A 449,680-nucleotide genomic window follows, 5' to 3' on the forward strand; every position below is an offset into this window, starting at 1 on the left:
GGCCGGTCACAACCGTGCCGCGGCCCGAGATCGAGAACACGTCTTCGATCGGCATCAGGAACGGCTGGTCCACGGCGCGCTCCGGCGTCGGGATCCATTCGTCGACGGCGGCCATCAGCTTCTTGATCGATTCCTCGCCGATTTCCGGATCGCGGCCTTCCAGCGCAGCCAGGGCCGAGCCCGGGATGATCGGAATGTCGTCGCCGGGATATTCGTACGAAGACAGAAGCTCGCGCACTTCCATTTCCACCAGTTCCAGCAGCTCTTCGTCATCCACCTGGTCGACCTTGTTCAGGTAGACGACCATCGTCGGGATGCCGACCTGGCGGCCCAGCAGGATGTGCTCGCGCGTTTGCGGCATCGGGCCGTCGGCCGCGTTCACGACCAGGATCGCGCCGTCCATCTGCGCCGCACCCGTGATCATGTTCTTCACGTAGTCGGCGTGCCCGGGGCAGTCGACGTGGGCGTAGTGACGGTTGTCCGTCTCGTATTCCACGTGCGCCGTCGAGATCGTGATCCCGCGCGCCTTTTCTTCCGGCGCGCCGTCGATCTGGTCATAGGCCTTGAAGTCGCCGAAATACTTGGTGATCGCTGCCGTCAGCGTCGTCTTGCCGTGGTCGACGTGACCGATCGTGCCGATGTTCACGTGCGGCTTATTACGTTCGAACTTTGCCTTTGCCATCGTCGGGCGCCTTTTATCTGTCTGGGGGGCGCGCGTCCCTGTGCGCGCCCGGGGTTTCCATCATGCGCGCGCGACATATTTGGTTCGCAGGGGAAAATCAAGCGGACTTGGACGCGGGATATACCCTAAGACCAGGCCCGTATCCCTTACTCGCCTGTCGGGGTCGCGGGCAGCTTGATTGCAACGGGACCGGCGGTTTCCGACCCCTGATGCGCGGCCGCGCGCGCCGCGTCTTCTTCCGGGCCGCCCCGCATCCGCGGCCGGTCGCCGGCCTTGCCGTCGGGACGCGCGTCGAACCAGCCGTTGGTCTCGTGCATCTCGGCCAGCCAGTCCTCGATCTTTTCCGCGGCGTTGGCGGACAACCCCGCCATCTGCTGCGCCTTGGTGCGCACGCCGCCCGAACCCACGACGAAGGTTTCGCTTGTCCCGTCTTCAAAAACCGAGATCTGGTGCACCTTTTCGTTCAGCTTCTTCGAATAGGCGTCGTCCCAGACGGTGACGCGGATGATCAGAAGCGACCGGGGGTTATACAGCAGCGGCACCCCTTGCGGCCCCAGCGCATAGCCTTCGACGGAGATCCCGAAATTGTAGTACTGGTCGCCCTGATAGCGCGACAGCTGCGCCGTGACGGCGGATTTGAGGGAGGACACCCATTCCTGCTTCGTCGCCGTGCGCGAGACCGGCCCTTTCCGCATCTTGTCCGCGATGACGATCACGTGGCCCAGCTTGAAGGAGCCGAGCGGCACTTTCGGCTGTTGCGCCAGCGGGATGTCCTGATGCGAACAGGCCACCAGCGCGACAACGGCCAGAAGGGCGGCGAACGAAAGGCGAAGTCTTCTCATGAATGGGTCCGTCTTTGATGTGGCGAGACACCATTATCCCAGCGCGCCCCTGCACGCAAATACGTGCATGTATGATGGCGGGGCGCCGCCCGTTCAGGAGAACTTGTAATCACGCGGGAAACCGTGTGGCGGACGCTTGCCGACACCGCCGCGCTTGGCGATCCAGGGCGACATGTCGGCCTCGGTCCGGGTCCGGCCGCCGGAAGCAGACCAGCTGAGCCCCGTGGCCAGATCGAAGGTCGTGACATCCGACAGGCCACCATCCAGCTCAAGCGCCCCCTGCCGTCCGCGGGCCATGTTGTACTTCTGCAGCCGCACGCCCTTGCCCCGGCCCATTTCGGGCAGTTCGGTCACCGGGAAGGCCAGCAGCTTGCCGTTTTCCGACACGACGGCGACATGATCGCCCGCCACCGGTCGGCAGATCCGGGCCGTGACGGCGTCCTTCACGTTCAGCACCTGCCTGCCCGTGCGGGTTTGCGCCAGCACTTCGACCTCGGGCACGATAAACCCGTCGCCGGCGCTGGAGGCGACCAGCAGCTTGCGGTCGGGCTTGTGCAGGAACAGGTCGATGATCTGTGCCTCGTTCGGCAGGTCTACCATCAGGCGGACGGGTTCGCCCATCCCCCGCCCGCCGGGCAGCGTGGCGGCCGAGAGCGTATAGAATCGCCCGTTCGAGCCGAAGAGCACCAGCTTGTCGGTCGTTTCCGCGTGGAAGATGAAACGCGGGCCGTCGCCGTCCTTGAACTTCAGCTCGCGGTTCAGGTCGATATGGCCGGTCATCGCGCGGATCCAGCCCATCTGCGAGCAGACCACGGTGATCGGTTCCCGTTCGATCATCGCTTCCAGCGGCACGTCTTCCACGACACCGGCCTCGGCAAAGCGCGACCGGCGGGCGCCGCCGGCGTAATTCTTGCCGAACTTCTTCTTGGTTTCCTTCAGCTGATCGGAAATCCGCGCCCATTGCAGATCGTGATCTGACAGCAGGTCTTCCAGATCGGCGCGTTCTTCCATCAGGGCGGACTGTTCGGTCAGCAGCGCCATCTCTTCCAGACGCCGCAAGGCGCGCAGGCGCATGTTCAGGATCGATTCGACCTGAAGGTCGGTCAGGGAATGATCCTCGCGCGGGGCGGGCGGAACGTAGTCGGCCTCGGTCATCGCGCGGGGGAAGTCGCGGCCCCAGACCTCGCGCATCAGCGCGGCCTTGGGTTCGTCGTCGTAGCGGATGATGTCGATCACGCGGTCGAGGTTCAGGAAGGCCACGATCAGGCCTTCCAGCACTTCCAGCCGGTGGTCGATCTTTTCCATCCGGTGTCGCGAGCGGCGTTGCAGCACGTCCTGCCGGTGGTCGAGGAAGGCGCGCAGCACCTCCTTCAGCGAACAGACCTTGGGCGTCAGCCCGTCGATCAGCACGTTCATGTTCAGCGAAATGCGCACTTCCAGTTCCGAGTTCCGGAACAGCATGCCCATCAGCACCTCGGCGTCGACATTCTTCGACCTTGGTTCAAGCACGATCCGGATGTCTTCGGCGCTTTCATCACGCACGTCGGCCAGGATCGGCACCTTCTTCAACTGGATCACCTCGGCCAGCTTCTCGATCAGCTTCGATTTCTGAACCTGGTAGGGGATCTCGGTCACGACGATCTGCCAGCCGCCACGATCAAGCTTTTCGATCTCCCATTGAGACCGCAAGCGGAACCCGCCGCGGCCGGTGCGATAGGCTTGGGCGATCGATTCGCGATCTTCCACGATCACGCCGCCCGTCGGGAAATCGGGGCCGGGGATGAAGTTCAGCAACGTGTCGTCACGGGCGTCGGGCGTCTTGATCAGGTACAGGCAGGCGTCGCACAGCTCGACGATATTATGCGGCGGAATGTTCGTGGCCATGCCCACAGCGATCCCGCTGGAGCCATTGGCCAGCAGGTTCGGGAACTCGGCCGGCAGGACGACGGGTTCGGTCAGCGTGCCGTCATAGTTTTCGCGGAAATCGACGGCGTCTTCGTTCAGACCTTCCAGCAGCGCCTCGGCCACGACGGTCAGCCGCGCCTCGGTATACCGCGAGGCGGCGGGGTTATCGCCGTCGATATTGCCGAAGTTGCCCTGCCCGTCGACCAGCGGGTAGCGAACGTTGAAATCCTGCGCGAGGCGGGCCATCGCATCGTAGATCGCGCCGTCGCCATGGGGGTGATAGTTGCCCATCACGTCGCCCGAGATCTTGGCCGATTTCCGGAAGCCGCCCGTCGAGGTCAGTCGCAATTCGCGCATCGCGTAAAGGATTCGCCGATGGACCGGTTTCAGCCCGTCGCGCGCGTCCGGCAGGGCGCGGTGCATGATTGTCGACAGCGCATAGGTAAGATATCGCTCACCAATTGCCCGGCGCAACGGCTCGGCAATGGCAGCTGGCAGGCCGTCGGGGGGCATCATCTTGGGGTCGTCGGTCTTGTCGCTCATAGATGCTGTGATACTTCGCCAGACGGCCCGCGTAAACGGGGACCCGGACGAGAAAAGCACAATTAAAGCAGATTCTTATGGATTCGGCGGCAAGTCTTCCGCGAATCGTCGGCGTGCGTATGCTGTGTGGGTTGGCAGGTTCCGGCCGACAGCGTGTCAGACCTCAGGGGGGTTCCAATGCTTCGATTGCTGATCCCGTCTTTCCTGATCATGGCGTGGGCTTTCTACGAGCTTAGCGGTGGTGAGGATTTCGAACCGGTGCAGGTCCGCCGGTCGGTCGAACTTGCCCCGGCCCCCGCCACCGAACCGAACACCGCCCGGCAGGTTCCCGGCCCCTCGTCCCAATCCCTTGCCGCCGTGAAGGTCGCAGCCCCCGCGCCGAAGCCGGCGCCCCAGCCCGTGGCGCAGCCTGACCTCGGACCCAAGGCCGAAATTTTCAGCCTCGCCAACACGGATGAGACGGATCCGGGCGCGGACACCCCCGTGACCCGGCTTTCGACGTTTGACGCCACCGGCACCACGCTTTCGGGCCTGACGACGGCCGGCCTGTCCGCCCTGGCGTCAGGCAACACCATCGCGGCCGACGAGGACGACGAAGCGATCCAGGAGGACGTAGCGGTCGAAACCGATCCCAGCATTCGCAAGATCGCCGCGGCCCGCGTCAACGTGCGCGGCGGCCCGGGCACGGGCTTTTCGGTCGTGGCCAAGCTGGACCAGGGGACCCCGGTCCGCGTCGTGGGCGAACCCCTGTCGGGCTGGCTGATGCTCCGCACGGTCGAAAACGATCTGCTGGGATATGTCGCGGCGAACCTCGTGTCGCCACCCAACGGCTAAGCGCATTGCACCCAAAGCCTATACGCGCCACTACTTCGGGCAGCGGAGGGTCCATGCAGCAGAAATCCATCCTGATCACCGGCTGTTCGTCCGGCATAGGCCGCGACGCGGCACTTGGCCTGCGTGACGCCGGCTGGCGCGTCTTCGCGTCGTGCCGGCAGGAAAAGGATTGCGAGGCCCTGCGCGCCGAAGGCTTCGAAAGCCCGCGGATCGACTACACCGACGAGGCCAGCATCGACGAAGGTCTGGCACAGACACTCGAGGCGACAGGCGGCACGCTGGGCGCGCTGTTCAACAACGGCGCGCATCCCCTGCTCGCGGCGGTGGAAGACCTGCCCACGGACGGCCTTCGCGCGATTTTCGAGGCGAATTTCTTTGGCTGGCATACGCTGACCCGCAAGGTCATCCCGGTGATGCGCGCGCAAGGGTATGGGCGGATCGTGAACTGTTCATCGAACCTTGGCCTTGTCGCCATGCCGTGGCGCGCGGCCTACACAGCCACGAAGCACGCGCTGGAAGGCTATACCGATACCCTGCGGATGGAACTGCATGACGAACCCATTCACGTCGTCCTGATCGAGCCCGGCCCGATCACCACCATGTTCCGCCGCAACGGGATCCATTACTTCGAAAAGTACGTCGATTGGAAATCCTCCCACCGGCGCGCGGCCTACGAGACCAGGATGATCCCCCGCCTCTATGGCGAATCCGGCCCCGATCCATTCGAACTGGCCCCCGCCGCGGTCACCGCCAAATTGCGCCGCGCGCTGGAAACAGGCCGGCCCCGGGCACGCTATGCCGTGACCTTCCCGGCCCGGTTCAGCCTGAACATGCGCGGCATCCTGCCTACCCGGGTGGCGGACTGGATCACCCTGAAGATCTGAGGCAGGTTTCGAATCCGGTTCGCTTTTCGGGTCAAAGCGACTAGATCCCCTACCGAACGCACATGACACACGCACACCACACGGGGGCGGAAGAACAGCATGGAACAAGTACTCTTCATCGCGGTACTGATCGCCATGGCGGCAGTCGTCGTGGTGCTGGTGATCGGCATGGGCGGCTATGCCAAGGGCGGCAAGTTCAACAAGGACTACGGCAACAAGATGATGCGCCTGCGCATCCTGTTCCAGTTCATCGCCGTCGTTCTGATCGTGGCGCTTGTCATGGTCCGCGGCATGTCGGGGAACTGAGCATGGTTGTCCTGTCCAAGATCTACACCCGCACCGGCGACAAGGGCGAAACCGCCCTGGGCAATGGCGCCCGCGTCCCGAAACCGTCTGTCCGTGTCTCGGCCTACGGCACGGTGGACGAGTTGAACTCGACCCTCGGCGTCGCACGCCTGCACGCCGATGCGGAGGTCGATGCAGCGCTGTCGCGGATCCAGAACGATCTGTTCGATCTGGGCGCCGACCTGTGCAACCCCGACATCGCCAAGGACGCCGATGCCGAATACCCGCCCCTGCGTGTCGTGGCCGAACAGGTCACTCGGCTTGAACATGAAATCGACGCGATGAATGCCAGGCTGGAGCCCCTGCGCAGTTTCATCCTGCCGGGCGGATCGGCGGCGTCGGCGCATCTTCACGTCTGCCGCACCGTGGCCCGCCGTGCCGAACGGCTGGTGGTCGATCTCGCCGCGGGGGAAGCCGTGAACGCTGAAGCGGTGCGGTACCTCAACCGCCTCAGCGACTGGTTCTTTGTCGCCGCCCGTATCGCCAATGACGATGGCAAGGCCGATGTGCTATGGGTCCCGGGCGCGAACCGCTAGGGTTTCGCCTGCACCGGCGCCCAGATCTCGTAGGGCGTTTCCGGGGCATAGGGGTCGGCGTCAGACGGGTAGTGTTCCACCACGGCGCCGTCGCGCATCGCGTAGTCCGAACCGGGCAGCCATTCGGTGAAGAGCCAGTCGAACGAGGCCGGGAGTTCCGCCATGGGCCCCCTGGCCCGCAGCACGGCATAGTCCCCCGCCGACAGGGTGATGACGCTCGTGCCCTCGGGTACGGCGTCGGGCACCGGGGAAACCTCGCGCGCAACAGCATAATGGAACCCGCCATGGATGTCCTGACCGAAGGAAATGCCCAGCATCGCCCCGTCCACCGTGTCGGGAATGTCGTATCCGCGCTCGAAAAAGGCGTGCCATTGCGCGCCGATCAGTTGCCGCGTGTCCATGGTATAGTCCTGCACCGTCCCCACGGCATAACGCTCGGGGCACGACACGATCTCTACCGGTTCGCACGTGGTCATCGGCCAATCCTCCCGCAACCAGACGATGAAACCACTCTATCCGTGATGCCCGCTCAAGACAACGAAAGCCGCCCGACAGAGGTCCCGATGACCATTCCGCACTGCGAAATACCGTTTCACATCGCCGCATCTTGGGCTGTGACGGCTTGATTACGCGGCGACAATCCTGTTTGAGCCCGGGAATAACTCTGTAACCCGGAGAAATCGCCCGTTATCAACAGGCAAATCCCATGTACCGCGAGTCGACCGGGCTCGTGCCACAACACCAAGGAGAGACGCCCATGAAGGTCCTGGTCCCTGTCAAGCGCGTGATCGACTATAACGTGAAGGTCCGTGTCAAAGCGGATGGCAGCGGGGTCGATCTTGCCAACGTCAAGATGTCGATGAACCCGTTCGACGAAATCGCGGTCGAAGAAGCCATCCGTCTGAAAGAAGCCGGCAAGGTCGAAGAAGTCGTCGTCGTCTCCATCGGCGTCAAGCAGGCGCAGGAAACCCTGCGCACCGCGCTCGCCATGGGCGCGGACCGCGCGATCCTGGTCGTGGCGTCCGAGGACGTGCACAACGACATCGAACCGCTCGCCGTCGCCAAGATCCTGAAGGGTGTCATCGACGAAGAGCAGCCGGGCCTCGTGCTTTGCGGCAAGCAGGCGATCGACAACGACATGAACGCCACCGGCCAGATGCTGTCGGCGCTGATGGGCTGGTCCCAGGCGACCTTCGCTTCGGCGCTGGACATTGATGGCGAGCACGCCGTCGTCACCCGCGAAGTGGATGGCGGTCTGCAGACGATCAAGGTCACGATGCCCTCCATCGTCACCGTCGACCTGCGCCTGAACGAACCGCGCTATGCGTCGCTGCCCAACATCATGAAGGCGAAGAAGAAGCCGCTGGATGAGAAGTCGGCGGACGATTACGGCGTCGACGTGACGCCGCGGCTCGAGGTCGTGAAAACCTCCGAACCCGCGGGCCGCGCGGCGGGGATCATGGTTGGCTCGGTCGACGAGCTGGTAGCGAAACTCAAAGAAGTGGGGGCTGTGTAATGGCTGTTCTTCTGCTTGCCGAAATCACCGATGGTGAACTTTCTGCCGATGCGACCGGCAAGGCGCTGAGCGCTGCCAAGTCGCTGGGCGACGTGACCGTTCTGGCCGCCGGCGCATCCGCCGCCGCTGCGGGCGAAGCGGCCGCGAAACTGGACGGCGTGTCGAAGGTGCTTGTCGCCGAAGATCCCGCCCTGGGCCACCGCCTGGCGGAAGCCACCGCGGCACTGATCGTGTCGCTGGCCGGCGACTACGATCACATCATGGCGCCCGCGACCACCGACGCGAAGAACATCATGCCCCGCGTGGCGGCATTGCTTGACGTGATGGTGATCTCGGACATCTCCGGCGTGGTCGATGCCGACACGTTCGAACGCCCGATCTATGCCGGCAACGCGATCCAGACGGTGAAATCGTCGGACGCGACCAAGGTGATCACGGTGCGGACGGCCAATTTCGATGCCGTGGGCGAAGGCGGCTCGGGCACGGTCGAAACCGCGACGCTGCCGGACTTCCCGACACTTTCGGAATGGGTCGAGGACAAGGTCGCCGAAAGCGACCGTCCGGAGCTGACCAGCGCGGGCATCGTCGTGTCGGGCGGCCGTGGCGTTGGATCCGAGGAGAGCTTTGCCATCATCGAAGCGCTGACGGACAAGCTGGGCGCGGCAGTCGGCGCCTCGCGCGCGGCGGTCGATTCGGGCTATGCGCCGAACGACTGGCAGGTGGGCCAGACCGGCAAGGTCGTGGCGCCGGACCTCTACGTGGCCGTGGGCATCTCGGGCGCGATCCAGCACCTGGCGGGCATGAAGGATTCGAAGATCATCGTCGCGATCAACAAGGACGAAGAAGCGCCGATCTTCCAGGTTGCCGATTACGGCCTGGTCGCGGACCTGTTCGCAGCCGTCCCGGAACTGACCGAGAAACTGTAAACCGCGGAAGGTGCGTGGGGACCACGCACCCTACGGGTAAATCTGTTGGGAAAGCCCGCCTTTCGGCGGGCTTTTTCATGCGTAGAGCGCTGCGATCTCGGGATCGGTCTGCAGGGCGCGGGCCAGTTCGGCGGCAATGGCACGGTGGCCTGACGGGCCGGTCAGCGCCGCGGCCGCGGGCTGCGGCAGAGAGCCCGCCTGCATCGCGTCCAGTTCGCCCGCATCGGCCGCACTGTCGACCGCGACATCGACAATACCGGACGAACAATCTTTCAGGTCGGCCAACATGCGGTCGCTGACATCGACCTCCCAGGCCACCTTGATCCGGTTGCGATACCGGATCCGGATCACCACGGCCCGGCTCCGAAGATCGCCCAGCAGCGTGCGCATACGGGCTGTCCAGGCCTTTCGCAGCTCGGCCTCGACGATGTCGAAACGCTCCGGCGCGTGATCGTGCAGGCGCTGCAGCAGGTCTTTCGTGAAGTTGATCTCGGTGAAGTCGAAATCCGGGTACAACTGGCGCAGCAGCTCGGACGGCGCAAGAAACCTGTCGTTCCGCCGCGGATGCACACGGTACAGACGGTTCGACAGGTTCTGCGGATCCATCGTCTGGACCGCGACACGCTGCGCTCTCTTTGCGATGTCGATGACCTTGTCATCCCGCAGGAAACTGTCGAGCCCGGCATTGACGACGCCAAGATTGACGACCGGCATATCCAGCTTGTCCTCGGCCAGCGCCGCGAAGGGCGTCTGGACGAAGCGGCCGAAGGTCTCGCAAGTGCCAAGGACGGCCATGTACGGCTCATCGAGCGGCCGCTGCGGTCCACGAAATTGAAGTCTGGACGTGCCATAGTCGCACGACTCACCCGCCAGCGCCCCCGCGCTGTTCACATGAAAGCTCATGTTTCCCACCAATTTGATTCTCACCCAGGGGCGAGAATGAGGCACAGGTCTTACCAAGCTGCTAAAAGGCGCATTTGACGCGAAACTGCGCAATTCTCGACTATTGTCGTGCCGGGCGGATGCCCATAGGGTCCTGCCATCTGCTGCAGCGCGGCACAGGAGGATGGTCATGGCGGTCAAGACGGTAGGCGTGATCGGCGCCGGACAAATGGGCAACGGTATCGCCCACGTGATGGCGCTGGCGGGCTACGATGTTCTGCTGAACGATGTCAGCCAGGATGCGCTCGACAAGGCGAAGTCGGTCATCGAAAAGAACCTTGATCGCCAGGCTTCGCGCGGGGCGATTTCCGAGGATGACGTGAAGGCGGCGCTGGCCCGGATCACGACGTCGCTGACCCTGTCGGATGTCGGGCAGACCGACCTCGTGATCGAAAGCGCGACCGAGCGCGAGAGCGTCAAGCAGGCGATCTTCGAGGACCTGCTGCCCAGCCTGAAACCGGACACGATCCTGACGTCGAACACATCGTCGATCTCGATCACGCGGCTGGCGAGCCGGACCGACCGGCCGGAACGCTTCATGGGGTTCCATTTCATGAACCCGGTGCCGGTGATGAAGCTGGTCGAACTGATCCGCGGCATCGCCACCGACGAAGCGACCTTTAATACCTGCCGGGAAGTGGTCGAACGCCTGGGCAAGACCTCGGCCAGTGCCGAGGATTTCCCGGCTTTCATCGTCAACCGGATCCTGATGCCGATGATCAACGAAGCGGTCTATACGCTGTACGAAGGCGTGGGATCGATCGAAAGCATCGACACGTCCATGAAACTGGGCGCCGCGCATCCGATGGGGCCGCTGGAGCTGGCGGATTTCATTGGGCTGGATACGTGCCTTGCGATCATGAACGTGCTGCACGACGGGCTGGCGGATACGAAATATCGCCCCTGTCCGCTGCTGACGAAATACGTCGAAGCCGGCTGGCTTGGCCGCAAGACGCAGCGCGGATTCTACGATTACCGGGGCGACACGCCGGTCCCCACGCGCTGAGGCTGCGGGTCGGTCTTTCAGGGCGCGACCGTGACGGCGTTGCTGGAAGACCGTTCCTGAACAGTCTTCACACCAGTTTTCCAGAACATTTGCGGGACGAGATGTTCCGCGATGCGCTTCAGGATTGCAGCGAAAGCGTGTATTGGCGCAACCACGCCATGAAGCCGCGCGGATCGTCGGCCCAGCTGTCGACCTGATCCTTCGACAACGGTTCGCCCACGATCGGCCCCTGCGGCTTGTTAAGCGCGTGGACGATCTCGTGCAGCAGCAGGCCCTGGCGCAGGATGGGCGAGATCTGGTTGGCGATCTGGTAGATCCGCGAATTGGCGCCCGGGAACCGCATCGGCACCACGGTCGCGCCAGACCTGCGGATCATCTTGGCGGTGAACACGTTCCATTCCGCCTCGACCGCCGGGCCCCACCAGCCTTCGGAATGCGCCACGACGCCCGACGGGAAAAGGGCCACGACGCCGCCGTCCTTTAGGTGGTCCATCGCCTTGGCGCGCATCTCCACGCCCTTGCGCTGCGCGTCCGGATCGTGCGGGAACGGCACGGGGATCATGTACGAGCCCGCGACCTCGTCCAGCGAGGTCAGCAGAGAGCGGGTGAGGATCCGGTAGTCGGGGCGCACGCGACCGATAAGGTCGGCGAAGATCATGCCATCGACCATACCGTGCGGATGGTTGGCGACCACGATCACCGGGCCTTCTTTCGGGATACGGTCCAGCTGCGACTGCGGGGTCGTCAGTTCGATCCCCATCACATCCAGACAGGCCCGCCAGAACGCCTGCCCGCGCGGAGCCCCGCGGCGTTCGAATTCGCGGATCAGGCGCAGGACCGTCAGCTTGCCCGACACCAGTTCGATGGCGCGGATCAGGCTGGCTTTCCAGGGGTCCTCGAACGTGCTGGCATAGGAAAGGCTCCGCCGGTCGTACTGCTTGAAGTCGACCAGGTCATTCGACGCCGGGGCGTCGGCCTTGCGGCGTGCATTCTTCCCCAGGCCAAGGCCCTTGCTGTCGCCTTGAACCATGCCGTTCGCCATACCCGGGTTGCCGCGGCGCGGCGCCCTGGGAGAATTGTGAAAGCTGTCAACCACGGGCGTTCACCAATCAGTTCCTGCCTTTGACACCATAACAGAAATCGCGCCGTGCGACCGCTCTGCCATCAGCGCCTTCAGGCTGTCCTCCGATCCGATCCTGCAGGCCGCGCGCGGGGTCCGCAAAATGGTTCGGTTTCAGCATTGCACCCCGTCAGCTACCGCGTAGCGCGACGGGTTCCGGTCAATACCCTTCGCCAAACTTGTCTTTCACCAAGGCTTCCAATGCATCGGCTAGTGCTTCGGCCTCGGGTCCGTCCGTCTGAACGTCAATAGTCGTTCCCCGGGAGGCTGCCAACATCAAAAGTCCCATTATGCTGTCACCTGCAGCGGACATGCCGTCGCGGCACACCTTGGCACGGGCATCAAACCGCTCAACCACCTCGACCAGCTTTGCAGAGGCCCGCGCATGCAGGCCTTTTTCGTTGATAATCTCCAGCGTGCGATTCGCCATGTTCTTCTTCCTTTCGACCCGGTTGCCGTCGGCCTGCCGGGCCGCGAGCGCGCCGTATATGCTTTAATCGGCGCGGACATCCTGTGCGTTGATGTACTTGCGCCCGGCTTCCAGGGCACCGGCTACGGCGTCTGCCACCGGCAGGCGGCGGCTTTTGGCCAGCTTGATCAGCATCGGCAGGTTGGCCCCGTAGATGATCCGCCGGTTGGCCGGCGCGCAGGCGCGCAGCGACAGGTTGGATGGCGAACCACCGAACAGATCGGTCACCAGAACCACCCCGTCGCCTTCGTCGACGGCGTCGGCGGCGGCGCAGATCTCGGACTGTTTCAGGTGACGATCGTGGTCGGGCTCTATGGAAATGGCACGCATGCCGGTCTGTGCACCAACCACATGTTCCACGGCGGCGAGGTACTCCTGCGCCAATCCGCCATGTGCGACGATGACGATCCCGATCACCCGTGCCTACCCGTTCTGCCGGCGCTCCAATTCCCGATGTCTTATTGACACCTGGCGGCCATCGGCTGCAAGGGCCTTCGCCAGCGCTTCGGCAAGCGTCACCGACCGGTGTTGCCCACCCGTGCACCCGAAGGCGATGGACAGATGCGACTTTCCTTCCTCGGCAAAGGCCGGAAGCAGCATCCTTGAAAGGTCAAGAACCCGGTCGAAAAAGCCGGCATAGCGGGCATCGCCCCGGACGTGGTCCTGCACCGCCAGATCGCGGCCATCCAGCGTGCGGAGAGCCTGAACCCAGTACGGATTGTTCAGGAACCGGCAGTCGAAAATCATGTCGACCCCGCGCGGGAGACCGCGTTTATACGAGAAAGACTGCACCGAAAGCGCCAGTGACCCCGTTTCCGAAGCCGAAAACCACATCTTCAACTCATCCCGCAGCTGGTGGACGTTCAGGTCGGACGTGTCGATCAGGATGTCCGCCCGGTCGCGCAGCGGGGCCAGCAGCTCAAGGTCGCGCTGGATGCCAAGTTCGGGCGTTTCGCCGCGGGCCATGGGGTGGCGGCGGCGGGTTTCGGAATAGCGGCGCAACAGCACCTCCGCCCCGCAATCGAGGTAGAGCAGGGCCGGTTCGGTGCCCGAAAGCGTCCGCAACTCGATGATCAGTTCTTGCAAGGTTGTTGTCGAAAAGTCGCGGTTTCGGGTGTCGATCCCCAGGGCCATGGGATGCGACGGCCGGGTGGGCCCGTCGAAAAGCCGGGGCAGAAGGCCCAGCGGCATGTTGTCGATCGCCTCGTACCCCAGGTCTTCCAGCACGTTGATCGCAGTGGACCGCCCGGCGCCCGCAGGGCCGGTGACAAGAACGAGCGAGATGTCAGGTATCGGCACAGGCGCCATCATTCTTCGCGTCTCCCCCACGCGAGATAGTGCAGTATTGCTGCCGCAAAATGGACATTGTCGACCTTGTGAAGCAAGGGCACAGATTGCCCCATCAGCGTGATCGTCCGCACCGGGGGAAGCCTGTGCGCCTCGACACGGTCAAGATCCACGGCAAGGGCGATCCGCGCCTCTGCCGCCACCGGGGCGTGCAGGATACCGATGCCGCGCGCTTCGATGAGGCCGCGGATGGTCTCAGGCGCGCTGGCGATTACGTCATCGCCCCGGCGCTCCAGCACCGTGCGGTCGTCCGCCACCAGCCGCGCGCCCAGCGCCATCAGCGCCAGCCCCAGCCCCGACTTGCCGCTGCCTGACGCGCCCAGGATCAGGACGCCGCCCGTATCCGTGGCGACGCAGGTCGCATGGACTGTTTCCTGTTTCGCTTCCGGCATGGTCGTCCGCTTTCATCCCCCGGGTCACCCAGCGGGAATAGTCGCAGCCTGCCACAAAAGCGCTACCAAATTCCTGCCGTCTACACCGGAAGACCCACCACGAACCGCGCGCCGAGGGGTTCCGACATGATGTCGGTTTCCGTGGGTCGGATGTTTTCAGCCCAGATCACGCCGCCATGCGCCTCGACAATCAGTTTCGAGATCGCGAGCCCAAGGCCGGAATTGTTGCCGAAATGCTCGGCCGGGCGCTGGGAGTAGAAGCGCTTGAAGATCGTTGACAGGGCCTCGTCCGGGATGCCGGGGCCCGTGTCCTCGACCACCGCCAGGACCCGGTTTTCGCGTTTGCGCACCCAGACGCGGATGGCATCGCCGTCCTCGCAGAAGGAAATCGCGTTCGAGATCAGGTTCACGAAAACCTGCGCCAGCCGCGCCTCCAGACCGTGGATCAGGATCGGTTCACCCGGCATGTCCGTGATGTAGTCGATCCCCCTGGCGCGCGCGTCTTCGCCAAGGAAGGAATTCAGGTTGTCGAGCATGACCCGCAGATCGAATTCCTGCTCCTCCTCCTTCACCAGTTCCGCATCCAGCCGCGAGGCGTTGGAGATGTCGCTGACCAGCCGGTCCAGCCGCCGAACGTCATGTTCGATCACGTCCAGCAAGCGGTTCCGCCGGTCATCGTCCTTGATCAGGCGGAGCGTCCCCACGGCGGAATGCAGGCTGGCCAGCGGGTTCTTGATCTCGTGCGCGACGTCCGAGGCGAACTGTTCGTTCGCGTCGATCCGGTTGTAAAGCGCGGCAACCATCCCCCGCAAAGCCCCCGACAGGCGCCCGATCTCGTCCGGCCGATCCGTCAGGTCGGGGATGCGGATGCGCCCCGACCGGCGCTTGCGGTTGTCCCGGTCGCGGCCCAGTTCCGCCGCTTCGGCCAGTTGCGCCAGCGGGTTGGCAATCGTCGACGCCAGCACAAGGCTGAGCCCGACCGACACGAGGATCGCGATCACGAACATCTGCAACACCCGTTCGCGTTCTCGCCGGACCAGCGCGTCGATTTCACCCGAAGGGCTGGTCACCGCCACGGCGCCCGCGCCCGGAATCGGGATCACGGCGGCAAAGACACGGCCCGCCGTCGTCTCCAGCCGGGTGTCGATCTGCAGCCCGTCCGACATCGCCTGCCCGACGAGCGCGTGAAGCTGAACCGGCAGCGGAGGCTCGGCCCGGGTATCTCGGGCCGGACCAAGCGACGCTGCGACGCCGGACAGGGCCGCCAGCGCATCGCTGATCACCGTCGGCGTATCGGACCGCGCATCCAGCGCCTGCAGCAACGGGGCGGGATGCGTTCCCCGTACACGCCCCACAAGCGCGTCACCTGTATCGAAGACGAAGACATCCAGCCCCTCGCGCAGATCCAGCGCCAGAAGCGCGGGTCCGACATCGAAACCCCGGCCCGGCACTCCGTCCGGCGGCAGGCGCGCTTCGATGACGTTGGCGATCAACTGCGCCTCGCTGGTCAGCATGCGCGCGTGCTGCACCACCAGGCTTTCGCGCGAGGCGTTCAGGAAGAGTATCCCCGCCACGAGGATGTTCAGCGCGATCAGGTTCAGCGCCACGATCTTGCGCGTCAGCGGCGAGGCCCTGAGCGAAAACATCCGCCGCCCGGCGCGCCGGGTTTCGTCGCGTTCCAGGTTCGGGCCGGCGTTCGCCCAGTCGTCGTCCAGCGCATCCTCGCCCCCTTGCGGGGCGGGTTTGGATCGGTCGGGCATGTCGGCAAGGCTGACCACGCGGCTTCAGACCTCGATATAGCGGTAGCCGATGCCGTACAGCGTCTCGATCGCCGAGAACGCAGGATCGACCGACCGCAGCTTCTTGCGCAACCGCTTGATGTGGCTGTCGATGGTGCGGTCGTCGACATAGACCTGATCGTCATAGGCCACGTCCATCAGCTGATCGCGGCTCTTCACGAAGCCGGGCCGCTGCGCCAGCGCCTCCAGCAGCAGGAATTCCGTCACCGTCAGGCTCACGTCGCGGCCCTTCCAGCTGACGGCATGGCGGGCCGGGTCCATCTGCAGGTCGCCACGGTCCAGCACCGTGCGGTCCGGCCCGTCGTCGCCCCCGGCTGGCTGCGGGTCCTGCCGGCGCAGCAGCACGCGGATCCGTTCCACCAGAAGCCGCTGCGAAAACGGCTTCTTCACGTAGTCGTCGGCGCCCATCCGCAGGCCCAGCACCTCGTCGATCTCGTCGTCTTTCGAGGTCAGGAAAATCACCGGCATCCGGGTCTTCTGGCGCAGCCGCTGGAGCAGGTCCATGCCGTCCATCCGGGGCATCTTGATGTCGAGCACGGCCATGTCCGGCAGGCTGCGGTTGAACGCATCCAGCGCGGCCTGCCCGTCGTGATAGGTCTCGACCTCGAATCCTTCGGCTTCGAGCGTCATGGCGACGGATGTCAGGATGTTCCTGTCGTCGTCCACCAATGCTATGCGCGACATGCGGTTGCCCCAGGTTGATTGCCTTATTTCCTGCAATCGGACTGCTCCCGGCGAATCAACCGGGATGCCGAGGAAACAGCCCCGCTTGCCGATCCGATTCCGGCGGCAAAGTGTTACTTTTTTCCTAACTTCAGGCGGTGTTCTGTAAATTGTCCGCCTTTCGGCAACAGCGATCCGGCAGGGTTTCGCCGCCCACACGCTGCCGGCCTCACTGATGGCGCTAACCTGCAATTGATGGCGCTAACTACGAAATACCGTCCTTTTCATGCGTTTAACCGCCATGGTAAGGAAGCTCGCATCGGTCTCGGAACTGTCGAATTGGCGACGGCTCGGCGATGGACCGATATGTCCCCGCGACAGAATTTACGCCGGCACAGGAGACGACGCGCATGACATCCGGACGGGTCAACCCGAATTTCCGCCTCGAAGATCAGGGCATCGAAGGTGTCGAGAAGGTCCACTACAACCTTATCGAACCGGCGCTGGTGCAGGCCGCGATCGCGAACAGCGAAGGCACGCTGGGCAAGGGCGGCGCGTTCCTTGTGTCGACCGGCCAGTTCACCGGCCGTTCGCCGAAGGACAAGCACGTCGTCAAGACCGACAGCGTGGCCGACAGCATCTGGTGGGAAAACAACGCCGAGATGGACCCGGCCAAGTTCGACGTGCTCGAAGCCGACATGCTCGAGCATATGAAAAGCCACGAATACTTCGTGCAGGACATGGTCGCCGGCGCCGACCCCACCTGCTCGATCCGTGTTCGCCTGGTGACCGAGCTTGCGTGGCACGGACTCTTCATCCGCCACATGTTCCGCTGCCCCGAGCGTTCCGCTCTGGACGATTTTCTTGCCGACTGGACCGTGATCAACTGCCCGACCTTCAAGGCAGACGCCGAAAAGCACGGCTGCCGGTCGGAAACCGTCATTGCCATGCACTTCGACAAGAAGCGCATCCTGATCGGCAACACCGAATATGCGGGCGAGAACAAGAAATCGATCTTCTCGCTCCTGAACTACCTGCTGCCGGAAAAGGGCATCATGCCGATGCACTGCTCGGCCAATCACGCCATCGGAAACCCGGTCGACACCGCCGTGTTCTTCGGCCTGTCGGGCACCGGAAAGACCACGCTTTCGGCCGACCCGAACCGCACCCTGCTGGGCGATGACGAACACGGCTGGTCGGACCGCGGCACCTTCAACTTCGAAGGCGGCTGCTATGCCAAGACGATCTCGCTTTCCCCGGAAGCCGAACCCGAGATCTATGCCACGACCGAAAAGTTCGGCACCGTGATCGAGAACATGGTCTTCGATCCGGAAACGCTGGACCTTGATTTCGAAGACACGTCGCTGACGGCCAACATGCGCTGCGCCTACCCGCTCGATTACATCTCGAACGCGTCGGAAAGCGGCCTTGGCGGGCATCCCAAGAACATCATCATGCTGACCTGCGATGCGTTCGGCGTGCTGCCCCCGATCGCGCGCCTGACCCCGTCGCAGGCGATGTACCACTTCCTGTCGGGCTTCACCTCGAAGGTCGCCGGGACCGAGCGCGGCGTGACCGAGCCCGAGCCCACCTTCTCGACCTGCTTCGGCGCGCCCTTCATGCCGCGCCGTCCGGAAGTCTATGGCAACCTGCTGCGTGAAAAGATCGACCAGCACGGCGCCACCTGCTGGCTGGTGAACACCGGCTGGACCGGCGGCGCCTACGGCACCGGCTCGCGCATGCCGATCCGCGCCACCCGCGCACTGCTGACGGCGGCGCTCGACGGCTCGCTGTCGGAAGTGGAATTCCGCAAGGACCCGAACTTCGGCTTCGAAGTGCCGGTGGATGTGCCCGGCGTGGCCGAGGTCCTGCTGGATCCGCGCCGCACCTGGGACGACAAGGACGCCTATGACACGCAGGCGGCCAAGCTGGTGCAGATGTTCGCCGACAACTTCGAACAGTATGTTCCCTACATCGACGACGACGTGAAAGCCGTCGCCATCGGCTGATCGCCGGCACCACATTGCAAGAACGCCCGGTCCATTGACCGGGCGTTTTCGTTTTTTCCCGCCGATCAGCCTCTGGCGAGGTTGTTCAACACGGCCGCCACGATGACCTCGGGGCGATCTTCCTGCACCAGGTGCCCGGCTTCAGGGATCAGGATCGGCGGGCGGGTCGAAATCAAGGTCGCAAGCGCCTCTCCCTTCTCTGGCGGAATCCAATCGTCCTGTTCTCCCCAGTGCACGGCCACAGGGCAATCCATGGGACCATATCGTCCCTCGACCTCGTCCGTGAACCGCTGATCCATCTGCGCAATCTGCCGGTAGAATGCCGCCTGGCCGACCGGACCCAACCAGGGCGCGCTGTAGATCTCCAGGACGTCCTCGGGCAGCGGACAGTGCGCCGATGTCTGAAGATAGGCGCGCAGAAGCGCACGGTGCATGTAATCCGGCATCCCGGCAAAGGCCGCTTCGTGCTGACGGACATGCTGCACGAACGGCGACCCCCAGGGGGCAAGAGCCACAGCATCGAAGATCGTGAGGGACGCATAGCGCAGACCGTTCAGATAGTAGGCCCGCAAGGCCGTCGCCCCGCCGAAATCATGCGCCAGAACGTCCGGACGCTCCAGGCGCCATTCCGCGAACAAGGCGGCCAGCACATTGTTCTGCACGGCCAGCGACACATCCTGGCCTTCCCGTTTTTCCGACAGGCCATAGCCCAACAGGTCGAAATAGTAGACCGTTCTCCGGTCGGCAAAGTGCGGCACGATCCGGCGCCAGACCTGCGACGAGAACGGCGTGCCATGGATTGCGACAAGCGGCGGTCCGCTCCCGATCCTCCCCCAACGCACGGAATTCCCGTCAATGACGGCGGTATTCGGAAGGTCCAGCATCGCAGCGACTCGCATTGTCATTTAGCTAAATGACGATATGATGGCGACCATGGACAGATCAACCCAAATCAAGGCCATGGCCAGCGAACCGCGACTGAAGATTCTCCGATTGCTGGCCGAGCCGGAAAAGCACTTTGGCAAACAATGGTCTGCCGATCCGGTCAAGTTCGGCGTTTGCATGACAATGATTGCCGATGCCCTGTCCATCGCGCAGCCCACCGCAAGCCGGCATCTGGACATCCTCAGGCAGGCAGGCTTCATCAAGGTGCAAAAACATCTGAAATGGTCCTACTGCCAACGCGATGAACATGCGATCGGCGACTACCTAGCGTGGCTGGCGCAGGAATTGTTCGTAACCTCTGCCATCAGGTAAGGACGCGAAACCGTGACCGCCTCAAGCCCGGTCGACAGATTGCCGAGCCCGCCCGTTCTTCTCTTCCCCAAATACTCCCGCCGGAGGCACCAAACAGGCACGCCGGAACACCGCCCGGACTCCTGGCGCCGCGCGCGCCCCGGGCGGCGAGGCTGGAAACGCCCCGGTTTCCAGCCGGTGGGAGGGTGGGCGGGCCGTCCGGGGCGCGCGCGTACGGACCCTGAAACGAAAAACCCCGGGCCGAAGCCCGGGGCGTCTCCTCTCCTCCGTCCGGTGTCGGGCGTCAGCCCAGAAGGCGGCGGGCGATCACCTGCGCCTGGATTTCGGCCGCGCCTTCGAAGATGTTCAGGATCCGCGCGTCGCACAGGACGCGGCTGATCTTGTATTCCATGGCGAACCCGTTGCCGCCGTGGATCTGCAATGCGTTGTCGGCCGCGGCCCAGGCCACGCGGGCGCCCAGAAGCTTGGCCATGCCGGCCTCCAGGTCGCAGCGCCGGTCCTGATCCTTCTCGGCCGCCGAGTAATAGGTCAGCTGGCGCGAGATCATGATCTCCACCGCCATCATCGCCAGCTTGCTCGACACCCGCGGGAACGCGATCAGCGGCTTGTCGAAGGCCTTGCGATCCTGCGCGTATTGCAGCCCCAGATCCAGTGCCGCCTGTGCCACGCCAATGGCGCGGGCCGCGGTCTGGATGCGGGCGCTCTCGAACGTCTGCATCAGCTGCTTGAAGCCCTGCCCCTCGACGCCGCCCAGAAGGTTTTCGCCCTTCACCTTGAAGCCGTCGAAGCCCAGCTCGTATTCCTTCATGCCACGGTAGCCGATCACCTCGATCTCGCCGCCCGTCATGCCCTCGGTCGGGAACGGATCCTCGTCGGTGCCCGGCGTCTTTTCCGCCAGGAACATCGACAGGCCGCGGTGGTCCTTCGATCCCGGATCGGTCCGCGCCAGCACCGTCATCACGTGGGTCCGCGCCGCGTGGGTGATCCAGGTCTTGTTGCCGGTGATCGCGTAATCGTCACCGTCTTTCACCGCCCGCGTGCGCAGCTGTGCAAGGTCGGACCCGGTGTTCGGTTCGGTAAAGACGGCCGTCGGCAGGATCTCCCCGCTAGCGATCAGCGGCAGCCACTTTTCCTTCTGGTCGTCCGTGCCGCCGGCAAGGATAAGCTCGGCCGCGATCTCGGACCGCGTCGCCAGCGAACCGACGCCAATATAGGCGCGCGACAGTTCTTCCGAGACGACGCACATCGACGCCTTGCTCAGGCCCAGACCACCAAGGTTTTCCGGGATGGTCAGCCCGAAGACCCCCATTTCCGAAAGCTCCTCGATGATCTCCATCGGGATCAGCTCGTCTTTCAGGTGCCACTCATGGGCGTAGGGTTCGACCTTTTCCACCGCATAACGGCGGAACTGCTCGCGGATCATCTCCAGCTCTTCGTCCAGCCCGGTATTGCCGAAGGTGGTGTTGGCGCTCTGTTCGACCAGCAGCTCCACCAGCCGCGTCCGTGCGGCCTGTGTGTTGCCCGTCTGGGTCAGCGTGATGACGGCCGGTGCCATCAGCGCGCCCATCTCGTCCTGCGCAAGCCCCATGTCCTGCAGGCGCACGATCTCGCCCTGGTTCATGGCGATGCCGCCGTAGATCTGCCAGAGGTATTCGCCGAACGCGATCTGCAGCAGCAGCTGTTCCGCCTCGCCGAACTTGCCCTCGGCCGACAGCCTTTCTCCCCACGCCTGCATCTGGCGCAGGCTTTCGACATAGGTGGCCAACCACGCGAGCCCATGGGTGCCGGTCTGTTCCGCTTCCACGCGGGCGACGGACGCCTTGCCGTCAACGCTCACCGCGTCCCGGAGTTTCGCCGTGGCCGCCTCAAGGATCGCCTCGGCCGGAGCCACGGCGGCGGCCGTCAGCTCAAGCAGGCCGGGCAGTACCGGGTTCCCGGAAGAAAGGGTTACGTCCTGTCCGTCATGGGCCATGAATCACATCCTTTGTTCGTCCAGATGCACCTAGTCATTTCGCAGGTGCAGCGCAACATAAATACGCCATGTTAGCCATATCAGACTGAAAGTTGCGCGCGCTATTTGCTTGCACTGCCCAACCTCATTGCTGCAATGAAGCATCATGACAGGGCTTCTCGAACTCATCACCCCGGTACAACTTGTCTTCGCCTTCGGGATCGCCCTTCTGGCCGGTCTGATCAAGGGGATGGTGGGATTCGCCATGCCGATGATCCTGATTTCCGGGCTGACCTTGTTCCTTGCCCCCGATCTGGCGCTGGCTGGCCTGCTTTTGCCCACTTTGGCGACGAATGTGTGGCAAGCCCTGCGGCAGGGCCCCAGTGCGGCAATGTCCTCGGTCGTGCGGTTCCGGGTGTTCCTGATCGCCATGGGGATCTGTCTGCTGATCTCGGCCCAGCTTGTCATGCTCCTGCCGGTCAAGACGTTCCTCCTGATGATCGGCGTCCCGATTTCGATCTTCGCGCTGATCCAGTTGTTTGGCCTGCGCTTCACCTTGGACAAGCCCAGGACCTGGATCGAAACCGTGATCGGCGGTATCGCGGGCTTTATCGGCGGGCTGTCCGGTGTCTGGGGGCCGCCTACGGTGCTCTACCTGACAGCGCTGAACACGCCGAAATCGGATCAGGTCCGCATTCAGGGCGTGATCTACGGGATTGGCGCGGTGATGCTGGTCTCGGCCCATATCGGGTCCGGCGTGCTGCGATGGTCGACGCTGCCCCTGTCGGTGGCGCTGCTGGTTCCGGCGCTGGTGGGCACGTGGATCGGCGGCAAGATCCATGACCGGATCGATCAGGACCAGTTTCGCAAAGTCACGCTGGCGGTGCTGACGATCGCCGGCCTGAACCTCGTCCGCCGCGCGTTGATGGGGTGAGGCAGTGTCACGCTTCCTTGCCGTGATCACCGTCCTTGGCCTTGGGGCCTGCGCGGGCGACGAAACCGCCACGGCCTATGGCGCCGCGGAGAAGGTCTGGGTTCTGCAGGAACTTCACGGCTCGAAAGCTTCCGACATTGCTACGCTGACCTTCCCCGCGCCCGGGCACATCGCGGGCACGGCGCCCTGCAATAGCTACAACGCCGGGATGAAGGCCCCCTATCCGTGGTTCGATGCGGGCCCCATCGCCGCAACGCGGCGCGCCTGCCCGGCGCTTCAGGCCGAAACCGGCTTTTTCGCGGCGCTGGATGCCGCCACCCAGATCGAGGTCTCGGGCGATACGCTGATTCTGACCGACGACGACGGCCGCCAGATGGTCTTCACGGCCGCGCCAGACGGCGACTGACAAGATCCACGAACCGCGCCCGCGCCTCGGGCAGGGGCTTGTTGCCCAGCGACGGGGCAAGGTGTTCTTCCAGGAAATGCCCTGTCGTGCGGAAGGCCAGCACGATCTCCTCGTCCGGCGCCTCGCCTTCGCCCCGCAGGATCGGCGGCAGGGGCAGCATCCTGTCCGCCCACTCCCCCGCGCCCTTGGCCGACACGGCCCGCCCGGTGCGCGGCGAGACATAGATCAGCCCGTCGGTCACCCCGGTCACGGCGCAGGCGGCAAGGTTTAGCCCGAAACCCAGTTCTTCCAGCAGGGCAAGTTCCCACCGCAGGTAGGCCAGCGGCCACAGGTCGTCATTTCCCAGCAGGTCCAGCAGCGGCTCCGTCCGCGCATATAGCTCGGGGTGCGCCTCACGGTCGGGCAGGCAGAAGGCCAGCAAACCCGTTACCGCGTTCAGTCCGGCCAGGGCCATCCGCCCGGACAGCGCCGCCGCGGCCCGGCTGCGCTGGGGTTCGACGGTATATGTGCCGATATGATCCTCCAGCCGCGCGCGCCAGTTGACATCCAGCTGCGCACCCGGCTGCAACAGCGGCGCCAACCGCCGCCCCGCTCCGCCATGCACAACCCCGGCATGACGGCCATGAGACTGGGTGAACACGTCGATGATCGCCGCGGATTCCCCGTGGCGCCGCGTGTTCAGCAAGATCCCCGTATCGCGCCAGTCCATGCGCAGGCTCCTTGGTCGGCCGCCGTCTGTAGTCCCTACTGTAGACCTTGTTCACCGGATCGCCTGCGATCCGGTGAGCGCTTGCCCCGCCCCATCACGCCGGAGGCGTGCCTTCGGCACGACGCGGGCGCGAATGGCTACAGCGTTATCTAAAGTCCAATTGGTCGTTCGCCTACCCCACGGCATGCGAAGCGTTTCCGCCCACCCTCGGGCCGGGTGCCAACCTTCTGTCGGACCCACGCCCAACCGGCCGGCAAGATATGCCTCAGATCATCAACTCGATCAGGAACGGCCCCTTGGCCGCAGTTGCCGCCGCCAACCGGTCGGCCAGCGCGTCCACGGTCTCGACCCGCGCGGCCTCGACACCCATGCCGTTGGCCAGAGACACCCAATCGATGGCCGGCTGATCCAGATCCAGCATCCGCTGCGCATTCCGTCCCGGCGCCTCGGCCCCCACGGCCTTCAACTCTCCCCGCAAGATCGCGTAACGGCGGTTCGACAGCAGGATCACGACGACATCCAGGCCTTCCCGCGCCATCGTCCACAGCGCCTGATTGGTGTACATCGCACTGCCATCCGCCTGCAGGGCGAACACCTTCCGCCCCGGACAGGCAATCGCCGCACCCACCGCCAGCGGCAGGCCCTCGCCAATCGCCCCGCCAGTCAGCTGCAGATGCGTATGCGGCGCGGCGCCATGGGTAAAGCCGAAAAACTCCCGCCCCGACGTGATGGATTCGTCGCACAGGATCGCCTCCTCCGGCAGAGCCCGGCCCACCGCGATGGCCAGCCCCTGCGGCGTGACCACGCCCGATGGCAAATCTGCCATCGGCGCGGGTGCAGGCGCCGGCGCAGGCCCGGCGCCGAGCGAGTGCCCCAGCTCCGACAATGCTCCCAGAAGATCATCCTCGGGCTTCGCCAGAACCGACACCTCGCAACTATCGGGCACCACGGATGACGGCTTCCCCGGATAGGCAAAGAACGCCACAGGCGCCTTCGCCCCCACAAGGATCATCCGCTTCGTCGAGGCAAACCGCTTCAGCGCCACGTCGACGACATAGGGCACCCGCTCCACCGGATGCCGCCCGGCGCCCCGCTCGATCCGCGCATTCGACTGCTGCGCTATGATCTGACAACCGGTGGCCGCGGCGATGGCGAAGGCTGTCTCGATGGCCTCCGTCCGCAGCGCGGCTCCCGACATCAGCAGAACACAATCCGGACCGTCCGCGCGCAGCGCCGCGGCTGCAGCCGCGACCCGCTGGCCGTCCGGCGGAGACGGCGCCCGGATGTCCGCCCGGACCGGCGCCGCCGATGCAGGCTCCCCCCAGGATGCATCCGCCGGCAGGATCAGCGTGGACACACCGCCGGGAGGCCGCTGCGCTGCCGCAATCGCCTGGGCCGTCGCGGCCCCCACATCATCCGGTCCTGCAATCCGGCGCACGTAATCAGACATCGGGCGGGCCAGCCCTTCGATATCCGTCGTCAGCGCGGCGTCGTAGGGCAGGTGATAGGCCGCGTGATCGCCCACCACGTTCACCATCGGCGATCGCGCCCGGCGGGCGTTGTGCATGTTGGCCAGCCCGTTCGCCAGCCCCGGCCCGGTGTGCAGCAGCGTTGCCGCGGGCTTCCCGGCCATCCGCGCGTACCCGTCCGCGGCGCCGGTCACGACGCCCTCGAACAGCCCCAGCACGCAGCGCATGTCCAGCTTGCGGTCCAGCGCCGCCACGAAATGCATCTCGGACGTGCCGGGATTGGCAAAACAAACGTCCACGCCGTTCAGAAGCAGCGTGTCGCACAAGACATCGGCACCGTTGGCCATGACCGGATCCTCCCTTTTAGCAAACTCTGGCACGATCGGGCCGCCGTCAGGAAGACAGGATCGGCAGGCGCAGGCATCAGCCCCAGATCAGCCAGAAGACCGGTCCGATGGCGCATAGGAACACAGCCGAGAACAGCCAGTTCCATTTCATGCCCACCGTGATCGTCGACAGGCCCAGCCGCGTTGCCGCGATCACCATCGTGGCCGTCATGGGCGACACCAGCATCGACGTGGCCCAGCCCGACATCACCGCCAGCACCAGAAGCGCATCGGCAATCGGGATCCCGGCCGCCGTGACCGACATCACGATCATCGTGGTCGCCACCAGCGGCGGCACCCACAGGAACGCCGACACGAAGATCGCGACGGCAATCGCGAAGGCCAGCCAGATATCCGTCAGCCCCGTCCACAGGATCAGACCCTGCACCAGCCCCGGATCCACGATCAGCCCAAGAAGCAGGCCCAGCATGGCCGCGGTGGTCATGATCGTCACCTCGTTCCCGTTGGCCGACAGCCCCGCCAACGCCTTGGTGCGGAAGACACGCAGCCCTGCCGGCACCCCGCCCACGGCCCCGGGCATCGAAAAGATCAGCACCCAGGCGATGGCAACGACAGGCACAAGCCCCAGCAGCGCGGCCCGCATCTGCACGCCCCACAGCGCGTTGCCCAGAATCCCGGCCCCGGCAATCACGGCAAGGATCCCCACCATCCCCAACAGGGCCGAGACCCTGCCCTGCCGTTCCACAACAAGGGGGGCTGCACCGGCACGGGCGCGGCGGGGGTTCTCGAACCGGTCGACGATCCAGCCCAGCCCGGCATAGACGACCATGCCAGCCAGCCCGTAGGGCAGGTAGGTGACCCAGTCGATGCCCGGCCGCAGCGGCAGGAGGATGTTCAGCCCCACGCTGAAGGGCGACCAGAACAGCGTGGCCGCGAACCCCCGCATCAGCGCGGTCGAGATCCGGCGTTTCTGGATCGCGGCGATCCGCTCGCTGACCTTCGCCGTCTCCTGCGAGGTGAAGGCGATGGCGCACAGCAGCATGTAACCGCCGATGTTCAGCAGGATCCCGAAGATATGCGCCCCGAAGGCCAGCAGCGCATAGCGCCGACCAGGCGGCTGGAAGACGACGTAGGCCCCGGCGTCGGCGACCAGTGCGGTCTCCTGCAACGCCACGCGCAAGAGCGTCATCGCCACGATCAGCGTCGGAAGATACACGACCCGCCGGGCCACCATCACCAGATCGGCCACACCGATCCCGGTCCAGAGCGCCCAGGCCAGCGTGCCCAGGGACAATCCCACAAGGATCCAGGCCGTGACCGACAGTTGCCGGTACATCAGGCAGATCGCGACGCCCAGCAAGGCGACCGTTACCGGCGGCAGCAGGTCATTCGGCCTCACCAGATCGATCAGGGACAGCACCAGCGCCGCCACCAGCACCATCGACGACACGACCTGCCCGGGTAGGAGGGGGACGGCCAGACCAGCTGCCGGTCCGCGGTTCCTGTCGTCATTGGTTGTTACGGATCGTTTCAGCACGACGTCACCTTCACGCCCCGGGGGACGGTCCGGCGCCAAAGCGTCAGGCCATGAGGCTTACCGCGGGTAGATCACTCTGCCGGAGGGGGTACAAGCCCGCGCGCCCCGGGCCGGCGGCGTTTCCTGACGTCGTTCAGTCTTCCCATTCAGACGTGTGCCGCGGACGCGCCCATGTCCGACGGTCAACCGGCAACGGCCGTAGCGGACGCCGAAACAAGGGCGAACCTGAACGCAGCGGCTGCCGCGACGATCAAGTGGGGCGCCTGTCAGCCTGACTTGCACAACCTGTCCTCACGCTGAGGGACACCCGCAGTTTTCTGGCCCGGCGATGAATTCACACGGTAGGGCGGGACCGCCCGAGCCGTAACTTGCGGTCTTCCGGCGCGCGTGATGACGGATGCGGCCCGAAACGCAGCCTGAGCGTCCCTCCGCTACGGACCGCCATCGCCATTGGCGCGGCGGGGAGGGCAGGCTAGGCTCGCGCCACATTCCCGGTGCGGAGCCCCGCCTTGCCCCTGAAACATGTCAAACCGGTCCTGCCGCATCTGCGCCGTGCCGTCTGGATCGGGATCGGCTTCGTGGCGCTTGGGATCGGGATCCTCGGCGTGGCGCTGCCGGTGCTGCCCACGACGCCCTTCGTGATCCTCGCCGCCTTCGCCTTCGGCAAGGGCTCGCCCCGGCTGCGGCAATGGCTGGTTGATCATCACATCTTCGGCCAGCTCATCACCGACTGGGAACGTTACGGCGCCATCTCGCGCCGCGCGAAGATCATCGCCTGCACCATGATGGGCGCCGTGTTCGTCTTCAGCCTGATCATGGGTCTGAAATGGTGGATACTGCTGATCCAGGCCACTTGCCTGGGCGGGGCCGCCACCTTCGTCCTCACCCGCCCCGACGGACCTCCGGGCCGCGACTAGAACGGCCCGAAACACGAGAGACCGCTACGCGCATCCGTAGGGTGCGTGGTTTCCACGCACCGTCGCCCGCCCGGAGGCCGTCTCAATCCCCGTTCCTCAGTCCCCGTTCCTTAATTCTCGTCGGGTTCATCTCCGAAAAACGGCGTCATCTGCGCCACGATCACCGAATTCTCGTCCAGCGCGCGCTGCATCAGGTCCCGTTCGTCATCGCCGATCTCGTGGCCCTGTTCCTCGCGCTCGGCCAGCGTGCCGTAGCCTGTCACGTCAAGCGGCGCGGTGTCGGCCTGTTTCAGGATCGCCACCGTCTCGCGCACGGCTTCGGCTTCGTCCACGCCCGAGGCAAAGACCATCAGCGCCGCGCCGGTCGCACCTTCGGGCAGCCCGTCGCCCGCCTTGCGGCCAAGCTGGACGAGAAGCGTGAACACCTCCTGCGGGCGCTTCACCTTTTCAGGCTTCGCCTTATCGGATTTCGCTTTCTCGGAATTTGCCTTGTTGGAATCTGCCTTGTCGGCCATGGTCCAAGCCTCCTGAAACTCAGGCCGCCCTACAGCAATCCGCGCGCACGCGGAAGGGGAGGGATCAGGCGCTTTTCAGCATCGGCGCCGCCTCGGGCGAGTCCAGCCCCAGGATCGCGGGCCAAGCCGGGGCACCAAGCCGCGACAGAACCTCGATGTGGCGCAGCGCGGCCACGCCGAAGTCCTGCGGTACCAGTTGGTGACAGGTGGCGCGCGTCTCCGGGAACGCCTCGGCATAGCGGCGCACGGCGACCGGCGGCACGACGACATCGTCGCTCATGGTGAACAGGTTGATGTCGGGGCCGGGGCGGTGGAAATCCGGTTCGGGAAGGGTTCTCCCGACATCGGAGTAGAAGAACTCCCGCCGCGTGCACCAGCGGCGCCATTGCCAGTAGACGCCCGCCGGCAGGTCGGCGCCGAAGCCGATCAAGCGGCCCGGCATGTACCCGGCCGCCGCCGTGGCCGCGGGACCGGGGCCGAACCAGAAGGCCATGGCCAGCGGACGATAGCTCCACGGGTGGTCGGTGTAATGGACGCGGCCTGTGCCCACGGTCACGATCTTTTCGACCCGCGGATCATAGTCGCGGAAGGCCAGCCCGAAACCGCCCAGCGAATGGCCCAGGACCCACAGCGGGCCTTCGGGGGCCAGCCCGGCCAGCATCGCTTCCGCCGCCGGCTGATCGCGCATCAACCAGTCGGCGAAGGTCGTGTCGCTTTTGCGCAGGGACCGGTGCAAGGATTGGCCGAAATCGCGGTAATCGTACGTCAGCGTGCCGATCCCCTGCCCGGCCGCCCACGTGGCGAAGGCGCCGTAAAAGCGTTGCGGAACGCCGGTGGCGCCATGGATCACCATGTTCGCGCGGGCAGGCCCAACGGGCGGCACATAGCGCGCGGCCAGCGTCGCGCCGTCGGCTTCGATTGTCAGGTCCTGAGGTTCCGTCGTCATGGGTCTGCTCCCGGGCGATTCCCTGTAGACCATACGGTCTACACTTTCTATAGACCATATGGTCTACATCGGGCAAAAGAAACGTATGGTCACTTTGAACAATCGCGACTCCCTGCTGCGCTCGGCTTCCCTCCTGTTTCGGCAGAAGGGCTATCACGGCGTGGCCCTGGCCGAGATCCTGAAGGCCGCGGACCTGCCGAAGGGGTCGCTGTACTACCATTTCCCGGGCGGCAAGCGCGAACTGGCGACCGAGGCGACGCTCTCTGCCGGGCGCATCGTCGAAAGATCCGTAAGCCGCGCGTTCGAGAGCGCCGGCAGCTTTGCCCAAGGCATGGCCGCGTTCTGCGATGTCGTGGCCGACCGTCTGCGCAGCGAAAGCCCGGTCGAAGCCTGCCCGGTGGCGAGCATCCTGCAGGCGTCCACGTCCGAGCCCGAGCTGCGCGATGCGGCGCGGACGGTGCTGACGTCGTGGTCCGAAGGGCTCGTGCTACAGGCCGCGAGGCTGGGCCACCCGGCCCCGCATGACGCCGCCGACATGGTGCTGATGCAGATGGAAGGCGCCTGGCTTCTGGCCGTCGCAGAACAGAGCGCGCGGCCATTCGAGCGACTGGGGGAGATGTATCGCAAGGGGACCGGTATCTGACGGCTGACGCAATGAGTATCGGGCGTGCTTTCCCGGACGAAAATCTATCGCGAGAAGGGCAGCGCCTGACTCTGGGTGGGCTGACACCGATTGGTAAGGAGAAAGGCGCCGACATCCCGCTTACCCGAAGGTCAAAGCGGGAGATCACCAAAGCGCCCTCCCGTGGGGAGGGTCGGGCGCTGCCCGGGGTGCCCCCGGGCGGGACGACAAGTCAATGTCGGGCTTGCTCAACGCCCCGGCAGATCTACGATCCAGTGTCGGATGCGGCTGTGCTGCAAAGACAGCAGATCAGTCCCGCAGCAGCTCGTTGATCCCCGTCTTCGAGCGCGTCTGCGCATCGACACGCTTCACGATCACGGCGCAATACAGGTTCACCCCACCCGACGACGGCATGGAGCCCGAGACGACCACCGAATAGGGCGGCACTTCTCCGAACGAAACTTCGCCCGTCGCACGATCGACGATCTTGGTCGACTGGCCAAGGAACACGCCCATACCCAAAACCGAGCCTTCGCGGACGATCACGCCTTCCACGACCTCGGACCGCGCACCGATGAAGCAGTTGTCCTCGATGATCGTGGGGCCGGCCTGCATGGGTTCCAGAACGCCGCCGATACCCACGCCGCCCGACAGGTGCACGCCCTTGCCGATCTGCGCACAGGATCCGACGGTGGCCCATGTGTCGACCATGGTGCCTTCGTCGACGTAGGCGCCCAGGTTCACGAAGGACGGCATCAGCACCACGCCGGGCGCGATATATGCCGACTTGCGGACAACGCAGTTGGGCACCGCGCGGAAGCCCGCGGTCTTCCACTCGCTATCGCCCCAGCCCTTGAACTTGCTGTCGACCTTGTCCCACCACGTGCTGTCCTGCGGGCCGCCGGTCTGGGGTTCCATGTCCTTGATCCGGAAGCCCAGCAGCACGGCCTTCTTGGCCCACTGGTTCACGTGCCACGATCCGTCGCCCTGCTTCTCGGCAACCCGCAGCGCTCCGCTGTCGAGCGCGTTCAGCGTGTCTTCGATGGCCTCGCGGGTTTCGCCGGTGGTGGCGGGTGTAATCGTGTCGCGCGCCTCCCAGGCGGCTTCGATGGCGGTTTCGAGCTGGGCGTTCGACATGGTTCACTCCCCTGGAATTGGCGTCCGGTCTTGTCCGGCCCGGCTATAGAGCGCTGCGACCCGAGCGACAACCGCAGATGATGAAGGCTCGCAGGGGCCGCTATGTCATGAACCGGTTCGGATCGGTGCTGCGGTAGCTCTCCTGCTGCGATACCCATGCGAACCACGCTGACAGCGCAGTGAACTCCTTCAGCAACGCGGCCCCTTCGGGCGCGCGGGCGAAGAAGCCGATCATGGGCGCCAGATGGCAATCCGCCAGCGTCATCGCCCGGGCGTTCAGCACCAACCCTTCTGCCGAGATCTTCTCCAGCTCGGGCAACAGTTTCTTCGCGCCGTTCAGCCCCTTCGTCAGTTCTTCCTGGTCGCAGGCCTGCTTGCGCGATGGCCGCTCCGCCCCCTGCACGAAAACCTGCCGGGCCAGCGGCCAGTAACCGTAGGTGTCGGCAAGAGCCTGCACCTGCACCATCCGCGCCTGCGTCAGCGGATCGGTGGGCGTCAGCCGGCCGACGGCGAAATGACTGTCGAGATAGCGCAGGATCGCCACCGTCTCGTAGATCCGGTTGCCATCATGCTCCAGCACGGGAACGCGGTTGTAGGGGTGTTCTTCCACGGTGTCGGTAAAGGGATCGCGCTCGACAAGCTCGGCGTCCGCCCGGACCTCGGCCAGGATCAGGCGCACGATCTGGCAGTAGACGCTGGGGGAATAGGCGAACAGGCGCAGGGTCATGCCCGTGCCCTACGCCGCAAGGGGATCGGGCGCGGGATTGGCGCCGCAGACCAGAACGGCGACTTTCTCTCCCGGTTCGGGCCTGTAGGCGCCCGACATCAGCGCGGCCAGCGCCGTGGCACCCGCCGGTTCCACCAGCTGCCGCAACTCCTGCCACAGGGCCAGTTGCGCCGCCGCAATCGCGTCGTCTTCGACAAGGACAGAGGTCACGCCATGGTCCACGGCCTGATCATAGCAGATCGACCCGATCTTCCTGGCCCCCAGCGCATTGGCCGCGATGCCCGAAACCTCGACATCCACCGGCCCGCCCGCCCCCAGCGCGGCATTCAGCGCGCAGGAGGTCGCAGGCTCTACCGCAACCACCTTGCGCCGGCCCTGGAACCACGCCAGCGCCCCCGCGATCAGCCCGCCGCCCCCCACGGCGATCAGGACGGTATCGGCGTCGAGCCCCTGCTCTTCCCATTCGCGGAAACAGGTGCCTTGCCCGTGCACGGTGGCCCGCGCGTCATAGGCATGGATCTGCATCGCGCCCGTCTCGGCCTCGCATCTCAGCGCGGCGTCCAGGGCATCGGCATAGGCGCCGGGTACGACCGTCAGATCGGCGCCCGACCGTTCGATCAGCGCGATCTTAGACGGGCCGGCCATCTCCGGGACGAAGATCCGCGCCCGGTGGCCCAGGCATGATGCCGCAAAGGCCGCCGCCGCCCCGTGATTGCCGCCCGACGCAGCGACGATTCCGGCGTCGGGCACCGGCAGGCTGAGCAGGGAGTTGAACGCACCGCGGGCCTTGAAGCTGCCGGTATGCTGCATCTGTTCCATCTTCAGCATCACAGGCCGATCGAGGCCGAAGCCGTCAAAATTCATGACCGGCGTCCGCACAACGTGCCCCGCGATCCGCCCGGCGGCGGCGGCGATCTCGTCCTGCCAGTTCATGTCGTGCGTTCCTTTCCGTCAGCCGGCGCGATCCTTGCCGCAGGCGACGCCAATGGCAAGACGGCACGGCCCCCTGCGCGGCTTTCCCCAAGGTACGTCCCCCCAGGAGCCGCTTGGAAACGATACCGTCGATTTCGATGGCATCCGGCGCGGCGGCGATGCAGACTTTGGCAAAGACGCATCCGTGTACGAAGTCCGGATGGGAAACGGGGTTGCCGCGACCGGCAGGAAAGACGACGCCGAGGCGATCACCTGTCCGCGCCGCAACCCCACGACACGGGCCGATCAAGCCCGGCGTTCCGGACTTCCCCCGACACGACAGGATACCTTGCCGCCCCGACAGGGCCGGCCGACGCTGGAGACCCAATGAAAGACGACCGGCAGCACCCGATCCGCCACGCCCATACCGACCGCGACACCGCGCGCCATGTGCCGCGCACCCCGCAGACGGAATCTTCGTCCTACACGCTGGCCTTCACGGACGAGGATTTCCTGTGCCGCGAAGATCTGCGCCCGGTACGCTTGCAGCTGGAACTGCTGAAGGCCGGACTGCTGATGGACGAACGCGGCATCGAAAGCACGGTTGTGCTCTTTGGCGGCGCCCGTATCCCCGCGCCTGCCGACAAGGACACGGCCAGAACGCCGATGCTGGCCCAACTGTCTTCGCAATATGACGAAGCGCAGAAATTCGCCCGGCTGATGACCGAGAAATCGATCGAAACCGGCTGCCGCGACTACGTCATCACCACGGGCGGCGGCCCCGGCGTGATGGAGGCCGGCAATCGCGGCGCGGCGGAAGCGGGCGGCGTGTCGATCGGGCTGTCGATCGTTCTGCCGCACGAAAACGCCCCCAACGCCTACGTCACGCCGGATCTCAGCTTCAACTTCCACTATTTCGCCGTGCGCAAGATGCATTTCCTGATGCGCGCCCGGGCGATCTGCGTGTTCCCCGGCGGCTTCGGCACCATGGACGAGATGTTCGAGGCGCTGACCCTGATCCAGACCGGCCGAATGGCGCGCGTGCCGTTCCTGTTGTTCGGACGCGATTTCTGGAACCGGATCATCAACTGGGAAGAACTGGCCGCCTCGGGCACCATCGCGCACGAGGATCTCGACCTCTTCCAGTTCGTCGACACGGCAGACGAGGCCGTCGCCCTGATCGAGAACTGGGAACCGGCCCCCGCGCGCAGCGACATTCCCGGCCGCTGACCCGGACTCCCGACCGGCCTGAATGACGCCGCGTCGGTCTGCCTCCGGCGGGAGTATTTGGGAAAAGAAGAAGACAGGGGCTGTAATGCCGGGCCAAGCGCTTTCTTCTTTGGCCCCGAAATACCTCAGGGTCGTGGGGACAGCGTCCCCACGACCAAGGTGGCCACAGGCGACCCTTGAAAGAGCGGCGCGCATGGGCTTCTTATCGTTCAGGACACGAGAGCCAGCGAGGACCCGATGAGCACCGATCCCTATGCGGCGCTGGGGCTGACGAAGACGGCCACGGCCGACGACATCAAGAAAGCCTATCGCAAGATCGCCAAGGTCAGCCATCCTGACCTGAACCCGGACGACACGACCGCCGAAGCGCGGTTCAAGGCGGCGCAGGCGGCCTATGATCTGCTGAAGGACCCCGAGCAGCGCGCGCGCTTCGACCGGGGCGAGATCGACGCCTCGGGCCAGGAGCAGGCGCAGCGGAGTTATTATCGCGATTATGCCGAACAGCCGGGCAACCCCTACCGGTCGCGCGGCGGCCGGGCCGGGTTCGGCGGCGATCCGGGCGGAGCGCAAGGGTTCGAAGGGGATTTCGGCGACGCGTCGGATATCTTCGCCGAATTCATGCGTCGCCAGCAGGGCAGTGGCGGCCGGGCCGGCGGGCAGCGCGGCTGGCAGACAGAGTTCAGCGCCCCCGGACAGGACCGGCATTATGCGCTGGAGGTCAGTTTCCTTGACGCGATCTTCGGGGCACGGAGCGAGATCACGCTGCCCGATGGCGGTGCCATTGCCGTGCAGATACCGGCGGGCACGCGCGACGGGCAGGTCATACGGCTGCGCGGCAAGGGTGCGCCCGGCTTCGGCGACGGTCCGCCGGGCGATGCACTGATCACGCTGTCGGTGCGGCCGCACGAACTGTTCGAACGCGATGGCGACGACATCCGGATCACCCTGCCCATCACGCTCGACGAGGCGGTGCTGGGCGGCAAGGTGGAGGCGCCGACGATCGAGGGACCTGTGAACCTGACCGTCCCGAAAGGCGCATCGAGCGGGCAGGTCCTGCGCTTGCGCGGGCGCGGCGTGAAACGGCGCGGATCGGATCAGCGGGGCGATCAGTTCGTCGAGCTGTCGATCCGGTCGCCCAGGACAATCGATGACGAGCTGGCCGCCTTCATGGAGAGCTGGCGCAAGACAAACGGTTACAACCCGCGGGGAGGGATGACGTCATGAGCGGATTTCTGACCGAAGACGACGTGCTGGAACGGGTGGCGCCGCTGACACGGGTGCAACTTGCCACCTTTGTCGAGGCGGAGGTCGTCACGCCGATGGAAAGCCCCGACGGCCCCGTCTTCCGCCGGATGGATGTCGTGCGGATGGAGCTTCTGTGCGAGCTGACCGAAACCTATGCGCTGGAGCCCGACGCCCTTGGCGTGGTGATGGGGCTGGTGGATCAGCTGCACGGCGTGCGGGCGGAGCTCAGGGCGGTGCTGGAGGCGCTGGAGGCCGAGAGCGACGAGACGCGGTTGCGTGTCGTCGAGGTGCTGAAGGTGTCGCGGGCGGGATAGGCTTGTTGCGCCGCACCTGTGTGCGTCGCCGGGCAGAACGGGTGGCCGCAAGCCCCCCGTACCCCCCGCCCGAGGGGCTATTCGCCCCCCGGACCCCCGGAATGCGTTTCCGCTTCGATCTGCGCCCGGGATTTCCGGGCGCGTTCCGTGGCCGATTTCAGCTGACCACAGGCGGCCATGATGTCTTCGCCGCGGGGGGTGCGAATGGGGGAGGCATAGCCGGCCTTGTAGATGATGTCGGCGAAGGCGCGAATGCGGTTGTTGGACGACCGCTGGTAGGGCGCGCCGGGCCATTCGTTGAAGGGGATCAGGTTGATCTTGGCCGGGATCCCCTTGATCAGCTGCACCAGCCGGCGGGCATCTTCGTCGCTGTCGTTCACGTCCTTCAGCATCACGTATTCGAAGGTGATCCGTTCGGAATTCGACAGCCGCGGGTACTCGCGCAGCGCCTCCAGCAGGGTTTCGATGTTCCAGCGCTTGTTGATCGGGACCAACCTGTCGCGGACCTCATCCGTTGTCGCGTGGAATGACACGGCCAGAAGACAGCCGATTTCCTCGGCCGCACGGGCGATTTCGGGCACGACGCCCGAGGTCGACAGCGTGATCCGGCGGCGCGACAGCTGGATGCCTTCCGGGTCCATCGCGATCTTCATCGCGTCGCGCACGTTGTCGAAATTGTAAAGCGGCTCGCCCATGCCCATCAGCACGATGTTCGACAGAAGCCGGGTTTCGTCCTTTGGCGCGCCCGGGGTCGGCCATTCGTCCAGATCGTCGCGGACCATCATGATCTGGCCCACGATTTCACCCGCCGTCAGGTTGCGCACCAGCTTTTGTGTGCCGGTGTGGCAGAACGAACATGTCAGCGTGCAGCCAACCTGGGACGAGACACACAGCGTGCCGCGATCTTCTTCGGGGATGTAGACGACCTCGACCTCGTGCCCGCCGGCGATGCGGGCCAGGTACTTGCGGGTGCCGTCGCTGCTTACCTGCTTGGACACCATTTCCGGCAGCGAGACGGTGAAGTGTTCTGCCAGTTCGGCCCGGTAGGTCTTGGACAGGTTCGTCATCTGCGCGAAATCGCGCACGCCCCACTGGTAGATCCATGTCCAGATCTGGTTCACCCGCATCTTGGCCTGCCGTTCCGGCGTGCCATGGGCGATCAGCGCCTCCGTCATCGCTGGCCGGGTCAGGCCCACGAGGTTGATCGCGCCCTCGGGCATTTTCCGGGGGACGGTCAGGACGTCATGGGTGATCGGGGCGGAGGCGGACATTGAAAAACTCGGGCTATGGGGGATGCGCCCCTATATAGGACGCAAACGGTTCTGCAAAACCCGAAAAGGGCCAAACAGCGGATTCTACCCGCCGTTCAGCCTTGTCGGATGGTCGGATCGGGGCAAACGCCCCGTTACTTGCAGCGTGTCGCGGCGTCGTCGTTCGCGGCGGTGAAGCCCAGGAGCGAGAACGTGTCCTTCGTCTGGGTACCCCGTGTCGACCGTGCGGTCAGCACCGCATCCGTGCCCGCCTTCATCGCGGCCACGATTCGCTGGTCTTCCTCGGGCGTGGAGGGCCAGGCCCATTCGCCCTCGGTGTCCAGTTCGAACCGCTGCGGCCCGATCTCCAGCGACACGGTCGAGCCGCGCGCAAAGGGATAGCCGCCGGTGAAGGTCACCTGACCCTGCACATTCGCGCCGGGCCGGTAGAACACGAAAAGAAGAATCTCGCTGCGCCTCACGGGGACAACGCGGCCATCGCGCGTGTTCACCGTTTCCTTGGGCGCCGAAACGCTCCAGCATTCCTTCGGGCTGTCCTCGACGAACACGCTCCAATCGGTGCTTGCCGCTACCCGGTTATCGGTTGTTGTCTGTGCCACGGCGGGAAAAGCCAGCGCCGCAACCGCAAGCGCCGAGATCGTCATTCTTCCCAGCGCACCGCGCAATCCTGTTTTGCCTGCCACTGAAACCTGCTTTGCCATCTGTTCAGCCTCTCCGTACAGCCCCCGCGTCGGCCTGTCATCCATCCGTCTCCGGATCCGCCTCTTCTGGGCATCGGACCGCGCGCCTTGCTTGCTGACGGGCGCACAGTAGCGTAACTTTACGAGGTTGCGAAAGACCGGTTCCGAAAATTTTCCAGCCCAGCAGGAGAGTTCCATGACAACAGCGGCAGCGCCGATGGTCGAGGTATGGCGTGGCGACCTTCTGGAAAGCCTGCATTGCGGGCACGCGGCGATCTGCGACGACACCGGACAGGTCATTCAGGCATGGGGCGATGTCGCAGGCCTGATCTATCCCCGCAGTTCGTGCAAGATGATCCAGGCCCTTCCATTGCTGGCCTCCGGCGCGGCCGAGGCGCAGGGGCTGGGGTCGGAACATCTGGCGCTGACCTGTGCCTCGCACCAGGGCGCGGCGATCCACACGACCCGGGTTCAGGCCTGGCTGAAGGACCTTGGCCTGGGCGACGATGACCTGCGCTGCGGCCCGCAGGAGCCGCCCGACCGTGATGCCGCCCATGCGCTGATACGTGCCGATGCAGCGCCCTGCCAGTATCACAACAACTGCTCGGGCAAGCATTCCGGCTTCCTGACGCTGAACCGGCATCTGGGCACCGGCCCGGACTACGTCGAACCGGATCACCCGGTGCAAAAGGCCGTGCGCGCCGCGTTCGAGGACGTGACCGACGCCGCAAGCCCCGGCTACGGGATCGACGGCTGTTCGGCCCCGAATTTCCAGACGACGGTGCAGGGACTGGCCCGCGCGATGAGCTGGTTTGCCACCGCATCCGACCGCGGCGACGGCCAAAGCAAGGCCGCCGTGGCCCTGACCGAAGCCATGATGCGCCACCCCGAACTTGTCGCCGGTGAAGGCCGCGCCTGCACGCGGTTGATGCGGCTTCTGGACGGACGCGGCGCGGTCAAGACCGGGGCCGAAGGCGTGTTCGTCGCGATCCTGCCGCAGCGCCGGATGGGGATCGCGCTGAAAATCGCCGATGGCGCCACCCGCGCCAGCGAATCCGCGATCACGGCGCTTCTGGTCGCGTTGGGAGAGCTCGACGCCGATAACCCCGAGGTGCAAGCGCTTATGTCCCCGACGCTTTACAATCGCCGGGGCATCGCCGCAGCGCGGGTTGCACCCGTTCCGGCGCTTCTGTCCTGACGGGGTGGGACGTTCGCGTTCTGCGCGACCGATCTTCAATCGTTTCTTCCGTCAAATCGGTTTCGCGGTTAGACTTGCCCAAAACAATGAGCAGTCACTCGGATACCCCCATGAAGCGCAATATCGCCCTCGCCGGCGTGCTCAGTATCTGCGTCCCGCAGCTGGCCATGGCCGAAACCCAATCCCGCCCGCAGGCGCGGCCATCTTCCGTCGACGTGTCCCGGCAGGTGACCGACACCCTGTCCGTCCCGGCCTCGATGCGGTCCGTGCAGCTTCCGGTCCGTGTGTCGCTGCGGCCCGAGATACGCCCCGCCACGTTTCCAGCGCCGGAGCCGTTGCCCGTGGCCGGTGAAAACGCACGCTTTCACGCATGGATCGGCGCCTTCCGGGACCGGGCGCAGGCGCAGGGCATCCGCAGCGCGACGCTCGATGCCGCGTTTGCGGGCGTCCGGTACGATAGCGATGTCATCCGGCTCGACCGGAACCAGTCGGAATTTTCCAAGACGATCTGGCAATATCTCGACAGCGCCGTCTCGGACTCGCGAGTCACCAACGGCAAGACCGCGCTGCAGAATCAGCAGGCGACGCTGTTGGCCATCGAACGGAAATACGGCGTCGACAAGGAAGTCGTGGTGGCGATCTGGGGGCTTGAGACCAACTACGGCACCTTCCGCGGCTCGAACAACGTGATCGAGGCGCTGTCCACGCTCGCCTTCGACGGCCGCCGGGCCGCCTTCTTCGAAGACCAACTGATCGCCGCGCTGCAGATCCTGCAGACGGGCGACACGACGCCCGCGAACATGAAAGGCAGCTGGGCCGGAGCGATGGGCCACACCCAGTTCATGCCGACCTCGTATTTGGAATACGCCGTCGATTTCACCGGCAACGCCCGCCGCGACATCTGGAGCGACGACCCCGCCGACGCGCTCGCCTCCACCGCCGCCTACCTGAAGCGCCACGGCTGGACCACCGGCCAGCCATGGGGTGTCGAGGTGTCGCTGCCCCGGGGCTTCGACTATGCGCTAGCAGACCGGCAGATCACAAAGGTGCCGTCGGCCTGGGCAGCCCTTGGCGTGACCGGCGCCGATGGCCGGCCCGTGCCGAACCACGGCAATGCGGCGATCCTGCTGCCCGCCGGCGGTCAGGGCGCGGCCTTCATGATCTTTGACAATTTCGCTGTGATCGAACGCTACAATTCTGCCGATGCCTACGTGATCGGTGTGGGGCATCTCAGCGACCGGATCGGCGGCGGCCCCACCATACAGCATCCCTGGCCGCGCGAGGACCGGGCGCTCACGTTCTCGGAACGCAAGGAAATGCAGGAACGGCTGACGGCCCACGGCTTCGACACCAAGGGCATCGACGGCCGGATCGGCCCGCGCACCGTCGACGCCGTCCGCGCCTACCAGCAGGCCAACAACATGCTGCCCGACGGCTACGCCTCGCTCGCCGTCCTCAAACGCCTGCGCTGACGCACGCCAAGGCCCCGCCCCGCGCCCGCCTGCGGCAAGGAGGATCGCACCAGCGATCCGACGGGGGTGGGCGGGCGGGCCGCAGGCGGGCGCGGGGCGGGGGCTGGACTACCCGGATCTCGGGACAGGTCCAGCGCCAGCGGGGCTCCCCCGGGGATCCCCAGACACGCAAACGCCGCCCTGCCAAAGCGGAACGGCGCACGATACGGCGGTATTCGGTGAAAGTTCCGGGACGCCGCAGAATCTGCGACGTCCCGGCAACGTGGGAGGTTCGGCCGAAGCCGGGTTGCGGGCTCTCCCACGCCATTCCCCTGGCCCTTGCGAGGCCAAGATGCTGCGCTTGCAGCATAAGCTGCGGCTGCGATAAACCTAAAAGTGGGAAGGTGCGCACGTTTTGCGCGCGAATGGCCGAAGTTTGCCGGCCCAAAACAGAAACGGCGCAGCTTTCGCCGCGCCGTTGTCCTGAAAGCTCAGAAACCGAGCCCTTCGTATTTTTTCTTGAACTTCGACACGCGGCCGCCGGTGTCGTTCAGGCGGGCATTGCCGCCGGTCCACGCCGGGTGCACCGAGGGGTCGATATCAAGCGACATGGTATCGCCTTCCTTGCCCCAGGTCGATTTCATCTGGATGATGGTGCCGTCGGTCAGCTTCACATCGATCAGGTGATAGTCGGGATGCGTTTCTTTTTTCATAGCGCGCGTCCTTACGCCTTGGCCCCGGCCGCATCGGCCTTCGGCTTGTAGTTGGAAACTTCTGCGATCCGGGCCGACTTGCCGCGACGCGAGCGCAGGTAGTACAGCTTCGCACGACGCACCTTGCCGCGGCGGACAACGGCGATCGAGTCGATGTTGGTCGAATAGAGCGGGAACACACGTTCCACGCCTTCGCCAAAGGAAATCTTGCGGACGGTGAACGATCCGGCGATGCCCTTGCCGTTCTTGCGGCTGATGCACACGCCTTCGTAGTTCTGCACACGGGTCCGCGTGCCTTCCGTCACCTTGTAGCCGACGCGAATGGTGTCGCCGGCCTTGAAATCGGGAATGTCCTTCCCGAGCGAGGCGATCTGTTCCGCCTCGATTTCTGCGATCAGGTTCATCTGACCTACTCCTTTTGCCCGCAGTTGTCCTGCAGTGTGTCGCGGTCCGAGAGCTTCCGGTCTTCATCGGGTCCGGGGCAATGCCCGCCCGCCGTAGGTCGATCCGACTGTACTCAGTGGCTGTTTTGCGCTGCGCGGGGTCGAGGCGCCGAAGAAGGCCACCCAAGGAACAAGCAAAACACCCGGAATCGCAAGCGTTCCGGGCTCGCGTGGGGTAGTCGATTATCGGGACCGCTTCAAGTGTTTTGACACGGGCCCGGTCTCAGGCAAAGACATCGGCCCAGTCATCGTGCTTTCCGGCCTGCGCCTTCACGAACGGACACAGCGGGACGACCTTTATCCCGGTCTCCCGCGCATAGGCCACCAGTTCGTTGACCAGTGCCGTGCCCACGCCGCGCCCGCCAAGGGCGTCGGGCACGCCGGTGTGGTCGGCAATGATCATCGTGGGGCTTGTCTTCGAATAGGTCAGCTCGGCCTCGTGCCCATCGATGACGGTGACGAAACGGCCCTTGGTCTCGCTCTCTTCGCGGGTGATCTGGATATCGCTCATGGTGCCTCTCGGGGTCCGGGCCCGACGCGGGGTCGGGCGGTGCTCCCGTCAATCTAGGTACTTTGCGCGACGGACCAAGGCCCGATCAGGGCTTGTCCTTGCCCTGCCGGTACGCGGCCCACAGGTCGGGGCGGCGGGCCTCGGTGATCTTCTCGGCCTCGGCCTGGCGCCATTCGGCGATCTTCCCGTGATGGCCCGACATCAGAACATCCGGGATCGTCCGTCCCTGCCATTCGGCGGGGCGCGTATACTGCGGATGCTCCAGCAGTCCGGCCGAGAAACTTTCCTCCTCGGTCGAGCTTTCGTTGCCCAGAACGCCCGGAATCAGCCGCACGGTGGCGTCGATCAGGGCCTGTGCCGCGATCTCTCCGCCGGTCATTACGAAATCGCCCAGCGACACCTCGATCACGTTGAAATGGTCGAGCACGCGTTGATCGACCCCTTCGAACCGCCCACACAGCAGCGTCACCCCCGGCGCCGCCGCCAGCCCGCGCATCAAACCTTGGGTCATCGGTCGGCCACGGGGCGACAGGTAGATCAGCGGCCAGTCCGGGCCAGTGCGCGCCATCGCGTCGGAAATCGCGTTGCCCACGACATCGGGCCGCAGGACCATTCCGGCCCCGCCGCCCGCGGGCGTATCATCGACATTGCGGTGTTTGCCCTCGCCGTACAGACGCAGATCGATGGTTTCGAGCTGCCACAAACCCTGTTTCAGCGCCTTGCCCGTCAGGCTTTCGCCCAGCACGCCGGGAAAGGCCGTGGGAAACAGCGTGATGACCTTGGCCTTCCACACACCCACAAGGTCCGGCGTGCCCATTAGGTCGCGCGGGCGAACGGAAGCGGCGATCGACTTGCGGCCATGAGAGAGCAACGGACGGGAGGGCGTGTCGGCCATGGCCTAGAACAGGCCTTCCGGCGGGTCGGCGACGATCCGGCCCGACGCCAGATCGACGGTTGGCACCGCCGCAAGGGTGAACGGGATGAGGACGGTGGCCTTCATGCCGGGTCCATAGACCTCCAGCAGGTCGTCGGCGCCGTGGTTCATCACGGCCTTCACATGTCCCAGCACCGTCCCGCCGGTATCGACGACTTCGAGGCCGATCAGGTCGGCGTGGTAATATTCTTCTTCGTCCAGCGCCGGAAGCCGGTCACGCGGGGCGAACAGGCGGACACCCTTCAGGGCATCCGCCGCCTCTTTCGACTGCACGCCGCCCAGATGGGCGGTGAAGCCGTTCTTGGTCTGGCCCGTCAGGGACACGGAATAGCTGTGCGCCCCGTCCTCGGTGGACAGGGGCGCATAATCGGCAATGGCGGCGGGATCGGCGCAGAAGCTTTTCAGCCGCACCTCTCCCCTGACGCCATAGGCGCCGGCAATCGCACCAACGCAGACAAGATCAGCCATTCTGCACGCCCTTCTCGCAATAGCCCGCGGCGTTCAACACGCCGCCGGCATCGGAACAGTTCTGCTCCACCCGTCCGCGTTCGTGCTTCAGCCCGACATAGAAGCCGGCGCTGAACAGGACGGCAAAGAAGGCAAGACGAACCATGAAAGCCCCGCCTTATTCGGCTGCGGCGTCTTCCGTGGCTTCGGCAGGCGCTTCTTCGGCCGGCGCAGCAGCGGCTTCGGCAGCGGCGGCAACCTTGGCGGCTTTTTCTTCAGCGCGCTCGGTCGCTTTCTTGCCGGGCTTGGCCTTGTTCGGGTTGTTGCGCTCGGTCTTTTCCTTGACGCCGGCGGCTTCCAGCATGCGGGCGACACGGTCGGTCGGCTGGGCGCCGTGGCTCAGCCAGTACTGAACGCGCTCCATGTCCATCTTCACGCGCTCTTCGCTGTCTTTCGGCAAGAGCGGGTTATAGGTGCCCAGCTTCTCGATGAAACGGCCATCGCGCGGCATGCGGCTGTCGGCAGCCACGATGCGGTAGAAGGGACGCTTGTTCGAGCCACCACGGGCCAGACGGATTTTCATAGCCATTGTTTGTTCTCCTTGGAATGGCGTTGGGTTGGCGGGGTACTCCCGCCTTACGATTGGTGTTTCTTGTGGTGCCGGATGACTTCCTGAATGATGAAATTCAGGAATGCCTTGGCGAATTCGGGGTCCAGATCGGCTTCCCGGGCGAGGGCTTCCAGCCGGGCGATCTGCTTTTCTTCGCGCGCGGGATCGCTGGGGGGCAGATCGTTTTCCGCCTTCAGCTTGCCCACCGCCTGGGTATGCTTGAACCGCTCACCCAGCGTGTAGACCAGGATCGCGTCGAGCCTGTCGATGCTTTCCCGGTGTTCCTTCAGAACCTCTGCGGCGCGCGCGGCGGCGTCGGACATGTGCAAAACCTCTCCCTCAGTCAAGAGCCCATCCTTCCGGTTTGAACAGCGGATCGGCGTAATGGCGGATCTCCATCTCGATCCCGTCCGACAATTGCGTGTTGTCGAGCGCGGCAGGCGACGGATGACGAAAGACACTGTCGCTGCCGTCGATGGTCGCGGCCTGTTTGTCGCGCTTGGCACCCAGCCGTTCGGCCAGCCGGATCGAAGCCAGGTTCTTCGGGTCGATGTAGCTGACCGCCCCGTCCCAGCCGTTCTTGTAGTAGTGGGCCCGCGCGGCATGGGTCGCTTCCAGCGCATAGCCGCGGCCTTCGGCGCCGGGCCAGATCACCCATGCGATTTCGGCCTCCGGCCATTTCGCCGGTTTCCAAGCGCCGGCCATGCCGTAGGTTTCGTCGGTCTTGCGGTCGTGGATCATCCACATGCCGTAGCCGCGGATCGCCCAGTGCCCGATCTCGGCGGCATAGAGCATCCACGATTCATAGGCGTTCAGCGGCCCGCCCATGAAGCGCGCGCGGTAGGACGTGAAGGTCGCCTTGAAATCGGGATAATCCTCGGGCTCGGGTCCGCGCAGGACCAGCCGTTCGGTTTCCAGGACGGGGATCGCGAGTTCGGTCACGCAGGCACCCCCGCCGAGGGGTGGCGGAAGACAAGAGTGCCCTCCCAGCCGTCGAGGTCGGGATAGGGGAACCCTTCGTCGAGCGTGCAGCCCATGCGCATGGCCAACGCGATGGAGCGTTCGTTTTCCGGGTCGATATAGCTGATCGCCGTTGTCCAACCGAGATTGTCATAGGCATAGGCACGCGCCGCTTGCGCGGCCTCGAACGCATAGCCCTTGCCTTCGGCCTCGGGCGACCACATCGACCAGCCGATCTCGCGATCGGTCCAGGATTCGGGGTACCACGGGCCGATGCCGCCCAGCGGGTGATCGCTGCCCTTTTCGGTCACGACGAACAGGCCGTAGCCCCGCATCACCCAATGACCGATGAGATTGCCCATGTTTCGCCACGCACCGTCACGGGTGTAGGGTCCACCGATAAAGCGCGCGCGGTCTGACACGAGGAAGTCGAGCGCCGCGTCCACGTCGCCTGCGTGCGGTGCGCGCAGGTTCAGGCGTTCGGTTTCGATCAACGGGGTATTCGCCAGTTTGATGGTCATGCCAGCGCCCCCAGGTCATGCACGATCACAACGTCGCCGGGATCTTCGCCGACGCCGTCGGGATCGATCACGCCGCCGATGCGCTTGCCCAGCGCGATGGAGCGGTCGTTCCGCGGGTCGATGATGTTGATCAGCCGGTCCCAGCCAAGGCTGTCGCGCGCCCAGACCATCACGGCCTGCGCCGCCTCGGCCGCGATTCCGCGGCCTTCGGCTTCGGGAACGACAAACCAGCCCAGTTCGGGTTCGGGATAGCCGTCGGGTTCGTAGATCCCGACCTCGCCCAGGTAGGCGCCGGTTTCGCGGTCATCCACGCCGAAGGGCCCGTAGCCCCTGAGCTGCCAGTTCGCGACATCCGACGCCCAGACCCGCCATGCATCGGCGCGATCCATCATGCCGCGTTCGAATTCCGAACGCGGGGACGCGAAGAACGCCGCCCAGTGTTCGAAATCCGCGAGCTTCGGCTGGCGGAGGATCAGGCGGTCGGTTTCCAGCACCGGGAATTGGGAGAGCGGCGCGTTCATCGCACGACCACTCCACGGCGCGCGTGGGGCGCCGTTGCAATTGAGTATTTGAAGAAAGAAGAAATCAGGCTCATTTCTTCTTTCCGAAACCACTGAGACCTTGCGGCAAACCGCCGCCACCCAGGCCCGAGAGACCGCCGGGCATGGAGTTGCCCATCTGCTTGGCCGCCGCTTCCAGCGCCTTGGGGTCGGGCTGGCCCGCACCCATGCCGGGCATGCCGCCCTTGCCGGTCAGCGCGCGCATCGCCTGCTTCATGGCGCCGCCCTTCTGCTTGCCCAGTTTCTTCATCATGTCGCCCATCTGGCGGTGCATCTTCAGAAGCTTGTTCAGCTCGGCCACGTCCTGGCCCGCACCGGCGGCAATGCGTTTCTTGCGGCTGGCCTGCAACAGCTTGGGATTGGCGCGCTCCTTCTTCGTCATCGACTGGATCAGCGCGATCTGGCGCTTCAGGACCTTGTCGTCGAAGCCCGATTCCTGCACCTGCTTGGCCATCTTGCCCATGCCGGGCATCATCGACATCATGCCTTCCATGCCGCCCATCTTGAGCATCTGCTCCAGCTGCATGCGCAGGTCGTTCATCGAGAACTGACCCTTGGCCATGCGGCGCATCATCTTTTCGGCCTGTTCGGCCTCGATCGTTTCCTGCGCCTTTTCGACGAGCGACACGATATCGCCCATGCCGAGGATCCGGCCCGCGATACGCTCCGGCTCGAAGGTCTCGAGCGCGTCCATCTTTTCGCCCAGACCCACGAAGCGAATGGGCTTGCCGGTGACCGCGCGCATCGACAGCGCAGCCCCGCCGCGGCCATCGCCGTCCATCCGGGTGAGCACGACGCCGGTAACGCCGATCTTGTCGTCGAATTCGGTGGCGACGTTGACGGCGTCCTGCCCCGTCAGGCCATCGACCACCAGCAGCGTTTCACGCGGGGAAACCACGTCGCGGACATCGGCGGCCTGCTGGATCAGCTCCTGATCGATATGCAGACGGCCCGCGGTGTCCAGCATGTAGACGTCGTAGCCGCCAAGCGACGCCTGCGTCTTGGCACGCTTGGCGATCTGGACCGGGGTTTCGCCCTTCACGATCGGCAGCGTGTCGACGCCGATCTGGGTGCCGAGGATCGCCAGCTGTTCCATCGCCGCGGGGCGGTTTGTGTCGAGCGAGGCCATCAGCACGCGCTTGCCGTCGCGGTCCTTCATTCGCTTGGCAAGCTTGGCGGTCGTCGTCGTCTTGCCCGAGCCCTGCAGGCCCACCATCAGGATCGGCGCGGGCGGCGTGTCGATCTTCAGCGCGCCGGGGTCTTCGGACCCGGTCAGCGTGTCGACCAGCGCGTCGTGCACGATCTTGACGACCTGCTGGCCCGGCGTGACCGACTTGGTCACCGCCTGCCCGGTCGCCTGGTCCTGCACCTTCTTGACGAACGCGCGCGCCACGGGCAGCGAGACGTCGGCCTCAAGCAATGCCACGCGAACCTCGCGCAGGGCGGTCTTGACGTCGTCCTCGCTCAGCGCACCCTGCTTGGTCAGCCGGTCGAGAACGCCAGACAGGCGGTCGGACAGATTTTCAAACATGGGCGCTCGCGCTCCTTTTCATCTCTCATCTCCGGGTGCCCCCAACGTAGGAAGCGACAGCGCCAAGCACAAACGCACCAGTGGGCGCAACGCGCTGACTGGTGGCGATCCCGAATCAAACGGGACCGGAAGCCTGATCACTTCCGGAGATAGAAGGCGCGGATAAGCGGGGTACGGGTTGCTGTCAAGGGTGGCGGAGGTGGGCCGGCGGGCTACTATGCCGTTTCGTGGACGGGAGAACAGGTGCAATGGCAACAGACGGCGTGGTCTTCGTGGCCGTGGGAGAAGGCTATCGGGACCTGGCCTGCCAGGCGGCGCGCAGCGTGCGGGCGTTCAACCCGGGCCTTGCCGTCGATATCTTCACCGACGGGCCGGTGGCGGCGGACCTGTTCGATCAGGTCCGCGAGGTCCCCTCGCGGCATCCGCGGGTGAAGCTGGACTGTTTCGCCCGGTCCCGGTTCGAACGGACGCTGTATCTGGATTCGGATGTGCTGGTGCTGAGCGGGTTCGGCGATCTGTTCGATGTGCTCGACAGGTTTCCGCTGGCCATGGCCCATGATGTGCGGCGCAGGTCGCCGATGATCCGGCAGGGGCACGCGGTGGAAACGCCCTATGCTTTCCCGCAGCTCAATTCCGGTGTGTTCCTGTATCGGCGCGGGGAGGAGACGGCGGCGTTCTTCCGCGACTGGAAGCGGCGCTATGACGAGGCCGGTCACCTGCGCGACCAGATCACGCTGAAGGACCTGTTGTGGGAAAGCGATATCCGGTTCTACGTGCTTCCGCCCGAATTCAACCTGCGCCGTACGCCGATGCTGGATGCGTGGGAGCCTTTGGATGCGCGGCCGACGGTGGTGCATTCCCACCGGCTGCTTCAGCATATGCGCGGCAAGGGCCTTCGCGTGACAAGTGTGGCCGAGATTGCAGCCATGGAGCGCGCCGCCCTGGCCGAAGAATGGCGGCTGCACGTGGGCGATCCTGCGGAGAACACCGACCCTGTCGCGCGTTTCCGGGACGTGGACGAAGATTATGACAGCGGGCTGTGACCCTGTGTTTCACGTGCCGAGGGAATGAACGCATTCCTTCGACTGCCGCTGAAATGGCGCGCCAGCGGGTGGCACGCCCAAGCCGTCAGGCGCGCTGGTTTGATGCCCGGCCTGACTTACCGCAATCGAAAATCCGCGAAATCGCCGGTGCCGCGATCCGACTGGAACCGGATCCGTTCCCCGTTGCTGCGCACTTCCTGGCAATTGTAGCCAAGGTCATCGCCGCCCCAGTTCAACGAGCGGCAGAAATAGCCGTCCTGCCATTGCCAGTTGCCCGAAACCTTCCACGTCGCCCCGGTGCCCGTGATCTGCCCGTTCGGCGTGACCTGCAGCTTGACGAGCGGCCTGACCAGCGTCTGGCCTGACACGATCTCCCGGAACTGCGACTCGGATGAAATGCGCGGCAAATCGGCCAGCGCCGCGCCGGCCGTACAACTCAGCATCACCAGTGCCGACCAGAGACCCTGCCGGGGTCTGAAACCAAACCGAACCATGAGAAACCTCCGTCATCGATAGCCAATGAGGGGGATACGGGCACGCAGCCGGATCGGATCAATCGGTGTCTTCGGGGTCTAGAGTCCCAGAACGTCCAGCATCGAGTACTCTCCCGGCGCCTTGCCCTGCGCCCAGAGCGCGGCCTTCAGCGCGCCGCGGGCAAAGATCGCGCGGTCCGTGGCCACGTGGCGCAGGGTAATCCGCTCCCCGGCAGCGGCAAAAACCACGTCGTGCTCGCCAACCACATCCCCCATCCGCAACGCCGAAAACCCGATCTTGCCGCGTTCCCGCGCGCCGGTGATCCCGTCGCGGCCGCGGTCCGACATCTCCTTCAGCGAGATGCCCCGGCCTTCCGCCGCGGCCTCGCCCAGCATCAGCGCCGTACCCGACGGCGCGTCGACCTTCTTGTTGTGATGTGATTCGACGATCTCGATGTCGAAATCCTCGTCCAGCGCGGCGGCGACGGTCCGCGTCAGCTGCACCAGCAAATTCACGCCGAGGCTCATATTCCCGGCCCGCACGATGGGAACGCGCTGCGCGATACCCGCCAGGGCGGACAGGTCGGCCTCCTCGAAACCGGTCGTTCCGATGACATGCGCGGCCCCTGCCTGCGCCGCCGCTTCCGCGAAGGCCAGCGTTGCCGCGGGGGCGGTGAAATCCAGCACCGCCTGCGCCCCGTCAAAGGCTTGCGCGGGATCGTCCGACACGGTCACGCCCAGCGCGGTACCGCCCATGGCGGTGCCCAGATCCTGCCCCACCCATGCATGGCCCGGCCGTTCGACCGCGCCCGTCAGCCGCGCGGTTTCGCTGTCCAGCACGGTCCGGATCAGCATCTGACCCATGCGCCCCGAGGCACCCGTCACCACAATACCCGGCAGATTGCCCATGTTCCGCTTCCTTTTTTCGCCCCGGCCCCTTGCACTGGGCGTCTGCCTATCCAATCTTCCCTGCCTTGGCAAAGCCCCACCGAGGGCGTAGAGGGAGACCCATGGCAAAACCCCGGACCAACGATGGCACTTCGCACGGCCCGTCCCAGCGGCAACTCCGCGTGGGAGAGCTGATCCGGCGGACTCTGTCCGAGGTTCTGGCCCGCGGCGACGTCCACGATCCGGAGCTGAACCGGCTGTCGATCACGGTGGGCGAGGTCCGCACCTCTCCCGATCTGAAGATCGCCACCGCCTTCGTGCTGCCGCTGGGCGGCAAGGGGCAGGAGGACGTGATCGAGCTTCTCAGCCGCAACCGGGCGGAACTGCGGCGGATACTTGGCCGCAAGATGGCGCTGAAGCACACCCCGAACCTGCGCTTCCGGCTGGACGAGACCTTCGATCAGATGGACGACACCCGCCGCCTGTTCGATCAGGAAGCGGTGCGCCGCGATCTCGACACGTGAGGCGGTGCGCTGACAGCGCATCCCACCCGGGCCACGCGCCGCTGATCCAGGCGGCCCTGCTGGTGCTGGCTGCGCTTGTCCTCCTCCTGCTTTCGCTGACGAAGGCCCATGCCGTGGACTGCAAGGACATCACCCACAAGGGCGCCACCTATTCCGTCTGCGAGGTCGACCCGGCGCAGGAGGACATTCGCCTCTTCCTCTATGACAAGGAAGGTCTGCCCTATGGCCATTTCTCGGCCGTCGACAGCGCGCTGGAAGCAGACGGCAAGACGCTGGCCTTCGCCATGAACGCCGGCATGTACCACGCCGACCGCGCGCCGGTGGGCCTGTACGTCGAAAACGGGACCGAAGTCATGAACGTCGTCCCCGGCCCCGGTCCCGGAAATTTTGGCATGGTCCCGAACGGCATCTTCTGCGTGGGCGACGGCAGCGCCCAGGTCTACGAGACCGAAGATTTCCAGGACCGCGGACCGGCCTGCACCTTTGCCACCCAGTCCGGCCCCATGCTGGTGATCGCGGGCAAACTGCATCCCCGGTTCATCAAGGACAGCACGTCGCGCCATGTCCGCAACGGCGTCGGCACCTCGGCCGACGGCAGCCGCGTGGTCTTCGCGATCTCGCGCCAGGCGGTCAACTTCCACGATTTCGGCACCCTTTTCCGCGATATCCTCAAAACACCCAATGCGCTCTATTTCGATGGCAGCGTCTCCCGCCTTCATGCGCCTCAGATCAATCGTAGCGACCTGGGCCGCCAGCTCGGCCCCATCGTGGGCGTCGTCACCGACAAGAACTGATCCCTCAACTTCTTTGGTCGCAAGATACCTCCGGGGAGTCCGCGCAAAGCGCGGACGGGGGCAGAGCCCCCTGCCACGCCAACCACTCTTTCATCCCCGAAAGCAGTTGACCGCACCCCCGCCCCGGCGATAGGTGGCGCACCTCACGAACAGGATCGGCACGTACAGAATGGCACGCAAGGGGCGCGACATTTCCGGATGGCTGGTGGTGGACAAGCCCGCCGGCCCGACATCCACGGCAGTGGTCAACAAGGTCCGCTGGGCGTTCAACGCCAAGAAGGCCGGCCATGCCGGCACGCTCGATCCCGATGCGACCGGCGTTCTGGCCATTGCATTGGGCGAGGCCACGAAGACCGTGCCCTACGTGACCGACGCGCTGAAGGCCTACCGCTTCACGGTCCGGCTGGGCGCGTCCACCAATACCGACGATGCGGAAGGCGAGGTGCTGTCCACCTCCGACCTCCGCCCCACGGATGACCAGATCAAGGACGCGCTCGGCGCCTTCGTGGGCGATATCCAGCAGGTCCCGCCCGCCTTCTCGGCGGTCAAGATCGACGGCGAGCGCGCCTACAAACGCGCGCGCGACGGGGAAGAGGTCACGCTCGCCGCCCGCCCGCTCTGGGTCGAGGAGCTGTTGATGACAGGCCGCCCGGACGCGGACCATGTCGAACTGGAAATGATCTGCGGCAAGGGCGGCTATGTCCGCGCCATCGCCCGCGACCTGGGCGCAGCCTTGGGCTGCTACGGCCATGTCCTGACCCTGCGCCGCACGTGGTCCGGGCCCTTCGATGCCGAAGACGGCCTGACGCTCGACATGATCGAGGAGATGGCCCGCACGCCAGAGCTCGACACCCACCTGCAACCGCTGGAAACCGGTCTCGTCGACCTGCCGGAGCTGAAGGCGACTCCCGAAGGGACGGTCCGTCTGCGCAACGGCAATCCCGGGCAGGTGCTGCCGGGAGACGTGGAATATGGCGACGAGGCCTGGGCATCCTCGGACGGCCGCGCGGTGGCCGTGGGCATCTACAGATCGGGCGAGCTGCATCCGGCCCGCGTTTTCAACACCACGTGACGGGACCGGTCGAACGGACGCATGACGCGGACGGCACGCGGTCGACGGCGGTCTATTCGGCCTGCGAACGCTACCGCTATGCCCTGACCCGGGAATGGGACGCGTCGGCGGGGCGGATCACCTTCGTGATGCTGAACCCGTCAACCGCGTCCGAGCTTCGGAACGATCCCACCATCGAACGCTGTGAACGCCGGGCGCGGGCGTGGGGCTATGGTGCGTTCCGCGTGACGAACCTTTTCGCCTGGCGCGCCACTGACCCACGGGATCTGAAGCGTGCCGCCGAACCGGACGGGCCGGAGAACGAAGTCCGGGTGCTGGAAAGCGCAGCCTGGGCCGATCTCGTCCTCGCTGCCTGGGGCGTGCACGGCGCGCACAGGAACCGCGGCCCGGAAATCGCGGCGCTTTTGGGCGAAGCGGGAACGCCGGTGGCCCATCTGGGCCTCACCAAGGCCGGCCATCCCCGCCATCCGCTTTATGTCAGCTACGCCACCCGGCCCATCCCCTGGACCTGACCGCGGCCTTCAAGCGAACCGCCGCGCGCCTGTCCCGCGGGGAGGGCGGGCGGGAGCGGGACAGGCGCGCGGCCCGGCCAGGAAACCCGAAACCATTTGCCTTTTCGTCCCCAACCTTCTAATGCGCGTCGTCCCGGCCCGACTCACGAAGGTGCCGGAACCTGACACTCCACGGGCCTGTGCTGGACGACATCCCGGCCTGCGCCATAACCCTGAACCTCAAGGAGATCCCGATGTCGATCACTGCCGAAGAAAAAGCCCGCGTCATGAAGGACTTCGCCACCAAGGACGGCGACACCGGTTCGCCCGAAGTGCAGGTGGCCATCCTGACCTCGCGGATTTCGACGCTCACGGAACACTTCAAGACCCACAAGAAGGACAACCACGGCCGCCGTGGCCTTCTGAAGATGGTCGCCCAGCGCCGGAAGCTGCTGGATTACCTGAAGGCAAAGGATGAGGCCCGCTACAAGGACCTGATCGGCCGCCTCGGCATCCGCCGCTAAACGCTGCGCATCGGAATTAAGAAGGCCGCGGTCTCCGGATCGCGGCCTTTCGCGTTTCAAAGGGCTTTCTCAACGCCAGGACGTCAGCCACACCGATGCCGCCGTGATCCCGCCATAGGCGAGGATCGAAAGGGCTATGGCGATGAACACGGTCTCGACCCCCAGCCCGGTGACACGCGCCAGCACCAGCGCGCCACCGAAGGCCACCACCAGCCGCACAAAGCCCGCGGCAACCGGCCAGGCCACCCGGCCCGCCCCCTGGCCGGCAAAGTAAAGCGCAAGGCCAACGGCGAATGCGCCATAAACGGGACCCACTATCTGCAGATAGGCGCGGCCGGCCGCCCATGCGCCCGTTTCGGACGGATCAAGGAACAGGCCCAGCCACAGGTCCGGCGCCAGTGCCATGATCACGCCGATGCCGCCCACCAGCACCGCCGCGCCGGCGGTCCCGGTCCACGCGATGCGCAACGCCCGGGCGCTGGCGCCCGCGCCGATATTGGCGCCCACCATGGCGGTCATCGCCGTACCGATGCCGAAAACGACCGGGACCATCAGGAATTCAAGCCGCGCGCCCAGCCCGTAGCCAGCCAGCGCCTCCGGCCCGTACTGGCCGACCAGCCCGACCATCAGCACGACGATCAGAACCGTCTGCAGCGGGTTGAGCGACGCGACCATCCCAACCTTCAGGATCTCGCGAAAGTGCAGCCACCGAAGCCCGCGCACCGCGCCCTTCAGCGATAGCCCGGCCCGGCCCGACACGATGTAGCCTACGGCCAGCACCCCGCCCGCGCCGAACGCGATCACCTGCCCCAGCGCGAGCCCGGCGATCCCCAGCGACGGCAGCGCGCCCCAACCCAGCGCGAGGGCCCCCGACATCGGCACGGCGCTCAGCGACACGGCGACGAGCAAGACTGCGGGAACGCCCATGTTGCCGCTGCCGCGCAGCACGCTGAAAGCGGCGTTGCAGAACCAGATCGCGAAACAGAAGGGAAAGTAGATGGCGGCATAGCCCACCGCGCCGTCCAGCGCGGCTCCCGTGCCCCCCAGGAGCCGGAAGACCGCCGGGCCGAACGCCATCATGATCAGTGCCGAAACCGACGCCGCAACAAACGCGATCACGAACGCCGCAACGACGATCCGGCTGGCCTTTTCCGCATCGTGTTGCCCAAGCGCCCGCGCCACCGCAGCGGCCATTCCGCCACCCATCGAGCCCGCCGACAGCATCTGCGTCAGCATCGCCAGCGGGTAGACCAGCGCCAGGCTGGCCAGCGCGTCGACCCCCAGCTGGCCGGCATAGAACGCCTCGGCAATCGAATACGCCGCCATCACCAGCATCGACATCGCGTTCGGCAGCGCCAGCTTCGCCAGCGTGCCCGCGACAGGACCCTCCAGCAGCATCCGCGTGCGTGCCGCCGACCTCAAAGCCGCCGCCGATGGCGCGGGCATGCCTGCCGCGAGCGGGGAAACGGTCTGGTTCATGACGGATCTCCAGGTCAGTTCTAAATTAGAACTTACGGTAAGTTCCCTTTCGGAACCCGTCAAGCTGCGTTATACTCTCTCCATGAAATGGACCGAACTCAGACAGCAGACCTGCCCCGTGGCCCGCGGACTTTCCGTGGTGGGCGACAGGTGGACGCTGCTTGTTCTCCGCGATTGCTTCTTCGGCATCCGCCGGTTCGAACAGTTCCAGGAGCGGCTGGGCATCACCCGCCACGTTCTGGCCGACCGGTTGCGCACGCTGGAAAGCGGCGGCCTGTTGCGACGCGAGGCCTATCAGGACCGCCCCGTCCGCCACGAATACAGGCTGACGGACGCGGGCCGTGCCTTCTTCCCGACGCTGGTGTCGCTGATGGACTGGGCCGATACCCATGTGCCATCGGAAACCGGGCACTCGGTCACGCTCGTCTCGACCGATACAGGGGATCCGATCCGGCCGCTTCTGGTGGATCAGACCTCCGGCGCTCCGGTCACGGTCAGAAACACCCGCGCGCTGGCGCAGGGCGAACCATCGGACAAGGCGGGCTGACCTTCGTGGGCTCGGGCAAGGGCGCTTGCCGGGACCGGACAGGCACATGAAAAATTCAGTTCCAAAGCGGGCGCTTTTCGGATATGGCCCGCGCATCTGAAAGTGTGCCCCGGACCCCGGCACGCGACATCAAGGATGAGTGGGGTCGGCGGCAATGGGGCCGCCAATGACATGGGAGACCCGGGATACGCCCGGGAGCGCTCCCGAACAGGATACGCAAATGTTCAACATGACCACGAAGACAATGCAGTGGGGCGATGAAACGCTCACGCTGGAAACGGGCAAGGTTGCCCGTCAGGCCGACGGTTCGGTCATCGCCACGCTGGGCGAAACCACCGTCATGGCCAACGTGACTTTCGCGAAGGAGCAGAAGCCCGGCCAGGACTTCTTCCCCCTGACCGTCCACTACCAGGAAAAATACTATGCCGCCGGCAAGGTGCCGGGCGGCTTCTTCAAGCGCGAGGCACGGCCGACCGAAAAGGAAACGCTGACCGCGCGCCTGATCGACCGTCCGATCCGCCCGCTGTTCGTCCCCGGCTTCAAGCATGAAGTGCTGGTGATGTGCACCGTTCTGTCCTTCGACCAGGTCAACGATCCCGACGTCGTCGCGATGATCGCCGCCTCGGCCGCGCTGACGATTTCCGGCGTCCCCTTCATGGGCCCGATCGCCGGCTGCCGCGTTGGCTTCTCGGATGGCGAATACGTGCTGAACCCGGCCGTAGACGACATGCAGGGCATCCGCTCGAACCCGGACCAGCGGCTCGACCTCATCGTTGCGGGCACCCGCGACGCCGTGATGATGGTGGAATCGGAAGCCTACGAGCTGACCGAAGCCGAAATGCTGGGCGCCGTGAACTTCGCGCACGAGCAGATCAAGCCGGTCGTCGACCTGATCATCTCGCTGGCTGAAACCTCCGCGAAAGAGCCGTTCAACTTCACCCCGCCGGATTATTCCGATCTGTACGCTGCCGTGAAGGCCGCCGGTGAAGAGCAGATGCGCGCCGCTTTCGCGATCACCGACAAGCAGGAACGCACCACCGCCGTTTCCGCCGCGCGTGAAGCGATCCTGGGCCAGCTGTCCGACGAGCAGAAGGAAGACGGCAACCTCGGCTCCGCGATGAAGAAGCTGGAAGCGTCGATCCTGCGGGGCGACGTGGTGAAAGGCGGCAAGCGGATCGACGGTCGTTCGACGACGCAGGTCCGCCCGATCGTGGCCGAAACCGGCCTGCTGCCGCGGACCCACGGGTCGGCGCTGTTCACCCGCGGTGAAACGCAGGCGCTGGTCGTGGCGACTCTGGGCACGGGCGACGATGAACAGTTCATCGACGCACTGCACGGCAACTTCAAATCGAACTTCCTGCTGCACTACAACTTCCCGCCCTATTCGGTCGGCGAAGTGGGTCGTGTCAGCGGCCCCGGCCGTCGTGAAATCGGTCATGGCAAGCTGGCGTGGCGTGCGCTGCAGGCGGTTCTGCCTGCCGCGACCGATTTCCCCTACACGATCCGCCTCGTGTCCGAGATCACGGAATCCAACGGCTCGTCGTCGATGGCGTCGATCTGTGGCGGTTCGCTGTCGATGATGGATGCAGGCGTTCCGCTGAAAGCGCCGGTTGCCGGCGTGGCCATGGGCCTGATCCTGGAAGACGATGGCGACTATGCCGTCCTGACCGACATCCTGGGTGACGAAGACCACCTGGGCGACATGGACTTCAAGGTCGCGGGTACTGCCAACGGCATCACCTCGCTGCAGATGGACATCAAGGTCGCGGGCATCACGTCCGAGATCATGGAGAAAGCCCTGGCGCAAGCCAAGGACGGCCGGATGCACATCCTGGGCGAGATGTCGAAGGCGCTGGCGGAAACCAACGCGTTCTCCGTACATGCTCCGCGCATCGAGACCATGCAGATCCCGACCGACAAGATCCGGGAAGTCATCGGTTCCGGCGGCAAGGTCATCCGCGAGATCGTGGAAACAAGCGGCGCCAAGGTCGACATCAACGACGATGGCGTGATCAAGATCGCCTCGGCCGACGGTGAAGCGATCCAGCGTGCCTACGACATGATCTATTCGATCGTGGCCGAGCCGGAAGAAGGCAAGGTCTACACCGGCAAGGTCGTGAAGATCGTCGATTTCGGCGCCTTCGTGAACTTCTTCGGCAAGCGCGACGGCCTGGTCCACGTCTCCCAGATCGAAAACCGCCGCCTGAACCATCCCTCGGACGTTCTGAAGGAAGGCCAGGAAGTGAAGGTCAAGCTTCTGGGCTTCGACGATCGCGGCAAGGTACGCCTGTCGATGAAGGTCGTCGATCAGGAAACCGGCGAAGAAGTCGCGCCGGGCCAGAAAGAAGCCGAAGACGCCAGCTGAGGCTCGGTTCTTCAAAATTGCTGCGCACCGGGTTTCCGGTGCGCAGTCGTCGTCATGGCGTCTCCGGGCCGGACGTTATATCGACAGTAACCAGTACCAAGGTTTCGGAACGCAACGGGAATCTCAGGGATGGATAAGAGCTTCGCGCTTGCCGATGTCACAGTCGTCACCGTCAGTTTCAACAGCTCCGGACTTCTTCCGAAACTCATTGAATCGCTTCCCGCCGATGTGAACGTCGTCATCGTCGACAATGCCGGGCAGGATGGTGAGGCGCTGGACGCTCTGGCGCAGCCGGGCCGGATCAGGATTTTCCGGAACAACAAGAACGAAGGCTTCGGCAACGCCTGCAACTTCGGCGTCAAGCAGGTCGAAACCGAGTTTGTCTTCCTTCTGAACCCCGACATCATCGTCCATGAAGGCGCCATCGAAGCGCTTCTGGAGACCGTCAAGCGCCACCAACTGCCGGCGGCCTACAATCCCCGCATTTCGAATGCCGATGGAACGCCCTATTTCAAGCGGCGTTCGGTCCTGCTGCCCCGAAAGGAATGGCTGCCGCGCGGCTGGCCGGACGGAGAAACGCAGGTGCCCGTCCTCAGCGGGTCGGCGATCTTTGCGAGCCAACGTTTGCTGCTGCGTTTCCAGTTCGACCCGCAGATCTTCATGTATCACGAGGACGACGACCTGTCGCTTCGGATGCGCGAGGCCGGCATCAAGCTGTATTTCATCCCGGACGCGCATGTCACGCACGCGGCCGGGACGTCATCGGGCAAGAACCCCGAGGTCGTTCGTTTCAAGGCGTTTCACCTGGGCAAGTCCCGCGTCAACGCGCTGAAGACCTATGAACGCCCCTTCCCGCGTATCCGATCGAACCTTCGCGCCATCGCGCAGCTTCTGTCCCCGGAAAATCTGACGTCGCCGCAACGGCGGGCCAAGAATCTTGGCTTTTTCGAAGGCGTCCGAAAGCCGGCCAAACGATACACGCACCCCAGCGAAATGGTTCGCAAGTCGAGCCGCCTGCCCTGGTGGAAGATCAAGCGCGAGGTCACGCGGCTGTTCAACCAGATCCTTGCGGTGCCGCGCGGGATCTACAACTACTTCTTCGCGACGCTGTTCTACGATGTGTTCCAGGCCAAGAACATCCACGTGTTCGATGGTCAGGTGCCCCAGGCCGGCAAGATCGCCGTCTACCTGATCTTCCCAAGCCGCGGGCTTCTGGAAAGCCACAAACGCTCGCTCGAACACATTCGCGCGGCCGGCTACGCGCCGCTTGTCGTGTCGAACCTGCCGATCAGCGAAGAGGATGCGGACTACCTGCGCGAAGTGTCCTGGCGCTACATCCTGCGCCCGAACATCGGCTACGATTTCGGTGGCTACCGCGAAGGCTTCCTGACTCTGCGGCCGCTCCTGGGCACGCTGGAGCGGCTGGTGTTCCTGAACGATTCATCGTGGTTCCCGCTGCCAGAAACCGACAACTGGCTGCTGGAAGCGGAAAAACAGGATCTCGACTATGTCGGCGCCGCCACCAGCTTCGGCATCCCCAAGGTGGCGCGCGATCGTTATGAAACGATCAAATGGGATTTCGATCCGACGCTGAGCGAGTTTCACTACTGCTCCTACGCGATCTCGGTCGGGCCGCGGATCCTGCAGGACAAGCGATACACGCGCTTCTGGAAGGGCTACCAGCTGACCGAAAAGAAGAACAAGGTCGTGCGTTACGGCGAAATGGGCATGAGCCGTTTTGCCATCGACAAGGGATTTTCACACGGCGCGACCTACGACATCCGCACCCTGCCCGACACGCTGAACGGCTGCACGGATGACGAGCTGAACTACTACGCGCGGAACATGATCTACCTGAACGAATGGATCATGAAGCAGGTGCTGGATTCCACCCTGCCCTATCTCGACGCACGCCAGTCGCCGGCGGCCCGGGACGAAGTGATCAAGCTGATCCTGGCCACGGTCGCGCGCTTCGGTGTCAGCTACGTGGTGCCGGAACTGCTGTGGGAAAAGCACCGCTTTCCGTTCCTCAAGAAATCGCCCGTGGGCAACAACAAGCACGAATCCGACGTGATGTACGATCTGGCGTGCCGCTTCGATGGCATCGACGGGGAAATCATCCGCAAGGAAATGGAAGACACCCGCCGCGCGAAGGGGCTTCTGGACGCTCAGGATACAACCGGCTGAGCGGAATGGCGGCCGCACGCTAGGTGCAGCCGCCGGTCTGGCCGGTTATTCCGGCGATTTTGTCATGCGCAGGTAGGGCAGCACGGTCGTGAACTCGCCGAACTTGGCCTTGGCGTCTTCGTCGGACACCGCCGTCGGGATGATCACGTCGTCGCCCGTGTTCCAGTTCGCCGGTGTCGCCACGCCGTTCGTCGTCGACATCTGCAGCGCGTCCAGCGCGCGCAGCACCTCGGCGAAGTTGCGGCCGACGGTCATGGGATAGGTCATGGACAGCTTCAGCTGCTTGTCCGGCCCGATGATGAAGACCGACCGCACGGTCGCGCTGTGGGCCGGCGTGCGCCCGTCGGGCAGGTACGCCTCGGCCGGCAGCATGTCGAAGGCCTTGGACACTTCCAGCCCTTCATCCGCGATGATGGGGAAGGCCGCGGGGCCGCCCGCCACCTTCTCGATATCGCCTTTCCAGCCGCGGTGATCCTCGATCCCGTCAACGGAAACGCCGATCACGTTGGTGCCGCGCTTGGCCCATTCGTCGGCGAGTTGGGCGACGGCGCCGAATTCGGTGGTGCAGACCGGGGTGTAATCCTTGGGGTGCGAGAACAGGATCGTCCAGTTATCACCGATGAAATCGTGAAAGCTGATCGGTCCCTGATCGGTCTCGGCCGTGAAATCGGGCACGGTGTCGTTGATGCGCAGGCTCATTGGGGTCCTCCTTTGCCACGGGTGGTCGTGGGTGAGTCGCGGCGCATCCTAGCCGGACGCGGCGGGAGCTTCACCCACTCTCTTGCCCCCGATCCTGACGGATGACAGAGTACGCGCGATTCCGCCCCGCCGGACCCACTGCCGGGGCCATCCGTTTTCGAGGGAGTATCGTCATGATCGAGAAACGCGATTTCTACATCAACGGCCAATGGGTCGCCCCCGCCACCGCGCGCGACCACCAGGTCATCGACCCGTCGACGGAAGAGCCCTGCGCCGTGATCTCGCTGGGCGACAAGGCCGACACCGACGCCGCCGTGGCCGCCGCCAAGGCCGCCCTTCCAGGCTGGATGGCGCTGGATCCGGCCGAGCGCATCGGCTACGTCGAAAAGCTGATCGAGGTCTACAAGGACCGGGCCGAGGATCTGGCCCAGGCGATGACGTCCGAGATGGGCGCGCCGATCGACCTGGCGCGCACCGCGCAGGTCGGTGCCGGGATCGGCCACCTGAAGAACTTCGTGCGGGCCGCCAAGGGCTTCGAATTCGACCGTCCGCTGGGCGATCATGCCCCGAACGACCGCATCATCTATGAAGCCGTGGGCGTGGCCGGGCTGATCACGCCGTGGAACTGGCCGATGAACCAGATCACGCTGAAATTCGGCGCGGCAGCCATTGCCGGCTGCACCATGGTGATGAAGCCTTCGGAAGAAAGCCCGCTGAACGCGATTATCTTCGCCGAACTGGTCGATGCCGCGGGCTTCCCCGCCGGTGTCTTCAACCTTGTCAACGGTGACGGGGCCGGCGTGGGCACACAGCTGTCCAGCCATCCGGATGTCGACATGATCTCGTTCACCGGTTCGACGCGCGCGGGCAAGCTGATCTCGGTCGCCGCCGCGGATACTCTGAAGAAGGTGCACCTGGAGCTTGGCGGCAAGGGCGCCAACGTGATCTTCCAGGATGCCGACGAAAAGGCCGTGAAGCGTGGCGTTCTGCACATGATGAACAACTCGGGCCAAAGCTGTAACGCGCCGTCGCGGATGATGGTGCAAAGCTCGGTCTACGATGCGGCGGTGGAAACGGCGGCGGAAGTGGCCGGCATGGTCACCGTGGGCAACGCCCATGACGAAGGCCGCCATATCGGCCCCGTCGTGAACGCGACCCAGTTCGACAAGATCCAGGCGCTGATCCAGAAGGGCATCGACGAAGGCGCGCGCCTTGTCGCCGGCGGCACGGGCCGCCCGGACGGCTTCAACCGCGGCTTCTTCGTGAAACCCACGGTCTTTGCCGACGTGACCCCGGACATGACCATCGCGAACGAGGAGATCTTCGGCCCCGTGCTGTCGATCATGAAGTTCGAGACGGAGGAAGAGGTCGTCGCACTTGCCAACGATACGCCCTACGGCCTGACGAACTACGTTCAGACGCAGGACGGTGCCCGCGCCAACCGCATGGCCCGCCTCCTGCGGTCGGGCATGGTCGAAATGAACGGCCAGCCCCGCGGCGCAGGTGCACCCTTCGGCGGCATGAAGATGTCGGGCAACGGCCGCGAAGGCGGTGTCTTCGGGATCGAGGACTTCCTGGAAGTGAAGGCCGTCAGCGGCTGGACGCCCGAAGCCCACGCGGCCGAGTAACGCCGCGTACGCGCCGGGCCCTGCCCGGCGCGTAGCATCGTGTGCGCGCCGCAAGGCGCGCTCCGCTTGATAACGGCGGATCATGGGTCGGGTGTGGGAAAATCGCGCCCTCACCGGCCCGCCCACCCACCCCGGCGCAGGCCTGCGGCCTGCACCGACCGGTTCAGGCGCGATTCGGCGCGCAACGCGCCGCGTGCTAAAAATTCGGTGCTGCGCGGAATCTCAGGGATGGGCCGCCATCCGGAGATGCGATCCGCAGTTCCTCGGCATGCAGCATCATGCGCGGGGCCTCGTCCAGCCCACCGGAATAAAGCGGATCCCCAAGGATCGGATGCCCCAGCGCCAGCATGTGCACCCGCAACTGGTGGGTGCGCCCTGTCTTCGGACTCAGCTTCACCCGCGTCGCCCCGTCCTCCCAGCGCTGCACACGCCAGTCGGTCAGCGCCTCGCGCCCGGTCTCCTGGCAGACCATCTGCCGCGGCCGGTTCGGCCAGTCCACCGTGAGGGGCAGATCCACCGTGCCCGTTCTGGGCTCCAGCCGCCCGGCCACCCGCGCCACGTAGGTCTTCCGCGTGCGCCGCGTTTCGAATTCCATCGACAGGAACCGCTGCGCATGAGGCGTCATCGCGAAGATCATCACCCCCGACGTATCCCGATCCAGCCGGTGCACCGTCAGCGCCGTCGGAAACGCCGCCTGCACCCGTGCCATCATGCAATCCGCCAGATGCGCGCCCTTCCCGGGCACCGACAAGAGCCCGTCGGGCTTCATCACCGCCACAATGTCGGCGTCGTGATGCAGGACCTCCAGTGGATCCTGCGGCGGATTGTACTCGGAACTCTCGGCCATGGCGCGTCCTACCGCCCTCGTCCCGCCCCGGCAACCCAAGGTCATCCTTGCCGCAGCCACGGTGCGGAGCCACTCTGCCGGAAAGGGAGGACCCCACCATGCACCCAACCATCGCTCGCACTGTCGAGATCGTCTCCAAAGGCCGAGAGGAACTGATCCACGAGGTTCTGGCCGAAAACGTTCGCTTCCAGCCGCCCACCTACTGGGCCACGTGGGAAGGCCGCGCGCCCGTGGCCGCCGTGCTGGGGCATGTTGGCAAGGTCTTCTCCGACTTCCGCTATCGGCGCATCATGGGTGACGGCAACGATTGGGCGCTGGAATTCCAGTGCAAGATCGGGGATCTCGATGCCGTGGGCGTGGATCTTCTGACGTTGAATGACGACGGGCTGATCGAAACATTCGAGGTCGTCATGCGCCCGTTGAAATCCATCTCCGCCCTGCGCGAGGCGATGAATGAACGCGTCTCAACCGATCCGCGCTTTGCCGAGTTCCGGAAGGCCCTCTCGTAAGGTCGGAATCCTAACCGGCCGGCAGATCGCTGAACCCCAGCAGGATGCCGTAGATCACGAAGCACACGGCCAGCAGCCGGCGCACCCAGACGTTGAAGACGGCGGCCAGCGCCGACCGCCCCATCAGCGCGCCAAGGGCGGTGTAGCTGCAATAGCTCATCGCGGTGATGACCAGCGCAGTGGGCACGATCACCTGCATCTGCGTCCAGATCGGCACGCCGGGTTCGACGAACTGCGAAAAGGCGGCAAGGTAGCCGGCCACGCTTTTCGGGTTGATCGTCGCCACTGCCAGTGCATGCAGGTAGATATGGCTGGCCGGTTTCTCGGTCAGCTCGACCGTCTTGCCCGCAACCAGCCAGCCCCGTATTCCCAGCCCGATCAGCACCAGAGCGCCCGCGATCTTCAGCGCCATGAACGCCTGCGGCGCCGCCACCAGCAGCGCCGTCACGCCAAGCGCCGACAGGATCATGAACAATGTCGCCTGGGTCAGGATCCCAAGCACGCCCGGCAGCGCCCGCACGAAACCGAAGGCCAGCCCGTTGGAAATGCAGTTCACCGCGTTCGGCCCGGGCGTCGTCACGAAGACGACCCAGAACAGCGAAAAGACGATCCAGGCATCGACGCTCACAGAAGCGTACTCCGATCATGGTTTCATGGAAATCCAGCCGGGCGGACCATAGGCCCGGGTCCTGCGACGCTCAATGGCCGACCTTGGATCACCTTTTTCCGGAAATTCGGAACAATCGCGAATTCGTGACGTTTCCAATTCAGACTTCCCAAAGTCGGATAACCCGCTACGGTGCCGCCACTGTTCGGGTCCGTTCGGCGACCCACTAAATGGAGTAGACAATGACCAAGTTCCGTATCCTCACCTCGACCGCGGCCGCCGCCGCTGCATCCCTGGCCCTGGCTGCGCCCGCAATGGCAGAGGATCGTATCGAAGTCGGCACTCTGAAATGCGACGTCGAGGGCGGTCTGGGCCTGATCCTGGGGTCGCAGAAGGAAATGACCTGCACCTACGACGCGAAGGATGGCGGCGTTCAGACCTATACCGGCAAGATCACCAAGGTCGGCATCGACATCGGCAAGACCACTGGCAGCCACATCACGTGGAAGGTCCTGGCAACCACGGGCAAGCATGATGCGGGCGAACTGGCAGGCACCTATGCAGGTGTCGGTGGCGAAGTGACCGTGGCCGGCGGCATCGGTGCAAACGCACTGATCGGCGGCTTCGACAACTCGTTCGCCCTGCAGCCGTTCAGCGTTTCGACCCAGTCGGGCGCCAACGTGGCACTGGCCGTAGAAACGGTGAAGCTCGTTTACGTCCCCGCCAGCTGATCGGCTGACGCTGGAACGACGAATCGGGTGCGCGCTGCACCCGGTTCAGATCCGCCCGAACGTCCGGGCCAGGATCCCTGACAGGCCGTCGGCGTCCGCCTCCGTGAACGCCTCCGGCCTGTCGCTGTCGATATCGAAGACGGCAATCACCTCTCCCGCACTGTTGAACACCGGCAGAACCAGTTCCGACCGGGTCGATGAGGCGCAGGCGATATGCCCGGGGAACGCGTCGACATCCGGGACAAGCTGAACCTTTCCCGTCCGCGCCGCGGCGCCGCAGACGCCCTTGTCGAAGGGTATCGTCAGGCAGCCATGGCCGCCCTGGTAGGGGCCGATCTTCAGCAGGCCCTCGGACACCACACGATAGAACCCGGTCCAGTCGAACCGGTCATCCGCGTGATGCACCTCGCAGGCCAGCGTCGCCATCAGAGCGACCGGGTCCGCCTCTCCTTCGACCAGCGAGGCGACGGTCCTCGTCAGTTCCGAATAATCCACCTGGGCCATCAGCCGTCCCTTTCCAGTTCGTGTCCAGCACCCGCCCCGGGTCCCGGGGGCGGGCACCGCGCCCATCTCGCCCGAGGCGGGTCGGCCCGTGCCGCAGGCACGGGCCGAGGGTTGGGCGGGCGGGCCCGCCGAGGGCGAGATTTCCGCCCGCTACGCTCAGACCCGCTCGATGGCGATGGCCGTGCCCTCGCCGCCACCGATGCAGATCGCGGCCACACCGCGCTTCAGCCCGCGCTTTTCCAGCGCGTTCAACAGCGTCACGATGATCCGCGCGCCCGACGCGCCGATCGGATGCCCCAGCGCGCAGGCCCCGCCGTTCACGTTCACCTTCTCGCGCGGCAGGCCCATCTCCTGCATGAAGGCCATCGGCACCACGGCAAAGGCTTCGTTCACTTCCCACAGGTCCACGTCATCGACCGACCAGCCGATCCGTTCCAGCAGCTTCTGCGCCGCAGGCACCGGCGCTGTCGAGAACCATGCCGGCGCCTGCGCGTGGGAGGCATGGCCCAGAACCCGCGCCCGTACCGTCAGCCCGCGCGCCAGGGCCGCCTCCTCGGACGCCAGCACCAGCGCCGCCGCCCCGTCCGAGATCGACGACGCATTCGCCGCTGTCACCGTCCCGTCCTTGCGGAAGGCGGGCTTCAGCGTCGGGATCTTGTCCGGCCGCGCGCTTTTCGGCTGCTCGTCCTCCCCATGCTCCGCTTCGCCCTTGCGGGACTTCACCGTGACCGACACGATTTCATCCCCGAAGGCGCCGCTTTCCATCGCCGCCAGCGCGTTCGAGAGCGACCCCAGCGCGTATTCATCCTGCGCCTCGCGGGTGAACTGGTACTTCTCGGCGCAATCCTCGGCGAAGGTGCCCATCAGGCGGCCCTTGTCATAGGCGTCCTCCAGACCGTCGAGGAACATGTGATCCATCGCCTGCGCATGGCCCATCCGGGCGCCAGCGCGCATGGTGGGCATCAGGTAGGGGGCGTTGGTCATGCTCTCCATGCCGCCGGTTACCATCACCTCGGTCTGGCCAAGGGCGATCTGGTCGAAACCCAGCATCGCCGCCTTCATGCCCGACCCGCACATCTTGTTCAGCGTCGTGGCCGGCACCTCTTCGCCCAGACCGGCGTGAAAGCCCGCCTGCCGCGCCGGGGCCTGGCCCTGTCCCGCGGGCAGAACGCAGCCCATCAGAACTTCGTCCACCGTCGCGGCCTTCGCGCCCTCCAGCGCCGCGCGGATCGCAGCGCCCCCCAGTTCCGAGGCCGTGACACCCGCAAAGATACCCTGAAAGCCGCCCATCGGCGTCCGCGCCGCACCGGCGATTACCACGTTCTTCATGAAATCCTCCTGATCCGCGCCGTCGTGGCGCGCCTTATTCCGGCCCTGCATACCGAATGCTAAGGATTGGCGTCTAGGCTCCGTCTTTGAACAGCTGCCTGAAGGAGCCAGCGATGAGTTTGACGAGCCGGACAATGGGTGATGTCAGCGTGGTAAATGTGGATGTCGATCGGATCGACGCAGCCATCGCCATCCAGTTCAAGGAAGACATGCGGGCCGCAACGCAGGATGGCGCGCCGCGGGTGATCCTTGATCTTTCCAAGGTCGATTTCATCGATTCCAGCGGGCTTGGCGCCATCGTCGCGATCCGCAAGCAATTGGGGGAGGAACGGCAACTCGATCTTGCCGGGCTGACCTCCACGGTGAAAAAGGTCTTCCAGCTCACCCGGATGGACACCGTGTTCAAGATCTACCCGGATGCAGAAACGGCGGTTTCGGCCGCCGCGGCCTGAGCCACCGGGTGGCATGACTTTCAACCGGACGGGACAGCCGGCATGACAGCGACAGGCCGCATTCTGGAGTTCGACTTCGCCGCCACTGACGTGGCAACGCGAAGGGCGCTCGCCGGCCTGACCCACCGCCTGCCCGAGCTTGAAATCGGGCCCGACATGGGCGGCTGCATCGAGATCGTCCTTGCCGAAGCGCTGAACAATGTCGTCGAACACGCCTATGCGGCCCGGCCCGGGGGCAAGATCCGCGTGCGGCTGCGCCGGACGAGGTCCCACCTGGTCGTCACCATTCGCGACACGGGCCGCCCATTCCCGGGCAAGCGCCTGCCGCCCTTCGTGGAACTGGACCTCAGCGGCTCGCTCGACAGCCTGCCGGAGGGCGGGTTCGGCTGGTCCCTGATTCGAGACCTGACAGGCGCCGTCCGCTATCGCCACATCAGCGGGGTGAATGTTCTTTACCTCAGGATGGATCTCGATCCGGCGAATGCGCCCTGCCGAAAAACGATGTTCGGGTAGGCCGGTCGGTGGACGGTCGCCCGCGCCAAGCCTGCAACAGGCAAGGCCCGGGGTCCCATGTTCCGACCCGTCGCAGCATTGCCCGAAAACGGCCCCAATGGCTCCACAAGCCCGCCCGATTGGCGGGGTACGAAATCTCTTGTAGCTGGAAACAGCTTCCCCGGCGTCGCGTGCCCATGCCCCCACCCAATACGCGGCGCCGGTGACCTCCCGCGCAGGGCGCATGCCCCGCCGCCGGGACCGGTCAGTTCATCTGGAAATGCAGCGAATAGGACCCGTCCTCGAACGTGCCGAACAGGTCAGGCACGTCGGGATGATCCACTGGTTCGCCCGAGTAGTCGGCGATCAGGTTCTGTTCCGAAACATAGGCCACATAGTAGCTGTGGTCGTTCTCGGCCAGCAGGTGGTAGTAGGGCTGTTCCTTCGCCGGGCGGCTTTCCTCGGGGATCGCCTCGTACCATTCGTCGGTGTTGGCGAATTCCGGATCGACGTCGAAGATGACGCCACGGAAGGGATGCTTCTTGTGACGGACGATCTGACCAAGATTGTATTTTGCGTGCGTCTTGTACATTTCTTCGTGCCCTTTCAAAGGCAGGTTTATCCGTTTTTGCCCACCTTTGTCCATGCGGAGTGAGCCGGAAGCCGGGCGCAAAAGGGAAACAGTCTGTGAACTTCCGCCCCGAATTCCCGGTAAATGACGCTGTCCCGCCTACTTGGAACGCCGTTCACGAGAACATGTTTCCAAAGCGGGCGTTTTCAGTGTAGATTCAACAAAAAACAACACCGTTTGAGGCAAATGAGCAGATCTCTGATAGCGGTGGTCGGACTCTTGATGCTGGCGTCGTGCGGCGGCGGCTACAAGGCACCACCGAGAAACCTAGATGACGCATGCAGCATCGCTGACGAGCGTCCCAAATACATGCGCGCGTTCAAACGAACGGAGAAGCGCTGGGGTGTGCCTGTGCATGTGCAGATGGCCACCATCCATCAGGAAAGCCGCTTTCGCGCCGACGCGCGGACGCCATTCCAGTACACGCTGGGTGTGATCCCCATGGGCCGGATGAGCAGCGCCTACGGCTACAGCCAGGCGCTGGACGGCACGTGGGACGAATACCGCGAAAAGACCGGCAACCGCCGTGCCAAGCGCGACCGGATCAACGATGCGACGGATTTCATGGGCTGGTACATGAACCAGACCAAGACCCGGAACGGCATCGCCCTGACCGACGCGCGCAACCAGTACCTGGCCTACCACGAAGGCCACGCCGGCTATGCGCGGGGGTCCTACAACAGCAAGACGTGGCTGGTGGCCGTTGCCAACAGGGTCGACAAGCGGTCGAAGATCTACGAAGTGCAGCTCAGGTCCTGCCGGTAATCACCGGCCGGACGAGCGTTTCGGCCCCGTGAACAGGCTGCTGGGGAGCGACATGCCCGTTTCCAGCGCGCCAAGGATCACGGTCGTCCGCTGGCCCGAGGAATCGTTGATCACCCATTTCCGCAGTTCCACCGGATCGCCGGTGAAGAACAGGTCGATGCTGCCGTAATCGGGGTTGGCGGGATCCTGCGCCGTGACCACCGTCGCGGTGCCGTCGAACCCGTGTCCCATGACCATGTTGGCCCGGGTCAGGTCCGGGTTGCCGTCCAGCACGATCGACAGCGGCGTGCGGTTCAACGGATAAGTCTCCGGACCCTGGTTCGATTTCGGATCGTGGATTTCGACCGCGCCGTTGCGCGACAGGACCGTGGCGCCGTTGGGCGGATCGTATTCAAAGCGCATCTTGCCGGGGCGCGAGATCCACAGCTTCCCGGTATCCAGCGTCCCGTCCGAATTCACCTGCGTGAACGAGGTCTGCGCCGTCTTCAGCGCGCGCAGGTAGGACGACAGTTCCTGCAGGGACAGCTTTTCGGCGGCGGCCAGGGGAGAGGCCATCAGGATGGCGGTCAGGGCCGCCATGAGAGCAGTGCGAAACATCCGAATTCCTTGATCGGGCCGGGAGGCGTTTCCCCCTAGATAGGGTGGCAGGCCCGCGCCTGCCATGGTCAGCCCTGTTCGGGCACCAGGATCTCGCGTTTCCCGACATGGTTCGCCGACGATACTACCCCCTGATCCTCCATCTGTTCCACCAGTCGCGCGGCCTTGTTGTAGCCGATGGCAAGCTTCCGCTGGATATAGGAGGTAGAGCACTTCCGATCCTTGATCACGATCGCGACAGCCTGATCGTAAAGCGCATCTTCGCCATCGGTATTGCCGCCCAGGCCCAGAACCGCGTCGATGTTGCTTTCGGCATCCTCGTCCGGTCCTTCGACCACGCCGCCGACATAGGTGGGCGGCCCGAAGGTCTTCAGGTGGCTCACGACCTCCTCGACCTCCTCGTCCGACACGAAGGGCCCGTGGCACCGGGTGATCCGCGCGCCGCCGGCCATGTAGAGCATGTCGCCCATGCCCAGCAGCTGCTCGGCCCCCATTTCGCCAAGGATCGTGCGGCTGTCGATCTTCGACGTCACCTGGAACGAGATCCTTGTGGGGAAGTTGGCCTTGATCGTGCCTGTGATCACGTCGACCGACGGGCGCTGCGTGGCCATGATCAGGTGGATGCCCGATGCCCGCGCCATCTGCGCCAGACGCTGGATGCAGGCCTCGATCTCCTTGCCCGCGACCATCATCAGGTCGGCCATCTCGTCGACGATGACGACGATATAGGGCAGGCGTTCGGGGGCGAATTCCTCGGTCTCGAAGACGGGTTCGCCGGTGTCGTCGTCAAAGCCCGTCTGCACGGTACGGCTGAACATCTCGCCCTTCGACAGCGCGTCCTCGACCCGGCCGTTATAGCCCTGGATGTTGCGGACGCCCATCTTGGACATCTTGCGATAGCGTTCCTCCATCTCGCCCACGACCCACTTGAGGGCGACGACGGCCTTCTTGGGATCGGTGACGACAGGGGACAGCAGATGCGGAATACCGTCATAGACGGATAGTTCCAGCATCTTGGGGTCGATCATGATCAGCCGGCATTCGTCCGGTGTCAGCTTGTACAGCAGCGACAGGATCATCGTGTTGATCGCGACAGACTTACCGGACCCGGTGGTCCCTGCGATCAGAAGGTGGGGCATCTTGGCCAGGTTCGCGACGATGGGATCGCCGCCAATATCCTTGCCCAGGGCCAGCGGCAGCGGCATGGAGCTGTCGCCGAAATCGCGGGTGGACAGGATTTCGCGCAGCACGACCTTTTCGCGGTTCTCGTTCGGCAGTTCGATCCCGATCACAGACCGGCCCGGCACCGTGGCGATACGCGCCGACAGGGCCGACATAGACCGGGCGATGTCATCCGCCAGCCCGATCACGCGGCTGGCCTTCAGGCCCGGCGCCGGTTCCAGTTCGTACATGGTGACAACGGGGCCGGGGCGGACGCTGACGATCTCGCCCTTCACGCCATAATCGTCGAGCACGCTTTCCAGCATGCGGGCGTTTTCTTCCAACGCCTCATCGGACAGGTGGTGACGCTCGATCACCTCGGGGCTGGTCAGAAGGCCAAGGGGGGGCAGGTCGAATTCGCCGTGGCTGTCTTCGAAGGCCAGCCCGGGCTGCGCTTCGGCCGAGGCGCGGCGCGAGGGCGCCGGTGCCTTGCGCTGGGTGTGCTGGACGACCTTCTTGGGCTCGGGCTGCGCGATCCGCGCCGACATCTGCGGCCTGGGTTCGGACAGGGGCAGCGGGGCCTCGTCATCGCCGGAATCATCGTCATCCATGTCGTCGGGGTCGTGGACGATACCCATCGGATCGTGATCGACAGGCGCATAGCCCGAGGCATCGCGAATGATCGGCCGGGCCGCGGGGGCGGCCTGCGCCGGCGCGTCGGGCGTCATGGCGTCATAGGCCTCGTCCATCTCAGGCTCGGACGGCATCTCCGCGTCATATGGCTCGTACATGTCCGATGCGGACGGCATCTCCGGCGCAGGCGGGATTTCCGATGCGGGCATCAGCGGATCGGGTGCGGGCCCTGCATCACCGGTCAGCGGCGGCTCCGAGCGTAGCGGGCCCGGGCGGCGTGTCACGTCCAGCAGCAGCGGCTGGGGCCTCCGCCCGCGGCCCTTGGTCAGCGGGCGGTCGGCATAGTCTTCGACGTCCGGTGCGGGCTCGGGCGCAACGCCGGACCGGGCGCGGATCGCATCCGCGATCTTGGCCTTGATCCGCTCGCCGCCCGGCATCTCGTCGCCATGGTCGGGCGGGTAAGATTCGACAAGCTCGGGCTCGGGCATCGGATCGGACTGGCTGGCCCGCCGGATCAGGGAAATCAGCCCACCGCCGCGCGGCTGGGGCGGCTCTTCGACCGGAGCGGACGGCGCGGCGGCAGGTGCCGCCCCTTTCGGCGCAGGCGGCACGGCCGACAGGGCCGGTTTTTGGACAGGCGGCGCGTCGGGCGCCGCGGCCATTTCGGGTTCGGCAGCAACCTTTGCCGTCTTCGCAGGCATCCGCGCACGCGACACGCTGCGGCCGACAAACTGCAAAAACCCATTGTAGCCCAGCACCAGCGCATAGAGCGCCATGCGCAGACCGCGCCCGATGTCCTTGCCGGTGAACCCCAGAACGAAGGCCCCAAGGAACACGCAGCCTGCCCCAAGCGCCAGTGACACGGCCTTGAGCGCGAAGCTCGTCTCGAACGGCAGGGCTGTCAGCAACACGCCCAGCACGACGTCGCCCCATTTGCCGCCAAGGCCCGCGTCCTGGGCCGCGATCCATGCCGCATCCGGAACCAGCGTCGCCGCATAGGGCGCGGCCAGCAGGAAAACGAAGATCGGCGCAAAGATCAGCCGGGCGGCGCGTTCGTCGCCCAGATGGAACATCATCCGCACGCCCCAGACCACCAGAAGCGGCACGAAGGCCCATGCGGCCACACCAAGGAAGAACACGAGATAAGCCGCGATCGAGGCCCCGAACCGCCCGGTCCAGTTCTGCACCGGCGCGTCGGTCGAGATCATCCAGTTGGGATCGTCCACCGAATAGGTGGCCAGCATCACCGCAACAAGGCCGGACAGCAGCACAAGCGCCAGCCCGATCAGCTCGCGCCCCCGCTTCTGCAATGTGGCCTGCATTTCGCTGTCGAACAGCGGATCCCGTGCCCCTGTGTTATACGCCATGCGGTCTTGCGGCTCCCTACGTGTACAAACAGTCGCGCAGGGCCGTCAGCCCGCGCACCATCTCGGTCTTTTCGGCCACCATGGCGACCCGGACATAGCCCGTTCCCGGATTGGCGCTGCCTTCGCCTTGCGCGAGGTAGGCCCCCGGCAGTACGCGCACGCCGGTCTCCGTCCACAGCTTCAGCGCGGCGGCTTCCCCGTCGTCGACCGGCAGCCACAGGAAGAACCCGGCTTCCGGTCCCTTGTAGCCCTGCACGGACCCTAGCACATCGTCCGCCGCCAGGTACTTTTCCCGGTAGAGCGCCCGGTTCTCCTCGACATGCACCTCGTCGGCCCAGGCCCGTGCGGCGGCGGCCTGCAAGGGGGCCGGCGGCGGTGCGCCGGAGTAGGCGCGGAGCTGTTTCATCCGCGCGATATTCCCGGGCCCCGAAACGGCGAAGCCGGCGCGAAGCCCCGGCAGGTTCGACCGTTTGGACAGCGAATGGAACGCCACGACCCGGTCGGGATCTGTGCCGCGGGCATCACACACCTCCAGAATGCCCGTTGGCGCCTGATCCCGATAGATTTCGGAATAGCACTCGTCCGCGAAAATGCGGAAATCGTACTGTTCGGCCAGATCCAGCAGATCCGACCAGTATTCGGCCGTCGCCACGGCCCCCTGGGGATTGGCCGGCGAACAGATATACAGCGCGACCGTCCGGTTCAGGATCTCCGGCCCCAACGCGGCGTAATCCGGCAGATAGCCCGTGGACGCGGTGGCCGGGGCAAAGACCGGTTCGGCCCCTATGGAAATCGCGGCGACCATGTAGACTTGGTAGAACGGGTTCGGCGCCACGATGACCGGGCGCTGGCCGTTCTTATGTTCCGGCAGCAGCGCCATGGCGACGTTGTACAGCCCCTCGCGCGATCCGTTCAGCGGCAGGACCTGCGTCGCCGGATCCACGGCCATGCCGTAGCGCCGGGCGATCCAGCCGGCATAGGCCGCGCGCAGCTCGTCTGACCCGTCATTGGGCGGGTAGCTGTTGAACCCTGCGGCATGCTCGACAATCACGTCCGTCACCCAGGACGGAAAAGCGTGCTTCGGCTCGCCGATGGTCATGTGAATGACATCGCCGCCCGGCGCATGCGCGTCGAGAAGTTCCCGCAAGCGCGGAAACGCATAGACCGGTAGGTTCGAAAACCGCTCGGGGAAATCCATCTGTACTGCCTCGGATACGGGATCGTTTTCGCCCCGTTTGGACGCAGAGTACCGCGACGGCCTGTCCCGGTCCAGTTCTTCGTGCCCGCCGGGGGCCGATTGTGGCAATCAGGTCAGAGCCTTCTCGGCCGCCGCCCCGATCCTCAGCAACCGCTCTTCCGAGCCGGGCGCGCCCATGAACGAGATGCCGCAGCTTGGCGTCCCCGACGGCAGCGTCAGCGCCGCCAGACCCATCAGGTTGGCGACGCGGGTGTTGCGCAGGGCCATCAGGTTCGTCTTGACGTAGAAATCATCGTCGGTCAGCAGCCGTTCCAGATTGGGCGGCATGATCGGCACCGTCGGGCACAGAACCGCGTCATAGCCCGCCGTGGCGCGTGCCCAGACGCCCTGCACCTCCTGCATCTTCAGCCGGGCTGCCACGAAATCGGCCGACGAGACATTCTGCCCCTGCCGGAATCGCTTCAGGATCTCGTCGAACATCTTTTCGGGTGCGGCCTCGATCTCCTCCCGCCAGATGCCATAGGCCTCGCCGGGATAGAGCACCGGCGACAGCATCATCGCCTCTTCCAGTTCCGGCACCACCAGCGGTTCGATCTGCACGCCCGCCGCCTTCAGGCGTTCCACCGCGGCCTCGAAGGCCGTGCGCGGGGCGTCGTCGATATTGTCGTAGACCGATGTCTGGAGCACCGCCATCCGCAGCCCCTTGATCCGCGCGCCGCGCAGGTCGGCTGGCGTGCCGCCTTCCAGCAGGGCCAGCGCAAGCGCCGTATCCTCGACCGTGCGGGCCAGCGGGCCCACGGTATCGAAACTGTGGCAGAGCGGGACGGTGCCCTTCAGGCTCAGCCGTCCATGGGTCGTCTTCAGGCCCACAAGGTCGTTCCACGCTGCGGGCACGCGCACCGATCCGCCGGTGTCGGAGCCTATGGCCAGCGGCGCCAGCCCGAACGCGACCGATGTCGCAGCCCCGGAGGATGATCCCCCCGGCAGGGCCGTGCGGTCATTCACGCAGGGCGGGGTTTCGGTGGTCGGGTTGTAGCCAAGGCCGGAAAACGCCAGTTCGCTCATGTGGGTCTTGCCCAGGCAGATCGTGCCCTGCCCGGTTGCCGTAACAAGAACTTCGGCATCGTGATCCGGAATGCGCCCTTCCAGCAGGGCCGATCCGGCTTCGGTCGCCACGCCGGCCGTGTCGAACAGGTCCTTCCACGACACCGGCACACCGTCCAGCGGCGACCGCCGCAGGCCCAGCCGGGCCCGGTCAGATGCTGCGCGCGCCTCGGCCAGGGCACGGTCGGGCGTCAGGCGGGCATAGATCCTGTCCTTCAGATCATGGCGTTCGATGGCATCCAGGAAGGTTTCCGTCAGCGTGACGGGGTCAATCTTCCCGCCCGCAATCCCACGGCCCAGATCCGCGGCGCTCATCGTCAACCAGTCCTGCATGTACCTGTCTCCTTCGGTTCCGGCCGGACGGTAGCGACAGCGCTGCATATGGACAATGGCGCAGGCAGACGCATATTCCACGGTATGGAAAGCGATAGCGACATCCTCATCATCGGCGGCGGTCTGAACGGCCCGGTCCTGGCCCTGGCGCTTGCAGGCGCGGGCCACAGCGTGACCGTGATCGACGCCCTGCCCGCCCCCGTGCGCCACGATCCCGGCTTCGACGGCCGCGGCTACGCGCTGGCCCTGGCCAGCCAGCGCTTGCTGGCCACTTTGGGGCTCTGGCCCGCGGTGGCGGCCGAGGCACAGCCGATCCTCGAAATCCGGGTGACCGATGGCCATGCAGGACAGGGCCCCGGCCCCTTCTGGATGGGCTTCGATCATGCCGAGATCGAGGAAGGCCCGATGGGCTACATGGTCGAAGACCGCCACCTGCGCGCCGCCGTGCTCGACGCGGTCGAAGCCAGCCCGAACGTGACACCGTTGAACGGCCGGCAGGTCGTCTCGCAGGATGTTGGGCCCACGGGCGTGACCTTGCAGCTCGACGACGGCACCAGCCTGTCGGGCCGCCTGTTGATCGGGGCCGACGGCCGCGGCAGCGGCACCGCCACCCGCGCCGGGATCCAGCGATTGACCCGCAGCTACGGGCAGACGGCGCTGGTCGCGGCCATCGGCCACACGCTGCCCCATGGCGGCACCGCGCATCAGTTCTTCCTGCCGGAAGGGCCGCTGGCGATCCTGCCGCTGACGAGCGACCGGTCCTCAATCGTCTGGACGACGTCGACCGAGGCCGCGACCGAATTGCAGGCCCTGAACGACGACGATTTCCTGACCGCCCTGCGTCCCCGTTTCGGCGACTATCTTGGCGATCTCTCCCTTGCCGGCGCGCGGTTCTCCTACCCGCTGGGCCTGACGCTGGCCTACGACTTCACCGCGCCGCGCGTGGCGCTGGTGGGCGATGCCGCGCACGGGATGCACCCGATTGCCGGGCAGGGGTTGAACGTGGGGCTCCGCGATATCGCCGCACTGGCCGAGGTTCTGACCGACGCCAAGCGACGGGGCGAAGATATCGGCGCGACCGATGTCCTGTTGCGCTACCAGGAATGGCGCCGGTTCGATGCCGTGTCGCTGGCGATGGCCACCGACGGGTTCAACCGGCTCTTCTCGAACGACAACCCGCTTCTGCGCATGGGCCGCGATCTGGGCATGGGGCTGGTCCAGTCCCTCCCCGGCCTGCGACGAACCTTCATCCGCGAGGCAGCAGGCCTGTCCGGCACCCTGCCCCGGCTGATGCAGGGCGACACCCTCTGAGAATCGGATCGCCCGCGGGACGCGAGGCCGGGGCGGCATCGCCGGTCCGGCCGTTGGGGTGGGCGGGCGGGCGGGCCGGGGGCGATCCGCGGCCCGACGCCGCGCCAACGCCTGCCTAGTCCAGCACCCGCGCTTCATCGATCAGCATGACGGGAATGCCATCGCGGATCGGAAAGGCCAGCGACGCAGGGCGCGATATCAGTTCCTGCCGCTCGGCATCGTATTCCAGCACCGCATGTGTCTGCGGGCAGATCAGCGCCTCCAGCATGTGCCGTTCGGCGGTCGCGCTCTCGCTCATTGCAGCCGTTCCTCGCCGTCCGACCGCAGCGTGTACTCGATCAGCGTCACCAGCGTCTCGCGACGTGTGGTCAGCGATGGTGCTTCCAGCAGCGCCTGTTTGTCCTCGGGTTCGAAATCCAGAAGCATCGACAGAGAGTTGATCAGCAACTCGTCTTCCGCCTCCTTCAGCGTCTCCCAGTCGGTATCAAGCTGCCGGGCCGAAAAGAACCGGTGCAGCAGTGCCATGAAAGACGGGCGGTCGAAACTTGTATCCGCTTCGGTGCGGCGAAGATCCCGTTCGAACCCCTCCCAAGTCACCTGCGTGCGGCGATAGGGGGTGAAGCCGGAAATCTCCTTCGCGATCCGGAAGCGCGAGATCCCCGTCAGCGTGATCAGGTAGCGCCCGTCTTCCGTTTCGGAAAACTGCGTCACCCGGCCGGCGCAGCCGATGGAGTGCAGGCTGTCGTCATGGCCCGGTACCGGGTTGGGCTGCACCATCGCGATCAGACGATGCGGCGTCTTCAGCACATCTTCCATCATCTGAAGATAGCGCGGCTCGAAGATGTGCAGCGGCAACCGCGAACGCGGCAGCAGCAGTGCCCCCGGCAAGGGGAACACCGGAACGATATCGGGGAGATCGGCAGCCTGAAGCATGACCATCAGTCTAGCCCGCCCATCCCATCAGGCAAATATCATCGACGAAAGCTTGCGCCGGCCGTTCAGAACCACCGGATCGTTGGGCTTCAGCGCGTCGAAAATGGTGAAAAGCTGCGTCTTGGCCGCGCCCTCATTCCACTCCCGGTCGCGCCGGAACAGCTCCAGAAGCTGATCGACCGCTTCTTCGACCTTGCCCGTCGCGTGCAGCGCCTGTGCCAGATCGAAGCGCGCCTGCATGTCGGACGGATCGGCGTCGACCTTCGCCTGGAGTTCCGCCACGGGGCCGACACCGGCCGCCTGCCGCGCCAGTTCCAGCTGCGCGTGGGCCGCTTCCAGTTCCGGGCTGTGCGAAATTTCCGCCGGCGCGCCGTTCAGGATCGCCTCGGCCTGGTCCAGATCGTTCATCGCGATATGCGACCGCACGAGTCCGCCATAGGCCCCGGCATGGGCCGGCTCTTCACCAAGGATCGCCGCGAAGGTCTGCGCCGCATCGGTGGCGGCCCCTTCGGTCAGCATTTCCTCGGCCGCGGCAACGGCCTCGTCCAGCCCGTCATCTGCCGTTTCGCCCCCGCCGGCCTTGACCACGCGGTCGACGAAGTCCTTCAGTTCGGACGCCGGCACGGCGCCCTGGAATCCGTCGATGGGCTGGCCCTGGTAAAAGGCATAAACGGTGGGGATCGACTGGATGCGCAGCTGGCCCGCGATCCCCTGCGCCTCGTCCACGTTCAGCTTGACCATCTTCACGGCGCCCTTGGCCGCCTTCACGGCGTCCTCCAGCATCGGGCCGAGCGTCTTGCACGGCCCGCACCATGGTGCCCAGAAATCCACGATCACCGGCACGTTCTGGCTTTCTTCAACCACGTCGGCCATGAATGTCGCTTCCGACGTGTCCTTGATCAGATCGTCAGCCGGTGCTGCCTGCGCGCCGCCCAGAATGTCCATCATCTCTCGCACTCCGCTTGAGGTCCCGTTCAGGGGTTTGAGCCGTATATGAAGCCTAAAGCCGCCAAAACCAAGGGGCGGTCCCGGCGTGCCATCGGATTTCCGGTCAGATGTCGAATGTCGCGAAGACCGGGGCGTGATCGGACGGCTTCACCGATTTCTTCTCGTCGATCGGCAGCTCCCATCCGCGCGCATCGCGCAGGACCCGGCTGCCATGGCCCGCGTTCGAAATGTCGGGCGTGGCCCAGATGTGATCCAGCCGGCGCCCCTTGTCCGCCGCCGACCAGTCCTTCGACCGGTAGGACCACCAGCTGTAGAGCAGCCCTTCGGGGATATCCTGCCGCGTGATATCGACCCATTTGCCCGCATCCTGCGTTTCGGCCATGTGCTCGACCTCGATCGGCGTGTGGCTGACGACCTTCAGAAGCTGCTTGTGGGACCACACGTCGTCTTCCCGCGGCGCGATGTTCAGATCGCCAACAAGGATCGCCTTTTCGGGGCGGTCACCATGGAACCAGTCGCGCATGCCGGTGAGGTAGTCGAGTTTCTGGCCGAACTTCACGTTCTTCTCGCGGTCTGGTTCATCGCCACCGGCGGGTACGTAGAAGTTGTGGATCGTCACGCCGTTTTCCAGCTGCCCGGCAATGTGGCGCGAATGCCCCAGCGCCGCGAAATCCTGATGGCCCACGTCGCGGATCGGCAGCTTCGACAGGATCGCCACCCCGTTATAGCCCTTGTCGCCGCGGGCGATCATGTGGGGGTAGCCCAGCGCCGCGAAGGCCTCGGTCGGGATCTTGTCGACCGGGCTCTTGCATTCCTGCAGGCACAGGACATCGGGCGCCTCGTCTGCCAGCAGCTTGCAGACCAGGGACTCGCGCAGGCGGACAGAGTTGATGTTCCAGGTTGCGATCGTGAAGGACATGAGGGGCACCGTTTTGTCGAAGGAACCGCTTGCAGACGAAGCGTCCGGCGGACCCTACCAGAGCCCGTCGCCGGCAGGAAACCGGTTCATGCTATTTTCCAGACGTCACGGCCCGGGCGCGGCGATTTCCCGTAATCCGCCTTGCGGCCGCGGCCGGTCACAGCGCCGCCAGCCCGCCGCGCACGAACCTGACCGCCATTTCGGCATATTCCGTCCGGCTCAGCCCGCGTCCCGGCCTGTGCCACATGTAGACCCAGTTCAGGATTCCGAAGATCGACATCGTCGCTGCGCGCACGGTGTCCTGATCCAGATCGGGGCGTTCGGCGCGCACCGCATCCGACATGCCCCGCACCAGCCGCCGTTGCAGGTCCAGCAGCGGCGCCTGAAGGTCTTCCGGCAACGCCTCCAGCGCTTCCAGCTGCAACTTGTGCGCCGCGTCCGCATCTTCGTAGACGTCCAGAAGCGCCCCGATGAGCCCCGGCAAGCCGTCTGCCTGCGCAGCCTCGGCCGCCTCTGCCAGTTCGGCCAGATGGGTGTGGAGGATGTCGTAAAGCAACGCCTCCTTCCCGTCGTAGTAATGGTAGATCAGCGCCTTCGACACGCCGGCCGACCGGGCCGCACCCGTCAGCGAGGCACGGTCGTACCCGTGCGCCGCGAAATAGCGCGCGGCGCCGTCGCGCAACTTTTCGCGCTTTTCGTCGTGATCGCGTGCCAGTCCGCGTGCCAACGGCCCGCCCCTCAGCCGTCCTTGGGACGGTTGTCGACGATGCGCACCGCCTTGCCCTGGCTGCGCGCGACGCCGCCGGGATCGGACACCTGAACGGTGATCGAGATGCCCACCGAGGCCTTCACCCGATGCGCCAGATCCTTCGCCGCCGCATCGCGCGCCGCGGCTTCGGCATGGGTCGGGGCGGCCTCGGTCAGCACCGTCAGCACGTCCATCCTGTCGGGACGGCTGAGTTCGATCTGGAAATGCGGCGCCAGCCCGGCGACGCACATCAGCTGCTCCTCGATCTGGGTCGGGAAGACGTTCACGCCGCGCAGGATGATCATGTCGTCGGACCGGCCGGTGATCTTTTCCATCCGCCGCATCGACCGTGCCGTGCCGGGCAGAAGCCGCGTCAGATCGCGGGTGCGGTAGCGGATGATCGGGAAGGCCTCTTTCGTGAGAGAGGTGAAGACCAGTTCGCCCACCTCGCCATCGGGCAGGACCTCACCCGTTACGGGATCGATCACTTCGGGGTAGAAGTGATCCTCCCACACGTGCAGGCCGTCCTTGGTTTCGACGCATTCGTTGGCGACGCCGGGCCCCATCACTTCGGACAGGCCGTAGATGTCGACGGCGTGCATGTCGAAGGCCTGCTCGATCTCCAGCCGCATTGCGTTGGTCCACGGCTCGGCCCCGAAGATCCCGACCTCCAGGGGAGATTCGCGCGGGTCCAGCCCCTGTGCCGCGTATTCATCCAGGATCGATAGGGCGTAGGAGGGCGTGACGGTGATGCCCTTCGCCCCGAAATCCTCGATCAATCGCACTTGGCGCTGGGTCATGCCGCCCGAAACCGGAACGGTCGTCAGGCCGAGGTAATCCGCTCCCAGGTGGATCCCCAGCCCGCCCGTGAACAGGCCATAACCATAGGCATTGTGCAGGATATCCCCGGGCCGCATCCCCGCAGCGCGAAGCGACCGCGCGACGACCGAGCCCCAGACCTGCAGATCGTTCTCGGTGTAGCCCACCACCGTGGGCTGCCCCGTCGTGCCGGAGGACGCATGGATCCGCTTCACCTGCTCTCGCGGCACGGCGAACATCCCGAACGGATAGTTCGCGCGCAGGTCCTGCTTCACCGTGAAGGGGAACCTGGCCAGATCGGCCAGGCTTGTGATGTCGTCCGGATGCACCCCCGCAGCCTCGAAGCTTTGCCTGTAGAACGGAACGTTCTCGTAGGCATGGGCCACCGACCACTTCAGCCGGTCCAGCTGAAGCGCCGAAATCTCGTCCCGCGACGCGATCTCGATCGGGTCGAGGCTTTCCTTCGGGGGTGTCAGGTCTTTCATGCAGCTTTCTCCATCAACAACGCGATGCCCTGCCCCACGCCGATGCACATGGTGGCGATGGCGCGGTCCATGTCGTTGTCCGACATCGTGATGGCAGCGGTCAGCGCCAGACGCGCGCCGGACATGCCCAAGGGGTGGCCCAGGGCAATCGCCCCGCCGTGGGGGTTCACGTGATCGGCGTCATCCGGCAGGCCAAGCTGGCGCATCACGGCAAGGCCCTGGCTTGCGAACGCCTCGTTCAGTTCCACCGTGCCGATATCGCCGATCGACAAGCCATGACGGTCCAGCAACTTCTGCGTGGCCGGTGCAGGCCCGATCCCCATGATCCGCGGCGGCACGCCGACGGTGGCCATGCTGGTGATCTTGGCCTTGGGTGTCAGCCCGTATTTCTCGACCGCCGCTTCCGACGCGATGATGATCGCCGCCGCGCCATCGTTCACCCCCGACGCATTGCCCGCGGTGACCGAGCCATTCTCGGCAAAAGGCGTGGGCAGCGCGCCCAGTTTTTCAAGCGTGGTCTGGCGGGGGTGTTCGTCCTTTTCCACGACAATCGGATCGCCCTTGCGCTGCGGGATGCTGACGGGCGTGATCTCGCGCGCCAAGCGCCCGCTGGCCTGTGCCGCCGCGGCACGCTCCTGCGAGCGCATGGCGAAAGCGTCCTGATCTTCGCGGCTGATCTGGAAGTCCGTCGCCACGTTTTCCGCCGTTTCCGGCATGGAATGGGTGCCGTAGGCCTTGTGCAGCGCCTTGTTGATGAAGCGCCAGCCGATGGTGGTGTCGTAGATTTCCGCGTTGCGCGAAAAGGCCGTGTCGGCCTTGGGCATGACCATGGGCGCACGGCTCATGCTTTCCACGCCACCGGCGATCACGATATCGGCCTCGCCGTTCTTGATCATCCGCGCGGCGGTGCCCACGGCATCAAGACCCGAGCCACACAACCGGTTGATCGTTCCGCCCGGCACCGTGTCCGGCAAACCGGCCAGCAGCACGGCCATGCGGGCCACGTTGCGGTTGTCTTCCCCGGCCTGGTTGGCGCAGCCCATCAGGACCTCGTCGACCGTCATGTTCGGATGGTCGGCCATCAGGACCTTGATCACATGCGCCAGCATGTCGTCGGGGCGCACCTTGGAAAGCGCGCCGGCGAAACGGCCGATGGGGGTGCGGATACCGTCGCAAAGATATGCGGTTGTCATGAGAGGTCCTCCTCGAAATGCTCGCCCTTGATGATGCGGCTCAGGCCACGGAACAGTGCCACCTGACGACTGTCAGCCCCGGTGACCTCCACGTCATACACGCCCGACCGCCCCGAAAGCGAGACCTCGTGCGCAACCGCCACCAGCCTTTCGCCACCACGGCCGGGCGACAGGAAGGTGATCTGGTTCTGTTGCGCCACGGCAAACCGGTTGTGGCTGTTGCAGGCAAAGGCAAAGGCGCTGTCGGCCAAGGTGAAGATGTACCCGCCATGACAGATCGAATGACCGTTCAGATGATGATCCTGCACGTCGAAGGACATGGTACAGGTTCCGGGGCCGACAGCGTCCATCGTCATCCCCAGCCACTTCGATGCGCGGTCGTTTGCCCACATCGCAGCCGCACTGCGTTCGGCCCGCTCCTGTGGCGTCATGCGTGCATCCTCCCTCTCTCCTGACCGACTCAGTTGCACAAACCCGACCGTACGGTCAAGAGTATTGCGTTTTGGGTTCGTGGCTGTAGTGTCGGCGGCAAATCGGGGAGGATTACCATGCTGAGACCTGAAAGCTTTGCCGCGGGCAAATGGATTGCACCGGGCACAGGCGCGCGCGGCGTTATCGGTCCCGTGACCGGGGAAAAGATCGCCGAGGCCGGCGGCCCGCCGCCCGATGCGCAGGCGATGCTGGACTGGGCGCGCAACGTGGGCGGCCCCGCCCTGCGCGCGATGGGCTTTCATGACCGCGCGCGGCTGATCAAGGATCTCGCGCAGTACGTGGATGGCCGTAAGGAAGAACTTTACGCGCTGAACCCGCTCACCGGCGCGACCCGCCGCGATGGCGCCGTCGACATCGAAGGCGGCATCGGCACGATGTTTGTCTTCGCCTCGAAAGGGCGTCGCGAGCTGCCCGACGGGCAGGTCTATGTCGATGGCGGCACCGAGCGTCTGTCGCGCGAAGGCAGCTTCATCGGCCAGCACATCGCCGTGCCGCTGCGTGGGGTCGCTGTCCACATCAACGCGTTCAACTTCCCGGTCTGGGGGATGCTTGAGAAACTGGCCCCCGCGATCATCGCCGGGGTTCCGTGCATCGTGAAACCGGCCACGCAGACCTGCTACCTGACTGAAGCGTGCTTTCGCATGATCATCGAAAGCGGCATCCTGCCCGAAGGCGCGGTACAGCTTGTGGTGGGCGGCGTCGGCGACATGCTCGACCGCCTTGGCCCGCAGGACGTGGTGGGCTTCACCGGCTCGGCCTCTACCGCCGAAGGGCTGCGGGTGAACCGCCACCTGATCCACAATTCCGTCCGCTTCCATTCCGAACAGGACAGCCTGAACGCGACGATCCTTGGCCCCGACGTGGCCGCGGGTTCCCCCGCCTTCGACCAGTTCATCAAGGAAGCGGCGACCGAGATCACGGTGAAAGCCGGCCAGAAATGCACCGCCATCCGCCGCATTATCGTGCCACAGCAGCGCATGGGCGACGTGGCCGAGGCGCTGCTGGCCCGGTTGGCCAAGGTGACGGTGGGCGACCCCGCGTCGCCCGACGTGCGCATGGGCGCGCTGGCCTCGGGCAGCCAGAAGGCGGACGTGCTCGACAAGCTGTCCCGCCTCGCGTCCGAGACGACACGCCTGACCGGCGACCCTGAGGCGCCCGACCTGATCGGCGCAGGGCCGGAGGGCGCCTTCCTCGCGCCCACGCTCCTGCAATGCGACGATCCCGACGCCGCGCAATGTGTCCACACGATCGAGGCCTTCGGCCCGGTCTCGACCCTGATGCCCTACCGCGATGTCCCGCACGCCGCGTCGCTCGCCAATCGCGGCGGCGGCTCGCTGGTCGCCTCGCTGGTCACGGACGATCCCGCCGTCGCCCGCGACGTGACACTGGAGAGCGCCGCCTGGCACGGGCGGATCTACATCACCGGCGCGTCGTCGGCGAAGGAGGCGACAAGCCACGGCGCGCCCCTGGCACAGATGGTCCACGGCGGCCCGGGCCGCGCCGGCGGGGGCGAGGAACTGGGCGGCATCCGCGGCGTCCTGCATTACATGCAGCGCACCGCGATCCAGGGCAGCCCGGACGTGATCACCGCGATCACGGGCCAATGGCAGACCGGTTCGGCCGAGGTCAAAGGCCCCGACCACCCCTTCCAGCGCACGTTCGACGAATTGCAGATCGGCGAAACGCTCCACACCGAATCTCGCCCGGTGACGCTGGACGACATCGAACACTTCGCCCAGTTCAGCGGCGACACCTTCTATGCACACATGGATGAAGAGGCCGCACAGGCGAACCCGTTCTTCCCCGGCCGCGTGGCCCATGGCTACCTGCTTTTGTCCTTCGCCGCGGGGCTCTTCGTACAACCCGATCCGGGGCCGGTCCTGGCCAATACCGGGCTCAACGGGCTCAGCTTCCAGAAACCCGTCAGCCCCGGCACGCAGATGAAGGTGCGCCTGACCGTCAAGCGAAAGACCCGCCGCACGCCGACCTATGGCGAGGTCGCGTGGGACGTGACGCTCTTCGACGAAGACAACGCGCAGGTGGCGAATTACGAGCTTCTGACCATGGTGGCCTATTCGCGCTGAAGGGATTCACGTTTCCGCCGAAACGCGCTAAAGCGGCGCGATGGATCCGCTCGAACCCCTTGTCAAAGCGCTGCATTCCGAAGGCCGCCTGCGCGTCTGGTCGCTGGTGATCACGGTCTTCGGCGACCTTGTGCAATATCGGGGCGGGGTGATCACGACAGGGCAACTGGGCGAGATCCTGGGCCGCGTCGGCGTGGAACCCGGGACGCTGCGGACAGCCCTGTCCCGGCTGGCCCGGGACGGCTGGGTCGAAAGCGAACGCGACGGGCGGATCAGCCGATATAGGCTGACACCCGAAGGCGTGGCCGAATTCGCGCCCGCCACCTCCCGCATCTACGCCGCACCGCAACGCGAGCCGGTGAAACGCTGGGCCGTCACCGTGCGGTTGGGCCCGAACGGCAGCCCCGAAATCCGCCTGCTCCCGTCCGAGGCAAAGGACGACGGAAGCGACCTGCGTATCGACGGAACCCTGTCAGGCATGAGCCCGGCCTACCGCGCGGCGCTTCTCCCCGATGACCGGCGCGCGGCGCTCGGCGCCCTGGCCCGGGACCTCGCAAATTTGCAGGTCGTGCCGAAAGACCCGCTGGATGCAGCCGCAGCACGGATGCTGCTGATCCACCGCTGGCGCCGGATCGTGCTGCGCTGGCCCGACATCGCGCCCGAACTGATGCCGGACGACGCGCCCCTGACCGACCCGCGGGCGGATGTCGCGGCGGCCTACCGGCGGCTCAGCCCGAAGGCGGAACGCTGGCTGGGCCTCGATTGGGGATCCGAGACGGCGCACCGCGCGGCCATGGGCCGTTTCGGCGGACTTGATTTGTAACGGTTTTGGCGCAAGTCTGAACGCATGACAGTTCAGCACCCTACCCCGATGCGTCCTTTTCAGGCTCCCGAACAGATAGCCTTCCACCGGACCGAACTTTCCATCATCCTGTCCCTTTACGGCCGCATGGTCGCCGCGGGCGAATGGCGCGATTACGGCATTTCGTGCCTGCGGGACGTCGCCGTCTTCTCGATCTTCCGCCGCACCGCGGAAAACCCCCTCTACCGGATCGAAAAGCGCCCCAAGCTGCGCGGCAAGCAGGGGCAGTACGCGGTGATCGGCATGGACGGGCAGATCCTGAAGCGCGGGCAGGACCTGAAGACGGTCTTGCGGGTTCTGGAACGGAAGATGATCCGCGCGGTCGAGTAGCGGCCACGTCGAGGGGGCTCTGCCCCCGCCGCGCCTGCGGCGCGCCCCCCCGAGGTATTTCGGGACCAAAGAAATCAGGCGCCCGGGCTTCTTCTCTTTCGAAATACTCCCGCCGGAGGCATCCGACAGGGAAGCGCCATGAGGCCGCGCAGACCTGGGTTCCGCGTCAGAGCGTTCCGAACGGCAGATCGAGCCGACGGTGCGCCGTGACGGGGCCGTCGCTGGCAGCGATCCGGGCGATGGCGGCGTCGGCATGTTCGTAGGCCACTGCCATGTGGTGCCCGTTGGCATGCAAGAGCGCGTCCGGCGCCGAGACCCAGGCGACATGGCCCTTCCAGAAGATCAGGTCCCCGCGGCGGCGCGGCGCGCCGGGGGGCAGGAGTGTGCCCATCTCCGCCGCCTGCATGTCGCTGTCGCCCGGGCAGGGGATGTTGCAGGCTTGGCAGGCGATCTGGACAAGGCCCGAGCAATCGATCCCCTCGCGGCTGTTGCCACCCCAGACATAGGGCGCGCCCAGAAGCCGGGCGGCGACGGCAACGGGATCGGCTTCCGGGGCATGATCCGGGCGGAGATGGGCGAGGGGGATGTAGCCGTCCTGGGTTCGGGCAAAGCCGGCTTCTTCGGCTTCGACGACCACACGGGCGTTGAGCGAGAGGGCCGGGCCAGCGTCGGATCTTGCGCCGGGCTCATGATAGAGCCGCGTGCCGGGGGCCGACACGCGGTGGGTCGGGGAGCGAGGTACGCCAAGCGCCGCGGTTTCGATATAGCCCACGTAGGCATCGTCACCGGTTTCCACGAAGCTCCAGCCCGCGTGATCCTCGTAGACCGTGACCGGCGCGCCGTAGAGCACCTGCCGGTCGCGCGCGCCTTCCGGCGTGCGGCAAAGATCGGTCAGCGGGTGGACAACCGTACGCGGTTCGCCCTTGACCCGGGGCAGGCCTTCGGGCGCGTCGGCCAGATGCGCCGCGGCGACGCGGCCATTGGCGGGCCAGCGGCGCGGGTCGGTCACAGCTTCAGGATGCCGGGCAGGGCGGCGAGTATCGCGCGCGGTCCCTGCCCCAGCCCACCCTTGGGCCGGGCCGGCGCATTGGCGGGCGACCAGCTGTAGACGTCGAAATGCGCGTAATCGCCGTCGCCCGCAAAGCGGCGCAGGAAGAGCGCGGCGGTGATCGCCCCGGCAAACCCGCCCGACGGCGCATTGTCGAGATCGGCATGGGCCGGTTCGATCTTCAGCTCGTAGGGTTCGTGGAACGGCAGGCGCCAGACAGGGTCGGCGTGAAGCGGTGCTGCGGCCGACAGGGCCGCGGCGAAATCATCGCTGTCGGTGAAGAAGGGCGCAAGGTCGGGACCCACCGCAACACGTGCCGCGCCTGTCAGGGTGGCCATCGAGATCATCAGGTCCGGGTTTTCTTCCGCCCCCAGCGCCAGCGCATCGGCCAGCACCAGTCGGCCTTCGGCGTCGGTATTGTTCACCTCGACCGTCAGACCCTTGCGGGAGGTCAGGATGTCGCCCGGCCGCATCGCGTTGCCCGAGATCGCGTTTTCCACCGCCGGGATCAGGACGCGCAACTGCACCTTCAGGCCCAGCGTCATGATCATCTTGGCCAGGCCCAGCACGTTGGCCGCACCGCCCATGTCCTTGCGCATCAACAGCATGCCGGTCGCCGACTTGATGTCGAGCCCGCCGGTATCGAAACACACGCCCTTGCCCACCAGCGTCAGCTTGGGCCCTGTATCGCCCCAACGCATGTCAATCAGCCGCGGCGCGCGGGTCGAGGCGCGGCCAACGGCGTGGATCATCGGGAAATTGGCGTCCAGCAGCGCGTCGCCTTCGATGACGTCGATCTTGGCGTCGTGATCGCCGGCCACCTCGCGCGCGGAGGCTTCAAGTTCCGCCGGGCCCATGTCCTGCGCGGGCGTGTTGATCAGATCGCGGATCAGGACTTCTGCCGCGGCCATCGCCTCGATCCGGGCCGTGTCGATGCCCTCGGGCGCCCGCAGGCGCGCGCCCCACGGAGATTGCTCGCGGTAGCGGTCGAACCGGTAGCCCGTCATCAGCCAGCCGAAACATTCGACGGCAAGCGCGTCGCCTTCAAGGCCCGAGGCGATTTCGTAGATACCTTCCGGCAGGCTTTCGGCGCCCATGGCCAGAGCATATCGGCGTCGGGCACGTTGCCCGGCATTGGCGTAGCCCACCAGAGCCATGATCGGTGTGCCGTCAGGCCCCGGGACCAGCAGCGATTGGCCGCGCCCGCCCGAGAAACCGGAGGCCTTGACCCAAGCCTGTATAGCCGGCGTTTGCCCCGTCAGCCAGTCGTCGAACCCGTCAAGATCGATCACATGCAGCGGCAGCGCCGGTGCATCGGTTCGGTCGAACGTATAGGGGTCGATGGCGGTCATGGTGGCCTCGTGTCAGGGTGCGGGAAATCGATGGACCGCACCCTAGACCCGTGCCCTGCCGGCGGAAAGCCCCCGTAGCGTACTGCCGGTCCACGCCCAACCGTTTCAGACCGTCATGTGCTGGAGATCCCAGACCGCGGTCAACGAGAATTCACCGATCCGCATCAGCCGCGCCAGCACGGCGTCGAGCGCGATGTCGTCGCCCACTTCGATCAGGTCGGCCGCGTTTCGCGCCACGGTGGCCAGCTTGGACATGCCGACCTGGTCGGCAATGGCCGCGACAGACCGCGCACTTTTGCGCAGGCCCTCGAAATCGCCCGCGCAATGCAGCCGGGTGCAATGCGCCAGGCGCACCGCGAGTTCCTCGACCGCCCGACCGATCACGTCCTCGGCCCCGCGTTCGCCCAGCTGGTTGTACAGCCGCGTCATGCAGTCCGGATCAAGACGGACAGATTCAGACAGATTCAGGGTGATAGTATCAGTCACCGCACATTCCCCACTTTTTAGTTCCCCACGTGGGACGGAGTTTTGAGCGAAGGGCGTTTCCAAAAGATTGACCGCAAAGTCAGAAATAGATCGAATTGTCCGGAACAGCAGTGTATGCCGCTGCCGGATGACAACAAAGGACGTGACGCCCCGATGCTTTTCGCCCGCCCCCTGCCCGCCTATCTTGTCCAGCGTTATCGCGGATGGAAGGCCACTTCGTATGTGCAGAACGAAGCGTGGTACCGCCATCTGGCCACCGACGGCCAGCATCCCCGCGCCATGATCATCTCGTGCTGCGACAGCCGTGTACACGTGACCTCGATCTTCGGGGCGGATCAGGGCGAGTTCTTCATCCACCGCAACATTGCCAACCTCGTGCCGCCGTACGAACCCGACGGCGACCATCACGGGACGTCGGCCGCGGTGGAATACGCGGTGACGGTGCTGAAAGTGGCCCATGTCGTCGTGCTGGGCCATTCCGGCTGCGGCGGGGTGCAGGGCTGCATCGACATGTGCAAGGGCCATGCCCCGCAGCTGGAAGCCAAGGACAGCTTCGTCGGCCGCTGGATGGATATCCTTGTGCCCAAGTATGAAGGTGTGTCGAAGATCGACGAGCCGGCCGAACAGGCCCGCGCGCTGGAAAAGCAGGCGGTGCTGGCGTCACTGGAAAACCTGATGACCTTCCCCTTCATCGAGAAGGCCGTGAAGGACAAGTCGCTGACCCTGCACGGGCTGTGGCATGACATCGGTGCCGGAGAACTGGAAGCCTTCGACCCGGATCGCGGGGTCTACGCGCCGATCTGATCGCCGCGGGCCGGGTTATGGGGGCTCTGCCCCCGTCTGCCCTGTGGGCAGACTCCCCCGAGCTATTTGAAGACCAAAGAAATGGCGTAGGGTGCGTGGTTTCCACGCACCGTTACAGGTTGTCTGGTACGAGGTGCGCGGCGGACCGCGCACCCGGGATCATTCGGCGACGGGGGTCGCCGCGGGCGTGTCCTTTTTCAGGACCTCGCGGCCCAGAAGCTCGGCGATCTGAACGGCGTTCAGGGCCGCGCCCTTGCGCAGGTTGTCCGACACGACCCACATGTTCAGGCCGTTGTCGATCGTCGAATCCTGCCGGATACGGCTGATGAAGGTCGCGAAATCGCCCACGCATTCCAGCGGGGTGACGTAACCGCCGTCTTCGCGCTTGTCGATCACCATGCAGCCCGGGGACTGACGCAGGATGTCGCGCGCTTCGTCTTCGTCCAGGAAATCCTCGGTCTCGATATTCACCGCTTCGGAATGGCCGACGAAGACCGGCACGCGCACGCAGGTCGCCGTGACCTTGATCGACGGGTCGATGATCTTCTTGGTTTCGGCCACCATCTTCCATTCTTCCTTGGTCGAACCATCGTCCAGGAAGACATCGATATGCGGGATCACGTTGAACGCGATCTGCTTGGTGAACTTCTTGCGTTCGTAATCCGACGTCGGGTTGTAGACGGCCTTGGTCTGATCCCAAAGCTCGTCGATGCCGTCCTTGCCGGCGCCCGACACGGACTGGTAGGTCGACACCACCACCCGCTTGATCTTCGCGCGGTCATGGAGCGGCTTCAGCGCCACCACCATCTGCGCGGTCGAACAGTTGGGGTTCGCGATGATGTTCTTCTTGGCATAGCCGTGCACGGCCTGCGGGTTCACTTCCGGCACGATCAGCGGCACGTCGGCGTCATAGCGGTAGAGCGACGAGTTGTCGATCACCACGCAGCCCGCGCCTGCAGCCCGCGGCGCATACTTTTTCGTCGCGTCCGAGCCGATGGCGAACAGCGCCATGTCCCAGCCGGTGAAATCGAATGTGTCGAGATCCTTGGTCTTGAGTGTCTTATCGCCAAAGCTGACTTCGGTGCCGAGCGATTTTCGCGACGCCAGCGCGACAATCTCATCAACCGGAAACTCGCGCTCGGCGAGGATGTTCAGCATTTCGCGGCCCACGTTGCCCGTGGCTCCCGCGACGACGATACGGTATCCCATGTTTCTTTCTCCAAGACATCTGCCGGTCCCGGATGGGAGCGGCGGAGTTTGCTTACAGGACTTGGCCCCCGGGTAAAAGGCCAGCCGCGGGGCCCACGTCGGTCAAAAGCCGTTTCCGTGGCGGGTCGTCGCGGTTTCAGGGTGCGCACAGCACAAAAAAGCCGCCGGCCAAGGTGCTGGCCAGCGGCTTTCGATGCGCGAAGAGGTGCGCACCTGTCATAGATTTCTGACGAAATCCACGTCAGCCATCGAGTTCCTTGTCGGTGTTGGCCGGCGCGTTGTTCTGCGCGGCATCGGAACGGACAGGAACTTCCGTTTCGGGCTCTTCACCGCGATCTGCGGTGTCAGCCGGATCGGTGTTGGCGGGCGAATTGTTCGCAGCCGCGTCCGAGCGGATCGAGTCGTCGGCTTCATCCACGCGGCCCTGATCGATATCCACCGCGTCCGAATGGGCAGGCGAATTGTTCAGTGCAGCGTCAGAACGGACCTCGCCGTCGTCTGCAAATGCCATGCCGGTGAAGGCGGTCAGTGCGATTGCGGGGGCGATCATGCCAATGGTCGTCTTTTTCATGTCTGACTCTCCTTGAGGTGCATTTCGTTTCTGTCCCTCAAGATGGGGGCACCCGCGGAGGTCTCAACCCTTTGTTTTTCACGATGGTTTTATGGAACAAACTGTCCTGAAAAACGTAGCACGGTGCAAATCGGGCGAGCTTCTATTGTATTAGAGCCCGCGCCACTTCGCAAATTACGTCGTAGGCCATCGCGACGTCATCCGCCGTGGTTTCGAACTGCCCCGCCTGAAAGCGTATGACCATCCGGTCGCCAACGCGGGTCTGTGTCAGGTAGATGCGGCCGTCGTCGTTGATCGCGTTCACAAGGGCCAGGTTCAGCGCGTCGGGATCTGCCGTGCCTTCGGGCACATAGCGGAACGTGAACAGCGACAGGACCGGCGCCGTGACGATTTCGAAGTCCGGGGTTTCGGCCAGCCGGTCGTGGAGATTGTGGCTCCACTTCACGTGATTCCGGATGCGGTCACGCAGCCCTTCCAGACCGTAGGCGCGCAGCACGAACCAGATCTTCAGCGCGCGGAAGCGACGGCCCAGCGGGACGGACCATTCGGAGTAGTTGACGATCCCGTCCTTGCCCTGGGTTTCAAGGTAGACGGGCTGGATGGCCAGCGTGCGGACCAGATCGTCCGGGTTGGCCAGGAAATGCGCGGCGCAGTCGAACTGCACGCCCAGCCACTTGTGCGGGTTGAAGACAATGGAATCGGCCCCTTCGATCCCCTCCCAGAATGTTCGGAATTCCGGGCAGATCATGGCAGAGCCGGCCCAAGCGGCATCGACATGGACATAAAGCCCGTGCTTGCGGGCGACGGCGATGCACGCGGCGATGGGATCCGTGCCGCCCGTGCCTGTCCCGCCGACCGCCAGCACGACGCCCGCAGGGTGAAGACCCGCTTCCTTGTCGGCCGTGATGGCCGCGTCCAGCGCGGCGGGATCCATACCGCGCACCGGGCCATCCGTGGGCACGCGGACAAGGTTGTCCTGCCCGATGCCGGCGATCCAGATCGCCCGGTCGACCGAGGTGTGAACCTCGACCGAGGCATAGATGCGCAGCGCCCTGGCCCCGAAAAGCCCCGCGCGGTTGCCCTGCCAGTCGAGCGCCTTTTCCCGCATCGTCAGGACCGCCGCCAGCGTGGCCGACGACGCGCTGTCCTGAATCACGCCTGCGAACCCGCCGGGCAGGCCCAGTGACTGGCGCAGCCAGTCCATCATGCGGGTTTCCATCTCGGTCGCGGCGGGAGAGGTCTGCCACAGCATGCACTGCGCCGCGACGGCCGAGGTCAGGAACTCGGCCAGAACAGAGGCAGGCGCCGCGTTGGAATTGAAATAGGCAAAGAACCGCGGGTGCTGCCAGTGCGTCATGCCGGGCATGACGATGTTCTCGAAATCACGGAAGACGTCTTCCAGCGGCTGGGCTTCCTCCGGCGGGGCGGCGGGAAGGGCGTTCAGGATGTCACCCGGTTCCGTCTGCGCGCGCACCGGACGACTCCCGATCGTCAGGTGATAGTCCTGCGCCCATTGCGAAACCCTGCGCCCCCAATCGGCGAATTCCGTCCACTTCATCCCGCATTCCCTTCCGTCGACATGCCACCCGGTCTCCGTGATGAACAGGCAGGGCTTTCAATGCCAAACCTTCGACCACATGGGAAGCGGCAGGGTGCGTTCCGTGGCCATCCCGGCAGGAAACCCGGAAACCACTGGCTTCGCGCGCCATTTTCGGACCCCCCGCCCGACGGAAGTTGTTTTCACTGTGCTTTGTCAGCATTTACACGCATAACGTGCATATCCCGGTGAAAACTTGTTAACAAGGGGATGACTTTACGTTACGGTATGCATGATCTTGCATATCCCCCCGCAACCGGGCAGAAAATATACATGAACAATGCTCATTTGCCCACGTCCCGGTCCCTTCCCATTGCCCTTCTGCGCGCGCGAGAGCGGGTAATGGGGCCGATTCGCACCATGCTGGCAGATGTCGACGTGACCGAGCAGCAATGGCGCGTGTTGCGCGTGTTGCACGAAGGCGGCGCGATGGAGCCAACGGCGATATCCGAAATGGCCTGCCTGCTGCTGCCCAGCCTGACCCGCATCCTTCAGAAGCTGGAGGAAAAGAAGCTGATCGTGCGCAACCCGCACCCGTCCGACAAACGCCGCCAGGTCATCGTGATCACGCAGACCGGGCGGGACCTGATCGACTCCAACCAGTCCGCGGCCCAGGAACTGGCCGAAGATCTGCGCGTCCGCATGGGACCGGATCGCTACGCTTTGCTGCTCGATTTGCTGGCAGAGCTAGAAAATATCGAAGAAACGCCGCGCGAACAGGTGCTGGCGAAGTAGGACAGGCTGCCGGACGGAAGCGCGGCTGCGCATTCTCTGCACATGCGCAATTTTCCGTTGGGGCATTGCTTGACATGCCCCCGACGCCTGACGCCTAAAGCGGGCACGCGCCACCGTCGTCGGTCCGTTTGCCGGAGCTTCATCCCATGTCCCACATCACCCTTGTCCGCCACGGACAGGCCAACTCTGCCGCCCGGACCGAAGACGAGTATGACCGTCTCAGCCCGCTGGGCTTCCAGCAGGCCGAATGGCTGGGGCAGCATCTTGACGACAACGGGCAGTATCACCACCGCGTCTATTGCGGCACGCTACGCCGTCATGTCGAAACCGCAACCGCGATGGGCGTGGCAGATGACATGGTTCAGGACGATCGGCTGGACGAACTGCAGTATTTCGACCTTGCCCGGCTGGCACAGGAACAGATCGGTCTGGCCATCCCGATCGACCGCGAAGGTTTCGTGCAGCACATGCCGCAGGTCTTCGCCGCGTGGTCGGAAGGCCGGCTTGAAAACGTGCCCGAAAGTTTCGACCATTTCGAAAGCCGTGTGCGGAGTGTGATCGCCGACATCATCGGCGGCGATGGGCCGGCGCTTGTCGTCACCTCGGGCGGGGTGATCGCCAACGCCTTGCGCCACACGATGGAACTGAGCCTTGGCGCGATGTCCCGCATGGCGCTTGCCATCATGAACACCTCCGTGCATCGTCTGCACCCAATCGGGGAAGACCTGTCTCCGGTCCTGTTCAACGCGGTGCCGCATCTGGAAGCTCCGGACCGGATGTACGCCCAGACCCACCTGTGAGACCCTGATGCTGGAACTCCATTACGCCCCCGGAACCATCGCCAGCGCCGTGGCCATTGCGCTGGAAGAACTGGGCCTGCCGTTCGAACCGGTGCGGGTCGACTTCGCCGCAGCCGAACAGACGAAACCACCCTATCTGGAACTGAACCCCAAGGGCCGCGTGCCCACGCTCGTCACTGCGCGGGGACCGCTGACGGAAACCGGTGCGATCCTCGATTACCTGGCTGCGCTGGCGCCCAGTGGCGGCTATGCCGGTACGCCGATGATGCCGTCCGATCCGTTCGATGCCGCCCGCGTGCGCGGCGTGATGTACTACCTTGCCTCGACCGCGCATGTGAACCACGCCCACAAGGGCCGTGGGCCTCGCTGGGCCACGCAGGAGAGCAGCTTTGCCGACATGAAGGCCAAGGTCCCCGAAACGATGGCCGCGACCTGCGCCTATCTTGAAGAGCACGTGGTCGAAGGCCCTTTTGTCATGGGCGACATGATCACCATGGCCGACCCCTACCTTTACGTCATTACCACCTGGCTGAAGGGCGACGGCATTGATATCGCCGACTATCCGAAACTCGCCGCTTTCGCCGATGCGATGGAAGACCGCCCGTCGGTTCAGGCGGCCCGTGACCGGGGGATGTTGCCACGATGAGCGTTCACCTTTGGGTCCGCGCGGAACAACGCGCTAACGAACAACGCACGCCGCTGATGCCCGACGGCGCCGCCGACCTGATTGCACGGGGATTCACCGTGACGGTGGAAGACAGTCCCACCCGCTGCATCCCCATCGATGGCTACCGCGACGCCGGATGCACCATCGCGCCCGCCGGAAGCTGGACCGAGGCGCCGGAGGATGCCTTCATCCTCGGCCTGAAGGAATTGCCCGACACGCCCGAAGCTCTGATCCACCGGCACATCTTCTTCGGCCATGCCTTCAAGGGCCAGTCGGCCGGGCAGGCACTGCTGGACCGATTCCGCGAAGGCGGCGGCACGCTGCTGGATCTTGAATACCTGACCGACGAAGACGGCCGCCGCGTCGCTGCCTTCGGCTACTGGGCCGGGTTCGCCGGGGCGTGGGTCAGCCTGCGCACATGGGCCGCGCAGCAACGGGGCGAGACATGCGGCCCGGTTACGGTCGCGCATGACAAGAAGAAACTGCTGAACGATCTGCAGACCGAGCTCGCCGCCATCGGCCCGCGACGTCCGTCCGCCATCGTCATCGGCGCGCTTGGCCGTGTGGGCCGCGGCGCCTGTGATCTCCTGACCGCGATGGGCGTGACCGTCACCCGCTGGGACATGGCCGAAACCGCCAGCGGCGGCCCCTTCCCGGAAATCCTGCGGCACGACCTGTTCGTGAACTCGATCCTTGCCGGCCCCTCGACCCCGGTTTTCGTCGAGGCCGACGCGGCAACGAAGCCCCGCCGGCTGACCGTGATCGGCGATGTCGCCTGCGATCCCGACAGCGATTTCAACCCGATCAAGGTCTACGACCGCGTGACCGATTGGGAAAAACCCGCCCTGCGGGTGGCTGAACGCCCCGCGCTCGACGTCATGGCCATCGACAACCTGCCCTCGCTTCTGCCGCTGGAAAGCTCGGAAGACTTCGCGGCGCAGTTGCTGCCCTACCTGCGGACGCTCACCGTCGCGGATTCGGGCGTCTGGGGCCGGGCAGAACAGACCTTCAAGCAGCATATCGCGCAAGACTAGGCGCAAGAAAGGAAGACCCAAGATGACCGTCCATTGGTGCGGCACCGGATTGTCCGCCATCCCCGGCCTTCGCCGCCTGATCGAAGCCGGAACCGAAGTCACCGTCTGGAACCGGACCGTCGACAAGGCGAAAGAGGCCGTTGGCGACCTGACCTCCGACATTCGCACCTTCGACCTGCCCGCGCTGGAAGCCGCGCTGGTCCCGGGCGACATCGTCGTGTCGATGCTGCCGGGCGACTGGCACGTGCCGCTGGCCAAGGCCGCCATCGCGAAGGGGGCCAATTTCGTGTCGTCGTCCTATATCGCGCCGGAAATGCGGACGCTGGACGATGATGCGAAAGCGGCCGGCGTGGCGCTGGTGAACGAGGTCGGGCTGGATCCCGGCATCGACCACCTGATGGCGCACCGGCTCGTGGCCGAATACCGCGCGGCACCGGAATGCGATCCGGCGAACCACCTGAGCTTCATCTCCTATTGCGGCGGTATCCCCAAGATCCCGAACGATTTCCGTTACAAGTTCTCGTGGTCGCCGCTGGGCGTGCTGAAGGCCCTGCGGTCTCCGTCGCGGTCCCTGCGGGACTATGCCGAATGGAAGGTCGGGCGGCCGTGGGATGCGATCTCTCACTATGACGCGCCCTTGCCCGTGGCCGAACGGTTCGAGGTCTACCCGAACCGCGACAGCATCCCCTTCATGCAGGATTACAAGTTCGACCCGGCGTGGACCGTCCGCGATTTCGTTCGCGGCACGTTGAGGCTGGATGGCTGGGCCGCCGCCTGGAAGGATGTCTTTGCCGAGGTCGAGACGCTGGCCGGAGCGGCCGGTGACGCGCGCCTGCAGGAGATGTCGGACGAATTCTGGGACGCACACGCCTATGACGAAGGCGAACCCGACCGGGTGGTGCTGTGCGTGGGTCTGGAAGCCACGCGCGACGGCACGCCCGTCTGCCACAAGACCTACGTGATGGATGCCTGGGGCGACGAGCACGGCACCGCGATGGCCAGGCTGGTGTCGATCACCGTTGCGCTGGCCGTGGAGTCCGTCGCGAATGGCCGGATAGAGCCCGGCGTCCACGCCGCGCCGAGCGATCCGAAGCTGGTCGACGACTGGCTGGACGAGGTCGGCCGGCAGGCCCAGCACCTGGAACTGGTGGACCGGCTGGCCTAACACCGCGCCGTTCCCCGGTTGCGGGCGCAGGGTTTGTTTTCAACGTGTTATAGTGCGTGGAGACCACGCACCCTACCGGACGTTGGACGGTGATCGCCGTTGCGGGAACCTTGGCGTGTTCAACAATCGCAGCCGTAGGGTGCGTGCACTGCACGCACCGCACCAAATCTCGGCCGGACGGTGATTGCCGCCGGGGAACCCTGACCTTTTCAGGTACGGCCCCTGCGGCGTCCCCCGAAATTGGATTTGCAGGGTCAGAGCAGCTCGTCTTCCTCGCCCGTCGCCGAATAGCCCAGAGCCTCCAGCCCGGCTTCGATATGGTCGGGCAGATGGGGCGAGCCGAGCAGGTAGTCGGCGGTGGGGGCCGACGCCTCGGCCCGCGCGGTGGCAACCGCTTCGGCGTAATCCTCGGCCTCGAACGCGCCGCGGCCGATCCACATCAGGGCTACGAGTTCGGCTTGTTCGTCCTCGGTCATCGCTTCGACCAGCCCGCGGAACTCGGGCTCCGCCCGTTCGATCTCGCGCGCAAGGATCGCGACCTCGGCCGCCTTGCGGGGCGATAATTCCTTCATCCGCCTGTCCTCCGTGTTGCTCCGTCTGGGGGCATATGGGCGGACAGGGTAATACGCGTCCTTGATGTCACGCAAACAGGCGGCGATAAATTGCCTCCGGCAGGAAGCGAGCCAGTCGGAACACCCACGAGAACAGCGTGGGATAACTGCGCTGGAACCGGCGTGAGTTCATGTGCTTGAACAGCACCTGTGCCGCCTCGTCCGGTTCCATCAGGAACGGCATCTGAAACGTGTTCTTGTCGGTCAGGCGGGTGCGGATGAAGCCGGGATTGGCCAGCTGCACCTCGACCCCCGTGCCATGCAAATCCAGCGCCATGGTTTCGGCCAGCGACATGGCGGCGGCCTTGGTCGCGCCGTAGCCCAGGGCCCCCGGCAAACCCCGGAACCCGGCCAGCGAGCCCACGATCACAACATGCCCCCGGTCCCGCGCGACCATGCCCGGCACGACGGCGCCCAGCACGCGGACCATGCCGGTGAAGTTGACATCCGCCATCGCAACGGCCTGTTCGCGTTGCCATTCGGTGGCCTTCATCGGCCAGTAGACGCCGGCAAGGTGGACGATGCCGTCGATCTCTCCCACTTCGTCCGTCGCAGCATCGACCGCGGCCTGATCGGTCACGTCCATCGGCACGGCCGTCACGCGGCCCGGCAGGCGGTCAGCCAATTCCGTCAGGCGATCGGCAGAGCGGGCGGACAGGATCACCTCGGCCCCCGCTTCCGCCATGATCTGCGCCAGCGCGGCACCCAGCCCGTCGCTGGCGCCCACCAGCCAGTACCGTTTGCCGGTCCAGTTACGCATGGGATCGGACCTCGACCGGGCGCATGGTGGCGATCAGCTCTCCCACCACCAGGCCGTACTTGCGGAACTGGCTGCGGTTCACGATGTGGCCGTTGGGCGCAAGGTACATCCAGTCGGTCACGTCCACGACATGCCCGCCGCCGCTTTCCGGCAGCCGCAGCCGATAGTTCAACTGGACGGCCGAACCTTCGCATTTCCCCCGCCCTTCGCCGATCACGTCCGGCGCCGTGGCAGTGATGCTGCCGTCCTCTCCCAGCACAAGCGCCCACTGGCGCAACTGCTCCGTCCCGCTGTCATAGGTGAAATGCTCGCTCATCTTGGCGCGATCTCCGTCCCACAGGATTTCGAACCGGCCATTGAAACTTGCGGCGACACGGCCGGTGGGTCCGTAGACCACACCGTCGCACAGCATCTTGCCGTTAAGATGTTCGCGCAGGTCGAAGATTGGAGTTAGCCCGGCATAATCGGCGGTCCGCTGGGCGGAAAAGCTCAACTGCCGATGCCGTAGCCAGAGCACCGCGCAGACCAGCGCCGCCCCCAGGAGGGTATAGACCAGAGCCATCATTTGTGGCCACGCCCGACCGAAACGGCCTGATCGGGAACAGGGCCCCGCTCGCGGTACAGCGCACCTTTCACGCGAAGCTTCAGCGCCTGCCAGAAGATCAGGCCCAGCACATGAACCTTGCCGAAGGGCCGGCGCAGGACAAGGCCGATCATGGTCCAGAACCGCAGCGTCCGCCGCGGGCCTGCAAGCGTCGCCACCAGACCTTCGGCCGGGTCGCCCTCGTGCAGTTCGGTGCGGTAATCGATGCGGATCGCGATCTTGTCGGGGCGGATATCGAAACGGAAGATGTAGGTCCCCGCCACGGGCTGGAAGGGCGAGACATAGAAGATCTTTTCCGCCTCCAGCCGGTCGGATTCGGTGATCGGGCGGTGATCGGAGTGGTGGCAGAGATAGCAGTGCCGTTCGCCGAAGGTATTGTTCACCTCGGCAATTACGGATGTCAGATCGTCGCCGCTGAAACACAGCCAGAAGCTGACAGGGTTGAAAACCGACCCCAGGATGCGGGGCTGGGTCAGCAGGTAGATATGCTCGGGCTCGGCGATGTTGCGGGAATCGAGCAGGTGGCGCACCCATTCGGCACCCTGGCCGTGCCCCGGCTCACCCCCGTGATCGCGATCCTGAACCGAGATCAGGCCACCGCGGTTCCGGCCATAGCCGAACGGCCCGCGCGGCCACATATCCTCGGCATCGAAGCACAGGTAATCGACCCGGTAGGAGAATCCGTTGCGCACCGCTCCGCGACGGCCATGCCAGGTGGTGCCTGCGATATGGTCCGGGCGCCCGCTCATTCTGCGGCGATCGTGGGCGCGTCCGCGGCACCCGCTTCGGCGCTGTCCATTGCACCGATGGCGCGGGCCACGTCCACGGCGCTGGACAGCCCGTCCTCGTGAAAGCCATTCTTCATCCATGCGCCGCAGAACCATGTCCGGTTGGCACCATTGCGCCCCGCGATCTGGGCCTGTGCCCGGAACGCGCCTTTATCGTAAACCGGATGGCGTAGGGTGACCTGGTCGTAGATCAGATCCTCGCGGATCGGGCGGCGGGTGTTCAGCGTCACGAAGTGCAGATCGTCCTGCGGGATCGGTTGCAGTGCGTTCATCCAGTAGGTCATGTCGATGGCGTCCTGCGGGCTGTCCGCGTCTTCGGTATAGTTCCACGACGACCAGACACGACGTCTTTTCGGCATCATCGCGGGATCGGCATGCAACGTGATTTCGTTCGGCTGGTAGGCGATGGCGCCAAGGGAAGCCTCTTCGAACAGGTCGGGATCGTCGAGCATGGCCAGGGTATCATCGGAATGTGTCGCGAAAACAATCTGGTCGTACAGTTCCCAGGCCGCGCCCCACGCACGCACCATCACCCCATCCGGTCCGCGCTTGACCGCCTGAACAGGCGCGTTCACCCGGATGTCGACACCGTCGCGGCGCAGCTGCTCTTCCAGCCGCGTCACGTAGCGGACCGATCCGCCCCGCACCGTGTGCCACTGATGCTGGCCCGAGTGGCTGAGAAGATTGTGATTGCGGAAGAAACGCACCATGGCCTGCGCCGGGAAATCCAGGATCTTCTGCGTGGGCGTCGACCAGATCGCGCCCGAGAACGGCGTCAGGTAGTAGTCCCTGAACCACGGCCCGGTGCCGAGCGTCTGCAGCAGATTCCGGATCGTCATGTCGGGCCCGGTCAGGGCGGCTTCGGCGCCGGCGTTGAACCGGAAGATGTCGCGGATCATGCGCAGGAAGTCGGGCGAGACCGCGTTCTTCGGCTGCGCGAACAGCGCGCGCAGGCTGTCCAGCGCGTATTCGATTCGGCCCCCGTTGGCCGACACACCGAAGCCCATGGTGCTTTCAGCCGTCTCGACACCCAGCCGGTCGAAAAGCGCGGTGAGATGCGGATAATTCACGTGGTTGAAGACGATGAAACCGGTATCGACAGGTTGGTCCCCGCGCTTGCCGGCCATGACCGTCCGGGCATGCCCGCCAAGGCGCGGTTCGGATTCGAACAACGTCACTTTGTAGCGGTCGGACAGAAAATGGGCGGCACCCAATCCTGAAATGCCGCCTCCGATCACGGCGATCCTCGCACCGGGGCGCGGCGGTGTCCGGTGAGGTTCACCGGTCGAAAGATCGGAAGCAGGTGCAGGGGGGTATTCGAACGGCATGTCTCAACCTTGTTACGTCGCATGACTGTACTCTTTACGCTGCGGCTCAGCAGGTGGATGATAAAAACATTCGGCTCTCCAAGTGATCCACTCTTCAATGTGCTGCGTAAGCTGGGCATGGTTGTCACGGATACAGCAAATTTCACCCACGCCCGCACCGTGCAAATGCCACGGCGCGAAAAAGGTGCAACGACAAAGACCATGAATGGGAAACCAACGTCGCAAGGCGCAGCTGCAGCGCTTGCACGCGCAGCACAAGGCGCCAGGGCCGAACCGGACTGGGCCGCATTGATCCTGCGCATCCGCGACGACGGTGACCAGTCGGCCTTTGTCCTGCTGTTCGAACATTTCGCGCCGCGCGTGAAAGGCTTCCTGATGAAATCGGGCGCCGACGCCGCCACAGCCGAGGAATGCGCCCAGGACGTGATGACGACCTTGTGGCGGAAGGCGCATCTGTTCGATCCGTCGCGCGCGTCCGCGGCGACATGGATATACACCATCGCCCGCAACCGACGCATCGACCTGTTGCGCCGCGACCGCCGGCCGGAGCCCGAGGATCTGACCTGGGGACCCGAAGAAGAACCGAGACCCGAGGACGTGGCCGTCCTGAAACAGGAGACCGATCTCCTGCACCAGGCCCTGTCCGACCTGCCCGAGGCACAGGCCGACCTGATCCGGCGTGCCTATTTCGGCGAGCTTTCCCATGGAGAGATCGCCGCCGAGACGGGACTTCCGCTCGGCACCATCAAATCCCGAATCCGGCTTGCGCTCGACCGCTTGCGCCATGCGATGAAATGACGACCATGAAACCAGACATTAAGCACCACGTCCCCGACGACCTCCTGATGGCTTATTCCGCGGGCGCCCTGCCCGAGGCCTATTCGCTTGCCATCGCCACGCACCTGTCGCTTTGCGACACCTGTCGCGCGGCGGCCGAAAGCTATGACGCTGTTGGCGGCGCGGTGCTTGAAGACGCGCCCGAAGGCGCGGCGACCATGTCTATGGACAGTCTTGCCCAGACGCTTGCACGGCTGAAGGCCTCCGAACCGCGCGAGGCTGTCCGTCCGGCTAGACCCAGGTCGATCTTTCCCGGACCGTTGGCCGATTATGTCGGCACGAGCCTCGACGATATCCGCTGGCGTCCGATTGGCATGGGCGCCAAGCAGATGGTGATCCGCACCAGCCCGACCGCGTCGGCACGGCTGCTTTACATCCCGTCAGGGGTCGGCGTGCCCGATCACACCCATGGCGGCAAGGAACTGACGGTGATCCTCGATGGTGCCTATTCGGACGAAACCGGACGATACGGGCCGGGCGACATCGCCTATGGCGACGACGAACTGCACCACGCGCCCATCGCGGAAGACGGCGGCCCCTGCATCTGCCTTGCCGTGACCGATGCGCCATTGCGGTTCAAGACGATCATCCCGCGGTTGTTGCAACCGTTTCTTGGAATATAATCGGTCTCGTCCGCGGCCCTGACCGCGACGTGTTGGTAAAGCTGTGCAGTTTCCGGTTCGCCAGAAGGAACGACAGAATGAACCAGGCCGAAAAGGCCCGCGGCTTTGCCGCGATGCACCGTCCGGGAAACCCAATTGTCCTTTACAACATCTGGGATGTCGGCAGCGCGAGGGCCGTCGCCCGCGCCGGCGCACGCGCAATCGCCACAAACTGCTGGGCACTGGCCAATGCGCATGGCGTGAAGGACGCGGCGGATGTCCCCTTCTATGCCTCCCTGCATAACCTTAAACGGATCGTCCACGCCGTCGATCTGCCGGTGACTCATGATTTCTGCACCGGCGCGTCGGAGAATCTGGTCGAACTGGCCGACAATTTCGACGCGATCGTCGCGGCCGGCGCGGTTGGCGTGAACATCTGCGACAGCGGCCTTGGCGTCGCGCACGACATGGCCGCACAAGGCGAACGCATCGCGACACTGCGACAAAGGGCAGGTGCAATGCGCGTGCCCGTCTTCATCAATATTCGCACCAGGCTTTTCTTCGATCATCAGCCGGCCGAGGTCCATGCCAGCCTGTTGAACATGGCGCTCGAGCGAGCGCACGCCTATGCCGCCGCCGGGGCCGACGGATTCTTCGTGCCGGGCCTGCTGGACCATGACGTGATCGAACGGCTGTGCGCGCAATCGCCCCTCCCGGTGAACGTGATGCAACCGGGGGAGTTCGCGGACATTGGCCGGTTGGCCTGTCTGGGCGTATCGCGGATCGGCTTCGGCCCCGCACCGTTCATCGCCGCCATGGCCGGGCTGACCGAAAAGGCACGGCGTGTGCTGGACCAGGTCGAGGCCCCGGCCAAGGCCGCTCAGGTCTAGACACCGTTTCCCCACGGCCTGTCGCGACGGCAGCATCATGCTCGCCCGTCGGGAACGGTTGTGCGACACTGTGCGCGGGGCTATCTTTCCGGGCGCATCATCGTTGCATGCCATATCGGCCCGGCACCGGAACCGGCCGAACCGTTTTCCGCACTTGGGAGGATCTGAATGAACCAGGCCGCATCCATTGTCCGCACCGGTCGCAAGTTCGACCAGGTGATCGAAGGTGCGCGCAAGGTCTTTCTGGTCGACGGGTTCGAAGGCGCGAGCGTCGACGATATCGCCCGGGCGGCCGGCGTGTCGAAGGCGACGCTTTACAGCTATTTCCCTGACAAACGGCTGCTCTTCGTCGAAATCGCGCGCGCGGAGTGCCAGCGCATGGCCGAACGCACGGTCGACATGATCGACCAGTCCCGCGCGCCGGAGGAGGTCCTGACCTTCGCCGCCCGCCAGTTCGTGCCGTTCATGCTTTCGGATTTTGCGATCCGCATGTTCCGCATCTGCGCCGCCGAATCCGACCGCTTCCCCGAACTTGGCGCCAATTTCTATGCCAGCGGCCCCGAAATGGGACGCGACCGTATTGCGGAATACCTTGAAACCGCAACCGCGCGGGGCGAGCTGAAGATCGACGACTACCAGTTCGCGGCCGACCAGTTTTCCGAGCTCTGCAAGTCGAAGCTGTGGATCAGGGCCGTCTTCGGCATCCAGACGGAATTCTCGCAAAACGAGATCCACGCCGTGATCGACGAAGCGGTGAAGACCTTCATGGCCCGCTACGGCGCTTGACGCAAAGTCAGCCGGTTTTGACACCGGGTCATGCCCGGGGCGGCCACCTCGAATCCCCCGAACGGTGCTAGACTATCCGTGCAATGCGGCCCGCAAGAGGCCGCGCGGGAGGATACAGATGGTCGCCACATTGCGGGACGTTCCCGTTCTGCCGGACTACATCGACGGGCAGACGGACCACGATTACATGCACGCCGCCTGGGCCAACGGCCCCCTGGCGCGCGACAGGATGGGCCTGATCCGCACCTTTCCCATGTCCCTGATGACCGAGGTCATGGATGATCGCTGGACCCGGCAGATCGAGCTGGAAAGCATGATGGTCGCGGGCGTGACGGACGGCCCAGTCTACGATATCATCGACAACGTTCTGCTGTTCTCGAACGGGCAGGTGCACCGCAACCGGCGCGCCCCGCTGGCGAAGACCTTTGCCCACCGCATCATAGGGGAACTGCGCCCCGGCGTCGCCGCCCGCTGCGAACGGATGGTGGCCGCGCTTCTGGGGCAGGGCCCGGTCGATTTCGTGGAGCGCATCGCCAGCCCCCTGCCTGCCCATGTCATCGCGTCGGTCATCGGCGCGCCGGAAGACGAGGTCGAAGTCGTCGCCCGCCACGTCTATTCCGCGATCCGCGGCCTGTCGCTTGTCAAGGACGACATCCGCGCCGAAGCCGACCGCGACATGGGCGCGTTGGCCGATTACGTGGCCACCCTGATCGACCGCCGCCGGGCGGACGCACAGGACGATTTCCTGACCGGTTTCCTCGAACGCGTATCGGGCGGCCCGATGGACGAGGCCGAGATCCGAACCCAGATCATGGCGCTCGTCCTTGCCGGTTCCGACACGACCCGCGGCGCGCTGACCGCCACCGTCTCGCAGCTGCTTCAGAATCCCGATCAATGGGCGCTGCTTGTCGAAGATCCCGAGACCCACGTCCCCGGCGCGGTGTCCGAAGGGTTGCGGTACGATCCAGTCATCGGCTCGCTGGCGCGGATCACCACCGAACGGCACGAGGTCGCGGGATACGACTTGCCCGCCGGGACATTCATCGGGAACTGCATGCTGACCAGCCTGCGCGATCCGGAGATCTATGCTGATCCGCACCGGTTCGACATCACGCGCACCGACCATCCCCGGCTGCATCCTGTCTTCGGCGGCGGCCCGCACCGGTGCCTTGGCGAAGTGCTGGCGCGGCTGGAACTGGAAGAGGCGCTGAAGGCCTTGGTGCGACTGGCGCCCGGGATGGTGCTGGACGGCCCGCCCGCAAAACTCCGCGGCTATGGCGCGACACGGGTGCTGAGCCCGATGATCGTGCGGATGTAACCGACGGCCCGGAGTGCTGATCGTACCATAGGTTCGCGACCGACCCGGGGGGCGGTGACGCAGAGAATGCCTTAAGGTAAGCGAAGGACTCACAAGTTGTCCGCACGCCTCGTCAATCGCGTCCGCCCTGGGGGCGGGTCGGGCGCGCACCGGGTCGGCGGGCGATCCGGTAATCACTCCAGCCTTCACCACGAATAAAACTCGTGCGTCGGCTCATGACCCGTGCAAATTTGCATGCATGAATGCAGATTGGGACGATCTCAGAACCGTTTTGGCGCTGGTGCGTCATGGCACGCTGGCCGGTGCGGGCGCCGAGCTTGGCGTGAGCTATACCACCGTGGCCCGCCGCGTGCAGCGGACCGAAAAGGACATGGGCGAGGTCCTGTTCGAACGGCTCGCCGATGGCTACCGGCCAACACACGCCGCGCGGCTGGTCGCCGAATATGCCGAACGGATGGAAGCCGAACAGGTCTCGCTCCTCCGGAAGATAGAAGGCCGGGACAATCGGCTTTCCGGGCCTCTGGTCGTCGCCGCACCGCAGCTTCTGATCGGATCGCACGTGGCCCCGGTGCTCGACCAGTTCACCCGTGCCTATCCCGGGGTAGAGCTGACGATCCGCGCCACCCACGACGCGGGCGGCCTGACCCGGCGCGGGGCCGATGTCTCCATCCGCATGGATCGGTTCCCGGTCGGTTCCCTGCAGGGGATCAGGTTATGCGCCCAGCACGAGGCGAGCTTTGCCAGCCCGAAACTCGCCGATCGCCTCCAGCGTCACCCGGACGCCACCATCGACTGGCTGGCCAGCGAGCGCGATCCGCACGTGCCGAAGCAGGCTCTGGAGGCCTTCCCGAACTCCCGCGTCCGCATGGTCTTCGACGACACCGTCGCGATGATCGGGGCGGCGCAGGCCGGGCTGGGCGTTGTCAGGCTCCCGATGTTCCTTGGCCGGGCGACGGCATGGCTGGTGCAGGTTCCCGTGCTGCCCCCCCGGCCCTGCGACGATATCTGGGCCGTGGCCCAGGACGATATCTGGCGCACGGCCAAGGTGGCGGCGTTCCGGTCGATGCTGGCCGCGCATTTCCGGGCCCGCCGGCAGGATTTCGTGGGACAGACGTAAGGCCGCTCAGGTCCCCGTGAAGACCGGCTTGCGCTTTTCCACGAAGGCGGCGGCGGCTTCCCTGTGGTCGGCCGTCGTGCTCGACATCATGTGGTTGCGCGCCTCGTTGTCGAAACAGGCCGACAGGCTTGCGCCCGATTCCGCCATCAGCAGGTTGTCCTTGATCCGGCCCAGCGTCAGCGTCGGCCCGGCGGCAAGTTCGGCCCCCATGGCGCGGGCGGTGGCCTGCACATCGGTGCCCGGGACGGCGCGGGTGGCCACGCCCATCTCGACCGCCTGAATGCCCGACAGAAGCGGCGACAGCAGGTACATCTCGCGCGCCTTCGCGGCGCCAAGGATCTTAGACAGGAAATAGGTGCCGCCGAAATCGCCCGACAGGCCCACGTTCTTGAACGCGGTGGTGATCTTCGCATCCTCGGCCACGATCCGGAAATCGCAGGCCAGCGCGATCGACAAGCCGGCGCCGGCGCAGGAGCCTTCGACGGCCGCGATGGTTGGCTTCTTCATCTCGTGCAGGTAGCGCGAGATCGACATCCGGTCGCGGAGGCCATGCATTCGCTGGCCCAGGGCCATGTCCCGCCCCGCGCCTTCGTTCATCGCCTTCACGTCGCCGCCGACACAGAAATGCCCGCCGGCCCCTGTCAGCACCACGGCGCGCACGCTGTCATCTTCGGCCGCCGCCGCCGTCGCGTCGCACAACGCCTGCGTCAGCGACGCATCCAGCGCATTGCGCCGGTCGGTCCGGTTCATCGTCAGGACCAACAGGCCGTCCTGCTGTTCGGACAAAAGCACATCACTCATCGGGGTCCCTCCTCCCAAATGAAACTTGGATCCGCTGGAAATGCCCGCGGATGTCTGACATATGTCAGGCTAGATTTTGGCCGTGAAATGGTCAACTGTTGTCGGACAGACGCATGCGGGAACGCTGCGACACGTCAGGAAACGGCCCTACGCTTGTATACCAAGGCCCAAGAGACTAGGCTCCGACGTCAACAAGCCCGACGAGAGGTGCGGAGAATAACGGTATGATGGACGGGAATTCAGACGCTTCCGACAAGATCGGAACAGGCCCGATGCTGGAGGAGGCGGAACTGAACGGCGTCCGCAACGAGGATCTTGTCCGCCAGCGGCGCGAACAGATCTGCGATGCCGCGCTGGAATTGTTCCTGCAGAAGGGGTTTGCCGCGACCACGATCCGCGACATCTGCGGACGGTCGGGCGTGAACCAGGCGAGCATCTACGATTATATCGCCAACAAGAACGACATCCTGCGCCGCCTGCTGAACCAGCTGTGGTTCCGGCGCGATGTGGTGCATCTGCCCGACCTGATGGCCGACCAGAGCCTGTCGCTGGAAGAGGTCTTCGAACGCTATTACCGCGAGACATGGGCCATGAAGCGCAAGGGCACGTTGCTGGCCTATCGTTCCGTCCCGCACATGCAGCCCGAAGACCGCAAGACGATGCGTCTGCGCGAACGCAAGCTGATCGAGGACTTGGCCTACCAGCTGCATGCGCGCGCGGGGGACCTGCCCGACGACGTGCGGGTCGAGGTGATTTCGAATATCCTCGTGTTCCTGTCGGCCTTCGCGCCCATGCGCGACTGGCTGGCGCATAACGTGGATGCGGACGAGATGATCCACCTTGTGTCTGCCGGGGCTGCGGCGATGGTCGAGCGGATGTTCGACGAGATCCGCGCCGGACGACCCGCAGACGCCACCGGCTGATCCCGCGGGGCGGCGGTTACCAGGCGGACCCGGGCCTTGCCGGCCCGGGACGACATGATGGTGCTTATCCGGCCCGTCGGATCAGAAGGGCCAGACGGTCGAAACTCGCCTTCACCTCCGGATCTCCCGTCTTCGCAAAGAAGGTGTCGAGTTCCGACCAGATCCGGACGGCACGGTCGAGCTGCAGATCACTGCCCTCGGCATATAGACCCGCGCGAATCATCACTTCCGACCGTTCATAGGCGCCCAGGAGCGCCCGGGCCTCGTTGATCAGCTTGTTTTCATCGTCGCTCGCCGCGTCGGGCAGGCTGCGCGAGACAGACCGGCTGACGTCGATGGCCGGATAGCGTCCACGCTCCGCGATCTCCCGGCTGAGAACAATGTGGCCGTCGAGCACGCCACGCAGGATGTCGGCGATCGGTTCGTCCATGTCGGAGCCTGCGACCAGGACACTGAAAACAGCCGTGATGTCGCCCATGCCGTCGATCCCCGGTCCCGCGCGTTCGCAAAGGCCCGTGATCAGCGGCACGACGCTGGCCGGGAACCCGCGCAGGGCGGGAAGTTCGCCCGAGGCGGCGGCGATCTCGCGGTGTGCCTCGGCGTAGCGGGTGATCGAATCGGCCAGGAACAGGACCTTCAGACCCTTGTCGCGGAAATGTTCAGCCACCGTCATCGCCGCCCCGGCGCAGCGGCGGCGGGTGAGCGCGGACTGGTCGGATGTCGCCGCCACGATCACCGTGCGCGTCATGCCGTCCGGGCCCAGAACGCGGCGGACGAACTCGCTGACCTCCCGTCCCCGCTCGCCGATCAGCGCCACGACGACGATGTCGGCCTCGACCTCCCGCGTGAGATGGGAGAGAAGCCGCGATTTGCCGACGCCCGAGCCTGCGAAAAGCCCGACGCGCTGTCCTTCGACCAAGGGCAACAGCGTGTTCAGGACCGCCATTCCCGTGGACAGCCGCGCGCCCAGGCCCCGGCGCTGCGCGGCCGGGGGCGGGGCTGCGGTTATGGTGCGCGGCGTATGCCCCCGCGGCAGGGGTCGGTTGTCGAGCGGACGGGCATATGGGTCGATGATGCGGCCCAGCCAGCCATCGCACGGCGCGAAGGTGGTGGGCGAGGTCAGCACGACCCGGTCGCCAACGGCGATCCCGTCGGGCGTGCCGTCGATGAAAAGCTGGATGTCGTCCTGGCCCACGGCCATGACTTCACCGTGAAGCGCCTTGCCACCCTTCTGCCGAATCGCGGCGCGGTCGCCGATACGTGCCAGACGCTCCAGCCCGTCGACGCGGACGACGCCATCGCCCACGCTGGCCACGAGGCCCGATGGATGGGAGCGACGCACCGCCTGCAGATCGTTGATCAGCGATTCCAGTGCCTGGGGCATTCGTGCCTGCCTTTCCTGCCCTCTCCCGCAAACGGTTTCTAAAGGAATCACCGTTAAGCCTTGATTGAAATTGATCGAGGGAGAAGCCCCGATGTTCGCAGAACTGAACGTCTTTCGGATGGCGCATGGAATGGCGTTTCATGCCGGCCAGCGGCAATCGGTGATTGCCCAGAACATGGCGAATTCCGATACGCCCGGCCACCGGGCGCGGGATCTCGTCCCATTCACAGAGCTTGTGGCCCGGGGCGCCGATACGGCCGCCCTGCGCGCCACCCGTCCGGGGCATCTGGGCGACACCGGCGACAACCCGTTCCATTCCGAGCCGACCCAATCGAGCTTGCCGTTGGCCGAAGGCCAGAACGCCATCTCGGTGGAGGAGGAAATGGTGAAGGCCGTCGAAACCAAGCGCCAGCATGACCGGGCGCTTGCGATCTACCGGTCGTCGCTGACCCTTCTGCGCACAAGCCTGGGACGGGGGTAAGGTATGAGCGATTTTGCCCACGCCCTGTCGGTTTCCGCCAGCGCCCTGCGCGCCCAGGCCACGCGCCTGCGGTTGACGGCGGAGAACGTATCGAACGCCGACACGCCCGGCTACCGCCGCAAGCTGGTGTCCTTCAACGCCGTCCGCGAAGAACGCGATGGCCCCGCGAGGGTCGAGATCGGGCCCGTCAGGCTCGACAAGACCGACCCGGTGAAGATCTACGACCCCGCCCATCCGCTTGCCGACGAAGGCGGGCACTACGAGGGGTCGAATGTCGATCTGATGATCGAGATCGCCGATTCCCGCGAGGCCCAGCGCAGCTACGAGGCCAACCTGAAAATGTTTGACCAGGCCCGCAAGATGTCTTCCGGACTGATGGATTTGCTGAGACGATAAGGAGGTACCAGAATGGACCTGAGACAACTTTCCGCACTTCAAAGCTACACCGCGGCCAAGCCCGCGACACAGCCTGATCCGAACGCCACGCCGGATCCGGGCACCGCGATACGCGGCGCGACGCAGGATTTCGTGCAGACCCTCCGCCACGGCGAGCAGACCGCGATTGCCTCGATGTCGGGCGCAGCCGATCCGCACGCGCTGGTGCAGGCTCTGGCGCAGACGGAACTGGCGGTCGAAACCGCCGTGACCGTGCGCAACAAGGTTGTCGAGGCGTATCAGGAAATCCTAAGGATGCCGGTCTAAGATGCTGCAGGAAGGCGTCTTTTTCGACACGATGCGACAGGGGCTGTGGGTCGCGGTGGCGATCTCGCTTCCGATCCTGACGGTCGCGCTGCTCACCGGTCTCGTCGTCGGCCTGTTCCAGGCGCTGACCTCAATCCAGGAAATGACGCTGACCTTCGTGCCGAAACTTGCCGCCATCGTGATCGTCTTCTGGCTGTCGATGGGCTTCATGACCCAGACACTCGTGGCCTTCTTCCAATCGCAGATCGTGCCGCTCATGACCGGAGGATTCTAATGGACAGCACCGCCTACACCACGTTGTCGCGCCAGTCGGGGCTGATGCGGGAAATGCAGATCGTGGCGAACAACGTCGCCAATGCCTCGACCACCGGGTACCGGCAGGGCGGCATGATCTTTTCCGAGTTCGTCCGCCGCGCTCCGGGGGAACCGTCGATCTCCATGGCCGGTGCCAAGGTCGAACATACGTCCCTGTCGCAAGGCGCGCTGCGGCGGACCGACGGGCCCTTCGACATGGCGATCGAAGGCGACGGGTTCTTCCAGATCGAAACGCCCGACGGCGTGCGCCTTACCCGCGCCGGGGCGTTTTCGCCCAATGCCGCCGGCGACCTCGTGACGATGGAAGGCCACCGCGTGCTGGATGCCGGCGGCGCGCCCGTCTTCGTGCCCGGCACCGCAACGTCGATCCGGATCGCCTCGGACGGCACGATCAGCGCCGATGACGGCCCGATCGGGCAGGTCGGCGTGGTACAGCCGGTCGATCCGCTGGGTCTCGTCCGCGAGGATGGCGTGATGTTCCGCGCCGATGACGGCGTCGAACCGGCCGAAGGCGCGCGGGTACTGCAGTTCTTCCTCGAAAGCTCGAACGTCAATTCCGTCCTGCAACTGGCGCGCATGATCGAAGTCCAGCGCGCCTACGAGCTGGGCCAGAAATTCCTCGATGCCGAAGACCGTCGCGTGCGCGACGCCATCGACACGCTGAAAAGCTAACGGAGACACCCAGATGATCCGAGCCCTCAAGATCGCCGCCACCGGCATGAGCGCGCAGCAGCTTCGCGTCGAGACGACGTCGAACAACCTCGCGAACATGAACACCACGGGCTACAATCCCCGCCGGGCCGAGTTCGCCGACCTGCACTACCAGCAGGTCGCCCGCGCGGGCGCTGTCACCGCTTCGGACGGGACGGTCCTGCCCACCGGCGTGCAGCTGGGCCTGGGCGTGCGGCCCGTCGCCGTGACGGTCGAACTGCAGCAGGGCGCCCTGACGCGCACCGGCAGCGATCTGGACGTGGCCATCGAAGGCGCGGGATATCTCGAAGTGCTCATGCCCTCGGGAGAATCCGCCTATACCCGCGATGGCGGGTTCAAACGGTCCGCAGAAGGGGTCGTTGTCACCTCGGATGGCTATACGGTCGAGCCGGAGATCGTCATTCCCGCCGAAGCGCTGAGCGTCTCGATCAACGGCGCGGGCGAGGTCTTTGCCTATTTCCGCGACAACCCGCAGGGTCAGCAGCTTGGCCAGCTGAACCTTGCACTGTTCACGAACGCGAAGGGGCTGGAAGCCTTGGGCGGCAATCTCTTTGCCGAAACCGAAGCCTCCGGCCCGCCGATCCTGGGCAATCCGGGAGAGGACGGGATGGGCACGCTGCGGCAGGGCTATCTTGAAGGCAGCTCCGTCGACGCGGTGCGCGAAGTGACGGAACTGATCGAGGCCCAGCGCGGCTATGAAATGAACTCCAAGGTGATTTCGGCTGCCGACCAGATGATGGCCGCAATGACGCAGGTGCGCTGATGCGACTGACCCTGCCCCTGATCCTTGCCCTTCTGGCCCAGACGGCCGCGGCCGACATCCTTGTTCCCGCCCGGCTGATCCGCGCCAAGGAAATCGTGCGCGCCGAAGATCTTGTGACCAACCCGGCGGACGTCCCCGGCGCCCTGTCGCAGGTGGACGAGATTGTCGGCCTGGAAGCCCGCGTCGCACTTTATCCCGGCCGGCCCGTGCGGCCGGGCGATGTGGGTCCGCCGGCGCTGGTCGGGCGCAATGACGTGGTCACGCTGATCTTCAACTCCGGCGGTCTGACGATAACCACCGAAGGCCGGGCCCTGGGCCGCGGCGCGCATGGGGAACATGTGCGCGTGATGAACCTCAATTCCCGAAACACGGTGACCGGGAAGATCCGGTCGGATGGCGCGGTGGTCGTGCAATGAAACAGGTAATTCCCATGGCCATGATGGGCCTCGCCGCACTCGCCGCCTGCGGGCGCGAGGATCATATCGGCAAGCCGCCCAGCTTCACGCCCACCACGGATTCCGCCGAACATGTCGCCATGCTGGGCGCAGGGCTGCCGCTTTACACGAACCGCCGCACGCAAGTGCAGGAGGCGTCGCTCTGGAACCATGGCCCCCGTTCGCTGCTGGGCGATCGGCGCGCGCTCAAGAAGGGCGACATCCTGACCGTGGTGATCGAGATCGACGAAAGTGCCGAGATCTCGAATGATACCGACAGGTCGCGCTCTGCCTCGGAATCAATGGGGATCACGGGCTTCTTCGGCCTGCCCCAGCGGATCAACCGGCGACAGCCCGAAGGTGCCTCGCTCGAGGAAGCGGTCGGCATCACGTCGGACAGCTCCAGCGAAGGGTCCGGATCCGTCAGCCGCAACGAACAGCTGGAACTGAAGGTCGCGGCGACGGTTGTCGACGTCCTGCCGAACGGGGTCCTGTCCATCGTGGGCTCCCAGGAGGTGCGCGTGAACTTCGAGATGCGCGAACTGCTGGTGTCGGGCTATGTCCGGCCCGAGGACATCTCGCGCCTGAACCAGATCACGTATGACAAGATCGCCTCGGCCCGGATTTCCTATGGCGGGCGCGGGCAGATCACCGATGTTCAACAGCCCCGCGTGGGCCAGCAGGTCCTAGACGCGATCCTGCCGTTCTGAGGGTATCCGATGCTTGGAAAACTGCTCCCCGTTGTCTTTCTTGTAGTCGGTGCCGGTGCCGGCATCGGCGCCGGGATGTTCCTGATGCCGTCCGCCGAAGAAGAGCAGATGGCCGAAGGTGAAGATGGCCAAGAGGAATCGGGTGACGACGTTGCCAAGGACGATCATGGCAACAATCACGATGACGCGGTGGAGCCGTCCGAAGTGGAATACGTGCCCTTCACGCAGCAGTTCATCGTGCCGGTGGTCAAGAAGGATCGCGTCACCTCGATGGTGGTCTTGTCGCTCAGCCTGGAAACCGGGCCGGGCGGGACTGAGGTGATCTTCAACAAGGAACCGAAACTGCGCGATGCGTTCCTTCGGGTGATGTTCGAACACGCCAATCGCGGCGGTTTCGCCGGCACCTTTACCAATCCGGATCAGCTGGACATGCTGCGCATCGCGCTGCGCGAGGTTGGCCAGCAGGTGGCGGGCAGCACGATCCACGACGTCCTGATCGTCGACATTGCCCGCAAGGACAGCTAGCGCAGCACCATCAGCGCGGCGATCTTCTCCCAGTCTTCCCGCGCGCGGGCCTCTTTCACACTGCGCTGACGATCGGCTTCAAGCCGGTCGACCGCATCGCAGCGGCCAAAGGCCCGGCGCAGCCGGTCCAGAACTTTCAGCTTCCGCGCCATGACCCTGGCCAGATCGGCGTTCAGCGCCCGGCGCGTGCGGACGGTCCATTCGTTCCAGTGCAGATCCGCGCCCAGCGCAAGGTACGCGGTATCCGCTTCGGCATCCGCCCTGGCCTGCGCCACCATGCGGTCCAGCCGGGCAAGCTGCCCGCGAATGATGGCTTCCTCCTCAAGGATCGCGGCCACGGCCTGACGTTCCTTGGCATAGAGAAGCTCCGTCACCTGCGAGAGCTCCTGATACGCGCTGGTCATATACCTTCCTTCGCCTTGCGCCGCATGTCTTCGGCAAAGCGGATCGCCGCGGCCACCGGGGCGTAGTGATCGGGCGAGATCTCCTGCCCCAGTTCGGCCGTTTCGTGCAGGGCGCGCGCGGTGGGCGGATCGCGGTGGATCGGCACACCGGCTTCGGCCGCCAGCCGTCGGATCGTCGCCGCCATTTCATCGACACCCTTGGCCACGCAGATCGGCGCCGTGCCCGGTTGGCGATCCCATTTCAGCGCGACGGCGTAATGCGTCGGGTTCACGACGATCACGTCGGCCTTCGGCACATCGGCCAGCATCTGGGAGCCCGCGATCTCCTGCGCCCTCTGGCGTCGCTGCGATTTCATCTGCGGATCGCCTTCGGAATCCTTCATCTCGTCCATGACTTCCTTTCGGGTCATGCGGTTCTTGCGCTGATGTTCGAACTGCTGGAACACCGCATCGATCACGCCAAGGCCGGCCGCGATCAGCACGACGAGGAACATGAACTGCATGCAAAGCTCGGCCAGCAACGCCGACGTGATGAACGGGCCGCCATGCATCGCGCCGATCATGTCCGGCAGCGACACCGACAGGAACAGCCCCAGGCAGATGGAATAGAGCACGAGCTTGGCAAAGCTCTTGAAGAACTCGAAAAGCCCCGAGCGGCCGAACTTGTTCTTCGCGTTCTGCATGATCGAGATACGCGACATCTTCGGTTCCAGCTTTGTCGGCGCCATCACGAAGGCGCGCTGCGCTATGATCGCGATGATGACCAGCGCCGCGGGCACGACGAACCACGGCGCGATGGACCGGGCGATCCCCCAGAGCGCACCGCCGAAGGCGGGCTGACCGGTGCCGGACAGCATCAGGACGGAAAGCGTATCGGCCCGGTCCAGCAGAACCGACAACCGGCGTCCGAACTCCTGGATCGAGGCCGCGCCGAACGCCAGGGCGGCCAGCAGGATCCCGGCATAGGCCGCGGCGACCATCAGGTCGACGGATTTCGCGACCTCTCCTTTTTCCCGCGCCTTCTGCAGTTTCTGCGGCGTCGGGTCGAAGATCTTCTGGCTTTCGTCCTGGTCGTCGCCCCCGCTCATGGTGCCCCCAGCGGGTTGGCGAGGAACAGCATCAGCTCATCCCGCCAGAGCATCAACATGTAGGGCCCGGCCACCATGAGAAGCGCAAGGCCGCCGAACGTGATCACCGGGGCGCCGACAAAGGCCACCATCAGTTGCGGCATCGCCCGGTTGATGACACCCAGCATCAGGTTGTAGAGCACCGATGCGATGATGAAGGGCGCCGACAGCGAAAAGGCCAGCGAAAAGGCCTCTGACACGCGCTTCAGCCCCCATTGCGACAGGTCCGCGCCGTCGAGAGCCTGACCGGGCGGGAAGACATCGTAGGACAGGATCAGCATCCGCGCCGCGCCCACATGCAGCCCCGACATCAGCGCCAGCGCCATTGCCGCCATGACCAGCAGATGGCCCATCGCGGGAATGGGCTCCACCGCCGCGCCGCCCAGAATCTGCGACAGCGACGTCGCCTGCGCCGCGATCGACCCGGCGGTCTGCATCGCCATGATGAACAGCCGGATCCCGATCCCCAACGCCAGCCCGACAAGCGTTTCGGCCAGGGCGACACCGGCAAAACTGACGAAATCGGTCGGCGGTGCGCGCCAGATGGCACCGTCTCCCAGCACCACGGCCGGGGCCACGATAGCGGTGAAGGCCAGAGCAATGACGATCTTGATCCGCACCGGCACCGCGCGTTCCCCGAACGCGGGCAGCATCGACACGAGCGCACCCACCCGCAGGAAGATCGCCGCGCCGGCCCAGAACCAGGCTTGCCCGGCCGCGCCCAGAAGCTCGGCCAGGCCGGTCACGCGGGGACCATGCCGACAAGGGCCGGCCGCGCTTCAAGCCCGATTTCCTCGTATGAGAACACAGGATTGGTCACCCCGCGCGCCTTCATGATCGTCCTGAGGAACCGCCGCCGGGGCGAGGAGGTGACCACCGCCGCATTCAGCCCGCGTTCGGCCGTTTCGGCGACCTGGTTCGTCACCCCTTCGGCCAGCTTGTTGAACAGGTCCGGCGGCAGCGCGATATCGAGCCCGCCACCAGCGCCGTCAATCTGGTAGGAGCCGAAGATCTCCTCCCATTCCGGGGCCAGCTGGATCAGCGGCACCGTTCCGTCCGGGCGCTTGATCTCGGCCACCATCTGGAAGCCCAGACGCTGGCGGACCTGTTCGCAGATCGCCTCGGGCCGGGTGCTGGTCTGGCGCGCCTCGGCCACGGCTTCAAGGATCAGCGGCAGGTTTCGGATCGACACACGCTCATCCAGCAAAAGGCGCAGCACGGCATGAAGCGAATCCAGCGGCACCTTGTCGGGGATCAGCTCGTCCAGCAACTTGCGGTTGGCCTCGGCCCGCTGAGGATCTGTCAGGCGCGTCATCTCGTTCAGCAGACGGCGGAGCGATTTCAGCGTCAGCAGGCGGGCGAAGTTCTGTTTCAGGACCTCCAGCAGATGCGTGGCCAGGATTTCCGGCGGGGTGACGATGGTCGCCCCGACAAGGGCCGCGTCCTCCTGATCCGACGGCGAGATCCAGCGGGCGGGAGCGCCGTAGACGGGTTCGGTCACGTCGCGGCCCGACGGCAGAGTTTCAGTCGCGTGGGGCAGAAGCGCCAGCACCAGATCGGGATGCAGTGAGCCGCGCGCCTGCTCGACCCCCTGAATGCGGATCACGTAGGTGCCGATCGGCAGTTCGGGCTGATCGGTCAGGCGGATTTCGGGCAGGATCAGCCCGAAGACGGTCGCGACATAGGTCCGCATGTTCGCGATCCGCACATCGAGCCCGGTGCCCGCATCCAGCACCATGGCCACGAGGTCGGGCGCGAATTCGACATGCACATCGTCGAGATCCAGCACGTCGCCCATCGGGCGCTGGATGTCGGGCCTGTCCTCTTCGGGCTCTTCCTCTGCTTTGGCGGGATCCGGGCGCCGGGCCAGGAAGAATGCGGCCCCCCCAAGAATGGCGCTCGCGGCGATGAAGGGCACGAAGGGCAGACCGGGAACCAGTGCAAAGACCAGCATCAAGGCCGCGACGGTGGCCAGCGCCGCGGGATGCCGGCCCATCTGGTCGAAAAGCGCCATGTCGGTCGCGCCGAGCGTGCCGCCCCGGGCCAGCAGAAGGGCGGAGGCGATCGAGATGATGACAGCCGGAATCTGCGTGACCAGCCCGTCGCCGACGGTCAGGATGGCATAGGTTTCGAAGGCATCACCGATGGCCATGCCGTGCACCACGACGCCCATGATCAGGCCGACGACAAGGTTCAGGATCGTGATCAGCAGCCCGGCGACGGCATCGCCTTTGACGAATTTCGATGCCCCGTCGAGCGAGCCGAAGAACGTCGTTTCCTGCTGTTCCCGGGTGCGTCGGGCGCGCGCTTCGTCGTGGGTGATGGCGCCGGCGGACATGTCTGAATCGATGGCCAGCTGCTTGCCCGGCATCCCGTCGAGCGCGAAACGCGCTCCCACTTCGGCCATGCGAGCGGCGCCCTTCGTGATCACCACGAAATTGACGATCAGGAGCACGCCGAAGACGACAAGCCCGAGGAAGACGCTGCCGCCCATGATAAAATGCGCCACGCCTTCGATGACGTCGCCGGCCGCGTTGGGCCCAGTGTGCCCTTCCCCGATGATCAGCTTGGTTGACGAAATATTGAGCGACAACCGCAGCATCAGCGACGCCAGAAGGATTGTGGGAAAGGCCGAAAAATCAAGCGGTTCCTCGATGAACAGCGTCACCGTGAATATCAGGATCGCAAGCGCGAAAGACACGGCGAGCCCGGCATCCAGGAACCAGGCCGGCACCGGCAGGATCATCATGACGATGATCGTCATGAGCGCGAGCGCGAGAAGGATGGTCGGGCTGAAAATCTGTTTGAGTGTCAGGCTGGGCATGGGTTTCAATCAACCGACAGGAAGGTTGAGCCCGCCCCCGCCACAAGCGGCACGAGCGAACCTCGGGATGTTTCGCCGCTGCCCAGAATCGGGCGGACACGGTCTGCATCGATTGCGGTCTGTGGCCATGGCGGCGGCGGGCCACGGCGGCGAATGGGTTCGGGTTCGGGAAGAGCCGCCGCGACGGTGACCCCGCCCGACAGGCCGGACCGGATCCGATCGAAACGCTTCGAATAGCGTTGGGCATATTTCGGCGTTCGGGAATGATAGGCGCCGGCAGCGGCCTGCCAATTGCCCAGTTCCTGGTAGAGATCGTTCAGAAAGCGCGCCGCGTAATCGGCGTTGGCGGCCGGGTCGAACATCTGGTCTATCGAGGTGAACGCCTGGCCGTGCCATTTGAAGTTGATCTGGAAGCAACCGACATCGAAGCTGCGCGCGCCACGCTTGTAGTGCTTGAAGACATAGGCGCGGGCTTCGTCGCGGGTGTCGAACCACTTCCCGACCCCTTCCATGTTCACCGTCCATGGCCATGGCGCGAGGCCATTGCCGCCGGGACGCCCGGTTTCGGTGCGGGTAATCGCCTGCATGACGTCGAGCGGAACACCGTGCTGCCGTGAGGCGACGGCTGCAGCCTGGTCACATAGGGCCGACAACGTGTCGATAGCGACGACCGGTGTCGGAAGTCCTGCCGCAACAGCGTATGCCAAGCCGATCCGCGACCAGACGCCACGAAAACCTAAGCGCCCGGAGCCAATTGGTGGCCCGGGCGGGTTCGGTACCTTGCAGGCCCATGCAGAGCGCAGCCACGCTGAACGTGACACTTTCCAGGCTTTCATCGACATTCTGTCTCCGCCCGGTGATACGGGCCTGTTCCGTCTACCCGTCAGGGCTTGATTTTCGGTTAGTGACCTTCCTGGTGCCGGGCCGCGATCAGTTGGTGGCCGGCGTTTCGATTTCCACCATTTCGAGAAGGCCGGACACCGCGCTGCGCAGAGCTTCGCCCTCTTCCAGCAGAGATCTCGCCGTGGCCAACGGTTTGGCCTCGTCCGGAGTCGATGCGAGATCGGCCATACCGTTGGCCGCGCGCATCAATCCGGCGTAGTAGCTGTCCGACGCAAGCTCGGCGGCATCGGGATCTTCTGTCAGCCACAGACCACGGTCCCGTGCCTGCGGATCTTCCTGTGCCACAAGAAGCGTGCCCGCCAGCTCCATCTCTCCGGAAATCAGTAGCGCCTCGCTGCGGAGCCTGTCTGCCTCCGGGCCCGTCACGTTGAGAAGATCGGCCAGTGCGCGGCTCGGCTCCCCCTGAGCAAGCGCGGCCTCCGCCCGCAACAGGCGCCGTTGATCCGATGGATGTGGTGGCGCCGTGTCGTCTAACACCGCTGCAGCCTCGGTAGCGAACCCCAATCCCATCAGTCGCTCCGCGACAAGGAAACCGGTTTCCTCGGGCCAGTCGAAGGCGTTTTCGCGTGCCTGTCCCAGCGCATGCTTCATGAAATCAACGTCCCGCCCCGTTTCGGTCAGGATCGTCAAAAGGTCCTGCGCCAGGGATGTCGCGGCCGCATTGCCATCCTGTTCGCGGATCAGGGACAGCTCGGAAAACGCATCGTCATAGCGGTTGGTCAACGCCAGCGAACGGATATGCGCCCGGCGCAGATCGCGACCTCTCTCGACCCGCCGATATTGCTGTGCATAGCCTGCGATCAGGTCGGGATAATGCGTATCGATCGGCGCGCGCGCATCGAACCGGGTGTCGATCAGCGCGACCAGGGCTTCGGGTGATTCTTCCTCTGCCTCTGTCACCGCGCTTTCCAGATAGGTCTCCTCCGCGTCGTCGTCGCCTTTCAGATCGGCTATGGCGGCACGCGCCAGGTCCGCGGGCGCCCCTTCGTCAAGCCCGGCGCGATCCGAGGCGCGCAACACGGTCTCGGCGGCATAGATGTCGCCGCGGGCAGAGAACTGGCGGCTGAGACGGGGGCCGAGGTGGCGGCGCAGGTGGGCCGGCAAGCGGGCAAATCCGATGAGCACCGCTTCAACGTTGAGGTCCTGAAGGTCTGGATCCGCCGCCGCGAGATAGGCCCACAAGGCCGCATCGGTTTCGCACCGGGCCTGGCCCGTGAAGGGGTTGGCGCCGCTGACCGCATCGCCATCAATGATCCGGGACATCGTCTCGAGGAGATCCGTCTCCGCCTCTTCGAACTCCACCAGGGCCAACGCGTGCCGCGCCTCGGCCCCGAATCCGTAGTGAAGGTAGGCCCGCGCCAACGCCTGGACGGGTTCCAGAAGAACATTGTCGAACTCGCCCACCAATTCACCGCGGAGCGTGCTTATCTGATCCTCGAACGTCGCGTCGCCACCCCATTCGTGGAGCGCCAGCATCGACGACTTGACGCATCTTCCACCTTCGCGGGATCGTTCCAGGTTTTCGGTCAGTTCCTGAAAGTCGCGGTCGATCACCGACATCGACGTTATCCCGATGGGAAGCGGGGCCGTATTGCTGCCCGCTGATGCCATGTCGGGCGCGACGTAGCCGTTTCGCGGCGCCCGCTGTAGCAAACCCTGATCCGCGGCATGTTCCATCTGGTCGATCAGACGGTCTTCGGAAAGGACAAGCGCACCGCCGTAGCCCGCTTCGACCGCCCGGTCGATCAGTGGTTGTTCAAGAGGATCGTCGGCAACCCGCGGATCGGAGTGCACCCATTGTTCCATGGCCGGAACGATCGGAAGGTCCATTGGCCCTGCAACCCGCTGTTCGGTCACTGACAAATCAAAGTAGACGGGCGTCCGGGCAGGTGCATCGTTCGACCCATAGCGGAGCGTGTCCCCGCCGGCCGAACGCTGCATCAACCTGATACGATCCTGGATTGCGCCGCTGACCTGCTCTTCACGGCCGAACTGGGCCCAGGTGCGCAAAGGCGGGCTGTCCCCGGGCGCCGGCGTGCCGCGAATATCAAGAACTAGGTAGCCCCCGTTCACGCGATAGCTTTCGACATCGCATTCGCACCCGAGCGAAAGGTCGAGAACTCCCGGTGATTGGCGGGCTGCGCTGAGGCGGGTGCGGGGGATGCGGGTAAAGAGGTCGTCGAGATCGAAGCGTGCATTCTCGACCGATACGTTCAGCCGGGCACTGCGATCGCTCCGCGTGACAGTCCAGTTGATCGATTCCGGCAGTCGGACGACGAGGCGCGTAAAATCCTCGTGCTCTCCGGATGTCACATCCAGCGTCTGCGCCGACGCACAGCCCGCCCAGACAAGAAGAAAGATCCGAAGGCAGAACCGGCGCATCAGGCCGCGTCCTGTTTCAACGCTTTCAGGGCCTCTTCCAGATCAGAGAACCTCGGCCGCATGTGCGCCGGCGTGTTCTGGCGTCCGACTTCGATACAGATCGCCGGAGCGTGATTGTGCAGGTTCGCCACCAGAACTTCGCGAATCAGCTGGTAGAAATGGTGGTCGTCCTCGATCACCGTTTTCAGCTTTGCTGCGAACGGTCCGACAAACGCATAGGCCAGGAACACGCCCAGAAAGGTGCCGACAAGCGCGCCGCCGATCATCTTGCCCAGCACCTCGGGCGGCTGGTCGATCGAACCCATTGTCTTGATCACGCCAAGAACCGCGGCAACAATCCCCAGCGCCGGGAGACCGTCGGCAATGGTCTGCAGGGCGTGGCTGGAATGCATCGCCGAATGCTGGGCAGCTTCCATGCGCTTTTCCAGCACCTCTTCGACCTGGTGCGGATCGTCATAATTCATCGCAGCAGATCGCATCGTGTCGCAGATGATTGCAACCGCTTCCTTGTCGGCCTGGATCTTTGGGTACTTCGAGAACAGTTCGGAATCGTCCGGCGCCTCGATATGGCGCTCCGCCTCCACCTGGTTCTGCTTCGCGAGGCGGATCAGCGAAAACAGCAGGCAAAGGAGATCGCGGTAATCGTCCTGCTTCCATTTCGGACCGCGGAAGACCTTGCCCACGTCCTTCACCGTATGGATAACGGCGGACATTTCGTTGCTGATCATAAAGGCGCCGACGGCCGCGCCGCCGATCATCATCATCTCGAAAGGCAGGGATTTCAGGATGATGCCCAACTTGCCGCCGGCCAGGATGTACCCGCCGAAGACCATCACGAAAATCACGACTATGCCGATGATGCCGATCATACGACGGGTTCCTCACATCGTTCTCTGACTGCAGGGTGCAGTAGAATGGCTTAAGAAAGGTTCACCTCGGGCGCGTTATTCCGTCGGCGCTCTTGCATTCCGCCCGGCCAGGACGACGCTGATCGTGTAGGCGGTCTGCGGATCCATCCCCGCCAAGATCCCCGCGGCCGCTTCCGGCTTCATCCGCGACAGGAAACCGGCCGCGAATTCGGCATCCATCTGCGAGAAGAGTTGCGCCGACTGCTTGGGCTTCATCTGCTCATAGACCGATGTCAGGCGGGCGATATCGTCCTCCGACGCGGTTTCGGCCAGCGAGAGCGTGGCGGTCAGCCGTTCCTCGGCCGCGACCATCGCGTCGATCTTTTCCCGCACCGAGCGTTCGGCGATGGCAAGCGCCTTCATCCTGTCCTCGATCTGGAGCTCGCGTTTCTCCAGCGCCCGTTCGCGGGCCTGCAGTGCGGCGATCATCGGACCGACGTCTTCGGACGCGACCGCCCGTCCGCCGGTATCGCCGCCGCCCGACTCGCCGGTCGTCGAAGCGCCCGACCGGACCTCTGCCAGGGCGGGGCCCGCTTCGGTGCCAACCCGCAGGACCGCCGACGAAATCAACAGAAGGGACAGCATCACCAGCGCGCCGCGGCGGCCGACCGCCGGGCGTTTCGCGCGCGTCTTGTCCTTGCCCTTGCTCATTGCGCCACCCGACGTGCGGCGCTGTCATGGCGGACAAACATGGGGCCGGTGGAGTCCGCCGCGTCCGGGGCCGGATCCGAGGGCGGAGCGGCCTTGACCGGCGCCTCGGGGGCGCGGGCCTGTTGCGGCGCGGCCGCCGGTTGCGCGCCCGATCCGGCCATGGGCACGTCGTGCATCGACGCCATCATCAGCTCCAGCCGCTGGGCCACCGATTCGGCCCGTTCGGTCAGGGCTTCCAGTGCCGCGGACGATCCTTCAGACGAGTTCTGCGCCACTTCCAGCGCCTTGTTCAGGTGATCGACCTGCGACGAAAGCACCGCGACCGCGCCGCCGACGCCCTTTTCCAGGTCGTTGAACCGGTTCAGGCGCTGCGCGAGGACGTAGCAATAGAACCCCGCACCAAGTGCCCCTGCCACCAGCAGAATGTCTGCAACAAGTTCCATCGAACCCTCCTAGCTCAGCACGAAATCCATGATCAGCAGATCGCGCACCCGTTCCCGGCCCACGACGATCTGTATCCGTCGCAGCATCTGCGCCCGCATCCGCGGAAGAACCATCGGATGCTCCAGATCTCCGACTTCGAGCGCGCGCAGGTACCCGTTCAAAACGTCGATCACCCGCGGCATGACCTTTTCCACGTCGCCCTTCGCCTCCATCGGGACCTCGAGCTGGCCGCGGAAGCGCAGGTGGCGCGAACGGCCGTTGTCGACGACCGAGATCACGATCGGCTCGAGTTCCACGAAGGCGATGCCCGACAGATCCTCGCCATGATCGACCTCGGTCACTTCCTCGGCGTGGTCTGACGACCCGCCGGGAATCAGCCCCATCTGGGTGGCAAAGAATCCCCCGCCCGCCCCGACCAGCGCCAGGACGATCCAGATGACAAACCTCATCTTTCCGGGTTTCTTGCCCTTCTCTTCCGAAGGGTCTTCCATATCAGCGGTGGCGTCCGACATCGCTCGTTCCGTTTCTGCAACTGAGCCCCTTTCTAGCTCGGCAGACCTAACCGAATGTTAAGTCAAACCCGCGATGTTGATCCTCGTGCCGCACAGAATGGCGGTCTTCGGAGGGTAACGTGCAGCAGATCGTAACTGTCTGGACAGGGCTAGAACGGCGCAAGCAGATCGTCGTCATCCTTGCCGCCCTGGCCGTACTGGCCTCGGTGATATTCATGTCTCGAATCGCGACGGCGCCGACGATGCGGCTTCTTTATGCGGGGCTGGAAAACAGCGCCTCGGCGGATGTGATTCGCGCGCTTGAAGGTCGGAACATAGATTACGAGGTGCGGGGCTCTTCTATCTATGTGCCGGGCCCGGACCGCGATGCGCTGCGCATTTCGCTGGCCGGCGAGGGGCTGCCCGCGACCGGTGGCAAGGGCTACGAACTGCTCGATTCCCTCAGCGGTTTCGGCACCACCTCGCAGATGTTCGATGCCGCCTACTGGCGCGCGAAGGAAGGTGAACTGGCGCGCACGATCGTTGCCAGCCCTTATGTCACGCAGGCGCGCGTGCATATTGCCAACCCGCAATCCAGCCCGTTCCTGCGGGGCGCCGAACCCACCGCATCGGTTTCGGTCGTGCCGGCAGGGGCCAAGCTTTCGGCCGAACAGGCAAACGCGCTGCGGTTCCTCGTGGCCTCTGCCGTGGCGGGGCTCTCGGTCGACGATGTCGCGGTGATCGACGCCAACGGCGCGGTCGTCGGCACGGACGAGGAGGGCGGCGCATCCACAACGGCCGACGCACGGTCCGATGTCCTCCGCGAACGGGTCTTGCGCCTGATCGAAGCCCATGTCGGCCGCGGCAACGCGGTGGTCGAGGTCAGCGTGGATACCGTGACCGAAGCAGAAACCATCCGCCAGCGCAGCTTCGATCCCGAGAGCCGCGTGGCGATCAGTACGGATGTCGAGGAAAGCTCCGATTCGTCCGTCAATGGCGCGGGGGACGTGACCGTCGCATCGAACTTGCCGGATGGCGAAGCATCCGAAGGCGAAGGATCGAAATCGCAGGGCACCTCCACGCGCGAGCGGGTGAATTACGAGGTATCGGAGACGGAGCGCGAAATCCGTCGCCTTCCCGGCGCAGTGAAAAGGCTGACGGTCGCCGTGCTGGTGAACGGTGTCGCGGGCGTGGACGCCTTCGAAGTCCGCCCGCCTGAAGAACTGGAATCGCTGCGGGAACTCGTCGCTTCGGCCGTGGGCTATGACGAGGAACGCGGCGATGTGATCACACTGAAAAGCATGGACCTGGCCACGGTGGATGCGGAGGGCACGCTGGCCGTGCCCGGGTTCCTCGATTCGATGCATATCGACGTGGGCGCCGTGCTGCAGCTGGCGGTTCTCGGAATCGTGGCGCTGCTTCTGGGTCTCTTCGTCGTCCGGCCGATCCTGGCATCGGGCACAGTTATGGAGGCCGCGCCTGCCGGTGGTGGCGGCGGCGATCTTCCCGATCTGGGCGGTCTTCCCGAACTGCCCGCCTTCGACATCGCGCCGGCCTTCCAGACCATGTCGGACGGCGGAATGGGAGGCATGGGCAGCTTCGACGGCTCGATGGGCATGGGCTCGAACGTCTCGGACGCGATCGAGGAAGTGCCGGTGGACCAGCTGCGCGAACTGATCGGAGAGCGGCAGGAAGAAACTGTCGAGATCCTGCGTAGCTGGCTGCAGGAAGGCAAGGAGAAGGCCTCATGAGCATCGCACACCTGCTTGAGGATTTCGTCCCGCGGTCCGGCGGCGGCGACTCGCGGCAATTGATGAGCGACGTCGCCCTGGAAGAAGAACGCCTGGAAAGCTTCGAAAAGGGGTACTCGGCCGGATGGGAAGATGCCCTGGCGGCGCAGGCCCGCGAGGGCGAACAGCTGAAAGCCGATCTTGTCGATGGGATCGAGAAACTGAATTTTTCGTACCACGACGCGTTGCAGCAGCTTTTCGAAAAGGTCGAGCCCGTGTTCGAGGTGCTGACCCGCGCGGTTCTGCCCGAAGCGATTGCCGAGGCCTTCGGCCCCCAGATCGTCGAGGAACTGAAGCAGATGTCACGAACCGGTGCAGAAGTGCCGCTGGTTCTGTCGGTTCCCACCGGCACCTCGGCAGCTATCCAACCGGTGCTCGAGGCCAGCGGCTTCACCGAACTGACGCTGACCGAAGACGAAACCCTAGGCCCCGCGCAGGCCAGCCTGCGCCTGGGCAATACCGCGCGCGAAGTCGACGGCGCCGGCGTGCTGGAAGCGATCCGCGACGCTGTCGACACATTCATTTACCAAACCAAGGAGGACATCCGTCATGGATGACGCAGAGGCCACCATGCCGGGCAGCGGCGGCGCGTCGAGCCCGTTCGTTTCGGTCCCGATAGAAATCGTCGTGTCGGTCGGCAAGGCCCGGCCGCTGATCAGGGATCTGATCAACCTCGGCGAAAACGCGGTTCTGAAGCTCGACAAGCGGGTCGAGGATCCGGTGGAGCTTTATGTCGGCGACCGCCTGGTTGCCCGCGGCCAGTTGGAGGAGCTTGACGGCGAACAAGCCGGACAGCTGGGTGTTCGCCTGACGGAAATCGCGGATCTGAAAAGCGGGCTGGGCTAGAACCATGACCGACCTGGCCCAGAAGGGGCACAGGCCTGACCGCGGCGCCCCGGAACGGGCGTCTGCCGGCGCAGGGCGGGATCCGGAATGATCGCGCGGGAACTAAAGGCATTCGTCGCCCGCACGTTTTGCGATGCGGTCGCCCGGGACCCTACGGGGCGGCGGGCGCCGCCGTTGCGTCTCGCGACTGTGCTGCTGGCCCTGCTGGTGGGCTTTGCCTGCCTGCTGCCGGTGCCTGCGCTGGCGCAGGAAATGACGCTGTCACTGGGCGACGACGGCTCGATCTCGGCCCGGGCGATCCAGCTGATCGCGCTGATCACGGTGCTGAGCCTCGCCCCCGGGCTGGCCATCATGATCACCTGTTTTCCGTTCATCGTGACGGTGCTGGCGATTCTGCGGCAGGCCATCGGGTTGCAGCAATCGCCGCCCAACATGCTGATCGTCAGCCTGGCGCTGTTCCTCACCTATTTCGTGATGGAGCCCGTCTTCTCCGCCGCGTGGGAACAGGGGCTGGCGCCGCTGCTGGCCGAGGAGATCGAGGTCGAACAGGCCATGACCCTTGCGCTGGATCCGTTCCGTCTGTTCATGGCCGGGCGCGTCGAAGCGGAAACCTTTGCCGCGATGGCCGATCTGCGGCCCGATGTGGACATCACCGCCCCCGCACCCGAGGCGCCGCTTTCGGTGCTGGTGCCAAGCTTCATGCTGTCCGAGATCTCGCGCGCCTTCCAGGTCGGCTTCCTGATCTTCCTTCCGTTCCTGATCATCGACCTTGTCGTCGCCGCCGTGCTCATGTCGATGGGGATGATGATGGTCCCGCCCGCCATCGTGTCCCTACCGTTCAAGCTGGCCTTCTTCGTGGTTGCCGACGGATGGAGCCTTGTGGCCGGCGCATTGGTGCGAAGTTACGGGACATAGGCGCAAGGCCCGACAGCACCGTCCGCTGGGATGCTAAGAAACGAAAAAGGCCTCGCCATTCTGGCGAGGCCTTTTCCGTGTGAATGAACCGGGCCGCCCGAAGGCGCCGCGGGGATCAGGTTTTCTTCTTTTTCACAGCCGCCCAGATGGACTTGTTCGTGTAGAACAGCAGCAGCGAGAGCACGACCAGGAAGATCACGCCGACAAAACCGGCTTCCTTGCGGGCCATCATCTTGGGTTCGGCCGTCCACATCAGGAAAGCGGCGATATCGACCGCTTCGTTGTGCAGATCGTTGGGCGAGCCGTCGGAGAACTCTACATCTTCGCCCTGCAGCGGCGGCGCCATCGAGATCCAGCCTGACGGGAACGCGGTGTTCTCGTAGAAGAGAGTCCCGGCCTGTTCCTGTTGCACACCGGTATAGCCCGTCAGCAGCGAGTAGATGTACTCCGCCCCGCCCATGCCATTGACCAGCTGCGACAGGCCGGTGCCGTAAGGCCCGTGGAACCCGGCGCGTGCCTTGGCCATCAGCGAAAGATCCGGTGCACCCACCGCCGTATTTGCCGGGAAATTATCCGACGGTAGTCCGGGACGGGTGTCTTCCAGCTCAGCGTCGTAGACTTGGAATTCGGACGCGTAGGCCCGCACCTGATCTGCCGGAAGGCCGGGGCCGTCCGTGTCGTTCAGCGTGCGGAAGGGTACGTAGCGCAGACCGTGGCAGGCGGAGCAGACCTCGGTATAGATCTGCAGGCCGCGCTGAAGCTGGTTCTGGTCGTAAACGCCGAAGGGACCTTCGAAGGAGAAGGCGATATCTTCGATATGGGCTTCCTCGCCACCGGCGGCCCAGGCAACCGGTGCCAGTCCGATCGCCAGGGCAGCCGCGGTTCCGAATGCGAGTTGCTTGAACATTTGCATCGTTCCTTGTCGTTCCCCCGGTTTATTCGGCAGGGGCCGCTTGGGTGCCGTCATCGGCCGCTTTGGATTTGGCGAGATGCGCCTCGAAATCTTCCTCGATGGTCGCAGGCACCGGATCCGGCTTCTCGATCACGCCAAGGAGCGGCAGGATGACCAGGAAGTAGGCGAACCAGTAGGCTGCCCCGATCGCAGCGAGCGAGGTATAGGGCTCCTCGGCCGGCATGGCGCCAAGCCACATCAGCAGGACGAAGTCGACCACCAGCAACGCGAACCACCAGCGGAACATCGGGCGATACCGGCCCGAACGCACGTTGGAGGTATCGAGCCACGGCACCAGCGCCATCACCAGGATAGAGCCGAACATCACCAGCACGCCCAGGAACTTCGCATCGACGATCCCGCCCGTGATGAACGAGGCGAATTGCGAGATCCAGAGGTCGTCGGTGATGGCCCGCAGCATCGCGTAGAACGGCAGGAAGTACCATTCGGGGACGATGTGCGCCGGCGTCACCAGCGGGTTGGCTTCGATATAGTTGTCCGGGTGCCCCAGGTAGTTGGGCATGAAGCCCACGATAGCCCAGAAGATCAGCAGGATCACCGCCAGCGCGAAGAAATCCTTGATGATGTAGTAAGGCCAGAACGGAACGGTGTCCTTCTCGGCCTCTTCCTTAGAGCCGCGGCGCACGTCGACGCCGGTGGGGTTGTTGTTGCCGGTGGTATGGAAGGCCCAGATATGCACGATCACGAGGCCCGCGATGACGAAGGGCAGCAGATAGTGCAGCGAGAAGAAGCGGTTGAGCGTGGCGTTTTCCACGGCCGGCCCACCCAGAAGCCATGTCTGCAGCGGCTCCCCGATGAAGGGAATGGCGCCGAACAGGCCGGTGATCACGGTCGCGCCCCAGAAGGACATCTGACCCCAGGGCAGAACGTAGCCCAGGAAGCCTGTGGCCATCATCAGCAGGTAGATCAGCATGCCGATGATCCACGTGATCTCGCGCGGGGCCTTGTAGGACCCGTAATAGAGACCCCGGAAGATGTGGCAGTAGACGGCCAAGAAGAACAGCGAGGCGCCGTTCATGTGAACGTATCGCAGCATCATGCCGCCGTTCACGTTACGCATGATGTGTTCGACGGACGCGAAGGCCATGTCGACATGCGGGGTGTAATGCATCACCAGCACAACGCCGGTGGCAATCTGGACGACCAGACAGAAGGCCAGGACGATGCCCCAGATCCACATCCAGTTCAGGTTTTTCGGTGTCGGGATCATGATCGTGTCGTAAAGCAGACCGATCACGGGCAGACGTGTCTCCACCCATTTCGAGAAGCCCGACTTCGGTTCGTAATGATCGTGCGGAATACCGGCCATTGTCGCGCTCCCTTATCCCAGAACAATCGTGGTTTCGCCATCGAAGGCGGAAACCGGAACTTCCAGGTTCCGCGGCGCAGGTCCGCGGCGAATCCGGCCGGCCGTATCGTAGTGCGACCCGTGACAGGGGCAGAACCAGCCTTCGAAATCGCCGGACCGTTCGCCCACCGGGACACAGCCCAGGTGCGTGCAGACACCGATCATCACCAGCCAGCGGCCTTCTTCGTCCAGCGTGCGATTTTCATCCGTCGCGGGCAGGCCGGGCTTGTTTTCGTTACGGTCGATGGGATCGGGCAGCGCGCTGAGTTCGACATCGCGCGCAAGCCTGATGTCCTCGTCAGTGCGGTGACGGATGAAGACGGGCTTGCCGCGCCATTTCACCGTAAGCTGTGTGCCTTCTGCCACACCCGAAATGTCGACCCGGATCGACGAAAGCGCCTGAACGTCAGCCGACGGGTTCATCTGGTTGACGAGCGGCCAGATGGCTGCACCGGCAACAACAGCGCCGGCGCCGGCCGTGGCGTAATATAGAAAGTCCCGGCGATCTTCGTCGTGGTCTTCTGCGTGTGACACGAGGTTTCTCTCCAATTCCGTGGCTCTTGGGAGCCTTCTTTCTCCCAACCGCTAGAGCGGAAGTGTTTCAGAGACTTCCTGTATCGACGCTGTTTTCATTCGTCCAGCGGTCAAAGCCGCGCAGGAGCCGTTTCAATCGTCGTGGTATACCAGAGCGGCAGAAGATTCAGCCGCCCCGGAGGTCTCTGTCATTCTAATGCGAGGGCGGGGCCGTGGCCACCATGCTGGGCCGCGTCGAAAAGGCTTCGTACCATGTCGCCAGATTGGGGGCGATGCTGCGCCAGTCGCGCGGGCCGTGACGGAAATCGAGATAGCCCAGCGCGCAGCCAACGGCGATCTGGCCAATGTTCAGCGATCCTTCCAGGTGGCTCATCCACCGGGCGTCCAGTGCAGCCAGCCCACCGGTGACCTTGCCCCATTGTGCATCGACCCAGCCGTCGAACTGCTTGTCCTCGGGACGAACGCGGCCTTCGTAGACCATCAGAACCGCGGCATCGAGAATCCCGTCGCACGTCGCTTCCAGCGTCTTCATCTCCCACTGGGCGGGGCCCGTGCCGTACAGACCGGCCTTGGCACGGTCATCCAGATAACCGCAGATCACGCGGCTGTCGTAGATCGCCGGGCCCTCATCGCGGGCAAGGGCCGGAAGTTTGGCCAGCGGATTCTGTGCGCGCAGCTCTTCCGACGGCCTGGCAGGCGTGGTGGCGACCTCGACAAGCGCGACATCGCCGGTCTGACCGGTCTCGTGCATCACGACCAGCACCTTTCGCGCGAAAGGTGAGGCGGGGGAATAATACAGCTTCAAGGCGTTGGTCCTCCTGGATCCGTTGGCACGGAACTTAGGCTTGGGTCAGAAGCGTGTCCATTCGGTAGACGCCGCACGGCATGCAGATAGCGCGACACCGAAAAGCGGCCAGCGAATGAACACATGTTCAGAAACGAAAGGCTGCATTGCACCGGGCGCTCTTGCCCAAGGGGCGACCGGCGGCTAACGCTCGAACCATGGTCGAGATCTTCCTGCGCACCCTGCCCTTCTTCGCCATCATCGGTCTCGGCTACGGGGCCGGGCGTGCCCGTTTCATAGACGAGGCCGGCACCGCGCTGCTGACCAAGTTCGTCTTCTTCTTCCCTTTGTCGGCCCTGATCTTCAAGTTCGCGTCCGCCCTGCCGGTGGCCGAGATCTTCGACATCCGGCTGATCGGTGCCTACCTGTGGGGAACGGCCTTCGTTTATGGCATCGCCACGGCCGTGGCCTTCATCCGCAGGCTGGACGTGTCCACCGCGGCGATGGAGGCGCAGTGCGCCGTGATCGGCAACGTGGGTTTCCTGGGCCTGCCGATGTTCGCCCTGCTGTTCGGGGAAGAGGCCATCGCGCCGCTGATGCTGGTGCTGACGGTTGACCTGATCGTGTTCTCAAGCCTGATCGTCATCCTGATCAACGCCGCCCGGTCGGGCCGCATCAACCCGGCGGCCTTCCGGATGGCAGGCATGGGGCTGGTGAAGAACCCGATGATCGCGTCACTGGTGATCGGCCTGGGCTGGTCGATGCTGGACCTGCCCCAGCCCGAACCGATGCGGAATTTCATGGACATCCTCGCCGGGGCCGCGACCCCGGGCGCGCTGTTCGCCATCGGCGCGTCGCTGGCCGGGCGGTCGGCGGAACGGCCCTTCGTCGCCGGCTGGCTGAGCTTCTGCAAGCTTGTGCTGCACCCGATCTTCGTGGCCTTCGCCGTCCTTGTCCTGTTCCCGCTGGATCCGTTCCCGGCGGCCATCGTCATCTCGGCCGCGGCGATGCCGGTGGCGGGCAACGTCTACATGCTGGCGCAGCACTACGGCGTGGCGCCGGTGCGCGTGTCGACCTCGATCCTGATCTCCACCGCGATCTCCATCCTCACCGTGCCGCTGGTGATCGCATGGGTCAGCCCCTAGCTCTGGACGCCTCGCGGCGCAGCGGCTAGGCCGGGGGCAGCGTCTTTCCGGAGTACCTTGCCATGGCCACGCCCATTTCCGCGGTGATCTTCGACATCGGCAACGTGCTGATCAACTGGAACCCCGAGCACTATTTCGACCGCACCTACGGCGAGGAGCGGCGCAAGGCCCTGTTCGAGACGGTCGACCTTCACGGCATGAACATCCGCGTCGACAAGGGTGAGCATTTCACCTCCGTCATCGAGGAAACCATCGAAATGCATCCCGACTGGGCGCTTGAAATCAAGGCCTGGCACGACGACTGGATCCAACTGGCCAGCCCCGCCATCCCCCATTCCGTCCGCCTGCGCGATGCGTTGCGGGCCAAGGGCATTCCCGTTTTCGCGCTGACCAATTTCGGCGTCGAAACGTTCGAGATCGCCCGCGCCGAATACCCGTTCCTGGAAGAATTCGACCGCAAGTACGTGTCGGGCCACATGGCGGTGATCAAGCCCGACCCACAGATCTACGCCATCCTGGAAGAGGACTGCGCGCTGGACCCGGAAAGCCTGCTGTTCGCCGATGACCGGCCGGAAAATATCGAAGCCGCCGCGGCCCGTGGCTGGCAAACCCATCTGTTCGAACACCCACAGGGCTGGGCCGACCGGCTGGTCGCCGAAGGCCTGCTGACGAAGGAGGAGGCTGCATGACCATTCCCTACATCCCCTTTGCCGAAGGCGAGGCGCTGCTCGACTGGCTGGGCCTGTGCGATGCGCTGGCCGCCGGGCACGATCTGCCGAAAGCGCAGATCGGCGACACGTTCCTGTACCGCGACCCGGACACGCTGCTGTCGCGGGCGGCGTGGATCGACGGGATGGGATCGCTGGTCAAGACGGCGACGATCTTCCCGGGCAATCCCGGGAACGGCCAGCCCATGGTGAACGGTGGCGTCAGCCTGTATTCCGATCAGGACGGCACGCTGGACGCGCTGGTCGATTTCCACCTTGTCACCAAGTGGAAAACCGCGGGCGACAGCCTGCTGGCCGCGCGGCGCCTCGCCCGGCCCGATGCCACCCAGATCCTGATCGTGGGGGCCGGCACCGTCGGCGGGTCGCTGATCGAAGCCTTCGGTGCGGGGTTCCCGGATGCCACTATCACGCTCTGGAACCGGACGGCCAGCAGCGCAGAAACGCTGGCCGCGTCCTATCCCGGCACCATGGTCGCGACCGATCTGGAAACGGCCGTCGGCGCGGCGGATATCATCGTGACGGCGACAATGTCGTCTGAGCCGGTGATCAAGGGCGACTGGCTGCGCCCCGGCCAGCACCTGAACCTGATCGGTGCCTACCGGCCCGACATGCGCGAAACCGACGACACGGCGCTGACCCGGTCGAAGATCTTCGTCGACAGCCGGGACACGACGCTCGATCATATTGGAGAACTGAAGATTCCGCTGGGCACCGGCGCGATCCAGCGTGGCGACGTGGTGGCGGATTACTATGATCTCGCTTCCTTCCAGCCGGGAGACGACGAGACCATCACGCTTTTCAAGAACGGCGGCGGCGCGCATCTGGACCTGATGACCGCGCGCTACATTCTGGACCGCTGGAAGGCATAGCGCGCAAGGCACCCTCGTCCCGTCCGGGCCGCGCCCGACCCCAAGGTTCCCGGGACGCCGATCACCTTCCAACGGCCGGTAGGATGCGTGATCCCCCACGCACCGCAACGCCCCGCCGAAGCGCACATCCGTCAGGCCGGAACCAGCCCCGCATTGGGCTTTTCCCTGATCGGCAGATGCACCAGCGCCGAAAACGCGCCGACGCCTACGCCGATCCACCAGACGGCGGTGTAATCGCCGTAGATGTCGTACATCCGCCCGCCCAGCCAGACACCAAGGAACCCGCCCAGCTGGTGCGAGAAGAAGACGAAGCCGTAAAGCGTCGCCATGTACCGCAACCCGTAGATATAGCCGACCAGCCCGGAGGTCAGCGGCACCGTCGCCAGCCAGAGCGAGCCCATGGTAACCGAGAACACGATCACCGTCAGCGGCGTGATCGGCAGCAGGATGAAGGTCGCGGCGACCACGGTGCGCAGCGTGTAGATGATCGCCAGCAGGTATTTCTTGGTGAAATGGTTCCCCGCCCAGCCCGCCAGCAGCGTCCCCCCGATGTTCGCCATCCCGATCAGCGACAGGGAAATCGCGCCAAGCTTCGAAGTGTCCGAAATGCCGATACTTTCGAGCATGCTGCCGGGAGAGATCGGCCCGCAAAGCTCCGTCACGAAGGCCGGGAAATGGGCAGTGATGAAGCCCAGCTGGTAGCCGCAGCTGAAGAACCCCACGAAGATCATAACGTAGGACGGATCGCGGAAGGCGATCATCAGAGTCCGGCCCATGCTCATTTCCAGGTCCGATTTCGGCGCCATGGGCTGCGTCTTCATCATCGGCAGCAAAAGCGCCGACGCGGCAATGGCCGCGGCCATGACCATGAAGGTGCCCTGCCAGCCGATGCCGCCGATCAGCGATTCCGTGACGGGCGGCACAAGCACTTGCCCCGCGCTTCCCGCCGCGGTTGCGATGGCGAGAGATATCGATCGGTTCTTGTCGGAAGACGCCCGCCCCACCATGGCCAGGATCACGCCAAAGCCCGAACCCGCGATGCCGAAGCCGATCATCATGTTCAGAAGCTGGTGCGCGCCGGGCGACACGGCGAAGGCCGAGGCAAAAAGGCCCAGCGTATACAGCACGATCCCCAGCAGGATCGCCTTCCGGTCCCCCAGCTTTTCGGCGATGGCGCCAAAGATCGGCTGCCCGTTCCCCCAGCACAGGTTCTGGATCGCGATGGCCATGGAAAAATCGGCCCGCGGCCAGCCGAAGGTTTCCGACACCGGGATCTGGAACAGGCCGAACCCGGCCCGGGCCCCGAAGCTGACGACCACGATAAGGCAACCGCCGATCAGGATCGGCGTGAACAAGGGCGCGGGACGGTCCATAATCGGTCTCCGGATGAGGATGGAAAGACACTACGGAAAGTGAAGGGAAGGTCAATTCATGGTTTGGCATGGACCTCATCGCGATCCATGAACAGAGCCCGACAGAAGGCACGACGCGCCATGCCCGACCTCGGGAGGGCCGCACGACGCGGTACCGCGCGTAACACCGTCTCATGCCAACCGGTCGATAGCTTCCAACAGAGAAGATGCCCTCCCGTGGGGGAGGTCGGGCATGGCGTTTCGTGCCGACACGCCGGGAACAGGTTTCTGGCGCAACAGCAAGGATAGCACTTGCGCGGCCGCGTGTGCGCTTTTCAATACCGCGGGCGCGGGCTATGGCTCCACCTCATGAGTGACGATGATGACAATGCTTTCCTTGACCCGACCTCGCTCTACGCCGCCCGCGTGGACGAAGGCGACCTGAAGCGCGATGCCGCGCAGGAAAGCGTCCTGCCCGAGCTTGACCGCCTGCGCCGCGAACTGCGCGCGATGCCCCACCGATCCCAGCGCCGCGGCTTCCTGCGCCGCGCGAAGACGGTCGAGGCGCCGAAGGGCGTCTACATGTGGGGCGGCGTCGGGCGCGGCAAGTCGATGCTGATGGACCTGTTCGTCGAAACGCTCGACAATGTCCCGGCGCGGCGGGTGCATTTCCATGCCTTCATGCAGGAAGTGCAGAAGGGCATGAACGCCGCCCGCAAGGAAGGCATCTCCGATCCCATCGGGCCCGTGGCCGAAAAGGTCGCCGCCTCGGTCCGGCTGCTGGCCTTCGACGAGATGCAGATCACCGACATCACCGACGCTATGATCGTGGGGCGGCTGTTCGAAAAGATCTTCGCCGATGGCGTCACTGTGGTCACCACGTCGAACCGCCCACCCGACGACCTGTACAAGGATGGCCTGAACCGGCAGATCTTCCTGCCCTTCATCGACATGCTGAAGGACAGGATGGTCGTCCACGAACTGGCCAGCCCCACCGATTACCGGCTGCACCATACCGATCTGGCCCGCGTCTACTTCACGCCGCTGAACTCTGAGACCCGCGCCAAGATCACGGAGATCTGGTCGGATCTGACCGGCGGGCAAAGCGAACCGCTGGAGATCGACGTCTACGGCCGCGAGGTCATTCTGCCGTTCTACCGCGACCGCCGCGCGCGGGCGTCGTTCTACGATCTGTGCGGCCATGCGCTTGGCCCGGCCGATTACCTGGCCATTGCCGAAGCCGTCGACATCCTGATCGTCGAGGAAATCCCCCGCCTGTCCCGTGCCAACTTCAACGAGGCAAAGCGCTTCGTGACGCTGGTCGATACGCTCTACGAGGCCAAGGTGCGCCTGATCTGCTCGGCCGCGGCCTCTCCCGAGTTCCTGTATATCGAAGGCGAAGGCTCGTTCGAGTTCGAGCGCACCGCAAGCCGGTTGATGGAAATGCAGGACCGGACATGGGGCAAGCCGCACGGGTGACCCGGTCCGGTTCATCCAAGCGCCCTACTGTTCAATCCGTTCAGGGCGCCATGGCGACGTCCCTTCCCAGAAGGCGCCAAATTTCGACGTCATAGATCCGTCCGAGCGTGGGTTCGCTCGCCAGAAACGCGAGCTTCAGCCGTTCTTCGCCAGCACGTCACCTGCAAGGTAAAGCGATCCGCAGATCAGGATCCGCGCCGCAGGGTCCTTGCGGACGATCTCGGCCACGGCGGCATCGACGCTGGGCGCGGTGTCGGCCTGCATGCCCGCGGCATCGGCCACCTTCCGGGTTTCCTCGGCCGTGAAGGTGGCCGTGGCGTTGGGGATGCTGACGCCGGTCAGGCCTTCCGAGAGCTCAACCAGCGGGCGCAGGAAACCGCGCGGGTCCTTCGTGTTCAGCATGCCGCAGATCAGGTAGGTGGGCTTTTTCGGCATCTTCGCCAGCACATCCGCCACCACCTTGCCCGCCGCCGCGTTGTGCCCGCCGTCGAGCCACAGCTCGGCCTTGGGCGCGGCTTCGGACAAGGGACCGCGGGTCAGGCGCTGCATCCGGGCAGGCCATTCCGCCTTGCTGACGGCCCGCGATGTCGCCCGGTCGTCAAACCCCAGCGCCCGCAGAGCCACGACAGCCGCACCGGCATTCTGGATCTGGTGCGCGCCGGGCAGGTTCGGCATAGGCAGATCGGCGAGCCCGGTTTCGTCCTGGACCACCAGCCGGCCGCGTTCCTCGAAAGCGTGCCAGTGCTGGCCGTGGACCAGCAGCTTCGCCCCGACCTTGGCAGCCTGACGTTCGATGACTTCCAGCGCGCCGTCTTCCTGGGGGCCGACCACGCAGGTCACGCCACGCTTCAGGATGCCCGCCTTCTCGAAGGCGATTTCCTCGATCGTTTCGCCAAGGAACTGCTGGTGGTCGATGGAGACGGGCGTGATCACGGTCAGCGCCGGGTCGTCGATGACATTGGTAGCGTCCAGACGTCCGCCAAGGCCGACTTCCAGCAGGGTGTAGTCCGCCTGCTCCCGCGCGAAGGCGAGGATCGCGGCGCAGGTCGTGATCTCGAAATAGGTGATGGGCGTGCCGTCGTTCGCCGCTTCGCAATCTTCCAGAAGCGCCGCCAGATCGTCTTCGTCGATCAGCGAACCCGCCAGCCGGATGCGTTCGTGGAAGCGCACGAGGTGGGGGGAGGTGTAGACATGGGCCGACTGGCCGGCCCCTTCGATCCCGGCGCGCAGCATCGCGATGGTCGATCCCTTGCCGTTGGTGCCGGCCACGTGGACGACGGGCGGCATCTTCAACTGCGGATTGCCCAGCGCGTCGAGCAAGCGCCAGACACGGTCCAGCGTCAGGTCGATGATCTTCGGGTGCAGCCCCATCAGGCGGCCCAGGATCACGTCGGATTCGCCGTAGGGCATCGAAGGAACCGGGCCTAGCACGTCGTCCGCCCCGGGAGATAACTTGGTGTCATTTTGTGGCTGTCTTCTCGGCAGTGTCGGGCGCGCCTTCGGCGGCCTCGGCTGTGGCATCGGGCGCGACCGGTTCGGGCGGCGCGGGGACAGGATCGACCTTGTCCGGCGGCGGAAGATCGCCGCGCACGGCGGGCGGCAGGCCCAGCAGCATGCGGGTGATCGTGATCAGTTCGTCGCGCATCTGGCCGCGCGGGGTGACCCGGTCCAGCATCCCGTGATCCAGCAGGTATTCGGCGCGCTGGAACCCTTCGGGCAGCTTTTCTCGGATCGTCTGTTCGATCACGCGGGGGCCTGCAAAGCAGATAAGCGCACCGGGTTCCGCGATCTGGACATCGCCCAGCATCGCGTAGGACGCGGTCACGCCGCCGGATGTCGGGTGGGTCAGCACGACGATATAGGGAAGGCCGGCTTCCTTCAGCATTTCCACGGCCACGGTCGACCGGGGCATCTGCATCAGCGACAGGATGCCTTCCTGCATCCGCGCGCCCCCGGCGGCGGCAAACAGGATCAGCGGGCGGTGCAGCTTCACCGCCTCTTCCGCGGCGGCGATGATGGCGTTGCCCACGTACATGCCCATCGACCCGCCCATGAAGGTAAAGTCCTGCGCGGCGGCAACGATGGGAGTACGCCCGATTTCGCCCGTGGCGACAAGCATCGCCTCTTTCTCGCCCGTCGACCGTTGCGCGGTGCGCAGCCGTTCGGGGTAGCGTTTCTGATCGCGGAACGCCAACGGGTCGGCAATGGGTTCGGGCACCGCGATTTCGGCAAAGGCGCCGCCATCGAACAGCGCAGAGAACCTGTCACGCGGGGTGATCAGCATGTGATGGCCGCAATTGGTGCAGACGTTCAGATTGTCGCTGAGTTCGCGGTGAAACAGCATCGACCCGCAGCTTTCGCATTTCAGCCACAGGTTCTCGGGCATCTCGCGGCGGGAGAAAATGGAGTTGATCCGCGGCCGAACGTAGTTCGTGATCCAGTTCATCGTGGTTCCTGCCGTGCCCTGTTCGCGTCAAAGTTCCGGCTTCAGATAGACTGCCGCCGGTCCGAAATCAATCGGTGGGCGGTTATCCTGCCTATCTGCGCAGGACAACCCGCGCCGTCAGCCACATCACGATAACCGCGGCGAAATCCACCATAAGCCAGGCTTGTGCACCGCTGCCTTCGGACAGGTCGTAAGGCACCAGATACAGCGCCAATCCGTTCAGGCTGTCGGGCAGCGAGACCAGGAGGATGGCCGCCAGATTGTTGACGAAGTGGATGGCGATGGCCGGGCCCAGCGTGCCGGCCCGCGCCGTCAGGTCGGCCATCATCACGCCGAAGGCAAAGGTCCAGCCGACATATAGCAGCGCGGTGTCACCCATATCGGTCGGGGCATAATGGCCCGCCGCGAACAGCGCCGACGGCAGGCACAGCCAGATGACAGGCTGGCGGAACCGCGCGGCAAGGCTTTGCTGAAGGAAGCCGCGAAAGACGATCTCCTCGGTCGCGACCTGCACGAAGATCGCCGGGATCGCCAGTGGCAGGAGAGAGGCCCACAGCCCGAAGGCAAGGTTCGGCTTCAGCGGGCCGCCGTAATCATAGGGCGGCAGGGCGGCGACCACGATGCTCAGCACCAGAACGGCGCCGAAGACGCGGATGAACTGGCCAAGGAAAAGCCGCCACGGCCCGATCAGTCCGGCAGGCGAACGTCCCTGCACCACCCGCACCGCCAGCCCGGTGGCCACCGCCATGATTCCGAACCAGTAAAGAATGAACAGAAGCCCCACGGGCGTCGTGCCGGTGACACCGTCCTGCGCAATGGTCCACCAGAGGTCGGGGAAGACCCTCGACAGGATGGCACCCACCGCCGAGTTCAGCCCGAAGAACGCCAGCGCTGCCACCGCCAGCGTGACAAGCAAGCGCCAAAGCTGGGGTCGCGCGCGGGCGGGGGCGACGAAGATCTCGTGGGCGCTGTAGGGGGCGGGTCGCATGGGAATCCGATGTGCGCGAGGTGGGGAGAAACGCGACTCTAGCGATTGTCCCGCCCGCCCGAAAGCGGCAAGCGCGTCTGCATCGGCGGGCCTTCGCGCTTGTACGTCCGGTGTCGGTCGCGCTATGCCAACGCCACACACGCCAAGACCTCGGGAGGCCCGCGATGCTCAAGCGCAAATTCGACAAGTCCAAGCTGCCCAGCCGCCACGTGACCGAAGGTCCTGCGCGCGCTCCGCACCGGTCCTATTATTATGCCATGGGCATGTCCGAGGAGGAGATCCACCAGCCACTGGTCGGCGTCGCCACCTGCTGGAACGAAGCGGCCCCCTGCAACATCGCGCTGAACCGTCAGGCCCAGGCCGTGAAGCTGGGCGTGAAGGCCGCCGATGGCACCCCGCGGGAATTCACCACGATCACCGTCACCGATGGCATCGCCATGGGCCATGAAGGCATGCGATCATCCCTGGCCTCACGAGAAGCCATCGCCGACACGGTTGAGCTCACGATGCGCGGGCACTGCTATGACGCGCTCGTCGGTCTTGCGGGCTGTGACAAGTCCCTGCCGGGAATGATGATGGCAATGGTCCGGCTGAACGTGCCCTCCGTCTTCATCTATGGCGGGTCGATCCTGCCGGGCAAGGCCCCGCAGGACGACGAAATCCCCGAGGATTTCCGCACACGCGACCTGACCGTGCAGGACATGTTCGAAGCCGTGGGCCGTCACCAGAACCACGAAATGTCGGATGCCGCGCTGGACATGCTGGAACGCGTCGCCTGCCCGTCGGCCGGTGCCTGCGGCGGCCAGTTCACCGCGAACACCATGGCCTGCGTGTCCGAGGCCATCGGGCTTGCGCTTATGAACTCGTCCGGCATGCCCGCCCCCTATGAAAGCCGCGACCAGTTCGCCGAAGCGTCGGGCCAGGCGGTGATGAACCTGCTGGAAAAGAACATCCGCGCGCGGGACATCGTCACCCGCCAGTCGCTGGAAAACGCGGCGCGCGTGGTGGCCTGCACCGGCGGGTCGACCAATGCCGGCCTGCACCTGCCTGCCATCGCGCATGAAGCCGGGATCGACTTCTTCCTCGAAGACGTCTGCGAGATCTTCCGCGACACGCCCTATTTCGTCGACCTGAAGCCGGGCGGCCAGTACGTGGCCAAGGACCTGTACGATGCCGGCGGCATCCCCGTGGTGATGAAGGAACTGCGCAAGGCAGGCCTGATCCACGAAGACTGCATGACCGCCACCGGCCGGTCCATCAGCGAGGAGCTTGACCAGATCGCACGCGAGGCCGATGGCCGCGTGATCTACCCGATCGACACGCCGCTGACGAAAACCGGCGGCGTGGTGGGCCTGAAGGGCAACCTCGCCCCCGAAGGCGCCATCGTGAAGGTTGCGGGTATCGAGCCCCAGCATCAGCGTTTCGTCGGCCCCGCCCGCGTCTTCGAATGCGAAGAAGACGCGTTCGAAGCCGTCAAGCAGCGCGGCTACAAGGAAGGCGAAGTGATCGTCATCCGCAACGAAGGCCCGTCCGGCGGGCCCGGCATGCGCGAGATGCTGGCGACCACCGCGGCCCTGTCCGGCCAGGGCATGGGCAAGAAGGTGGCGCTGATCACCGATGGCCGGTTCTCGGGCGCGACGCGCGGGTTCTGTGTGGGTCATGTTGGCCCCGAAGCCGCCTATGGCGGACCGATCGCGATGCTGAAGGATGGCGACGTGATCACCATCGACGCGATCAACGGCGAAATCTCGGTCGACCTGACGGACGAGGAGCTGGATGCCCGCAAGGCCGACTGGAAAGGCCCGCGCGACACGATCTATGCCTCGGGCGCGCTGTGGAAATACGCGCAACTTGTGGGTGCGACCTACAAGGGCGCGGTGACCCATCCCGGCGGCGACGCGGAAAAGCACATCTACATGGATCTCTGATCCGGGTCCGCATGGCATTTCGCATCATACCCCTGCTCACGGCGGCAATTGTCGCCCTGGGCCTTGCGGCCTGTACCGAAGGGGCCGGGCTGTCCCTTGGCGCGTCGCAGGCCGAAACGCAGTTGGCGGGGGGCGCGCTGACCCTTGTCGCCCCGGCCGGCTATTGCATCGACCGCAATTCGGTCGAAAACGGGGCCGAGCAAAGCTTCGCCCTGATCGCCCGCTGCCCCGGCAACGCGGGCGCGGGCAAACCGCCAGCGCTGATCACCGTGACGACGGCGCCCATGGCGGAAGGCCAGAGCGTGCCCGGCGCAAGCGCCCTCGCCCGGGCCAGCGGCCGGGGAGCCGTTGCGCGACCGGGGCGTGAGGGGCTGTCGCTGGTGCAGATCCGTGAAGGCGAAACCGACATCGCGGGCGCAAGCCCCACGCGCTGGCGGGGCGTCTTTGCCGCCGGCGGCCAGCTTGTGGGCCTGACGCTTTATGCAGCGCCCGACAGCGCGGCCCTGGGCGATGGCGGTGCGGCGCTCCTGTCCCAGATCGCGCGCCTGTCGCGGGCGACCAGCGCACCGCCAACCGCGCCGGCAGACGACGAAGACGCGGCGTGACGGACCGGCGGCACCGTGGCCCAAACTCCCGCCCACTCCGCTTTCTTTACGGGCATGTTTGACGCCACGACCGGCACTTTCTACACCTGACGCCCAGCGTCACATCGAGAATTCAAGCGCACGGCAACTGCAACGGAGTCGAACATGGCCAGTTTCTTCGACCTGTTTCTGCACCGCCGCACCGTGCGCCGCTGGCGCAAGGCCGCGCGCGACGCGCCGACCGTCTCGCTGACGACCCTGAAGGCCCAGCGCACCCGCGCACGCCAGCTGCGCGCCCATATCGACCGCCTGATCCATGTGGCCGACGGACGGCTGGCACTGCCCCGGATCGACAGCTCACAGTTCCAGAAGCCCCACGGCACCGACTGGGCGTGGCGCCCGGAAGCGTGGCGCGGCCCACTGACAAAGCCCGGCCTTGCCGCCGTCCCGACCCGCGCCCCTTTCGGCAACGAAGCGACACTGTTCCACGATTGCGATGTGTCCGAGGTCACTCTGCGCCAGATCCGGAACCTGCGGCCGGACGATCTCGCCGCCTTCGGCTTGCGGCTGGATGTCTTCCGGTTCGACGGTTCGTTCCTGTCGCTGGTGATCGACCTGCCCAACGACGCGGCCAAGGGGCTTTCGAGATCGAACCTGATCCGGGTGAACACGATCATCGAATCCGAAAAGCCGCTGGAAATATTTGCCAGGTTAAATGTCCGGCACGGGCCCAATACCGAACAGGTTGTCCGGGAATTGCCGTTGCACGAAGAAGATGTCAGCGTCGATTTCGATCTGGCCTATTCGAAATTGAATGAACGGCGAATTGAAAAGGTGTGGCTGGATCTCATCTTTGAGGCGCCGGAAATGAATCAGATCATTTTGCGCGACGTGACTTTCGCGCGTTATATGCGGGCGTCGATCTGACCGGTGAAAGGACCCACGAGATGAGCGATCTGACCCTCACCCCGATCCGTCTGCGCAACGGTACATGGGAAGCCCAGATCAAGGGGGAAAGCCGGGACAGACCGCAGATCCATGTCACCCTGCATGGCGAAACCGTCGACAGTGTCGAGCTTTCCCAGGACCCAACCGAAGGCGGATGGCTGCTGAAAGTCCGCATTCCGCCCGAATCCATCACGGACGGGGTGCAGACATTCATGGTGCGCGACGGGGCCGACGACAGCAAACTGGGCACCTTCTCGCTGATCGCGGGCGAGGCCGCGGGCGAGGATCTGCGGGCCGAAGTCGATCTCCTGCGCGAGGAGCTGGACATGCTGAAACGGGCATTTCGCCGGCATTGTCTCGAAACAATGTAGTGTGTATGTACGGGTTACAGGTGGAAACCGCGCATTTCCGATGTGCGGAATGTTAATAGAACGAAGACGGTCGGGCAGAATTCGCCGGTGACGTTTCGTAAATGTACGAAAACGCGGCATCCTGTGGCAGGATCTTTCGCAAATGCCCGGTTCGCCGGGCAAGGCGGAAAGTTCCATTCGTTTCATAACGGTGTGCTAGAGTATATTTATCAATAAGCAAATGAATGGATAAAACCATGGGATCACAGGGGATGGCGCCGCTCGACGATGTTTCGGGCACGCCGCGGGACGGCTGGTCGTTCGAGGAACTCTTGACGGGATTGGCGCTGCACTTCTTTTCCCAGTTGAACCTGACCGCGGACGCCGACAGGCAGCTCGCCGATCTCGATCTCGATCTCGGCCGGACGCATCACCGTGTTCTCTACATCTGCTCGCAAAAACCCGGTGTCACCTCGGGCGAGATCACCCGCATCCTGCGGATCACCAACCAGGCGCTGAACCGCCCCATGCGCGAACTGATCGACGGCGGTTTAGTGGAACAGAAGGTTTCGTCCGCAGATCGCCGCCAGCGGCTCCATTACGCGACCGATGCCGGCAAGGAACTGTTCGAGAGGCTAGCCAAGCTTCAGACCGAACGTCTGAACCGCGCGTTCGAGGCGGCAGGCCCTGCCGCCGTGGAAGGTTTCTACGAGGTCCTGAGCCACGTCGCGACAAGCGAGGATCTGGAGTTCATCAACGAGAATTTCGGCGGTTATCCCAGGTCGGGCACGTCCAGCTGACGTGCCTGCCACCGACAGACGAAAAGGCCCCGCAGGTGCATCCCGCGGGGCCTTTCGTTACTCGTCGTTCGCTTGTTCCAGCACCGTTGCCGGGCTGCCAGACAGTTTCGACAGGCCCTTGAGGATGTCGATGGCATAGGCCAACTGGTAATCCTCTTCCCGCAGCTTGGCGGCCGCTTCCGCCTTGGCGCGGTCTTCCTCGATCTGGCGCAGCTCGTCCTCGCTCAGGCTGTCATTGTCCAGCCGTCCGCGCAGGTCGCCTTCCGAACGGGTCCGGCTGATGGCGGACAGCGGGGATTCTTCTTCTTCGACTTCCGGCTGACGGCGCGGCTGCTGCACGACGATGTCGGGCGACACGCCCAGTGCCTGGATCGAACGGCCCGACGGCGTGTAATAGCGTGCCGTGGTCAGGCGCATCGCGCCGTCGCCCCGCAGGGGCATGACCGTCTGAACCGATCCCTTGCCGAAGCTCTTGGTGCCCACGACGATCGCGCGGCGGTGATCCTGCAGCGCGCCCGCCACGATTTCCGAAGCCGAGGCCGAGCCACCGTTGATCAGCACGACCATCGGCTTGCCATTGGCCATGTCGCCCGCGGTGGCGTTGAAGCGTTCGCCGTCCTTGGGGTCACGACCGCGCGTCGACACGATCTCGCCTTCGTCCAGGAACGCGTCCGACACGCTGATCGCCTCGTTCAACAGCCCGCCCGGGTTGTTGCGCAGGTCGAGCACGATGCCGTTGACGTTGTCCATCCCGCCTGCGGCTTCGATCTGTTCTTCCAGACCGGCCTTCAGGTTCGGCGTCGTCTGGTCGTTGAACGTCGTCACCCGCAGCACCACGGTGTCGCCTTCGGTGCGGGTCCGTACCGCCGTCAGCTTGATCGTGTCGCGGATGATCGAGACATCGAAGGGTTCTTCTTCCCCTTCCCGGACGATGGTGATGATGATCTCGGACCCGACCGGCCCGCGCATCAGGTCGACCGCTTCGTCCAGCGTCAGGCCCAGCACGCTTTCACCATCGACATGGGTGATGAAATCGCCCGCTTCGATCCCGGCCTCGTCCGCCGGGGTCTCGTCGATGGGGGACACGACCTTAACGAAGCCGTCTTCCTGGGTCACCTCGATGCCCAGACCGCCGAATTCACCGCGGGTCTTCACCCGCATGTCGTCGGCGTCGTCGGGTGACAGGTAGCTGGAATGCGGATCGAGCGATGTCAGCATGCCGTCGATGGCGGCTTCGATCAGCTCGCCCTCGTCCACATCCTCGACATATTGCGCGCGGATGCGTTCGAAGATGTCGCCGAACAGGTCGAGCTGTTCATAGACCGAGGCGCTCTGGGAGCTCTCCTGCGCGACCAGAGGACCGGCGATCTGCGTCGTGGCCACGATGCCTGCCAGGGTGCCGCATGCGGCGGCGATGACGAATTTCTTCATGTTTCGCTTGTCCAATCCTACTAGGTCCGAAACCAGCTCTCCGGGTCGACCGGCGCGCCGTCCTGTCTGACTTCCATATAGAGCGTTTCCGGGCTGACACTTCCACCACCTTCACCGATTGGTGACAAGACGGCATCGGGATCCGGCGCCGGCCCGCCCATCAGTCCCACGGGAGCTCCGGCAGGCAGCACGTCTCCGGCCTGACCGTACACCTCGGCGAGGCCGGAGAGAATGAATAATGTGCCGGGCGCGGGTTCCAGCATGACGACGTTTCCGAGGTCGAGCAAAGGCCCCACATAACGTACCGTCGCCGCCGTGGGCGAAACCACCAGCGCGCGGGATCGCGTGGCGATCACGATGCCGGGCCGGGTGATGCCGGCCGCGTCCGTTTCGCCCGCGCGGCGCAGAATGCGCCCGGTGACCGGCAGATCAAGCGTGCCCTTCGCTGCATCGACCCCCGGCTCTGCCGCTTCGATCTCGGCCTCGGTCAGGCTGGCCAGTCCGCTGGCGAACCCGTCGAGCGTTTCGGAGGCCGCGATCAGCAGGGCGACGCGGATCGGGTCTTCGGTAAAACGCTTGGGCAGGTCGGTGCGGTCGGCCATGGCAAGGCTCAGCTCGGCGCGCGCCTCCTGCACGCCGGCCAGGCCTTCGCGCAGCGTATCGGCCGCAGTTTCCTGCAACAGGCGCAGATCGCGCATTTCCAGCACGTCCTGGCGCAGCTGTTCGGAACGCGCTTCCAGCGCCGGGGTGAGCTCCGCCAGCATCATGCCCGACCGCGCCGCGCCCAGCGGCCCGTCCGGGTGCGCCATCAGAACCGGGGGTGGCGCCGCGGCGATGGCCATCAGCGTGCCTGCCAGCGCGGCGGTTTCCTCTTCCCGTGCCTCCAGCGACCGGCTGAGCTCTGCCTCGCGATCCGCGGCGCGGCGCACACCGTCGCGCAGGGCGGCGAGCCCCGCCTCGAACGCGCGGACGGTTTCGGACAGTGCCAGAACCCTGTCGCGCCCGGTTTCGGCCTGATCCAGCTGCGCTGCCGCGGCTTCGAGGTTTTCAACCGCCGCGCGGGCATCTTCGGCCGGACCCGTCCGTCCGGCACCCGGCAGGGCAACCGCAAGGCAAAGGCAGTAAGCGGCAAGGCGAAAGGTCATGTAAGGAGGCTTTTTCCCGTCATCTGGGGCGGTGTGTCGAGACCCATCAACCCTAGCAGAGTCGGCGACAGATCCGCCAGCCGTCCGTCACGCAGGGTGGCACCTTCCGGCCCACCGACCAGAATCACCGGCACAAGGTTGGTGGTATGCGCGGTATGCGGCCCGCCGGTCACGGGATCGACCATCATCTCGCAATTGCCATGATCCGCGGTGACGATCATCGCGCCGCCGGCTTTCGTGACCGCCTCGATCACCTGCCCCAGCCCGGCATCGACCGCCTCGCATGCCTTGATCGCGGCCTGAAGATCGCCAGTATGGCCCACCATGTCGGGGTTGGCATAGTTCGTCACGATCAGGTCGTATCCGTCTTCAATGGCGGACACGAACGTCTCCGTCACCTCGCCCGACGACATTTCGGGTTGCAGGTCATACGTCGCCACCTTGGGGGACAGCGGCATGAACCTGTCCTCGCCGCCCTCGGGCACCTCGACCCCGCCGTTGAGGAAGAAGGTCACGTGCGGATACTTCTCGGTCTCGGCCAGGCGGAACTGGCGCAGCCCCTGCTTGGCGACCCATGCGCCCAGCGTGTTGACGATTTCCGCCTTGGGATAGGCGGTGGTCATGTAGGCGTTGTGGCTGTCGGAATATTCGACCATGCCCAGCAATCCGGCCAGTTTCGGGCGGGGACCGGTATCGAAGTCGCTGAAATCGGGATCGCCGATGGCGGCCAGGATCTCGCGCGCGCGGTCGGCGCGGAAGTTCAGACAGAAGACGCCGTCGCCGTCCTGCACGCCGCGGAAGTCCCCCAGCACCGTCGGTTCGATGAACTCGTCGGTCTGGCCGCGCTCGTATCCCACCACGACGGCCGAGGTCGCCGTGGGCGCGACATGCGGCGCCTTGCCGTTGATTATCGCGTCATAGGCCTGTGCAACCCGGTCCCAACGCTTGTCCCGGTCCATGGCGAAGTACCGGCCCACGACGGTGCCGATGGTCGCGTTGTCCGGCAGGTGCGCTTCAAGGTTGGCGACAAAGCCTTCGGCCGAACTTGGCGCCACGTCGCGCCCGTCGGTCATGGCGTGGATCACGACCGGCACGCCCGCATCGGTGATCGCCTTCACGGCGGCGTTCAGGTGGTCGAGCGACCCGTGCACGCCACCATCAGAGACCAGCCCCATCAGGTGCGCGGTGCCGCCCGTATCCTTCAGCGCGGCGATGAAGGCCTGCAGCGCATCGTTTTCGAAGAACGCGCCGGATTCGATGGCAAGGTCGATCTGGCCAAGGTCCATCGCCACGACGCGGCCCGCGCCGATGTTCATGTGGCCGACTTCCGAGTTGCCCATCTGCCCGGCGGGCAGGCCGACATCCGTGCCATGGGTCGTCAGCCTGGCGTTGGGACAGGTCGCCATGATCCGGTCGAAGGCCGGGGTGTGCGCCAGATGGGGGGCGTTGGCCTCGGTCACGTCGGACAGGCCCCAGCCGTCGAGAATGCAGAGAACCACAGGTTTCGGTGCTGCCATTTTTCGACCCTTCACGTCACATGTCAGGGCCTTCTAACGCTGCACGGCAGCGAACGGAACCGCCAACTCGGCAAAATGAATCGCATGGCCGCCGGGGCGTGAACACCCGTTCACAGGGGCGTTGGAAGGGGCCGTCTCTGCCATGCCGCGTTTTCGTGCAACACGTCCAAGTTGTGCGAGCGAAACGATATCGTCCTGAATGTCCCGGGAAACTAGCGCCATATCACACATTTGTTATATTCAGGTTGCAGATTAAGCGCGTTAGTGTCGTTAAAGTTGCAGTACTTTCTTGTGCTATCCGCTCCAATTGCTATGATCGTATACAATTAATAGCTTCGACTTGGGAAGATCTAACCTTGGCCACCCTGACTTTCAGCGTCGATACGATTGCCCAAGGCAACAACGTCGGTGGCGGTCTTGAAGTCTCGTCGCTGCCCGTGGTCGATTTTCTGAACAATCAGGGCTATTCCGATACGTCGGATGCGGTCTTCACGATCGAAATCGACGATGCCGACCTGTTCTATTCCGACATCTCGGACCCGCCCGACGGTGTGCCGGAGTACTGGATCGCAAGCGGCACCCAGCCGGTTTCCATGTTCATCGATGCCGACGGGGATGGCACGCCGGAATACCAGGTCGTTGATCAGAACAACAACTCTCCCCTTTCCCGTGACAACCAGTCCGGGCAGGATATGGCGAAGATCAACCAGAACCTGACGGCCTATCCTGTTCCCTACGATCCGCTCAATCCGGGAACGCCCGCCGGCGACATTGGCGGGAACCTCTACTTCGCGACAGACAACGATCCGTTCACGGTCGGCGAGATTCGCGCGCCCGTCGACAACACGATCAGCCCAGACAACCAGCTGACCATCGATGCCAACATCGTCGATCCCGTCGTCCCCTGTTTCATCCGCGGCACCCTGATCGCGACACCGTCGGGGCCGCGGAGGATCGAAACGCTCTGCGAAGGCGATCTTGTCGAAACCGTCGATCACGGCCCGCAGCCGATTCGCTGGATTTCGTCGCGCAAGCTTCGCCGGGGCGATCTGAACGCGTACCCCGAATTGCGGCCGATCCGTATTCCGGCAGGGGCACTGGGGGACGGGTATCCGTCCGAGGATCTTGTCGTCTCTCCCCAGCACCGGGTCGTTCTGTCATCCAAGATCATCCGGCGGATGTTCGACACGGACGAGGTGCTGGTCGCCGCCAAGATGCTTTTGGGCTACGCGGGCATTGCCGTCGACGACTCCCCGTCTGTCGAGTACTTTCATTTCCTGCTGGATCGGCACGAACTGGTCTGGGCCAACGGGGCCGTTTCCGAAAGCATGCTGACCGGCCCTATGGCCCTGAAAGCCCTGGGCGCGGCGCAGCTGCGCGAACTGGCCTCTATTTTCCCTGAAATCATTCTGCCGGACCACGTCCCGACACCCGCGCGCCGCATTCTCAGGCGCAAGGAAAACGACAAGACCCTTTTCCGGCACAACAAGAATGCCAAGCGCCTGTTTTCCAGGCCCGAATCGATGCCGCCGCCCTCCACACGCTCTCTGAATTGAAAGCGCAATAGTCATTCCTCCCCACGGGGCCCCTTGCTTCCGTCCGGGACAGTTCGTGCCCCGCCAGACCATGTCCCACCTGGCGGCACGTCGGGCCGCGCCGACCTGCCCCCCCGTGGGCCGGCGTGGCCCATTTCGAAAGCGGCTTTCCCCGCCGGGGGTGTCAGCATATCCCTGAGCAACGCCACCGGATGCGCCTTCAGGCTCAGCCGGGTGGCGACGTAATCCTCCACCACTTCCTCGCCCAGGCTCATCACCGGCAGATCCGCCTGAGGTTCGTCGAACGTCTCGCCCCCCAGGTCCCCGGCAAACAGCGGCAGGGGCTTGTCCGCAGCAATCGCCTTGGCTTCCCACAGTGCTTCCCGGCGCGAAATGCCCAGCGAATGGAACGCATCCGCCTCGGCCAGCCGTTCCAGCACCGCCGGTTTCATCCCGGCCCGGCGCCAGAGGGCCGATACCTCGCGGTAGCCATTCCCCCGCGCCGCCGTCAGCCAGGCGGCGTCCTCTTCCGAAAAGCCCTTGATCTGCCGGAAGCCCAGGCGCAGCGCCAGCCCGCCGCGGCCGTCGGGTTCCATCACGTTGTCCCAGTAGCTTTCGTTCACGCAGACGGGCCGCACATCGACCCTATGTTCCCGCGCATCCCGCACGATCTGGGCCGGGGCATAGAACCCCATCGGCTGCGAATTCAGCAGCGCGCAGGCGAAGATCCCCGGGTAATGGCACTTGAGCCAGGCCGAGGCATAGACCAGCAGCGCGAAACTCGCCGCGTGGCTTTCGGGGAAGCCGTAGGACCCGAAGCCCTCGATCTGGGAAAAGCAGCGTTCCGCGAACTCCTGATCATAGCCGTTCCGGATCATCCCCTTCAGGAACATCGACCGGAAGTCGCTGACATTGCCGTGCTTCTTGAACGTCGCCAGCGACCTCCGCAGCCTGTCGGCCTGGTCCGGCGTGAAGCCCGCGCCGATGATGGCGATCTGCATCGCCTGCTCCTGGAACAAAGGCACGCCCAGCGTCTTGCCCAGCACCTCGCCCAGCGCATCCGACGGGAACGATACCTCCTCCTCCCCGTTCCGTCGCCTTATGAACGGGTGCACCATGTCGCCCTGAATGGGCCCGGGACGGATGATCGCGACCTCGATCACCAGGTCATAGAAGTTTCGGGGCTTCATCCGGGGCAGGAAGTTCATCTGCGCCCGGCTTTCCACCTGGAAGACTCCCACCGAATCCGCCTTGCACAGCATGTCGTACACCGCCGGATCCTCCGGCGGGAGCGTCGCCAGCGTGTGCTGCTCGCGGTGATGCATCGCCAGCAGGTCGAACGCCTTGCGGATGCAGGTCAGCATCCCAAGCGACAGAACGTCGACCTTCAGGATGCCCAGCGTGTCGATATCGTCCTTGTCCCAGCAGATGACCGTCCGGTCCTCCATCGCCGCGTTCTCGATTGGGACGAGTTCGTCCAGCCGGCCTTCGGTGATGATGAAGCCGCCGACATGCTGGGACAGGTGCCGCGGGAAGCCGTCGATCTCGTAGACCAGCTGCATGGTCTGCTGCAGGCGGCGGTCGGTCGGATCCAGTCCGATCTCGCGCATCCGGTGCGGCTCCATCCCCTGCGGCGCGAAGAAGCCCCAGAGCTGCGAGGACATGGCCGAAATCGTGTCGTCGGAAAGGCCCATGGCGCGCCCCACCTCGCGGATCGCGCGCTTGCCGCGGTAGTGGATCACGGTCGCGCACAGGCCCGCGCGGTGGCGGCCATAGCGTTCGTAGATCCACTGGATCACTTCCTCGCGCCGTTCATGTTCGAAATCGACGTCGATGTCGGGGGGCTCGTCACGCGCTTCCGACACGAAGCGCTCGAACACCATCGTGCCCATTTCCGGGCTGACCGAGGTCACGCCAAGGCAGTAGCACACCACCGAATTCGCCGCCGACCCGCGCCCCTGGCACAGGATATCGCGGGACCGGGCAAAGTGGACGATATCGCGGACGGTCAGGAAATAGGGTTCGTATTTCAGCTTGCCGATCAGGTCGAGCTCGTGCGCCATCATCTTCTGCACCCGCTCGGGCGCGCCGCCGGGATAGCGCCAGGCCAGCCCCTCGTGCGCCAGCCGGTGCAGCCGCTGGGCGGGGCTTTCGCCCTCGGCCACTTCGGACGGGTATTCATAGCGCAGCTCGTCCAGCGAAAAGGTCAGCTGTTTCATCAGCCGACCCGCCGCATCGACCGCGTCTTCGTGGCCCCGGAACAGCCGTCGCATCTCGGCCTCGCTGCGCAACCGGCGTTCGGCATTGGCCAGCGCATTGCGGCCCAGCGCCTCGACCCGGCATTTCAGGCGGATCGCGGTCAGCACATCGGCCATCCGCCGCCGCTGCCCGCGATGCATCAAGGGCGCGGCGCTGGCGAGCACCGGCAGCCCCATCCGCCGCGCCTCCTCCGCCAGCGAAACGAATCGCATGCTGTCGGTCCCGTCATAACGCGGCGTCAGCAGCAGGTGCAGCGCGCCCGGGAACCGCTGGCGCAGGGCGCGCAGATGCGGCGCCCAGCCGGCGACGGGCGCCTCTCCGGGCCACAGCAGAAGCTCAAGATCCCGCCCCCCTTCCAGCAGGTCGGACAGGTGCAGGATGCAGTCCCCCTTCCCAGCCTTCAGCCGACCGGCAGACAGGATCCGGCACAGCGCCCCCCACCCCGTCCGCGTGCGCGGCAGAACGGTAACGGGCGGCGCATCAACGAAAATCAGCTTGGCCGCCGGAATCAGCCGCGGCGCGTTCCGGATCGGAAAGGAGGGCGGCGCCGGAATATGATCCGGCCGCGGCGGCCCTATCGGCGCCTGCGCGGCCTCCCAGTCCAGCCGCTCCTGCACCAGCCGCCGGATCGTCCGCGCCTCGGTATGCGCCCGCACGATTCCCGCGACGGAGTTGTCATCCGCAACGGCGATGCCCGGCAGCCCCAGCGCACAGGCGCGCGCCATCATCTCCTCGGGATGAGACGCCCCGGTGAGGAAGGTGAAGTTCGAGGTGATCGACAGCTCTGCAAACATCCGCCGCCATCATATTCCCCTTTTGTTCTCTTTTGGAGTCCCTCGCTTCACCGTCGCAGGGGGGGCGCTGCCCCCGCCCGCCCGTTCCGGGCGCGCTCCGCCAGAGTATTTGGAGAAGAGAAGAAGACAGGCGCAAATCCCCTTCTTCTCTTCCCAAATACTCCCGCCCGAGGCGGTCCATCGCGTGCCACAGGGTACGCCCGCAGGCCCCGCATCGCCCGCCGCGTCCCCGGGCCGGCGAGGGCGGGCCCCGACAGGGGACCGCCCGTTCGGGTGGGCGGGCGGGTCGGCCCGGGGGCGCGGCGGGCGACGCGGGATCGGAGCGACGCCTTGCCCCCTTGTCCCCGCGCCCTTTCGCCGCCTAGATTGGCGGAAATCCAGCATTGAAGCCAAGGACGCCCCTGATGACCATCGACGCGCCGGAAACCAAGATCGTGGACACCTACCGCATCGCCTGCGATGGCGGCGAAGGGGCACTGGGGCATCCGCGCGTCTGGCTCCAGATCCCGCGCGATACCGGTGTCGTCGAATGCGGGTATTGCGACTGCAAGTTCGTCCACAAGGACTTCGCCGACAAGGCTGCCTAGGCACCGCCGGGGTCGGCCCCCGGCAGTGCCCCGTTCCGAGCCCGGCCCTGACGCTATCAGGCGGCCGTCAGGCCACCGTCGACGGTGTAGAACCCGCCATTGCAGTAGCCCGCATCGTCCGAGCCAAGGAAGGCCATGATGCCGGCCACCTCTTCCGGCGTGCCGTAGCGGCCCATGGCGATCGAGCTCGCCGTCGCCTCGTGGGCCGAGGTCTTGTCGCCCTGTCCGGTATTGATCGAATCCATCATCCGGCTTTCGATCGGGCCGGGGTTGACGCAGTTCACGCGTATGCCCTTGGGCCCGGCTTCCAGCGCGGCCGTCCGCGTCATGCCGATCACCGCGTGTTTCGACGTGATATAGGGCAGTAGCCCGGGCGAGCCGCCCAGCCCCGCAACCGACGACATGTTCACGATCGCGCCGCTGCCCGCCTTGTACATCACCGGCAGCACGTACTTCATGCCCATGGCAACGCCCTTGACGTTCACGGCCAGCACCTTTTCCAGGTTCTCGATATCCAGTTCGTCGATGGTCTGGTACTTGCCTTCGATCCCGGCATTGTTGAAGAACACGTCGATCGTGCCAAACCGGTCGACCGCGGCATCGACATAGGCCTTCACGTCGGCCTCCCGGGTCACGTCGGCTTCGGTCGTGGCGACCTTGTTCTCATGACCCACCGCGTCGCGAAACGCGGCCCAGTCGGTGCCGGGCATGTCGACCGCGAAGATTTGCGCCCCACGCTCGGCCATCAGTTTCGCGGCGGCCATGCCGATGGCGCCGTTCGCGCCTGTCAGAACCACCACCTTGCCGTCGTAAGATTGTCCGGCCATCGGTTCTCTCCTTTATTGAACACTCATTCTCCAAATAAGTACGCACCGGTCCTTTTTGAGCCCCTGCGACCGCAAATCCGCAACGGAAGAACCCTGCTGGCAGCATGGAACCGAACGTGGCATATCTTCCCCCGGACCAGCAGTGAGGGCGACATGACGACGACATTCGGCAAGGGCTGCCATCTGCATCTGATCGACGGCTCGTCCTTCATTTTCCGGGCGTATCACGCGCTGCCGCCGCTGACGCGCAAGTCCGATGGCGTGCCCATCGGCGCCGTCGCGGGCTTCTGCAACATGCTCTACCGCTATATCGAGGGAAACACCGGGTCGGACGCGCCCACCCATGTCGCGGTGATCTTCGACAAGGGCAGCCACACGTTCCGCAACGATCTGTATGACCTCTACAAGGCCAACCGCGACGAGATGCCCGAGGACCTGCGCCCGCAGATCCCGCTGACCCGCCGCGCGACCGAGGCCTTCAACATCGCCTGCAAGGAACTGGAAGGCTACGAGGCCGACGACATCATCGGCACGCTCGCCTGCCAGGCCCGGGACGCCGGCGGCCGGGTGACGATCATTTCCTCGGACAAGGACCTGATGCAGCTGGTCGGCGACGGGGTCGAGATGCTGGATGCCATGAAGAACCGCCTGATCGACGTGGACGGCGTGCACGAGAAATTCGGCGTGGCGCCCAACCGCGTGGTCGACGTGCAGGCACTGGCGGGCGATTCCGTCGACAACGTGCCGGGCGCGCCGGGCATCGGGATCAAGACGGCCGCGCTGCTGATCAACGAATACGGCGATCTGGATTCGCTGCTGGAGCGCGCGGAAGAGATCAAGCAACCCAAGCGCCGGCAGACCCTGATCGACCATGCCGACCAGATCCGCCTGTCGCGCAAGTTGGTGCAGCTGGATTGCGAAACTCCACTGGATTTCACGCTGGACGATCTGGAGGTGAAGGACCCCGACCCGGAGGTCCTGATGCCCTTCCTCGCGGAAATGGAATTCCGCACCCTGACCAAGCGCATCGCCGACCAGATCGGCGTCGACGCGCCCGAGATCAAGCAACCGGAGAAGGCCGACGATACGCCGGTTGCGCCCAACCCGGCGATCACGGCCCCTTTCGACGCCGCGAACTACGAATGCGTCAAGGATCCGGGCGCGCTCGACACCTGGATCGCGAAGATCCGGGAACGCGGCTATGTCGCCATCGACACCGAAACCACCGGCCTGAACGAGATGACAGCCGACCTGGTGGGCATCTCCCTGTCGGTCGAGCCGGGGTCGGCCTGCTACATTCCGCTGATCCACAAGAAGGGCGACGCGGACGATCTGTTCGGCTCTGACGCGCTGGAAGACGGCCAGATCCCGCTGGACGAAGCACTAGAGGCGCTGAAACCGGTGCTTGAGGACGCGTCCGTCCTGAAAATCGGGCAGAACATGAAGTACGACGCCAAGATCTTCGCCCGCTACGGCGTGGACGTGGCGCCCATCGACGACACGATGCTGATCTCCTACGCGCAGCACGCGGGCATCCACGGGCACGGCATGGACACGCTGTCGGAACGGTATCTCGATCACACGCCGATCCCGATCAAGCCGTTGCTGGGGTCTGGCAAGTCGGCCCGGACCTTCGACCGCGTGCCGCTGTCGGACGCCACGCCCTATGCCGCCGAAGACGCCGACATCACGCTGCGCCTGTGGCAGGTCCTTAAGCCGGAGCTTCACCGCGAGAAGGTGACGACCGTCTACGAAACGCTGGAACGCCCGCTGGTCCCGGTGCTGGCGAAGATGGAGATGGACGGCATCAAGGTCGACCGGCAGACCCTGTCGCGCATGTCGTCGGCCTTTGCCCAGAAGATGGCCGGGCTCGAGGCCGAAATCCATGAACTGGCAGGCGAGAAATTCAACGTCGGTTCGCCGTCACAGGTGGGCGAGGTGCTGTTCGACAAGATGGGCCTTGAAGGCGGCAAACGCGGCAAGAACGGCAAGTACTCCACGCCCGCCGATGTGCTGGAAGATCTGGCCACGCTCCACGACATGCCCGCCCGCATCCTTGACTGGCGGCAGCTTTCGAAGCTGAAATCGACCTATACCGACGCGCTGCAGGAACACATCAACCCCGACACGGGGCGCGTGCACACGTCCTATTCCATCGCCGGCGCGTCTACGGGGCGGCTGGCCTCCACCGACCCGAACCTGCAGAATATCCCCGTCCGCAGCGAAGAGGGCCGCCGCATCCGCGAGGCCTTCGTCGCAGAAGACGGCAACGTGCTGCTGTCGCTCGATTATTCCCAGATCGAGCTGCGGATCCTCGCCCATATCGCAGATATCCCGGAACTGAAGCAGGCGTTCGCCGACGGGCTGGACATTCACGCGATGACCGCGTCCGAGATGTTCAACGTGCCGATGGAAGAGATGACGCCCGACATCCGCCGCCGCGCCAAGGCGATCAATTTCGGGGTGATCTACGGGATTTCCGGTTTCGGGCTGGCCCGCAACCTGCGGATTCCCCGGTCCGAAGCGCAGGGCTTCATCGACCGCTATTTCGAACGTTTCCCCGGCATCCGCGATTACATGGACGCGACCAAGGGCTTCGCGAAGGAACACGGCTACGTCCAGACCCTGTTCGGCCGACGTATCCATACGCCGGAAATCAACGCCCGCGGCCCCAAGGCGGGCTTTGCCCAGCGCGCCGCGATCAACGCGCCGATCCAGGGCACCGCGGCCGATATCATCCGCCGCGCCATGATCCGGATGCCCGCGGCCATCGCCCATCTGCCCGCGAGGATGCTGCTGCAGGTTCACGATGAACTGCTGTTCGAAGTGCCGGAAGGCTCGGTCGACCAGACCATCGACGTCGCGCGCAGCGTGATGGAGGAGGCCGCCGATCCGGCGGTGAGGCTGGATGTCCCGCTTGTCGTTGACGCGGGCCGCGGTGCCAACTGGGCTGAGGCGCACTAGCGTCAGCCGACGGGATTTCTGGGGGCTCTGCCCCCGCGGCGCCATGGGCGCCGCTCCCCCGAGGTATTTGTGGACCAAAGAAGCGTGGCGGCCCGCCGGTCTCCGTGACCGGCGGGCATGGCGTCAGATGATGACGTCGTACTGGTTTTCGTTCAGGTGGACGTCCAGCAGGCGGATCATGCCCCCGGCGTAGTCGATCACCGTGTCGGCGCCATCGTGGAAGATATTCGTCTTGGTGTTCCCGCCCCTCAGATCCAGCAGGTCGTTCTTCAATTGGAAATCGGTGATCTCGTCACTGCCCGTGTTGCCCTTGGTCTTGAACACGAACACGTCCTTGCCCTTGCCGCCGGTCAGGGTGTCATTGCCCTTGTCGCCATAGATATGGTCGTTACCGCGGCCGCCGCCGATCCTGTCGGCGCCGTTCCCGCCGCGGAGCGTGTCGCTGCCCATGTCGCCGCGCATGACGTCGTTGCCGTTGCCGCCATCCATCCGGTCGTTGCCGCCGCCGCCCTGCAACTTATCCTTGCCGCCGCCGGCATACAGCTTGTCGCGGCCGCCGCCGCCGTCCAGCGTGTCACGGCCCTTGGCGCCCCGCAGCACGTCTGCCCCTTTGTCGCCGTCGAGCTTGTCGTTGCCACCACGGCCCAGGAGCACATCCTTGCCCTTGCCGCCGCTCAGCCAGTCTTGCCCTTTCCCGCCATCTAGGAAATCGGCGCCGCCGTGGCCGAACAGGCCATCAGAGCCTTTGAGGCCGCGGACAGTATCGTTTCCGCCCGCGGCATAGAGCTGATCGTTCCCGTTGGTGCCCGAAATCTGGTCGGCCCGGTTGCTGGCGGTGAACTCCTCGACGTTGACCATCTGCAGCGTGCGCGAGAAGATCGCGCCATTCACGGCCTCGTTGAAGACGACCGTTCCGGCCGCCAGGTCCACGGTGACCCCGACGGGCATGTCGAGGAACGAAACCGAGTCATTGCCATCGCCGCCATCGAAACGGTCGACGATGTTGCGCGCCTGCCCCGGTGCCATGGAGGCCGTGTAGTAGTCGTCACCCCCGCCGGCGTGGATCGATTCGGCGCTGTAGAACCCGTCGAAGGATTCGTCATAGCCGGTGCCGTAGCCCGTCCAGTCGGCGCGGGCGAGGATGTGGTTGAGCGCATCCAGCGGGTGCGCGGTGTTTCCGACGTTGAAAAGATCGGCCAGCGGAACCTGCGGCATGCCGTCCATGATGTAGGAAAGCGACCCGGAATTCGGCCAGTAAATGTCGACATCGGTCACGACACCGGCGGTGGTGGTCCCGTTCATCCCGAAGCCGAAGAACTGGGTGTAGGGATCGCGCATGGGGTTGTCGCCATAGTCGATCCGGGTGCTGGTCGAGGAAATGACCCGGTCCGAGGTATCGGTCAGGACACCCGTCAACATGGTTTGAAGCGCGCCCCAGGAACTGGACGAGTATGAGAAAGTGGCCATCTGAGGACTCCGGGAACGGCAATGGAAACGCGGGCACAGTCGCCGCCATTGGGCTGGCCGGTCAATGCCTCAGCCGTCCGTTAACAGGACAAGTTGCCAAGAAAACAACGTCTTGCTGCACTTCAGGTTGTACAGATCAGGTGTTGCGCGACGTATCCGGTAATTTACCCTGCGGAAAGAAGAACGCGGCCGCGAATGTCAGAGATATGCCGCCATCCAGCCCAGGCTGTCTTCGGTCCGATCCGTGGTCGGCGTGTATTCCGCGCTGATCCAGCCATCATAGCCCGACGTCTCGATCGCCCGGAAGAGCGCCGGGAAATCGGTGTCGCCCTGTCCGGGTTCCGACCTGTCGGGCGCGGCGCCGAGCTGGACATGGGTGGCACGGCTCCCGAAACGCTCCCATGCCGCCAGCGCGTCGCCGTGGATCATGGCCGAATGGTAGCTGTCGTATTGCAGCCCGAGATTGGGCCGGTTCACGGCGTCCAGAACGGCGAGCGCCAGATCGTAGTCGTTCAGCACGTATCCCGGCTGGGCCTCGGGGTTCAGCGGTTCGATGGTGAAGCCCTGCCCTGGCGCGGCATCGCACAGCAGCGTCAGGTTATCGACGAAGCGCGCCACGGTGTCGGGATCGTCGCTGTAGCCGGCCATCACGTGGATCAGCCCGGGCCGGAAGCCCGAGGCATAGGACAGCACGCCTTCCATCTGCGCGCGGAACACGGCGTCCTGCCCCGGTTCCGCGGGGAAGCCCCTGGGCTTGCCCTCAGGCACCGGCGGGGGCGCGTTCATCAGGACGGGTGTCAGGCCCGCGGCCCCGGCCAGCGCGGCCACCTCGGCAGCGGGGCGGTCATAAGGGAACAGGATCTCGACGCCCGTGAACCCCGCAGAGGCGGCCGCGGCGAAGCGATCCTCGAACGGTCGTTCAAGAAACAGATGCGAAATGTTCGCGGCAAACTTCAGCGGAATGACACCAAACCCCTTACGAAACGTCGAAAACCGATCTCAGTCCTTCTATCAAAGGTCAGGCTGCCAGACCACCCGGTCGCGGCAACCGAAGGGTGCGTGGTTCCCACGCACCGCCCGCGATCACAGACCGTCCAGTTCCTTCGACGGAATGATCGGAAAGAACTCTCCGCCCGACCAGACGCCGAACCATCCGTCATGGTCCTGGCCCAGGTCCACCAGCCGATAAAAGCTCTTTCGGTCGATCAGCGCCTCCAGCCCTGCGCGGACGTGGACATAGGGCGACGGCTCGCCCGTTTCACTGTGGCGTTCGACACGAATGCCGTTCTCCGGGCCCGCCACAGTCTGGTCTTCCACCTGAGTCGTGAAAGTCAGCACCTGGTCGCGCCCTTCGCCCGAAACCTGGAAATCAACCGCGACGAAAGGCGCGTCATCGACGGTAATGCCCACTTTTTCGACAGGGGTCACAAGATAGTGTTTGCCGTCTTCCAGCTTCAGAATCGACGAAAACAGCTTCACCAGCTCCTTCCGGCCGATGGGCGTGCCCAGGTAGAACCACGTCCCGTCGCGGGCGATCCGCATGTCCAGATCGCCGCAAAACGGGGGATTCCAAAGGTGTACCGGCGGCAGGCCGCGTTTCTTGCCCCTTTTTTCGCCATCGGTGTTTTCGGCCGACCGGATCGCTTCTGCGATCCCCTCCGCCGAAGGTGTCACGGTTTTTTGTGCAGTCATTGCTTTTGCCATTTCTTCCTGTCGAGATAATCTTAGGTTCAACAGGGTAACTCCCGGCCTAACGAAACGCTCCCCGTCCCGAAAGGAAGTCCATGTCCGATCCCACCGACCTGGTCGCCGAGATCGAAGCGCTTGAAGAAAAGCTCGCACGTGCGAAGGCCTCGATCAACCGCCGCTTTATCGGACAGACGCAGGTCGTGGACCTGGCGCTGACGTCGCTCCTGTGCGGCGGGCACGGATTGCTGATCGGTCTGCCGGGACTGGGCAAGACGCGGCTGGTGGAAACGCTGGCGACCGTGATGGGGCTGAATTCCAACCGCGTGCAGTTCACGCCCGACCTGATGCCGGCCGATATCCTTGGATCCGAAGTTCTGGACACGGCCGAAGACGGATCGCGCCATTTCCGATTCCTGGAAGGTCCGATCTTCTGCCAGCTTCTGATGGCGGACGAGATCAACCGCGCCTCTCCCCGGACGCAATCGGCGCTGCTGCAGGCGATGCAGGAACGCACCGTGACCGTCGCAGGGCAGGATCGCCCGCTGGGCACACCCTTCCATGTGCTGGCCACGCAGAACCCGATCGAACAGGAAGGCACCTATCCGCTGCCCGAAGCGCAGCTTGACCGATTCCTGGTTCAGATCGACGTGCAGTACCCCGACCGCCAGACCGAACGCGACATCCTCCTGGCCACCACCGGCGTGGAGGAGGCCGAGGCCGAGGCGATTTTCTCCACGGAAGACCTGCTGGCCGCGCAGCGCCTGCTGCGTCGGATGCCGGTGGGCGAGGCCGTTATGGACATGATCCTCGATCTCGTCCGCGCCTTCCGCCCCGAGGAACCCGGCGCCTCCGAACGTGTTCAGGACACCGTCGCCTGGGGCCCCGGCCCCCGCGCCGCGCAGGCGCTGATGCTGACGGTGAGGGCGCGGGCGCTTCTGGAAAACCGGCTGGCGCCCAGCCCCGAAGACGTGATCGCGCTCGCCCGCCCCGTTCTCAGCCACCGGATGGCGCTGACCTTCGCGGCCCGCGCCCGTGGTGACAGCCTTGCCGGGCTGATCGAAGACACCGCCGCCCGTCTTGACGGGCACGAGAGGGCGGCGTGACGTCAGCCAGCACCCTACGACATAAGGCCGAAGCCGAGGCCGGACGCCTTCCCCCGCTTCTGGCCCGCGCCGACCACTTGGCCGGGACCGTCCTTCTGGGCGATCACGGCCGAAGGCGCGCCGGGCTGGGCGACGATTTCTGGCAATACCGCCCGGTGCAGCAGGGCGACAGCCGCCGCCTGATCGACCACCGCCGGTCTGCCCGTGGCGACCAGCAGTTCGTCCGCGAACGGGAATGGCAGATCGCGCAATCGGTGATGCTCTGGGTCGACCGGGGCGCGTCGATGCGCTTTGCCTCGGATGACAGCCTGCCGACCAAGGCCGACCGTGCCCGGCTTCTTGGCCTCGCCTCGGCCGTGCTGCTGGTGCGTGGCGGCGAACGGGTGGGCCTGACCGGCACCAACCTGCCGCCGCGCCGGGGCCGCAACCAGATCCTGCGACTGGCAGAGATGTTCTCGGAAGACGCCGAAGACGATTACGCCCCGCCCGAACATCGCGCCATGATCCCCCATGCAAGGGCGCTGTTCATCTCGGATTTCCTCGGTCCGATGGAGGAGGTCGAAGTGGCGCTTACCAAGGCCGCCGACCGCGGCGTGCGGGGCGTACTGCTGCAGATCCTTGACCCCAGCGAAGAGGAATTCCCCTTCCGAGGACGCACGATCTTCGAAAGCGTCGGCGGGTCGATCCATCACGAGACCCTGAAGGCGGGAGAGCTGCGGCAACGCTATCTCGACCGTCTCGCCGCCCGCCGCGACTGGATGGAGCGTCTGACCCGCACCACCGGCTGGCAGATGGGGCTGCACCTGACCAACAACAGCGCGCAATCGGCCCTTCTGTGGCTGTGGACCGCGCTGAACCGGGGGGCATGATGTTCACCATCCTGGGCATAGGTTTTACCGCGCCGTGGCTGCTGCTGGGGCTGGCCGCGCTGCCGGTCCTGTGGCTGCTGCTGCGCGCCGTGCCGCCCGCGCCGATCCGGCGGATGTTCCCGGGCGTCACGCTGCTTCTGGGCCTGAAGGACGACGAACAGGTCACCGACCGCACGCCGTGGTGGCTGCTGCTGATGCGCATGATCGCCGTCGCGGCCGTGATCCTTGGCCTGGCCGGCCCGGTCCTGAACCCGAAAACGGAAACCGCGGGCTCCGGCCCCGTACTCTTCCTGCTGGATGCCAGCTGGGCGGGCGCCAGCGCCTGGGCGCGGACGTCCGATCTACTGGAACAGCAGCTTGCCGAAGCCGGCCGCGCCGGGCGACCCGTCGCGATGATGCGCCTGACCCAGCCGGAAGAACCTCAGTTCCAGAACGCCACCGCATGGCGGACCCGCATCGCGGGGCTTCTACCCGAACCGTGGCAGCCGTCGCCGGATCAGATCGCCATGGCCTCGAGCGCGCTCGATGGCATTCCTGCCGGGACGGAGATCCGCTGGATCTCCGACGGGGTCGATTACGAAGGCCGTGACGAATTGATCGCCGCCGCACGCAGCGCCGGCGATCTTCGCGTCCTGCAATCCACGCGCGAGGCCCTGGCGCTGCGCCCCGCCACCTTCGAAGACGGCGTCATCCGCCTGACCATTATCCGCGCCACCGCCGGCCCGTCACGGGAAGTGACCGTACTGGCCCAGGGCCGCGATCCGGCAGGCACGGAGCGCCTGCTGGCCTCGGCCACCGCCGATTTCGCGGCGGGGGAGACCGAGGCCAGCGTCGACCTGTCGCTGCCGTCCGAACTCCGCGCCCGGATCACGCGGTTCGAACTGCAGGGCCAGCGGTCGGCCGGGGCCGTCAGCCTTGGCGATGACGGCCTGCGCCGCCGCGAAGTTGCCCTGATCGCCGGGCGCGAGGGGCATGAGGGGCTCGAACTGCTGGCGCCGCTCCATTACCTTGAACAGGCGCTGGAACCGACAGCCGATATCCTGAACGGCGCGCTGCTGGACGTGCTGCCCGCCAACCCGGATGCCATCGTGCTGGCCGATGTCGCGACGCTGTCGGCGGCCGAGGAAGACGCGCTGACCGAATGGGTCGACGATGGCGGCCTGCTCTTGCGCTTCGCCGGGCCACGCCTGGCGGCCAGCGACGTGAGCCGGTCCGACGAACACCCGCTAATGCCCGTGCGCCTGCGCGCCGGGGGCCGCAGCGTCGGCGGCGCGATGAGCTGGGGCTCGCCCAAGGAACTGGCCCCCTTCAAGGAGGATTCGCCCTTCTTCGGTCTGACCATCCCGGAGGATGTCACCGTCACGTCACAGGTCATGGCCCAGCCCGACCCGACGCTCGCCGACCGCGTGATCGCCTCGCTTTCCGACGGCACACCGCTTGTCACCCGCAAGGCCTTGGGGGGCGGCCAGGTCGTGCTGATCCACGTCACCGCCAATGCCGAATGGTCCTCGCTGCCGCTGTCGGGCCTGTTTGTCGAGATGCTGGAGCGCCTCGCCGTTTCCTCCGCCACCGGCTCGCCCGATGCCGCCGATCTGGAGGGCACGGTCTGGACGCCTGTACGTGTGCTGGACGGGTTCGGCCTGCTGGAAGATGCGACCACGCTGCCCGGCGTCGAGGGGCCTGAACTGGTCTCGGCCCAGCTTGGCCCTGACATGCGCCCCGGTCTCTACCAGAACGAAGACCGCCGTCTTGCCCGCAACGTGCTGCGCCCGGATGAAACCCTGCAACCCGCGACATGGCCCGCCGACGTGCCGGTCGAAGGCCTGGGTTTCGAACGCGAACGCCCGCTGGGCGGCTGGCTTCTGGGCCTCGCCCTCCTGCTTCTGGCGGCCGACGTGATCGCCACGCTGGCGCTTTCGGGCCGGCTCACGGCATCTCGCGCGCGATCCGGCGGGGCCGCGGCCCTGCTGGCGCTGTGCTTGCTGACCGCCGCCGATCCCGCGCAGGCGCAGGAGGCAGAGACCGACGATCTCGCCATCCTCGCCACCGACGAACTGGTATTGGGGCATGTCCTGACCGGCGATCCGGAAGTCGACGACATCGCCCAGGCAGGGCTGCGCGGCCTGTCGGACACGCTGTATTTCCGCACCTCGGTCGAACCGGCAACGCCCCATGGCGTGGATCTGGAAACCGACGAACTGGCCTTCTACCCGCTGCTCTACTGGCCGATCACGCCGGACCAGCCGCTGCCGTCGGACGAGGCCTATGCCAAGCTGAACACTTACCTGCGGTCGGGCGGCATGATCGTGTTCGACACCCGCGACGCGCATATCGCGAATTTCGGCACCTCCAGCCCCAATGGCCGGAAGCTGCAGCAACTGGCCGCCCCGCTCGACATCCCGCCGCTGGAGCCTGTGCCGGACGACCATGTCCTGACCCGCACCTTCTACCTGCTGCAGGATTACCCGGGCCGCCATAACGGCCGGTCGATCTGGGTCGAATCTGCGCCCGCCGATGCCGAAAGCGTCGAAGGCATGCCGTTCCGCAACCTGAACGACGGGGTGACCCCGGTGATCTTCGGCGGCAACGACTGGGCCGCCGCCTGGGCCACCGATGCCGAAGGCCGCCCGCTGCTGCCCGTGGGCCGCGGCTTTGCCGGCGAACGCCAGCGCGAACTGGCCCATCGCTTCGGCGTCAACCTCGTGATGTACGTGCTGACCGGCAACTACAAATCCGACCAGGTCCACGTCCCCGCCCTTCTCGATCGTCTGGGCCAGTGATGCCCCAACCGGAGCTTCCATGACCGGAACCGTCATCTTCGACCCCCTTCTGCCCCTGCCCCTGCTGATCGCGCTGGGCGTGATCGCCGCGGCCGGCGTTGTGCTGGCGCTGTGGCGCGGGCTGTCGGGCTGGGCCTTCCGTGCCGGCGCCGGGCTGGTGCTGGTCGCGGCGCTGTCGGGCCCGGTTTACCTGGCCGAGGATCGCGCGCCGCTGTCCGATATCATCCTGCTGATCGAGGACGACAGCGCCAGCCAGCGCCTGTCCGACCGCGCCAGCCAGACGGCTGAGGCGGCAGATGCGCTGGCCACCCAACTGGCCGCGCGGGAGAACACGGAAATCCGCCGCATCCGCGTGCCGGACGGCATGAAGAACGCGGGCACGGAGCTGATGACGACTCTGTCTGCCGCGCTGGCCGAGGAACCGCAGGCGCGCGTCGCAGGCATCATCGCCCTGTCCGACGGCCGCGTGCACGATATCGAACGCACGCCCGACCTGCCCGCGCCCCTGCACCTGATGCTGTCGGGGCAGGAGGACGACTGGGATCGCCGCCTTATCGTCGAGAACGCCCCCGCCTTCGCCATCATCGGCGAACCGGTGACGCTGACATTGAAGGTCGAAGACAGCGGCGCGGCGCCGGCGGACGCCATGGCAGACCTCGACATCTCGGTCGATGGCCAGCCGCCGGAACGCTTCACCGTCCCCATCGGGCAGGAGATCGACCTGCCGGTGACGCTGCCCCATGGCGGACGCAACGTGATCCGGTTCTCGGTTCCGGAAGCCGACGGCGAACTGACCGACCGCAACAATGCCGCGATCATCCAGATCAACGGCGTGCGCGACAGGCTGCGCGTGCTGCTTGTCTCGGGCGAACCGCACCAGGGAAGCCGCACTTGGCGCAACCTGCTGAAATCGGACAGCTCGGTCGACCTCGTGCATTTCACCATCCTCCGCCCGCCCGAAAAGCAGGACGGCGTGCCGGTGGGCGAACTTTCCCTGATCGCCTTCCCCACGCGCGAGCTGTTCATGGAGAAGGTCGAGGATTTCGACCTGATCATCTTCGACCGCTACAAGCGCCGCGGGATCCTGCCGCCGATCTATCTCGACAACGTGGCCGATTACGTCCGCAACGGCGGCGCGGTATTGATCTCGGCCGGCCCGGATTTCGCGGGCGCCGACAGCCTCGCCCGGTCGCCGCTGGGGACCATCCTGCCGGCCGAACCCTCGGCCCGGCTGGTCGAGGAACGGTTCAAACCCGCCGTGACAGACCTGGGCGAACGCCATCCCGTGACGTCCGGATTGCCCGACCCGGAGGCCTGGGGCGACTGGCTTCGGCAGGTGGAGCTCGATCCGCTGGGCGGGCAGACGGTGATGCACGGACCGGGCGACCGGCCGCTGCTGATGCTCGACCGTGTCGGCGAAGGCCGCGTGGCGCTGCTGGCATCGGATCACGCGTGGCTCTGGACCCGCGGTTATGACGGCGGCGGTCCGCAACTGGAACTGCTGCGGCGGCTGGCGCACTGGATGATGAAGGAGCCCGAGCTTGAGGAAGAAGCGCTCTGGGCCGAAGCAACCGGCCAGACGATGCGGATCGTCCGGCGGAGCCTGAGCGAAGAGGTCGGCGCCGTGACCATCACCCGCCCCGACGGGACGGAAGAAACGGTGGAATTGGACGAAGTCAGCCCCGGCCGGTTCGAAGCGCTCTACGACGGGACGGAGCTGGGTCTCTACCGGCTGGAGGAAGGCGAGAAGACCGCCGTCATCGGCCTTGGCCCCGCGGCGCCGAAGGAGTTCGAGGAAACCATCGCCACCGGTGACGTGGTCGAGCCGGTCCTGGCGCCCCTGCGCGGCGGTGTGTTCCGGATCGAAGATGGTTTGCCCGGCATCCGCGAGGTCCGCGCCGGTCGTCCCGCCGCCGGGCGTGGCTGGCTGGGGATCACACCGCGCGAAGCCTACCAGACGCAGGACGTCCACCAGTTGTCGCTGCTGCCGCCCTGGCTTGTCCTGATCCTGGCCGCACTTCTGATCATCGGCGGCTGGCTGCGCGAAGGCCGCCAATAGCCCGACACGGCGGGAAGGCTCTTGAAAAAGGACCTTCCTGGCAGTGGTTGGCGGCGCGCGACAATTCCTTACTGCAATTCCACCTGCACCCGATCAGAGCGGCCGTTGGCGTCTACGATCACCAGCGTCGAAAACCCGGCTCCCGGATGCGGCAGCGCCCATTCGCGGCCACGCAGACCCGTGGCAATGGGACGGCCGTCGGCCAACAGCGAAAATGGCCCCTGCCCGCCGCGCAATTTGACAACGAGACGGTCGGACGGTGACAGCCGCGCGCCATCCGGCGGGAAGGACAGTTCCGGTGCGTCGGCCGGGGCTGCGAAAACCGCGCCGGGATCGCGGAATCGTTGCAAGGGCGGTGGAAGGTCGGCGGTCTCCACGATCAAGGTTGTGGGCGGCGGCGGCGGGAGACCGTCGAAGGCGGGTTTCAGACGCCCAAACGCCTCGAACAACAGCGGTGCGGCCAGATCCGCGCCAAGGGCGCCCGGGACGGGCGTCCCATCCGGGCGGCCGAGCCAGACGCCGATCACATGCGCACCGTCGAACCCCACCGCCCACGTATCGCGGTAGCCGTAGGAGGTGCCCGTCTTGTAGGCCAGCGCCCCCCGTGGCGCACCCGGTGGCGGGGTGAGACCGGCAAGAATGTGGCCAACCTGCCATGCGGCCTCGGGCCCCATCAGGCGTTTCGGGGTGTTTTGTTCGCCCGGCATGATCGTCAGCCTTGGCCCTTTTCCGCCCGCCGCCAGTGCAGCGTAAAGCTGGACCAGGTCTTCAAGCGTGACCCCCACGCCGCCCAAGGAGATCGCAAGCCCGGGGCGACCGCCCGGCACGACCGGCTCGGCCCCGGAACGACGCAGGGCCGACATCACCCGCGCCGGACCCAGCGCCTGCGTCAGCTTCACCACGGGCACGTTCAGCGACAGTTGCAACGCCTTGCGCACCGGCAGATCGCCGTGGAACTCCCCGTCGAAATTGCGCGGCGCGTAGGTGCCGAACTGCGCCGGCGCATCGCGGATCACCGTTTCGGGATGCGCCAGCCCGCGGTCGAAGGCCAGACCGTAAACCAGCGGTTTCAGCGTCGATCCGGGCGACCGCAGGGCGCGGGTCATGTCGACATAGCCGTTCCGCGCGGCCTCGTACCCGGCGGACCCGACCGAGGCGAGGATTTCGCCGGTCCGGTGATCCGCCACCACGATCGCGGCGGAGATCCGGTTCCCCGCCGCCTTCGCGGCCCGAGCTGCAAGGCCTTGCAGTCCCGCTTGCAGGCTCGCGTCGATCGTCACGTCATGCCGGCGGGCGGTAGGATCATCGGCGCGCAGACGGTCTGCCAGATGCGGGGCCAGCAAGGGAAAGGCGCGCATGTCATGCGGGACGGGCGCGTGTTGGGCGACCTGCGCGGTTGCCGGGTCCAGCACCGCTTCGGCTTCCATCCGGTCCAGTACCTGGTCGCGCGCCGACCGCGCGGCCTGCGCGTGGCGGTCGGGTCGACGCTGCGTCGGGCTTTGGGGGAGCGCCACCAGCAGCGCCGCTTCCTCGGGCCGCAAACGCCGGGGCGGCTTGCCGAACCACGCGTAAGATGCGGCGCGGACGCCTTCGAGGTTCCCGCCGAAAGGCGCATGGGTCAGATAAAGCGACAGGATGCGTTCCTTGGGCATCCGCCGTTCCAGCGCCAGCGCCACGCGGATCTGGCGCAGCTTGCCCGCCCAGCGCCCGGTCGAGCCGTCTTCGAGCAGCCGCGCGACCTGCATTGTCAGCGTCGACCCGCCCGAAACCGCCTTGCCCGACAGGATCGCCTGCCCGGTGGCACGGGCCATGGCCAGCAGATCGACGCCCGGATGGCTGTAGAACCGCTTGTCCTCGTACCGGATCAGCATCGCGCGGTAGAGAGGATCGACATCGGCCAGGTCACTCAGGCCCATCCGCATCAGCCCGTCCGACACCGGGTAGGCCCGCAACAGCGCGCCGTGACGGTCCCGTACCTCGACCGAGGTCTCCCAGAAGACCTGCGGCAGCACCGTCCGGTCGATCCAGGCGTCGCCCGCATCGCGCAGCGTGGCGCCGGTCCAGAGGATAAGCGCCGCGGCCAGAACAGCGCGCGCCGCGCCGCGGGTGGTCATTCCGTCACGGTCACGCGGGTCGTGTCGGTATGGGCGCGGAAGCGGGGGCGGTACATGTCCTCGACCGAGGCTGCCGGGCGGCGATAATCACCCGGACTGATCGCACGGCCGACATAGGCCAGCGTGATCGTACCGCTGCCCTCCTGGTTTACCGCGGCGATGAATCTGTCCGACCGGAACTGCGCCATTTCGGTATCGGACGGTTCCAGCCAGTCCAGCGCGCCGATATCGCCGGAGCGCAGGAGCGAGGGGTTGTCGATCTCGATCCCCGCGGGCAGCGGATCGTCGATCATAAGCCGGGCGCTGCCATCTTCGAACGGTTTCACGGTGACGACGGTCACGAAGCGGTCGCCGACGGCGAAGCCTCTCCCGTCAAGCTCAACCCCGTCCATCGTGTAGTAGGCGCGCGAGATGGCATAGCCGTTGCCATCGGCCTGCGGCGGGGTTTCCGGGATGCCGAAGGTAGTGAGCGTGATGTCCGTCGCGGCGCCCCCGGTGGCGGTTATGTTCATCTCTCCCGCGCCGGGCGTGTTTTCCAGCACCTCGACGAAGGGGCCGGAGACCGGTTGCCCATCGACCGTCAGGCCGGACTGGGCCGGATCCTTCACCAGCTCATGCGCGGCCAGCAGCGCCCAGGTGCTTTCCTGCGTCGAAAGCCGCCCGTCGGCCGCGGCCAGCAAGTGGCCCACGCGGTCCGACAGCATGCGCACGTTCACGGCCGAACTGCCTGCCGCCGCCGCATAGGTCAGCACCGCCGCGCCGTCGCGCAGGGAGGTTCCGAAATCGGTGCGAAGGACGGGGACCCTGGCGCCCGTGTCCGGCTGGTCGTTGACGATCATCGCCGCCGCCCGGTCGAACATGGCGTCGGCGCGGGTCTGGTCCCCGTACGCGGCCAGCGCGGCGCCAAGCTGGGCCGCGGCCATGGGGGTGCCGAAGGCATCGCCCTTCACGTCGGCATAGTAGCGCAGATCGCTCATCGCGGCGGCGCCTTCACGGGCCAGCACGTACAGCGCGTAGGCGATGGTTTCGCCGCCATGGTCGAAATCGGGCGCGTAGTTGATGCGGTTGCGCAGGTTGTCCATGGCAAGGCGGAACGCGATGTCGGGCACCTCGTAGCCGCCCGCCTTTGCCCGCGACAGGAAATCGGTGACATAGGCATCGAGCCAGAAATCACCCGACTCCGCCGCCCACATCCCGAAGCCGCCGCTGGAGGCCTGCCGCGTCAGGATCCGCGCGATGGATTGGTCGATGCGCTTTTGCACGTCGGGGCCGTCTCCCAGCCCCATCTCTTGCGCAACCGATGACAGGTACAGAAGCGGCATCGCCTGCGACGTGACCTGTTCGGTGCAGCCATAGGGGTAACGGTCGAGCGCGCTCAGAAGGCCCGGAACGTTGAACTTTGCCAAAGGCCCGGCCGAGAGCAGCGCGCGGCCGGTGCCGGGGCGGAAATCGGCGAAGACGTCCTTCGAGAACAGGAAGCTGTCGCCTTGGCCCAGCGAGAAACGACGGGTCGACGCGATCTCGGGATCGTTGGCGCGGACGGGCATGCGCAGGGTCTGGCGCAGGATCTTCCCGTCGGGGAGCGTCAGCGCCAGTTCCAGCTCCGGATTGCCGACCGTCTGGGCAGACACCGGCACGGTGAAGACGGTCTTCGCCCCCTGTACCAGTTCGAACCGGCCGGGCGAGGCGCCCAACGTGAGGCCGGTGCCCTTCTGCAATACGGCCAGTTCCATCTGACCCGTGGGCGCGTCGGTATTGGTCAGCGCGATGCGGATGCGGCTTTCGTCACCCGGCGCCAAAAATTGCGGCACCGTGGCGGCCACGACAACCGGATCGCGGACGATCATGTCCCGCTCCGCCTCTCCCACGCCGGTCTTCGACCAGGCGACGGCCATCAGGCGGACGGTGCCGTTGAAGGCGGGCAGTTTGACGGGGATCGTGACGGTGCCATCGGGGCCAACCTGAACCGGACCGCTGAAGACGGACATCAGATCCTCCGTCGGCGGCGGGGATTGCAGTTGCGTGCCTTGCGCGTCGCCACCGGACCGGACGGTGCCCATGGCGCCGTTGGTCGGATCGATCAGTCGGCCGTAGACATCGCGGAGTTCGACACCAAGGCGGCGCTGGCCGAAATAGTAGTGCGAGGGGTCGGGGCTTTCGAAGCCGGTCAGGTTGAGGATGCCCAGATCGACCGCCGCGAGGGTCAGCCAGACCTGTTCGTCGGAGGCGCCCGCGACCTTCACGGTGACGTCCTGCACCTGTCGCGGGTCCGTGATCTCGGGCGCGTCGATGCTGACGGCCAGCTTGGCCGCGCCCGGATCGATGGCCGCATGGGCAATGCCCAGCGCCCGCACCGGCGTGCGGGACAGCGCGCCCTCGCCCACCGGGCGCAGGTAGGTCGCCATCACGTAGGCGCCGGCGCCCCAGTCTTCGGTGATCTCAAGCGGGACGGTGGTGTCGCCCTTTTCCACCGTCACAGCCTGGCGGGAAATCACGCGATCCGACATCACCTCGATCAGGGCCGTCCCGGCTTCGGGGGCCACGATGCGGAAGCGGGCGGTATCGCCTGCACTGTATTCGGGCTGGTCCAGAGAGACATCAAGCCTGTCGGGCGAGTCCGCACTGTCGGCGCCGCCGTACCAGCCGGCATAGAATTCGTAGGCGGCAGAGACGTAGTCACCGTCGGTACGCTCCACGATCAGTTCGTACTGCCCCCAGTCGACGGCATGGGACAGCTTGATGGGATCGGTGCCCAGCGCCGCGTCGCCGGTGGCGATGCGGGTGCGGCGGGTGGTCGGTTCCCAGTTCCAGTTGCCGTACAGCTGGTACCACTGGTACGTTGTTTCCACGCGGTTGAGCGTCCACGTGACCTGCATCCCCAAGGGCTGCAACGCGGGATCGAGCGCAATCACTTCGAACCCGGCGTCGGAGCCTTCGGCGGCCACATCCGTAAACAGCGGCTTGATCCCGATCACCGGGGTCGCCGGTTGCACCGGCACCGTGATCTGGCGTTCCACCGGGCGGGCAGAGCCATCGGCAAGCTGCACGGTGGCCGTCATCTCCAGCGGCATGCCATCGACCGACGGCGCCGGAATATCCAGCGCGACGGAGGCCTGACCTTCGGCATCCGTCACCGTACCGCCGAAATAGTCACGCTGCGCGGACATGCCTTCGTCGTAGCGGCCAAAGGCGTAGCCCGGCCAGTCCTTCAGCGACGACGTGCCTTCCAGCAGCACGTGGCCCGACACGTTCAGCCCTGCCCCCGGCGCGCCGAACAGGAAGCGCGCGTCGATGGACAGGGGCGGCGTGTCGCCCACGCGGATGGGAGCATTCGGCAGGGAAAGATCGAAGTCGATCTTTTCGGGCTGGAAATCTTCGACCAGCAGCGTCTGGCTGGCCAGCGCCGGGCCATCCGGATCGGACTTGATGTCCAGACGCCACGTCCCGCGCGGCACACCGGACCCGGTGGTCATGGAAAAAACGTGTCCCCCGGCCTCGCCACCATCCGACACGGCGCGGCGGTATTCCATCCCGTCGGGGCGCGACAGGATCGCGGTCAGCGGCAGGTTTTCGATGGCGACAGCCTCGGGATCGCGGGCCAGGACGGTGGCGTTGATCGTCTCCCCCGCGCGATAGGCGCCGCGGTCGGTCGTCAGGAATACGTCGACTGGAGCGGCCGGCGCGCGGCCCTCCACGCCACGGTCCGACAGGTCGAACGCCGGGCCGGTGAGGCTGAGGAACCCGATATCGTCGGCGCCTTCATCCTTCGCCAGCACCAGCGCCGGTTGCGCGCCACCGGTGCCGCGCATCAGGCCCGGCGCGAAGCTGGCCACGCCGTCGGCATCCGTCGTGGCCGTGCCCAGAACCGCGTTGCCGGAACTGACCAGCGATACCTCGACCCCCGCCTTGGGCGTCGTCTCCGACAGGCTGCGGATCGAGACATGCAGCCCGTCCGTCCCCGCCGCCGTCGAGATCCCCAGATCCGACAGCACGAACCATTGCGTCGCGCGCGGGTCTTCGTTGTCGTCCCGCCCCGGCAGATGCGCGTCAAGCACGTATATCCCGGCGGGCTGGTCCTGCAGCGCCTCGTCCAGTGGCAGGCGGGTGGTCATGTCACGGTTCAGGGTGTTCTGTACGTCGCCCGTACCGGTCCAGACCTGTTCGGCAAACTGCGTATTGAACGTGTCCACGTCCCACGGCGACAGGGGGCGGGCAAAGAAATTCTCCTGCATCGACCGCACCAGCGCCCGGTCACTGACGCGGGACAGGGTCAGATCCACCGTATCGGCGTTGACCGACACGATCGGCAGTGCCGCGCCCGCACTTTTCGGCAGCAGGTAGGACTGGCCCGAGAATTGCAGCGACGGGCTGCGGTCACGCACGTATTGCGTGATCTCGACATCCTTGTGCAGCACCTCGCCATCTTCCGCCGGCAGGCCCTGCCGGAAGGTGATCCGGTAGCGTTCGCCGTGCTCTACACCGTCCACGCAAAGCTGATAGCCGTCCGCCTCGACCACCAGCGCGGAAGACGGCAGGCGCACGTAGGTTTCATAATCGACCCCGGCTTGCGCCAGCGGATCCGAGAACTCTGCGCAGATCCGCGGCGCGGCGCTGTCGCTTTCGACCGTGGTGTCGGTGATACGGAAGCCGTACTTGCCGATGGCATCGTCCAGCGCAGCCTGAAGCCCCGGACGCGGTTGCGCGGCGATGGCCAGGCGCAGCGTCGGGATCATCTGCTTGCCGCGGTCCTGCGCTTCCAGTGCCTGTGCCAACAGGTTCAGCGCGGTCGCCTCCTCGCCGGGGCCCGTCGCGCGAAGATAGGCGTTGATCGCCGCACTCAGACCGCGTTGGTCATAATCGCGCTGGGTCTGATAATCGTCGGAGGTCAACAACAGAAGCCGCTGCGCGTAGTCAGCCCACAGATCTGCCCGGTCCGTCAGTACCACGGCCGCACCGGCCCAGCGCATCGCCAGTTCCGGCTGCCCCGCATCGCTGGCCGATTGCATCGCGCCCATGATCTGGTCGATCGTATTGGCCCCCGGCAGATGCTTCAGACCAAGGCTCTGCGCCTGATCGGTCGCAGCACCCACATCGGCCTGCCCCAGGAAGGCCAGCGCCTGCGCCCGCACGGCACCCGTCTGGATGACCGCGGCCGGGGTCGGGATCTTCAGTCCGGAATACGCGCCCTGATATTCCTCGCGCCGTTGCACGCCTTCTTTCGGGAAGCACGCGTTCGACCGCGTGTTGAACGTGAACGCCTGACAGCGCGGCTGATCCGTGCAGGCCTTCACGCAGGCCTCCACCGTCGTATCGAAGAGCGGCCCCAGATCGTCGCCATAGTAATCGACGTTCGGTTCAACCTGATAGCGGAACGCGGGCACCGCGTCCTGTGCCATCGCGGGCTGAACGGCGGTGAGGGCGATGCCCAGACCAATGGCGAATGTGCGGATTGTGGTGATCAAGGCGGCCTCCATGCGCGCGGTGTTCTGCGCTTTGATCCGGGCGGCATGGGCTGCCCCGACCTGACGACTCGGACAATACCATCTTTAAGCCCATTTTCACCGGCTGGCTGCAAGGTAGGTGACGAACTGGTTTCATTCGATCTCGTAACGGACAGGCGGCGCATGACTCTCGCTGAAAAACTCGCCCAGGAACGGCGCGCCCGTCTTGCGGCGGAACGCCTTCTGCAGCTCAAGCAGGCCGAGCTTTCGGCTGCCAACAAGAAGCTGTCGTCACACGCCTTTGCGCTGTCGCGCCGGATCGACGAAACTCAGGCCGAGGTCGCGTCGGTCCGGGATGAAAACGAACGGTTCCGGTCCGATTTGACCGTCGCCAACGAAAAGATCGAAGTGGCCGAACGGCGCTTGTGGCATTCGATCCAGACGATTCGCGACGGTTTTGCCTTCTACAATTCCGACGGCATCCTGATCGGTGCGAACAACGCCTATTTCTCGACTTTCGAAGGTCTGGACGAGGTGAGGCCCGGCATTTCCTACGGCCGCATCTGCGAGATCATGATCAACGAAGGCATCGTCAATCCCGAACCGCTGACGGGCACCGAATGGCTGGCCACGATGCTGGCCCGCCGCCACGATCTCAAGCCGCCGCCCATGGTGCTGCGGATGTGGAACGACATCTACCTGCGGCTGCTGGAACAGCCCGGATACGATGGCGACCGGGTGATCATATCGCTCAACATCACCGAAACCGTCCGGTACGAGCAGGAGCTGAAAGCCGCCCGCAGCAAGGCAGAGGCGGCGAACCGCGCGAAATCGGCCTTCCTTGCCAACATGAGCCACGAGATCCGGACGCCCATGAACGGCGTCGTCGGCATGTCGGAACTGTTGGCCGAAACCGACCTGACCGAGGATCAGCGCCTGTACGCGGAAACCATCCGCAATTCGGGGGAGGCTCTGCTCGTCATCATCAACGACGTGCTCGACTATTCCAAGATCGAGGCCGACAAGCTGGTGCTGACCGCCGAACCCTTCGATCTGGAGCGGGCGATCCACGAGGTGGTGATGCTGCTGCAGCCCTCGGTCCGCGACAAGGGGATCCGGCTGCTGGTCGATTACGATCTGTTCCTGCCCACGCGGTTGGTGGGCGATGCCGGGCGGATCCGGCAGATCCTGACGAACCTGACAGGCAACGCGGTGAAGTTCACCAATGAAGGCCACGTGCTGATCCGCGTCACCGGCACCACGGAAAGCGATGAATGTGCAATCCACGTCGCGGTCGAAGACACCGGCATCGGCATTCCCGAAGACAAGATCGAGCACATTTTTGGCGAGTTCAACCAGGTCGAAAGCGAGATGAGCCGCCAGTTCGAAGGCACCGGACTGGGCCTTGCGATCACGCACCGGCTGATCGGGATGATGGGCGGCACGCCCTGGGTGGAAAGCGAGGAAGGTGTCGGATCGTGCTTCGGCTTCCGCGTCACACTCCCCATCGCCGGAGATGAAATCGCGAGACCGCCCAAGCTGCCAGCCCGTCTGCAACATGCCCTTGTGGTCGATGGCTTGCCGATCAATCGCCAGATCATCGAACGGCAACTGGCGCACCTCGGCATCCGCGTGACGTCGTGCAGCTCGGGAAAGGAGGCGCTGGCGCACATGGACGACACCGTCGATGTCGTGTTGTCGGACCACCACATGCCGGGGATGTCCGGCGTGGAACTGGCGGAAACCCTGCGGGCGAAGGGCTGGCACACGGCACCGTTCATTCTGCTCAGTTCGGACCCCGGGTCCGACAAGGACAAGCTGTCCCGCAATTGCGTGCAGACAGTGTTGAAGAAACCCGTGCCGCGGCAGGAACTGCTGAAGGCGCTGGCCATTCAAAGCGCCGAAACGCTGGATTCGCCCTGTGAAACCTGTCCCCTGGCGGCGGTGCGCCCGGGCGGCAAGCCCTGCATCCACCTGAAGGTCAAGGATTGCGCGTTCCGCGACCCGCAGGGGCGTGTCCTGGCCGACGAGTCAGAGCCGGGCGCGCTTGCGGCGGAACAGGCCGCCCCGGCCCGCCAGATGCGGATCCTCGCGGCAGAGGACAACCGCACCAACCAGCTTCTGTTCAGCAAGATGGTCAAGGATCTGGATATCGAGTTGACCTTCGCCAACAACGGCACCGAGGCGGTGGAGAAATTCGCAGAAATCGACCCGGACCTGATCTTCATGGACATCTCGATGCCCGGCATGGACGGCAAGGAAGCCACCCGCCGCATCCGCGAACTGGAGGAGGAACTGCCATCCGGCAATCCCGGCCGCCGCGTGCCCATCGTCGCGGTAACGGCCCACGCGATGGAAGGTGACGGGCAGACGATCATGGCGGCGGGGCTTGACGACTACCTGACAAAACCGTTGCGCAAGGCCCAGATCGTGGAACGGATCACCGAACACTGCCCGGAAGACGCCCGCGAACCGCAGTCTCTGGCCCACTCGCCCCCGGCCGAACAGGCGGGTTAGCGCGCTGGGCCCGCGTAGGGGCGTACGAAGGCGGGACGATCCGGCGTCGAAAGGTCGGGGCTATAGGTGTAGCCGTCGCGGTCGAACCCTGTGATCGCCTCGGCATCCGTCAGGCGGTTGTCGATGGCGAAGCGCGCCATGGCGCCCCGGGCGCGCTTGGCGAAGAAGCTGACGATCTTCGGTTTGCCGTCCTTGTCTTCTAGGAATTGCGGCGTGATCACCCGCAACCCCAAGCTCTTCACCGGCACCGCACCGAAATATTCCTGGCTGGCACAGTTCAGCAGCGTGTCGGTGCCCTGCGCCCCGGCCTCGGCCTTCAGCGCCTTGGACAGCTGGTCTCGCCAATAATCATAGAGCGATGCGCCCCGGCGGGTCTTCAGGCGGCTTCCCATTTCCAGCCGGTAGGGCTGGATCGCGTCGAGCGGGCGCAGAAGCCCGTAAAGCCCCGACAGGATCCGCAGGTGATCTTGCGCCCAGCCCATGCCGTCCGCGTCCAGCGTTCCCGCATCCAGACCCTGGTACGTGTCGCCCGCAAAGGCCAGCGCGGCGGGACGCGTGGTCTCCGCCACCGGTTCATCGGCAAAGGCCTGAAACCGCTCGCGATTCAGGCGGGCCAGATCGTCGGACAGGCTCATCAGCCCTTTCAGGTCACGCAGCGGCAGGTTGCGCATCGTCTTGGCCAGCCGCGCGGCATCGTCCGGGAAGACCGGGTCGGTCGTCTCGACAGTCCGTTCCGTCCAATCCAGCCTCTTGGCCGGCGAGATCACGATCAGCATGCCTGTTTCCCCCTGTTGCGCTAATTGGCGGACTTAGCCCGCCGCACGCAGGACGTCCAGAAAGGCCGCGCCGAACCGTTCTGCGCGGCGTTCGCCCAGCAGGCGTTCCATCGCCACCTCGTCCCGCGGGCGCACCTCGGCCACCTTGGCCAGCAGCGTGGCCGAGCAACTCAGCGGCTTGTCGATCCCGCCCTCGCCCCGCGCAAGTTCGGCCTGCACGGCGCAGAGCTGATCGTAGACGCCGCCCGTCCCGTTCGCCGCCGCCTTCATCCGCGCGGGATGGGCGGATTCGGACCGGCCATTGATCACTTCAAGGAAGATCGCGCCGTAGCGGTCCAGCTTCTTGGCGCCCACGCCGGAAATCCGGGCCATCTGGTCAAGGTTCGAAGGGCGCGCCTCGGCCATGTCGATCAGCGTGCGGTCGGGGAAAATGACATAGGCCGGCACGCCCTGCGCTTCGGCCAGACCGCGGCGCTTGGCCTTCAGCGAGGCGAGAAGCGGCGCGTCCTCTTCCGACACCAGCGCCTTGGCCTCGGGTCGGGCGGAAGACGACGCCTTCATCACGTCCTTGCGCAGCTGGATCGATTCCTCGCCCCGCAGGATCGGCCGCGCCGCTTCCGTCATCTTGAGCGCGCCATGGCGGGCCGGATCTGGGCGGATCAGGTCGCGGCCCATCATCTGGCGGAAGACGGCCTGCCAGCCGCGCTTGTCCAGTTCCGTTCCTACGCCATAGGTGGGCAGCCGATCATGGCCACGCGCGCGGATCTTTTCGGTATCGGCGCCCAGCAGGATATCGATCAGATGGCCCGCGCCGAACCATTCCTCCGTCCGCAGGATCGCCGAAAGCGCCTTCCGGACGGGCGTGGTGCCGTCATACAGTTCCGGCGGGCTGTCGCAGTGATCGCAATAGCCGCAGGGCTCCGACGTTTCATCGAAATAGGCCAGCAGTTCCTGCCGTCGGCAGCCCAGCGCCTCGGCCAGTCCCAGCATCGCGTTCAGGCGGCCATGATCCGCCTCGCGCCGTTCGGGCGGGGCCGGGCTTTCGTCGATCTGGGTGCGGCGGAGGCGAATGTCGTCCGGTCCATAAAGCGTCAGCGTTTCGGCGGGCGCCCCGTCGCGGCCCGCACGCCCGATTTCCTGATAGTAGGACTCGATGGATTTCGGCAGGTCGGCATGGGCGACCCAGCGGATGTCGGGCTTGTCGACACCCATCCCGAAGGCGACCGTCGCGGCGACGATCAGCCCGTCTTCGCGGGCGAAGCGGGTTTCGACATGGCGGCGGGCGTCGGCCTCCATCCCGCCGTGATAGGCGCAGGCGTTGTGGCCGTCCTGGGTCAGGGCCTGCGCCAAGCTTTCGGTCTTAGCACGGGTCGAGCAATAGACGATCCCCGACCGCCCCTTGCGCGCGCCCGCGAAGGCCAGGATCTGGCGGCGCGGGTTGTCCTTGGCGGTGAAGGCAAGATGGATGTTCGGCCGGTCGAAGCCGCGCAGGAAGCTGCGGGGCGGCTGGCCCGCGAACAGCTTGCGGACGATCTCTTCCTGGGTTTCGGCGTCGGCGGTGGCGGTGAAGGCGGCCAGCGGCACGTCGAGCATCGCGCGCAGATCGCCGATGCGCAGGTAATCGGGGCGGAAATCATGGCCCCACTGGCTGACGCAATGGGCCTCGTCCACCGCGATCATGCTGACATCGATCCGCCGCAGCATGTCCATCGCCGCGGAGGAGGCGAGCCGTTCAGGCGCGAGGTAGAGGAGTTTCAGTTCGCCGCGCGCCAGCTGGTCGTGGATCTCGGCGGTTTCCTCGTCGGTATTGCCCGACGTCAGGGCACCCGCGGCGACACCCGCCTCCTTCAACCCGCGCACCTGATCGCGCATCAGCGCGATAAGGGGGGAGACGACGACGGTGACGCCCTGCCGCATCAGCGCGGGCAGCTGGAAGCACAGCGACTTGCCGCCGCCCGTGGGCATGATCGCCAGCACGTTTTCGCCCGATGCGACGGCGTTCACGATCTCTTCCTGACCGGGGCGGAAGGCATCGAATCCGAACACGTCCCGCAATAGCGGGCTGGGGGCGGTCATGGGCGGTTCACCTGATTGCTGCTCTGTTGCGGGACAGTCTCATACTCGGAATCGGTGAACAAGAGTCAGGGCCGCGCCGCCGGGCCGTAGGGTGCGTGGTTTCCACGCACCGCACCGCCTGCCGATTACATCACGTAGCCGGCGTTGTTCACGATGATGATGCGCAGCGCGAAGATCACCAGCAGGGCCACCAGCGGTGCCAGGTCAAGCCCGCCCATCGCCGGAAGGACACGGCGGATCGGGCCGTAGATCGGCTCAAGCAGGCGATTGAGGCCATACCAGATGGTGCCGACAAGCTGCTGGCGCACGTTGAGGATGTTGAAGTTGATCAGCCAGCTCATCACCACGTGGGCGATGATGAAGAATTGTGCCAGCTGAAGCAGCATCAGGAGGATCGAGATCAACGAGCCCATGGTGAGTTCCTTTCGCGTCCGGACACGACTTAGGCCGGGAAAGCTTAAAGGGCAAGAGGCGGTTGTGCGACTGGGTCGCGCTCAGTGCTCTTGCCAGAAAGGTGTTTCCAAGCTCTTATCGCGGCCAATGGCGACAGCCGGGCCGACGGGGGCAAGATGGCAGAGATTTCAGGCGCGATGGTCCCGGAGATACCGCTGAAAAAGCGCATCTGGGGCTGGTTCTTCTTCGACTGGGCCAGCCAGCCCTACCTGACGCTGATGCTGACCTTCATCTTCGGGCCTTACTTCGCCCAGACCGCGGCGCAGGCCTTCGTGGCGGGCGGCATGACGGAACAGGCCGCGCGGGCCGAAGCGCAGGCGCTTTGGGGCTACGGACTGACGGTGACGGGCATCCTGATCGCAGTTCTGGCGCCGGTTCTGGGTGCCGTGGCGGACAGTGCCGGGCGGCGGCTGCCGTGGATCTGGGCGTTCTCGGCGGCGTATGTCGTGGGGGCACTGGGGTGCTGGTACACGGCGCCCGAACATTTCTATGCGCCGATGGTGCTGGCGTTCTTCGGGCTTGGCATGATCGGCATGGAATTCGCCACGATCTTCACCAATTCCTACCTGCCCAGCCTTGGATCAAAGGACGAGCTCGGGCGCATTTCGGGCTCGGGCTGGGGGTTCGGCTATGTCGGCGGGGTGCTGGCACTGGCGATCATGCTGCTGCTGTTTCAGGCGGGCGACAGCGGCAAGACGATGCTGGGGATCGATCCGCTGTTCGGGCTCAGCCCCGCCTCGGGCGAGGATACGCGCATCGTGGGCCCGCTGACGGCGATCTGGTACGGCGTCTTCATGATCCCGTTCTTCCTGTGGGTCCGCGAAACGCCGGCCCCGGCGGAAGGCGGGGTCAGGGCCGGGCTGTCCGGTCTGAAGCGCACGCTGCGGACGCTGCCGCGGCATCCATCGCTTCTGTCGTTCCTTGGATCGTCGATGTTCTACCGGGATGCGCTGAACGGGGTTTACACCTTCGGCGGCATCTACGCGCTGGGCGTGCTGGGCTGGTCGATCCAGGAGGTGGGCATCTTCGGCGTGATCGGGGCCGTCAGCGGCGCCGTCAGCACATGGGCCGGCGGCTATGCCGACCGCGCCTTCGGGCCAAAGCCCGTGATCGTGGCCAGCTGCCTGCTGATGATCGCGACGGTCGGCATGATCGTGTCCCTGTCCCCCACCAGCGTCCTGTGGTTCGCGGTCGAGGAAGGCTCGGCCCTGCCGACGCAGATGTTCTTCCTGGCCGGTGTCCTGATCGGCGGCGGCGGCGGGGTTCTGCAATCGGCCAGCCGCAACATGCTGACCCGGCAGGGCAACCCCGAACGGATGACGGAAGCCTTCGGGCTTTATGCCCTGTCCGGCAAGGCCACGACCTTCATCGCGCCTGCCTCGATCGCCATCGCGACGGATCTGACCGGCTCGCAAAGATTGGGCGCGCTTCCGCTTCTCGCCCTCTTTGCGATTGGCCTGGTTCTGCTATGGTGGGTTCGGGCAGAGGGAGACGACCACTCATGATTTTTCACCGCTTGATTGCGTGCGCAGCACTGGCCCTTGCGGCCGGGTGCGGCGGCTCGACCGTCGAGACCGCGCAGCCGCAGGTTTCGCAATCCTCGGGCGGGCCCCTGGCCAAGACGCTGTTCGGCGCCGAACGGACGGCATCGGACCAGCGCCCGGATGCCTTCGGCTCGTACTCCAAGGGCTGCGTCGCCGGGGCGGTCGAGCTTCCGGAAACCGGGCCGACATGGCAGGCGATGCGCCTGTCGCGGAACCGCAACTGGGGCCACCCCGAGCTGATCGACTACGTCAAGAAACTGTCGGCGGTTGCCGCGAAGCAGCCGGGCTGGTCTGGGCTGTACGTGGGTGACATGAGCCAGCCGCGTGGCGGGCCGATGCTGTCGGGGCACCGCAGCCACCAGGTGGGGCTCGACGCCGATATCTGGATGCTGCCGCCGCAACGACTGAACCTGTCGGCGACCGAGCGCGAGAACATCTCGTCGATCTCGCTCCGGCGCGCGAACGGGGCCTACGTGAACGACAACTGGACCCGCCAGCATCACGAGGTGATGAAGGCCGCGGCGTCGGACAAGCGCGTGGCGCGGATCTTCGTCTTCCCCGGCGCCAAGGTGAAGATGTGCAACGACGAGACGGGCGACCGGTCGTGGCTGCGCAAGATCCGGCCATGGTGGGGGCATCACTATCACTTCCACGTGCGGCTGAACTGCCCGCGGGGCGACAGGGACTGCATCGATCAGGATGCGCCGCCGCCGGGCGACGGATGCGCCGAGGCGCAGCAATGGGTGAACAACATCCTGAACCCGCCGCCGCCGAAGCCGCGGGATCCGAACGCGCCGGCCCCGCAGCCGCGGCGGGAGTACGTGCTGTCGGATCTTCCCGGACAGTGCCAGAGTGTGTTGGCCGCCAACTGACGCCGGAAATTTGAGCGTTCGTTCCCCTTTTTACCGGATATCTCGATAGTAGATACACGCAAAGGTTGACTGCGCGGCATCGGGCGCGCTGTACCTTGCAGCAAGACCCTTGCCGGGGTATCGGTCCTGCTGCCGTGACCCCGGCCGGGGGCGGCATGACTTCAAGTTGCCGTCACCTTGCAAAAAACGGACTTCAAAATGCAGCGCGCGCTTATTCCGGCAGTTCTTGCCATGGCCATCATCGTGGTCGCATCGAACATTCTTGTGCAGTTCCTGTTCGGGGACTGGCTGACATGGGGCGCGTTCACGTATCCGTTCGCCTTCCTTGTCACCGACCTGACCAACCGCATCCACGGCGCCGCTGCGGCGCGGAAAGTGGTGCTGGTGGGATTCATCGTGGGGCTGGCCTGTTCGCTGGTGGGCACACAGATAGACGGCGAGTTCGGGCCGCTGGTGACGATCCGCGTCGCCGTTGCGTCCGGCCTGGCGTTCTTCGTGGCGCAGTCCTACGACGTTGCCCTCTTCTCGCTGCTGCGCGAGCAACGCTGGTGGGTGGCGCCGCTGGTGTCGAGCGTGCTTGGTTCGATCCTGGATACCGTGCTGTTCTTCTTCATCGCGTTTTCGGGGATTCTCAGCGCCCTTGCGCCGGGGGTCGACGTGGGCTGGGCGAACGAGCCGGTGCCGCTTCTTGGCGCCGGGCCCGTCATGCCGCTCTGGGTGTCACTGGCGGTTGCCGACTGGATGGTGAAGCTGGCCATCGCATTGGTGGCACTGGTGCCGTTCCGCGCGATTGCCGCGCGCGCGGTGAAGCAGGCCTGACTGACACTCGGGCTAGCTTCGAGGCCACGGTGAGAAAGTCCCGACACTTACTTGTTGTCCCGCTGAAGCCATGTTGAGCGGGACACGGACGCCTCACTTCAGAGTCGTCGTTGCACACGTCCACCCGGGGGTCGGGCGGAGCGCTGTTCGCGCGTTGCAAAAAAGTCAAAGTCGCCGCCGCATATCCACTGGTCAGAGGACGATCCAGAGCGCCAGCCCGCATGCTGCGCCGATCATCGCATAGCCCAGCAGCAGGTACAGACCATCCCGCGTCATTCGACCGAACGCCACCAGCGCCAGTGACAGCGCGCCGATCGAGGTGATGAACGGGAAGATTTCCAGAAACGGCCATGTCAGCGGGATCGCCAGCGTCGCGATGAAGGCCACCAGCTTCATCGGCCCGTAGGTCAGGAATTTCAGCCGCGCCTGCGAATGGCGGTCGATGAAGGCGCAGGGCCGGCGCAGCCAGTCGATTGCCTGCTGGAGCCGCCGGACCGGGACACTGCGTTGCCGCAGCATTTGCGGCAGCCACAGGTAACGGCTGCCGAACATCGACTGCACGTTCAGCGTTGTCAGGATCAGCGCCGACAGCGTCGGCACGCCCGGGATGCCCGACAGGGGCGAAACCACGAGGATCGCGATCATCAGCACCAGCGGCGTCACGGCTGTTTCGCCAAGCCCGTCGATCAGGTCGCCGACCCGCACCCAACCCTTGCCGGCGGAATTCTCCAGCCGGTCGAGCAGATCGCCCAGCGGCGTATAGGCCACCTTGCCGTCCGGGGACTGGCCCGGCGCGGAAAAGGCGGGTTCCCCCGGAAGCGGTGGGGTGGCGGCGTTCTCGATCATTCCTGTTCCTCGGCCAGCAGACGGGCCAGACCGCTGCGGTAGTCCGGGTAGAGAAGCTCCACCCCCAACTCGTTCCTGATACGGTCGTTCCGCACGCGCTTGCTGTCGGAATAGAAGCTGCGCGCCATGGGGGACATGTCGGCCTCGTCGAAGGGCACCTCGGGCGGGGGCGGCAGGCCCAGCAGTTCGGCGGCGTAGGCCAACACGTCCTGCGGCGGGGCCGGATCGTTGTCGCAGACATTGTAGGCCGTGCCGGGATTTGGCCGCTCGATCGAGGCCTGAAGGACCTGGGCGATGTCTTCGACATGGATGCGGGAAAAGACCTGACCGGGCTTGATGATCCGCCGCGCAGTGCCGGCGCGGACCTTTTCGAACGGACCGCGGCCCGGGCCGTAGATGCCCGCAAGCCGGAAGATGTGGATCGGAAGGTCAGGGATCGCGCGCCATTCCGCTTCGGCCGCGACGCGCATCCGGCCGCGTTTCGTGGTGGCGGTCAGCGGATCGTCCTCACCCACCCAGTCGCCATCGTGATCGCCATAGACGCCGGTCGTGGACAGATAGCCCGCCCAGTCGAGCGACGATGACTTGGCCGCGATCTGCGGGCCCAGTTCGGCCAGCACCGGATCGCCGCCATCGTTCGGGGCGGGAGACATCAGGATGTGGGTGGCACTTTCCAGCGCGGCCAGCACGCCGTCGCGGCCTGCCGGGTCGGGGAAAAGATGCGGGATCACGCCGGTTTCGCGAATCGCTTCGGCCTTTTCGGCCGAACGCGTGGTGCCATGTACGGTCCAGCCGTCGGCGATCAGCCGCCGCGCCAGCGCGCGGGCCGAAAAGCCGTGTCCGAATGATAACAACGTTTTAATCATGCGCCTAAATGATCATCGAAACGTGAAGGTTCAAGCGTTACAGAAATTCATTGCCGGATCGTTTTTCGTAACATATACTTGGAATACCGGTTTGGAGGAGCCCCGCGATGTACAGCCAAGGCCTTATCGGTGCGGACAGCCGCACCGAGGAAACTCCCGAATTCCTCGAAGCGTTCCAGAAACGCATCGATGCCGAAGAAAAGATCGAACCGAACGATCCGATGCCGGAAGGCTATCGCAAGACGCTTGTGCGCCAGATCGGCCAGCACGCGCATTCGGAGATCGTCGGCATGCTGCCCGAGGGCAACTGGATCACCCGCGCACCCAGCCTGCGCCGCAAGGCGGCCCTGCTGGCCAAGGTGCAGGACGAGGGCGGTCATGGGCTGTACCTGTATTGCGCCGCGGAAACCTTGGGCGTCACCCGCAAGCAGATGACCGAAGAGCTGCTCTCGGGCAAGGCCAAGTACAGTTCCATCTTCAACTATCCCACGCTGACCTGGGCCGATATCGGCGCAATCGGCTGGCTGGTGGACGGGGCGGCGATCATGAACCAGATCCCGCTATGCCGTTGCTCCTACGGGCCTTACGCCCGCGCGATGATCCGCGTCTGCAAGGAAGAGAGCTTTCACCAGCGGCAGGGCTACGAGCTGATGATGTCTCTGGCGCAGGGCACCGAGGAACAGAAGGCAATGGCGCAGGACGCGCTGAACCGCTGGTGGTGGCCGTCGGTCATGATGTTCGGGCCCCATGACAGCGAAAGCCAGCATTCGGATCAGAGCATGGCGTGGAAGATCAAGCGGTTTTCCAACGACGAGCTGCGCCAGAAATTCATCACCGCGACGGTGCCGCAGGCGCAGTACCTGGGCCTGTCGATCCCCGACCCGGACCTGACCTTCAACGAAGAAACGCAGATGTGGGAGCACGGCCCCATCGACTGGAACGAGTTCTGGCGGGTGGTCAAGGGCCAGGGGCCGGTGTCGCGAGACCGCGTCAAGGCGCGGAAGACGGCCTGGAACGATGGCGCCTGGGTGCGCGAGGCCGCACTTGCCCATGCCGAGAAACGCAAGACGCGCAAGATGGCGGCCGAGTAGATCGGGTTTGCGGGGGTCCGGGGGCTCTGCCCCCATCGCCCGTCGGGCGATTCCCCCGGAGTATTTGGAGAAAGAAGAAATCAGGGGCGCCTTTGGCGGGTCGGTCTGCGGAACGTGGATCGGTGGGCCTCGTGCCTTCGGACCGGAAAAGCCGCCCCCACGAGGCGGCGACTGAGGAGAGACCTGAATGACTGGCGAAATCCCCCTTTGGGAAGTGTTCATCCGCCCCCGCAACGGGCTGGCGCACAAGCATGTGGGCTCGATCCACGCGGCCGACGAGGTGATGGCGCTGCAGGCCGCGCGCGATGTCTACACGCGACGGGGTGAGGGCACATCGATCTGGGTGGTGCCGTCGGCGGCGATCACCGCGTCGGATCCCGACCAGTCGGGCGAGAACTTCGATCCGGCCGCCGACAAGATCTATCGTCACCCGACCTTCTACGACATTCCGGATGAAGTGGGGCACATGTGATGGCTCTGCCTGACGCGCTGCTGGAACTGGCCGACGATCACCTGGTGCTGGGGCACCGGCTGAGCGAATGGTGCGGCCATGCGCCGATGCTGGAAGAAGACCTGGCCATGCCCAACATGGCGCTGGATCTGATCGGCACCGCGCGGTCGCTGTACACCCGCGCCGGAGAACTGGAAGGCAAGGGCCGGACCGAGGACGACTTGGCCTATTTCCGGGGCGAGCGCGATTATCGCAACATCCTGCTGGTCGAGCGTCCGAACAACGATTTTGCCCAGACCATGCTGCGCCAGCTCTATTTCGCGGCGTTCATGGAGCCCTATTGGCAGGCCGCTCTGGACAGCACCGACGACGTCGTCCGCGGCGTGGCCGGGAAGGCCGTGAAGGAAGTCGCCTACCACATCCGCCATGCCGGCGAATGGGTGATCCGGCTGGGCGACGGGACCGAGGAAAGCGCGGAACGCATGCAGGAGGCGGTGCTGGATCTGCATCCCTATACCGGGGAGCTGTTCGACGAAGGCTCGGTTGAAGGTGAAGGCGCCCTGCCCTCGCGTGCGGCCATGCACGGGGCGTGGGAAGCCACGATGAAGGATATCTTCGCCCAGGCGCTGCTGGACTGGCCGGAAGAGCTGGGCCAGATGCGCGGCGGGCGCACGGGGCAGCATGGCGAACAGCTGGGCCATATGCTGGCCGAGATGCAATCGCTGGCCCGCGCCCATCCCGGCGCGGTCTGGTGAACGCCGTGGAGGTCGCCCAGCTTGACGCCAGGCGCGCGTGGGAGGCCGCGGCGGCGGTTCCGGACCCGGAGGTGCCCTGCGTGACGGTGGCCGATCTGGGCATCCTGCGGGACGTGCGGATCGAGGACGGCGCGGCGGTGGCCCGCGTGTCGCCCACCTATTCCGGGTGCCCGGCGGTGCTGGCGATCGAGTTCGCGATCGAAACAGCCTTGCGCGACGCTGGCTTCGAGGCGCGAATCGAACGCGTCCTGAGCCCCGCCTGGACCACCGACTGGATCAGCGCCGAGGGGCGCGAGAAACTGCGGGACTACGGGATCGCTCCACCCGAGGGCGGCGGCGGCAAGCGGGCGCTGTTTGGCGAAGATACCGTGACCTGCCCGCGCTGCGGATCGACCGACACGCGCAAGCTTTCGGAATTCGGCTCCACCGCGTGCAAGGCCCAGTACCAGTGCAGCACCTGTGCCGAGCCGTTCGATTATTTCAAGTGCATCTGAGGGGAGCACCATGTTCCACGATCTGACCGTCGCCCATGTGCGCCAGGAAACGCCCGATGCCGTGGCGATCACCTTCGATATCCCCGCGGACAAGGAAGCGGCCTTCGCCTACACGCCCGGCCAATACCTGACGCTGCGCGCCAACGTGGCGGGCAAGGACATCCGCCGGTCCTATTCGATTGCATCCGCCCCCGGTGCGGGGCTGACGGTGGGCGTGAAGCGGGTCGATGGCGGGGCGTTTTCCGGCTTTGTGCAGGGTCTGAAACCCGGTGATCGCATTGCCGTGATGCCACCCGAAGGCCGGTTCACCTGCAAGGGCGAGGCCGAGGTCGTGCTGATCGCGTCGGGCTCCGGCATCACGCCGATGATGGCGATCGCGGCCGATGTGCTGGCCCGCGGCGGGCGGGCGACGCTGGTCTATGGCAACCGCAACACGGGCTCGATCATGTTCCGCGAGACGCTGGACGCGTTGAAGGACCGGTACATGGAGCGCTTCACCGTCGTGCATCTGCTGAGCCGCGAGGATCAGGATGTGCCGTTGCTGAACGGCCGGGTGACCGGCGACAAGGTACAGCAACTGGCGCGCGCCGGGGCGGTCGATCTGAAGGGGGCCGAGGCAGTGTTCCTGTGCGGTCCGGGCGGCATGATCGAGGACGTCTCGTCCGTGCTGGAAGGCGAAGGCGTGCCGAAGGAGAAGATCCGGTACGAGCTGTTCTATACCGAGGGCGCGGCCCCCCGCGCGCCGAAATCGGCCGAGGCGGAGGCAGCGCAGGCCGCGGGCGTGGCGGTCGAGGTGATCCTGGATGGCACGCGGAAGAGCTTTCTGGTCGAAGCCGGCGACGACACGGTTCTGGACGCGGCCGAGCGCAACGGGCTGGAGCTGCCGTTCTCCTGCCGGGGCGGAATGTGCTGCACCTGTCGCTGCAAGGTGACGGAAGGCAAGGGCGAGATGGCGGTGAATTATTCGCTGGAGCCCTGGGAACTGGACGCCGGGTTCACGCTGGCCTGCCAGACGCGGCCGGTGTCGGAAAAACTGGTACTGGATTTCGACGCGGCGTGACCGGTGGCGGTGCGTGCAGAACACGCACCCTAAGGCAGGCCTTTGGCCGTCGGAACAGGGGGCTCTGCCCCCGCCCGAGCCTGCGGCTCGGACTCCCCCGGAATACTTCGTGAAGAAAGAGAACGGGGGCCTTGGCTTTCCGTTTGGGCAGGGTGGCCTCAGGTTTCCGGCGCGATGGACAGGGTTCTGGCCACTGCGGCGTCGAGACCTTCGGCGATGCTGTCGAAGAGATCTGTAGCGAGCATCGCTTCCAGCCCGGCAGCAGTGGTTCCGGCGTAGTCGATCATCTCGGCAACGTGGTCGGCCGGTGTCATGGGGCCGTCTGACATCATGAGGCCCGCGCCGAGGAACAGCTGTCGGACGGCGCGGTCTGCGATGTCGGGCGATACACCGCGGTTGGCCGCGTAGTCTGTCATTGCTTGCGCGTAGAGGGCAACGAAGCCCGGGACCGGGCCCGTCATCGCGGTGAAGATATCGATCTGGGACTCGTCCGCGATCTCGTCCGTCGTGCCGCAGGCGCCGAAGATGGCTGTCACACGTGCGCGGTCTTTTTCTGTTACGGTCGCGCTCGCGATCCACGGCGAGTAGGCCAGATGGCGTGCGGCGGCGGGGCTGCTCATTGCGCGCACGGCGCGGGGGGCGCCCGTGCAGCCGGTCAGCGTCTTGAGCGACACGCCGGCCATGACCGACAGGATCAGCGCGTCGGGCGCGGTCAGGTCCAGTTCCGGGATGCTGGCGGGCGGAACGGACAACACGATGACGTCGCAGGTCTCTGCCAGATCCTGCGCGCGGCGCGTGACATTGATGCCTGGGATATCGCTGAACGGCCCGGCTTCACCGCTCCGGTTTGCAAGCCAAAGCCGGTCAGGCGACACGACCTTGCGCGCCAGAAGCGCCCGGACGATGGCAGAGCCCAGCGTGCCGGTGCCGCCGATGATTCCGACCGTGCCGATGTTCAATGTGGTTTCAGTCATTCCAGATCCCCCTGACCTGTTCGTCGATCCCGGAGAAGTATGCGGCATGCAAAGTCCCCGCCTTGGCTGGCTTCCCGCGCAACCAAGGCATCCGCCGTAGGGTGCGTGGTCCCCATGCACCGCTCGAAATTCGGCGGCCGGTTTATGGTGCGTGCAAAGCACGCACCCTGCGGGCACAGCTATTCCTGGGGTGCCAGGTGCTCTTCGCCGCGCTCGCGGGCCAGGCGGATCTGGCGCTGGCGTTCGCGGAAGCGGGCCTTGTCGGCGTCCGATGTCTCGTCGATGCAGTGATGACACGACACGCCGTCCTCGTATCCCGGGCGCATCCGGTCTTCGGGTAGAATCGGGCGGCGGCAGCCGTGGCACAGCAGGTGCGGGCCTTCCTTCAGACCGTGGCCGACGCTGACCCGGTTATCGAAGACAAAGCATTCGCCCTGCCAGGTGCTGTCGTCTTCGGGCGTCTCCTCCAGATACCGCAGAATGCCACCCTTCAGGTGATAGACTTCCGGAACCCCCTGCCCCAGCAGGTAGTTCGTGGATTTCTCGCAGCGAATGCCGCCGGTACAGAACATCGCGATCCGCTTGTTGCCGAAGCGGTGCTTGTTCGCCTCCCACCAGGCGGGGAAATCGCGGAAGGACTGCGTGCCGGGGTCTATGGCACCCTCGAACGTGCCGATGGCGACCTCGTAGTCGTTGCGGGTGTCGATCACGGCGACATCGTCGGACCGGATCAGGTCGTTCCAGTCCTGCGGATCGACATAACGCCCGACCGCGGCCATCGGATCCACGTCCGGCTGGCCCATGGTCACGATTTCCTTCTTCAGGCGAACCTTCATGCGGGCAAAGGGCGGGTGTTTGGCGGTAGCTTCCTTCCAGTCCAGCCCGGCACAGCCCGGCAGGCTGCGAATGTGCGCCAACACCGTGTCGATGCCGGCCCGCGATCCCGCGATGGTACCGTTGATGCCTTCTCGCGCCAACAGAAGCGTGCCTTTGACGCCCTGCTTCGCGCACAGGTCGGCCAGCCCGGGTTGCAGCTCCGCGGGATCGTCGAAGCGGGTGAATTGATAAAGTGCCGCGATCACGTACATGGCGCCGATCCTCTAGTCAGAGCCCCGGGTCCATGCAAGCCCCCCGGTTGACGGAAGGCGGACACCATCCTACCCAAATCAGACCCAGAACCGGAGGCGACCCGATGGCCCATGCCCTGCTTGTGATCGATGTCCAGAACGATTTCTGCCCCGGCGGTGCACTTGCCGTGCCCGGCGGTGACGCGATCGTGCCGATGATCAACGCGATGATGGACGATTTCGACGCCGTTATCCTGACGCAGGACTGGCATCCCGCCGGGCATTCGTCCTTCGCCAGTGCGCATCCCGGCAAGGAGCCGTTCGGCATGGTCACGATGCCCTATGGCGAGCAGGTTCTGTGGCCCGACCATTGCGTGCAGGGCACCCATGGCGCGGCCTTCCACCCGGATCTCCGCACCGATGGCGACCTGATCATCCGCAAGGGCTACAATCCCGCCATCGACAGCTATTCCGCGTTCTTCGAGAACGATCACAGCACGAATACCGGGCTCGACGGCTATCTGAACAGCCGCGGGATCGGGACGGTGACCGTCGTGGGGCTGGCCACCGATTTCTGCGTGCACTTTTCGGCCGTCGACGCCGCCAAGGCGGGGTTCGAGACACGGGTGATCCTCGACGCGTGCCGGGGGCTCGACATGGACGGCTCGCACGCTTCGGCCATAGATTCGATGAAAAATGCCGGCGTGACGCTCGCCTGATCGCGCTGTTCGTTCCGCGCTTGCAAAGTCTTAACCCGATCCGCGCTAGACCTCTGGACCGATAGGCAACGGACCAGAGGGCGCTTATGGCCTCCGCCTCCCCGGACGACGCGTCAGCATCGGCCCCGCAATTTCAGGACGACGATCCCAAGGCGGCGCTTGTCCAGTATCTTGACGTGCGCCTGCATCAGGCAACGGCACGGCAACTGGGCTATGCCATCTGCGGTCTGGTTATCCTGACCTTCGAAGGTCCGGTGCTGGGTATCTTCACGTACCTGATGCTGCTCACCGTTGAATTCATTGATAACCGGACGATGCGCCGCGTGCGCTCCCGACTGGGCCGGACGCTGTCGCTGGAGGACGGATTTCGCCGCACGATGATCTCGGCGATCGTGCAATCGCTCGCCTTCTCGATATGCGTGTTCGTCATGTTTTTCGGCAGCGTCACCGGGCAGGCGCCGCTGTTCGCCCTTGCTTTCATGGTCAGCATGGCCGCCAGTTCCGGCCTTCTGATGCCCTATCACCCCCGCGTCACCCGTATCCGGCTGGGGATCTACATTGTAACGCTTGCCACGGTTCTGACCGGATCGCTTATCCGGGCCGATGAATGGGATCCGGTGCTGATCCTGAACACGCTGGGCGCCGTGCTGCTGGCCTTCTACGTGCGCATGTTTCTCGATTCCGTCTATTCGGGAAGGCGGCAGCGGCGGCGGCAGGATCAGGTGCTGAAGGAGCAGGCCAACGCACTGGCCGCCGCCAATGACGCGATGCGCCGAAGGCAACGGGAAATGCACCGGCTGAACCTCGTCGCGCGCAATGCCAATGACAGCGTGATCCTGTCCCGGCCCGGGGGCGTCATCACGTGGGTGAACGACGCGTTCACCCGCAACACCGGCTACACGAGGGAGGAAGCGGAGGGTCGCCGGATCGGCGATCTTCTGGACGGGCCCGACACGTCCGATGAAACGGTTGCCGCGATTGCCGATGCGGTGCGAAACGGCCGCCCCTTCCGGGGGGAGATCCTGAATTACACCAAGGCCGGCGGAAAGATCTGGACCGACATCAACATTGTCCCCGTGGCGGGCGAAGACGGACAGCCGGAAATGGTCGTTTCCGTCGAACGCGATGTCACTGCCGCCAGACTTCACGCGACCGAGCTGGCAGCGGCAAAACTCGCAGCCGAAGAAGGCGCGAAAGCCAAGGCAGATTTCCTTGCCACTATGAGTCACGAGATCCGCACACCCATGAACGGCGTGATGGGCATGGCCGACCTTCTGGCCGAAACCGACCTGGACGAGGATCAGAGGCTGTTTGCCGACACCATCCGAAGTTCGGCCCAGGCGCTGTTGACGGTGATCAACGATATCCTCGACCTGTCGAAACTGGACGCCGGAAAGATGCGGTTGAGCCCGGTGAACTTCGATCTGCCCGAAACCTTGACCGCGCTTATCCGCCTTCTGGGCCCGCAAGCCCGCGACAAGGGCCTGAGGCTTGAGCTCGATACCGGCGACACGCTGGTGCAAACTGTCTTTGCCGATGACGGGCGCCTGCGGCAGGTGCTGCTGAACCTCGTCGGCAATGCGGTGAAGTTCACCGAAAGCGGCTCGGTCACATTACGGGCGCGCAGCTTTGATACCGGGGCAGGGCACGATGTCATCTTCGAAGTGTGCGACACCGGCATCGGCATCCCGTCCGACAAGCTGGATCGCGTCTTCGAAGGGTTCAGCCAGGCCGAGGCATCGACCACGCGGCGGTTCGGTGGCACGGGGTTGGGCCTTACCATCGCCCGCATGATCGTGGAGGCGATGGGCGGCTGGATCGAGGTCACATCGGAAGAAGGGGTCGGCACGACCTTCACTGTAAACCTGACACTGGCCTACCCGGAGGATTGCGCACGGGTGTCCGGGGAACGGTCAGCTGAGCGCTCGACCACCTCGATGTCGCAGTATGCCGGGCTGTCGGTCCTTGTGGCCGAAGACAACCGGGTGAACCGCCTGTTGATCGAGAAGTTCCTGGAAGGGTCCCCGCTGCATCTGCAGTTTGCCCATGATGGCCAGGAAGTCGTGGTCCTGACCCGCAAGCTGGCACCCGATGTCGTGTTCATGGACATGTCGATGCCGATCATGAGCGGGATCGAGGCGACACGACAGATCCGCGAGATGGACGACATCCCGCAACCGGTGATCATCGCCCTGACGGCCAATGCCTTCGCGGGCGACCGGGCCGAATGCCTGCAGGCGGGCATGAATGCCTTCCTGTCCAAGCCCGTCCGCAAGGCCCAGCTGCTGGAAGCGATCCGGACCCATTGCCGCCCGCCGGAGCATCGCGCGGCGGAATAGGCGCCCTTTCGCCGGCATCCCGAACGCAACGGCCCATCGCCGCGCACCGTCTTTCCCGGCTTGCGTTGCCCCGCGCCTTGGTGTGACATGCCCGCGCCGCGGCAGGGGAGCCTTGAGCCGTAAGCTGGAACAATGGTGGCGGAGGAGCCGGCCCGTGGATATCGCGACACGCGTCTACAATCACAAGTGGAAGATCGACCCGATCGTGCGGTCCTTGATCGACACCGATTTCTACAAACTGCTGATGTGCCAGTCGGTCTTTCGCAACAAGCCCGACACGCAGGTCACCTTTTCGCTGATCAACCGCACCACCTCGATCCCGCTGGCGCATCTGATCGACGAAGGCGAGCTGCGCGAACAGCTCGATCATGTCCGGTCGCTGTCCTTGTCCCGCGGGGAAAGCACCTGGCTGCGCGGCAACACGTTCTACGGCAAGCGCCAGATGTTCCGCCCGGATTTCATGGAATGGTTCGAAAACCTGCGCCTGCCGCCCTACCAGCTGGAACGCAAGGGCGATCAGTACGAACTGACTTTCGAAGGCACGTGGCCCGAAGTCATGCTGTGGGAAATCCCGGCGCTGGCCATCCTGATGGAACTGCGCGGCCGGGCCGTTCTGAACGCGATGGGACGGTTCGAACTGCAGGTGCTTTACGCCCGCGCGATGACGCTGCTGTGGGAAAAGATCGAACGGCTGCGCGGGGTCGAGGGCCTTTTCATCGCCGACTTCGGCACGCGGCGCCGGCATTCCTTCCTGTGGCAGGACTGGTGCGTGCAGGCGATGATGGAAGGCCTGGGCCCGAAATTCACCGGCACGTCGAACTGCCTGATCGCCATGCGGCGCGAGGTCGAGGCCATCGGCACCAACGCGCACGAACTGCCCATGGTCTATTCCGCGCTGGCCGATGACGACGCGGCACTGGCCCGTGCGCCCTATGACGTACTGCAGGACTGGCACGACGAACACGAAGGCAACCTGCGGATCATCCTGCCCGACACCTACGGATCGCAGGGGTTCTTCGACCGCGCGCCAGACTGGCTGGCCGGCTGGACCGGCGTGCGCATCGACAGCGGCGATCCCTTCGCCGCGGGGGAGGCCGCCATCGACTGGTGGAAATCACGCGGCGAGGATCCGACGACGAAACGGATCATCTTCTCGGACGGGTTGTCGGTCGACCGGATCCTGGAGCTGCATGACCGCTTCGCCGGGCGGGCGCTGGTGTCCTATGGCTGGGGCACACTCCTGACCAACGATTTCCGCGGACTGGTCCCCGATGACGCGCTCGCGCCGTTCTCGCTTGTCTGCAAGGCGGTCAGCGCCAATGGACGGCCGACGGTCAAGCTTTCGGACAACCCGGAAAAGGCGCTGGGACCGGCGGACGAGGTCGAGCGCTACAAACGCGTCTTCGGCGTGGGCGAACAGGAGCGGATTGCCGTCGTGGTCTGAAGTACCGTCCAGTGCCAGCCACTTCGAAGCGGCATCATGAAAGCGGCGGCCTCAGGCCCTGTCAGACTTCGGCCTTGTCGGTCTTTTTTTCTTCTGCGCTACCGCGGCCTGATCCGTCTGACGGAGCACCGCCCTCGTCCACGATCTCGAAATGCAATGTTTCGCTTTGATGCCTTGATTGCGGGCGACCTGATTTCAGGTTGCGGATGTTCGGGCAGTCTTCCAGCACCTTGTGCCAGAATTCCCTGGCCCCCGTGGCCCCCTTTGCCACGCCCAGAAACCACTTGCCGGGCAATTCGTTCACCAGCGCATGGGCGGCGGCACGGCCGAACGCCCGGTTGCGATAGGCGCCCAGAATACAGAACTCCGACAGTTCGCGCGCGCCATTCCTGGCATCGCGCACCAGCGCGAAGCCCACGCGCTTCGGCCCGTCCATGATCCACAGCCCGTAGTGCCCACCTTCGTTCCAGATGCGGTCGACCATCTTCACCGGATCCAGCGTCGCACCTGGCGCAACGTCCAGCAGATAGACATTCAGGAGCACCGACAGGAAACGCGCGTCCGTCCGGTCCACCGGCCGTAACTGAACGTCTTTCGACATGCCTTACACTGCCTCTTCCACAGGATCGGGCAGCACCGGCGCCGCGGCGATCAGGGCCTGCGTGTAAGGGTGCTGCGGATCGTTGAACACTGCCTCGGTTCCGCCTTCTTCGACGATTTCTCCGGCTTTCATGACCATGACCCGGTCGGTGATCGTGCGTACGACACTAAGATCGTGACTGATGAAAAGATAGCTCAACCCGTAGCTCCGGCAAAGATCCGCAATCAGATCCAGGATCTGCGCCCGTACCGACACATCCAGTGCGCTGACCGCTTCGTCGAAGAGGATCAGCTCGGGCCGGATGATCAGCGCCCGGGCAATCGCGATCCGCTGGCGCTGCCCGCCCGAGAATTCGTGGATATATTTCCGGGCATCCGACGGCTGCAGCCCGACGGCGGTAAGCGCTTCGTCCACCGCATCTTTCCGGGCCCGACCCCTTGGCGGATCGTCCAGCAGGTGGAACGGTTCCGTCACCAGTCGGTCGACCCGGTGGCGCGGGTTGAACGATCCGAACGGGTCCTGGAACACCACCTGCATCTGCCGGCGCACCGCAAGATTGGGCCGGCCCTGTAACAGGACAGGCAGCCCGTTCAGCTTGATCTCTCCGCCTTGCAAGGGTTCCAGCCCAAGGATCGCGCGGGTCAGCGTGCTTTTCCCGCAGCCCGATTCGCCGACAAGGCCCAGCCGTTCGCCCTTTTGCAGCGTGAACGACACATCCCGAACGGCCCGGTAATATTCCCGAGGCTGGAACAGCTGCGTGCGCGGCAGGGCGTAGTCGCGAACCGCGTTCCGAACCTCCAGCAAGGGCGCCTCGGCACGGGCTTCGGGCAGGTCGACCCGGTGGCGCGAGGCGTCGAACAGCATCTTCGTGTAGGGATGCTGCATGTTGGAAAAAAGCTCGGCCGTGGCTCCGGTTTCCACCACCTCGCCATACCGCATCACGACGATCCGGTCGGCCATGCCCGACACGACCGCCAGATCGTGGGTGATCATCAGCATGCCCATGCCGTAATCCGCCACCAGCCCCTTCAGCAGGTCGAGGATCTGCGCCTGAGTCGTCACGTCCAGCGCCGTCGTCGGTTCGTCCGCGATCAGGAGCTTCGGGCGCAGCGCGATGGCCATCGCGATCACCACCCGCTGCCGTTGCCCGCCCGACAGTTCGTGCGGGAACCGGCCCAGCGGGAAGCGCGATTGCGGCAAACCCACCCGGTCCAGCACGTCGCGGGCGCGGGTTTCGGCCTCGGCCCTTGTGGCGCTGGTGTGCAGCAGGATCGTCTCCATCACCTGCGCGCCGATGGTCTTGACCGGGTTCAGCGCCGTCATCGGCTCCTGGAACACCATGCCGGTGAGGCGGCCGCGGATCGAGCACATCTCGGCCTCGGATGTTGTCAGCAACTCGTGCCCGTCCAGCGTGATCTGGCCCTTGGTCACGGCGCGGTCGGGCAGCAACTGCATCACGGATAGGGCCGTCATCGACTTGCCCGACCCGCTTTCGCCGGTGACGGCCACGATCTCGCCCGGGGCCACATCCAGCGAGACGTTCTTCAGGATATCGTAGCGCCCGATGGACAGGGACAGGTTGTCGATGGCAAGCAGGCTCATGACCGGTCCCCCTTCAGGCGCGGATCCAGCAGATCGCGCAGCCCGTCGCCCAGCAGGTTCAGGCCCAGCACGATCAGGATGATGGCAAGGCCGGGGAAGATCGCCATGTGTGGCGCCAGCGTCACCAGTGTCTGCGCATCGGCCAGCATCCGGCCCAGCGACGGCGTGGGCGGCTGCACGCCAAGGCCGATGAAGGACAGCGCCGCCTCCACCTGGATACCCAGCGCGAACTGGATGGTTCCCTGCACGATCAGGATGTTCGCCACGTTCGGCAGGATATGTTCGGCCGAGATCCACGCCCGCGACTTGCCCGATACCTGTGCCGACAGGATGAATTCCCGCTCCCACAGGCTGAGCGCCCCGCCGCGGGTGACGCGGGCGAAGACGGGGATGTTGAAGATGCCGAAGGCCAGCACGGCATTGGCAGCCGATGCGCCCAGAACGGCGGTGATCAGGATGGCGAGCGCGAGGAACGGGAACGCAAAGACCACGTCGTTCCACCGCATGATCAGCTCGTCCAGCCAGCCGTCCTTGTTGGACGCCGCGACCAGCCCCAGCGGTACGCCGAAGACCAGCCCGATGACGACGGAAAGGGCCGCCACCGCGATGGAGGTCCCCGCCCCCACCATGATCATGGACAGGATATCCCGCCCCAGCTGATCGGTGCCCAGCAGGTGCTGCATCGACGGCGGCTGCAGCTTGCCGGCGATGTTCATGACGTTCACGTCATAGGGCGTCCAGACCAGCGCGATCAGCGCCATTGCGCCCAGGATCGCCGTCAGCGCAATGCCCAGGCCAAGGTTGAAACGCGTGCGCATCATGACCGCTGCCTCAGCCTTGGGTCGACGATGGCGTAGGTGATGTCGACAAGGAAGTTGATCAGGACCACGGCGAAGACCAGCAGCATGACGACCGATTCCACGACGATCAGGTCGCGCGCGTTGATCGACTGGAAGATCAGCCGGCCAAGGCCCGGAAGGTAGAAGACCTGTTCGATCACGATGGACCCCGCGATCAGGAACGACACCTGCAGGCCAAGGATCGTCAGCACCGGGATCAGGGCGTTCCGCACCCCGTGCCGCCAGATCGCCTGGCTCCTTGTCAGGCCTTTGGCGCGGGCGGTGCGCATGAAATCTTCGCCCAGAACGTCGATCAGGGCCGACCGCATCACCCGCGTCAGGATCGCCGCCTGCGGCAGGGCCAGCGCGATGGCGGGCAGGGTCAACGCCTTCAGCGCCGGAAACACGCCGCCAGACCAGCCGGGAAAGCCCCCCGCCCCGAACCAGCGCAGGTTGATGGCGAAGACCAGCACCAGCATCATCGCGAACCAGAAGTTCGGCACCGCGACACCCAGTTGCGTGCCACCGATCACCGCGATGTCGCCGCTTTTGCCCCGACGCGCAGCGGCGAAGATGCCGGCGGGAAAGGCGATCAGCGTGGAAAGCACCAGCGCATAGACCGCCAGCGGCACCGAAACCCAAAGCCGGTCGCCGATGATCTCCGTCACCGGGCTGCGATAGGTGTAGGATGTGCCGAAATCACCGGTCAGCATGTTGCCGATCCAGCTGAAATACCGCTGCACCTTGGGTTGATCGAGCCCCAGCTCGGCCCGCAGCGCCGCGACCGTGTCGGGCTGCGCATTGACCCCCAGCATGAAGGACGCGGGATCGCCCGGCGCCACCTCGATCACGGCGAAAATGACAACGCTGGCCACTGCCAGGGTGACCATCAGAGACGCCAACCGTTTCAGTATATATCTCAACATCGCCGCCACGTTATGAGCGGCGGCGACAGTGGTCCAGAGGGATAACGCGGCGCCTTTACGTCAGTCCGCTGACGTGGCGTAATCCGCGTCAGATACAGGCTCCAACCAGTCAGCCGCGCTGCCATCGACGGCTTCCTGCACGGCGATATGGGTCATCATCGTGTCGGGCCCGGCGCCGTGCCAGTGGACTTCTCCCGGCGGGATCCAGACGGTATCGCCCGGCCGGATCACCCGGGGCGCTTCGCCCTTCACGCAGACGCGGCCTTCGCCGGTCAGAACATGCAGCGTCTGGCCCAGCGGATGGGTGTGCCACGCGGTCCGCGCCCCGGGGGCGAAGGTCACCCGCGCCGCGTTCACCTGCGATGGCGGATGGGACGAGACGATCGGATCGAGGTAGACCTGACCGGTGAAATAGTCGGGATTGCCCGGCACGCTCGCCTGGCTGCCGGCGGGAATGATGTCCATCAGCTTGCTCTTTCCTTGGGTGCGCGGACTATGCCCGCCCGCAGGCAACGGGGCAAAGGCCTATTCGGTTTCGGGCGTCTGGTTGTGCGCCAGCAGCCGCCAGACGGGGCCATGGCCCACGTAGGTCGACGCACACGTCGCGAAGTACGGTGACCCACCGTCCACAAGAGCCCGGGCGCGGTATGCCAGCACGACGGTATCTTCGTCGCGCGCCAGTACACGATCGTCGATCAGGACAGAGGTCCAACGCGGCCGGCTTTCCAGCTCTTCCAGGATCGCGTCGCCGGTCAGGATGCCTGTCGGTTCGGGGTAGACCATCACCGCACCATTCGCCATGCGCGCCATGTAGTATTCGGGGCCGTTCTTCCAGAACCCCTCTTCCATTTCCCAGAATTCAGGGTCCGTCACCGGTCGCACTCCCACACCGTTACCGGGAAGCAACCGCGCGCCAAGGCCGATGTTCCCGCGAAAGATAGACGGGCCCCGAAAGGCCCGCCCGTTTCATCCCACCGCGGCGCGGCACGCGCCGCATCGTGCCCGAGCCCGCCCGGGGCGGGTGGGTGGGGGAGGGCGCGATCCCGCCCCCGATACCGTCACTCGTCCCAGCTCATCTGGGACAGGTCGGTCGCGGCGGTGGGCGCGTTTTCCCACAGTCCGTTCAGGCCTTCCTTCGCCACGCTAAGCATGGCCAGCTGGAACAGGTAGCCGTTCACATAGTCGTCCGCGATGGTCTGCTGCGCTTCTTTCACAAGGGCCGAGCGCTGTTCCGGGTCCGCCGTCACGTCCAGCTGGGCGATCAGGTCCTGGAAGGCCGGGTTGTCATACTGGAAGTAATAATCCGGCCGGGCGTAGATCCCGATATCCATCGGCTCGGTATGGGAGACGATCGTCAGCCCGAAATTCTTGCCCTTGAAGACCGATTCCAGCCACTGTGCCCATTCGACGTTCTCGATCTTCGCGGTGATGCCCACCTGCGCCAGCTGGTTGGCAATGATCTCGCCCCCGCGGCGCGCATAGGACGGCGGCGGCAGGTACAGCGTCGTCTCGAACCCGTCGGGATAGCCCGCATCCGCCAGAAGCTGCTTGGCCAGTTCCGGATCGTACTCCGAGTTCCCGGTCAGATCGACATAGTCCGGGTTGTGCGGCGCGAAATGGGTGCCGATGGGCGTGCCATAGCCATACATCGCGCCGTCGATGATTTCCTGCCGGTTGATCGCGTGCGCCAGCGCCTTGCGGACGTTCTTGTTGTCGAACGGCTCCATATTGTTGTTGGTCGACAGGATCGTCTCGCCTTCGGTCGAGCCCACAAGCACCTTGAACCGCGGATCGGCTTCGAACTGCGGCAGGTTTTCGGGTGCCGGGAAGCCTGCAAAGGCATCCACGTCTTCGGCCATCACGGCAGCGAACGCGGCCGTCGGGTCAGAGATGAACTTGAACGTCGCGTCCTTGATCGCGGGCGCGTCGCCCCAGTAGTCGGGATAGGCCGCCAGCACGATCTTGTCGCCCTTCACCCAGTCCTTGAAGACATAGGGCCCGGTGCCGACGGGCGTCTCCTTGATGCCGTCGATGCTTTCCGGCGCCACGATCACGGCATCCCCCCAGGCGAGGTTGAACAGGAAGCTGCCCTGCGGTTCGGTCAGCGTCACGGCCACCGTCTGCGGGTCCACGACCTCGACGCTCTCGATCCCGGCAAACAGCGCCTTCTGCGCGTTGGTGCTATCCTCGGCCCGCGCACGATCCAGCGAGAATTTGACGTCCTCGGCATCCATCGTGGTGCCATCGTGGAAGGTCACGCCTTCGCGCAGCTTGAACGTATATGTCTTGCCGTCTTCCGAGATCTCCCAGCTTTCCGCCAGCGCCGGCACGACAGAGCCGTCGCCCATGAACCGGGTAAGCCCTTCGAACACGTTCGCATACAGCACTGAATCGATCGCCTGCGCAGCCGCGCCCGTGGGATCGAGATGCGGCGGTTCCAACTGCATGGCGATGATCACGTCTTCCTTGGCGTCCGCAGCGCCGATCCCGGCGGCCAAGGCTATCGCGCTCGCCATCGCGAGTTTGGCGAATTGTTTCATCTTATAGCTCCCGTCACGTTGTACTTGGGCCCTTGGGGCTCGTTTCTGGGCACAGTCTTGGCCGAGTCTTCAATCGACACAAGAGCTTTCCGCTCAGTGCACGCGCACGACGGTCGCCGGGTCGGGTTTATTATGCAACCTCTCTGGCCTGCCGGGCGTTCTGTCACATATTACCCTTTTACTGCGGGCGTGTAGGTCTCAGCACGGTTTAGTTAAATTGTTTTGTTTTGGACGGACTCAGTGGACGGGCGGATTACGTGAGCGAAGACGGCAAGATCAGCGATGTGTTTGTAATCGGGGGTGGCATCAACGGCTGCGGCATCGCGCGGGATGCGGCCGGTCGGGGACTGTCCGTCGTGCTCGCCGAAATGGGCGATCTGGCTTCGGCCACGTCATCCTCCTCTACCAAGCTGTTCCATGGCGGCCTGCGCTATCTCGAGTTCTTCGAATTCCGGTTGGTGCGCGAGGCTTTGGCCGAACGAGAAGTCCTTCTGCGCGCGATGCCGCACATCAGCTGGCCCATGCGCTTCGTGTTGCCCCTGTCACCCGACATGCGCTTCCCTACGACAACGCCCGCCGCCAAGCTGCTTTCGCGCACCATGCCCTGGTTGAAGGGTCGCCGGCCTGCATGGATGATTCGCGCGGGCCTTGCCGCCTATGACCGGATGGGCGGGCGTGACATCCTGCCCGGCACCACGCGGCTGAACCTCGCCGAAGATCCCGCGGGCGCGGTGCTGAAGCCCGGCTACAAGACGGCCTTCGAATATTCCGACTGCTGGGTACAGGATTCGCGGCTGGTGATCCTGAACGCCCGCGATGCCGAGGCCCGCGGCGCCACGATCCTGACCCGAACCAAGGTGATTTCCGCCGAACCGCGTGCCGGGCTTTGGCGGCTGCGGATCCGCAATCCCGACGGCTCGGAAGAAACCCGCGTCGCCCGCGTTCTGGTCAATGCCGCGGGTCCATGGGTGGGAGACGTGGCGACAGGTATGGTGCGGTCGAACTCACCCGCCCAGATCCGCCTTGTCCGCGGCAGCCATATCGTGACGCGCCGCCTGTTCGTTCACGACCGGGCCTACTTCCTGCAAGGCCCCGATGGCCGCATCGTTTTTGCGATTCCCTATGAACAGGACTTTACCCTGATCGGCACCACGGACGCCGATCATACCAACCCCGACCAGCCCCCGGAATGCACGGAGGAGGAGGAGGCCTATCTCTGCCGCTTCGTGTCGGACTACTTCGAAACCCCGATCACGCCAGCGGACGTGGTCTGGCGCTATTCCGGTGTCCGGCCGCTCTATGACGATGGCGACGAAACCCGCTCGGCCACCGCGGCGACGCGGGATTACACCTTGAAGCTGGAACGCACTGGCGGCGCGGCTGTGGTGCACGTCTTCGGCGGCAAGATCACAACCTACCGGCGGCTGGCCGAAAGCGCGTTGGAGAAGGTGGCCAGCGTGCTGGACCACACCGGATCGGACTGGACGGCCGGGGCATCGCTGCCGGGCGGCGATTTCCCGGTGGACGCGGTGGACGACCAGATCGCCGAATTGCAGCGCGCGTTCCCCTTCCTCGACGATGCTTGGGCCAACCGCCTGTTCCGCGCTTATGGCACCGAAGCCCATTCCATCCTGGGCGAGGCGCATTCGCCCGGCGACTTGGGGCAGGATTTCGGCGCCACGCTGACGGGGCGCGAAGTGGCGTGGATGATGGACCGCGAATATGCCCGCACCGTCGAAGACGTGCTGTGGCGGCGGTCGAAACTGGGGCTGCGGCTGGGGCCCGACAAGGTGGCGCTGCTTCGTAGCTGGATGAAGGCCCGCCGTTCGGGTTAGGCTGAAGCCCGACACCCGAGGGAGGAGTGACATGAGCCACATTCTGGCCATCGATCAGGGCACCACGTCGACGCGCGCCTTGCTGTTCGACGCCGACATGCAGGTGCAGGACAGCGCGCAGGAGGAACTGACCCAGCATTACCCGAACTCGGGCTGGGTCGAACACGACGCGGAAGAAATCTGGCAGTCGACCGTTCAGGTAACCCGCGCCGCGATGAGCCAGGTGGCCACCGCCGCGGACATTGCCGGCATCGGCATCACCAACCAGCGCGAAACCGTGGTGCTCTGGGAAAAGGACACCGGCAAACCCGTCCACAATGCCATCGTCTGGCAGGATCGCCGCACCGCCCGCATGTGCGACGCGCTGCGCGACGGCGGGCACGAAGCGATGGTGACCGAGGTCACGGGCCTGCTGCTGGATCCGTATTTCTCGGCCACCAAGATCAAGTGGATCCTCGATACCTATCCCGGCACCCGCGCCCGCGCCGCGAAGGGAGAGATCCTGTTCGGCACCATCGAAACATGGCTGATCTGGCGCCTGACCGGCGGCAAGGTTCACGCAACCGACGCAACCAATGCCAGCCGCACGATGCTGTGCGATATCCGGTCGGGCACGTGGAGCGCCGAGATCTGCGCGCTTCTTGAGATCCCGATGGAAATGCTGCCCGAAATCCGCGATTGCGCGGATGATTTCGGCACCACCGAAGACCGCCTGTTCGGCGGACCAATCGCGATCCGCGGCTCCGCCGGGGACCAGCAGGCGGCCACGCTGGGGCAGGCGTGCTTTTCGCCCGGCATGCTGAAATCGACCTACGGAACAGGCTGCTTCGCGCTTTTGAACACCGGTACCGAACCTGTCGCCTCGCAGAACCGGTTGCTCACGACAATCGCCTACCAGTTCGGCGGCAAGCGGACCTATGCGCTCGAAGGCTCCATCTTCATCGCCGGCGCCATCGTGCAATGGTTGCGCGACGAGCTGGGGATGATCGAGCGCGCGGAAGAGATCGGGCCACTGGCACAACAAGCCGATCCGGCGCAGGACCTTGTGGTCGTGCCGGCCTTCACCGGGCTGGGCGCCCCCTACTGGGATCCGGATTGCCGCGGCGCGATCTTCGGACTGTCCCGCAATTCGGGACCCGCGGAATTCGCGCGCGCGGCGCTGGAGGCCGTGGCCTTCCAGACCCGCGACCTGTGGGAAGCCATGCAAGCCGACTGGCAAGGCGCGCGCGAAACGGTGCTGCGAGTCGATGGCGGGATGAGTGTTTCCGACGTCGCGATGCAGGGCCTGGCCGACATCCTGGGCGCCCCGGTCGACCGCCCCGTTCTGCCGGAAACCACGGCGCTTGGCGCGGCGTGGCTGGCGGGCATGCAGGCCGGGATCTGGCCCGATCAGGAGGGCTTTGCCGCCCGCTGGCAGGTCGAACGCCAGTTCACCCCGCAATCCGACGAATCCCAGCGCGCCGCACGCTATGCCCGCTGGCAAAAGGCCGTTGCCGCAGCACAATCGGTTCCTCCGCTGGATTAGCAATGGGGGCGCTGCCCCCACACCCCCGAGGTATTTGAAGACCAAAGAAGTCAGGCACGCACCCCTTCTTCTTTTTCCCAGTACTCCCGCCGAAGGCGGACCGGCTGTGATGCGAAACCGGGCAGCGGGTTGCCGGGAGACGCCCTGCGGCTTCGGCACTGTGGACGGGCCTGTCACATCGGGCTAAGCCACCCCGAACATGAAGAGGGGCTGAAAAACATGGCTGATTCGACGACTCCCGACATTATCTACACCAAGGTGGACGAAGCGCCCGAGCTCGCCTCGGCCTCGCTGCTTCCCGTGATCCGCGCATTTGCCGATGCCGCCGGCGTTTCGGTTGGCACCAAGGACATTTCGCTTGCCGGACGCATCATCGCGACCTTCCCGGAAGCGCTGAGCGACAACCAGAAACAATCCGACGACCTGGCCGAACTGGGCGAGCTGGTGAAGACGCCCGAGGCCAACGTGATCAAGCTGCCGAACATCTCGGCCTCGGTCCCGCAGCTGGTGGCCGCGGTGAAGGAGCTTCAGTCGCAGGGCTATGCCCTTCCCGATTACCCGGAAGATCCTGCAACGGATGAAGAAAAGGCCGTTCGCGCCCGGTACGATTCGATCAAGGGCTCGGCCGTGAATCCGGTTCTGCGCGAAGGCAACTCGGACCGCCGGGCGGCCGAGGCCGTCAAGAACTATGCCAAGGCCAACCCGCACCGCATGGGCGAATGGGTCAAGGACAGCAAGACCCGCGTTGCGTCGATGTCGGGCGGCGATTTCTTCTCGAACGAACGCTCGGCGACGCTGGACAAGGCCGCGACCGCGAAGATCGTTCTGGAAACCGCCGATGGCGAGAAGGTCCTGAAAGAGGGCGTCTCCTATCCCGCCGGGACCGTCGTCGATGCGACCTTCATGTCGGGCAAGGCGCTGGATGCGTTCCTGGCCGACGAGATCGAAAAGACGAAGGCCGAAGGCACGCTGTTTTCGCTGCACATGAAGGCCACGATGATGAAGGTCTCGGATCCGATCATCTTCGGGCACGCGGTCAAGGAATGGCTGAAGCCGGTCTTCGACAAGTACGGCGACAAGATGAAGGCGCTTGGCGTCAACCCTGCCTCTGGCATGGGAGACCTGCTGGAGCGGGTGAAGGACGACGCCGAGATCATGGCCGCGATTGACGCGGTCCGCGCAGAACGTCCGCCGATGTACATGGTGAACTCGGACAAGGGCATCACCAACCTGCATGTGCCGTCGGACGTGATCATCGATGCCTCGATGCCCGCGCTGATCCGGGACGGCGGCAAGGGCTGGGGCCCGGACAACGCGCAGCACGATACCAACTGCGTGATCCCCGACGACAGCTATGCGCCCGTCTATGACGAGACGATCAAGTTCTTCAAGGAAAACGGAAAACTGGACCCGGCCACCGTCGGTACGGTGCAGAACCTTGGGCTGATGGCGCAGAAGGCCGAAGAATACGGCTCGCACCCCACCACGTTCGAGATCCCCACCGATGGCACCGTGAAGATGGTGCTGGACGACGGGACCGTGCTGCACGAACACGCGGTAGAAGCGGGGGACATCTGGCGTTCCGCCTCGGCCCGCAAGGCGCCGATCGAGGACTGGGTGAACCTGGCCATTGCCCGTCAGAAGGCCACCGGCTACCGCGCGATCTTCTGGCTGGACGCGAACCGCGCCCACGATGCGGAACTGATCGCCTACGTGAAACCGATCCTGGAAGCCAATGGCGTGGCCGACAAGTTCGAGATCATGGCCCCGCGGGAAGCCACGCGCGCGTCGCTGGAGACGATCACGAAGGGCGAGAACACGATCGCCATCACCGGCAACGTCCTGCGCGATTACCTGACCGACCTGTTCCCGATCCTTGAACTGGCGACCAGCGCGAAGATGCTGTCGATCGTGAAGCTGATGCAGGGCGGCGGCCTGTTCGAAACCGGCGCGGGCGGGTCCGCGCCCAAGCACGTGCAGCAGCTGGTGGAAGAAAATCACCTGCGCTGGGACAGCCTTGGCGAGTTCTGCGCGCTGGGGGAAAGCCTGAAGTTCCTGGCCGATGCCAAGGGCAACGAAAAGGCGCGGGTGCTGGGTGAAGCGGTGGATGCCGCGACGCAGGGTATTTTGGACCATGGTCGCAGCCCCAGCCGCAAGGTGGGTGAACCCGACAACCGCGACAGCCATTACTGGTTCGCCCGCTACTGGGCCGAAGCCCTGGCGGCGCAGTCGAAGGATGCCGACCTTGCCGCCCACTTCGCGCCCATCGCCACGGCGCTGGCCGACAAGGAAGCCGATATCCTGGCCGAACTTGCCGGCGCCCAGGGCAAGCCTGCCGATCTTGGTGGCTACTACCACACCGATGCGGACAAGACCGAGAAGGTGATGCGCCCGTCGGCCAGCCTGAACGCAATCATCGGCTGACGGGTCTGACCCCGGACAAACGAAAACCCGCCCATGGTGACATGGGCGGGTTTTTTGTTTCCTCGGACGTGGCGCGCGTTGCCTAGTTCACAACGTTTGCGGTGGTCGAGTTGATCAGCGACGGGGTGATCTGGGTGATCACGCGGCTCCACTTGGTGACGGGCTGTTCGGCGACGAAGATGATGTCGTTCGGACGCAGCTCGAACCGGGTCGTGTAAATGAAGTTCGTCGCGTTCGTACCGTCCAGCTGATAGGCGGTGATCGCACCGAATTCACGCGGGTCCGGCGATCCGCGCAGGACGTAGATCTGCTTAACGTTGCCCGTACGCGTCGGAACGCCGCCATCGCTGTAAAGTGCGTCGGCCAGCGTGGCCTTCTGGTTGTAAGGCATTGGGTAACGGGCCTGATTCTTGACCTCGCCGGTCAGGTAGACGTAGTCGCGGTCGATGGCGTCGAGCTGGATCAACTCCTTGAAGTTCTCGCGGCGTTCGTTCAGCTCATTCCTGCGTAGATCGACTTCGGACCGCAGTTCCGTCAGCGCAAGCTGCCGGTCGCTCTGCTGCAGCCGGGCAAGATCGATACGTTCTTCGAAATAGGCCTGGGCTCGGTTCAGCTCGTACGTGGTGTCCACGAACACGCTGTCGCCGTCCACAAGCTGGATCTGCTGGAGGCCACGGTTCGAATACAGTTCCCGAAGGGGAATCTGGTAGAGTTCCCCGTCCCGGTAGATTCGCACCGACGCATAATCCAGGTCCTGGCTGTTTACCCCGCCGGCCGCTGCAAGCGCGGCGTCGAGGTAGAGCGGCTGAAGCGTGATCGGCACCACGCCCGGCTGATCGACGGCGCCGCCGATCGACACGTTGCGGGATTTGAACTCTGCGATTTCAAGGCTGAAGGTCGGATCGATCTGGTTATCGACCAAGCGCCGGAAAAGTTCGCTTTCCGCCTCTTCGATGGTCATGCCGGCAATGGCCACACGGCCAACCTTCGGAATGGCAATGGAGCCATCGTCCTGAACGGTATAGCCCTGACGCGAATTGGAGGCAGCCAGGAGACCCGTAAGTTGCTCGACCGTAGAGCCGGTGCTGGGCGTTGCCAGCAACACAATGTCGCCGACCCCGATCTCGTAAGGCTGACGCGGCGCCGGAGGCGGAAGGCGCGTGGCCATGAAGCCGGGCTTGTCGGACGAATCCACAACCGGGCTGGGTGCCGTGATGCCGCTGCCGCGACTGCTGCCCAGACCGGCACTGGAAAAGAACGCCGCGGGCAGGGTCTTGGGTTCGTAGGTGGACCGATTCGCGATCATCACAGATTCGGACGTGATTGGAATCACGCGGACTTTCGCACCTGAATCCGCAACCGGATTGACCTTGGGCGAGAAGTAGACGAGCCCGCATCCGCTCAGGAAGAGCGTCGATACCGCCGCTAACGCCAAGAATTTTGGAATTCGCATACTTAGACCGACGCCCCCATCGATTCCCGTTATCTTACCAATGCTTACCCGATTCATGAGACTAGGCCACGTCTGGCAAGAGAAAAGGCGAACCTGATGCAGGTTCGCCTCTGTTCTGTCGCGCAGTCTGCTGAAAAAATGGGATCAGTTCAGCGTCGTGGTGGTGGTCGTGGTGCCGTCGCCGTTGGCGACAACGTACAGCAGGACACCGCCGACAAAGATGGTGCCGACTACGACGCCCGCAGATGCGTTACCCAGTCCAAGCAGATTAAGGTCCTGAGCAGATGCTTCAGTCGAGCCGAAAGCGAGAACGCATGCGAGTGCGCCGAGAGCAATAAACTTCTTCATGGTCAAACCTCCAAATGAGCTAGATATTTCTTAACGTAAAGTGAACCAAATTTCAAGCTTTTTGCAGGTGCAGAAAAGATTGTTGTATAGGTCCGTAACCTTTTAGTTTGTAAGGAATTCCAAGTCCACAAAACCCACGTCGGCATTGATCCAGTTGCGTGTTTTGCGCGGTTTTCCGCTGGGTGTGAACCAGTAGACGTTTTCAAAGCTGTCATCCTTGCCCGTACAGGATTCGGTGATCTGGGTCGCAGGGTACAATCCTGTCGTCAATTCAACCTGGGTTTGGCCCTGTCGGGTGTAGTCGCAGACGAACGGAACGGCCACGATCTGGCCCAGTCCGTTCATGTACCGGTTCACGCGCGTGGCCGTACTGCGTTCACCGCGCAGGGCCGGACCAACCTCACCTGTGTCGACATTCATCAAGTCGTTGCCGAGTCCGCGAGTCCCCACGAGAACGCCGTTGTATTCGGTGAATGCCGCCCCATCCCCCGAAACCCAGACGATGCGGCCTCGGGTCGTGGTCTGGATCGAAAGGATTGCCTGTTGCTCGCGCTTGGGAAGCTCTGCAAAGATGATCGGAACGCCCGTCGTTTTCACGTTCGCGGGTGTGATGAGCGGTCGGATGTCGTCGGGTGTCTGCCTCGACTGCCGGAAGTCTCCGTAGAGCTCGGCCAGGATCCCCGGGTCGTCGATGAGTTCCGTGCAGCCCGTCAGGGCCGACAGCCCCAGAGCGAGAGACGCTATTGCTTTCCGTGTCAGCTTTCTCATCGCCAGAACCGCCCCCACTGTTCCTGCAAAATCGGTTGCTGCTTCTCGCGAACCTCGTGGTAGAGCCGCCCCGGCACGTTCAGCCTTGCGCCGCCATCGCGAAGGACCGGGCGTATTTCGCGATAGAATTCGCGATCGTTCTGCCGGCCGAACACCTGGGTGAAGGGGATTTCGATGGTGATACCCTTGTCGAACGATCCTTCGCCAAACTCATCGAACGGCACATCCGTCAGCGTGGCGTAGGCCCCGATCCGGATCCCGTTGTCGAACTCCCGGGCAAGCGAAAAAGTCGCGCCCCAGTCACCGGCAAGGTAGCGACCGACATCCAGCTGATAAAGGTATCCGCCCCGGCTTTCGTTGTAGAATGACACGTGGCCAGTGGCGATTTCGTAATCCTGGAATCCGAACAACTGATCAAAGGCGCGTTGTTTGACGTAGTTGATCTCGGCACCCACGCCGAAGGCGCTGTCGACCGGCTTCCAGAGAACTTCTGCCGAGATACCGCCATACATCATTTCCAGATAACCGGCGGACACGCGGCCGAACAAATCCTGGCCCGGACGGAAGTACTTGGCCCCAAACAGGTTGGCCAGGGTGATGTCGGCCGCCTCCTGCGCGTAGAGATCCACGTCCGTCCTTACTCGCGGGAGTTGCGAGTTCGACGGCGGCAGCCCGTCTTCGTTTCCGGCAAGCCGGCCGTCGAGCCGGCCGTACACGATCGTTCCCGGCGAAAATTCGTAGGTCGCGTTGGCCTGCAAGCCGACCTGGTACCGCAGCGGGTTGTTGGGATCGAAGAAGACCAGCGTCAGGTAGGGACCGAACCCCCAGTCGAACGCCGGGTAGATGTCGTTCGGGAAGCTGAGCACACTCGTCGTGTCGTAGGCATCGTCGAAAACGGCGCGGGCGAAGCTGTCCCACGAGCCGTCGGGTTCGAATTCGAGCTCTTCCAGATCGCTGCGTTCAATCGTGATGCTGGAAACAGGCAGGCCGTAGTCCGTCACGGGTATGATGACGAAGCGGCTCACCGAATCCGGCATCAGCTGGGTCATGATCCGCGAAACGCGGCCGACCGCGGCTGCGGTATAGTACTCGCGGCCGTTGCGAAACTTCACATAGGCGACGTTGCCGTCCAGCCGGAAGGATTCGAACTGCAGGCCCTGCTGCTGCATCGCTTCGGCCAGCGAGATATGCAGGTTATGCGGCTGAAGCTGTTCCGCCGTCCAGCCGAGTTGCTCGGCCGTCTGCTCCCCCCGCACGCGCAACGGGGGCGGCGCGCCTTCAAGACCGCTCGGATAGGCGTTGGGGTTCTTCGGATCGAAAACATAGCTTAGCTGCGCCGCGACCGTGGATCCGTAAAGGTAGCCCGCGCGCAGGTCCACGCTGTCGTTCAGCTGGTAGTTCACGCCGACGTTGAAGGGCGAATTGCGTTCGAAATCCATGTTCCGGGATTCCGCCACATAGGCATCCGACGAGTATTCCAGCGAGAACCGCAGCCGATCCGAGTACTGATATTCAACGCCACCGAAAAGTGCCGCGTCGCCGCGGAACCACTTCCCGGTATCCAGTCGGCCCGTCTGGTCCACGCCGGACTGCCGCTGCCCGGGCCGGTTCTTGAAGTAGTTTCCGAAGATGCCCAGCGGGTTGCTGAAGCCATTGTAGCTTCCGAATCGGCCCCAGCCGATGCCGGCCGTCGCCCGCAAGCGTCCGAATGTCTTGGTCCCGACCAGGTATTCGCCCGAATAAATTCCGCTGCCGCCAATGTCCTGAAGTCCGACTGTAATGGCCGGATTATAAAGACCTTCTTCGCTCAGAAGGTACCGGACATCGAAGCTTCGGTCATAGTATGAGGGCCGCTGCACGCTAAAGCCCTGAAGTAGTGCATATCGAAACGACGCCGTCAGACGCGGGGAGAACTGAAAGCTGAGCGTCGTCCGGACGGTATTTTCGAAGCCCCCGGCCACAATCGACAGCTCTCCATCCGGCATTGGATGCGCGGATGGCATGTCGACCATGCCCGGAACACCCATGAAGTTGAAGGTCGGGTTCTTCCAGATCGGCTCTTCGGCGGACACCACGGAAGGAGACGCCGCGGCCAGGCTGACCGCGATCGAAGCAGCGGTCAGAGCCGCCTTCGATCTCAGGTGTATCTTTCCGTTCGCTTTCAACGCATCCCCCAAAAGCGTGGCCCCGCTTGCCGCACGACCCCTCACAGGCCCATGCCCGCAAGGCGGGGCCGTCAGGATATCGACACGTTGTAACCTTCTGGCCATTGATACCTATTGGACGCTTGGACGCGGGAAGAAAACGATCTATTTCGGGAAAATGCTAAGACTTTTCAGACGCCGTGGCACCAAACCCACATTCGACACGCCGGTTTCTCCGGAGACGCCCTTCATGGCGATCGGAGACATACACGGATGTGACAGGCTTCTGGCAAAACTGCTGAAAAAGATCGAATCCGTACCGAATACCGGTCATCTGGTATTCGTCGGGGACTATGGCGACAGGGGAGAGGAAAGCGCGGCGGTCTATCGCCGGCTTCAGGCCCTGGATACGACCGAATCGTCGGTTGTCTGCCTGATGGGAAACCACGAACGGATGCTGCTCGATTTCCTCGGCGATCCTGACGTGAACGGTCCAACATGGATGCGCCATGGCGGATTGCAGACCTGCGGCAGCTTCGGCGTTTCGCCGCCCGTGGGCGGTGGAACCGAACAGGAATGGTATGCAACGCGGGACCGGCTTCGGGACGCGATGGGCGACATCGAACCCTGGCTCCGCGGTTTGCCGCAAAGCTGGGAATCGGGCAACGTGGCCGTCGTTCATGCCGCTGCCGATCCGTCGGCGCCAATCGCCGAACAGTCGGAAGACACGCTGCTATGGGGCCATCCCGCGTTCGGAACCATGCCGCGGCAGGACGGCACCTGGGTCGTCCACGGGCATACCATCGTCGAAACGCCAATGGCGGAGATGGGCGTGATTTCCATCGATACCGGCGCCTATGCCAGCGGCCGGCTGACTGCAGCAAGCATTTCCGCCGACACGGTCAGTTTCATTTCGACCTGACGGGACGACGAAAAACCGCGGCTGGTGAACCAGCCGCGGCTTACAAGATCGCGCTTGATCGTCGTCTTACTTGCCGGTGCGCGACAGGACGGCGGTCCCCGTCTTGGCAACCAGTTCCAGATCCTTGAAGAACGAAACGGTCTGCATGTACTCCAGATCCAGGCCGATCCGTTCGTCGTAGCTGATGTCGTTGCGCCCGGACACTTGCCAGAGGCCGGTGATCCCGGGCTTCATCGTCTTGTAAGCGTTGCGATAAACGCCGTATTTGTTCATTTCGGACCGCACGATCGGGCGCGGGCCGACAAAGCTCATGTCGCCCCGCAGGACGTTCCAGATCTGCGGCAGCTCATCCAGGCTCGACTTGCGAAGGAAGTTGCCCAGCTTGGTGATTCGGGGGTCGTTCTCCAGCTTGCGGTCGCGCTCCCATTCCTCGGCAGCCGCCGGATTTTTGGCAAGGTGGTCGCGCAGCTTGGTTTCCGCGTCCACAACCATGGTGCGGATCTTCCAGCAGCGGAAGACCTTCCCGTTCTGTCCGATACGGCGATGGCCGAAGAACCCGGGACCACCGTCGCGGCGCACAAAGAGCCAGAGCATCAGGATGACGGGCGCGATGACGGGGAGAAGTGTCAGACATAGAACGATGTCTGCGGCCCGTTTGCCGAAACGGCGGTAGAAAGCGCGGCCGGACTTGCCAGAGTCTGCTTGGGAGGCTGCCGATCCGGACCGGATATCCTTGAAATCTGCTGTGTCTAAAATTGACATGATGTTCGTTCCTCAAAGCACACGGTCTGAAATGCCAACCTTCCGGAGGCGAACTGGTCACCGCTTACGGAAGGTTCATCAAAGCGTTCCTTTACGGTTTGTTAACGCATGGCGCTGCATCTGCAAAGTGGAGGAAATCCCCCATTTCGAGGACTTCACCAGTTCGACAAAATTCTAGGCAGCGCGGTTTCTCGGGCGGCAACTTGCAAGCAGTTTGTGAAAAAGTCAACTAAACCTCTGAAAGATATGCCTTTCCAAGGCATTCCCGGTCTACTGACCGGCGATTTTTGGTTCGATATGGTTTGCGAAGACCCCGTCAGATCAGCCTATAGTTGCGCTTTTGTTTAAGAAATATTCACGTTTGGCCGGAGGTGCCCAAGCAACTTCCTGCCAACTGCCCACTTATTGAACACAGCAGAGACCGGAAACGCGAATCGATCAAGCAAATTGGCATTTTGACATGGTCCGGACGCCTTTTTTGCGTCGAGGCCTGCGACTCGTCCATCCGCGACGCGGTCTCGGGCGCCGCGCATTGTGCAACTGCAGAAAAACCGAACGCGATGCGGACGCGGAACGCCCGGCGCCCTCCCGCAGGGCGGGAATTGTCATTTCGCTTACACTGTCTCCTTGTGGCGCGTTGCCAGTCTTCCTGCAGGCTGGTAAGCCCGCCGGGACCGTAGCTGAGAGGACCAAAACCCGTCATGACCGAAGATTACATCGTCAAGGACATCGCCCTGGCCGAATATGGCCGCAAAGAGCTGGACATCGCGGAAACCGAAATGCCCGGCCTGATGGCCCTTCGGGAAGAGTACGGAGCAGCCAAGCCGCTTGCCGGCGCACGGATCGCAGGCTCCCTGCACATGACGATCCAGACCGCCGTTCTGATCGAGACCCTGGTGGCGCTTGGCGCCGACGTCCGCTGGGCCTCGTGCAACATTTTCTCCACCCAGGACCATGCAGCCGCAGCAATCGCCAAGTCCGGCGTGCCCGTCTTCGCCGTGAAGGGCGAAACCCTGCCCGAGTACTGGGACTATTGTGACAAGATCTTCAATTTCCCGGACGGCACCTGCAACATGATCCTCGACGATGGCGGGGACGCGACGCTGTACATCCTCATGGGTGCACGCGTTGAAGAAGGGGAAACCGACCTGATCGAAACGCCCACCTCGGAAGAGGAAGAGGCGCTGTTCGCCCAGATCAAGAAGCGCATGGCCGAGACCCCGGGCTGGTTCGTCAAGCAGCGCGACGCCATCCAGGGCGTGACCGAAGAAACCACGACCGGCGTGCATCGCCTGTACCAGATGATGGAGAAAGGCCACCTGCCCTTCCCCGCCATCAACGTGAACGACAGCGTCACCAAGTCGAAGTTCGACAACAAGTACGGCTGCAAGGAATCGCTGGTCGACGGCATCCGCCGCGCCACCGACACCATGATGGCCGGCAAGGTCGCCGTCGTCTGCGGCTATGGCGATGTGGGCAAGGGCTCTGCCGCGTCGCTGTCGGGTGCGGGTGCACGTGTTGTCGTGACCGAAGCCGACCCGATCTGCGCGCTTCAGGCGGCAATGGACGGCTTCCAGGTCGCGACGCTGGAAGACATGCTGCCACTGGCCGATATCTTCATCACCACGACCGGCAACAAGGACGTGATCCGTATCGAGCACATGCGCGAGATGAAGGACATGGCCATCGTCGGCAACATCGGCCACTTCGACAACGAAATTCAGGTCGCGAACCTGAAGAACCACAAGTGGACGAACATCAAGGAACAGGTGGACATGATCGAGATGCCTTCGGGCAATCGCATGATCCTGCTGTCCGAAGGCCGTCTGCTGAACCTCGGCAACGCGACCGGGCACCCGTCCTTCGTGATGTCGGCGTCCTTCACCAACCAGGTTCTGGCGCAGATCGAACTGTTCACCAAGGGTGACCAGTACAAGAACGAAGTCTACGTTCTGCCCAAGCATCTGGACGAGAAAGTCGCGCGCCTGCATCTCGACAAGATCGGCGTGAAACTGACGACGCTCACCGACGAACAGGCGGCCTATATCGGCGTCAGCCCGGACGGCCCATTCAAGCCGGATCACTACCGCTACTGATATACACGGGGGCCGGCGCCTGTCGCGCCGGCCCCCCGCGCTTTCGGGGCCCATGCCCCGCCTCAGGCGGCAAACCGCGCATCGCCGGAATGCCCATGGGAACAAATCGGCCTCTCGCTCGCTTGTCTATGCAATCAGCAATAGCGCGTAGGAGGCTACAATGCTTATCAAGAAAATCGCCACTGGCACCGCCATCGCCGCACTGCTCTCGACCACCGCTCTGGCCGGGACCGCCGTCAAGAAAGACGCCGAGATCGAGGCAGACGCATCGACCAGCACCCAGATGGAATCCACGGATACCGTCGGTGAAAACCTGAACGAAGCCGGCGAAAGCCTGGAAAACGCGGCCGAGTCTACCCTCGACGCGGCCGGGAACGCAGCTTCCAGCGCCGGAACCGCACTGGAAAACACGGCGGAAGACGCGGCTCAGGCCATCGACAACACGGCTGATGATGCGGCCCGCGCCGCCGATAATACCGCCGAAGACGTGGAACGCGCTGCCGAAAATACCGCCGATGACATGGAAGACGCGGCCGATGAACCCGCAGTGACAACCGCCGCTCCGGTCGATCCGGCAGTCGCGGACGACACGCGCTTTACCAGCGTTGACCAGATGACGGTTGGCGACGTGGTCGGCATGATCGCGTACAGCCCGGAAGAAGAGCGTATCGGCGAGATCGACTATGTTGTCGTCGAAAACGGCGAACCGGCGGCCGTGATCGGCATCGGCGGTTTCCTTGGCTTGGCCGAATACACCGTGGCCCTGCCGATGAACGAATTCGAACTGTCGGAAGACGGCACGTTCTTCACGGTTGGCGCCACGGCCGAAGCCCTGAAGGAACGTCCCGAGTTCGACGAGACCGGTGTCGAAGGTCTGCCCCACGACACGTCCATGGCTGACGTGACGTCGATGGACGCAGCCCCGTCGGATGCAACGGCCCCGCTCAGCGGCTCGTAACTTCCCCGCGTTCACACGCCCCCGAGCCCCAGGCTCGATCAGCCCGCGCCGTCCCCCCGGCGTGGGCTCTTCTGTAACTGTTTCCCGGTTTGCAGCCCGATCTTTCGTCCGGCCAGCCCGTCAAACCGGCCGAAGGTAAAAGAGTCCAGACGGCCCTCCCGTCCGCCTAAAGCCAAGGTTCCCCCGACATCGCTCCTCTTCCGACGCGCGGTAGGGTGCGTGGTCTCCACGCACCTTCACCGGAACGGCCATACCGCCCGGCGATGTGGCCAAACGGGCTTGGAAACTTTTGGTTGTGCGATCGCCACATCCGTCTACCGTTGAGGGCACTGTCAGGTAGGGAGGACAGAAAGATGAGCAAACGCGACGATCTGATTGCGCAATATGCCGACGATCTGAAGACGAAATGCGGCGTTCAGCCGGACATGGAGCTTCTGAAGAAGGTGACCATCGGCTGCGGCCCGGCGATCTATGATGCCGACGCCTGCACCGTCGCCTCGAGCCAGCCGAAAGAGCTGGAGACGGTCAAGAAGAACTTCCTGATCAAGAAGCTGGGCTTGCCGGACGGGCCCGAACTCGACACCGGTTTGCAAAAGGCGATCGAAACCTACGGCATGTCAGAGCGCCACAAGCACCGCGCGGTGCTGTATTACCTGCTGACGAAGCACTTCGGCAGGGAAGCCGTCTACGCCTGAACCGGCCCGGACACGAACAATTCAAGGCAAATCCTCCGGACACGAAGATTGTCCGGGGGAACAACTCAGGCTAGAAGAAGGAAGAGGCCAGAACGGCCAGGACTTTTCGAATACCTGACGTGGTGTGCCATGGGCACCTCGGGGTGAGCGGGAGGATCCTGAGCTTTCCTTGCTTCTGGATCCTCCCATTCCCGCATGTCGCGACCCTTCGGTCCGGTCAATCTTTTCAGAACAGCGCCAGCACCAGCCCCATCAGGCCACAGGCCAGCGTGGCATAGCCGCCGTCGATCAGCGTCAGGCGGACAGGGCGCATGGAATACAGGTTGTTCAGCGCGATCCAGGGCGAGATGAAGAACAGCCCGATTCCGAGACCCGCCAGAACGCCCGTTCCAATCGTGACGATCCCCGCCGTCGCGAAGATGTGGCGCATCATCCCTGCCACCAGAAGTTGAAGGATGAAGGCGGTGATGAAGATGCCCGGCCCGGCGCCGCCCTCGGGCCGGCCATCGGAATCGACCTTGATCCCGGTATCCGCCATCCAAGGCTTCGACAGCGCCATGTACCACACCGCGCCCAGTGCGAAGGCCGCCGCGGTGGCCGCCAGTACATTCAGACTCTCGATCAGCAATTCCTGTCCCCCTTTCGCAGCGGACGCAGGTCAGTCCGGATCGGTATTGCCCAACGCGCAGACCGCTTTCCATTCCGCCTCGGTCACCGGCTGCACGGACAGGCGGGAGTTCTTCACCAGCACCATGTCGGAAAGCCGGTCGTCCGCCTTGATCATGTCCAGCGTGACGGGTTTTGCAAAGGGTCTGACGGCCCGGATATCGACGCATTCCCACCTTTCGTCATCGGTGGTGCTGTCGGGATGGGCTTCTGCCGACACCTCGACCACGCCGACAACGGCCTTCTCCTTCTGCGAATGGTAGAAGAAGCCCCGGTCGCCCGCATTCATGTCCCGCATGAAGTTGCGGGCCTGGTAATTGCGCACGCCGTCCCATTCCTCTCCCGCGGCCCCCTTGGCCACCTGGTCGTCCCAGCTCCACGTCGACGGTTCGGATTTGAAAAGCCAGTAGGCCATCGGCAATACTCCCTGCGCATGTGGGAACATCATGCCACAGCCAGCCGTTCAGGCAATGGCGTGTCAGTCCAGTTCGTCCTTCAACGGCCGGGCCAGCAGCGCCTCTATCGCGCCGGACACGGTCAGGTCCCCGTCCAGCAGAGCCACCACGGCCCGCGTGATCGGCATGTCCAGCCCTTGGCGCGCGGCCTCGTCCGCCACGGCACGGGCGGTGGCGGCGCCTTCGACGGTCTGGCCCGCGTCGAAGTCTTCGCCCTGCCCCAGCGACAGGCCCATACGATAGTTCCGCGATTGCGCCGACGTGCAGGTCAGCGCCAGATCGCCAAAGCCCGACAGCCCCGCCAGCGTTTCCGGCTGGGCGTCGCGCGGTTCGGCAAGGCGTTGCATCTCGGCATAGCCACGGGTCATCAGAGCCGCCCGCGCACTTTCCCCAAGCCCTGCACCTATGGCGGCACCGCAGGCGATGGCGATGACGTTCTTCATAGCCCCGCCGATTTCGGCACCCGCCACGTCTTCCGTCCGGTAGAGCCGCAGGGCGAAGGTGCTCAGCCGCTCCTGCAACGCCGCGCCGGCATCCGGGTCGCCACAGGCAAGCGTCAGGGCGGTGGGCAACCCCTTTGCGATATCCGCCGCGAAGGACGGGCCGGTCAGCAACGCAGGAACGGCGGTCGGCACGGCTTCGGCAATGACCGAGGACGGGCCAAGACCCGTTGTCAGCTCGATCCCCTTGCAGCAGGCGACCAAAGCACGGCCGGCCAGGTCGGGCGCGTTGGCCGTCAGAACCGCGCGCAGTTTCTGCATCGGGACGGCTAGCAGCACCGGCCCGTCGTAAAGCGCATCCCCGACCGATCCGCAGACTGTGATCGCGTCGGGCAGCGCCGCATCGGGCAGGCGTTTCGCGTTATGGCGGGTGGCCTGCATCTCGGCCGCCTGATCGGCGTCCCGCGCCCACATCCGCACCGGGCCGTTTTCGGCCAGCGCGATGGCCAGCGCCGTGCCAAAGGCGCCTGCGCCCAGAACCGTCACCGTGGTCATGCCTTGGCCCCCTTGCGCCCGCTGCCCAGCATCGCCTGCGCGCCCGCATCCAGCGGCCAGCGTGGGCGGGCGGACAGGTCCATCCCGTCGGTATGACCCAGCCGGAACCGCTCGATCCCGGCATAGGCGATCATTGCCGCATTGTCGGTACACAGCCGCAGGGGCGGCGCGAGGAAGGCCGCGCCCGCGGCTTCAGCAACCGTCTCCAGCGCCCCGCGGATCGCCTGGTTGGCAGCGACACCACCGGCAACGGCGATCAGGGGGACGGGGGGCGCGGTTTCGGAGATGTAGATCCCCAGTGCCCGCGCCGTCTTGGCCGCCAGAACGTCGGCCACCGCGGCCTGGAAACCGGCACACAGATCGGCGCGGTCGGTGCGGGTCAGCCCGCCCTTTTCCTCGACCACCCTGTCGCGCATCCGCAGCAGCGCCGTCTTCAGGCCGGAGAAGGACATGTTGCAATCGTGACGGTCCAGAAGCGGGCGCGGGAACCGGAACCGCTTCGGATCGCCCGCCTTCGCCTCCGCCTCGACCGCCGGGCCGCCGGGTTGGGTCAGCCCCAGGAGGCGCGCCACCTTGTCGAAGGCCTCTCCCGGCGCGTCGTCGATCGTGCCGCCCAGACGGCGGAAACTTTCCGGGCCCTCGACGATCAGGAACTGGCAATGCCCGCCGGAGACGAGCAGCATCAGGTAGGGAAACTCGGCCCCGTCCGTCAGCCGGGGGGTCAGCGCGTGACCCGCAAGGTGGTTCACGCCCACCAGCGGCAGGCCCGTGGCCAAGGCGATCCCCTTGGCGCACATCACGCCCGACATGACGCCGCCGATCAGCCCCGGCCCGGCCGTAACGGCAATGGCATCGAGCACGCGAAAGGCCTCCGGCGCCCTGCCCAGCCCGGCCTCGGCCAAGGCGGCGGCAACGCAGACGTCCAGCTTTTCCGCATGGGCGCGGGCCGCCAGTTCTGGCACCACCCCGCCAAAGGGCGCATGAAGGTCGGACTGGCCATGAACGACCGAGGACAGGATTTCCGCCCGCCCCCCCGGACGCTGCCGCACGATCGCCGCGGCGGTGTCGTCGCAGCTGCTTTCCAGCCCCAGTAGCGTCAGCTCCTGCGCCATGGCGCGCGGTACTCCAAGATTGCGTGTCCGTGCAGGGCAGGTAACACTCTGCCCAAACCGAAACAATCGCCGCGATACCACATGACCGACCGTCCCGTGCTGCTTCTGACCAGACCCGAGCCCGCAGCAAGGCGGTTCGCGGCGATGCTGTCGCCGCAGGTTCTTGCCGCAACAGAGCTCTGCATCTCGCCCCTGATGGAGGTCTGCATCACCGGTGACGCGTTCGAACCGGGCGGGGCGCGGGGGTTCATCTTCACGTCGGCCAATGGCGTGGTGGCCGCATCGGTGCTGACGGCTGACCGGACATTGCCCTGCTATTGCGTGGGCAAGGCCACGACCCGCGCGGCGGAGGAGGCCGGCTGGCCCGCCCGACAGCGCGGCGAAGACGCCGAAAGCCTGATTTCCGGCCTGCTGCAACACCGCCCCATGCCGCCGCTTTTGCATCTGCGCGGCGAACATGCCCACGGATTCATCGCAAAACGGCTGACGGACAATGGTCTGAAAACCCGCGAGGCCGTGGTCTATGACCAGCGCCCCCGCCCACTGACCGTCCGTGCCACCGAAGCCATGGCCGGTGCGCTTGCGGTGATCGCGCCGCTGTTTTCACCGCGTTCCGCCCAGCTTTTCATGGAAGCGGGCGCCATCCGGGCCCCTTTGCATGTTGTCGCGATGAGCCCGGCGGTGGCCGACGTCGTCCACAGATTGCAGCCCCGCAGCCTGACAATTGCCGATCAGCCGAACGCGGATGCGATGGCACAAGCGATTGAAAATGTCGCGGCACAGGTGTGCCGCCTTGAGAGGGGGGGAGGCGGGGGTTAAGCTGCGATGCGGAAATCGGTGTACCGGTTCAAGAATCAAGGGAGTGGGACGTGGCCAAGAACAAGTCTTCAGACAAGTCGACCATGTCGCCTGCGGACAAGTCCGCGAAAGAAGATCTGACCGACGATGCGGTCGCGCCCTCCCAGGATGAAGCGGCAACGTCATCCGATGGACGGGACGCCGACAGCGATGCCAGCCCGGAAACGGATCGCGACGCGCCGCCGGCCGAACTGGACGAACAGCCCGAAGGCCGCATGCCTGAACCCGACGCGGCCGAGGAACCCCGGCCCGAAAGCGCCCTGACCCCGGCCGATCCGGACCAGGCGACCGAAGCCTCGCTGGACGAGGACGCGACCTCAGCCACCGGTCAGGAAGGCGGCACCGATACCGACCCGACCGAACCCGCGGATACCGCGCTGGCCTCGGAAGAGGCGGAGCCCGAGGCCTCTGCCGGTGACATGCGGGAACCCGGGCCCGCGGATACCGCTGTACATACTGCGGCAGATACCCCTCCTCCCCCGCCTGCGGCCGAAAAGGTCGTGGTGGAAAAGCGTGGTGGCTTCTTCCCCCTGGTTCTGGGTGGCGTGATCGCTGCCGCGATCGGCTTTGCCGCCGGGTCGACAGGGCTTCTGAACTCCGTGCTGCCATCCTCGGTACAGGACGAACGCGACAGCGCCGCGGCGCAGACATCCAGCGAACTGGCGGCGCTGAAATCTGAAACCGAACAGCAGGCGAAAGACCTTGAAGCACTGAAGGCACAGCTGGCCGAAAGCCCTGCCCCTGCGGACAGCCCCGACGTGGACGCGCTGAAAAGCACCACCGATACGCTTTCGACCAAGCTCGCCGCGCTGGAAAAGTCGGTCGCGGACCTGACATCGCAGACCGGGCCGCTGGCCGACCGCGTCACGCGGATCGAACAGAACCCGTCGGGCGATGCGGCAACGCAGGCCGCGACCGAGTCCTTCAAGGCGGAACTGGCCAAGCTGTCCGAGGCGATCCAGACGCAGAAGGCGACGCTCGACAAGCAGATCGCCGAACAGGAAACCCAGATGAAGTCCTTCGCCGCCGACCAGGATCAGAAGATCCAGGCTCTGGTCGCCGAAGCGAAAGCCGCCGAAGCCAAGGCGCAGGAGCTTGAGGCCGCCGCAAGTGCCGCCGCCCAGCGATCCGAGATGCGCGCCGTGGTGGCCGATATCGGGATCGCCCTGAACGACGGTTCCCCCTATGCCGACCTTGTCGCCAAGCTGACAGCGGGCGATGTCGACGTGCCCGATGCGCTGGCCACCCCGGCAGATGGCGGCGTGCCCACGCTTTCAAGCCTGCGCGACAGCTTCCCGCAGACCGCGCGCGATGCGCTCGCGGCCGTCCGCCAGGGCGAAAGCGGCGGGCTGCAGGCGTTCCTGGACCGCCAGCTGCAGGTGCGTACGATCGAACCGAAGGAGGGCAACAGCGCCGATGCCATCCTGTCCCGCGCGCAGGCCGCGATTTCGGCCGGAGAACTTGAGAAAGCCGTGACGCTTGTCGGCTCGCTCTCCGAACCGGCCAAGTCGGCCGTGCAATCATGGGAGACCGCGGCGCAGACCCGGCTCGCAGCCGTGCAGGCGAATGCGTCGCTGGCGCAAAGCCTGAACTCCAACTGAAGGATCCGCATTCATGCTGTGGTCACTGATCAAGGTCGTCGTCTTCCTCGCCATCGTTGCGGGGCTGGCGCTTGGTGCGGAATATCTGATGGACAGCCAGGGCGGGGTGCAGATCACCGCCGCCGGCGCAGAATACACGCTGCAACCTTTGCAGGCGGTGATCGCGCTTCTGGTGCTGTGTCTTGCGATCTGGCTGCTGACGAAGGTCGTATCGCTGATCTTCGCGGTCCTGTCCTTCCTTGCGGGCGACGAAACCGCGATCACGCGCTTTTTCGACCGTGGCCGCGAACGCCGCGGTTTCAAGGCGTTGACCGAAGCGATGGTGGCCCTTGCGGGCGGCGAATCCCGCGAGGCGATGAAGAAAGCCTCGAAAGCCGAAAAGCTGCTGCAACGGCCCGAACTGACGGGGCTTTTGCGCGCGCAGGCGGCTGAAGCGACGGGGGATACCGCCAAGGCCTCCGCCGCCTACAAGGAGCTGATTTCCTACGATCAGACCCGCTTCGTCGGCGTCCGCGGTATCCTGCGGCAGAAGATGTCGGCCGGTGAGAACGACACCGCGCTGCAACTGGCCGAAAAGGCCCTGACGCTCCGCCCCCGCAATGCCGAAGTACAGGACACGTTGCTGAAGCTTCAGGCCAACGCCGAAGACTGGGCCGGCGCGCGCTCCACCCTGTCGGCCAAGCTGAAATCGGGGAATATTCCGCGCGATGTCTATGCCCGCCGTACCGCCGTTCTGGCGCTGGGACAGGCGCGCACCGGCATGGGGCTGGAAACCACCGCCGCCGAACGCGACCAGGCGATCGAGGCGAACCGCCTGTCGCCCGAACTGGTGCCCGCGGCGGCCGCCGCGGCACGCGCCCACCTCGCCAAAAGCAACAAGCGCGCCGCCGGACGGGTGATCCGCAAGGCGTGGGACGCGCAGCCCCACACCGACCTTGCCGCCGCCTTCGCCGAGATCGAGCCTGACGAGACGCCGCAGGCCCGTATCAAGCGGTTCAGCGCGCTGGCCCGGATGAAGCCCGACCATCCGGAAACCCGGCGGATCATGTCCGAACTGCATCTTGCCGCCGAAGATTTCCCCGGCGCACGCAAGGCGCTTGGGCCGCTGGCCGACGACGCCCCGGATGCACGCTTCTGCACGCTGATGGCCGCCATCGAACGCGGTCAGGGCGCTCCGGACAATGTGGTCAACGGCTGGCTGACCCGCGCGATCACGGCGCCCCGCGGTCCGCAATGGGTATGCGACAACTGCCAGCACGTTCACGGCGACTGGCGCCCGATCTGCGAACAGTGCGAAGGCTTCGACACGCTTACCTGGCGGTCGCCGCCGGTGCCCGTGATCTCGTCCACCACGGCTGCGTACCTTTTGCCGCTGATCGTGGGCAAGGGCGACGTGGTGGCGGGCGACGATACACTCCCCGTCCCCGCCTATTCCGCCGCCAGCGACGACATCCACGAGGCCGAACCGGTCGACGAAACGCCGGCCACAACCCCGGACGACCCGCCGGAAAACGCGGACATGGCCGAGACGCCCGAGCCCGCGACCGAAGGCACCGAAGACGCGGACCGCCGTACGTCAAAATAGGGGTTTCCAGCAATTCGGGGCGGTGCTAAAGGACCGCTCCACCGGGGTCTTCAAAGGTTCCACCCTCCGCATGGGCCGAATCCCGGCCACCGGAGAACGCCGCAGTAGCTCAGCTGGTAGAGCACATCATTCGTAATGATGGGGTCGGGGGTTCGAGTCCCTTCTGCGGCACCACTTCCACATCCAGACATGACCGAGGACTTCCGGAAGACCTCTTTTCATATAGGTTTTGGCCTCCTTGTGCCTGGCTCCGTCCGATGGAGTGCGGAACACCCGCGCAATGCCCCGGAACGACCCGAAGAGTCCCGGATTTTGAGCGCTGTACCTGGACAATCTGGCGCATGACGTAACGGTTCGCGGGCAAGGAGAAGCTCCTTTCCCTGGGCGCCTGTCTGGCGGTGTCTCTGCAATCCGCTCGAAACGCGCCCTAACCGAACACAGCCACCCCTTCGGACCATACGCGCAAAGCGGCGGCCGTCAGGCAGCCCGTGCCCAGGATGAAGGCCCCTGCGGACGAGATGCCTTCGACCAGAAGCAGCCGTCCGATTTCGGGGCTGTCGGTGTACCGGCGGCGAAGCGCATCCACGACACGCGCGCGCCACGCCAGAAAGGCCGCGATGGCGGCGAACACCCCCGCCATCGTGAAATTGACGTGCACGAGGCTGGCGTCGAACAGGAACGGCCCCGTCGCCGTGACAGCCGCAAGGGCCAGCCACGACAGGGCCGCGAGGTATCCGAGCCATCGTGTCATCGCGGCCGTCCGCCCGGTGCTATTCGGCGACGAAGGCCGACAGCGGCACATCGACCACGTGCGCGGCGGCGGTCACGCGGACGGTTTCGCCCATGTCCTGGGCTTCGGTCACACGTTCGCTGACCCCGGCCGATGCTGTGAAGGTATTCTCTCTGTAGTCCAGCAGAAGGCGGTCGTTGTCCGGGAAATACACGAGGATCGCGCCGGTGCCGTCGCCTTCACGGGCCACGCCGTAATCGCATTTCTCGGGCTCGGACGCGCCCGCGGGCCGGCAATCCAGCCGTCCGATCTGGTCGAACAGCTCGGCCCCGGCGCGGCGCGCGGCGGTGGCCGGTGCAAGGTATTCGGCGGCGGCCCAGCCTTCGGTGCCGGAGTCGTCGGTGTACTTGATCTGGCACCATGTCCGGTCGGTCCGGTCCTCGCAGCCAAGGTTGCGCATCACCTGCCCCAGGGACGCATGGGACACGACACCCGACTGGGTGGTTGCCTCTCTGCGGATGTTCAGCGTCGCATCCACGCCCGACACGATGACAAAGGCCGCATCCGCAACGTCGGGCTCTGCCGGGACAAGCGTCGCCGTGACACCATTGCCGGCCAGCGTCAGCCCCTGCGTGAACGGATCGTGCTGCAGCGCGACGGTCCCGCTCAGCAGCTCAACGATCAATGTCTCCTGCACGACGACATCCGAGTTGATGCAGGCCATGCGCGTCGTGGCGATCCCGCCATCGATGACAAGCGTTCCGTCTTCGGCCCGGGCCGACCCGGTGAACCGGTTGCAGCCGGTGCTGCCCGATATCCGGCCGTCATCGGTGAACTGGAGGCTGGGCGCGCCGGTCGTGGGGGACCCGTCGATCTCGGCGATCTGCCAGTCGGACGCCATGGCAGAACTGGCGGTCAGGGCGAAGGCCGCAGCAAGGATACGCATCTTGGTCTCCGACATCAGGACATGATCACGAAATCGCGGCCCGACCGGCGGTCGGGATGCAGCGGCAGGTCGGTGAAGATGAAGATCATCCCCGGATGGCTGTGCTCGGATATCACCGCGGCAAAGTCGGGATCGGTGCGGACGCGGGTCAGATCGTGCTCGGCCCCGGCCCTGTCGCCATCATAGGTCAGCGCCTCCCACTTCATGCCGCGTTCCTCGCTGTCGGGACCGTGCAGGATGTAGACATGCGGGCCCAGCGGCTTTCCGTCCCAGATCAGCGGGCCATCGGCGACCTCGCGGTCGTTCTCGATGATCACGATCCGTTCGTCATGGGACGACGCGATGACCGACGTGATCGGATAGGCATCTTCCAGCGCCCAGTCCGACGGGTGCTTTCGCGGTTCCAGCGTCGCCAGAACGTTCTCGAATTCGGTCTCGCTGTACTCGCTCAGGATGAAGCCCGGATGCACGACATTGTCGGGGGCCGAGCCCTTGGCCGCGATGATCACCGGCGTGCCCAGGTGGGTGATTTCGAACAGCCGTTTCGAAAACGCCAGCGGAAGGCGCACGCAGCCATGGCTGGCCGGATAGCCCGGCAGATTCCCGGCATGAAGCGCGATGCCGCCCCAGGTCAGCCGGTTCATGTTGGGCATCGGCGCGTTGTTGTAGGTGGACGAGCGGTGATCGGCATCCTTCTGCAACACGACGAAGACACCTGTCGGCGTCTCGTGCCCCGGCTTGCCGCTGGAACAGGTGGACACCGCGATGCGCACGCCATTGCGGTAGACATGCACCTTCTGTTCATCCAGCGACACGATCACCGACACGGGCCCGTCGGGCTGCCGTTCCGGGTGCCACGTGAATTCACCCGGCTTCAGCGCATGCACCTCCTTGTAGACATGCTGCCCCGGCAATGGCCCCGCCAGCATCGCCAGCCCGCCTGCGGCCGCCAGTGCTCCGAATTCCCGGCGTCCAAGCTTTCGACCGACTGTCATGCTGCACCTCTCCCCATTGTGTCCCGTTACCGGAATCCTAGTGCGAATACCGCAGGTGGGAAAGGGCTGACACACCAAAGGATTCTCGCTTTGGTTGACGCGGAGAGGTCATCGGGAATGACAAGCCCGTGCCTCGTGCTATTCTGCGGGAAACATCGACGGAGCCATGCCATGACCCCAAGATCCCTGTTCGCCATTGTCGCAATGGTCATGGCGCCCGTCGCCGTTGCAGCGCAGGACGGCCCGGCCTTCGATTGCGCCAAGGCCGAAAGCTCGGCCGAGAAGCTGATCTGCACCGATCCGGAGCTAGCCGCGCTCGACCGCCGTCTGGCCCGGCATTTCGAGCAGGCGGTCGCCGTGGCGCAGGGGCTGGATGCCGGCACCGACAAGGCCGTGGCGAACCTGCGCGCCTACCAAAGGGGCTGGATATCGGGCCGCGACGAGTGCTGGAAAGCCTCTGACCTGCGCAGCTGTGTGGAGATGGAGTACCTTGGCCGCGACGCAACCCTAGTGGCCGAGTTCATGCTGGAAGAGCCCACGGCGGTCACCGAATTCTTCTGCGACCCGGCGCCGATGTCCCTAACCGTCTACCAGTTCGCAACCGAACTGCCCGGTCTGCGGGTCGAGGTCGGGGATCGCGTCGAGGTGGGTGCGCAGGTTGCCCCCGATGCGCCCGGCGCATTCTACCTGCGGCAGGCGGGCGGGTTCACGTTCACCGATAGCGGCGGAGTCCTGCACGACGCCTATGGCACGGAGACCGAGTGCCGGGTCGCTGGCTGACCGCCAACGCCAGAGCTGAGACCTGTCACTTGATCCCGGCGCGCAGGAAGGCCTGAACGAACCGGCGCTGGAAGATCAGGAACAGGATCAGTAGCGGCGCGATGGTCATCACGGTGGCGGCCGAAATGACCGAGATGTTCACCCCGTTCTCCGGCGCGGCGAAGATCGACAGGCCCACAGTCAGCGGGCGCGTGGTGTCGGAATTCGTCACGATCAGCGGCCACAGGAAGTTGTTCCAGTGGGTCGAGACCGACACCAGCGCATAGGCCAGGTACGTGGGCCGAGCCGCCGGCACGAAGACCCGCCACAAAACGCCCAGCGTGCTGCAGCCTTCGACGCGGGCGGCTTCGTCCAGCTCCTTCGGGACCGACCGGAAGGTCTGCCGCATGAGGAAGATCCCGAAGGCCGACGCCATGTAGGGCGCGCCGATGCCGAGGATGCTGTCCAGAAGCCCCAGCCGCGCGGCCATGGCGTAGTTTTCGACGATCAGGACTTCGGGCAGGATGAACAGCTGCAGCAGAACCAGCAGGAACAGCGTGTCCTTGTAGGGGATCTCGATCTGGGCGAAGGCGAAGCCCGCCAGCGTGCACAGGATGAACTGCCCGATCAGCACGATCGTCACCAGCAGGAAGGTGTTCAGGAAATACCGCAGCCACGGTGCGCCATCCCAGGCGGTGGCGAAGTTCTCCATCGTCCATGGCGCGGTCAGGTTGAAGTTGATCGCATCGCTGACATTGTGGAACGCGGCCCAGAACGCGAACAGCAGCGGCGCGATCCAGATCAGCGCGACAAGGATCGCCAGCGCGGCTTCGGCATAGGTGGTCAAGCGGGTCATCGGTAATGCGTCCTGCGGTCTAGCACCAGGAATTGCAACGCGGCGCCTGCGCCAAGGATGATCAGCATCAGCACCGTCATCGCCGCCGCTGCCGGCGTGTCGAAGAAGGCAAAGGCGTTTTCCCAGACGTAGTAGAGGATCAGCTTCGAACTGTCCGACGGCCCGCCCTTCGTCAGGATGAACAGGTGATCGATCAGCTTGACCGAGTTGATCAGCGCGTTGACCAGAACGAAGATCGTCGTCGGCATCAGAAGCGGCAGCACGATCCGGCGCAGGTAGGTCCACCGGCTGGCGCCTTCGATGCGGGCGGCCTCGCGCAGGTCTTCGGGGATGGTCTGCAGCGCGGCGAGGTAGAAGATCATGTAGAACCCGGATTCCTTCCAGATCGTCACCACGCATAGGGCCCAAAGCGCGGTTTCCGGCTGGCCCAGCCAGTTGACCGAGGGCGCACCGAACAGCGCGCCGATCTGGTCCAGCACGCCGAAGCCCGGCGTGTAGAAGAACAGCCACAGGTTGGCGGCGGCGATCATGGGCAGCACGGTGGGCGTGAAATACGCCGTGCGCACGAAGGCGCGGGCGGGGATCTTGGAATTGGCCCAGAGCGCCATCGTCAGCGCCAGGATGATCGAGATCGGGATCGTCACGCCGGCATAGAACAGGTTGTTCACGGCCACTTCGCGGAAAGTCGGATCGTCGAACAGGCGGGTGTAGTTCTCCGCGCCCACGAATTCTGCCGGGTTGCGCCGCGTCCCGCGCGACCAGAGAGAGGCCCAGAGCGTCGCAATGGACGGGTAGAAGGCGAAGGTCGTCAGCATGATCAGGGCGGGCGACAGCAGAAGCCAGCCGTGGATCGTCCGGCGGCGGCGTTCCGTGTGGCGTTGATCTGTGGTGCTGACAGCCATGATGGCCCCTTTCAGGTCGGGTGCGCCGGGGTCGTCCGGCGCACCCGGTTGGTGCTTAGCGGTAGGCGGAAAGCTGACGCTCGGCCGCTTCCTGCGCTTCGGAAAGCGCTTCTTCCGGGGTCTTGGTACCGGTCAGGGCCGACTGGATCGCGTTGTTCAGACCTTCACGGACGCGGGCTGTCTCGAAGGTCGAGAACTCGGCCACGGCATGCTCAAGCTGATCGCGCGCCACCAGTGCGGGGGCGAACTCCTCGGTGTAGGCCTGCAGCTTTTCGGTTTCATACGCGGCGGGGGAGACGCCCATGTAGCCGGTCTGGATTGACCATTCGGCGGCCTGCTCGGGCGAGGTCATGAACTTGATCAATTCGAGCGAAGCTTCGCGCTCGGCCTCCGTCGCGTCCTTGAAGATGTAGAAGTTTCCGCCGCCGGTGGGCGAACCCAGGCGTTCGTTGCCCGGCAGCATGGCGACACCGAAATCGAACTCGGCCGCGTCCTTCACGGCGGTCAGGTTGCCGGTGGAATGCCACATCATCGCGGTTTCGCCTTCAAGGAACGCCTGGCGCAGCGTGCCCCATTCGACGGTGCCTTCGGGCATGATGCCGTGTTCCGTCGACAGCGACTTCCAGAACTCCAGCGTCTCGACGACTTCGGGATCATCGAAGTTGGTGCTGAGCCCGTCATCCGACATCAGTTCCTTGCCGTTCTGGATCGCGAGCGCCTGGAACATCCAGTAGGGATAGCCCGTCGACGGGATCATGATGCCGTACTGGTCGTCATTGGTCAGGGCCTTGCCCATTTCGACCAGTTCGTCCCACGAGGTGGGCGCCTTTTCGGGGTCCAGCCCGGCTTCGCGGAACATGTCCTTGTTGTAGTAGGCGACGATGGTCGACCGCTGGAACGGGATGCCCCATGTCTTGCCTTCGATCTGACCGTTGGCCATCAGCGCGGGGTAGAAGCTTTCCAGCCACTCTTCGTCGCCTTCGCCCACGACATCGTCGAAGGGAACGATCATGTCCTGTTCGATCAGGTCATAGGCGTCGATGGAAAACATGACGGCCAGCTGTGCCGGATCGCCGGAGTTCAGCGCGGCGAGCGCCTTGATGCGGGTGTCGTCGTAGTTGCCGGCATAGATCGCCTCGACCGAGATGTCGGGGTTCTGCTCTTCGAACTCGGCAACCATGCCGTCGACGACCTTGGTAAGGGGTCCACCCACGGCGATGGGGTAATACATGGTCAGGTTGACCTGTTCGGCGGCGGCGGGGGCTACCAGCGCGGAACCTGCAAGCAGGGCGGCGGCAACAGTCAGGGTGCGGGTCATGGTCAGTCCTTTGAAGTAGTGACGGTGAAGGTATCGGGGGCCTTGTGGCCATCACGGGGCGCAGCCTTTGCGCCCTCGCGATCCGGGGTGGCATCCGCGGCGAAGCGGACACGGTGTTCGTGGGGCAGACGCAGGCCGATCCGCGATCCGGGCGGCAGCGTGACGTGGCCGTCCAGAAGCAGGGCCAGCCCTTCGGCGGACGGCAGATCGAACAGAACCTGCGTGCGGCCGCCAAGGTATTCCGTCTCGACGATCTCGGCGGTCAGGTCCGGGTTTGCGTCGTCGCGTTCGATGGCCTCGATCCGGATGCCGATCCTGCCCGGGGCTTCGCCCAGCGCTTCGGCGTCGATCAGGGCCATGGGCGGTTCGCCCACGAACCGCGCGACGAAGGGCGTGGCGGGATGGTGATACAGATCCTCGGGCGATCCTACCTGTTCCGCCTTGCCATCGCGCATCAGGACGATGGTGTCGGCAAGGCTCATCGCTTCGGACTGGTCGTGGGTCACGTAGACCACCGTCAGCCCCAGCCGCGTCTGCAAGGCCTTGATGTCGCGACGCACCGAATGGCGCAGCCGCGCGTCGAGGTTCGACAGCGGTTCGTCCATCAGGCACAGGGGCCGTTCGGAGACCACCGCGCGGGCCAGCGCCACGCGCTGCCGCTGCCCGCCCGACAAGGCGCCGGGCTTGCGGCGTTCCAGCCCCTGCAGCCCCGTCATCTCCAGCGCGCGGGCGAGCGATGCGTTGCGTTCGGCCCGGCTCACACGGCGGACCTTCATGCCGAACAGGATGTTTTCGGCCACGTCCAGATGCGGGAACAACGCGTAGGACTGGAACACCATCGACAGGTTGCGTTCGGCGGGGGCGAGATGGGTGACATCACGGCCGTCGATCTCGATCCGGCCAGATTCCGGCGTCTCCAGCCCGGCCAGCAGCCGCAGCAGCGTGGACTTTCCACAGCCCGACGGGCCAAGCACGGCAACGAAACCGCCCTGCGGCACGGACAGCGACACGTCGCTGACCCCGCCGGCGCCGTCCCATTGCCGGGTGACATTGTCGATGCGCAGGAAAGGATCAGCCATGGATCGGCTCCTCGGCAAGGATCAGTTTGTCCGCGAGCGGTTCCAGCAGAGGCGCGAAACGCGGGTCCGGACGGCGGTCGATCACGATGTGATCGGCATCCTCCAGCCGTCCGCCCACGGCGACGGCCCCGCGGCCGAATTTCGTCCGGTCCGCGACAAGGATCGACGTCCGCGCGCAGGACCGTATCCGTTCGCGGACGCGGACTTCGCTTTCGTGGAAGTCCAGCAGGCTGCCGTCATCGTCTATGCCACCCACGCCGTAGATCCCGAAATCGGCGCGGTAGGCCGAGAAGAAATCGGTGATCTCCTCGCCCACGAAATCGCGGTCGGGCAGGCGCACTTCGCCGCCCGGCAGGATGATCCGCGCGCCTTCGGCGTCCGACAGGGCGACGGCCGCGTTCAGGTTGTTGGTGACAAGCGTCAGGTCGCGGCGATGCGCCAGCGCCCCTGCGACCAGTGCCGGGGTCGAGCCGATGGAGAGGAACACCGTCGCCCCGTCCGGTACGATTTCCGCGGCGGCGGCGGCGATCGCCAGCTTCGCCTCGTAGTTCAGAACCGCCCGCGTCGCGTAGGGCAGGTTCGTCGGCGGGTCGATGTATTCGGCCCCACCATGCAGGCGCCGCAACAGGGAGTCGCTGCACAGGCCGTTGATATCGCGCCGGATCGTGTGCGCAGAGACTCCCAGCGAAATCGCCAGCGCATCGACGGCCACTCGACCATCGCGCCGGGCGATATCCAGAATCTGCGCTTTCCTGTCTGTCATGCTCGAATCGCCTTTCGTTGCGCTCAAATGAGCACGGCGACTTGACGTTCGAGCGACGTTAGCGTGACGGTTTCATAACAATGAGCATCCGGACACGTCCGTTCCGGGCCACGCCTCAGCGCAGGACCGGGACGGCATCCGGGGCGGACTGGGCATTGGCGACCGCCATGCGCAGCGATTGGGCAATGCGTTCGGCCCGTTCAATGACAAGCTCTGCACCCGCCGGGGAACAGACCTCGTGCGCGGTTTCGCGGAACAGCGTCAGCCATCGGTCGAAATGGGCCTCTCCGATTGGCAGAGGCATGTGCTTGGGCACAGGGCGCCCGTGATAGCGGCCTGTCATCAGCGCGACCGAGGACCAGAAGGCGACCATGCGGTCCAGATGCGGGTCCCAGTCGTCGATGCGGTCGGCAAAGATCGGACCCAGCATCGGGTCGCGGCGGACCTTGTCGTAGAAGCCGTGCACAAGTTCACGCAGCACGTCTTCGTCAAGGCCGGTTTCGGCCGTGATCGCGGCGGTCACCTCTGGGCGGGCGGAGTCGGTCATGGCGGACCTCGGGGGGCGTTCACTTGTGATATGGCTTACGACTGCAGTTCCCGACGGTCCACCCTTGTCGTCATTGAAACGCCTTCCCATCGCGTGACGAAAACGCGTGGCCGGCAAGGAAACATGGCCCGACACCTTGTCGGAACGCCGGACAGATGACATCTCGGAAACGCAGACCTTCGACATGATATCCGCAACACGGACTGAAAGGCCAAGCCCATGACCAGCGACAGCACCGATCCCACCGGCCCCCGCCGCATGATCGCCGTCAGCAGCGGCAAGGGCGGTGTCGGGAAATCGACCGTGACCGTGAACCTTGCGGTGGCGCTGGCCCGGTCCGGGCTGAAGGTGGGCATCGTCGATGCCGACATTTACGGGCCGTCCGTCCCCGGCATGCTGGGCATTCCCGGCAACGCCCCGCCCGCGATGGGCCCCGACAAGCGCGTGGTCCCGCCCGAGGCGCACGGGGTCAAGGTGATCTCGATGGCGATGCTGACGGATGACGACCAGCCGTCGATCCTGCGCGGCCCGATGGTCACCAAGTACCTGCGCATGTTCGTCAGCCAGGTCGCATGGGGCGAACTTGACGTCCTGCTGCTGGACCTGCCGCCGGGCACGGGGGATATCCAGCTGACGCTGGCGCAATCCTTCCCGCTGACGGGCGCCATCGTCGTCAGCACTCCGCAGGACGTGAGCCTGAAGATCGCCCGCCGCGGGGTGCGGATGATGGAGCAGGTCGAGGTGCCGATCCTTGGCGTGGTCGAGAACATGAGCGGCTTCACCTGCCCGTCCTGCGGCGAGGTCACCCACATCTTCCACCAGGGCGGCGGAGAGTCGATCGCTGGCGATCTGGGCGTGCCGTTCCTTGGCCGCGTGCCTCTGGACCCGGCCGTGGTGGACAGCGGCGATGATGGCGTGCCGCTGGTCGTGTCGCATCCCGACAGCCCCGCCGCGCAGGCCTACCTGGCCATCGCGCAGGTGATGGCCGACGGGCAGGCCGGCAGTGGCGGTATCGCCCTTCCCTTCGACTGGACCATCGAAACCGGCAAGGGCCAGCCCGCGCCGGTCCCGGCGTCGGGCGATGCCGACATGCCCTGCGCGCTGGATCTGGACGCGGCCGGGCTTTCGATCCTGTGGGGCGATGGCACCCGGCACGTGATCCCTTCGCGCGATCTGCGGATCGCCTGCCAGTGCGCCGCCTGCCGGGACGAGATGTCGGGCGCGCGGCTTCTTGATCCTGCCGCCGTTCCGCTGGCCATCGCGCCGACGCGGATCTGGTCCATCGGCAACTACGGCATCGGTGTGGCCTTCAGCGACGGGCATTCCAGCGGGATCTACACGTTCAAGGCCCTGCGCGGGATGGAGGGGGCCGAAACCGAAGATGTCTGACACCGGCACCCGCCTGCGGATCCGCGCGCAACCCTCGCCGCGCGATCCCGATACGCTGCGCTTCCTGCTAGACGCGCCGGTGCAGGCGCATGCCGCCGCAGTGTTTGACCGGGATGGTGACGCCGATGCCCCGCTGGCGCGCGCGCTTCTGGCCATCGCCGCCGTGCAGCGGGTTGAGGTCGAGGGCGAAAGCATCCATGTCCGCAAGGCGGCGGATGCAAGGTGGGAGGATCTGAAAGCCCCCATAGCGGCCGCGATCCGCGAGGTCATGACCGGGTCGGAGCCGCCTTTGGGCGAACAGAAGATCGAAGACGGCGATGCGCGGATGCTGGCGGCGGTGCGCGATCTGCTCGACACCCGGATCAACCCGTCCATCTCCAGCCATGGCGGACACATAACGGCGGAACGGGTCAAGGACGGCACGGTCTACCTGCACATGTCCGGCGGCTGCCAGGGCTGCGCCGCGTCGCAACTGACGCTGCGCGGCGGCGTCGAGCGGGTGCTCCGGGGCGCCCTGCCCGATCTTCAGGGCATCGTCGACGTGACGGACCACGATTCCGGGGCGGCCCCGTTCCATGCGAAACTGCCCGCACGGCAGACTGCCGCGATCTCTCCCGTCGCGGAACCGGACACGCCCTTGGCGCCGCGCCTTCGCAGTTACCTGGAATCGCTTCCGTCCGACGATTCCGTGGTCGGCTACGGCACGCTGACCCGCGACATGGGGTTCACGGAGCCCGGCTCCATCCGCCTCGTGACCGACGCTCTGGAAGAAACGATGCACGAAGACGCCGCCGCCGGACGGCCCTTCATCGCCGCCCGCGCCGTCAGCCGTGCGGGCAACGGATTGCCGGGAAAGGGCTTCTTCGACCTTGCCTGCCACCTTTCGCGCGGACCCACGCCGGGCGAATCCGACCGCGAATTCCACGCCCGAGAAATCGTCCGGCTGTCGAGCCCGGCGAAGGGTGCGGCTTCCTGACGGGGACGTCCCCAAGGCAAGGCGCCAACACCGCAGATCGCCACTGGCCGTAGAACCCGGGGTTCCTGTTACTCGGCGTCAGAAAAGACCGGGTTCGGTCCGCGGCGCAGCCATTCGTGCACGAAATCCAGCTTCTTGCGCGAGATGTCGGACAGAACGAACGGATACAGATCCTGCAGGCCCATCGACCGGTTCACCTGGTTGATGCCCACGGCGATCCCGGCCGCGATGCCGATCATCTCCTGCGTGTCGGATTCGTAGTACGGGTTCCATTCCTGCGCCGGGACATCCGGCGACTGAAGGCCGGCGGCAAGGAAGCTGTCGGTCAGATCGACGAGATGCAGAAGGTGCGCCGTGGTTTCGGCCCAGTCCTCGTGCGGGTGGGCCGAGGCGTAGGAGGTCAGGAACCTCTCCTGCCAGTCCTCGGGCGCACCGTCGCCATAGTGCTTTTCCAGCGCCTTGCCGTAATCCGCGCGTTCGTCGCCAAAGAGCTTCCGGAACGCCTTGATGAACTTGGGCTCGATGCTGAGCCGCCACCACAACATGTGCGCGATCTCGTGGCGCATGTGGCCGATCATCGTCCGGTAGCGTTCCGACAGCGCCTCGCGCCGTTCGGCACGGACCACGGGGTCCGATTCCTCGATGCTGATGGTGACCACGCCTTCGGCATGGCCCATGACCACCGGCTTTTCGCCTTCGGCCAGCATGTGGAAGATCGGGTCGGGCCCGGTATCGATGGGGCTGAACCACTCCCACGTCCTGAGGTTGGCGAGCACCCAGCGCTTCGATGTCTCGGCCTGTGCCCAGTTGGCGACAGCGTCCGGCATCGACGGGTCCGGCGACATGGCCGTCATCGCACAGGATTTACACATCGCGCCCTCTTCGGGCGCGGTCCAGTTGCACCCGATCAGGGCGCGGTTGGCACAGAAGACAGCATCGGTGACAAAGGCGCGCGACCCGGGATCGTAGGCGACGTCGACGCCTTCGGGAGAGGTCATGTTGTCAAAGAAGAGGCTGCCGGTGCCGGCGGGGTTTGGGAACATTTGCATATCGCCCCCACACTACCGCGGCCGCGAGCGGCAGTCGAGCGGGGGTTGATGCAGACTCGGATCGCGACGCGCGGAAAGCAGCCGGTGAAGATGCCGAAACGCATGCCCGATGACACGGAGACCACGGGGCGTGTGATCCATGCTTCAGGTTATGGCGAGGTCGTCGTGGCGCCCTGTGCCTGGATCGGCCGGATCCGGTTCCGTTCCCTCGTTGACTCGCCGCGCTCCGCGCTTATGGCAATCGAAGCTCAGCGGGGCACCCGACAGGTCCGGGCTCTTCAGGGTCGGCGCGCCGTGGTCGTTCGCGGCCACGCCGATAGGGGTGGTGTTGCCGGCACAGGAGTCCAGCCGGTCGCCGCCCGCGGCAACTCGATACACGAGATGCCCGGCCGGTATCTTCCACCACGCCGTCGAAGAGCTTTCCTGCGACCAGATCGCCGACATCGAGGGCATTCCGGTGGGCACCGTCAAGACCCGCACCCATCACGCGAAGAAGGCCCTGCTGGACCATCTGGGCGCGCGCACCCGTCAGGAAAAACAGCTTTCTTTGACAGCCCGCATGGCTTCGCCCATTACTTCCCCCGAAGGTTTTTGGGGAGACAGACGTGAAAAACATTTTTGGTTCCATTGGCCGTCAGGTGTCGCTGCCGACACTGGCCGCGCTGGCATTTGCCCTTGGCGCACAGGTTGCAGCAGCGGATCTGGCTGCGGATGTGCAGTCCGACCTTGAAACCTACCTGGAAGAGCGCACCGAGATCGAAGGCAATTCCGGCGCATCGATCTTCGTCAGCCTTGGCCATGAGGGGCCCGAATTCTCGGTCTTCGCCGGCACGACGGAAATCAGTGGCGAGACCCCGGTGACGGACTCGTCGCTGTTCCAGATCGGCAGCAACACCAAGGGCTTTACGGGCGCGCTGATCCTTGCGCTGGAAGCCCAGGGCAAGCTTTCCATCGACGACACCATCGGCGACTGGTTGCCGCAGTATCCCGCGTGGAAGGACGTGACCATCGCCCAGCTGCTGCACATGATCAGCGGCATTCCGACCTATTCGGAAACCGTCCCGATGAACGATGCTTTCGTCAACACGCCCGACCGCGATTTCACCTTCGACGAACTCGTCGCCATGGCCTATCCCAGCGCCACGGTCGATCTGCCGCCCAACAGTGGATACTTCTATTCCAACACCAACTACATCCTTGCCGGCATGATCGCCGAAAAGGCATCCGGCATGTCCTACAAGGACGCCGTCGAAACGCTGCTGTTCGAACCGGCCGGGCTGACCGACACGTATTATTCCGACACCGCCTATACCGGCGAGGTGCTGGAACGGATGACGAGCGGCTATTTCAACAACCCGGCCTGCACGCTCTACGATCCCGATTGCGAGGTAAGCCAGCTTGCGCCGATCATCGGCCGGGACATCAAGGCCGACAGCGTCAGCTGGGCCGGACCTGCCGGCGCCATCGTGGGAAGCCCGCAGGAACTGGCCACCTGGATCCGCGCCCTGTTCGACGGGAAGGTCCTGCCCGAGGCGCAGATGAAGGAATTCCTGCGCCCGGTGTCGATGAAGACGGGGGAATACATCGACGACGTCACCGAAGACGATCCCAGCGCCTTCACGCTGGGCATCGTCCGGACCACTGGCCAGGGGATCGAGCCGTCGTACTTCTACCTTGGCATGACGCTGGGGTTCCGGATGGTGTTCTTCTATTCGCCCGAACATGACGTGCTGGTGGCGGGCGCCACAAACAGCCAGCCACCCGACGGCGAGGAGCAATTCACGCCGTTGGTGGTCAGCGTATACCAACGCGCGATAGAAGAAGCCGGCAAATAGGCTTGCCCGCGCGGCCGGGGGAGCGTTTCACGCCTTTCCGGCCGCAATGGCTTGGCCCGCGGCCACGGCCGATGACCACGCCCACTGGAAATTGTATCCGCCCAGCCAGCCGGTGACATCCACCGCCTCACCAATGGCATAGAGCCCCGGCACCTTCGCCGCTTCCATCGTTCGCGACGACAGATCACGTGTCGAAATTCCCCCGGCCGTGACCTCGGCCTTGGCATAGCCTTCGGTGCCCGTGGGGTGAAAGACCAGCCCGGTCAGGATCAACGCGGCGCGATCCAGTTCGGCGTCGGGCGTGTTGCCCAGTTCGCGCTTGAACCCGATGCGGGCGGCCAGCACATCGGCCAGCCGGGTCGGCAGCATCTCTGTCAGCGCAGCTTTCAGATGCGAACGTGGCATCCGGCGCCGGGCGTCGCGCAGCGCCGCGCCTGCATCCGGCACAAGGTTCAGCGACACCGGATCGCCAGGCGACCAGTAGGACGATACCTGGAGTATCGCAGGGCCGGACAGGCCACGATGGGTGAAAAGCGCTGCCTCGCGGAAAGATGCCGCACCGGTCTGCGCCGTGACGGGGCAGGAGACGCCGGCAATGTCGCGGAAGGCCTGATCGTCGGGGCCCAGCGTCATCGGCACGAGCGCGGGGCGCGGGGTGACAACGTCCAGCCCGAACTGACGGGCGATGTCGTAGGCCACGCCGGTCGCGCCCATCTTGGGGATCGACGGGCCGCCGGTGGCGATGACAAGGTTCGGAGCCGATGCGCCTGCAACATGGTAGCGCCCGTCGCGGTGGGCGATCTCGCCCAGTTCTGTCGAAAGCCGTACCTCGACCCCGCCCCTTGCGCATTCGTCCAGCAGCATTGCCACGATCTGCCGGGCCGAGCCGTCGCAGAACAGCTGCCCAAGGGTCTTTTCGTGCCAGGCGATGCCGTGGCGATCCACCATGGCGATGAAATCCCACTGGGTGTAGCGGGACAGCGCGGACTTGGCGAAATGCGGGTTCTCGGACAGGTAGCAATCGGCGCCCGCGTCCATGTTGGTGAAATTGCACCGTCCGCCGCCGGAAATCAGGATCTTCTTGCCCGCCTTGGCCGCGTGATCCAGCACCAGAACCCGCGCGCCCGCCTGCCCAGCCGTGGCCGCCGCCATCAACCCGGCCCCGCCGGCCCCCAGAACGATCGCATCATAGTCCATGCACGCCTACTAAGCCGCCGCGCCGCCCGCGAAAAGGGGCGCAGTGGCTGCCGGTTCAAGCAGATCACGGTTGGGGGCCCGAACAGTGACGGGAATGCCGGCGCCGCGGGGGCGTCATACTTGGCCATCCGCATCCGCCATCCAGGCTTGAACGTGGGCCTTGGCGTTCCGGCAGGCATCGGACAGATCGTTGCCCTGCGCCAGATAGCAGGCAATCGCCGTGGACAGGGTACAGCCCGTTCCGCGTTTCGCAACGAGCAAGCGGGGGGCGGCAAAGACCTCGCCCCCCGGGAACAAATGGTCCTGCGCCATGTCGCCCGTGCTGTGACCGCCCTTGATCAGCACCGCCCGGCATCCCAGCGCCAGCAAGGCGTCGGCCTGTGCCGCGATGCCGGGAAAGCTGGCAGCGACGGGGAGCCCGGAAAGCTCCGCCGCCTCGGCCAGGTTGGGCGTCACGATATCGGCCAGGGTCAGCATGTCCCAGATGGATCCAGATCGCGACCGCCCCTCGTTGCCGGACAGGAGCCCGCCGCCGGAACTCGCCCGCAGCACCGGGTCCATCACGATGGGCACGCCCCGCCCGGCAAGGCTACCCGCCACGGCCCGGGCGATCTCCGGCGTGCCCAGCATGCCGATCTTCACGGCACGCGGCGGGCGGTCGGCGAAGGCGGCATCGATCTGGGCGGTGACGAGGTCGGGCGGCATGGCGTGGATGGCAGCGACCGCGGCATCGGTCTGGACGGTCACCGCCGTGACCGCGGGCTTGACGGCAAGACGCAGCGCGCGCGCCGTGGCAATGTCGCGGGTCATCCCCGCGCCGCCGCTACTGTCGGTCCCCGCGATGACAAGGATGGAGGTCATCCCGACGCCTTCGCGGCGATCAGGGCGAGGTCGGGAAAACCCCGCGTCGCCAGCAATTCGGCCCCGCGCCATGCGCGCAGCCCCGTGGTGCAGCACAGGACCGTCCGGCCATGGCTCGTCGGCAGGTCCGGCAGGGCCTCCGGTGTCAAGCGAATGGCCTGCGGGGCGGCAGGAACGGGTGCCTCGATGGCGTCGCGCAGGTCGATGACACGGTCGTCGGGCCGCAGCATCGTCGCCTCGACAAAGGGAATCGCGCGGGGCGGCTCGGCCTCGCCATGGAAGGTGAACCCGCCCAGGTGGAACCGCGCCAGATCGACCGTGATCATGCGACCAAGCGGCGACGGGTCCAGCCCAAGGATCCAGTGCAGCGCCAGTTGCGCCTGCAGCGCGCCGATCATACCGACGGCCGGGCCCATCACGCCCGACGTCGCGCAGGTGGCCCCAGATGCGGGAAGGTCGGGGAAAACGGCCCGCAGCGACGGCGCCCCGCCGCAGAACCCGCCGGCATAGCCTGTGCGCCCCAGCACACTGGCGGCGATCAGCGGCACACCCGCCGCCGCAAGGCAAGTGTCGGACAGGATGTAGGACACGGCATAGCTGTCGGCGGCGTCGATCACGATATCGGCTTCGGCCACGATGGAAGGGGCATTGGCCGGGCTCAGCGGCGCGACATGGGCCGAGACACCGACACCGGGGTTGATCGCCAGCACACGGTCCCGCGCCGCCTGCGCCTTGGGGCGCCCGATATCGGCCATCGTATAGAGCGGCTGTCGGTGGAGGTTGCTTTCCTCCACGTGGTCCGGATCGAACAGTGTGATCCGCCCCACCCCTGCCCCCGCGAGGTATTGCAGGACCGGACAACCCAGCCCCCCGGCGCCGATCACGGCGACATGGGCGCGAGCGATTTTAGCCTGACCCGTCTCCCCGATTTCCGGCAAGGCGATCTGGCGGTCATAGCGGGTCATGAAGCGCAGACCTTCAGCCATTCGCGGGTGCGGGCCTCGGGGTCTTCCGCCTTCAGGATGTCCGTCACCACCGCCGCACTGTCGGCCCCGGCGGCAAAGACGCCCGGAACGCGTTCCGGCGTCAGCCCACCGATGGCCACCAAGGGCGTGTCGCCTACCCGGTGCTTCCAGTCCGTCACGCGGTCCAGCCCCTGCGGATCCCACTTCATCTTCTTCAAGAGCGTCGGATAGACCGGCCCCAGTGCGATGTAGGCCGGATCGTGGGACAGGGCGCGGTCAAGCTCGGCATCGTCATGGGTCGACAGGCCCACGCGGATACCGGCCCGGCGCAGGGCGGTGAAATCGGCAGTGTCCATGTCCTCCTGTCCCAGATGAACGAAGGAACAGCCCAGGTCGAGCGCCGCTTCCCAGTAGTCGTTCACCACCAGCTGCGCACCGTAGACCGCGCAGAAGTCCCGCGCGCGGGCGATCTGGCGGCGGATCTCTGCCTCTGGCTGGTCCTTGATGCGCAGCTGCACCAGCTTCACGCCTACGGGGACCAGCAGTTCCAGTTCCCCCACGTGGCCGACGATCAGGTAGAAGCGTTCCATCAGGCCAGCTCCGCCAGTCCAAGGACGGGGGTCGACGGCGCCGCCAGATCCCGGCGGTCCATCGGGTCGGCGTTGAAGCCTTGCCGCCCAGCCTCGATGGCCATGGCCATTGCGCGCGCCATGCCCACCGGATCCCCGGCCTTGGCGACGGCGGTGTTGAGCAACACGGCATCCATCCCAAGCTCCATCGCTTGCGCCGCATCGGACGGGCGCCCGATCCCGGCATCGACGATCAGCGGCACGCCCGGGAAATGCGCCCGCATCGACCGCAGAGCATCCGGGTTCTGAAGGCCCCGCCCCGATCCGATGGGCGCGCCCCAGGGCATCAGGACTTCGCATCCGGCCTCCAGCAGCCGTTCGCCCACGACCAGATCGTCGGTCGTGTAGGGGAAGACCTTGAAGCCATCGGCGGACAGCACGCGCGCCGCTTCGACCAACCCGAAAACATCCGGTTGCAGCGTGTCGGCGTGGCCGATGACCTCCAGCTTGATCCAGTCGGTGCCGAAAACCTCGCGCGCCATGTGGGCTGTCGTCACCGCCTCCTTCACGGAATGGCAGCCGGCGGTGTTGGGCAGGACGCGCACGTTCAGGTCGCGCAGCGTGTCCCAGAAACCGGAGCCCGAGCCATCCGCTGCCTCGCGCCGGAGCGAGACGGTCACGATGCCCGCGCCGCTTTCGCGGATGGCATATTGCAGGATCGCGGGCGACGGGTACTGCGCCGTGCCCAGAAGCAGGCGCGACGGGATCTGTTGATCGTAAAGCTGCATCTCAACCTCCCTGCATGGGGGCGAGCACTTCAAGCCGGTCGCCGTCGGTCAGCCGCGTCGTGTCCCGCGCGGTGCGGGGGATGAAATCGCCGTTCAGCGCCGTGGCGATGGCCGGGCCGGTGAAGCCCAGTTCGGCCAGCGCGGCGTGCAGCGTGGGGGCCGAAACCTCATGCGGTTCGGCGTTGACGATGATCTTCATGGGAGTTCTCCGGAAACAGGTGCTGCGCAAGCCGGGTGGCCATGGCGGGGGCCAGAAGGAAACCGTGACGGTAGAGGCCGTTCAGATGCCATGTGCCGCCCACGTGGGTCAGGCGCGGCAGGTTGTCGGGAAAGGCAGGCCGCAGCCCGGCGCCGGTTTCGGTCACCGAGGCTTCGGCGAAGGCGGGATGCAGCGCGAAGGCGGCCGAAAAGAGTTCGTTCAGCGACCGCAACGTCGGCGGGCGGGCAGAGCTGCTTTCGACCATCGTGGCCCCGATCATGTAGAGCCCGTCGCCCCGCGGGACGAGGTAGACCGGGATGCGCGGGTGCAGCAGCCGGATCGTGCGGGTGATCGCGACGCCGGGGCAGTGCAGATAGGCCATCTCACCCCGTACCGGCCGCAGATCAGACTGCGGCGAGGCGATGCCGGTGCAGTCGATATCCACGTCATCCGACGCTTGGGTGCCAAGGCGGATTTCGCCGCCCAGACCTTCGATTGCCTGCGCCAGATCTGTCAGAGCCTGACGTGGGTTCAGGTGGGCCTCATCGCCGAAGAAAAGCCCCTGTTCGAAGCGCCCGGCCAGATCGGGTTCCAAACTACCGATCTCGGCCCCCGTCACCGCGCGATGCTGCGTGGTGCGGCGGGCAAAGCGCGACAGCTCGGCCCGGTCCCGGCGGGGGGCCAGAACCAGCGTGCCGCGGCGGGTGACTTGGGTGATCGCCTCCCACCAGTCCGCGGACATGGCGCCGAGGGTGATCACCTCCTCCTCGGCGCTTTCGCGTTCGCACCAGGGTGCCAGCATGCCGCCCGCATGGCGCGCGACGCCGCCGGGCGCGTCGGACCGTTCGTACAGAACCACCTTCGCGCCCCGGCGGGCCAGTTCGTACCCGCAGGCGAGCCCGGCAAGGCCCGCCCCGGCGATACGGAGGGGTTTCATTCCTCGGGTTCCGATGCCGGCATGTAAAGCGCGCCGCCCTCGCGGTACTTGGCGGCCATCGCCTCCATGCCTTCCTTCTGCGCCTCGGCCCGGATGTCGTGGCTGATCCGCATCGAGCAGAACTTGGGCCCGCACATCGAACAGAAATGCGCGACCTTGTGGGCCTCTTTCGGCAGGGTCTGGTCGTGGAAATCCCGAGCGGTGTCGGGATCGAGCGACAGGTTGAACTGGTCCTCCCAGCGGAATTCGAACCGCGCGCGGGACAGCGCATCGTCGCGCGCCTGCGCGCCCGGCAGACCCTTGGCCAGGTCGGCGGCATGGGCCGCGATCTTGTAGGTGATCACGCCGGTTTTCACGTCGTCGCGGTCGGGCAGGCCCAGATGCTCCTTGGGCGTCACGTAGCAGAGCATCGCGCAGCCGAACCAGCCGATCATCGCAGCCCCGATGCCGGACGTAATGTGATCGTATCCCGGCGCGATATCGGTGGTCAGGGGGCCAAGCGTGTAGAACGGCGCCTCATGGCAGCACTCCAGCTGCTTGTCCATGTTCTCCTTGATCTTGTGCATGGCGACGTGGCCGGGGCCTTCGATCATCACCTGGCAATCCTTGGCCCAGGCGACCTTGGTCAGCTCGCCCAGCGTTTCCAGCTCGGCGAACTGCGCTTCGTCATTGGCGTCGGCGATCGATCCGGGCCGCAGCCCGTCGCCCAGCGAGAAGCTGACATCGTAGGCGCGGCAGATATCGCAGATCTCGTCGAAATGGTCGTAGAGGAAGCTTTCGCGGTGATGATGCAGGCACCACTTGGCCATGATCGATCCGCCGCGGGAGACGATGCCTGTCACCCGGTCCACCGTCATCGGCACCATGTGCAGCCGCACGCCGGCGTGGATGGTAAAGTAATCCACCCCCTGTTCGGCCTGTTCGATCAGCGTGTCGCGGAAGACCTCCCACGTCAGGTCCTCGGCCACGCCGTTCACCTTTTCCAGCGCCTGGTAGATCGGGACGGTTCCGATGGGAACGGGGCTGTTCCTGAGGATCCATTCGCGGGTGTTGTGGATGTTTCGGCCCGTTGACAGGTCCATCACCGTGTCCGCACCCCAGCGGATCGACCAGACCATCTTGTCGACCTCCTCCTCCATGGAGGACGTCACGGCAGAGGTGCCCATGTTCGCGTTCACCTTCACAAGGAAGTTCCGCCCGATGATCATCGGTTCGGCTTCCGGGTGGTTGATATTGGCGGGGATGATGGCGCGCCCGGCAGCGATTTCATCGCGGACGAACTCGGGCGTCACCCGGTCGGGAATGTTGGCGCCCCAGTCGTTGCCATCGCGGGGGCCGGTCACCTCGCGCTGCTGGTTTTCGCGGATGGCGACATATTCCATTTCCGGCGTGACGATCCCCGCGCGGGCATAGGCCAGCTGCGTGACCGCCTGCCCGTTCTTCGCGCGCAAGGGGCGCGGGCGGACGGGGAATTCCGGCGTCAGCCTTTCGCCTTCGACGAACCCGTTATCGGCGGCCGTCACATCGCGCCCGTCATAGGCTTCGACATCGCCGCGCGCCAAGGTCCAGTCCCGTCGCAGCGGGTGCAGGCCTTCGCGGATGTCGGTCAGGATGTCGGGGTCGGTATAGGCCCCCGAGCTGTCGTAGACGGTGACGGGCGGTTCGCCCGCCGTGGGATGAACCGAGATCTCGCGCATCGGCACGCGCACGTCGGGGTGCAGCTGGCCTTCGACATAGATCTTGCGCGAGGCCGGCAGACCTCCGGTGGTGATCTTCGGATTGGGGACGTTCATGGCGGTGCTCCTCAAGCATACACTCAAAAAGACACCAGAAGAGTTTTGGCCGGGAAACCGCGGGTGCCGGGGCACCTTTCGGCGGCATGAAACGGGACTACGGACATGGTTGTCCCCCGGAACACGCCAAGCTTCCTACGCCAGTATCAACTGGGTCAGGTTCAAAGGGTCGCGTCACCGGGCTGTTGCCCTGTCTGCCTCTCAGTCCCCTAGGCGGGACTCCCCTGCGTAAGCGTGATGGTAGAAAACCGGCATCGCAGTTGCAAGGGGGGTCTTGAAGGCCCCCGCAGCAAAACGCCGGCCCGCTTGATGGCGGCCCGGCGTGATGGGTCTGGCCCGAAGGCGGCAAGTGCCGCCCCCGGGGTACTGTTGCTTACTGCTTCGGCGTGAACGAGCCCGCTTCCTGCCGCTGCGGATACTCCTCGAAGGTCGACATGAACTCGGCGACGATGCCGCCGATCGGGCCGAAGGCGTACATGTGGCGCACGAACCAGTCGTCATAGTACGAGGAATCGATCGGGGCCATTTCGAACGGATCCGCCCGCAGGTCGATCAGCAGCGGAGCCTTGAGCGTCGTCTGCCCATGGGTCCACGCGCCCATGCCTTCTTCTTCCTGAACGCTGAAATGCGCTTTCCAGCGGTTAATCCGCACGGCGCCCAGCGTCCCGTCGTCGACGAAGGCGAAGAACTTGTCACGCGGCCATTCGCCGGCATCTTCGGCACCGGTCAGGTTCGGCAGCATGTTGTAGCCGTCCAGATGCACGTTGAAGGACTTGTCGCCCGCCTGGTAGCCATCCAGCAGCTTCTGCTTGATGTCCGGCTCGCCCGCCGCGGCCAGCAGCGTCGGGAACATGTCTTCCAGCGACAGGATCTCGTTCGAGACCTGGCCGCCTTCGATGTTGCCCGGCCATTTCATCATGAACGGAATGCGGATACCGCCTTCCCAGGTCGTCGCCTTTTCGCCGCGGAAGGGCGAGGTGCCGCCATCGGGCCAGGTGAACTTCTCGGCGCCGTTGTCGGTGGTGTAGATGACGATGGTGTTGTCGGTCACGCCCAGTTCGTCCAGCTTGGCAAGAAGCTGGCCCACCATGCCGTCATGTTCCGTCATGCCGTCGGCCACGATGCCAAGGCCCGTCCTGCCTTCGCTTTCCGGCTTCAGGTGCGTGAAGATGTGCATCCGCGTGGTGTTGTACCAGACGAACCACGGCACACCGGCTTCTTCCTGACGCTCGATGAAGTCGATCGCGGCGGCAAGGAATTCCTCGTCCACCGTCTCCATGCGTTCCTTGGTCAGCGGGCCCGTATCTTCGATTTCGCCATCCGCCGTGGCGCGCAGAACGCCCCGCGGGCCGTACTGTTCGCGGAACTCGGGATCGGTCGGGTAATCGGGGTTCTCGGGCTCTTCCTCGGCGTTCAGGTGGTAGAGGTTGCCGAAGAATTCGTCGAAGCCGTGGTTGGTGGGCAGGAATTCGTCACGGTCGCCAAGGTGGTTCTTGCCGAACTGGCCAGTGGCATAGCCCATGGGCTTCAGCATCTCGGCGATGGTCGGATCTTCCGGCTGAAGGCCGATGGGATCGCCCGGCATGCCGATCTTCAGCATGCCCGTCCGCTTGGGCGACTGGCCGGTGATGAACGCCGCGCGTCCGGCGGTGCAGCTTTGCTGGCCATAGGCATCGGTGAAGCGGATGCCCTCCTGGGCGATGCTGTCGATGTTCGGGGTCGTGTACCCCATGATGCCCTGGTTGTAGGCACTGGTATTGAACCAGCCGATGTCGTCGCCCATGATGACGAGGATGTTCGGCTTCTCGTCTGTCTGGGCCATGGCCATCGAGGCGGACAGCAGCGTCGCCACTACTGCACACGTTAGTCTCTGCATCGAATCCACTCCTAGTTGATCAAATGATTGAACTTTAACCGATTTGGAAATAGTGTACTGGGTAAATTTGCACAATTCGGTGATTTCAGCTTTGGTCCGTAAATGAAAGTTCTAAGGCGTTCCGGCTGGCTTTCAACGACGCCTGAAGATTTCGGGCGTGCTGTCCTTTCGCGGTGCGACGAAATCACTCTTCAGGCGGGGGAGCCCGTTTACCGGGCCGGAGATTCAACCGGCGGAATATACGGTGTGGTGACCGGTCGGGTCGAACTTCACCTGCCACATCTGCGCGAAGACAGGTCCCTGACGCATATCGGCGGGCCGGGTTACTGGTTCGGCGATCTGGCGGCGGTCTCGGGCAAACCGCGCCGGTTCGACGTCCGCGCCCGGGACGACAGCCGCCTCGCCCGGCTGAGCCGCGCCGAAATATTGCGTCTTACCGGGGAGATGCCGGAAGGCTGGCGATACCTGGCAACGATGATGATGAGCAACCTCGAACTGGCATTGAATTACGTCGAGGCGGTGAAGGCCAAGGATTCCGTCACCCGGGTCAGGGCCGTGCTGAGAAACCTCGCGACCCATTGCGGGAATGACGACGGCATCGTCGGCGTGTCGCAGGACGACCTTGCCGCCTTGGCCGGTCTTTCCCGCAAGACGGTGAATTCGGCAATGAAACGGCTGGAAGGCACCGGCGAAGTGACCGTTTCCTACAGGTCGGTCAGGATCAATCCCGGCGTCTGGGCGCCCGCCTGAAGTGGCAGCGTGAGCGGTTGGCAGCCCGATACCAGCTCTGTCAGATCAGAGCCCGAACGCTACCAGATGTTATGACCCAGCCGCGGGCCACCCACAGGACCGTCGGCACGAGATTGGACTCCGAGGCCAAACTTCCCGTGACTTTGGTCAAATCCGAGACCAACCCGGGTCATGTAAATCGTAAAGAGTGGTGAGCCGTGCAGGATTCGAACCTGCGACCCACTGATTAAAAGTCAGTTGCTCTACCAACTGAGCTAACGGCCCACTCTGTTGCGCCATTCTGGCGCTGTCCTGCCCCTCTCTATGCCGTGCGACCGGATGTGATCAACACCGAAACAGGTCGGGAAAGGTCGGAACCGGCTTGGCGCCGTTCCCGAATAGGCGCTCCCTTTAGGAGAGGCGCCGGGTAGGGTCAACCCCGGATCAGACAAGGCGCGACAGAAAATCCATTACCCCGGTCTGGGAGATATGGATTCTGTCCCGCGGCACCGTTATATGCGCGCAATGTCTTTCGATACTCCCTCCGATCTGCCCTTCATGAAGATGCACGGGCTTGGCAACGACTTCGTCGTCCTGGACGCGCGCGCGCGACCCGTTGAGGTCTCGCCCGCGCTGGCCCAGGCCCTGGCTGACCGGCAACGCGGCGTGGGCTTCGATCAGATGGCCGTGATCGAAAACGGACCGGGCGACGCGCATCTGAGGTTCCTGAATGCCGATGGTTCGGCCTCTGCCGCGTGCGGCAATGCCACTCGCTGCATCGCACGGTACCTGATGGACGAAACCGGGCGGACCCGCCTGCGCCTGACAACGGATCGCGGTGAACTGGTGGCGGTGGACGCGGGCGGCGGGCTGACCTCGGTCAACATGGGAGCGCCGCAGCTGGACTGGGCCGAAATACCGCTGGCGCGGGAGATGGACACGCTGGAATTGCCGTTGGACGGGGCGCCCGTGGCCACCGGGATGGGTAATCCGCATTGCACCTTCTTCGTCGATGACGTGGATGCGATCGACCTGGGAAGCTTTGGTCCGCGGATCGAGACTGATCCGCTGTTCCCCGAACGCACCAACGTGCAGGTCGTCCAAGTGATCGGGCCCGACCGCCTGCGGATGCGCGTGTGGGAGAGGGGCACGGGCATCACGCTCGCCTCGGGCTCGTCCTCCTGCGCGGTGACCGTTGCGGCTGTGCGGCGCGGCCTGACGGGGCGGTCTGTCCGGCTGGTGCTGGATGGGGGCGAACTGGATGTGACATGGGCCGAGGATGGCGTCTGGATGACCGGCCTCACGGCGCATGTCTTCTCCGGCACGCTGACGGCCGCGTTCCTGGAGGCACACCGATGACCGAGGCGCCCCGTTTCGTGACACTTGGTTGCCGGCTGAATGCCTACGAGACCGAGGCGATGAAACACCTCGCGGCCGAAGCCGGCGCGGGAGAGGTCGTGGTTGTCAACACCTGCGCCGTGACATCCGAAGCGGTGCGCAAGGCCGGGCAGGAAATCCGCCGCCTGCGCCGCGCCCATCCGGATGCGCGGCTCGTGGTCACGGGCTGTGCGGCGCAAGTCGAACCGGAACGGTTCGCCGCGATGGGAGAGGTCGACGTCGTGGTCGGCAATGCCGAGAAGATGCGGCCCGAAACATGGGCCGGACTGGCCGCGGATTTCATCGGTGACAGCGAAACGGTGCAGGTCGACGACATCATGTCGGTGACCGAAACCGCGGGGCACCTGATCGACGGCTTCGGCACGCGCGCGCGGGCCTATGTCCAGATCCAGAACGGCTGCGATCACCGCTGCACCTTCTGCGTCATTCCCTTTGGCCGGGGCAATGCGCGCAGCGTTCCGGCGGGAGTGGCCGTCGACCAGATCAAGCGACTGGTGGACCGGGGCTACAACGAGGTCGTGCTGACGGGTGTCGACCTGACAAGCTGGGGCACGGATCTGCCCGGCACGCCGCCCCTGGGCGATCTGGTGATGCGAATCCTGAAGATGGTGCCCGATCTGCCGCGGCTGCGCATCAGCTCGATCGACTCGATCGAGGCGGACCCGCGGCTGATGGAGGCGATCGCGACCGAGCCGCGGTTGATGCCGCATCTTCACCTGTCGCTGCAGCATGGCGACGACATGATCCTGAAACGGATGAAACGCCGGCACCTGCGCGACGACGCGATTCGCTTCTGCACCGAAGCCCGCAGCCTGCGAACCGATATCGTCTTCGGCGCCGATATCATCGCCGGCTTTCCGACCGAGACGGAAGCCATGTTCGAGAACTCTCTCGCGCTGGTGGAGGAGTGCGGCCTGACCTGGTTGCATGTCTTTCCCTACTCGCCACGTCCCGGCACCCCCGCGGCCCGCATGCCTCAGGTCCACGGTCCCGACATCCGCGCGCGCGCCAAGCGCCTGCGCGCGGCCGGGTCGGCGCGGATCGAGGCGTATCTTCAATGCCAGGTCGGGAAGACCCTGCCTGTGCTGATGGAAACTCCGACCCTTGGCCGTACCCCGCATTTCGCGGAGGTCCTTGTTGACGGACCCGCCACCGAAGGCAGCATCCTGAGTATCCGCCTGACCGGATACGAAGGCGACCAGCTGCTGGGCAAGACCATAGCCGCGGCAGCCTGACCGTTCGGGATTTCGTCCGCAATACCAGACCGGATTGCCGTAACTGACCCGGGGCGTTTGGCGCGCCCGCCGCTAGCGAACCAGGAATTCCGCATGAAGCGCGCCGGCGGCTTTCAGGGCTTGCAGAATGTCGATCATGTCACGGGGGGACACGCCCAGCGCATTCAGTCCAGCCACCACCTGGGACAAGGTCGTCGCCTCCGGCACTTCGGCCAGTTGCACCCCTTCGTCTTCCTGGATGTTGACCCCGGTCCGGGGCACGACGACGGTTTCACCCCGTGCGAACGGGTTTGGCTGAACGACAATCGGTGTCTCGTCGATGCGAAGGGTAAGGTTCCCCTGCGCCACAGCCACCCGCGACAATCGCACGTCTTCGCCCATGACAATCGTACCCGAGCGCTGATCAACGACGACACGGGCCTTTGTCTCGGGCTCTATCAGCAGGTTTTCGATCTGGCTGATGGCCCGCGCCGCGTTTCCGGCCCGCGCCGCCGTGATATCGAATTGCACGGTGCCCGAATCCAGCATCTGCGCGACCGGCCGGCGGAAAGCCCGGTTGATTGCCGCTTCGATCCGGCCTGCAGTCGTGAAATCCGGGTCGCGCAGGGCCAATCGGACATCGGTGAGAGAGGATAGTTCGAATTCGATCTCCCGTTCCACCCGCGCGCCCGAAGGAATAACGCCAGAGGTCGGAACACCCTGAACCACGCGCGCCGCTTCGCCTTCGGCCTGTGCACCGCCCGCAAGGACGGTGCCCTGCGCCACGGCATAAATTCGGCCATCGGCCGCGTTCAGCGGTGTCATGATCAGGGTGCCGCCCAGAAGGCTTTTCGAATCGCCAATAGCGGATACCGTCACATCGATCTGCGATCCGGTTCGTGAAAAAGGCGGCAGCGTGGCCGTTACCATCACGGCGGCCACGTTCTTTGGCCGGAACTGTTCGCCATTAACGTTAACGCCCAGACGTTCGAGTATGTTGGCCATGATTTCTTCGGTAAAGGGCGCGTTTCGCAGCCCGTCACCGGTGCCATCGAGGCCCACGACTAGACCGTAACCGATCAGATCGTTACCGCGGACACCGTCGAAATCCACCAAGTCCTTCAGGCGGACTACCCCGGCCGAGGCCTGCTGAACCAGGAACAGTGCAATCAGGGCGGACAGAAGAATTTGCCTCACAGGAAATTCACCAACGTCAGTCCCGCCGAACGCGCGGTGACGGAATAGAGCGATTCCAACCGGAACTGCACGTTTTGAATACGGTTGGCGATGTCGAATGGGTCTGCCTCCAGTAGTTCGGTCCGGGCCTGCTGCAGCGAATTGCTGGCAGCGCCGTTGCGGGCTTGCGATTCCTCGATCCGTTCCTCGGCAAAGCCGACATCGGCGCGCATGCCCGTCAGCTGATCGGACACGGCCATGAGACCATCGCGCGACGCCTGCACCAATTCGCTTTGCACGGATGTCGCCAACCCGAGCCCGGGATCGGTGACCAGCGCGGCCACGGCGATGTTGCGCAACATGTCCTTGAACGTCTGATCGTCTGCCCGAAGATCCAGGCTGACTTCGACACCTTCGCCGATGCGCAGCGGCGCCACCGAATTGGCCGATCCGCCATACATTACTGCATCGAACCCTGCGGGGTCGTTGAACCAGTCCTCGGCGGCCGTGATGACATCGGCCGCGGTCACACTACCGACGAGTTCAGCCTGCAAGGCGGTGAGCAGCGTATCGGCTTCCTCGAGAGGGACGGCATCGGTCGCGGCGCCCGCGAACAGACTCCGACCGCCAACGGACATGTTCAACATCTGGATGACCGATCCCAGTTGTTGCTCGGCCGAGGCAGACAGATGAGGCAGCGACGGTCCGGAGGTGGATTGGCCGACTGCTAGGAATGCGCCAACCATTGTCTGGGTCGCATCGTACACGGATTCCAGGCTCGTCTGCATGGTGGTCGCGACAAGTTTGGCTTCGCCCGCCGAGGTACTGATGCCTTCAAGCCGCTTCAGCTTGTGGTCGATATCGGAAAGGTACGCGAAATCCCCGCCAAGACGGTCGGAGATGTTGCTGGTCACGCCGCTGGAAAGCTCTTGCGTCAGAGTCGACAGGGCGCGTTTCGCGCGTGTGGTTTGAGTCTGGAGCATCAGGTGATGCGACAGGTCGCCGATGGAAGTCAGGCTCATTTGTCAGATCCGCAATAGGGTTTCCATGAGTTCGTCCACCGTCGCGATCATGCGCGCGTTGGCGGCGAAGATTTGTTCGGCAACGATCAGGTTCTGCAGTTCGGCATCGGAATCGACGCCTTCGGCAAGTTCCAGGCGTTCCAGTTCGGTCCGCGACGTCGAGGCGAAACTGAGATTCTGCCCGGCATAGTCGGCCGCCTGCGACACGCGGGACGTAAGGCTGGCCGCAAGCCCCGAGGCGGTAAGGTTGACCGTGCCGAAGCGGCCCGACGGCGGAATGCGACCATCCGACAGGACATCCACGAAGGCCTGCAGTTGACCGGCATAGCCGACATCGCCAGGGGCCCCGGAACCTAGTCCGTCTCGCAGCAGCCTGCTGTCGCCGCCCTGTGCCGGATCGACCAGCGCGTTGATCGTGATCCGGCTGGCAATATCCAGGTCATTCAACGCATCGAAAGGGTCGCCGTCATCGGTGAACAGCCCCGGATCCCCCGGTGCGGAGGTCGGGTCGAGCCCGGCGGTCTCGAACCGTTCCACAAGATCACGCGCGAGGCTGTCGAGGTCGGTCTGCATGTCGACGGTCAGACTGTCGCGAATCTCGAACGCGGCGGCCAGCGTGCCGCCCGCGATGTGGCTGGACGAACCGGACGTCGTCAGCGGCTGGCCGTTCAGCGTGAGCCCCGACAAAAGCCCATTGTCGATGGTCATGTGGGGCGCCGTTTCGCCCGTGACCGTGAACTCGATCTCGGACACCGAGCCGTCGAGCAGCCGTGCGCCGCCATAGGTGAACAGGGCGATATGCCCGTTCTCGCGCGAAACCTCGTGAACAGGGACCATGTTGGACAGTTCGTCCACCAGCGCCTGGCGTTCGTCGCGCATGCCGTTGCTGTCCCCGCCCGACGCCTCGGTAGAGGTGATGCGGGTGTTGAGCACGGCAATCCGGCGGAGCGCGACGTTCATGCGATCCACCTGCAGACCGATCATGCGGTCCGCGCGGCTGCGTTCGGCCCGCAGGCCGGTGGCCGCCTCGCGGATGCCCTGGCTGAGCCAGTCGGCACGCACAGTGACCGCGTCCAGCCGGTGGACGCTGTCGGGGCGGCTTTGCGCCTCGATCAGGCTGGATTCGAATTCTGCCAATCGGGCCGACAGGGCGTTGGGGTCGGTTGGCGACCCCACCAGGCGGACCATCGTGTCAGAGTAGGTGGAAATGACCGATGCGTTTCGTTCGTCTGCTTCGGCCGCGCGGCGGTTGGAAAGGATGACCGGATCGACATTCCGAGTGCTGCCAAGCACCCGAACGCCCCCGCCATACGTGGCGGAGGCAAGATCGAGCGTCCGACGCCCGTAACTGGGCGTCATGGAATTGGCGAGATTTTCCGAGACGTTGGCGGTGGCACGGCCCGCTGCGGCGAGGCCGGTCATCGCGTTGTTCAAAGCCGTACTTAGCGACATTTACGATGCTCCAGTCAGAGGTCAGAGGAGATCAGCGGATGATGTTCGTTGTTTCCTGCAACATCTCATCCACTGTTTGGATTACCTTGGCATTTGACGAATAGGCCCGTTGGGTCTGGATCATGCTCGTGAGTTCCCCGGCCACATCAGTCGTGGATTCCGACAAGCCGAAGGGCACCATTTCCCCCACCGGGCCGTCACCGGCATCCCACAGGTAGTAGGCGCCGCTATCGGCAGACGGTGCGAAGGTCTGGCGGTCCATCGCCGTGAGGCCGTTCGGGTTCGGCACGTCGACGATCGGGATCTGGAACAGCTTGCGCGAGGCGCCGGTGTCATAGGTCGCCACGACGAAGCCGCCGGAGTCGATCTCGTAGGTCTGGATCTGCGCCGCTTGCGAGCCGTCCTTGGTGATCGCGCTGGTCTGGAAGTCGTAGGACAGCTGCTTCATCGGCCCGCCGGTGTCATTGAGCTCGCCCACGAAGATCTCTACCGGGCCGGAATCCAGCGTTACGATGACCGACCCGGTTCCAGCGTCATAGGCGCCGCCCGTGGTCGTGGCGACCGAAGCAATTGTACCGCCTGCGGCGCGGCTGTCATTGAAGACGATATCGTATTCGCCCACCCTTGCCGGGGTGGACGCCGCATCGTCGAGCGCCAGCGTCCAGGTGTTGGACGATCCGGTGGCCGGCACCGTCGGCGAGAAGGTGGCCGTCAGGTTCTGACGTTTACCCAGGTTGTCGATGTATTCTATGGTAGTGACCTGATCATCGCCCGCGGCGCCTGCTTCGGTCTGCGCGGCGGGCAGGGTCACCCCCATGGTGATCTGCGTCGTCGGGAAGGCGGCAGGCTGCTTAGTGATCTGCACCGGCGTCAAGCTGTCGGAATTGCCGCGCGCAACGGCCGGCAGCGTGCCGTCTTCCCCCAGTTCCCAGCCCATCAGCACAAGGCCGGAGGTGGTTTTCAGGTAGCCGTTCGAATCGGTGGTGAAGGACCCCGTCGCGGTGAGCAGCATCTGCGGGGTTTCATCGCCGCCCTCGACCGCCGTCAGGTTCGCCACCGGGATGAGCCCCCGATCCTGCACTGCGATATCCGTGCCGCTCCCGGTCGAGACGATGGAGCCGTTCTGTTCCACCAGCCGCGTCGACGTGGTGCGAACGCCACCGGCGGTATAGGAGCCGCCCGAATTGGCCAGCGCCATGGAATGGAAATCCGTCTGCACCCGTTTGTAGCCGTTGGTCGACGCGTTCGCGATATTGTCGGAAATGGCCGCTAGCCTGCTGGCATTCGCGGACAACCCGGCAACCCCGGCATTGAGCGAAGAGGAAATGGTCATTGGGAGCGCCTTTCTGCTGGCTCGGATCAACAATCTCCCAAAAGGTACAGCGCGGCGCCTTAACGCCGCGCTAATATGTAAAATACTCAGCGTCTCGGGAAGGATCAGTGCCGCAAAAGCGTGATCTCGATCCGGTTGTTGCGCACCGCGGTCGGCTGGTCGGGAAGCGCCGGTTCGCGGTCCGCATGGCCCACCACGCGGCGGATACGGGACTGCGGGATGCCACCGCGTTCCAGCAACTCGCGGACGGTATCGGCACGGTCGGTCGACAGCTGCCAGACAGGATCCTTGGCCATAACCACCGGGAAAGCCTGCATATGTCCGGCGATCTCCAGCCCGTTGGTCACCTTGCCCGACACCCGTGCCACCATGCCGACGACCTGACGCAGCAGCGGCGTCGGACGGTTGGTGCCCTTGTCGAACAGCGGCTGGTGATCGGTTGCATACAGCTCGATCACGAGGCCCTTGTCGGTCACCTTGGTCACGATGTGCTTCAGCGCCATGTCGCTGACCAGGCTTTCGCCGGAATTGCCGCGCAGCTGTGCTTCGAGTTCCTTGAACTCTTCCTTGTCGCCGGCAGATTCGCTGTTTTTCTCGGCCTCGCCCTCGGCCGGGATCGTGTCCGTCAGCTTGCGCTCGGTCACGCCGACCCCGTCGGGGGACATGTTCTCCTCGGAGAACGTGGTCGATCCCGAGAAGGTCCCGTCGCCGCCGCCGGACACCCGGCTGATCGGAACGGACGGAGAGAAGTAGGCCGCAAGGCCGTTACGTTGTGCTTCGGAAGTCGCGTTCAACAGCCACATCAACATAAAAAAAGCCATCATTGCCGTAACGAAGTCCGCATAAGCGACCTTCCAGGCACCACCATGATGCCCGTCAGCAGCGACGATTTTTTTACGTTTGATGAGGACTGGCGCCGCGTTTGGCGTCGCAGTCATATCACCACCCATTTGTATTTCACCCACGGCCTTTCTAGCAATCAGGCGTTAAAGCGGGCTTAACAGGTGCAATTGTCGCGACTTCCGCGGATTGATTGTTTCGCATGAACAATCAACGGGTTCCGGGGCGCGAACTCGTCGCGCCCCGGAGGCGATTCAGGCGTCTTCGGTCATTAACACGTCGCCATATTCGTCCCGAAGCTTGTTCTTGAGAATCTTGCCGGTACCGCCAATGGGCAGGCTGTCGACGAAGATCACCTTGTCGGGGATCTGCCAGTGGGCGATCTTGCCCTCGTAATGGGCCAGGATATCGGCCTCGGACGGATCGGCGCCTTCGGCCTTGATCGCCAGCACCACCGGGCGTTCGTCCCATTTCTCGTGCCTGGCGGCGATCGCCGCGGCATTGGACACGCCGGGATGGGAGATCGCGATGTCTTCCAGTTCCACCGTCGAGATCCATTCCCCGCCCGACTTGATGATGTCCTTCGACCGGTCGGTGATGAACAGGTACCCATCCTCGTCGATCATCGCGACATCGCCGGTGTCGAACCAGCCGTCGTCGGTCAGGGCGCTGCCATCCGCCTTGAAGTAGGTATCCACGACCCACGGGCCGCTGATCTGCAGGTTGCCGGCGGCCTTGCCGTCATGTGGCAGGATCTCGCCCTCGTCGCTGACAAGGCGCAGATCGACGCCATAGGGCGGGCGGCCCTGGCTTTCGCGCAGCTTCAGCTTTTCGTCATGGGGCAGGTCGGTGTGCTTGGCCAGCAGCTGGTTGATCGATCCCAACGGGCTGGTTTCGGTCATGCCCCAGCCATGGATCAGCTCGACGCCGTATTTCTCGTCGAATTCGCGGATCATGTAGGACGGCGCGGCCGAACCGCCGATCAGCGTGCGCTGCAGGCTGAGGGCTTTCGATCCGGTCTTTTCCAGCGCGTTCATCAGGCCCAGCCAGATCGTCGGCACACCCAGCGCCATGGTCACCTTCTCACCGTCGATCAGCTTCACCAGGCTTTCACCGTCCAGCCCCGGCCCCGGCAGAACCAGTGACGAGCCCACCGCGGCGGTCGCATAGGGCACACCCCACGCGTTGACGTGGAACATCGGCACGACCGGCATCACCACGTCCTTGGCCGATAGCCCCAGCCCGTCGGCCTGGTTGGCGCCCAGCGTGTGCAGCACGGTCGACCGATGGGTGTATTCCACGCCCTTCGGGTTCCCGGTGGTCCCGGACGTGTAGCACAGGCTCGACGGCATGCGCTCGTCGATCTCGGGCCAGGTGGCGTCATCGGTTTCGGCGGCGATCAGGTCGTCCATGAAGAGCACACCGTCGACAGCCGCCGCGACCTCGTCATCGGCGGCGCCCATGTAAACGTAGTGCTCGATGGTCTTCAGATGCTCGCGAAGCTTGCCGATGGCCGGGGCGAAGGTCTTGTCGAAGAACAGGACCTTATCCTCGGCATGGTTCATGATGTAGATCAGCTGCTCGGGGAACAGCCGCGGGTTGATCGTGTGACAGACCATCCCGGCCCCGGCGACGCCGAAGTAGATCTCGACATGGCGGCGGTTGTTCCACGCGATGGTGGCGCAGCGTTCGCCCGTCTTAACGCCCAGCCGTACCAGTGCCGCGTTCAGCTTGCGGGCGTTCGATTCGACCTCGCCCCAGCCGGTGCGGCTGATGGTGCCGTCGGTCTCGACCGAGATGACAGGGGTGTTCGTGTGGAACCGGCCCGCATGCTCGATGATCGAGGTGGTTGTCAGGGCCTTGTCCATCATTTTGCCAAGGGACATGTCTGCTCCTCCCAAAGAATCTGAATCCATCTTTGCGGGACCCGGGGCCGCGACCCGGCAGGTCCGTCGCGCCTATCGAAGGCAAGATTTCCCCCGCTGTCGAGGGTAGAGCGTGCCTTACGTCGCTCCGGTCAACGCGCGGGGGAACGATTTGGTGCCAAGTCGCCCGCTCGCAGTCCCGGATCCGGGGTCGCTTGGGTGGCGGCGGCAGGGGCGCTGCCCCCGACCGCACCTGACGGCGCGGCCTCCCCCGAGATATTTGGAGACCAAAGAAGCATGGGGAACAGCCGCCGGCTTCTTTGGTCTCCAAATACCTCCGCCGGAGGCAGATCCACATCAGCCGCATACGCTCGGCTTGAAAATCGGGGCCGTAGGGTGCGTTGTCTCCACGCACCATTCACGCCCGCTGTGCGCCGATCCTCGCCACATCCAGTACGTCGAGCACCTTCGCCTCGATATCGGCGGCGTTGAGCCCGGCGGTCGCGTACATGTCGGCCGGGCTGGACTGGTCGATGAAGATGTCCGGCAGAACCATCGAGCGGTATTTCAGGCCGGTGTCGAACGCGCCTTCCTCGGCCAGCACCTGTGCCACGTGGGAGCCGAAGCCGCCGGTAGCGCCTTCCTCGATCGTGATCAGCGCGTCGTGATCGCGGGCAAGGTCAAGGATCAGATCTCGGTCGAGCGGTTTGGCAAAGCGGGCATCGGCCACCGTCGGGCGGATGCCGCGGGCCTCCAGCGCTTCGGCCGCTTCCAGCACTTCCTTCAGCCGCGCGCCGAAGGACAGAAGCGCCACGCCCTTGCCCTCGCGGACGACGCGGCCCTTGCCGATCTCCAGCACCTCACCGGTTTCCGGCATCTCGACGCCCACGCCTTCACCGCGCGGATAGCGGAAGGCGATGGGGCCGTCGTCATGGGCGACGGCAGTGGCGACCATGTGCTTCAGTTCCGCCTCGTCCGCCGCGGCCATCACGACCATGCCGGGGAGGTTCGCAAGGAACGCCGTGTCGAAACTGCCCGCATGGGTCGCGCCATCGGCACCCACAAGGCCCGCGCGGTCGATGGCGAAGCGGACCGGCAGGCGCTGGATCGCCACGTCGTGGACGATCTGGTCGTAGCCGCGCTGCAGGAAGGTGGAATAGAGCGCGCAGAACGGCTTCATCCCGCCCGCCGCCAGCCCGGCGGAGAAGGTCACGGCGTGCTGTTCGGCGATGCCCACGTCGAAACAGCGGCTGGGAAAGGTGTCGGCAAAGCGTTTCAGGCCGGTGCCGTCGGGCATGGCCGCGGTGACGGCAACGATACGGCTGTCGGACCGGGCGTGATCCAGCAACGCATCGCCGAAGACCGAGGTATAGCTGGGCGCGTTCGACGGCGCCTTTTTCTGTTCGCCGGTGACAAGGTCGAAAGTTGCCGTCGCATGGCCGCCATCCCGGGCGCGTTCAGCAGGGGCGTAACCCTTGCCCTTCTTCGTGATCACGTGGATCAGCGTCGGGCCCGTGGCCCGCGCGCGCACCGTGCGCAGGATCGGCAGGAGCTGGTCCATGTCATGCCCGTCGATGGGGCCGATATAGGAAAAGCCCAAGGCCTCGAACAACGTGCCGCCGACGGTCACCGATTTCAGCACTTCCTTGGCGCGCCTGGCGCCCGCACGAAACGGTTCGGGCAGCATGGAAACGGCGCCCTTGGCGGCAGCCTTCAGGTCTTGGAACGGCGCTTCGGCGTAAAGGCGCGAGAGGTAAGACGACAGCGCGCCCACCGGCGGCGCGATCGACATCTCGTTATCGTTCAGGATCACGAACAGGCGGCGGTTCAGGTGGCCTGCGTTGTTCATCGCCTCGAAGGCCATGCCGGCGCTCATGGCGCCATCGCCGATGATGGCCACCGCATCGCCCAGGCCTTCCGGCGTCAGGCCGCCAAGGTCGCGCGCGACGGAAAAGCCCAGCGCCGCGCTGATGGACGTTGAAGAATGCGCCGCGCCGAACGGATCGTAGGGCGATTCCGACCGCTTGGTGAACCCCGACAGCCCGTCCTTCTTGCGCAGGGTGCGCATGCGGTCGCGGCGGCCGGTGAGGATCTTGTGCGGATAGGCCTGGTGGCTCACGTCCCAGACGATCTTGTCCTTCGGCGCTTGGAACACGGCGTGGATCGCGACCGTCAGTTCAACAACTCCAAGGCCCGCGCCCAGGTGCCCCCCGGTTTCCGACACGGCCGAAATCGTCTCGGCGCGAAGTTCATGCGCCAGCTGGGTCAGCTGCGTGTCCGAAAACTGGCGCAGATCGGCCGGGCTATCGACAAGATCCAGAAGCGGGGTGGTCGGGCGGTCGGACATCGGTTCCTCGGGACAGGCTGGCCTTATGCTTGGCGGATCTGGCTTCTGTGGCGCGGTCAGGCGTCGCGCGCAATGGTAAAACGGGCGGCGTCCTTAAGCACAACCGCCCGCGGGCCATAAGGTTCAAGGGCGGCGCAGGCTTCTTCGACAAGGCTTGCCGCGCGCCGGCGCGCGCCGTCCAGCCCCAGATGGGTGACGAAGGTCGCCTTGCCGGCATCGGCATCCTTGCCCACGCGCTTGCCCGCGGCGGTACTGTCGCCGGTCACGTCAATGATGTCGTCCGCGATCTGAAAGGCAAGGCCCATGGCGGCGGCATAGGCGGCCAGCGGCCGGGTGTCGGCGCCAGCCAGCACTGCGCCGGCGGTGGCGGACCATCCGAACAGCGCGCCCGTCTTGCCGGCTTGAAGCGCCGTGATCTCGTCCAGCGTCAGCGGGGTTTTCGCGGATTCGGCGGCGATGTCGCGGGCCTGCCCCAGCACCATGCCGCGCGCGCCGCCGGCCTGCGCGAGGCTGCGGGTCAGCGCGATGCGGGTGTCGGCGGGGCCGGTTTCGGGATGGGTGACCAGATCGAAGGCCAGCGCCTGAAGCGCGTCACCCGCCAGAACCGCCGTCGCCTCGTCCCAGGCGACATGAACGGTGGGGCGGCCGCGGCGCATGTCGTCGTCGTCCATCGCGGGCAGATCGTCATGAACCAGCGAATAGGCGTGCAAGGCCTCGATCGCGCAGGCGGGCCATATAGCCGAGGCTTCGGACACGTCGTGCAGCCGGGCGCTTTCCAGCACAAGAAACCCGCGCAGACGCTTGCCGCCTTCGGCCGCATGGGCCATCGCCTCCGCCACGTCGCTGCGCGGCAGATCGGACAGGACAGCGGCCAGGTGGGCGCCAATTGCCGACGCGTCTTCGGCCAGCCGTTGGGTGAACATGGGCTAGTGCCCTTCGACCGGCGTCGTTCCGGTAGGGGTCCCGTCGGCGTCGAGCGTGATGGCGGCGATCTTTTCCTCGGCGCGCTTCAGCTCTTCCTCGCAGCGCTTCTTCAGCGCGGCGCCGCGTTCGTAGAGGTCGATGGACGCGTTCAGCGGCACGTCGCCCCGTTCCAGGCGGTCCACGACGCTTTCCAGTTCCTTCATCGACTCTTCAAAGGACATTTCGGTCACAGGGCGGGGGGTGTCGGTCATGATCCGGCCTTCATCAGCTCGTCTACGTGGGCCTTGGCCGAAGCGGCCAGCCCGGCGAGGTCATAGCCGCCTTCCATCACCGATACCACCTTGCCGTCGCAACATTCCGCCGCGATGGCGCAGATCTGCTGGGTGAGCCAGGCGAAATCCTCGACCTTCCAGTACAACTGGGCCAGCGGGTCGTTGGCATGGGCGTCAAACCCGGCCGAAACGATGATCAGTTCCGGGTTGAATTCCTTCAGGCGCGGGAAGGCTTCAGATTCGTAGACCCGGCGCATCTCGGCCCCGCCCGAACCGGGGGGCAGCGGCATGTTCAGCACGTTGTCATGCGCGCCGGTTTCGTTGGCGCGGCCGGTGCCCGGGAACAGCGGGATCTGCTGTGACGAGATGAACAGCGACCGCGGTTCGTCCCACAAGAGATCCTGCGTGCCGTTGCCGTGGTGGACATCGAAATCGACCACCGCAACACGGGACAGGCCATGGTAATCCAGCGCATGTTTCACCGCCAGCGCCGCGTTACCGAACAGGCAAAAGCCCATGGCGGTCGAGGTTTCGGCGTGATGGCCCGGGGGGCGCGTGGCGCAGAAGGCGTTCTGGACCTCATCGCCCAACACCATGTCGACGGCCTTGACCGCGGCGCCCGCCCCGCGGAACGCTGCGTCGAGCGAGCCGGGCGACAGGTACGTGTCGCCGTCGACCGTGTTGATCCCTTCGGCCGGTGTGTTGCGGCGCAGATCGGCAAGGTAGCTGGCAGGGTGGATCCGCAGGATGTCGTCATCCGCGGCCAGTGGCGCCGTGACCCGTTTCAGATCAAGGCCTTCCAGCACGTGCAGAACATGTTCCAAACGCGCCACCCGTTCAGGGTGGCCTTCGGGCGTGACATGTTCAAGGCAATCGGCGTGGGTCAGAAGCGCTGTTGTCATGACGCGACGCTACCAAGCGCGGCGAGACCCTTCAAGCGCGCCTATTCGATCGGGGCCAAAAGCTCCAGCGAGGTGACCAGCGGCCGGACGCCATGGCTGTGATCCTCTTCGAAGACGTTCCCGTTCACCACCCAGTTCAGAAGCGAACGGTAGTTCACCTTCAGGCACATCGGCCGGACCGACCACGTGACCTGCAGTGGGGAGCAGATGGCGTGGTTGTAGCTTGTCCCGGTGGTAGAACCCCGGAACACGACCGGCGGGCCGGTCACTTCGGGCAACGCCCGCGGCTGCGGCCGGCCATTCGACATGTGGCCCTGGTGGACATAGTCCATGAAATCTTCAGCGCGGTCGTCGTTCACGACCAGGAAGACCTGGCTTTCCACCCGCAGCACCGGGTTGGCGCAGGCCTTCGACAGGCATGATCCCAGGCCCGGCCCCGGCGTGACATCGCACGAGCTGAAGACCCAGTGCACTTCGATCGTGTCGCCGGGCTTCACGCCCTTGAACGCGCCGCGCCCGTGGGCGGGATCTTCCAGTTCCTGGGCGGTCAGGTTTTCCGTTTCATTGCACTTCCACCCGCCATGCGGGCCATCACCGGCGGAAACCGAAAATCCCGGCCCCCGGTGTTCGGCATTGGTATGGGTATGGATGTTGCACAGGTTCATGTCCGTGCGCGCCGGCGCCATCGGGAAGCTCTGCGTGTTCCGTCCCTTGGGCATGGAGATATCCCGCGGCGTCTGTGGCCCGTAACCACGGCAGATCTGGGCGGCCTGCGCCGGCAACGCCAGCGGCAACGCGACAAGAAAGGCAATCAACATGCGGATCATGGCCAGATTCCTTACCTAAAGGAGCACTCTCTCCGAGTGTGCCTGAAGGAGATTAAGGAACCCCTTTCGGTACAGCCGTCGCCGTCAGTCCGGCGCCAGCATGTAGCCCGCCCCGCGCACCGTCTGCAGGTAGCGGGGCTGTTTAGGATCAGCTTCGATCTTGCGTCTGAGGCGGGTGATCTGCACGTCCACCGCGCGTTCCTGCGCCTGCCCCCGGTCACGGCCAAGGTCTTCGACTAGCTTGGTCCGGCTGATCACTTCGCCAGGGCAGGCCGAGAAGATGCGCATCAACTGGCTTTCCGTCGCCGTCAGGTGAACGATGTCGGTGCCCTGCCACATCTCTCCGCGTTCCATGTCATAGCGGATGTCACCCAGCGTCAGGATCTTGGGCCCGGTCGATTCCTGCGTCACCTCGGGCATGCGGCGCAGGATGGCGTTGATGCGCAACAGCAGCTCGCGCGGTTCGAACGGCTTCACAAGGTAATCGTCGGCCCCGGCCTCCAGCCCCGCGATGCGGTCATCGGTTTCCCCCCGCGCCGTCAGCAGCAGGATCGGGGTCGTCCGGGTTTCGCGGATTGCGTGGGTCAGCGACACGCCGTCTTCCCCCGGCATCATCACGTCGAGCACGATCATGTCGAAATCCAGACCGTCCAGCACGCGCCGCGCATGGGCCGCATCGCGGGCCGAGGTGACAAGGAAACCGTTCCGGCGCAGGAACTTCTTCAGCAGGTCGCGGATCCGTTCGTCATCGTCCACGATCAGCAGGTGCGCATCCAGTGCCGTCATCACGCGCGGTCCTTCAGGGTCGAATACACGCGGTGTGTATCGGCGTTCATCATGGCTTCCAGCACCCGGCGGAACCCGGCGACGGCTTCCGGCCCGGCATCGCGATACGCCTTGCGCATCCGGGCGCGCTGCGCTTCGGACAGGCGGGATTCAAGATCCTTGCCGGCGTCGGTCAGATGCAGGTGCCGTTCGCGCCGATCGGTATTGCCGACACGGCTTTCCACCAGCCCCTGTTCCACCAGCGCGCGCAGCACGCGGTTCAATGACTGCTTGGTCACGCCAAGGATCGCCAGAAGGTTGTTCACCGTCGTCCCCGGCGCGCGGTTGATGAAATGGATCGCCCGGTGATGCGCCCGGCCCAGACCGAGGTCCGCCAGGATCATGTCCGGATCGGCTGTGAACCCGCGATAGGCAAAGTACATCGCCTCGATCCCCTGCCGGAGCTGTTCGTCCGTCAGGAAGAGAAGATCGCCTCCGCCCGGGATCTGTACGGCCCGCCCGCTCGTCATGCCGTGTTACCCCTTGTTTCCCATCGGTCTCTCCCGTCCCGCGCACTGTGTGATGCGCGAAGAATTCTCCCTTGTCACCCGCCAATTCCCGCTTTACTGGCGCCCGCCAGAGCGGGATTTGGGCCAATTTAAGTCAGCCTCGTTGACATTCCAAGAGTGAAAGGCTATCGAGTCGCCGCATGAACGTAATATTGTGTCCGCTTTCGACCCTATTGCGCAATCATTGCAAAAATCGAGGGGCCGGTCGGTAACCACCGGGCCGGAGTGACTGACAGACCGCAGCTAAGGAACGGGCCCATGCCGGGATATGACGAACTGGAAGGCAAGATCTGGATGGACGGCCAGATGGTCGACTGGAAGGACGCGAAGATTCACGTACTGAGTCACGCGCTGCACTATGCCTCGGCGGTATTCGAGGGCGAGCGGTCCTATAACGGCAAGATCTTCGCCTCGCGCGCCCATTCCGAACGACTGAAGAACTCGGCCCAGCTGATGGACTTCGACATTCCCTATTCGGTCGATGAGATCGAGGAGGCGAAAGCCGCCGTCCTGAAGGCCAACAACCAGTCCGACGCCTATGTGCGTGCCTTTGCATGGCGCGGCGCGGGCGAGGACATGGGCGTATCGGCGATCCGCAACCCCGTCCGCATGGCCATCGCGTCGTGGCAGTGGGGCGCGTATTACGGCGACGCCAAGATGAAGGGCGCCAAGCTCGACATCTCGAAATGGAAACGGCCCAGCCCGGAAACGATCCCGTCGAAGGCAAAGGCCGCCGGGCTTTACATGATCTGCACGATGTCCAAGCACGCGGCCGAGGCCAAGGGCTGTTCCGATGCGCTGATGATGGATTACCGCGGCTACGTGGCCGAGGCGACGGGCGCCAACATCTTCTTCACCAAGGACGGCGAAGTGCATACGCCCAAGGCCGACTGCTTCCTTGACGGGATCACCCGCAAGACGGTGATGGGCATGCTGGAAGAGCGCCAGATCAAGGTGCACGAACGCCACATCATGCCGGAAGAGCTGGAAGGCTTCGAACAGTGCTGGCTGACCGGCACCGCGGCGGAAGTGACCCCGGTGGGCCAGATCGGCACCTACAACTTCGAAGTGGGCACGATGGCCCGCGACATCGCGGAAGGCTACGAAAAGCTCGTCCGCGCCTGATCTTCGCGTTCAAGGACGACCGAACAGAAGCCCCGGTGCCCCGTGCGCCGGGGCTTTTTCGTGTCTGCCGCCTGCCCTTCGCACACAAGACGGCCCGGCAACGATCAGATGTTTTTTCCCCGCCCGGGGGTCGCAAAAGGCGAAACCCGTTGTAACGTGAGTTCAAAACCAAGGTACCAAGTGACGTGTAACGAGTAAAAACAGGGGGTAAGTACGCCATGGCGCTGTCAGATCGCGCGAAGACAATCCTATCCGGGGCCGCGGGCAATATCGTCGAATGGTTCGACTTTGCCGTTTACGGCTACCTCGCGGCCATCATCGGTCACAACTTCTTTCCATCCGAAGATCCGTTCGTGTCGACCGTTGCCGCCTTCGGCACCTTCGCCGCCGGGTACCTGATGCGGCCCATCGGCGGGGCGTTCTTCGGCTATATCGGCGACCGGTACGGTGAACGGGTTGTCCTGCTGTGGTCGGTGCTGATGATGGGCGGGGCATCGGGACTGATCGCGATAATGCCGACCTATGCCGAGATCGGGTATTTCGCCTCCATCGGGCTGGTGATGCTGCGGATGATCCAGGGGTTCTCGGTTGGTGGAGAGTTCACCGGGTCCATCGTCTATCTTGTAAAATCGGCCCGCAGATCGCAGCGCGGGATCGTTGGCGCGACGGCCAATACCGGTGCGATCCTGGGTTTTCTTGTCGGATCGGGGGTGGCCGCGATCCTGACGACAACGCTGTCGTCCGAGGACATGCACCAGTGGGGCTGGCGCATTCCCTTCGCGATCGGCGTGCTGATCGCGGGGCTCGCGTTCTTCATGCGGACCGGCGGGCTGACCTCGGGCGAGGAGGAGGAGGAAGACGACGGCACGGCCCAGGAGATCGAGGAAGAGGACGACGATATCTCGGTCGGGCATGCGCTGAAGCATTACTGGCCGATCATCCTGAAGTTCCTGCCGCTGGTGGCGGCGACGAACATTGCCTTCTACGCGATGTTCACCTTCTCGATCGATTTCATGTCGACGCATTACCACGTCAAGGAATCGCTGGTTCTCGACATCAACACGCTGAACATGGGGCTCATGGCGCTGTTCATCCTGCTGGGCGGCTGGCTGGCCGACAAGCTGGGGCGCAAGCCCGTGCTGCTGCTGACGATGGGATCGCTGGTGGTGCTGTCGCTGCCGTTTTCCTGGCTGATGTTCCATTCCGATCCGACGATGATCTTCCTGGGCCAGCTTGGCTTCGCCGCGATGTGCGGTTTCGGACTTGGGGTGAACCCGGTGACGCTGGTGGAATGGGCCCCGCACAACGCGCGGAACACGGTGATTTCGGTCGGCTACAATATCACGCTGGCGATCTTCGGCGGCACGACGCCGGTCGTGGCGGCATGGCTGATCAAGGAGACCGATTTCGTTTTCTCGCCCATCCTCTACATCATGGTCGTCGCCGCGATCGCCTTCGGGGTGGTGGTGATGTCGAAGGAAACGAAGGGGAAGCATCTCTGAAGGGATGCAGATCACGCGCCATCCGACATTCATCCGACGAGAGAAGGGCAGCGCCCGAGCCTGGGTGGGCGCTTGCCACGAGGGGTCTGGAGTGAGGCGTCCTTGTCCCGCGCTGCATTGGTTCGGAGGGGACATCACCCATGCGCCCTCCCGGGGGAGGGTCGGGGGCGGCCCGGGGTGCCCCCGGGTCAAACGACAAGTGAATGTCGGGACGCCGGGGGCACGGTTCACTACCCCTTCTGGTCCGCCATCCCGCGCTGGCGGGCGCGTTCCAGCCCCAGTTGGCGTTCGCGCCAGATGACCAGCGCGTTCCCCGCGATCACCAGCGCGGCACCCGACAGAACCATCACCGTCGGCACCTCGGAAAACCAGACATACCCGATCACCAGCGCGAACAGCATCGAGCTGTAATCGTAGGGCGCCAAGAACGACGCCGGCGCGTAGCGGTACGAGAACGTGATCAGGATCTGCCCCGCCCCGCCGATGATCCCCGTAAGAATAAGCAGCACCAGCGTCTGCCCGTCGGGCACGACCCAGCCGAAGGGCAGCGTGAACAGCGCCGCGACGGTCGAGGTCAGCGTGAAATAGAAGACGATTGTCGCAGGCTTTTCCGTCGTGACCATCCGCCGGACGTGGATCTGCACATAGGCCCGCGCCGCCGTGGCCCCCAGAATGCACAGCGCGCCGACGGCTGCCATGTCTGCCGCCGCAAGGCCGTTGCCCAGCCGCGGCCAGATCATGATCACGACACCGACAAGGCCGATTCCCACGGCCGAAATCCGGATCGCCCGGATCTTTTCCCCAAGGATGATCGCCGCGAGGATGACCACGAACAGCGGCGCGGCAAAGGTGATCGCCGTCGCCTCGGGCAGCGAGATCATGCCAAGACCGGCAAACATCAGCCCCATCGCCAGCGTCCCGATCACTCCGCGGATGATGTGGTCGAGAGGCCGCGCCGTCTTCAATCCGTCCTGCAGCTCTCCCCTCGCGATCAGCGGGATCAGGATCAGCGGAAAGGCGAAGAACGACCGGAAGAACACGGCCTCCCCCGCCGGAACCGTGTCCGAAAGGGCCTTCACGATCGCCGACATCACGCTGAACAGGAAGATCGCCGACAGGTACAGCCCCGCGCCACGCGCCGGTTTGTGAGAGGTCATGGGGGTCGATGCAGGTGTCGGCATGGCCGCGACCCTGCGCTTGTGCCGGAAAAAGTACAATGGGATTGAGCCAATTCGAGGGATCCGGCAACCCGGCTATTCCCGGGCTGCAAGGCCCGTCACATCTGCTCCATCAGCTCCGCGTGACGCGCGGTGAAGGCCGCGCGCACCTCCAGCGGGGGGCGCAGACGGATCTGGCAGGCAGCGACCGACGCCTCGTCGGGGCGGCCGAAGAACTTCGTGGCCTCGGTCCGGGTGAAGCCCGCGATCTCCACCGCTTCCATCCAGGCGCTGACCTTGTCGGCGCGTTTGATCTGCTGCTTCACCGTCTTGGGCAGCATGGCCGGCAGCCCGAACCGCAGGTGGATCGCGGCGGCCAGCCTGTCGTCGAGGTCACCGTACCCCGCGCCGACCGCGGCCTTGACCGGCGAGATCATGTCACCGATCACGTATTCGGGTGCGTCGTGCAGAAGGGCCGCCAGACGCCATTTCACCGGCGCACTGGGAGCGATCCGGGCGAAGATCTCTTCCACCAGCAGGGAATGTTCGGCGACCGAATAGGCGAAATCACCCTTCGTCTGCCCGTTCCAGCGGGCGACGAAGGCCAGGCCATGGGCGATGTCCTCGATCTCGATATCCAGCGGAGTCGGATCGAGCAGGTCGAGCCTGCGGCCCGACAGCATCCTTTGCCATGCCCGTGCCTGTTTCAAATCACGCCCCCGATCTCGTTTCGGGCCGGGTCATGCCGCCAAAAAGGCCGGGCCGCAAGCCCCGCTTCCACCGCTTACTCGTAGGACGCGGAGCGGGGCGGATACTTGCCGGAATGCGCCGCCACACGCCGGATCGTCCATTCCACAGCGTCGCGCATCGCATCGCCCAGCGCTTCGTCGAAGGCCTTCACGATATCGGGGGTCTCGTCGCTGACCGAGATCACGGCCTCCTCGAAAGAAGACGAGGCGATGATGTGATCGTCATAGGCCTCCAGCACCTTGATGTTCAGCCGCACGTCGACCTGCAGCACCGTAGGATCCCCTTCGGCGGAAATCACCTGCGCCTGGAACTCCCGCAGGTCGGTGATCACCGTGTAATCGGCCCGGATGCCAACGGCCGACTGCCCGACCGAGGACACCTTGCCCGTGTTCTCGAAGCTTTCGATCAGCAGGCTCTGCACGATCAGCGGCGCCCGGTCGACCCAGCGGCCTTCGGACACGTACTGGACCTGAAGCGGCGTCGGCTGCACCGCGATCCGGTTGGTATTCACCGCGGCCGAGGCTGTCGGTTCCTCGACCACGATCTGGACGCCCAGGTTCGGAAGGTTCCTGGCGAAGGTGCTTTTCGGCGTCAGCAGGTACAGGTCGGTCGGCGTGGTCACGCCCAGCCCGGCACAGGCGCCGGTCACCAGGACGATCAGAAGGGCGGGGACAAAACGGGGATACATCATCTGCGGAAAGTCGATCCTTGCGTACCAAGGAGGAACCGGGCCGGATCGCGTTCGATCCGATCGGCCAGCCGCTCCAGATTGATGACCAGGCGGCGCGCTTCCTCGATAAAGCCAAGAAGCTGCGGCAGTCCGAGACGAAGGAATTCGGACACCTGACGGCGGTTCTCCTGCACGATGGAATTGACCGTGCCCAGCAGGTCGGCGGCCGAGCTTGACACCACCCGCACATCGGCGGTCACGGCGTCGACCTCCTGCGCCACCTTGTTGATGGACTGGGTCATGTTGTCGACCGACGTGTGAATGTTGCTGATCATCGGCTGCAGGTCTTCGGTGATCGCGTTGTTGGCCAGGCTGAACGTCTTCTGCGCGGTGGCCAGCGTGCCGTTTGCCGTGGTGACCGCCGTGTTGACGACCGACAGCGTTTCGTTCGCATTGGTCATCACGCTGGTCACGGATTTCAGTGCATCCTGCGCATCCACCGTGATCCCGTCGATCCGGCCCGAGATCTTGGTAACGTCCGCGCCCACGGTCTGGATCACGGAATTCGCCGTGTCCGCCGCCTGGGTGACGTTCTGCATCACGCCCGGAAGATCGCGTTGCACCGTTTCGTTGATCGTTGCGACCGATTTCTGGACCTCGGCCATGGCGGCGCTGATATCCTCGACCATCTTGGTGCCGGTGCCGAAGGTCAGATCGTAAAGATAGTCCGATGTCTTTTCGACCGACACCATGGTCTTCGTGGTCTGATCGATCGCGGTGTCGATATCCTGAAGCGTCTTCTGCGCCTCGTCCAGACGGTCGGTGGCGGCGGTGATCATCTTCTGGCCGGACTCGCTGAGCTCCCGCGCCTGCTGATCGACGAAGTTCAATGTCGTCGTGGCCTGCTCCACCAGCGGCGGCAGCGTGTCCTGGGTCAGCGTCTGGATCGACGCCAGCGACTGCGTTGCCTGATCGGCCAGCGGCTTGCCCTGCTCTTCGATGAACTTCGTGGCTGCGTCCGATGTCGTCTTCACCGAATCCAGCGTCGTGTTCGCCTGCTGGGTCGCGGTGTTGAAATTGTCGATCAGTTCCTTCGACTGTTCGGCCCGCTGCTGGATCTCGTCGCCCACCTTCGTGTAGCGCGCGATAAGCGATGTCGCTTCGCCCGCAAGGGTGTCCACGTGTCCGTCGAGCGATTTCACCGTGTTCTCGATACCCGTCATCAGCTGCGGCAGGCGCGCATTGGCGAAGGTTTCGGCCGCCTTCAGCGTCGTGTCGACAACCGGCGTCAGCGTCTGGACCGTCTCGTTCACGGTGGCGGCCGCCGCGGCGCCGCTTTTCAGCATCTCGGCCACGTCGCCCTTCATCAGCTGGTCGGCGGTGTCGAAGGTCGTCTTGGCGCTGTTCAGCGTCGCCTCGACCGTACTGATGGCGCCTTCGGCCTTCTTGATGGCAGTGTCGGCGGTCTCCAGCGTCGTCGTCGCGGTGTTGAGCGTGGTCTGGGCGGTGTCCGACAGGGTCTTCAATTCGCCCGTGAAATTCGAGATTTCCTTGGACGCGGCCGATATATCCTTCGACAGGCCCTCGAATTCGCCCATGACCGTATCGACCTTCTCGGACGCCGAGGACAGGTTCGACAGAAGATCCGTCACCGCCTGCTGGTTCTGGGTGCTTACGACATTGTTCAGCTTGTCCAGCAGGTCGACTGCCTTGTTCAGCAATTCCGGCGCACCTTCGAAGATCGATTGCAGCGGGGATCGCTTGGACGGGATCACGCTGAATTCGGCCAGTGGCTTGCCGCCGGGGTTGTCGTTCTGAAGCGACACATAGCTGACCCCGGTCACGCCCTGGCTTTCCAGCACGGCCACCGTTTCGGTGGTGATCGGCGTCTTCTCTTCCACTTCCAGCCGGACGCGGACGCGCGACGGATCCTTGTCGTCAAGGTTCAGCGACACGACCTGGCCCACCTTCAGGCCGTTGTACCGCACGTCGCCTGCCGTCCCCAGCCCAGCGACGCTTTCGAACAGGACATCGTAGTAGGCATATTGCTGATCGGTGCTGAACTTTGCCAGCCACAGAAGGAAGGCGAACGCCCCGATCAGACCCACAAGCGTAAAGGCCCCGATCAGCACGAAATTCGCACGCGTCTCCATGCCTTACCCCTTGCCCTGTGCTGCACGGGCCCGCGGCCCGGTGAAATATTCCTGTACCCACGGATGATCGATTTCGGTCATCATCTCGATGGGGCCGGTGACCAGAACCTTCTTTTCGGCCAGAACCGCGATACGGTCGCAGATCGCGTACAGACTGTCGAGGTCATGGGTCACCATGAACACCGTCAGACCCAGCGACCGCTGCAATTCCCCGATCAGGTTGTCATAGGCCGCGGCCCCCACGGGATCGAGCCCCGCCGTCGGTTCGTCCAGAAACACGATTTCCGGGTCGAGCGCCAGCGCCCGCGCCAGTGCCGCGCGTTTCTTCATGCCGCCCGAAAGCTCGGACGGGTACTTGTCGCCCGCGTAGTAGGGCAGGCCCACCATCGAGATCTTGAGTTCCGCCAGCGATTTCATGATGTGGTGCGGCAGCTTCAGATGCTCGCGCATCGGCGCCATGACGTTCTGCAGAACCGTCAGCGACGAAAACAGCGCACCGTCCTGGAACGCGACGCCCCAGCGCTTTTCCACCTCGCGCCGTTCCTTTTCCGAGGCATGGAGAACATCGACGCCCAGCACCTCGATCGAGCCTTCGGCCGGGCGGTTCAGCCCGACGATGGTCCGCAGCATCACCGACTTGCCGGTGCCCGACCCGCCGACGATGCCCAGCACCTCTCCCTTCATGACATCCAGATCGAGGTTCTCGTGCACCACCTGCCGGCCGAACTGGTTCTTCAGCCCACGTACGCGGATGGCGACCTCGTCCGTCTGGGCGTTGTCTTCGCCAAGGGGGGTGTTCGCGCCGTCCATCAGACACCCATTTCCGAGAAGAAGACCGAAAACAGCGCGTCGAGCGCAATGACAAGGAAGATCGACTGCACCACCGACGCGGTGGTCCGCTGCCCCACGCTGACGGACGAGCCTTCAACCTGAAACGCCTGCCAGATCGAGATCACGCCGATCACCAGGGCGAAGAACGGCGCCTTGATCATGCCGATGGCCAGCTGCCAGACGCCGACATCGGCATAGAGGCGGGAAATGAACAGGCCGGGGCTGATGCCAAGGTCGATCCAGCTCATCAATCCGCCGCCGAACAGGCCCGCGATATTGGCGATGAAGCCAAGGATCGGCAACATGATCAGCAGGGCAAGAATACGCGGCACGGCCAGAACCTCGATCGGATCAAGGCCCAGCGTCCGCATCGCGTCGATTTCTTCCTGCAGCTTCATGGAGCCGACGGAGGCGGTGAACGCCGACCCCGACCGGCCCGCCACGATGATCGCGGTCAGAAGGATCCCCAGTTCCCGCAGGACGGACACGGCGATCAGGTCGACAACGAAGACCTCGGCCCCGAACTGCCGCAATTGCGCCGCGCCCTGAAAGGCCAGGACCACGCCGATCAGGAAGCCCATCAGCGCCACGATGGGCACGGCCTTCAGCCCGGTTTCCTCCATCTGCGTGAAGAGCGCGGCAAAGCGCAGCCGCCACGGCCGCAGCAACACGCCCACGAGCCGCGTCAGGATCAGCCCGAAGAAGCTCAGAAGCGACACGACCGACTTGCCGGCATCCACCGTTCCGCGGCCGGTACGGTCGAGGAGGGGAATGAAACCGGTCGGCGGCGCTTCGGGGGATTCATCCTCCGGGATTGCCTTGGTCACGGCGGCCATCAGGGCGGCCTGATCGTCGGACGCGCCGACAATCGTCACGGACCGGCCCTCGGCCTCCAGCCGCGTCTTCAGATCGGCGATCAGCCACGCACCGCCGGTGTCCAGCGCGTCGGCACCGGACAGGTCGATTTCCAGATCCGACGTATTCGATGGAATCGACGGCATAGCCCGTTCGACGGTGCCCAGCGCCGCGGTCAGCAGCTTGCCGGTCACGCGCAGGACGGGCCTTTCGGCGTCCTGGTCGAGCATTATTGATGCCATAGCCATGCGCTTTAGCAGAAGGGTGTCTGCCCCCAAGTCACAACCGCGAATCGTCGGTATCTTAACGATTTATCTTCCAAGGGTGCCCCAAGGCTACACCAATGCCGCAACGGCGAAATTCCGCCCGGGTTGCGGCTGCGGCGGATTTGCGAAAAGGGTGCGCGGGTCACAGCATTCCGGGGGACGCGTCATGGACATCCGCAGCATAGCCATGGGGCTGGCCTTTGCCCTGATGTGGTCTTCGGCCTTCACGTCGGCCCGGATCATCGTGGCCGACGCCTCGCCCCTCTATTCGCTGGCGATGCGCTTCCTGATTTCCGGCCTGATCGGCGTGGGGATCGCGCTGGCACTGGGGCAAAGCTGGAAACTGTCCCGCGCGCAGTGGAAAGCGACCATCGCCTTCGGCATCTGCCAGAACGCGCTGTATCTTGGCCTGAACTTCGTCGGCATGCAGACGGTGCAGGCCTCGCTGGCTTCGATCATCGCGTCGTCGCTGCCGCTGCTGGTGGGGCTGGCCAGCTGGCTGATCTTCCGCGAGAAGATCAAGCCGCTGGGCATTCTGGGGCTGATCCTTGGCTTTGGCGGTGTGGCGCTGATCATGGGATCGCGCATTTCCGCCGGTGTGGACCTGTACGGGGTCATGTTGTGCTTCATCGGTGCGCTGGCGCTGGCGGTCGCGACGCTTTCGGTGCGCGGCGCCACGTCGGGCGGGAACTTCATGATGGTCGTGGGCCTGCAGATGCTGATCGGCGCGGCGTGCCTGTTCGCCGTGGCGATCCCGTTCGAGCCGCTGCGGGTCAATCCCACATGGCCGCTGTTCTGGGCGTTCCTTTACACGACGCTGGTGCCGGGCTTGACGGCCACATTCGTCTGGGTGCTGCTGCTGGACCGCATCGGCGCCGTGCGCGCGGCGACGTTCCATTTCCTGAACCCGGTCTTCGGCGTGGGCATCGCGGCGGTGTTGCTTGGCGAGGCGCTGGGGCCGCTGGATATCGTGGGTGTCCTGATCACGACGGCGGGGATCCTTGCGGTGCAGGTGTCGCGCAGGCCCGGGCAGGTGGCGTAGTTGCCACCGTGCGTGGGGACGTTGTCCCCACACCCCTGAGGTATTTTCGGACCAAAAAAGACTGGCGCGGGCTTACCTGACCCCGTTCAGGAACACCGACAGTCCGTATTCGAACCGGCGTTGCCAGGCCTTGGTCGGTGGACGGTGCGTCGGGTCGACCAGCGCTTCCAGGATTGGCAGGTGCAACATGTCCATCAGGAGGTCCGCGGCCTCGTCCGTGTCGGGGATGGCCAGTTCGCCACGGGCACAAGCGCGGTCCAGCTCGTGGCGGATGCGGGCCTGCTTGTTGCGGCGGCCTTCCTCGATGCAGCGTCGGCTGAGTTGCGGGTGGTTCGCCGCCTCGACCACCGCAAGGCGCAGGAGCGCCACGGGCAGGTCCCAGGCGTCGTCCGGCGCGTCGAAGTGGAACAGCTCGCGCAGCCTGTCGGCGATGCCGCCGTCTTCATCGACGGGGCCGGCCTCGTATTGGGCGAAATGCTGGTCGACGAAGGCCACGAACAGGCTGTCGCGGTCCTGGAACAGGCCATAGAGCGTCTGCTTCGACATGCCCGCGCGCCGGGCGATGGCCGACATCGTCATGCCTTCAAGCCCCACCTCGCGGAAGAGGTCGCCCAGCGCCGCGAAGATGATCTGCCGACGCTGTTCCGCGTCGATGACCACCGGGCGCCCCTTGCGCGGTTGATCGGCGGCAACATTTGTGCCCTTGTTTTGAGCAGGTTTATGCAAACTGCGCCTCCGTGCACGTGTTCTGTTCTCTGGTGCAGTGGGAATCCGCTTGCGGACCGACCACAACCATAATTATGAGACTCGCGAGTCTTGTAAGTTTTCCTTGGACGCACGCCAAGCGTTTTCACGGAAAAAGGAATGAGGAGCCGTCCATGGCCCATACATATGTGTCCGCCCTGCGTGCGGTCCTTGCCGTCTTCGTGCTTCTGGGCCTCCCCGGCGGTTCCGCCGTGGCGCAGCAGGGTACCCCGCCGCCGCCGGCCGTGACGGTTGTGACGCTGCAGCCGCAGGACCTGACCCTGACCTCGACCCTGCCGGGCCGGGTGCGCGCCTCGGCCGAGGCCGAAGTGCGCCCGCAGGTCAACGGGATCGTGCTGAGCCGCCAGTTCAAGGAAGGCACGACCGTTGAAGAGGGCGATGTTCTTTACGAGATCGATCCCACGACCTACCAGGCCGCGGTCGCGCAGGCGCAGGCCGCGTTGAATTCGGCCAAGGCGCAGCTGGACGCCGCCAACCGCGACTTCCAGCGGACCTCGACCCTGTCGGAACGGGGCGTGTCGACCCAGCAGGCCAATGATGAGGCCGAATCCAACCGCGATATCGCCCGCGCGCAGGTCGCCGTTGCCGAAGCCGCGCTGCAGGCCGCCCAGATCGAACTCGACCATACCCGGATCAAGGCGCGCCTGTCGGGCCGCATCGGCCTGTCCGAGATCACGCAGGGCGCGCTGGTCACCGCCAGCCAGGCGACGCCGCTGACGACGATCCGGAAGATCGACACCGTTTACGTGGACGTGACCCAGTCGGCCGCCGACATGCTGGCGTGGCGCCGCGGCACGGCGATCGATCCCGATGCGTCGGAAAAGGTCGCCCTGACCCTCGCCGATGGCTCCACCTACGGGCACGAGGGCCTGCTGACCGCGGCCGAACCGCATGTGGACGAACGTACCGGCGTGGTCGTGCTGCGGATCGAATTCGACAACCCCGACACGCTGCTGCTGCCGGGCATGTACGTGCAGGTCGAAATGCCGACCGCTTTCGTGGAAAACGCTTTTCTCGTGCCCCAGGAGGCCGTGACGCGGGACCGGCGCGGCAATCCCCAGACGCTTGTGGTGGGCGCTGACGGGATTGTCGCGCAGCGGCAACTGACCGTGTTGCAGGATCAGGGCCCGAACTGGGTCGTGACCGAAGGTGTCGAGCCCGGCGACCGGGTAATCGTGGCCGGGCTGCAGCGCGCCGGACCGGGCGCACAGGTCACGCCGCAGGAACGTGCAGCGCCGGAAGGTGCGGCGACCGCCCCGGCACAGGCCGCGACCCCGGCAACGCCCGCTCAGGGTGCGGCCGAGGCATCGCCTGATGCCGGAAGTACTGATGGCGCCGCTCCGGCAGCACCGGCAGCGGAAACGACCGATGGCGATGCGACGCAAGATGCCACAGCGCCTGCCGCTGGCAGCGACGGGGCCGCATCCAGCGGCGCCGCAAACGAATAGGGCGCCCCAATGGCTCGTTTCTTCATCGACAGGCCCATCTTCGCATGGGTCATTTCCATCATCATCATGGGTGTCGGCGTCCTGTCGATCGTGACGCTGCCGATCGCGCAGTACCCGCAGATCGCGCCGCCCTCGATCTCGATCCGGGCGGTCTATCCGGGCGCGTCTGCACAGACGGTGGCCAATACCGTGACGCAGGTCATCGAACAGCAGATGACCGGGCTGGACGGCATGCGCTACATGTCGTCGAATTCGTCATCCTCGGGCGCGGCATCGATCACGCTGACCTTCGAGACGGGCACCGACCCGGACATCGCCCAGGTGCAGGTGCAGAACAAGCTGTCACAGGCCACGCCACTTCTGCCTGAAAGCGTGCAAAGACAGGGCGTCACGGTTGAAAAATCATCGGCCGGGTTCCTGATGGTGGTCTCGCTGATCTCTCCAGATGGCAGCCTGGACGAGACCGACCTGGCCGATTACCTGCAGACAAATATCGTCGACGAGATGTCGCGGATCGAAGGCGTGGGGTCGGTCCAGGTGTTCGGGTCGCAATACGCGATGCGGATCTGGCTGGACCCGGCGAAGCTGATCTCCTACGGGCTGACGCCGTCGGACGTGGTGTCGGCCGTCAGCCAGGAGAACGCGCAGATCTCGGCCGGGGCCTTCGGCAACCGCCCGACGCGGGACGGCCAGATGCTGAACGCGACGATCACCGCGCAATCGCTGCTGCAAACGCCCGAGGATTTCCGCCAGATCGTGCTGAGGGCCGAGGAAAACGGCGGGCTGGTCCTGCTGGATGACGTGGCCGAGGTCGAGATCGGGGCCGAGAATTATTCCACCGCGGCCACCTATAACGGGCAGCCGGCGTCCGGCATGGCGATCAGCCTTGCGCCCGGTGCGAACGCGCTGAACACGTCGGAACAGGTCACCCAGCGGATCGAGGAATTCGCGGAGTTCTTCCCCGAAGGCATTGACTACGTCATCCCGTACGACACCACGCCCTTCGTCGAGATCTCGATTGAATCGGTGATGCACACGCTGATCGAGGCCATCGTGCTGGTGTTCTTCGTGATGTTCCTGTTCCTGCAGAACCTGCGGGCCACACTGATCCCGACGCTGGCCGTGCCGGTGGTGCTGTTGGGCACCTTCGGGGTGCTCGCGGCGATGGGGTTCACCATCAACACGCTGACGATGTTGGCCATGGTGCTGGCCATCGGTCTTCTGGTCGACGATGCCATTGTGGTGGTCGAAAACGTCGAACGGGTGATGGAGGAAGAGGGCCTGTCCCCCCTTGAAGCGACGCGCAAGTCGATGGGCCAGATCACCGGCGCGCTGATCGGGATCGCCATGGTCCTGTCGGCGGTGTTCGTGCCGATGGCGTTCTTCGGCGGATCGACCGGCGTGATCTACCAGCAGTTCGCGATCACCATCGTTTCGGCCATGGCGCTGTCGGTGCTGGTGGCCCTGACGCTGACGCCCGCGCTTTGCGCCACGATGCTGAAGCAGAGCCACGGACCCAAGCGCGGCCTGTTCGGGCTGTTCAACCGTGGCTTCAGCGCGACGACGCGGGGCTATGGCGGGATTGTACAGTTCCTTGTGAAAAGGCCGTTCCTTGGCATCCTGATCTATGCGGTGCTGGTCGCCGGCATGGTGGTGATGTTCATGCGCACGCCCACCGGCTTCCTGCCGGACGAAGATCAGGGCATCATGTTCGTGATGATCCAGGGCCCCACCGGCGCCACGCTGGAACGGACCGAGGATGTCGTCGAACAGGTCCAGCAGTACTTTCTGCAGAACGAACCCGACGCGGTCGAAGCCGTGTTCGGCGTCGCGGGCTTCGGCTTTGCCGGGCAAGGGCAGAACATGGGCCTGGCCTTCGTGCGGATGAAGGACTGGTCGGTCAGGGAAAACCCCGCGCTTTCGGTGCAGGCCGTGGCCGGGCGGGCCTATGGTGCGCTGTCCCAGATCCAGGACGCAATGGTCTTCCCGATTGTGCCGCCCGCGGTGACGGAGCTTGGCAACGTGTCCGGCTTCGACATGTTCCTGCAGGCGAGGGGTGGCCAGACGAACGAAGAGCTTACCGCCGCCCGCAACCAGCTTCTTGGGATGGCGGCACAAAGCGAGCTTCTGACCGGGGTGCGCCCCAACGGTCTGGAGGACGCCGCGCAGTTCAACCTCGATATCGACTGGCGCAAGGCCGGGGCGATGGGGGTCACGGCGGCCAATGTGTCAACGCTCCTGAACATCGCGTGGGCGGGCGCCTACGTGAACGACTTCATCGACCGCGGCCGGATCAAGCGGGTCTATGTTCAGGGCGATGCCGAAAGCCGGTCGACCCCGTCGGACATGGACAAATGGCGCGTGCGCAATGCGTCAGGCGGTCTGGTGCCGCTCTCCAACTTCTCGGAAGGGAATTGGCAGCAGGGGCCGCAGGGCGTCTACCGCTACAACGGCGTGCCCGCGATGCAGATCCAGGGCAGCCCCGCACCCGGCGTGACGACGGGCGAGGCGATGGTGGAAATGGAACGCCTCGCCGCGCAACTCCCCGAAGGTTTCGGCCTGTCATGGACCGGCCTGTCGCTGGAGGAACGCGAATCCGGAAACCAGGCGCCGTTGCTCTATGCGCTGTCGTTGGCGGCGGTGTTCCTGTCACTGGCCGCGCTTTACGAAAGCTGGTCGATCCCGTTTGCGGTGATGCTGGCCATGCCCATCGGCGTGCTGGGCGCGCTGGCGGGCGCATGGCTGGGCGGGTTCGAGAACGGCGTGTTCTTCCAGGTGGGCCTGCTGACCGTCATCGGCCTGACAGGGAAGAACGCGATCCTGATTGTCGAATTTGCGCGCGAGCGATTGGATTCGGGCGAAGACCTGCTGAAAGCCACGGTCGAGGCCGCCAAGCAGCGCTTCCGGCCGATCATCATGACCTCGATGGCGTTTTCGCTGGGGGTCGTGCCGCTGGTGATCTCGACCGGCGCGGGTTCCGGCGGGCGGAACGCCATCGGCTCGGGCGTGCTGGGGGGGACGATCTCGTCCACTTCGCTGGGGATCCTGCTGGTGCCGCTGTTCTTCGTGGTGGTGGTGCGGCTGTTCACCCGCAAACGCAAAGCCTGACGCGCGATCCCCCGGGGCGGCCATCCCGCCCCGGGGGCAACATGCCCAGTTTTTAAACATTTCCCGCAAAGCGGGGCGGGGTTTCGGGCCGGAAAACGGCTTGGAGCCCTTGTTTTTCAGGACGAGGCGCACCCAGGCGGTGTGGCCACGAATTGTCACACAGCTTTATCCGAACTGTCACAAAACATGGCAGAAACTGCTGCAGGTTCCCGACGCAATTCACCAACCGAATTCAGGGAATGTGACATGAAATCTTTCGCACTTGCCGCCGTGGCCTCCGTTGCCTTCGCCGGCACGGCATCGGCGCAAACCGAAATCACCTGGTGGCACGCCATGGGCGGCGCCCTGGGCGAGAAGGTCGAAGAGATCGCCAAGGGCTTCAACGAGTCCCAGTCGGACTACAAGATCAACGCGGTCTACAAGGGTGGCTATGCCGAAACCATGACTGCCGCCGTCGCCGCCTTCCGCGCCAACCAGCAGCCCCACATCGTGCAGGTCTTCGAAGTTGGCACCGCGACGATGATGGCCGCCGATGGCGCGATCTATCCCGTCTACCAGATGATGGAAGACGCAGGCGAGCCGTTCGACCAGTCGGCCTACCTGCCGTCGGTCATTTCCTACTACGTGAACGACGACAACCAGCTGCTGTCGATGCCGTTCAACTCGTCCACGCCGATCGTGTACTACAACGTCGACCTGCTGGAAAAAGCCGGTGTCGACACGTCCGAGATGCCCAAGACCTGGGACGAACTGGCCGCAGTCGCCAAGCAGGTTGTCGACTCGGGCGCCGCCGAATGCGGGTTCACCACCACCTGGCAGAGCTGGATCCAGCTGGAAAACCAGGCCGCCTGGCACGATGTCGCCTTCGCATCGGCCAATGACGGCTATGCCGGCACCGATGTCGAACTGCTGATCAACGACGGTGTGCCGCTGCGCCATATCGAGAACATGGCCGAATGGGCCAAGGACGGCACCTTCAAGTACGGCGGCCGCCAGTCTTCGGGCAACCCGATGTTCTTCTCGGGCGAATGCGCGATCACCATGGGCTCGTCGGCCGGCCGCGCGGGCGTGATGTCGAACATGCCCGACACCAAGATCGCATACGGCATGCTGCCCTACTATGACGACGTTCAGGGCGCGCCCCAGAACTCGATCATCGGCGGCGCGACGCTTTGGGTCCTGCAGGGCCACGAGCAGCCGGAATACAAGGGTGTGGCCGAATTCTTCAGCTACCTCTCCAGCCCCGAGGTTCAGGCCGACTGGCACCAGTTCACCGGCTACCTGCCGATCACCAACGCAGCTTACGAGCTGTCGAAGGAGCAGGGCTACTACGAGAAGAACCCCGGCGCCGAGCTGCCGATCAAGCAGATGACGCTGAACGACCCCACGGTGAACAGCCGCGGTCTGCGCCTGGGCAACTTCGTCCAGATCCGCGACGTCATCAACGAAGAGCTGGAAAACGTCTGGTCCGGTCAGGCCACGCCGAAAGAAGCTCTCGATCAGGCCGTGGCCCGCGGCAACGACCTTCTGAACCAGTTCGACGCGTCCAACTGATCGCGCCTCTATAATCCGGGCGGGCCTTTCGCGGGCCCGCCCTTTTCCTGTCCGGACGACCCCCCATGCAAACCAAGCGCGTCACCTTCCGCCATGTCTGGCTGCCGTACCTGCTGTGTCTGCCGCAACTGGCGGTGACACTGGTATTCTTCATCTGGCCCGCGGCCGAGGCGATCATCGAAAGCTTCTATCGCACCAACGCCTTCGGCACCTCGATGCAGTTCGTGGCGTTCGAGAATTTCCAGCGACTGTTCAACGATCCCAGCTACTTCGCCTCGATGCGGGTGTCGGTGATCTTTGCCGTGTCGACCACCGTGCTGGCGATGACGCTGTCGCTTCTGTTCGCGGCCGTGTCCGACCGGATCATCCGGGGCACCAACGCCTACCGGACCTTCCTGATCTGGCCCTATGCCGTGGCCCCCGCCGTGGCCGGTGTGCTGTGGCTGTTCCTGTTCAACCCGTCCATCGGGATCGCGACCTATGCGCTGGAGCTTCTGGGGATCGACTTCAACGCAACGATCTACCCCAATTCCGCCATGGCGCTGATCATCATCGCGGCGGCGTGGAAGCAGATTTCCTATAACTTCCTGTTCTTTCTTGCCGGCCTGCAGGCGATCCCCAATTCCGTGTACGAGGCCGCGGCCATCGACGGCGCGGGCCCCGTGAAACGCTTCTTCACCATAGTGCTGCCCTTGCTGTCGCCGACGACGTTCTTCCTGCTGGTCGTGAACATGGTCTACGCCTTTTTCGAGACCTTCGCCGTCATCCACGCCACCACGCAAGGCGGGCCAGGGCAGGCGACGTCGATCCTTGTCTACCGGGTGTGGAAGGACGGGTTCGTGGGGCTCGACCTTGGCGGATCGGCCGCGCAATCGGTCGTGCTGATGGCGCTCGTGGCCACGTTCACCGTGATCCAGTTCCGCTACATCGAACGCCAGGTGGAGTACTGATCCATGGTGAACCGGATCTTCCAAAGAAACACGAGAGGTTCGCGCCCGACCCGAGGGTGGGCCGCAACACCGGGACTGCCTTCGGGTATGCGAATGACCTCGGAATCCTTCGAACGCTTCAGCCATTCGCGCCCGCGTCACGCCGAAAGCGTGCCTCGGCACGACGGGGCGGGTCGGGCGCGAACCGGACCGCTTCGCGCTCCGGGGTCTGCAACTGGCACCCTTCCGTCCACAGGATCGAGGTAGGAAAATGGTCGAAAACCGCCGTCTTCTCGACATCCTGGGCCATATCCTGATGCTGTTCGCCGTGGCGCTGGTCGTCTTCCCGATCTGGGTGGCCTTCGTTGCGTCCACACAGGCATCGGGCGCGATCATGTCGGGCACCGTGCCGCTGTGGCCCGGCGATCAGCTGATCCAGAACTACGCCACCGTGCTGGGCAAGGGCGTCGCCGCCTCCGGCGCGCCGCCGATCCTGCTGATGCTGGGCAACTCGCTGATCATGGCCATTGGCATCGCGGTGGGAAAGATCACCATCTCGCTGATCGCGGCCTATGCCATCGTCTATTTCCGCTTCCCGTTCCGCACGTTCATCTTCTGGACCATCTTCATCACCCTGATGCTGCCCGTCGAAGTACGGATCATGCCCACGTTCGAAGTCGTCGCAAACCTTGGTCTTCTGAACAGCTACGGCGGGCTGATCCTGCCTGTCATCGCCTCGGCCACGGCCACGTTCCTGTTCCGGCAGTTCTTCATGACGGTGCCCGAAGAACTGTGCGAAGCCGCCCGCATTGATGGCGCGGGGCCGCTGAAGTTCTTCTGGGATATCCTGCTGCCGCTCTCGCGGACCAATATCGCGGCGCTTTTCGTGATCATGTTCATCTTCGGCTGGAACCAGTACCTGTGGCCGCTTCTGGTGACCTCGACCGAGAACCTCTACACCATCGTGATGGGCATCCAGCGCCTGGTCACCGTCGCCGACGCCGAGCCGCAATGGCCGCTGGTGATGGCAACGACCATCCTCGCCATGCTGCCGCCCGTCCTCATCATTGTCGTCATGCAACGCCTCTTCGTTCAGGGGCTTGTGGAAACGGAGAAATAACCATGGCCGGCATCCGCATCGACAGCGTGAGAAAAGTCTACCCCAACGGTTTCGAAGCCATCGAAAGCCTGTCGCTGGATATCGAGGACGGCGAGCTTGTCGTGCTCGTGGGTCCCTCGGGCTGCGGCAAGTCCACGCTTCTGCGCATGATCGCGGGGCTGGAAACGGTTTCAGGCGGCACCATCGCCATCGGCGACCGGGAAGTGAACAAGCTGGAACCGGCAGAACGCGACATCGCGATGGTCTTCCAGAACTACGCGCTTTACCCGCACATGACGATCTTCGACAACCTCGCCTACGGCCTGAAGAACCGCCGCATGCCCAAGGCCGAAATCAAGCGCCGGGTGGACGCGGCGACCAAGATGCTGGGGATCTCGCACCTGCTGGATCGCAAGCCCAAGCAGATGTCGGGCGGTCAGCGCCAGCGGGTCGCGATGGGCCGCGCCATCGTGCGCGAACCGGCGGTGTTCCTGTTCGATGAGCCCCTTTCGAACCTCGACGCCAAGCTGCGCGTCCAGATGCGCGTCGAGATCAAGCGCCTGCAGCGGCAGTTGCAGACGACATCCGTCTACGTGACCCACGACCAGCTTGAGGCGATGACGCTGGCCGACAAGCTGGTCGTCATGAACGCGGGCCATATCGAACAGGTCGGCACGCCGATGGAGCTTTATTCCAACCCCGCCACCGTCTTCGTCGCGGGCTTCATCGGATCGCCCGCCATGAACCTGCTGCCGGGCGAAGTCTCGGGCGGGTCGTTCCACATCGACGGCGCGTCGGGCTTTTCTCCCGTCGCGCTGACGGCGGAAGCGCAGGGCAATGTCCTGCTGGGCATCCGGCCCGAACACCTGCAGATCGGCCCCGCCACCGGTCCGGGCCTTCAGGGGCGGCTGTCGATCCTGTCGTCGGAACCCATCGGGGCCGAAACGCTGATCTATTGCGAAGGCCCGTCGTCTGATCCGCTGATCCTGCGTGTCCCGGGGGAGGTGCACCACACCCCGGGCGCCATGATCGACGTCTTCGCCCCGGTGGACCGGCTGCACCTTTACGATGCCGAAACCAGCAAGGCCGTCCCGCTGAACACGGTGCGCGAACCGCAGACGGTGGGCTGAGCCCCTACCCCTTGAAGACCGGCGGCCGCTTTTCGATGAAGGCGGTCACCGCTTCGACATGATCGTCGGTCGTATGCGCCAGTGCCTGCATCGCGGCTGCCATTTCAAGGTGATCGGCCAGCGATGCCTCGCGCCCCTGCTTCAGCAGCCGTTTCGCCATCCGCACCGCTTGCGGCGGGTTCGCGGCGATCCGGGCGGCCAAGGCATGGGCTGCCGACAACAGCTCCGCATCCGGGACAACGCGGGAGACCAGCCCGCATTCCAGCGCCTCGGCCGCCGTCAGCATGTCGCCGGTCAGCGCCATTTCGGCCGCCTTGGAATAGCCCACGACGCGCTGCAGCAGCCACGCGCCGCCATCGCCCGGAACGATCCCCAGCTTGACGAAGCTTTCGGCGAAGCGCGCGCTTTCCCCGGCGATGCGGATATCGCACATCAGCGTCAGATCGCAGCCCGCCCCGACCGCGGCACCGTTCACGGCGGCGATGGTCGGCGTTTCCAGCGCGTCCAGAACCAGCGGCAGGCGCTGGATGCCCGCCTTGTAATTGCCACGTGTGGCGGTTGGATCGGGATCCGCCATCCCGCCGCCGCCCAGCATCTTCTTGACGTTGCCGCCCGACGAAAACGCCGACCCCGCGCCCGTCAGCACGATGGCCCGCACGTCCGGGTCTTCCTCGGCTGCGCCGAGCGCCCCCAGCACCCCGTCCAGCAGATCGACATCGGTGATCGGATTGCGCTGATCGGGATCGTTCAGCGTGATGGTGCAGACGGCATCGGTGACGTCGATCAGGACTTTGTCGGTCATTTGGGTCTCCTCGCGATGGGTGTTCGCAAGGGACGGGCTGACCGATCAAAGGTCAAGCGTACTGGCCCGGAACGTCACGATCAGCCGCCCAGCATCGCCTCGACCGCGCGCGTCACCTCCGCCGCCTGCGGGCGCGTGCTGGCGCCCCATGTCGCGGCGACTTCCCCGTCCGGGGCGATCAGGATCTTGTTGAAGTTCCAGCCGGGCTGGAACCCGGTTTCGGCCCGCACCGCCTTGTAGAATTCGTGCGCCCCGGCCCCGCGGACAGTGGTGATATCCGTCATCGGCATGGTCAGATCGAAGTTGACCGCGCAGAATTCCTTGACCTCCTCGGCCGAGGCCAGCTCCTGGTTGAAATCGTCGGACGGCACGGCCAGCACCACCAGCCCCCGGTCGCGGTAGGTGTCGTAAAGCGCCTGCAGCCCGTCATATTGCGGCGTGAACCCGCATTGCGAGGCGGTGTTGACCACCAGCACCGGCCGCCCGCGCCAGTCTTCGACAGAAAGCGCGCCGCCGTCGATGGACGCGAACGTCCCAGAAACCGGCCCGGCGGCCGCAAGCGCCGGCAGAAGCAGGCCCAGAATCGAAAGGATCAGCGTTTTCATCACCGGTCTCCCGCACGTGTTTCCCTGACCTTACTACGCACGGGGGGCGCACGCGGTTCACATTGCCGGGACGTGTCCGCCTAATCGCGGCCAAACTGTTTGATTTCCGGTCGCAGCCCCCATCTAATCGACAAGATCAAATTCGCGGAGGCCTCATGACCGAATACTTCAAGGATCCCGACGCCATCGCCAACCTGTCGCCCGAAGAATACCGGGTGACGCAGGAGGCGGGCACCGAACGCCCCGGCACCGGCAAGCTGCTTGGCAACAAGGAGCCGGGGATCTACGTCGACATCGTCTCGGGCGAGCCGCTGTTCGCCTCGGCCGACAAGTACGATTCCGGCTGCGGCTGGCCCAGCTTCACCAAGCCCATCGAACCGGCTTACGTGGTCGAACTCAGGGACGCGTCCCTGGGCATGGTCCGGACCGAGGTCCGCTCGTCCCACGGCGACAGCCACCTGGGCCACGTGTTCCCCGACGGTCCGCGCGACCGTGGCGGGCTGCGCTATTGCATCAACTCGGCCTCGCTCCGCTTCGTCCATCGCGACGACATGGAGGCGGAAGGCTATGGGGCTTACCTGGAACAAGTGGAGGACGTGACATGACAATCGAACGCGCAGTACTGGCCGGCGGGTGCTTCTGGGGCATGCAGGACCTGATCCGCAAGCTGCCCGGCGTAAAGGACACCCGCGTGGGCTATACCGGCGGCGACGTGCCCAACGCGACCTACCGCCATCACGGCACCCATGCCGAAGGGATCGAGATCAACTTCGACCCCTCCCGCATCTCGTACCGCGAGTTGCTGGAGTTCTTCTTCCAGATCCACGACCCGACCACGCTGAACCGTCAGGGCAACGATATCGGCCTGTCGTACCGGTCGGCGATCTACTACGTGGACGAGGATCAGAAGGCCGTCGCGCTCGACACCATCGCCGATGTCGATGCCTCGGGCATCTGGCCCGGCAAGGTCGTGACGGAGGTCGAGCCGGTGGGAGATTTCTGGGAAGCCGAGCCCGAGCACCAAGATTACCTCGAACGCCTGCCCAACGGCTATACCTGCCACTTCCCACGCCCAGGCTGGGTCCTGCCCCGCCGCGAAGCGAAGGCGTCCTGACGCCCGCAGGGTGCGTGGTCTCCACGCACCTTCCAAAACGGGTTACGGTGCGTGCAAGCACACACCCTACGACGCCTTGAGCCTTTCGGACGCCCATCGCGCGGCGTCCGCGACCGCCGGATCGGGATCATCGGTCAGCGTCTGCGCCCGGTCCCGCAACTCCGGCCTGCCCGAATTCCCGATCGCATAAAGCACGTTGCGCACGAACCGGTCCCGCCCGATCCGCTTGATCGGAGAACCAGAGAACAGCGCCCGGAATTCCGGATCGTCCAGCGCCGCCAGCTCTGCCAGCTGCGGCGCGCGCAGCTCCTCACGCGCGGCATACTTCATTTCCTGCGCCCGGGCGGCGAACTTGTTCCACGGGCAGACGGCAAGGCAATCGTCGCAGCCGTAGATCCGGTTGCCCATGGCTGCGCGCAGATCCTCGTCCACCGGGCCCTTGTGCTCGATGGTCAGGTAGGAAATGCAGCGCCGGGCATCCATCCGGTAGGGCGCGGGGAAGGCATCCGTCGGACAGATATCAAGGCACGCGCGGCACGACCCGCAGTGATCCGCCTCGGCCGCGTCCTTCTTCAGATCCAGCGTGGTAAAGATTGCGCCGAGGAACACCCAGTTGCCGAAATCGCGGCTCAGCAGGTTGGTATGCTTGCCCTGCCAGCCCAGCCCCGCCGCCTGCGCCAGCGCCTTTTCCGGCACCGGCGCGGTATCGACGAACACCTTTACCTCGCCACCGGCCTCGGCAATCAGCCAGCGCGCAAGGCGCTTCAGCTTCTTCTTCAGCACGTCGTGGTAATCGCGGTTCTGCGCATAGACCGATACCGCCGCCCGGTCCGGCTGGCCCAGGACCGCCATCGGATCGTGATCCGGGGCATAGCTTTCGGCCAACATGATGACCGACCGCGCCTCGGGCCACAGCACGGCCGGATCGCCCCGCCAGGCCGCACGATCCGCCAGCCAACCCATCTGCCCGTGAAACCCGGCCTCGAGAAAGGCGTCCAGCCGCCCCTTCACCTCGGGCACGTCGCCCGGCGCACAGATACCGCAGCCGGCCATGCCCAGCACGGCCGCCTCTGCCTTCACCCGTTCGCCAAGATCATCCATCTTCTTTGGTCCCCAAATACCTCGGGGGAGTCCGCGCCCCGCGCGGACGGGGGCAGAGCCCCCAACCACGACACCCTATCAGAAATCCAGATCGGCGTAATGCGCCGGAGGCGGGAATCCAGTCACCTGGTCGGCCAGGATCCCGCGGAAAGCGGGGCGCGACTTGATCTTCGCGTACCAGTCCTTCACCACCGGCTGCCGGTTCCAGTCCACGTCCGAGATGTAATCGAGCGACGACAGATGCGCCGCCGCCGTGAAATCGGCCAGCGTCAGCATGTCGCCGGCCAGCCAGCGGCGATGATCCAGCAGCCAGGCCATGTAATCCAGGTGGTACTTGATCGCCCGCGCGCCACTTTTCACGGCAGAGCTGTCGGGGTAGCCGCGCTTGGTGATCTTCTTGTTCACCCGCTCGTAGAGCAGCTGCGAGGTGACCTCGTCGTGGAACTTGTCGTCGAACCAGCCGATCAGCCGGCGCACCTCGTAACGGGCCGAAGGCTTGCGAGGCATCAGCGGCGGTTCAGGACGGGTTTCCTCGATATATTCGCAGATCGCGGCACTTTCGGCCATGATCTGGTTGTCCAGCCGCAGCACCGGCACCTTGCCCGCCGGGTTGCGGCGCAGGAAGTCGGCGTCGTTCTCCCAGTAGCGCTCCTCGACCAGTTCGGCTTCTATCTTCTTCTCGGCCAGCACGAGGCGGACCTTGCGGCAGAACGGGGAAAGCGGGACGTGGTATAGGCGGGCCATGGACAAACGGTCAATTGCAGGGTTGGCGCTCAGCAATGCCCGGCTTTTCAATGATTTTCAATCCTCGAAGCACGCGGCCCGGCCATCGGCCGCGATCGTCGCCGCCCCATCGCGGATTCCCGCGATACGCTTGCGCAACCACGGCGACGGGTCGGCGGCATTCCGCTCTTCCGGGTTGGGCAGGACGGCCGCCAAAGCTGCCGCCTGTGCCGCGGTCAGCGTGTCGGCCGTGACACCGAAATGCGCTTCGGCCGCCGCGCCCACCCCGTAGATGCCTGGCCCCATCTCGGCCACGTTCAGGTAGACCTCGACGATCCGGCGCTTCGACCACATCAATTCCACCAATGGCGTCATCCCTGCCTCCAGCACCTTGCGCACCCAGCTGCGCCCCTGCCAGAGGAACACGTTCTTCGTCACCTGCTGCGAAATGGTCGACGCCCCCCGCACGGCGCCATCGGCAAAGGCCATCTTGATCGCGCGCACGTCGAAGCCCCAGTGCAGGCAGAAATTCGCGTCCTCGGCCGCCACGGCCGACCGCGCCATGACCGGCGCGATATCCTCCATCGCGACCCAGTCGTGCTGCACGGACCCGCGCTGCCAGTAGTCGGCCAGGATGGTGATCGTGGTCGGCGGATTGACCTTCGAATAGAGCGCCACAATCCCCACGGCCAGAACCACGGCCAAGAGAGCCAGCCGCCGCAGGACTCGCAGCGGCCGAAACCGCCGTGCCGGCTTCGGCTCCGTCTCCTTGCGCTTTGATCTTGCTGCCATGCCTGTATCCGATTGCGCCTCTGCCCAGCTATGCCAAGTCGCGCCGGCAAAGGCAAAGCTTCGGTCGCGGATTTGTCGGCCGGGTGTGGGGGCTCTGCCCCCGCCGCTCTCCGGGCGACTCCCCCGAGGTATTTGAAGACCAAAGAAGATGCGGGCCCTTGGTCTTCTTTCTCCAAATACTCCCGCCGGAGGCGGACCGACAGGCGCGGCGTTTCTGACGGTACGTATCAGTTTTGCGGCGTTCGCAGCGCCTTCGACCGCATCGCCCCGTAGACGGGCATCAGGTCAGCCGCGAGCGCGGCGGCCTTACCCGTCAGTTCGGGCAGAGGCCCTTCCGCGCCAGCGAAACCGGTGCTGGCGTGAATCGCACCGTACCAGTGGGCGGCCCAGGCGCCGTCTTCCGGGCAGCCGCCGGCGGGCCAGTGCAGCATGGCGGGCGTGTAGTCGAGGCCAATCTCGGCGCAGAGCCGCCCCAGTGCGGCGGCCGGATCCTGCCGGATGTCGTGGCTGTCGATCACCGGGCCGGGGTGCTTTCCCAGCAGTTCGAGCTGACGGTCGAAGCCCAGATCCGCGCGCGACGGCCGCTCCCGCCTGGCAGAGTAAGACGCGATCACCCGGGCGGGGTGGCGGATCAGGTAGACGTTGACCATGTCCTCCATCCAGTTCGTCGGGATCACTGGCAGCATGTGCTGGGTCATGTGCTTCTGGTACCAGTGCGGTCTTTCGCCGGGGGCCGGCCCGGTCAGCGCGGAAATCACCTCTGCCGCGTCGGTGGGCTGAGACGCGATCACCGCATCGCGCATCGGATGATCCAGCCCCGTCTCCGCAAGATAGGCGGCATAGAAGGGTTCGTCCGTAACCGCGCAATCGCCCCGCGCCCGAAACGCATACATCATCGCGGTCGACAGGTTCCGCGGCCCGGACCACATCGCTATGCGCATCAGGCGACGTCCCGCGCGATGAGATCCTTGTAAAGCGCGCGGATCCGTTCCGTCACCGGCCCCAGATCGCCCGCGCCGATCACGCGGCCGTCGATCTCGCCCACCGGGGTCTGCGCGCCGAAGGTGCCGGTCAGGAACGCCTCGTCGGCGCCATATGTCTCGACCAGGCTGAAGTTCTTTTCGAACATCGGGATGCCGTCGGCGCGACAGACGTCGATCACCTTCTGCCGCGTGATGCCGTTCATGCAATAATCGCCGGTCGAGGTCCAAACCTCGCCTTTCCGCACGATGAAGAAGTTGCAGGCGTTGGTCGTGTTCACGAAGCCATGCGCATCCAGCATCAGCGCCTCGTCCGCGCCGGCCTTTTCGGCCTGCACGGCGGCGAGCACGCAGTTCAGCTTGGAATGGGAGTTCAGCTTGGGATCCTGGCTCATCGGCAGGCCGCGGATCTGGGGCACGGTGGCCAGTCGGACCGGCCGGGGCAGCTTGGGCTGCGAATGTTCGGCGATGATGACCATCGTGGGGCCGGAACGCGACAGGCTGGGATGCTGGAACGGGCGGATCTTGGTACCGCGGGTCACCATCAGGCGGGCATGGGCGTCGGTCTCCATCCCGTTGGCCTGCCGCACGTCTTCCAGCGCGGCCACGACACCGGCACGATCCATGCCGATATCCAGGTCGATGGCCTTCGCCGCCTCGAACAGCCGGTCCAGGTGATCGTCCAGAAACGCCCAGCGCCCGTCATAAAGCCGCAGCCCTTCCCACACGCCATCGCCCAGCAGGAACCCGCTGTCATAGACGCTGACCACGGCCTCGGCGCGCGGTTTCAGCGCGCCGTTGACCCAGATGAGGATGCTTTCGTTGCGCGCATCGTCTTCTGCCTGATGTGTCGTGATTTTGTCTGTCATGCCGGCCCCTTTTCCCATTGCTAGGATGGGACCGGCCCGGCTGCAACGGTGTCAGCCCCCGAAAGCCGCCCATGTGTTGCGGCCGACGATGCCGTCGATGACTAGCCCCTCTGTCGCCTGGAACCGCATCACCGCCAGTTCCGTCGCCGGGCCGAAATCGCCATCGACGGCGATGGGCCAGCCCGCCTCGTGCAGCAGAGTTTGCAGCCGTTCGACCTCCGCCCCGAACGACCCCCGCCGCAGGACCGGGCCGGTGCCACCCTGTGCGTGGGAGAGGATGATCGCCTGCCGCTTGCGCAGGGCTGTCTTGGCGCGGGTCAGGTACTTGCCCCGGTCCGCCAGCCCGTTCGTGCCGCCGTTGATGCGCCGCGTGATGGTGACAAGATAATCCCGGTCCGCCAGCGCGTTCAGATCGTGATCGGCCCAGTAGGTGCACGCGATCTTGAGCGAGGTCAGGGGTTCGGCGGCGATTTCCGGGGTGTTTTCCAGGTCCAGCCCCATCATCGCGCCGTATTTCCGGTAGTTGTACCGCCCGGTCAGCTGGATCAGGCCGCGCCCCTTGTACCGCCGGCCGTCGCCCGGTTCGGTATTGCCCAGGTCGGCCCGGCCTTCATAGGCCGCACCGGTGGCGAATTCCTCGGTCGTGCGGAAGCCAGCGCATTCGTGGGTCACCTGCGCCATGAAATGCGCGATCCGCAGGAAGCTGTTGATCTCGTAGCTCTCCAGCACCGTCGACAGATCATCGGCGATCGCCGACACGATGCGCCGCTGCGAAATCAGGTAACGGCCGGAAAAGCCCGGTGCGATATCGTAAATGAAATCTGCGTCCAGCGGGATCATCGCTGCACCTCCATGCTTGCCGCGTTCCGGATCTCTATGATCAAACAATCTTAACGCGAGTGTAGCATAGCGTACGGTGCCCGCGCAGCCCCCGCATCGCGGAGCCTTGATTTGAGCGTCAGCGCCCGACGCGTCAGCCTCGGGGCAACGGAGGTACCACATGACCCTGAGATTCGCGCTCGTCGCCCTGATCCTCGCCCTGCCCGTCCGGCTTTCGGCCGACACGCTTACCGTGGCCGGTGGCTGCTTCTGGTGTGTCGAGGCCGATTTCGAATCCGTCCGCGGCGTTTCCGAAGCCGTTTCGGGCTATACCGGTGGGCACGTCGAAAACCCCGACTACAAGCAGGTCACCCGCGGCGGCACCGGCCATTACGAGGCGGTAGAGATCACCTTCGATCCGTCACGGGTCTCGCGCGCCGCGCTGCTGGACCTGTTCTTCCGGTCTGTCGATCCCACCGATGCCGGTGGCCAGTTCTGCGACCGCGGCGAAAGCTACCGTACCGCCATCTTCGTGGACGGCCCCGAGGAGGAAGCCACGGCAAAGCGCGCGAAAGCACGGGCCGAAAAGGCGCTCGGGAAAAGGATCGTCACCCCGATCCTGCCGCTGGGCCCTTTCTACGAGGCCGAGGACTATCACCAGGATTACTACAAGGGCGACCGCCTGATCCTCACCCGCTTTGGTCCGCGGCGGCAAGCCAAGGCGTACAAGCTCTACCGCGAAGGCTGCGGCCGCGACGAACGCGTGGAGGCCCTGTGGGGTCCCACCGCCCCCTTCATCGGGCAATAGGGCACCGCGCGCGCCGGGCTTCTTTGGCCCGGAAATACCTCGGGGCGACAGGGGCAGAGCCCCCGGGAAGGCCCGCTACCCGCGCAGCGCTGCCTGGACATCCTTCAGATCCGGGATCACGTCCGCCGTGCCCTCCCGCGTCACCATCAGCGCGGCGGCCTGCATGGCCAGCCCGATCGCCTGCGCCATCGGCATTCCGCGGTCGAGCCCGGCCATCAGGTAGCCGGTGAACGTGTCCCCGGCCCCCGTCGTGTCCACCGCTTCCACTGGAACGGCCGGGTACGATGTATCCTCCCCCCGCACAGTATCGATATGGCGCGCACCGTCGGCGCCCAGCGTGATCACGACATGGGCCACCGGCAGATCCCCCGGCATCGTGCCGGTCGCGTCGGCCAGTTGCTCGGCCTCCACCGCGTTGAGCACGAGGATGTCGAGGAAAGGCAGCACCGCCTGCACCGCCGCGGCTTCGAACGGGGCGGCGGCATAGGCCACCTTCAGCCCCATGTCCCGCCCGATACGCGCGGCGATGTCCTGTGCGTTGGTTTCGTTCTGAATCAGCAGGATGTCGCCTGACGCGGCCTCGGTCAGCGCGGTGCCGATCAGGTCTTCGGGGATCGTGCGGTTGGTGCCGGGCCAGATCAGGATCTGGTTTTCGCCCGACGGCTCGACCGCGATGATCGCATGCCCCGTGGCCCCGCCCAGCTCCGCGATATGGCGCGTGTCGACGCCGTATTCCGTCATCCGCCGCTTGGCCCAGGCGCCATCGGCACCCACGGCCCCGATATGCGCCGCATGGCCTCCGGCGCGGGCCGCCGCGACCGACATGTTGGCCCCCTTGCCGCCCAGGAACTGCCGCAGCGCGGTGGCGGCCAGCGTCTCGCCCCCCGCGGGCAGACGGGGCACGGTATAGATCATGTCGGCATTGATAGACCCAAGGTTCCAGATCGTCATCGGCCACTCCCCTGCGACGGCAACGGACCGAGTATGCCGGCAATGCGCGGCAATCATCAACAGGTCAGAGCAACGAGAGGGTCCGCAGGCGATCCGGGATCTTCAAAGCTCCGGTGTCTCCACGACATCAACACCCGGATGCCGCCCAGCTCACGGCTTTCCCCCTTTAGCCTCCCCCCGTCCCTCCCTATGGTGCGGCCGTTGCAGCGGGAGAATGCCAAGTGTCCACCGTCACCCCGATGATGGCGCAGTACATGGAGATCAAGGAGGCGCATCCCGGCGCGCTCCTGTTCTATCGCATGGGCGATTTCTACGAGATGTTCTTCGACGACGCCGTGAACGCGTCCGAGGCGCTGGACATCGCGCTGACGAAACGCGGCAAGCACGATGGCGACGACATCCCGATGTGCGGCGTGCCGATCCATGCCGCCGAAGGCTACCTTCTGACGTTGATCCGCAAGGGCTTCCGCGTGGCCGTCTGCGAACAGCTGGAAAGCCCGGCCGAGGCCAAGAAGCGCGGCCACAAGTCCGTCGTGAAGCGCGATGTCGTCCGGCTGGTGACCCCCGGCACGCTGACGGAAGACGCGCTGCTGGAGGCTCGCCGCCACAATTACCTTGCCGCCTATTCCGAAGTGCGCGGCGACGCGGCGCTGGCCTGGGCTGATATCTCGACCGGCGCGTTCCACGTGATGCCCCTGACCCGCACACGGCTGGGCCCGGATCTGGCGCGGCTGGCGCCGTCGGAACTGCTGCTGGCCGATCCGCCCGAGATCGAGATCGAAAGCATCGCCCGCGACATGGGGGTTCCGGTTACGGGGCTGGCGCGGTCGGCCTTCGATTCCACGGGCGGCGCCGAGCGGTTGAAGGAGCTGTTCCGCGTCGGCACGCTCGATGCCTTCGCAGCGTTCGGGCGGGCGGAAATCGGCGCCATGGCAGCGGTCATCGGCTATCTCGAAATCACGCAGAAAGGCAAACTGCCGCTCCTGCGCCCGCCGCAACAGGAAAGCACCGACGGCGTGATGCAGATCGACGCGTCGACCCGCCGCAACCTTGAACTGACCCGGTCCCTGTCCGGCGGGCGCAACGGTTCGCTGCTGGCGGCCATCGACCGCACGGTGACGCCCGCCGGCGCACGGCTGCTGGAACAGCGCCTTTCCAGCCCGTCCCGCCGGCTCGACGTGATCCACGGCCGTTTGGCCGCGGTGGATCTCTTCTGCGAGGACACGGGCCTGGCGCAGGACCTGCGGACGGCCCTGAAGAAGACCCCGGATCTCGACCGCGCCCTGTCGCGCCTGTCGCTCGACCGCGGCGGCCCGCGGGATATGGCGGCGATCCGGTCGGGACTGGCGCAGTCCGAAACCATCGCCGCGCGCTGCAGGTCGGCCGGCCTGCCACCCCTGATCGCGGACGCCGTGAACGCGCTCACCGGCTTCGACGACCTGACGGCGCTGCTGGACACCGCGCTGGTCTCCGACCCGCCCCTTCTGGCGCGCGACGGTGGTTTTATCGCGGAAGGGTTCGACGCCGACCTCGACGAGGCGCGAAAGCTGCGCGACGAAGGCCGGTCGGTCATCATGTCCTTGCAGGCGCGCTATGCCGAACTTGCGGGTGTCACGGCGCTCAAGGTCAAGCACAACAATGTGCTGGGCTACTTCATCGAAACCACGGCCACCCATGCCGCCCGGATGCAAGCCCCACCGCTGAACGAAACGTTCATCCACCGCCAGACCACGGCCAACCAGATTCGCTTCACCACGGTGGAACTGACCGACCTCGAAGCCCGCATGATGAACGCCGGCAATCGCGCGCTGGAGATCGAGAAGCGCCATTTCGACAGCCTCCGCCACACGGTGCTGGACGACGCCCCACGGCTCAGCCATGCGGCCCGCGGGCTGGCCGAACTGGACCTCGCCACCGCGCTGGCCGACCTCTCGCGGGCCGAGGACTGGGTGAAACCCACGGTCGACGAAAGCCGCAGTTTCGCGGTGAACGGCGGCCGCCACCCGGTTGTGGAACAGGCGTTGCGCCGCGACAATGCGCCCTTCATCGCCAATGATTGCGACCTGTCGGCAACGGACGGTGCCGCGATCTGGCTGCTGACCGGGCCGAACATGGCCGGCAAATCCACTTTCCTGCGCCAGAACGCCCTGATCGCCCTACTGGCCCAGATGGGCAGCCACGTGCCCGCTTCGTCGGCCCATATCGGCCTTGTCAGCCAGCTCTTCTCCCGCGTCGGTGCGGCGGACGACCTTGCGCGCGGGCGGTCGACCTTCATGGTGGAAATGGTCGAAACTGCCGCGATCCTGAACCAGGCCGACGACCGCGCGCTGGTGATCCTCGACGAGATCGGCCGCGGCACGGCGACATATGACGGCCTCTCCATCGCCTGGGCGACGCTCGAACATCTCCACGACGTCAACAGGTCGCGCGCGCTCTTTGCGACGCACTATCACGAGCTGACCCAGACCGTCGCCAAGCTCCCGGGCACGGAAAATGCCACCGTCGCGGTGAAGGAATGGGACGGCGAGGTGATCTTCCTGCACGAGGTGAAGAAAGGCGCCGCCGACCGGTCCTATGGCGTTCAGGTGGCCCAGCTCGCCGGCCTGCCGCGCTCGGTGGTGGACCGCGCCCGTTCTGTCCTCGACGCGCTTGAACGCGGCGAACGGGAAGCGGGCCAGCCGATGGCCTTCGTCGACGACCTGCCGCTTTTCTCGGCCGCAGCCGCAAACGCGGAAGCCCCTGTCCGCGAGGTTGCGAAACCTTCGCCCGCCCTCGATCTGCTGGCAGACACCAACCCCGATGACCTCACCCCGCGCGCGGCGCTGGAGTTGGTCTACAGGTTGAAGGATGCCGCGCGCGAGTGACCCGTTGCGGTGCTTGGAGACCACGCGCCCGAACCGCCGTCGGACGATGATCGACGTCGCGGGAACTTTGGCCGAAGCTCAAGACCCGGCGTCCCGCTGTCACAAGGGACAGCGGGGTTTTCTTGGGTCGCGGCCATCGGCGCCTCCGCCTGTACCGCTGATCATGAAATGAATGATCAGAGTTAAAGAAGTCAGGGCCGATGAACCGGGATACCGAGTCAGCCGGCAGGTGTTGACGACACGCCGACCTGCGCGGGGCGGAGGAGGCGATCATGCAGGAGAAAGCCTTCGGCGGCGACCTGGATGATGTCGCCCGCCTTCGTGCCCGGGACCGGGGCTTCGAACATCGCCTGGTGCATCTGCGGGTCGAAACGGTCGCCCACTTGGGGGACGATCACGTCGATGCCGTGCTTCGAGAACACGTTCAGAAGCTCGCGCATCGTCAGCTCGATACCTTCGATCAGCGCGGCCGAGGCCTGCTTCTGTTCTTCGGTTGCCGCGTCCAGCGCGCGCTTCATGTTGTCGTAGACCGGCAGCATGTCGCGGGCCAGCTTGGACCCGCCGTACTGTTCGGCCTCGCGGCGCTCCTTGTCGGCGCGCTTGCGCAGGTTCTCGGCATCCGCCAGTGCGCGCACGAAGCGGTCCTTGTACTGGTCGCGCTCGGCCGCGAGGGCCGCCAGTTCGTCTTCCCCAGCGGTCCCGGTGGGCGTCCCGCCCGCCGCGTCTTCCGGACCCTCGGCCATCTGTGCCGCAAGCTCTTCGGCTTCGGCATCGGCGATGTCGTCCAGAAAATCATCCTTCTTGGGGTCAGCCATTATTGCACCTCTATTTCCGGTCGGAGACCAATCGTCCCACGAGCTGCGCCGTGTAATCCACGATCGGCACGATCCGACCGTAATTGAGACGGGTGGGCCCTATCACGCCCACCGCGCCAATGATCTTACGGTCCGCGTTCATATAGGGAGACACCACCAGAGAGGAACCGGAAAGTGAGAAAAGTTTGTTCTCGGACCCTATAAAAATCCGCACACCCTCTCCCGCTTCCGCGGATTCGAGGAACTCGGCAATGTCCCGCTTGCGTTCGAGATCGTCGAACAGCGACCGGATCAGTTCCAGCCCGTCATCTTCGGCGCCGCCCGACAAGAGGTTGGACCGGCCGCGCACGATCAGACGGGCCGAATCAGCGTCGGTTTCCTCGCCCTCCCACACTGCAAGACCGCGTTCCACGAGGTCACGGGCCAGCACGTCGATCTCCTGCCGGCGCGACGCGATCTGCTTCGAGATCACGTGGCGGAATTCCGACAGAGTGCGCCCCGCGATCAGCGAGTTCAGGAAGTTCGCCGCCTCGCGCATGGCGCTTTGGGTCTGGCCCGGCGGCGGGGTGAAGATACGGTTTTCGACATGCCCGTCCTCGAACACCAGAACCACCAGCGCGCGGTCGGCGCCCAGCCCAACGAATTCGATGTGCCGGATCGCGGCTTCCCGCTTGGGCGACAGGACCAGAGACGCCCCCTGCGTCACGCCCGACAGGGCCGATCCGACCCTGTCCAGCAAGGACTGCACGTCGCCCGAGCCCACCTGCGTGGCATCGATCGCCTCGCGCGCTTCGGCGTCGGGTTCGCCCACTTCCAGAAGCCCGTCGACGAACAGGCGCAGGCCCATCTGCGTGGGCACCCGCCCGGCCGAGATGTGCGGGCTGTCGAGCAGGCCCAGGTATTCAAGGTCCTGCATGACGTTGCGCACCGTCGCGGCCGAAACCTTTTCCGACAGCGCACGCGTCAGGGTCCGGCTGCCGACGGGATCGCCGGTCAGCAGGTAGGATTCGACCACGCGCCGGAAAACCTCGCGCGAGCGGTCGTTCAAGTCTTCGAGTAGCTTTGCTGCTTCGCTCATCGCTCTCCGCAATCGAACTTGCGCCCCATGGCCCTTGCGCCCTGCCGCATCCCGGCGGTATGCCCGCGGCCAAGAGCCGGTGCGCCGGTACCAGCAACAGGAATGCCCCATGCGACCGTCAGGACGAGACTTAAGCGAAATGCGCGCGGTTTCAATCGAAACCGGCGTTTCAGCCCATGCCGAAGGATCGTGCCTGATCAAGATCGGCCGAACCCACGTGCTGTGCACCGCCACGCTGGAAGAACGCGTGCCCCCCTTCGTCAAGGGATCGGGCCTTGGCTGGGTGACCGCCGAATACGGCATGCTGCCCCGCGCGACCAACACGCGGATGCGCCGCGAAGCCGCCGCAGGCAAGCAGGGCGGCCGCACGGTGGAAATCCAGCGGCTGATCGGGCGCAGCTTGCGCGCGGGCGTCGACCGGGTGGCCCTGGGCGAACGCCAGATCACCGTCGACTGCGACGTGCTGCAGGCCGATGGCGGCACGCGCTGCGCGTCGATCACCGGTGGCTGGGTCGCGCTGCGGCTGGCCGTGAACAAGCTGATGAAGGCGGGCGACGTGATTTCTGATCCGCTGCTGGATCCGGTCGCGGCCGTGTCCTGCGGGATCTACGCGGGCCAGCCGGTGCTGGACTTGGACTACCCCGAAGACAGCGAGGCAGGTGTCGATGGCAACTTCGTGCTGACAGGTTCGGGCCAGCTGATCGAAGTGCAGATGTCGGCCGAAGGCGCGACGTTCTCGCGCGATCAGATGAACACGCTGCTGGACCTTGCCGCGAAGGGCACGGGTGAGCTGGTCGCCGCGCAGAAAGCCGCCACCGCATGAGACGCCAGTTCGACGGCAATCGGCTGCTGATCGCGACCCACAATGCCGGAAAGCTGGACGAGATGCGCCAGCTTTTCGCGCCGCTGGGCGTCGAGGTCGTGGGTGGCGCTGAAATGAACCTGGCGGAACCGGTGGAGACGGAGGACAATTTCGTCGGCAACGCCCGGATCAAGGCGCGTTCGGCGGTGGAGGCCACGGGTCTTCCGGCGCTGGCCGACGATTCCGGGATCGAGGTCGACGCGCTGAACGGCGCGCCCGGTGTCTACACGGCGGACTGGGCCGAAACACCCAATGGACGCGATTTCAAGATGGCCATGACCCGTACGTGGGAGGAGCTGGAAGCGAAGAACGCCCCCGCCCCCCGTCGCGCGCGGTTCTGTTGCACGCTGATGCTGGCCTGGCCCGACGGGCACGAGGAAGTCTACGAAGGCCACGCCCCGGGCCAGATCGTCTGGCCGATGCGCGGGGTCGAAGGCCATGGCTATGACCCGATCTTTCAGCCCGACGGCTACGACATCACCTTTGGCGAGATGGATGCGGACGAGAAGAACCGGATCTCTCACCGTGCGCGGGCGTTTCAGGCGCTGATTGCGGGGTCCTTTGGCCGCTGAGGTCATGCCCCACGGCTTCGGCCTGTACGTGCACTGGCCCTATTGCGCGGCCAAGTGCCCGTATTGCGACTTCAACTCACACGTCGCGCGGACCATTGACCATGCGGCGTGGCGCGAAGCCTATGTATCTGAAATAAAACGTATTTCATCGGAAACCGGCCCCCGGATCCTGAACACGATCTTCTTCGGTGGCGGAACGCCCTCGCTGATGGAGCCGGAAACTGTCGCCGCCGTCATCGACGCGGCGCGCGCCGCATGGCTCCCGGCGAACGACATGGAGATCACGCTGGAAGCGAATCCCGGGTCGGTTGAAGCTGCACGGTTCGCCGGCTTTCGCGAGGCCGGCGTGAATCGCGTTTCGCTGGGCGTGCAAGCCCTGAACGATGACGATCTCCGGCGCCTGGGCCGGATCCATTCGGTGGCCGAAGCCCGCGCGGCCTTCGACATCGCCCGGAACACGTTCAACCGCGTCAGTTTCGACCTGATCTACGCCCGCCAGAACCAGTCCCGCGACGCGTGGCGCGCGGAACTGGCCGAGGCGCTGTCGATGGCCGCCGACCACCTGTCGCTCTACCAGCTGACGGTCGAGGACGGCACCGTCTTCGGCGCGCGTCAGGCCGCCGGGCACCTGAAAGGCCTGCCCGACGAAGACCTTGGCGCGGACCTTTACGACATCACTCAGGACATGTGCGAAGCCCACGGCCTGCCCGCCTACGAAGTATCGAACCACGCCATCCCCGGCGCCCAGTCCCGCCACAACCTGATCTACTGGCAAGGCGGCGATTACGCAGGCATCGGGCCCGGCGCCCACGGCCGGCTGAATCTGAACGGTCGGCGCATAGCCACGGAAACCCCACTTGGCCCTGACGTCTGGCTGACCGGTGCGCAGGCCGGAAGAGCTGAAACACGCTCCACCATATCTGGTGCAGAGCAGGCCGATGAATACCTTATGATGGGGCTGCGTCTCGCCGAAGGTATTGATGTGGAACGCTATTCGAAGCTGGCGCGCCAACCGCTGTCCGCGGCTACCATCTCGCACCTGTCGGAACTCGGCCTGCTGGAGCAGCGGAACACGGCCGCGGGCGTGCGCCTGGCGGCGACCCGGTCTGGGCGTAGTGTCCTCAACGCCTTGATTGCGGAGCTTGCTGCCCCGCCGCGGTAACGCCGTGACGTCCGACTGCCTCCGGCGGGAGTATTTGGAAGCGAAGAAGCCCAGGCGCGCCTGCCCTTCTCTTCTTTCCCGAAATACTCCCGGGGAGTCCGCTCGCAGAGCGGGCGGGGGCAGAGCCCCCTACCCGGCTCCCAGCTTCGCGCAAAGCGAATCGAGTTCGTCCAGCGTCCGGTACGTGATCACCAATTGGCCGGATTCGTGTCCCGACTTGTGGTTCAGTTGGACCTTCATTCCAAGATTGGCGGACAAATCGCCCTCGAGCGCTGCCGTGTCCGCGTCCTTCTCGACCGAGGCGCGCTGTTTCACGGGCGCAGGGCCGTCGGCCATCTTCTTTGCCAGCGCCTCCGCCGCGCGGACCGACAGGCCCTTGGCCACGATCTCCTTCGCGATACGCGAAGGATCTTCCGACGTGACCAGCGTCCGGGCGTGACCGGCCGAAAGCTTTCCGTCGCGCACCAGTTCCAGCACATCCTGCGGAAGGTTCAACAGGCGCAGAAGGTTGGCGATGTGGCTGCGGCTCTTGCCCAGTGCCTCGGCCAGGCGTTCTTGGGTGTGGCCATAACTGTCCATCAGAGCCCGGTAGCCCGCCGCTTCCTCCACCGCGTTCAGATCGGCGCGCTGGATGTTTTCGATGATCGCGACTTCCAGCACTTCTTCGTCGGAATATTCACGCACCAGCACCGGGACTTCGTGCAACTGCGCCTTCTGCGCCGCGCGCCAGCGGCGTTCTCCGGCGACGATCTGGAACTGTCCACCAGGCACCGAACGTACAATCAGGGGTTGCAGGATGCCCTTTTCCGAAACCGAGGCGACGAGGTCGGCCATATCCTCTTCCCGAAAGGTGCGCCGGGGCTGGTTCGCATTGGCCACGATGCGTTCGATCGGGACCATCACGTCCGGTCGCCGCGCCGCCTGCTGGCCTGCGTCATTTGTCTCCGGCGTCACATCCGCCATCAGTGCAGACAATCCCCGGCCAAGCCCACGTGGTTTCTGAGTTGCCATTGCTCTATTCCCCTCGCCTCACGCGGCCACTGTCTCGTGGTTCCGCACCAGTTCCGCCGCAAGCGCCCGATACGCCTTGGCCCCCGTCGAATTCGGATCATATGTCAGCACCGGCATCGCGAAAGATGGCGCTTCCGATATCCTGACATTCCGCGGAATCCGCGTTTCAAACACAAGGCTGCCTAGGTTCGCACGCGCGTCCGCTTCGACCTGATGGGACAAGTTGTTGCGTTTGTCATACATGGTCAACACAACACCTTCGATTCTGAGATCCGGATTCGCGGTGGCCCGAACTTCGCGGATCGTCAGCATCAACTGCGACAGACCTTCCAGCGCGAAGAATTCGGACTGCAGCGGCACCAGGACCGAGTTCGCCGCGACCATGGCGTTGACCGTCAGAAGATTCAGTGACGGGGGACAGTCGATCAGGATGTAATCGAGGTCGAAATCGGCCATGGCCTTCTGCCGGAGAGCATCACGCAGCCGGAAAGACCGGCGTTCGTTTGCTGCCATTTCCATGTCTGCCGAGCTCAGATCCATCGTGGCAGGGATGATCCACAATCCTTCGACCCCGATATCCTGCACGATATCCTTCAGGACAACGTCTTCCATGAGAAGGTCGTAAGTCGTCAGTTCGCGGGCGTCCTCGTCGACGCCAAGGCCCGTCGAGGCATTGCCCTGAGGGTCCAAGTCTACAACCAGAACGTTCATGCCCTCCTCTGCCAGAGCGGCCGCAAGGTTGATCGCAGTCGTCGTTTTTCCGACCCCGCCCTTCTGGTTGGCGATGGCGATGATTCGGGGTTCGTGGCGTGAGCTGTCAGACACGCGACACTCCTTCGATGGACAGGATAACCGCTCCCGGTTGGGTACGACTTGTAATCGGGAGCACCGACATTTGCCATCTCTCCCGAGCCGCATCCAGCTCTTTTTCCCAGCTCTCCCCCTTCTGGAACAGCGCGGTTCCGCCGGGCGCCAGATGCCGGTCGGCGAATTCCAGCAGAACGTCGAGCGGGGCGAGCGCACGCGCCGAAAGGATGTCAGCCTTTTGGGGAGCGGCGGATTCGATCCGCTGCGTCATTACGGTGATGTCGACCCCGGTTTCCCGCGCGACCGTCCGCAGGAACGCGGACTTGCGCTGATCGCTCTCGATCAAGGTAAATTTTCGTCCACCTGGTTGATCCGCGGCCAGAATAGCGGTCACCAGGCCGGGGAACCCGCCTCCGGACCCGAGATCAACCCAAGTGTCTCCCGTGGGCGCAGCCTCCCATACTTGAACCGAGTCCACTATATGGCGGTTCCAGAGGTGTTCCATACTGGATCTAGAGACAAGGTTGATCTTCGGGTTCCATTTCTCCAGCAAAGCTGCGTAAGTTTCCAACCGCTCTAATGTTTCACGTGAAACATTCTCGGGAAAATCCGGGCGCGTCATGCCCGCTTCGCCTGCCCGTTCCGCCGCAACCTCGCCATCAGCAGAGCCAGGGCAGCAGGGGTCATCCCCTCCATGCGACCGGCTTGCGCCAGGGTTTCAGGGCGCGCATGCGTCAGTTTCTGTTTCAATTCGTTCGACAGTCCGTCGACAATCATGAAATCGAACTCGTGCGGAATCACCTGCGCTTCGTCGCGCTTCATGGCAGAAACATCCCGTTTCTGACGCTCTATATACGACGCATAGAGAGCGTCATTCTCCACCTGGCGCCGAATCGGCGGCTCAATAGAGCTCAATGCGGGAACAAGAGGAATGAGAGATTCAAACGCAACATCGGGAAAAGCCAGAATTTCCAGACCAGTACGCCGATTTCCATCCTCTTTGACCTTGATACCGACGCTACCGATCTGCTTTGGCGTATAGGTTTCCGACGAAAGCAGAGACCGAGCGGTATCAAGGCGCTCTATCTTATCGAGGAACGCGACGCGCCGCTCTTCGCCGACACACCCAAGGCGCAGCCCCAGCGGCGTGAGGCGCTGGTCTGCGTTGTCGGCACGCAAGGACAGCCGAAACTCCGCACGAGACGTGAACATACGATAGGGCTCCGCCACGCCACGGGTTGTTAGGTCATCAATCATCACGCCGATATAGCTGTCCGTCCGACTGAAGGCGACCGCTTCGCGCCCCTGAACTGCAAGCGCGGCATTCAACCCCGCGACCAAGCCCTGGGCCGCAGCCTCCTCATATCCTGTGGTTCCATTGATCTGGCCCGCAAAATATAGCCCTGGTACGTCTCGGAGTGACAGTTGGGCATTCAAGGCGCGCGGGTCGACATAGTCGTATTCGATGGCGTAACCTGGCTGAACGATCTTCGCGTTCTCCAATCCTGCGATTGACCGGATATATGCCTCCTGCACCTCTTCGGGCAGAGACGTTGAAATTCCGTTCGGATAGACGGTGGGATCGTCGATACCTTCCGGTTCAAGGAAGATCTGATGTTGGTCCTTATCGGCGAAGCGAACAACCTTGTCCTCGATCGACGGACAATAGCGCGGGCCTACGCCTTCGATATGGCCGCCGTACATGGCCGACCGAGACAGGTTCTCGCGTATGATCTCGTGCGTTCGGGCGTTGGTATAGGTGATGCCGCAGGAGATCTGCTTTGCTTCTACCTGTTTGGAAAGAAAAGAGAAAAGTTCGGGTTCTTCATCCCCGGGCTGCGATTCCAAGATGTCCCAATTGATCGTGCGTCCATCCAGGCGCGGCGGGGTGCCGGTTTTCAGTCGTCCGAGAGGGAGATTGAAGGAATCGATCCGCTCGGCCAGTTTGATCGACGGCTTGTCACCCATACGCCCGCCGGGGCGTCGTACGTCGCCGATATGAATAACGCCACGAAGGAAGGTTCCGGTGGTAAGGACAACCGCCCCGGCCCGAATTTCACTGCCATCGGCAAAGAGGACACCAGAAACCCGAAGGCCGTCCATTAAGAAATCGGTAACCTCGCCTTCGACGATCTCCAGACCTTCGCGGGCTTCGGTCTCGGCCAGCATGGCCGACCTGTAGATTGCGCGATCGGCCTGGGCGCGGGGGCCCCGCACGGCTGGGCCTTTTCTGCGGTTCAGAAGTCGGAACTGAATCCCGGCCTTGTCCGCAACGCGGCCCATGACCCCGTCCATAGCGTCGATTTCGCGGACCAAATGGCCTTTACCAAGACCACCAATGGCTGGATTGCAGCTCATAACGCCAATTCCCTCGCGCTTGAGGGTCACAAGAACTGTTCGCGCGCCCATCCGGGCCGCGGCATGCGCTGCTTCGGCGCCGGCATGTCCGCCGCCGATCACGACGACATCAACAGGTGAATGTTTCACGTGAAACACTCCTCACTTTCCTAGACAGAAGCTGGAGAATATCTCGTCCAACAGATTTTCCACATCAACACGGCCCACGAGGGATTCAAGAGCCCGAATCGCATGACGGAGATCTTCGGCAGCCAGATCATACATCTCTGGCCCCTGTTCAAGAAGCCCCTGCGCAGCAATCAGCCCATCTTGGGCCGTCATCATCGCCCAGCGATGTCGCTCGCGGGTCGCAAGACCGGCACTGGCTGAACGATGGGTCAGTATTTCTTCGATTCGGGAGACCAGAACATCGACACCCTGTCCCGTCAGACCGGAAATGGCATCAGACGCGTCCATCAGAAGGTCAGCCTTGGGCCGCATCGCTATATCGCCATTTTGTCGCAAATCCTGCGGAACTTCTTCCTCCGACATCAGGAAAACCCGCAAATCCGCCGCCGCCGCACGTTCCCTGGCCAAGGCCACGCCCATTGCTTCGACCTTGTCCTCGGCCTCGCGCAAGCCGGCAGTATCCAGCAAGGTGACAGGCAGACCCGCAAGGTCCATGCGAACCTCGATCACGTCGCGCGTTGTTCCTGCGATCTCCGACGTGATCGCCGCTGCGCGGCCCGCCAAGGTATTCAGAAGCGTGGATTTGCCCGCATTCGGCGGACCAACAATCGCGACTTCAAAGCCCGAGCGGATCCGCTCTGCTATGCGAACACCCTTTATCTCATGGGATAGTTCATCCTGAACCGCTATCAATAGCGCCGATACCTCGGGCGTCACGTCGACCGGGACCTCCTCTTCGGCGAAATCTATGGTGGCCTCTATCAAAGCCGCGGCGCGGATCAGTTTCTCGCGCCAGCCATCGGCAACCGCGCCCAGTGCCCCGCCCAGAACCGCCTGGGCCTGTTTGCGTTGCGCTTCGGTTTCAGCGTCGATCAGATCCGCCAGGCCTTCGACCTGCGCCAGGTCCATCCGGTTGTTTTCCAAAGCCCGGCGTGTGAACTCCCCGGGTTCGGCTAGGCGCAAATCGGGCAACTCGGCCAAGCGGCCCAGAACCGCGGAGACACCGGCGACCGACCCATGGATTTGCAGTTCGACCACGTCTTCGCCCGTGAAGCTGCCCGGCCCGGGGAATCCCAATACGACCGCGTCGTCCAGAACGTCGCCCGACGAATCAAAAAGACGACGGACGGACAGGCCGCGGCCTGCCATTCCGGCGCCTGTCAATTCGTGCACTGCGGGGAATGCGGCGGGACCGGAAATCCGGATCACCGCCACCCCGGCACGGCCCGGAGCGCTGGCCAGGGCAAAGATCGTGTCCATGGCCGGCCCTCCCTAAGGCCTTCTAGGTATTCATGGAATCGAAGAACTCGCGGTTCGACTTGGTCTGTTTCAGCTTCGACAGCAGGAACTCGACCGCATCGGTCGTCCCCATCGGGTTGAGGATCCGCCGCAGCGCGAAGGTTCGCTGCAGGTCGGTCTTGTCGACCAGCAGTTCTTCTTTCCGGGTCCCGGATTTCAGGATATCGATGGCCGGGAACACTCGTTTGTCTGCGATCTTGCGATCCAGAACCAGTTCCGAGTTGCCGGTGCCCTTGAATTCTTCGAAGATGACTTCGTCCATACGCGAGCCTGTGTCGATCAGGGCCGTCGCAATGATGGTGAGCGAACCGCCCTCCTCGATGTTCCGCGCGGCACCGAAGAAACGTTTCGGCCGTTGCAGGGCGTTGGCATCCACACCACCGGTCAAAACCTTGCCCGATGATGGCACCACGGTGTTGAAGGCACGACCAAGTCTTGTGATCGAGTCGAGCAGGATCACAACATCTCGTTTGTGCTCGACAAGTCGCTTGGCCTTTTCGATCACCATTTCCGACACGGCGACGTGGCGCGAGGCGGGTTCGTCGAAGGTCGAGGACACGACCTCCCCCTTCACCGAACGCTGCATGTCGGTGACTTCTTCCGGGCGTTCGTCGATCAGCAGGACGATCAGGTAGCACTCGGGGTGGTTCTTCTCGATCGAGTTGGCGATGTTCTGCAGGATGACCGTCTTACCCGTCCGCGGCGGTGCCACGATCAGCGAGCGCTGGCCCTTGCCGATGGGCGCGACCAGGTCGATCACGCGGGCCGACTTGTCCCTGATCGTCGGGTCCTCGATTTCAAGGTTCAGACGTTCGTCCGGATAAAGCGGCGTAAGGTTGTCGAACGCGATCTTGTGGCGGGCGCGATCAGGATCCTGGAAGTTGATCTTGGTGACTTCGGTCAGCGCGAAATAGCGTTCGTTGTCACCGGGAGCCTTGATGACGCCTTCGATGGTGTCACCGGTCCGCAGGCTGTGGGCACGGATCATGTCGGGCGAGACATAGATATCGTCGGGACCCGGCAGGTAGTTCGCTTCGGTGGATCGCAGGAAGCCAAAGCCGTCCTGCAGGACCTCCAGCACGCCATCGCCCGAGATTTCCCAGCCTTCGTCCGCGCGTTCGCGGAGGATCTGGAACATCATCTCGCCCTTGCGCATGGTCGAGGCGTTTTCGATCTCCAGCTCTTCGGCCATGGACAGGAGGTCCTTGGCGGTCTGTGCCTTGAGATCGTAGAGGTTGAGGGATTCTTGAGTCATGAAATACGGGCCTAACGCGCACCGGTTTCGGTTGGTGCTGTCTGTTATTGGTCTGGGAAGGCACGCTGTCCGGACGGACAGGTTGGCTGGGCGTATAGGCAAAGCGGCGGGGCGAGTCAAATCTTTCCCGCGAGGTCCGGGTTACAGTGCGTGCAAAGCACACACCCTACGCCAAGGTTTCCCCGCCGGCGATCCCCTTCCGACGGTCGGTAGGGTGCGTGGTTTCCACGCACCAAGCCCGGGCCTAGAACCGCACCACGACGGAAATCACGATCAATGCCATCAGAACCGTCGGCAGTTCATTCATCATCCGGAACTGGCGGCCCGTCAGGCGGTTCTGCCCCTTTGCAAAGTCTTTCCGGCGCAGCCCTAGCCAATGATGGAACCATGTCATCGCGAGCACGCCCGCAGCCTTCGTGTAGGGCCAGACAGCGCTCCAGTCGACCAGGCCCGGCGTGAAGACCAGACACAGGCCAAAGACCCATGTGGCGATCATGGCCGGGTTCATGATTGCCCTCAGAAGCTTCACTTCCATCACCTCGAAGACCGGTCCGATCTCCTTCTCGGTCCTTTCAACGTGATAGACGAAGAGCCGTGGCAGATAGAAGAGACCGGCCATCCAGGCGATCACGGCCATGATGTGAAACGCCTTGGTCCAAGGGTAGAGCCAGATCAGTACATCCTGGATCATGTCGTTCGTCCCGACCCCGCCTCTCTTAATATTAAATATATATTAAGAAGAGATGATGTTTTTGTAGTGTCAGGGAAACCCGTGGATAAAAGAGTTCTCACCATGATCCTCCCCAGCCTTCCGCATGTGAACGAACGCGCTGGCCTGTTTGTGTATATACACTAATATCTTTTAATTTCAAACGACTAAGCCAGTATGCTCGCCAGAAAAGCTGTGGAAAACACGGGAACAACCTTGTTCTGTCCTGTCTTGTCCCAGCCCGCCGGTTATCCTTATCCCGGGTGAGTGGTTTCCTGCAATCCGCCGCGAAACACGCCTGAACCGCGCCCTCTTGCGCTTCGGGCCGATTTTCAGGACAACCGTCCCCGGGCTCAAGGCCCTTTCCCCCACCGGATTATCCACATGTCCCCTGCCCTTGTCCTTGCTTCCGGTTCCGCCACGCGCGCGGCGCTCTTGGCCAATGCGGGCGTGACAGTTGACTGCGTGCCCCCCCGCGTGGACGAGGACGCGCTGAAAGCCGCCCTCCTGGCAGAGGATGCCAAGCCCCGCGACATCGCCGATGCGCTGGCCGAAGCGAAGGCCCGCAAGGTCGCGACCCGCCGGACGGATGCGATGGTCATCGGCTGCGACCAGGTGCTGGAATTCGAAGGTACGATCCTGTCGAAGCCCGAAAGCCGGGACGACGCGCTGGCCCACCTGAAGGCGATGCGCGGCACTCGCCATGTCCTGTGGTCGGCGGCGGTGATCTATGAAGGCGCCCAGCCGGTCTGGCGGCACGTTGCGCGGGTCGACATGACCATGCGCGAGTTGTCGGACGCCTACCTTGAAGACTACGTCACCCGGAACTGGGACAGCATTCAGGCATCAGTCGGGGGTTATAAACTGGAAGAGGAAGGCGCGCGCTTGTTCTCCGCCGTCTCGGGGGATTACTTTACAGTGCTCGGGCTGCCCCTGCTCGAAATCCTCGGCTACCTGATGTTGCGAAAGGTTCTTGTGTCATGACTGGTACGCGGATCCCCCTTGCCGGCGTGATCGGCTCTCCCATCTCGCATTCCAAATCGCCGCAGATCCACCGCCACTGGCTGAATGCCTACGGCCTGTCGGGGCACTACATCCCCATGGACATCGACCGCGACGATCTGGGCGACGTGATCCGCACGTTGCCGAAGATGGGGTTTGTCGGAGTGAACATCACGGTGCCGCACAAGGAAGTCGTGATGGAGATCGCGGATACCATCACCGACCGTGCGATCCTGATCGGGGCGGTGAACACGCTGATCTTCCGCAAGGACGGCAAGATCATGGGCGACAACACCGATGGCTATGGCTTCATGGAAAACATCCGCGCCGGCGCGCCGCACTGGGATCCGAAGGCGGGTCCGGTGGCCGTTCTGGGCGCGGGCGGTGCCGCACGGGCCGTCGTGGCCGCGCTGTCGGATGCCGGCGTGCCGCAGATCCTGCTGACCAATCGCACGCGGATCCGGGCCGAGAAGCTGAAGGAAGAATTCGGCCAGCGCGTGAAGGTGACCGACTGGGTGCAGGCCGGCAACATCATCGACGAAGCGTCGCTGGTGGTGAACACGACCTCGCTTGGCATGGTGGGCCAGCCGGAACTGCGCGTGCCGCTGGATGGCCTGACACCCGAAACAATCGTGACGGATCTCGTTTACAACCCGCTGAAGACCCGCCTTCTGGCCGCGGCCGAGGAGGCAGGCTGCACGACAGTGGACGGTCTCGGGATGCTTTTGCACCAGGCGGTTCCCGCCTTCGAACGCTGGTTCGGGATCCGTCCCGAAGTGGATGCGGCAGCACGGGCCGCAGCGATGCGATGACCTATGTTCTGGGTTTGACCGGGTCCATCGGCATGGGCAAGAGTACGACGGCGAAGATGTTCGCCGACCAAGGTTGCGCCATCTGGGACGCGGACGCCGCCGTCCACCGCCTGTATGGCAAGGGCGGTGCCGCTGTCGAACCGATGGCCGCGGCCTTTCCCGACGCGATCTTCAACGGGAGCGTCAGCCGTGAGGCGTTGAAAGAAATCATCGCGCGCGATCCCGATGCCTTGAAGACCATAGAATCCATCGTGCATCCCCTCGTGGGCCAGGACCGCGCCGAATTTCGCGCGCAGGCCAAGGCGGATATCGTCGTGGTCGATATCCCGCTCCTGTTCGAAACCGGTGGCGAGGCGCGCGTCGACGGGGTCGCGGTCGTCAGCGTGGATGCCGCGACGCAGGAAGACCGCGTGCTGGCACGCGGGACGATGACGACGGCACAGTTCGAGGCGATAAGGGCCAAACAGATGCCCGACGCCGAGAAGCGCACGCGGGCCGACTGGGTGATCGAAACCGACACGGTGGAACATGCCCGTGCTCAGGTCATTGAAATCGTGAAGGAAATCCGGGAGCGTCTGCGACATGCGTGAGATTGTGCTCGACACCGAAACGACCGGCTTCAAGCCCGAGGAAGGCCACCGCATCGTCGAAATCGGCGGGGTCGAGCTGTTCAATCACGTGCCCACGGGCCGGACCTATCACCAGTACATCAACCCCGAACGCGACATGCCGCAAGAGGCCTTCGCGGTGCATGGCCTGTCGATCGAATTCCTGTCCGACAAGCCGCGCTTTGCCGAGATCGGGCAGGCCTTCCTCGATTTCGTGGGCGACGCGAAGCTGGTGATCCATAATGCCAGCTTCGACATGACCTTCCTGAATGCCGAGCTGAAATGGATGCGCCTGCCCGGCCTGCCGATGGACCAGGCCATCGACACGCTGACCATGGCGCGCGAGAAATACCCGGGCTCGCCCGCCTCGCTCGATGCACTCTGCCGCCGGTTCAACATCGACAACACGGCGCGAACCCTGCACGGCGCATTGCTCGACTCGGAAATCCTGGCCGAGGTCTACCTCGAAATGATCGGCGGCCGTCAGCCCGATTTCGCGCTGTCGATGGATTACTCCGACACTTCCGGCGAAGGCGGCACCGACTGGCGCCCGATGCCCCGCGAAAAGCCCCTGCCGCCCCGGATCACCGACGCGGAACGCGCCGCGCACGAGGCGTTCGTGGCGAAGCTGGGCGACAACGCGCTCTGGGCCAAGCTTGGCTGACGCGGCCCCGCGCCCGTCACCGGCCCACCCGCCCTCCCTGCGTCGGATCCCTGCGGGATCCTCCTTGCCGATGACGGGCGCGGTCCGGGATCGCTTAACCGTGGGATCCTGAGTATTTGAAGAAGAGAAGAAGCAGGAAAAGCGCCCTGATTTCTTTGGTCTTCAAATACCTCGGGGGTCTGGGGGCAGAGCCCCCGGCGCGACGCTACCGCGGTTTCCGAAGGTAGACGTAAAGCGCCCCTTCGCCGCCATGCTTCACATGCGCCTGGCTGACCTGCAGCACCGCGTGGTTCAGCGGCGCCATGGACAGCCATCGCGGCACCTGGTGGCGCAGCACGCCGTGGGGCACGGGCATCGGGCCGTGTGTATCGCCGGGCCGGCCCTTTCCGGTGATCACCAGCACCAGCCGGCGGCCGTGGGATTGCGAGGACAGGATGAAGCGGGTCAGCGCCGGATGCGCGCGGGCCTGCGTCATGCCGTGAAGATCGATGCGGGCCTCCGGCTCCAGCTTGCCGCGGCGGAGGCGGGTGAAGGCCTTGCGGTCCATGTTCAGGGGCTGCGTCGCCAGACGCTCGGAGAGGGGCGCGACCAGATCGTGATCCTTGTCCTTCTTTACCGCGCGGTCCCCCAGCCGGAAGCCGGGCAGGTCCGGTTTCGGGGCTGGCACCGCCGTTTGGGTGCCATTGATCGTGTCCTTCGCAGGCGCCTGTTCGCCGCCTTCGAGATTGCGGCGCCCCAGCGGATCGGCGCTTTGCGCGATCCGGTTCCACAGCTCCATCTCCTGCTGGTTCGGGCGGCGCTTGCGGGGCATCACGCGTCCCCGGGCAGCAGGGCGTAGGCTCTCTGGATCGGCATCAGGACGACCATGCGTCCGTCATCGCGCATGCGTCCGGCGATGCGGCCCGCCTTGTCGCCGGTACCGACGAAGATGTCGGCCCGCTGGGCACCCTTGATCGCGGCGCCCGTATCCTGCGCGATCATCAGGCGGCGCATCGGGTCGGTACCGTCAGCCTCGATCCAGACAGGCGCACCGAGAGGCGTGTAAAGCGGATCCACCGCGATCGACCGCATCGGCGTAAGCGACCGGTTCATCGCGCCAAGGGGTCCGCGATGGGCGGGCACTTCCGAGACCTCGCGGAAGAACACGTAGGACGGGTTGTGATAGAGCAGTTCTTCCCCGTCTTCGGGGTTGCGCTTGACCCAGTTGCCGATCACCTGGGCGCTGACCTGGTGCGGTTCGTACACGCCACGGCGGACAAGCTCTGTCCCGATGGAGCGGTAGGGATGTCCGTTTGCGCCGCCATAGCCCACGCGGATCGCGCTGCCGTCGCGCAGGCGGATGCGGCCAGAGCCTTGTATCTGAAGGAAAAACAATTCGACCGGGTCGTCGACCCACGCGATTTCCAGCCCGCGGCCTTCAAGCGCATCTGTTGTCAGGATCTCGCGCCGGGACAGCCATGGGCCCTCTGCGTGGATCTCGGCCGGGGTTGCGTATACGGGATAACGAAAGCGGTCGTCGGGGCGGCGGGCGCCTTGGAGCTCGGGTTCGAAATAGCCCGTGAAGACGGCCGGGCGGCCCTGGGCAATCTCGACCGGGCGGAAGAACAGTTCGAAGAAGGTCCGCGCCTCCTCTTCCCGCATGCTTTGCGCCACGGCGCACAGGTTGCGCCAGTCGGGCGCTTTCATGTCGGCGCAGGTGCTTGTGAAGACGTTCAGCGCGGCGGCGTGATCCTCGTCCTCCCAGCCATCCAGATCGGTGAAATCGAGGATCGTGTGGGTTGTGTCCATCGCGCCGAGATCGGCAAGGCCAGCGGTGGCGAGGGATGCGGCGACGGCGATTCCCGCGAGCCCGGCCCGCGCAAGAAATCCGATGGCCCCCGATCCCCCGGTCACGAGTCCGTCAGGCGTCGGTGGCCACGAGGAGCCAGTTGGGATCGTCGCTGCCCATCGTGCGCGCGAAGGTCCACGTGTCCTTCTGGCGTTTCGACGTGGTCGAACTGCCTTCGATGACGTTGCCCTCGCGGTCCTTCACGACCGAGGTCAGTTCGCCCACGAAGCGCATCGTGATCTCGGCCCGGCCGGTATCCTTGGCAAAGTCGGCGTCGGCCAGTGCGATCTCGCGCACGCCGATGAACTCGCTTTGAACGGTCAGGCCCTGATCTTCCCGTTGCGAGACGACATCGACGAAGGTTTCGAACACGTCCTCGGCAAGGTAGGGTTCGATCTCCGACAGGTTGCCCTTGTCGAACCCCAGGATGATCATCTCGTACGCGCCGCGGGCGCCCTGCACGAACTCGGTGACCGAGAAGCTTGGCTCGACCCGTTTCATCGCGGCCAGAGCGTCTGCGGCTTTCGAGCCTTCCTCGACATAATCGGTGATGTCGTGGTCCGGCCCGCCTTCGATCACTTCGAAATCCGGGCGCGGGGCACGGGCAGCGGTTTCCGGAACCTGCGGCTTCTCAAAGCCTTCCCGTGTCCCCAGCACGTTTCTGAGGCGCAGAATCAGGAAAATTGCGATTCCGGCCAGTATGAGAAGATGCAGAAGGGGCGATTGCATTTGAGCCTCTTTCAGGGTGCTGTGCGGACACGTCGATTGCGACGGGACGTTGTGCGATGCCCCGTGGTCATTATGTAGGGGAGGGGAGGGGCCAAGTCCACCGCCCCCGAGACGCAGAAAGGACCGCTGATGTACCTGTTCCTGGCATTTCTACTGGTGCCGATCATCGAAATCGCCCTGTTCATCCAGATTGGCGGGCTGATCGGCCTGTGGCCGACACTGGCAATCGTGGTGGGCACGGCCTTCCTGGGCAGCGCGCTGATGCGCAGCCAGGGGCGGTTGGCGCTGGCGGAAGTGCAACGTTCGTTCAACGACATGCGCGATCCCTCGGAACCCCTGGCCCATGGCGCTATGATCCTTGTCGCGGGCGTCCTGCTGATCACGCCGGGCATCATGACGGACGTGACAGGCTTTCTTCTCTTGATCCCGGGCGTTCGGTCATGGGTGATGCGAAGCGTGCGGTCGCGGGTAAAAGTCCAGCAATTCGAGATGCATGGCGGTGCCGGACCCCGCAGACGGCCCGATGGCGACATCATCGATGGCGACTATCGCGAGGTCGATCCCGATGCCGGGCAGCGCCCGCGACGGCCCGGGGCGGGCGGCCCTTCGGGCTGGGTGCAGGGTCCGGAGGACGACAAGCAGGCCTAAGCCGCATTGTCCTGCCCCGCCGGGGCTGCTAGTCAACGGCGCAATTCGACATAGCCCGGTATCTAGGAGGTCCCAATGGCCGAGAACGGAGCGGATGAAGCGCAACAGCAGCCGCAAATCCAGATGAACATTCTGAACCAGTTCGTGCGCGACATGTCTTTCGAGAACGTGATGGCGCAGAAAGGGTCGTCCGGCGAAGTTCAGCCGGACATCAACGTTCAGGTGAACCTCGACGCGCGGAAGCGGGGCGATGACGTCTACGAGGTGATCCTGAAGCTTTCCATCGAATCGAAGGCGAAGGAAGCCAAGGACGTCCTGTTCCTGATGGAACTGGACTATGCCGGCCTGTTCCGGATTGCCGGCGTGCCAGAAGACCAGCTGCACCCGTTCCTTCTGATCGAATGCCCGCGGATGCTGTTCCCCTTCGTGCGCCGGATCGTTTCGGACGTGACCCGCGACGGCGGCTACCCGCCACTGAACCTCGACACGATCGATTTCGTGAAGATCTACCGCCAGGAACTGGCGCGCCGTCAGGCGGCGACGGCGGAAGAGGCTCCGGCCGAGTCGTAAATCCCGGGCCGGGTCGGCCAGAGCCGGCCCGCCCGCCCACCCCGTCGGATCGCGCCTGCGCGCGATCTTCCTTACCGGCTCTGACCGACCCGGGGCTGGTGTCAGGCGGGATGCAGATCGGGCAGGGCCTGCCGCGCGCGGCCGATGCCCACCGCCATCGACAGGGTCGTCAGCCCGAAATAGGTTGCAATCGCAAGGAACTGGTGTTCCAACGGTACGCCGAAATCGATCAGGTAGCCGGTGATGACCGGCCCCAGTGCCGTTCCCAACACCATCACGGCCGATGCCATCGACTTGATCGCGCCGATATGGGCCGTGCCGTAGAATTCGGCCCAGAAGGCCGGGACCACGGTGTAGCTGGCGCCGACAGCCAGTCCGAAGGCCACGAAGCCAAGCGCTGCGGCCCCGGAACCCTGTGCCAGAGAGAAGATCGTGAAGGCCGCGATCATCGGCAGCTGGATCCACGGCATCAACCGCTGCGTGCCCTTGCGGTCAAGCAGCCAGCCTGCGCCGATCATCGCGCCCACAGCCGTCACGGTGTAGATCGGGAAAAGCGCCACAAGTTCCACATGTGGCAGACCCTTCACGTTGGCCATGTGCACCTGGTGGAAGAACAGCGCCGTACCCCAGGCCGCAGGGCCCAGCAGCGCCGGGACCATGAACCAGAACAGCGGATGGCGCAGCACCTCGCGCCGTTGCCAGTGGCGGCTGTCCATGCCCGCCCGGCTGTGACCGGCAGACAGGCTTTGCGGCGTGCGTTCGTGACGGAGCATCAGCATCAGCAGCGGGATCGCCGCCAGCGCCATGGCCGCTGCCAAGAACCACAGGTTCTGCCAGTCGGTCAGCTGCATCAGCGCGACGAAGAGGAGGGGGAGCAGCGCCTCGCCCACTGAAAAGCCCAGCATGGCGATGGACAGCGCCCGCCCGCGGGTGGCCACGAACCAGCGTGCCATGGCGACGGTCGAGGTCTGGCTTGTCATGCCCTGTCCGAAGAAGCGCAGCGCGAAGATGACGACGGGGAGAAGCCACACGGTGGAGATGGTGGCCATCGCGATGCAGGCCAGTGCCAGCCCGCCCAGCACCAGGGGCGCCAGCGCGCGGACGCGGAACCGGTCGGTCAGCATCCCGGCCCAGATCATCGTCAAGGCAGACAGCGCCGTGCCGGCGAAGTAGATGCCGCCCCAGTCACCATGGCCCAGTCCGAACCGTTCACGGATCCCGCCGGCAAAGACCGAGATGAAGAAGGTCTGCCCGAAGCTCGACAGGAAGGTGAGCATGGCTCCGGTGGCGAGCCAGGGCGCGTTGGCGGTCAGGAAGTGTCGGAAGCCGGGGGCGGATTGCATGGCCGAGCATTGGCGGCGAAAATGATCGGGCGCAAGGGCACGGCCGTGGCAACCGCCGGGCCGTATCTCCCGCGCCACCCGTCCCGATCCCGCGCTGCCCGCACGCCCGGCCCACCGGCGGATGCGTGTCCGCATCCGCCTTCGGCGCGGGATCGGGCCGGGCGCCGCGGAGCGTCAGAGCATGTAGCGGCTGATATCGGTGGAGCGGCTGAGTTCGCCCAGGTTGCTTTCGACGAACCCGGCATCGACCGTGATCGTGTCGCCATTTTTGTCGGGCGCGGTGAAGGAAAGCTCCTCGAACACGCGTTCCAGCACGGTGTAGAGGCGCCGGGCACCGATGTTTTCCACGGCCTTGTTCACCTCTGCCGCGATGCGGGCCAGCGCCGCGATACCGTCTTCTGTGAAGGTCACCGTGACGCCTTCGGTGCCCAGAAGCGCGGTGTACTGGCGGGTGAGCGCATTGTCGGTTTCCGTCAGGATGCGGACGAAATCCTGTTCGGTCAGCGCGCGAAGTTCCACCCGGATCGGCAGCCGGCCTTGCAGTTCGGGCAGCAGGTCCGACGGCTTGGCCACATGGAACGCGCCCGAGGCGATGAAGAGGATATGGTCGGTCTTCACCGGGCCGTGCTTCGTTGACACAGTGGTCCCTTCGATCAGCGGCAGCAGATCGCGCTGCACGCCTTCGCGGCTCACGTCACCGCCGCGGGCATCGGCGCGGGCGCAGACCTTGTCGATCTCGTCGATGAAGACGATGCCGTTGTCCTGCACGGATTCCAGCGCGATGCGGGTCACTGCCTCGTCGTCCAGCAGCTTGTCGGCCTCTTCCCCGATCAGCACCTCATAGCTTTCGGCCACTGTCAGCCGCTTGCGTGTGGTGCGCTGGCCAAGGGCCTTTCCGAACAGATCGCCCAGGTTCATCATCCCCATCTGCCCACCGGGCTGTCCGGGAATGTCGAAGGACGGGAAGGGGGAGGACGTGTCGGCGACGTCCAGCTCGATCACGGTATCGTCAAGCTCCCCGGAATGAAGTTTCTTGCGGAAGCTTTCGCGCGTGCTCTCCCGGGCGTCTTCGCCGGCGATGGCTGAAATCACCCGGTCCTCGGCGGATTTCTGGGCGGCCGCCTTCACGTCCTCGCGCATGGTGGAGCGGGTCTGGACGATGGCGGCATCGACCAGATCGCGGATGATCTGTTCCACGTCGCGGCCGACGTAGCCCACCTCGGTAAACTTCGTCGCCTCGACCTTCAGGAACGGCGCCTTCGCCAGCTTCGCCAGCCGGCGCGAGATTTCCGTCTTGCCGACGCCGGTGGGGCCGATCATCAGGATGTTCTTCGGGAAGACCTCGTCCTGCAGGTCCGGACCCAGCTGGTTGCGCCGCCAGCGCGAGCGCAGGGCCACGGCGACGGCACGCTTGGCTTCGGCCTGTCCGATGATGAAACGGTCGAGTTCGGAGACGATTTCGCGGGGGGTCAGATCGGTCATGCGAGACTTTCGGGTAGATGAGCAGGAGGCAGCCAGCGACGGGCGGACCCGAGCGGCAGGATGGACAGGAGCGCGGCCCGGATCCTGGCCCAGAACGCGCCGAGCGTGACAAGGAAGACGCCAAGGCCAAGGATCAGCCAGGCAAAGTTGCCGTCGGTCACCCCGTTCGACAGGGTGGCGATGACGGTGACGACATAGACGATGGCCGCCAGCAGGAACGACCGGCGGTCGATCACCACGGCAACCAGCGCGAAAAGCGCCATCAGCACGATGAGCGCGGCATTGGCCATGTCGTGGCTGGAGCTGAGAACCGACAGCGCGACGGTGTTGATGATCATCGGCGCGGCCACGAGGTGCAGCCAGAACCCCTGCGCCGCCCGCCGCGTCACGCGGTGGGGATCGGACGCATCGAAGACCATGGCGACGGCGAAACAGGCAAGGCCCAGTGCAAGCGTGACCCAGGCCAGGCTGCCTTCGGCGGAGAAGACGAAGATCTCCTGCACGCTGTCGGGCGTGCCGGTGCGGGTGGCGGCGGCGATCAGCGCGGTGCCGAACAGCACAAGTGCAATCAGCGCCATGGCAAAGGGCACCCGGAAACGCCACCAGTAAACCAGCGTCGCGGCGACGGTCAGCAGGCCGGGGACAACGAGGCTGGAAAAATCCTCCTGCGCGACCATGAAGACCTGCGCCAGCCACTGCGAGAAGCCGAAGGCGGCGGCGCCGGTGAACAGGATCGACAGCAGGATCGACGGGCCCACCATGCGGCGGCGGCGGATGAAGTATTCCGACAGGAGCCAGACAAAGGCCACGCTGACAACGCTCGCGATCATCAGCGTGGACCGCCACGCCATCGGGTCGAGCGTCAGGAAGACGCTCACCACCGCGCCCCAGCCGGCGGACAGGATGATCAGGCCCACGACAATGAAGATCTCGTTGAAACCGCGGAAAAGCTCGAACGGCTCATCTCCGGGCGACAGGTCCTCGCGCGCGCCGCGGCGCGACTGCGCCAGCGCGGTCAGCGATGCAGCCTGGCCTTCGCTGATCAGCCCGCTGCCCACGGCGGCCCGGATGTCGTCGGTTCCGATCATCCGATGGTTTCGACGGTCAGGTTGGTGTTGGTGTAGACGCAGATCTCGGCCGCGATGGCCATGGCGCGGCGGGCGATGTCCTCGGCCGACATGTCGGTGTCGGCCAGCGCGCGCGCGGCCGACAAGGCATAGTTCCCGCCCGAGCCGATGGCGGCGATCCCGTATTCCGGCTCCAGCACGTCACCGGCGCCTGTGACGACCAGAAGTTCCTTGCCATCGGTGACGATCAGCATCGCTTCAAGTTTCTGCAGGTACTTGTCGGTGCGCCAGTCCTTGGCCAGCTCGACACACGCGCGGGCCAGCTGTCCCGGCACGGCTTCCAGTTTGGCTTCCAGGCGTTCCAGCAGGGCAAAGGCATCGGCGGTCGAGCCTGCGAAGCCCGCCACGATCTCGGCCCCGCCGGGGGTCAGGCGCCGCACCTTGCGGGCGGTGCCCTTCATCACGGTCTGCCCCATCGAGACCTGGCCATCGCCGGCAATCGTCACCTTGCCGTCCTTGGCCACGCCGATGATCGTGGTGCCGTGCCAGCCGGGGAAATCCGTATCGCTCATGTCTGCTCCTGTTTCCGGGGCTTGAGCCCGTCCTTGTGACAGGGGCCACATATGGAACCCGAGCGCGACCGGGACAAGGGTGCTTGTCGAAGGGGAAGGCCCGGACATTTCGAGCGTTGGGCTTGTTCCGGGCCGCGGGTGCCTCCGGCGGGAGTATTTGGGAAGAGAAGAAAGATAAGGCGCGCCCCTAATTCTTTGGTCTGAAAATACCTCAGGGGTGCGGGGACAGCGTCCCCGCCTGTCCCGGCTTTCGGGCGTTCATACGGGAACCGGGATGATCGTCCCCTGGCAGGCCGCGATCAGCTTGCGGGTGCCGTCGGGCGCTTCGGCCCAGACGTCCGATGCCACGGCGACGACGCGGCGGCCGGGTTTCAGGATGCGGCCCTCGGCCACCAGCCGGCCGGCGCCGGGGGCGAGGAAGTTGATCTTCATCTCGACCGTCATCACCTCGACCTCCAGCGGCAGGACCGACATCGCGGCATAGCCCGCCGCCGTGTCCCCCAGCGCGAAGGTGAAGCCGCCATGGGCGAAGCCCTGCTGCTGGCGGAGGTTCTCGGGCAATTCGGCGGCAATGGTCACGCGGCCCCACGCGACGGACGTCAGGTCCGCACCGGCGCCTGACATCAATGTCTGTCGGGCGAAGCTCTCCCGGATCTTCGCGTCCATCCCCGTGGCCAATTGGTCTGTCATGTGGTCCTCCCCCCGTGCCCGACTATCGGCGGCGGTGCGGGCGGGGCGCAAACGAAAAAGCGCCCCGGACGCGGGTCCGGAGCGCTTTGGAACGTAAGGTTTTCGGGCGGATCAGATCGCGCCGTCGATCCAGCTTTGCAGCGCGGCCTTGGGGGCTGCGCCGGCGCGGTTGGAAATGACCTCGCCATCCTTGAAGATGAAGAGCGCCGGGATCCCGCGCACGCCGAGCGAGGCGGCGGTGTTCGGGTTCTGGTCTACGTCGACCTTGGCCAGCTTGATCTTGCCGCCATATTGTTCGGCCAGTTCTTCCAAGGCCGGGCTGATCTGACGGCACGGCCCGCACCATTCCGCCCAGAAGTCGACGACGACCGGAACGTCGGACTGGCGGACTTCGCTGTCAAAGGTGGCGTCGGTTACGGCAACGCTGGACATGTGCTGTCTCCAATATGAAATCTCGACCCGCCGAACCTAGGGAGCGGGCGGAACCGCGTCAAGATCCGGTACCCGGGCCAGCGCCGCCCTCACGACCTCGTGCGGGAGGGGCATGTGCGTGCCCGTGCGGGTCCAGATGACGCCCAGTTCGATGGCCCTGTCGGGATAGATCTGTTCTAGCGCAACAAGATAGGCCCCCATCTGGCGCAGGATGCCATCCGGACATTCGGCGGCAGAGGCGGGGACCACCGCGTTCGACTTGAAATCCGCAACCCGGATATGCGTGTCCTGCACGATCAGCCGGTCGATCACGCCATGAAGCCGCCGGTTGAAGAGCGGCGCGGTCACCGGGACCTCCGCCAGCACGTCCGGTGCGAAGAACGGGGCGAGGGCCGGGGCCTGCAGGACAGTCGCGGCTTCGGTCAGAAGGTCCGTGCGTTCGGCATCCTCCATGTCGGGCAGGATGCGGGTGGCGGCATGGGGCCAGTCCGCGGGTTGGTCGAAGATCAGATGTTCCAGCAGCAGGTGGATCCGCGTGCCGCGCAGCTTGGCGGCCTCCTCCTCCAACCCGGTGTCGCCCGCCAGAGCCTTGGGACCGCCAAGATCCGACGGCGACAGGATTGCCGGCGCCGGCGGCGGGACGGTCACGGAATGGCGGAACAGGTCGGGGACTTCGGGCAGGGTGGCCGTGGTCGTGGTGAAGTCCGTGGCCGCGCCCATGGTCCACTCGCCCGAGGTCAGCCGCAGCCCGTCGCCGCCCTCGCAGTTCAGGGGCAGGGCGTTCAGCGACCTCAGCGCCGTTTCGACGCGTTCGTACCACGTGGGCGGGCTGTTCCTCGACGCAAGCTCCCCCGAAGCAGCGACCACCAGCCAGCTTTCGGCGCGCGTGAGCGCTACGTACAGAAGCCGCAACCGTTCCTCCGCATCCCGCTCCTGCGCGTCGTCGCGGGCCGCGCGCAGGGGGGCGGGCATGTCGTCGACGACCGGGTTCCAGTAGGGCACGTCGCCCAGCGTCGTGATCGCGTTGGTCATGCGGGCCTGATGGCGGGCGGTGTCGGGCAGGATCAGCACCGGCGCCTCCAGACCCTTGGCGCCATGCACCGTCATCACCCGGATCTGGTCGCCCACCGCGCCCATCTGACGCTTGATCTCCAGATCGTCGGTTTCCATCCACGTCAGGAACCCCGTCAGGCTGGGCACTTCCGACCGTTCATAGGCCAGCGCCTGACTTAGCAGCGCGTCGATCCCGTCCTCGGCCTCGGCCCCCAGCCGGCCCAGAAGGCGGCGGCGGCCGTCATGGCGGGTCAGGATCCGGTCGATCAGGTCGTAGGGGCGCAGGAAATCGGCGTTGTCGCGCAGGTCTGTCAGGATGGCGAGCGTCTGCGGATGCGTCTCGACCTGCCCGCGCAGCACTTCCCACAGATAAGCGCCGTCGCGGCCATGGGCGAGGTGGTAGAGATCGTTTTCCGTCCACCCGAACAAGGGCGATTTCAGCGCGGCGGCCAGCGACAGGTCATCTTCCGGCGTGGCGAGGAAGGACAGGACGGCGGCCAGATCCTTCACCGCCAGTTCCGCGCCCACCTTCAGGCGGTCGGCCCCGGCAATCGGCAGGCCCAGCACCTTGCAGGCGCGGATGATCGAGGCAAAGAGCTCCGACCGCCGCCGCACGAGGATCAGGACGTCGCCATAGCGCATCTTCCGGCGGGCATTCCCTGCGGGCAGCGTTTCGCCGCCTTCGACCTGCGCCTTGATCCACGCGGCGATGCGTTCGGCCAGAACGGTGGTGTGGTGGGCCTGCCCGGGGCGGTCGACGGGATCGGTCCAGTGGCTGTCGTCCTCGGCATCCGTCTTTTCGACCAGTGGCCACAGGTCGACGCGGCCAGGCATCTCGCCATGGAAGGGACGGTGCTGGCTTTCGCGGAACCCAGGCGTGACGTCCGGATCGAAGACCTGGTCCACCAGTTCAAGGATCGCAGGCGCCGAGCGGAAAGAATATTCCAGCACAAGGTCCTGCATTCCGGGACCGGCGGCTTTCAGCCCTTCCTTGAACCCGTCGCGCATCGTGTCGAAGGCGGCGGCATTGGCGCCCTGGAAGGAATAGATCGATTGCTTGCGGTCACCGACCACGAAAAGCGTGCGCGCCCGGTCCCGATCCGCGCCCTTGCCGGCCATGAATTCCTGCGTCAGCGCCTCGATCACGTCCCATTGCGCGGGGGAGGTATCCTGCGCCTCGTCCACGAGGATATGGTCGATCCCGCCGTCCAGCCGGTAGAGAACCCATGTCGCGACGCCGGGATCGCGCAGCAGCTTGCGCGCGCGGCCGATCAGGTCGTCGAAGTCGAGCCAGCCGCGCAATTGCTTGCGGCGTTCGTATTCCGGCAGAAATGTATTGGCGAAGCGCAGCAGGGCTTCGGCCTTGTCCACGGCCGCCAGTGCCAGGCGGCGGTCGCGGGCGTCCTGCACGCGGACCATGAAGGCGTCGAGTTCCGGCAGGACCGCGCCGAGACGTGTCTGCGTGGCCTTCGTGGGGAACTTGCCGATCTTGGCGCCGAACGGGTCCTTGGCCGAGCCGCCGAACAGGAACACCTTTTCCAGCACCGGCAGGTCGGCCATGCCGGGGGTGCCGACGGGCAACAGCTTCTCCAGCGCGTCCACATCCGTTTTCGACCCTTCGGCCAGCCCTTCACGCAGCGCGGCCAGAAGGGCGGTTTCACTGCCAAGGAAGGTCTCCTGCTCCAGATCGGCCCAATCGTAGTCGTCGGGCAGGTCCAGCCCGCAAAACAGGCTCGCCCTGTCGTGGCCGCCCGCGAAGGCCTCGCGCGCGCCGGTGATCGCGCGCGTCAGGGCCGCGAAATCGCTGTCCGACAGGTAGGCCGCCACGCCATCGACCAAGGGCATCTGCGGGCCCGAGGCCATGTCCTCCACGATCTCGGCCCGCAGCAGATCGGCGGCGCGGTCTTCCATTTCGCTGAACTGGGGCGAAATCCCGGCCTCCAGCGGAAACCGGCGCAGAAGGGCGGCGCAGAAGGCGTGGATGGTCTGGATCTTCAGGCCGCCGGGCGTTTCGATGGCGCGGGCAAACAGGGTGCGCGCCTGCGCCAGATCCTCGGCGCCGGGCGTCAGGCCCTCCCACGCGCCAAGGCTGTCGAGCGTTGCGGACAGGTCGGCATCTTCCAGCATCGCCCATTCGCCCAGACGCTTGAACAGGCGGTTCTGCATCTCGGCGGCGGCGGCCTTGGTATAGGTCAGGCACAGGATCTTCTGCGGGTCGGTGCCCTGCAGCAGGATCCGCGCCACGCGGTCGGTCAGGACCCGCGTCTTCCCCGATCCGGCATTGGCCGACAGCCAGGTCGACGCATGGGGCTGCGCGGCCTGCACCTGCCGTTCGGAGGCTGCATCGCGGCTCATCCCACGTCCTCCGGCTTGGCAGTGGCGGTGACGTCCCATTCCCCGAACCGGGCAAGATGATCGTAATCGCCGCTGTCGGTGTCCTTCCGCATCGCCCTGCGCGAAGTGAAGCCCTGCGCGACCTCAAGGTAGGCCTCCATCAGCGTGCCCAGATCCTCCCACACTTCGGCGGGTGCGATATCGGCCAGCGGCGCGGCCTCGGTCTTGTATTTCGCGCCGACGCCGATGTAATCGGCCGCGGCCACGGGCGCTGCGGGGAAGCCATCGAAGGCGCCCCGTTCGGCCATCGCGGCCTCGATCAGCAGCTGTTTGTCGAACCCCTTCTGTTCGGCCTGCGTCGGCACATGGCCGGTCTTGTAGTCGTAAAGCAGCAGCCGCCCGTCTTCCGCCCGGTCGATCCGGTCGGCGCGGCCGGTCAGGGTGATGGCGTGGGCGGTGACATGATCTTCGGCCTTCACCTCGAACCCGCCGGGCTGGCCCAGCTTCTGTCGGTCATGTTCTGCCCGGATCACGTCATCGGCGATCCGCGCCAGTTTTGCCCGCCAAAGGCGCCGCGCGGCGGGCCATGGCACGTTCGCCAATTCGGCATCGGCACAGGCAAGCAGGCGTTCGGGGGTCAGTTCGTCAACCGGCGTATCCTTGATGAACCGTTCAAAGACCTTGTGAATGACGGTCCCACGGTCCGAGGCCTCGGCCTCCTGCACCAGCGGGTCCAGCGGTTGGAGCCCCAGCACCTTGCGGGCATAGATCGCATAGGGATCGCGGATCAGGGTGCGGATTTCGGTCACGCGGTATTGCTTCGGTCGCGCGTCCACGGGGGGCCGCGGGGCAGGGCGATGGGCCGGATCGATATGGGCGGGTGTTTCCAGCGCTTCCGCCAGCTGCAGCCAGTGACGGCCGCGTTCGCGCATGGCATTCAGCAACTTCGGCCCGTCGGTGTTGCGCAGACCGCCCAGCAGGTTCGTCAGCCGGTTCACCCAGCGCGAGAGGACGGTATCGGCATCGTCGGACCGTTCGGCGCGGGTCAGCCAGACCTCACGCGCGCCGATGGCCTGCTGGAAATCATGCGCTGACAGCCCGACGCGGCGCTCGGGCAGCAGCAGTCCCGCTTCCTTCCGCATCGCGCGGTTCAGCCAGGGATCGGGGGCCGGAACCTCGGGCCAGGACCCTTCGTTCAGACCGCCCAGGATCAGCAGGTCGGCGCCCATGACGCGGGCCTCCAGCGTGCCCCAGATCATGATGCCGGGATGGGCGGCATCGCGGTCGCGGACGGTGTCCTCGCCCAGAAGCGCGCCCAGCAGGTCCGAGAACTCCGTCGCCGACAGGTCGCCTCCCGCCGGGGCCTCCTGCGCCAGCAGATCCACCACCGCGCGGGCCTTCTTCCCGGCGTTCTTGTCCCACAGCCCGCCCGAGCCTTCGGCGACGCTTCCCCCCGCGATCCGTTCGGAAGCGGACAACAGCCGGTCCGTCCAGTCCTCCAGCGATGCTGTCGCCGGATCGAACAGGGGGCAGATCGCGGTGATCAGCCATTGGGCCCAGACGCCGCGGCGTTCGGGCATCTTCTCGGCCCACGCAATCAGCGCGGCGGGGTCGGGGAAGGCCGGACCATGACGGCGGAGCTGCAGTTCCAGATCGCGGGTCAGCAGCAGGTGGATACCGCGGCCCTCACCGGAATGGGTCAGCGGATGTTTCAGCAGGGCGATCAGCGCCGCACCGGTCAGGGGCCGGGCGAAAAGCTGGGCGACCTGCCGCAGGAACCTGCCCGGGGGCGACAGTTGCAACGGCATCCCGGCGCTGTCGTCGGGTTCGATCCCCCATTGCGCGAGGGCGGCAGCGACCTGCCGGGTCAGCATCCGGTCGGGGGTGATCAGGGCGGCCTTCGTGCCGTCCTCGGCGGCCTTGCGCAGGCGCATCGCGATGGCCATCGCCTCGGCGCGAGGGCCGGGGGCTTCGACAAGGGTCACGTTTTCCAGCGCTTCGCCCAGCCCGTCCAGTTTCGGACCTTCGGACAGCCACGCATGGGTGACGGGCGCGGGGCGCAGCGCGAGGGAGACCAGACGGTTCCGGGCTGGCGCCGGGGCGGGCGTGTCGGTCCACGGGCGGACATCGCCGGGGCCGATGCCCAGCACGTCCATGATCCGGCGGAAGCGGTATTGCGGGTGATCCTCGGCCGCCAGCGCATCGTCCATGCTCGACCAGATGCGCGCGGGCTGGTCGAAATCGAACCCCGGCAGCACCAGCGCGCCCTGCGGCAGGCGGGCGACGGCCTCCATCAGCATCAGCGTCGTACCGCGCGAGCCCGTCGAGCCTGCGACGATCACCGGATGCTGCGGCGGGTTGGCCTGCCATGCGGCGATGCGTTGTTCGACGGCCATCCGCTGGCGACCGGCGGCTTCGGGCGCGGTGTCGGTGTCCATCAGGGTGCGCGCGATGCCGATGAATTGCAGCGCGCGGGCCCAATGGCCGGACATGTCCGACACGTCGAGCCCCGAGATCGTGTCCGGGGAGACGCCTTCGCCCTGCATCTCCTCCATCAGCGCGGCGAGGCTGTCGGCCAGGTCGAACAGCGCCGCGCGAGAGGCGAGATCCGGTTGCTGATCCAGAAGCGCGCGGATCAGTTGCACAAGCTCCAGCCGTCGGCGGAGCGGGGGGACGGACAGCGGCAGATCCGCCAAAGCCGGGGACAGTCCGGGATCGGTGACCAGCGACAGTTGCGGCAGCAGCAGCGCCGGGCCGTCATCGAAGATCGCGCGGATGCGGCGGGCCATGCGGCGGGTGTTGACCATCAGCTCGACCCGGGCCAGCGCTTCGGGCGGGCCTTGGTGGCGGGCGGTCAGGCCAGAGACGATTTCCGCCGGGACATCCGCGCCGGGGGGCAGGGCAAAGACCCGCGGGAGGATGTCGGGTTCAAACATCGCCCTTCAACATGTTCTGGGCCAGTTCGACGCCTTCAGGGTGTCCGACATCGCACCAGTAACCCGGGTAGGTCAGGCCGAACATCCGCCCCTGTGCCAGCATGTCGTCCCACAGGCGGTTCAGGGAAAAGACCCTGTCCGAAATCCCGGCCAGCCCGGCGGTCTTGATGATCTGTGCGCCGCCGTAGACGACATCCGGCCCGCGGGTCAGGCGGCCCTGATCGTCGGCGGTGAAGTCGCCCGCGCCTTGCCGCCCGATGGCGTGATCCAGCGGCACGGTGATCGCCAGCGCGTCCATCCGGTCGGGGTCCCATGCGTCCACCAGCAGCTCGACCGGGCTGGGGCCGGACCAGACGGCGTCCGAATTCAGCGTGATCACGGTCTCCGCGCCCAGCATAGGCAGCGCCACCTTCAGCCCTCCGCCGGTATCCAGCACCTTGGGGGATTCGTGCGAGAACTCCAGCCCGCGACCGGAGAGGTACGAGATAATCTGATCGCCAAGGTAATGGGTGTTCACGACCACGATCGGCGCGTCCGCGACCAGTTCCAGTGCGTGGTCGATCAGGGGCTTGCCCGCGACGGGGATCAGCGGCTTGGGGCGATGTTTCGTCAGGTCGCCCATGCGTGTGCCGAAGCCTGCGGCGAAGACCATGGCGGGGAAGGGCAGGGTCATGGGCGCTCCAGCTTGGCCAGCGTGTCGGGCGTGGGGTCGGGCAGGGAATCGTGCACCAGTTCGGCGATGGGGGCCAGCGCGGGATGGTCCAGATCGCGCATCGCGTGGTCCCAGACGCGCGGGATCAGGTGCAGGTACTTGGGCTTGCCGTAATCCGTCGCCAGGCGGGCAAAGACACCAAGAATCCGCAGATTGCGCTGGGCGCCGAGGAGCGCATAGGCGGTGTGGAACGCGTGGGAGTCGTGATCTGTCGCCTCGATATAGCGGGCGATCATCTTGTGTTCGATCGCGGGGGAGACATCGCGGCGGGCGTCCTGCAGCAGCGAGACGATGTCATAGGCCGGATGACAGGTCATCGCGTCCTGGAAATCCAGCAGGCCCACGCGGGCGGCGCCATCACGTTCCGGCAGCCAGATCAGGTTCTCGGCGTGGTAATCGCGCAGCGCCAGCGCCGGTTTCGCGCGCGAGAGCGGCTGTAGCAGGTCTTCGAACCGGTCACGGAAGCGCTGGGTGAGGGTTTCGTCATCTTCTCCCAGAACGCCGGCGCGGTACTTGGTGAAGGCCAGCGCGGCGAGATCGGCCATCAGCGGCGCGTCATAGGGCGCAACGTCGGGAACCTCATGGGCGTGGAGCGTGACCAGCACGTCGATGGCCGCGTCGTAGAGCTGCGGTTCGGGGTTCGGGTCGGTTTCCAGCACGCGGGCAAACAGGGTGTCGCCGAGGTCTTCAAGCAGAAGGAAGCCGTTGTCGGCGTCTTCGGCGAGGATCGCGGGCGCGGTCAGACCGCAGTCCTGCAGATGGCGGGCGATGGCGGTGAAAGGGCGGATGTCTTCGCCGCGGTCGGGCGGCGCGTCCATCAGTACGGCGGTGGTGCCGTCGGGCGCCGTCAGCCTGTCGTAGCGACGGTTCGAGGCATCCCCGGCCAGCGGTGCGACGCGGGCCTGACCCCAGCCGGCGGCATCGATGAAGGCGGTTTTCCTGGTTTGCCGGTCGGTCATGCGGGCAGGTCTTTCAGTTTGTTGGCCCATTTCGGTGCGCTCCAGGAAAGGCGGAGCGCGCGGGGGGCATCGTCTGCGTCAAGGCTTGTGGGTTTGCCGGGCACGAGGGCAAGCGTCAATGCGTCTGCCGGGGCCAGCGGGCCCAGCCGGTCGGGCCATTCGATCAGGGTGATGGCCGTGTCGAAGGCGGCGGTGAGGCCCAGTTCCTCGATCTCGGAGGTGTCGCCGAGGCGGTAGAGATCGGCGTGCCAGATTTCATCTTCGGGCGGGCCGTAGGTCTGAACAAGGGTGAAGGTGGGCGAGGGGATGTCTTCGTCGGTGCCGAGATAGGACCGGATCAGGGCGCGGGCGAGATGCGTCTTGCCCGCGCCGATGGGGCCGCCCAGCAGGAGGCAATCGCCAGGGGCCAGGCGCGTGGCGAGGGTTTGCGCGAACGTGGTCGTCGCGGCCTCATCGCCAAGGGAGAGGGCGCGTGTTTCGGTAGGGCTATGGCTGTTGGCAGCGGTGGACATGGGCGCAATCTGGCGCCCGGGGCGCAAGGCTGCAAGCGGGATCGTTGCGGTGGCGGGCCGGGAACGCTGGCGCACCACCCCTGTCGGATCCCGTTCCGGGATCCTCCCTCGCGGCGCGCCCGCGATCCTTTCGGGTAACGGGTGCCAGGCCCTGGGATCGGTCGCGCGTCAGCCGAGCGGTTCGGCCCGGGTTTCGGACTGGTCGCCGGAGTGCGCTTTCGGCCTTCCGGATGGGCTCTTGTGGTTCTCGGGCCGCGGATCTGCCCGGACAGCCGCCGGAACCGGCGGGGCCGTGGTCATGTCGAGCTCCCCCCGGGTACGGTCGGTGCGCACGAAACGGACCAGCGTTGCGCCGCCGTGCACCGGGTAGACGCCGCACCAGATCGCCTCACCCGTGCGCAGGAAGGCGGTGGAGGACCATTCGGAGCGATTTTCGCGCAAAGTGACAAAATCGCGGACATCGCCCCAGGTTGGCGTCGGGCGGCACTTGTCCTGCCATGTGCGGATCGCGTCGATCACCGTTGTCTGGGCGAAGCCCGCGTCCGGATCGACGCCCCACAGCTTGCCGTAGGCCGGGTTCGACACGGCCAGCGCGCCGTCCGAGCTGAAGACGGCGACCGCGTCTTCCAGAGCCTCGATCACCGATTGACCCAGTTCCAGATCCGACCGGAAGCGGCGGGTCAGCGTGACCTCGGCGGTGATGTCCTCGAACAGGAAGGCGACGGCGCCGTCGGGATGGGGACGGCCGCTCACGGAGTAGACGGAGCCTGACGGCAGGCTCCACGTTTCCTGGTAGCGGCCGTTGGCGGCGGCGGCGACCAGTTCCGAAAGCTGCTGACGCCACGTGGCATAGTCCTTTGGTTCCGGCATCACGCTGCGGTCGCGCAGCCGGTCGAAGAAGGAAAACAGATCGGGCCGTGCGGAGAGGAACTCCGCCGGCAGCGCCGTGAGGTCGATCAGCGCCGGGTTGAACAGGGCCAAACGCTGGTTCCGATCGAAGATCGCCAGCCCGATGGACAGTTGCGCGAAGGTCTTGGCCAGTGTCTGGACGAAGTTGCGCTGGGCGTATTCGGCGTTGACCACCGCGTTGATGTCGGTGGCGAAGAACAGGTGCCCGTCCCCGGCGGTGACATGCGAGATCTCGAACCAGAGCTTGGTGCGGGTGCTCGCTGCCTCCAGCGCATGACGGACCGGGCGGCCATCGGGCGTACGGTCGAGCCTTGAGGGGAAAAGCGGGCGGCCTTTCTCTTCGCCTTCGCCCAGAACCCGGCGGGCCAGCGCGACATAAGCGGCATTGGACCAGATGACCTCTCCAGAGGCATTGGTCTGCCAGACCGGGTAGGGCGATTTTTCCGCCGCGATACAGGCCACCGTCACGCCGCCCAGGGCTTCGACAAGGCCGGTGGCGCGGCGTTGGCCCACGACCGGCGCCAGCGCCTTGTGGATCCACCGCGCCCGGCTGCCCTGTGTCGAGCGATCGTCCGATGCGCCGCCCGTCAGGCCTTGCGCCAGGGCACGTGCCGAATTGCCCGTCCCGATATCGAGACGTTCGCGTATCTCAACCCTGACCGTTCCGTCGAGCCATTCGAACACGATCTCCGACGGATCGGTTTGCGAGCGTGGCTGGCTGACCAGCCGACCCGCCCGTTCGACGGAGTCCAGCGAATGCGGCAGATCTGAAAAGCGGGCGGCGAGGACCGCCACGAGGTCCGGCCAGCGCAGCGGTTCATCGGATTTCCGCAAGGCTTCGCGCGCGGGTCCAGAGGCGCCGATCATCTCTTCCCCGTCGAACAGGAAGACAGATCCGCGGGCCGCGTCCGGCTGTGCGAGTGTTGTCGGCAGGTTCGCGACCGAACCGGTGGCCGTGCGGCGCATGGTAGACCGGCCCCTGGACGGCCACAGCCATGACACGGCAGCCAGCGCGGCGATCGTGCAGATCGCCGTCGTCACTACCAGTTCTGCCAGCTCCAACGTGTGCATCGACTCAGCGCCGCTCCTCGGGTTCAGATGCAGAAGAGTGGCATTTGCGGGGTTAAGCGATGGTTAACAACTCGCGCCGCCCGGAAAGGATCACACCTCGATAGGCATGTTTCGACCTGCGGGAATGAAATTCTGGTCGGCGCGGGCATCGATGCTGTGGCGGGGCCAGACGACCTCGACGATCGCGCCGATCCGGTCCGCGCCGTCCGGGTGATAGGGGTCGGATCCGTTGGCGAAGGTCAGTTCGGCCCCCGACCGTTCCAGAAGCGTCTTGGCGATGAACAGGCCCAGCCCCATGCCTTCGTATTCAGGCCGCTGAGACCGGTCGCGATCCGACTTGCGGCGGCGCATGAACGGATCGCCGATCCGGCCGATCAGGTGGGGCGGATATCCTTTCCCGTCGTCCACGATCCGGACCGATATCGCCTCGTCCGACCACGAGCTTTCGATCCAGACCTGGGCCTGGGCGAAATCGACGGCGTTCTGGATCAGGTTGCGCAGGCCGTGGATCACTTCCGGTTTTCGCAGGACGCTGGGCTGTGCGCGGCCCTCGGTGGCCGGGTCGTCACGGATCTCGACGATCTTGCCGCGGTTCATGTGCGGCTCGGCCGCTTCCGTCAGCACGGCGCTGAGCGGCGCCTGCCGGAGGTGCAGATCGTCCTTCCCGGCGCGGCCCATGTCGCGCAGGATGTCGCGGCAGCGGTCGGCCTGTTCGCGGATCAGGGCCGCGTCTTCGTGAAGTTCGGGGTAGTCGGACAGTTCTTCCATCAGTTCCGAAGACGTCAGCTTGATCGTGGCCAGCGGCGTGCCAAGTTCATGCGCGGCGGCGGCCACGACGCCGCCCAAGTCGGTCAGCTTCTGTTCGCGTGCCAGCGCCATCTGCGTGGCGGCCAGCGCATCGGCCATCGAATGCATCTCCGATGACACGCGGCGGGAATAGACGCCCAGGAAGACGACGGCGATTAGGATCGCGGCCCAGTTGCCGAAGACGAACAGATCGGGCACCCGCAGCACCATGCCCTGCGACGTGCGCAACGGCAGGTGGAACAGGGCCAGCAGGGTGACAAGGATGATCGCCGTGCCACCCACGATCAGCGTGGGCCGCAGACCGATCACGGAGGCCGAGATCGTCACCGGCCCCAGCACCAGCAGCGCGAACGGGTTGTTCAGGCCGCCGGTCAGGTACAAAAGAAACACCAGTTGCAGCAGGTCGAACATGACCATCAGGAAGTTTTCGCTTTCCGACAGGCGCTTGTTTTCCGGAAACACGAACATCGCGATCAGGTTGCCGATCGCGGAAATGCCCACGGCCAGGTAGCACAGGCCGAATTCCAGCCAGAGACCGAACATGTACTGCGACACGATCAGCGCGCCGACCTGACCGGTGATGGCCACCCAGCGCAGCAGGATCAGCGTGCGCAGCCGGATCCAGTTGCCGCGGGCTTCTTCCGACAGAAGGCCGATAGAGGGCTGTGCCATTCGTGAACGCGGCTCCGGTTGCATCGGGACGCGACAGTGTTAGGTCTCGGACGCGGCAGGATCAACTGTGCCATGGGCAGGTTGCCGCATATCCTTTTGATACAGGGAGCCGCCATGCCTCGTTACCTAGCCATTGCCGCCGTCATCGTCGCGGTTCTGTTCGTGGGCGGCGTCTGGGCGCTGACCGCCTGGCCGCGGGGCGGCGACCAGTTTGCCGATTGCCGGTCAAGCGCCGTGGCCGGCGGCGGCGACATCGGCGGCCCGTTCGAACTGGTGAACGCCCAGGGCGCGAACGTGTCCGATGCGGACGTGATCACGGAACCGTCGCTTGTCTACTTCGGCTACACCTTCTGCCCCGATGTCTGCCCGCTGGATACCACGCGCAACGCCGATGCCGTGGACGTGCTGGCAGACCGCGGGATCTCGTCCACGCCGGTCTTCATTTCCATCGACCCGGCGCGCGACACGCCCGAGGTGGTGGGCGACTATGCCGCCAACATGCACAAGAAGATGATCGGCCTCACCGGCAGTCCGGAGCAGGTGAAGGCGGCCAGCCAGGCCTACCGCACTTATTACAAGGCGCATCCGGCGGAGGACGAATACTACCTCGTCGACCATTCGACCTTCACCTACCTCGTGCTGCCCGAACACGGCTTCGTCGATTTCTTCCGGCGCGAACTGAGCCCCGAGGACATGGCCGACAAGGTCGCCTGCTTCGTGGGCGAGATCTGAGGCAGCGCCAAAAAAGACCCCGCCGGCTTTGCCGACGGGGTCCCGGGGGGCCCTGAACGTCCCCCCATCCCCGAAAAACCAAATGAACAACTCGTTACGCCCGGGGAGCCCATCCCGCTTTTTTCCGAAGCGGATCTTGTTGCTGCGAACAACATAGCCCGCAAGCGCCCCGGGTTTGAGTGCCAGACCCGGACATGATTTTCGGAATTCGGGACAAATTGGCCAAACCGGTCAAATGGCAGGAAAACCACTGCCCGGTCTCTGGTGGACCAACTGTTTGACCTTTCCCGGGCTGGACGCCATAGTCCCGCCGAATGCGACATTGACGCGCAGGCAGAGGACAACCGGAACATGGCAGAGACCGCCCGCTCAGACATTGGCCCCGACAAATCGCTTCTGTTGGTGGACGATGACGAGCCATTCCTGCGGCGCCTGGCAAAAGCGATGGAAAAGCGCGGTTTCGAGATCGAGACCGCCGGTTCGGTCGCGGCCGGCAAGGCCATCGCCACGGCGCGGCCCCCGGCCTACGCGGTGGTCGATCTGCGGCTGGAGGACGGCAACGGTCTGGACGTGGTCGAAGTCCTGCGCGAACGCCGCCCCGACAGCCGCGTGGTGGTGCTGACGGGCTATGGCGCGATCGCGACGGCGGTGGCCGCGGTCAAGATCGGCGCGACCGACTACCTGTCGAAACCGGCCGACGCGACCGACATCTGCGACGCGCTCCTGACCCGCCCCGACGAACTCCCGCCGCCGCCGGAAAACCCGATGAGCGCGGACCGCGTGCGCTGGGAACATATCCAGCGGGTCTACGAGCTTTGCGATCGCAACGTCTCGGAAACGGCGCGGCGTCTGAACATGCACCGCCGGACGCTCCAGCGTATACTGGCGAAGCGCAGCCCCCGCTGAACGCGCCCGGTTTTCGGACTTTCGTCATTTGTGTCCCGTCGGTCTGCCTCCGGCGGAGGTATCTTGGGACCAAAGAAGTCCGGGGGCATCGCCTGAGCTTCTTCGGTCTGTAAATATCTCGGGGGTGTGTGGGCATAGCCCCCACGCGGCGCCGGATTTCAGGCCGCTTCGGCAGCTGTCTTGCGAATTCGCTCGATCATCGAATTCAGCCCGTTCGACCGCTGCGACGACAGGTTCGATTCGAGTTCCAGCCGCGCCAGCTGCGCTTTCGCGTCGAGCGCGGGGACTTCGCCCACTGGCAGCCCGTTGTAAAGCGCGCGCAGGACGGCGATCAGGCCCTTCACGATCATCGCGTCGCTTTCGCCATCGAAATGGAAGGTGCCGCCGTCGATCTGCGGATGCAGCCAGACCTGGCTGGCGCAGCCGTGGACGCGGGTTGCATCGACCTTCAGCGCCGGGTCGAGCGGCTCCATCGCCTTGCCCTGTTCGATGACATAGCGATAGCGGTCTTCCCAGTCTTCCAGGAACTCGAAATCTTCGACGATGGATTCGAATGCCTCGGTGGCCATGGCGGCTCGTGCTCCTTCTAAACGACAGGGCAGACATAGTGCACATGTCGCCGCCCGTCACGCGCAAGGCATGACGGGCGGCTTCAATGTTTCCGGCTATGGGCGCGGATCGCGCTATTCGGCCGGCACCGCTTCGGCAGTGAAGCCCAGCGGGTGGCTGATATGGGGCAGCATTTCCTTTGGGCAGAGCTGCAGGAACAGGCCTTTCTCGGCCTCCCAGTGCTGCAGGATCGCGGCAGCCTTGCGGCTGCCCGTTTCCGCCGCGTGGCGCTCGATCAGCTCTTCCAGTTCGCTTTCCCAGTGCGGGTGGCTCAGTTGCCCCACCACCAGCGAGTCGGTATTCAACAGCCGCCGCGCATCGCCATGGGGATCGTAGATATAGGCCATGCCGCCGGTCATCCCGGCGCCGAAGTTGGCCCCGATCCGGCCCAGCAGCACGGCGACCCCGCCGGTCATGTATTCGCAACCGTTCGACCCGCAGCCTTCGACCACCACGTGCGCACCCGAGTTCCGGACCGCGAAGCGTTCGCCTGCACGGCCGGCGGCGAACAGGTAGCCTGCCGTCGCGCCATAGAGCACCGTGTTGCCGATGATCGTGTTCTCGTCCGTGACCAGTGGGCTGACCTGCGGCGGGCGCACGATGATCGTGCCGCCCGACAGGCCCTTGCCGACATAATCGTTGGCATCGCCCGAGACCTCGATCCGCAGCCCCGGCGCGGCGAACGCCCCCAGGGATTGCCCGGCCGAGCCCTGCAGCTTCACCGTCAGGTGATCCGGCTGCAGGCCGTTGTCGCGCATGCCGAAGCGGCTGACGAGTTCCGACGATGTCCGCGTGCCCACCGTGCGGTGCGTGTTCTGCACCGCGTAGTACAGCTGCATCTTCTCGCGGTCCTGCAGGAAGCGGCTGGCGTCCTTGACGATCTGCGCGTCCAGCGTCGGCGGCACCGGGTTCCGGTCCTTGTCGCGGTTGTAGACGATGTTCGACGCGCCATCGACGGTGATCAGCAGCGGGTTCAGGTCCAGATCGTCCAGATGCGCTGCCCCGCGCGAGACCTGCGCCAGCAGATCCGCCCGGCCGATCACCTCGTCGAGGCTGCGCGCGCCGATTTCGGCCAACAGCTCACGCACTTCCTGGGCGTAGAAGGTGATCAGGTTCACCACCTTGTCGGCATTGCCCGTGAACTTGTCGCGCAGGCGCGGATCCTGGGTGCAGACGCCCACCGGGCAGGTGTTCGACTGGCACTGACGCACCATGATGCAGCCCATCGCGATCAGCGCGGCGGTGCCGATGCCGTATTCCTCGGCCCCCATCATCGCCGCCATGACGATGTCGCGCCCGGTCCGCAGCCCGCCATCGGTGCGCAGCGTGACCCGTTCGCGCAGCTTGTTCATCGCCAGAACCTGGTGTGCCTCGGTCAGGCCCATCTCCCACGGGAGACCGGCATGCTTGATCGACGTGCCGGGGCTGGCCCCCGTCCCGCCGTTGTGCCCCGAGATCAGGATGACATCGGCCTTGGCTTTCGCCACACCGGCGGCAATCGTGCCGACACCGGACGATGCCACCAGCTTCACAGTCACCTTGGCGCGCGGGTTGATCTGCTTCAGGTCGTAGATCAGCTGCGCCAGATCCTCGATCGAATAGATATCGTGGTGCGGCGGGGGAGAGATCAGCGTCACGCCCTTCGTCGAATGCCGCAGCCGCGCGATCAGGTCGGTGACCTTCATCCCCGGCAACTGCCCGCCTTCACCGGGCTTGGCGCCCTGCGCGACCTTGATCTCAAGCTCTTCACAATGGGTCAGGTATTCGGCGGTGACACCGAACCTGCCGCTCGCCACCTGCTTGATCTTGGCCGACGGGTTGTCGCCGTTGGATTCCGGCTGGAAATGCGCCGGATCCTCGCCGCCTTCACCGCTGTCGGATTTGGCGCCTATCCGGTTCATGGCCACGTTCAGCGTCTTGTGGGCCTCGGGGGACAACGCCCCCAGCGACATGCCCGGCGTCACGAAGCGTTTGCGGATCGAGGTGATCGATTCCACTTCCTCCAGCGGCACGGGACGGCCGATGGGCTTGATATCCAGCAGATCGCGCAGGTGGATCGGCGGGTTGTCCCTGAGCGTCTTGGAATAGGTCTTCCACAGCTCGTAAGAACCGCGCCCGACCGCCGATTGCAGCAGGTGCATCGTGGTCGCTTCCCAGGCGTGCTTTTCCCCCGACGACCGCGACTTGTAGAAGCCGCCGATGGGCAGGATGTCGGTGCCCGATTTCCAGCCCTTGTCGTGGATCTCTTCCGCCTTGCGCTGGATGCCCGTCACCCCGATTCCCGAGATGCGGGAGATCATGCCGGGGAAGAATTCGGCAACCATGGCGCGGGAAAGGCCCACGGCTTCGAAGTTCAGACCGCCGCGATAGGAGGAAATGACCGAAATCCCCATCTTCGACATAATCTTGAGCAGGCCCTGATCGATCGCCTCGCGGTAGCGCCGCATGGCTTCGGTCAGCGGGCCGTCCAGCAGGCCGCGCCGGATGCGGTCGGCGATGGAATCCTCGGCAAGGTAGGGGTTCACGACGGTCGCGCCGCAGCCGATGAGCACGGCAAAGTAATGCGGATCGATGCATTCCGCCGCGCGCACGTTCAGCGAACAGAAGGTCCGCAGGCCCTTGCGCGTCAAATGCGAATGCACCGCGCTGGTGGCAAGGATCATCGGCATCGCCACCTTGTCCTCGTCCGACAGGTGATCGGTCAGCACGATATGGCCCGCGCCCGAGCGCACGGCATCCTCGGCCTCGGCCCGGATCCGGTCGAGCCCCTCGCGCAGCGCGCCTTCGCCCGGCAGGAAGGAACAGTCGATTTCCACCGCGGGGGCGTTGAATTGCTTGACCAGAAGCTCCCACTGCTTGTTGCCGACGAAGGGGCTTTCCAGAACGATGATCTCGGTCTGGGAGCTGTCTTCGTCCAGCACGTTCTTCAGGTTGCCGAAGCGAGTCTTCAGGCTCATTACCCGGTATTCGCGAAGCGAGTCGATGGGCGGGTTCGTCACCTGGCTGAAGTTCTGCCGGAAGAAATGGCTGAGCGGCCGGTACATCTTCGACAGCACGGCCTGGGGCGTGTCATCGCCCATGGACGCCAGCGCTTCCTTCGCGTCCTCGACCATCGGCGACAGGACCTGCTCCAGATCCTCCATCGAATAGCCGGCCGCGATCTGGCGCCTGCGCAGCACCTCGCCTTCGAAGATCGGCGCCTCGACGGCCTTGGCCAGCTCGGCGTCGGCGTCGTTGATCTTGCCGACCCAGTCCCCGAAAGGCTGCGAGGCGGCGAGTTTGTTCTTGATCTCGGCGTCGTGATAAAGCGTGCCCGTCGCCATATCGACAGAGATCAGCTGCCCCGGGCCAAGTGCGCCCTTTTCAACGACAGTGGCTTCATCCGGCGGCACCATCCCGGCTTCCGAGCCCGCGATCAGCAGCCCGTCACCCGTCACGACATAGCGCATCGGCCGCAGCCCGTTCCGGTCAAGCCCGGCACAGACCCAGCGCCCGTCGGTCATGGCAAGGGCGGCGGGGCCGTCCCACGGCTCCATGACCGAGTTGCAGTAGGAATACATGTCGCGCCACGATTCCGGCAGCTCGACCGCCTGTTTCGACCAGCTTTCGGGCACCAGCATCGTCTTGGCCATCGGCGCCGACCGGCCCGCGCGGACCAGAACCTCGAACACGGCATCCAGCGCGGCGGAGTCGGACGACCCCTGAGGGATGATCGGCTTGATGTCCTCGGCAAGGTCGCCGAACGTGCCCGAGGCCATGCGGATCTCGTGGCTCTTCATCCAGTTGACGTTGCCCTTCAGGGTGTTGATCTCGCCGTTATGGGCAAGCATCCGGAAGGGCTGGGCCAGCCACCATTGCGGGAAGGTGTTGGTGGAATAGCGCTGGTGGTAGATCGCGAAGGCGCTCTCGAACCGCGGATCCATCAGGTCGGGGTAGAAGGTCGCGACCTGTTCGGCCAGCATCATGCCCTTGTAGATGATCGACCGGCACGACAGCGACGCAAGATACAGCCCCGCGATCCCTTCCGCGGCCGCGGCCTTTTCGATCCGGCGGCGGATGACGTAAAGCTCGCGCTCGAACGTCTCCTCGTCCACGCCCTTGGCGTTCGAGATCAGGATCTGCTCCATCTCGGGTCGGGTCGCGTTGGCCTTTTCGCCAAGGCAGGTGATATCGACGGGCACATGGCGCCAGCCGTAGATGTAGTAGCCCATCCGCAGGACTTCGCGTTCCACGATGGTCCGGCAGGATTCCTGCGCACCGAAATCCGTGCGCGGCAGGAAGACCTGACCCACGGCAAAATATTCGTTCAGGCGCGGATCGTGGCCGGTACGGCGGATCTGGTCGTAGAAAAACGAGACCGGAAGCTGGACATGAATGCCCGCGCCGTCACCGGTCAACCCGTCGGCATCCACCGCGCCGCGGTGCCAGATCGCCTTCAGCGCGTCGATGCCCGCTTCCACCACCTTGCGGCTTTTCTGCCCGTCGATGGACACGACAAGGCCGACACCGCACGACGAATGTTCGTCCTCGGCCCGGTACATGCCGTACTCGGCCATCCATTTGCGCTTCTCTTCCTCGGCCTGGACCCAAGCTGCGTCGTAAGTCGCCATAATCCACCTCCTTCGCCGGTCGCCGCTGTCTGGGCTCTCCGGCAGAACATCGTCATCTTGTCACCGGGACCCGGGGGCGCTGCCCCCGCCCGGGTCTTCGACCCGGACTCCCCCGGAGTATTTCCAGAAAGAAGAATTCCGGGCGCCTCCCCTTTTTCTTCTTTCTCCAAATACTCCCGCCGGAGGCATCCGACGGGGCCGCGTTCGTTGCCGTCAACTGCCGCCGAAGGCGGCGATCACATCGGCTTCTGTCATTTTCTTCGTGTCGCCCGCAAAGGCATGGCCCGAAGGTTTCGCCTCGATATAGATCTCGGTCGTCATCGTCAGGCCCTCCAGATCGTCCAGCGATCCGGCGGCGAGGCTCAGGAAATCGGGCCTCTCGCCGTCGCCCGGCATCCGGTAGTAGAGGCTCGATCCGCAGATCTTGCAGAAGGCGCGCTCGGCCCATTCCGACGACTTGTAGATGCCGATGTTCTCGGCACCTTCCCAAGTGATCCCGCCGTCGGGCACGTTGATGCCGAAGCCAACCCCGCCGGACGTCTTCCGGCACATGCTGCAATGGCAGGCGTCGTAATGGTCGGGTGCGTCCGCCAGCGTGTAGCGGACCGCGGCGCACAGGCATCCCCCGGTGGTACATGTCATGGCGTGGCCTCCCCGCCGAAACGCCGGCGTGTTTCTTCCGCGGTCATCTTCTGCCGTTCGCCCGCGATGGCAAAGCTGTCGGGGGCGATGTCGAAGTAGAGCTCGCGCTGAAGCTCGAACCCGTTCGGATCGTCGAACAGCCCCAGCGGGATTTCCAGGGTGCCCTTGTGGGGGCCATCGACCGTCACAGCATACCACAGATTCGCTCCGCAGCGGTCGCACCAGGCACGTTCCGCCCAGTCCGACGACACATACCGGCGGATGTTTTCCGACCCTTCCCAGATCAGATCGCCTTCGGGGACCGACACGCCAAGGAAGACCGACCCGGTCCAGCGGCGGCACATCTCGCAATGGCAGGCGCCGTAATCCGACCGAACGGCGCTGGCCGTAAAGCGCACCGCGCCACAGAGACACGCGCCGGTTCTGTCGGTTGTGCTCATGCCGGGTCCTCCGCGGGGGCGAAGGCCGCCATGCAGTCTGCTTCCGTCATCCGTTTGTGATCTCCGGCAAACGCATAGCCGTCGGGACAGAGATCCGAGAAGAACTCGACCTGCAGCCGCGCGCCGGCGGCGTTTTCGAAAAGTCCGGCCGCGAAAGAGGGCGCTTCCCGCGCTTCTCCCGGGCGGGCGTGCATCCGGTACCAGAGCGACGAGCCGCATTCAGAACAGAAGGCGCGTTCGGCCACGTCCGAGCTTTCGAAGATCCGGACCGGACCTGTCACGACATAGCCTTCCTCGGCCTGGAACGACGTGAAGACACCGCCCGTCCAACGGCGGCACATGTCGCAATGGCATGCCACCAGCCGGTCGCGCGGCATAGGCGCTGCGCGCACGGTTACGGCGCCGCAAAGGCAGCGTCCGTCAAGCAACTGGGATCCGTCACTGGCCATTCCGGCGTCTCCCCTCGCGCGGCCTATTCGGCGGCGACCGATGCCTTCGCTTCGAGATCTTCCAGCAGCGCATCCACGCAATCGCGCCCGTCGCGGATCGCCCAGACAACAAGCGACGCACCGCGCACGATATCGCCCACCGCGTAGACGCCGGGCAGAGCCGTCCGTCCTGAGGTGAATTCCGCCTTCACCGTGCCCCAACGGGTCACTTCCAGGCCGGGTTCGTCCCACAGCGCGGGCAGGTCTTCGGGTTCAAAGCCAAGGGCCTTGATCACCAGTTCCGCGGGTTCGTTGTAATCGGCGCCTTCCATCGGCACCGGCGACTGGCGGCCGGTCGCATCCGGGGGGCCAAGGCGCATCTTCTGCACCATCACGCCCGACACCGTATCGCCCGCAAACCCCTTGGGCGCCGACAGCCATTCGAAGACGACGCCTTCCTCTTCCGCGTTCTGCACCTCGCGCTGGGAGCCCGGCATGTTCGCCCGGTCGCGGCGATACAGGCACTTCACGCTCAGCGCGCCTTGTCGGATCGAGGTTCGCACGCAGTCCATCGCCGTATCGCCGCCGCCGATGACGACGACGTTCTTGCCTTCGGCGCTCAGCGTGCCGTCTTCCAGTTCGGGGACGGTGTCGCCGAAGCTTTGCCGGTTCGAGGCGGTCAGGAAATCGATGGCCCGCACGATCCCGTCGGCGCCCGATCCGGGGCCGTCCAGATCGCGCGACTTGTAGACGCCCGTTGCGATGATCACGGCGTCATGTTTGGCGCGGATATCGGCAAAGGTGATGTCTTGGCCCACGTTGCAGTTCAGTTCGAACGTGACACCGCCTTGTTCCAGCTGGTCGACGCGGCGCATGACGACGTCTTTCTCCAGCTTGAAGCCCGGGATGCCATAGGTCAGCAGCCCACCACCGCGATCATAGCGGTCATAGACGGTGACCTGTACGCCCGCGCGCCGCAGACGGTCGGCCGCAGCCAGCCCGCCCGGCCCCGCGCCGATGATGCCGACGCTTTCGGCCCGCTCCTGCGACGGAGACGGCGGCTTGACCCAGCCCTTTTCCCACGCCGTGTCGGTGATGTATTTCTCGACCGCGCCGATCGTCACGGTGCCGTGGCCCGATTGTTCGATCACGCACGACCCTTCGCACAGCCGGTCCTGCGGGCAGATGCGGCCGCAGATCTCGGGGAAGGTATTGGTGGACTGGGAGACATGATACGCCTCTTCCAGCCGGCCCGTCGCGGTGAGGCGCAGCCAGTCGGGGATGTTGTTGTGCAGCGGGCAATGGGTCTGGCAATAGGGCACACCGCATTGCGAACAGCGCGAAGACTGCTCCTTTGCCTTGGTGTCGGCAAATTCCGAATAGATCTCGTTGAAGTCGCTGCGCCGCAATTCGGCTGCCCGTTTTTCAGGCATGTCCCGCGACACTTCTACGAATTTCAGCATGGGCTCTTTCGCCACAGCTCTTCTCCTCGTGGGCTTGGCCGTTCCGGCAGGACCCTATATCGGTCGTACCGGCCCCTTCGCGGCCATCGCTGACGTCCGGTACGGGTGACCGCCGGTTCCGGGACGTCTTAAACGGTATGCTGCGTCATGAAAAGTCAGTACTGCTTACCTAAATGAGGAAAGTTCCCGTGTTTGGGGACATCCGGCTGCGATAATGCGACCAAATTAGGTATCAATGCGGACCTAAAGCCTTTGCTTCCCTTTTATCGCCATACACTTATACCTCACGAAGGAAGCGAAGCACGTACCAGGACAGGTCCTCCATGCCGATATTTCAACTGATTCTCGTCGCCATCATTCAGGGGATAACCGAGTTTCTGCCGATTTCCTCCTCGGGTCACCTGATTCTGTTCCCGAGCCTGACCGGGATGGAGGATCAGGGGCAGGTGGTCGACGTGGCTGTCCATGTCGGAACGCTTTTCGCGGTTGTGCTGTATTTCTGGGCAGACGTGAAAGTTGCACTGGTGGGCACGGGGCGGATGCTGACCGGACGGCTGGACACGCAAGGGGCGCGGCTGGCCTTCAACCTGGCCATCGCAACGGTGCCGGTGGTGATCGTGGGCCTGATCCTGCACGTGACGGGTGCCAGCGACGCGATGCGGTCCGTCACGGTCATCGCCTGGACGACGCTGATCTTCGGCATCGTGCTATATATTGCGGACCAGTGGGGATCGGCCGCGAAGGTGGCCGAGGACTGGACGACGAGCAACGCCATCGTGATGGGTCTGTTCCAGGCCATTGCGCTGATCCCCGGCACGTCGCGGTCGGGGATCACGATGACCGCGGGCCGGATGCTGGGCTACGCGCGCGAGGAAGCGGCGCGCCTGGCAATGCTGATGTCGATTCCGACGATCCTCGCCTCGGGCCTGGTGCTGGGCTTGGATGTCGTGAATGAGGCCGACGTCGCCGTGGCGCGGGACGCCGGCATCGCGGCGGTCTTCGCCTTCCTTTCGGCGCTGCTGGCGCTGTGGGGGATGATGAAGATGCTGGAGCGGATCAGCTTCACGCCCTACGTGATCTACCGACTTTTCCTTGGCGTGGCGCTGCTGGTTTACGTCTACGCCTGACAACGATCCGCGAACCGGTGGGGGCTTCGCCCCCGCCGCCCGTTCCGAGCGACTCCCCCGAAGGTATTTGAAGGCCAAACAAGATCAGGGGACTCGCCCGCCGGAGGCAGACCGGCAGTGTGGCGATAGCCACGGCGATCAGATGACCCTTGTCAGGCGCGGTCGATCCGCATGCGGCTCGCGCTTTCCTGCGCGTCGCTGTACTGCCCGCCCGGACGGTACACCCACAGGTAATCGGGCAGGACCGCGTCCATCGCCGTGGGTTCGATCCCCAGGTCGGCGAACGTCCTTGCATCGTCGGCCACGACATTGTCGCGCGTCAGCGATTTCAGCTGGTCGCGGGTCAGCGTGCCGTTGCTGACCAGGCCGAAGGTACCGGCCTGCAGCATGTCGAGGCTCCACGCCATCACGCGTGCGACGAAGAAGGGCACCTTCATCCGCGGGCGCGTGCGGCGGATCATGGCCACGATCTTGCCCATCAAATCGTACATCGAGATGACTTCGGGGCCACCCAGTTCATAGACACCTGTCGGCACGTCGCCCCGGATCGCCTTGACGGCCGCGGCGGCGACATCATCGACCCAGACCGGCTGGAATTTCGTGTCGGCGGCGACGACCGGCAACACGGGGGTCATTGTCGCCATGGCGGCGAATCGGTTCATGAAATTGTCTTCGGCGCCGAAGATGATCGACGGGCGCAGGATGACGGCCCCCGGCATGTGCTCCAGCACGGCGGCTTCGCCCTCTGCCTTGGTGCGGGCGTATTCGCTGGGGCCGTCGGCATCGGCGCCGATGGCCGACACGTGGACGAGGTGGCCGATACCGGCCTCGGCGGTCAACCGGGCGATGCGGGCGGCGCCGTCGACCTGTACCGCGTCGAAGGTCTGCTTGCCGGATTCGCTCAGGATTCCAACGCAGGAGACAACCGCATCGGCGCCATGCAGGACCGACGCGACCGACGCATCGTCACGGATGTTGCAGAACACGGGCTCCACCTGACCCACGACGCCATAGGGGCGCACGAAGATCGCTTCGTTGGGATGGCGGCAGGCGACACGGACGCGCCAGCCGGCCTGGGCCATGCGTCGCGCGATGTAGCGTCCGACAAAGCCGGACCCGCCGTAGATCGTCACCAACTTGGACATCGGCCGCTCCTTCCGTGGCAATAGGCTGGGGTCATGAATAACCGTGCGCACCCTTGTGGAACAAGACGCAAAATCGCCGCGATCCGGCCGGGCGCGGGGCAGGGCCGGAGGGCGGAAAAAAGAATGCGCAAAAGGGTCGAAAATCCGTTTGACACCCCCCGCCACCCCGCGTAAATGCACGCCTCACGACACCTGCCCAGGTGGCGGAATTGGTAGACGCGCCAGCTTCAGGTGCTGGTGTCTGTATGGACGTGGAGGTTCGAGTCCTCTCCTGGGCACCATTTCGTCGTACCCCGAAGTCCGTTCCCGCCAATTCCCGGATTTCAATGATTTCCCGCTAAACTACCGTAGAGCCGCACTGGATTGACCGCGTCCGGCGCCCCCTGATCCGATGCCCCGGTCAGGTGAGCCGCATGTCACCAGGCGGCCCGATTCATGGCAATGACGGAAGCGAAGCCTATTCGCAGCTGTTTCGTGCGACCGTGGCAAGGGTTTCCCAGCCGTTGTTCAGCACTTCGTAGCTTTGCTCGGCCTTGCTGTTGTGCACCGACACGAAATCGCCGGGCGGCACGTCAAGGTCGAGCGTGTAGTTCGGCAGGATCGCGTCGAACTCTCCCAGGTGGGCGTCCCATGCCTCGGTCAGATCGGGGCACTGCATGGCCTCTATGCGCGGGGTGAACCGGGCAGGGATCTCGCGCAGCAACTGGGTCACGCAACCGTAGTATTCCTCGACCAGCTTCACCTGCTTGGGGTCGGAAATGGCCTTCGTCGGGTCGACATCGCCATCGACGGATTCGACGTTTTCCTCGATCTTCAGGTGGTTCTGCACGCGGTAGAACGTGTTGATGCAGGAATTGTGCTTGACGAACATGGCGTTCTTGTATTCGCGCACCAGCATGCCGGCCTCGATGTCGCTCTGGGCCGACGCGGCTCCCGCGATCATGGTCGCAAGGACCAAACTCCAGACGTTCAGATTGGGGCTCATGGACCGCGTACACCCGACAGATAGATTGGATGAGGCCAGAAACCATGCGCCGTGTGCGGCGTCAATCGCCGGGCACGGCCCGGGCGGTCACATGCGCGCGAAGCTGCCGCAGGCGCGCGGGGAATGCTCGGGAAATGGCCGGTTCCCCGCTGGGACGGGGGCTTGAAACAGGGGCCGGACATGACAAGGGCCGCACAGGGCGGCCCTTCGAATAGATACTGTAGGGGCAGATCAGCCGTTCACGCTGTCTTTCAGCGCCTTGGCGATGGTCATCTTCACGACCTTGTCCGCTTCCTTGATCAGCTTGTCGCCGGTCGCGGGGTTGCGGACTTCGCGCTGGGGACGTTCGCGGCAGTAGATCTTGCCGACACCGGGCAGCGTCACGGCGCCACCGGCCGAAACTTCGCGGGTGATCACGTTGCACACGGCTTCGAGTGCTGCAGTGGCCGACTTCTTGTCGGTGCCCATATCCTCGGCCAGCGCGGCCACCAGCTGGGTCTTGGTCATTGGCTTTGCCATGTTCTCCGGTCTCCTTAAACTGCCCGATCTTTTCGATCCATATTGGGCCTCATTCGGGGACTTTAGCCCAATATAGTAGGGGCCTACAACGTATTGTGTCCGCAAAACCGAAGGAAATATGGGTTTCTGGACGTTTTTGAATGATATTTTGCGTCGAACCGCCAGAGGGAAAGCCCGGATTGGGCGGGCCTTCGCCCAACATCACAGGAACGGCGTCTCGTCGAAGCTGCGCAATTTGCGGCTGTGAAGCCGTTCCAGCGGCATTTCCCGCAGCTTTTCCATGGCCCGGATCCCGATCTTCAGGTGCCGCGCGACCTGCGTCGTGTAGAAATCGGACGCCATGCCGGGCAGCTTCAATTCGCCATGCAGCGGCTTGTCGGACACGCACAGCAACGTGCCGTAGGGCACCCGGAACCGGTAGCCGTTGGCAGCGATCGTGGCGCTTTCCATGTCGAGCCCGATGGCCCGGCTCTGGCTCAGCCGCTGGACGGGGCCGGATTTTTCCCGAAGCTCCCAGTTGCGGTTGTCGACAGAGGCCACCGTCCCCGTCCGCATCACGCGCTTCAGCTCGTAGCCTTCCAGCTGGGTTTCCTCGGCCACCGCGGCTTCCAGCGACCGCTGGACTTCGGCAAGGGGCGGGATCGGGACCCAGACGGGCAGGTCGTCGTCCAGCACCCTGTCTTCGCGCAGGTAGGCATGGGCCAGGACGAAATCGCCCAGGGCCTGCGTGTTCCGAAGGCCCGCGCAATGGCCGACCATCAGCCATGCGTGCGGGCGCAGCACGGCGATATGATCGGTTGCCGTTTTCGCGTTCGACGGTCCGACGCCGATATTCACCAGCGTGATGCCGCCCATGTCGCCGCGCTTCAGGTGATAGGTGGGCATCTGCGGCAGCTTGGCGGGTGTGTCCAGCACGCCGTCGGGGGCCGTGATCTCGGCATTGTTGGTCGACACGAAGGACGTGTAGCCGCTGGACGGATCGGCCAGCATCGCGCGGGCGAAGGCTTCGAACTCGGACACGTAGAACTGGTAGTTCGTGAACAGCACGAAGTTCTGGAAATGCGCCGGGTCGGTGGCGGTGTAATGCGCCAGCCGGGCCAGCGAATAATCGACCCGTTGCGCAGTAAAGAGTGAGAGTGGCCCGGTGCCCTTCAGCGATTCATAGGTGCCGTTGACGATATCGTCGTTCGTCGTCGTCAGGTCCGGCACGTCGAAGACATCGCGCAGGGTGAAGCCCGCGGCGCCCTGCTGCGGGACGGTGGTGTTCGTGGCCGCCACGGCAAAGTGGATCGGGATCGGCGTGGTCGACGTGCCGATCCGCACCGGCTGACCGTGATTGCGGATCAGAAGGCGCAGCTGCTCCGTCAGGTAGCGTTTGAAAAGGTCGGGCCGGGTGACCGTGGTCGAATGGGTGCCCGGTTCGGCGACAAGACCGAAGCTGAGGCGGCTGTCGACATGGGCATAGGTCTTCGTGGTGATGCTGATTTCTGGGTAGAACGCCCGGATCCGGGTTTCGGGCGCGCCGTCGCGCATGGCCTGCGCGAACCGGTCCGACAGGAAATCGGTGGCGGTGCTATAAAGCTCGATCAGCCGGTCGACGGCGGCTTCGGCATCGGTGAAAGTTTCAGGCTGGGGAACGTCGGGTATTTCTGTACGGGGCATGCTAGTCCTGTGGGACGAAGAGATCGATCTTCTCGAATGAGCGCACGTCGATCAGGCCCTTGTCCGATATCCGAAGTTCCGGGATGACGACAAGGGCGAGAAGCGAATGCTGCATGTACGCATTGTTCAGCGAACAGCCCGTGGCGACCATGGCCTCGCCCAAGGCTTGCGCCTTTGCGGCGACGTCCCGCGCAGGGCTGTCGGACATCAGGCCCGCGATGGGCAGCTCGACCAGCGCCTGTTCCGCGCCGTCCACATATAGCGTGACGCCGCCCCCAACCTCGGCCAGTCGGTTGGCGGCCAGGGCCATCTGGTCGCGATCCGTGCCGACGACGATCATGTGGTGGCTGTCATGCGCCACGGTGGACGCCATCGCCATCTTGCCGGTGTAGCCGAAGCCCGAGACGAAGGCGTTCGTCACCTCGCCGGTGCCTTTGTGCCGCTCTACCAGAGCGATCTGGGCCACGTCGCCTTGCGGGCCGACAAGCCCGTCGGAGACGTCCAGATCCATTTCCAACGCCTTCGTCGGGGCCTGGTTTTCCACCACGCCGATCACGTTGGCGCGGACGGAATTGGCGCCTTCGGGGGCCGTGATCTCGAAATCCTTGTTTGTTAGGTCATGACCCAGATGGACCGTCTGGCGGGCGGTGTCTGGCCAGTTGTAATGCGGGCAGTCGACGCGGATCTCTCCGTTCTCGGCCACGATCTGGCCGCGGGCGATGACCAGTTCGATGGGCAGGTCGGTCAGGTCCGAGGTCAGGATCACATCGGCCCGCCGGCCGGGGGTCAACGAGCCTATGTCGCGTTCCAGTCCGAAATGGGTGGCGGTGTTGATCGTGGCCATCTGCAGCGCGATCAGCGGATCGCACCCGCAGGCGATGGCGTGGCGCACGACGCGGTTCATGTGGCCGTCGTTGATAAGCGTGCCGGAATGGCAGTCATCCGTGCACAGGATGAAGTTCCGGGGGTCCAGGCCCTTTTCCGTCACCGCCGTGATCTGGCTTTCGACGTCGTACCAGGCCGAGCCCAGCCGCATCATCGACCGCATCCCCTGCCGCACGCGGGCAATCGCGTCGGCCTCCTTCGTGCCTTCGTGATCGTCGGCCGGCCCGCCCGCGACATAGGCCGCGAAATCCGGGCCCAGATCGGGGGAGGCATAGTGCCCGCCCACCGTCTTGCCCGCGCGCTGGGTGGCGGCGATTTCGGCCAGCATCTTGGGGTCGGCATGGGCCACGCCGGGGAAGTTCATCATCTCCCCCAGCCCGATGATACCGGGCCATGTCATCGCCTGGGCCACGTCATCTGCCGTGATCTCGTAGCCCGTGGTTTCCAGACCTGGAGCCGATGGCGCGCAGGAGGGCATCTGCGTGAAGATGTTGACGGGCTGAAGCAGCGCTTCGTCATGCATCATGCGGACGCCCTCCAGCCCCAGCACGTTCGCGATCTCGTGCGGGTCGGTGAACATCGACGTGGTGCCATGGGGGATCACGGCGCGGGCGAATTCGGCGGGGGTCAGCATGCCGGATTCGATATGCATGTGCGCGTCGCACAGGCCGGGGATCATGTAACGGCCCTGCGCCTCGATCACCTGCGTGTCGGGGCCGATGCGGTCGCTGGCGTCGGGAACGACGCAGGCGATGCGGCCCCGGGCGATGGCGATGTCGTAGCCGTCCAGCACCTCGCGCGAATGGACGTTCACCCATTTGCCGCCGCGGATCACGGTGTCGGCCGGAGCGCGGGCGGCGGCGACCTCGATCAGCGCGGGTGCGACATCGGGCCAGGCGGGAAACGGGATCGGAGCCATGTCGGGGCCTATCCTTCCATCAAAGAGTGGGACTAGGGTGAAACCGTTCCTAACACATACCAGCTGAATGCGGGCTAGCACGCGCCATGACAATCGTCATTCACCACAATCCCGACTGCTGCACTTCGCGCAACGCACTTAGATTGATTCGGGACGCAGGATACAACCCTGTGGTTGTCCCATACCTTGAAACCGGCTGGACCCGGCCGCAATTGCAGGCCCTGTTCGCCGCGGCAGGGCTGACACCGCGGCAGGCTTTGCGGGAACGGCGGTCCCCGGCGGCGGAGCTGGGGTTGCTGAAACCGGACGTGTCGGACGAGGCCCTGCTGGACGCGATGATCCAGCATCCGATCCTTGTGGAACGCCCGATCGTGGCCTGTTCGCGCGGCGTGAAGCTGTGCCGGCCGTCCGGCGCCGTGCTGGATCTGCTGGAGCAGTGGCCCGCGGGGCCATGGGCCAAGGAGGACGGCCAGATCGTCATCGACGGTGATGGCAACAGGGTCGGGGACTGAGATGACATTTTCGCCGCTCTGGTCGGCGCTGCCGCCGATCCCGCTCCATGCCGTTGCGGCGATGACGGCCTTCGTGCTGGGATGCGTTCAGATGGCCTTGCGGAAGGGCACCGCGCTGCATGTCTGGCTGGGCCGGATCTGGGTCGCGCTGATGGCCGTGGTCGCCGGGTCGAGCTTCTTCATTCATGACTTGCGGCTATGGGGACCGTTCAGCCCGCTGCATCTTCTTTCGGTGATCACGCTGGCCGGGCTGGGCTATGCTGTCGTCATGGCCCGGCGCGGGGAAATCGAACGGCACCGGCGCACGATGCAGTACCTGTTCTGCCTGGCGCTCGTCCTGACGGGGGCGTTCACCCTGCTGCCGGGCCGGGTGATGCACCAGGTGATCTTCGGGAGCTGACATGGACTTTGAAACGGTCGAGGCGGACGTGTTCGGACGGTCCCTGACGGGGATCGGGCTGAACCTGCTGGTGCGCGACGTGCTGGCGGAATGCGCGTTCCTTTCGGAGGTGTTCGGGATGGAGGTGCTGCGCTCCTCTGCCGATTTCGCGATCCTGCGATACGCGGGGCAGCTGATGCAGCTGCATTCCGACGGGACCTATCATTCCAACCCGTTGCTGGGCCTGCTGCCCGAGACGCCGCCGCGCGGGGCGGGGATCGAGATCCGGCTCTACGAGACCGATCCGGACGAGGCGGCTGCGAAGGCAGGTGCCGCGGGCGGGACGGTGTTGCAGGTGCCGACCGACAAACCGCATGGGCTGAGAGAGACCTATATCCTGTGTGAAAACGGCTACGCCTGGGTGGCGAGCCGGGCGCTGTAGGGGGTTTGCGCCGCGGGGTCCGTGTCGCCCGGTGCGGGGGGCTGCCGCCCCCCGCACCCCCCGCCCGGGGGAACACGTTCCCCCGGACCCCCGTTAGGCGGGCACCGCTTGCGGAGGGCGGGAGCGCAGGATCAGGAAGAGCATGATGGCGATGTTGAGGCCGTTCCAGGCCACCCCGTTGATAAAGGCCAACCGGTAGCTGCCGGTCAGGTCGTAAATCACGCCGGCCATCCAGCCGCCAAGCGCCATGCCGAGGATAGTGAGCATCAGCACGAAACCCACGCGTGCCCCGGCTTCCCGTGGCGGCATGTATTCCCTGACGACCACGGCGTAGGACGGCACGATCCCGCCCTGGCTGAGCCCGAAGACGGTACTGATGACATAGAGCGGCACCAGCCCGTCCCATGGCAGGAACAGCGCCAGCGCGATGCATTGCAGCACCGATCCGATCAGAAGCGTCGCCACACCGCCCAGCCTGTCGGCGATGAAGCCTGATGCCACCCGGCTGATCACGCCGCCGGCCAGCATGAGCGTCAGCATCTCGGCCCCCGTTGCGGGGCCATAGCCCAGGCCGATGCAGTAGGCGACGATATGAACCTGCGGCATCGACATCGCCACGCAGCAGCCGATCCCGGCCAATCCCAGCATCCACGCCAGCACCCGTGGGGACATGCCTGTGCTGCGCCGGTTGATGGCGGATTGCGCCTCGGCCGCGCCATGGGCGTCGAGCGGGAGCTTGCGGCGGAAGAGAAGTGACAGCGGCAGGATGGTGGAAACGGTCAGGACCGCGAAGACGAAGTAGACGGTGCGCCAGTCGTAATCTGCGAGCAGCGCCGAGGCGAACATCGAGGCCAGCACGCCCGAGACATAGTTCGACGATGCGGCGAGCCCCACGGCGATGCCGCGGCGGCGCAGGAACCAATGCGAGATGTCGGCGATCAGCGGCCCGAAGCCGACGGCGGTGCCAAGCCCCAGAAGAAGGTGACACGCGGACAGCACCCAGATCGACGGCGCGATGGCCGACAGCGCGTAACCTGCGGAAATGCACAGCCCCGCGCCGACCAGCGCCCTCGGGGCGCCGAACCTGTCGATCACGCGGCCGATCAGCAGGTTGCCGACGGCGAAGCCGATCATCGTCAGGATATAGGGCATCGACGCTGCGGCCCGGGTGGCGCCGAAATCGGTCTCGACCGACGGCATGATCACGACGATCACCCACATCCCGCAATTGGCCATCACCCCCGTCAGGATGGTGAAGCCGAGCCGGATCCAGGAGTAGGTACTGTCGTGCACGTCGCTTGTCATGGGCGCACGCTAGGCTTGGTGCGTCCCGATGCAAGCGAAAGCGGCCCGCGCCGCGACGTCAGAAAGGTTCGGTCCAGGGGCGAAGCTCGATCTCCCACGTCCAGGCGGAGCGTGGCTGGTCGAGCAGCGCCAGATAGCTGTCGGCGATCGCGCCGGGATCGAGGCGGCTTTCATCCTCGTTCGGGGTGTCCGCCTTGGCGATGCCGCCGTCGATCACGAAATGGGCCACGTGGATGCCCTTTGGCTGCAGCTCGCGCGCAAGGGCCTGGGCCAGTCCACGCAGGCCGAACTTGCCCATCGCGAAGACGGTGGAATTGGCGAAGCCCTTCACGCCGGCGGAAGCCCCGGTGAAGAAGATGTTGCCCTTGCCCCGCGGCACCATGCGCTGGGCGGCGAAATGGGCCATCAGGAAGGCACCGTAGCTGGTGACCATCATGGCCTTCTCGGCGGCCTCGGCATCCAGCGTTTCGATCGGGCCGCGCACCCGGGCCGACGGGTTGTAGATGGCAAGCTCCAGCGGCAGGCCGACCGCGTCGACCTCGGCAAAGAGGCGGGCCGTGTCCGTCCTGTCGCCGGCATCGCAGGCGATTGTGGTGGCGCCGGTTTCGGCGGCCAGATCGGCCAGGTCCGATGGATCGCGCGCGGCGAGGATCAGCCGGTAGTCGCGCGCCGCCAGCCGCCGCGCAAGGGCCGCCGACAGGCCCTGGCCTGCACCGACGATGAGGGCGGCGGGCGATCCGGTCATCGTCTGGCCCCCCAGCTCGCGGAGGCGTACTTACGGGTGTAGAATTCGCCGATGAACCCTAGTGCGATCAGCGTGAGACTGACCCAGAGCGCATATTCCCAGCTGGTGCGGTGCGGTGTGTAATTGATGAAGACGAAACCCCGCGCCTGGTCGATGCAGTGGAACAGCGGGTTCCAGATGAACAGCGGCAAAAGGTAGGATGGCAGGCTGTTGGCCGTGAACATCTTGCCCGAAAAGATCATGTTCGCCCGGGTGTACAGCGGTTGCGCGATTCCGACGAAGAACGGGAACCACGGCTTGATCGCCAGAAAGACCATGCCGACAGCAAACCCGTAGAACCCTGCCAGCAGCAGCATGGCAAATGCCGCAACCGGCCGGTAGATCGTGATCTCCTTGAACGCGGCATCGTAGATGAACAGGATGAGAGCCATCGCCAGAATCTGGGTATACAACGCGGAAAGAACCGACCCGAAGATCGCGATGGCTGTGTTCATCCTGGCATGCTGCATCATCGGGCTTGACGGCCCGTCCGAGCCGGTGACGGCACTCACGATCTTGATGTGCGTCATGTACACGAAGATTCCGGACATCAGGTACAGCAGGAAATCGCCACGGATCGCGCTACCGCGCAGACCCAGCACCGAGAACATCAGGTAGAAGACCACGACAAGCGTGAAGATCTGCAGCATCGCGATCGCGATGGCCACCACCGCGTACTGGTGCCCGGCCCGGACGTTCCGCACCGCATAGTGATAGATAAGCTCGAGCGTGATCAGCCCGTTCGACAGGGAGTTCGATGATCGGGAGTACTTGAACATTTCGTGTGCTCGATCCGGCCAGAGCCTGCCTAATTATTAAGCTTACCTGACTGTACCAGGTGCGTGGCTGTGTCGCTGTTCGGCATGACACGGAATTCTTGCCGTTGCGTTGAGCGCAAACCATAACCACACGCAATATTCATGGCAATGTTTGCAACTGCAGCATTTCAAAATGCGACGATCCCGAGGAGACGCCCGTGACCATTGAAACCCTGGTACCGCTGATGAGACGACTGGCCATTCTGGCCGGTCAGGAGATCATGAAGATCTACGAGGACGCGGATTTCGAGGTCAAGGTGAAGTCGGACGAAAGCCCGGTCACCGTCGCGGACGAAGCCGCGGATGCACTGATCTCGGCCGGCCTGACGGCCGCGTTCCCCGACATTCCGCTGATCACCGAAGAACAGGCCGCCACCCACGGGCTGAGCGCCTCGACCTTCCTGATCGTCGATCCGCTGGACGGCACGAAGGAGTTCATCAACCGCCGCGGCGATTTCACGGTGAACATCGCCTATGTCGAAGACGGCGTACCGACCCGTGGCGTGGTCTACGCCCCGGCAAAGGACCGGATGTTCTACACGATGCCTGACGGTCAGACCGTCGAGGAGACCGGCGATTTCGATCCCGAAACGCCGGGCCCGACCAAGCCGCTGAGCGTGACCGACCCCGACAATGGCGGGCTGATGGTCGTCGCGTCGAAATCGCACCGTGACCAGGCGACCGACGACTACATCGCCAAATATGCCGTAAAGGACATGACGAGCGCGGGATCTTCGCTGAAGTTCTGCCTCGTCGCGACCGGGGAAGCGGATCTCTACCCGCGGCTGGGCCGGACGATGGAATGGGATACGGCCGCTGGCCACGCCGTGCTGGCGGGCGCGGGTGGCAAGGTCGTGCGGTTCGATGACCACACGCCGCTGCAATACGGCAAGGATGGTTTCGCCAACCCGTTTTTCATCGCCTATGCGCCGGGGGTGGAACTGAAATCGCAGTAACGATGGAACCTTGGCCGTGTTAGTTTCGTTTTCGATTCAATATTGAATCTGCCGTGGCCGATTTGGAACTGAGTGGGTGACGCGGAAATATCAGCTTGGAAGCACTGTCCAAACTGCTTGCGCAAAAGGCCGACATAGGGCCGGATCGCGCGCGCGATGCGGTGATTTTTCCTTTTTGGTATGACGGCGAAAAATGGCTCGAAAACAAATTGCTACGTTTAGAAAACGGTTCCGATAACTTCTTTTCCCTGCTAACAAGCGCGCAGGGGAAAGCAGCTTGTCGATAACGGTCCGGATGGCATGTCCGGCGGCCCACCAGTTGTAAGGAGCACTCATGCGCAGGAAAGTTACGAAGGCGATCTTCCCGGTTGCAGGTATGGGGACGCGGTTTCTGCCCGCGACCAAGTCGGTCCCCAAAGAGATCATGACCCTCGTTGATCGTCCGTTGGTCCAGTACGCCATCGACGAAGCCCGCGCGGCCGGGATCAAGGAGTTCATCTTTGTCACCTCGCGCGGGAAGAACGCGCTCGAGGATTACTTCGATCACTCCCCGATGCTGGAACAGGAACTGCGCCGGAAGGGCAAGGACGACCTTCTGGAGATCCTGAAGCAGACGAACATGGAAAGCGGCGCCATCGCCTATATCCGGCAGCACAAGGCGCTGGGCCTTGGGCATGCCGTGTGGTGCGCCCGTCGCCTGATCGCGAACGAACCCTTTGCCGTGATCCTGCCCGATGACGTGATCGCGGCCGAAAAGCCCTGCCTTCAGCAGATGGTCGAAGCCTACGAGGAAACCGGTGGCAACATGGTTGCCGCGATGGAAGTGCCCCCGGACATGGCATCGTCCTACGGCATCCTGGACGTGTCGGAAGACATGGGATCGCTTGCCAAGGTCAAGGGCATGGTGGAAAAGCCCAAGAAGGGCGAAGCGCCGTCGAACCTGGCTGTCATCGGCCGTTACATCCTTACGCCGTCGGTCCTGAAGACGCTGAATACCATGAAATCGGGCGCCGGCGGTGAAATACAGCTGACCGATGCGATCGCCGCCGAGATCGACACCGAATCGGGTGTCTACGGCATGCGCTTCCGTGGGCAGCGGTTCGATTGCGGCTCGAAAGCGGGCTTCCTGCAAGCCACCGTCGCCTTTGCCATGGCGCGCGACGATCTGCGCGACGAACTGGAAGGTTTCCTGAAGGAAATCATCCAGGTCGACCGGGCAGCGCAGTAAGCATTTTCGGGGGGCGCTGCGGTCCATTCCGGCCGTGGCGCAAAAGGACGGATTTCAATGGTTAATGTACTTGTTACCGGCGGTGCCGGCTACATCGGCTCGCACGCGTGCAAGGCGCTGAAGGAAGCCGGGTATACCCCTGTCACCTACGACAATTTCGTCACTGGCTGGCGCGATGCCGTCAAGTTCGGTCCGATGGAAGAGGGCGACCTGCACGACCGCGCGCGCCTTGACGAGGTGTTCGCCAAGTACCAGCCGGCTGCCGTCATGCACTTCGCGGCGCTCAGCCAGGTCGGCGAAGCGATGAAGGAGCCGGGCAAGTACTGGCACAACAACGTCGCCGGATCGCTGAACCTGATCGAAGCCGCGGTCGCCGCCGGGTGCCTCGATTTCGTGTTCTCCTCCACCTGCGCAACCTATGGCGAACATGACAATGTGGTGCTGGACGAAGACACCCCGCAGGAACCGCTGAACGCCTACGGCGCCTCGAAACGCGCGATCGAGGACGTGCTGCGCGACTTCGAAGCGGCTTATGGCCTGCGCAGCGTGATCTTCCGGTATTTCAACGTGGCGGGTGCCGATCCCGAAGGCGAGGTGGGCGAATTCCACCGTCCGGAAACGCACCTGATCCCGCTGATGCTGGACGCCATCGACGGCAAGCGCGCCGCGCTGACGGTCTTCGGCACCGATTACGACACGCCCGATGGAACCTGCATCCGCGATTACGTCCATGTGTGTGATCTGGTCGATGCCCACGTGCTTGGCCTGAAATGGCTGAAGGACGGCAAGCCAAGCCGTATCTTCAACCTTGGCACCGGTACCGGCTATTCCGTGCGCGAGGTCATCGACCGCTCGCGCGAGGTCACGAACCGCGATGTGCCTTACGAGGTCGGCCCGCGCCGGGCAGGCGATTGTACCAAGCTTGTTTCGGGCTCGGTCCGCGCGGGCGACGAACTGGGCTGGTCGCCCGACAAGTCAGAACTGGCGACGATGATCCGCGACGCGTGGCGCTGGCACCAGAACGGCCACTACGACAAGTAACGTGCCGCCTTGCGCCGAATTCCCGCGGCGCAAGGACGGTTGCTGCTTCGAAGGCGAGCGGCAATGATGCGGAAACCTCGCATCTCGCCCGCAAACGGAGAGCAGACCCCTGGCGCGCCCCTTCCTGCAGAACTACCGGCTGAGGCTGAAGCGGCGTCGGCTTCTGGCGCGCGCGGTGCGCAAGCGCCGGCAGATGAAACCGGTCGTTGATCGCACGTCTGCAATCGAACCTGGCGCCATCCTCCTGTTTGCCTGCGTCCGGAACGAGGCCGTGCGCCTGCCCTACTTCCTGTCCCATTACCGCAAACTGGGCGTGGATCACTTCCTGATCGTCGATAACGGGTCCGACGACGGCACGGTTGAGCAACTGCGCGCGGCACCTGACGTTTCGCTCTGGCAGACGACGGCCAGCTACAAGAAAGCCCGGTTCGGGATCGACTGGCTGACATGGCTGATGCTGCGGCACGGGCACGATCACTGGTGCCTGACCGTGGATGCCGACGAATTGCTGATCTACCCGCATCACGACACCCGTCCGCTTCCCGCCCTGACCGACTGGCTGGACCGGTCGGGCGTGCCAAGTTTCGGCGCCATGATGCTGGACCTTTACCCGAAAGGCCGGTTGGGCGACGCACACTATGAACCCGGACAGAACCCGGTGGAGGTCATGCCGTGGTTCGACCGCGGCAACTACACGATCCGCCTTCAGCCCCGGCATGGCAACCTGTGGATCCAGGGTGGCGTGCGTGCCCGGGTGTTCTTCGACACGTCCCCGCGCCGCGCGCCGACGCTGAACAAGATCCCGCTGGTGAGGTGGAACAGGCGCTATTGCTACGTGACATCTACGCATTATGTCCTGCCCTATGCTCTGAACACGGTCTATGCCACGGACGGGGGAGAGGCGACCTCGGGCATCCTGCTGCATACCAAGTTCCTGGACACCATCGTAGAGAAGTCGAAAGAGGAGAAATCCCGTCGCGAGCATTTCGAGAACAGCGATCTGTACGAAACCTATTACGACCGTCTGATCGCCAACCCGACGCTGTGGTGCGCGCAATCCAGCCGGTTCGTCAGCTGGCGGCAGCTGGAGGGCATGGGGCTGATGTCACGGGGAGGATGGACATGACCGGACCGCAGCAGAGCCCGTCCGGAACCATGTTTACCGGGCATAATCACTTCGTTACTATGATAGGCAACGGATCCGGATCGACAGATTGCAGGATCACGCAGCCGAAACGGCGTTCAACTGAACCTTCGCGACCGACGTCGAATGGCCGGTTGCTTCAGGTGCAGGAGACCTGGACTTGGGAATAATACGCCGGCTTCGGCTGAGGGTGAAACGGCAGCGATACAAGGCCCGCGCCTTCCGGAAACGCAGGGAACTGCGTTGCGTTGCAGACCGCACGTCACAGATCGGTCGCGGCGACGTTCTTCTGTTCTGCACCGCACGGAACGAAGATGTCCGGCTGCCCTACTTCCTGAAGTATTACAGGAACCTCGGCGTCAATCATTTCCTGTTCGTCGACAACGACAGCACCGATGGAAGCCTGGATTACCTGTCGCAGCAGGAAGATGTCTCGATCTGGCACACGACGGCCAGCTACAAGCGCAGCCGCTTCGGGATGGACTGGATCAACCACCTGTTGTGGCGCTACGGGAACAACCACTGGACGCTTGTCGTCGATCCCGATGAGTTCTTCGTTTACCCGTTCTGCGATACGCGGCCTATCAATGCGCTGACGGATTGGCTCGATGCGTCGGGCGTCCGCAGTTTCAGCGCGATGCTTCTGGACATGTATCCCAAGGGGCCCATCGGTGACGTTCCTTACAAGCGTGGCGACAACCCGTTCGAAACCGCGCTCTGGTTCGACAGCGGCAACTACACGCTCCGCCGCAACCACGCTTACCACGAACTGTGGATCCAGGGGGGCCCCCGCGCGCGCGCCTTCTTTGCCGATCATCCCGAAAAGGCGCCAGCGCTGAACAAGATACCGCTGGTTAAATGGTCGCGCCGGAACGTCTACCTTAGCTCGACCCACGCGCTGCTGCCACGGGGGCTGAACCATGTCTACGAACAATGGGGCGGGGAAAAACCTTCCGGCGCTCTGCTGCATGCCAAGTTCCTGTCGACGTTCAACGACAAGGCGCGCGAGGAACTAAAGCGCCGTCAGCATTACGCCGCGTCGATGGAATACCGCGCCTATGTCCGGAAAGGGCCGGACAGCACCGATCTGTGGTGCCGCTGGTCCGAACGCTACATCAACTGGCGCCAACTCGAAATCCTGGGCCTCATGTCCAAGGGGAACTGGGCATGACCGTCGGGATCATCATGCTGGTCCACACCGATTTCGAGCGTGCCGAACAGGTTGCCCGGCACTGGACGAAAAGCGGTTGTCCCGTCGTGATCCATGTCGACCGGAAATCCCCCACGGCCGAGTACGACCGTTTCAGCATGGCGCTGAACGCCGATCCGCTGGTGCGGTTTTCCAAGCGGCATCGCTGCGAATGGGGCAAGTGGAGCATCGTGCAGGCGACCATTTCCGCCTGCGAGGTCATGCTGGCCGAATTCCCGCAGGCCGATCATGTCTTCCTGGCGTCGGGCTCCTGCATCCCGCTTCGCCCGGTCGAGGAGCTGGTCCAGTACCTCCACGATCGCCCCGACACCGATTTCATCGAAAGCGCCACGACGGCCGACGTGCCGTGGATCGTCGGCGGGCTTTCGGACGAAAGGTTCACGATGTTCTTCCCGTTCTCGTGGAAGCGGCAGCGGTACCTGTTCGACAAGTCCGTCGAGCTTCAGCGCAAGATCGGGATCCGGCGGCGCATTCCGCAGGGACTGGTCCCGCACATGGGCAGCCAGTGGTGGTGCCTGACGCGGCGCACGCTCGACGAGATCTTGTCCGATCCCAACCGCCGTCGGCACGTGGCCTATTTCCGCGAGGTCTGGATTCCGGACGAAAGCTATTTCCAGTCGCTGGCCCGGATTCATTCCCGAAAGGTCGAAAGCCGGTCGCTGACCCTGTCGAAGTTCGATTTCCAGGGCAAGCCGCACGTCTTCTACGACGATCACCTGCAGCTTCTGCGGCGGTCCGATTGTTTCGTTGCCCGCAAGATCTGGCCCCGGGCCACGCGCCTTTACCAGACGTTCCTGGGCTCGGGCGGGGTCGCGGCCGGTCGGTCCGAACCCAACCCCGGCAAGATCGACCGCATCTTCGCCCGCGCGGTGGACCGCCGGCTGCGGGGACGCGCCGGCTTGCAGATGCAAAGCCGGTTCCCGCGGCAGGGGTTTGAACACGGGATCACCGCGAAGCCCTATTCGATGTTCCAGGGCTTTACCGAGATCTTCGAGGATTTCGAGGACTGGCTGACCAGAACCACCGGCGCCCGCGTGCACGGCCATCTGTTCGCGCCGGACCGCGCGCATTTCGCCGACGGGCAGACGGTCATCAACGGCGCCTTGTCCGACAGCGCGACCTTACGCGATTACGACGCCTGCCAGTTCCTGACCAGCCTGATCTGGAACACCCGCGGCGAGCGGCAATGTTTCCAGTACGGCCCTGCCGACACGCAGGACATCAACTTCATGATGGTCCGCGATCCGAATGCGCAGATCTCGATCATCTCGGGGGCCTGGGCGGTGCCGCTCTTCCGCAGCGGATCGTCCTTCGCGCAGTTGCGGCAGACGGCGGCGCGGCTGCAGAAGATCGAAGCCCAGCAGCTTGAGATCATGCGCGCGTCCTGGGCCAACGCCCGCGTGCGGATCTGGTCGATGGCGGAATTCATCGAATCCCCCATGGAGCCACTGCAGACGATCACCGACGAATTCGGCCAGTCCGGACAGCGTCACCTGTCCGAAGCCCCGCGTCTGCGCGACCTGTCGGGCTTCGGCCAATTCCTTCAACATCTCAAGAACGAGGGTATGCACCCCTATCTGATGGGTGACTTCCCTGTCGAGCAATCAGACCACATGCAGGTTCCCCCCGTGCGTAAACCGTATCTCGTCCGCTGATCCATGGCGCAAGATTTCGACTATTTCGTCGTTCTGGCCGGCATGCGAACCGGATCGAACTTCCTCGAAGCGAACCTGAACGCCCTGGCCGGTGTGCATAGCTATGGCGAAGTGTTCAATCCGCATTTCATCGGTTACCCGAAATCCCGCGACGTGCTGGGCATCTCGCAATCCGCGCGCGATGCCGATCCCGAGGGCATGATTTCGACCATCCGCAACCAGCCGGGCGTTCTGGGGGGGATGCGGTTCTTCCACGATCACGACCCCCGCGCGTTCAGGATGATGCTGGCCGATCCGCGCTGCGCCAAGATCGTGCTGACGCGCAATCCGCTCGAAAGCTACGTCTCGTGGAAGATCGCGCAGTCGACCGGGCAATGGATCCTGACCGACATCACCCGCCGGCGCGAGGCCAAGGCCCTGTTCCGGATGCCTGAATTCGAAACCTTCCTCGAAGACCTGCAATGTTTTCAGGTCCGCATCATGAAGGGGCTTCAGCACGGCGGGCAGACGGCGTTCTATGTCGGCTACGAGGATCTGCAGGATCTCGACGCGATGAACGGTCTTGCGAAATGGCTGGGGATCGACGCGCGGCTGGACAGCCTTGACGACAAGCTGATCCCGCAGAACCCCGGCCCGGTGGCGTCCAAGGTCTCGAACCCGAAGGCGATGGCCGACGGGCTGGCGACGCTGGATTCCTTCAACCTGACGCGGACACCGAATTTCGAACCCCGCCGGGGCCCGTCGGTGATCCGCCACGTTGCCGGGGCCCGTGCGCCGGTGCTCTACATGCCCATCCGCGGCGGACCCGAGGCCGAGGTCGAGCGATGGCTCGCCGCGCTGGATTCCGTTTCGGTCGAGGCGCTGAAGCGCGGCATGAACCAGAAACAGATGCGCAGCTGGAAACAGGATCATCCGGGCCACCGCAGCTTCACGGTCGTGCGTCATCCGCTGGAACGCGCGCATCACGTGTTCTGCACGCGCGTCCTGTCGCGCGATCCGGGCAATTTTTCCGCGATCCGGGCGATGCTGGTGCGCGATCACGATGCGCCGATCCCCGAAAACCCGGATGATCCCGCCTATACCGAACGCGACCATCGCACCGCCTTCGCGGCCTATCTCGATTTCGTCGCCGCGAACCTGAACGGGCAGACCGCATTCCGCACCGATCCCGCCTGGGCCAGCCAGTGGGAGGCGCTGCGCGGGTTCGGGGATTTCGTGCTGCCGGACCATGTCTTCCGCGAGACCGAGATCGCGAATTTTCTGCCCCGGCTTGCAATGTCGCTGGGGATCGACGCGCCACCGGTCCCGGAACCGGCGCAGCCGGACGCGCCCTTTGCCCTGTCCCGGATCGCGGACACCGCGCTGGAAAATCGTGCCGCCGAAATATACCAGCGTGACTACTTCATGTTCGGTTTCGAGACGCATTTGCACCCACAGGGAACCGAGGGCTGAAAAATCGTTTTGCGATGACGCTAAGCCGTGCAAGTCTGGACCCACCTGAAACAGCAGAAAAGGAGGTGATCCAGTGTCGAGAAAGCATATGGAGCGAGGTGTTGGGACAAAGTGGGAGGTCGCCTGCTGAGGCAGCCCTTGGCGGCTCGCCCGCCCACTTGACCGGAGCGGTCTTACCGACCCGCCTCCTTGGACTTTCGAAGGGCCGTCCGTGTCGGACGGCCCTTTTTGATTGGTACGGCCTGGGTTAAACACCGTCCCATGTTGCGGATCACCGATGATATAGCCTTGCAGGACTGGGAGCTGACGGAACAGTTCGTCCGCGCCTCCGGCCCCGGCGGGCAGAACGTGAACAAGGTGTCCTCGGCCGTCGAGCTGCGGTTCGAGGCCGCGCGTTCCCCGTCGCTGCCCGGCCCCGTGAAGGCCCGGCTGAAGCGGATCGCCGGGCGCCGCTGGACGGATGCCGGGACGCTGGTCATCCAGTGCGATGAAACCCGCAGCCAGGCCCGCAACCGCGCCATCGCCCGCGATCGGCTGATCGAGATGATCGCCAAGGCCACCGTCGCCCCAAAGCGGCGGATCAGGACGAAGCCCACCAAGGGTTCGATCCGGCGCCGGCTTGAATCGAAAAAGGCGCGCGGCACGGTGAAGGCGCTCCGCGGCAAGGTCGACGACGAATGACCTTTCCCGATTGAGATCCCGGGGTCAGCCGCTAGTCTGCCCCGCGAACAGAAGGGGAGACGTGCCATGCGGCTGATGGATCAATTTACCGGCGGGTGCAGCATCTGATGCGTCCCGGTCCCAAGAACATGATCACCGATGTGCCGGGCCTTCTGGTCGGCAATGCCCATGACGCCGATCTGCGGTCGGGCACAACTGTCCTGATGCATGAATCGCACTCCCTCACCACCTCCTGCGCGATCCACGGCGGCGCCCCCGGCACGCGGGAGACAGCGCTGCTGGACCCCGAAAAATCGGTCGCGGCCGTCGATGCGATCGTGCTGTCGGGCGGGTCGACCTATGGCGTCGATGCCGCCAGCGGCGTCGTGGCTGGCCTGCGCGCGCAAGGCCGTGGCCTGCCGCTGCATCACCTGCACATCCCGCTCGTTCCCGCAGCCATCGTCTTCGACTTGCTGAATGGCGGTGACAAGAACTGGACCGATACCCCCTATCCCGCCCTCGGCCGCGCCGCGTTCGAGGCTGCCGGCCCCGATGTCCTGCTGGGCAGCCACGGGGCAGGCTACGGCGCCTTGTCGGGCACGCTGAAGGGGGGGTTGGGCTCCGCCTCCTACGTGATGGACGACGGAACCACCGTCGGCGCGCTGGTGGTGGTGAACGCCGTAGGCTCGGCCACTACGCCCGGGGAACGCCATTTCTGGGCCGCCCCGTTCGAGGTCGATGGGGAGTTCGGCGGCCTCGGCCCCGATCCCGTCACGGGGCAGGGACCGGGCTATGTCAGCCGCAAGCTCGCGGCCTTTGCGGAACACGCGAACACCACCATCGCCATTGTGGCGACCGACGCGACGCTGACCAAGTCGGAAGCCAAGCGCGTGGCCATCGCCGCCCATGACGGGATCGCCCGCGCCGTGGTGCCCGCGCATTTGCCCAGTGACGGAGACCTTGTCTTCGCCGTGTCCACCAACGCCCGCCCGGTGCCCAACGACGATTTCGGCCCGATGCGCCTTGGCGCCATCGGCCATGCCGCGGCGCTGTGCCTGGCGCGCGCCATCGCCCGCGGCGTCTTCGAGGCCAGCACGGTCGACGGGGACATCATGCCCACCTGGAAAAGCCTGAACGCCCAATAATACATGGCGCGTGCATCTTCGGTGCGGCGATCGGACCCGCACGTGATCCGGCCCGGAACCTCCCCAACCGCGGCTGTCCGCCCTATCTATGCCGGGCAAAGCATCCAGACCGAGGAGACTCAGCCATGACGTCCATCGCCAGGTTCGCAACGCTCGCCCTGACCGTCCTTGCCCTGCCGGCCTTCGCCGACGGCGATCCGGACAAGGGTGAACGCGGGTTCAACAAGTGCAAGGCCTGCCACAGCATCACCGCCGACAATGGCGACGTGATCGTGAAAGGCGGACGGGTGGGGCCGAACCTCTATGGCCTCTTCGGCCGCACCGCGGGCACCGTCGAGGATTACAGCTATTCCGAGTCGCTGGTGCAAGCCGGTCAGCAGGGTCTTGTCTGGGACGAGACCAACCTTGTCGAATACGCCGCCGACCCGCGGGAATTTCTGCGCACTTACCTCGACGATCCGAAGGCCAAGTCGAAGATGGCGATCAAGGTGAACCGGGGCGTCGACGACATCGCGGCCTACATCGCAAGCGTCGGTCCGCAGGGCTGAACGACCCGCGTGTCGGGTCATGCTTGCCGCGGGCGGGAAATTGGGGTTCTGTCGGCCCGATTTTCCCGCCCAGTGAAAGGCCCGTCCCATGCGCGATCTAGAACATCCCGGCCGCTCGCCGGTCCATGCCCCGCAGGCGATGGCCGCAACCTCGCATCCCCTGTCCACGCAGGCCGCGGTGGACGTGCTGCGCCGGGGCGGCAACGCGATGGATGCCGCCGTGGCCGCCTGCGCCGTGCAGGGCGTGGTGGAACCGGGATCGACAGGGATCGGCGGAGATTGCTTCTGCCTTTACGCCCCCGGCGGAAGCGACGAGGTGGTGGCCTTCAACGGTTCGGGCGCCGCGCCCACCGGCGCCACGCCGGACTGGTATGCCGCGCAGGGCATCACCGCGCTTGAACGCCAGACCCCGCATTCCGTGACCGTTCCCGGCGCCGTCGACGCGTGGACGCAATTGGTGCGCGACCATGGCTCGTGGTCTTTGGGCGATCTTCTTCAGCCCGCCATCGGCTATGCGCGCGACGGCTTCCCCGTGTCGCCCCGCGTGGCCTTCGATTTCGCGGGTCAGGAGGCGCTTCTGGCAAACGAGGCGAACTCTGCCGCGATGTTCCTGCCCAAGGGCCGCGCGCCGAAACCGGGCGAGGTGCTGCGCTTCCCCAAGCTGGCCGCCACGCTGGCCCGCATCGCCGAAGAGGGGCGCGAAGGCTTCTATTCCGGCCCGGTGGCCGAAGATATCGTGGGCTTCCTGCAATCCCGCGGCGGGCTGCACACGATGGAGGACTTCGCGAACCGGGTAGGCGATTACGTCACCCCGATCTCGGCCGACTTCCGGGGCTACACCGTTCACCAGTGTCCGCCGAACGGGCAGGGCGTGACGGCGCTGATGCTGCTGAACATCATGGCGGGCTTCGACATCGACCCGTCCGGGCCGATCACGCCCGAACGGATGCATCTTGAGATCGAGGCGGGAAGGCTGGCCTATCGCGACCGGAACCTCTTCGTGGCCGATCCGAAATTCTCGGACGTGCCAGTCGAAGGGCTTCTGTCCATGGCCCATGCCGATGCGCTGCGGGGCGCGATCGATCCGGCCCGCGCGCTGAAGGATCTGCCGCTCTTCACCGTGCCGCGGCATCCGGATACCGTCTACATCACGGTCGTCGACAAGGACCGGAACTGCTGCAGCTTCATCAACACGATCTTCAACGGCTTCGGCAGCGGCCAGACGGCGCCTGAGTCCGGCGTCATCCTGCAGAACCGGGGCATGGGCTTCGTTTTGGATGCGGATCACCCGAACTGCATCGCCCCGGGCAAGCGGCCGCTGCACACGATCATCCCCGGCATGGTCACGCGGAACGGACGCGCGGTGATGCCCTATGGCGTGATGGGCGGGCAGTACCAGGCCTTCGGGCACATGCAGTTCCTGACGGGGCTGCTGGATTTCGGGCTGGATATACAGGAAGCCATCGACCGACCGCGCTTCTTCCCCGATCCCTATTCGGGGCAGGTCGAGGTCGAAGGCACGATCCCTCAGGAGATGCGCGACGCTCTGACGGCCATGGGACACGATCTTGTGCGCCCCGGCTCTCCCATCGGCGGCGCGCAGGCGATCATGATCGATCCGGAGACGGGCATGCTGGTCGCAGGCTCCGACCCCCGCAAGGACGGGTGCGCCATCGGCTTCTAGGGCCCGAGCGGACGCATCGCACGCTTGGCGGGCCAGTCGGCAGCTCGGGCGTCGGGACCGCGCCTGTCGACGGCCCCGCCCACCCTCCCCGGTCGGAGGCGGGAGGCCCGCCTCCTCCCTTGCCGTCGACAGGCGCGGTGCCTGCCAATGTCAATTGTTCCCACTTTGTTCCTGCCGTGCTAGGCTTGTGCAGGTAACAAGGGAGACAGGGACCATGACCGATCAGACCGACCGCTACACCCGTTTCAAGGCACTGCATGAGGGCCCCGGTGCCTTTGTCATGCCGAACCCGTGGGATGCGGGATCGGCGCGGCTGCTTGCGGCGGCCGGGTTCGACGCGCTGGCCACCACCAGCGCGGGCTATGCGTTCTCCTCCGGCAAACCGGACATGGCGAACCTGCTGACCCGCGACGAGGTGCTGGCGAATGCGCGCCAGATCGTGGCGGCGACCGCCCTGCCCGTTTCGGCCGACTTGCAGAACGGGTTCGGCCATACGCCCGAGGACTGCGCCGCGTGCATCCGGGACGCCGCGACCACCGGGCTGGTCGGCGGTTCGATCGAGGATGCGCGCAGCGATCCCGACGATCCGATCTATGACCTCTCCCATGCCACCGACCGGATCCGCGCCGCGGCCGAGGCCGCGCGCGACCTGCCGTTCCTGCTGACCGCCCGCGCCGAGAACTACCTGTGGGGCCGGCCCGACCTGGCCGACACCATCGTGCGCCTGCAGGCCTTCGCCGAGGCCGGGGCGGATGTTCTCTACGCGCCGGGCCTGCCGGACATCGACACGATTGCAACCGTCTGCCGCGAGGTCGACCGGCCGGTGAACGTTGTCATGGGTCTCTCCGGCCCGGCGATTTCCGTGGCGGACCTGTCCCGCGCCGGCGTGCGGCGGATCAGCGTCGGCGGGTCGTTGTTCCGGACGGCGATGGGCGCGGTGCAGCGCGCGGCCGAGGAGATGAAGCGGGACGGGACGTTCACCTATGCTGCCGACGCCATCGCCGATGCCCGGATGATGGAGATCATGGGTGCACCGTGAAATGCGTGGCTGAACGGCCGGTTCCCTGAAAAAGTCAGCGCCGGCGCACAGGGGGCGCCGGCGCTGGTGCCGGACGGTCTGGGGGGCCGCCCGACCCGTCCTGGTTCCGGGACGGTTAGAATGGAACCAGAACGGTATCGACGACGTGAATCACGCCATTCGATTGACTGATATCGGTCATGGTGATCAGCCCGACGCTCCCGTGTTCGTCGCGCAGCCACAACTTGCCGTCGCGGGGCCGAAGCAGCAGGAAATCACCCGACACGGTGTACATCCGGTAACCTCCGTGGGCCGATGCGCGCGCCATTGCCGTCAGGATCGGAGAGCTCATCTTCCCGCGCACGACATGAGCGCCCAGAAGCCTGGCAAGCTCGCTCCGGTTGTCGGGATGCATCAGCGTCTGCATCCGTTGGGGCGAAAGCTTCGCGAAGGCTGCGTCGGCCGGGGCGAAGACGGTGAACGGTCCCGGTTCCTGCAGCAGCCGGGCGATGTCGGTCTGCGTCATCGCGGACACGAGGGTCGAAAAGCCCTCTGCCGCCTCCGCATTGTCAGTGATGGTCCGGCTCTGTGACATCGGCCAGTTCGGCACGGCCTGATCGGCGGCCAGAGCAGGCCCAGCCGCAGCGAGGGCCAGGCCAAGAAATGCACAGGCGATCCAGGATGTCATAGCACCTCCGTTCGATCAGGGCTGGAGGCCCTGAATCACCAGAAGACACGTGATGTTTGGAGGAGAAGTTTCAGACGACCCAAGGGAAAATTACAAGTCTATGAAAAAACGTGGTTAATTTTCCTAAATTCCTTCCAAGGGCGCCGCGGCAAGGACGGCTCCGGTCGGCTGGCCGGTGGGCGAACCGCCGGGCGGTTCGTCGCTGACGGCAAGCGTCAGGCCGGCGACACGGTCGGCGAGGTCGGCCGGGACGGCAAAGCGGGCGTCGGGATCATCCGGCAGAACGCCGATGGAGACGGGTAGGCTGTCGGGCGCGATCCCCCACAATTGCAGGGCGCGGCCGGCCTGTGCCTGGCCTTCGGTGCGGCGGATGACGATGGCGTCTTCGGCCGGGTCATAGGCCGCGACCAGGCGCAGGCTGTCATCCTGTGCCGACAGCTCGGCCACGTAAACCGGTGCTGCTGCGTCGGGTTCGGTGACGGGTGGGACCGGGGCCAGTGCGAACCACACGGCAGCCAGCGCGGCGGCCCCGGTGGCCAGTTGCCACGGCCATAGACGCCGCCAGACGGGCACGCGTTCATCCCCGAAAAGCCGTGCTTCAAGGGCGGCCTTCACGGCGGGGCGGGCGCGGGCTTCGACCACTTCCTCGTCGTAGACGGAAAGCTGAAGCCGCCATTCGGCGACGAGCGCGGCGAAGATCGGATCGGCGTTGAAGAGCTCCAGCGCCTCGTCCAGCGCCTCGCCTTCCAGAAGCCCCAGCGCGAGTTCACCCGCCAGGGCAACATCGCTCCCGCCGTCGTCCGGAATGTCGGTGAAGGGGTCGCTCATCTTTCCACACAGGCCCGCAGAGTCATCAGCCCCCGTCTGAGCCAGGTGCGGATGGTGTTGAGCGGAACCTCGAACCGTTCCGCCAGATCAGCATAGCTGAGACCTTCGAGATAGGCCAAACGGATCGCCGCGGCGCGGTCGGTCTGCAGTTCGGCAAGGCACTGCGTGACTCTCCGCGCAAGCGAGGCGGCTACCGTCGATTGTTCTGGTGTCGGGCCGGTGGCGGTGAGCGTGGCATCGTGATCGGCAAGGTTGTCGGCAGGCTTGCGCATGCGGGCACGGTCGATCGCCGTGTTGCGGGCAATCGTGATCAGCCACGTCATCGGGCTTGCCACGCCGCTGGTATAGCGGCCGGCATGGCTCCAGATTTTGACGTAAGCGTCCTGCATGGCATCCTCGGCGAGTGATCTGTCCTTCAAGACACGCAGGCAAACTCCCAGAAGTTTCGCGGACGTGGCATCGTACAGGTCGGAAAAGGCGGCGCGATCACCCAGGGCGACGCGGCTGATCATCGCTTCGATCCGTTCCAGGTCCGTCATCTGCAGTTCCGGTCTTCAGGGGTTGCATGACGGCACAGTGCGAACAGTTCCCGGCAACAGGGCGCTGTCAAGTGTCTCATACGCATAAGAGATTGCATCCTGACGTACCGTCCCTGGGCCTTCTTGCGGCGCCGTGACCGACCATTCGGCCGGGCGCACCGCCATAGGACGGTACGACGCCTGTGAACTCAAATGGGCCGGTCTTCTGACTTGTCCAGAAAATTTAAGACACATTCGATGCATAGCTTTAAAGCAAAGCCCGCAGGACATAACAACCTTGCCGTCATGCCGACGCTCCGACGGCCAGGCTCACGTCCACGCCGTCCGGCAGATCGGCCAGGGCCCGACGTATCTCCTCGGCCCCGGACGTGATGTCGTGCACCGTGTTGAAGGCATCGGGCCGGGCCACGATATCGACATAGACCACCGGCCCGCCACGGCGCATCCGCAGCGTTTCCAAAGCGTCAGGGGGCACGACGCGGGCGACGGCGTTGCGGATACTCTGGGCGAGATCGGGATCGGGCGGTTGGTCGAGCAGCGAGGATATGCCCGCGATCACCATCTTCAGGCCCCGACGTGTCATCAGGAAAGCCACCAGAACTGCGCCGATGGCATCGAAGGTCAGCACGATGACGGGGTCTTTCGCCAGAACCGACGCGGTGATGGTGACCTGCAGGATGGCCGAGCCCACCAGCGACCCGAACCGCGAGCTGATCTCTGCCGCCATCAGGCCGGGGCCATCCTTGCGGGCGGCGCGGGTCATCGCGTGCCAACCGATATAGTTGACCACGAGGTTCACGGCATTGATCAGCGCGCCGAAGGTCAGGCTGAGAGGGCTGGCCGGCGGGCCGTCATCGATGAAGGCATCGGCCACGGATTTCAGAACCCAGTACGCGCCCAGCAAAAGGCCCACGCCGACGACCGCGAAGATCAGGCGCTCCAGCTTGCCCGTGCCGTATTCGAAGGTGGTGAAGCGACCACGGTGGACGCCCAGCATCAGCCAGATGGTGTAGAAGTTGATCGACAGCAGCAGCACCGCGCGCGTCGCCTCGCTGAGCATCGCGAGAGAGCCACCGACGATGGCGATCAGGGCCAGCGTTGCGGTGATCGCGGTATCGGCGACCGTCGTCAGGATGAACGCCTTCTCCTGATGGCGTTGTTCGGGCGTGGGCGTCGTCACAGCCGCAGCCGGGCACGGATGATGTCGATCAGGCCGACATCCGGGAAACGGACATAGGCCGCGCGCCCCACCGGGCAACGCGGGAAATCGTCCAGCTCCGCGTCCAGGGTCAGAACCGCCTGTGCGACCCCCGGCAGACGCCCCTTGGCCAGCGCGGCCAGATCCGTCCGCCCCAGCGTCGCGGCCGAGCCGCGGACCAGCAGGACCGTGGCGTCGCGCGTCCGGTTCTCCCCTTCAAGGATCACATGGGCAGGGTCGCCCGTGTCGATCAGCGGCGCCTCGGCATCCGGCAGCGGCACGTCCACCAGCAGCACCCGGCAATCGACCCATTCGACGATGGGCGTTCCCGCCTGCACCGTGGCCTCGGGCGAGGTGAGGACCGACACGATCAGCGACCCCGGGGGCGCCTTGACCGTGCCATGGCTGAGATGCTCCAGCGTCTTCTCGGCGGTGGCGAGGCTTTGTTCTTCCTCGGCCAGTTCCGACAGCGCCTGGTGCAGTTCGTGGCTGACGCGCTGGGTTTCCATCGTCAGTTCGAACTCGCCATAGCGGAGCCAGTCCGGCGTCGATCCGTCGCCCGAGATGAAGATCCCCCGCTTCGCCGCGTTGCGCCGCAGCACGGCCGCTTTCAGTTCGGTTTCGATCTGTGCGCGGCGCGCCTTGGCCGTGGCCAGCCGCAACATCGCCTCGTCCAGCCCCTCCTGCGGATCCAGCCCGCGGGCGTTCAGTTCCTCGTGCCGCTGGGTGATCCGGTTCAGGACCGCGACGCGGTCATCGACGACCTCGCGTTCCGCGCGCAGGCTGGAGATGTCGGCTTCCAGCACGGTTTCGAAGATCGCGGCGAATTCATCCCGGTCGGCAAGGCGCTTGGTGTCCATCGTCGACAGCTCTTCCAGCCGCGATTCCGCCTCCTCCGCGCGGATCCGGGCCAGCACGACCTTCTGGTGCAGCATCTCGATGGATTGCTGTTCGGCCAGCAGCAGCGTGTTCTCTATGGTCGCGATCAGTCCGTCGTCGCCCACGATCTCGCCCACGGCGGGCAGGTCGCTGACGATCTGGCCGGCAATCGGGGCCACCGCACGGTCCGCCCATGTCGTCACCGCCGCGTCGCGCACCAGTGTCGACCGAAGGTAGGGCGCCACCATCACGCCGCAGTAGATCACCGCGGCAATGATGACGAGCGTGTAGATCCGTCTGGGGGGCATTGTGGTCTCCGGTGTCTTTCTCGGGTCAGGATTTTACTGTGACGGTTCGGGAACAAGGGTCAGGGACGTGACGGGCCGGACCGCGCGGGCGCCCAGCTGTTCCAGGATCGTCGCGCGGCCGGTGCGCAGGTTTTCGGCCGGGGTGAGGGGCGGCAGGGTCAACCGGATTTCGGCGGCGACGCCTTCGCCCACGGGCCGGGTGCGGATCGGGCCCAGACGGGCCTCGGGGAAGGCCGCGACCACCGCGCGGGCAATGTGATCGGACAGGCCGTCATCGGGACGCCGGTCGACGATATGGGGCAGGGTGCGCCGCAGCATCGACACGCCGCCGGCGATCATGAGCACCGCGACATAGACCGCCCCGAACGCATCCAGCCCGTTGGCCAGAACCGGGTCCTGCGCCAGTGCGGCGGCGGTCAGCGTCACCTGAAGCACCAGCGACGACCGCATCATCGTGACCCGCGCGGCATATTGAGACTGGAAGGTCTCGCCCCGGCGGTCGACAGGCAGGGAGCGCAGCGACAGCCAACCCATCACGTTGACGGCCGTGTTGACGGCATTGACCGCCGCGGCCAGGGCAAGGCCCAGCGGGCTGGCGGCAAGGCCGTGGCCCATGGCGCTTTCGATGGCGCCGCCGGCGATCAGGGGACCGCAGATCAGGAGCGCGACGCCGATCAGCATCGAGGCAAAGCGTTCAACCTTGTCGACGCCGAATTCGAACCGGGCCATCTTCCCGCGATGGTTCGCCCGCAAAAGCCACAACCCCACGACCGAGGCGGGCAGCATCAGGAGGCTGCGGATGGCCTCGCTTATCATGGTCAGCGAGCCCGACAGGAGCCCGGCAAGCGCCAAGGCCGTCGCGATCGCGACGTCGGCTGCGACGGGGCGTATCATCACCCGTTCCGTGTGCCGTTCCCCGGCTGTTGGTTGACGCATCGACACCGCGGCGGACCTCCGGAGCCAGCAATACAAAACGGCGACCCGGGCGCCAAGCCTGTTTGCGGGTGTCCCGCGTCGCGGAGCGGCATGGGGGCTCTGCCCCCGCCCGTGCCTGCGGCCCGGACTCCCCCGAGGTATTTCCGGACCAAAGAAGTTGGGATTCCCTGCTTCTTCTTTTCCCAAATACTCCCGCCGGAGGCGTCCTACGTCACGGCGTTGCCTGCCCTTCAGGAGTCCGGGCTTGTCGCCGCGAGCGGATCGGCGCTATCCCCATGGGCAGGCGAGAACGCGAAGGGGGACGCATGACCGATCCGGACGAATACCAGGATATCCGCGACGGTGTCCGCGCGCTCTGCGCCGAGTTTCCGCCCGAGTACCATCGCAAGGTCGATGCCGACCGCGCCTATCCGGACGCCTTCGTCGACGCGCTGACCCGGGCGGGCTGGATGGCGGCGCTGATCCCGAAGGACTTCGGCGGTTCGGGCCTTGGCCTGACGGAGGCCAGCGTGATCATGGAGGAAATCAACCGCGCGGGTGGCAATTCGGGCGCCTGCCACGGGCAGATGTACAACATGAACACGCTTGTCCGGCACGGCTCGGACGAACAGCGCCAGCGGATCCTGCCCAAACTGGCGTCGGGCGAGTTGCGGTTGCAGAGCATGGGCGTGACCGAGCCCACGACCGGGACCGACACGACGCAGCTGAAGACCACGGCCGTGAAGACAGGCGACCGATACGTCGTGAACGGGCAGAAGGTCTGGATCTCCCGCGTGCAGCACTCGGATTACATGATCCTGCTGGCGCGCACGACGCCGCTGGCCGAGGTCTCGAAGAAATCGGACGGGCTGTCGATCTTTCTTGTCGACATCGCTGACGCGATGAAGGGCGGGATGGACGTCAAACCCATTGCCAACATGGTCAACCACGAGACCAACGAGCTGTTCTTCGACAACCTCGAGATCCCGGAGGAGAACCTGATCGGCGAGGAAGGCAGGGGCTTCAAGTACATCCTGACCGGGCTGAACGCCGAACGCGATTTGATCGCGGCGGAATGCATTGGCGACGGCTACTGGTTCACCGACAAGGTCACCGCCTATGTCAGCGAACGGCAGGTCTTCGGGCGCCCCATCGGGCAGAACCAGGGCGTGCAGTTCCCGATTGCCGAGGCCTATATCGAAGTCGAGGCCGCGAACCTGATGCGCTACAAGGCCTGCGCGCTTTATGATGCCGGAAAGCCCTGCGGGGCCGAGGCGAACATGGCAAAGTACCTTGCCGCCAAGGCCAGTTGGGAGGCGGCGAACGCCTGTATCGAGTTCCACGGCGGCTTCGGGTTCGCCAATGAATACGACGTGGAACGCAAGTTCCGGGAAACGCGGCTGTACCAGGTGGCGCCGATTTCCACGAACCTGATCCTGTCCTACGTCGCCGAGCACGTGCTGGGCATGCCGAGGTCGTTCTGATGCAGGTCGATATCGATCATCTGCGCCAATGGATCGGGCGGGAGCAGGTAGAGGCAGAGCGGCTGAGCCGCACGCTTGTCCGCCAGTTCAACGCCACCTTCGACCGGCAATCGGGCGCGGAGGAGGGCGATATCGCGCCGCTTCTGATCCATTTCTGCCTGACCCAGCCCATCGCGCCCACGTCCGAGCTGGGCGATGACGGTCACCCGGCGCGCGGCGGGTTCCTGCCGCCGGTGCCCTTGCCCCGCCGCATGTGGGCAGGCGGGGCGTTTTCGTTTCAGGACGACATCCGCGTGGGGGAGATTGTCGAACGTCGCTCCACCATCCGGGACGTGGTGCTGAAGGAGGGCCGGACCGGGGTGCTGTGTTTCGTGACCGTGGAACACGAGATCCGCAGTGGAGGGAGGGACGTGCTGACCGAACGACAGGATATCGTCTACCGCGATGCGACGGCCCCCGGCGACACGGCCGGGCGGATGCCGGAACGCGCGTCAGAAGGCACGCACCGGACGGTGATCCGGCCCACCGCGCCGCTGCTGTTCCGCTACTCGGCGATGACCTTCAACGGGCACCGGATCCATTACGACAAGGCCTACGTGACCGAGGTCGAAGGCTATCCCGGGCTGATCGTCCACGGGCCGCTGCAGGCGACGCTGCTGGCGCAGATGGCGGCCGATATCCGGGGCGCGCGCCCGACGGCGTTCCGGTTCCGCAGCCTGTCGCCGTTGTTCGACAACGCCGATTTCAGCCTGAATGCCAGCGAGGACTGGGACGGCCTGAAGGTGTGGACGGCGCGGGCCGGTGGTCCGGTCGCGATGGAAGCCCGGGCTGAATGGTGAGCGTGCGGTGCGTGGGAACCACGCACCCTACACGAGGATCACGGGGCGGCCGGCCAGATGTTCGACCGTCGCGTCCGTGTTGAAGACGTCGCTCAGCAGCGTGGCGGTCACGATCTCGGCGGGCGGGCCTTGCGCCACGACGCGACCGCCGGACATGGCCACGATCCGGTCGGCATAGGCGCAGGCATAGTTCACGTCGTGGAGCACGATCAGAACGGTCCGGGCCTCGTCCCGGGCCAGTTCGACGAGGTGCCGCATCAGGCTGCGCGAGGCCGCGATGTCGAGGTTGTTCAAGGGTTCGTCCAGCAGCAAGTATCCGGAATCCTGGGCGTAGATCATCGCGATCAGCGCGCGCTGGCGCTGGCCGCCGGACAGGGTGTCGATCATGCGGGTGCGCAGGTCCTGCAGGTCGAACCGGGCGATGGCGCGGTCGATCATGGTGCGGCAGGCGTCGGTCGGGCGGCCCTTGCTGTGCGAGTAGCGGCCGAAGCCCACAAGCTGTTCGACGGTCAGGCGGGGGGCGATATCGACGCTCTGGGTCAGGATCGCGCGGGTGCGGGCCAGATCGTCGCCGCGCATCTGGCTCAGGTCGCGGTCTTCCACCGTGATGCGGCCGGATTGCAGCGGGATAAGGCGGGCGATCAGGGACAGAAGTGTCGACTTGCCCGCGCCGTTCGGCCCGATCAGCGCCGTCACCCCGCCCTTGGGCAGATCGAGCGAGACGTCGTGCAGGATCTTCACCCCGCCGATGGCATGGGAGATACCTTCGCACCGGATCATTTTGCTTTCCCCCTGAGGACAAGAAACAGGAATACCGCGCCGCCCAGAACGTCGACCACGACGGACAGCGGGGTAGAGAGGTGCAGCACGCGTTCCAGCACCGTTTGGCCGCCGACCAGCACGGTGATGGAGATCAGCGCCGCCGCGGGCAGAAGATACGCGTGGTAGGGCGTGGCCAGCACCCCATGGGCGAGGCTGACGACCAGAAGGCCAAGGAAGGCGACTGGACCCACGAAGGCCGTTGCCACCGCGACCAGCACCGCGACCAGCGTCAGCGCCTGGAACTGCCGCCGCCGCGGGGTTTCGCCAAGATCCAGCGCCACGTCGGTCCCCAGCGACACGATATCCAGCGCGCGGCGCATCCTCCACGCCAGCGCGACGGCGATGATTGTCACGGGGGCGGCGATCAGCAGCAGGTCGGTCTCGATGGTATTGAACCGGGCGTAGGAGGCGACCTGCAGCATGCTGTATTCGTTGGGGTCGATCATCCGTTGCAGGAAGCCGGTCAGTGACCGGAACAGCACGCCGAAGATGATGCCGGTCAGGATCATGCGCATGATGTCGGCGCGGGCCTGTACCAGCAGGGTGCCGAACAAAAGAAGCGACGCGCCGATCATCACCGCGCCGGAGGTCAGGAACACGCCTAGATGCGACCAGCCCACGACCTCGGCCCCGCCATAGAGGTAGATCGACGCGGTCATGATCAGCACGTAGAGCGCATCGAACCCCATGATAGATGGCGTCAGGATGCGGTTGAAGGTGATGGTCTGGAACAGCACCGTTGCCGTCGACACTGCCACCGCCACGATCACCAGCGCCGCCAGCTTTTCGCCCCGGAACGGTAGCAGGAAGCTCCACGGTGCTTTCGCACCCAGCGCCATGTAGCCCGCGGCCGACAACAGCGCGAGCAGGGCGAGGAGCGTCAGGACCTTACGGGGCGCCATGGGACGGCCGTGAATAGAGAAGCCACAGGAACACCGCCGTGCCGATCACGCCGAAGACGGTGCCGACGGGGATTTCGAACGGATAGCGGATCAGCCGGCCAAGGATGTCGGATGCCAGCATCGCACCCGCGCCCCAGAACGCGGTCAGGGGCAGGGTGCCGCGCAGGTGGTCGCCGTACAGGCGGGACACGATGTTGGGTACGACAAGGCCGACGAAGGGGATCATGCCGACCGTGACCACCGTCAGCGCCGTGGTGATCGAGACGCTGAGCAACCCGAGCAGCAGCACGAGATCGTAGTTGAGGCCAAGGTTGATGCTGACCGACTTGCCCATGCCGGCAATGGCAAACTGGTCGGCCACGACGTAGCTGAGCACGGTGACGATGGCGGCGATCCACAAAAGCTCGTACCGGCCCGCCAGCACGCCCGAGAATTCGCCGTTGATCCAGACCTCGATGTACTGAAGCAGATCGGTCTGCCACGCGATGAAGGTGACGATGGCCAGCACAAGTGCGCCGTAGATCAGGGCGACAAGCGGGATCAGCAGCGGTTGTGTCGCGGGCAGGCGGCGGACCATGGCAAGAAACAGCAGGCTGGAGGCAAGGGCCGCGATGGCCGCGAAACCCATTCGCGCGATGATCGGCGCCTCGGGGAACAGCAGCGTCGCGACCAGCACCCCAAGGGCTGCGCCTTGTCCGGTGCCGGCGGTCATCGGCTCGACAAAGCGGTTGCGAACCAGCATCTGCATGATCGCGCCTGACACGGCCAGTGCCGCGCCCGCGATCACCACGGCGAAGCTGCGTGGCAGGCGGCTGACCGTCATCACATGCCAGACGTCTCCGCCTTGCCGCAGGTCGATCACGCCGACGAGCAGGGACAGGACGAACAGCCCTGCCAGCCCGAGAAGGCTGAGCGCGAGGCGCAAGTGTGTACCCCGAAGCGACATCAGCTGGAGCGTGCCAAGACAGGCCCGCACCCGGCCCGCAGGCGGCCCGGGGAACTGCACGTCACCGAAGATTCCAAAGGTTCAGCCGTCACCGAAAGTGTCTATGAACTGGTCCAGAATACGGTTCATCGACTGGATCCCGCCGCCGGCGATGTAAAGCGCGCCGCTGTCGACGTAGACGACATTGCCGGTCTTCCACGCGGTCGTGTCCCGCACCAGCGCGTTGTCCAGCGTCGTCCGGGCGCTTTCCCCTTCGCGGCCGATGGCGACCAGCCGGTCGATCACGATCAGGATGTCGGGGTCGGCCTCCTTGATGAACTCGAAGCTGATCGCCTCGCCATGGGTGGTCTGTTCGACGCCGTCGATGACCTCGGGCAGATCCAGCGCGGTGTGCAGCCAGCCGAACCGGCCGCCGGCGCCATAGGCCGATACCTTGGGCCCGTTCGTCATCACGATCAGCGCCTTGCCCTTTCCGGCCACGGCCGCTTTCGCCGCTTCCAGCTTGGTTTCGAAGTCCGCGCGCAGGGCCGTGGCCTCGGCTTCCTTCCCGAAGATCTTGCCATAGGCGTCCAGCCGCGCCAGCCCTTCGCCCACGGCATCATCCCAGATCGTCATGTCGAGCGTCGGCGCCATCCGGGCCAGCTGCGGCACGGCCTTTTGCGACCGTCCGCCGGCGATGATCAGGTCGGGGCCAAGGGCTGCCACGGCCTCCATGTCGGGCTCGAAGAGCGACCCTACGACCGTGGCGTCTCCGGCTGTCTCCTCGACATATGGCAGGTAGAGCGGCGCGACCGCGCCATCGGCCGTGATCCCCAGCGCGCCCAGCGTATCGAGCGCGGCGATGTCGAAGACGGCGATGGTATCAGGATTGGTTTCCACCTCCACCGGACCGTCGAACGTGTCGACGGTCACGGTGTCGGCCAACGCGGGCGCTGCCACGACCGAAAGCGCAAGCAGGATCGAGCGTAGCATGACCGTCCTCCTCAGAACGTCAGCGTTGCACGGACCGACACGGACCGGCCGGGCTGGTAGAGCGGGATGAGCCCTTCGCTCACGAACTCCTGCCCGTAAGTGGCGCGGTCGGTGTAAAGCTCGTCGAACAGGTTATCGACCTGCAGGCGCAGCTTGAGGTTTCCGTAAGCGGCCGGAACGTATTCCACGAAGGCGTTCACGGCCTGGTAGCCGGGCAGCGGATCGGCAGGGTCACCGTCATAGAAGCCGTCTTCCTCGAACGCGATCTGGGCGTCGGCGCCGAACAGCAGGCCGGTGTTGGGCACACTTTGCAGCACTTCCACCGTCATCTGGCGGCCCAGCGGCGTCGTCAGGTAACGGCCTAGGTAGGAATCGGCGTGGGAGCCGTCGACCGTGCTGTCGATGTCGGCATAGCCCAGCCGGACAAAACCCGATCCCCAGTTGTAGCCTGCCTTCACTTCATAGCCTTCGGATTCCATGTCGGCGGTCACGGCGGGGCCGGCGCGATAGCTGGGTGCGCGGGCGTCCTTGATGCTGGTCTGAAACAGACGGCCGCTCAGGCTCCATGGTCCGGAATCGTAGGATGCCGCAAGGAAGTAGTTGTCGGACGTCACCGGTTCGATCCCGTCCGACGGGTAGACCCAGGCCGGGTTCATGATGAAGTTTTCCGCCAGCGCGATCCCGCCCCAGACACGGGACGCGCCTGCGCCCACCGAAAACGCATCGGTCACGGCATATTCGACCGCTGCGTTCCCCGAGAGCCCGGAGTTATCGTACGTCGTGCCATCGGTGCCGGTGAAGCTTTGCATGTCGCCGCGAAGACCGGCGGTCACGCGAAGCCGGTCGGTGGGATCCAGCCGCGCCTGGGCGAACAGCCCGACGTTTTCGGCCTTCTCGTTCGGGGTCATCGAGTCTGACGGTGTGGTCAGGCTGGTGTAGTCGAGCTGCGCATCATCGGAGTAGAAATCGAGACCGGCGGTGATTGTGCCGATGGGCAGTGTAAACCGGTTCTGGAACACGCCGTTGTAGCTGTCGGTCTTGCCTTTGCCGATGTCGCTGTCGGTGGGCAGGTACAGATCGGTGGAACTGTAGGCGATCAGGAACTTCGGGTCCCAGTAGGCCGTGGGATCTACCGTGGTGTAGTTGAACACGATGTTTTCGCGCTGCAGGTCATAGCGCCGGGTCATCAGCACGCCGTCGGACGATTGCATGTCGGCCCGGAACGGGCGCAGATCGTCGTCGCGCACGGTTTCGTAGCTGAACTCGAACCGCCCGCCGTTTTCGGTTTCGTAGGCGAACTTGCCCAGCCCGCTGGACATCCCGGTGCCCGAGCCGAGGATATCGTTCCCGTCACCATCCACCTGCGTGCCGCCGGTGGCATACTTGCCGGATAGCAGCGCCTCGAACCCGCCATGGCGGGTCATCAGCGTGAGGCTGTTGGAAAAGACGTGGCCGTTCGACTGGTACTCGGTCGAGAACAGGCCGCCGAAGGTAAGGCCCGGGGCCAGCAGATCATCGACATCCTTGGTTTCGAAGGCAATCGCGCCGCCAAGCGCGCCGGGCCCTGCATCGGCCGGCGCCACGCCGGGGTCGACGCGGACGCGCTTAAGCAGTTCGGGATCGATGTAGGTGGTGGCGTTGTGGTGGAAGATCTTGTTGTTCTGCCGCGCGCCGTCGATGGTGACCGACAGGTTGTTTTCCTCGACCCCGTCAACATAGAGCTTCTGCGAAATCGGCAGCGAGCTTCCTACGGAAACGGCGGGTTCGTTCTTGAACACGTCGCGCAGGTCGGTCGGTTCGATGATCTCAAGATCTTCGCCGTCCACGTTGACCTCGTTCAGGTCACCGGCGCCGGCGTAATCGATCACGATCTGGCCGAGGTAAAATGGGTCGGTGTCCTGCGCCATGGCGGTGCTGGCACAGGTCAGGGCGAGAATCGAGGAACAGTAGAACAGGGTGCGCAAGATCATCCTCCAGCCCCACGGGGGCGGCTTTGGCCAAATGTCGGTTTGATGGCTGGCGGGATGCTGGCAGGTCTTCGGTGACGGACGGAACCGGCAGTCACCGGGTGCAGTGCCTACAGGATCGCCCCGGGAAGGAGAAGCCGGGAGGCGGTACAGCGGTCGTCGGTGATGCCGGAATGCTACATTTCCGACAGTTATCTTCAGATAAAGATTGTTGAGAATTTACAAGCTAATTCATACTGATGGAAATTCTTGACAATTTCTATAAGATTTCCTAGCACTGCCGCAGCAAGGCGGAGGCCCGGATATGAACCGGGTTCGCGCGGGCACCGCGTACCACCCACCCAGCGGACATATCAATCACAATACCAGTCGAACGGCATGACACCCGTTCGCAACTGACCCCTGCATTCGCCTTATCGGCAGACCAGGCAGGACAGGAGATGTCATGACCACCACGATCAGAACCCGCACCGGCGCCGCGACCGATTTCTTCGCCTACGTGCAGTCCTTCAATAACAATTTCGAATCCGCGGGCCGGGGCGTCTTTTCGAACGGGCTTTCGGGCGACTATGGCGCCTCGGCCGCGCCGGTCAGCGAAACGCCGGCCCCGGGCGCGCTGGGGTACATCATCCGTGACAATGTCGTCTACGACTTCAACACGCACACGCTGTCGGGCACTGTCAGCCAGGTCGTCTTCGGCAGCGGCGAATACTACACCGACATCGGGGGCGGCAGCGTCGCGCTGGACATGTCGGCGCCAGCCTACACGGTCGATCTGTCGCCGTCGATCACCGGTGACGCGGCCGTCGACGTGATCTACGGCATGCTGGATCTTGGCGGCGCATCGAACGGCGAGGTCCAAACCCTGCTGGACAACATGATCCCGGACGATGTCGCGTTCTACGGCGCCGGCGGTGACGATGTCTTCACGGGGACCGACAATGCCGATATGCTGAAAGGCAAGGGCGGCGACGACACCCTGTACGGTGGCAAGGGCGCAGACGACATTTACGGCGGCAATGGCGACGACACGCTCTACGGCAACGGCGGGTCCGACACGATCAATGGCGGCAAGGGCGACGATACGATTTACGGCGGCAACGGTTCCGACACGATCTTCGGCGGCAACGGTTCCGATACCATCTATGGCGGCAAGGGCAACGATACGATCAAGGGCGGCAAGAGCGCCGACACGATCTATGCGGCCAACGGCGCGGACACGGTCTTCGGCGGCGGCGGTGCCGATGTGATCTTTGGTGGCAATGGCAAGGACACGATCGACGGTGGCAAGGGTCACGACGTGATCAACGCCGGCAGCGGCATCAATACGGTGACCGGCGGCAAGGGTGCCGACGATTTCGTGTTCTCCGGATCGTTCAAGAAGACAACGATCACGGATTTCGGGCGCGGCAATGACGAGCTGGACTTTTCCGACTTCGGCGAAGCCACCACCTTTGCCGAGTTCAAGGATGCGTCGCAAGAGCGGGGCGGCAACGTCGTCTACGACATGGACGGCGACGGCCTGAACAAGATCGTTCTGCTGGACACCACTATGGACGACCTGTCCGCGTCCGACTTCATCTTCTGATACGCATCGGGGCGGTCCGATATCGGGCCGCCCTCCTGCCCCGCCGCGCGGGTGGAAACTCGCGCGGTACCGGCAGATTGCTTCGGGCGCAAACGCCGGTGCGCCGGTGATGCCCGACCCCCCCCAAGCTGAAATCGCATGACGTGGTGGCGCTTCTTGGAAAGCGCCGGTGCGATGATGATTATTGGTGACGTCAAAACGTCTGGCTGATACTCCGCAGAAGGCCCAACGGTGGGTCCTGAGCGGACGCCGGTCCCTCGCATCGTTGGCCTGAAGTCGTTTCTGCTCATTCTTTCGAAATTCCATTCGGTCGGCATGGCACCCGTTCCGCCGCTGACCTCGGCAATCACCTGACTGGCATTTCGGTCAGGACAGGAGACGTGATGACCACAACGATCACCACCAACAGAAATTCCGTCACCGATTTCACGGCATATCTCTATTCCTTCAACGAGGACTTCACCCCCAGGGACAAGGCGTTCTACGAGACCACGCGGGCCGGCGAATTCTACGGCGTTATTGCCGGATCTGCCGCGAACATCGGAGACACGGTGCGCCCGAACGCGATGGGCTATCTCATGGGTGATGCTGTCGGCTCCATCGGGACGTTGCAGACGATCAGCCGGGTCGCATTCGGCGATGGCGTGTATTCCACCCGCAACGATCTGAAAATGTCGATTCCCAGCTATACCGTCGAATTCTCGCCCGAGATCGGCGGTGCCATAGCCGGCTTCATGCGTTTGATCGTGGAGAGACTGGGCGATGCCACGAACAAGGATATGGCGTTTCTGCTAAACTCGATGCTGCGGACCGACGTGATTTTCCACGGTGCTGGCGGCAATGACGTCTTCCGGGCGACGGACGAGGCCGATATCCTCGACGGCAAGGCGGGCGCCGACACCCTGTACGGCGGCAAGGGCGCCGACGAGATCCTGGGCGGCAAGGGCGGGGATTCCCTGTTTGGCGGCAACGGCCACGACACGATCAACGGACAGAAGGGCTCCGATACGGTGTCCGGTGGCAAGGGCAATGACACGATCCAAGGTGGCAACGGCCGGAACACGCTTTCCGGCGGCGCGGACGATGACATGATCCATGGCGGTGCCGGCGCCGACACTATCCATGGCAACATCGGTGCCGACACCTTGAATGCGGGCGGCGGCGTGAACACCGTGACCGGTGGCAAGGGGGCCGACCACTTCGTGTTCACCGCAACGTTCAAGAAGACCGTCATCACGGACTTCGGGCGTGGCGGCGACCAGCTCGATTTCTCGGGCTTCGCCGGACAGGCAAAGAACTTCGACCAGTTCAAGACTGCCTCGATCGAGCGCGACGGCAAGGTCATCTACGACAGGGGCGGCGATGACCAGAACAAGATCGTTCTGCTCGACACCACGCTGGACGACCTGTCCGCGTCCGACTTCATCTTCTGAGATTCAAGGGTGGTCCGACATCGGGCCGCCCCGGTGCGCGTTCCGGATGCCGGTTCGCGAATGCAGATCCGATAAAACAGAGCGACGAAAACCCTGTGATATCCCGGCACGGTTTCACCATCGGTGAAATCGACGGTTTTGGCAGACACGCCCGCCGTCAACGGAAGCCGGATCGCGGTTGCGAATTCGGCACGAAACCGGGTTACCTAGTCGAGATCCAGCCTATATATTAATCAAATCAACAATCGGTCGGCGTGGCGCCAGTGCGAAGCTGACCTAGAAAACTGCCTCGTCCTCAGGCCAGGCACGACAGGAGACGTCATGACGACCACGATCACTACCGGCAGGAATTCCGTGACCAATTTCACTGGCTACATGGAAAACTTCAATGCGACCTTCCTGCCCAGTTCCTTCACGTCCTACAAACATGAAGTCAACGGCGTCTTCTACGGTGTCTACGGCGCGTCTGAGGGATCGCTCTTCGGGCCATCGCCCCAGGCAGCAGGATACATCATCGGCAACGGCTACGGAGCCGAATCGACGCCGCAAACGGTAAGCCGGCTTCTCTTCGGCAACGGCGTGTTTTCCACCGGCGACGATCTTCAGATGTCGGCTCCGCGCTATACCGTCGAATTCGCGCCTGTCCTGGCTGGTGCCCCGGCCGACAAGATTATCGACGAAGTGCAGAGCCTGGGCAAGTTTTCGAAGACGGGTGTGGACGCGCTGCTGGACATGATCTTCGCAGAGGATGTCGTCTTCTTCGGTGCCGGCGGCGGCGATGTCTTCACCGGGACGAATAATGCCGACCACCTGAATGGCAAGGCAGGCGACGACACCCTGAAGGGCGGCAAGAATGCCGACACGATCCTGGGCGGCACGGGCTCCGATAGCCTGAAGGGCGGCAACGGCCACGATACGATCAAAGGCCAAAAGGGTGCCGATGTTGTTTCCGGCGGGAAGGGCAACGACACGATCTTCGGCGGCAACGGCAAGAACACGCTAAAGGGCGGCGCGGACAACGACGAGATCCAGGGCGGCGCCAAGGCCGACACGATCAAGGGTGGCGGCGGCGCCGATACCATGAACGCGGGCGGCGGCATCAACACGGTGACGGGCGGCAAGGGAGCCGACCACTTCGTGTTCACCGGCGCTTTCAAGAAGACCGTGATCAAGGATTTCGGCCGCGGCAACGACCAGCTCGATTTCTCGAACTTCTCCAACGAGGCGACGAGCCTTGCGCAGTTCAAGAATGCCTCGACCGAGCGCAAGGGCAAGGTCATCTACGACATGGGTGGCGACGACCAGAACAAGATCGTGCTGCTCGACACCGATCTGAGCGACCTGTCCGCGTCCGATTTCATCTTCTGAAACGTCCGGGCGGTCCGGCATCGTGCCGCCCCCGGTCACGCGGACCCGATACCGTATTGCACGGTATCGGCAAGGCCGCTCCGACGCTGCGGAAAAGGTCATGAACGGTTCCCGATGACCGGACGGACCTTGCGGCCAAGGTCTGCCCGATGGCACAGACCGCGTGATCGGCCGCGCCCCACCGACGTAAATATTTGGTTTTGCAGAATAGTCGGTCCCGGCTAACCTTCCGCATGGATTGAGTTACCCTTAGGGCAACCACCACCGCGCCAGCCGCGGCACTTCTTGCCGCGCAGCCATAAGCAGGACAGGATTTTGCCATGCCGCCAGTTTCAAAATGCTTCGTGATGACGACGGCGCTTGCCACGTTTGCGGGCGCCGCCGCCATGGCCCAGGACGTCTACCCGATCGGCGCGGATCAGCTGGCCTTTTCCATCCACAACATGGACCCGAGCGTCGATCCCGGCGACGACTTCCAGCAATACGCCGCGGGCGGCTGGCTGGACCGCGCCGATCGGCCCGAACGGATGGCTTCCATCGGGGCGATGGCCTACATGACCGAACGCGCCAACACGATCCTGAAGGCCGCGGTGGTCGACGCCGCCGCGAACGCCGCCGCTGCGCCCAAGGGCAGCCCGGTGCAGCAGGTGGGCGATTTCTTCAACGCGTTCATGGACATCGAGGCGCGCGACGCCGCCGGGCTGGACCCGCTGCGCCCCTATCTCGACCAGGTCAACGCGCTGGAAACGCACGACGACATTGCCCGTTTCCTCGGCGAATGGTCCCTTGTCGTGTTCGAAACGCCCTTGATGACCATATCGGTCACCACCGACATGAACGATGCCACGAAGATCTCGATGGCGGCGACGGAGGGCAGCCTGGGCCTGTCCCTCGGCTCGGTCTACCAGATGCCCGGCGAGTCCGCGGCCAAGCAGGCCTATCGGCAATATGTCGAGGATCTGCTGATCCTGACCGGCGTGACGGGTGACGAAGCGGGGCCGATGTCGGAAATGATCGTCTCGCTCGAGACGATCCTGCAGTCGGGGGAGCTTTCGCCCGTCGAATATGCCGACCCGCGCAACCGCAACAACCCGACGGACTGGGCGGATTTCCAGGCGCTCGTGCCCGAGATGGACATGAGCCTCTACCTTGAAGGGCAGGGCCAGCCGGTGCCCGATATGATCATCCTGTTCCAGCCGAACTACTACCCCAAGCTGTCGCAGGTCCTACAGGAATATTCGATGGAGGACCTGCGCGATTACCTCCGGTTCTCGGTCGTAAGCTCCATGCAGGGGGTGCTGGGCCCGGACTTCAAGGAACCGGTGCGTGCTTTGACCGAGGCCCTGCTGGGCGTCGCGACCCAGACGCCGGACGATGACCTGGCACTGCAGATGATGCCGGGGAAACTGGGCCATCCGCTGGGCCGGCTGTTCGTCGAGGCGGCGTTTCCGGAAGACACCCGCGCCGCCACCGCCGACATGATCGAACGGATCATGACCCAGTTCCGCCAGCGCATCGAAACCCGGCACTGGCTGTCCGAAGAAACCCGCGAAGCCGCGCTGGGGAAGCTGGATGCGTTCTATATCGGGGTCGGCTACCCGGACGAATGGATCGACTACAGCTCGGTCGAAGTGGTGCCGGACGATCCGGTGGCGAACCTCGTCAACCTTGCGACCTTCGGCAACCGGCGCGACCTGTCGAAGTTCGGCCATCCGAAGGTGCATGAACCGTTCAACAACCCGCATGGCACGCTGCCGATGCTGGTCAACGCGGGGTACACGCCGTCGATCAACGGGTTCGAGGTGACAGCCGGCATCGCCCAGCCCGCGGGTTTCGACCCCGAAATGGACGCGGCGGTGAACTATTGCCGCCTTGGCGCCATCATCGGCCACGAGATGACGCACGGCTTTGACAGTGGCGGCCGCCTGTACGATGCGCAGGGCAACCTGCGGAACTGGTGGACGGATGCCGACGCACAGGCGTTCGAGGCCGAGGCGCAGAAGCTGATCGACCAGGCCGACGCCTACGAGTTCCTGCCCGGCAACTTCGTGAACGGTGCGCTGACGGTGAAGGAGAACATGGCCGACATCGGCGGCATCACCTTCGCCCATCTCGCGCTGATGAAATACCTCGAGGAGCACCCCGAGGAGAACGTCGAGATCGACGGCCTCACCCCATCGCAACGCTGCTTCATATCCTGGGCCCAGTTCTGGACGGAAAAGAGCACGCCGCAATACATGGAAAACAGCCTGACGAACGTGCACGCGCCGAACCCCTACCGCACGACGGCGCCCTTGCGGCACGTCGAGGCGTTCTACGAGGCGTTCGACATCACGGAAGACGATCCGATGTGGCTGCCGCCGGAACAGCGCGTGAATGCGTGGTGAGGAGAGATCGAGACATGAAAAAATGCAGAAGGGAGGCCCCGCCGGAGTTTTGTCGGAGTGCCCGTTGACGGTCAGGCGCGTCCCTGGTTTCTGGCTGCCTCTGCGCGTCGTCAGGAGGCCGGCCGGGCTTGCGCTACCTGCGGCCAGCGCGCGCGCCACGGGCTGAGCCCACGCGGGACGGCCTCGATCAGGCGTCTTGTATAGGCCTCCTGCGGGGCGCCAAGCACCGTTTCGGTCGGCCCGCTTTCCACGACGCGGCCGCGATGCAGCACCACGGTGCGGTCGGCCAGCCGTTGCACCACGCCCAGATCGTGGGTGATGAACAGCACCCCCAACCCGTCGCGGTCGCGCAGGCGGATCAGGAGGTCCAGCACCTGCCCGCGCACCGACACGTCGAGAGAGGCGACCGCCTCGTCACAGACCAGAAGCCTTGGGCCCGCGGCCAGCGCCCGGGCCACCGCCGCGCGCTGAAGCTGCCCGCCCGACAGGTCCCGGGGGCGGCGCCGGGCAAGGGCGGGGTCAAGACCCACGTCCCGGAACAGTTCCGTCACGCGGTCGGCGGCGGCGCGCCCGGTCAGCCCGGCATGGATGCGCAGCGGCACCTGCAGGCCGTGGGCCACGTCGCGCCGTGGGTTGAAGCTGGCCAAGGGGTCCTGGAACACCACCTGGATCGCGGCCCGTTGATCCCGCGGCAGCGGGCGACGCCCGTCAACTGGCGTGCCGTCCATCGTGACGGTGCCTGCATGGGGCAGGTCCAGCCCCACCGCGATCCGGCCCAGCGTCGTCTTGCCCGATCCGCTTTCGCCGATCAGGCCCACGATCTCACCCGGACGGACCCGCAGGTCGACCCCGTCCGACGCCACGATCCTGTTGCCGCCGCGACCGGTGAACGTCCGGTGGATGCCGGTCATGCGCAGCCCGGCCTGATCGTCCGGCACATCCGGTAGCGGAGACCCGCCTTCACCGGGGTTTCCGGACAGGGTGAAGGGCAGCGCCGCCTCCACCAGCCGCGCCGTGTAGGGATGCGCGGGGCGACGGGCGATCTCGCGCGCCGGGCCGTCCTCCAGCAGTTCGCCATCCTTCATCACCGCCATCCGGTCCCCGATGGACGCGGCAACGGCAAGGTCATGGGTGACGAAGATCATCGCGATACCCTCGTCATCGACAAGATGCAGCAACAGGTCGAGGATCTGGGCCTGTACCGTCGCATCCAGCGCCGTCGTCGGTTCGTCCGCCAGCAGCAGCCGAGGTGTGCCGGCCAAGGCGGCGGCGATGGCCACGCGCTGTTTCTGACCGCCGGAAAGCTGGTGCGGAAAGGCCTGCGCGCGGACCGCCGGATCGGGAAGGCCGACGCGGTTCAGCAGATCGACCGTCCGGTCCCGCGCGGCACGGGTGGACAGGCCGTGATGAACCTGCACGACCTCGTCGATATGGGCGCCGATGGTCAGAACCGGGTTCAGGCTGCCGCCGGGGTTCTGGAAGATCATCGCGATCTCGCGCCCGGCAATGCCGCGCCTGTCGGCGCCGGGTGCCAGCAGGTTGCCGGCGTGACCATCCAGCCGCATGTCGCCGCGCAGGCCGGTTCCCTTGGGCAGCAGGCCCGCGATGGCGCCCAGTACCGTGGTTTTGCCGGATCCGCTTTCGCCGATCAGTGACAGCACCTCGCCCGGGGCCACGTCCAGCGACACGCCGCGCACGGCCTGTACCGGCGCGTCGCGGCGGCGACCGGGAAAGGCGATCTCAAGATCGCGGAGGGTCAGAAGCGTGCCTGTCATCGTCCGGTCAGTCCCAGCCTGCGGGCCAGCGCGTCACCGCTGAGGCTGACGGCCAGCACGGACAGCGCGATGGCGATGCCGGGCAGGATCACCAGCGCCGGATCGGTGCGGATCAACGCCCGGCCATTGGCCAGCATCCCGCCCCAGCTGACACGGTTCGGATCCGACAGGCCAAGAAAGGCCAGCGCGCTTTCGACAAGGATCGCTTCGCCCACCGTCACGCCGATAAGGGCGATCACGGGTTGCAGTGCGCCGGGCAGCACCTCGGCAAAGGCGATGGCCAGCGGCGGGCGGCCGGCGATGCGGGCGGCGTCGACGTAATCGGCACCGCGCAGGCGCAGCACCTCGGCCCGGACCAGCCGGGCGGTGGGCGGCCACGAGGATATGCCGATGGCGACCACAACATTGGTGGCGCTGGCACCCAGCACACTGACCAGCGCGAGCGCCAACAGGAAGGTGGGCACGGTCTGGAACGCCTCGGTCACGCGCATCAGTGTTTCGTCCAGCCAGCGGGCCGAAAATCCGGCGAGCGTTCCGATCAGGATACCGACGCAGATCGCGGCCGCGGCGGCGGTGGCGCCGACGGTCATGGACACGCGGGCGCCGTGCAGCATCTCGGCCAAGATATCGCGGCCCAGCTGGTCGGTGCCAAGGGGATAACGGGCATCGGTGAAGGGCGGCGTCAGCGGCCGCCAGACCATGTCGAGCGGATCGCCCGGTGCGAGCCATGGCGCCATGAGCGCGGCGCCTGCCAGCAGCACCAGCAGCGTCACGCCAATGAAGCCGCCGACGGGGCGGGGAATGCGGGAAGCGGCGGTTTCGATCATCAGCTGGTTCCGTCCAGTTCGACCCGCGGATCGAGCAGGCCGTAGATCAGGTCGATCACGATGTTCACGACGACGACCAGAACCGTGCCCGCCAGAAGGATGCCCGCCAGCAACGGCATGTCGCGCTGGCTGACCGCCTCGTAGGACAGGGCGCCAAGGCCGGGGATGGCGAAGACGGATTCGATCACCACCGACCCGCCCAGTAGCGTGCCGGCCTGAAGGCCGATCATCGTGACGACAGGCAGCATCGCGGGGCGCGCCATGTGGCGCAGCGCGATCCGGCGGGACGGGACGCCGCGGGCGCGGGCGGCGGCAACCCAGCCGCTTTCGCCCGCGTCGATCATCGCGCCGCGCATCAGCCGGACGTAAAGCGCAAGGTATGTCAGTGCCAGCGTGAAGACCGGCAGGACAAGATGGCGGGCGATGTCCAGAACCGAGCCGACCGGCCCCAGATCGGCGCCATAGGTCGAAAGGCCGCCCACCGGCAGCCAGCGCAGCTTGACCGCGAACAGGATTATGCCCAGAAGCCCCAGCCAGAACCCGGGCGTGGCGTTCAGCACCAGCGCGGTGACGGAGATCACGGTGTCCGCGGGCCGTCCACGCCGCAACGCCGCCAGCCCGCCCAGCACCGTTCCAAGGGCCGCGGACAGCAGGATGGCCGAGACCATCATCATCACCGTGTTCGGCAGTCGTTCAAGGATCACGGCGCCCACGCTGCGCGAGAAGGCGAAGGAATGGCCCAGATCGAAAGTGGCCAGCCGGGTCGCGTATGTCAGGAAACGACCGCCCAAGCCTTCATTCAGGCCATAGCGTTCGCGCAGTTCGTCGGCGAAGGCCGCGTCGGCGCCGCCGATCCCGGCAAGGTAGGCGTCGACGGCATCGCCTTCGGCCATTTCCAGCAGGACGAAAACACCAAGGGACACCAGCAACAGCACAGGCACGGCCTGCAGCATACGGCGCAGCAGGTAACGGGAAAGTTGCAGCCCGCGGGGGCGGGCTGCAATCGTGACGTCAGGCGCGGTCATTCCGTGGGCTGGATCCATGTATCGGCCCAGTTGCCCGTGGCCCAACGCGGATTGTTGGCGACGTTCTTCACTTCGTCACGGGCGACCGTGATGAAGGTGAAATGGGTCAGGAACAGGATCGGCAGGTCGGTCTGGGCCAGCTCCTGGAACTCCTTGTAGACTTCGACGCGCGCGTCCGGGTCCAGCGTGCTTTGCCCCTTGGCAATCAGCGCGTTCATGTCGGCGCTGTCATAGCCGTACTGGTTGGCGAAGGGGATGCCGGCCGCCAGCCCGCCCTGGTACAGGATCGTGGTCGAAATCGCGGGATCGTTGCGATAGACGGGCGACCCGATCGCCAGATCGTAATCGTGGTCGGTATAGACCGCCGCGATATGGCCGCCGGGATCGGCGGTGACGATTTCCACGTCGATGCCGACCTTGCCCAGCGCCTGCCGCACGTAATCGCCCGCCGCGCGGGTCTGTTCGAACCACGGCGCCGGACGCAGGCGCAGCGAGAACCGGGTGCCGTCGTCACCGCGGGGGTAGCCTGCCTCGTCCAGCAGGGCTTCGGCCTTGTCGGTGTCGAAGTCGTAGGCCGGAACATCGTCGGTGTAGAACAGCGGATCGGTGGGCGGCACCGGGCCGGTCGCCGCCGTGGCGTAGCCCATGAAGACCACGTCGACGAGGAAATCCTTGTCGATGGCATAGGCCAGCGCCTGGCGCACCTCGGGCTTGGCAAGCTCGGGCGTCTCGTTGTTCATCTCGAGCACGATGTTGTAGGTGATGCCTTCATACCCTTCGGGGATCACGCTGATCCCGTCGATGGCGTCCAGACGCTCCAGATCCGTCAGGGGCACGGCGGAAAAGGCGGTGACCTGAACATCGCCGGTTTCCAGCGCCGCGGCCTTGGCACCCGCATCGGGCAGTACGCGGTAGACGATTTCATCGAGATAGGGCAGGCCCTCGCCCCAGTAGCTGTCGTTCTTCACCAGCTGGTAGAATTCGCCCGGGCGGTGTTCGCCAAAGACGAAGGGCCCGGTGCCGACGGGGGCGGTGTTGTACTCGGCCTCGGCCAGATCCTTGCCTTCCAGCAGGTGTTTCGGCAGCACGGCCGTGACGGCCGGCATCGCGTTTTCGATCAGCTGCGCCGGAACGGGCTTCGAGAACTTGAAGATCGCGGTCGTGTCGTCCGGTGTCTCGACCGCTGTCAGGTCGGCGAAGATCTGGCCGCCGATGTTCTGCAGGGGCTTCCAGATCTCCATCGCGGAAAACGCCACGTCGGCCGAGGTGAACGGTTCACCGTCCGACCATGTCACGCCGTCACGCAGGGTGACGGTGAAGGTCAGGCCATCGTCCGAGCCTTCCCAAGCGGTGGCCAGCAGCGGCTTCAGCCCGGTGTCATAGTCCATCTCGGCCAGCGGCTCGACGATCTTGGACGACAGGTAGAACACGCCGTTCGACGCAACGATGGCGGGGTTGAGGTTCCGTGGTTCGGTATCGGCGGCGACGGTCAGCGTTCCGCCCGAAACCGGCTCCTGCGCAAGCGCGGGCAGCGCGGCGGATAGCGCCAGAAGCGCCGCGGCGCCAAGTCGTGATATCCTGAAGTGGTTCATTCTAGTAACCTTTCCCTGTTTAAGGCGGCACCAAGAGGCTGTTTACCAGCGTACCATGCCAGCATCGACGTTCACTGTCTGCCCCGTCATCCATCCGGCATCATCCGAGGCAAGGAATGACGCGACACCGGCGATCTGTTCCGGCTGGCCCTTGCCGGGCATGGCCTGCAGCATCTCGACGAAGCCGAAGCTTTCATCGTGCGGGCTGTTCTTCACGCCCTCGGATTCGATCAACCCCGGCGACAGCGCGTTGACGCAGATCCCGTACTTCCCGACCTCGGTCGCAAGCGCGCGGGAAAAGCCGATCACGCCGCCCTTAGATGCGACATAGGCGGCCATGTTGGGCGTCCCGGCAAAGAAGGTGTTGGATGCGATATTGACGATCTTTCCCTTCCGGTCGGCGGCGCGCATCATGTCGGTGGCCTTGCGGCAGGTCAGGAACACTCCGGTCAGGTTGGTGCCGATGATCGTCTGCCAGTGGTCAAGGTCGATCTCGTCCCACGGGCTGAACGGCACGATTGCGGCGTTGTTCACCAGGATGTCGGGCGCACCATCGCGCGCGCCGGCTTCGATCAGCGCGGACACCTCGACCTGGTCCGAGATATCGCATTTCATCGCCGTGACGCCCAAGCCGATCTTTTCGGCGGCTTCCTTTGCGCCGGCTTCGTTCTTGTCGCCGATCAGCACCAAAGCGCCGTCTTCGGCCAGGCGTTTCGCGATGGCAAAGCCGATGCCCTGCGCCGCGCCGGTGACGATGGCGGTTCTTCCGTCCAGTTTACCCATGACATGCACTCCCCTGTTGGTTCTGTTGGTTCATCCGTCCGCGTCGATCCGCGCGGTGACGGCGGCCATGCCGGCGGCCAGGTCGACGTCATGGCCCAGCGCCGTCATCGCGCCCCCCACGGCGGCGACGGCGGCCAGCGCGTAGATCGGCTGCGCCGTCGGGCCCATGTGGCCGATGCGGATCAGCTTGCCCGCTGTCACCCCGCGCCCGGCCGACAGCATCACACCATAGCGCGCCCGCGCTTCGGCGATGACCGGACCGGCATCGACGCCGTCGGGCATCTTCACGGCCGTACAGGTGGCCGAGGCGATTTCTTCCCGCGCGGGCCAAAGCTTCAGCCCCAGCGCCAGGATCCCGGCGCGGCAGGCGGCGGCGGTCAGCGCGTGGCGGGCCCAGACGGCCTCCGGCCCTTCGCGCAGGTAGCGGTCCAGTGCCGCGTCCAGCCCGTTGATTTCCGCCACAGACGGCGTGAAGGGGAAGGGGTTCGTGCGCTTCCACGCATAGCGCCAGTCCTTCATCGCAAGGATCGAGGCCGTGGGCGCATCGGGGTTGGCATCAATCTTGGCCCAGGCGGCTTCCGACACGGCGGCCAGCGTCAGACCGGGCGGGCAGCCCATGCACTTGTTCGGGCCGGACACGTAGATCCCTGCCTTGCATGAACCGGGACCGCCCGGCATCCCGCCAAAGGACGACACCGCGTCGACGATCATCAGCGCCTCGGCGTCTGCCACGATGGCGCCGATGGCATCGATGTCGTTCAGCGTGCCCGACGGGGTGTCGTGATGGCAGACCGACACGACCGCGATCTCCGGGTGGTCCTTCAGGTAGGTGCGTACCGTTTCCGGGTCGATGCAGTCGTCATAGGCGACCTCGATCTCCTCAACGCGCTTGGCATAGCGAGCGGCCCAGTAGCCGAAGCCCTTGCCGTAGACGCCCGAGGCAAGGTTCAGCACCACGTCGTCCTTCGCGATCAGCGATGCGGCGGCGGCTTCCAGCCCCAGTACCGGTTCGCCCTGCAGGATCAGCGGTGGTTCCGGCGTGTCCATCGCCTTCTGCGCCTTCAGCGCCACGGATTCATAGAACGCCTGAAACGCGGGGTCGTAATCGTAGAGCACGGTCCGCCCCATGGTCTGCAGGACCTCGGGGTAGGCATCGACCGGACCGGCGGTCAGGGTAAATACGGGAGGGGTCTCTTCGGCATAGCGCATCTTCATGCTCCGGGTCTGGTGTGACCCTCCCCGGTGTCCGGGGAAGGGATACTGGTCGAACGGGCCGTCAGCCGTAATAATTCACGCCGATCTTGTAGTCCTTGTAGCTTTCGGGATCGTGGGAGAAGAGCACCTCGGCCCCCTTCTCCTTCTCGATCTCCTTCAGCCTGCGCATTGACGAGACACCGGCCACCGGATCGATGTGAAAACCGGCATTGATGTCGTTGTCATAGTTCTTGCGCGTATAGGCGGCGTCGAGCGTCAGCAGCAGCGGCGGGCGGCTGTCGAATTCCACCAGCAGGGAATAATGCCCGATGGTGTGGCCCGGCGTGAACAGAAGCGTGACGCCCGGGGCGAGTTCCACGTCGCCTTCGACAAACTCGTAGGCCGTATTGGCGGCCGTCTGGCCAGAGGTCAGCTGATCGGTGGCGCCGCGGGCTTCGGCCACCTCGGCGGAAAAGCCCAGGTCGGAATAGCCCAGCACCTCGAACGGCTGGCAGGCGGCGGCCTGCGGCAGTTCCTGTTTGTGGCAGATCTTCTTGGCGTCCGGGAAGAACTTGTTGCCGCCCACATGGTCGAAGTGGAAGTGCGAGTTGAAGACGACGTCGATGTCCTTGGGCTCAAGCCCCAGCAGCTTCAGCGCGCCGGGGATGGTCTGCTGTTCGCTTTGCTGCGGTTTCTCGAACGCCAGCGCCTTCATGACGTGGTCGTAATCGAACCCGGTATCGATCAGGAACCTGCCCTTGGGATGATCCACGAGGACCGAATAGACCGGAAAGCGCACCTCGCCCCCCGGGCCCTTGTTCCACCAGATGTGGAACCCGTCCAGGACAAGGCTGCCCCCGTCGAGGAGAAACACCTTCGTATCTGCCATGTTGCCGTCTCCCTGTTGTTTTGCGTTCCGTTTCCTGTCGTCAGCGCGCGCCGCGTTCGTAGCCCACGCCAAGGGCGGCGGGCAGGCGGGCGCGGCGGCCCCAGATCACCAGCACCAGCATCACCGCCGCGAAGGGCAGCATCTGGATCACGTCGGTGGGGATGTTCGATCCGGCGACTTGCAGGGCGGTGGTCAGCGACAGCGCCGCGCCGAAGATCAGCGCGCCGGCCAGCACCCAGAGCGGCCGGCCCCGGGCCAGCATCGCCAGCACGATGCCGATGAAGCCCGCGCCGCCGGTCATGTAGGGAATGAAGAGGCCCGCGCCGATATTGGCCATGTAGGCGCCGCCCAGCCCGGCCATTCCGCCGGTAAACAGCACGGCGGCCGATCGGATCGCGATGACATGCCCGCCCGCGACATCCAGCGCCGCCGGTTTTTCGCCTGCCGCGCGCAGGGTCAGGCCAAGGTTGGTGCGTCGGTACAGGAATGCCAGCACAAGGACCGAGATGAGTGCCAGGTAAACCAGCGGGTGCCGTCCGAACAGCGACGGGCCCAGCACGGGGATATCGGTCAGGAACGGCAGGTCGACACGATCAGGCGCGGGCAGGCGCGGATAGGTGCGCGAGAACTGGAAATGGTGGAGCAGCGCCGTCATCCCTTCGACACCAAGCGTCAGGGCGATGCCGATCACGATCTGGTTCAGCCGCAGCACCACGCACAGCAGCGCCATCAGCGCCGCCACCAGAATCCCGCCCGCGATCCCGCCAAGAAAGCCCAGCCAGATGGATGACGACGTCCATGCCGTCAGGAAGCCCAGATAGGCGCCCGCCAGCATCATGCCTTCGATCCCGATGTTCAGCACGCCGGCCTTTTCCGACATCTGTTCGCCAAGCCCTGCCAGCAACAGCGGTATCCCGGCCACGATGGCGCCGGTCAGGAGCGAGGACAGGAAGGCGGCGGTCAGCAGGGCTTCCATGTCAGCTCTCCGTCCATGAGCGGCGGGCATCAAGCCATTCGGCCAGCGCCAGAAGGATCAGCAGGCTGGACACCAGCACCAGCGTGAAATCCTGCGGCACGCCCACGCGCCGGGCGGCACTTTCGGCGCCGATCAGCAGGGTGGAATACAGGAAGATCAGGATGATCGAGCCCACGCCGTGGAACCGGGCCAGGAACACCAAGGGGATCACCATCAGCCCGTAGGCGGGGTTCCAGTCGGCCTGGATATTGCCTGTCACGCCCAGAACCTCGGACGCGCCGGCCAGCCCCGCGAACCCGGCCGAGATCGCGAAGACGGCGACCGTGAGCAGCGGCACGTTCAGCCCGGCATGGGCCGCGGCATGGGGGTTCGCGCCCACCGTGCGCAGACGCAGGCCGAAGGCGGTGCGCGTCATCATCAGGTGCACCGCCAGCACGGCAAGGATGCCCCAGATCATGCCGCTGGAAATCGTCGTGTCGAAGAGCCTGGGCATCCGGTCCGGGACGGGCAGGGTGCGGGTTTGCGGTACGGTGGTGGTGGGGTCGAGGAACACGAGCTTGACCAGTACATTGGCCAGCGACACGCCAAGGAAGGTCATCATCAGCGTGGTGATGATCTCGTTCACGCCCTGATAGGCACGCAGAAGGGCAGGCACGACCGACCAGAGCGCGCCCACCAGCGCCGCCACGCAGAACCCGGCGACAAGCATCGCCCAGCCGGGCAGGATATCGACAAGCGAAGGTGCCAGGGCTGCCGCTGCTACGGCGCCCAGCAGGAACTGACCGTCCACGCCAAGATTCCAAAGGCCTGCCCGGAACGCCACGATCAGGCCCGCGGCCAGGAACAGCAGCGGCGCCATCCGCGTGGCTGTCTGTTGCAGGCCCAGCGACGACAGCAGCCCCCGGCGCACGACGTAGCCGTAATACTCCAGCGGATCGACACCGAAGAGCAGCAGCACAATGCCCGAGACCACCAGCGCCGCGAGGATCGGCCCCAGCGTCACCAGCACGAAGCGTTGCAGCCACCGCGACGACCGGCGGGGGCTTTGGGCCGGGGCTGCGTCGTCGAGTTCGGAGCTTGCACTCATGCCGCGTCCCCCGTCGTGTCTGCCATCTTGCCTTCGTCGACCATCAGCCGGCCCAGGCGCAGCCGCAGATCGCCCGCGCCCGCATCGTTGACGACGGTGCCGCGGATGCGTCCGCTGGCCATCACCGCGATGCGGTCCGCCAGTTCGATCAATTCGTCCAACTCGGTCGAGATCAGGAGCACCGCCAGCCCCTTGTCCGCGATCTCGCGAATCCGGCGGCGGGAGGCGGCGATGTTGCGGGTATCGAGCCCGTAGGTCGGCTTGTTGAAGATCACCGCCCGCGCCTCGCCCGTCAGTTCGCGGGCCAGCAGAACCTTCTGGATATTTCCGCCGGACAGGTGCCCGATGGGCGTGAATTCACTGGGCGCGCGCACCGAATAGTGCCGGATCACCTCGCGCGCGTGGGCGCCGATGCGGGCGGGGCGTTCGATTCCCCCGCTCCAGAACGGCGCGGCGCCGATATCCTTCAGCACGGTGTTTTCAGCGATCGGGAAGATCCCGATGGTGCCCTCCGACAGGCGATCGTCGGTCAGGTAGCGCAGGCCCAGCTTGCGCCGTTGCCCGACGCTGAGCCGGGTCACGTCGGCGCCGTCGAACATCACCCGGCCCGCGGTGGCCGAGCGCTGGCCCGACAGCGCCTCGGCCAGCTGTTTCTGACCGTTGCCGTCGATGCCCGCGATGCCAAGGATCTCGCCCGGCCGCAGGTCGAACGAGAGGTCCTTCAGCGCCATCATCTCGGCCCCGCCTTCGGTGCCAAGGCGTTCGACGGACAGAAGCGGCGCGGCGGTGGGGGCGGGGCGGTCACGGTAGAGGCTGGCCGAGGTATCGCTGCCGCCGAACATCAGGCGGACCATTTCTTCGATCGCCGCGTCCTCGTCCATGCGGGCCAGCGCGTCGGGCGCGATATCGCCCACCATGCGGCCCTGTTGCAGGACGCTGATCCGGTCGCCGAAGCGGTAGGCCTCGCCCAGTTTGTGGGTGATGAAGATCACCGCCAGCCCGCGCTCCGCGAGGCGCCGCATCTGCGCGCCCAGCTCGTCCGCGCCGGATGGGGTCAGCATCGACGTCGCCTCGTCCAGGATCAGGACGCGGGCGTCGCGCAGAAGGGCGCGGGCGATTTCGATCTGCTGCTGTTCGCCAAGGGACAGGTCGCCCGTCATCGCGTCCAGTTGCACCTTCAGGCCGAAGTCGCGCGACAGCTCGGCGATGCGCCGTTCGATCTGCGCGCGGTGCGGGCGCCGCCACCACGGGGCGCCCAGCACGAGGTTTTCAAAGACCGTCAGCGTGGGCACCAGCATGACATGCTGGAACACCGTGGCGATCCCGGCATCGAGGCTGGCCGAAGGGCTGTCCAGCCGGGAGCCGGTCCCGGCGACGGAGATATGGCCGTCATCCGGTTCTTGCAGCCCGGCCAGCATGCCGACGATGGTCGACTTGCCGGCCCCGTTTTCGCCCAGAAGCACATGAACCTCGCCCGTCCGCACCGTCAGCGACACGCCATCCACGGCCAGAACGCCGGGAAAGCGCTTGGTGACCGTGTGGAGGCCGACGGCCTCGGACATGTCGGATGCGGTTTGGGCGGGCAGGGTCATGTCACTCGGTCACCGTCACAAGAGACCGGACGTCTTCGGCATCGAAGACAGGCTCGACCGTGATTTCGCCCGCGATGATCTGATCGCGCAGCGCCATCACTTCGTCCCACGCGGCGGCATCGACCTGCGGCGTCTTCAGAAGCTTCACGCTGTCATCGGACAGGGAGATCGCATAGCCCGTCGTGCCGAACGTGTCGTTCTTCAGGTCCTCGATCATCGCGGTGTAGACCGGCGTCATGTCCCAGACGACCGAGGTCAGCAGGTGCCCCTTGTCGAGCGACCCCTTGTCGCCGATCACGTCGATGAACAGCGTGTCCGACCCATCGGTGGCCTTGTTCGTCTCGACAGCCTGGATCATGCCGAAGGACGATCCGTTGCCCTGCCCGAAGATGATGTCGGCGCCGGCGGCGATCACGCTGGTGGTCACGCGGTTGCCGCCCGCGGCATCGGAATAGGCGGCGGGGCCGATCACGGCATAAAGCACCTTCACATCCGGGTTTTCGGCCTTCACGCCCTCGGCGAAGCCCGCGGATTGCGAGTTCCACGACGGCGGTTCGCCCGACACCACGATCCCGACGGTGCCGGTGGTGGTCATCTTGCCGGCGAGCCGGCCGGCAAGGTAGGCGCCCTCATGGCCCGACAGCGTGTAGTCGGCGATCAGGCCTTCGGTCAGCCCGTCGGGCGTATCGACGATGGCCACCGGCACGCCGGTTTCCTGCGCGATTTCCGGTGCGGCGGTGTTGTAGCCCGACGCATGGGCGATCATCAGGTCCACGCCTTCGGCGGCCAGTTCGCGCATCGGCGCGCGCACGTCGCCATAGCCCAGACCGTCGGCCACAACGACCTCGACGCCCGTGGCTTCTCCGGCGGCTTTCGCGGAATCGACGCCTTGCTGGTTCCAGCCGAAGTCGCTGCCTTTCTCAGGGGTGAGGATCGCGATACTGTTGACGTCGGCGGCCATCGCGCTGGCGGCCAGCAGCCCGGCCAGAGGAATGGAATACAATAGATGTCTCATGGTTTTCGTCTCCCGTGGTTAGTGTCAGGCGCCCCGGTTCAAGCCGGTGCGTCGGTATTGCGATCCCTGGCCACTGGCGCGGCCGGGATCCTTTTTGTGCTCGCCACTGTCGCGGGCCAGGCTGGGGCCGATGACACGGGCGGCTACGTTCCCTATTCCGGGATCGTTCGCGGGACCGAGGGCGTGACCCCGGTCGAACTGGTGATCGAGAATGCGGGCCCCGGGCCCATCCTCTGCCAGGCGTCGCTGGCGCACTGGTATTCCGATGACTTGGGGGAGGCGCCGGCCGCCGGGGTGCTGAGCGTGACGCTGTGGCACGACCCGGAAACCGGCAGCCTTGTGTTGCTGAACGCGCATCGCGACCGGATGCCGGTCGAGGCGGTGACCTGCCGCGCGCCGGATGCCACCCGCTGGACACGCCTCGCGCTGCCCTTCGCGGCCGGGGAAGGACCGGCGCGTATCGTCCGCCGTTGTGCCACCGGCGCCGATGCGGCGCTGGTCTGCGGTCCGGTCGATTAGGGCGCACGAGGCAGGCATCGGATCAGGACCCGTTCCCGTCGAGGATCGCCTTGATCCGTTCGTATTCAGCGGTGACGGCGGGTTGATCTGCAATCTCGGCCTCGCCCACCTCAAGAAACTGCGCGGCCATCGCGGCCTGTTCGTCGTCCGACAGCGACAGGATCTCGCCGCCGTTCTCCGTCCAGATGGCGTTGGCCTTCTCGACGTTCGCGACGCCCCACGGGAACACCGCTTCCTCGGCCGCGCGGCCGGATGCGATGATCGCGGCCTGCACCTCTTCGGGCTGCGACTGGAACCATGCCTCGTTCACCAGTGTGACAGAAACGATGTGCGAGAAGTTCAGATCGGTGACGTATTTCGCGGTGTCGTAGTACTTGAACGCGGTCAGGATCGGCATGCCGGCCAGCATCCCGTCCAGCCCGCCGGATTGAAGCGCGGGCGTGACTTCGGACAGCGCCATCGGCGTGGGCTGCGCGCCCGCCGCCTTCATCGGCTCCATCTGCAGCGGCGAGGCGAAGGTCCGCACCTTCATGCCCTTCATGTCGGCCAGTGTTTCAACCGGCTTGGTGGCGAGCAGCAGCGTAGGGGAGTTGTAGATCGCGCCGATCACCCGCACGCCCTTGTCGAGAAACATCTCCTCAAGGTGCTGGCGGTAGTCGGGATCGTGGATGACCGATGCCACCTCCTCCGGGCTTGCGAACAGGCCCGGCACGTCGAAGGCCTGAAACCGCGGGTCCACGTTGGTGACGAATGAGGTGGGGGTCGTGAACGCCTCGATCGTGCCCAGCAGCACGCCTTCCGCCATCCGCGGGATCGCGCCCAGCTGGCTGGCGGGGTAGATCTCGACCGTCACGGCATCGGGGGCGCGGGCGGCCATTTCTTCGGCGAAGACCTTCTGCCATTCGTGCTGCACGTCGTTGATCGTGGCGCTGGCCAGTTTCATCGTCGATTGCGCGGCCGCGGGCAGGGCCGCTAGTGCCAGCGTCGCGAGGAGGGCGCTCAGGACGGGGCGGCGGGGAAGGCGGAACATGGGGGTTTCTCCTATTGGCTCGCTGGTGTCATTGCATTCCGCCCAGCAGCCCCAGCGACAGGCCGGGCCAGGCGGTTATCAGGACAAGCGCGACCAGCTGGACGGCCATGAAGGGCAGCACGCCGCGGTAGATCTCGGCCGCGCGCACGCCCAACACGGACTGCGCAACGAAGATGTTCAGGCCGAAGGGCGGGGTGAACATGCCGATGGCTAGGTTCACTGTCATGATCACGCCGAAATGGATCGGGTCTATTCCCAGCGCGATGGCCATGGGCACCAGAAGCGGCGTGAGAACGAGGATGGCCGAGGTCGGATCCAGCACGCAGCCGATGGCCAGGAGCAGCAGGTTGACCGTCAGCAGGAAGCCCATCTGCGACAGCCCGGCATCGTTCACCCCGGCGATCAGCGCCTGCGGCACGCCTTCGACGGTCAGCACCCACGAGATAACGCTGGCGGCGGCCACGACGACCATGATCTTGGCCGTCAGGATCGCGGCGCGGGTCGCGGCGTCCAGCACATCGTTCAGCGTCATCGAACGGTAGATGAACAGCCCGATCAGTGCGGCATAGGCACAGGCGAAACCGCCCGCTTCGGTGGGGGAGAAGAAGCCGGCATAGATGCCTGTCAGCACGAAAACCGGCATGGCCAGCGCCGCGGCGGCAGACCGGAAGGCGGCAAGAGCCGCGGCAAGATCGAACCGGTCGCGCGGCAGGCCTGCGCGCCACGCCATGACCGCGATGTAGATCCCCATCATCAGCGCAATGGTCAGCCCCGGCAGAATCCCCGCGATGAAGAGCTTCGGGATCGATTGCTCGGCCGCCGCGCCATAGAGGATCATGGCGATGGAGGGCGGGATAACGATGTCGATCGCCCCGGCCGAGGTGATCAGCCCGGCAGCGCGGGTGCGGCCATAGCCGGCCTCGACCAGCCGGGGGAACATGTTGCGCCCGACGGCGGCCACGGCGGCCGCGCTCGACCCGCAGATCGTGCCGATCAGGGTCGACCCGCCAAGCGCCGCAATGCCAAGGGAGCCGGGCACCCGGCCGAACAGCGCCCGGACGAGGTTGATCAACCGATCGGCGATTCCCGAGGTGGCCATCAACTCACCCGCGAAGACGAAGAAGGGCACGGCCAGAAGGGCATAGGCATCGAGCCCGCCGAAGATCGTCTGTTGCAGCGCGATCAGGGGCGGCCCGCCATAGATCAACAGGCCCAGTGTGGCACCGGCCAGCAGCGCCACGAAGATCGGCGCGCCCAGGCCCGCGAGGATCACGATGCTGGCGCCCATGGCCCAGGTCATGCCCGTTCCCCCCGTGGGGCGGGCTGGCGCAGCGCGGCGAGGTCGGCCACCAGCAGCACCGCCGCCATCAGCGCCATGCCGGCAAAGCCCAGCGTGATGGCGAAATGCGGGATGACCATCGGGATGCCCAACCCCATGCTCGTCTGGCCGATGGCGCCGATCCGTTCGACGAAGGACCATGAATGCCACGCGACAAAGGCGCAGACCGCCAGCGTTGCCGCATCGGTCAGCATCCGCACGAACGCCGCCGCATGCGTGCCCAGGTGGTCGGGGAGAAGATCGATTGTCAGGTGATCCCGGCTGCGCGCGGCCAGTATCGCGCCTAGCATCACGATCCAGATCATGCCGTAGACCAGCGCTTCGTCCGCGCCGGTCAAGGTCGGAAGCCCTCCATAGCGGCCCGCGGCATTGGCCACGTTCAGCAGCACCATGGCGATAAGGCCGAGGCCAAGCACCCGGCGGACCAGCGCGACGATGCGCGCCTCGATCCGGCCCAGGAGCTGGCCCCGGCGGGTCATTCCCGCGCCTCGAGCACGCGGCGCACCGCGACAAGCCGGGCGCCACGGTCGCGGGGCAGGTCCTTCAGCTCCTCCGGCGAATAGTCGAACAGGCCGCCACCCGTCTTCATGCCCAGCCGGCCCTTGGCTGTTTCTTCACTGATCATGGGCGAGACATCGTCGCGGTCACACAGTTCGGCGTTCAGGAACGACGCGACCGAACTGTAGATATCCAGCCCTGCCATATCCAGAAGCCGCATCGGTCCCACGACCGACAGCTTGTAGCCGATGCCCCACTTGACCACGGTATCCAGATCCTCGGGCGACACGACGCCCTGTTCGACAAGATCGACGCATTCCCGCAGCAGCGCATAAAGCACCCGGTTTTCGACAAAGCCGGGCAGGTCGCGCTTCAGAACCACGGGGATCAGGTCCATCCCGCGGATCAGGTCGCGGATGACGTCCACCGTGGCGGTGGATGTCTCCTCGCCGCCGATCACCTCGATCATCGGAACGATATGCGGCGGGTTCGACCAGTGCATGCCGACAAAGCGTTCCGCGACGGGCGCATGGGCTTGCAACATGGTGATCGGGATGCCCGACGTGTCGGAGGCCAGCACCGTATCCGGGCCCATCAGCGGCCCCAGATCGGCATAGAGCGCGGCCTTGATCGCCTCATCCTCGGGCACGTTTTCGATCACCAGCCCTGCGCCGGTGACGGTGTCTTCCAGCGTCGCCGGGAAGGTCAGGCTGCCGCCCTGATCGGCGATGCCCAGACCGTCGAGCGCGCCGCCGATCATCGGCAGCATGCCCTTCGCCTTTTCGACTGCGGCGGCCGAGATATCGAACGCGGTCACGTCATGGCCCGCGCGGGCCATCCGCGCGGCCATTCCCGGGCCCATCGACCCCAATCCGATCACCGCGATACGCATCAGCCGGCGGTCCTCATGCGGTAGCCGCCTTGAAGGCCGAGCGTTCGGAGATCGCGGCGAACCACGCTTCCAGCGCCGGCATCGACGGGCGGTCATAGGGGAAGTTCAGGCAACGCCCAAGGATCGGCGCCAGCGCGATGTCGGCGATGGTCAGCTTGTCCAGTGCCAGGAAGGTGCGCCCGGCCAGATGGCCCTCCACGATCTGCATCTGATTGTGCAGGTCGGCGATCTGGCCCGGCAGTTCTGCAGGGTAATCGGCCGGCTCCAGCTTGGAGCCCTTGAAGCCCGCGACATAGTTCAGGTTGATCGCGGCCAGCAGGAAATCCATCCAGCGTTCGACCTCGGTGCACTCCGCCGGGGTGGCGCCGGTCAGGTCGGGCGCTTGCGTCGTGGCCAGGTACCGCAGGATCGTGTTCGATTCCCAGATCACCGTGTCGCCATCCACCAGCGTCGGCACCTTGGCCGTGGGGTTCATGGCAAGGTAATCGTCGCCTTGCGTGTTGCCGAACTGGCGGCCGTAATCCTCGCGCTCGTAGTCGAGCCCGGTCTCTTCGAGAAGGAAGAGCACCTTCTGCACGTTGCCGGATGTCTTTCGGCCCAGAAGCTTCAGCATTTTGGTCGTCTCCGTTCAGGTCGCCAGGGGTTTGTAGACGATGGCGTCCATTTCGATCCGCGTTGTGATGACGGCGCGCGCCTCCACGGTGGTGCGGGCCAGAACGGCCCCGTCGAAGTATTTCTTGAACACGCCGTTGTAGCGGCCGAAATCGCGCGGATCCTCAAGGTAGGTGCACACCCGGACGACGTCCTGCAGGGTGGCGCCTTCCTCGGCGATGATGCGGCGGATCGCTTCGATGGTGCCGGCGGTCTCATCCTCGATCGAGCCGATCAGCATGTTGCCGTCGGCATCTTTCGAGACCTGTCCCGACACGAAGATGAAATCGCCCGCCCGCACAGCGGGGTGAAAGGGCAGGTTCGGGTTCTTCTTGCCGATGGCGTAGTGCTGATCGGACTTGCGGGTTTCGGTCATGGGCACCCTCAGAAGGCGTTGGTTTCGATGATGTCGACACCGTGGATCCGGTCGACGAGGTAGATCAGGCCGCGGCTGTCGATGGTGACGTCGTTCGACGAAGGCCGCTCCGATCCTGTGGGCGTGTCGGGCAGGAAATGCCCGACCTCCTTCGGGGCGAAGGGATCGGCGAAATCGACCAGACGAAGACCTTGCGCGAACCATGCGAACGGGATGACCGTACCCGCGAACCGTTCCGACGGCTGGTGACAGCCCGTCATCGGCGGTTGCGGCGCGCCGTCGGTGTCCAGCCCGGGCACTTGCCATGTGGCGATCGGTGTGGGCAGCGTTTCGACGGTGATGTCGTAGACCCATGTGAAGGCGGGCGGGGCGGGCCACAGCTTGGCCACGTCCTCGTCCGCCACGATCATGATGTCGCGGCCCTTGATCGGTTCCTTGAACGGCAGGCAGGTATGGGTCGGATGCGGGAAGGCCGGTGAGGTATTGACCGCCGCGATGGCCTTCGGCTTCGACATGTCCGAGATATCGAGGATGAAGAGCCCGTGATGCCAGTAGCTGACATAAAGCCGGTTGCCGCGCCGGATCGGGTGGTGACAGCGGGGCGATGTCCAGTTGTCCCACGGATAATCCTCGCCCCCGGCTGCGTGCTGGCCGGGAATCCACCAACGCCCGACTTCGACCGGGTTGGCCGGGTCGACCAGGTCGAGGATCATCACGATGTTGCCGATGTACCCTTCGGCGGTGGGCGAGATGTACGCATAGCGCCCGTCGAAATCGTAGCGATGCACGCCACGCCCGCCGGTCACCCATTTTGAGATCATTTTCGGTTCGGCCGGTTTCGAGACGTCATAGACGGCCAGCCCGCCGCCGAAATCGCGATCCCCGTCCTGCCCCAGCTTTTCGTGGTTGACGATCATGATGTCGCCCGACACCCGCACCTTGTGAGAATGCCAGCCATCGGGCACGTCGATCCGGGCGATGATCTTCGGTTTGCGCGGATCGGCGACGTCGACGATGGTCGTGCCCGACGGGTTGCGCATGTGGCCGATGTAAAGCGTCGTGCCTTCCACCCAGACCTGACCGCCGCCGGGGCAGTCGATATGGGCCAGGTGGGTGCAGTTGGCCGACCGGCCCGGCGTTGTCGTGTTCGAGGCGTCCATCATGACCACCGCGTCACAGAAGACGCGTGATGTCGCCGTCGGCCGTCTGGCCCCACGACTTGTAGAGCGCGAGCTTCTTCAGCGTCGGCTCGTCCGAGGCGACGAACATGTAGACTGGATCGGTATCGCTGTCGTTGTGATGTTCGCACCACGCCCCGCCCGGCACGGCCAGCGTGTCGAAGGCGTTCCAGTCGAAGCGTTCGCCGTCGATGATGGAATGACCCTTGCCTTCGAACGGGGCGACCAGAAGGCTGGCCGTCTGGCGAAGGGGCAGGGTCTTCTCCCCCGGGCGCAGCATCTGGGCGAAGAAGGTGATTGTCTTGAACACCGGCTCGCCACGGGTCGGGTCGGTATATTCGACCATCAGCGCCTCGTGCGGGTCGCCTTCCACGTCGCGGAACCGGTCGAAGATCTCCAGCATCCGTTCCCAGCGGTAGACATACATGGGAGAGCTCAGGCCCCCGCCGCGGTAATGGTCGACCCATCGCGGTGTCATGCCGCCAGCCCCGTAGATCGCCTGCGAATAATCGTCAGGGACGTTGGCCGTCTGGGTGCGTTTCTTCACCGTCACGCCGTTTTCGATCTCGGTGTATTCGTGATCGAAATGGATGGCGTTCAGCGTTTCGATCAAAGGCAGGTCCAGCACGGACAGGTTCACCGCTTCCTCGTCGCCGATGGTGCCGTGATTGTGCCATGCATCGTTCGGGGTCAGCACCATGTCGCCGGGGCCGAAGGTGATGTCCTCGCCCGCGACGCCGGTGAAATTCCCCTTGCCGGTGAGCCCGAAGCGGATCGCGCTGGGCGAATGCTTGTGCGGCGGCATGATCTCGTTGGGATCGTTCAGGCGGTACGCGGTGTACATGGTCGAGACACTGGCGCGGCGCGGCTTCAGGCCGGGATTGCACAGGATCAGGCTGCGCCGTTCGCTGTCATCCATCGAAATCAGCTTGGCCGACAATCGCAACAGGGGCTCGATATCGTCGGCATAGCTCCACTTGTAGGGCAGGGCCTTGGCGGTCGCCATCAGCTGGCGGACCTCGTCATTGGTCACGTCATCGGTCGTGGCCCAGAACGGGAACATGTGCTTGTTGGCGACATCTTCATACAAACCGGCAAGCGCAGCATCGCGGTTGCTTCCGGCGTTGGTCTCTTTCACGGCGGCGTCGGTCATCGGGAAGGTCCTTCTCCTAGAAGAGTCCCCTAGACGTTAACCACGGTATCGTACCATGGCAACAAAATGGTTTAGTATTTGGTTTCATGCCGATCCGCGTGCCGAAATTTGCGGCGCAAGCCGGATTGGTCAATAAAGGAAGCCGATTCAGAGTTCTTTCGTAGCCGATTACCGAGGCGCTGGACTGTGTGAATGTCCGAAAAGCCTAAAATAAGACCAAATATATCGGTATTGGTATCGAAACTCACGCCACGGCGGCCGCGGGCGATTCGCTGGCAGTGGCTTTGCCGAGCACGAGGTCGGCCGCGGTTTCCGCGATCATCAGCACTGCCGCGTTGATGTTGCCGTTCGGCAGATCAGGCATGACCGAAGCATCGACCACGCGCAGCCCTTCGGCCCCCAGCACCTTCAGATCCGGTCCCACGACACTGCCGGGATCATCCGGCAGCCCCATCCGGCACGTGCCGGCGGGATGATGCACGGTGATCGAGGTGGCGCGGATATGCGCGTCGATATCCTCGGCCGTGCGGCAGGCCGGGCCGGGCGCGATCTCGTCCTTCACGAAGGGCGCCATTTCGAACGCGGCCCCCAGTTCGCGGGCCATGGCAAAGCCTTCGCGCAGGACCTGCCAGTCATGGTCGTTCGACAGGAAATTCTGCCGTATCACTGGTGCGGCAGCCGGATCGGTGGACCGCAGCTCCACTTCGCCCCGCGCGTCTGGCCGGGTCAGCACCAGCCGTGTGGCGAACCCGTCGGCAAAGGGTTGGCGGAACGGTTTCAGGTAGGGCCACGAGGCCAGCGGCGCGGCGGTGAACAGAAGCTGGATATCGGGCACATCGGTGGCCAGAGATGACCGCAGGAAAGCGGTGACACCGCCCGGAACGTCGCCCGAGAATCCGTTGCCGCCAAGATAGGTCCGCGCGAGGTCGGGTGCGATCCGGTCGACCCGCATCATGCGGTGGAACGGTCCGGGCTCGCGCCGATGATACATCAGGATGACCGAGACGTGATCCTGCAGGTTCCGCCCCACGCCGGACAGCGGCAGAACGGTGTCGATCCCCTTTGCAGCAAGGCCTTCGGGCGCACCGATCCCCGACAGCATCAGCAATTGCGGCGTGTTGATGACCCCGCCCGCAAGGATGACTTCGCGCGCAGCCAGGGCGGTTTCGCGCGTCCCGCGGACGCTGTAGGTCACGCCAGTGGCGCGGGTGCCCTGCATGTCGATCCGTTCGGCCAGCGCGCCCGTCTTCACCGTCAGGTTGGGCCGTTTCAGGGCCGGACGCAGGTAGGCATTCGCGGCGCTGGCCCGGCGGCCGTTGCGGATGCTCATCTGCAGCCGGCCGAAACCTTCCTGTTCGGCGCCGTTGTAATCGTCGGTCCAGCCCGCGGCGCGGCGCCCGGCTGCCGCGAAGGCATCGACCAGCGGGTCCTCGTAACTGCAATACTGGGTGCCGACCGGCCCGTCCCCGCCCCGCCAGTCCGACGCGCCCTGTTGCCAGCTTTCCTGCTTGCGGAAATAGGGCAGGGTGGCGTCAGGCCCCCAGCCCGACAGGCCGTAGGTGTCGGCCCAGCGGGCATAATCGCCCCGGTTGCCGCGCACATAGGCCATGGCATTGGTCGAGGACGACCCGCCGATCACCTTGCCACGCGCGCATTCCACGGCGCGCCCGTCGACGGAAGGTTCGGGTTCGCAGAAGTAGCCCCAGTCGTGCCGGCGCTCCTTGAAGATCATGCCCCAGCCCAGCGGAATATGGATCAGCGGATCCCGGTCCCAGCCGCCCGCTTCCAGCAGAAGAACGCGCACCGAGTGGTCGGCGCTCAGCCGGTTGGCCATGACGCAGCCCGCGGAGCCCGCGCCCACGATCACATAGTCGTATTCGGATTTCATCGGGTTCTCCTGCTGCTCTTGTCAGCGAACCATTGGCAAACCGTTCATGTCAATGGTATTGGTCGGGTCAGACCCGTTGGAACCGCACCCGGCGGCGCGCTGCCCGATCCCAAGGCATCGGCCAGTTCTGCGCCCCGCAAGAAGAACAATGAGCAGGTGACATGAACGACGCGACACAGGACAGCCCCGAGGATATCACAGACCTGCGCCAGGCTCTGAAAGAGATGTCGATGCAATCGGGCGGTCTGCCTCCCGAACGGCAATTGGCGAAAGATCTGAACGTCCCGCGTTCGCGCCTGCGCCGTGCTCTGGCCGACCTGCGGGACGAAGGCGAACTGCCCCCGGCCAAGCCCGGCCGCCGTGCCGTCCGGCAGGAAGCATCGCGGATCGAAGGCTTCGCCCGCGTGGCCAATCCCACCGACGTGATCGAACTGCGTATCCTGCTGGAGCCGAACTTTGCCCGGCTGGCCGCGATCCGTGCCTCGGCACTGGAAATCGCGCGCATCACACGCGCGGCGACCACTCGGCCCGAAGAAAGCTATGGCGGCGCCGATCTGGCCTTTCACCAGGAAGTGGCGCGCGGATCGCGGAACGCGCTGGCGGTCGAATTCTACCGCCTCCTGCGCGAGGTCGGGACCGACAGCCGCGTACGCCTGCCGTCGCGCAAGCCCCTGTGCCCCGACCGCCGCGCCACGCGCGACCGCGAGCACATGGAGATCGCCCGCGCCATCGCCGAACGCGACCCCGACCGGGCCGAGGCCGCGATGCGCGCGCATCTGGCCAATGTGCAGCGGCTGATCCACGAACGCCTGACGCCCGATCCGTCGGAGGATTCGGCGCGGCTGACCGGCAGCAGCGTCTGACGCGGGTCGTCTTGTATCCGGTCGGAGCAGTGGCGGGGAGACAGGGATTCGAACCCTGGGGACGCTCTCACGCCCAACGGTTTTCAAGACCGCCGCATTCGACCACTCTGCCACCTCCCCGAAGGTGCCGGGTCGAAAACCCGGGGCCGTTACTGGTTGGCGGGTCTAGTCAGCGCCCGCGCGCATGGCAAGGAGAATTGCGGCACGGAACCGCGCGGATGTTCAGATGACCACCCGCAGCGTCAGGTTAATCCGGCCGCCCTTGGGCAGCACGCGCGAGGAACCGAAGCGGATGCGGTCAATCCCGTGATAGGCCAGCCGGGCCGCGCCGCCCATCACCACCACGTCGCCCGAGCCCAGCCAGATCGATTCGGTCGACCCGCCCCGCGTCGTTTCGCCCATCCGGAACCGGGCTTCGTCCCCCAGCGAGATCGAAAGGACCGGCCACGAGAAATCGGCCTCGTCCTTGTCCTGATGCAGGCCCAGCTTGGCGTTTTCGTCGTAGTAGTTGACCAGGCAGCATTCCGGCAGGCGTTCGTCGGTGCAAAGCGCCGTCCAGATATCCAGGATCGGTTGCGGGATCGGGGGCCACGGCACGCCGGACGGATGATGCTCTATATACCGGTAGCCCGCCTTGTCGGTGAACCAGCCATAATCGCCTGCCGAGGTCATACGCACGCTCATCGGCTTGCCGCGTGGTGTTACGGGCCGATAGAGCGGCGCGGTTTTCAGAACCGGGCGCAACGATTCGACCAGCCCCGACTGGGCAGAAGGGTCGAGCCAGTTCTTGTAGATCTGGAAGCCGCGGATCGTGATGGGAGTAGGGGCCTGCATGGACATCACCCGTAACGGGAATGGGAGTGAAATGGAAACGCCTGTACGCAAAGCTGCCCGGAGGTCACATTATACGTCGAGAATCGTAAAATCCGGCGTTGAAGGCTGGTTGCAGCCCATTGGGACGGTCCCTATATACGCCGGGACGCGCGCCAGTGCAGCCGCCTTTCCGCGGACCTCGGGTCGGGCCAGGCAGCACCGTACCGGATCGCGCTTAGCAATCGGGACGGGGATGCCGTGATGGGTCACCGCCTCGGGTTATCGCCTTGTAAGTCATAAGGGATCGAAAATGAGCAAAGTAATCGGCATCGACCTCGGTACTACCAACAGCTGTATCGCGATCATGGATGGCTCCAATGCCCGCGTGATCGAAAACTCGGAAGGGGCGCGCACGACGCCCTCGATCGTCGCCTTCACGGAAGACGAACGCCTTGTCGGCCAGCCTGCCAAGCGCCAGGCCGTTACCAACCCTGAAAACACCGTCTTCGGCGTCAAGCGTCTGGTCGGTCGTCGCATCGACGACCCGGATGTGGCCAAGGACAAGAAGAACCTGCCCTACACCATTGTCGATGGCGGCAATGGCGACGCATGGGTGCAGTCGCGCGGCGAGAAATACTCGCCCTCGCAGATCTCGGCGTTCATCCTGGGGAAAATGAAGGAAACCGCCGAAAGCTATCTTGGCGAAGAGGTGACGCAAGCCGTCATCACCGTTCCGGCCTATTTCAACGACGCCCAGCGTCAGGCCACCAAGGACGCCGGCAAGATCGCGGGCCTCGAAGTGCTGCGGATCATCAACGAACCGACGGCTGCGGCGCTGGCCTACGGGCTCGACAAGAAGAACACACACACGATCGCGGTCTATGACCTTGGCGGCGGTACCTTCGACGTGACCATCCTGGAAATCGACGATGGCCTGTTCGAAGTGAAATCCACCAACGGGGACACGTTCCTGGGCGGTGAAGACTTCGACATGCGCATCGTCAACTACCTGGCGGACGAGTTCAAAAAGGAACACGGCGTCGACCTGACCCAGGACAAGATGGCCCTGCAGCGCCTGAAGGAAGCCGCGGAAAAGGCGAAGATCGAACTGTCGTCGTCCAGCCAGACCGAAATCAACCAGCCCTTCATCTCGATGGGGTCGAACGGTCAGCCGCTGCACATGGTCATGAAGATGTCGCGCGCCAAGCTGGAAAGCCTGGTCGGCGACCTGATCAAGCAATCGATGGCGCCGTGCAAGGCGGCCCTGAAGGATGCGGGCCTGTCGGCCTCCGACGTGGACGAGATCGTCCTTGTCGGCGGCATGACCCGCATGCCCAAGGTCGTCGAGGAAGTGACCAAGTTCTTCGGCAAGGAACCCCACAAGGGCGTGAACCCGGACGAAGTCGTCGCCATGGGCGCCGCGATCCAGGCCGGCGTGCTGCAGGGTGACGTGAAGGACGTCGTTCTTCTCGACGTCACGCCGCTGAGCCTCGGCATCGAAACGCTGGGTGGCGTGTTCACCCGCCTGATCGACCGCAATACCACGATCCCGACGAAGAAGAGCCAGGTTTTCTCGACCGCCGAAGATCACCAGAGCGCGGTGACCATCCGCGTCTTCCAGGGTGAGCGCGAGATGGCGGCCGACAACAAGATGCTTGGCCAGTTCAATCTGGAAGACATCCCGCCGGCCCCGCGCGGCATGCCGCAGATCGAAGTGACCTTCGACATCGACGCCAACGGCATCGTGTCGGTCGGCGCGACCGACAAGGGCACCGGCAAGGAACAGAAGATCACGATCCAGGCCTCGGGCGGTCTGTCGGACGCCGACATCGAACAGATGGTCAAGGACGCGGAAGAAAACGCCGAAGCGGACAAATCGCGCAAGGAACTGGTGGAAGCCAGGAACCAGGCCGAAAGCCTTGTCCATTCGACGGAAAAATCGCTGGAAGAGCATGGCGAGAAGGTCGATCCGTCGACCGTCGAAGCCATCGAACTGGCCATCGCCGCGCTGAAGGACGAACTGGAAACCGACAACGCCGACAAGATCAAGGCGGGCATCCAGAACGTGACCGAAGCCGCGATGAAGCTGGGAGAAGCGATCTACAAGTCCGCCCAGGAAGAGGCCGGAGAAGAGCCGAAATCGTCGGATGACGGCCCGTCGGGCGATGACGACATCGTCGACGCGGACTTCGAAGATCTCGATGACAGCAAGCGTGCGTAACGCATAACCGGGCATGAGGCGGGCCGGTCCGGATCCCGGGCCGGCCCGTGTACGTTCCGCTTTGGAGTGATTTCATGTCGAAGCGCGACTTTTACGAGGTTCTGGGCGTCGGTCGCTCGGCCTCGGCTGACGAAATCAAGAAGGCCTATCGCAAGAAGGCCAAAGAACTTCACCCCGACCGCAACGCCGACGATCCCAAGGCCGAAACCCGGTTCAAGGAAGCGAACGAAGCTTACGAAGTTCTGAAGGACGGTGAGAAGAAGGCGGCTTATGACCGCTTTGGCCATGCCGCGTTCGAAGGCGGCGGCGGTGGTCCGCGCCCCGGACAGCAGGGTGGCTTCAGCCAGGGCGACTTCTCTTCGGCGTTCTCGGATGTGTTCGACGACCTGTTCGGCGATTTCATGGGCGGCGGTGCCCGTGGCGGCGGCGGACGCCGTGCGGCGCGCGGGTCGGACCTGCGCTTTAACCTGCGGGTGACGCTGGAAGATGCCTTTGCCGGAGTGCAGCGCACCATCAAGGTGCCGACGGCCGTGGCCTGTTCCGCCTGCGAAGGCTCGGGCGCCGAAGGCGGCGTGCAGCCGACCTCGTGCCCGACATGCTCCGGCATGGGCAAAGTTCGCGCGCAGCAGGGCTTCTTCACGGTCGAACGCACCTGTCCGACCTGTTCGGGCCTGGGCCAGATCATCAAGAACCCGTGCAAAAGCTGCGGCGGCGCGGGCCGTGTCGAACGCGAGCGGCAGCTGTCGGTGAACATCCCCGCGGGCGTCGAGACGGGCACCCGGATCCGCCTTGCCGGCGAAGGCGAGGCCGGGATGCGCGGCGGGCCTCCGGGCGATCTCTACATCTTCGTCGATGTCGAAAAGCACGGCCTGTTCGAACGCGACGGCAACGATCTGTACTGCCGCGTGCCGGTGTCCATGGGCAAGGCGGCCCTTGGCGGCTCGATCGAGGTTCCGACGATCGACGGCGGCCGCGGCCGGGTCCAGATCCCGCCGGGCAGCCAATCGGGCCGGCAGATGCGCCTGCGCTCGAAAGGCATGCCCGCGCTGCGCGGTGGTGCCGGGGGCGACATGTATATCGAGCTTGCGGTCGAAACCCCGGTCAACCTGACCACCCGCCAAAAGGAACTCCTGCGCGAGTTCGACGAGCTGAGCGAAGACAACCACCCCGAGGAAAAGAGCTTCTTTTCCACGGTGAAGTCCTTCTGGGATTCGATGAAGGGTTAAGCCTGTCGTCGCAGCATCCGTAGGATGCGTGGTCCCCACGCACCGCAACGCTGCGGCGAAACGCATGGTGCGTGGACTCGCGCACCCTAAGAATGCGGCCGGTGACGGGCAGAATTTTGCCCGCCGCCCCGCCATCTGAGAGCCCTCGTTAACACCCCGTTCACCAATCCTGCGGCATGTTTCCGTCATGACCAGCCGCAACTCATTTCAGGAGGCCCCGCTGCCCCTTTTCGGCAGTGACGAGGCCATGCCCGCCGCTTTGCCCGAAGGCCGTCTGCCGTCCTACATCAAGGACCACCGCCGCCGCCTGCGCGCACGGTTCCTGATGGGCGGGGCGCAGGCCATGCCCGATTACGAACTGCTGGAGCTGGTCCTCTTCCGGGCGATTCCGCGGCAGGATGTGAAACCCTTGGCGCGCGCGCTGCTTGAGCGGTTCGGGGATTTCAACCGCGTGCTGGCCGCGCCGGCGCATCAACTGGCGGAAGTGGCCGGCGTGGGAGAGGCCGTCGTCACCGATCTGAAAATCGTCGAGGCCGCCGCCCACCGGATGGTGCGTGCCAAGGTCATGCAGCGGCATGTGCTTTCAAGCTGGGATTCGCTGCTGGATTACTGCCACACCACCATGTCCCACCGGGCGACGGAACTGTTCCGGGTGCTCTTCCTCGACACCCGCAACACCCTTATCGCGGACGAGGAACTGGGCCACGGTACCGTCAATCATGTCCCCGTTTACCCGCGCGAAATCGCGAAGCGCGCGCTGGAACTCGATGCCACCGCACTGATCCTTGTCCACAATCACCCGTCGGGCGATCCCACGCCGTCGCAAAGCGATATCGACATGACAGAGCAGGTCAACGCCGCCTGCCAGGCGCTGGGGATCGCGCTGCACGATCACCTGATCATCGGCAAGTCGCGGGAGCTTTCGTTCCGGTCCGAAGGCTATCTGTAGCCCCTGCCGTCGATCCAGACCTCGACCCGGCGGTTCACCTGCCGTCCCCATTCGCTGTCATCACAGGCCATGGGCAGGGCTTCTCCGAAGCCGGTCGTCTCAAGTGTCACCCGTTCCAGCCCCGACTCCTCGGCAGCCGCCACGACCGCGTCGCGCACTGCGCTGGCCCGGCGTTGGGAAATCGCGCGGTTAGGCTCGGCTGGGCCTTCCCCGTCCGAAAACCCCACGAACAGCAGGCGGTTCATGTCGTAGGTTCCGGCTTCCAGTGCATGGGCCAGTTGCAGGACATTGCTGCGGGATTGCGCATCGGGCCGGGCCGAGCCGGTTTCGAACCGGAAGGTCGTCGTCAGCCGGGAGAGAGGGGAAAGCGTGCGAACCATCTCTTGCAGGTCGCCAAGGCTTGTTTCCGGCCCGGCCGCATCGATCGCGTTGGCCAGCCGCTTGCCCTGGTCGGCGATGGACACGTGTTCCGGTGCCAGATCGACGAAACCGGCGCGGCGGATCACCAGTTGCGCGGCGGGGCTGCTGGCATAGGCCAGGAACTGCCGTGCCACGGTCGGCAGGCGGCGGGCGGGGAGGTAGAGGAACAGCGGCGCGGTGAGCGGATAGTCCTCTGTCTTGACGGCCCGGCGGGTCGCCGCAACTTCGAATCCGCAGGGGCCGGTCAGCATCACCGGGCGCGCGGCGCCGATGGCGGAGAAGCTGACAAGCCCGATGGCGAAGGGATCGACGGACACGGCCCGCGACACCGCCCGGCTGTCCGGCGGGCGCTGGATGCCAGAGCTAAGCGACAGCCCCGCAGGACGCATCAGGCGGTCGCTGACGGCTTGGGCAAAGCCGTCCTGCGGGTCCGGCATCACCAGCGTGATCGGCGCGTCCTGGCCGTCGAGCATTTGCCAATTGTCGATCTCCCCCGCGAAGACCTGCGCCAGTTCGGGAATCGACAGCGAGCGCACCGGATTTTCCGGAGAGATCACCGGCACGATGGCATCGAGCGCCACGACACGGCTGCGGTTGGGCAGGGTCATGTCGCCCATACCCGCCTCCTGCGCGAGGGCCTTTTCCATGAGCCGGATCTCGCGCGTGGTCATGACGATATCGGCCTCGTTGGCCAGAAGATCGGCAAAACCTTCATCGGTGTTGGTGGCGCGAAAGGTGAATTCGGCGATCTCGGTCAGCGGCTCCGGCGTGGACAGCGTGTAGTGCAGCTCGCGCGCGTCCCGCCCGGGCAGGCGCTCAGTGACATAGCCGTTGCGCAGGGCGAAACCTTCGACCAAGGCGGGCAGCAGCGTTTCGGCCATCGATCCCGCGCCCGAGAACGCGATGCGGGCCACGAACCCCGTCAGGGATGGACAGCCGGGCCCGTCGCAGATCACGCCCGACCCGTCGATGGTGAGCTCGCCGTAGATCGTGTCGACGCGGTAGAATTCGCCATCGAAGCCCAGGAGCGTGCCGCCGATTTCGACCTGTCCATCGCGGGATGTCAGAGTCACGTCCTGCGCCGCGGCAGGCCGCGCGAGACCGATCAGTGCCGGTGCGGCAACGAGAAGTGCGGCGGCAAGGGCCGCACGGAAGAACGCCATCAAGAGCCTATCGGAGCTGTCCCTGTCTGGCGGCGATCTTCAGGACATCCGCTGCATTGATCAACACCTGAACGCCACCCCCCGCAACACGGTGCGCAAGGGCTGGCGTTCGGGTCACATCATGTCAGCCGCCCGTGGCAGTGCTTGAACTTCTTGCCGCTGCCGCAGGGGCACAGCTGGTTGCGACCGGGGCTGCCCCAGGTCGACGGATCGTCTTCGACGAAACCGGGAGCCGCGCCAGCTTCCGATGCCGGTTCGGCCGGACCGGGATCGGCCGTGCCAGAGGCGACAGCGGTTTCCGCCGCGGCTGCGTCGGCCTGGGCCTGTAGCGCCGCGCGTTGCTGGGCCATCTGGGCCAGCATCTGCTGCTGTTCCTCTTCCGTCAGCGGGCGGATCTGCGCCAGCGTCTTGGTCACCTTTTCGCGCAGGCCGTCCAGCAGGCTTTCGAACAGCTGGAACGCTTCCGACTTGTATTCGTTCAGCGGATCACGCTGGGCATAGCCGCGGAAGCCCACGACCGACCGCAAATGTTCCAGCGTCAGCAGATGCTCGCGCCAGTTTTCATCGATGGTCTGCAGCAGGATCTGTTTTTCGATGTTGCGGATGTTTTCGGGGCCGAAAGCCACGGCCTTCTTGGCCATGAACTCGTCGGCTGCCTTGTACAGCCGGTCGCGGATTTCTTCGTCGTCCACGCCTTCTTCGGCGGCCCATTCGATCACCGGTTCGTCGATGCCCAGAAGCTCGATGCACTTGGCATAAAGCGCCTCGGTCTCCCACTGGTCGGCATAGGCGTTGGGGGGCATGTACTGTTCGACCAGGTCGTCTATCAGCTGGTGCCGCATGTCGGTGACGATTTCCGAGATATCCTCGGCGCCCATCACCTCCAGCCGCTGGGCGAAGATCGCCTTCCGCTGGTCGTTCATCACGTCGTCGAACTTCAGCACCTGCTTGCGCATGTCGAAGTTGCGGCCTTCGACCTTGGCTTGCGCGCGTTCCAGCGACTTGTTCACCCACGGGTGCACGATGGCTTCGCCATCTTCCATGCCCAGGGTCTTCAGCACCTTCTCCAGACGTTCCGACGCGAAGATGCGCATCAGGTCGTCTTCCAGCGACAGGTAGAAAGAGGTCCGCCCCGGATCGCCCTGACGGCCCGACCGGCCGCGCAGCTGGTTGTCGATCCGCCGGCTTTCATGGCGTTCGGACGCGATGACGTAGAGGCCACCGGCCGCGATCACCTTAGCCTTTTCGTCGGCATGCTTGGCCTCCTCGGCCTCGCGCAGCGCTTCGGGGTCGGCTTCGGTATCGGCGGCAAGGGCGGCCATCACCTGCATGTCAACGTTGCCGCCCAGCTGGATGTCGGTGCCGCGGCCGGCCATGTTGGTGGCGATGGTGATCGCGCCCAGACGGCCCGCATCGGCCACGATCTGCGCTTCCTGTTCGTGCTGGCGCGCGTTCAGGACGTTATGGGTCAGGCCCTCGGCCTCCAGCATCTGGCTGAGCAGTTCGGATTTCTCGATCGAGGTCGTGCCGACAAGAACCGGCTGGCCGTTCTCGTGCGCCTTCTTGATCTCGACGATCATCGCTTCGTACTTCTCGCGCTGGGTCCGGTAGACCTGATCGTCTTCGTCGATCCGCGCGATGGGCTTGTTGGTGGGCACTTCGACCACGCCAAGCTTGTAGATCTCGTCGAATTCTTCCGCTTCGGTCACGGCCGTCCCCGTCATGCCTGCCAGCTTGTCGTACAGGCGGAAGAAGTTCTGGAAGGTGACAGAGGCCAGCGTCACGTTTTCCGGCTGGATCTGCAGCCCTTCCTTGGCCTCGATGGCCTGGTGCAGGCCTTCCGACAGGCGGCGGCCCGGCATCATGCGGCCGGTGAATTCGTCGATCAGCACCACGGCGCCGGCGCGGACGATGTAATCCTTGTCCTTCTGGAACAACTTGTGGGCGCGCAGGCTCTGGTTCACGTGGTGAACGACCGTCGTGCTTTCCGGATCGTAGAGCGATTGTTCCGGGTCCAGCACGCCGCGGGCATGCAGTTGCTGTTCAAGGAATTCGTTGCCGTCGTCGGTGAAGGTGACGCCGCGGGATTTTTCGTCGATCTCGTAATGGCTGTCGTCGAGATCGGGGATCAGCTTGTCGATGGCGACGTACAGATCCGAACGGTCCTGCGACGGGCCCGAGATGATCAGCGGCGTGCGCGCTTCGTCGATCAGGATCGAATCGACCTCGTCGACGATGGCGAAGAAGTGATGTTTCTGCAGCACGTCATCCAGCGACGACTTCATGTTGTCGCGCAGGTAGTCGAAGCCGTATTCGTTGTTGGTGCCGTAGGTGATGTCGGAGGCGTAGGCGGCCTTGCGCGATGCCTCGTCCAGATCGTGGACGATCACACCGGTGGTCATGCCAAGGGCCGAATAGACCTTGCTCATCCATTCCGCGTCACGCTTGGCGAGGTAGTCGTTGACGGTCACGACATGCACGCCCTTGCCCGCAATCGCGTTCAGGTAGGCAGGGAAGGTGGCGACGAGCGTCTTGCCCTCGCCCGTCTTCATTTCGGCGATATTGCCCTGGTGCAGGAAGATCCCGCCCATAAGCTGCACTTCGTAGGCATGCAGCCCCAGCGCACGCGTCGCGGCCTCGCGGCAGTTGGCGAAGGCCTCCGGCAGCAAGGCGTCCAGCGTTTCGCCAGCCTTGTGCCGCTCACGGAACGTGTCCGTGCGGGCGATCAGGTCGGCGTCGCTTAGCGCTGCGAATTCGGCCTCCAGCGCGGTGATCTGATCGACCAGCGGCTTCGTTGCTTTTATCTTGCGGTCGTTCGGCGTGCCGAACACCTTTTTTGCAAGTGTTCCGATACCCAGCATACATGCTCCGACGAATCTCGTTTCCGTGGTCGGCGCCATCTTGCCCGCCCCGCGCCGAGTCCCTAGACACGTTGGGGAAAAACCGGTCCGTTCCGGCCACACCGCGATGTAAGGGGCCACCGGTAGAGTGTCAACGCCACGCCCTGCCGCGTTGCCTATGGAGGAGAATCCAATGCCCTCGACTAAACGAGCAATCCTGCCCTTCGCGCTGATCGCAGCGCTTGCCCTGCCCGCCGGTGCCCAGAGCACGCCGGACCCGGAAACCGTCATGGCGCGGGTGAACGGCGAGGAGATCACGCTGGGCCACATGATCCTGGCCTATGCCAATCTGCCCGAACAATATCGCTCCATTCCGATGGATGTGCTCTTCCCGGGGCTTCTGGACCAGCTGGTCCAGCAGACGGCGCTGATGCAGTCGGCGTCCGACGATCCGACGCCGTTCATCGAACTGGCGCTGGAGAACGAACGCCGGGTGCTGACGGCCGGTGAGGCCGCCCGCGGAATTTCCGAATCCGTGACCGAAGAAGACATCCGCGCCGCCTATGACGAGAAGTATGCCGGCTCCGGCACCACGGAATACAACGCGTCCCACATCCTGCTGGAAACCGAGGAAGAGGCGCAGGAGGTCATCACCATGCTGGAAGAGGGCGCCGATTTCGCACGGCTTGCGAAGGAACGGTCCACCGGACCGTCGGGCCCCGATGGCGGCAGCCTTGGCTGGTTCGCAGCCGGCGCCATGGTCGCCCCGTTCGAATCCGCCGTGATGGAACTGGAACCGGGCGAGGTTTCGGGCCCCGTGAAAACGCAATTCGGCTGGCACGTGATCATTCTGAACGAAGAGCGGGTCAGCGAAGCCCCGGCTTTCGAAGAGGTCCGCGGCCAGATCGCACAGGAGCTGCAGCAAGAGGCCATCACGCGCGCGGTGACGAAACTTGTCGATGCCAGCGAAGTCGAACGGCCCGAGCACAATATCCCGCCGGAAGCGTTGCAGGACCTTGGCCTGGTGCAGAACTGACTCATGGGAAAATACCCTGTCTCGCCGCTGGCGCCCGCACGCTTCCCCGACTTGCCGCCTATCGCCGGGGTGGAGTTTTCAACAGTCGCGGCCGGTGTTCGCTACAAGGACCGCACCGACGTGATGCTGGCGCGGATGGCCTCCGGTACGTCGGTGGCCGGTGTTTTCACCAAGTCGTCGACCCGCTCGGCGCCGGTGCTGGACTGCCAGAAGAAGATCGGCGGCGCCTCTGACGGACCGGCGGCGTTCCTGGTGAACTCGGGCAATTCCAACGCGTTCACCGGACGCTACGGCGAAGAAACGGTGGGCGTTCTGACGGAAGCGGTGGCGGACGCGGCCGGCGTGCCGGTCGACCGCGTGTTCACCGCCTCGACCGGGGTCATCGGCGAACCGTTGCCCCATGACCGCATCGTCGGCAAACTGGCAGACCTGACCGAGGGACTGGCCCCTGACGGCGCGAAGGCCGCGGCGCAGGCGATCATGACCACCGACACCTTCCCCAAGGGCGCGATGGCCCAGGCCGAGATCGACGGCAAGATGGTCAGCATCGCGGGCTTCGCCAAGGGGTCGGGCATGATCCAGCCCGACATGGCGACGATGCTGGTCTATATCTTCACCGATGCCAAGTACGATCAGGCGGCCCTGCAGGCGCTGGTCGCCGAGGCCACGGAATACAGCTTCAACCGCATCACGGTGGACAGCGATACGTCCACCTCGGACACGCTGCTGATGGCGGCGACGGGGGCGTCGGGTGTCGATGCGACGGGAAACCCGGGCTTCACCGTGGCGCTGGAAGACGTGATGCTGAACCTTGCGCACCAGGTGGTGCGCGACGGCGAAGGAGCGACGAAGTTCGTCGAGATCGACGTGACCGGCGCCCGGACCGACGTCGACGCCAAGACACATGCGCTGTCCATCGCGAATTCTCCGCTGGTGAAGACGGCCATCGCGGGCGAAGATCCGAACTGGGGCAGGGTCGTCATGGCCATTGGCAAGTCCGGCGCCTATGCCGACCGTGACCGGATCAGGATCGCCTTCGGAGATATCCTCGTGGCGGAAAAGGGCTGGGTCAGCCCCGCCTATACCGAGGAAGCCGGCGCGGCCTACATGAAGCAGTCGGAGCTGAAGATCACGGTTGACCTGGGCCTGGGCGAGGGTGCGGCGACGGTCTGGACCTGCGATCTGACCCACGGCTACATCTCGATCAACGCGGATTACCGGTCGTGAAAACGGTTCTGGTTTCGGCCGTCGCGTTGATAGATGTCGACGGCCGGGTGCTTCTGGCACAGCGGCCGGAGGGCAAATCGATGGCCGGGCTATGGGAATTTCCCGGCGGCAAGGTGGAGGCCGGAGAAACGCCCGAAGCGGCGCTGATCCGGGAATTGCAGGAAGAGCTTGGTATCAACACTTGGGAATCCTGTCTGGCGCCTTTGACCTTCGCCAGCCACGGCTATGATGATTTCCATTTGCTGATGCCGCTTTTTGCCTGCCGGAAATGGGAGGGCTTCGTGCATCCCGCCGAGGGCCAGAAACTGGCCTGGGTCAGGCCCGAGAAGCTGTCCGATTTCCCCATGCCGCCGGCCGATATGCCTCTCGTGGCGATGCTGCGAGACTGGCTGTAAAGCTGCCGAGAACGGGCGATGATTCACAAACTGCCCTAATGCTGCACATGCACAATCGGGGTTACTGGCCTGTTTGCATAAAATACAGGCGAATTTTGCCCGGAAACACACGCTATGCGCAACCTTTGTTATGGTGCCGTTAACGAATTCATGCAAATTTGTTATCCTGTCTTCAGGAGGACTTCGCCGTGCTGCGTACGATCATCATCGGAACTACCGTTTTCGTTCAGGGTGTCTTCGTTCGAAATATGCCGAACGGGCACATCGCGATTCGCGTGGGTGACCGGCTGTTTGCCGGGCGCCCCGTTTAACCTCGCGTCCAGTACGGGGTCTTGCCGAAATCATCGGTAAGTCCGTCCAAGGTGTGCAAGAAAATGACAAACCCGCGTTGGCATCGCGCCACGCGGGTTTTTTGATTCCGGAATTGTCGGGAATGACCAATCGCAAATGAAAAGGGCCGGCAAAGCCGGCCCTCAGGTTCATTTCCGTCCGAACCGCGATCAGGCGAGCGTGCGCTCGATCTCCTCGCGTTCGAAGATCTCGATGACATCGCCCTGGCGGATGTCTTCGTAGTTCTCGAAAGCCATGCCGCATTCCTGGCCCGACTGGACCTCGGACACTTCGTCCTTGAAGCGCTTGAGCGTCTTCAGCGTGCCTTCGTGGATCACCACGTTGTCGCGCAGCAGACGCACACCGGCGGACCGGCGGGCAATGCCTTCGGTGACCAGGCAGCCGGCAACCTTGCCGACACCGCCCGAAACCTTGAAGACTTCCTTGATCTCGGCGTAGCCGATGAAGTTCTCGCGAACTTCGGCGCCCAGAAGGCCGCTTGCCGCCGCTTTGACGTCATCCACAAGATCGTAGATCACGGAATAGTACCGGATCTCTACGCCCTTCTGGTTGGCGCTGTTACGGGCCGGCGTGTTGGCACGAACGTTGAAGCCGAACACGGGGGCACCGGACGCTTCGGCAAGGCCGATATCCGATTCCGTGATGGCGCCCACGCCCGAATGCAGCACGCGCACGCGGACTTCGTCGTTGCCGATCTTTTCCATCGCCTGAACGATGGCTTCGGCAGAGCCCTGCACGTCGGCTTTTACGAGGATCGGCAGCTCGGCGACGTTCTTGTCTTCCTTGGCCTTGGCCATGAGCTGTTCGAGGGTCGTCGCAGCACCGGCGGCCGCACGTTTTTCCTTCGACGCGCTTTCGCGGTACTCGGCGATCTCACGGGCCTGCGCTTCGGTGTCGACGACGTTCAGAACGTCGCCCGCTTCCGGCGTACCGTTCAGGCCCAGAACCTCGACCGGGACGGACGGGCCGGCTTCCTTGACGCGTTCGCCCTTGTCGTTCTCCATCGCGCGGACCTTGCCCCACTGTTCGCCGACGACGAAGATGTCGCCCTGCTTCAGCGTGCCTGTCTGCACCAGAACCGTGGCCACGGGGCCGCGGCCGACATCCAGCTGCGCCTCGATCACGGCGCCTTGTGCGGCACGATCGGGGTTGGCTTTCAGTTCCAGAAGTTCGGCCTGCAGCGCGATGGCTTCCAGCAGTTCGTCCAGACCCTGGCCGCTGACGGCCGAGACTTCCACGTCCTGGACTTCGCCCGACATCGCTTCCACGACGACTTCGTGCTGCAGCAAGTCTGTGCGGACCTTCTGCGCATTGGCTTCCGGCTTGTCGATCTTGTTGATTGCCACGATCATCGGCACCTTGGCCGCTTTCGCGTGGTTGATGGCTTCGACCGTCTGCGGCATGACCGCATCGTCTGCGGCAACCACCAGCACGACGATATCCGTCACCTGTGCCCCACGCGACCGCATCGACGTGAACGCGGCGTGGCCGGGCGTGTCGAGGAAGGTCAGGATGGAACCGCTGTCGGTCTGCACCTGGTAGGCGCCGATATGCTGCGTGATGCCGCCCGCTTCGCCCGACACAACCTTGGTGCTGCGAATCGCATCCAGAAGTGATGTCTTGCCGTGGTCGACGTGGCCCATGATCGTGATGACCGGGGGACGCGGCTGCAGATCCTTCTCGTCGTCCACGATCTGCTGGATCACGTGTTCAACGTCGGAAGCCGAAACCCGGACCACGTTGTGGCCGAATTCCTCGATGATGAGTTCCGCGGTGTCCGCGTCGATGGTCTGGTTCTGCGTGACCATCATGTCCATCTGCATCAGCGCCTTGACGACGGCACCGACACGTTCGGCCATGCGGTTCGCCAGTTCCGAGACGACGATCGCCTCGGGCAGCTGGACATCACGCACGATCTTTTCACGCTCGACCGAACCGCCCATGGCTTTCTGACGGGCACGTTCCTGCTTGCGGCGCATGGCGGCGACGGATTTCTGCCGTCCGCCTTCCGCACCTGACAGCGCCTGGTTCAGAGTCAGCTTGCCCGAACGGCGGTTGTCGTCGCCGCCACGGCCCTTGCCGCGCGCGGGGCGCTGCGGCTGTTCGCGGCCACGATCGCCGCCACGGTCGTTCCGGCGTGCCGGAGCGTCCTCCCGCGGAGCGGTTGCCGCGCCGGCGCGGGCCGGTGCGGAATCCGCCTTGGCGCGGGAGCCCGAGTCGCCGTCTTTTGCGCGGTTGGCTTCGGCCTCGGCCTCGAGCCGCTTGCGTTCTTCTTCTTCGGCCTTCTGGCGCGCGCGCTCTTCGCGTTCACGTTCCTCGCGCTCCTTGGCCTCGATCTCGGCCCGGCGGCGTTCACGCTCCTCGGCGCGGGCCTTTTCGTTGGCTTCGCGTTCGGCAATCTCGTCGGCCTCGCGGGCCTTGGCGGCCTGCAGCGCCTTCAGGCGGCGGGCCATCTCTGTATCCGTGGTCCCGGCTTTCTGACGGCGGGGATCGCCCGAAGCCGAACCTGCGGTTCCGGAACCCTTGTTGGCAGCGCCGGGTTTGGGCACGACCACGCGTTTGCGCTTGGTCTCCACAACGACGTTCTTCGTCCGGCCATGGCTGAAGCTCTGCTTCACATTGCCCGACCGGGGACCGCCGCCCCGTACACCCAAAGTCTTCTTGCCGTCACTATCGCTCATCAAGTTCAACGTCCTTCTCGGTGGCCGTTGCCACCGTTCACTTCGCGCAGGCCCTTCAATCGTTGGGCCTCCTCTACAACACGTCGCGCCAGTCCGCCAGAGCCCAGCGCCGCATGGATCACAGTTTCACGGCCAAAGGCGCGTCCAAGTTCGTCCGCGGACAGCCAGCCGATATAGCGGCCGTAATGCGGGGTCGAAAGTTTCGACTTGCCCCGGCCCGATCCATCGACCGCCTGAAGAAGCACCGTGGCTTCTTCGCGCTCGAGCCAGTCCTTGACACGTTCATAGCCCGAGACCGCGTCGCCCGACTTGCGTGCCAGGCTGATAAGATCGACGACCCGGGCGGTCATCAGCTGTTCGACAGTGTCGACCAGCCCGTCAGGTACAACGACCTGTTGTTTCAATCCGCGAGCAAATACCTTCTTTGCCACGGCCTTTTCAAGGGCGGACCGCTCCGACGTCACGTAGACACCGCGTCCCGGCAGCTTGCCGGCGATGTCCGGGACGATCCGGCCTTCGGGATCGACCACGAAACGGATCAGTCCAGCCTTAGGCTGTACCTTGCCCGTGATCGCGCATTTGCGCTCCGGCCCGTTCTCTCGGGTCTTTACAACACCGCCGCGTCCCATACCGGCCTCCCGGAGAGCAACCGGGCCATCAGGCCCGGGCCTCCGCGTCGTCTTCGGCCGGCGCATCGGCGCCGTCGGCTTCAGTCCCGTCGTCTTCGGTCTCGTCTTCGGCTCTGTCCTCGTCGGATTGGCTCGGGTGCAGATCCTCGGGATCGACCCAGCCCAGAAGGACACGTGCCGTCATCACCAGATGCTGTGCCTCTTCCAGGGAGATCTCGAAACTCTCAAGAAGGCCGTCATCCTTGACACGTTCGCCGTTCACCGTGGTCCAGCCGCCTGCCAGTTCCCAGTCGGCGCAGGTGGCGAAATCTTCCAGCGTTTTGATGCCGTCCTTGGCCAGCGCTTCAAGCATCTGGGGTGTCAGGCCGTCGAAATCAACCAGGCTGTCCTCGACACCCATCTCGCGGGCGTTTTCAAGGGCTTGCTTGGCCTGCGCTTCCAGGCAATCGCGGGCACGGGCCTGCAGTTCCTCGGCGGTGCTTTCGTCGACACCGTCGATTACCAGCAGTTCGTCAAGCTCGACATAGGCCACTTCTTCGAGATCGGTGAAGCCTTCGGACACCAGCAGCTGGGCAAAGAATTCGTCCAGGTCCAGCGTGTCCATGAACAGCTTGGTGCGCAGTTCGAATTCGGCCTGACGGCGGGCGCTTTCCTCGGCTTCCGTCATGATGTCGATATCGAGCCCGGTCAGCTGCGACGCAAGCCGCACGTTCTGACCGCGCCGGCCGATGGCCAGCGACAGCTGTTCTTCCGGCACGACGACTTCGATGCGCTCGGCCTCTTCGTCCAGAACCACCTTGGTGACTTCGGCCGGCTGCAGCGCGTTCACAAGGAAGGTCGGCTGGTCTTCGTTCCACGGGATGATGTCGATCTTCTCGCCCTGCAGTTCGTTCACCACGGCCTGCACGCGGGAGCCCCGCATACCGACACAGGCGCCGACCGGGTCGATCGAACTGTCATAGGAAATCACGGCGATCTTCGCGCGCGACCCAGGATCACGGGCCACGGCCTTGATCTCGATGATGCCGTCGTAGATTTCCGGCACTTCCATCTTGAACAGTTCGGCCATGAATTCCGGCGCGGTACGGCTCAGGAAGATCTGCGGCCCGCGGGGTTCGCGGCGCACGTCCTTGATGTAGCAGCGGATCCGGTCGTTCGGCCGATAGCTTTCGCGGCCGATCTTCTCGTTGCGGCGCAGGATCGCTTCGCCCGCACCCACATCGACGATGACGTTGCCGTATTCCTCGCGCTTGACCAGACCGTTGATGATCGTGCCGGCGCGGTCGCGAAATTCCTCGTACTGGCGGTCGCGTTCGGCTTCGCGGACCTTCTGCAGGATCACCTGTTTGGCCGATTGTGCCGCGATCCGGCCCATTTCCACGGGGGGCACTTCCTCGACCAGCGTGTCGCCGATCTTGGGGTCGGCCATGTGCTGCTTGGCCTGCTCGACCGTGAACTCGGCCTGGTAGTTTTCCAGTTCCTCGTCCTCGACCACCGTGCGGACACGGGTAAAGGTCGCGCGGCCGGTCTTGCGGTCAATGGACACGCGAATGTCCATTTCCGCGCCGTAGCGGCTTTTCGCAGCCCGGGCGAGGCTTTCTTCCATCGCCTCGACCACCAGTCCGGGGTCGATCATCTTCTCGCGCGCGACCGCCTCGGCGGTCTGCAGGAGTTCGAGCTGGTTTGCAGAAGTGATGGCCATCAGCCTGTCTCCTTACTCGGCCCCGTCGGCGCGCGCAGATGCGGCTTCGGGATCTTCCTCGACAATGTCGTCGAACTTGGTTTCATCCACTGCCGCGGCTTTGCGCTGCCGCAGCATTTCCTTGATCAGGTCGTCCGTCAGAACAAGCTTTGCATCCGAAAGCCAATCGAATTTCAGGCCAACGGTACCTTCGTCGAGATTTATTAGCACCTCGTCGCCGTCGATCCCGGCCAGCATGCCCTTGAAGCGGCGGCGGCCGTCGATCAGTTCGGCGGTTTCGATCTTGGCTTCATAGCCTTCGAACATGTCGAAATCCTTGAGCCGTGTCAGCGGCCGGTCGATGCCGGGGCTGGATACCTCCAGCGTGTAGGTATCGAGAATCGGGTCCTCGACATCCAGCACGGCGCTCACGGCGTTCGAGATCTGGGCGCAATCGTCCACCTCGATGCCGCCCTGTGCGCGGTCGGCCATGATCTGCAATGTCGTGCTCTTGCCCGACATCAGGCGGATGCGCACCAGTTCGAATCCCAGGTCCTCGATCACGGGCGAGATGATCTCGGCCAGGCGGCGGTCGATGGCGGCCTTTGCAATCAGTGTGCTGGTCATGGGAAAAACTGCGGTCTCCGGACAAAAAAACGGGCGCGCGGCCCGTCGAAAATTCCGGTGGAGCCTCAGGCCCAGAGCCCGACACGCCGCTGATGAAGGGGCATATACGCCCCGTGTGGCTGAAATGCAAGGGGGCTAGCGTCAGCCGCAGGAGCAACGGGACCTGACCCTAGATCGGCCGCTTCCCGATCAAGAAAATCGCGCCGCCTTCGGGCTGGAAGCGTTCGACGATCTCGAAACCGACGGCCTCGATCTCGGCGATAAGCTCGTCCTGGGTCATCGGACTCAGCCGCGGCATCAGGCCGGTCACGTTGGCGAAGCCCGACATCAGCTTCAGCCCGATGTTCAGCTTGGGCAGGCAGATCGTCGAGGACGCGAACACCCCGCCGGGCCTTGTCAGGCGATAGCTTTCGGCGATGGCGCCTTTCCAGTCGGCCACGAGATGCAGGATGTTCAGCGCAAGCACGGCATCGAAGGGGCCTTCAAGCTGCGACAGGTCTTCGACAGCGGCCTGTTCGAACGTTGCGTTATCGATCTCCTGTTCGGCGGCGTTGTTCTTCGCAATCTGCACCATGCGGCGCGAATAGTCGGTGCCCAGAATATGACGAACGTAGGGTGCATGGGACAGTGCCGTCAGGCCCGAACCGCAGCCATATTCCAGAACATCCGAATCGGTGGTGAGATAAACGCGCGTCAGCTCAAGCTTGACCTGGTACGCATCTTCGTCCGCAACTGGCTGGCTGGCATAGGATTTGGAAAAGAAGTCCCAGAAAACGCGTCCGACGGCCACGGGTGAATACTCGCCTAGTGAATGTAAAAGGGTTCAAAACCTCGCCTTCGACTAGACGAGCCACCAGCGTTCCGCAAGCCGCAGATCGTCCATAGGGCCGCGGGTCCCTACGCGTGCAGGGATGCCGACCGTCCGCCGGGCGGCAATCTGGCCGTGAAGCTGGGCAGGAAGTTTCGCCAGATCGTCGTTCAGCATCAGATCGCCGGGCCGTTCGGCCACGTCGACATGACCACCGGCCAGCGCCTCGGCCCGGACCATGGCATCCGGCACGACGACGCATTCCACCATGTCGGCCCAGCCGGCCTGACCGTCCTTGTAATGCCGCTCCAGCCGCCGGCCCAGGAAATGCCGCCCCGGGCGGGCCGACAGGGTCTGGTACAACCCGGTGCCGTTCCAGCTTTCGGGGTCATCGACGCCCGTGCCACCCGACGATACGATCAGTTCCGGATCGGCCAGCCGGAAGGGAAGGTTCGGGTCGGGCGCATCAAGCACCAGCCGCAGCCGGTCGCGCGACACCGCCGCGATATCCCGCAGGCCGGTCATCCCGGCATTGCTCAGCGAGCCCGCGGCATCTTCGGCCATCAGCCGGGTGCCGTCGTGGAAGGTCACGCCCTGCCGCAACCGGATGTCCCAGACCACGGCATCGGCATCGCTTTCCCACCCGGTCGCCAGTTCACTGCGCAGCACGCCATCGGGGCCGATTTCCGCGAGCGTATCGAAGACAGCCGCTCGCGCCACGGGCAGCACATCACCATCGGGCCGGGCCAGCGCAATCCGCAGCCGTCCGCCACGCCGGGGGGTTCCGGCAGATGCCATGCCTGTTGCCGCCAGCAAGGCCGCCGCGGCACCCGAGGCGACAAGCGCCCGTCGGTCCAGCCGTGTCGCCCGCCCGCTCATGATTGCGATTCCCGTGCCAGCCGGTCCATCACGCGCACCAGTTCGGCGCTGATCCCGGGTTCGGAAAGAGCATGGCCCGCATTGCGAACCAGCGTCAGGTCGCCCTTCGGCCAGCGCTGGCACAGCTCCCACGCCGAATAGGGCGGGCAGATCATGTCATATCTCCCCTGCACCACGTCGCCGGGAATGTCGGCCAGCCGGTCCATCCGGTCGAAGATCGCCTGACCTTCGCCCAGAAATCCGTGATGGGTGAAATAGTGATTCTCGAGCCGCGCGAAGGCCCGCGCGTAGTCTCCCGGGCTTTCACCGGAATTGCCCGACGAATGGATCGACGCCAGCGCGTTTTCCCATGCCGCCCAGATCCGGGCGAATCGGGTCTCCTCGGCCCGGTCGCCGGAAAACAGCCGCCGGTGATAGGCCGCGATCAGGTCGTCGTGTTCTTCCAGCGGGATCGGCGCGGTGAAGCGCGCCCATGTCTCGGGCCAGAACTTGCCTGCACCGCCGCCATAGAACCAGTCGAGCTCAGGCTGCGTCATCAGGAACACGCCGCGCAGGATCAGATGAAGGACATGTTCGGGGTGGGTCTGCGCATAGACCAGCGACAGCGTCGCCCCCCAGCTGCCGCCGAAGACGTACCAGCTGTCGATGCCCAGCGTTTCGCGAATCAGCTCGATATCGGCGACGAGGTGCCAGGTCGTGTTGTTCTCGACCTCCGCATGGGGGCGCGAACGCCCGCAGCCGCGCTGGTCGAACAGGATGATCCGGTAGTGCTTCGCGTTGAAATAGCGCCGCATCGCCGGGCTGCAGCCGCCTCCGGGCCCGCCATGCAACACCACGACGGGCTGTCCTTCGGGGTTGCCGCATTGCTCGACATAGATCCGGTGACCATCGCCCACGTCCAGCATACGCTGGTCGAACGGCTCGACCGGCGGGTAGAGATACTGAACTGCGCGCTTTTCGTCCGGGATTTTATCCATCGGTGACCTATATAGACGTGCAAACGATAAAGCGCACGAGGCATCCGGAATGCAAGCCGCAGAGACCAGTATTGATACGAATGAAGTGGCAAAATTCGAGGCGATGGCCGCCGAATGGTGGGATCCGACAGGGAAATTCAAGCCGCTGCACATGATGAACCCGTGCCGGCTGGGCTATATCACCGCCCAGATCGCGGCGGAATTCGACCGCGATCTTGCCGCCCCGAAACCCTTCGCGGGCTTGCGGATATTGGACATCGGCTGCGGCGGCGGCTTGCTGTCGGAACCGATGGCGCGCCTTGGGGCAATCGTCGTGGGGGCCGATGCGGCGGAACGCAACATTCCCGTGGCTCAGATCCATGCCGAGCAATCGGGGCTGGAGATCGATTATCGACACACCACGGCCGAGGATATCGCCGCGGGGGGCGAGACATTCGATGCCGTGCTGAACATGGAGGTCGTGGAGCACGTGGCCAACCCGCAGGCGTTCCTGTCGACCTGTTCGGCCCTTCTGAAGCCGGGTGGTCTGCACATCTGTTCGACCATCAACCGGAACCCGAAAAGCTGGGCCATGGCGATCTTCGGGGCCGAGCACGTGATGCGCTGGTTGCCCAAGGGCACGCATGACTGGTCGAAATTCATCACTCCGGACGAGCTTTACGCCTTGCTGGAAGGCGCGGGGTTGGAGCCGGTGGACCGCAAGGGATTCGTCTTCAATCCGCTGGGCTGGTCGTGGTCGATCTCGGACCGGGACCTGTCGGTGAACTATGTCACGGCCGCGACGAAGTCAGACGCCTGAATTCCGAGCGCAAACGGACGTTCGCGCCCTCCCGGATCGCTTGCGATCCGGGCCCCAACATCACCCGTCATTCTCCAACCTGACCCGCAACTCCCGCAGGATCGGCAGCAGCTTCCGCATCTCGTCCCCGCCCATGTCCGCCATCATCCGCCGGATCAGCGGCGTGATCGCCTGGATCGCCGCGTCCCGCGCCTGCTTCCCCGAAGGCGAAATCGCCACCAGCTTCCGTCGGGCATCGTCCCAGTCGGGCCGGACATGGATCTGCCCCGCCCATTCCAGCTTGGCCAGCGTGTTCGACATCGCCCCGCGCGTCACATGGAACGTGTCGGCCAGCTGCGCCGGTGTCCGCTCCTGCCCGACATAGGCCAGGTGGTTCAGGACCGAGAAATGCGACAGCTCCATCCCCTTCGGCAACACGCGGGAGAGCCGGTTGCGCAGCATCTGCTCGGTCGCCAGGATCTCGCTGAAAAACGTCACGGCGAGCGCATGGACATCGGCGTTGGTCTTGTCCGGGCTGGAGGGATCGGCGCTCACGGTGGGATCACACCTCCGGGTCGGCAAAGGGCCGCGCGTTGGCAAGCGACGGCACACGCCCCCGCGCCGAATCGACCGCGTCCAGATCCATCTCGAAGACCAGCGGCCCCGTATCGGTGCCGCCATCGACCAGCACTTCACCCCACGGTGCCACGGCCATGGAATGCCCATGGGTCGATCGCTGCTTGCCGCGCGTCGCGTCATGCGTGCCGGTCTGGGCCGGGGCCAGCACGAAACATCCCGTCTCGATCGCCCGGGCGCGTAGCAGAGTTTCCCAATGCGCCTTGCCCGTCACCGGCGAAAACGCCGCCGGCACCGTCAGGATTCGCGCGCCGGCCTCGGCCAGCGCAAGGTAGAGCCGCGGGAACCGGATATCGTAGCAGATAGACAGGCCCACGCGCCCGAAATCGGTATCGGCCACCACCGCACGGTCCCCCGGACGGTAGCCCGCCGATTCGCGGTAGGTTTCCTCGGGGCTGACCTCCACGTCGAACATGTGGATCTTGTCATAGCGCGCGACGATATCGCCCCCCGGGCCTATCAGGAAGGACCGGTTGGCAAAGCGCCCGTCCGCGTCGTCGGTCTTCACCGCCAGGGACCCGATCAGCAGCCAGACGCCCAACTCCTTCGCCTGCGCGCGGAAGGCGGGAAGGCTTTCATCCTCCTCCTCGCGGCGCAGGACCTCCTTCTGCCGGGTGCGGCTGGCCGAGACACAGTTCGTCACTTCGGGCGTCAGGATGAATTCGGCGCCCTCGGCCGCCGCATCGGCAATGAAGCCCTGCGTGACGGCGAGGTTGGCCGCGGGATCGTCGCTTGCGGTGATCTGGATCAGCGCCGCCTTCATCGGATCATTCCATCGCCAGCATCGGGTCGAGCTTGCCCGACCGTTCCAGCGCCATCAGGTCGTCGCAGCCGCCGACATGGACGTCGCCGATGAAGATCTGCGGCATGGTCTGCCCGCCATGGGACCGGTTGACCATCTCGGACTTCTTCGACGGGTCTTCCCAGACGTCGTATTCGGCGAATTCCACGCCCTTGGAGCTTAAGAGCCGCTTGGCGGCATCGCAAAACCCGCAAAGGGGTCTGGTGTAGATTTCGACAGCCGGCATGTGGGCCTCCGGACTTGCGCTGGGGCCTGACGCGGCCGCAGCTGTGTGAATGGCCCCACCAACCTAGGGAGTTTTGGCCACGCGCGCCAGCGCCAGCACCCGCACTTCGGCGGCACCAGCGGACATCGCCGCGTCCGTCGCCGCGGCAAAGGTCGCGCCCGAGGTCATGACGTCGTCGATCAGCACCACGACCCGACCATGCGCCGAGCGTTTGGGATGCGCGCGGATGGCATCGTTCAGCGTCTGGAACCGTTCGGTGGCTGTCTTGCCATCCAGCGACTGTGTCGCCCGCGCCCGCTGCAGCAGATCGGGGCAATGCTCCAGCCCCGTCTGCCGGGCCAGCGCCCGGGCAATCAGGGCCGACTGGTTGTAGCGCCGCTTCAGCATCCGGCGCCAATGCAGCGGGATGGGGACCAGAAGCGGGTCGCCCTCAAGCACCGGCCCGGCAGCGCGGGCCATCCACGCGGCGGCGGGGCGGGCGATTTCGGTCCGGTCGCCGTGCTTCAGCGCCATGACAAGAGACCGGGCACGCCCGTCATAAAGCAACGCCGCGCGACCGTCCGACCAGGGGCGCGGGCGGGCAAGGCAATCGTCGCAGTCGATCCGCTCTCCATCATTTTCGCCGGGGACGGGCAGGCCGCAGCTGTCGCAGACCGTGCCGCCGATGAAGGGCGTGTCGGCCCAGCAGCCGGCGCAAAGGCCGAACTCGATGTCCACCAGCCCGCCGCAGGAAATGCAGCGTGGCGGGTAGATCAGTGTCAGCACCGTTTGAACCGGCGCGCGCAAATGGTTACCTAGCGCCCATGCAGCCATCGTCAGACATCCCCACACTTTTCGACCGAACCGCACTGGACGCGCGCCGGACCCGCATCCGCGACGACGCGCTATTCCTGCATCGCATCGCCCGCGACGAGGTCGAGGATCGCCTCGACGTGGTTAACAGAACCTTTACGGCGCCCGTGGTCGTGAGCCCGGTGCCCGACCTGTGGCAGGATCTGCTGCCCGGCACCCGCGTGATCGCGGATGGCGACGTTCTGGATCTGGAAGAACAAAGCCACGATCTGGTGATCCACGCCATGGCGCTGCACTGGGCAAACGATCCGGTGGGCCAGATCATCCAGTGCCGCCGAGCGCTGAAGCCCGACGGGCTGTTCCTGAGCCTCGCCTTCGGCGGGCGCACGCTGCACGAATTGCGCACCGCGCTCGCGCAGGCCGAAACGCAGGTGACGGGCGGCCTGTCGCCCCGCGTGGCGCCAATGGCCGAGATCCGGGACATGGGCGCCCTTCTGCAACGGGCCGGGCTGGCGCTTCCGGTGGCTGACGTCGTGCCGCTGACCGCCGATTACCGCGACATCTTCCACCTGATGCAGGATCTGCGCGCGATGGGGGAAGGCAACGCTTTGACCGACCGTCTGCGCCATCCGACGCGGCGCAGCGTCTTTGCCGCGGCGCAGGCGATCTATGCCGAAACGCACGGCCGCCCCGACGGACGCATCCCGGCCACGTTCGAGATCATCTGCCTGACGGCCTGGGCACCCGATGCCAGCCAGCCGCAGCCCTTGCGGCCGGGTTCAGCCGCGAACCGTCTGGCAGATGCGCTGAAGACCGACGAATTCAAGCTGCCCGACTGAATGCCGCAGGGCAGGGGCAGGCGATTGACGCGCCCCCCCGCTCCGCTATCTGCACCCGGACCGAAATCAGGACACCGATGATGCTCGAAACGACACCCGCCCGCCCGGATCACGCCCCCGCCGACCATCCCGCCGTTGCGACGGAAAAGATCGGCGTTCTGCTGGCCAATCTCGGCACGCCGGACGCAACGGATTACTGGTCGATGCGGCGTTACCTGAACGAATTCCTGTCCGATCCGCGCGTTGTCGACTACCCGCGCTGGCTGTGGCAGCCGCTCTTGCAGCTGGTGATCCTGACAAAGCGCCCGTTTTCCAGCGGCGCGGCCTACAAGACGATCTGGAACAACGAAAAGAACGAAAGCCCGCTGCTGACCATCACCCGCGACCAGACCGCGGCCATCGCCGACAAGCTGGAAGCGCGGTTCGGCGACGGGGTCATGGTCGATTTCTGCATGCGCTATGGCAATCCGTCGACGCCTTCGAAAGTGCAAGCCATGATCGACGCCGGCTGCCGCAGGATCCTGTTCTTCCCGCTGTATCCGCACTATGCCGGCGCCACGACGGCCACGGCGAACGATCAGTTCTTCCGTGCGCTGACCGAGGGCCGCTGGCAACCGGCGACGCGCACGGTGCCGCCCTACTACGACGATCCGGATTACATCGAGGCGCTGGCCCAGTCGGTCGAGCGGACCTATCCCGACACGAAACCCGATGTTCTGGTCTGCTCCTATCACGGGCTGCCGCAGCGCTACCTGATGGAGGGCGACCCCTATCATTGCCAGTGCCACAAGACGACGCGGCTTCTGCGGGAGAAGCTGGGCTGGGCCGAGGGCGAAGTGATCACCACGTTCCAGTCGCGTTTCGGTCGCGAGGAATGGCTGCAGCCCTACACGGTGGAGGAAGTCGCGCGGTTGGCCGAGGCGGGGAAGAAAACCATCGCCGTCTGCGCGCCCGCGTTTTCGGCCGACTGCATCGAGACGCTGGAAGAGATCAACGAAGAGATCCGTCATTCCTTCGAAGAGGCGGGTGGCGAAAGCTTCACCTACATTCCCTGCCTGAACGACGATCCGGCCCACATCGCGGCGCTGACGGCGGCGATCGAACGGAACCTGTCAGGCTGGGTCTGACCGAGGTGGCAAAGACATGCGTCGACCGGGCAGGGGGGCTCTGCCCCCGCCCGAGCCTGCGGCTCGGACTCCCCCGGAGTACTTCGAAAGAGAAGAAAACAAGGTGACACCGGGCGTCTTCTCTTTCGAAATACTCCCGCCGGAGGCATCCGACAGAAACGCCGGGCGTGCCGGGTGACCAAAAGGTCTGGCGCATGAAAAAGGCGGTGGCAAAACCACCGCCTGATCCGAAAATCCGAGAACTGATAAATATCAGCTCGACGCGACGGCTGCTGCCACGATGGCGAGCAGGATCAGCGGCAGGATGATGCCGCTCGACGAGCTTTGGGTTTCTTCAACGATGACCGGCGCTTCGACGACGGGCTCGACCAGCGAGCCTGCGGTTGCGGTCGAAGCGGCACCAGCCAGTGCGGCGGCGAGAACGAGTTTTTTCATGGTGACCTCCAGGTCTGAATGCCGGCGGGGGAAGGCCGGCGTCCCAGGATAACCCCCTTGGACACCTTCTAAGCAGGTCGCGACAGCGGTTGTAAATCGACGCGGACTCTCCGGAAAAAGAAAAAGAGGCGGTGATGCATCACCGCCTCTTTCAATTTTTGGTCCGGCCCGTGGCATGCACAGGCGGAAAAGAGCTTAGCTCGACGCGACGGCTGCGGCCACGATGGCGAGCAGGATCAGCGGCAGGATGATGCCGCTCGACGAGCTTTGGGTTTCTTCAACGATGACCGGTGCTTCGACAACGGGCTCGACCAGCGAGCCTGCGGTTGCGGTCGATGCTGCGCCAGCCAGGGCTGCTGCCAGAACAAGTTTCTTCATATTGACCTCCAGATATGACGCGGACCGGTGGTGTCGATCGGCGCCTCAAGACTTACCTCGTGCCTTTTTCTAAGCAGGTCGCTGTTTTGATTGCAATTGGTTGTTGGATCCGGGGGCCTTCGCCGCACCGCGTTGTCGTCAAAATAGCAACACTTCGCGGTGCGACGGGAAAGAACGCCAACCCTCTGACACGTCATGGCTTTCGCCCGGAGGTAGTGCGTGCTCTTTTTCCCTGTGGGTCAGAGACCCGGTGACCGGTTTCAGATCAGCAGGACCTGTGCGCCGACATCGCTGATGGCGAAGAGTTCCTGGATGTGTTCGTTATAGAGCCCGATGCATCCGTTCGACGACCGGCGCCCGATCTTGCGCGTGTCATGGGTGCCGTGGATGCGGTAATACTTCCAGCTGAGATACAGCGCATGAGTGCCCAGCGGATTGTCGGGACCCGGCGGAATGAAGTTCGGCCATTCCGGATTGCGCTTCTTCATCGACGGCGTCGGCGCCCAGGACGGGCCTTCGACCTTGCGAATCACCTTGGTGCGGCCAAGGCGCGTCAGGTCCGGCGTCAGCGGCACGCTTGTCGGGTACAACTTGTACACTGTCTGGTCTTCCGACCAGTAGTGCAGCGCGCGCGAGGTCGTGTCGACGAGGATCGCGCCGTTGTTCAGATTGCTGAAGTAGGGCCGCCAGTCCCGCGAGCTGAAGCTGGAAATGTTCCTGGAAACAGGGGCTTCCGGCTCGGGCACGGGGCGCAGAGGGTCATAGCCCTCGGCGTCGGTGTTGGCGATGTCCTGAGCGATCGCAGGTGTGCTCAGGAAGGCGGCGCTTCCGGCAAGAAAGCCCCGGCGACTGGGGGTGAAAAACGGTTTTCCGGTCATGAATCGATTTCCCCTGATTTCGGCAACGGGCAGACGACGGTTATGGTAAGCCTTTGACGCCCCGGGGGCAAATCACCCGCGTGTCAGCCAAGTGTCACATAGCGGTGTCATTCCCGCACCCATGTAGGATTCCAGCCCAAAGCCGATTTGCGCATGCCCGTCGGTCACGGTAAAGCGAAAGATGACAACCGCTTGGGGGCCTTCCGGCCGTCGGCCGGTCCGACCGAACGCTCCGGAGAAGTGCAATGGCGCGAATCGCTCTGCTTTTGATTATTCCCCTGCTGGCGCTGACCGCCTGCGGTGTCGGTGGCTCGGGCGACGTATACCGCATCCGCGCCGGGGACACGTCCGAAGTGCAGTATCGCATGCTGGACGGTGTGAATGCGTTGCGCAACGCAGCCGGCGCCCAGCCCCTGCAGCTGAACGCGCAGCTGACCTCCGCGGCGCAATCCCATTCGCGGGACATGGCCTCGCAGCAGCGGCCATGGCATTTCGGGTCGGACGGGTCGTCGCCGCTGGATCGCGTCGCACGGGCCGGGTATCCGGGGCGTCTTCTGGGCGAAAACATCTCGGAAACCTACGAGACCGAGCTTGAGACCCTGGGCGCCTGGACGCAGGAGCCCGGATCGAAGCGGGTGATCATGGACCCGGCCGCGCAGGACATGGGCTTTGGGTGGCACCAGGAATCCAACGGCAAGATCTGGTGGACCCTGATCACCGGCACGACCGGGGCGGGCATTCAGGTGACGTCCGGCACGATTGTCGATCCGACGGCCACGGCGCAGGGCGATCCGCTTGTGATCCTGCCCGGGCCCACGCGGCCCGCGGGGTAAGGAAGGACGCGCCTGTCCGTTTCCGGAGGGGCGCGCCAGTACCTCTGGATCGTCAGGCGCGCAGGGTGATGACCGTGCCGACCTGAACCATCTGGTAGATCTCTTCGATTTCCTTGTTCGTCACCGCGATGCAGCCGGCCGTCCAGTCGCGCTTTTTCGGCGGCTTTTCGTTGTTCGGTTCACCGTGGATGAAGATGTCGCCACCGGGGCGCTTGCCCAGGGCAGCTGCAAGTGCGCGATCCTGTGCGTTGGGATACGAGATCCCGACCGACAGGTGGAACTTGCTTCTCGGATTCCGGCGGTCGATCAGGTAGGTGCCTTCCGGCGTCCGGCCATCGCCTTCATGAAGCTTGTGGCCCTGCGGCGCGAAGCCCAGATCGACATCGTATTCCGTCAGGATATCGCTGTAGTGCAGCAGGTACATCCGCCGCGCGCTCTTGTTCACGACGACGCTGGTCACCCGTGGCCCACGATAGGCCCCGGATCCGCCGCAGGCCGCAAGCGTCAGTGCGGAGGCCGCGGCCGCCACCCCGAAAGCGCGGCGCGAGGGGCTGATCAGCCCCGTTTCGGTGGAATTTCCGTCTTTGGACACGCTGCCTGTAGCGGGTCGAAAAATCTTACTCATGTGTCTGCCCCGGTCTCTGCCCGGTCGTAACGCCGGTTGCCTGGTGTGTCGGGACACCGCCGCCCGATGTGGTCCCGGGACTGTCGCGATGCTTGTGTCGGGGTTACCCGGCTGGCAGATTTTTGCAAATCAAAATTTCGTTTCATCCGATTCAAGGCCGGTTTTTGGTGGATTTCCAGTGCTTTTTGGCAACTGGGCCGCATTCAGCCGCTCTTCCATCCGGCGCAGGCGGATCAGAACCTCGTCCCGGTAGGCCTCGGTGCGTTTGACCTCTTCCTCCTGGTGGGCTTCCTGCATTGAGTTCACGATCAGGCCCACGACAAGGTTTACCACCGCGAAGGTGGTGACAAGGATGAAGGGCACGAAGAAGACCCACGCCTGCGGGTAGACCTCCATCACCGGGCGGACGATGCCCATCGACCAGCTTTCCAGCGTCATGATCTGGAACAGTGAATAGGCCGACCGGCCCAGCGTTCCGAACCATTCTGGGAAGGAGCCGGCGAACAGTTTCGTGGCAATGACGGAGGAGATGTAGAAGATGATCGCCATCAACAGGAACACGCTCGCCATGCCCGGCAGCGCGCTGACGAAGCCTTCGACCACGCGGCGCAGGCGCGGCGCGACCGAGATCACCCGCAACACCCGCAGGATCCTGAGCGCGCGGAGCACCGAGAAGCCCGCCGCCCCCGGCACCAGTGCGATGCCCACGATGATGAAGTCGAAGACGTTCCAGCCGTCCTTCACGAAGTTCTGGCGATAGCAGAATATTTTCAGGGCAAGCTCGAACACGAAGATGGCAAGGCAGATGCTGTCCAGCAGGACAACCAGCCAGCCGAAGCTGTTCATCACGCTGGGCACGGTTTCCAGCCCAAGGATGACCGCGTTGAAGACGATCACGGCGATGATGAAGTTGCTGAAGCCCGGCCGTTCGATCCATGCGGTCAGCTTGGCTCTGTCGATCATTCTGTTCCCTATGTTCCGTTGCGGCCCGAATTCAGCGTGTGAGGCGGGCCACCAGTTCCACATGTGCCGACCAGCGGAATTGGTCGGCAATGCGCAGGCTGTCAAGACGATAGCCTGAATCGACCAGCGCGCGCGCATCGCGGGCAAAGGTAGACGGGTTGCAGGACACATACGCAATGGAAGGAACGCCGCATCGGGCGATTTCCGCCACCTGAGCTGCCGCGCCTGCGCGGGGCGGGTCAAGGACGATGGCGTCATGGCGGTTCAGTTCGTCCGGTGTCAGCGGGCGGCGGAACAGGTCGCGCGCCTCGGTCGTGACCTTCTTCAGCCCCTGCGCGTCCCGCCAGCCGCGGTCCAAAGCGGCGGTCATGGCCTTTTCGCCTTCTACCGCGTGTACCTCGGCCGTTTCGGCCAGGGGGATCGAGAACGTCCCGCAACCCGCGAACAGGTCGACGACCTTGCGGGCTTTTCCGACGATATCCCGCACGTCGGCCAGCAGGGCGGCCTCGCCCTCGGCCGTGGCCTGCAGGAAGGCGCCCGGCGGCGGGGCGACCTGCGCGCGGCCGATATTCTGGAACGGGGGCACACGCTGGGCGATGGTTTCGCCATTCCACGTCAGCCGGGCCAGTCCGGCCCCTTCGGCCAGCCCCGCCAGGTCTGCGCGTAGTTGCACGTCGGGATCCTTGCCGCCCGACACCGCCACATCGGCGCCGCTGTCCGAGGCGGTGATGGTGACCGTCAGTTCCCCCTTCCGGCTGCCGCCGCGGATCGCGAGGTCACGGGCCAGCGGCAGAACCGCCGTCACCTGCGTGCTGAGCAGCTGGCAATCGGGAATTTCGACGATCGTGTCCGACGCGCGGCCGTGAAATCCGACCAGCGCGCCCTTCTTGGTTCGCCGCGCGGCCACGCTCGCCCGCCGCCGGCTTTGCGGGGGGGAGACATGCATCGGCAGGAACTCCGCCTCCAGACCCTGCGCGGCCAACGCGGCCTTCACCGTATCGGTGCGCCAGTTGCGCACCACGTCGTCGCTTACGTGCTGCACCTGGCAGCCGCCGCAGGACGCGGCGTGGCGGCAGGGCGGGCGGACACGGTCGAGCGAGGGCGTGACGATGCGGACGTCTTCCAGATGGTCGTCTTCCAGCGTGCCGGTGATGGTCTCGCCCGGCAGTGCGCGGGGTACGATGACCGGCCCATAGGGGCCCTGCGCGATCCCGTCGCCCAGATGGCCCAGCCTTTCGACAGTCAGTTGCATGGCTTATTCTGCCGCCGCGCCAAGGAAACCGCCAGACTGGTGATCCCAGAACCCGGCATAAAGCCCGCCTTGGGCCATAAGTTCATCATGGGTGCCCATTTCGGCGATGCGGCCCTGATCCATGACCATGATTCGGTCCATTTCCGACAAGGTCGACAGGCGGTGCGCGATGGCCAGCACGGTCTTGCCCTCCATCACCCGGTGCAGCGCCGTCTGGATCGAGGCTTCGACCTCGCTGTCCAGCGCACTCGTCGCTTCGTCCAGCACAAGGATCGGCGCATCCTTCAGGATGGCGCGGGCCAGCGCGATCCGCTGCCGCTGGCCGCCCGAAAGTTTCACGCCGCGTTCGCCAAGGAAGGCGCTGTAGCCACGGTTGCCGCGATGGTCCTTCAGATTGGCGATGAATTCATGCGCCTCTGCCCGTTTCGCGGCGTCGATCAGTTCATCTTCGGTCGCGTGGGGGCGACCGTACAGGATGTTGTCGCGGGCGGACCGGTTGAACATCGCGGTTTCCTGCGTGACCATCCCGATCTGGCGGCGCAGGCTTTCCTGCGTGACGTGTTCAAGGTTCTGGCCGTCGATCCGGATCATGCCTTCTTCCGCGCGGTAAAGGCGCAGAAGCAGCGACACCAGCGTCGATTTGCCTGCGCCCGAGGCGCCCACGATCCCCAGCTTCTCGCCCGGTCTGATGGTCAGGTCGATCCCGTGGACCCCGCCCGGATCGCCCTTGATGTGCGGGTCGTCGCCGCGGCCATAGGTGAACGTGACCTTGTCGAAGGCGATCTCTCCCTTGGGCACGACAAGATCCTGCGCCTCGGGTTCGTCATCGACGCGGATCCGGGGGGTGAGCGTTTTCATCCCGTCCTCGACCTCGCCGATGTTGGAATAGATCGTCATCAGCGTGAAGCTGACCCAGCCCGTCATCTGCGCGATGCGGATCGCGATGGTCCCGGCGGCGACGATATCGCCTTCGCTGGCAGAGCCCTGCTGCCACAGGTAGAGCGTGCCGCCCAGCATGATCACGGGCAGGAGCCCCGCCAGCGTCATGAGGCAGAACCGGAACATTGCGGACATGTAGCCGAATTTCAGCGATGTCTCGCGCACGTGGTTGAGCGATTCATGCGCGGCCTCGTCTTCGAAATCCGCGCGGGCGAACAGCTTGACCGTCTTGATGTTGGTGATCGTGTCGACGATCAGCCCGGACGAAGAGGCGCGCGCGCCCGCCCGTGCGGCGGCGCGGGTGCGGATGCGGGGCAGGAACCACCAGATCAGCCCGAAATAGGCCACCAGCCAGATCATGAAGGCCAGCGTGATCCGCCAGTCGATGGACGACATCAGGATCAGCGCACCCAGAAGCGAGGCCAGCGCGAAGGCCAGCACGTTGATCGTTTCGGCGGCGACATCCATCATCGCGCGCCCGGCCTGCATCTGCTTCTGCGCGATGCGCCCGGCGAAATCGTCGTCGAAGAACTTGACCGACTGGCCCAGCGTCCAGCGATGCAGCCGCGCCAGCACCATCGGCAGCACGTTGGGCT

430 protein-coding genes, 4 tRNA genes and 1 riboswitch (1 of these 435 cut by a window edge) are annotated in these 449,680 nt (G+C 64.9%); of the genes, 171 read left to right on the forward strand and 263 right to left on the reverse strand.

Annotated features, from left to right (window positions below; translation table 11 throughout):
• The 3 genes from D4754_RS00005 to D4754_RS00015 all read right to left on the reverse strand — a co-directional run.
• Positions 1-682: GTP-binding protein (locus tag D4754_RS00005; protein WP_121060399.1), on the reverse strand; the 682-nt coding region annotated here is incomplete at its 3' end.
• Positions 683-828: 146 nt separating this feature from the next.
• Complete coding sequence (locus D4754_RS00010) at positions 829-1,524, reverse strand: hypothetical protein (protein WP_121060401.1); 696 nt, start codon at positions 1,522-1,524, stop codon at positions 829-831.
• 93 nt (positions 1,525-1,617) lie between these two features.
• Positions 1,618-3,972, reverse strand: coding sequence for a DNA topoisomerase IV subunit A (locus D4754_RS00015; RefSeq protein WP_121060403.1), 2,355 nt, complete (start codon positions 3,970-3,972; stop codon positions 1,618-1,620).
• A gap of 177 nt (positions 3,973-4,149) precedes the next feature.
• On the opposite strand from D4754_RS00015, the gene D4754_RS00020 reads away from it, so the two are divergent.
• The 4 genes from D4754_RS00020 (at position 4,150) to D4754_RS00035 (ending at position 6,571) form a co-directional block, all read left to right on the forward strand.
• Complete coding sequence (locus D4754_RS00020) at positions 4,150-4,806, forward strand: SH3 domain-containing protein (RefSeq protein WP_121060405.1); 657 nt, start codon at positions 4,150-4,152, stop codon at positions 4,804-4,806.
• A 53-nt stretch (positions 4,807-4,859) separates the two neighbouring features.
• Positions 4,860-5,690 (forward strand): SDR family NAD(P)-dependent oxidoreductase, encoded by an 831-nt coding sequence (locus D4754_RS00025; RefSeq protein ID WP_121060407.1) that lies wholly within the window; start codon positions 4,860-4,862, stop codon positions 5,688-5,690.
• Positions 5,691-5,789: 99 nt separating this feature from the next.
• On the forward strand, positions 5,790-5,996 hold the full coding sequence (locus D4754_RS00030) for a twin transmembrane helix small protein (protein WP_121060409.1): 207 nt from the start codon (positions 5,790-5,792) through the stop codon (positions 5,994-5,996).
• 2 nt (positions 5,997-5,998) lie between these two features.
• Positions 5,999-6,571, forward strand: a complete 573-nt coding sequence (locus D4754_RS00035) for a cob(I)yrinic acid a,c-diamide adenosyltransferase (protein WP_121060411.1) — start codon at positions 5,999-6,001, stop codon at positions 6,569-6,571.
• Here the strand turns inward: D4754_RS00035 and D4754_RS00040 are convergent.
• The gene (locus D4754_RS00040) at positions 6,568-7,047 is read right to left on the reverse strand and encodes a GyrI-like domain-containing protein (RefSeq protein ID WP_121060413.1); all 480 of its coding nucleotides are present in this window, start codon (positions 7,045-7,047) and stop codon (positions 6,568-6,570) included. The genes D4754_RS00035 and D4754_RS00040 overlap by 4 nt on opposite strands.
• Before the next feature lie 281 nt (positions 7,048-7,328).
• Between D4754_RS00040 and D4754_RS00045 the strand changes: the two genes are divergently transcribed.
• Positions 7,329-8,087, forward strand: a complete 759-nt coding sequence (locus D4754_RS00045) for an electron transfer flavoprotein subunit beta/FixA family protein (RefSeq protein WP_121060415.1) — start codon at positions 7,329-7,331, stop codon at positions 8,085-8,087.
• Positions 8,087-9,013, forward strand: coding sequence for an electron transfer flavoprotein subunit alpha/FixB family protein (locus tag D4754_RS00050; RefSeq protein ID WP_121060417.1), 927 nt, complete (start codon positions 8,087-8,089; stop codon positions 9,011-9,013). The genes D4754_RS00045 and D4754_RS00050 overlap by 1 nt, the downstream gene beginning before the upstream one ends.
• Positions 9,014-9,088: 75 nt before the next feature.
• Here D4754_RS00050 and D4754_RS00055 read toward each other — a convergent pair whose 3' ends face one another.
• A complete protein-coding gene (locus tag D4754_RS00055) occupies positions 9,089-9,916 on the reverse strand; it encodes a DUF6473 family protein (protein WP_163025731.1) in 828 nt (275 codons plus the stop codon).
• 169 nt (positions 9,917-10,085) lie between these two features.
• Here D4754_RS00055 and D4754_RS00060 point away from each other — a divergent pair, with 169 nt between their 5' ends.
• Positions 10,086-10,961, forward strand: a complete 876-nt coding sequence (locus tag D4754_RS00060) for a 3-hydroxybutyryl-CoA dehydrogenase (RefSeq protein WP_121060421.1) — start codon at positions 10,086-10,088, stop codon at positions 10,959-10,961.
• A 118-nt stretch (positions 10,962-11,079) separates the two neighbouring features.
• Here the strand turns inward: D4754_RS00060 and D4754_RS00065 are convergent, their stop codons facing one another.
• The 7 genes from D4754_RS00065 to D4754_RS00095 form a co-directional block, all read right to left on the reverse strand.
• The gene (locus D4754_RS00065; protein ID WP_121061541.1) at positions 11,080-11,991 is read right to left on the reverse strand and encodes a lysophospholipid acyltransferase family protein; all 912 of its coding nucleotides are present in this window, start codon (positions 11,989-11,991) and stop codon (positions 11,080-11,082) included.
• A 250-nt stretch (positions 11,992-12,241) separates the two neighbouring features.
• Positions 12,242-12,511: an HPr family phosphocarrier protein gene (locus D4754_RS00070; RefSeq protein ID WP_121060423.1), complete on the reverse strand. Its 270-nt coding sequence runs from the start codon at positions 12,509-12,511 to the stop codon at positions 12,242-12,244.
• 63 nt (positions 12,512-12,574) lie between these two features.
• Positions 12,575-12,967: a PTS sugar transporter subunit IIA gene (locus D4754_RS00075; protein WP_121060425.1), complete on the reverse strand. Its 393-nt coding sequence runs from the start codon at positions 12,965-12,967 to the stop codon at positions 12,575-12,577.
• Positions 12,968-12,973: 6 nt separating this feature from the next.
• Complete coding sequence (rapZ, locus tag D4754_RS00080; protein ID WP_121060427.1) at positions 12,974-13,861, reverse strand: RNase adapter RapZ; 888 nt, start codon at positions 13,859-13,861, stop codon at positions 12,974-12,976.
• Positions 13,858-14,289 carry an HPr kinase/phosphorylase gene (locus D4754_RS00085; protein WP_121060429.1) on the reverse strand — a complete coding sequence of 144 codons (432 nt, stop codon included), beginning with the start codon at positions 14,287-14,289 and terminating at the stop codon, positions 13,858-13,860. Before D4754_RS00085 ends, rapZ begins: the two co-directional genes overlap by 4 nt.
• Positions 14,290-14,369: 80 nt before the next feature.
• A complete protein-coding gene (locus tag D4754_RS00090; RefSeq protein WP_121061542.1) occupies positions 14,370-16,049 on the reverse strand; it encodes a sensor histidine kinase in 1,680 nt (559 codons plus the stop codon).
• A gap of 24 nt (positions 16,050-16,073) precedes the next feature.
• Positions 16,074-16,772 (reverse strand): response regulator transcription factor, encoded by a 699-nt coding sequence (locus D4754_RS00095; RefSeq protein ID WP_121060432.1) that lies wholly within the window; start codon positions 16,770-16,772, stop codon positions 16,074-16,076.
• A 389-nt stretch (positions 16,773-17,161) separates the two neighbouring features.
• Between D4754_RS00095 and D4754_RS00100 the strand changes: the two genes are divergently transcribed.
• Positions 17,162-18,760, forward strand: coding sequence for a phosphoenolpyruvate carboxykinase (locus tag D4754_RS00100; protein ID WP_121060434.1), 1,599 nt, complete (start codon positions 17,162-17,164; stop codon positions 18,758-18,760).
• A 65-nt stretch (positions 18,761-18,825) separates the two neighbouring features.
• Here D4754_RS00100 and D4754_RS00105 read toward each other — a convergent pair whose 3' ends face one another.
• Positions 18,826-19,665: an alpha/beta fold hydrolase gene (locus D4754_RS00105; RefSeq protein WP_240453694.1), complete on the reverse strand. Its 840-nt coding sequence runs from the start codon at positions 19,663-19,665 to the stop codon at positions 18,826-18,828.
• Positions 19,666-19,693: 28 nt separating this feature from the next.
• Here D4754_RS00105 and D4754_RS00110 point away from each other — a divergent pair, with 28 nt between their 5' ends.
• Positions 19,694-20,017 (forward strand): ArsR/SmtB family transcription factor, encoded by a 324-nt coding sequence (locus D4754_RS00110; protein ID WP_121061543.1) that lies wholly within the window; start codon positions 19,694-19,696, stop codon positions 20,015-20,017.
• A gap of 283 nt (positions 20,018-20,300) precedes the next feature.
• On the opposite strand, the gene D4754_RS00115 is transcribed toward D4754_RS00110, so the two are convergent.
• Positions 20,301-21,989, reverse strand: coding sequence for an acyl-CoA dehydrogenase family protein (locus tag D4754_RS00115; protein WP_121060439.1), 1,689 nt, complete (start codon positions 21,987-21,989; stop codon positions 20,301-20,303).
• 145 nt (positions 21,990-22,134) lie between these two features.
• Between D4754_RS00115 and D4754_RS00120 the strand changes: the two genes are divergently transcribed.
• Positions 22,135-22,902 carry a sulfite exporter TauE/SafE family protein gene (locus D4754_RS00120; RefSeq protein ID WP_121060441.1) on the forward strand — a complete coding sequence of 256 codons (768 nt, stop codon included), beginning with the start codon at positions 22,135-22,137 and terminating at the stop codon, positions 22,900-22,902.
• Positions 22,903-22,906: 4 nt separating this feature from the next.
• Complete coding sequence (locus D4754_RS00125; RefSeq protein WP_121060443.1) at positions 22,907-23,308, forward strand: META domain-containing protein; 402 nt, start codon at positions 22,907-22,909, stop codon at positions 23,306-23,308.
• On the opposite strand, the gene recO is transcribed toward D4754_RS00125, so the two are convergent.
• The 3 genes from recO to D4754_RS00140 form a co-directional block, all read right to left on the reverse strand.
• Positions 23,283-24,017 (reverse strand): DNA repair protein RecO, encoded by a 735-nt coding sequence (gene recO, locus D4754_RS00130; protein ID WP_121060445.1) that lies wholly within the window; start codon positions 24,015-24,017, stop codon positions 23,283-23,285. The two genes, D4754_RS00125 and recO, sit on opposite strands and share 26 nt — an antisense overlap.
• 265 nt (positions 24,018-24,282) lie before the next feature.
• Positions 24,283-25,833, reverse strand: coding sequence for an acetolactate synthase large subunit (locus tag D4754_RS00135; RefSeq protein ID WP_121060447.1), 1,551 nt, complete (start codon positions 25,831-25,833; stop codon positions 24,283-24,285).
• Positions 25,834-25,909: 76 nt separating this feature from the next.
• Positions 25,910-27,370: a hypothetical protein gene (locus D4754_RS00140; protein WP_163025732.1), complete on the reverse strand. Its 1,461-nt coding sequence runs from the start codon at positions 27,368-27,370 to the stop codon at positions 25,910-25,912.
• 509 nt (positions 27,371-27,879) lie between these two features.
• On the opposite strand from D4754_RS00140, the gene D4754_RS00145 reads away from it, so the two are divergent.
• Positions 27,880-28,287, forward strand: coding sequence for a YbaN family protein (locus D4754_RS00145; protein ID WP_240453695.1), 408 nt, complete (start codon positions 27,880-27,882; stop codon positions 28,285-28,287).
• 110 nt (positions 28,288-28,397) lie between these two features.
• On the opposite strand, the gene D4754_RS00150 is transcribed toward D4754_RS00145, so the two are convergent.
• Together D4754_RS00150 and D4754_RS00155 are read right to left on the reverse strand one after the other, a co-directional pair.
• Positions 28,398-28,802, reverse strand: coding sequence for a hypothetical protein (locus D4754_RS00150; protein WP_240453696.1), 405 nt, complete (start codon positions 28,800-28,802; stop codon positions 28,398-28,400).
• 64 nt (positions 28,803-28,866) lie between these two features.
• Positions 28,867-29,748, reverse strand: coding sequence for an alpha/beta hydrolase family protein (locus D4754_RS00155; protein WP_121060451.1), 882 nt, complete (start codon positions 29,746-29,748; stop codon positions 28,867-28,869).
• 94 nt (positions 29,749-29,842) lie between these two features.
• Here D4754_RS00155 and D4754_RS00160 point away from each other — a divergent pair, with 94 nt between their 5' ends.
• Positions 29,843-30,391 (forward strand): TetR/AcrR family transcriptional regulator, encoded by a 549-nt coding sequence (locus tag D4754_RS00160; RefSeq protein ID WP_163025733.1) that lies wholly within the window; start codon positions 29,843-29,845, stop codon positions 30,389-30,391.
• A gap of 288 nt (positions 30,392-30,679) precedes the next feature.
• Here D4754_RS00160 and dapD read toward each other — a convergent pair whose 3' ends face one another.
• The 3 genes from dapD to D4754_RS00175 all read right to left on the reverse strand — a co-directional run bounded on the left by dapD (position 30,680) and on the right by D4754_RS00175 (position 33,167).
• On the reverse strand, positions 30,680-31,507 hold the full coding sequence (gene dapD, locus D4754_RS00165) for a 2,3,4,5-tetrahydropyridine-2,6-dicarboxylate N-succinyltransferase (RefSeq protein ID WP_121060454.1): 828 nt from the start codon (positions 31,505-31,507) through the stop codon (positions 30,680-30,682).
• Between the two features lie 100 nt (positions 31,508-31,607).
• Positions 31,608-32,234, reverse strand: coding sequence for a glutathione S-transferase family protein (locus tag D4754_RS00170; protein WP_121060456.1), 627 nt, complete (start codon positions 32,232-32,234; stop codon positions 31,608-31,610).
• A 9-nt stretch (positions 32,235-32,243) separates the two neighbouring features.
• Positions 32,244-33,167 carry a threonine/serine dehydratase gene (locus tag D4754_RS00175; RefSeq protein ID WP_121060458.1) on the reverse strand — a complete coding sequence of 308 codons (924 nt, stop codon included), beginning with the start codon at positions 33,165-33,167 and terminating at the stop codon, positions 32,244-32,246.
• A gap of 366 nt (positions 33,168-33,533) precedes the next feature.
• Between D4754_RS00175 and D4754_RS00185 the strand changes: the two genes are divergently transcribed.
• From D4754_RS00185 to D4754_RS00195, 3 genes are all read left to right on the forward strand, one after another.
• Entirely contained in the window at positions 33,534-34,376 is an 843-nt protein-coding gene (locus tag D4754_RS00185) for an LOG family protein (RefSeq protein ID WP_121060462.1), read from the forward strand.
• Positions 34,377-34,613: 237 nt separating this feature from the next.
• Complete coding sequence (locus D4754_RS00190) at positions 34,614-35,600, forward strand: DnaJ C-terminal domain-containing protein (protein ID WP_121060464.1); 987 nt, start codon at positions 34,614-34,616, stop codon at positions 35,598-35,600.
• Complete coding sequence (locus D4754_RS00195; RefSeq protein WP_121060466.1) at positions 35,597-35,935, forward strand: hypothetical protein; 339 nt, start codon at positions 35,597-35,599, stop codon at positions 35,933-35,935. The genes D4754_RS00190 and D4754_RS00195 overlap by 4 nt, the downstream gene beginning before the upstream one ends.
• 77 nt (positions 35,936-36,012) lie before the next feature.
• Here D4754_RS00195 and rlmN read toward each other — a convergent pair whose 3' ends face one another.
• Both rlmN and D4754_RS00205 read right to left on the reverse strand, forming a co-directional pair.
• Positions 36,013-37,206 carry a dual-specificity RNA methyltransferase RlmN gene (rlmN, locus tag D4754_RS00200; RefSeq protein WP_121060467.1) on the reverse strand — a complete coding sequence of 398 codons (1,194 nt, stop codon included), beginning with the start codon at positions 37,204-37,206 and terminating at the stop codon, positions 36,013-36,015.
• A 134-nt stretch (positions 37,207-37,340) separates the two neighbouring features.
• On the reverse strand, positions 37,341-37,850 hold the full coding sequence (locus tag D4754_RS00205; RefSeq protein WP_121060469.1) for an invasion associated locus B family protein: 510 nt from the start codon (positions 37,848-37,850) through the stop codon (positions 37,341-37,343).
• Between the two features lie 232 nt (positions 37,851-38,082).
• Between D4754_RS00205 and D4754_RS00210 the strand changes: the two genes are divergently transcribed.
• Both D4754_RS00210 and D4754_RS00215 read left to right on the forward strand, forming a co-directional pair.
• Complete coding sequence (locus D4754_RS00210; protein ID WP_240453697.1) at positions 38,083-39,084, forward strand: asparaginase; 1,002 nt, start codon at positions 38,083-38,085, stop codon at positions 39,082-39,084.
• Between the two features lie 110 nt (positions 39,085-39,194).
• Positions 39,195-40,556: a lytic murein transglycosylase gene (locus D4754_RS00215; protein WP_121060472.1), complete on the forward strand. Its 1,362-nt coding sequence runs from the start codon at positions 39,195-39,197 to the stop codon at positions 40,554-40,556.
• Positions 40,557-41,026: 470 nt separating this feature from the next.
• Here D4754_RS00215 and rpmE read toward each other — a convergent pair whose 3' ends face one another.
• The 12 genes from rpmE to ffh form a co-directional block, all read right to left on the reverse strand.
• Complete coding sequence (gene rpmE / locus D4754_RS00220) at positions 41,027-41,248, reverse strand: 50S ribosomal protein L31 (RefSeq protein ID WP_121060474.1); 222 nt, start codon at positions 41,246-41,248, stop codon at positions 41,027-41,029.
• Positions 41,249-41,259: 11 nt separating this feature from the next.
• Positions 41,260-41,652 (reverse strand): 50S ribosomal protein L19, encoded by a 393-nt coding sequence (gene rplS / locus D4754_RS00225; protein ID WP_121060476.1) that lies wholly within the window; start codon positions 41,650-41,652, stop codon positions 41,260-41,262.
• Positions 41,653-41,914: 262 nt separating this feature from the next.
• Positions 41,915-42,202 (reverse strand): GNAT family N-acetyltransferase, encoded by a 288-nt coding sequence (locus D4754_RS00230; RefSeq protein WP_121060478.1) that lies wholly within the window; start codon positions 42,200-42,202, stop codon positions 41,915-41,917.
• Between the two features lie 85 nt (positions 42,203-42,287).
• Positions 42,288-43,097: a tRNA (guanosine(37)-N1)-methyltransferase TrmD gene (gene trmD / locus D4754_RS00235; RefSeq protein WP_121060480.1), complete on the reverse strand. Its 810-nt coding sequence runs from the start codon at positions 43,095-43,097 to the stop codon at positions 42,288-42,290.
• 3 nt (positions 43,098-43,100) lie between these two features.
• Positions 43,101-43,604: a ribosome maturation factor RimM gene (gene rimM, locus D4754_RS00240; RefSeq protein WP_121060482.1), complete on the reverse strand. Its 504-nt coding sequence runs from the start codon at positions 43,602-43,604 to the stop codon at positions 43,101-43,103.
• Positions 43,597-43,749, reverse strand: coding sequence for a hypothetical protein (locus D4754_RS23810; protein ID WP_163025734.1), 153 nt, complete (start codon positions 43,747-43,749; stop codon positions 43,597-43,599). The genes rimM and D4754_RS23810 overlap by 8 nt, the downstream gene beginning before the upstream one ends.
• Positions 43,750-43,761: 12 nt before the next feature.
• The gene (gene rpsP / locus D4754_RS00245; protein ID WP_121060484.1) at positions 43,762-44,172 is read right to left on the reverse strand and encodes a 30S ribosomal protein S16; all 411 of its coding nucleotides are present in this window, start codon (positions 44,170-44,172) and stop codon (positions 43,762-43,764) included.
• Positions 44,173-44,219: 47 nt separating this feature from the next.
• The gene (locus tag D4754_RS00250; protein WP_121060486.1) at positions 44,220-44,516 is read right to left on the reverse strand and encodes a chorismate mutase; all 297 of its coding nucleotides are present in this window, start codon (positions 44,514-44,516) and stop codon (positions 44,220-44,222) included.
• Positions 44,517-44,532: 16 nt separating this feature from the next.
• Positions 44,533-45,135: a GNAT family N-acetyltransferase gene (locus tag D4754_RS00255; protein WP_121060488.1), complete on the reverse strand. Its 603-nt coding sequence runs from the start codon at positions 45,133-45,135 to the stop codon at positions 44,533-44,535.
• Positions 45,132-45,674 (reverse strand): GNAT family N-acetyltransferase, encoded by a 543-nt coding sequence (locus tag D4754_RS00260; protein WP_121060490.1) that lies wholly within the window; start codon positions 45,672-45,674, stop codon positions 45,132-45,134. Before D4754_RS00260 ends, D4754_RS00255 begins: the two co-directional genes overlap by 4 nt.
• Positions 45,671-46,195 (reverse strand): GNAT family N-acetyltransferase, encoded by a 525-nt coding sequence (locus D4754_RS00265; protein ID WP_121060492.1) that lies wholly within the window; start codon positions 46,193-46,195, stop codon positions 45,671-45,673. The genes D4754_RS00260 and D4754_RS00265 overlap by 4 nt, the downstream gene beginning before the upstream one ends.
• Before the next feature lie 70 nt (positions 46,196-46,265).
• Positions 46,266-47,765: a signal recognition particle protein gene (gene ffh / locus D4754_RS00270; protein WP_121060495.1), complete on the reverse strand. Its 1,500-nt coding sequence runs from the start codon at positions 47,763-47,765 to the stop codon at positions 46,266-46,268.
• 248 nt (positions 47,766-48,013) lie between these two features.
• Here ffh and D4754_RS00275 point away from each other — a divergent pair, with 248 nt between their 5' ends.
• Positions 48,014-48,808: a glycosyltransferase family protein gene (locus D4754_RS00275; RefSeq protein WP_121060497.1), complete on the forward strand. Its 795-nt coding sequence runs from the start codon at positions 48,014-48,016 to the stop codon at positions 48,806-48,808.
• Between the two features lie 116 nt (positions 48,809-48,924).
• Here D4754_RS00275 and D4754_RS00280 read toward each other — a convergent pair whose 3' ends face one another.
• Positions 48,925-49,251: a dihydrodipicolinate reductase gene (locus D4754_RS00280; RefSeq protein ID WP_121061546.1), complete on the reverse strand. Its 327-nt coding sequence runs from the start codon at positions 49,249-49,251 to the stop codon at positions 48,925-48,927.
• 129 nt (positions 49,252-49,380) lie between these two features.
• Positions 49,381-50,190: a 4-hydroxy-tetrahydrodipicolinate reductase gene (gene dapB / locus D4754_RS00285; RefSeq protein ID WP_121060499.1), complete on the reverse strand. Its 810-nt coding sequence runs from the start codon at positions 50,188-50,190 to the stop codon at positions 49,381-49,383.
• A 101-nt stretch (positions 50,191-50,291) separates the two neighbouring features.
• Here dapB and rbfA point away from each other — a divergent pair, with 101 nt between their 5' ends.
• The 5 genes from rbfA (at position 50,292) to rpsO (ending at position 53,574) form a co-directional block, all read left to right on the forward strand.
• On the forward strand, positions 50,292-50,693 hold the full coding sequence (rbfA, locus tag D4754_RS00290) for a 30S ribosome-binding factor RbfA (RefSeq protein WP_121060501.1): 402 nt from the start codon (positions 50,292-50,294) through the stop codon (positions 50,691-50,693).
• 59 nt (positions 50,694-50,752) lie between these two features.
• The gene (locus D4754_RS00295) at positions 50,753-51,487 is read left to right on the forward strand and encodes a phosphodiester glycosidase family protein (protein WP_121061547.1); all 735 of its coding nucleotides are present in this window, start codon (positions 50,753-50,755) and stop codon (positions 51,485-51,487) included.
• Positions 51,488-51,656: 169 nt separating this feature from the next.
• A complete protein-coding gene (gene truB, locus D4754_RS00300) occupies positions 51,657-52,559 on the forward strand; it encodes a tRNA pseudouridine(55) synthase TruB (RefSeq protein WP_121060503.1) in 903 nt (300 codons plus the stop codon).
• The gene (locus D4754_RS00305) at positions 52,556-53,071 is read left to right on the forward strand and encodes a DUF1643 domain-containing protein (protein WP_121060505.1); all 516 of its coding nucleotides are present in this window, start codon (positions 52,556-52,558) and stop codon (positions 53,069-53,071) included. The genes truB and D4754_RS00305 overlap by 4 nt, the downstream gene beginning before the upstream one ends.
• A 233-nt stretch (positions 53,072-53,304) precedes the next feature.
• Positions 53,305-53,574, forward strand: coding sequence for a 30S ribosomal protein S15 (gene rpsO / locus D4754_RS00310; protein WP_121061548.1), 270 nt, complete (start codon positions 53,305-53,307; stop codon positions 53,572-53,574).
• A gap of 69 nt (positions 53,575-53,643) precedes the next feature.
• Here rpsO and D4754_RS00315 read toward each other — a convergent pair whose 3' ends face one another.
• Positions 53,644-55,053, reverse strand: coding sequence for an MATE family efflux transporter (locus D4754_RS00315; protein ID WP_121060507.1), 1,410 nt, complete (start codon positions 55,051-55,053; stop codon positions 53,644-53,646).
• An 82-nt stretch (positions 55,054-55,135) separates the two neighbouring features.
• Here D4754_RS00315 and D4754_RS00320 point away from each other — a divergent pair, with 82 nt between their 5' ends.
• The 3 genes from D4754_RS00320 (at position 55,136) to D4754_RS00330 (ending at position 60,152) form a co-directional block, all read left to right on the forward strand.
• Positions 55,136-55,600, forward strand: coding sequence for a winged helix-turn-helix transcriptional regulator (locus D4754_RS00320; protein WP_121060509.1), 465 nt, complete (start codon positions 55,136-55,138; stop codon positions 55,598-55,600).
• Between the two features lie 220 nt (positions 55,601-55,820).
• Positions 55,821-57,965, forward strand: a complete 2,145-nt coding sequence (pnp, locus tag D4754_RS00325; protein WP_121060511.1) for a polyribonucleotide nucleotidyltransferase — start codon at positions 55,821-55,823, stop codon at positions 57,963-57,965.
• Positions 57,966-58,094: 129 nt separating this feature from the next.
• Complete coding sequence (locus tag D4754_RS00330; RefSeq protein ID WP_121060513.1) at positions 58,095-60,152, forward strand: glycosyltransferase; 2,058 nt, start codon at positions 58,095-58,097, stop codon at positions 60,150-60,152.
• A gap of 45 nt (positions 60,153-60,197) precedes the next feature.
• Here the strand turns inward: D4754_RS00330 and D4754_RS00335 are convergent, their stop codons facing one another.
• A complete protein-coding gene (locus D4754_RS00335) occupies positions 60,198-60,851 on the reverse strand; it encodes a peroxiredoxin (RefSeq protein WP_121060514.1) in 654 nt (217 codons plus the stop codon).
• A 173-nt stretch (positions 60,852-61,024) separates the two neighbouring features.
• Between D4754_RS00335 and D4754_RS00340 the strand changes: the two genes are divergently transcribed.
• Positions 61,025-62,479, forward strand: coding sequence for an aldehyde dehydrogenase family protein (locus D4754_RS00340; RefSeq protein ID WP_121060516.1), 1,455 nt, complete (start codon positions 61,025-61,027; stop codon positions 62,477-62,479).
• A gap of 196 nt (positions 62,480-62,675) precedes the next feature.
• Here the strand turns inward: D4754_RS00340 and D4754_RS00345 are convergent, their stop codons facing one another.
• Positions 62,676-63,326, reverse strand: a complete 651-nt coding sequence (locus D4754_RS00345; RefSeq protein WP_121060518.1) for a pseudouridine synthase — start codon at positions 63,324-63,326, stop codon at positions 62,676-62,678.
• A 98-nt stretch (positions 63,327-63,424) separates the two neighbouring features.
• Here D4754_RS00345 and D4754_RS00350 point away from each other — a divergent pair, with 98 nt between their 5' ends.
• The gene (locus D4754_RS00350; RefSeq protein ID WP_121060520.1) at positions 63,425-63,835 is read left to right on the forward strand and encodes a nuclear transport factor 2 family protein; all 411 of its coding nucleotides are present in this window, start codon (positions 63,425-63,427) and stop codon (positions 63,833-63,835) included.
• 10 nt (positions 63,836-63,845) lie between these two features.
• On the opposite strand, the gene D4754_RS00355 is transcribed toward D4754_RS00350, so the two are convergent.
• On the reverse strand, positions 63,846-64,463 hold the full coding sequence (locus tag D4754_RS00355) for a LysE family translocator (protein ID WP_121060522.1): 618 nt from the start codon (positions 64,461-64,463) through the stop codon (positions 63,846-63,848).
• Positions 64,464-64,684: 221 nt separating this feature from the next.
• On the opposite strand from D4754_RS00355, the gene D4754_RS00360 reads away from it, so the two are divergent.
• Positions 64,685-65,173 (forward strand): DUF992 domain-containing protein, encoded by a 489-nt coding sequence (locus D4754_RS00360; RefSeq protein ID WP_121060524.1) that lies wholly within the window; start codon positions 64,685-64,687, stop codon positions 65,171-65,173.
• A 45-nt stretch (positions 65,174-65,218) separates the two neighbouring features.
• On the opposite strand, the gene D4754_RS00365 is transcribed toward D4754_RS00360, so the two are convergent.
• Both D4754_RS00365 and D4754_RS00370 read right to left on the reverse strand, forming a co-directional pair.
• Positions 65,219-65,677, reverse strand: a complete 459-nt coding sequence (locus tag D4754_RS00365) for a GAF domain-containing protein (protein ID WP_121060526.1) — start codon at positions 65,675-65,677, stop codon at positions 65,219-65,221.
• Positions 65,678-65,833: 156 nt separating this feature from the next.
• Entirely contained in the window at positions 65,834-67,006 is a 1,173-nt protein-coding gene (locus D4754_RS00370; protein WP_121061549.1) for a thiolase family protein, read from the reverse strand.
• Positions 67,007-67,119: 113 nt separating this feature from the next.
• On the opposite strand from D4754_RS00370, the gene D4754_RS00375 reads away from it, so the two are divergent.
• Positions 67,120-67,458, forward strand: coding sequence for an STAS domain-containing protein (locus tag D4754_RS00375; RefSeq protein WP_121060528.1), 339 nt, complete (start codon positions 67,120-67,122; stop codon positions 67,456-67,458).
• Positions 67,459-67,500: 42 nt separating this feature from the next.
• A complete protein-coding gene (locus tag D4754_RS00380) occupies positions 67,501-67,971 on the forward strand; it encodes an ATP-binding protein (RefSeq protein WP_121060530.1) in 471 nt (156 codons plus the stop codon).
• Between the two features lie 244 nt (positions 67,972-68,215).
• On the opposite strand, the gene hspQ is transcribed toward D4754_RS00380, so the two are convergent.
• The gene (gene hspQ, locus D4754_RS00385) at positions 68,216-68,542 is read right to left on the reverse strand and encodes a heat shock protein HspQ (protein WP_121060532.1); all 327 of its coding nucleotides are present in this window, start codon (positions 68,540-68,542) and stop codon (positions 68,216-68,218) included.
• A gap of 225 nt (positions 68,543-68,767) precedes the next feature.
• Here hspQ and D4754_RS00390 point away from each other — a divergent pair, with 225 nt between their 5' ends.
• A complete protein-coding gene (locus D4754_RS00390; RefSeq protein WP_121060534.1) occupies positions 68,768-69,346 on the forward strand; it encodes a transglycosylase SLT domain-containing protein in 579 nt (192 codons plus the stop codon).
• On the opposite strand, the gene D4754_RS00395 is transcribed toward D4754_RS00390, so the two are convergent.
• From D4754_RS00395 to D4754_RS00410, 4 genes are all read right to left on the reverse strand, one after another.
• The gene (locus D4754_RS00395; protein WP_121060536.1) at positions 69,347-69,943 is read right to left on the reverse strand and encodes a LolA family protein; all 597 of its coding nucleotides are present in this window, start codon (positions 69,941-69,943) and stop codon (positions 69,347-69,349) included.
• Positions 69,944-70,011: 68 nt separating this feature from the next.
• Complete coding sequence (locus D4754_RS00400) at positions 70,012-73,104, reverse strand: DNA translocase FtsK (protein ID WP_121060538.1); 3,093 nt, start codon at positions 73,102-73,104, stop codon at positions 70,012-70,014.
• Positions 73,105-73,120: 16 nt separating this feature from the next.
• The gene (locus D4754_RS00405; protein WP_121060539.1) at positions 73,121-74,302 is read right to left on the reverse strand and encodes an aminotransferase class I/II-fold pyridoxal phosphate-dependent enzyme; all 1,182 of its coding nucleotides are present in this window, start codon (positions 74,300-74,302) and stop codon (positions 73,121-73,123) included.
• A gap of 108 nt (positions 74,303-74,410) precedes the next feature.
• A complete protein-coding gene (locus tag D4754_RS00410) occupies positions 74,411-75,739 on the reverse strand; it encodes an amidase (protein WP_121060541.1) in 1,329 nt (442 codons plus the stop codon).
• 84 nt (positions 75,740-75,823) lie between these two features.
• Between D4754_RS00410 and D4754_RS00415 the strand changes: the two genes are divergently transcribed.
• The gene (locus D4754_RS00415; RefSeq protein WP_121060543.1) at positions 75,824-77,050 is read left to right on the forward strand and encodes a UbiH/UbiF/VisC/COQ6 family ubiquinone biosynthesis hydroxylase; all 1,227 of its coding nucleotides are present in this window, start codon (positions 75,824-75,826) and stop codon (positions 77,048-77,050) included.
• A gap of 115 nt (positions 77,051-77,165) precedes the next feature.
• Here D4754_RS00415 and D4754_RS00420 read toward each other — a convergent pair whose 3' ends face one another.
• The 8 genes from D4754_RS00420 to paaI form a co-directional block, all read right to left on the reverse strand.
• Positions 77,166-77,348: a Trm112 family protein gene (locus D4754_RS00420; protein WP_121060545.1), complete on the reverse strand. Its 183-nt coding sequence runs from the start codon at positions 77,346-77,348 to the stop codon at positions 77,166-77,168.
• A complete protein-coding gene (locus D4754_RS00425; RefSeq protein WP_121061550.1) occupies positions 77,345-77,983 on the reverse strand; it encodes an LON peptidase substrate-binding domain-containing protein in 639 nt (212 codons plus the stop codon). The genes D4754_RS00420 and D4754_RS00425 overlap by 4 nt, the downstream gene beginning before the upstream one ends.
• A gap of 27 nt (positions 77,984-78,010) precedes the next feature.
• Positions 78,011-78,928, reverse strand: coding sequence for a thioredoxin (trxA, locus tag D4754_RS00430; protein ID WP_420837188.1), 918 nt, complete (start codon positions 78,926-78,928; stop codon positions 78,011-78,013).
• Positions 78,929-79,034: 106 nt separating this feature from the next.
• On the reverse strand, positions 79,035-79,850 hold the full coding sequence (locus tag D4754_RS00435) for an exodeoxyribonuclease III (protein ID WP_121060549.1): 816 nt from the start codon (positions 79,848-79,850) through the stop codon (positions 79,035-79,037).
• Between the two features lie 157 nt (positions 79,851-80,007).
• A complete protein-coding gene (locus D4754_RS00440) occupies positions 80,008-80,577 on the reverse strand; it encodes a TetR/AcrR family transcriptional regulator (protein ID WP_121060551.1) in 570 nt (189 codons plus the stop codon).
• Between the two features lie 11 nt (positions 80,578-80,588).
• A complete protein-coding gene (gene paaK, locus D4754_RS00445; RefSeq protein WP_121060553.1) occupies positions 80,589-81,902 on the reverse strand; it encodes a phenylacetate--CoA ligase PaaK in 1,314 nt (437 codons plus the stop codon).
• On the reverse strand, positions 81,899-83,095 hold the full coding sequence (gene pcaF / locus D4754_RS00450; protein ID WP_121060555.1) for a 3-oxoadipyl-CoA thiolase: 1,197 nt from the start codon (positions 83,093-83,095) through the stop codon (positions 81,899-81,901). Before pcaF ends, paaK begins: the two co-directional genes overlap by 4 nt.
• Positions 83,092-83,526, reverse strand: a complete 435-nt coding sequence (paaI, locus tag D4754_RS00455; RefSeq protein WP_121060557.1) for a hydroxyphenylacetyl-CoA thioesterase PaaI — start codon at positions 83,524-83,526, stop codon at positions 83,092-83,094. The genes pcaF and paaI overlap by 4 nt, the downstream gene beginning before the upstream one ends.
• A gap of 117 nt (positions 83,527-83,643) precedes the next feature.
• Between paaI and paaZ the strand changes: the two genes are divergently transcribed.
• From paaZ to D4754_RS00470, 3 genes are read left to right on the forward strand one after another with little or no spacing between them, the layout of a single operon-like run.
• Positions 83,644-85,671, forward strand: coding sequence for a phenylacetic acid degradation bifunctional protein PaaZ (gene paaZ / locus D4754_RS00460; protein WP_240453698.1), 2,028 nt, complete (start codon positions 83,644-83,646; stop codon positions 85,669-85,671).
• A 40-nt stretch (positions 85,672-85,711) separates the two neighbouring features.
• Positions 85,712-86,494: a PaaX family transcriptional regulator C-terminal domain-containing protein gene (locus D4754_RS00465; protein WP_121060559.1), complete on the forward strand. Its 783-nt coding sequence runs from the start codon at positions 85,712-85,714 to the stop codon at positions 86,492-86,494.
• Positions 86,495-86,518: 24 nt separating this feature from the next.
• Positions 86,519-86,863, forward strand: a complete 345-nt coding sequence (locus tag D4754_RS00470) for a DUF2794 domain-containing protein (RefSeq protein ID WP_121060561.1) — start codon at positions 86,519-86,521, stop codon at positions 86,861-86,863.
• A 166-nt stretch (positions 86,864-87,029) separates the two neighbouring features.
• Here D4754_RS00470 and D4754_RS00475 read toward each other — a convergent pair whose 3' ends face one another.
• From D4754_RS00475 to D4754_RS00485, 3 genes are all read right to left on the reverse strand, one after another.
• The gene (locus tag D4754_RS00475) at positions 87,030-87,872 is read right to left on the reverse strand and encodes a C40 family peptidase (protein ID WP_121060563.1); all 843 of its coding nucleotides are present in this window, start codon (positions 87,870-87,872) and stop codon (positions 87,030-87,032) included.
• Positions 87,869-89,263 (reverse strand): leucyl aminopeptidase family protein, encoded by a 1,395-nt coding sequence (locus D4754_RS00480; RefSeq protein WP_121060565.1) that lies wholly within the window; start codon positions 89,261-89,263, stop codon positions 87,869-87,871. Before D4754_RS00480 ends, D4754_RS00475 begins: the two co-directional genes overlap by 4 nt.
• Before the next feature lie 105 nt (positions 89,264-89,368).
• A complete protein-coding gene (locus tag D4754_RS00485) occupies positions 89,369-89,692 on the reverse strand; it encodes a hypothetical protein (protein ID WP_121060567.1) in 324 nt (107 codons plus the stop codon).
• Positions 89,693-89,902: 210 nt separating this feature from the next.
• Between D4754_RS00485 and D4754_RS00490 the strand changes: the two genes are divergently transcribed.
• Positions 89,903-90,553: a carbonic anhydrase gene (locus tag D4754_RS00490; RefSeq protein ID WP_121061552.1), complete on the forward strand. Its 651-nt coding sequence runs from the start codon at positions 89,903-89,905 to the stop codon at positions 90,551-90,553.
• A gap of 159 nt (positions 90,554-90,712) precedes the next feature.
• Here D4754_RS00490 and D4754_RS00495 read toward each other — a convergent pair whose 3' ends face one another.
• The 3 genes from D4754_RS00495 to D4754_RS00505 all read right to left on the reverse strand — a co-directional run bounded on the left by D4754_RS00495 (position 90,713) and on the right by D4754_RS00505 (position 93,891).
• Positions 90,713-91,762: an aspartate-semialdehyde dehydrogenase gene (locus D4754_RS00495; protein ID WP_121060569.1), complete on the reverse strand. Its 1,050-nt coding sequence runs from the start codon at positions 91,760-91,762 to the stop codon at positions 90,713-90,715.
• A gap of 241 nt (positions 91,763-92,003) precedes the next feature.
• The gene (locus D4754_RS00500; RefSeq protein ID WP_121060571.1) at positions 92,004-92,333 is read right to left on the reverse strand and encodes a hypothetical protein; all 330 of its coding nucleotides are present in this window, start codon (positions 92,331-92,333) and stop codon (positions 92,004-92,006) included.
• Between the two features lie 142 nt (positions 92,334-92,475).
• Complete coding sequence (locus tag D4754_RS00505; protein ID WP_121060573.1) at positions 92,476-93,891, reverse strand: pyridoxal phosphate-dependent decarboxylase family protein; 1,416 nt, start codon at positions 93,889-93,891, stop codon at positions 92,476-92,478.
• 312 nt (positions 93,892-94,203) lie between these two features.
• Between D4754_RS00505 and hpaR the strand changes: the two genes are divergently transcribed.
• From hpaR to D4754_RS00530, 5 genes are all read left to right on the forward strand, one after another.
• Complete coding sequence (gene hpaR / locus D4754_RS00510; RefSeq protein WP_121061553.1) at positions 94,204-94,665, forward strand: homoprotocatechuate degradation operon regulator HpaR; 462 nt, start codon at positions 94,204-94,206, stop codon at positions 94,663-94,665.
• A gap of 146 nt (positions 94,666-94,811) precedes the next feature.
• Positions 94,812-95,465, forward strand: coding sequence for a histidine phosphatase family protein (locus tag D4754_RS00515; RefSeq protein WP_121060575.1), 654 nt, complete (start codon positions 94,812-94,814; stop codon positions 95,463-95,465).
• 7 nt (positions 95,466-95,472) lie between these two features.
• Positions 95,473-96,111, forward strand: a complete 639-nt coding sequence (locus D4754_RS00520; RefSeq protein ID WP_163025736.1) for a glutathione S-transferase family protein — start codon at positions 95,473-95,475, stop codon at positions 96,109-96,111.
• On the forward strand, positions 96,108-97,166 hold the full coding sequence (locus D4754_RS00525) for a saccharopine dehydrogenase (protein ID WP_121060577.1): 1,059 nt from the start codon (positions 96,108-96,110) through the stop codon (positions 97,164-97,166). The genes D4754_RS00520 and D4754_RS00525 overlap by 4 nt, the downstream gene beginning before the upstream one ends.
• Positions 97,167-97,188: 22 nt before the next feature.
• Positions 97,189-98,331, forward strand: coding sequence for a saccharopine dehydrogenase family protein (locus tag D4754_RS00530; RefSeq protein ID WP_121060578.1), 1,143 nt, complete (start codon positions 97,189-97,191; stop codon positions 98,329-98,331).
• Between the two features lie 254 nt (positions 98,332-98,585).
• Here D4754_RS00530 and D4754_RS00535 read toward each other — a convergent pair whose 3' ends face one another.
• The 5 genes from D4754_RS00535 to D4754_RS00555 all read right to left on the reverse strand — a co-directional run bounded on the left by D4754_RS00535 (position 98,586) and on the right by D4754_RS00555 (position 102,422).
• A complete protein-coding gene (locus D4754_RS00535) occupies positions 98,586-98,903 on the reverse strand; it encodes a DUF3775 domain-containing protein (protein ID WP_121060581.1) in 318 nt (105 codons plus the stop codon).
• 67 nt (positions 98,904-98,970) lie between these two features.
• Entirely contained in the window at positions 98,971-99,702 is a 732-nt protein-coding gene (locus D4754_RS00540) for an SDR family NAD(P)-dependent oxidoreductase (protein WP_121060583.1), read from the reverse strand.
• Positions 99,695-100,264, reverse strand: coding sequence for a DUF3833 family protein (locus D4754_RS00545; RefSeq protein WP_338031125.1), 570 nt, complete (start codon positions 100,262-100,264; stop codon positions 99,695-99,697). Before D4754_RS00545 ends, D4754_RS00540 begins: the two co-directional genes overlap by 8 nt.
• Positions 100,264-101,055, reverse strand: a complete 792-nt coding sequence (locus tag D4754_RS00550; RefSeq protein WP_121060587.1) for a DUF1365 domain-containing protein — start codon at positions 101,053-101,055, stop codon at positions 100,264-100,266. Before D4754_RS00550 ends, D4754_RS00545 begins: the two co-directional genes overlap by 1 nt.
• Complete coding sequence (locus D4754_RS00555; protein ID WP_121060589.1) at positions 101,052-102,422, reverse strand: NAD(P)/FAD-dependent oxidoreductase; 1,371 nt, start codon at positions 102,420-102,422, stop codon at positions 101,052-101,054. The genes D4754_RS00550 and D4754_RS00555 overlap by 4 nt, the downstream gene beginning before the upstream one ends.
• A gap of 201 nt (positions 102,423-102,623) precedes the next feature.
• Here D4754_RS00555 and D4754_RS00560 point away from each other — a divergent pair, with 201 nt between their 5' ends.
• From D4754_RS00560 to D4754_RS00585, 6 genes are all read left to right on the forward strand, one after another.
• Positions 102,624-103,220: a sigma-70 family RNA polymerase sigma factor gene (locus D4754_RS00560; RefSeq protein ID WP_205589571.1), complete on the forward strand. Its 597-nt coding sequence runs from the start codon at positions 102,624-102,626 to the stop codon at positions 103,218-103,220.
• Between the two features lie 5 nt (positions 103,221-103,225).
• Entirely contained in the window at positions 103,226-103,882 is a 657-nt protein-coding gene (locus D4754_RS00565) for a ChrR family anti-sigma-E factor (RefSeq protein WP_240453699.1), read from the forward strand.
• 77 nt (positions 103,883-103,959) lie between these two features.
• Complete coding sequence (locus D4754_RS00570; RefSeq protein WP_121060592.1) at positions 103,960-104,751, forward strand: isocitrate lyase/PEP mutase family protein; 792 nt, start codon at positions 103,960-103,962, stop codon at positions 104,749-104,751.
• Between the two features lie 168 nt (positions 104,752-104,919).
• On the forward strand, positions 104,920-105,537 hold the full coding sequence (locus D4754_RS00575; protein WP_121060594.1) for a TetR/AcrR family transcriptional regulator: 618 nt from the start codon (positions 104,920-104,922) through the stop codon (positions 105,535-105,537).
• A gap of 118 nt (positions 105,538-105,655) precedes the next feature.
• Entirely contained in the window at positions 105,656-106,855 is a 1,200-nt protein-coding gene (locus D4754_RS00580) for a cytochrome P450 (RefSeq protein WP_121060596.1), read from the forward strand.
• Positions 106,856-107,093: 238 nt separating this feature from the next.
• Complete coding sequence (locus D4754_RS00585) at positions 107,094-107,972, forward strand: LysR family transcriptional regulator (RefSeq protein WP_121060598.1); 879 nt, start codon at positions 107,094-107,096, stop codon at positions 107,970-107,972.
• Positions 107,973-107,978: 6 nt separating this feature from the next.
• Here the strand turns inward: D4754_RS00585 and D4754_RS00590 are convergent, their stop codons facing one another.
• The gene (locus D4754_RS00590; protein WP_121060600.1) at positions 107,979-108,773 is read right to left on the reverse strand and encodes an enoyl-CoA hydratase-related protein; all 795 of its coding nucleotides are present in this window, start codon (positions 108,771-108,773) and stop codon (positions 107,979-107,981) included.
• A gap of 227 nt (positions 108,774-109,000) precedes the next feature.
• Between D4754_RS00590 and D4754_RS00595 the strand changes: the two genes are divergently transcribed.
• Positions 109,001-109,696, forward strand: a complete 696-nt coding sequence (locus D4754_RS00595; protein ID WP_240453700.1) for a TetR/AcrR family transcriptional regulator — start codon at positions 109,001-109,003, stop codon at positions 109,694-109,696.
• A 64-nt stretch (positions 109,697-109,760) separates the two neighbouring features.
• Here the strand turns inward: D4754_RS00595 and D4754_RS00600 are convergent, their stop codons facing one another.
• Positions 109,761-111,080: a FliI/YscN family ATPase gene (locus tag D4754_RS00600; protein ID WP_121060604.1), complete on the reverse strand. Its 1,320-nt coding sequence runs from the start codon at positions 111,078-111,080 to the stop codon at positions 109,761-109,763.
• A 91-nt stretch (positions 111,081-111,171) separates the two neighbouring features.
• On the opposite strand from D4754_RS00600, the gene D4754_RS00605 reads away from it, so the two are divergent.
• The 9 genes from D4754_RS00605 to D4754_RS00645 are packed head-to-tail and all read left to right on the forward strand — an operon-like array spanning position 111,172 to position 115,721.
• Positions 111,172-111,561 carry a FlgB family protein gene (locus tag D4754_RS00605; protein WP_121060606.1) on the forward strand — a complete coding sequence of 130 codons (390 nt, stop codon included), beginning with the start codon at positions 111,172-111,174 and terminating at the stop codon, positions 111,559-111,561.
• A 3-nt stretch (positions 111,562-111,564) separates the two neighbouring features.
• The gene (gene flgC, locus D4754_RS00610) at positions 111,565-111,957 is read left to right on the forward strand and encodes a flagellar basal body rod protein FlgC (RefSeq protein WP_121060608.1); all 393 of its coding nucleotides are present in this window, start codon (positions 111,565-111,567) and stop codon (positions 111,955-111,957) included.
• Between the two features lie 12 nt (positions 111,958-111,969).
• On the forward strand, positions 111,970-112,263 hold the full coding sequence (fliE, locus tag D4754_RS00615; RefSeq protein WP_121060610.1) for a flagellar hook-basal body complex protein FliE: 294 nt from the start codon (positions 111,970-111,972) through the stop codon (positions 112,261-112,263).
• Between the two features lies 1 nt (position 112,264).
• The gene (locus D4754_RS00620; protein WP_121060612.1) at positions 112,265-112,537 is read left to right on the forward strand and encodes a flagellar biosynthetic protein FliQ; all 273 of its coding nucleotides are present in this window, start codon (positions 112,265-112,267) and stop codon (positions 112,535-112,537) included.
• Positions 112,537-113,250, forward strand: a complete 714-nt coding sequence (locus tag D4754_RS00625; protein WP_121060614.1) for a flagellar hook-basal body complex protein — start codon at positions 112,537-112,539, stop codon at positions 113,248-113,250. The genes D4754_RS00620 and D4754_RS00625 overlap by 1 nt, the downstream gene beginning before the upstream one ends.
• 16 nt (positions 113,251-113,266) lie before the next feature.
• Positions 113,267-114,052: a flagellar basal-body rod protein FlgG gene (gene flgG, locus D4754_RS00630; protein WP_121061556.1), complete on the forward strand. Its 786-nt coding sequence runs from the start codon at positions 113,267-113,269 to the stop codon at positions 114,050-114,052.
• A complete protein-coding gene (gene flgA, locus D4754_RS00635) occupies positions 114,052-114,468 on the forward strand; it encodes a flagellar basal body P-ring formation chaperone FlgA (RefSeq protein ID WP_121060616.1) in 417 nt (138 codons plus the stop codon). The genes flgG and flgA overlap by 1 nt, the downstream gene beginning before the upstream one ends.
• Positions 114,465-115,196 carry a flagellar basal body L-ring protein FlgH gene (gene flgH, locus D4754_RS00640; protein ID WP_121060618.1) on the forward strand — a complete coding sequence of 244 codons (732 nt, stop codon included), beginning with the start codon at positions 114,465-114,467 and terminating at the stop codon, positions 115,194-115,196. The genes flgA and flgH overlap by 4 nt, the downstream gene beginning before the upstream one ends.
• A 9-nt stretch (positions 115,197-115,205) precedes the next feature.
• Complete coding sequence (locus tag D4754_RS00645; protein ID WP_121060620.1) at positions 115,206-115,721, forward strand: flagellar basal body-associated FliL family protein; 516 nt, start codon at positions 115,206-115,208, stop codon at positions 115,719-115,721.
• On the opposite strand, the gene D4754_RS00650 is transcribed toward D4754_RS00645, so the two are convergent.
• The 10 genes from D4754_RS00650 to D4754_RS00695 all read right to left on the reverse strand — a co-directional run bounded on the left by D4754_RS00650 (position 115,718) and on the right by D4754_RS00695 (position 125,876).
• A complete protein-coding gene (locus D4754_RS00650; protein ID WP_121060622.1) occupies positions 115,718-116,125 on the reverse strand; it encodes a hypothetical protein in 408 nt (135 codons plus the stop codon). The two genes, D4754_RS00645 and D4754_RS00650, sit on opposite strands and share 4 nt — an antisense overlap.
• A complete protein-coding gene (locus D4754_RS00655) occupies positions 116,122-117,213 on the reverse strand; it encodes an EscU/YscU/HrcU family type III secretion system export apparatus switch protein (protein WP_121060624.1) in 1,092 nt (363 codons plus the stop codon). The genes D4754_RS00650 and D4754_RS00655 overlap by 4 nt, the downstream gene beginning before the upstream one ends.
• A complete protein-coding gene (locus D4754_RS00660) occupies positions 117,210-117,998 on the reverse strand; it encodes a flagellar biosynthetic protein FliR (RefSeq protein ID WP_420837182.1) in 789 nt (262 codons plus the stop codon). The genes D4754_RS00655 and D4754_RS00660 overlap by 4 nt, the downstream gene beginning before the upstream one ends.
• Positions 117,995-120,076, reverse strand: coding sequence for a flagellar biosynthesis protein FlhA (gene flhA / locus D4754_RS00665; protein ID WP_121060626.1), 2,082 nt, complete (start codon positions 120,074-120,076; stop codon positions 117,995-117,997). Before flhA ends, D4754_RS00660 begins: the two co-directional genes overlap by 4 nt.
• Before the next feature lie 5 nt (positions 120,077-120,081).
• Entirely contained in the window at positions 120,082-120,918 is an 837-nt protein-coding gene (locus tag D4754_RS00670) for a transglycosylase SLT domain-containing protein (RefSeq protein ID WP_240453701.1), read from the reverse strand.
• Positions 120,919-121,006: 88 nt separating this feature from the next.
• Positions 121,007-123,361, reverse strand: a complete 2,355-nt coding sequence (locus D4754_RS00675; RefSeq protein ID WP_121060628.1) for a hypothetical protein — start codon at positions 123,359-123,361, stop codon at positions 121,007-121,009.
• Positions 123,361-124,230 carry a flagellar motor stator protein MotA gene (gene motA / locus D4754_RS00680; protein WP_121060630.1) on the reverse strand — a complete coding sequence of 290 codons (870 nt, stop codon included), beginning with the start codon at positions 124,228-124,230 and terminating at the stop codon, positions 123,361-123,363. The genes D4754_RS00675 and motA overlap by 1 nt, the downstream gene beginning before the upstream one ends.
• 75 nt (positions 124,231-124,305) lie before the next feature.
• Positions 124,306-124,920, reverse strand: coding sequence for a MotE family protein (locus D4754_RS00685; protein WP_121060633.1), 615 nt, complete (start codon positions 124,918-124,920; stop codon positions 124,306-124,308).
• Entirely contained in the window at positions 124,917-125,363 is a 447-nt protein-coding gene (locus D4754_RS00690; RefSeq protein ID WP_121060635.1) for a hypothetical protein, read from the reverse strand. Before D4754_RS00690 ends, D4754_RS00685 begins: the two co-directional genes overlap by 4 nt.
• A gap of 9 nt (positions 125,364-125,372) precedes the next feature.
• Positions 125,373-125,876 carry a flagellar basal body-associated FliL family protein gene (locus D4754_RS00695; protein ID WP_121060637.1) on the reverse strand — a complete coding sequence of 168 codons (504 nt, stop codon included), beginning with the start codon at positions 125,874-125,876 and terminating at the stop codon, positions 125,373-125,375.
• A gap of 119 nt (positions 125,877-125,995) precedes the next feature.
• Here D4754_RS00695 and fliF point away from each other — a divergent pair, with 119 nt between their 5' ends.
• From fliF to fliP, 4 genes are all read left to right on the forward strand, one after another.
• Positions 125,996-127,606, forward strand: a complete 1,611-nt coding sequence (fliF, locus tag D4754_RS00700) for a flagellar basal-body MS-ring/collar protein FliF (protein WP_121060639.1) — start codon at positions 125,996-125,998, stop codon at positions 127,604-127,606.
• On the forward strand, positions 127,603-128,202 hold the full coding sequence (locus tag D4754_RS00705) for an ABC transporter ATP-binding protein (protein ID WP_121060641.1): 600 nt from the start codon (positions 127,603-127,605) through the stop codon (positions 128,200-128,202). Before fliF ends, D4754_RS00705 begins: the two co-directional genes overlap by 4 nt.
• The gene (locus D4754_RS00710) at positions 128,195-128,491 is read left to right on the forward strand and encodes a FliM/FliN family flagellar motor switch protein (RefSeq protein ID WP_121060643.1); all 297 of its coding nucleotides are present in this window, start codon (positions 128,195-128,197) and stop codon (positions 128,489-128,491) included. The genes D4754_RS00705 and D4754_RS00710 overlap by 8 nt, the downstream gene beginning before the upstream one ends.
• A 174-nt stretch (positions 128,492-128,665) precedes the next feature.
• Entirely contained in the window at positions 128,666-129,406 is a 741-nt protein-coding gene (gene fliP / locus D4754_RS00715; protein ID WP_420837183.1) for a flagellar type III secretion system pore protein FliP, read from the forward strand.
• Between the two features lie 115 nt (positions 129,407-129,521).
• On the opposite strand, the gene D4754_RS00720 is transcribed toward fliP, so the two are convergent.
• From D4754_RS00720 to D4754_RS00735, 4 genes are all read right to left on the reverse strand, one after another.
• Entirely contained in the window at positions 129,522-130,313 is a 792-nt protein-coding gene (locus tag D4754_RS00720) for a cytochrome c1 (protein ID WP_121060647.1), read from the reverse strand.
• A 28-nt stretch (positions 130,314-130,341) separates the two neighbouring features.
• Positions 130,342-131,688 (reverse strand): cytochrome b, encoded by a 1,347-nt coding sequence (locus D4754_RS00725; RefSeq protein WP_121060649.1) that lies wholly within the window; start codon positions 131,686-131,688, stop codon positions 130,342-130,344.
• Positions 131,689-131,700: 12 nt separating this feature from the next.
• Entirely contained in the window at positions 131,701-132,261 is a 561-nt protein-coding gene (petA, locus tag D4754_RS00730; RefSeq protein ID WP_121060651.1) for a ubiquinol-cytochrome c reductase iron-sulfur subunit, read from the reverse strand.
• 193 nt (positions 132,262-132,454) lie between these two features.
• Complete coding sequence (locus tag D4754_RS00735; protein ID WP_121060653.1) at positions 132,455-133,066, reverse strand: glutathione S-transferase; 612 nt, start codon at positions 133,064-133,066, stop codon at positions 132,455-132,457.
• Positions 133,067-133,263: 197 nt separating this feature from the next.
• Here D4754_RS00735 and D4754_RS00740 point away from each other — a divergent pair, with 197 nt between their 5' ends.
• The 3 genes from D4754_RS00740 to D4754_RS00750 all read left to right on the forward strand — a co-directional run bounded on the left by D4754_RS00740 (position 133,264) and on the right by D4754_RS00750 (position 135,787).
• Positions 133,264-134,190: an AEC family transporter gene (locus tag D4754_RS00740; protein WP_121060655.1), complete on the forward strand. Its 927-nt coding sequence runs from the start codon at positions 133,264-133,266 to the stop codon at positions 134,188-134,190.
• Positions 134,191-134,252: 62 nt separating this feature from the next.
• Positions 134,253-134,879, forward strand: a complete 627-nt coding sequence (locus tag D4754_RS00745; protein ID WP_121060657.1) for an HAD family hydrolase — start codon at positions 134,253-134,255, stop codon at positions 134,877-134,879.
• Positions 134,876-135,787 (forward strand): ornithine cyclodeaminase family protein, encoded by a 912-nt coding sequence (locus D4754_RS00750; RefSeq protein WP_121060659.1) that lies wholly within the window; start codon positions 134,876-134,878, stop codon positions 135,785-135,787. Before D4754_RS00745 ends, D4754_RS00750 begins: the two co-directional genes overlap by 4 nt.
• Before the next feature lie 131 nt (positions 135,788-135,918).
• Here D4754_RS00750 and D4754_RS00755 read toward each other — a convergent pair whose 3' ends face one another.
• Complete coding sequence (locus D4754_RS00755) at positions 135,919-137,160, reverse strand: MFS transporter (protein WP_121060661.1); 1,242 nt, start codon at positions 137,158-137,160, stop codon at positions 135,919-135,921.
• Positions 137,161-137,508: 348 nt separating this feature from the next.
• Between D4754_RS00755 and zapE the strand changes: the two genes are divergently transcribed.
• Entirely contained in the window at positions 137,509-138,618 is a 1,110-nt protein-coding gene (gene zapE, locus D4754_RS00760) for a cell division protein ZapE (RefSeq protein ID WP_121060663.1), read from the forward strand.
• A gap of 135 nt (positions 138,619-138,753) precedes the next feature.
• Here the strand turns inward: zapE and D4754_RS00765 are convergent, their stop codons facing one another.
• The 3 genes from D4754_RS00765 to D4754_RS00775 all read right to left on the reverse strand — a co-directional run bounded on the left by D4754_RS00765 (position 138,754) and on the right by D4754_RS00775 (position 142,052).
• Positions 138,754-140,028, reverse strand: coding sequence for a bifunctional folylpolyglutamate synthase/dihydrofolate synthase (locus tag D4754_RS00765; protein WP_121060665.1), 1,275 nt, complete (start codon positions 140,026-140,028; stop codon positions 138,754-138,756).
• A 49-nt stretch (positions 140,029-140,077) separates the two neighbouring features.
• Positions 140,078-141,064, reverse strand: a complete 987-nt coding sequence (accD, locus tag D4754_RS00770) for an acetyl-CoA carboxylase, carboxyltransferase subunit beta (RefSeq protein WP_121060667.1) — start codon at positions 141,062-141,064, stop codon at positions 140,078-140,080.
• Positions 141,065-141,155: 91 nt separating this feature from the next.
• Positions 141,156-142,052, reverse strand: coding sequence for a CPBP family intramembrane glutamic endopeptidase (locus tag D4754_RS00775; RefSeq protein ID WP_240453702.1), 897 nt, complete (start codon positions 142,050-142,052; stop codon positions 141,156-141,158).
• A 164-nt stretch (positions 142,053-142,216) separates the two neighbouring features.
• Between D4754_RS00775 and ilvD the strand changes: the two genes are divergently transcribed.
• From ilvD to D4754_RS00800, 5 genes are all read left to right on the forward strand, one after another.
• Positions 142,217-143,980 carry a dihydroxy-acid dehydratase gene (gene ilvD / locus D4754_RS00780; protein WP_121060669.1) on the forward strand — a complete coding sequence of 588 codons (1,764 nt, stop codon included), beginning with the start codon at positions 142,217-142,219 and terminating at the stop codon, positions 143,978-143,980.
• An 11-nt stretch (positions 143,981-143,991) separates the two neighbouring features.
• Complete coding sequence (locus tag D4754_RS00785) at positions 143,992-144,585, forward strand: hypothetical protein (RefSeq protein ID WP_121060671.1); 594 nt, start codon at positions 143,992-143,994, stop codon at positions 144,583-144,585.
• Between the two features lie 144 nt (positions 144,586-144,729).
• Positions 144,730-145,491 carry a DUF6478 family protein gene (locus tag D4754_RS00790; protein ID WP_121060672.1) on the forward strand — a complete coding sequence of 254 codons (762 nt, stop codon included), beginning with the start codon at positions 144,730-144,732 and terminating at the stop codon, positions 145,489-145,491.
• A gap of 20 nt (positions 145,492-145,511) precedes the next feature.
• Positions 145,512-145,883, forward strand: a complete 372-nt coding sequence (locus D4754_RS00795; protein ID WP_121060674.1) for a hypothetical protein — start codon at positions 145,512-145,514, stop codon at positions 145,881-145,883.
• Positions 145,884-146,107: 224 nt separating this feature from the next.
• Positions 146,108-146,662: a MarR family winged helix-turn-helix transcriptional regulator gene (locus D4754_RS00800; RefSeq protein WP_121060676.1), complete on the forward strand. Its 555-nt coding sequence runs from the start codon at positions 146,108-146,110 to the stop codon at positions 146,660-146,662.
• Between the two features lie 57 nt (positions 146,663-146,719).
• Here the strand turns inward: D4754_RS00800 and D4754_RS00805 are convergent, their stop codons facing one another.
• Genes D4754_RS00805 through gpmI form a run of 3 tightly spaced genes read right to left on the reverse strand, consistent with a single transcriptional unit; the run spans position 146,720 to position 150,755 of the window.
• A complete protein-coding gene (locus D4754_RS00805; RefSeq protein ID WP_121060678.1) occupies positions 146,720-148,093 on the reverse strand; it encodes a S41 family peptidase in 1,374 nt (457 codons plus the stop codon).
• 20 nt (positions 148,094-148,113) lie between these two features.
• Positions 148,114-149,238 carry a murein hydrolase activator EnvC family protein gene (locus tag D4754_RS00810; protein WP_121060680.1) on the reverse strand — a complete coding sequence of 375 codons (1,125 nt, stop codon included), beginning with the start codon at positions 149,236-149,238 and terminating at the stop codon, positions 148,114-148,116.
• Complete coding sequence (gene gpmI, locus D4754_RS00815; protein ID WP_121060682.1) at positions 149,235-150,755, reverse strand: 2,3-bisphosphoglycerate-independent phosphoglycerate mutase; 1,521 nt, start codon at positions 150,753-150,755, stop codon at positions 149,235-149,237. The genes D4754_RS00810 and gpmI overlap by 4 nt, the downstream gene beginning before the upstream one ends.
• Before the next feature lie 356 nt (positions 150,756-151,111).
• On the opposite strand from gpmI, the gene D4754_RS00820 reads away from it, so the two are divergent.
• Positions 151,112-152,311 carry a Hint domain-containing protein gene (locus D4754_RS00820; RefSeq protein ID WP_240453703.1) on the forward strand — a complete coding sequence of 400 codons (1,200 nt, stop codon included), beginning with the start codon at positions 151,112-151,114 and terminating at the stop codon, positions 152,309-152,311.
• 11 nt (positions 152,312-152,322) lie between these two features.
• Here the strand turns inward: D4754_RS00820 and D4754_RS00825 are convergent, their stop codons facing one another.
• Positions 152,323-155,343 carry an error-prone DNA polymerase gene (locus D4754_RS00825; protein WP_121060684.1) on the reverse strand — a complete coding sequence of 1,007 codons (3,021 nt, stop codon included), beginning with the start codon at positions 155,341-155,343 and terminating at the stop codon, positions 152,323-152,325.
• A gap of 404 nt (positions 155,344-155,747) precedes the next feature.
• Here D4754_RS00825 and D4754_RS00830 point away from each other — a divergent pair, with 404 nt between their 5' ends.
• Positions 155,748-155,930 carry a zinc-finger domain-containing protein gene (locus tag D4754_RS00830; RefSeq protein ID WP_121060686.1) on the forward strand — a complete coding sequence of 61 codons (183 nt, stop codon included), beginning with the start codon at positions 155,748-155,750 and terminating at the stop codon, positions 155,928-155,930.
• A gap of 56 nt (positions 155,931-155,986) precedes the next feature.
• On the opposite strand, the gene D4754_RS00835 is transcribed toward D4754_RS00830, so the two are convergent.
• On the reverse strand, positions 155,987-156,757 hold the full coding sequence (locus D4754_RS00835; protein WP_121060688.1) for an SDR family NAD(P)-dependent oxidoreductase: 771 nt from the start codon (positions 156,755-156,757) through the stop codon (positions 155,987-155,989).
• 153 nt (positions 156,758-156,910) lie between these two features.
• Between D4754_RS00835 and polA the strand changes: the two genes are divergently transcribed.
• Positions 156,911-159,721, forward strand: coding sequence for a DNA polymerase I (gene polA / locus D4754_RS00840; protein ID WP_121060690.1), 2,811 nt, complete (start codon positions 156,911-156,913; stop codon positions 159,719-159,721).
• A 123-nt stretch (positions 159,722-159,844) separates the two neighbouring features.
• On the opposite strand, the gene D4754_RS00845 is transcribed toward polA, so the two are convergent.
• The 3 genes from D4754_RS00845 to D4754_RS00855 all read right to left on the reverse strand — a co-directional run bounded on the left by D4754_RS00845 (position 159,845) and on the right by D4754_RS00855 (position 162,880).
• Entirely contained in the window at positions 159,845-161,188 is a 1,344-nt protein-coding gene (locus D4754_RS00845) for a calcium-binding protein (RefSeq protein WP_121060692.1), read from the reverse strand.
• 198 nt (positions 161,189-161,386) lie between these two features.
• On the reverse strand, positions 161,387-162,145 hold the full coding sequence (locus D4754_RS00850; RefSeq protein WP_420837189.1) for a hydroxypyruvate isomerase family protein: 759 nt from the start codon (positions 162,143-162,145) through the stop codon (positions 161,387-161,389).
• Between the two features lie 126 nt (positions 162,146-162,271).
• Positions 162,272-162,880 (reverse strand): DUF1285 domain-containing protein, encoded by a 609-nt coding sequence (locus tag D4754_RS00855; RefSeq protein WP_121060695.1) that lies wholly within the window; start codon positions 162,878-162,880, stop codon positions 162,272-162,274.
• Between the two features lie 92 nt (positions 162,881-162,972).
• Between D4754_RS00855 and D4754_RS00860 the strand changes: the two genes are divergently transcribed.
• Genes D4754_RS00860 through D4754_RS00875 form a run of 4 tightly spaced genes read left to right on the forward strand, consistent with a single transcriptional unit; the run spans position 162,973 to position 169,688 of the window.
• Positions 162,973-163,980 (forward strand): AAA family ATPase, encoded by a 1,008-nt coding sequence (locus D4754_RS00860; protein ID WP_121060697.1) that lies wholly within the window; start codon positions 162,973-162,975, stop codon positions 163,978-163,980.
• A complete protein-coding gene (locus D4754_RS00865) occupies positions 163,977-164,849 on the forward strand; it encodes a DUF58 domain-containing protein (RefSeq protein ID WP_121060699.1) in 873 nt (290 codons plus the stop codon). The genes D4754_RS00860 and D4754_RS00865 overlap by 4 nt, the downstream gene beginning before the upstream one ends.
• Complete coding sequence (locus D4754_RS00870) at positions 164,849-167,629, forward strand: DUF4159 domain-containing protein (protein WP_121061561.1); 2,781 nt, start codon at positions 164,849-164,851, stop codon at positions 167,627-167,629. The genes D4754_RS00865 and D4754_RS00870 overlap by 1 nt, the downstream gene beginning before the upstream one ends.
• Positions 167,630-167,648: 19 nt before the next feature.
• Positions 167,649-169,688 carry a hypothetical protein gene (locus D4754_RS00875; protein ID WP_121060701.1) on the forward strand — a complete coding sequence of 680 codons (2,040 nt, stop codon included), beginning with the start codon at positions 167,649-167,651 and terminating at the stop codon, positions 169,686-169,688.
• 68 nt (positions 169,689-169,756) lie between these two features.
• Here the strand turns inward: D4754_RS00875 and pbpC are convergent, their stop codons facing one another.
• The gene (pbpC, locus tag D4754_RS00880) at positions 169,757-171,802 is read right to left on the reverse strand and encodes a penicillin-binding protein 1C (RefSeq protein WP_121060703.1); all 2,046 of its coding nucleotides are present in this window, start codon (positions 171,800-171,802) and stop codon (positions 169,757-169,759) included.
• Positions 171,799-177,276, reverse strand: coding sequence for an alpha-2-macroglobulin family protein (locus D4754_RS00885; protein ID WP_205589557.1), 5,478 nt, complete (start codon positions 177,274-177,276; stop codon positions 171,799-171,801). Before D4754_RS00885 ends, pbpC begins: the two co-directional genes overlap by 4 nt.
• Positions 177,277-177,426: 150 nt before the next feature.
• Between D4754_RS00885 and D4754_RS00890 the strand changes: the two genes are divergently transcribed.
• Positions 177,427-179,760 (forward strand): response regulator, encoded by a 2,334-nt coding sequence (locus D4754_RS00890; RefSeq protein ID WP_121060705.1) that lies wholly within the window; start codon positions 177,427-177,429, stop codon positions 179,758-179,760.
• On the opposite strand, the gene yaaA is transcribed toward D4754_RS00890, so the two are convergent.
• From yaaA to D4754_RS00905, 3 genes are all read right to left on the reverse strand, one after another.
• Positions 179,757-180,536 carry a peroxide stress protein YaaA gene (gene yaaA / locus D4754_RS00895; protein ID WP_121060707.1) on the reverse strand — a complete coding sequence of 260 codons (780 nt, stop codon included), beginning with the start codon at positions 180,534-180,536 and terminating at the stop codon, positions 179,757-179,759. The genes D4754_RS00890 and yaaA overlap by 4 nt on opposite strands.
• 33 nt (positions 180,537-180,569) lie before the next feature.
• A complete protein-coding gene (gene recQ / locus D4754_RS00900) occupies positions 180,570-182,612 on the reverse strand; it encodes a DNA helicase RecQ (RefSeq protein ID WP_121060709.1) in 2,043 nt (680 codons plus the stop codon).
• A gap of 125 nt (positions 182,613-182,737) precedes the next feature.
• Positions 182,738-183,025, reverse strand: coding sequence for a YggT family protein (locus D4754_RS00905; protein ID WP_121060711.1), 288 nt, complete (start codon positions 183,023-183,025; stop codon positions 182,738-182,740).
• A gap of 156 nt (positions 183,026-183,181) precedes the next feature.
• Here D4754_RS00905 and D4754_RS00910 point away from each other — a divergent pair, with 156 nt between their 5' ends.
• From D4754_RS00910 to D4754_RS00920, 3 genes are all read left to right on the forward strand, one after another.
• Entirely contained in the window at positions 183,182-184,570 is a 1,389-nt protein-coding gene (locus D4754_RS00910; RefSeq protein WP_240453704.1) for an MFS transporter, read from the forward strand.
• Positions 184,567-185,481, forward strand: a complete 915-nt coding sequence (mepA, locus tag D4754_RS00915; protein ID WP_121060715.1) for a penicillin-insensitive murein endopeptidase — start codon at positions 184,567-184,569, stop codon at positions 185,479-185,481. Before D4754_RS00910 ends, mepA begins: the two co-directional genes overlap by 4 nt.
• A gap of 198 nt (positions 185,482-185,679) precedes the next feature.
• The gene (locus tag D4754_RS00920) at positions 185,680-186,300 is read left to right on the forward strand and encodes a queuosine precursor transporter (RefSeq protein WP_121060717.1); all 621 of its coding nucleotides are present in this window, start codon (positions 185,680-185,682) and stop codon (positions 186,298-186,300) included.
• Between the two features lie 192 nt (positions 186,301-186,492).
• On the opposite strand, the gene D4754_RS00925 is transcribed toward D4754_RS00920, so the two are convergent.
• Positions 186,493-187,146, reverse strand: coding sequence for an exopolysaccharide biosynthesis protein (locus tag D4754_RS00925; protein WP_121060719.1), 654 nt, complete (start codon positions 187,144-187,146; stop codon positions 186,493-186,495).
• Positions 187,143-188,012, reverse strand: a complete 870-nt coding sequence (locus tag D4754_RS00930; RefSeq protein WP_121060721.1) for an SDR family oxidoreductase — start codon at positions 188,010-188,012, stop codon at positions 187,143-187,145. The genes D4754_RS00925 and D4754_RS00930 overlap by 4 nt, the downstream gene beginning before the upstream one ends.
• Positions 188,013-188,119: 107 nt before the next feature.
• Between D4754_RS00930 and paaA the strand changes: the two genes are divergently transcribed.
• The 5 genes from paaA to D4754_RS00955 all read left to right on the forward strand — a co-directional run bounded on the left by paaA (position 188,120) and on the right by D4754_RS00955 (position 191,863).
• Positions 188,120-189,103 (forward strand): 1,2-phenylacetyl-CoA epoxidase subunit PaaA, encoded by a 984-nt coding sequence (gene paaA, locus D4754_RS00935; RefSeq protein ID WP_121060723.1) that lies wholly within the window; start codon positions 188,120-188,122, stop codon positions 189,101-189,103.
• A gap of 187 nt (positions 189,104-189,290) precedes the next feature.
• Entirely contained in the window at positions 189,291-189,575 is a 285-nt protein-coding gene (gene paaB / locus D4754_RS00940) for a 1,2-phenylacetyl-CoA epoxidase subunit PaaB (RefSeq protein WP_121060725.1), read from the forward strand.
• Positions 189,575-190,309 (forward strand): 1,2-phenylacetyl-CoA epoxidase subunit PaaC, encoded by a 735-nt coding sequence (gene paaC / locus D4754_RS00945; RefSeq protein WP_121060727.1) that lies wholly within the window; start codon positions 189,575-189,577, stop codon positions 190,307-190,309. The genes paaB and paaC overlap by 1 nt, the downstream gene beginning before the upstream one ends.
• Positions 190,306-190,803: a 1,2-phenylacetyl-CoA epoxidase subunit PaaD gene (gene paaD, locus D4754_RS00950; protein ID WP_240453705.1), complete on the forward strand. Its 498-nt coding sequence runs from the start codon at positions 190,306-190,308 to the stop codon at positions 190,801-190,803. Before paaC ends, paaD begins: the two co-directional genes overlap by 4 nt.
• Positions 190,804-190,813: 10 nt before the next feature.
• On the forward strand, positions 190,814-191,863 hold the full coding sequence (locus tag D4754_RS00955) for a 2Fe-2S iron-sulfur cluster-binding protein (protein ID WP_121060729.1): 1,050 nt from the start codon (positions 190,814-190,816) through the stop codon (positions 191,861-191,863).
• A gap of 158 nt (positions 191,864-192,021) precedes the next feature.
• Here the strand turns inward: D4754_RS00955 and D4754_RS00960 are convergent, their stop codons facing one another.
• Complete coding sequence (locus tag D4754_RS00960) at positions 192,022-192,837, reverse strand: pyrroline-5-carboxylate reductase family protein (RefSeq protein ID WP_121060731.1); 816 nt, start codon at positions 192,835-192,837, stop codon at positions 192,022-192,024.
• A 179-nt stretch (positions 192,838-193,016) separates the two neighbouring features.
• The gene (gene trhO / locus D4754_RS00965; protein ID WP_121060733.1) at positions 193,017-193,925 is read right to left on the reverse strand and encodes an oxygen-dependent tRNA uridine(34) hydroxylase TrhO; all 909 of its coding nucleotides are present in this window, start codon (positions 193,923-193,925) and stop codon (positions 193,017-193,019) included.
• 104 nt (positions 193,926-194,029) lie between these two features.
• Between trhO and pncA the strand changes: the two genes are divergently transcribed.
• The 3 genes from pncA to D4754_RS00980 all read left to right on the forward strand — a co-directional run bounded on the left by pncA (position 194,030) and on the right by D4754_RS00980 (position 198,406).
• Positions 194,030-194,623 (forward strand): bifunctional nicotinamidase/pyrazinamidase, encoded by a 594-nt coding sequence (pncA, locus tag D4754_RS00970; RefSeq protein WP_121060735.1) that lies wholly within the window; start codon positions 194,030-194,032, stop codon positions 194,621-194,623.
• Positions 194,624-194,709: 86 nt separating this feature from the next.
• Positions 194,710-196,962 carry a hybrid sensor histidine kinase/response regulator gene (locus tag D4754_RS00975; protein WP_121060737.1) on the forward strand — a complete coding sequence of 751 codons (2,253 nt, stop codon included), beginning with the start codon at positions 194,710-194,712 and terminating at the stop codon, positions 196,960-196,962.
• A gap of 154 nt (positions 196,963-197,116) precedes the next feature.
• Positions 197,117-198,406: a nicotinate phosphoribosyltransferase gene (locus tag D4754_RS00980; protein ID WP_121060739.1), complete on the forward strand. Its 1,290-nt coding sequence runs from the start codon at positions 197,117-197,119 to the stop codon at positions 198,404-198,406.
• A 61-nt stretch (positions 198,407-198,467) separates the two neighbouring features.
• Here the strand turns inward: D4754_RS00980 and D4754_RS00985 are convergent, their stop codons facing one another.
• The 7 genes from D4754_RS00985 to D4754_RS01015 form a co-directional block, all read right to left on the reverse strand.
• Positions 198,468-199,007 (reverse strand): GNAT family N-acetyltransferase, encoded by a 540-nt coding sequence (locus D4754_RS00985; protein WP_163025737.1) that lies wholly within the window; start codon positions 199,005-199,007, stop codon positions 198,468-198,470.
• 3 nt (positions 199,008-199,010) lie between these two features.
• Complete coding sequence (locus tag D4754_RS00990) at positions 199,011-200,609, reverse strand: ABC transporter ATP-binding protein (protein ID WP_121060743.1); 1,599 nt, start codon at positions 200,607-200,609, stop codon at positions 199,011-199,013.
• Complete coding sequence (locus D4754_RS00995) at positions 200,606-201,430, reverse strand: ABC transporter permease (RefSeq protein ID WP_121060745.1); 825 nt, start codon at positions 201,428-201,430, stop codon at positions 200,606-200,608. The genes D4754_RS00990 and D4754_RS00995 overlap by 4 nt, the downstream gene beginning before the upstream one ends.
• Entirely contained in the window at positions 201,427-202,374 is a 948-nt protein-coding gene (locus tag D4754_RS01000; RefSeq protein ID WP_121060748.1) for an ABC transporter permease, read from the reverse strand. Before D4754_RS01000 ends, D4754_RS00995 begins: the two co-directional genes overlap by 4 nt.
• Before the next feature lie 60 nt (positions 202,375-202,434).
• Complete coding sequence (locus D4754_RS01005; protein ID WP_121060750.1) at positions 202,435-202,839, reverse strand: (R)-mandelonitrile lyase; 405 nt, start codon at positions 202,837-202,839, stop codon at positions 202,435-202,437.
• A gap of 60 nt (positions 202,840-202,899) precedes the next feature.
• A complete protein-coding gene (locus D4754_RS01010; protein WP_163025738.1) occupies positions 202,900-203,247 on the reverse strand; it encodes a hypothetical protein in 348 nt (115 codons plus the stop codon).
• 185 nt (positions 203,248-203,432) lie between these two features.
• On the reverse strand, positions 203,433-204,914 hold the full coding sequence (locus D4754_RS01015) for an ABC transporter substrate-binding protein (RefSeq protein ID WP_121060754.1): 1,482 nt from the start codon (positions 204,912-204,914) through the stop codon (positions 203,433-203,435).
• A 257-nt stretch (positions 204,915-205,171) separates the two neighbouring features.
• Here D4754_RS01015 and glpD point away from each other — a divergent pair, with 257 nt between their 5' ends.
• From glpD to D4754_RS01030, 3 genes are all read left to right on the forward strand, one after another.
• Positions 205,172-206,749 (forward strand): glycerol-3-phosphate dehydrogenase, encoded by a 1,578-nt coding sequence (glpD, locus tag D4754_RS01020; RefSeq protein ID WP_121060756.1) that lies wholly within the window; start codon positions 205,172-205,174, stop codon positions 206,747-206,749.
• A 31-nt stretch (positions 206,750-206,780) separates the two neighbouring features.
• The gene (gene glpK, locus D4754_RS01025; RefSeq protein WP_121060758.1) at positions 206,781-208,274 is read left to right on the forward strand and encodes a glycerol kinase GlpK; all 1,494 of its coding nucleotides are present in this window, start codon (positions 206,781-206,783) and stop codon (positions 208,272-208,274) included.
• Between the two features lie 219 nt (positions 208,275-208,493).
• A complete protein-coding gene (locus D4754_RS01030) occupies positions 208,494-210,698 on the forward strand; it encodes an NADP-dependent isocitrate dehydrogenase (protein WP_121060760.1) in 2,205 nt (734 codons plus the stop codon).
• An 82-nt stretch (positions 210,699-210,780) separates the two neighbouring features.
• On the opposite strand, the gene D4754_RS01035 is transcribed toward D4754_RS01030, so the two are convergent.
• The 4 genes from D4754_RS01035 to D4754_RS01050 all read right to left on the reverse strand — a co-directional run bounded on the left by D4754_RS01035 (position 210,781) and on the right by D4754_RS01050 (position 215,339).
• A complete protein-coding gene (locus D4754_RS01035; protein ID WP_205589572.1) occupies positions 210,781-212,151 on the reverse strand; it encodes a polysaccharide biosynthesis/export family protein in 1,371 nt (456 codons plus the stop codon).
• A 144-nt stretch (positions 212,152-212,295) separates the two neighbouring features.
• Positions 212,296-212,499, reverse strand: a complete 204-nt coding sequence (locus D4754_RS01040; RefSeq protein WP_121060762.1) for a hypothetical protein — start codon at positions 212,497-212,499, stop codon at positions 212,296-212,298.
• 102 nt (positions 212,500-212,601) lie between these two features.
• Positions 212,602-213,267 (reverse strand): YjbF family lipoprotein, encoded by a 666-nt coding sequence (locus D4754_RS01045; protein ID WP_121060764.1) that lies wholly within the window; start codon positions 213,265-213,267, stop codon positions 212,602-212,604.
• The gene (locus tag D4754_RS01050; RefSeq protein WP_240453706.1) at positions 213,264-215,339 is read right to left on the reverse strand and encodes a YjbH domain-containing protein; all 2,076 of its coding nucleotides are present in this window, start codon (positions 215,337-215,339) and stop codon (positions 213,264-213,266) included. Before D4754_RS01050 ends, D4754_RS01045 begins: the two co-directional genes overlap by 4 nt.
• Positions 215,340-215,661: 322 nt before the next feature.
• Between D4754_RS01050 and D4754_RS01055 the strand changes: the two genes are divergently transcribed.
• A complete protein-coding gene (locus tag D4754_RS01055; RefSeq protein WP_240453707.1) occupies positions 215,662-216,333 on the forward strand; it encodes a metallophosphoesterase in 672 nt (223 codons plus the stop codon).
• Positions 216,334-216,399: 66 nt separating this feature from the next.
• Here the strand turns inward: D4754_RS01055 and D4754_RS01060 are convergent, their stop codons facing one another.
• Positions 216,400-217,095: a sugar transferase gene (locus tag D4754_RS01060; RefSeq protein WP_121060770.1), complete on the reverse strand. Its 696-nt coding sequence runs from the start codon at positions 217,093-217,095 to the stop codon at positions 216,400-216,402.
• A 108-nt stretch (positions 217,096-217,203) separates the two neighbouring features.
• Here D4754_RS01060 and D4754_RS23815 point away from each other — a divergent pair, with 108 nt between their 5' ends.
• From D4754_RS23815 to D4754_RS01075, 4 genes are all read left to right on the forward strand, one after another.
• Positions 217,204-217,443, forward strand: a complete 240-nt coding sequence (locus D4754_RS23815) for a hypothetical protein (RefSeq protein WP_163025739.1) — start codon at positions 217,204-217,206, stop codon at positions 217,441-217,443.
• 353 nt (positions 217,444-217,796) lie between these two features.
• Positions 217,797-219,191, forward strand: coding sequence for an adenosylhomocysteinase (gene ahcY / locus D4754_RS01065; RefSeq protein WP_121060772.1), 1,395 nt, complete (start codon positions 217,797-217,799; stop codon positions 219,189-219,191).
• A 160-nt stretch (positions 219,192-219,351) separates the two neighbouring features.
• The gene (locus D4754_RS01070) at positions 219,352-220,149 is read left to right on the forward strand and encodes a hypothetical protein (protein WP_121060774.1); all 798 of its coding nucleotides are present in this window, start codon (positions 219,352-219,354) and stop codon (positions 220,147-220,149) included.
• A 353-nt stretch (positions 220,150-220,502) separates the two neighbouring features.
• Positions 220,503-220,844, forward strand: a complete 342-nt coding sequence (locus tag D4754_RS01075) for a DUF2853 family protein (protein ID WP_121060776.1) — start codon at positions 220,503-220,505, stop codon at positions 220,842-220,844.
• Positions 220,845-221,070: 226 nt separating this feature from the next.
• On the opposite strand, the gene D4754_RS01080 is transcribed toward D4754_RS01075, so the two are convergent.
• The 4 genes from D4754_RS01080 to tsaD all read right to left on the reverse strand — a co-directional run bounded on the left by D4754_RS01080 (position 221,071) and on the right by tsaD (position 224,072).
• Positions 221,071-221,466: a DUF1761 domain-containing protein gene (locus D4754_RS01080; RefSeq protein WP_121061565.1), complete on the reverse strand. Its 396-nt coding sequence runs from the start codon at positions 221,464-221,466 to the stop codon at positions 221,071-221,073.
• A 36-nt stretch (positions 221,467-221,502) separates the two neighbouring features.
• Positions 221,503-221,925 carry an EVE domain-containing protein gene (locus tag D4754_RS01085; RefSeq protein ID WP_121060778.1) on the reverse strand — a complete coding sequence of 141 codons (423 nt, stop codon included), beginning with the start codon at positions 221,923-221,925 and terminating at the stop codon, positions 221,503-221,505.
• Between the two features lie 63 nt (positions 221,926-221,988).
• Positions 221,989-222,960 (reverse strand): NAD(P)H-dependent glycerol-3-phosphate dehydrogenase, encoded by a 972-nt coding sequence (locus D4754_RS01090; protein WP_121060780.1) that lies wholly within the window; start codon positions 222,958-222,960, stop codon positions 221,989-221,991.
• Positions 222,957-224,072: a tRNA (adenosine(37)-N6)-threonylcarbamoyltransferase complex transferase subunit TsaD gene (gene tsaD / locus D4754_RS01095; RefSeq protein WP_121060782.1), complete on the reverse strand. Its 1,116-nt coding sequence runs from the start codon at positions 224,070-224,072 to the stop codon at positions 222,957-222,959. The genes D4754_RS01090 and tsaD overlap by 4 nt, the downstream gene beginning before the upstream one ends.
• 81 nt (positions 224,073-224,153) lie before the next feature.
• On the opposite strand from tsaD, the gene D4754_RS01100 reads away from it, so the two are divergent.
• The 4 genes from D4754_RS01100 (at position 224,154) to D4754_RS01115 (ending at position 228,290) form a co-directional block, all read left to right on the forward strand.
• On the forward strand, positions 224,154-224,891 hold the full coding sequence (locus D4754_RS01100) for a uroporphyrinogen-III synthase (protein WP_121060783.1): 738 nt from the start codon (positions 224,154-224,156) through the stop codon (positions 224,889-224,891).
• Positions 224,892-224,941: 50 nt separating this feature from the next.
• Positions 224,942-226,531, forward strand: a complete 1,590-nt coding sequence (locus D4754_RS01105) for a hypothetical protein (RefSeq protein WP_121060785.1) — start codon at positions 224,942-224,944, stop codon at positions 226,529-226,531.
• A 13-nt stretch (positions 226,532-226,544) separates the two neighbouring features.
• On the forward strand, positions 226,545-228,116 hold the full coding sequence (locus tag D4754_RS01110) for a heme biosynthesis protein HemY (RefSeq protein WP_121060787.1): 1,572 nt from the start codon (positions 226,545-226,547) through the stop codon (positions 228,114-228,116).
• A gap of 98 nt (positions 228,117-228,214) precedes the next feature.
• A tRNA-Thr gene (locus tag D4754_RS01115) sits at positions 228,215-228,290 on the forward strand.
• Between the two features lie 253 nt (positions 228,291-228,543).
• Here D4754_RS01115 and D4754_RS01120 read toward each other — a convergent pair.
• Genes D4754_RS01120 through D4754_RS01130 form a run of 3 tightly spaced genes read right to left on the reverse strand, consistent with a single transcriptional unit; the run spans position 228,544 to position 230,787 of the window.
• The gene (locus D4754_RS01120; protein ID WP_121060789.1) at positions 228,544-228,867 is read right to left on the reverse strand and encodes a hypothetical protein; all 324 of its coding nucleotides are present in this window, start codon (positions 228,865-228,867) and stop codon (positions 228,544-228,546) included.
• A 19-nt stretch (positions 228,868-228,886) separates the two neighbouring features.
• Entirely contained in the window at positions 228,887-229,792 is a 906-nt protein-coding gene (locus D4754_RS01125) for an META domain-containing protein (protein ID WP_205589558.1), read from the reverse strand.
• A 14-nt stretch (positions 229,793-229,806) separates the two neighbouring features.
• The gene (locus tag D4754_RS01130) at positions 229,807-230,787 is read right to left on the reverse strand and encodes a L,D-transpeptidase (RefSeq protein WP_121060793.1); all 981 of its coding nucleotides are present in this window, start codon (positions 230,785-230,787) and stop codon (positions 229,807-229,809) included.
• Between the two features lie 171 nt (positions 230,788-230,958).
• Between D4754_RS01130 and D4754_RS01135 the strand changes: the two genes are divergently transcribed.
• Positions 230,959-231,567, forward strand: a complete 609-nt coding sequence (locus D4754_RS01135) for a lysozyme inhibitor LprI family protein (RefSeq protein WP_121060795.1) — start codon at positions 230,959-230,961, stop codon at positions 231,565-231,567.
• Between the two features lie 25 nt (positions 231,568-231,592).
• Here the strand turns inward: D4754_RS01135 and D4754_RS01140 are convergent, their stop codons facing one another.
• The 6 genes from D4754_RS01140 to D4754_RS01165 form a co-directional block, all read right to left on the reverse strand.
• Positions 231,593-232,402 (reverse strand): carbohydrate ABC transporter permease, encoded by an 810-nt coding sequence (locus tag D4754_RS01140; protein ID WP_121060797.1) that lies wholly within the window; start codon positions 232,400-232,402, stop codon positions 231,593-231,595.
• Positions 232,399-233,304 carry a carbohydrate ABC transporter permease gene (locus D4754_RS01145; RefSeq protein WP_121060799.1) on the reverse strand — a complete coding sequence of 302 codons (906 nt, stop codon included), beginning with the start codon at positions 233,302-233,304 and terminating at the stop codon, positions 232,399-232,401. The genes D4754_RS01140 and D4754_RS01145 overlap by 4 nt, the downstream gene beginning before the upstream one ends.
• A gap of 55 nt (positions 233,305-233,359) precedes the next feature.
• Positions 233,360-234,622, reverse strand: coding sequence for an ABC transporter substrate-binding protein (locus tag D4754_RS01150; protein ID WP_121060801.1), 1,263 nt, complete (start codon positions 234,620-234,622; stop codon positions 233,360-233,362).
• 2 nt (positions 234,623-234,624) lie between these two features.
• The gene (locus tag D4754_RS01155) at positions 234,625-235,701 is read right to left on the reverse strand and encodes an ABC transporter ATP-binding protein (RefSeq protein WP_121060802.1); all 1,077 of its coding nucleotides are present in this window, start codon (positions 235,699-235,701) and stop codon (positions 234,625-234,627) included.
• On the reverse strand, positions 235,694-236,464 hold the full coding sequence (locus D4754_RS01160; protein WP_121060803.1) for a DeoR/GlpR family DNA-binding transcription regulator: 771 nt from the start codon (positions 236,462-236,464) through the stop codon (positions 235,694-235,696). The genes D4754_RS01155 and D4754_RS01160 overlap by 8 nt, the downstream gene beginning before the upstream one ends.
• A gap of 115 nt (positions 236,465-236,579) precedes the next feature.
• Entirely contained in the window at positions 236,580-237,011 is a 432-nt protein-coding gene (locus D4754_RS01165; RefSeq protein WP_121060804.1) for a group III truncated hemoglobin, read from the reverse strand.
• Between the two features lie 219 nt (positions 237,012-237,230).
• Between D4754_RS01165 and D4754_RS24535 the strand changes: the two genes are divergently transcribed.
• Positions 237,231-238,400, forward strand: coding sequence for a P-loop NTPase (locus D4754_RS24535; protein ID WP_121060806.1), 1,170 nt, complete (start codon positions 237,231-237,233; stop codon positions 238,398-238,400).
• Positions 238,393-239,376 (forward strand): NifU family protein, encoded by a 984-nt coding sequence (locus D4754_RS01175; RefSeq protein WP_121060808.1) that lies wholly within the window; start codon positions 238,393-238,395, stop codon positions 239,374-239,376. The genes D4754_RS24535 and D4754_RS01175 overlap by 8 nt, the downstream gene beginning before the upstream one ends.
• A 68-nt stretch (positions 239,377-239,444) precedes the next feature.
• On the opposite strand, the gene D4754_RS01180 is transcribed toward D4754_RS01175, so the two are convergent.
• On the reverse strand, positions 239,445-240,419 hold the full coding sequence (locus tag D4754_RS01180; RefSeq protein ID WP_240453708.1) for a zinc-binding metallopeptidase family protein: 975 nt from the start codon (positions 240,417-240,419) through the stop codon (positions 239,445-239,447).
• Positions 240,420-240,569: 150 nt separating this feature from the next.
• Complete coding sequence (locus tag D4754_RS24310) at positions 240,570-240,869, reverse strand: hypothetical protein (RefSeq protein ID WP_240453747.1); 300 nt, start codon at positions 240,867-240,869, stop codon at positions 240,570-240,572.
• Here D4754_RS24310 and D4754_RS01185 point away from each other — a divergent pair.
• Together D4754_RS01185 and D4754_RS24315 are read left to right on the forward strand one after the other, a co-directional pair.
• Positions 240,751-241,155 (forward strand): RNA polymerase sigma factor, encoded by a 405-nt coding sequence (locus tag D4754_RS01185; protein ID WP_240453709.1) that lies wholly within the window; start codon positions 240,751-240,753, stop codon positions 241,153-241,155. The genes D4754_RS24310 and D4754_RS01185 overlap by 119 nt on opposite strands.
• Positions 241,040-242,260, forward strand: a complete 1,221-nt coding sequence (locus tag D4754_RS24315; RefSeq protein ID WP_240453737.1) for a serine hydrolase domain-containing protein — start codon at positions 241,040-241,042, stop codon at positions 242,258-242,260. Before D4754_RS01185 ends, D4754_RS24315 begins: the two co-directional genes overlap by 116 nt.
• A gap of 27 nt (positions 242,261-242,287) precedes the next feature.
• On the opposite strand, the gene D4754_RS01195 is transcribed toward D4754_RS24315, so the two are convergent.
• The 9 genes from D4754_RS01195 to D4754_RS01235 all read right to left on the reverse strand — a co-directional run bounded on the left by D4754_RS01195 (position 242,288) and on the right by D4754_RS01235 (position 251,445).
• On the reverse strand, positions 242,288-243,457 hold the full coding sequence (locus tag D4754_RS01195; RefSeq protein WP_121060816.1) for a BaiN/RdsA family NAD(P)/FAD-dependent oxidoreductase: 1,170 nt from the start codon (positions 243,455-243,457) through the stop codon (positions 242,288-242,290).
• 114 nt (positions 243,458-243,571) lie between these two features.
• A complete protein-coding gene (gene thiD, locus D4754_RS01200) occupies positions 243,572-244,318 on the reverse strand; it encodes a bifunctional hydroxymethylpyrimidine kinase/phosphomethylpyrimidine kinase (protein WP_121060818.1) in 747 nt (248 codons plus the stop codon).
• A complete protein-coding gene (locus D4754_RS01205) occupies positions 244,315-245,283 on the reverse strand; it encodes a HesA/MoeB/ThiF family protein (protein ID WP_121060820.1) in 969 nt (322 codons plus the stop codon). The genes thiD and D4754_RS01205 overlap by 4 nt, the downstream gene beginning before the upstream one ends.
• The gene (locus D4754_RS01210) at positions 245,280-245,873 is read right to left on the reverse strand and encodes a thiamine phosphate synthase (RefSeq protein ID WP_121060822.1); all 594 of its coding nucleotides are present in this window, start codon (positions 245,871-245,873) and stop codon (positions 245,280-245,282) included. The genes D4754_RS01205 and D4754_RS01210 overlap by 4 nt, the downstream gene beginning before the upstream one ends.
• On the reverse strand, positions 245,873-246,640 hold the full coding sequence (locus tag D4754_RS01215) for a thiazole synthase (protein ID WP_121060824.1): 768 nt from the start codon (positions 246,638-246,640) through the stop codon (positions 245,873-245,875). Before D4754_RS01215 ends, D4754_RS01210 begins: the two co-directional genes overlap by 1 nt.
• A gap of 1 nt (position 246,641) precedes the next feature.
• On the reverse strand, positions 246,642-246,839 hold the full coding sequence (thiS, locus tag D4754_RS01220) for a sulfur carrier protein ThiS (RefSeq protein ID WP_121060826.1): 198 nt from the start codon (positions 246,837-246,839) through the stop codon (positions 246,642-246,644).
• Positions 246,808-247,776, reverse strand: coding sequence for an FAD-dependent oxidoreductase (locus tag D4754_RS01225; protein ID WP_121060828.1), 969 nt, complete (start codon positions 247,774-247,776; stop codon positions 246,808-246,810). Before D4754_RS01225 ends, thiS begins: the two co-directional genes overlap by 32 nt.
• On the reverse strand, positions 247,773-249,569 hold the full coding sequence (gene thiC, locus D4754_RS01230) for a phosphomethylpyrimidine synthase ThiC (protein ID WP_121060830.1): 1,797 nt from the start codon (positions 249,567-249,569) through the stop codon (positions 247,773-247,775). The genes D4754_RS01225 and thiC overlap by 4 nt, the downstream gene beginning before the upstream one ends.
• Positions 249,570-249,684: 115 nt before the next feature.
• A riboswitch (TPP riboswitch) is annotated at positions 249,685-249,805 on the reverse strand.
• Between the two features lie 137 nt (positions 249,806-249,942).
• The gene (locus D4754_RS01235) at positions 249,943-251,445 is read right to left on the reverse strand and encodes an arylsulfatase (RefSeq protein WP_121060832.1); all 1,503 of its coding nucleotides are present in this window, start codon (positions 251,443-251,445) and stop codon (positions 249,943-249,945) included.
• Between the two features lie 102 nt (positions 251,446-251,547).
• On the opposite strand from D4754_RS01235, the gene D4754_RS01240 reads away from it, so the two are divergent.
• Positions 251,548-252,195 (forward strand): Crp/Fnr family transcriptional regulator, encoded by a 648-nt coding sequence (locus D4754_RS01240; RefSeq protein ID WP_121060834.1) that lies wholly within the window; start codon positions 251,548-251,550, stop codon positions 252,193-252,195.
• 188 nt (positions 252,196-252,383) lie between these two features.
• Here the strand turns inward: D4754_RS01240 and D4754_RS01245 are convergent.
• Positions 252,384-252,459 (reverse strand) — tRNA-Lys (locus tag D4754_RS01245).
• 240 nt (positions 252,460-252,699) lie between these two features.
• On the opposite strand from D4754_RS01245, the gene dapF reads away from it, so the two are divergent.
• Positions 252,700-253,533, forward strand: coding sequence for a diaminopimelate epimerase (dapF, locus tag D4754_RS01250; RefSeq protein WP_121060836.1), 834 nt, complete (start codon positions 252,700-252,702; stop codon positions 253,531-253,533).
• Entirely contained in the window at positions 253,530-254,807 is a 1,278-nt protein-coding gene (gene mtaB / locus D4754_RS01255) for a tRNA (N(6)-L-threonylcarbamoyladenosine(37)-C(2))-methylthiotransferase MtaB (protein WP_121060838.1), read from the forward strand. Before dapF ends, mtaB begins: the two co-directional genes overlap by 4 nt.
• A gap of 72 nt (positions 254,808-254,879) precedes the next feature.
• On the opposite strand, the gene D4754_RS01260 is transcribed toward mtaB, so the two are convergent.
• The 13 genes from D4754_RS01260 to D4754_RS01320 form a co-directional block, all read right to left on the reverse strand.
• A complete protein-coding gene (locus D4754_RS01260) occupies positions 254,880-255,974 on the reverse strand; it encodes a flagellar basal body P-ring protein FlgI (protein WP_121061566.1) in 1,095 nt (364 codons plus the stop codon).
• A gap of 5 nt (positions 255,975-255,979) precedes the next feature.
• Entirely contained in the window at positions 255,980-256,984 is a 1,005-nt protein-coding gene (locus D4754_RS01265) for a flagellin N-terminal helical domain-containing protein (RefSeq protein ID WP_121060840.1), read from the reverse strand.
• Between the two features lie 3 nt (positions 256,985-256,987).
• Positions 256,988-258,436, reverse strand: coding sequence for a flagellar hook-associated protein FlgK (flgK, locus tag D4754_RS01270; RefSeq protein WP_121060842.1), 1,449 nt, complete (start codon positions 258,434-258,436; stop codon positions 256,988-256,990).
• A 31-nt stretch (positions 258,437-258,467) separates the two neighbouring features.
• On the reverse strand, positions 258,468-259,769 hold the full coding sequence (locus D4754_RS01275) for a flagellar hook protein FlgE (protein WP_121060844.1): 1,302 nt from the start codon (positions 259,767-259,769) through the stop codon (positions 258,468-258,470).
• Between the two features lie 104 nt (positions 259,770-259,873).
• A complete protein-coding gene (locus tag D4754_RS01280; RefSeq protein WP_121061567.1) occupies positions 259,874-260,707 on the reverse strand; it encodes a flagellar motor protein MotB in 834 nt (277 codons plus the stop codon).
• Positions 260,708-260,863: 156 nt separating this feature from the next.
• Positions 260,864-262,495, reverse strand: a complete 1,632-nt coding sequence (locus D4754_RS01285) for a long-chain fatty acid--CoA ligase (protein WP_240453711.1) — start codon at positions 262,493-262,495, stop codon at positions 260,864-260,866.
• A gap of 397 nt (positions 262,496-262,892) precedes the next feature.
• The gene (gene dxs / locus D4754_RS01290; RefSeq protein ID WP_121060846.1) at positions 262,893-264,821 is read right to left on the reverse strand and encodes a 1-deoxy-D-xylulose-5-phosphate synthase; all 1,929 of its coding nucleotides are present in this window, start codon (positions 264,819-264,821) and stop codon (positions 262,893-262,895) included.
• Between the two features lie 56 nt (positions 264,822-264,877).
• Positions 264,878-265,744 carry a polyprenyl synthetase family protein gene (locus D4754_RS01295; RefSeq protein ID WP_121060848.1) on the reverse strand — a complete coding sequence of 289 codons (867 nt, stop codon included), beginning with the start codon at positions 265,742-265,744 and terminating at the stop codon, positions 264,878-264,880.
• A gap of 3 nt (positions 265,745-265,747) precedes the next feature.
• Complete coding sequence (locus D4754_RS01300; protein ID WP_121060850.1) at positions 265,748-265,996, reverse strand: exodeoxyribonuclease VII small subunit; 249 nt, start codon at positions 265,994-265,996, stop codon at positions 265,748-265,750.
• Positions 265,993-266,919: a histone deacetylase family protein gene (locus D4754_RS01305; RefSeq protein WP_121060852.1), complete on the reverse strand. Its 927-nt coding sequence runs from the start codon at positions 266,917-266,919 to the stop codon at positions 265,993-265,995. The genes D4754_RS01300 and D4754_RS01305 overlap by 4 nt, the downstream gene beginning before the upstream one ends.
• A 41-nt stretch (positions 266,920-266,960) precedes the next feature.
• Positions 266,961-267,746, reverse strand: coding sequence for a delta-class carbonic anhydrase (locus tag D4754_RS01310; RefSeq protein WP_121060854.1), 786 nt, complete (start codon positions 267,744-267,746; stop codon positions 266,961-266,963).
• Positions 267,747-267,830: 84 nt separating this feature from the next.
• A complete protein-coding gene (locus tag D4754_RS01315; protein ID WP_121060856.1) occupies positions 267,831-268,532 on the reverse strand; it encodes a response regulator in 702 nt (233 codons plus the stop codon).
• Positions 268,532-269,041: a MarR family winged helix-turn-helix transcriptional regulator gene (locus D4754_RS01320; protein ID WP_121060858.1), complete on the reverse strand. Its 510-nt coding sequence runs from the start codon at positions 269,039-269,041 to the stop codon at positions 268,532-268,534. The genes D4754_RS01315 and D4754_RS01320 overlap by 1 nt, the downstream gene beginning before the upstream one ends.
• A gap of 297 nt (positions 269,042-269,338) precedes the next feature.
• On the opposite strand from D4754_RS01320, the gene D4754_RS01325 reads away from it, so the two are divergent.
• Both D4754_RS01325 and D4754_RS01330 read left to right on the forward strand, forming a co-directional pair.
• Entirely contained in the window at positions 269,339-270,205 is an 867-nt protein-coding gene (locus D4754_RS01325) for a branched-chain amino acid aminotransferase (RefSeq protein ID WP_121060860.1), read from the forward strand.
• Positions 270,206-270,423: 218 nt separating this feature from the next.
• The gene (locus tag D4754_RS01330; protein ID WP_121060862.1) at positions 270,424-271,707 is read left to right on the forward strand and encodes an MFS transporter; all 1,284 of its coding nucleotides are present in this window, start codon (positions 270,424-270,426) and stop codon (positions 271,705-271,707) included.
• Positions 271,708-271,937: 230 nt separating this feature from the next.
• On the opposite strand, the gene D4754_RS01335 is transcribed toward D4754_RS01330, so the two are convergent.
• The 6 genes from D4754_RS01335 to D4754_RS01360 all read right to left on the reverse strand — a co-directional run bounded on the left by D4754_RS01335 (position 271,938) and on the right by D4754_RS01360 (position 278,371).
• Positions 271,938-272,864, reverse strand: coding sequence for a DMT family transporter (locus tag D4754_RS01335; protein WP_121060864.1), 927 nt, complete (start codon positions 272,862-272,864; stop codon positions 271,938-271,940).
• A gap of 119 nt (positions 272,865-272,983) precedes the next feature.
• Complete coding sequence (locus D4754_RS01340) at positions 272,984-273,574, reverse strand: HD domain-containing protein (RefSeq protein ID WP_338031133.1); 591 nt, start codon at positions 273,572-273,574, stop codon at positions 272,984-272,986.
• Between the two features lie 74 nt (positions 273,575-273,648).
• Positions 273,649-274,305: an ABC-type transport auxiliary lipoprotein family protein gene (locus tag D4754_RS01345; RefSeq protein WP_240453712.1), complete on the reverse strand. Its 657-nt coding sequence runs from the start codon at positions 274,303-274,305 to the stop codon at positions 273,649-273,651.
• Complete coding sequence (locus D4754_RS01350; protein WP_121060872.1) at positions 274,302-276,437, reverse strand: MlaD family protein; 2,136 nt, start codon at positions 276,435-276,437, stop codon at positions 274,302-274,304. The genes D4754_RS01345 and D4754_RS01350 overlap by 4 nt, the downstream gene beginning before the upstream one ends.
• A 3-nt stretch (positions 276,438-276,440) precedes the next feature.
• The gene (locus D4754_RS01355; protein ID WP_121060874.1) at positions 276,441-277,247 is read right to left on the reverse strand and encodes an ABC transporter ATP-binding protein; all 807 of its coding nucleotides are present in this window, start codon (positions 277,245-277,247) and stop codon (positions 276,441-276,443) included.
• Complete coding sequence (locus D4754_RS01360; RefSeq protein WP_121060876.1) at positions 277,247-278,371, reverse strand: ABC transporter permease; 1,125 nt, start codon at positions 278,369-278,371, stop codon at positions 277,247-277,249. Before D4754_RS01360 ends, D4754_RS01355 begins: the two co-directional genes overlap by 1 nt.
• Positions 278,372-278,555: 184 nt before the next feature.
• Here D4754_RS01360 and D4754_RS01365 point away from each other — a divergent pair, with 184 nt between their 5' ends.
• Positions 278,556-279,431 (forward strand): DMT family transporter, encoded by an 876-nt coding sequence (locus tag D4754_RS01365; protein WP_121060878.1) that lies wholly within the window; start codon positions 278,556-278,558, stop codon positions 279,429-279,431.
• A gap of 72 nt (positions 279,432-279,503) precedes the next feature.
• Here the strand turns inward: D4754_RS01365 and D4754_RS01370 are convergent, their stop codons facing one another.
• A complete protein-coding gene (locus D4754_RS01370; protein ID WP_240453713.1) occupies positions 279,504-280,091 on the reverse strand; it encodes a TetR/AcrR family transcriptional regulator in 588 nt (195 codons plus the stop codon).
• Between the two features lie 218 nt (positions 280,092-280,309).
• On the opposite strand from D4754_RS01370, the gene D4754_RS01375 reads away from it, so the two are divergent.
• The 6 genes from D4754_RS01375 (at position 280,310) to D4754_RS01400 (ending at position 289,464) form a co-directional block, all read left to right on the forward strand.
• Positions 280,310-281,644, forward strand: coding sequence for an efflux RND transporter periplasmic adaptor subunit (locus tag D4754_RS01375; protein WP_121060880.1), 1,335 nt, complete (start codon positions 280,310-280,312; stop codon positions 281,642-281,644).
• Between the two features lie 9 nt (positions 281,645-281,653).
• Positions 281,654-284,752 carry an efflux RND transporter permease subunit gene (locus tag D4754_RS01380; RefSeq protein WP_121060882.1) on the forward strand — a complete coding sequence of 1,033 codons (3,099 nt, stop codon included), beginning with the start codon at positions 281,654-281,656 and terminating at the stop codon, positions 284,750-284,752.
• A gap of 246 nt (positions 284,753-284,998) precedes the next feature.
• Positions 284,999-286,306, forward strand: a complete 1,308-nt coding sequence (gene ugpB, locus D4754_RS01385; RefSeq protein ID WP_121060884.1) for a sn-glycerol-3-phosphate ABC transporter substrate-binding protein UgpB — start codon at positions 284,999-285,001, stop codon at positions 286,304-286,306.
• 65 nt (positions 286,307-286,371) lie between these two features.
• Positions 286,372-287,256 carry a sn-glycerol-3-phosphate ABC transporter permease UgpA gene (ugpA, locus tag D4754_RS01390; RefSeq protein ID WP_121060886.1) on the forward strand — a complete coding sequence of 295 codons (885 nt, stop codon included), beginning with the start codon at positions 286,372-286,374 and terminating at the stop codon, positions 287,254-287,256.
• Between the two features lie 250 nt (positions 287,257-287,506).
• Positions 287,507-288,355: a sn-glycerol-3-phosphate ABC transporter permease UgpE gene (ugpE, locus tag D4754_RS01395; protein WP_121060888.1), complete on the forward strand. Its 849-nt coding sequence runs from the start codon at positions 287,507-287,509 to the stop codon at positions 288,353-288,355.
• Positions 288,356-288,357: 2 nt separating this feature from the next.
• Positions 288,358-289,464 (forward strand): ABC transporter ATP-binding protein, encoded by a 1,107-nt coding sequence (locus tag D4754_RS01400; RefSeq protein WP_121060890.1) that lies wholly within the window; start codon positions 288,358-288,360, stop codon positions 289,462-289,464.
• A gap of 4 nt (positions 289,465-289,468) precedes the next feature.
• Here the strand turns inward: D4754_RS01400 and D4754_RS01405 are convergent, their stop codons facing one another.
• Both D4754_RS01405 and D4754_RS01410 read right to left on the reverse strand, forming a co-directional pair.
• Positions 289,469-290,266, reverse strand: a complete 798-nt coding sequence (locus D4754_RS01405) for a crotonase/enoyl-CoA hydratase family protein (protein ID WP_121060892.1) — start codon at positions 290,264-290,266, stop codon at positions 289,469-289,471.
• A gap of 80 nt (positions 290,267-290,346) precedes the next feature.
• On the reverse strand, positions 290,347-290,871 hold the full coding sequence (locus D4754_RS01410; RefSeq protein ID WP_121060894.1) for a glutathione peroxidase: 525 nt from the start codon (positions 290,869-290,871) through the stop codon (positions 290,347-290,349).
• A 155-nt stretch (positions 290,872-291,026) separates the two neighbouring features.
• Between D4754_RS01410 and msrB the strand changes: the two genes are divergently transcribed.
• Positions 291,027-291,476, forward strand: coding sequence for a peptide-methionine (R)-S-oxide reductase MsrB (gene msrB, locus D4754_RS01415; protein WP_121060896.1), 450 nt, complete (start codon positions 291,027-291,029; stop codon positions 291,474-291,476).
• A complete protein-coding gene (gene msrA, locus D4754_RS01420) occupies positions 291,473-291,985 on the forward strand; it encodes a peptide-methionine (S)-S-oxide reductase MsrA (RefSeq protein WP_121060898.1) in 513 nt (170 codons plus the stop codon). The genes msrB and msrA (D4754_RS01420) overlap by 4 nt, the downstream gene beginning before the upstream one ends.
• A gap of 66 nt (positions 291,986-292,051) precedes the next feature.
• Here the strand turns inward: msrA (D4754_RS01420) and queG are convergent, their stop codons facing one another.
• From queG to D4754_RS01450, 6 genes are all read right to left on the reverse strand, one after another.
• Positions 292,052-293,086 carry a tRNA epoxyqueuosine(34) reductase QueG gene (gene queG / locus D4754_RS01425; protein ID WP_121060901.1) on the reverse strand — a complete coding sequence of 345 codons (1,035 nt, stop codon included), beginning with the start codon at positions 293,084-293,086 and terminating at the stop codon, positions 292,052-292,054.
• Positions 293,087-293,164: 78 nt separating this feature from the next.
• Positions 293,165-293,830, reverse strand: coding sequence for an FtsZ-binding protein FzlA (gene fzlA / locus D4754_RS01430; protein ID WP_121060902.1), 666 nt, complete (start codon positions 293,828-293,830; stop codon positions 293,165-293,167).
• Positions 293,831-293,887: 57 nt separating this feature from the next.
• Positions 293,888-294,601, reverse strand: coding sequence for a monofunctional biosynthetic peptidoglycan transglycosylase (gene mtgA / locus D4754_RS01435; protein WP_121060905.1), 714 nt, complete (start codon positions 294,599-294,601; stop codon positions 293,888-293,890).
• A 227-nt stretch (positions 294,602-294,828) separates the two neighbouring features.
• Positions 294,829-295,542: a sulfotransferase-like domain-containing protein gene (locus D4754_RS01440; RefSeq protein ID WP_121060907.1), complete on the reverse strand. Its 714-nt coding sequence runs from the start codon at positions 295,540-295,542 to the stop codon at positions 294,829-294,831.
• On the reverse strand, positions 295,542-296,450 hold the full coding sequence (locus D4754_RS01445; RefSeq protein WP_121060909.1) for a D-amino acid aminotransferase: 909 nt from the start codon (positions 296,448-296,450) through the stop codon (positions 295,542-295,544). The genes D4754_RS01440 and D4754_RS01445 overlap by 1 nt, the downstream gene beginning before the upstream one ends.
• A gap of 51 nt (positions 296,451-296,501) precedes the next feature.
• Positions 296,502-297,290, reverse strand: a complete 789-nt coding sequence (locus tag D4754_RS01450) for a peptidoglycan-binding protein (protein ID WP_121060911.1) — start codon at positions 297,288-297,290, stop codon at positions 296,502-296,504.
• 160 nt (positions 297,291-297,450) lie between these two features.
• On the opposite strand from D4754_RS01450, the gene msrA (D4754_RS01455) reads away from it, so the two are divergent.
• Complete coding sequence (gene msrA, locus D4754_RS01455; protein WP_121060913.1) at positions 297,451-298,077, forward strand: peptide-methionine (S)-S-oxide reductase MsrA; 627 nt, start codon at positions 297,451-297,453, stop codon at positions 298,075-298,077.
• Positions 298,078-298,152: 75 nt separating this feature from the next.
• Here msrA (D4754_RS01455) and D4754_RS01460 read toward each other — a convergent pair whose 3' ends face one another.
• Positions 298,153-299,028 carry a ribokinase gene (locus D4754_RS01460; protein ID WP_121060915.1) on the reverse strand — a complete coding sequence of 292 codons (876 nt, stop codon included), beginning with the start codon at positions 299,026-299,028 and terminating at the stop codon, positions 298,153-298,155.
• Between the two features lie 239 nt (positions 299,029-299,267).
• Here D4754_RS01460 and mutS point away from each other — a divergent pair, with 239 nt between their 5' ends.
• Positions 299,268-301,892, forward strand: coding sequence for a DNA mismatch repair protein MutS (gene mutS / locus D4754_RS01465; protein ID WP_205589574.1), 2,625 nt, complete (start codon positions 299,268-299,270; stop codon positions 301,890-301,892).
• Positions 301,893-302,110: 218 nt separating this feature from the next.
• On the opposite strand, the gene D4754_RS01470 is transcribed toward mutS, so the two are convergent.
• Both D4754_RS01470 and hrcA read right to left on the reverse strand, forming a co-directional pair.
• A complete protein-coding gene (locus D4754_RS01470) occupies positions 302,111-302,707 on the reverse strand; it encodes a nucleotide exchange factor GrpE (protein ID WP_121060919.1) in 597 nt (198 codons plus the stop codon).
• A gap of 10 nt (positions 302,708-302,717) precedes the next feature.
• Positions 302,718-303,785: a heat-inducible transcriptional repressor HrcA gene (gene hrcA, locus D4754_RS01475; RefSeq protein WP_121060921.1), complete on the reverse strand. Its 1,068-nt coding sequence runs from the start codon at positions 303,783-303,785 to the stop codon at positions 302,718-302,720.
• A gap of 109 nt (positions 303,786-303,894) precedes the next feature.
• On the opposite strand from hrcA, the gene rph reads away from it, so the two are divergent.
• Genes rph through hemW form a run of 3 tightly spaced genes read left to right on the forward strand, consistent with a single transcriptional unit; the run spans position 303,895 to position 306,381 of the window.
• Positions 303,895-304,608, forward strand: a complete 714-nt coding sequence (gene rph / locus D4754_RS01480) for a ribonuclease PH (RefSeq protein ID WP_121060923.1) — start codon at positions 303,895-303,897, stop codon at positions 304,606-304,608.
• A complete protein-coding gene (gene rdgB, locus D4754_RS01485) occupies positions 304,605-305,219 on the forward strand; it encodes an RdgB/HAM1 family non-canonical purine NTP pyrophosphatase (RefSeq protein WP_121060925.1) in 615 nt (204 codons plus the stop codon). Before rph ends, rdgB begins: the two co-directional genes overlap by 4 nt.
• A 4-nt stretch (positions 305,220-305,223) precedes the next feature.
• Positions 305,224-306,381 carry a radical SAM family heme chaperone HemW gene (gene hemW / locus D4754_RS01490; RefSeq protein WP_121060927.1) on the forward strand — a complete coding sequence of 386 codons (1,158 nt, stop codon included), beginning with the start codon at positions 305,224-305,226 and terminating at the stop codon, positions 306,379-306,381.
• A gap of 129 nt (positions 306,382-306,510) precedes the next feature.
• Here hemW and D4754_RS01495 read toward each other — a convergent pair whose 3' ends face one another.
• The 7 genes from D4754_RS01495 to hemJ all read right to left on the reverse strand — a co-directional run bounded on the left by D4754_RS01495 (position 306,511) and on the right by hemJ (position 313,970).
• On the reverse strand, positions 306,511-307,392 hold the full coding sequence (locus D4754_RS01495; protein WP_121060929.1) for a ParB/RepB/Spo0J family partition protein: 882 nt from the start codon (positions 307,390-307,392) through the stop codon (positions 306,511-306,513).
• 18 nt (positions 307,393-307,410) lie between these two features.
• Entirely contained in the window at positions 307,411-308,217 is an 807-nt protein-coding gene (locus D4754_RS01500) for a ParA family protein (RefSeq protein ID WP_121060931.1), read from the reverse strand.
• Positions 308,210-308,821, reverse strand: coding sequence for a 16S rRNA (guanine(527)-N(7))-methyltransferase RsmG (rsmG, locus tag D4754_RS01505; protein ID WP_121060933.1), 612 nt, complete (start codon positions 308,819-308,821; stop codon positions 308,210-308,212). The genes D4754_RS01500 and rsmG overlap by 8 nt, the downstream gene beginning before the upstream one ends.
• The gene (gene mnmG / locus D4754_RS01510) at positions 308,818-310,686 is read right to left on the reverse strand and encodes a tRNA uridine-5-carboxymethylaminomethyl(34) synthesis enzyme MnmG (protein ID WP_121060935.1); all 1,869 of its coding nucleotides are present in this window, start codon (positions 310,684-310,686) and stop codon (positions 308,818-308,820) included. The genes rsmG and mnmG overlap by 4 nt, the downstream gene beginning before the upstream one ends.
• A 12-nt stretch (positions 310,687-310,698) precedes the next feature.
• Positions 310,699-311,985: a tRNA uridine-5-carboxymethylaminomethyl(34) synthesis GTPase MnmE gene (gene mnmE, locus D4754_RS01515; protein WP_121060937.1), complete on the reverse strand. Its 1,287-nt coding sequence runs from the start codon at positions 311,983-311,985 to the stop codon at positions 310,699-310,701.
• Between the two features lie 22 nt (positions 311,986-312,007).
• Positions 312,008-313,279 carry a transcription termination factor Rho gene (rho, locus tag D4754_RS01520; RefSeq protein ID WP_121060939.1) on the reverse strand — a complete coding sequence of 424 codons (1,272 nt, stop codon included), beginning with the start codon at positions 313,277-313,279 and terminating at the stop codon, positions 312,008-312,010.
• 244 nt (positions 313,280-313,523) lie between these two features.
• Positions 313,524-313,970 (reverse strand): protoporphyrinogen oxidase HemJ, encoded by a 447-nt coding sequence (gene hemJ, locus D4754_RS01525; RefSeq protein WP_121060941.1) that lies wholly within the window; start codon positions 313,968-313,970, stop codon positions 313,524-313,526.
• Between the two features lie 402 nt (positions 313,971-314,372).
• Between hemJ and D4754_RS01530 the strand changes: the two genes are divergently transcribed.
• Genes D4754_RS01530 through dnaQ form a run of 4 tightly spaced genes read left to right on the forward strand, consistent with a single transcriptional unit; the run spans position 314,373 to position 317,074 of the window.
• Positions 314,373-314,972: a Maf family protein gene (locus D4754_RS01530; RefSeq protein ID WP_121060943.1), complete on the forward strand. Its 600-nt coding sequence runs from the start codon at positions 314,373-314,375 to the stop codon at positions 314,970-314,972.
• The gene (locus D4754_RS01535; protein WP_121060945.1) at positions 314,969-315,802 is read left to right on the forward strand and encodes a shikimate dehydrogenase; all 834 of its coding nucleotides are present in this window, start codon (positions 314,969-314,971) and stop codon (positions 315,800-315,802) included. Before D4754_RS01530 ends, D4754_RS01535 begins: the two co-directional genes overlap by 4 nt.
• On the forward strand, positions 315,799-316,392 hold the full coding sequence (gene coaE / locus D4754_RS01540; protein WP_121060947.1) for a dephospho-CoA kinase: 594 nt from the start codon (positions 315,799-315,801) through the stop codon (positions 316,390-316,392). Before D4754_RS01535 ends, coaE begins: the two co-directional genes overlap by 4 nt.
• A complete protein-coding gene (gene dnaQ, locus D4754_RS01545) occupies positions 316,385-317,074 on the forward strand; it encodes a DNA polymerase III subunit epsilon (RefSeq protein WP_121060949.1) in 690 nt (229 codons plus the stop codon). The genes coaE and dnaQ overlap by 8 nt, the downstream gene beginning before the upstream one ends.
• Before the next feature lie 205 nt (positions 317,075-317,279).
• Here dnaQ and D4754_RS01550 read toward each other — a convergent pair whose 3' ends face one another.
• From D4754_RS01550 to D4754_RS01560, 3 genes are all read right to left on the reverse strand, one after another.
• Complete coding sequence (locus D4754_RS01550; protein WP_121060951.1) at positions 317,280-317,885, reverse strand: Smr/MutS family protein; 606 nt, start codon at positions 317,883-317,885, stop codon at positions 317,280-317,282.
• Entirely contained in the window at positions 317,885-318,862 is a 978-nt protein-coding gene (mltA, locus tag D4754_RS01555) for a murein transglycosylase A (RefSeq protein ID WP_121061570.1), read from the reverse strand. The genes D4754_RS01550 and mltA overlap by 1 nt, the downstream gene beginning before the upstream one ends.
• A 112-nt stretch (positions 318,863-318,974) precedes the next feature.
• Complete coding sequence (locus D4754_RS01560; protein ID WP_121060953.1) at positions 318,975-319,631, reverse strand: Tim44/TimA family putative adaptor protein; 657 nt, start codon at positions 319,629-319,631, stop codon at positions 318,975-318,977.
• Between the two features lie 129 nt (positions 319,632-319,760).
• Here D4754_RS01560 and D4754_RS01565 point away from each other — a divergent pair, with 129 nt between their 5' ends.
• Positions 319,761-320,279, forward strand: a complete 519-nt coding sequence (locus tag D4754_RS01565; RefSeq protein ID WP_121060955.1) for an FxsA family protein — start codon at positions 319,761-319,763, stop codon at positions 320,277-320,279.
• A gap of 75 nt (positions 320,280-320,354) precedes the next feature.
• Positions 320,355-320,849, forward strand: a complete 495-nt coding sequence (secB, locus tag D4754_RS01570) for a protein-export chaperone SecB (RefSeq protein ID WP_121060957.1) — start codon at positions 320,355-320,357, stop codon at positions 320,847-320,849.
• A 101-nt stretch (positions 320,850-320,950) separates the two neighbouring features.
• On the opposite strand, the gene D4754_RS01575 is transcribed toward secB, so the two are convergent.
• The 13 genes from D4754_RS01575 to regB form a co-directional block, all read right to left on the reverse strand.
• The gene (locus D4754_RS01575) at positions 320,951-322,192 is read right to left on the reverse strand and encodes an MFS transporter (RefSeq protein ID WP_121060959.1); all 1,242 of its coding nucleotides are present in this window, start codon (positions 322,190-322,192) and stop codon (positions 320,951-320,953) included.
• Between the two features lie 174 nt (positions 322,193-322,366).
• Positions 322,367-323,674: an ATP-dependent protease ATPase subunit HslU gene (gene hslU, locus D4754_RS01580; protein WP_121060962.1), complete on the reverse strand. Its 1,308-nt coding sequence runs from the start codon at positions 323,672-323,674 to the stop codon at positions 322,367-322,369.
• Positions 323,671-324,762, reverse strand: coding sequence for a hypothetical protein (locus D4754_RS01585; RefSeq protein ID WP_121060964.1), 1,092 nt, complete (start codon positions 324,760-324,762; stop codon positions 323,671-323,673). Before D4754_RS01585 ends, hslU begins: the two co-directional genes overlap by 4 nt.
• Complete coding sequence (hslV, locus tag D4754_RS01590) at positions 324,759-325,313, reverse strand: ATP-dependent protease subunit HslV (protein WP_121060966.1); 555 nt, start codon at positions 325,311-325,313, stop codon at positions 324,759-324,761. The genes D4754_RS01585 and hslV overlap by 4 nt, the downstream gene beginning before the upstream one ends.
• 258 nt (positions 325,314-325,571) lie before the next feature.
• On the reverse strand, positions 325,572-326,003 hold the full coding sequence (locus D4754_RS01595; protein ID WP_240453714.1) for a PaaI family thioesterase: 432 nt from the start codon (positions 326,001-326,003) through the stop codon (positions 325,572-325,574).
• A 111-nt stretch (positions 326,004-326,114) separates the two neighbouring features.
• Positions 326,115-326,435 (reverse strand): thioredoxin, encoded by a 321-nt coding sequence (gene trxA / locus D4754_RS01600; protein WP_121060970.1) that lies wholly within the window; start codon positions 326,433-326,435, stop codon positions 326,115-326,117.
• A 36-nt stretch (positions 326,436-326,471) separates the two neighbouring features.
• On the reverse strand, positions 326,472-329,843 hold the full coding sequence (gene addA, locus D4754_RS01605; RefSeq protein WP_121060972.1) for a double-strand break repair helicase AddA: 3,372 nt from the start codon (positions 329,841-329,843) through the stop codon (positions 326,472-326,474).
• A complete protein-coding gene (gene addB, locus D4754_RS01610) occupies positions 329,840-332,758 on the reverse strand; it encodes a double-strand break repair protein AddB (protein ID WP_121060974.1) in 2,919 nt (972 codons plus the stop codon). Before addB ends, addA begins: the two co-directional genes overlap by 4 nt.
• Positions 332,751-333,431 (reverse strand): nucleotidyltransferase family protein, encoded by a 681-nt coding sequence (locus D4754_RS01615; protein WP_240453715.1) that lies wholly within the window; start codon positions 333,429-333,431, stop codon positions 332,751-332,753. Before D4754_RS01615 ends, addB begins: the two co-directional genes overlap by 8 nt.
• A complete protein-coding gene (locus D4754_RS01620) occupies positions 333,428-334,429 on the reverse strand; it encodes an aminoglycoside phosphotransferase family protein (protein ID WP_121060976.1) in 1,002 nt (333 codons plus the stop codon). The genes D4754_RS01615 and D4754_RS01620 overlap by 4 nt, the downstream gene beginning before the upstream one ends.
• Positions 334,426-334,941 (reverse strand): tRNA (adenosine(37)-N6)-threonylcarbamoyltransferase complex ATPase subunit type 1 TsaE, encoded by a 516-nt coding sequence (gene tsaE / locus D4754_RS01625; protein WP_121060978.1) that lies wholly within the window; start codon positions 334,939-334,941, stop codon positions 334,426-334,428. Before tsaE ends, D4754_RS01620 begins: the two co-directional genes overlap by 4 nt.
• Positions 334,942-335,109: 168 nt before the next feature.
• Positions 335,110-336,921 carry a PAS-domain containing protein gene (locus tag D4754_RS01630; RefSeq protein WP_240453716.1) on the reverse strand — a complete coding sequence of 604 codons (1,812 nt, stop codon included), beginning with the start codon at positions 336,919-336,921 and terminating at the stop codon, positions 335,110-335,112.
• A 90-nt stretch (positions 336,922-337,011) separates the two neighbouring features.
• Positions 337,012-338,400 carry a sensor histidine kinase RegB gene (regB, locus tag D4754_RS01635; RefSeq protein ID WP_121060980.1) on the reverse strand — a complete coding sequence of 463 codons (1,389 nt, stop codon included), beginning with the start codon at positions 338,398-338,400 and terminating at the stop codon, positions 337,012-337,014.
• A gap of 114 nt (positions 338,401-338,514) precedes the next feature.
• On the opposite strand from regB, the gene D4754_RS01640 reads away from it, so the two are divergent.
• Complete coding sequence (locus D4754_RS01640) at positions 338,515-339,132, forward strand: SCO family protein (RefSeq protein WP_121060982.1); 618 nt, start codon at positions 338,515-338,517, stop codon at positions 339,130-339,132.
• A 351-nt stretch (positions 339,133-339,483) separates the two neighbouring features.
• Positions 339,484-340,038, forward strand: coding sequence for an ActR/PrrA/RegA family redox response regulator transcription factor (locus D4754_RS01645; protein ID WP_121060984.1), 555 nt, complete (start codon positions 339,484-339,486; stop codon positions 340,036-340,038).
• 158 nt (positions 340,039-340,196) lie between these two features.
• Here D4754_RS01645 and D4754_RS01650 read toward each other — a convergent pair whose 3' ends face one another.
• From D4754_RS01650 to D4754_RS01675, 6 genes are all read right to left on the reverse strand, one after another.
• Entirely contained in the window at positions 340,197-340,607 is a 411-nt protein-coding gene (locus D4754_RS01650) for a SufE family protein (protein WP_121060986.1), read from the reverse strand.
• 114 nt (positions 340,608-340,721) lie between these two features.
• Positions 340,722-345,257 (reverse strand): glutamate synthase large subunit, encoded by a 4,536-nt coding sequence (gene gltB / locus D4754_RS01655; protein WP_121060988.1) that lies wholly within the window; start codon positions 345,255-345,257, stop codon positions 340,722-340,724.
• Positions 345,258-345,470: 213 nt separating this feature from the next.
• Positions 345,471-345,899 (reverse strand): GFA family protein, encoded by a 429-nt coding sequence (locus tag D4754_RS01660; RefSeq protein WP_121060990.1) that lies wholly within the window; start codon positions 345,897-345,899, stop codon positions 345,471-345,473.
• Positions 345,896-346,339 carry a GFA family protein gene (locus tag D4754_RS01665; protein WP_121060992.1) on the reverse strand — a complete coding sequence of 148 codons (444 nt, stop codon included), beginning with the start codon at positions 346,337-346,339 and terminating at the stop codon, positions 345,896-345,898. Before D4754_RS01665 ends, D4754_RS01660 begins: the two co-directional genes overlap by 4 nt.
• On the reverse strand, positions 346,336-346,788 hold the full coding sequence (locus D4754_RS01670; protein WP_121060994.1) for a GFA family protein: 453 nt from the start codon (positions 346,786-346,788) through the stop codon (positions 346,336-346,338). The genes D4754_RS01665 and D4754_RS01670 overlap by 4 nt, the downstream gene beginning before the upstream one ends.
• 23 nt (positions 346,789-346,811) lie before the next feature.
• Complete coding sequence (locus tag D4754_RS01675) at positions 346,812-348,245, reverse strand: NAD(P)-dependent oxidoreductase (protein ID WP_121060996.1); 1,434 nt, start codon at positions 348,243-348,245, stop codon at positions 346,812-346,814.
• A gap of 308 nt (positions 348,246-348,553) precedes the next feature.
• On the opposite strand from D4754_RS01675, the gene D4754_RS01680 reads away from it, so the two are divergent.
• Positions 348,554-349,357: an undecaprenyl-diphosphate phosphatase gene (locus D4754_RS01680; RefSeq protein ID WP_121060998.1), complete on the forward strand. Its 804-nt coding sequence runs from the start codon at positions 348,554-348,556 to the stop codon at positions 349,355-349,357.
• Between the two features lie 152 nt (positions 349,358-349,509).
• Here the strand turns inward: D4754_RS01680 and D4754_RS01685 are convergent, their stop codons facing one another.
• The gene (locus tag D4754_RS01685; protein ID WP_121061000.1) at positions 349,510-350,502 is read right to left on the reverse strand and encodes a complex I NDUFA9 subunit family protein; all 993 of its coding nucleotides are present in this window, start codon (positions 350,500-350,502) and stop codon (positions 349,510-349,512) included.
• 194 nt (positions 350,503-350,696) lie between these two features.
• Here D4754_RS01685 and D4754_RS01690 point away from each other — a divergent pair.
• A tRNA-Leu gene (locus tag D4754_RS01690) sits at positions 350,697-350,783 on the forward strand.
• Positions 350,784-350,959: 176 nt separating this feature from the next.
• Here the strand turns inward: D4754_RS01690 and D4754_RS01695 are convergent.
• The 4 genes from D4754_RS01695 to ade form a co-directional block, all read right to left on the reverse strand.
• A complete protein-coding gene (locus tag D4754_RS01695) occupies positions 350,960-351,445 on the reverse strand; it encodes a hypothetical protein (protein WP_121061002.1) in 486 nt (161 codons plus the stop codon).
• A 273-nt stretch (positions 351,446-351,718) separates the two neighbouring features.
• Positions 351,719-352,006, reverse strand: a complete 288-nt coding sequence (locus D4754_RS01700; RefSeq protein ID WP_121061004.1) for an HU family DNA-binding protein — start codon at positions 352,004-352,006, stop codon at positions 351,719-351,721.
• Positions 352,007-352,207: 201 nt separating this feature from the next.
• Complete coding sequence (locus D4754_RS01705; RefSeq protein ID WP_121061006.1) at positions 352,208-353,668, reverse strand: AMP nucleosidase; 1,461 nt, start codon at positions 353,666-353,668, stop codon at positions 352,208-352,210.
• 1 nt (position 353,669) lies between these two features.
• Positions 353,670-355,472: an adenine deaminase gene (gene ade / locus D4754_RS01710; protein WP_121061008.1), complete on the reverse strand. Its 1,803-nt coding sequence runs from the start codon at positions 355,470-355,472 to the stop codon at positions 353,670-353,672.
• An 86-nt stretch (positions 355,473-355,558) separates the two neighbouring features.
• On the opposite strand from ade, the gene arsC reads away from it, so the two are divergent.
• Genes arsC through D4754_RS01725 form a run of 3 tightly spaced genes read left to right on the forward strand, consistent with a single transcriptional unit; the run spans position 355,559 to position 356,805 of the window.
• Entirely contained in the window at positions 355,559-355,984 is a 426-nt protein-coding gene (arsC, locus tag D4754_RS01715) for an arsenate reductase (glutaredoxin) (protein ID WP_121061010.1), read from the forward strand.
• A 1-nt stretch (position 355,985) separates the two neighbouring features.
• A complete protein-coding gene (locus D4754_RS01720) occupies positions 355,986-356,384 on the forward strand; it encodes a DUF2306 domain-containing protein (RefSeq protein ID WP_121061012.1) in 399 nt (132 codons plus the stop codon).
• A 1-nt stretch (position 356,385) separates the two neighbouring features.
• A complete protein-coding gene (locus D4754_RS01725) occupies positions 356,386-356,805 on the forward strand; it encodes a VOC family protein (RefSeq protein ID WP_121061014.1) in 420 nt (139 codons plus the stop codon).
• 93 nt (positions 356,806-356,898) lie between these two features.
• Here D4754_RS01725 and D4754_RS01730 read toward each other — a convergent pair whose 3' ends face one another.
• Genes D4754_RS01730 through D4754_RS01740 form a run of 3 tightly spaced genes read right to left on the reverse strand, consistent with a single transcriptional unit; the run spans position 356,899 to position 359,673 of the window.
• On the reverse strand, positions 356,899-358,110 hold the full coding sequence (locus D4754_RS01730) for an MFS transporter (protein WP_121061016.1): 1,212 nt from the start codon (positions 358,108-358,110) through the stop codon (positions 356,899-356,901).
• A gap of 58 nt (positions 358,111-358,168) precedes the next feature.
• Positions 358,169-358,855, reverse strand: a complete 687-nt coding sequence (locus tag D4754_RS01735; RefSeq protein ID WP_121061018.1) for an SDR family NAD(P)-dependent oxidoreductase — start codon at positions 358,853-358,855, stop codon at positions 358,169-358,171.
• The gene (locus tag D4754_RS01740; protein WP_121061020.1) at positions 358,852-359,673 is read right to left on the reverse strand and encodes an ABC transporter permease; all 822 of its coding nucleotides are present in this window, start codon (positions 359,671-359,673) and stop codon (positions 358,852-358,854) included. Before D4754_RS01740 ends, D4754_RS01735 begins: the two co-directional genes overlap by 4 nt.
• A 224-nt stretch (positions 359,674-359,897) precedes the next feature.
• Here D4754_RS01740 and cysQ point away from each other — a divergent pair, with 224 nt between their 5' ends.
• The 13 genes from cysQ to D4754_RS01800 all read left to right on the forward strand — a co-directional run bounded on the left by cysQ (position 359,898) and on the right by D4754_RS01800 (position 373,474).
• The gene (gene cysQ / locus D4754_RS01745; RefSeq protein ID WP_121061573.1) at positions 359,898-360,668 is read left to right on the forward strand and encodes a 3'(2'),5'-bisphosphate nucleotidase CysQ; all 771 of its coding nucleotides are present in this window, start codon (positions 359,898-359,900) and stop codon (positions 360,666-360,668) included.
• A gap of 95 nt (positions 360,669-360,763) precedes the next feature.
• Positions 360,764-360,955, forward strand: coding sequence for a hypothetical protein (locus tag D4754_RS23820; RefSeq protein WP_163025742.1), 192 nt, complete (start codon positions 360,764-360,766; stop codon positions 360,953-360,955).
• A 47-nt stretch (positions 360,956-361,002) separates the two neighbouring features.
• Complete coding sequence (gene galU / locus D4754_RS01750) at positions 361,003-361,896, forward strand: UTP--glucose-1-phosphate uridylyltransferase GalU (RefSeq protein WP_121061022.1); 894 nt, start codon at positions 361,003-361,005, stop codon at positions 361,894-361,896.
• A 57-nt stretch (positions 361,897-361,953) separates the two neighbouring features.
• Positions 361,954-362,937: a UDP-glucose 4-epimerase GalE gene (galE, locus tag D4754_RS01755; RefSeq protein WP_121061024.1), complete on the forward strand. Its 984-nt coding sequence runs from the start codon at positions 361,954-361,956 to the stop codon at positions 362,935-362,937.
• Positions 362,938-363,130: 193 nt separating this feature from the next.
• The gene (locus D4754_RS01760) at positions 363,131-364,063 is read left to right on the forward strand and encodes a glycosyltransferase family 2 protein (RefSeq protein ID WP_121061025.1); all 933 of its coding nucleotides are present in this window, start codon (positions 363,131-363,133) and stop codon (positions 364,061-364,063) included.
• A gap of 202 nt (positions 364,064-364,265) precedes the next feature.
• A complete protein-coding gene (locus D4754_RS01765) occupies positions 364,266-365,252 on the forward strand; it encodes a glycosyltransferase family 2 protein (protein ID WP_121061574.1) in 987 nt (328 codons plus the stop codon).
• Complete coding sequence (locus tag D4754_RS01770) at positions 365,249-366,946, forward strand: DUF5927 domain-containing protein (protein WP_121061027.1); 1,698 nt, start codon at positions 365,249-365,251, stop codon at positions 366,944-366,946. The genes D4754_RS01765 and D4754_RS01770 overlap by 4 nt, the downstream gene beginning before the upstream one ends.
• Positions 366,947-366,949: 3 nt before the next feature.
• The gene (locus tag D4754_RS01775) at positions 366,950-368,398 is read left to right on the forward strand and encodes a nodulation protein NodH (RefSeq protein WP_121061029.1); all 1,449 of its coding nucleotides are present in this window, start codon (positions 366,950-366,952) and stop codon (positions 368,396-368,398) included.
• Positions 368,399-368,659: 261 nt separating this feature from the next.
• On the forward strand, positions 368,660-369,079 hold the full coding sequence (gene arfB / locus D4754_RS01780) for an alternative ribosome rescue aminoacyl-tRNA hydrolase ArfB (protein WP_121061031.1): 420 nt from the start codon (positions 368,660-368,662) through the stop codon (positions 369,077-369,079).
• Positions 369,080-369,186: 107 nt separating this feature from the next.
• Positions 369,187-370,203, forward strand: a complete 1,017-nt coding sequence (locus D4754_RS01785; RefSeq protein ID WP_121061575.1) for a P1 family peptidase — start codon at positions 369,187-369,189, stop codon at positions 370,201-370,203.
• Between the two features lie 125 nt (positions 370,204-370,328).
• A complete protein-coding gene (locus tag D4754_RS01790; protein WP_121061033.1) occupies positions 370,329-370,751 on the forward strand; it encodes a c-type cytochrome in 423 nt (140 codons plus the stop codon).
• Between the two features lie 88 nt (positions 370,752-370,839).
• Positions 370,840-372,435 carry a gamma-glutamyltransferase gene (ggt, locus tag D4754_RS01795; RefSeq protein ID WP_121061035.1) on the forward strand — a complete coding sequence of 532 codons (1,596 nt, stop codon included), beginning with the start codon at positions 370,840-370,842 and terminating at the stop codon, positions 372,433-372,435.
• Positions 372,436-372,649: 214 nt separating this feature from the next.
• Positions 372,650-373,474, forward strand: coding sequence for an isocitrate lyase/PEP mutase family protein (locus tag D4754_RS01800; RefSeq protein WP_121061037.1), 825 nt, complete (start codon positions 372,650-372,652; stop codon positions 373,472-373,474).
• A 115-nt stretch (positions 373,475-373,589) separates the two neighbouring features.
• On the opposite strand, the gene D4754_RS01805 is transcribed toward D4754_RS01800, so the two are convergent.
• From D4754_RS01805 to D4754_RS01830, 6 genes are all read right to left on the reverse strand, one after another.
• Complete coding sequence (locus D4754_RS01805; RefSeq protein WP_121061039.1) at positions 373,590-374,141, reverse strand: fasciclin domain-containing protein; 552 nt, start codon at positions 374,139-374,141, stop codon at positions 373,590-373,592.
• A gap of 123 nt (positions 374,142-374,264) precedes the next feature.
• A complete protein-coding gene (locus D4754_RS01810) occupies positions 374,265-374,969 on the reverse strand; it encodes an anti-sigma factor (protein WP_121061041.1) in 705 nt (234 codons plus the stop codon).
• Positions 374,966-375,508, reverse strand: a complete 543-nt coding sequence (locus D4754_RS01815) for a sigma-70 family RNA polymerase sigma factor (protein ID WP_121061043.1) — start codon at positions 375,506-375,508, stop codon at positions 374,966-374,968. Before D4754_RS01815 ends, D4754_RS01810 begins: the two co-directional genes overlap by 4 nt.
• 283 nt (positions 375,509-375,791) lie before the next feature.
• Positions 375,792-376,688 carry a cation diffusion facilitator family transporter gene (locus D4754_RS01820; protein ID WP_163025743.1) on the reverse strand — a complete coding sequence of 299 codons (897 nt, stop codon included), beginning with the start codon at positions 376,686-376,688 and terminating at the stop codon, positions 375,792-375,794.
• The gene (locus tag D4754_RS01825) at positions 376,685-377,893 is read right to left on the reverse strand and encodes an HlyD family secretion protein (protein WP_121061047.1); all 1,209 of its coding nucleotides are present in this window, start codon (positions 377,891-377,893) and stop codon (positions 376,685-376,687) included. Before D4754_RS01825 ends, D4754_RS01820 begins: the two co-directional genes overlap by 4 nt.
• A 33-nt stretch (positions 377,894-377,926) precedes the next feature.
• Positions 377,927-378,787, reverse strand: coding sequence for a cation efflux transmembrane domain-containing protein (locus D4754_RS01830; RefSeq protein WP_163025744.1), 861 nt, complete (start codon positions 378,785-378,787; stop codon positions 377,927-377,929).
• A gap of 347 nt (positions 378,788-379,134) precedes the next feature.
• Here D4754_RS01830 and D4754_RS01835 point away from each other — a divergent pair, with 347 nt between their 5' ends.
• Positions 379,135-380,292, forward strand: a complete 1,158-nt coding sequence (locus D4754_RS01835) for an acyl-CoA dehydrogenase family protein (protein ID WP_121061051.1) — start codon at positions 379,135-379,137, stop codon at positions 380,290-380,292.
• The gene (locus D4754_RS01840) at positions 380,292-381,131 is read left to right on the forward strand and encodes an HTD2 family dehydratase (protein ID WP_121061053.1); all 840 of its coding nucleotides are present in this window, start codon (positions 380,292-380,294) and stop codon (positions 381,129-381,131) included. The genes D4754_RS01835 and D4754_RS01840 overlap by 1 nt, the downstream gene beginning before the upstream one ends.
• A 27-nt stretch (positions 381,132-381,158) precedes the next feature.
• On the opposite strand, the gene D4754_RS01845 is transcribed toward D4754_RS01840, so the two are convergent.
• From D4754_RS01845 to D4754_RS01865, 5 genes are all read right to left on the reverse strand, one after another.
• Positions 381,159-381,911, reverse strand: coding sequence for an iron ABC transporter ATP-binding protein (locus D4754_RS01845; RefSeq protein ID WP_121061055.1), 753 nt, complete (start codon positions 381,909-381,911; stop codon positions 381,159-381,161).
• Positions 381,908-382,855, reverse strand: coding sequence for an iron chelate uptake ABC transporter family permease subunit (locus D4754_RS01850; protein ID WP_121061057.1), 948 nt, complete (start codon positions 382,853-382,855; stop codon positions 381,908-381,910). Before D4754_RS01850 ends, D4754_RS01845 begins: the two co-directional genes overlap by 4 nt.
• Positions 382,842-383,801, reverse strand: coding sequence for an ABC transporter permease (locus D4754_RS01855; RefSeq protein ID WP_121061059.1), 960 nt, complete (start codon positions 383,799-383,801; stop codon positions 382,842-382,844). The genes D4754_RS01850 and D4754_RS01855 overlap by 14 nt, the downstream gene beginning before the upstream one ends.
• An 81-nt stretch (positions 383,802-383,882) precedes the next feature.
• Positions 383,883-384,773 carry a siderophore ABC transporter substrate-binding protein gene (locus D4754_RS01860; RefSeq protein WP_121061060.1) on the reverse strand — a complete coding sequence of 297 codons (891 nt, stop codon included), beginning with the start codon at positions 384,771-384,773 and terminating at the stop codon, positions 383,883-383,885.
• An 11-nt stretch (positions 384,774-384,784) separates the two neighbouring features.
• Positions 384,785-386,743: a TonB-dependent receptor domain-containing protein gene (locus D4754_RS01865; protein WP_121061062.1), complete on the reverse strand. Its 1,959-nt coding sequence runs from the start codon at positions 386,741-386,743 to the stop codon at positions 384,785-384,787.
• Between the two features lie 442 nt (positions 386,744-387,185).
• Between D4754_RS01865 and D4754_RS24540 the strand changes: the two genes are divergently transcribed.
• The 4 genes from D4754_RS24540 to D4754_RS01885 all read left to right on the forward strand — a co-directional run bounded on the left by D4754_RS24540 (position 387,186) and on the right by D4754_RS01885 (position 393,516).
• Entirely contained in the window at positions 387,186-388,328 is a 1,143-nt protein-coding gene (locus tag D4754_RS24540; RefSeq protein WP_121061064.1) for a calcium-binding protein, read from the forward strand.
• A 383-nt stretch (positions 388,329-388,711) separates the two neighbouring features.
• The gene (locus D4754_RS01875; protein ID WP_121061066.1) at positions 388,712-389,761 is read left to right on the forward strand and encodes a calcium-binding protein; all 1,050 of its coding nucleotides are present in this window, start codon (positions 388,712-388,714) and stop codon (positions 389,759-389,761) included.
• Between the two features lie 321 nt (positions 389,762-390,082).
• Positions 390,083-391,129: a calcium-binding protein gene (locus D4754_RS01880; protein WP_121061068.1), complete on the forward strand. Its 1,047-nt coding sequence runs from the start codon at positions 390,083-390,085 to the stop codon at positions 391,127-391,129.
• A gap of 320 nt (positions 391,130-391,449) precedes the next feature.
• Positions 391,450-393,516, forward strand: a complete 2,067-nt coding sequence (locus D4754_RS01885) for a M13 family metallopeptidase (protein WP_121061070.1) — start codon at positions 391,450-391,452, stop codon at positions 393,514-393,516.
• Positions 393,517-393,626: 110 nt separating this feature from the next.
• On the opposite strand, the gene nikE is transcribed toward D4754_RS01885, so the two are convergent.
• The 11 genes from nikE to D4754_RS01940 form a co-directional block, all read right to left on the reverse strand.
• The gene (gene nikE, locus D4754_RS01890; RefSeq protein ID WP_121061072.1) at positions 393,627-395,291 is read right to left on the reverse strand and encodes a nickel ABC transporter ATP-binding protein NikE; all 1,665 of its coding nucleotides are present in this window, start codon (positions 395,289-395,291) and stop codon (positions 393,627-393,629) included.
• Complete coding sequence (locus tag D4754_RS01895) at positions 395,288-396,118, reverse strand: ABC transporter permease (RefSeq protein ID WP_121061074.1); 831 nt, start codon at positions 396,116-396,118, stop codon at positions 395,288-395,290. Before D4754_RS01895 ends, nikE begins: the two co-directional genes overlap by 4 nt.
• Positions 396,118-397,143 (reverse strand): ABC transporter permease, encoded by a 1,026-nt coding sequence (locus D4754_RS01900; RefSeq protein ID WP_205589560.1) that lies wholly within the window; start codon positions 397,141-397,143, stop codon positions 396,118-396,120. Before D4754_RS01900 ends, D4754_RS01895 begins: the two co-directional genes overlap by 1 nt.
• Positions 397,140-398,735, reverse strand: coding sequence for an ABC transporter substrate-binding protein (locus tag D4754_RS01905; protein ID WP_121061076.1), 1,596 nt, complete (start codon positions 398,733-398,735; stop codon positions 397,140-397,142). The genes D4754_RS01900 and D4754_RS01905 overlap by 4 nt, the downstream gene beginning before the upstream one ends.
• A 42-nt stretch (positions 398,736-398,777) precedes the next feature.
• Complete coding sequence (gene pldH, locus D4754_RS01910; RefSeq protein ID WP_121061078.1) at positions 398,778-399,518, reverse strand: pyridoxal 4-dehydrogenase, SDR-type; 741 nt, start codon at positions 399,516-399,518, stop codon at positions 398,778-398,780.
• A gap of 30 nt (positions 399,519-399,548) precedes the next feature.
• Entirely contained in the window at positions 399,549-400,733 is a 1,185-nt protein-coding gene (gene ppaT / locus D4754_RS01915; RefSeq protein ID WP_205589561.1) for a pyridoxamine--pyruvate transaminase, read from the reverse strand.
• A 61-nt stretch (positions 400,734-400,794) separates the two neighbouring features.
• A complete protein-coding gene (gene pldA, locus D4754_RS01920) occupies positions 400,795-401,601 on the reverse strand; it encodes a 4-pyridoxolactonase (RefSeq protein WP_121061080.1) in 807 nt (268 codons plus the stop codon).
• 40 nt (positions 401,602-401,641) lie between these two features.
• On the reverse strand, positions 401,642-402,577 hold the full coding sequence (locus D4754_RS01925; RefSeq protein WP_121061082.1) for a putative B6 ABC transporter permease subunit 1: 936 nt from the start codon (positions 402,575-402,577) through the stop codon (positions 401,642-401,644).
• Position 402,578: 1 nt separating this feature from the next.
• Positions 402,579-403,664, reverse strand: coding sequence for a putative B6 ABC transporter permease subunit 2 (locus D4754_RS01930; RefSeq protein ID WP_121061084.1), 1,086 nt, complete (start codon positions 403,662-403,664; stop codon positions 402,579-402,581).
• Positions 403,661-405,226, reverse strand: coding sequence for a putative B6 ABC transporter ATP-binding protein (locus D4754_RS01935; RefSeq protein WP_205589562.1), 1,566 nt, complete (start codon positions 405,224-405,226; stop codon positions 403,661-403,663). The genes D4754_RS01930 and D4754_RS01935 overlap by 4 nt, the downstream gene beginning before the upstream one ends.
• A gap of 31 nt (positions 405,227-405,257) precedes the next feature.
• A complete protein-coding gene (locus D4754_RS01940) occupies positions 405,258-406,271 on the reverse strand; it encodes a putative B6 ABC transporter substrate-binding protein (RefSeq protein ID WP_121061088.1) in 1,014 nt (337 codons plus the stop codon).
• Positions 406,272-406,367: 96 nt separating this feature from the next.
• Here D4754_RS01940 and D4754_RS01945 point away from each other — a divergent pair, with 96 nt between their 5' ends.
• Positions 406,368-406,790, forward strand: a complete 423-nt coding sequence (locus D4754_RS01945; protein ID WP_163025745.1) for a hypothetical protein — start codon at positions 406,368-406,370, stop codon at positions 406,788-406,790.
• A gap of 22 nt (positions 406,791-406,812) precedes the next feature.
• On the opposite strand, the gene D4754_RS01950 is transcribed toward D4754_RS01945, so the two are convergent.
• The 9 genes from D4754_RS01950 to D4754_RS01990 all read right to left on the reverse strand — a co-directional run bounded on the left by D4754_RS01950 (position 406,813) and on the right by D4754_RS01990 (position 415,795).
• Entirely contained in the window at positions 406,813-407,820 is a 1,008-nt protein-coding gene (locus tag D4754_RS01950; protein ID WP_121061092.1) for a TRAP transporter substrate-binding protein, read from the reverse strand.
• A 28-nt stretch (positions 407,821-407,848) separates the two neighbouring features.
• Positions 407,849-409,120 (reverse strand): TRAP transporter large permease, encoded by a 1,272-nt coding sequence (locus D4754_RS01955; RefSeq protein ID WP_121061094.1) that lies wholly within the window; start codon positions 409,118-409,120, stop codon positions 407,849-407,851.
• Positions 409,117-409,638, reverse strand: a complete 522-nt coding sequence (locus D4754_RS01960; protein WP_121061096.1) for a TRAP transporter small permease — start codon at positions 409,636-409,638, stop codon at positions 409,117-409,119. Before D4754_RS01960 ends, D4754_RS01955 begins: the two co-directional genes overlap by 4 nt.
• Positions 409,635-410,549: a 5-formyl-3-hydroxy-2-methylpyridine 4-carboxylate 5-dehydrogenase gene (fhmpcd1, locus tag D4754_RS01965; protein ID WP_121061098.1), complete on the reverse strand. Its 915-nt coding sequence runs from the start codon at positions 410,547-410,549 to the stop codon at positions 409,635-409,637. The genes D4754_RS01960 and fhmpcd1 overlap by 4 nt, the downstream gene beginning before the upstream one ends.
• A gap of 13 nt (positions 410,550-410,562) precedes the next feature.
• Positions 410,563-411,162: a glutathione S-transferase family protein gene (locus tag D4754_RS01970; RefSeq protein ID WP_121061100.1), complete on the reverse strand. Its 600-nt coding sequence runs from the start codon at positions 411,160-411,162 to the stop codon at positions 410,563-410,565.
• A 15-nt stretch (positions 411,163-411,177) separates the two neighbouring features.
• A complete protein-coding gene (locus D4754_RS01975) occupies positions 411,178-411,576 on the reverse strand; it encodes a RidA family protein (RefSeq protein WP_121061102.1) in 399 nt (132 codons plus the stop codon).
• A gap of 8 nt (positions 411,577-411,584) precedes the next feature.
• Complete coding sequence (locus D4754_RS01980) at positions 411,585-412,736, reverse strand: LVIVD repeat-containing protein (protein ID WP_163025746.1); 1,152 nt, start codon at positions 412,734-412,736, stop codon at positions 411,585-411,587.
• A gap of 13 nt (positions 412,737-412,749) precedes the next feature.
• The gene (locus D4754_RS01985; RefSeq protein ID WP_121061106.1) at positions 412,750-413,907 is read right to left on the reverse strand and encodes a cupin domain-containing protein; all 1,158 of its coding nucleotides are present in this window, start codon (positions 413,905-413,907) and stop codon (positions 412,750-412,752) included.
• Positions 413,908-414,151: 244 nt separating this feature from the next.
• Positions 414,152-415,795, reverse strand: a complete 1,644-nt coding sequence (locus D4754_RS01990; RefSeq protein ID WP_121061107.1) for a GMC family oxidoreductase — start codon at positions 415,793-415,795, stop codon at positions 414,152-414,154.
• Between the two features lie 161 nt (positions 415,796-415,956).
• On the opposite strand from D4754_RS01990, the gene D4754_RS01995 reads away from it, so the two are divergent.
• Positions 415,957-416,658, forward strand: a complete 702-nt coding sequence (locus D4754_RS01995; protein WP_121061109.1) for a FadR/GntR family transcriptional regulator — start codon at positions 415,957-415,959, stop codon at positions 416,656-416,658.
• Positions 416,659-416,688: 30 nt separating this feature from the next.
• Here the strand turns inward: D4754_RS01995 and D4754_RS02000 are convergent.
• A tRNA-Ser gene (locus D4754_RS02000) sits at positions 416,689-416,778 on the reverse strand.
• A 102-nt stretch (positions 416,779-416,880) separates the two neighbouring features.
• Positions 416,881-417,492, reverse strand: a complete 612-nt coding sequence (locus tag D4754_RS02005; RefSeq protein ID WP_121061578.1) for an alpha-ketoglutarate-dependent dioxygenase AlkB family protein — start codon at positions 417,490-417,492, stop codon at positions 416,881-416,883.
• 289 nt (positions 417,493-417,781) lie between these two features.
• Here D4754_RS02005 and dnaK point away from each other — a divergent pair, with 289 nt between their 5' ends.
• From dnaK to radC, 3 genes are all read left to right on the forward strand, one after another.
• Positions 417,782-419,692, forward strand: a complete 1,911-nt coding sequence (gene dnaK, locus D4754_RS02010) for a molecular chaperone DnaK (protein ID WP_121061111.1) — start codon at positions 417,782-417,784, stop codon at positions 419,690-419,692.
• A 74-nt stretch (positions 419,693-419,766) separates the two neighbouring features.
• Positions 419,767-420,918, forward strand: a complete 1,152-nt coding sequence (gene dnaJ, locus D4754_RS02015; RefSeq protein WP_121061113.1) for a molecular chaperone DnaJ — start codon at positions 419,767-419,769, stop codon at positions 420,916-420,918.
• A gap of 187 nt (positions 420,919-421,105) precedes the next feature.
• A complete protein-coding gene (gene radC / locus D4754_RS02020; protein WP_121061115.1) occupies positions 421,106-421,867 on the forward strand; it encodes a RadC family protein in 762 nt (253 codons plus the stop codon).
• On the opposite strand, the gene D4754_RS02025 is transcribed toward radC, so the two are convergent.
• Entirely contained in the window at positions 421,858-423,450 is a 1,593-nt protein-coding gene (locus D4754_RS02025) for a phosphate ABC transporter substrate-binding/OmpA family protein (protein ID WP_121061117.1), read from the reverse strand. The genes radC and D4754_RS02025 overlap by 10 nt on opposite strands.
• A gap of 119 nt (positions 423,451-423,569) precedes the next feature.
• Positions 423,570-426,311 carry a preprotein translocase subunit SecA gene (secA, locus tag D4754_RS02030; RefSeq protein WP_121061119.1) on the reverse strand — a complete coding sequence of 914 codons (2,742 nt, stop codon included), beginning with the start codon at positions 426,309-426,311 and terminating at the stop codon, positions 423,570-423,572.
• 172 nt (positions 426,312-426,483) lie between these two features.
• Here secA and D4754_RS02035 point away from each other — a divergent pair, with 172 nt between their 5' ends.
• The 3 genes from D4754_RS02035 to D4754_RS02045 are packed head-to-tail and all read left to right on the forward strand — an operon-like array spanning position 426,484 to position 428,948.
• Positions 426,484-427,326, forward strand: coding sequence for a peptidylprolyl isomerase (locus D4754_RS02035; protein WP_121061121.1), 843 nt, complete (start codon positions 426,484-426,486; stop codon positions 427,324-427,326).
• A 3-nt stretch (positions 427,327-427,329) separates the two neighbouring features.
• Entirely contained in the window at positions 427,330-428,553 is a 1,224-nt protein-coding gene (gene argJ / locus D4754_RS02040; RefSeq protein WP_121061123.1) for a bifunctional glutamate N-acetyltransferase/amino-acid acetyltransferase ArgJ, read from the forward strand.
• Positions 428,550-428,948: a (deoxy)nucleoside triphosphate pyrophosphohydrolase gene (locus D4754_RS02045; protein WP_121061125.1), complete on the forward strand. Its 399-nt coding sequence runs from the start codon at positions 428,550-428,552 to the stop codon at positions 428,946-428,948. The genes argJ and D4754_RS02045 overlap by 4 nt, the downstream gene beginning before the upstream one ends.
• 500 nt (positions 428,949-429,448) lie before the next feature.
• On the opposite strand, the gene infB is transcribed toward D4754_RS02045, so the two are convergent.
• The 7 genes from infB to pip all read right to left on the reverse strand — a co-directional run bounded on the left by infB (position 429,449) and on the right by pip (position 437,581).
• On the reverse strand, positions 429,449-431,980 hold the full coding sequence (infB, locus tag D4754_RS02050) for a translation initiation factor IF-2 (protein ID WP_121061579.1): 2,532 nt from the start codon (positions 431,978-431,980) through the stop codon (positions 429,449-429,451).
• Between the two features lie 5 nt (positions 431,981-431,985).
• Entirely contained in the window at positions 431,986-432,609 is a 624-nt protein-coding gene (locus D4754_RS02055) for an RNA-binding protein (RefSeq protein WP_121061127.1), read from the reverse strand.
• Between the two features lie 28 nt (positions 432,610-432,637).
• Positions 432,638-434,311, reverse strand: coding sequence for a transcription termination factor NusA (gene nusA, locus D4754_RS02060; protein WP_121061129.1), 1,674 nt, complete (start codon positions 434,309-434,311; stop codon positions 432,638-432,640).
• Between the two features lie 12 nt (positions 434,312-434,323).
• Positions 434,324-434,917, reverse strand: coding sequence for a ribosome maturation factor RimP (rimP, locus tag D4754_RS02065; protein WP_121061131.1), 594 nt, complete (start codon positions 434,915-434,917; stop codon positions 434,324-434,326).
• Positions 434,918-435,086: 169 nt separating this feature from the next.
• Positions 435,087-435,707 (reverse strand): class I SAM-dependent methyltransferase, encoded by a 621-nt coding sequence (locus D4754_RS02070; RefSeq protein WP_121061133.1) that lies wholly within the window; start codon positions 435,705-435,707, stop codon positions 435,087-435,089.
• A 51-nt stretch (positions 435,708-435,758) separates the two neighbouring features.
• Positions 435,759-436,604: an ABC transporter substrate-binding protein gene (locus D4754_RS02075; RefSeq protein ID WP_121061135.1), complete on the reverse strand. Its 846-nt coding sequence runs from the start codon at positions 436,602-436,604 to the stop codon at positions 435,759-435,761.
• Positions 436,601-437,581 (reverse strand): prolyl aminopeptidase, encoded by a 981-nt coding sequence (gene pip / locus D4754_RS02080; RefSeq protein WP_121061137.1) that lies wholly within the window; start codon positions 437,579-437,581, stop codon positions 436,601-436,603. Before pip ends, D4754_RS02075 begins: the two co-directional genes overlap by 4 nt.
• Positions 437,582-437,630: 49 nt before the next feature.
• On the opposite strand from pip, the gene ubiG reads away from it, so the two are divergent.
• Complete coding sequence (gene ubiG / locus D4754_RS02085) at positions 437,631-438,380, forward strand: bifunctional 2-polyprenyl-6-hydroxyphenol methylase/3-demethylubiquinol 3-O-methyltransferase UbiG (RefSeq protein WP_121061139.1); 750 nt, start codon at positions 437,631-437,633, stop codon at positions 438,378-438,380.
• A 60-nt stretch (positions 438,381-438,440) separates the two neighbouring features.
• Here ubiG and D4754_RS02090 read toward each other — a convergent pair whose 3' ends face one another.
• From D4754_RS02090 to D4754_RS02105, 4 genes are all read right to left on the reverse strand, one after another.
• A complete protein-coding gene (locus tag D4754_RS02090) occupies positions 438,441-438,914 on the reverse strand; it encodes a MarR family winged helix-turn-helix transcriptional regulator (protein WP_240453717.1) in 474 nt (157 codons plus the stop codon).
• A gap of 7 nt (positions 438,915-438,921) precedes the next feature.
• Positions 438,922-439,758, reverse strand: a complete 837-nt coding sequence (locus tag D4754_RS02095) for a carbon-nitrogen hydrolase family protein (RefSeq protein WP_121061142.1) — start codon at positions 439,756-439,758, stop codon at positions 438,922-438,924.
• A 4-nt stretch (positions 439,759-439,762) separates the two neighbouring features.
• Positions 439,763-440,023 (reverse strand): glutaredoxin 3, encoded by a 261-nt coding sequence (gene grxC, locus D4754_RS02100; protein WP_121061144.1) that lies wholly within the window; start codon positions 440,021-440,023, stop codon positions 439,763-439,765.
• A gap of 63 nt (positions 440,024-440,086) precedes the next feature.
• Positions 440,087-440,836 (reverse strand): ComF family protein, encoded by a 750-nt coding sequence (locus D4754_RS02105; protein ID WP_121061146.1) that lies wholly within the window; start codon positions 440,834-440,836, stop codon positions 440,087-440,089.
• Here D4754_RS02105 and D4754_RS02110 point away from each other — a divergent pair.
• Both D4754_RS02110 and hemH read left to right on the forward strand, forming a co-directional pair.
• Positions 440,827-441,654, forward strand: coding sequence for a methyltransferase domain-containing protein (locus tag D4754_RS02110; RefSeq protein WP_121061148.1), 828 nt, complete (start codon positions 440,827-440,829; stop codon positions 441,652-441,654). The genes D4754_RS02105 and D4754_RS02110 overlap by 10 nt on opposite strands.
• A gap of 80 nt (positions 441,655-441,734) precedes the next feature.
• Positions 441,735-442,781: a ferrochelatase gene (gene hemH / locus D4754_RS02115; RefSeq protein ID WP_121061581.1), complete on the forward strand. Its 1,047-nt coding sequence runs from the start codon at positions 441,735-441,737 to the stop codon at positions 442,779-442,781.
• 252 nt (positions 442,782-443,033) lie between these two features.
• Here hemH and D4754_RS02120 read toward each other — a convergent pair whose 3' ends face one another.
• From D4754_RS02120 to D4754_RS02130, 3 genes are all read right to left on the reverse strand, one after another.
• Entirely contained in the window at positions 443,034-443,216 is a 183-nt protein-coding gene (locus D4754_RS02120) for a hypothetical protein (RefSeq protein WP_121061150.1), read from the reverse strand.
• A 195-nt stretch (positions 443,217-443,411) separates the two neighbouring features.
• On the reverse strand, positions 443,412-443,594 hold the full coding sequence (locus D4754_RS02125; RefSeq protein WP_121061150.1) for a hypothetical protein: 183 nt from the start codon (positions 443,592-443,594) through the stop codon (positions 443,412-443,414).
• Between the two features lie 260 nt (positions 443,595-443,854).
• Positions 443,855-444,472, reverse strand: a complete 618-nt coding sequence (locus tag D4754_RS02130) for a L,D-transpeptidase (RefSeq protein ID WP_121061152.1) — start codon at positions 444,470-444,472, stop codon at positions 443,855-443,857.
• A 245-nt stretch (positions 444,473-444,717) separates the two neighbouring features.
• On the opposite strand from D4754_RS02130, the gene dalA reads away from it, so the two are divergent.
• Positions 444,718-445,305 carry a divisome-associated lipoprotein DalA gene (gene dalA / locus D4754_RS02135; protein WP_121061154.1) on the forward strand — a complete coding sequence of 196 codons (588 nt, stop codon included), beginning with the start codon at positions 444,718-444,720 and terminating at the stop codon, positions 445,303-445,305.
• A gap of 52 nt (positions 445,306-445,357) precedes the next feature.
• Here the strand turns inward: dalA and D4754_RS02140 are convergent, their stop codons facing one another.
• From D4754_RS02140 to D4754_RS02155, 4 genes are all read right to left on the reverse strand, one after another.
• Positions 445,358-445,930 carry a L,D-transpeptidase family protein gene (locus tag D4754_RS02140; RefSeq protein WP_121061156.1) on the reverse strand — a complete coding sequence of 191 codons (573 nt, stop codon included), beginning with the start codon at positions 445,928-445,930 and terminating at the stop codon, positions 445,358-445,360.
• 129 nt (positions 445,931-446,059) lie between these two features.
• Positions 446,060-446,893 (reverse strand): ion transporter, encoded by an 834-nt coding sequence (locus D4754_RS02145; RefSeq protein ID WP_121061158.1) that lies wholly within the window; start codon positions 446,891-446,893, stop codon positions 446,060-446,062.
• A 31-nt stretch (positions 446,894-446,924) separates the two neighbouring features.
• Positions 446,925-448,145, reverse strand: coding sequence for a class I SAM-dependent RNA methyltransferase (locus D4754_RS02150; protein WP_121061160.1), 1,221 nt, complete (start codon positions 448,143-448,145; stop codon positions 446,925-446,927).
• Positions 448,146-448,148: 3 nt separating this feature from the next.
• A protein-coding gene (locus tag D4754_RS02155) for an ABC transporter ATP-binding protein (protein ID WP_240453718.1) crosses the window boundary here: on the reverse strand, positions 448,149-449,680 show its 3' portion. 337 nt of this gene lie beyond the right edge of the window; only the last 1,532 of its 1,869 coding nucleotides appear in the window; its start codon lies off the right edge, out of view — the gene reads right to left on this strand; its stop codon occupies positions 448,149-448,151.

Origin of the sequence: Chachezhania antarctica, from assembly GCF_003646465.1 — a bacterium.
GTDB classification, from domain to species: domain Bacteria; phylum Pseudomonadota; class Alphaproteobacteria; order Rhodobacterales; family Rhodobacteraceae; genus Chachezhania; species Chachezhania antarctica.

Excerpts from the sequence above, each read along its gene's own strand:
- D4754_RS02075 (WP_121061135.1), bottom strand. The coding sequence starts at position 436,604 with ATGAGCGGGCGGGCGACACGGCTGGACCGACGGGCGCTTGTCGCCTCG.
- D4754_RS00020 (WP_121060405.1), top strand. The coding sequence starts at position 4,150 with ATGCTTCGATTGCTGATCCCGTCTTTCCTGATCATGGCGTGGGCTTTC.
- D4754_RS00155 (WP_121060451.1), bottom strand. The coding sequence starts at position 29,748 with ATGACGACGGAACCTCAGGACCTGACAATCGAAGCCGACGGCGCGACG.
- D4754_RS01620 (WP_121060976.1), bottom strand. The coding sequence starts at position 334,429 with ATGACCGACCGGCAAACCAGGAAAACCGCCTTCATCGATGCCGCCGGC.
- D4754_RS01585 (WP_121060964.1), bottom strand. The coding sequence starts at position 324,762 with ATGATCGGAACCGACGACATCCGGGCCGCCGTGGGCAGCGGGCTGATC.
- D4754_RS01345 (WP_240453712.1), bottom strand. The coding sequence starts at position 274,305 with ATGATGTATCCCCGTTTTGTCCCCGCCCTTCTGATCGTCCTGGTGACC.
- trxA (WP_121060970.1), bottom strand. The coding sequence starts at position 326,435 with ATGTCCAGCGTTGCCGTAACCGACGCCACCTTTGACAGCGAAGTCCGC.
- D4754_RS01300 (WP_121060850.1), bottom strand. The coding sequence starts at position 265,996 with ATGACCGACACCCCCCGCCCTGTGACCGAAATGTCCTTTGAAGAGTCG.
- D4754_RS00365 (WP_121060526.1), bottom strand. The coding sequence starts at position 65,677 with ATGGCCCAGGTGGATTATTCGGAACTGACGAGGACCGTCGCCTCGCTG.
- D4754_RS01990 (WP_121061107.1), bottom strand. The coding sequence starts at position 415,795 with ATGAAATCCGAATACGACTATGTGATCGTGGGCGCGGGCTCCGCGGGC.
- pldA (WP_121061080.1), bottom strand. The coding sequence starts at position 401,601 with ATGGCAGATACGAAGGTGTTTCTCCTCGACGGGGGCAGCCTTGTCCTG.
- D4754_RS01195 (WP_121060816.1), bottom strand. The coding sequence starts at position 243,457 with ATGGACTATGATGCGATCGTTCTGGGGGCCGGCGGGGCCGGGTTGATG.
- D4754_RS02055 (WP_121061127.1), bottom strand. The coding sequence starts at position 432,609 with ATGGGACGCGGCGGTGTTGTAAAGACCCGAGAGAACGGGCCGGAGCGC.
- D4754_RS01210 (WP_121060822.1), bottom strand. The coding sequence starts at position 245,873 with ATGGAACGCTTCTACCTGATCGTCGGCCACGTGGGGGAACTGGAACTG.
- D4754_RS00570 (WP_121060592.1), top strand. The coding sequence starts at position 103,960 with ATGAACCAGGCCGAAAAGGCCCGCGGCTTTGCCGCGATGCACCGTCCG.
- D4754_RS00260 (WP_121060490.1), bottom strand. The coding sequence starts at position 45,674 with ATGACCATCAAACTGGCGAATACCCCGTTGATCGAAACCGAACGCCTG.
- D4754_RS00905 (WP_121060711.1), bottom strand. The coding sequence starts at position 183,025 with ATGGGCTCGTTGATCTCGATCCTCCTGATGCTGCTTCAGCTGGCACAA.
- hslV (WP_121060966.1), bottom strand. The coding sequence starts at position 325,313 with ATGAGCGATACGGATTTCCCCGGCTGGCACGGCACCACGATCATCGGC.
- D4754_RS01005 (WP_121060750.1), bottom strand. The coding sequence starts at position 202,839 with ATGGACATCATTCCCGCCGGCAGCCAGGCGAGCGTGCCGGGCAATCCC.
- flgC (WP_121060608.1), top strand. The coding sequence starts at position 111,565 with ATGAGCGATTTTGCCCACGCCCTGTCGGTTTCCGCCAGCGCCCTGCGC.
- D4754_RS01090 (WP_121060780.1), bottom strand. The coding sequence starts at position 222,960 with ATGACCACGGTGACGGTTCTGGGCGCAGGCGCCTTTGGCACGGCGCTG.
- radC (WP_121061115.1), top strand. The coding sequence starts at position 421,106 with ATGACCAGCCGCAACTCATTTCAGGAGGCCCCGCTGCCCCTTTTCGGC.
- D4754_RS00695 (WP_121060637.1), bottom strand. The coding sequence starts at position 125,876 with ATGTCGGACGCCACCGCTGATATGGAAGACCCTTCGGAAGAGAAGGGC.
- D4754_RS00030 (WP_121060409.1), top strand. The coding sequence starts at position 5,790 with ATGGAACAAGTACTCTTCATCGCGGTACTGATCGCCATGGCGGCAGTC.
- thiD (WP_121060818.1), bottom strand. The coding sequence starts at position 244,318 with ATGACCTCCATCCTTGTCATCGCGGGGACCGACAGTAGCGGCGGCGCG.
- D4754_RS00795 (WP_121060674.1), top strand. The coding sequence starts at position 145,512 with ATGAGCGATCTGACCCTCACCCCGATCCGTCTGCGCAACGGTACATGG.
- flhA (WP_121060626.1), bottom strand. The coding sequence starts at position 120,076 with ATGCCCAGCCTGACACTCAAACAGATTTTCAGCCCGACCATCCTTCTC.
- D4754_RS00330 (WP_121060513.1), top strand. The coding sequence starts at position 58,095 with ATGGATAAGAGCTTCGCGCTTGCCGATGTCACAGTCGTCACCGTCAGT.
- D4754_RS00685 (WP_121060633.1), bottom strand. The coding sequence starts at position 124,920 with ATGAGCAAGGGCAAGGACAAGACGCGCGCGAAACGCCCGGCGGTCGGC.
- D4754_RS01775 (WP_121061029.1), top strand. The coding sequence starts at position 366,950 with ATGGCGCAAGATTTCGACTATTTCGTCGTTCTGGCCGGCATGCGAACC.
- D4754_RS00400 (WP_121060538.1), bottom strand. The coding sequence starts at position 73,104 with ATGGCGTATAACACAGGGGCACGGGATCCGCTGTTCGACAGCGAAATG.
- D4754_RS01735 (WP_121061018.1), bottom strand. The coding sequence starts at position 358,855 with ATGACCGGATCGCCCGCCGCCCTCATCGTCGGTGCAGGCCAGGGCCTG.
- recO (WP_121060445.1), bottom strand. The coding sequence starts at position 24,017 with ATGGACTGGCGCGATACGGGGATCTTGCTGAACACGCGGCGCCACGGG.
- D4754_RS00785 (WP_121060671.1), top strand. The coding sequence starts at position 143,992 with ATGGCATTTCGCATCATACCCCTGCTCACGGCGGCAATTGTCGCCCTG.
- dapB (WP_121060499.1), bottom strand. The coding sequence starts at position 50,190 with ATGGGCAATCTGCCGGGTATTGTGGTGACGGGTGCCTCGGGGCGCATG.
- nusA (WP_121061129.1), bottom strand. The coding sequence starts at position 434,311 with ATGGCCATCACTTCTGCAAACCAGCTCGAACTCCTGCAGACCGCCGAG.
- D4754_RS00055 (WP_163025731.1), bottom strand. The coding sequence starts at position 9,916 with ATGAGCTTTCATGTGAACAGCGCGGGGGCGCTGGCGGGTGAGTCGTGC.
- D4754_RS00435 (WP_121060549.1), bottom strand. The coding sequence starts at position 79,850 with ATGTCCTTCACGATCGCAACCTGGAACATCAACTCTGTCCGCCTGCGC.
- D4754_RS01830 (WP_163025744.1), bottom strand. The coding sequence starts at position 378,787 with ATGATACGCCCCGTCGCAGCCGACGTCGCGATCGCGACGGCCTTGGCG.
- paaK (WP_121060553.1), bottom strand. The coding sequence starts at position 81,902 with ATGAAAGACCTGACACCCCCGAAGGAAAGCCTCGACCCGATCGAGATC.
- D4754_RS01875 (WP_121061066.1), top strand. The coding sequence starts at position 388,712 with ATGACCACAACGATCACCACCAACAGAAATTCCGTCACCGATTTCACG.
- D4754_RS01885 (WP_121061070.1), top strand. The coding sequence starts at position 391,450 with ATGCCGCCAGTTTCAAAATGCTTCGTGATGACGACGGCGCTTGCCACG.
- D4754_RS00195 (WP_121060466.1), top strand. The coding sequence starts at position 35,597 with ATGAGCGGATTTCTGACCGAAGACGACGTGCTGGAACGGGTGGCGCCG.
- paaZ (WP_240453698.1), top strand. The coding sequence starts at position 83,644 with ATGCTGAGACCTGAAAGCTTTGCCGCGGGCAAATGGATTGCACCGGGC.
- D4754_RS01355 (WP_121060874.1), bottom strand. The coding sequence starts at position 277,247 with ATGGACGGCGCGAACACCCCCCTTGGCGAAGACAACGCCCAGACGGAC.
- D4754_RS01460 (WP_121060915.1), bottom strand. The coding sequence starts at position 299,028 with ATGACGATCTGGAACCTTGGGTCTATCAATGCCGACATGATCTATACC.
- paaA (WP_121060723.1), top strand. The coding sequence starts at position 188,120 with ATGTACAGCCAAGGCCTTATCGGTGCGGACAGCCGCACCGAGGAAACT.
- D4754_RS00025 (WP_121060407.1), top strand. The coding sequence starts at position 4,860 with ATGCAGCAGAAATCCATCCTGATCACCGGCTGTTCGTCCGGCATAGGC.
- D4754_RS01700 (WP_121061004.1), bottom strand. The coding sequence starts at position 352,006 with ATGGCAAAGCCAATGACCAAGACCCAGCTGGTGGCCGCGCTGGCCGAG.
- D4754_RS00370 (WP_121061549.1), bottom strand. The coding sequence starts at position 67,006 with ATGAAGAACGTGGTAATCGCCGGTGCGGCGCGGACGCCGATGGGCGGC.
- D4754_RS00755 (WP_121060661.1), bottom strand. The coding sequence starts at position 137,160 with ATGGACCGTCCCGCGCCCTTGTTCACGCCGATCCTGATCGGCGGTTGC.
- D4754_RS00250 (WP_121060486.1), bottom strand. The coding sequence starts at position 44,516 with ATGTCCGACGCCGCCGCGCGCGCCGCAGAGGTTCTGAAGGAACACCGG.
- D4754_RS00150 (WP_240453696.1), bottom strand. The coding sequence starts at position 28,802 with ATGGCCGACAAGGCAGATTCCAACAAGGCAAATTCCGAGAAAGCGAAA.
- D4754_RS01970 (WP_121061100.1), bottom strand. The coding sequence starts at position 411,162 with ATGCTGAAGCTTCTGGGCCGAAAGACATCCGGCAACGTGCAGAAGGTG.
- D4754_RS00085 (WP_121060429.1), bottom strand. The coding sequence starts at position 14,289 with ATGCCGGAAGCGAAACAGGAAACAGTCCATGCGACCTGCGTCGCCACG.
- D4754_RS00275 (WP_121060497.1), top strand. The coding sequence starts at position 48,014 with ATGGCAACAGACGGCGTGGTCTTCGTGGCCGTGGGAGAAGGCTATCGG.
- D4754_RS00585 (WP_121060598.1), top strand. The coding sequence starts at position 107,094 with ATGAATGCAGATTGGGACGATCTCAGAACCGTTTTGGCGCTGGTGCGT.
- D4754_RS01380 (WP_121060882.1), top strand. The coding sequence starts at position 281,654 with ATGGCTCGTTTCTTCATCGACAGGCCCATCTTCGCATGGGTCATTTCC.
- D4754_RS00185 (WP_121060462.1), top strand. The coding sequence starts at position 33,534 with ATGAAAGACGACCGGCAGCACCCGATCCGCCACGCCCATACCGACCGC.
- D4754_RS01575 (WP_121060959.1), bottom strand. The coding sequence starts at position 322,192 with ATGCAATCCGCCCCCGGCTTCCGACACTTCCTGACCGCCAACGCGCCC.
- tsaE (WP_121060978.1), bottom strand. The coding sequence starts at position 334,941 with ATGTCCACCGCTGCCAACAGCCATAGCCCTACCGAAACACGCGCCCTC.
- D4754_RS01225 (WP_121060828.1), bottom strand. The coding sequence starts at position 247,776 with ATGAAACCCCTCCGTATCGCCGGGGCGGGCCTTGCCGGGCTCGCCTGC.
- D4754_RS01120 (WP_121060789.1), bottom strand. The coding sequence starts at position 228,867 with ATGACACGATGGCTCGGATACCTCGCGGCCCTGTCGTGGCTGGCCCTT.
- D4754_RS01000 (WP_121060748.1), bottom strand. The coding sequence starts at position 202,374 with ATGTTGAGATATATACTGAAACGGTTGGCGTCTCTGATGGTCACCCTG.
- D4754_RS00040 (WP_121060413.1), bottom strand. The coding sequence starts at position 7,047 with ATGACCACGTGCGAACCGGTAGAGATCGTGTCGTGCCCCGAGCGTTAT.
- mltA (WP_121061570.1), bottom strand. The coding sequence starts at position 318,862 with ATGGACACAACCCACACGATCCTCGATTTCACCGATCTGGATGGCTGG.
- coaE (WP_121060947.1), top strand. The coding sequence starts at position 315,799 with ATGACCTATGTTCTGGGTTTGACCGGGTCCATCGGCATGGGCAAGAGT.
- D4754_RS02150 (WP_121061160.1), bottom strand. The coding sequence starts at position 448,145 with ATGCAACTGACTGTCGAAAGGCTGGGCCATCTGGGCGACGGGATCGCG.
- D4754_RS00535 (WP_121060581.1), bottom strand. The coding sequence starts at position 98,903 with ATGAAGGAATTATCGCCCCGCAAGGCGGCCGAGGTCGCGATCCTTGCG.
- D4754_RS01770 (WP_121061027.1), top strand. The coding sequence starts at position 365,249 with ATGACCGTCGGGATCATCATGCTGGTCCACACCGATTTCGAGCGTGCC.
- D4754_RS01240 (WP_121060834.1), top strand. The coding sequence starts at position 251,548 with ATGAAAGTTCTAAGGCGTTCCGGCTGGCTTTCAACGACGCCTGAAGAT.
- D4754_RS01495 (WP_121060929.1), bottom strand. The coding sequence starts at position 307,392 with ATGGCAACTCAGAAACCACGTGGGCTTGGCCGGGGATTGTCTGCACTG.
- D4754_RS01165 (WP_121060804.1), bottom strand. The coding sequence starts at position 237,011 with ATGACCGACTCCGCCCGCCCAGAGGTGACCGCCGCGATCACGGCCGAA.
- D4754_RS01325 (WP_121060860.1), top strand. The coding sequence starts at position 269,339 with ATGCCGGGATATGACGAACTGGAAGGCAAGATCTGGATGGACGGCCAG.
- D4754_RS01845 (WP_121061055.1), bottom strand. The coding sequence starts at position 381,911 with ATGATCCGGTGCGAAGGTATCTCCCATGCCATCGGCGGGGTGAAGATC.
- D4754_RS00910 (WP_240453704.1), top strand. The coding sequence starts at position 183,182 with ATGGCAGAGATTTCAGGCGCGATGGTCCCGGAGATACCGCTGAAAAAG.
- D4754_RS01295 (WP_121060848.1), bottom strand. The coding sequence starts at position 265,744 with ATGTTCACCCAACGGCTGGCCGAAGACGCGTCGGCAATTGGCGCCCAC.
- D4754_RS01560 (WP_121060953.1), bottom strand. The coding sequence starts at position 319,631 with ATGCAATCGCCCCTTCTGCATCTTCTCATACTGGCCGGAATCGCAATT.
- D4754_RS00675 (WP_121060628.1), bottom strand. The coding sequence starts at position 123,361 with ATGCGCCGGTTCTGCCTTCGGATCTTTCTTCTTGTCTGGGCGGGCTGT.
- D4754_RS00495 (WP_121060569.1), bottom strand. The coding sequence starts at position 91,762 with ATGGGATACCGTATCGTCGTCGCGGGAGCCACGGGCAACGTGGGCCGC.
- D4754_RS01550 (WP_121060951.1), bottom strand. The coding sequence starts at position 317,885 with ATGCCCCGCAAGCGCCGCCCGAACCAGCAGGAGATGGAGCTGTGGAAC.
- D4754_RS01125 (WP_205589558.1), bottom strand. The coding sequence starts at position 229,792 with ATGCGTATCCTTGCTGCGGCCTTCGCCCTGACCGCCAGTTCTGCCATG.
- D4754_RS00465 (WP_121060559.1), top strand. The coding sequence starts at position 85,712 with ATGGATCCGCTCGAACCCCTTGTCAAAGCGCTGCATTCCGAAGGCCGC.
- hspQ (WP_121060532.1), bottom strand. The coding sequence starts at position 68,542 with ATGTACAAGACGCACGCAAAATACAATCTTGGTCAGATCGTCCGTCAC.
- trxA (WP_420837188.1), bottom strand. The coding sequence starts at position 78,928 with ATGGACATTCTGGGCGGCGCGCAGGCAGCACCGGCTGACGATCTGATC.
- D4754_RS01950 (WP_121061092.1), bottom strand. The coding sequence starts at position 407,820 with ATGTTCCGCCTTCCCCGCCGCCCCGTCCTGAGCGCCCTCCTCGCGACG.
- D4754_RS00515 (WP_121060575.1), top strand. The coding sequence starts at position 94,812 with ATGTCCCACATCACCCTTGTCCGCCACGGACAGGCCAACTCTGCCGCC.
- D4754_RS01645 (WP_121060984.1), top strand. The coding sequence starts at position 339,484 with ATGGCAGAGACCGCCCGCTCAGACATTGGCCCCGACAAATCGCTTCTG.
- D4754_RS01350 (WP_121060872.1), bottom strand. The coding sequence starts at position 276,437 with ATGGAGACGCGTGCGAATTTCGTGCTGATCGGGGCCTTTACGCTTGTG.
- D4754_RS01660 (WP_121060990.1), bottom strand. The coding sequence starts at position 345,899 with ATGACATGTACCACCGGGGGATGCCTGTGCGCCGCGGTCCGCTACACG.
- D4754_RS01595 (WP_240453714.1), bottom strand. The coding sequence starts at position 326,003 with ATGACAGACCAATTGGCCACGGGGATGGACGCGAAGATCCGGGAGAGC.
- D4754_RS00975 (WP_121060737.1), top strand. The coding sequence starts at position 194,710 with ATGGCCTCCGCCTCCCCGGACGACGCGTCAGCATCGGCCCCGCAATTT.
- D4754_RS01040 (WP_121060762.1), bottom strand. The coding sequence starts at position 212,499 with ATGAAGAAGTTTATTGCTCTCGGCGCACTCGCATGCGTTCTCGCTTTC.
- D4754_RS01615 (WP_240453715.1), bottom strand. The coding sequence starts at position 333,431 with ATGACCCTGCCCTTCCCCGCCATGGTCTTCGCCGCAGGCTTCGGCACA.
- ggt (WP_121061035.1), top strand. The coding sequence starts at position 370,840 with ATGCGCGATCTAGAACATCCCGGCCGCTCGCCGGTCCATGCCCCGCAG.
- dnaJ (WP_121061113.1), top strand. The coding sequence starts at position 419,767 with ATGTCGAAGCGCGACTTTTACGAGGTTCTGGGCGTCGGTCGCTCGGCC.
- D4754_RS01650 (WP_121060986.1), bottom strand. The coding sequence starts at position 340,607 with ATGGCCACCGAGGCATTCGAATCCATCGTCGAAGATTTCGAGTTCCTG.
- D4754_RS01130 (WP_121060793.1), bottom strand. The coding sequence starts at position 230,787 with ATGACAGTCGGTCGAAAGCTTGGACGCCGGGAATTCGGAGCACTGGCG.
- D4754_RS00800 (WP_121060676.1), top strand. The coding sequence starts at position 146,108 with ATGGATAAAACCATGGGATCACAGGGGATGGCGCCGCTCGACGATGTT.
- D4754_RS00845 (WP_121060692.1), bottom strand. The coding sequence starts at position 161,188 with ATGGCCACTTTCTCATACTCGTCCAGTTCCTGGGGCGCGCTTCAAACC.
- D4754_RS01725 (WP_121061014.1), top strand. The coding sequence starts at position 356,386 with ATGGACTTTGAAACGGTCGAGGCGGACGTGTTCGGACGGTCCCTGACG.
- D4754_RS00105 (WP_240453694.1), bottom strand. The coding sequence starts at position 19,665 with ATGACAATGCGAGTCGCTGCGATGCTGGACCTTCCGAATACCGCCGTC.
- D4754_RS00485 (WP_121060567.1), bottom strand. The coding sequence starts at position 89,692 with ATGACGCGGCTGTACAACCAGCTGGGCGAACGCGGGGCCGAGGACGTG.
- paaB (WP_121060725.1), top strand. The coding sequence starts at position 189,291 with ATGACTGGCGAAATCCCCCTTTGGGAAGTGTTCATCCGCCCCCGCAAC.
- dapD (WP_121060454.1), bottom strand. The coding sequence starts at position 31,507 with ATGTCGAACGCCCAGCTCGAAACCGCCATCGAAGCCGCCTGGGAGGCG.
- D4754_RS01980 (WP_163025746.1), bottom strand. The coding sequence starts at position 412,736 with ATGGACGCCTCGAACACGACAACGCCGGGCCGGTCGGCCAACTGCACC.
- D4754_RS00230 (WP_121060478.1), bottom strand. The coding sequence starts at position 42,202 with ATGAGCGATATCCAGATCACCCGCGAAGAGAGCGAGACCAAGGGCCGT.
- D4754_RS00745 (WP_121060657.1), top strand. The coding sequence starts at position 134,253 with ATGGCCACGCCCATTTCCGCGGTGATCTTCGACATCGGCAACGTGCTG.
- D4754_RS01285 (WP_240453711.1), bottom strand. The coding sequence starts at position 262,495 with ATGTCCCTTGGCAAAATGATGGACAAGGCCCTGACAACCACCTCGATC.
- rph (WP_121060923.1), top strand. The coding sequence starts at position 303,895 with ATGCGACCGTCAGGACGAGACTTAAGCGAAATGCGCGCGGTTTCAATC.
- trhO (WP_121060733.1), bottom strand. The coding sequence starts at position 193,925 with ATGTACGTGATCGCGGCACTTTATCAATTCACCCGCTTCGACGATCCC.
- tsaD (WP_121060782.1), bottom strand. The coding sequence starts at position 224,072 with ATGGCGCAGGAGCTGACGCTACTGGGGCTGGAAAGCAGCTGCGACGAC.
- D4754_RS00360 (WP_121060524.1), top strand. The coding sequence starts at position 64,685 with ATGACCAAGTTCCGTATCCTCACCTCGACCGCGGCCGCCGCCGCTGCA.
- D4754_RS01785 (WP_121061575.1), top strand. The coding sequence starts at position 369,187 with ATGCGTCCCGGTCCCAAGAACATGATCACCGATGTGCCGGGCCTTCTG.
- ugpE (WP_121060888.1), top strand. The coding sequence starts at position 287,507 with ATGGTCGAAAACCGCCGTCTTCTCGACATCCTGGGCCATATCCTGATG.
- D4754_RS01705 (WP_121061006.1), bottom strand. The coding sequence starts at position 353,668 with ATGCCCCGTACAGAAATACCCGACGTTCCCCAGCCTGAAACTTTCACC.
- D4754_RS24310 (WP_240453747.1), bottom strand. The coding sequence starts at position 240,869 with ATGTCGGCGATCTGGTCGCAGGAAAGCTCTTCGACGGCGTGGTGGAAG.
- D4754_RS01275 (WP_121060844.1), bottom strand. The coding sequence starts at position 259,769 with ATGACCATTTCCTCTTCGCTCAATGCCGGGGTTGCCGGGTTGTCCGCG.
- D4754_RS02095 (WP_121061142.1), bottom strand. The coding sequence starts at position 439,758 with ATGAAGGCGGCGCTGATCCAGATCACCGCAAGCGACGATCCCGCGGCC.
- queG (WP_121060901.1), bottom strand. The coding sequence starts at position 293,086 with ATGGATGATCTTGGCGAACGGGTGAAGGCAGAGGCGGCCGTGCTGGGC.
- D4754_RS00655 (WP_121060624.1), bottom strand. The coding sequence starts at position 117,213 with ATGAGCGGGGGCGACGACCAGGACGAAAGCCAGAAGATCTTCGACCCG.
- D4754_RS01265 (WP_121060840.1), bottom strand. The coding sequence starts at position 256,984 with ATGAGCCTGACTTCCATCGGCGACCTGTCGCATCACCTGATGCTCCAG.
- D4754_RS01450 (WP_121060911.1), bottom strand. The coding sequence starts at position 297,290 with ATGATCCCGCTGGACGCAGATTTCATTTACGATATCGCACCGGGCTTT.
- arsC (WP_121061010.1), top strand. The coding sequence starts at position 355,559 with ATGACAATCGTCATTCACCACAATCCCGACTGCTGCACTTCGCGCAAC.
- fliE (WP_121060610.1), top strand. The coding sequence starts at position 111,970 with ATGGACCTGAGACAACTTTCCGCACTTCAAAGCTACACCGCGGCCAAG.
- D4754_RS01955 (WP_121061094.1), bottom strand. The coding sequence starts at position 409,120 with ATGACCTGGGCCATGGGCGCCAGCATCGTGATCCTCGCGGGCCTGGGC.
- D4754_RS01150 (WP_121060801.1), bottom strand. The coding sequence starts at position 234,622 with ATGACCCGCACCCTGACTGTTGCCGCCGCCCTGCTTGCAGGTTCCGCG.
- motA (WP_121060630.1), bottom strand. The coding sequence starts at position 124,230 with ATGATCGGCATCATCGGCATAGTCGTGATTTTCGTGATGGTCTTCGGC.
- hemJ (WP_121060941.1), bottom strand. The coding sequence starts at position 313,970 with ATGATCCAGGATGTACTGATCTGGCTCTACCCTTGGACCAAGGCGTTT.
- pldH (WP_121061078.1), bottom strand. The coding sequence starts at position 399,518 with ATGGGTAAACTGGACGGAAGAACCGCCATCGTCACCGGCGCGGCGCAG.
- rpmE (WP_121060474.1), bottom strand. The coding sequence starts at position 41,248 with ATGAAAAAAGAAACGCATCCCGACTATCACCTGATCGATGTGAAGCTG.
- truB (WP_121060503.1), top strand. The coding sequence starts at position 51,657 with ATGGCACGCAAGGGGCGCGACATTTCCGGATGGCTGGTGGTGGACAAG.
- addB (WP_121060974.1), bottom strand. The coding sequence starts at position 332,758 with ATGTTTGAACCCGACATCCTCCCGCGGGTCTTTGCCCTGCCCCCCGGC.
- thiC (WP_121060830.1), bottom strand. The coding sequence starts at position 249,569 with ATGAACGTCCCCAATCCGAAGATCACCACCGGAGGTCTGCCGGCCTCG.
- D4754_RS01440 (WP_121060907.1), bottom strand. The coding sequence starts at position 295,542 with ATGCGCATAGCGATGTGGTCCGGGCCGCGGAACCTGTCGACCGCGATG.
- D4754_RS01880 (WP_121061068.1), top strand. The coding sequence starts at position 390,083 with ATGACGACCACGATCACTACCGGCAGGAATTCCGTGACCAATTTCACT.
- D4754_RS02035 (WP_121061121.1), top strand. The coding sequence starts at position 426,484 with ATGCCCTCGACTAAACGAGCAATCCTGCCCTTCGCGCTGATCGCAGCG.
- D4754_RS01235 (WP_121060832.1), bottom strand. The coding sequence starts at position 251,445 with ATGCAGAGACTAACGTGTGCAGTAGTGGCGACGCTGCTGTCCGCCTCG.
- D4754_RS00045 (WP_121060415.1), top strand. The coding sequence starts at position 7,329 with ATGAAGGTCCTGGTCCCTGTCAAGCGCGTGATCGACTATAACGTGAAG.
- D4754_RS01140 (WP_121060797.1), bottom strand. The coding sequence starts at position 232,402 with ATGACCCGCTTGACCACCTATGCCGAAGCCGCGCTGGCGATCCTTGTC.
- D4754_RS00750 (WP_121060659.1), top strand. The coding sequence starts at position 134,876 with ATGACCATTCCCTACATCCCCTTTGCCGAAGGCGAGGCGCTGCTCGAC.
- D4754_RS00825 (WP_121060684.1), bottom strand. The coding sequence starts at position 155,343 with ATGTTTGCAGAGCTGTCGATCACCTCGAACTTCACCTTCCTCACCGGG.
- pncA (WP_121060735.1), top strand. The coding sequence starts at position 194,030 with ATGGCCCATGCCCTGCTTGTGATCGATGTCCAGAACGATTTCTGCCCC.
- D4754_RS01075 (WP_121060776.1), top strand. The coding sequence starts at position 220,503 with ATGAGCAAACGCGACGATCTGATTGCGCAATATGCCGACGATCTGAAG.
- D4754_RS00740 (WP_121060655.1), top strand. The coding sequence starts at position 133,264 with ATGGTCGAGATCTTCCTGCGCACCCTGCCCTTCTTCGCCATCATCGGT.
- D4754_RS00350 (WP_121060520.1), top strand. The coding sequence starts at position 63,425 with ATGCACCCAACCATCGCTCGCACTGTCGAGATCGTCTCCAAAGGCCGA.
- D4754_RS01320 (WP_121060858.1), bottom strand. The coding sequence starts at position 269,041 with ATGACGAGCGGGCGGGCCGTACAGATCCCGGGCGGAGGCGATCTTCTC.
- D4754_RS01985 (WP_121061106.1), bottom strand. The coding sequence starts at position 413,907 with ATGACCGACGCCGCCGTGAAAGAGACCAACGCCGGAAGCAACCGCGAT.
- D4754_RS01805 (WP_121061039.1), bottom strand. The coding sequence starts at position 374,141 with ATGACATCCTGGATCGCCTGTGCATTTCTTGGCCTGGCCCTCGCTGCG.
- ahcY (WP_121060772.1), top strand. The coding sequence starts at position 217,797 with ATGACCGAAGATTACATCGTCAAGGACATCGCCCTGGCCGAATATGGC.
- D4754_RS00920 (WP_121060717.1), top strand. The coding sequence starts at position 185,680 with ATGCAGCGCGCGCTTATTCCGGCAGTTCTTGCCATGGCCATCATCGTG.
- D4754_RS00835 (WP_121060688.1), bottom strand. The coding sequence starts at position 156,757 with ATGGCCGGACAATCTTACGACGGCAAGGTGGTGGTTCTGACAGGCGCG.
- D4754_RS01895 (WP_121061074.1), bottom strand. The coding sequence starts at position 396,118 with ATGATCGAAACCGCCGCTTCCCGCATTCCCCGCCCCGTCGGCGGCTTC.
- arfB (WP_121061031.1), top strand. The coding sequence starts at position 368,660 with ATGTTGCGGATCACCGATGATATAGCCTTGCAGGACTGGGAGCTGACG.
- D4754_RS02125 (WP_121061150.1), bottom strand. The coding sequence starts at position 443,594 with ATGAAGAAACTTGTTCTGGCAGCAGCCCTGGCTGGCGCAGCATCGACC.
- D4754_RS01740 (WP_121061020.1), bottom strand. The coding sequence starts at position 359,673 with ATGTTCAAGTACTCCCGATCATCGAACTCCCTGTCGAACGGGCTGATC.
- D4754_RS01855 (WP_121061059.1), bottom strand. The coding sequence starts at position 383,801 with ATGTCGCTTCGGGGTACACACTTGCGCCTCGCGCTCAGCCTTCTCGGG.
- D4754_RS02145 (WP_121061158.1), bottom strand. The coding sequence starts at position 446,893 with ATGATCGACAGAGCCAAGCTGACCGCATGGATCGAACGGCCGGGCTTC.
- D4754_RS01405 (WP_121060892.1), bottom strand. The coding sequence starts at position 290,266 with ATGACCGACAAAGTCCTGATCGACGTCACCGATGCCGTCTGCACCATC.
- D4754_RS01030 (WP_121060760.1), top strand. The coding sequence starts at position 208,494 with ATGGCTGATTCGACGACTCCCGACATTATCTACACCAAGGTGGACGAA.
- D4754_RS00830 (WP_121060686.1), top strand. The coding sequence starts at position 155,748 with ATGACCATCGACGCGCCGGAAACCAAGATCGTGGACACCTACCGCATC.
- D4754_RS00560 (WP_205589571.1), top strand. The coding sequence starts at position 102,624 with ATGAATGGGAAACCAACGTCGCAAGGCGCAGCTGCAGCGCTTGCACGC.
- D4754_RS01760 (WP_121061025.1), top strand. The coding sequence starts at position 363,131 with ATGAAACCGGTCGTTGATCGCACGTCTGCAATCGAACCTGGCGCCATC.
- D4754_RS01810 (WP_121061041.1), bottom strand. The coding sequence starts at position 374,969 with ATGAGCGACCCCTTCACCGACATTCCGGACGACGGCGGGAGCGATGTT.
- D4754_RS00335 (WP_121060514.1), bottom strand. The coding sequence starts at position 60,851 with ATGAGCCTGCGCATCAACGACACCGTGCCCGATTTCACGGCCGAGACC.
- D4754_RS00120 (WP_121060441.1), top strand. The coding sequence starts at position 22,135 with ATGACAGGGCTTCTCGAACTCATCACCCCGGTACAACTTGTCTTCGCC.
- D4754_RS00320 (WP_121060509.1), top strand. The coding sequence starts at position 55,136 with ATGAAATGGACCGAACTCAGACAGCAGACCTGCCCCGTGGCCCGCGGA.
- D4754_RS00205 (WP_121060469.1), bottom strand. The coding sequence starts at position 37,850 with ATGACGATCTCGGCGCTTGCGGTTGCGGCGCTGGCTTTTCCCGCCGTG.
- D4754_RS00010 (WP_121060401.1), bottom strand. The coding sequence starts at position 1,524 with ATGAGAAGACTTCGCCTTTCGTTCGCCGCCCTTCTGGCCGTTGTCGCG.
- D4754_RS01055 (WP_240453707.1), top strand. The coding sequence starts at position 215,662 with ATGGCGATCGGAGACATACACGGATGTGACAGGCTTCTGGCAAAACTG.
- gpmI (WP_121060682.1), bottom strand. The coding sequence starts at position 150,755 with ATGGCAGCACCGAAACCTGTGGTTCTCTGCATTCTCGACGGCTGGGGC.
- D4754_RS01330 (WP_121060862.1), top strand. The coding sequence starts at position 270,424 with ATGGCGCTGTCAGATCGCGCGAAGACAATCCTATCCGGGGCCGCGGGC.
- D4754_RS00175 (WP_121060458.1), bottom strand. The coding sequence starts at position 33,167 with ATGAACTGGCAGGACGAGATCGCCGCCGCCGCCGGGCGGATCGCGGGG.
- msrB (WP_121060896.1), top strand. The coding sequence starts at position 291,027 with ATGACCGAATACTTCAAGGATCCCGACGCCATCGCCAACCTGTCGCCC.
- D4754_RS01720 (WP_121061012.1), top strand. The coding sequence starts at position 355,986 with ATGACATTTTCGCCGCTCTGGTCGGCGCTGCCGCCGATCCCGCTCCAT.
- rdgB (WP_121060925.1), top strand. The coding sequence starts at position 304,605 with ATGAGACGCCAGTTCGACGGCAATCGGCTGCTGATCGCGACCCACAAT.
- D4754_RS02120 (WP_121061150.1), bottom strand. The coding sequence starts at position 443,216 with ATGAAAAAACTCGTTCTCGCCGCCGCACTGGCTGGTGCCGCTTCGACC.
- D4754_RS00070 (WP_121060423.1), bottom strand. The coding sequence starts at position 12,511 with ATGGCGAATCGCACGCTGGAGATTATCAACGAAAAAGGCCTGCATGCG.
- D4754_RS00480 (WP_121060565.1), bottom strand. The coding sequence starts at position 89,263 with ATGACCGCCATCGACCCCTATACGTTCGACCGAACCGATGCACCGGCG.
- rplS (WP_121060476.1), bottom strand. The coding sequence starts at position 41,652 with ATGAACCTGATCGCAGAAATCGAGGCGGAACAGATCGCCTCGCTCGGG.
- D4754_RS00190 (WP_121060464.1), top strand. The coding sequence starts at position 34,614 with ATGAGCACCGATCCCTATGCGGCGCTGGGGCTGACGAAGACGGCCACG.
- D4754_RS01180 (WP_240453708.1), bottom strand. The coding sequence starts at position 240,419 with ATGTTCCCAAACCCCGCCGGCACCGGCAGCCTCTTCTTTGACAACATG.
- D4754_RS01665 (WP_121060992.1), bottom strand. The coding sequence starts at position 346,339 with ATGAGCACAACCGACAGAACCGGCGCGTGTCTCTGTGGCGCGGTGCGC.
- hemH (WP_121061581.1), top strand. The coding sequence starts at position 441,735 with ATGCTCGAAACGACACCCGCCCGCCCGGATCACGCCCCCGCCGACCAT.
- D4754_RS00345 (WP_121060518.1), bottom strand. The coding sequence starts at position 63,326 with ATGGCCGAGAGTTCCGAGTACAATCCGCCGCAGGATCCACTGGAGGTC.
- D4754_RS00555 (WP_121060589.1), bottom strand. The coding sequence starts at position 102,422 with ATGCCGTTCGAATACCCCCCTGCACCTGCTTCCGATCTTTCGACCGGT.
- paaC (WP_121060727.1), top strand. The coding sequence starts at position 189,575 with ATGGCTCTGCCTGACGCGCTGCTGGAACTGGCCGACGATCACCTGGTG.
- D4754_RS00985 (WP_163025737.1), bottom strand. The coding sequence starts at position 199,007 with ATGTCGAAAGACGTTCAGTTACGGCCGGTGGACCGGACGGACGCGCGT.
- D4754_RS00855 (WP_121060695.1), bottom strand. The coding sequence starts at position 162,880 with ATGACTGCACAAAAAACCGTGACACCTTCGGCGGAGGGGATCGCAGAA.
- D4754_RS01730 (WP_121061016.1), bottom strand. The coding sequence starts at position 358,110 with ATGACAAGCGACGTGCACGACAGTACCTACTCCTGGATCCGGCTCGGC.
- D4754_RS01135 (WP_121060795.1), top strand. The coding sequence starts at position 230,959 with ATGACCCCAAGATCCCTGTTCGCCATTGTCGCAATGGTCATGGCGCCC.
- paaI (WP_121060557.1), bottom strand. The coding sequence starts at position 83,526 with ATGACGCCACAGGAGCGGGCCGAACGCAGTGCGGCTGCGATGTGGGCA.
- D4754_RS00595 (WP_240453700.1), top strand. The coding sequence starts at position 109,001 with ATGGACGGGAATTCAGACGCTTCCGACAAGATCGGAACAGGCCCGATG.
- D4754_RS01695 (WP_121061002.1), bottom strand. The coding sequence starts at position 351,445 with ATGATCGCGGGAGCCGCGTCGGCCCAGAGCGACATCGAGGCCGGCATG.
- D4754_RS00425 (WP_121061550.1), bottom strand. The coding sequence starts at position 77,983 with ATGCTTCAGGCTGCCGATCTCCCCGATATCGTTCCGGTGTTCCCCTTG.
- nikE (WP_121061072.1), bottom strand. The coding sequence starts at position 395,291 with ATGACAGGCACGCTTCTGACCCTCCGCGATCTTGAGATCGCCTTTCCC.
- D4754_RS02130 (WP_121061152.1), bottom strand. The coding sequence starts at position 444,472 with ATGACCGGAAAACCGTTTTTCACCCCCAGTCGCCGGGGCTTTCTTGCC.
- D4754_RS00265 (WP_121060492.1), bottom strand. The coding sequence starts at position 46,195 with ATGAACGCGCCGCTCTCCCAATTCCCGGTGCTGGAAACCGACCGCCTG.
- D4754_RS00390 (WP_121060534.1), top strand. The coding sequence starts at position 68,768 with ATGAGCAGATCTCTGATAGCGGTGGTCGGACTCTTGATGCTGGCGTCG.
- D4754_RS01470 (WP_121060919.1), bottom strand. The coding sequence starts at position 302,707 with ATGGCTGACCCCAAGAAGGATGATTTTCTGGACGACATCGCCGATGCC.
- ugpA (WP_121060886.1), top strand. The coding sequence starts at position 286,372 with ATGCAAACCAAGCGCGTCACCTTCCGCCATGTCTGGCTGCCGTACCTG.
- D4754_RS01155 (WP_121060802.1), bottom strand. The coding sequence starts at position 235,701 with ATGGCTGATCCTTTCCTGCGCATCGACAATGTCACCCGGCAATGGGAC.
- D4754_RS00955 (WP_121060729.1), top strand. The coding sequence starts at position 190,814 with ATGTTCCACGATCTGACCGTCGCCCATGTGCGCCAGGAAACGCCCGAT.
- zapE (WP_121060663.1), top strand. The coding sequence starts at position 137,509 with ATGAGTGACGATGATGACAATGCTTTCCTTGACCCGACCTCGCTCTAC.
- D4754_RS00625 (WP_121060614.1), top strand. The coding sequence starts at position 112,537 with ATGGACAGCACCGCCTACACCACGTTGTCGCGCCAGTCGGGGCTGATG.
- dnaK (WP_121061111.1), top strand. The coding sequence starts at position 417,782 with ATGAGCAAAGTAATCGGCATCGACCTCGGTACTACCAACAGCTGTATC.
- D4754_RS00280 (WP_121061546.1), bottom strand. The coding sequence starts at position 49,251 with ATGCTGAGTTGTACGGCCGGCGCGGCGCTGGCCGATTTGCCGCGCATT.
- D4754_RS00620 (WP_121060612.1), top strand. The coding sequence starts at position 112,265 with ATGCTGCAGGAAGGCGTCTTTTTCGACACGATGCGACAGGGGCTGTGG.
- D4754_RS01445 (WP_121060909.1), bottom strand. The coding sequence starts at position 296,450 with ATGACAGACAAAATCACGACACATCAGGCAGAAGACGATGCGCGCAAC.
- D4754_RS01175 (WP_121060808.1), top strand. The coding sequence starts at position 238,393 with ATGTCTGACACCGGCACCCGCCTGCGGATCCGCGCGCAACCCTCGCCG.
- D4754_RS01015 (WP_121060754.1), bottom strand. The coding sequence starts at position 204,914 with ATGAAACAATTCGCCAAACTCGCGATGGCGAGCGCGATAGCCTTGGCC.
- D4754_RS01360 (WP_121060876.1), bottom strand. The coding sequence starts at position 278,371 with ATGGCTATGGCATCAATAATGCTCGACCAGGACGCCGAAAGGCCCGTC.
- D4754_RS00775 (WP_240453702.1), bottom strand. The coding sequence starts at position 142,052 with ATGCGACCCGCCCCCTACAGCGCCCACGAGATCTTCGTCGCCCCCGCC.
- D4754_RS01400 (WP_121060890.1), top strand. The coding sequence starts at position 288,358 with ATGGCCGGCATCCGCATCGACAGCGTGAGAAAAGTCTACCCCAACGGT.
- D4754_RS01905 (WP_121061076.1), bottom strand. The coding sequence starts at position 398,735 with ATGAACCACTTCAGGATATCACGACTTGGCGCCGCGGCGCTTCTGGCG.
- addA (WP_121060972.1), bottom strand. The coding sequence starts at position 329,843 with ATGAGCCGCGATGCAGCCTCCGAACGGCAGGTGCAGGCCGCGCAGCCC.
- D4754_RS00410 (WP_121060541.1), bottom strand. The coding sequence starts at position 75,739 with ATGCAGGACTGGTTGACGATGAGCGCCGCGGATCTGGGCCGTGGGATT.
- dxs (WP_121060846.1), bottom strand. The coding sequence starts at position 264,821 with ATGTCCGACCGCCCGACCACCCCGCTTCTGGATCTTGTCGATAGCCCG.
- msrA (WP_121060913.1), top strand. The coding sequence starts at position 297,451 with ATGACCCTGAGATTCGCGCTCGTCGCCCTGATCCTCGCCCTGCCCGTC.
- D4754_RS00065 (WP_121061541.1), bottom strand. The coding sequence starts at position 11,991 with ATGGTTCAAGGCGACAGCAAGGGCCTTGGCCTGGGGAAGAATGCACGC.
- D4754_RS01975 (WP_121061102.1), bottom strand. The coding sequence starts at position 411,576 with ATGACCGAAACCCGCAAGTCCGATCAGCACTACGCCATCGGCAAGAAG.
- D4754_RS00100 (WP_121060434.1), top strand. The coding sequence starts at position 17,162 with ATGACATCCGGACGGGTCAACCCGAATTTCCGCCTCGAAGATCAGGGC.
- pbpC (WP_121060703.1), bottom strand. The coding sequence starts at position 171,802 with ATGACCACCCGCGGCGCGGCGCGCGCTGTTCTGGCCGCGGCGCTTATC.
- D4754_RS24535 (WP_121060806.1), top strand. The coding sequence starts at position 237,231 with ATGACCAGCGACAGCACCGATCCCACCGGCCCCCGCCGCATGATCGCC.
- D4754_RS00490 (WP_121061552.1), top strand. The coding sequence starts at position 89,903 with ATGCTTTTCGCCCGCCCCCTGCCCGCCTATCTTGTCCAGCGTTATCGC.
- D4754_RS01035 (WP_205589572.1), bottom strand. The coding sequence starts at position 212,151 with ATGCGAATTCCAAAATTCTTGGCGTTAGCGGCGGTATCGACGCTCTTC.
- D4754_RS01960 (WP_121061096.1), bottom strand. The coding sequence starts at position 409,638 with ATGACCCGCCGGGGCCAGCTCCTGGGCCGGATCGAGGCGCGCATCGTC.
- rimM (WP_121060482.1), bottom strand. The coding sequence starts at position 43,604 with ATGGCTGATCTTGTCTGCGTTGGTGCGATTGCCGGCGCCTATGGCGTC.
- D4754_RS01925 (WP_121061082.1), bottom strand. The coding sequence starts at position 402,577 with ATGGAAGCCCTGCTGACCGCCGCCTTCCTGTCCTCGCTCCTGACCGGC.
- fzlA (WP_121060902.1), bottom strand. The coding sequence starts at position 293,830 with ATGGCCCGCCTATACCACGTCCCGCTTTCCCCGTTCTGCCGCAAGGTC.
- D4754_RS02140 (WP_121061156.1), bottom strand. The coding sequence starts at position 445,930 with ATGAGTAAGATTTTTCGACCCGCTACAGGCAGCGTGTCCAAAGACGGA.
- D4754_RS01215 (WP_121060824.1), bottom strand. The coding sequence starts at position 246,640 with ATGCAGCTTTACGATCAACAGATCCCGTCGCGCCTGCTTCTGGGCACG.
- D4754_RS01825 (WP_121061047.1), bottom strand. The coding sequence starts at position 377,893 with ATGCCCCCCAGACGGATCTACACGCTCGTCATCATTGCCGCGGTGATC.
- D4754_RS00960 (WP_121060731.1), bottom strand. The coding sequence starts at position 192,837 with ATGACTGAAACCACATTGAACATCGGCACGGTCGGAATCATCGGCGGC.
- mepA (WP_121060715.1), top strand. The coding sequence starts at position 184,567 with ATGATTTTTCACCGCTTGATTGCGTGCGCAGCACTGGCCCTTGCGGCC.
- D4754_RS00420 (WP_121060545.1), bottom strand. The coding sequence starts at position 77,348 with ATGAGCGAGAGCGCGACCGCCGAACGGCACATGCTGGAGGCGCTGATC.
- ffh (WP_121060495.1), bottom strand. The coding sequence starts at position 47,765 with ATGTTTGAAAATCTGTCCGACCGCCTGTCTGGCGTTCTCGACCGGCTG.
- D4754_RS00575 (WP_121060594.1), top strand. The coding sequence starts at position 104,920 with ATGAACCAGGCCGCATCCATTGTCCGCACCGGTCGCAAGTTCGACCAG.
- D4754_RS01045 (WP_121060764.1), bottom strand. The coding sequence starts at position 213,267 with ATGAGAAAGCTGACACGGAAAGCAATAGCGTCTCTCGCTCTGGGGCTG.
- cysQ (WP_121061573.1), top strand. The coding sequence starts at position 359,898 with ATGAGACGACTGGCCATTCTGGCCGGTCAGGAGATCATGAAGATCTAC.
- rbfA (WP_121060501.1), top strand. The coding sequence starts at position 50,292 with ATGGCAAAACCCCGGACCAACGATGGCACTTCGCACGGCCCGTCCCAG.
- D4754_RS00520 (WP_163025736.1), top strand. The coding sequence starts at position 95,473 with ATGCTGGAACTCCATTACGCCCCCGGAACCATCGCCAGCGCCGTGGCC.
- mtgA (WP_121060905.1), bottom strand. The coding sequence starts at position 294,601 with ATGGCAGCAAGATCAAAGCGCAAGGAGACGGAGCCGAAGCCGGCACGG.
- D4754_RS00890 (WP_121060705.1), top strand. The coding sequence starts at position 177,427 with ATGACTCTCGCTGAAAAACTCGCCCAGGAACGGCGCGCCCGTCTTGCG.
- hrcA (WP_121060921.1), bottom strand. The coding sequence starts at position 303,785 with ATGAGCGAAGCAGCAAAGCTACTCGAAGACTTGAACGACCGCTCGCGC.
- dalA (WP_121061154.1), top strand. The coding sequence starts at position 444,718 with ATGGCGCGAATCGCTCTGCTTTTGATTATTCCCCTGCTGGCGCTGACC.
- ubiG (WP_121061139.1), top strand. The coding sequence starts at position 437,631 with ATGCAAGCCGCAGAGACCAGTATTGATACGAATGAAGTGGCAAAATTC.
- D4754_RS00470 (WP_121060561.1), top strand. The coding sequence starts at position 86,519 with ATGACAGTTCAGCACCCTACCCCGATGCGTCCTTTTCAGGCTCCCGAA.
- D4754_RS01315 (WP_121060856.1), bottom strand. The coding sequence starts at position 268,532 with ATGACGGCACTGGATGCGCACCTGCTGATCGTGGACGATGACGAACGG.
- D4754_RS01335 (WP_121060864.1), bottom strand. The coding sequence starts at position 272,864 with ATGACCTCTCACAAACCGGCGCGTGGCGCGGGGCTGTACCTGTCGGCG.
- D4754_RS01310 (WP_121060854.1), bottom strand. The coding sequence starts at position 267,746 with ATGATCCGCATGTTGATTGCCTTTCTTGTCGCGTTGCCGCTGGCGTTG.
- D4754_RS00090 (WP_121061542.1), bottom strand. The coding sequence starts at position 16,049 with ATGCCCGACCGATCCAAACCCGCCCCGCAAGGGGGCGAGGATGCGCTG.
- D4754_RS00930 (WP_121060721.1), bottom strand. The coding sequence starts at position 188,012 with ATGATTAAAACGTTGTTATCATTCGGACACGGCTTTTCGGCCCGCGCG.
- dapF (WP_121060836.1), top strand. The coding sequence starts at position 252,700 with ATGTCTTTCGATACTCCCTCCGATCTGCCCTTCATGAAGATGCACGGG.
- D4754_RS00500 (WP_121060571.1), bottom strand. The coding sequence starts at position 92,333 with ATGAAAAAGACGACCATTGGCATGATCGCCCCCGCAATCGCACTGACC.
- mnmE (WP_121060937.1), bottom strand. The coding sequence starts at position 311,985 with ATGGACACGATCTTTGCCCTGGCCAGCGCTCCGGGCCGTGCCGGGGTG.
- rimP (WP_121061131.1), bottom strand. The coding sequence starts at position 434,917 with ATGACCAGCACACTGATTGCAAAGGCCGCCATCGACCGCCGCCTGGCC.
- D4754_RS00925 (WP_121060719.1), bottom strand. The coding sequence starts at position 187,146 with ATGATCGAGAACGCCGCCACCCCACCGCTTCCGGGGGAACCCGCCTTT.
- D4754_RS00550 (WP_121060587.1), bottom strand. The coding sequence starts at position 101,055 with ATGAGCGGGCGCCCGGACCATATCGCAGGCACCACCTGGCATGGCCGT.
- D4754_RS00340 (WP_121060516.1), top strand. The coding sequence starts at position 61,025 with ATGATCGAGAAACGCGATTTCTACATCAACGGCCAATGGGTCGCCCCC.
- D4754_RS00645 (WP_121060620.1), top strand. The coding sequence starts at position 115,206 with ATGCTTGGAAAACTGCTCCCCGTTGTCTTTCTTGTAGTCGGTGCCGGT.
- rapZ (WP_121060427.1), bottom strand. The coding sequence starts at position 13,861 with ATGATGGCGCCTGTGCCGATACCTGACATCTCGCTCGTTCTTGTCACC.
- D4754_RS00415 (WP_121060543.1), top strand. The coding sequence starts at position 75,824 with ATGGAAAGCGATAGCGACATCCTCATCATCGGCGGCGGTCTGAACGGC.
- secB (WP_121060957.1), top strand. The coding sequence starts at position 320,355 with ATGGCCGAGAACGGAGCGGATGAAGCGCAACAGCAGCCGCAAATCCAG.
- D4754_RS01790 (WP_121061033.1), top strand. The coding sequence starts at position 370,329 with ATGACGTCCATCGCCAGGTTCGCAACGCTCGCCCTGACCGTCCTTGCC.
- D4754_RS00765 (WP_121060665.1), bottom strand. The coding sequence starts at position 140,028 with ATGCCCTACGGCGAATCCGACGTGATCCTGGGCCGCCTGATGGGGCTG.
- D4754_RS01860 (WP_121061060.1), bottom strand. The coding sequence starts at position 384,773 with ATGCTACGCTCGATCCTGCTTGCGCTTTCGGTCGTGGCAGCGCCCGCG.
- D4754_RS00545 (WP_338031125.1), bottom strand. The coding sequence starts at position 100,264 with ATGGCTCTGGTCTATACCCTCCTGGGGGCGGCGCTGGTCTGCGCGGTG.
- yaaA (WP_121060707.1), bottom strand. The coding sequence starts at position 180,536 with ATGCTGATCGTGATCTCGCCGGCCAAGAGGCTGGATTGGACGGAACGG.
- D4754_RS00580 (WP_121060596.1), top strand. The coding sequence starts at position 105,656 with ATGGTCGCCACATTGCGGGACGTTCCCGTTCTGCCGGACTACATCGAC.
- secA (WP_121061119.1), bottom strand. The coding sequence starts at position 426,311 with ATGCTGGGTATCGGAACACTTGCAAAAAAGGTGTTCGGCACGCCGAAC.
- D4754_RS00215 (WP_121060472.1), top strand. The coding sequence starts at position 39,195 with ATGAAGCGCAATATCGCCCTCGCCGGCGTGCTCAGTATCTGCGTCCCG.
- galU (WP_121061022.1), top strand. The coding sequence starts at position 361,003 with ATGCGCAGGAAAGTTACGAAGGCGATCTTCCCGGTTGCAGGTATGGGG.
- recQ (WP_121060709.1), bottom strand. The coding sequence starts at position 182,612 with ATGACCGCCCCCAGCCCGCTATTGCGGGACGTGTTCGGATTCGATGCC.
- D4754_RS00095 (WP_121060432.1), bottom strand. The coding sequence starts at position 16,772 with ATGTCGCGCATAGCATTGGTGGACGACGACAGGAACATCCTGACATCC.
- D4754_RS00650 (WP_121060622.1), bottom strand. The coding sequence starts at position 116,125 with ATGACCAGCGCGTATCAGGAGCTCTCGCAGGTGACGGAGCTTCTCTAT.
- D4754_RS01365 (WP_121060878.1), top strand. The coding sequence starts at position 278,556 with ATGGACATCCGCAGCATAGCCATGGGGCTGGCCTTTGCCCTGATGTGG.
- mutS (WP_205589574.1), top strand. The coding sequence starts at position 299,268 with ATGATGGCGCAGTACATGGAGATCAAGGAGGCGCATCCCGGCGCGCTC.
- D4754_RS01865 (WP_121061062.1), bottom strand. The coding sequence starts at position 386,743 with ATGATCTTGCGCACCCTGTTCTACTGTTCCTCGATTCTCGCCCTGACC.
- D4754_RS00115 (WP_121060439.1), bottom strand. The coding sequence starts at position 21,989 with ATGGCCCATGACGGACAGGACGTAACCCTTTCTTCCGGGAACCCGGTA.
- D4754_RS00050 (WP_121060417.1), top strand. The coding sequence starts at position 8,087 with ATGGCTGTTCTTCTGCTTGCCGAAATCACCGATGGTGAACTTTCTGCC.
- D4754_RS00405 (WP_121060539.1), bottom strand. The coding sequence starts at position 74,302 with ATGGATTTCCCCGAGCGGTTTTCGAACCTACCGGTCTATGCGTTTCCG.
- D4754_RS00605 (WP_121060606.1), top strand. The coding sequence starts at position 111,172 with ATGTTCGCAGAACTGAACGTCTTTCGGATGGCGCATGGAATGGCGTTT.
- D4754_RS00170 (WP_121060456.1), bottom strand. The coding sequence starts at position 32,234 with ATGACCCTGCGCCTGTTCGCCTATTCCCCCAGCGTCTACTGCCAGATC.
- D4754_RS00590 (WP_121060600.1), bottom strand. The coding sequence starts at position 108,773 with ATGAGTGATGTGCTTTTGTCCGAACAGCAGGACGGCCTGTTGGTCCTG.
- D4754_RS01840 (WP_121061053.1), top strand. The coding sequence starts at position 380,292 with ATGCAGGTCGATATCGATCATCTGCGCCAATGGATCGGGCGGGAGCAG.
- D4754_RS01530 (WP_121060943.1), top strand. The coding sequence starts at position 314,373 with ATGTCCCCTGCCCTTGTCCTTGCTTCCGGTTCCGCCACGCGCGCGGCG.
- galE (WP_121061024.1), top strand. The coding sequence starts at position 361,954 with ATGGTTAATGTACTTGTTACCGGCGGTGCCGGCTACATCGGCTCGCAC.
- flgK (WP_121060842.1), bottom strand. The coding sequence starts at position 258,436 with ATGTCGCTAAGTACGGCTTTGAACAACGCGATGACCGGCCTCGCCGCA.
- D4754_RS01685 (WP_121061000.1), bottom strand. The coding sequence starts at position 350,502 with ATGTCCAAGTTGGTGACGATCTACGGCGGGTCCGGCTTTGTCGGACGC.
- rho (WP_121060939.1), bottom strand. The coding sequence starts at position 313,279 with ATGACTCAAGAATCCCTCAACCTCTACGATCTCAAGGCACAGACCGCC.
- ade (WP_121061008.1), bottom strand. The coding sequence starts at position 355,472 with ATGGCTCCGATCCCGTTTCCCGCCTGGCCCGATGTCGCACCCGCGCTG.
- D4754_RS01835 (WP_121061051.1), top strand. The coding sequence starts at position 379,135 with ATGACCGATCCGGACGAATACCAGGATATCCGCGACGGTGTCCGCGCG.
- D4754_RS00315 (WP_121060507.1), bottom strand. The coding sequence starts at position 55,053 with ATGAACCAGACCGTTTCCCCGCTCGCGGCAGGCATGCCCGCGCCATCG.
- hpaR (WP_121061553.1), top strand. The coding sequence starts at position 94,204 with ATGAACAATGCTCATTTGCCCACGTCCCGGTCCCTTCCCATTGCCCTT.
- D4754_RS24540 (WP_121061064.1), top strand. The coding sequence starts at position 387,186 with ATGACCACCACGATCAGAACCCGCACCGGCGCCGCGACCGATTTCTTC.
- D4754_RS01535 (WP_121060945.1), top strand. The coding sequence starts at position 314,969 with ATGACTGGTACGCGGATCCCCCTTGCCGGCGTGATCGGCTCTCCCATC.
- D4754_RS00805 (WP_121060678.1), bottom strand. The coding sequence starts at position 148,093 with ATGAAGAAATTCGTCATCGCCGCCGCATGCGGCACCCTGGCAGGCATC.
- D4754_RS01160 (WP_121060803.1), bottom strand. The coding sequence starts at position 236,464 with ATGACAGACAGGAAAGCGCAGATTCTGGATATCGCCCGGCGCGATGGT.
- D4754_RS00380 (WP_121060530.1), top strand. The coding sequence starts at position 67,501 with ATGACAGCGACAGGCCGCATTCTGGAGTTCGACTTCGCCGCCACTGAC.
- rpsO (WP_121061548.1), top strand. The coding sequence starts at position 53,305 with ATGTCGATCACTGCCGAAGAAAAAGCCCGCGTCATGAAGGACTTCGCC.
- D4754_RS01940 (WP_121061088.1), bottom strand. The coding sequence starts at position 406,271 with ATGAGACATCTATTGTATTCCATTCCTCTGGCCGGGCTGCTGGCCGCC.
- D4754_RS01205 (WP_121060820.1), bottom strand. The coding sequence starts at position 245,283 with ATGACCCGCTATGACCGCCAGATCGCCTTGCCGGAAATCGGGGAGACG.
- D4754_RS23810 (WP_163025734.1), bottom strand. The coding sequence starts at position 43,749 with ATGGTTCGTCTTGCCTTCTTTGCCGTCCTGTTCAGCGCCGGCTTCTAT.
- ppaT (WP_205589561.1), bottom strand. The coding sequence starts at position 400,733 with ATGAAGATGCGCTATGCCGAAGAGACCCCTCCCGTATTTACCCTGACC.
- D4754_RS00525 (WP_121060577.1), top strand. The coding sequence starts at position 96,108 with ATGAGCGTTCACCTTTGGGTCCGCGCGGAACAACGCGCTAACGAACAA.
- D4754_RS00875 (WP_121060701.1), top strand. The coding sequence starts at position 167,649 with ATGACCGGAACCGTCATCTTCGACCCCCTTCTGCCCCTGCCCCTGCTG.
- dnaQ (WP_121060949.1), top strand. The coding sequence starts at position 316,385 with ATGCGTGAGATTGTGCTCGACACCGAAACGACCGGCTTCAAGCCCGAG.
- mtaB (WP_121060838.1), top strand. The coding sequence starts at position 253,530 with ATGACCGAGGCGCCCCGTTTCGTGACACTTGGTTGCCGGCTGAATGCC.
- D4754_RS01680 (WP_121060998.1), top strand. The coding sequence starts at position 348,554 with ATGCCGATATTTCAACTGATTCTCGTCGCCATCATTCAGGGGATAACC.
- hemW (WP_121060927.1), top strand. The coding sequence starts at position 305,224 with ATGCCCCACGGCTTCGGCCTGTACGTGCACTGGCCCTATTGCGCGGCC.
- ugpB (WP_121060884.1), top strand. The coding sequence starts at position 284,999 with ATGAAATCTTTCGCACTTGCCGCCGTGGCCTCCGTTGCCTTCGCCGGC.
- D4754_RS00705 (WP_121060641.1), top strand. The coding sequence starts at position 127,603 with ATGAGCATCGCACACCTGCTTGAGGATTTCGTCCCGCGGTCCGGCGGC.
- D4754_RS00210 (WP_240453697.1), top strand. The coding sequence starts at position 38,083 with ATGACAACAGCGGCAGCGCCGATGGTCGAGGTATGGCGTGGCGACCTT.
- D4754_RS02025 (WP_121061117.1), bottom strand. The coding sequence starts at position 423,450 with ATGGCGTTCTTCCGTGCGGCCCTTGCCGCCGCACTTCTCGTTGCCGCA.
- accD (WP_121060667.1), bottom strand. The coding sequence starts at position 141,064 with ATGAACTGGATCACGAACTACGTTCGGCCGCGGATCAACTCCATTTTC.
- D4754_RS00395 (WP_121060536.1), bottom strand. The coding sequence starts at position 69,943 with ATGTTTCGCACTGCTCTCATGGCGGCCCTGACCGCCATCCTGATGGCC.
- D4754_RS01630 (WP_240453716.1), bottom strand. The coding sequence starts at position 336,921 with ATGCACACGTTGGAGCTGGCAGAACTGGTAGTGACGACGGCGATCTGC.
- D4754_RS00670 (WP_240453701.1), bottom strand. The coding sequence starts at position 120,918 with ATGTCGATGAAAGCCTGGAAAGTGTCACGTTCAGCGTGGCTGCGCTCT.
- D4754_RS01100 (WP_121060783.1), top strand. The coding sequence starts at position 224,154 with ATGACCGACCGTCCCGTGCTGCTTCTGACCAGACCCGAGCCCGCAGCA.
- D4754_RS00710 (WP_121060643.1), top strand. The coding sequence starts at position 128,195 with ATGGATGACGCAGAGGCCACCATGCCGGGCAGCGGCGGCGCGTCGAGC.
- D4754_RS00375 (WP_121060528.1), top strand. The coding sequence starts at position 67,120 with ATGAGTTTGACGAGCCGGACAATGGGTGATGTCAGCGTGGTAAATGTG.
- glpK (WP_121060758.1), top strand. The coding sequence starts at position 206,781 with ATGAGCCACATTCTGGCCATCGATCAGGGCACCACGTCGACGCGCGCC.
- D4754_RS01565 (WP_121060955.1), top strand. The coding sequence starts at position 319,761 with ATGTACCTGTTCCTGGCATTTCTACTGGTGCCGATCATCGAAATCGCC.
- rsmG (WP_121060933.1), bottom strand. The coding sequence starts at position 308,821 with ATGACGCGCCCGGATTTTCCCGAGAATGTTTCACGTGAAACATTAGAG.
- D4754_RS01375 (WP_121060880.1), top strand. The coding sequence starts at position 280,310 with ATGGCCCATACATATGTGTCCGCCCTGCGTGCGGTCCTTGCCGTCTTC.
- D4754_RS00600 (WP_121060604.1), bottom strand. The coding sequence starts at position 111,080 with ATGCCCCAGGCACTGGAATCGCTGATCAACGATCTGCAGGCGGTGCGT.
- D4754_RS01110 (WP_121060787.1), top strand. The coding sequence starts at position 226,545 with ATGCTGTGGTCACTGATCAAGGTCGTCGTCTTCCTCGCCATCGTTGCG.
- D4754_RS00995 (WP_121060745.1), bottom strand. The coding sequence starts at position 201,430 with ATGATGCGCACGCGTTTCAACCTTGGCCTGGGCATTGCGCTGACGGCG.
- D4754_RS01670 (WP_121060994.1), bottom strand. The coding sequence starts at position 346,788 with ATGGCCAGTGACGGATCCCAGTTGCTTGACGGACGCTGCCTTTGCGGC.
- grxC (WP_121061144.1), bottom strand. The coding sequence starts at position 440,023 with ATGCCGGCTGTCGAAATCTACACCAGACCCCTTTGCGGGTTTTGCGAT.
- D4754_RS01800 (WP_121061037.1), top strand. The coding sequence starts at position 372,650 with ATGACCGATCAGACCGACCGCTACACCCGTTTCAAGGCACTGCATGAG.
- ilvD (WP_121060669.1), top strand. The coding sequence starts at position 142,217 with ATGCTCAAGCGCAAATTCGACAAGTCCAAGCTGCCCAGCCGCCACGTG.
- D4754_RS01280 (WP_121061567.1), bottom strand. The coding sequence starts at position 260,707 with ATGACTGCGACGCCAAACGCGGCGCCAGTCCTCATCAAACGTAAAAAA.
- D4754_RS00860 (WP_121060697.1), top strand. The coding sequence starts at position 162,973 with ATGTCCGATCCCACCGACCTGGTCGCCGAGATCGAAGCGCTTGAAGAA.
- D4754_RS00505 (WP_121060573.1), bottom strand. The coding sequence starts at position 93,891 with ATGAAGTGGACGGAATTCGCCGATTGGGGGCGCAGGGTTTCGCAATGG.
- D4754_RS01070 (WP_121060774.1), top strand. The coding sequence starts at position 219,352 with ATGCTTATCAAGAAAATCGCCACTGGCACCGCCATCGCCGCACTGCTC.
- D4754_RS01085 (WP_121060778.1), bottom strand. The coding sequence starts at position 221,925 with ATGGCCTACTGGCTTTTCAAATCCGAACCGTCGACGTGGAGCTGGGAC.
- D4754_RS00885 (WP_205589557.1), bottom strand. The coding sequence starts at position 177,276 with ATGGAGGCCGCCTTGATCACCACAATCCGCACATTCGCCATTGGTCTG.
- D4754_RS01640 (WP_121060982.1), top strand. The coding sequence starts at position 338,515 with ATGCCTCGTTACCTAGCCATTGCCGCCGTCATCGTCGCGGTTCTGTTC.
- rpsP (WP_121060484.1), bottom strand. The coding sequence starts at position 44,172 with ATGGCTATGAAAATCCGTCTGGCCCGTGGTGGCTCGAACAAGCGTCCC.
- D4754_RS00720 (WP_121060647.1), bottom strand. The coding sequence starts at position 130,313 with ATGTTCAAGCAACTCGCATTCGGAACCGCGGCTGCCCTGGCGATCGGA.
- regB (WP_121060980.1), bottom strand. The coding sequence starts at position 338,400 with ATGGCACAGCCCTCTATCGGCCTTCTGTCGGAAGAAGCCCGCGGCAAC.
- D4754_RS23815 (WP_163025739.1), top strand. The coding sequence starts at position 217,204 with ATGGCGCTGCATCTGCAAAGTGGAGGAAATCCCCCATTTCGAGGACTT.
- D4754_RS01060 (WP_121060770.1), bottom strand. The coding sequence starts at position 217,095 with ATGTCAATTTTAGACACAGCAGATTTCAAGGATATCCGGTCCGGATCG.
- D4754_RS01815 (WP_121061043.1), bottom strand. The coding sequence starts at position 375,508 with ATGACGGACCTGGAACGGATCGAAGCGATGATCAGCCGCGTCGCCCTG.
- msrA (WP_121060898.1), top strand. The coding sequence starts at position 291,473 with ATGACAATCGAACGCGCAGTACTGGCCGGCGGGTGCTTCTGGGGCATG.
- D4754_RS00035 (WP_121060411.1), top strand. The coding sequence starts at position 5,999 with ATGGTTGTCCTGTCCAAGATCTACACCCGCACCGGCGACAAGGGCGAA.
- gltB (WP_121060988.1), bottom strand. The coding sequence starts at position 345,257 with ATGGCGACTTACGACGCAGCTTGGGTCCAGGCCGAGGAAGAGAAGCGC.
- D4754_RS00870 (WP_121061561.1), top strand. The coding sequence starts at position 164,849 with ATGTTCACCATCCTGGGCATAGGTTTTACCGCGCCGTGGCTGCTGCTG.
- D4754_RS01935 (WP_205589562.1), bottom strand. The coding sequence starts at position 405,226 with ATGTCCGAGGCCGTCGGCCTCCACACGGTCACCAAGCGCTTTCCCGGC.
- trmD (WP_121060480.1), bottom strand. The coding sequence starts at position 43,097 with ATGGCCGACACGCCCTCCCGTCCGTTGCTCTCTCATGGCCGCAAGTCG.
- D4754_RS02110 (WP_121061148.1), top strand. The coding sequence starts at position 440,827 with ATGCAGCCATCGTCAGACATCCCCACACTTTTCGACCGAACCGCACTG.
- D4754_RS01305 (WP_121060852.1), bottom strand. The coding sequence starts at position 266,919 with ATGACAACAGCGCTTCTGACCCACGCCGATTGCCTTGAACATGTCACG.
- D4754_RS00135 (WP_121060447.1), bottom strand. The coding sequence starts at position 25,833 with ATGGCCAACGGTGCCGATGTCTTGTGCGACACGCTGCTTCTGAACGGC.
- D4754_RS00015 (WP_121060403.1), bottom strand. The coding sequence starts at position 3,972 with ATGAGCGACAAGACCGACGACCCCAAGATGATGCCCCCCGACGGCCTG.
- thiS (WP_121060826.1), bottom strand. The coding sequence starts at position 246,839 with ATGAAGATCATCGTCAACGCCGAACCGCATGAGGTTTCGGCCCCCACG.
- polA (WP_121060690.1), top strand. The coding sequence starts at position 156,911 with ATGACGACGACATTCGGCAAGGGCTGCCATCTGCATCTGATCGACGGC.
- rlmN (WP_121060467.1), bottom strand. The coding sequence starts at position 37,206 with ATGTCCGCCTCCGCCCCGATCACCCATGACGTCCTGACCGTCCCCCGG.
- D4754_RS01930 (WP_121061084.1), bottom strand. The coding sequence starts at position 403,664 with ATGAGTGCAAGCTCCGAACTCGACGACGCAGCCCCGGCCCAAAGCCCC.
- D4754_RS00990 (WP_121060743.1), bottom strand. The coding sequence starts at position 200,609 with ATGAGCCTGCTTGCCATCGACAACCTGTCCCTGTCCATCGGGCGCTAC.
- argJ (WP_121061123.1), top strand. The coding sequence starts at position 427,330 with ATGGGAAAATACCCTGTCTCGCCGCTGGCGCCCGCACGCTTCCCCGAC.
- D4754_RS01995 (WP_121061109.1), top strand. The coding sequence starts at position 415,957 with ATGAACGACGCGACACAGGACAGCCCCGAGGATATCACAGACCTGCGC.
- D4754_RS00810 (WP_121060680.1), bottom strand. The coding sequence starts at position 149,238 with ATGACCTTTCGCCTTGCCGCTTACTGCCTTTGCCTTGCGGTTGCCCTG.
- D4754_RS01900 (WP_205589560.1), bottom strand. The coding sequence starts at position 397,143 with ATGACCGCGCCTGACGTCACGATTGCAGCCCGCCCCCGCGGGCTGCAA.
- D4754_RS00565 (WP_240453699.1), top strand. The coding sequence starts at position 103,226 with ATGAAACCAGACATTAAGCACCACGTCCCCGACGACCTCCTGATGGCT.
- infB (WP_121061579.1), bottom strand. The coding sequence starts at position 431,980 with ATGAGCGATAGTGACGGCAAGAAGACTTTGGGTGTACGGGGCGGCGGT.
- flgH (WP_121060618.1), top strand. The coding sequence starts at position 114,465 with ATGAAACAGGTAATTCCCATGGCCATGATGGGCCTCGCCGCACTCGCC.
- D4754_RS00060 (WP_121060421.1), top strand. The coding sequence starts at position 10,086 with ATGGCGGTCAAGACGGTAGGCGTGATCGGCGCCGGACAAATGGGCAAC.
- D4754_RS01850 (WP_121061057.1), bottom strand. The coding sequence starts at position 382,855 with ATGGCGCCCCGTAAGGTCCTGACGCTCCTCGCCCTGCTCGCGCTGTTG.
- D4754_RS02105 (WP_121061146.1), bottom strand. The coding sequence starts at position 440,836 with ATGGCTGCATGGGCGCTAGGTAACCATTTGCGCGCGCCGGTTCAAACG.
- D4754_RS00540 (WP_121060583.1), bottom strand. The coding sequence starts at position 99,702 with ATGCGTAACTGGACCGGCAAACGGTACTGGCTGGTGGGCGCCAGCGAC.
- D4754_RS01145 (WP_121060799.1), bottom strand. The coding sequence starts at position 233,304 with ATGGCTGTCAGCACCACAGATCAACGCCACACGGAACGCCGCCGCCGG.
- D4754_RS02005 (WP_121061578.1), bottom strand. The coding sequence starts at position 417,492 with ATGCAGGCCCCTACTCCCATCACGATCCGCGGCTTCCAGATCTACAAG.
- pip (WP_121061137.1), bottom strand. The coding sequence starts at position 437,581 with ATGGATAAAATCCCGGACGAAAAGCGCGCAGTTCAGTATCTCTACCCG.
- D4754_RS01410 (WP_121060894.1), bottom strand. The coding sequence starts at position 290,871 with ATGAAAACGCTGATCCTTTCGATTCTGGGCCTGCTTCTGCCGGCGCTT.
- D4754_RS00530 (WP_121060578.1), top strand. The coding sequence starts at position 97,189 with ATGACCGTCCATTGGTGCGGCACCGGATTGTCCGCCATCCCCGGCCTT.
- D4754_RS00690 (WP_121060635.1), bottom strand. The coding sequence starts at position 125,363 with ATGGAACTTGTTGCAGACATTCTGCTGGTGGCAGGGGCACTTGGTGCG.
- D4754_RS00790 (WP_121060672.1), top strand. The coding sequence starts at position 144,730 with ATGGCCAGTTTCTTCGACCTGTTTCTGCACCGCCGCACCGTGCGCCGC.
- pcaF (WP_121060555.1), bottom strand. The coding sequence starts at position 83,095 with ATGACAACCGCATATCTTTGCGACGGTATCCGCACCCCCATCGGCCGT.
- hslU (WP_121060962.1), bottom strand. The coding sequence starts at position 323,674 with ATGACCGATCTGACCCCCCGCGAAATCGTCTCCGAACTCGACCGTTTC.
- fhmpcd1 (WP_121061098.1), bottom strand. The coding sequence starts at position 410,549 with ATGCGTATCGCGGTGATCGGATTGGGGTCGATGGGCCCGGGAATGGCC.
- pnp (WP_121060511.1), top strand. The coding sequence starts at position 55,821 with ATGTTCAACATGACCACGAAGACAATGCAGTGGGGCGATGAAACGCTC.
- D4754_RS00725 (WP_121060649.1), bottom strand. The coding sequence starts at position 131,688 with ATGGCCGGTATTCCGCACGATCATTACGAACCGAAGTCGGGCTTCTCG.
- flgA (WP_121060616.1), top strand. The coding sequence starts at position 114,052 with ATGCGACTGACCCTGCCCCTGATCCTTGCCCTTCTGGCCCAGACGGCC.
- D4754_RS00110 (WP_121061543.1), top strand. The coding sequence starts at position 19,694 with ATGGACAGATCAACCCAAATCAAGGCCATGGCCAGCGAACCGCGACTG.